The sequence below is a fragment of the Nitratireductor sp. L15S-10 genome (assembly GCF_045011005.1).
In the GTDB taxonomy this organism is placed as follows: domain Bacteria; phylum Pseudomonadota; class Alphaproteobacteria; order Rhizobiales; family Rhizobiaceae; genus Nitratireductor.
This window is the reverse complement of sequence record NZ_CP120674.1, coordinates 2863601-3320888: the sequence shown is the minus strand read 5'-3', so window position 1 is coordinate 3320888 and position 457288 is coordinate 2863601. Positions and strand designations below refer to the sequence as shown.

Below are 457288 nucleotides of genomic sequence, written 5' to 3'. Positions count from 1 at the left end.
TGATGCGCTTGGCATCGCCTATGATGGTGCTGCGAAGTTTCGCGGCCTTGATCGTGCTGCCCGGCCAGTCCTCGAGCAGCGTCCATTCCAGCACACGCTGAAGAGAGGGAGCCGAGCTTTCCAGAGTGCCGTTGACGAAGGCGTTGTCGACCAGATCGGCTTCGCCCTTGAAGGAAAGCGTCAGCGGCGCGCTTTTTAGCGAAAGCGAAAGAGCGGTCTTGCCGCCTGCGAGCAAAAAGAGGGGCTCGTCGGTCGAGGCGTCGATGGAGAGGCTTTCGCCATGCCAGATACCTCTGGCAGACAGGGTGGCCGCGCGGTTGAGGGCGGGCCAGTTGAAGGTCCCGGTAAGGCCGCTCAGAAAGGGCGGTTTGTTGGCTCCGTTGAGCGCGATAACCCGACCATCCTCGACTTCAACCATCGCAAAACTGTCGTTCGGCAGTGCACTCTTGTCAGGCGTCGCGGGATTGGCGGCAAGCAGTTCACGGGCCATCTCCACCGACTGTGCGAGCTTACCCCAATTGGGTATGGTCGGAACGCGCATGACGCCATCCGTATCGTCAAGCCGCAGCACGGGCCTCACGAGCCGGATCTTGGTGAACACGACCTTGCCGCGCAGGGCTGCTAGTGCGGAAAGGTCGATCTCGACACGCTCGGCTTCCATGACGGGCGCGCCATCGTTGTTCCAGTCCGACAGGACGACATCGTTGAGCACTGCGCTGAAGGAAGGCCACACACGGATTTGAGGGGCGTCGTCCAGCCGAATGCGATATCCGCTCCAGGCACTGAGCTGCTGGGCCACGCTGTCACGCACAATCTGCGTGGAGGCCAGGATTGGCAGACAAACGACCACCAACACCGCGACCACGGCGGCGATCAAAAGAGCCCAAATGCTTTTCTTCATTGCCGACGAGGGCATGGAACCTCATCCTCGACGTTCCGCCCGGCGACTTTGCGGCCAGACTGAACGCTGTCAACTTGGTGGCCGGGAGTGCCACGACACAGCTATGCCGGCAAACCGACTTCACAGCTCTTTACGGGTTTAAACATGACGTATGGCAATTCAAGGACTTGTCGCGTTGTGGAAAGGTATTGCACCGCTTTCTGCAACGCCTGGCCGGGTTTGATGCACGATACGGGAATTGTTTCCGAACAGGCCATTGCCGTTCCGGGGCGGAAATGCATAAGAAGAGCAAACGCCTGGAGGGCAGCGAGGAGGAAAGAATGAGGGCAACGGAGCCACTTTGGACACCATCTCAGGGGCGGAAGACCGAAGCGCCGGTCTCGGCTTTCGCCAGACAAGCGGAGAAGGTGGCTGGCCGTAACCTGCCCGACTACGATGCGCTCCATGCCTGGTCCATAGAGGACCGTGAAGCGTTCTGGTCTCTCGTCTGGGATTTTTGCGGTGTTATTGGCGACAAGGGCGCGCGCATTCTGGAAAACGGAGACCGAATGCCGGGAGCTTCATTTTTCCCGGATGCGCGGCTGAACTATGCCGAGAATCTGTTGCGCAGGTCGGGCAGTGATGACGCGGTGGTCTTTCGTGGCGAAGACAGGGTCGAGCGCCGGCTCTCCTGGGATGCTCTGCGCGCGCAGGTGTCGCGCCTCCAGCAGCTCTTTCGCGATCGGGGTCTGAAAGCCGGCGACCGCGTGGCGGCGATGATGCCCAACATGCCCGAAACGCTCGCGGCGATGCTTGCTGCCACGTCGCTTGGTGCCGTGTGGTCGTCCTGCTCGCCCGATTTCGGCATTCAGGGTGTTCTCGACCGGTTCGGTCAGATCGAGCCAACCATTTTCATCGCGCCCGACGGCTACTGGTATGGCGGTAAATCTTTTGATGTTTCAGACAAGATTGCTGCGGTCCTCGACAAACTGCCGAGCGTGAAGCTGGCATTGATCGTCGACTATCTGGGTCATGCGGAAGAGTCCGCTGCAAAGATCGGCAAGGCCGAGGCTTACGGCAAGGCTGTGGAGCGCTATGAGGATGGTGAGCTTGCATTTGAGCGCCTCCCATTTTCGCACCCGCTTTACATCCTGTTTTCATCCGGCACGACCGGTGTCCCGAAATGCATTATCCATTCGGCGGGCGGTACGCTTCTTCAGCATTTGAAGGAGCACCGTCTCCATGCCGGGCTCAAGCCCGGCGACCGCTTGTTCTATTTCACCACTTGCGGCTGGATGATGTGGAACTGGCTGATGAGCGGACTGGCGTCGGAGGCCACTCTATTGCTTTACGACGGGTCTCCGTTCCATCCAGACGGTAATGTGCTCTTCGATTATGCCGATGCCGAACGCATGACCTATTTCGGCACGTCTGCCAAGTTCATCGATGCGGTGCGCAAGGCCGGCTTGAAGCCAATGGAAACCCATGATCTTTCGACTGTCGAGACGATATCGTCGACCGGCTCGCCCCTCGCGCCGGAGAACTTCGCCTTTGTCTATGAAGGTATCAAGAAAGACATCCATCTCGCCTCGATCTCGGGCGGGACAGACATCGTCTCCTGCTTTGTGCTCGGTGTGCCCACCTTGCCGGTCTGGGTCGGCGAAATTCAGGCGGCGGGGCTGGGTATGGCTGTCGAGGTCTGGGACGATGAAGGGCGACCCCTTGAAATGGGCAAGGGCGAACTCGTCTGTACCCGCGCCTTTCCGGCCATGCCGATCGGATTCTGGAACGACCCGCAGGACGAAAAATACCATGCAGCCTATTTCGACCGCTTCGACAATGTGTGGTGCCACGGCGACTTTGCCGAATGGACGGAGCATGGCGGCATTGTCATTCATGGCCGTTCCGACGCGACGCTGAACCCCGGCGGCGTGCGCATCGGCACGGCGGAGATCTACAATCAGGTCGAGCAGTTGCCGGAAATCCTGGAGGCGATTTGCATCGGACAGGAGTGGGAAGACGATGTGCGCGTTGTCCTTTTCGTGCGGCTGGCCGAAGGCGTGAGGCTCGACGAGGCGCTGGAAAAGACGATCCGCACCAAGATCAGAACAGGGGCAAGCCCGCGTCACGTGCCGGCACGCATTGTGGCAGTGGCGGACATCCCACGCACGAAATCCGGCAAAATAACCGAGCTTGCCGTGCGCGACATCGTTCACGGACGCTCTGTGAAGAACAGGGAAGCGCTCGCCAACCCCGAAGCGCTCGATCTTTACCGCGATATTCCCGAGCTACGCGCCTGAACCCGGCTTGACATGGTAAACAAATGGTAACGCCGAAATTTACCGAGACTTCACAAGTGGTACATTTCGGTAAATTTCTCTGCGAGTCGGTAAGGTTCTGTTAAGGGTTTGCCCGCGATAGTGTCGGCTAACTTGACGAGCCGGACACAGGTTCCGACTGTTCATGCAGATGTTCGCCAAGCCCCGTTTTTGACAGCATTCAAGATCCTTCAGGCGCCCTTTCCCGGGCGCTTTTTTTTGCCCGGATTTCTCTCCGCCCATGTGGGCGCAACAATGGATCAATTCAGCTTCCTGATAGGGGGTCAGGTGTTGTGGTCGCGCATGAGTGGGCGCGACAGAAGAATGACCGGCACAATGGCCGTGGCGATGATGAGGAGCGCGGCGACTGCGCCGTCTTCCACGACGCCGCGAGACGCATTTTCATAAACATGCGTTGCGAGCGTACGGAAGCCGAAGGGACGCAGCAGAATGGTCGCCGAAAGCTCTTTCACCGTGTCCACAAAGACGAGGATGGCTGCCGTCAGAATAGCAGGTTTCAGAAGCGGCAGGAGAATGGTCAGAGCGCTCTGGTTTGCTGTCTTGCCTAGGCTGCGCGCAGCCTGATCCAGATTGGGTGGTAGCTTTTCCAGCCCCGAGCGAACCGCGCTTTCAGCCAGCGCCAGAAAACGGATCGTGCAGGCGATGACAATGGAAGCCGCAGTCCCGGTCAGGAAAAGGCCGGTGGAAAAGCCGCCATAGGTGCGTGCGGCGTTGTCGATCGTATTGTCGATAGCAGCGAGAGAGAGAAGCAGACCAAGGCCGAGGATCGTGCCGGGCAGGGCATATCCGATCGAAGCAAGCCGCACCAGCGCCATCGTGTACGGCGAGCGCGAGAGGCGCATGGCATTGAGAAGCAGTAGCGCGATGACGACGGTCGCGATCGCGGTGATGCCGGCCACCGTAACGCTGGTCAGGAACGCCTGCAGAACCTGTGGATCCGCAAACTGGTAGAGCCGCTTCGAGACGTAGCGGCCAAAAACGAAAAGCGGCACGCCGAAGCCCGACAGGATGGGCAGGATGAGAGCGCCGGTGGCGAGACCGCCTTTGAAACCGGGAAGCGGCAGACGGGGTGGGCGCGCATGCATCTGGGTGCCGCGGGCGCTGTGAAAACGTTGCTTGCGCCGCGCCCATTGTTCGGCTGTCAGAAGCAGAAACACGATTACCAGCATCACGGAAGCGATCTGGGCGGCCCCTTCGAGGCTCCCGCGATTGAGCCAGGTGGCGTAGACAGAGAGCGTGAGCGTGCGAACGCCGAGATACTCCACCGCGCCAATGTCGTTTAGTGTTTCCATCATGACCAGCGCCAGGCCGGCGACGATGGCCGGGCGGGCGACAGGCAACAGGATGCGGAAGAAGACGCGCGCCGGCCGCGCGCCCAGCGTGCGCGCCACATCGGCAATGTTTCGTCCCTGCATGAGGAAGACGACGCGGGCGGTGAGATAGACATAGGGAAAGGTGACAGACGTCACCACAAGAGCCGCGCCCCAGGTGGAGCGGATGTCGGGAAACCAGTAGTCGCGCGCGCTTTCGAAGCCGAAGACGGCGCGGAGCGCTGTCTGCAAGGGGCCGACATAGTGAAAGAACTCGCCAAAGGCATAGGCAGCCAGATAGGTGGGAACCGCGAGCGGCAGCACCAGTGCCCATGAGAGAAGCCGGCGCAGCGGAAACTCGTAGCCGACCACCAGCCAGGCCGATCCGACACCGATAACCGCCGTGCCGATGGCGACAAGTCCAAGCAGTACGAGTGTCGTGCCAAGCGATTGTGGCAAGACGTAGCGCAGGAGGTGAGGCCAGGCTTCTCCCGATCCGGAAAGCGCGACGAAGAGGATCGTGGCGACAGGAAGCATGACCGCCAGCGCGATCATGAGACTGCCGAGCCGCGCGACACCGTGCTTCTCTCCCCGAACGCGGGGAAAGCGGTGTTCACGAAGGGGAGCTGTCGGCGCTGGCTGGAGGGTCATGGCAACAGAGGCGATATGGCGGCGGGTTTACCCGCAAAAGCAAAAAGCCGGGCCCCGCAAAGGACCCGGCTTTTGCGTCTTAAAGATGGATCAGCTGGCCGGACCGTCATCGAGACCGACGCGATCGACCATCTCGGAAGCCGCCTTGCGGTTCTTTGCGATCTCGGCGAGCGGCAGGCTGTCCGGCTTGATCTTGCCGAAGGACTGCACGGTTTCAGAAACCGTGGCACCGGGAAGAACCGGATACTCATAGTTGGTCTCGGCATAGATCGACTGCGCTTCGGCGCTGCCCAGGAAGCGCATCAGCTCCAGCGCTTTGTCGCGATTCGGCGCATGCTTCGCCATGGCCATGCCGGAAATGTTGACGTGGGTGCCCCGATCTTCCGAATTTGGGAAGAGGACCTTCATCGAAGCGGCCCAGTCCTTCTGCTCCGGCTCTTTCTCATTGTTGATCATGAGGCCGACGTAATAGGTGTTGCCGATGCCCAGATCGCATTCACCGGCATAGATCGCCTGCGCCTGCGCCCGGTCGTTGCCGCTCGGCTTGCGTGCGAGATTGGCCTTGAGACCCTTCATCCACTCCTCCGCCTTCTCCTCGCCGTGATGGGCGATCATGGAGGCGAACAGGGCGATGTTGTAATTGTGCTGGCCGCTGCGCATGCAGATCTTGCCCTTCCACTTGGGATCGGCAAGCTCTTCATAGGTGATGGTGTCCTGCTCGACGCGCTCCTTGGAGGCGTAGACAACGCGGCCGCGCGTGGTGACACCGAACCAGTGCCCCTCCGGATCGCGGAACTCGGACGGAATTTCGGAATTGACGGTCTCGTCCTCGACGGGCTGCGTGATGCCCTTTTCCTTGGCGTTCATCAGGCGACCGATATCGACGGTCAGGATGACATCTGCCGGCGAGTTGGAGCCTTCCGCCGCAATACGATCTTCAAGTCCCTTGTCCAGAAACAGGACTTCGGTCTCGATCCCGGTCTTCTCGGTGAAAGCGTCCAGCAGCGGCTGGATGAGGAAGGGCTGGCGGTAGGAATAGATGTTCACCGTTCCCTCAGCCTGGGCCGCAGGCAGAGTGGTAGCAAGCGTTCCTGCTGCAACGAGCGCGGCAAGACCGGCGCGGGCAGCGATCAGTTTGTTTGTCAGCATTGGTGTCTCCAAACCTGTGGGATTAAAGGTCCCAGGGAATGCGCAGCGATTGCTCCGCAATGCGGGGACATCTCGCGGAAAAAACATCGTGCGTCAAGAAAAATACAAACAATATCATTAGTTTAGAAATATTCTAAACTGCAAATGTCATCTTTTCTGACCGGAGGTTCAGTCGGCGAGAACACGCGTCGGCGGGAAAGAAACCTCAACCAGCGTTCCTTCACCTGGCACGGAATTGATGGCAAAGGCGGCACGATTGGCTTCCACCATTGCGCGGGTCAGCGGCAGACCGAGACCGGTGCCGTCACCGCGCTTGCGCTTCAAGCTGTTGATTTGCTTGAAAGGTTTCAGCGCCTCTTCGACCTCTGCGGGGCTCATGCCAATGCCGGTATCACGCACGCGAATGAGGACCGAGCCGTCCGAGCTGTAAGCCGTCGATATGATCACTTGTCCACCGGCGGGCGTATAGCGCACCGCATTGGACAGAAGATTGAGCGCGATCTGGCGAACGCTGCGCGGATCGGCCACCACATCCGGCAGATTGGAGGCGAAGCTCGAACGAATGATGACACGCTCGCGATTGGCTTGCGGCTGCATCATGGCCACGGTTTCGCCGAGCACATCGTTCAGGGACACGGCCTCATAGTGCATTTCCTGCTCGCCGGCCTCGATCTTGGAAATGTCGAGCAGATCGTTGACGAGGTCGAGCACATGATTGCCCGAACGATTGATATCCTGCAGATAATCGCGGTAGCGGTCATTGCCGATCGGGCCGAATTTCTCATCGAGCATCAACTCTGAAAAGCCGATGATGGCGTTCAGCGGTGTGCGGACCTCGTGGCTGACGCGCGCCAGAAATTCGGTTTTTTGCGAGGAAGCGCGTTCGGCCTCGGCGCGCGCCTGGGTCAACTCCTCCGCCGCGCGTTTCCACTGCGTGACATCGCGCAGCACGGCGCAGAACCCGCTGCTGTGGGGCAGGCGCCCGATCGTCATGAAGAGCGGGATGAAGCGTCCCTGCGCCTCGCGTCCGATCACCTCCAGACCATCGTTGAGAACACTGGCAACGCCGTTGTCAGAAAGGCTTTCAAGATGCGCGCGCACAGCTCCCTGACTCTCGATGGCAAACAATGCGGTAAAGGGTTTACCGGTCACGTCCTGGGCGTCAAAGCCGAAAAGGGCTTCCGCCGGCCGGTTGGTGGAGCGGACATTGCCGTCATTATCGATGACAACCACGCCATCCGTCGCCGTGTCGACGATCGCCCGCATCTCGGCCAGATGCATCTGTAGCTCGGCTGTTTGCGCTTCGAGCTCGGCGTCGTTCACCGCCTCAGCCTGGGTATCAGCCGCGCTGGTCTCTGCCGTTGCGGCAGAAGCGTTCATCTCGCTTTCGATTGGCTGTATCGCGAGAAGGAGGGCCTTCCCACCGCGCCAGGGAACGGATTGCAGATGCGCATGTACATCGTGCTCGTCCCCTTGAGCGGTCCGAATTATCAACGCCTGGGCATCGGTTGGGGACTGTGAAACCTCGTAGCTTTCCGGGAAAAGCGCGTCGAGGCCACCGCTTTCCTCAAGCGCATTCAGATCCGGATAACCGGTCAGGTCGAAAAACGCCTTGTTGGCGTAATGGAGCCTGTCTCCCGCATGAATGAGGATCGGCAACGGCAGCCCGGCCAGCAACCCGGGGCTGTTCTCGTCACTGTCTGCCGGCATCGTGTAAAATGCAGAGGGCAGGATTGCCGGCGATGCCGTCGGAGCGGGAGGTGGATTGTCGGCTTCCGCGGTCTCCAGATCGGCTATATCATCTGTCGCCGCTGCCACAGGCTCTTGTTGATCTGGTGCGGTGTCTACCGCGCTTCCAGTGTCGGAAGCAGCGGCCGTCTCGACCGGGGCGCTTTCCGACACCGGTTCAATCCCCTCCGGGGAAGCTTCGTCTGCAGGCGTGTCACGCTTCTCGACATTCCCTTCTGCAAGACTTTCCTGGCGCAAACGCGCACCGATCTCCCGGAAGGCCGTGGTTTCCGTTGGGGACAATCCGCCTTCCGAAACCGATGGAGTGCGGTGTTCGGCAAGGCGGATGATCTTCACCTGCTCGGGTGGCGCTACGTCCGTTTCCTGCGCGGGCTGGATTGTTGTAGGAACCTCGGCTTCCACGTCGGAACTGACGGGTTGCGCCAGGGCGCTTGCCGGCTCTTCGTCTTCGTGCGGCACTGGCTCCTGGCTCTCTTCCGGCGTGGCAGGCTCCGTCGCAGTAAATTCTGCCTCATCGCGCGAGGGCAGGGGCGCGCCGGGTGCGAGTACGAGACCAATCCCCTCAGGGTCTGTCACCGCGTCGTTCATACGCGCCAGACCGAACCCGTGAAAGCCTTCGAAAATGCGGCCACGACCATAAATGGGAAGGGCGGCCAGATCGACGGGAACCTTGAGGTCGGTGCCTTCAACAGGCCACATCACAGTTCGCCCCGACCAGGTGTCGCGACGTTCCAGCAGCGCCGAAATTCGCCCTTCGGGGTCAAGCCCGAACGCATTGGACACTTCGCGGAACCGGCGGCCCATGACATCGGCTGCCGCCGGGCCGACAGCCTCGGCGAAAGCATCGGACAAGGCGGTGAAACGGCCTTCCGCGTCCGTGCGCCAGGCAAAGCGGACCGTGCCCCTGGGCCGCTCGACAGGCGCTGCCGCAGCTGAAGCTTCCGCCTCGTCTTCGACAGGGGCGACGGCAACGTTTTCTACATTGGCCGGCGTCTCTTCCGTCTCTGGGCCGTCGTCGATGTCTTGGCCGTCAGCCTTTGGGGGCGGCGACATTGGAGGCGTGGTCGGCGTGAGACCGAACTCCCTCACCTGCGACAAGGGCTCGGGACCGTTCGTCGATGAATATCCGGCATGGGTAACATCCGGCTGGGTGGACGGTGCGTCTTCGCCAGAGAAAACCGGTTCCGGAGCCGAAGGCTCGTCCTGTTGTAGGGGGGCGTTCTGCTCATCGACGACCACGAGCAGATGCCAGGCTGGTTCATCAGTGAGCTTGGCGAAGGCGGCGGGGCGGCGGCGCGCGCCACCTTCCACCATTCGCTTGACCAGCCGGTCTTTCTCATCGCGCACTTCCGCGACGAGCGCACGCAGCGTCTCGCGTTCAATGCCAAGCGCCTCAAAATTGTTGGAAGCGGCCGCGATGAAACCATGTTCATCGACGAGAGCGGCAAACTGGTCGGCCGCGTCGAAGCCCTGCACCGCGGCTGCCGCGCGGAAACTGTCGTCGCGCATGCGGGTCGAGCTTGCCTTGCACGCGAGCAATATGGCCGCCTCGCCGCCGGGCAACACGATCGTGGACGCGCTCAGATTAACGATCGGAGATCTGACACCGCGCCCAAGGCGGGTAGCGACGGCGCGTTCCCCGGAAATTCTCGGAAAGCCCGGTGTTGCGGAGATCTGGCGCCGGATTGTCGTGGCCAGGCCGCTTTCGGCGCCGATGGCTTCATCGATGTTGCGATGGCCGATCAGCGCTGCCCCGGGGCCGTTCGCCCAGATTACCGTGTCGAGTGTGGTGGTGAGGATGAGCAGGGCATCGCCAGCGGCAAAGCGTTCACGCACCTGATCCAAAACCGCAATATCAACAAAGGAATATGAGACAGACGCCATTCAAACGAGCCAGACAATTTTCTTCACGCGGGCCGGCCGGAGATTCGCAGGGCACGGCAATCGCAACGGTTCAAACAGCATCGGGCTGCCATCCTCAACCGCAGAACGCGGCATCCCGACAACGACGTTAACACCTTATTAATAAAAGCATGTGGCCGCGAGGTCCACAAATGCCTGGGGCCCGTTGCCACGAATTCTATCTGATTGGTTAACCGCGCAGGGTTATGAATGTTGCATCGCAACACAAATGTTGCAATGCACAATAAGCGGTGCTATATAGGGGTCATGAATTGTCGGGCGGGTGTCAACCAGACGGAGACCGCCATGAACGAGAACCAAAGGACCTTGGATATGACCAAGACCACGCAGAAAGACAACGGAACGGTCGAGTTCCCAACGTTTGACGCGACGCAGGCGAGCGAGCAGTTTCGCGCCTTCGCTGAAAAGAGCGCCGAGCAGACGAAAGAAGTCTATGCCCGCATGAAGGTGAATGCTGAAGAGACCCAGAAGGCTCTCGAGGCTACCTTCGAAAACGCGAAATCGGCTGGCAATGAGTTTACCTCCAAGTCGATTGCCGCGCTGCGCGAGGGCACCGAAGCCAATCTGGCCCATCTTGAGGCTCTGGCTGGCGCCCGTTCCTTCGCCGAACTTGTCGAGATGCAGAGCAACTTCATGCGCAAGCGTATGGAAGTCGCTGTGGATCAGATGAAGGACTTCCAGGCCACCTCGCAGAAGTCGGCCGAAACGGTTGCGAAGCCGATGAAGGATGTCTTCGAAAAAACAGTCAAGGAACTGCGCGTCGCCTGAGGCGTTTAGCGCTAAAGAAAGTCCGGCAGCGCACTCCTCCTCCCGTCGCTGCCGAGTGGGTCCGAAACCTCCTCCCTTCGGTCCCTTGTGAAAAAGACCGGGATCCTCCCCCCGGTCTTTTTTCTTTTGTTCTTTTGGCTTGAAAAAGCGATCATTTGCCCGTATTGACGCGGACGCCGGTCACCGGTCGTGTGTACCGGACGTGTGCGGTTGTAGCTCAGTTGGTTAGAGCGCAGGATTGTGGCTCCTGAGGTCGGTGGTTCGAATCCACCCAACCGTACCATTTCTCAAAAATCCTTCCGCTCCTTTTCTTCCGCGCTACACGTGAATGGCTGTTTTGGCGTAAAGGCTGGCTTGTCAGGCATTGACGGTCTACGCCTTTTTATCATTTGCCGATCGCTGATGGTTCTCCCAGACTATCCCATGCCTTAAGCAGGGAGGTTGAGATGGGCGTTCTGGTCGACGCGAGATTCTGGACAATGGCCACGAACCAGATGTGGTTGAGTTTTCCGCCACCCGATCAGCCGATTTCAAACCAGCAGCTTGCTGAAATCCTGGAGATCGGCTGTCAAACCTTTTCGGAGGTGTTGGCCGATCCGGAATACGCGCGGGATCTGGAAGAGGTGGTCGCCCTGCGCGGCACGGTGGACACCGAAGCGCCCGGATGGCTCGAGGATTTCCGTGGGTTCTTCGAGAGATTTGCCCAACGCGAGCGTGCGCTTCTCGTCCAATCCCAGATGGAAGAGCAGGTGGCTGTCAGACTTCTTGCGACGCTCCGGGAGATCGTTGCGCATACCGCCGACACGGAGCGATGGATTGCCGAAACTGAAGATCTGGACCGATTGTTCAGGGTCTCCAGAGAGATCTGCTGCGGCTATGCTGAGAGGGCGCGGAATGACGCGATCCGGGCCTCGCCGGAAGAGCGCAGAAAACTGGTAGATGATGCGATTGAACTGGTTGGGGCTGGCGCGATGATCGCCATAAACACGGCCGCGTGGGAAGCCACGTCCGTGATCGGCGGCAGCCTGATGATTATCGGCGTCGCGCGCCGGCGCTTCTAGGGACAAATTCTGGTCATTCGGCTGGGCAGAGCCGTGTACCGCGGGCGGCGGTTGTGGGAACACGGAGACAGGGATGAGAGATCTTTTTCGACTGTCGCGTTACCATTGGCTGGCACTGTTTCTGGCAATGTCCCTGTGTGCCTTCGCCACAGCTTTTTTGTCATTTCAGCTTGTCAACATCGCCATGGCAAATCTGGATTTCATCCTGAAACACGGCCTGATGGGCATTGCGGATGGCGGTCTCCTGCAGTTTCTTTCGATTCTTGCGAGGGGACTGCTGATCGTGATCTTCTATTTCTGCTTCAAGGGCATGGAAGCGGAACTGCTGCAGAGATGGCGAAGTATCGGTCGTCGCTGAACCGTTCGAGGGGCGGCGCTTTCAGGCCGCCAAGGCGATTTCGACGCGGTTGCGGCCCGCTTCCTTGGCGCGGTAGAGTGCCATGTCTGCGCGTTTGAAGGCAGTCGTGAACGCTTCGGATTCAGTGCTGCCATCGCTTGCGTACAGGCCAATGCTCACACTCAGTGTGATGTCCAGCTTACCCTCGTGGCGATAGGGGGTGCCGGCGACGGCCTTGCGAAGCCGCTCACCAAGGCCGAACGCGCGTTTGGCGTCGTGCGAGGGTAGAACCAGGGCGATCTCCTCGCCGCCGTACCGTGCCACCAGATCCGTCTTGCGCACATTCGAGCGAACAAGAACGGCAAGATGCTGCAAAACCTTGTCGCCGACATCGTGTCCATGCGCATCGTTGATCTGCTTGAAATGATCGATATCGATAAGCATCAGTGCACAGGCATCGCCCTGCTGGTTGGCGGTCTCCATCAGGTCCGGGCCTCGCAGATCGAAGGCGCGTCGGTTTGCGAGGCGTGTCAGGGAATCCGTTGAAGCTTCCTGGCTAAGGACGCTCTCGCGTTCGAACTGTCGCTTCTGTCGATCAACGATGCCCCCGACGATCATCGTGCCCAGAATGTTCATGACCAGCATGACGGGACCGACCTTCTTCAATATTCCCATCGCGGTTTCAAACGGCAGAAGAAACATCGAGACCAGCGAAGCAGCGCAGAAGAGACCGAGCATCGCGAAGGAAAAGAGGCCATTTCGCCGGCCTTTGAAATAAAGGGCGAAAGCGATGCCGGCACTCGCGCACATCAATATGCCGACACCGCCGGGAAGCGCGCCGGCCCCACCCAGCCACAACCGGTAGGAAAAAGCGGCAAGTGTGGTGACGGCGACGGCGAGCCATCCACCAAAGGTCATCGCGAGAATGACGAACGCATTGCGCAGATCGAAGATAATTCCGGGGGCGACTTCGACCGGCAGCATCATTGAGCCGACGGCACCGGCACCGAAAACAAACGCAACCAGCGTGTGACGTACACCCGGTGTAGGGCAACTGCGAAGGACAATATCGTAAAACAATGCAGCGATAGCCGCGATCCCCAAATTCTGCAATACGCCGGAAACCAACAGCGCTGTCGTCATCATACCGTCCTCATTCTGCCGGAACGGTAGGCCTTCAAGGTTTCCATGGGGTAAAGGAAGCGGGACCCTTTCACAGGCCTCCTGCATGATTGCTAGAAGAGGCTGCCCTGGCCCTTCGGCCCATCCCCGGGAGCTTTGCTTTTCTTTGCGCTCGCTGCGGCCTTGCGGCCATCGCTGGCGGCGACGGCACGTGCCATGCCGTCGGCGAACTGGATTTGCAGTTCGAGGCCGGGCTGGATGTCGCTCGCACGTTTCAGCGGTAGATCATCGGGCCCCCGCACCAGCGCAAACCCACGCTCCAGTACACCTTCGTGAGACAGAGATTTGGCAAGCCGCATGGCCTGATCCGCGCTGGCGTGCCCCTGCTTCAAAACCAGATCGACCTGTGTGTCCGCGCGCCGTCCCGTCTGAACAAGGCGATCTCGCCAGTGGGCGATACGCTGGTTGAGCGCAAGGGGAGTCACGCGAGCCGCATCGCGGTCGAAGCGCGTTCGCTGGGCCCGGACCAGTGCGAGAAAAACACCCGGCAGCCGCTCGCGGGAGACACTTGTGCGTCGCCTCGCCTCGCTCAAACGGCGTTCTAGAGTCGCGGGCGAAAGGCGCAGGCTGTTGAAAGCAATACGCTTGCGCTGTGTCGCTGCCGACAGGGCACGACCGAGGCGCCCCGCCGCCTCGTCAAAGCGCCGCCGGGGCAGGGCGAGCAATTGGTCCGGCGAAGGCAGGGCGCGTGAAAGCGCCCGCAAGGCCTGTCGTTTGCGATCTCCTTCACGGGAAATCGCACCTTTGAGACGTGCTGAAAGACGTGCCAGCGATGCTTCCAGTTCCGCCCTCACCGGCACCGCCATTTCCGCAGCACCCGTGGGTGTGGGCGCGCGCCTATCGGCGACGAGGTCAATCAGCGTCCAGTCCGTTTCGTGACCGACAGCGGAGATGACCGGTATATCGGAAGCGGCAACGGCTCGCACCACCGCTTCGTCATTGAAGCCCCACAGATCCTCAAGACTGCCACCGCCACGCGCGACAATCAGAAGGTCCGGCCGGGGCAGAGGGCCTTCCTCGGGCAATGCATTGAAGCCGGCCACGGCGTTCGACACTTCATCCCCCGTGGTTTCTCCCTGCACGCGCACGGGCCAGACCATGACGTGCACGGGAAAGCGGTCGGAAATCCGGTGGATGATATCGCGGATGACAGCGCCGGTGGGCGAGGTGACCACGCCGATGACACGCGGCATGAAGGGCAGCGGCTTCTTGCGGCTGTCGTCGAACAGCCCTTCGGCAGCAAGCTTCTTCTTCCGCTCTTCCAGAAGCGCCATCAGCGCGCCGGCGCCAGCCGGCTCGATGCTGTCGATGACAATCTGGTATTTCGAAGAGCCCGGATAGGTGGTGAGCTTGCCGGTGGCGATGATCTCCAGACCCTCCTGCGGGAGGAATTTGAGCTTGGAGAAAACACCGCGCCAGATGACGGCTTCGATCCGCGCGCGGTCGTCCTTGAGCGCAAAATAGGCGTGGCCGGAAGAATGCGGACCGCGATAGCCGGAAACTTCACCGCGCACACGCACATGGCCGAACGCATCTTCCACGGTGCGTTTCAGCGCACCGGAAATCTCGCTGACGGAAAATTCCGCGACATTGCTCTGCGAATCGGCTGGGCGGGATGTGTTCATGGTACGGAATTGAGACGGGCCGCACCCGCAGGGTCAAGCCCGCGGGGCAAATCAATCCACATGCTCTCCTACCAGCCGTGCAACACCTGCCCGGGCCGCAGGCGCTTGCTGCGCGAATTGAGGAACGCGCCCTGAAAGTCGAAGCTGCCGCTTTCTTCAATGAATGCCGGGACGGAGAGGTTGTCGAGGCTCTCGCTGATATGCCGTGCGAGCGCATCGATGATCTCCACCTGCCCGGTATGACCGCGCATCAGCCCGATATGGCAATCGGGCAGGGGCTTGAAACCATCGGCCTCGCCCAAAACACGCATGCCGGGCCGCAGAGCGCATTCCGGCAAGACAGAGACCGCGAGGCCGGAAAGAACGGCAGTGGCAATGACCGTGGCCGAAAAACTGGTGAAGAGTACGCGATACTGCCGGCCTTCCTCCTCCAGCGCCGCGCAGGCGGTGCGTCGCCACAGGCAGTTGGGCCGTCCGAACGCCATAGGCAGCACCTCGCGTTCGTGCACCGTGTGGTTTGCCGAGCTCACCCAAAGCACCGGCTCTCGCCGAACTGGCTCCGAACCACCCTTGGAATCGTCATGCGTCACAAGCGCCAGGTCAAGGTTTCCGCGCCTGATGTGCTCGACAAGATTGGTCGTGGGTTCGCACGCAACAGACAGTTCGACACGTGGATTGGAGCGGGAAAAGCGCGCCATGATCTCGGGCAGGAAGCGGTCGGCATAATCGTCCGGCGTGCCGATCCGGATATGGCCCTCCAGGCTGGCATCATCGAAGGCCGCCAGCGTCTCGCGGTTGAGGCGTAACATGCGGCGCGCATAGGTCAGCAGCCGCTCGCCTTCTTCTGTCAACCGGTTGGTCCGGCCATCCTTCTGAAAAAGCGCCTTGCCGATCCGCTCTTCAAGACGGCGCATCTGCATGGAGACTGCCGACTGGGTGCGGTGTACTTCCTCGGCCGCGCGGGTGAAGCTTCCCGTGTCGGCAATTGCGATGAATGTCGAAAGCTGGTCGAGGTCGAGCGGGGCAGCCATGGCAAAACCTATCATAGATGTTGATAATAAAGATTAGAAACATTCGTTCGACTAATCAATAACAGTTTGTCAGTCTGCAATCGTTCACGAGACGGGCCCGTCGGTTTCATCGGGATGCCCGCTCATCATTTTCGTTCAAGACACAAAGGATCAGAACGATGACCCGCGCCGAGACCCAAACCTTCGCCATGACCGCTGTTGAGCAGCCGGCCGGCGTGGTGCGCGCGATCACGGTGTCTATTCTGGCCAAAGCAACGAATTACTGGCGGGCGCGAACCGCGATGCGACATCTCTCGGAAATGTCCGACTGGCAGCTCGCCGACATCGGTCTGACGCGAAGCGACGTGGACATGGTGGCCCTGAGGGCCCCGCGAAAGCTCGCAACGCAAGCCTTGCAGGAAATCGCATATGAACGCGCGCGAATGGCGGCGCTCCACGGCGGGACTGCTCCGAAGAAATGACAGCCGCGAAAACCTGACAGCACAGAGATTTTTCTCCCTATGCAGGCATGACTCCCGCAAGGCCGGTTCCCCCCGGCAGCCTGCACATTGCCCGGTCCTCTGGACCGGGCTTTTTTATTGAACGGAGTGGAATGAAAGGATCGATCAGGCGGGGTCGCCGTCTTCCTCGTCGACCGCGCGACCGGGGATCGCGTAGCTGCCCGAAAGCCAGCGATTGAGATCCACATCCTTGCAGCGTTTCGAGCAGAACGGATAAAATGCGCGTTCCGAAGGCTTGTTACATTCAGGGCAGGGGCGTTTCGGACGAAGCGGTGTGATTTTCTCAGACAGGTTCTGGTTCATTCTAACGAGCTCCGGCACCCGAAAGCCAGTTGAAATGGACCTTGTATCCCTCCGCCACCAGCAGATTGACAGTCTCGTAAAGCGGCAGGCCCACTACATTGGAGTACGAGCCCACAAGTTTGACCACGAAAGTTCCGGCCAGCCCCTGAATGGCGTAACCCCCTGCCTTCCCGCGCCACTCGCCGGACGCCAGATAGCTTTCGAGTTCCTCATGCGAGAGACGCTTGAAGCGGACGCGCGTTTCGACAAGGCGCTGGCGCACCTTCCCCGAAGGTGTGATGACGCAAAGCCCCGTGTAGACACGATGCGTGCGCCCGGAAAGAAGTTGCAGGCAGTTGGAGGCCTCGTCCACCATCTCGGCCTTGGGCAGAATGCGGCGCCCGACAGCGACCACCGTGTCCGCGGCCAGCAGATAGCAACCTTCCGCTTCACCATCTTTCTTGAGGCGTTCGTGTGCCTTCTCTGCCTTGCCGAGTGCGAGGCGTTTGGCAAGTGAGCGGGGGTGCTCGCTCTTGAGCGGCGTTTCGTCAATGTTTGCAGGAGCAAGGCGATCAGGTTCGAGGCCGGCCTGCTGCAGGAGCTCGACGCGGCGGGGTGAGCCGGAAGCCAGCACGAGTTTCTGCAGTGCGCTCATTGCTATTTCACCGACCGCATCGGTTTCTATTTGAAGCGGTAGGTGATGCGACCCTTGGTAAGGTCATAGGGCGTCATCTCGACGAGCACCTTGTCACCCGTCAGAACGCGAATGCGGTTCTTCCGCATGCGCCCGGCAGTGTGGGCAATGATCTCGTGTTCGTTTTCCAGTTTGACGCGAAACATCGCGTTGGGCAGCAGTTCGGTGACCACGCCTGGAAACTCCAGGACTTCTTCCTTTGGCATCCGTTACCTTCAGCTTGTTAAAGATTTTCCCGGTCGACGACCGGAATTTGGCGCGGAACCTAGCTCATTCATCACTCTTTGTGAACAAGCCAAACCCCGGCAAACGCCAATTTGTGTCGGTTTTGTTTCATGTTTCAAAGCGCTGCGCAATGGATGCGGCCAACCGGTCGCGCACATCCCGGTATGCGGCGATGATCTGATCGCGCGTACCGCTGACAACGGTGGGGTCCATTGTCGGCCAGTATTCGACATCCGCCGCGATCGTGCGGGTCATATCGAGCGCGCGGTGATGGGCCTCCGGCGACAGGGTGATGATCAGGTCGAAATTGGTGTCGGCCAGCTCCTCGATGGATTGCGGCTGGCGCTCGCCGAGTGAAATCCCTTGTTCATCCAGAACCGCATCGACAAAGGGATCGCGCTCGCCGGCGCGCAGGCCCGCCGAGGCCAGAAACACGCTGCCCGGCAGCAAATGACGCGCCAGAGCTTCTGCCATGGGCGACCGGATCGCGTTCATACCGCACAAGAACAGCACCGACTGCGGCGCACGCGGTTTGTCTGCGGCGCCGGGGTTCACGGTCGCGCTCCCATGGATGCGGCCCCGATGCCACGTGTCAGCCCCGCCAATGCAGCACGCAAACCAGTGTGAAAAGCCGCCGAGCTGTATCGAAGTCCACCTCGATCTTGTCTTTCAGGCGGTCCATCAGCGTTTGCGATCCCTCGTTGTGCAGACCGCGTCGTCCCATATCAATCGCCTCGATCTGACTGGGTGTCGCGCTGCGGATGGCATCGTAATAGCTTTCGCAGATCAGAAAATAGTCTTTGACGATGCGGCGAAACGGAGTGAGCGAGAGAATGTGTGTGACCACCGCTTCGTCATTCTCCCGCGAAATGGCGAAAACGAGTCTGGCCTCAACGAGCGACAATTTCAGCTTGTAAGGTCCCTGGCCGGTGTCGCCGACCGGCTTGAAACTGTTTTCCTCGACGAGGTCGAAAATGGCCACTGCACGTTCATGCTCGATATCCGGTGTGCCGCGGCCAACGGACTCATCGAGTTCGACATCGATCAAACGTGCCGTATCGGAGTCCTGACAAGCCATGTCAGACGTCGTGTCTTGGTCGGCTTGGCGTCTCCCACGCCGCGCCGAGGTCGGTCAGTCGTGCTTCAATGCATTCGACATCGAGCCGCAATGCGGCATCGCCGGAAAAGATCAGCTCGACGACGCCGGCCGGAGCCTGCCCGGATGGGATGAAGTTAAGCGCCAGAAGAGACAGAACGTCGGCGGAGCGGCCGCGGTCGATACCTGCCGCGCGCACATGCAGCACCCTGTCAAAGTGGACAATGCAGCGACGGCGTTCATGCGGCGTCTTGCGCAGGAAGCTGCGCTTGGTTTCATTTTCCCACACAAACCGGTTGCAGGCGACGGCAAACCGCCGGTTCGAGGGCTCGAAAGCCAGATCGCCGACCTTGATGACGGCATCCTGCAAATGTGCGGACAGGATACCCAGGTCGACATCGTCGAGCGCTACGAGCTTGAGAAAATCCATGACCATTGCGCCCGTCAGGTTCAGCTTGAGATACGCTCGACCGCAGCACCGCAGGCGGAGAGTTTCTCTTCCAGCCGTTCGAAACCCCGATCCAGATGATAAACCCGGTTTACTTCCGTCTGTCCCTCTGCGGCAAGGGCGGCAATCACGAGAGAGACGGATGCGCGCAGATCGGTTGCCATAACCGGGGCGCCGCGCAGTTGCGAAACGCCGTCAACGACCGCGGTCTGGCCGGAAAGAGAGATCTTCGCGCCGAGGCGCGCCAGTTCCTGCACATGCATGAACCGGTTTTCGAAAATGGTTTCGGTGATGTGCGAGCGCCCGTTGGCCATTGTCATGAGCCCCATGAACTGCGCCTGCAGATCGGTGGGGAAACCGGGGAAGGGCTGGGTTGTGATGTCAACCGGGTTGATGCCGCCGCCATTGCGCCGCACGCGGATGCCGGTGTTGGTGCGGGTGATCTCGGCACCTGTCTGCTCCAGAGTTCCCAGTGCTGATTCCAGAAGATCTGCCTGCGCGCCTTCCAGCATCACGTCGCCGCCGGTCATCGCCACGGCCATCGCATAGGTACCGGTCTCGATCCGATCGGGAATGACCCGGTGGCGCGCACCCGAAAGGCTCGACACGCCATCGATCCTGATCGTGTCCGTCCCGGCGCCTGAAATTTTTGCACCCATGGCATTGAGGCAGTCGGCCAGGTTGACGATTTCGGGTTCGCGCGCCGCGTTTTCCAGAACGGTCTCACCCTTTGCGAGCGCGGCAGCCATCATCAGGACATGCGTGGCGCCAACCGAAACCTTTGGGAACACGTAGCGACTGCCGATGAGACCGTTCCTGGCCTTCGCATGCACATAGCCCTGCTCGATCTCGATCTCGGCACCCAGCGCGCGCAGGCCGTCGATGAAGAGATCGACGGGACGTGTGCCGATGGCGCAGCCGCCGGGCAGCGAAACACGCGCCTCGCCCATGCGCGCCAGAAGCGGGCCGATGACCCAGAAGCTCGCGCGCATTTTCGAGACGAGTTCATAGGGCGCGACAGTGTCAACAATGCTGCGCGCGGTGAAATGAATGGTGCGCGAATAACCCTTCTGCTGGTTTTCGCGGCGGCCATTCACCGAATAGTCGACACCGTGATTTCCGAGAATGCGGATCAGGCTCTCCACATCCGCCAGATGCGGTACATTGTCGAGCGTCAGCGTGTCATCGGTCAGCAGCGACGCGATCATGAGCGGCAGGGCGGCGTTCTTGGCGCCCGATATGGGCAGCGTGCCGTTAAGCGCGTTGCCGCCGGTTATGCGTATGCGATCCATCCGTTCTCACTTTCCGGGCGCATTTCCCGATGTCGTCCGTGTTTTTCGGAGTGTCCCCGACTTGCCAGAATGCGCCGATTGCCTTGCGGTATCGTAAAGGCCGCTTCTGATGCGGCGGGCGCTGGATGCGATACCGCGAAGCAGTTGTTGCAAGATGTATTCGTTTCAAATGGTCCTAAAACATGGCCGCGCGCGGCGCAAGGCGGTGATTGCAGGATGCGGGTAGGCTATTTGTCGGTATCTGTTGCATCCGGACCCAGCCCGTCGGGACTCTGGTCGGCTTCTCCCTGACGACGCGAACGCGCCTGTGCCTTTCGGCGGGCGAGATTGGCGCGCAACTGGGCGGCAAGGCGCTTCTTGCGCTCCTCGTCAGCTTTTCCACCGGGGGATGAAGCATCTGGCTTTCTGGCTTTGCTCAAGTGAAACTCCATGGAGAACCGGGCTGCAATCCTACCCCACCGTCCGGGCGCTGCAAGCAGCGCATCGGCTGACGCCGTGACGATTTTCACAGCCATGTATCAAACTGAGCAAATGAATGCGAATGTGAGCTTGCGCAATGCCGATCATTGTGGCAGAAGTCCGCCGCATCACAAGGGTGGGCAGCGATCCTGCCCGTGCGTGATCGGGACGCCCGCGGATCGCCCGCTCTTCAAGCGTCCTTCGTTTCGGCGCTGCTGCCGTAGCTCAGGGGTAGAGCACTCCCTTGGTAAGGGAGAGGTCGAGAGTTCAAATCTCTCCGGCAGCACCAGTTAAGCTCTTGATTTATATATTCTTTTTTCTTCCTCGGTCTTAGGCTATCTGAAACGATTCCGCTGCTGTCACACTTTGGTCACAGCGAGGTCGGCATGGCGACGGTACGGAAGAGAAACGAAAAATGGCAGGTGCAGGTTAGGCGGGTTGGGCAACAGGCGGTCAGCAAGACATTTCAGAAGCGCTCGGATGCATTGCAGTGGGCACGCGAACAAGAGGTCCTGGCAGACAAGGGGGCATTGAGTGTCGACACCTCTATTCTACGCAGGTGCACATTCGGCGATTTGGTTGATCGCTACCTGTCCGAAATAACGCCTCAGAAGAAGTCGGCCAAAGCAGAAACCTACGTCCTGAGAGCGTTGCGAAAACACAAGGTTTGCCGTTTAAGCCTGCGAGAACTGGACCCCTCCCATTTCGCGAAGTACAGAGATGAACGAATAAAGACACTCAGCCCAACGGGATTGAAGAGAGAGTTTGTCGTTCTGAAGCACGTGCTCTCAATAGCGCAAAGGGAATGGGGAATTCCGCTAAGGCAAAATCCCATCGCAAATGTCCGCCTTGATGTAGCAGACCGTCGCCGGGATCGACGGTTAGGTGCAGGGGAATTGGACAGGCTTCTAGAAGCGTTCAAATTTACTCGAAACCGTCACCTCCTACCCATTGCGCTATTTGCCCTTGAGACGGCAATGAGGAGGGGGGAGATACTGTCTATGATATGGAGTGATATTGACCTTGTACGCGCGCTGGTGACGGTCCCTGTGGCAAAGAACGGGTATTCCCGAACAATTCCGCTCACCGTAGAGGCGCTTGGCATTTTGAAAAGCCAAAAACGCGTAGGTGACAGGGTTTTCCCGACCACTTCAAATGCTGTTCGACTGGCATGGGAGAAGCTGGTCAAGCGGGCCGGAATTGATGATCTTCATTTTCACGATTTAAGGCACGAGGCCATCAGTAGGTTCTTCGAAAGGGGATTGACTGTTCCGGAGGTGGCATCGATTAGCGGACATCGCGACATAAGGATGCTTCTTCGCTATGCCCATGCATCCTCGGATGTTGTTCAATTGAAACTTGCGGGAGATGGGAGTAATTTTTCTCAAAATTAATGAGGTAAATTTGATATTATAATAAAAATATTTACTGAATTGCAAATTCAGCTGCAATTTCTATTTCTTCAATCCATGATTTCCATAGAAAATTGTTATTACTTGGGTCTATCCATTTAATCATGTCTGATGGATGTTCAAATTTATTTTCTGAATATCTAACTTTTGCTTTTTTTACTGATATTAAGCTATCTTTCGATAAGTGAGCCGATGCATTTCTGCAAAGTTGAAGGTCTGTAATCCTGTTGCATAAAGATATTGCATTTAATATTGATTGAAGATTACTGCATTTCAGTCCGTTGGCGACAATATTTATTTTAGAAATATCCCCCCATGTGTGCTCTAGGTGACTACCAGAAAGGGGTTTTACTTTCTTTGGGTTTCTGCTATGGGAGAACTCCTTGGCAAGGTACGCTATTTCAAGCATTGTAAGGCTTGAGTAGGGTGATTGTGTAATTTGTCCATTCTTTGTGGTCGCGCCTTGCGTTGAACAGATAAGTAAATCTCGACAAAATGCGCACCAAGTCTGCCAAATCGCAGATACAAACCCTTCTTGCAGACTGAATCTATCTACACGACGTTGAAAGAATGGCGTGTGTATTTGACGGTCGAAGCCGCTATCCAGTGCACGAACTCGTCGCTGTAGCTTGAGAAACTTTGCTTCAAGCAAGATTGGCATCTACGTGATCCGGAACTACAGCTCCTAAAATTCGAAGGATCGCTGCAACTCGAGCAGTTCTCCGCGACTTCCTGTCGGTCGTGCTCATGCATCCCCAGACATATAGAGCATGCTTTCCTTCTAGTTCTTTTGCTTCATGTGCCTGTGCTAACTCTAAGAGGCTCTCTCTGGCTTGGGCTGGGTCTGCAGCAAATTTTCCAGTGCGCGGGGTGTTCCATTCCTGTTCAATGCTCGGGATTCCATAGCGGCTGTGGATGAGCGCTGTAACTAGCGAGTGGAGGGCGTAAGGCTTCATCATAAATGTTTTTCTTAGGGGTTCGAAGTTATCAACAATGAACTCAAAGGTTTCTGATAGCATCTTGTGATATGACGACTCATTCGGAAATTCATCGTCGTAAGCTCTATAAATAGATCGAAAATCCGTTGGATTAGAGCTTATGATCCCTTTCTCAATTGAGATAATACAGTCTGAAATTAGCGCCGCATCTGACATTCGAACAATTTGCCGGCTCGTGAAGACGCCAAATTCTACAAAAAATTCATTTAATTCATCCGCTAGGTCGTTTATAAACCACTTGAATTTTCCTTGAAATGAAGAGTGGCGCTTTTCTGCTTCGTTCAACGGGAGTGTATAGGCATTCATTCTGCGAAACATTTGAAGTATTTCGCTTCTTTGTGCGCTGCGTATTACGTCAACTGAGACGCTATAAGAAAGAAATTCGCTCTGAACTTCTTCATTCAGGTCATCGAACTTCAACCCCGCGTAACGAGAGTCGGAGCCGAGGGCAAATTCGTTGTCGTAGAAACGCTTTATTGTGTTTATTCTCTGTTGTCCGTCAACAATCTCCTTTTTGGCTATGCGTTCGGTTCGATCTATGGTCTCGTACATGTAGATCTTCGGGAACGGAAATTTCTCGATAATTGTATCAATAAAATAGCTGCTTGGACCTTGGGGCCATATGCCAGAGCCTCTTTGGTATTCTGTATTAACTATTAGCTCCCTTCTCTCAAGCATATTTAGTAACTCAATAATGCTGTAGTTGTTGCTGTTGATTTGCACTTTTTCATCTCGCTAATTCGAGGGCGTGGTAAATGGCTTTCTTCATCTTAGAGAGTTGAAACGCCAACTCAAGTTCGCTGAAATGTAGTCTGATTTTTATCAACCAGTTATGTGGGGTGGTCTGCATGCCGTATCACCAACCAGATGTATTAGACTTTCAGCATGCCCGGTGGCTGAAGAGGGAGGTCTCCTTCAGTGGTCATGGCGGAGTTCATCAGTATTGTCGGAATCTGGCTCAAGAGGTTCTTCGGGCTGAAGGCAGGAAGGGACGAAGAGACTTTCTTGAAAACATCGAAAGGGCTTTTGGGGTCATCCTTGCAGACCTCTATCAAACACACCACAGGGACCCCAGTAAACTCATCATGGTATCGCTGGCGAATGGTGCTTACCAGCAAAGTCCCTACAACCCGAACAGACTTGGAATAAGAGCGGTCAGAAGTGTCATCAACTTCATGAAAGATGCTGAGCCTCCCTATGTGGAGAGCTATGGGGGGAACAGGGATCATCAAAGAGAGAGAGGGTACCCAACACGTATCAGGGCAACTAGGCGATTGATTGATGAACTGGATGAAGTGATCCTTATCGGTGAAGGGGGAGAAGAGAATCCCGGAGGGGAGATACACCGACCCATTACTAGGAACACTTTAGAGGGAAACCACAATCACCCCGACTTTCTCGGTATTTTCAGAAAAGAACCCCTCCCTTTAATCCGACTGAAATCCCCTAGAGATGGGGATAACGGAAGCCCTCGCTTTCTACCGTTCGCCCAGACACCCGAGACTCAGCGAATGACGGGGAATCTCAACAGGATTAACAGCTTCATAGATGAGCATTGGATTGATCTGATCCTTTCGAATGAAGAGTTTTCTCGGCTTTCGTCGTTCCGTGACGAAGAAGTGGATGAGTTTGGGGAGCGGGCTGAGGTGCGCCAAGACCTCGATCTGCTGCTTTCAAGGGAGCTCTATAGGGTATTCAACAACGGTGATTTCGATCAGGGAGGGCGTTTCTACGGAGGGTGGTGGCAGGGTATCCCAAGACAGTACCGGCGTTTTATAACAATCAATGGATATCCTACGGCAGAGCTTGACTATTCGAATATGCAAATTGCCATGCTGTATGCGCAGGTTGGAGAGGCTTTGAATGATGATGCCTACTCACTGGAAGGGTTTCCAGCGTCTCATAGAAGGCTCTTGAAGACTACTTTACTCAAGATGATTAATGCGGATGGTGTTATCCCTCCTCCTCGTATCAATGAGCGCCCTGACGGCTGGGAATGGAACCAGATTCAGGAAGCTTTACGCGAAAAGCATCAGCCTATCGCCAGGTATTTCAATTCAGGTATCGGAGTTCGACTTCAGCGAATTGATTCCGACATAGCCGAAAGAGTCGTGCTCGCGATGAGGGAGAGGGGGGCTCTTGCTCTTCCGATTCATGACAGCTTTATCGTTTGGGAGGGGCGTCAGGACCAGCTTCGTACAGCTATGGCCGATGCGTACAGGGAGTGTGTAGGGGGCGATGTCGGGGTTGATGCTGACGGTCGTCTGTTCCCAAATCTTCCACATAACATCGACGAGGCAAGACGCTTGGGTTTCGATGCTTTTGAGGAATATGCCCGTGAGCTAGAAAACGTAGCCGATGTGGATCGCGCTGACCATATGGCGAGATTTGAAGAGCGTAGGGAGTTCGAAGCTTATAGGGGGCGCAGAAGGGCCTTTGTAGAGCAGAAAGTTGCGCGGCATGGTCAAGAGTGGCTCCGAAATAGGCACTTTTTGTAGAAACGCAGCGATGTATAAAATCCAAATAAAGAGCCGTAGAGTGGCTTCAGTTATTTGATGGTAGATTTATCATTTGGGTGCAGAAACGCCTCTCAGTGACTCTCTATGGCGGAAATAGAGTGCATTTATAAGTATTTTTAATAATAATGAAGTTAACAGAAGTATTTTAGAGGAAAATACGAGAGGACTGAATACGAAGGTATGCCCCACCCCGCTGTCACTCGCCCCACCCTCACTTATGGGATGCGATTGGTAGATTCAAAAGTGTGTGCTTTCTCAGGAGGTAGGGAAGCGGGGTGGCGCTGACATTGTCACAGTGTTCACTTTTACGTTGTCAGAAGCCACAGCGAACAAGTCAGTCACAATCTGGTCACAGCTACAGGCGGGAAATGGTGTGTCAGGGTTGTCTTGCGTAGCTCTCATAAAGATCGTAGACTGCGCTAAGCAGCTGAATTTATTCAGTCTTTATGATCGAGCTGAAGGCGAGGGTAGGGGTAGAGCACTCCCTTGGTAAGGGAGAGGTCGAGAGTTCAAATCTCTCCGGCAGCACCAGTCCTCCATCATCCACTAACGGGCTCCTGTATGTTGCCGGTTGCTTCGGGGGCGATTGTCGCCGTTGTCGTGCTTCAGTCCGTAACGTTTACCCGTTGAAACACCAGAGAATATTGCCAAGACCGCTGTTCTCATCAGGATAAGCCCCGTTCGGTCGGCATTCGATCATGAGCGGCGGTGCCCGCAGGCGGCGCCTTCTGTTCGGCGAAGCGACTGGCAATCGACTATTCGCTACAGGAGCGCGAGATGAAGATTGTGCCGTGGGTGCCCAGGGCGGGGAGCGGGCAGCTCAAAAGCGCCGGCCGAAAACGGTCGGCAAAAAATTGGATCAAATCTTCGGGAGCCAGAACCCTGGGTCGCTGGCCTCTTATGCTGGCGACAAATCTGCTTAGTTTACGCGGTGCTTCGAGATTGCTCGGCGTCGCGATGATTACCACCGTGAACGTCGCCCCGGCTGAAGCACAGGTACAGCGTAGCTTTCTCAATTTGGGATTCGAGTCTCCCCAGCTTAGCTGCTCTTACGCCCACGTCCCCAGCAATTTCGTTTCAGGTTGGTCGACAACCCATTCCCGCATGGCCGGAAATTGCGGTTTCGGGACTGGTCCTCTGATCGAAATTTGGCGTAGCGGACACTCGGGCGTGCCCTCACGATCTGGAAGGCAGCATGCCGAACTCAACGCCCGTCAGAATTCTCGTATCTATCAGACGGTATGCCTTCTCCAAGGAGATCAGATCGACTGGAGATTCAGCCATCGCGGACTTTCGGGCTCGGATGCCATGGAGTTCAAGATTGGAACTGGCAATCGGGTTGTTCGGGCGACAACAGACAACGCCGGAGGTGGAGGCCATAGCCTTTGCGGCAATACTGGGGCGATCACCGGTGCAAGCTGCACCTCCAGAAAGGTAAACACTTGGAGAGATTATTCGGGTACTTTCACGTGGATGGGAGCGACTAGCCTTCAGCAGTTCGGGTTCGCATCGGTTTCCACATCAGATGGCAATCCTGATACCGGTAATGAAATTGATGAGATTCAGCTGCGCATCCGGCCTTTCGTTGAGTTTGCTCAGGATGCGACTGGCCATGCCGAAAGTGGCACGGCGACAAATCTCCCACGGATAAAAGTCAGCGGATATCTGAACGCGCCAATGACGGTAACGGTCAATGTGACCGGGGGCACAGCAGTCATGGGCGATGATTTCACGACACCGGGCGGTGCCTCCAGTTTTCCTGTCTCCATTCCCGCCGGCACCTATACGGGCCGACAATTTGATCTAGGTGTAAGTGTCATTGAAGACGCTTTGACAGAGGATGACGAGACAATCGAATTCGAGCTCGCCGAGCACTCTGATTACATCTTAACCAGCACACAGACCTGCGGTGGTGAGCCTATTGCGAAAAGTACGCATACAATCCAGGAGGAGAAACTTGAGGTCACCAATGTTGCCACGCTCAACGACCTCAATGGAAATGGTGTGCCTGATCCCGGCGAGACGGTCTCCTATGCCTTCGCTGTCACCAATACCGGTTCGGTTGATCTGACCGGAGTAACAGTGGCTGCGCCACTTCCGGGGGTACCGGTATCCGGTGGGCCCATTAATCTTGCTGCAGGTGCCGAGGATAGCTCGACTTTCACGGCGGACTACACGCTGACCCAGGCGGACCTGGATGCTGGAATCTTGGAAAATCAGGCGAAGGTATCGGCAACGGTTCCGACCACGGGGCTTGCCGTCGAGGACCTCTCCGACGACCCGGCAAACGCAGCGAACGTGGACCTGGAAGACGACGGTGACCCGGATGATATAACCATTCTCGAGCTTATTGCCGCCGGGGAACACACCCTGGAGAAAAGTGCGGTCCTGATCGATACCAATGGCAATGGTCGTCCCGATCTCGGAGAGACGCTCGAATATACTTTCGCTGTTAAAAATACTGGCAATGTCACTCTTTCCAACATTGAGGTCACGGATGAAAAAGCCGAGGTCTCGGGCAGCCCGATCACGACGCTGGCCCCGGGGCTGACGGATTCGAGCGTGAAAGGGACTTACACGGTCACGCAGGCGGACATCGACGCAGGGCAGGTGGACAACAGCGCCCACTCGGAAGGGTCGGACCCCCGCGGCGATCCGGTAAATGCGACGTCCTCCCCGCCGGGTGGCAGTCCGGGCGACAAGACGGTGACACCGCTCGAGCAGACCAGTGATATGGATCTTGTAAAGAATGCCGAGCATCAGGATGCCGACAATGATGGTGTGATCGATATTGGCGAGACGATCCTCTACACGTTCGCGGTCAAGAACACGGGCAATGTCACGCTGACCGACGTGACTGTCGAGGATGATAAGGTTGAGGTTGAGGGCGGTCCGCTGCCAAGCCTTGAACCGGATGCGGAAGATACGACGACCTTCACGGGCTCCTATGTCGTGACCCAGGAAGATGCTGACGCCGGTACGATAGAGAACGTTGCAAAGGGCAAGGCAAAGAACCCGAAGGGCGAAGAGGTGATCGTCGACTCACAGCCCCCTGGCGGGGAGCCGGGTGGCGCCACCGAGCTCGAAATTCCGAGCAATCCCGGGATGAGCTTCTCGAAATCAGCGTCGTTCGACCTTGCCGACGATACGAATGGCAATGGTTTTCCCGACGCGGGTGAACTGGTTCGGTATGTGTTCAACATCGAAAATACGGGCAATGTGACAATCTCGAACATCGTCGTCGATGACCCGCTGGCGAACACGAGCGGCGGACCGATAACAGCTCTCGGCTCGGGCCAAAGCGATAGCGAGACGATTTCAGGAACGCATGTGCTTACTCAGGACGAAGTCGACGCCGGTGAGACCACGAACCAGGCAATCGCACGCGGTGAGACGCCCAAGGGTCTGCCCGTGACTGATATTTCTGACGATCCAGAGAATATGGAGGACCACGACGCAGACGGCGACGATGATCCAGACGATCCCACAGTGCTTCAATTGCCGCAGAAACTGTCGCTAGCAGCGGAGAAAACCGGCACATTTCGCGGGACGCGAGGCGGGTTGGCGCAGCCTGGTGATACAATTCACTATGAGCTAACAGTAACGAATGACGGCAATGTCACTGCATCTGATGTAGAACCGCACGACCCAGGCCCGAAGTTCAATGGCAAGCAGGGAACTGGTTCGCTTTCAGCTTTCACACCTGCCACTGCCGCGATCCTGCCGGGCGAAAGCAAGACGTTTGCCGCGATTTACACGTTGACGTCCGAAGACATTGCCAATGCTCAGGATGTTGAGGATGGGGTTCAGAATTCGGCAAAAGCGACAGGCTTCGGTCCGAAGGGGGATGAAACGACGTCGCAGGAGGCTACCGCAGTTCTCAATCTTCCGGGCTATCTCATCAGCAAGACGGCCGATTCACCAGAGGTCCAGCGCGGTGGCCGCGTCCGCTATGTGATCCGCGCTCAGGGAATAGGATTCGATGCACCCAGCGTGGTCAACATTGTGGACGAGATACCCATCGCATTTGCGTATATTTCTGGCTCGGCCATGCTCGGAGACGCCGCGTTGACTCCCAAGATCGACGGTCGGCAGCTCACCTTCGAGAGCATTACGCTGAATCCGGATGAAGAGGTTGAGATTGCGATGGATCTCCGCGTGACTGCAGCGGCGAAACCCGACACCTATGTCAACCGGGCCTGGGTACAGGATGCTGACGGGCAGAGGGTCTCGCGTGTCGCAACAGCCGAGGTCGAGATCGTGCCGGATCCGCTTTTCGATTGCGGTGACCTGCTCGGAAAAATCTTTGATGACAAGAACCGCAATGGTTACCAGGACAGGGGCGAGCCCGGTCTGCCAGGTGTCCGGGTCGCAACCGTCAAGGGGCTCCTTGTCACATCGGACGATGAAGGCCGTTTCCACGTTGCATGTGCGGACCTTCCCGATCAGCGCATCGGAACCAACTATATCCTGAAGCTCGATCCGCGATCACTTCCCTCCGGATATCGTATCACGACGGAGAATCCCCGAACCGTGCGCCTTTCTGCCGGCAAGGCGTCTGAGTTTCTCTTTGGAGCTTCCATCAGCCGGGTCGTACGACTTGAGCTTACGGAGGATGCGTTTGAACCTGGAGAGAAAGAGCTGAAACCGGAGTGGCGCATGCGTGTCGATCAGTTGATCAACCTGCTCGACAAAGAGCCGTCCGTACTACGGCTGTCTTATGCCGGCGAAACGGATCGCCTGGCCAAGCGGCGATTGGCTGCCGTACGCGGTCTTATCTCTGCGGAGTGGCGCAATATCGGCTCACGCTACAGGCTCGAGATCGAGACACGCCTGCTGTCGCCACGGAAGGAATGACTGCGTGAACGAGGAAGGACGAATTGATCCTGTACCGTAGTTCACCAGCACAGGCTTGACGCATCGAGCATCGAGGTATAATTGTTACTCATGGCTCACGCTTCAGGATCAATTCGTCCGGTTTCTCGACCGACGCCCGATTTCACCGACCCGGCTTACTGGCAGGGCACAATCAAGATGTCGCTCTCCAAGTTCTTCGTTCTGAGCGTTTTGCATCACAGGCCCATGCATGGATATGAGGTCGTCCAGGCCGTCGAGAAAACGACCAATGGCTGTTGCAGCCCCACGGAGGGCACGGTCTATCCCATGCTCAACGAGTTTGAGGCCGGGGGGTATCTCTCCGCCAGACGCGAGATCGTGCAGGGCAGGGAACGGAAGATCTACACCTTGACCAACAAGGGACGCGAGGCGTTCCAGATCGCTGTTGCGGCATGGCTCGAAGCCACTGACTGCATTCTCGCCGGCAAGGCATCAGCCGAGGCCCTAAAACGCTCACAAAAAACACCGTGAATCCCATGCGGTTCATTTTGCCTCTATACATCGTCCATCAAGGTATCGAGGATCGATGCCTTGATGGAGGTGGTAAAGACATTGCCTCCCTCCCTCTCAACCCTTTGTCGAAAGAACGCAGATAATGAGACTACGCACGCTTCCCGCCCCCGATTCACTACCTGCACTTGATCGTGACTATGCATTTGAGAGACCGGCAAACGGGTTATCGGTAGGGCAGCAGGAACCGCCCCGCATCCTGCTGTTATATGGATCCTTGCGCAATCGCTCCTACTCCCGCCTCGTTGTGGAGGAGGCAGCGCGCCTTGTGCGCTTTTTCGGCGGAGAGCCGCGCATATTCGACTCCTCCGATCTTCCTCTTCCCGATCAGGTGGCCGGCGATGACCACCCGGCGGTGCGCGAGCTGCGCGAGCACGCCATGTGGTCGGAAGGCCAGATCTGGTGCAGCCCTGAAAGGCATGGCCAGATCACTGGCGTCATGAAGACGCAGATCGATCACCTTCCGCTGAAGATGGGTGGGATGCGGCCAACCCAGGGGCGAACACTTGCTGTCATGCAGGTTTCGGGCGGATCGCAATCCTTCAACGCCGTAAACACGCTGCGTTTGCTTGGGCGATGGATGCGCATGTTCACCATCCCCAACCAGTCGAGCGTGGCGAAAGCATTCCAGGAGTTTGACGAAAACGGTCGGATGCTTCCGTCCAGCTATTATGAGCGTATCGTTGATGTGGTTGAGGAGCTCATGCGATTCACAGTTCTTCTGCGCCCGCATGTTGAGCTTTTGACCGATCGCTATTCGGAGCGCAAGCAAAGCGGGCGGACCCCCGTTGATGAAAAACATGATCTGTCGGCTATTGCCGTGGCCCCGCAGATGACAAAGACCGGCACATGACAAATCGGCGCCGGTCGAGGAACCTGTGGTTCCTCACCCTGCCACGGCTTCTCTTCCCGTGATGAAAGCGGGGAGGCCTCGCGTGCCCTTTTCTAGGGCATGTTCCCCGCAATATTCACCGCAACGTTCCAGGCACGGGGAGGGCACCAGCCAACGGCATTGAAGATCACCCGTATCCAGTTTGCTCTGGATATGAAGGGGCGGAAACTGGTACGCCGCGAAGAGCGGTCTTCCCACCCGGTCATCCGGAACCCGTGGATCGGATCGCGTGAATGTTCGAGGCAAGTAGCGAGCGGGTCAGATCGCATGAACCTGTCAAAAGCCCTGCATATGCCCTGCGAGGAGAGATCGGACAGGGCCCGTGGACGGCGTGTCGATGTCGGCGGATACAGTCTGAACAGTCTCCGTCTCGTTGCCGAACGGCCGGACCTCCCGCCGCTCGTTTTCATTCATGGGGCAAGCACTAGTCTGCTTGACCCGCTCTATGCGTTTCGTCCGGTGCTGGAGGGCCGTGCGCATCTCCTGTTTGTTGACCGGCCCGGCCATGGTCTGTCCGATCGCGGACCGGATGCAAACATTCTGCCGGATGCACAGGGGGATGCGATTGCAAGGCTCATGGAACTGCGCGGGTTCGACCGGGCCATAGTTGTCGGCCACTCGTATGGTGGTGCAGTGGCTGCCGCGATGACGCTCGATCACCCGGAAAGGGTTATCGGTACCCTGTTCCTCGCACCTGCTCTCTATCCCTGGCCCGGAGGCGTCGCCTGGTACTATAATCTTGCAGCAACGCGCTTTCTCGGCGCTGCATTCTGCCAGCTTGTCGTTCCCTGGGCAGGACGCCTTGCGATGAAGGCGGCGGCACGCGGCGTCTTCTCTCCCGATCCGATGCCGAACGATTATCTGGAGACAACGCGCGCTGCGGAGGCTCTCGCGCCCGCAGTCTTTCGTCACAATGCGCGCGAGATCAGTGCACTTCTGGCGTGGACGGAACGCACCCATCACCGCTACAGGATGATTGAAGCACCTACAGCCATCATTACCGGGTCGAGGGATGATATTGTCTCACCGGAGCTCCACTCGTGGCGCCTTTCCCGTGAGTTGCTCCAGACAGAGCTCTCCGTCGTTGACGGTCTCGGACACAAACCGGATATTCATGCTACCGAACTGGTGGTTGCGGCCATTGAAAAGCTGGCGGGCAGCGCCCGCGGCCAGCGCGTCGGCAAAGGTCCGTAAGGAGGCTGCCGGGAAAGAAAAGGCCCGCAACCGATCCGGCAGCGGGCCTTGGTGATCCTGTGTGGTGAACCGCGCCCTACTTGCGCAGTTCCGCCTCGATCTTGTCGAGCGCCTCGGCCTTGCCCATGCCGGTCAGAAAGGCGAGCGTCACGATGGACGGCACGCCAAGGTCCGAAGGCAGCTGCGTGGTCGAAACGATCAGATCCACGCCGTTCAGCTCAGAGCGCACTTCCGTGGCCTTGCACTGGCGGGGGTCGATGGTGATGCCGCGTTCCTTCATGGCCTCGGTTACCGCGTTGGCAACCACTGTCGAGGTGGCGATGCCGGTGCCGCAGGCAAAGAGGACGGTCTTCTTGCTCATGGGTCTCTCCCGATCAATTGGGCACCAGAGCGGCCCACCGTTTCATAGAAACGCGCTCCGCTCCAACTGCCCGTTTTCCCGCATTTGTGCGGACGTCAGGTGATTCCACCTGACTGCAAAATGCTCTATTTCAGAACCGCAGCGACATCATCAAGCGACGATGCCTGCATGAGGCCGGAAATCGCTTCCTCGCTCTGGATAGTCGCCATGATTTCCTGCAGCATTTCGATCTGACGGTCCTTGTCGTTGAGCGCCATCAGGAAGACGAGGCCGACTTCCACTGCCTCATCCGGATCTTCCATATTTGCGAAAGTCACCGGTTTCTTGAGCGTGGCAAGCGCGATGCCTGGCTTCACGACATGCTCCGGATCCGTGTGCGGCACCGCAACGTTCACCGCGTGACCGAGCGGAAGTCCGGTCGGCATCGCGGCCTCGCGGGCAAGAACCGCATCAGCGAAACTGTCTTTCACGTAGCCGGCTGCTTTGAGTTTGCCGGCGAGCAGTCGAATGACAGCCTCGCGGCTATCGGTATCGACCCCGAGGACAATCGCCTCGGGATCGATGTGGTTCATAAGGGCTTCAGCCATTCACTAACCTATTCAGCCTTCTTGTGCAGTGGTTTCATCGTCTTCCGCGCCCGCTGCCCGCTCCCAGGCCAGCGTGTTGCGGCGATAGAGCCAGAAGCAGGCCGCGATAATGGCGGCGAGCACAGCCAGCCCTGCAGCGCCCAGGTTCCGGATTGCTGCGATAACCACGTAGGAAATCCACAGGAACCCGTCGACCACCGAGGTGATCTGAACCGCGTTCTCAGGCATTTCGAAGCCCGAATCCACGGCAGCGCTGGTAAACAGAGGTGCGAGCGCGTTGGCCACATAGAAACCGGCGGCGAGCGTCACCGTGCCGACGATCACCATGCGGAACACGTTGCCGCGCAAGAGTGGAGCGGTCATGGCGACGATGAACGGAATGACCGCCAGGTCGGCAAACAGGATCACGCGGTTGCCCGGCAGGACGATCGACAGGATGATGGCGATCGGCACCAGGATGAGCGAAGCGGAAATGGCCGCCGGATGACCGATCAGGATCGCTGAATCGAGACCAACCAGAAGTTCCCGGTCACCGGTGCGCTTGCGTACGAATTCCTGTGCTGCTTCCGAAACCGGCAGCAGGCCTTCCATAAGGATCTTCACCATGCGCGGCAGAAGCAGCATCACGGCTGCGAGCGTCATACCCGTCTGCAGAACCTTGGACAGGACCACGCCGAAATCGCCGGCGTTGTAGTAGGCGACAACGCCCAGCACGAGACCGATGATCAGGCCGAGAACAACAGGCTCACCGAATACGCCGAACCGGCGCTCGATGGTTTCGGTCGAGATGTTCACCTTGTTGATGCCGGGAATGCGCTCGATGATCCAGTTGATCACGATGGCGATCGGCAGGATCTGTGCAGAGGCCAGATGCGGGACCGAAACGCCCGGAATGCCGTAGAACTTCTGAACGGCACGGGCCGACCAATCGGCGAACAGCAGCGAAAGCGCTGCCATCAGGGCTGCAACGACGAGGCCGTAAGCGAGGCTGCCTGTGGCTGCCACGGCAAGCGAACCGATAAAGGCGAAGTGCCAGAAGTTCCAGACGTCGACGTTGAGCGTGCGGGTCATGCGCGTCAGAAGAAGCGCGATGTTGACGGCAATGCCGATCGGAATCACCCACAGCCCCACCGAAGAGCCAAAGGCGATCGCGGCAGCCGAGGGCCAGCCTACATCGACGATGTCGCGCTGAATGCCCGTATTGGTGACTATGGCCTGCGCCACGTCGCCGATGGATCCGAGCATCAGGCCGAGAACCAGATTGATACCGATGAATGCCACGCCGATGGTGACGGCAGCACGGAATGCCTTGCCGATCTTGGCCCCCAGCACTGCGGCAATGACAAAAATGACGATGGGCAACAGAACCGTTGCGCCGAGCGTATCCACGGCCGCTTTAAGGCCGCTCAGGAATGTGTCCATTTTCCTCCCCCTGAATTCCTGTTCAGAACCATTCTCGATCAGAACATTTGTTTCTCAAAATAGACGCAAGTTTATGGCTTGCCGCCACTTGGCTGTCAATCGGCGAATGCATCGGAAAAAAAGCGCAACGAAGCGGAAAAATGCACTTCCTGATTTCCCCATAAGTGCATTTCCGTAGAAACTACAACCATAAGACGAAAGCAAGCGGATGGGGCAAACGATGCTCTCTGATCAAAACACGTTCAAGCCGGTTTCTCATGCTGGCGCAGGCGTACCCCCACCGTAACGCGAAGAACAGGAACACGCTTCACGCACCTTGTGAAGCGACCGCCAAAGCCGGCCCTCCCGCCCCCCGGGTCGGCTTTCTCCCAAAGCCTTGCCTCGCTTCCTGGAAGTGTAGGTGAGGCTTTGGGACCCTCCATGCAATGGCCCGAGTGTTTTGCGTGACGCGCCCAACTCACCGGAATAGCCGTGCCTGCAAAACCGCTGATCGACCACGATACCATTTACCTTCTCCTCGACGAGATGGCCGAGCTCGGATATTCGAGTGCGGAAGTCGACATCATGTTGGTGCGGCAAGGGGCCGTGGATCTGGATCTTCTTCGGGAATGCAAGAGCAGTCATCCGGCTTTCAACGGTGCTACCCGAAAGAAGCTGCGCCTTTTGCGCTTCAGGCGCTAACAGGCAAAGCGTCAGGCATTTCCCGTTTCAGTCAAGATGCCCCACCAGAACCCGTACCTGCCTGTATGACACCGAAACCTTGCCTACGTCTCCGTGGACGCGGATCACTCGGCGAGGGGGTGGACAAAAGAGAATGCGGCCGGGCCTCTAGTGGCACAGCCGCATTCCTTTCGGTTGTGGAGAGGCCCGGCAGCGGAGAGGCTCAATCCTGGGTGCTGTTTGCCGCCACCGTGGCATCGGTCTGATATTTGGCGAGGGCCCCTTCATAGCCGAACAGGGCGGCTGCCACACTCGCTGCGGTCGTTTCCGCCAGCGCTGCCTTTGATGCTGGCCTGAAGGCCTCTTTCACCAGAGAGGAGACCTGGACTTCACGAGAGGCGGAATCGAGCAAATGCCAATAGACCCGTACCTCATCCGCCTCCAGCTGAACGCTGGTCAGCAGTTCGTATACGTCACTTTCCGGCCCATACATCGACCTGACCCCGGAGACCACGCTTTCAAGCTTTTCATGCGGGCGTACGCCGACGGAGCGGATGGCCCTTTCCCTGCCGACATTCAGCCAAATAGCATCGTTGAGCATCTCCGCGAACTGGTTGGCGTCAGCGTTTGCCTGGCTGGTTCTCGCGGTGTCGAGCACGAGCACTGCAGCCGTCCCGCGATCAGCGCGGGTTGGCGTATCCAGCCAGAGCGGCGCTGTCGCTGTCAGCAAGAGGGCGAAGGCCGTAGCCAGTCCCGCTCCCGCTAGCAGCGAATGCGATCTGGAAAAATGACGCGGAGCAAGTGCAGCGAACGGATTCATTGGGCCGCGTTTTTCGAAGATCGGAACGTACGCGCCCAGCGGTATGGATATGTGGATCGGGTCCGACTTGCCGGGGCCGGCATAGTATTCACGCAGAGATTTCCGCAGTTGCCCCGCGGCGATCCTGACAATCGGGTCCACTGTCGCATCGAAACTGGCGTCCCTTCCGAAAACGTCCACCGCAATCGTAAACGCCTTTATTCGGTCTGCCCGTCCCGCGAGCGTTTCCTCCACCACAAAGCGCAGGAAGCGTCTGTTGCGGTCGGATGCCCTGAACTCAGAATTCCGAAGCAGCGCCTCCAGGACTGCTGTCTGCTCTTCTTTGGTTCCACCTTCTTCTGATGATGTGGCCTTCAATTCCTCCTTTCCTTCATGTGTCGTCACCCCGTTCCTGTGTGTTTCAGCCTGGTATTTCTGCAGCATTGTCTCTCGCTTTTCGCAAGTTTGGAGAGCCGTGGGCTCGACTGAAGCGCGATGCGCCCGGCTCTCCTCAATCTGTGTCTTCGTTGTGTACGCAACAGGAGCGCCAGTCGGTCCTTCGGCAAACGGCAGAAATCTCCAGAAACCGGAGATTGCCGTTGGAAAGCGAAGCCAGCCCATCGCAATCGGCGGCCCTTTCCGTAAGGGCCGGTGGCTCTGGCTCGAACAGACAGCACAAGGAACGCAAAACTGATTAGAATTTTCGTGGGCGATACGGTTATCGCCTACGCTTCAAACAAGCATTCTGCTCGGCTTATGAACAAGTAAGCCTCGCGCCGAAGGGATTGCACACGCCACTTTTACGCGAGCGTTCCCGGGGCATTTCAAGTGACGACAAGACAGGCGGATGTCGAGCCATTGCCGCCGCGCGACAAGCAGAACCGTTAACGCATGGCCGCAGAAGCACAACAGCGAGAGGGGAGCGGTTGAAATGAATGGACCTGTAAAGAATGGCGCGCCCGAAAGGATTCGAACCTCTGACCCCCAGATTCGTAGTTAAAACGGTCTTCTTCTGCCGATCCCGCGCTGCCTCTCTAACTTTGTATCAACTAACTGTAAAATAGTCAGATTTCGTACTCGCACGCAGATCATCGTAGTCGGACATTTGGACTTTACAGGAGTCCATCACCGGCTTAAAACCGGCATAGAAATTTTCCTCGTCCCTCCTGACTCTGAATCTGAAAGAGGGCAATCGAAAATTATGCCGGTGTTTAAGCCGGTTCCGGAGCGACCTATGGCCGATATTCGCATCCTGCTGAACGACAAGAACGTGGCCCGGCTGCCTTGGGCGACCAGCGGCCAGTATCGCGCTCGCGACACCGAATTGAAGGGCTTCTACGTCGTCGTCGGCAAGCGTCGGAAGACGTTTGCCGTGCAGGGCGATTTGCGCCAGGACGGCAAGCGGGCAGCTTCCATCACGGTGACGATCGCCGATGCAAAGGAGACGCCGACGCGGGAGGCCCGCGCCACGGCGAAGGAATACCTTGCGAAGATCAGCCGGGGCCAGCATCCGAAGGCCGAGGAGCTTGCCAAAAAGGAGGAGGCCGAGGGGTCGACTGCCGAGCCGGCGCCGATCGTCGGCATCACCTTGCGGGCCGCTTGGGAGCGCTACAGGGACGCGCATATGGTGCGCAAGGGTCGGAGCGAGCGGACGATCGACAGCTATCGCGATCATGTCGAGCGCATCTTCAAGGACTGGCTGGACACGCCGCTGGTCGAACTTGCTGACGATCCGGCCCAGGTTGCCACGAAGCACGACGAGATCACGAAGGAGAGCGGTCCCTATATCGCGAACGGCAGCATGCGGACGCTGCGGGCGATCTACAATCACGCGCGCAAGACGAACCGGGGATTGCCGGCCGACAACCCGGTCAACGCGATCGACTGGAACCAGGAGCAGCGCCGCGACTCGGGAATGGGGCCGTCAGACCTGGCGAGCTGGTTCATGCAGGTCGCGGCGATGGGCAACCCGATCCGGCGCGAGTTTCACTTGATCACCCTCCTTTCGGGATGCCGGCCCGCCGCGCTGATGGAGGTGAAGCCGGAGCATGTCGACCTGCGCCGGCGCGTGCTGCATATCCCGAAGCCGAAGGGTGGGGCCAAGCGCGCGTTCGACATTCCGTTGTCGCGCCAGATGATCCTGAGCCTCGTCCGGGCGATGCGCTTCGGCCGTTTCCTGCATCCGCTGGAAGCGCGCGTGTGGATCTTTCCTGCGGACAGCGCGGCCGGCCATCTGGTCGAGCAGAAGGAAGCCCGCAACGTCCTGTCGAAATGGGGCAACGATCTACGGCAGAGCTACCGCACGCTGGCGACCATGGCGGGCGTGTCGGAGTTCGATGCCCGGCTGCTCATGAATCACGCCATTCCCGGCGTGAATGCCGGCTACATCACCCGGCACAAGCTGCTTGAGGAACATCTTCGCAGCCAGCAGCAGGCGATCAACGACACGATGTTCGCCGCCCTGGGCGCGGCCGTGAAGAACACTGCGGTGATGAAGGCTTGGCTCGCGCCTCGGGCAACGCACGACGTTATCAAGGAGGCACGGATGGCACGGTTGAAGGAGGACGGCCGGACAGCGAAAGCCGCCTGAAAATCAGGTAATGGCTCAGCTTGCATTTCAGCTTCGGGGTGGGAAACGGACTGGCGGGTTTCGGGCGGCTACGTCGAGAAAGCTGACTTTTACCGAGTGAATGAGCTTCGGCGGCAACGCGTCTCCCTTTCGGAAGTTCAGAAAACCTATACCTTCGTCCAAAACCGGACGGTCAAGAGGCGATGAAAGGGCGGGTGCGTCCGTTTGGATTCGCATAATGTACGAACTGGAACTGACCGCTTTGGGGTGGAGGAGCGCGCTCGATCTCGACGGTGCGAGTCATGCCAACGGTGATCCCGGCATCCACAAGCACCTTGCGGACATGCTGATATCGGATGTCGAGGGTCTCAGCGATCTCAGTCCGACGATAACCCGCATTCGCCAATGCGCGTATTTTGCGGACGTTGTTGTGCATCCGAGGACCACCTCCTCGACTGGACGTCGGGTGCTCATGCGGCTTTCGCCACCCGACGATCGAGGGCGAGTGTTCCAATCCATTGCGCCCATGACTTTACGAAATGGAGGAACGCCTCCTCGGTCGTCACCACGACACGATAGGTCTTAGCCTTCGCATGCTCTTCCTCCGTTTCTTCATACCGCGACAGGAAGGCCATGTAGACCATCTGATTTCCGGCGATCTCCCGCCCATCCTTATCGAGATAGATGATGTTCCCGTGCGCGAGAGCATTGCGCAGAACCCGAATCACCTTTTCAGCCTTGCGTTTGTCGATGGTGTTGGCTTCGTCAGAAAGCGGATGCCGCCCATCTTCGTCGTGCCACGCATGCACCTCATCCACGCTGTTCATGATTCGCGACTGACGCCATGCATTTGCCTTCGGAGTGCTTTGCCAGAACGGCGCCTCCAGAAAGCACGCCTTGGTGAGATCCTTCAGGCTTTTCACAAGATCTGCGTCGCGATCTTCCTCGTGCAGAAAATGCGACGGCTTCATCCGTTCGAACGGTATCGTCAGAACTGCGGAAGCAGCCAGCAGCCCAAACGATCCGAGAAGATCGCTGTGACGCGCCGGCCCTTCGAGCAGATCGATCAACTGCAAGGCTCGTTGCGGGTACTCGATAGCGAAGCGATCCGGCACTCCCATAAGATCCTCCAATTATATACATTAAAAGAGGTTGTCATATTTATATAACCCGCTGTCAGCTGGAATGCTGGTGGTGAGGCTTTCAATCGACACCTTGGAAACCGCGTCGCTTGATAGCAGCCAGAACCTTCTCGTTGATGGCGACGCGGGTTTTAAGCTGAGCCGGAGATAGATTGCGCTTGCTCTGGGTATCCTGCGAGAAATTGTATTCCCAATTGTTGAGCAGGCCTCGCTCGTAAAAGAACACGATCGCGTCGGCGTTGAGGCTTTTGTTGATGTCCTTGCGGATACGTTTTATGGCCGTGAATACCAAATCCGAGCGTAGTCCGAGGAAGCGTTTGACGCATTGATTGCCGACTTCCGTGCGCCGGCCGGTCGTCCTGTTCGAGATCTCGCATATCTCGATGATCGGGAAGTGGCCACATAGGCAGGTATCAGGCTCGTCCGCCTCGTGAATGCCTACAAGGCTCCACTCCTTACGCGCTACTTCCCAATCCTGAGCAGTACTAAGCGCCAGAATGCGCTCCTTGAGCTGCTTGAAATTGTACCCGTCCCCCATCGCGCTCCCCCGCTAAAGTGCTTTCAGTTCCTCCAGATCGCTCGCCGTTTTCGCGATGATCTTTTCATAGCATTCTTCACAACACCGCTTGGAATCCGAGAAGCCGGTTCCGAGTTTCGGGATTTCGATACAGGTGGTGCCGGAGGGCAGCGCCTCTTCACACCGGTAGCATTTCCCCAGACGCTTTACATCGACGCGACGAGGCCGACCGTTCGTTCCGCCAATCAAGGAAGGTGTCGGCCCTCTAGGAGTTTTCTTTGTCATAGTCGGACTTCGCTTTCCGTACCCGCCGGGCCAAGGTTTGCAAAATGTCGTCCAAGTTGTCGAGGATCGACTTGAATTCTTCAATCGATGCCTCGCCCCTGTCTTTCGCGAGACGCTTATTGATTTCATGATTGACCATCGTCAGTGCCGATATGAAGTTCGTTCGACCTGAAAGCTTCAGTGACTTGTATTTATACGTCAGCTCGGTCCCATTTACGTTCAACTCCACATGATTGAGAAGCAACGTCGCGAGCCGCTTCGCCTGCTCGTTGATGCGCTTCCTCGCCTCTTCCCACTCGCGCTGCGGCTGAACGAGGAAGGGCGCAGTCGGCGCCTGCTTTCGTAGCGGCGATCTGATCGCGCGCTTGACCATTTCTTCCACTTCGCTGGGGTCCAGCCCTAGTGCGTTGAAACGTTCCCTGATGTCTTCGACGATCTGAGCATCCTCGAGGCTGGTGAAATCTTCCTCCCACAGCGATTCGACGATCTCACCATGCACGACCACGTTTTCGCCGGCGCGCAGGCGCTTCGAACCGCTCAACACGTCGGAAGGCACCTCGGGTTCCTCGCCTCCGATCACCTTGTCCCAGAAGGCCTGGTCATCGTTCTCGAAGTCTTTGAATTCCTTCAGCCGTTGATCGAGATTCATGCCCAGATGTGTAACGATATGACCCATATTATCGGGATGCGTGGGGTCGTTCTGAACCACAACGCGCATCACGCGGCCGACGAACTGGATATACGGGGAAAGCGTTCGGAACGGCCTGAAGATGGCTGCAACGCTGAGCTTTGGATGATCGAAACCCTCGCCGAGCATCTGGACCTGTATGATGCAGTCGAGTGTGCCATTGCGCAGTGCAGCCAGGATATCCGCCTGCTCCTCGGGCGACTGCTTGCTGTGAATGACGTCGGCCGTGAAGCCGCGTTCGCGGTAAAGCGACCGGATTTCCCTCGCGTGGTTGATCGAGCAGGCAACGGCAATAAGCTGATGTTGGGTTCCGCTTTGCCGCAGCTCTTCCAGCTTCTCGAGGCTGCTATCGACGATGTGCTGATTGCAGACCCTTGCCAGCGCGACGCCGCGGCTGAACCAATCCTCTTCCTTCAGCTTCTCGACTTCCGCAAGCGTGTAGGTCTTGCCGCCCTGGTCGGTGAAGCCGAGCTGGATGGTCGATGGCGCGACGTAGCTAGCTTTCAGCCGCTTGATGTAACCCTTCAACGTTGCATTGCGGAACGGGTAGCGAAACACGAGCTGTCCATCCAGCTCTTGCCGATCGCTTCGAAACGGCGTCGCCGTCAGCAGGATCACCTTGGCCTTCGGAAAGCGCTCAATGACGCGCTGCCAGCTCGCCGCAGCGCTATGGTGCGCCTCGTCCACGATAATCATGTCGAAGAAGTCGTCGGGGAACTGTGTCAGCCATTTATCGACGTTGGTCGCAAGCTGCTGCACGTTCGTGATCACGACGTGGGACTTCGTTGCAACCGAGATGTTGCCAGTTTCCAAGGTTGTCGCCAGCGGACCAGAGATCATCTGATCAGCACTCAGAACCGATGCCTTGCGCCAAAAACACTTCTGGCGATTGGTAATGTCCATCGCCTCATACAGTCCGTCGCGGATCGTCAAATTCGGCGCGATGACGATGACGCGCCCCTCCGACAAACCCAAAGGCAGGATAGTCGCGAGGCCGGTCTTCCCACACCCCACGGGGATCTGCAGAATGGCTTTGTTCTTACCCGCTCTGAAGAATTCATAGGTGCGAAGGTAACCCTCGCGCTGCGGGTCGCGGAGATTTTCATTCCCGTCGATCTTGTATTCAAGATCAAGGAAGAACGCTTGTACGGGGCGGCTGGAGCGCACCCAGGCGTCAAGGCCGGCCTTCTCAAAGGTCCACTTCTTCCCCAACTTCCGCGCCGGAATTTTCCCCTCGCGCGCAAGCGCATACAGCGCTGTCTTCCCCATACCAAGATAGGAGGCGGTGTCCTCAAGTGAAAGCCAAGTCGTCTCTTCGGTCATGCCAAAATCCATCATTTGATACCATACGATAGCAAACGATAGATTGAATTGCAAGTTTCTACCATTTACCCGGCTGCGCCGGTGAAACGGCAAAACTACCCCTCAACAAATCATGGCTTTCGCGTCATTACCCGGAACCAGCCGAAAAGGAATGAAGAGCTCATGTTGTCTGGCAGATCAGCTAGGCAACGATAGCATCGGATTTCCGCGATTCAGCGGCGTGACGAAAGTGACTTGTGCGCCGTGAAATGCAGGTCGCGCTCTATCGTCGCTGTCGAGTTCGGACGGTAGCCATGTGGCGGCACCTCAGGGCGTGCAGAGTTTGACGATTGGCTCGAAGTCGAGTTAGGCGTCGGTACCGCGGACGCGCTGCTGCCGACGATCATTCGCCAGTAGCTTGTCCCGCAGTTCTTTGGTCAAGAGACCGCAAGCTCGAATGGGTCACCTAATTGACCGCGCGGCCACGCACAACACATCGCTCATGATATCGGCAACTCTTTCGCTTGAGTTGTCGTCCTCGAAGCCGAATGGTTGCGTCTGAAAGCGGCACGACAAGGCTAGCTCTTCCGCGTTGGCGCCGTCGCACTGTTCGCAGATCAGGTTGTCTGATTTCGCTCGGGTGTCCACCACGAGCAGACAGTCCGCTCACGGCCCAGGAATTGTAACTGTGCCAAGCTACTGTGAATGATAAATTCCTGCTGGTCCGTTTTCGGATATGCATGCGCTTACTCACCCAGTAGCACCGAGAAGAACGCCTGATTTCGCTTCTTGGCATTCTCAACAAGGGTATCGTAACCCATTGCCTGAATGATGATTCTTTCCCTGTCTCGATGCCGCACCCAGATTTTGGGGTTCTGATCGTTATTGAAATCGTGATCCTTGAGCACATTCACCAGCGTTTGCGTGAGATCGGCGATGATGAAACCAAAGCGTCTTACCACACCGGTAAAGGACATATGAGTCCCGTCGGTCTTGGTGACTCCTCCGGCGCGCACTGCTAGTTCTAGCGTCTCCAAGACCTGCTTGACCGGATCCGTTTTCGCCGGTCCGGTTGCATAGTTATCGCGGCTTGGCTTCTTAAATTCCACGATCGTGACGGTCGTTCCGTCATTATCGCCGAGAATAAGGCTATCATCGAAAAAAGCTAAGTCGGGAACCTTGTCGCCTTTGCTTCGTCCGGCTCCCTTGGCGGTTCGATCACTCGACACGTATGGCATGAACGCCAGCGCATCATCGATTAGCCACAAATTATGTTCGAAATAATCGGAAGTCGCACTGTCCGAGAACCGCTTAAAAATAAGATCGTGAATGACATCTTCCGGCGCGTGCTTCGTGCCGGTCGTGTATTTTCGTGCCGTCTCGACCAGCTCGATTACGTTCTTGCGGTGGATGACATACTCCGCCAGCGCTTCCTTGTTGTTCGCATCAATCTTCGAAACGATATCCTTGATGTTATCGATATAGTTTTCCTGATCCGAGACGGCAGAGGTAATTGCCTTCGTTAATTCCTTGGAAGCCCTGAACCGCTCAATGGCAAGATCAGCAACAAACTGCTGAGCCGTCCAGTTGTTCGGCTTCGTGGATACGTATTCTTTGATTGTCTTCCCGCGCAGCCCGAGCCGCAGGATAGGGTTCTCCTGCAACGCCCCGCCCAAATCGGTGAACTGCACCGCTTTAATTTTCTCAATTTGAGAATTCTCACCCTGCTGTATTACGTCACTAACAGCGCTCACAATACGCTCGACGGCCTTTGCAGAGAGATCAATACCGGTTCTCGCGTCGTTCAGTCGGCTTTCGAAGGCCTCGCCTCTGACAACGCCGATTATAATGTAATTCTCGTCGTTTTCGTTCGTAAAATGAGGCTGGCCCAGAACGTTGGTCAAATCCTTCGGTGAGCCAACGATCCGATCAGCTGCGGTAAACAACAAACAGTGGTTCTTAAAGGTTCTCGTCTTAGGAATTTTGGTCAGACTATAATCCAGAGATTCCGGCTGTCCATCGATCTCGACCGTAACCTGCCCCTTATCGGATTCGACGAATATATTCTGGAAGTGCTTCGTGATGCTCTCTGCGTTACCGCTCCCGAGCTTAATGGTGATCTCAGGAAGCCACTTGTAGAGAAAGTAGGGAAGGAAGTGGCTGGCAATTGAGTCGGCAACGGCGCCTTGCTGTAACTCGCGAACGAGCTCGTGCCACTGCGTCAACGGAGCGTCATATTCGACACGAAGCCCCACGTGATCAAAATCCGGTTGCCCATCAAAATATACCAACTCCTCGTCCCGCGTAATGTCGAACCGAAATGTGCGCGTAGACGGTGACCCCATAAACTCGTGCCGGGATGAGTATAGAATCCTTGAGAACACCTTGAACGCGATGAAGCGCCCAAAGCCTCTACCCTTTAATTTGAGCTTGTATCCGGAAAACGGGGTCTTGAAAGAACGGTAGTTTTCATCGGTGAGCCCGATGCCATTGTCAGTGACTGAAATCATAATCTTCGCGGGGTTGTTCGCGTCGGTGATCACGATTTCAATCGTGCCCTCGCTAGCCGCCTTGTCACCAAACCGCGCTTCAATACCGTGCATGGCGTTGGAAACCGCTTCCAGCGTGGGCAGGAGGAAGCTGTGCAGATCGTTGCCGATATGCGTACGTGCGAGCACTGCCTGCATATCCGGCTTAACTAAGGTGTCGGTGTTTTCTACCATTGACTATTTGCGGAGGCCCCCCGGCGAGAACATGAACCTCCCTCTCCCCGCCACACTTTCGCGGATTATGGTATCGGATCGCAAGGGGGTAAGCTACCTTAGCGGCAGCGCTCGTTCGAGGGTCTGGATGCGCCAGGGCCAACCATTCCACCGACTTGAAGCCGGAAGGCGAGCGGCAGCTTACCATTAGCTTCCGCCCATAACCGACCAGTCTGCTTACGGCCCCAACTCTGCCGTTTCGGGGAACCGATCGAATGGCAATTTTCGGGCGGCGAAGTCAGCACTCCGAACAGCGACAACGGCGTCGAAATCCGAAATATAGGGCGAGACAGAACTGACGATCACGGACGCACCTTGCCATTCCGTGCGAGGGAATCTGTTCGGTGCGCTTGATATGCGGAAATGTGTGCATATATTGTGCGTCCAGTGAAGCGAGGTATGTGCAATGGCTTATGTGGAGAAGGCAGAGACGGCGATCGTGTCGGGCTTCGTGCAGAGTTTGCAGGAGCCCCGGACGCCTTACATTTCCCCGAAGAGATTCTCGAAAGCGCTTGGAGTCCAGGTCGCGAATCTGGCCCAGTTGACGGGCGTGCATCGGAACACGCTGCGCAATCCCTCGTCCGAGCGCCTTCAGGGCAGGCTGCGGGAGATGGTCAAGGTCATCACGGCCGCCGTCACGCTGACAGGTGACATCGACAAGGCGATCTACTGGTTCCGCAACGAGCCGATCGCCGACTATGACCACAAGACGGCGGCCGAACTCGTCGCCCAGGGCCACAGCGAGGCAGTGCTTGCCTATCTTCGCGATCTGGAGAACGGGGCGCGCGGATGAAGCTGGTCCGGCTTGGACCGGATGAGGTCTTCCACCGCTACCTGACGCCGAGGTGGGCGTTCGCGCCGACTAGCGGCGCCGGCGCAGCGATCGACGGCGGCCGGTTCAACCGGCCGGGCGTCGAGGCGCTGTATCTGTCACGGGCTCCGCAGACCGCTCTTGAGGAATATCGGCAGGGCGCGTCGATCACGCCGCCCGGCACGCTCGCCGCCTATGTCGTCACGCTCGACCAGGTCGCCGACCTGTCGGCGGGGTTCGATCCCGCGACCTGGGCGAAGGAGTGGGCAGAATGGGACTGCCCGTGGCGGAAGATCGCGCGGATCGACAGGAAGGTTCCGCCATCGTGGCATCTGTCGGACGCGTTGATCGCCGATGGCTGTCGGGGCCTGCTGTTCCCGTCTCTGCGCCATGCCGGCGGCACCAACTTGGTCGTGTTCAATGCGAACCTGACAGCGAACGATGCGCTCGCCGTCCACGATCCCGAGGGCCGCTTGCCGAAGGACCAATCGTCGTGGTCGGCTAATAGGTAGCGTCATCGTGGAAGATGAGGACGAGCAAGCAGCACGTTTGATACAATCCGTCCTTGCGGAGTTGGGATGGGACGCCGATGCCGGCCATGTGGCGAGGCGTGTTCGGCGGCTCGATCTTGGCCTTCCGCTTGAAGACGAATTTTCGGTCGTCTGCGGATGGCTCGGCAGATGCCAGCTTTTGCACAAGCTCGATCAGCAGCAAATTCCGTCGGGATCGCGCGACAGGTATCAGGTTCCGGATTTGCTCGGCGTCTTCTCGACTCAAAACTCCGAGCGCCCGGTTCTCATCGAAGTCAAATCCTCGAAAAAGCAAACTCTCTCATTCACAGAATCCTACCTCCGGAAGCTCGAAGCCTATGCAAACTTGCTGGGGGCCCCGTTGCTCATAGCCTGGAAGTTTCATGGCATCTGGATGCTTTTTGAAGCTCGTCACATGACGAAGGCAGTGAAGAACTTCAACATTCGATACAGCACGGCATTGACCGAAAACCTGCTCGGCGTTCTGGCAGGCGACATAGCCTACAAGGTCGGACCGGGCGTCGGTCTTCACTTCTCGATCCGCAAGCGCGAGTTGCTCAACAGCCATAAGGAAGGGAGCGTCCAAACGGATGAGTGGCTGATGGAGGTCGAGGATGTCATGTTCACCGATGGCGATGGTGCAACGCGCACGGATCTGGACGGAGAGGTGCAGGCGCTGGTGGCGACATGGGATTTGGAGGAGAAGCAAGAACACGACCCCACCCATGTCAAATGGAGCTTCGTCGCCGGCTCCGAAGGCATGCAGTTCGCCCACGTCGCCTTGGTGCGGCTGCTTCATTGGGAGTTGCCCCGCGACGGCAAGCTGAACTGGCGCAAGCTCCTCGCGGCAAAGAAGGTACGCCGCAACATCGACGACTTTTCATCGGCGCTGAAGACGGCGCTCCGGGAAAAGATCGTCAGTCATATCTTTCATATCCGCCCAAAGACGATGCCCGACTTCATCAACGAAACATTCGAACGATAATCGCAGGAAACGATCAGGATGGCCGAGCTGGTTCGCAGTGAAAGTGACACCGATCACCGCTATCGCATTACGTCCACGCCACGCGGGTATCTCGTTTCATGCTCTCAAAAAGGCGAGACGGGCCTTATGCTCGGTCCTTCCGAATGGCTGTATCGAACCCAGGAGGCTGCCGAGAAAGGGCTGGATTTCGTGATGCTGATGAATGCGTGGTGGATGGCCATGATGCGCGGCTATCCGGCGGGCGATCTGCCCGGCAGGTGCGAAGCTGCTGCTCAGGATCATCAGCGCGTGGTGGAACGCCTAAAACGACCAGCCGCTTACCGGCCGCGAAGTCAAAGAACTGCGGGAGAACGAGGAAAGCCTGTCCGGAGTAAGCTGAAGGAGGAACGCGGCCGTGTGTTCATCACTAGGAGTGGGTAATGGATAATCAGGCCCAACAGCCAAGCCGGGAACACCACTTTTACGTCTCAACCGCCAAGTTCCTTTTCCATCACCCCCAATTTGGCATCGTGGCTGTCCGGGATCCCATACGGCTAGGGGACGCCGAACGGCTTGGGCTGACTCCCTTGATACTTTATGGGCTTACTGTCGCCGGCCTGCCAATCCGGTGGCTGACCTTCTCTTCTATCGGCCAGCCCAAATCGTTGCGCGACGTGCTGATGACAGCGTGGAGAAGCGCGGAGGGCTTGCGTGGTCTGCCGGATGTTCTCCGCGTGAATCGCCATCTGGCCCAGGCCGATCCGGCGCTGGGACCAGATACTGCCGAGATTGGCGTTCAGTTTGAGGTCGCGGACGCCAAGGATAAATCAGTACCCGCATCACTACGCTCGGCCCAGGATGCAGCCAGATGGTTGCCAAAAAGATACGAACCGGAAGAACAGTCTCTGTCCTCGTGCATCGAAGCCCTTTGTGCCGACGCTCAGAAAGACCACGATTGGCGCGCGCAACGCGATCCTGGCGGATTAAGCAATCGAGACCTTGAGGATAGAATCGAGCGATGGTTGAACTTGCCGATGCGACGGCCAGCGCCAATTTCCACCAAGGAAGCAGGCTGGGAAGCGGGTCCGTGGCTGTCATCCTGGCAAACCTCACTTCCACCTGATCGCCAGCGTTACTTCAACCACGACGGTCTTGGTGGCAGGATCTGGCTGCTATTGGGAGAGAATCCATCAGAGGACGTCACCGAGGATGACGACATCCCGGCCTACGAAGAGTATGACAATGCAGCCGAAATCGCCAAAAATCTGATCGCCTGCTGGCCCAATTCGCCGAAAGAGATCGCCGCCACCGCCGGGATCACACTACGACAACTCCAGTGGTTCATTTCGGGGCGTTCCCCTTTGGAGCAGGCGGTGCGCTTTGATCTGGAGCGTCTTCTGGGGATCGAATATGATGAACGAACAGGCGGCTATGCCTCTACAGGACCTCGCGTCCTTATCGCGAAGAAAGCTCAGGCACTCGAAGCGGTTTATGAGGATATTTCCGGCGGCGGTGACGCTTGCCCTTGCGAGATAGTTCCCTCCCAAGGACATGCCGATCCGAGTTGGAGGTACGTCTTGATCAATGCGCATGGAACCCCGCCGACCTTTGTCATGGCACCTCGTGGTGAAGCGATCACGGAACGCCTTCCGGATCTTATCATGAACTATGAGGGGATCCGGCCGGTCTCCCAAACCTTTTACAGGCATGTCGTCTCCACCTGCGCCCGCGCGTGTCGTACACCCCAGGCCAACGGGCGGGAGATGAAAGAGTTTGCAGAACGGTATCAACAGCAATGGGTCAATTGCATGTGGTTGCCGGATTGAGATTCACTTAGGCATTCTCACGCTTTGCTCTGTTGAACCCCTTGTCGGTGGCCATGAAGCGCTGGAGCATCGGCGCGACCAGCTTCGCCGGATCGGGAGGCGCCTTCTCACCGTTCGACCGTGCGAGGATCTCTGCATAGGCGACGAGATCGCGATGGACGGCGGCCGGCAGCTCGACGGTGATCTTGACCGGCCGGTCGTCGGGGATGGCGGAGAGCTTCAGCTTGGTCATGACGGCTCCCTCGCAGCACCATAGGGCTGCATCACAAGATCGCGCTGGACGATCACGCGGACCGGAAAGCCCGGCCGCACAGTGAGCGTCGGCTGGATGTTGAGCTGGCGTCGCACGATCTGCTGCCCGATGTCGGAGGCGCTGTCCTGCGCGCTCTCGCGGATGGCGCGGGCGATCTCGCTCTCGTCGCCGATGGCGAGCTGCGTGCCGACGCCGAGAAGGGTGGAGAGTGCAGCCGCGCGGAATAGCTGGCCCCAATGATAGTCGACCTGATCCTCAAGGCCAGAGAAGCCCTGCGGGTCGGTGCCTTGCAGCCGCTCCATCACGATGGAGGTGCCGTCCGGCATGACGATGCGCGACCAGACCAGCAGCACCCGCCGCTGGCCGAAGGCGACCTGGCTGTCGTACTGGCCGATCAGCCGCGCGCCCTGCGGGATCAGTAGATGCGATCCGGTCGGGCTGTCGTACACATGCTCCGTCACCTGTGCCGTGACCTGGCCCGGCAGATCGGAGCGAATGCCGGTGATGAGCGCGGCGGGAATGACGGCGCCGGCCTGCACGACATAGGGCGACGCCTTCTCCTGCACGCGGTCGGTGCTGACCGTGCGGCGGTCGGTCTCGGCATTGACGAAGGCGAGCTTGCGATCCTGCATGTTCTGCGCGGAGCCGGTATCGAGCGGCGGCGGCTCGGCCGGAAGGGTCAGGCCGGTCATCGGATCGACGGCGGGCCTCGTGCCGAGGGACAGGCCGTCCGCAACGCGCTCGCCGCGGCTGTCAGTGAACAGTCTGGCGGTGCGGGCGGCCTCGATCTCGGCGAGGCGGCGTTGCTCCTCCGGATCGGCCTGCGGAGTCTGGATCGCCGGCGGCGCGACCGGCCTGCCTTGCTCCTGCGCGCGGCGGATCGGTCGGCCGAGATCGCCGGGCAGCGCCGGCCCCAGCTCCGGCACGTCGGGACGCGGCAGGCCGGTGTAGTCGCGGGGAAGGCTCTGCAAGCCGTCCGCCGTCGAGCGGTTCTCGGTGCTGTAAAGCTCGGAAGGCTGCTGTCCGCCGCGCCGGCTCGTGTCGAGCGCCCAGACCAGCGCGCCGAGGACCGCGACGGAAGCGACGCCGCCGAGGCCGATCAGCACCTTGCGGGACAGCCGGGTGACGCGCGGCGGTTCGGGCCGCAGTCGCAGCTCGGCGCGTATGTCGCCGCCGGGAGGGGTCTGAGCATCGGTCATCGCCCTTCTCCCCTGGAGAAGATCGCGGGACGGCGCGACGCCGGCCTGCCGTCCGTGCGGACGATGCGGACGCGGCGCTGGACGTCCTTGTCGCCCATGCGAAGCTCGGCGGCGGCGAACAGCCGGTCGACGACATAGTAGTTCTGGTTGGCGCGGTAGTTGACCAGCTCGGAGTTGCCGGACGCGCCGATAACGAAGAGCGGCGGCATCTCGCCCTGGGCGATGCCGGACGGGAACTCGATATAGACCTTGGAGCCGTCGTCGAAGGCGCGCAGCGGCTTCCAGGGTGCTGCGTCGCCCTCGATGCGGTAGCGGAAATTGAGCTTTGAGATGTCGACGCCAGAGGCGATGGGCTGAACCTGAGCCGCGCGCGCGATCTGGCGGCGCAGCGCGATGAGTTGGTCCTGCGGATACTGCCAGGAGACCGACGCCATGTAGGTCGAGGGCGTCGAGCGCAGCTCAAGGTGATAGGTGCGCCGGTCGGTGTTGATGACGAGGTTGGTCTGAAGATCGGGCCGCGTCGGCTTGACGAGGATGTGGACCTGCCTGCGGTCTCCGGTCCCGCTCTCCGTATCGCCGATGATCCAGCGCACCGTATCGCCGGCGGCGACGGGACCGGAGCCGACAAGCTGCTCGCCGTGCTGGAGCGCGATGTCCGTGACCTGGCCGGGCGCGGCGTAGACCTGATAGAGCGCCCCGGCCGAATACGGATAGACCTGCACGGCGTTGATGAAGCCGTCGCGGACGGGCTGCATGCGGGCCGCTTCGTTGGCCTGAGTGATACGCTGACGCGGATCGGCCGGCTCGGGCTTCGCCGCGGCTCCGTCGACCGGCTTCAACTGGCCGGGAAGCGGAAGCGGCTTCGGCGTCTCGACGATGCGGACCGGACCGGGCGGATCGGCGGTCAGCACGGCCTGGGCCGCGTCGTCGTAGTCGATCTCCGGTGGAATGTATTTCCTGGCACAGCCGGCGAGCGCCGTCGCCGTCACCAGCACGACCAGCGGCAGCGACGTCCTTCTCCTCAAGGCCCCCTTCATGATCCCATCTCCCTCGACCAGTTGATTGCGTTGACGTAGACCCCCAATGGATTCGCTCGCAGACGTTCGGCGGTGCGCGGCTGCTGGATCACCACGGTCAGGATCGCGGTCCAGCGCTCGGTGGCGGCAAGCTGGCCGTTCTCGTAGCGGCGCTCAGTCCAGGCGATGCGGAAGGAATCCGGCGACGCGCGGATGACGGACGAGATCTCGACCGCTACCTGTTGCCGACCCACGCGGGCGAACGGATCGTTGGACCTGGCATAGTCGTTGAGCGCGATCGCGCCGCGATCGGTGGTGTATTCGTAGGCGCGCAGCCAGTTCTGCCGCACGATGATCGGGTCGGCCGGAGTGCTCCTGACCTGCTCGATGAAGCGGCCGAGATGCCATGCGATCTGAGGGTCGTTCGGCCGATAGTCGGCCACGGCCGAGGCGACGGCCTGGGCCTCGCCGAAGCGGTCGATCTGGACCACCCAGGGCACGACGGTCCCGCGCGTCGACTGCCAGACGAGCGCGGCCGCGAAGCCCCCGGCGAGCAGCAGCGAGCCGAAGGCCATGAGCCGCCAGTTGCGGGCCTGCGCTCGGGCCGAGCCGATGCGCTCGTCCCAGACCTGGGCGGCTCGTCTGTAGGGGGTTTCGGGTTCTGGCGTGCGCGCATAGCGCACGGTGGGTCGTTTGAAGAGGTTCATCCGCGGTCGTCCTGATTGAGAGAGACGTTCATGGAACCGCCGCCGGAATCGCCGGAGCGGACGGCATGGGCTGCGGCGGTGGTTCCGTGGCTGATGGTCTGGCCGCGCTTCATGCGCGCGGCCCATGCGGGCTGTCCGGAGGGTGCGGCGGCCTCGGCGGCGCTGCCCGCACCGGACGCCATGCCGGCGACCTGCGACTGGCCGCCGGTGGCGGTCCATGCGCCGGCCTGTCCGGAGCGGAAGCTTGAACGCATGGCGTCGGCAGCGCGTGACATGGCCTGACGGGCGGGTTGAGCGGCGGCGGACGCGCCGGCCTTGGCGACACCGCCGAGACCGGCCGCGACCGCGCCCATACCGGACTGGCCGGCGGTGGCGGCGGCCAGCCCGTAGGCGGCCGAGGTGCTACCGGCGAGATGGGCACCACCGCGCGCGGCAGCGGCCGACATGCGCCCGCCGGCTCCGATCGCCGCAGCGCCGCCACCGGCCGCAGCACGCGCGCCCATGTATCCCGCCGCCCCCATACCGGCCACCGCCAGGCCGGTGCCGACAGCCGCGCCCGCGCCGAGCTGCGGCGCACCGGAGACAAGGCCGGTCGCGATGCCGGGACCGAAGATCGACAGGCCCATCAACGCGAGGGCGCCGAGCGCCAGTGACATGGCGTCGGTGATTGTGGGCTCGGGCGGGAAGCCGGAGGTGAACTCGCCGAACAGGCCGGAGCCGATGCCGACGATCACGGCGAGGACGAGGATTTTGACGCCGGAGGCGACGATGTTGCCGAGCACCTTTTCGGCAAGGAAGGCGGTCTTGCCGAACAGCGCGAACGGGATCAGCACGAAGCCGGCGAGCGTCGTCAGCTTGAACTCTATTAGGGTGACGAATATCTGGATCGCCAGCACGAAGAAGGCAATCAGCACGATCGCCCAGGCCGTCATCAGGACGACTATCTGGACGAGGTTCTCGAAGAAGGACAGGTAGCCCATGAGATCGCCGGCGGCCTCGAGGATCGGATTGCCGGCGTCGATGCCGACCTGCGCGACGCGGCCGGGCTGGAGAAGCTCGGAGCCGGAGAGGGAGCCACCGCCGGCCTGAAGGCCGAGGCCGGAAAAGCTCTCGAAGACGATGTTGGCGAGCCAGTTGAAGTTGCCGATGATGAAGGCGAAGAAGCCGATATAGAGGGTCTTCTTCACGAGCCGCTGAAGCACGTCCTCATCGGCGCCCCAGGCCCAGAACAGGCCGGCAAGGGTGATGTCGATCACGATCAGCGTGGTGGTCAGGAAGGCGATCTCGCCGCCGAGCAGGCCGAAGCCGGAGTCGATGTAGCTGGTGAAGACGCTGAGGAAGCGGTCGATGACGCCGACGTCGTTCATGGCTGCGCGCTCTCCGGCGGTGCGCCGAGGAAGCGGCGGCGGTTCTCGGCCCATGCCTTCAGGCAGGCGGTATCGTCGGCGGCCGCCATGCCGAGGTCGCGACAGCGGACCAGCTCGGCATTGGCGGGCTCGCCGCCCGGATCACGGAGGCGGGTGGCGGGGGCGTCATCCTCCGAGCCAGCCTCGCGCAGCGCAGCGACGGCAGCAATCATGGCTGCGCCGATGGCGAGGACAGCACACATCCGGGCGGCGATCTTCAGGTCCATCGTGTGCGTGTCCTCAGTCGTTGAACATGCGCACGCTGGACGGGCTGTAGTCGCGGCCGGACATGAAGCGGCCGAACTGCTCGCGGGCCTGCTCCTGCGCGGCCGCGCGGCGGGACTGCTCCAGCGCCTCGGCGCGTCCCTGCGCGGCGAGCATGGCGGTCAGGTCGGCGATCTGGCTCGCCTGCACGGCGAGCAGCTCGTTGCCGGCCTGCGTCGCCTGAAGGATGCCGACCGCCGACTGGCTGGCGCCGACCAGCGATCGGGTCTGCGCCTGCGTGCCGTCGATATTGCCCACGGCGGTCGCGCCGGCCTTCAGCGAATGCTCGTAGGCCGAGAGCGACTGCTGCCAGCGCTCGCGGGCGGCGGCGACAAGCTGCTCGCCGGTCTTGTCGCCGGCGAAGTCACGATAGGTAGAGGAAAACTGGCTCTCGATGTCCTGCACGCTGTAGGCCAGCCGTTCGGCCTGGCCGAGCAGGTTCTTCATTTCCGAGAAGTTGCCCTCGATCTGCGAGAGCATGGAGGTCGGCAGGCTGGTGAGATTCCTCGCCTGGTTGAGCAACATCTGTGCCTCGTTGGCGAGCGACGTCACCTGATTGTTGATCTGCTCCAGAGCGCGGGCGGCCGAGAGAAGGTTCTGGCTGTAGTTGGTCGGGTCGTAGACGATGCGGCCGCCGAACAGGGCATGGGCGGGTACGGTGACGGCGACGATGGCGGGCGCGGCGAGCGACAGCGCCATTGCGCCGGCGAGTGCGTGGCGAAGGGGGGCGTTTCGAGGGGTATGGGGCATGGTCAAACCTCCTGTTCGGCTGACGGGTGGACGGGATCGGGATCGCCGACCGCGACGGGAAGCTCCGGGGCGGATCGGTCGATGACGTTGGAAAGCTCGGGGACGAGTTCGGCCGCCCAGGCGAGGCCGTTGGCGTGGAGCCAGGCTTCGAGGAAGTAGGCCCGCGAGCCGTCGCGGAGCAGCTCGTCGATCAGCGCGTGGGCGGCCTTGTCGGACGAGGCACAGAGCGCCAGAGCGATGTGGCCCAGGCCAAGCTCGAACAGGCGGTTGCCGCGCCGCGACTGGCAGTAGTAGTCGCGCTTCGGCGTGGCGCGGGCGAGGATCTCGATCTGGCGGTCATTGAGCCCGAACTGGCGATAGACGGCAGCGATCTGCGGCTCGATGGCGCGCTCGTTGGCAAGGAAGATGCGGGTCGGGCAGCTCTCGACCAGCACCGGGGCGATGGGCGACGCTTCGATGTCGGCGAGCGACTGCGAGGAGAAGACGACGCTGACATTCTTTTTGCGCAACGTCTTCAGCCATTCCTTGATCTTGTCGGCAAAGCCGCCATCGTCGAGAGCGCGCCAGCCCTCGTCGATGATGAGGAGGCTCGGCCGCCCGTCGAAACGCGCCTCGATCCGGTGGAACAGATAGGAGAGCACGGCGGGGGCCGCCCTGGTGCCGACCAGCCCCTCGGTCTCGAACGCCTGCACTTCCGCTGCGCCGAGATATTCGTGTTCTGCATCGAGCAGCCGGCCATGCGCGCCGCCGATGCAGTATGGCCGCAACGCCTGCTTCAGCGCGGTGGATTGCAAGAGCACGGTCAGGCCGGTGATGGTGCGTTCCTCAAGCGGCGCGGAGGCGAGCGAGGTCAGCGCGGTCCAGATGTGCTCCTTCACCTCCGGCGTGATGGCGACGCCTTCGCGCGCGAGGATGTCCACCAGCCAGTCGGCGGCCCATGCCCGCTCCGGAGTATGCTGGATGTGGGCGAGCGGCTGGAGCGAGACCGAGGAGGACTCGGCGTCGTCGGAGAAGGAGCCGCCGAGGTCTTGCCAGTCGCCGTCCATCGCCAGCGTGGCGGCGCGGATCGAGCCGCCGAAGTCGAACACGAAGACCTGCGCCTTTGGATAGCGCCGGAACTGCATCGACATGAGCGCCAAGAGCACGCTCTTTCCCGCGCCGGTCGGGCCGACGAGCATGAGATGGCCGACGTCTCCGACATGGAGCGCAAAACGGAATGGAGTGGCGCCTTCGGTCTTCGCATAAAAGAGCGGCGGCGCATCGAGATGCTCGTCTTTCGCCGGCCCGGCCCAGACCGCCGAGAGCGGGATCATATGGGCAAGGTTCAGCGTCGAGATCGGCGGCTGGCGGACATTCGCATAGACCTGGCCGGGGATGGACCCGAGCCATGCTTCGATCGCGTTGACGCCCTCGACGATGCAGGTGAAGTCGCGCGACTGGATGACCTTCTCGATCAGCCGCAACTTCTCGTCCGCGATCGACGGGTCGGCATCCCACACCGTCACCGTGGCGGTGACATATGCCTCTCCGACCTGATCGGAACCGAGATCCTGAAGTGCTGCATCGGCGTCGGCCGCCTTGTTGGCCGCGTCGGTGTCCATCAGCACCGACGCCTCGTTGGTCATCACCTCCTTGACGATGGCGGCGATCGACTTGCGCTTGGCGAACCATTGGCGACGTATGCGCGTGACCAGCCGCGTCGCGTCGGTCTTGTCGAGCATGATGGCGCGCGTCGACCAGCGATAGAGGAAGGCGAGCCGATTGAGGTCGTCGAGGATGCCGGGGAATGTCGTGGTCGGGAAACCGATCACGGTCAGCGTGCGCAGATGGAAGCCGCCCAGGCGCGGCTCCAGCCCGCCGGCGAGCGGCTGGTCGGCGAGCAGCGCGTCCAGATACATCGGCGTCTCGGGCACGCGGACGCGATGGCGCGAGACGGATATGGTCGAATGCAGGTAGGTCAGCGTCTCGCCGTCATCGAGCCACTCGGCTTCGGGCACGAAACCCTCGACCAGATTGAGCACGCGATCGGTGCGGTCGATGAAACCCTTCAGCAACTCCCACGGATCGACGCCGCTCCTCTCGCGGCCCTCATAGAGCCAGGATTCCATCCGCGAGGCTTCCTCGGCCGGCGGCAGCCAGACGAAGGTGAGGAAATAGCTCGACTCGAACAGCACGCCGCTGTCCTCGAACTGCTCGCGCCGCTCGACATCGACCAGGGCGGACGCGCTGTCGGGAAACAGAGTCTCGGGATAGTCGGTCGCGGGATTGCGCTGCGCCTCGACGAAGATCGCCCAGCCGGAGCCGAGACGTCGCAGCGCGTTGTTCAGGCGCGCGGTCGTGCCGACCAGCTCGGCCGGCGTGGCGCTGTCGAGGTCCGGCCCGCGAAAGCGCGCGGTCCTTTGAAACGAGCCGTCCTTGTTGAGCACCACGCCGGGCGCGACCAGCGCCGCCCAGGGCAGGAAGCCGGCAAGGCTGGCGGAACGCTTGCGGTATTCGGCGAGGTTCATCATGACGGCAGCGTCCTCTAGATTGCGAGATGGGTCGGGTAGCGGAGGTGCCGGCGCACCACGTCGACGAACTGCGCGTCGCGCTTCGCCGCCCAGACGGCGGCGAAGTGGCCGATGGCCCAGATGACCAGACCCGCGAGCCAGAGCCGCAGGCCGAGGCCGACCGCGCCGGCCAGCGTGCCGTTGAGAATGGCAACGGAGCGAGGCGCGCCGCCGAGCAGGATCGGCTCGGTCAGCGCCCGGTGGACCGGCGCGAAGAAGCCGCGAACGTCCTCATCCATCAGACGAGCGCCCCGCCGCCGAAGCTAAAGAAGCTGAGGAAGAAGGAGCTGGCCGCGAAGGCGATCGACAGGCCGAAGACGATCTGGATCAGCTTGCGGAATCCGCCGCCCGTATCGCCGAATGCGAGCGTCAGGCCGGTGACGATGATGATGATGACGGCGACGATCTTGGCGACCGGACCCTCGATGGATTCGAGGATCTGCTGAAGCGGCTCCTCCCACGGCATCGAGGAGCCGGCGGCGTGGGCCGGCAACGCCATGAGCATGGTGACGGACGCGAACGCCACGCCATCGAGCAGGCGGAGGCGGACGTGGTGAAGAACTGGCAAGGTCATGCGGGGTCTCCTTGTGTGGCGGTGGGGAATTCGAGCGTTGCGTTGAGGGTGCGGTAGTCGCCGGTGGCGGGATCGAGCCCTTCGACAAGGGCGATCTCGGCGAGGCGGCGGGCCGAGCCGCGGCCGGAAAGCACGGCGATCACGTCGATCGTGTCGGCGATTAGGGCGCGCGGGACCGTGACCACGGCCTCCTGCACGAGCTGCTCCAGCCGGCGCAGCGCGCCGATCGCGGTGTTTGCGTGGATCGTCCCGATGCCGCCCGGATGGCCAGTGCCCCATGCTTTCAGGAGATCGAGGGCCTCGCTGCCGCGCACCTCACCGACCGGGATGCGGTCTGGCCGAAGCCGCAGCGACGACTTCACGAGATCGGACAAAGAGGCGACGCCATCCTTGGTGCGTAGCGCAACGAGGTTGGGCGCGGCGCATTGCAGCTCGCGCGTGTCCTCGATCAGCACCACGCGGTCGTCGGTCTTGGCGACTTCGGCCAGCAGCGCGTTTGTGAGCGTGGTCTTGCCGGTCGAGGTGCCGCCGGCGACCAGCACGTTCTTGCGCCCCTCGACAGCGAGCCGCAGCACCTCGGCCTGGGTGTCGGTCATGATGCCGGCCGCCACGTAGTCTGAGAGGGTGAACACGGCGACGGCAGGCTTGCGGATCGCGAAGGCCGGCGCGGTGGCAACGGGAGGAAGCAATCCCTCGAACCGTTCGCCCGTCTCCGGCAGCTCGGCCGAGACGCGGGGGCTGCCGGGATGGACCTCGGCGCCGACATGGTGAGCGACCAGGCGGATGATGCGCTCGCCATCGGCGGGGATCAGCACATCGCCGGTGGCGACAAGGCCCTCACGCAGCCGGTCGACCCAGATGCGGCCGTCCGGGTTCAGCATTACCTCGACAATGGAAGCGTCCTCAAGGTAGGCGGCGATGGCCGGGCCGAGCGCTGTGCGCAGCATGCGCGCCCCGCGCGAGATACCCGCGTTCCGACCTTCGTTGTGATTGTGATGTGCCGGCATCTCGCCCCCGTTCCGGCCATCCGCTAGACGGTCGGATGGCGACGGGGACAATCAAGAAAGGCACAAATTGCGGGCCGGCAATCAGATTATTCGCGGTTTCGTAGGCGGTCGTAGGCCGTCGAAAAAATACTTGAATCTTGCGGCGGTAATTCCGGCGTCGCGACACAGGGAAGAGCCTGTCCGGCCGAATCACACTCTCGGCTTTATGGTGTCGAGGAAGGTCTTGAGCGCCGGGTTGGTGTTGTCCGGCTTCCAGCAGGCGATATAGCCGAGGCGTGTCGCGCCGTTGCCATCGTGGAGCGGCCGGAACACGACTCCGAGGCAGGAGAGGCCGACTGCGGATTCGCATTGCAGGGCGATACCCTGTCCGTCCGCGACTTCGCTGAGTAGGCTTTCGCGGCTGAGACGCCGGGTCACGATCTCCGGGTGGTCGGAAGGCGCGGCAAGGTGGCGGAGCAGCACGACGCGGATGTCCGGGCCGGGATCGTGGTGGGTGATGATGAAGCGCTCGCGCTTCAGCTCCGGCCAGTAGATCACTGGCTTTTCGGCCAGCAGATGGTCTTCGGGCAGGGCGACGACAAGCTGATCGGACCAAAGCGCAACGGATTCCAGAACCTCGCATTTGCCGGCGTCGCCTAGGATGATGGCGGTGTCGATTGCGCCGGACAGGACGCCGGCCGACAGTTCGACAAAAGGCGACTCAACCAGTTCGACCTCGATCTCGGGATGTTGCCGGCGAAAGTCGCGAAGTGCGGTGCGGAAGCCTCCGGTGGAAAGTGACTTGTAGAATCCAACGACGACGCGACCGGCTTTGCCGGCCGCGCTCGCTTTCATTCGTTCACGGAGCCGCTCGACGTCTTCCAGTATACGGCGCGCGGCGACGATGAACTCTTCCCCGGCTGGGGTCAGCCGTGCTCCCGCCGTGGAACGGTCGAAAAGGGCGACTCCATCAAGGCTCTCCTCAAGCTCTCTAATACGTTTGCTGACGATGGGCTGGCGCACGTTCAATTCGAGTGCTGCTGCACTGAAACTACCATTGCTTGCGCTGGCGATGACGTATCGAAGATGCCGCAATTCCACCCGCTGGTTCTCCCGATATTTATTGCATGTTCGTCACTCAGTTATTCGACAAGCACAGCGCTAGAAGCCCGCATCGCTGACGACGGCCTCCTACTTCAAGAAGAACCTGAATCGCCGCGGTAAGAACGAGAACAGGGCAAGGGTGATTTTTTGAACGCGTCAACGGGCGAGTCGAGCCTTGGCGGGCCACGGTCCTCGATACACGAGGACGGTCCTCACTCCGCTGGCACATCCGATCTGACATGTACCGTCCGTTTCCTACTCGGCGCGCCGACCCGAAACCGACGATCGAAAAGCGATATTGCGCCACCAGCCATCATTGCAACACCGCCAAGCCAGAGCAGCAGCACCAGCGGCTTCCACCACACACGCACCACCACGCCGCCGTCGGGCGTGGGATCGCCCAGCGAAACGTAGAGCTGGCTGAAGCCGCGCGTGGCGATGCCTGCCTCCGTGGTCGGCATCTGGCGGGCCGTGTAAAGCCGTTTGGACGAGACGATCTCGCCGCGCTGGCGGCCCGCGCTGTCGAGATAGACGAAGCGGCCCTGCTCCTCGGTAAAATTCGGGCCGCGATGCGGCGCGATACCGTCGAAACGCAACGTATATCCGGCGATTGGCAGCGTGTCGCCGGGGCGCATTACGACGATCCGCTCAATCTCGAGCGAGGTAACAGCGGCAATGCCAAGCACCGTCACACCCAACCCGAAATGCGCCGCAGCGGTACCGAACACCGAGCGCGGAAGCCCCTTGAACCGCCGCCAAGCTACTGCCGCGCCCACGCTGCCGATGCCTGCCTTCAGCGCAAGATCGGTCAGCGCACCCAGCATTAGCCAGACTGCAAGTCCGATGCCGAAAGCGGCGAGCGCCCCTTTGCCTTCCACGAAGAAGTACACCACCAGCGCCGTCAGCAGTGCGGTGCCGAAGGCGGCGTACAGGCGCTGGGCGACGGCGTAGAGATCGCCGCGCTTCCAGGCGAGCAGCGGCCCGAATGGCACGGCCAGTAACAGCGGGATCATGAGTGGAATGAAGGTGAGGTTGAAGAAGGGCGCACCGACCGAGATCTTGTCGCCCGTCACGGCCTCGACCATCAGCGGATAGAGCGTGCCGATCAGCACAGTGGCGGCAGCCGTGGTCAGGAACAGGTTGTTCAACACCAGCGCGCCCTCGCGAGAGACGGGATGGAACAGCCCGCCCTGGGTCAGCGCCGAGGCGCGCGCGGCGAACAGCGCCAGCGAGCCGCCGATGAACAGGATGAGGATGATCAGGATGAACAGGCCGCGCGCCGGATCGGTGGCGAAGGCGTGCACGGAGGTCAAGACGCCCGAGCGCACTAGGAAGGTGCCGAGCAGCGACAGCGAGAAGGTCAGGATTGCGAGCAGCAGCGTCCAGATCTTCAGCGCCGAGCGCTTCTCCATGACGATCGCGGAATGCAGCAGCGCGGTGCCCGAAAGCCAGGGCAGAAAAGAGGCGTTCTCGACCGGGTCCCAGAACCACCAGCCGCCCCAGCCCAGCTCGTAATAGGCCCAGTAGGAGCCCATGGCGATACCGCCGGTCAGGAACAACCAGGCAACGAGCGTCCACGGCCGTACCCAGCGCGCCCAGGCGGCATCGATCCGGCCCTCGATCAGCGCCGCCACCGCGAAGGAGAAACACACCGAGAAGCCGACATAGCCGAGATAGAGCAACGGCGGATGGATGGCGAGGCCGATGTCCTGAAGGATCGGATTCAGGTCGCGGCCCTCGATCGGCGCGGGATTGATCCGGGCGAACGGGTTCGATGTGGCGAGAATGAACAGGAGGAAGGCGGCGCCCACCAGCCCCTGCACAGCCAGCACATTCGTGCGCAGGCTGGCCGGAAGATTGTCGCTGAACCAGGCAACAAGCGCGCCGAAGAAGGCCAGGATCAGGACCCAGAGCAGCATGGAGCCCTCGTGGTTTCCCCAAACTCCTGTGACCTTGAACAGCATTGGCTTTAGCGAATGCGAATTCTCCCAGACATTTTGAACCGAGAAGTCGGAAGTCACATAAGCTGTCGTCAGTGCAGCGAACGACAGCGCGACGAAGCCGAAAACCGCCACCGAAGCCGGCTTGGCAACCGCCATTAGGCGATCGTCGCTAAGTCGCGTGCCGAGCCACGGGACGAAGAACTGGACCGTGGCCAGCACACATGCCAGCACGAGCGCGAAATGTCCCAACTCAACAATCATGGCGATGTCCCGAGCAGCCTCTGAGGGGCGATACGGTTGGAGATCGCGCGCGCAAGCCGTCTCGCCGCAACGGGGCTAACCGTACGTATGATTACCGGGTACGCGAAAGCCGACTCCCTTCTCCGATCAAGAAAAAATGCCCGGGACTGGCGCAGCAAACCGATGCCGCCGCCCCGACCAAGCCCATTATGCAACCTCTAGCAGGATGAGGTGCAAGAGCCCGACCACGTTGCCAAGTTCCCGGAACCGGCCCCGGCGCTCTAGCGTTCACCGCCACTCGCCCGCGTTGTCGCGCCTGCCCGCCGTCGGATAAACACGTATGGCACCGCGCCAAGTACGAACACGCCGGCGAACGTCAGATAGACGGCCCAATCGTATTGAGTGGCCAGCAAGAGTGAGGTCACCACTCCCAGGACCGCAGTCGGCGGCACGTTTGCGATCGATGGCAGCCGGAAAGGCCGCTCGAGGTCAGGCTGTGTAAACCTCAGGACGATCACGGCCGTATTGATCGCGGCGAAGACAAGTGTCACTCCCAGCGAGGACAGGCTTGCGACAAACGCGATTTCCCCGACGGCCACGAAGGCGCAGGCGATCACGAGATAGATAAGCGCGGCGATCCACGGGCTTCGACTGAAGCGCAAGGTTCTGGATAATGAACTCGGAAGATCGCCGTCGCGGGCCATGCCGAAAAGGAGCCTGCTCCCCGACAGCGAGGAACTGACGACGGCGTTCGCGGTAGCTATGAGGGCAGCCGCGATGATGATCATGCCGAAAGAGCCGCCCAGTTGCTCGGCCGCATCGGCGAGCGGAGATTGAGAACCTGCAAGACTGTCAGCACTCATCAGGCTCAGGACGCCGAAAATCACGGCCATGTAGACCACAGTGGTGATGCCCAGCGCGATCATGAAGGCGCGCCACAAATCGCGGTCTGGTCGCTTTGCCTCCTCTGAGAGGGAAGCCATGTGCTCGTAACCGGAATAGATGAAGAATAGGATAGCCGCACCCTGAAGGATGCCGGCGGGATTGTCGGGCCAGACCGAGACGTCCTGGAAGCTCCTGCTGCCGGATGGTATAGCGAACAATACAAAGCCCACGAGACAGGAGACCTGGAGCACGGTCAGGGCCGCGCTGACGAAAGCCGCCTTGCCGATCCCGGCAATATTGATCACCGTGGCGACGCCCATCAGCGCAATGGCAACGACGACGGGCGCGAACGGAAGAAGTGTCTGCGCGTAATTGCCGAAAGTGAGTGCCACCGTTGCCAGGGTGGCGGCGCCATGAACGGCGATGAACAGCCCGATCATGAACGCCAGAACCGGAAACGAAGGAAACGTCTTACGCAGGAAGTTGTGTTCCGCACCCGCACCTGGAAGCGCCGAGGCGATTTCAGCGTAGGACAGGCCCGAAAATGCCGATATCACTGCGGCGAGCAGGAAACTCAGCCATATGCCGTCGCCCGCGGCGCCGGCTGCGGGCGCAATGACAGAATAGATCCCCGCGCCGATGATCGTACCGACGCCATAGAGCGACAGCCTTACGACACCAAGCGACTTGGCCAGCGCCGGATGCTCGTTTCTGCTGCCCGTCATCTTTCCTAGCGTCCATGTCTCGATTGGATATCGCGCCGTTCATTCCCTCCCAACGAAACGGTCAGCAGATGTCTAGAACCTCACCCAGCTAGAGGTTCAACCGAAAACGACAGGCGCCGATGGATCGGGTTGCCTAAAGACATCGCGTGTGGATCGTGGTGACGATGGCGCTTCAGTGGCGATTTTTCGACAACGCCTTCTTCCACCGTTCCACCCGGGTAGTGTTCGCGGAACGCTCACCTAGAGCCCTCGCCGGTGCGGCCCTCGCAACTCCGGCGAGACGCTTCTCATGGATCGTCGGTGGAGGGCGAGCGAGCTAGGTGAAGATCACGCTAGCCCTCGCGGTCGGAACGATGGACGCCGCCGTGGTGATCGGAGCGATATCCACTCCAGCTCCCTACAACGCTTTTTGCAACGCCTTCGGCCGCTAGACAGGCGCACGTAGGGTAGTCGTTGAGCGCGCTTGCTCCAGAAGCAGCGCTCCATCGATGCGCGCTCGCTCGGCCAGGAAGGCCTGCAACTCATCTCCTGTCAGCGTTCGCTCGGCCGGCAAACGGACTCGCATCGGATCCACCTTCGTGCCATTGACGATCAGTTCGTAGTGAAGGTGGTTGCCAGTCGAAAGGCCCGTTGAGCCTACGTAGCCGATAATCTGGCCTTGCCGGACCCGCGCGCCCGGGACCACTCCATCTGCAATCCTGCTCTGGTGATTGAACGTGGTCTGATAGCCGTTTGCGTGGCTGATAATGGTCTGACGGCCATAGCCGCCACTCCAGCCCGCCTGTTCGACGACGCCGTCGCCGGAAGCGATTATCGGCGTGCCTCGGGGGGCCGCCCAATCGACTCCGGTATGAGCGCGGGCGTAGCCGAGTATCGGGTGGCGTCGATTGCCGAAGCCAGATGTGAATCTCCCGTTCGGAATCGGATTGCGGAGGAGAAACTGTCGCGCACTGCGGCCACCCTCGTCGAAATAGCCGATGGTGCCGTCCTCCATCTGGAAGCGATAGAATGCACGATCGGCACCGCCCACGCTGGCCCGCACGAACAGGAGTTCGGAGTCTTGCGTGGCGTTGTCCTCACCATCAGGCTGGGAGAAGAAGACCTCGATACGGTCGGCTTGATCGAGACCCGATTGAAGATCGACATCCGCGGCGAGCAATCGAACCAGCTGCCGGGTCATCGAACGCGTTAGCCCGTGAGAGAAAGCGGCTCGGTAAATTCCATCATAGAGGGATGGTGGATCGTCGCGGTTGTACATCGAGGGCGGGTGAGTGGTGTCGAACGCCGCCTGCACCGCGGGACTGGGCTCCGGCTCGCTTCCTGGCACATACTGCAGCTTGTCGTTGAGCCCGACCGTGGACACATGCCGGTCTGTATCGTAAACGCTCGCTCGCACGATGCGGCTTTCCCCGCGACGCGCCTCGATACCGAGTCTGAGAACACTGCCGGCCCTCAGCACCGGCGTCCCCAGCATAGTGGAAAGCGCCGTCGCCATTCCATCTGCATCAGCGCTCGCATAGCCTGCCCGCTGCAGCGCTTCACTAATCTCGCCTTCGGCATGAAAGGGGATGACGTCCTCGGCATAGTCGATGATGGGATCGTCCATTTTCCCCCGGTTAGCCACCGATGCATTCTCCGCCACAATCCTAATGCCGGTAGGCCCATCCGTGCCACTTGTGGGCTGCAAATCGCCGAAACGCTCTGGGTCGACGAAATGGAGAGCTGCCACCCGCACATCGCCATCTGTGAGGATTGCGCCAAGATTCCGTACCACGAACTCAACCTCATCGGCCGACAGTGCATTGCTCGGGTCGAAGGACTCGGTATCAAGGGGAAAATCGATCGTCCGTAGACGGACTATGTTTTCGATGCTGGCACCATAGAGAATGCCTGTGCTCGAGGCGAACTGACTTGCCCCTTCCTCGGCGAAAATTTCGAGGCCGTCGAAGGCAGGGTATGCGCGGCTGGTCGCGTGGCCGGCGGCAAGTGACATTCGGGCCTGCACAAACGGCACTGTGCGCAACACATCGCGGTCGCCCGACCGGGTCATTGTCGCTAGTTCCATTCGCCTGCGGTCGGTCAAGCTGGCCAGATTGCGCGGCGGCACAAGTCGGCCCGCCTTGACGCTGACCTGCCCGTCAACAGGTCCTTCGATTGCAGCGAGGTTAAGGGTCTCAGGGGGCGTGGCCAGTACTTCGCGACCGTCAAGGGCTGCGAACAACGCCGCGCCCATCAGCACACTTGAGGTGACGCCGGTCAGAAATGTTCCCGATAGCCAACGGATCGACACTTCACGCCGGTCCGGTGGCTTCGTTCGGCCGCCGACAACCAACGGCGGTTCGTTCCCCAACGCAGCAAGAGTGTCGTCGACAGACGGCATTTGTTGTAGCTGCTATCCCTCAGGCTTTCATAAATGTCTCTCATAGCGTGAAGACCATCAGCGTCAACACGCGTATCGCCCTTGCTACGAGGAACTCCTCCACGCCGCAAAAAACGTAACCTGTCCTGGAACGCCCCCGCGGAGTTGCGCCAACGGCCTCGTTCGCAGCTTGATCCGATCGGACTATGGAGAGAATTGGGCTCGAATATGACCTGGCCGGCTAGGAGGTTCCAGCCCGTGCTTCACGGATCTATTCCTCATTGGCCATGACCGTCGGGTGTGGTGAACACCTGATTGCGATGCAGAAGGTCTTAAAGATCCGCGAAGCGAGGGCTTGAACCTCATGCTGCTAGAGGTGGGAACATCAGCCACCTATCCAGCTGAGCGGATGATTCGCAGGGAAACCTCGAACACCTTCCTGGCTGCGAGGGGCTCCACTCGGCAGCGAGAGATTGAAACAATGCCCCAATCGGCCGACACGCTAACGTTCCTGCGTGCATGGCTCACCAACCCCTTGCGCGTCGGTGCTGCCATCCCCTCGAGCCAGCACCTCGCTGCATTGATCACCAGGCATGTTCACCCGGGGATTGGGCCGGTGATCGAACTCGGGCCTGGCACCGGGGTGTTCACGGAGGCGTTGATCCGCCGAGGCGTGCGGCAGGACGATCTAACCTTGGTTGAGCTGGGCGACGAATTTGGTGACATGCTTGCGCAGCGCTACCCCCAGGCGACGATCGTGCGCGCCGACGCTGCGCGTCTATCAACGAGAAATCTCCCCCAGCCAAAGCTGCATGGAGCGGCCATCAGCGGACTGCCGCTGCTGACAATGCCGGCTTCCAAAGTGCTGCGGATCCTTGCCGGGGCATTTTCGCTGCTGGAACCGAAAGCAGGCTTTTTCCAGTTCACCTATGGATGGAGAAACCCTGTTCCTGAAAGCGTCCTGCGACGTCTTGATCTGAAGGTTGAGATGGTCGGAACGGAGTTCCGCAACTTTCCGCCCGCTTCTGTCTATCGGATCGGTCGTCAAGCGATCCCCAGCCTGGCAGGTACGGCCGATCTGCCAAGTTGACGATTTAGACAATGCCCAGCTGCCCTTCGGCCCCCGTCACGGGGCACCGCCTGGCGAAGATCACCCACGGGGTAGCGTTTCCATCGGGAAGATCATGACCGAGCCTTTCGATCGCGAACTGTCGCCAATTCTCGCAGCTCCACGCGTTGCCGGGGCTCCGGCCACATCACGCAGCAGGTCTCCGAATCCGGCCGTGCCAGCACCGGCGGCGCGGGATTGCTGACGCACTCCGACCTGCTCGAGGAAGCTGAGATCCTCCACCGGCGTCTGCGGGGCGGCTTCCGACAAGACGACCACCATGCGCTCGATGCCGAAGCTGGATGAGGTGAACTCCAGAAGGGGAACGGTGATCTCGTCTCCGCTGTGCAGGCGCTCGGCATACATGTGGCCGATCGAATAGTCGCTGCCGATGTAAAGGACGTTGATGTCGATCGGTCGTGAGGTTCCGTTGCGCGTCTCGAGATGCACCTGGTCGCCGGGATGCACGACAGGCACGACGCTGGGCGGCAAGGGCTCCGTGCCGCCCGTTTCCTGCCGTTTGATGGAGAAGCCGACGCTGAACTGATCCGGGCTAAAGTCCGAGGTCGCGGAAAGACGGGACAGGCTGGTTGCCCGGAACATGGTTACGAGGTTCTCAGCGAGCTTGCCGGCGATCTCGTCGGCGGTCGCGCCGGCGAGGGATAGCGAGGGCGCGCGCCGTCCGTCATCCAGCGACAGCTCCGCCGAAGGAGGCAATAGCCATACGCGCGGTTCGGCGGCGAGCGCGGCGCGTCCGGCTTCCGGCCCGTCCGCCTGAGCTGCAACGAGCCTGGCGACCTCCTGCTCGCTCATCACGGCCAGCTTCACGTCCGCGTCGTCCCTCGCACCGACAAAACGCAGGTTCACAGGTACCTGTTCATCGCCGGCGATTCTGTCGAGAGCGGCATTCAGAAGAGCTACCTCCTCCGAATAATTTACAGCCTCGTCCTGCGGGCGTGCTACCACCAGCTCGAAACCGATCGAAACCTCGGTCAGGCGCGCATAGGCGCCCGGCGGGATGTCGGCGACTGCGATCACGGGAAGCCCCTCATGGGCAACCGGCACCGCGCGACTGGTCAGGTTCCTGGTGGCGGTTACCTCCAGATAGCCCAGCGTCTGATCGAGCGTGGCGCCCGGCGACGACAGAATAGCCAGCTTCGCGCCCGGCGACACTCGGTGAAGCATTCCGGCCGGTATTTCGAGCGCATTCCCATCGACCCTGATCGCCCATTGCGCGATGCGATCGGCATTGCTCATACCGAACACAGGCCTGTCGAGATCTCCCTCGAAGAGCGGAGTCGGCCGCGTACGGTTGTTTCCGGAATAGGCCTGAAGGATCGCCTGGCCGAGTTGGCGATAGGTGACGGCCGGGTTCTCGGCCAACATGCTGTAGAGCGTGAAGGTGAAGAGCCCCAGCCTCGTAGCGTCCGCAGCGCCGCGCGGCAGCGGCATCTCGGGCGTCGTCTCCGTGGTCTGCGAGGCGAAAAATGCAACCATGCCGCCGGGGGAGCTCGATTCCGCACCTGTCGGTTTCGTCGAGATCAGCCCTAGCGCGTTCTGGCGCGGGGCGGGCTCCCCCGTTCCGCGCGTCGCTTCGCCCAGCGCGGCCGCCTCGGCCATTACCGCATCCGGTATCCCGAGATCGGCAGGAAGAACCCTGCGTTCCACCTCTTCGCCATCGGTCAGCCCGACGGCGCGCGTCATCGTGCCCGAATTGCAGCAGTCGAACACCACCCAGACGAAGGCTCCCTTGTCGCGGATCGCCTGCAGGTGATCGCGGACCTCCTTGTCGATCAGCGCGTTGGGCACGCCCTTGGTTCGATCCGTCCATTGCCCGGTATCGCGGGGAAGAAAAATCTCGTCCAGGCCGTCCGGCTCGACAGTGGGGTCCATCGCCGGCTGCTGCGTGCCGTGACCCGAAAAATGAAGATAGACGAAGTCGCCGCCTCTGACCTTGTTCACAAGCTCGTCGAGCGTTCTTCGGATCGCATCGCGGCTCGGCGAGATCGCGTTCTCGAGCCCGTCCGCAAGGAGGATAACGTTCTCCGGCGCGAACGTGACAGGCGCGGAGCCCATCAGATACTCGTAGACCAGTTGCGCGTCGTTGTTGGGACCGACCAGCTTGGCGCTGGGCGGAAGGTGCGGATACTCGGTCACAGCCACCAGGACAGCGTGGTTGGTGCGGTCGCCATCTGCCGGTTGCGTCCAGCCATGTTCCACAGAAAACAGAGCGCCGCCTGCTGCCAGCGCGCTCGCGCCCAACAGCACATTGCGTCGGTTGATCCAATCAGACATCAGATACCCCCAAGCCCGTCATACTGCCCAGCCGCAACCAGTGCCGCGGAATTGGGGCAGGAGTTGGAACGGCGCGTCGTTCTTGATCTCGCGCGGCGACGTTCGGTGATCCGCGAGCGCGCCCTTTCAACTCGGTCACAGCTAGAGGCAGTCCATCCCTTCGCGCACCATGCCATAGTGGTAGGTCGAACTGCGCTCGATAGTTCGCGCAGGCGAGCAAAAATCGCGATTGAACCTCTAGTAGGTCGAGCTCCTATTGTGTGTCCCGTGGAACCTTGGGTGAAGGCATTGCATGACGAATTCCTTGCGACTATGGGCTATCGACGCCGTACGCGGCGCCGCCATCGCCGGTGTCGTCCTGTTCCACCTCGTCTGGGATCTGGAGTTCACGGGCTTTATTGCCGGCATCGCCAATCATCCGCTATGGCTGGCATTCGGACGTAGCCTTGCCGGCACTTTCATGATCCTTGTCGGTGTCGGTCTCGTACTGGCGGACCGGAGCGGCTTTCGGCCTTTCAGCTACTTCAAACGCTTGGCAAAAATCGCCACGGCCGCCGCTGCGATCACGGCCGTGACGTGGTATGTCCTTCCGGGGACGTTCATCTACTTTGGCATCCTGCACGCGATCGCTGCGGCCACTTTGATCGGTACGCTGTTTCTGCGGGCGCCCGCATGGACATGCCTCCTGGCAGGCATCACCGTCTTTTCCATGCCGATGCTTTGGCGGTCTGCGATCTTCGACACGCGCTGGCTTGCCTGGATTGGGTTCGCGCAGCAGGTGCCGCCCAGCAACGATTTCGTGCCGATCTTTCCGTGGGTCGGCTTGACCCTGATGGGCATGGCCGTGGCAAAGTGGCTCCTGTCAGCCAGCCTGGACGCCACCTACGCGAACGTGCTCGCCGCCCGAACACCAGCACGCCTGCTCGTCTGGATGGGGCGCCGCAGCCTCGCGATATACCTTCTGCACCAGCCAATCCTCCTCGCGATCATCGTGCCGCTATCCTGGCTCGCACAACGATGAGAAGATAGCCGCCACTTTGGCGAGCCTGGCTCAAGGCTCGACGAGCCTGCCGTGATGGTGACTGCTGTCCGCGAGTATTTCGATAACGCGACATTCGCCGATCCGGCCGGCAGCACACTCGTGCATCATCTTCTTGAGCTCGGAGCGCAGCAGTTTCAGGCTTGAGATCCGCCGCTCCACATCGTCGAGGCGCGCCTTGGCAATTGCGTCAGCAGCCTCGCAAGTTTGGTCGGGATCGTCCTGCAATCTCAGCAACGTGCGGATCGCATCCACCTCGAATCCAAGCTCACGCGCGTGGCGGATGAAGGAGAGGCGGCTGAGGTCGGAACGGTCGTAGAAGCGCCGATTACCGTCGCTGCGCGCGATTCTCCCAAGCAAGCCGATATCCTCGTAGTAGCGGATTGTCGGCACCTTGACCCCGCTCTCTTTTGCCGCCTCGCCGATCGAGTACGTCCTTGCGCCCATGGTCCTCGCAATCCTCTCGTTACCCGCCGATGTAGCACGTTTGAGATGATGCTCAAGGTGCCCGCCATCTCGCCTCCTGTCCTCGGACCTCGATGTCGTGCGGGCAAATTTGTCGCATCAAGAAGCCTCGAAGGGTCTTGAAGCTCTAGCAACGTGAGGTGTTACGCGTTCCGGATTGTGTCTGCGCAGATCGACCGGATCAAAGGAGGGGAATAGAATGTCGGGGTCGCCATCCAGCTACGTCCCAAAGTCAGGTATTGGCCGCTGGGTCGATGCGCGCATGCCGCTTCCGCGACTGGTCCATGATTCCTTCGTATCCTATCCTGTTCCGCGCAATCTGAACTACGCCTATACGTTCGGCGGCATTCTCACTCTGATGCTCATCCTCCAGATAGCAACCGGAATCGTGCTGGCGATGCACTACTCGGCGAACACCGCAACGGCGTTCGACTCGGTCGAGAAGATCATGCGCGACGTCAATTCCGGTTGGCTCCTGCGGTATCTGCATTCCAACGGGGCGTCATTCTTCTTCATTGCCGTCTACCTCCATATCTTTCGCGGACTGTACTACGGTTCTTACAAGGCGCCTCGCGAGCTGCTGTGGATCCTCGGTTGCATCATCTATCTCCTGATGATGGCTACTGGTTTCATGGGCTACGTACTCCCCTGGGGGCAGATGAGCTTCTGGGGCGCGACGGTGATCACGGGATTCTTCACCGCTATCCCGCTGGTCGGAGAATGGCTCCAGCAGCTCTTGCTTGGCGGCTTTGCGGTCGACAGTCCTACGCTGAACAGGTTTTTCGCGCTGCACTACCTTCTGCCGTTCATGATTGCGGGCGTGGTCGTGCTGCACGTCTGGGCGCTGCACGTCACAGGACAGACCAACCCCACTGGAATAGAAGTCAAGCACAAGACCGACACGTTGCCCTTCACGCCTTATGCAACGGCGAAAGACGCGGTCGGCATGGTGCTCTTTCTAATGGTGTTCGCATACTTCGTCTTCTACATTCCGAACTATCTCGGCCATGCGGACAACTATGTTCAAGCCGATCCGCTCAGGACGCCCGCGAAGATCGTTCCCGAATGGTACTTTCTGCCGTTCTACGCGATCCTGAGAGCGGTTACCTTCAACATCGGGCCCATCGACGCAAAGCTCGGCGGTGTGCTCGCGATGTTCGGCGCGATCGCCGTGCTGTTCTTCGTGCCTTGGCTCGACACGTCAAAGGTTCGCTCGGCGGTCTATCGTCCTTGGTACAAACTGTTCTTTTGGCTTTTCGCAGCCAACGCCCTTTTCCTCGGGTGGCTGGGAGCAAAGCCCGCGGAAGGCGTCTACGTGCCGCTGATGCAGGTCTCGACGCTGTTCTATTTCGGCTTCTTCCTCATCGTTATGCCGCTATTGGGGCTTCTCGAGACGCCCCGACGTCTCCCCAACTCGATCACCGAGGCGGTGCTTGGTAAGGAACCCGGCAATGCGATCAGCGAGCCGGCAAAAAGCGATCAGGCACAAAAGGCCCATTGAGTTTTCAGGCATTTTCTGTTGGCGCGTGCATGGAACCGTTCCGACAGTTCCATGCACCGTCCGCTGACGCTGGATCGACGTTCCTACACCGAACCCGAGCCGTGCGCTGCTTCGCGATCTCAGGTTCGAGCCGTTTTTCAATGCCTGCCGCGTTCTTCGAATTGGCCCACATGCTTACTTCGTGGATCGCAGCAAAACTTACTGGCGGCGGGGGCAAGGCCCGGGACGTAACCTCCGACCTGAACCACGAGAAAAGTTCGAGGCCCATAGTTTCCACTAACGCGCTAGACTAAGACGGTTAAGCTCACAAAAGCCTGGTACAACGTCGGGGAGACATTGCGTCATGCCATTTGAAAGCTTCAATCCATATTGCGGATCCGCCCCGGTGCCGTCGAACCTTTGGACAAGCTGGAACTTCGATCCATTCCTCCTCGGCGTTCTGGCAATCGGGCTCATTATCTGGCGCCTGGGCGGACGCAACGACAGGATGGGGCGAACCTGCCTTGTCGCCGCCTATGCCCTGATCTTTCTGGCCTTTATCTCTCCGCTCTGCGCGCTTTCATCGGCTCTGTTCTCGGCAAGGGTTGCACATCACCTCATCCTGATCGGCGGTATCGCACCGCTGCTGGCGATCGCGTTTCCGTGGCCCAAGGGGCCGACGATGCCGCTGGCAGCGCTGGTCATCCTGCACGCCGCGATGGTTTGGATTTGGCACGCGCCCGATCCCTATGCGTTCGCGCTCTCATCGCATTCCGCCTATTGGCTCATGCAAGCGACCCTCTTCCTGTCGGCATGGCTACTCTGGCGAGAGGTCTTTGCGCCGCGCGTTCATCGCGGCAGTGTCGTGCTGGCGTTGCTGGCGACGATCATGCAGATGGGATTTCTTGGCGCCCTGCTCGTCTTTGCCCGGCAGCCCCTCTTCGCCCCGCATTTCACCACGACGCTGGCCTTCGGCCTGACCCCGTTGGAAGACCAGCAGCTTTCCGGCCTTCTGATGTGGGTGCCGGCCTTCATCCCCTATGCAGGCGTCGCGCTCTACCAGTTCGTTGCGCTCATCTCGCCGCAGCAACGGTCTGATGCGCCATGATCGCGATGGCAGCCGGGCGCGATGTTCCATACTCGACTGAGTAGCTGTTCCACCCCGGGCCGATTCCGGTGTGCAAATTTCGCTTGCTCCTCTAGCGGCTAGAGGATGCAGTCTGGGTCAAGACTGTAAAAGCGAGCCACCCATGATCCGCGAAACCGCATCCGACAAGCAGCAGACCGAAGGCCCTTGCAAACTTTCGTGCAACGCCGGGTTGTCATACGACGTAAGGCCCCGTGGGCCGAACAAGCCCGATCAGGTCCCAATCCTGCGAGCCTGGACATTCAAGTTGCCGAGCCGACCATGACCAGCAACCCCATAACCGTCACAGCTGCATTTCTCTTCACCGTAGCGGTTCTTGCCCTCGGCTATGCCGCTTTCGGCTTCTGGACGATGCTAATCTTCACCTCTGGATTCGTCGGCGGGTTCGTGCTGTGGCTGGTCTTTCCGGCAACCCCATCCTTCACTGCGATCAGGATCCCGTACTTTCTGGCGTTGGCACTTTTCGCCCTTCACCGCGTCGAGGAGTACTCGATGGGCTTCTTCGAGAGGCTGGCGTCGATCACCGGCACAATGACACCCGACGTCGCCTCCTGGAAGGTGATCATGCTGGTCCTGCTGTCAGTTGGAGCGTGGCTGCTGATGCCGGTTTTGGTCATGCGCGGGTATCGCTTCGGCACTTATCTCGCCTGGACCTTCTTCGCCGCCATGGGCATCACCGAGCTCGCGCACTTTATCGTCTTCCCGTGGTTTGCCCCAGAGCCTTTTTCCTATTTTCCCGGCATGGCGAGCGTCCTGCTGCTCGCACCTGTAGCGTGGTGGGGCATGTGGCGTCTTTCCAGAGGAGCTTGATGTGACCGGAAATCCAGAGATCTCAAAAACGGACCATCAAGGGCACGCGCACGAGGACGGCCACGATCATTCACAGGTCGTGACATCCTCCAACGAACGGCGCATCCGGTTCGTCTTCGTCTTCACCGCCGGCTATGCCATCGTGCAGGCGATCGGCGGCTGGCTCTCGGGTTCGCTCGCGCTGATCGCGGATGCGGGCCACATGGTCTCCGACGCGGCCGCACTGCTGCTCGCCCTGATCGCCTACCGCATCGCTCGCCGCGCGGCGGATGCCACGCGCACCTACGGCTTCCACCGGGTACGGGTCCTGGCAGCGCTTGCGAACGGCGCGACGCTGCTGCTGCTCGTGGCCTGGATCGCCTGGGAGGCAGTGCAACGCATCAACGCGCCGGTCGAGATACTGGCGGGCCCGATGCTGATCGTCGCGGTGATCGGCCTTTGCGTGAACGTTGCCGGCGCCTGGATCCTGTGGTCGGGCAACAAGGGCGATAGCAATCTCAGGGGCGCGTTTCTGCATGTCATCGGCGACCTGCTCGGATCCGTCGGTGCAATCGCCGCGGCGATCGGGATCATGCTGACCGGTTGGACGATCCTCGATCCCATCCTTTCGGTGCTGGTGGCGGGGCTCGTCGTCAGGTCCGCATGGAGCCTGGTCTCGGATTCAATCCGCGTCCTGCTGCAAGCGGTTCCGCGAGGTGTGGACGCGATCGAGGCTGAGCGGGGGCTCTCAGGCATACCGGGCGTTGCCGAGGCCGGCCACTTTCATGCCTGGACGCTGACGGACGAGACGAGCGTTGCCACGGTCCATGTCAGCCCGGCGACAGGAACGGATCCGCTCAGCCTCCCGCCGCTCGTCTCGGCTTGGCTCAAGGAGCGCTATGCGATCGACCACGTCACCGTGCAGGTGGACCCGCCAGGCGAACTCAAGATCGAGCACGAGTGATCCTGCCTTTCAGCAGTGCGCTCGAACATTGCCGATCAGGTCACCCGCCTTGGCGAGCAAGCTGCACTTCGGCCTCGACGAGCTCAATCAGCTGCTGGGGTCCGAAAGACGGCAAGCTCTTGCCGTTCACAAAGAACGTCGGTGTCTGCCTGACCCCGAGCGCGTCGACGTCGCTCGTATCCTGCCGCAGCACAGCCGCGACATCGGCCGAGGTCGCGTCCTGGCGCGCGCGCTCGAGGTCGAGGCCGGCTGCGGCGGCGGCCTGCCACGCGCGGTCGAGGTTCGGGTTGCCATGCAAGGCCCACTCGGGCTGAGCGGCAAGAAGAGCTTCGAGCACCGGCACGAAGAGGTCCTGCCGTCGTGCGGCCTCAATGATCCCGACCGCCTGATCCGAACCGTCATGAAAAGCTGCGTAACGGAATACGACCCTGACGTCATCCGGATACTGCGCAAGGATGTTCTTCACGAGGGGATGAAAGGCCCGGCAGGCTTCACACGCGGGATCGAAGAACTCCACGATCGTCACCGGAGCGTCCGGCGGCCCCATCACCGGAGAATGCTCCCTCACGAGAGCTTCGGCGCCGGACGGATCGAGGCTGCCCGCGCGATTGTAGTAGAGCGCAGACGCACCGAAGATTGCTCCTGCGGCCAATCCAACGGATAGGATGGTCACCTCTCGACGGTTCATTTGAAAACTCCAGGTCGGCACAAGGCAAGACTGCCGCCGATCGCGAGGAACGCGAGCAGCGACACGAGCGGCAGCGGCACGCCGCCGAAAATAGTCATGTCAGCGCCCGAGCAGGACGGGCCGTCGCGCGCGCATGGTGTTATGCCCTCATCAATGAGGCCGAAGTAAATCAGCGAATGAAACGCCGCGATCGCAGCGCCGACTGCGACCAGAGGCAATGCATAGATTCTGATGCCGACATCGAGCCTGAACGCCGCGATGCCGAGCATTATGGCGAGCGGGAACATGAACACACGCTGGAACCAACAAAGGTTGCACGGAGCCTGCCCCACGATCTCACCGATGAACAGAGCTGCCAGCGTCGACCCGGCCGCGGTCAGCCAGGCGACCAGAAGCCACCAGGAATTCCAGTCTTCAACGGATTTGCCGGTCACTTTGTCGAGCATCGTCTTGTCCCGTTCAGGCGCTCACGAGACGGCGCAGTTTCTCCAGCCTCGTATCGCGCGGTTCGTGCATATCGAGAATGCCACCGAAGCTGCTGTCGCCCCGCATGAGGAAGACACCTGCCGTGTGGTCCATAGTGTATTGGCCGCCTTCGAGGGGTACCTTTGCCGCGTAGGCGGAGAATGCGGCAAGGGCGGCTTCGGTCTCCTCGGCCGTTCCCCGCAGCGCGGTGATGCGACTGTCGAATGGCGTCATGTAGCCGGCCAGCATGTCCTGAGTGTCGCGCTCGGGATCGACGGTGATGAACAGGACCTCAAGCTTGTCCGCATCCGGACCCAGCTCGCCCATAAGGTCGGTCAGTTCGAACAGCGTCGTCGGGCAGATCTCGGGACAATGGGTGAAGCCGAAGAACACCACATAGGGTCGCCCCGTCAGCGACTGGTTGTCCACGCGGTCTCCTTCGTGCGACACGAGTGAGAAGGGACCGCCCATACGCATCGCCCCGGTCGAAGCTTCCGCGGGCTGGCGCTGTCCGGTCAACTGTGTCGACACAACCAGGAACATGCCCAGGACCGCAATTTCTACCAGGCTGGCAATGCGGAACAGCTTGACGAAGGTCATGGCGCGTGGCCTCCGTGTCCATAGTCAGGTCCCGCATTCGTTCCCGGCCGCGCTTCAGGCATCCTTGTTGCCTCGCCATGCGAGCAGCCGCATGGCGTTGGCGGTGACGAGCACTGTCGCGCCGGTATCGGCGAGGATCGCCGGCCACAGCCCGGTCACACCGAGGACGGTCGTGACGAGAAACACCGCCTTCAACCCAAGCGACAAGACGATGTTCTGAACGATGTTGCGCATGGTGGCACGCGACAGCGCCACCATGTTCGCCACATCCTTGACGCGGCCGTGCAGAACCGCTGCATCTGCTGTCTCCAGGGCGACATCGGTTCCGCTTCCCATGGCGATGCCGATGTCGGCGGCGGCAAGTGCCGGCGCATCGTTGATGCCGTCGCCGACCTTGGCGACGAACGAACCCGTCGCCCGCATCTCGCCGACGATCTTCTGCTTGTCCTGAGGCAAGAGCTCGGCACGCGCTTCCATCCCGAGCGAGGCGGCAATCGCCTTGGCCGTGCGCTGGTTGTCGCCAGTCAGCATGACAGAGTCAGCACCCAGTTCACGCAGCGCGGCGATGCCGGCCTTGGCGTCGTCGCGTGGCTCGTCTCGCATCGCAATCAAACCGGCGACCTGACCGCCTGCCAGCAGTACCGACACCGTCTTGCCCTCGTCGTTGAGCGAGGCTATGCGCGCGGAAAGGGCCTCGTCCAGCATGACCTGCTGGCCGGCCGCCCGGGGCGAGGCGAAGAACAGCTTCACACCCTCGAGCGTGCCGACAACGCCCTTGCCACCCACGGCGGCCGCCTCCGTCGCGGCAACCACGGGCACATTCTCGGCCTCGGCCTTTGCCAGGATCGCAACCGCCAGTGGATGGCTGGAACCCACCTCCAGCGAAGCCGCGAGGCGGAGAGTCTCGCGCTCTTCGCGCGCGACGCCGACGATGTCGGTTACCTTCGGCTTGCCCTCGGTCAGTGTCCCGGTCTTGTCGAAAGCGACGCGGTCGACCTTGCCCAGGTTCTCCAGCACAGCTCCGCCCTTCATCAGAAGGCCACGCCGGGCGCCGGCGGAAAGTCCTGCCGCGATCGCCGCCGGCGTCGAGATGACGAGGGCGCACGGGCAGCCGATCAGGAGCACTGCGAGGCCGCGATAAATCCAGGTATTCCACTCTGCGCCGCCCAGCAGCGGCGGCAGGATCGCCACGAGTGCCGCCACGACCATCACTCCTGGCGTATAGTATCTTGAGAAGCGGTCGATGAAGCGTTCGGTCGGAGCCTTCGACTCCTGCGCCTCCTCGACCAGCGCAATGATGCGCGCGATCGTGTTGTCTGCTGCGGCCGCAGTCACGCGCACACGCAGCACGCCTTCCTGGTTCACCGTGCCGGCGAACACCTTATCGCCTTCCTCTTTGCGCTTGGGAACCGACTCGCCTGTCACCGGTGCCTCGTCGACCGCGCTCTCCCCGGAAAGCACGACGCCGTCGGCAGGCACGCGATCGCCTGGACGGATCATCACGATCGAACCGACCGTGAGGCTGTCCGCCGGAACGGTCCGCGTCCCGCCCTCGCTTTCCAGCAGTGCGGTCTTGGGCATCAGCGTGGCCAGCGCGCGGATCGAGGCCCGAGCCCGTCCCGTCGCGATGCCCTCCAGCAGTTCACCGACGAGGAACAGGAAGACGACGACCGCGGCCTCTTCCGCAGCATTGATGATGACGGCCCCCACCGCGGCTACCGTCATGAGCGTCTCGATCGAGAACGGGCTGCCGTTCATCGCACCGAACAGCGCCCGCCGCGCAATCGGAACGAGACCGACCGCCATGGCGACGATGAAACCCCAAGGCTGCGTCTGCGGCAGAAGCTGCGACAGCCCGAAGGCGACGGCGAGCGCGGCGCCGCAGATGATCGTCAGCTTCGCCTTGGATGTGCTCCACCATGGACCGTCAGTCGGTGCATGATCATGACCATGCATGCCGTGAAGGGCGTGCTTTTCGTGCTCCGACCCCCGCACCACGGGTCCGTGTGCGTGGTCGTGTCGATGATCTCCGCCATCGTGGGTGTGGCCCTCGTGATGATGATGCCCCTCATGGCGGCATTCAGGTCCGTGGACATGTGCTGCGCCGGCGACACGGGGAGCAGTGGCGTCATCGGCGCGCGTGAGACGGGCAGCCTTGTAGCCGAGGCTCCCGACCTTGCGCGCGACACTATCGAGATCGGCATCAGGCCCGTGGGTCACCGTCATCGTGCCGGCCACGACCGAGACACTCACATCGCTGACTGTGGCGATTCGACGAACAGCCGTGTCGATTTTGGCTGCGCAACTCGCGCAATCCATCCCCTCCACGCGAAAGCGCGTCTGGCGTTGCGGCACCGTCATCATTCATCACTCCTGGATCTCAGGAGCGCACTCATACGACCTACAGCAGCTAGAGGATCAAGAGGCAATTTCAGATTTCTTGACGATCGACCCCTTTGACGTCTGGCGTCTTGCCCGGCGGCCATTTCGGTCCAAGCACAACACCCCCGGCACAGTCCACCGAAGGAGACGCAAGTGCACCGGTGAAAATGATCTTTCATCGGATATAGTCTCAGCAATGATGGTGGTCCCCCCGTGCCAGCACGCTGGCCGCCTGCAGAAACGGCCGTGGATTGCCGCGGTCCGATGTCAGACTGGTCGAGAACCTGATGAGCGAAACAATTCTACCCACGCGCGAGAGCCAGATCCCGAAACCGGGAAACCTCGTCACCCAATTCATGATGGTGTCAGGAACGGTGCTCATCGCAGGCATGCTTGCCATCGGACTCTGGGTCACGTCCGAGATCGAGGAAGGCGTCACGGACAGCGCGGGAGCGGTCACCGCGCTTTATGTCGACGCACTCATCGCGCCTGTGACCCAGGAACTGGACGATGGAGGAAGCCTTGGAGACGAAGCCAGACGTGAGCTCGACTTCATCGTCAGGCGCGGCGCGCTCCGCGACGAAGTCTCCGCGTTCAAGCTCTGGGACCCGAGTGGCCGGATCGTGTTCAGCGACAATCCCGACCTTGTAGGTAGCATCTTCGATGTGAGCGACGGTCTGGCGCAGGCTCTTGCAGGCAGGGTCGACGCGGCGCTGGCGCGCCAATCCCATATCAACAGCGACATCGACCGGAATGCACCGCTTCTGGAAGTGTACAGCCCGGTGCGCTCGGCCACGACAGGCCGGATCATAGCGGTGGCGGAGTTCTACACGACCGCGGAGAGGCTGCGGGAGCATCTTTTCGACGCGCGCGTCAAGAGCTGGTTCGTCGTCGGTCTGGTCTCCCTCGGCATGTTCTCGGCGCTCTATGCACTGTTCGCGCGCGGCAACAGGACAATCTCGCTCCAGCGCCGGGCGCTGGACGATCAGATCGATCAGCTTTCGGCGCTGCTGGAACAAAACACGGGGCTTACCCAGCGTGTCGAACAGGCCAACCATCGCATCGCCGACTTTAACGAGCGCAACCTGCGGCGGATCTCTGCCGAGCTGCATGATGGACCGGTCCAGCTGCTCGCCTTTGCGGCGCTTCGTCTCGACAGCCCGCAACTCTCCAGGCGCGAACAGGTTCGCCAGGCCGTCAATGAGGCAATGAAGGAGATCCGTGATATCTGCAGCGGATTGGCGTTGCCGGAAGTTGAGGCCTGGTCGGTGGCGACGATAGTGAAGAAGGTCGTGTCTGCGCATGAGCGGCGGACGGGCCGCAAGGTCGACCTGAACCTGGTGGACGATCTGCCCGAACTGTCGCCGGCGGCCAAGACCTGCATCTATCGTTTCCTACAGGAAACGCTCAACAATGGATCGAAGCATGCGCATGGAGCACGCCAGACCGTGGCGATCGCCAGGGCTTCGGACGGCATCGAGGTCCAGGTCTGCGACGACGGTCCCGGCTTCGCCCCGTCGGAAGGGGGAGAGGGACTCGGCCTGCTGGGCCTGCGCGAGCGCGTGGCTGGCCTTAAGGGCTGCTTCGATCTGCACAGCCGCCAGGGCGGCGGAACGCGCGTCGTCATGCGTCTGCCGGAACACAGGGAGGCGATGACATGACGACACGTGTTCTGATCGTCGACGATCACCCGCTCTTCCGCCAGGGTCTTTCCATGGCGCTGGGCGAAACGGAAGATCTCGTCGTCTGCGGCGAAGGGACGTGCGCACAGGATGCTGTCGACCTTTCGCGCGACCTGCAACCGGATGTCGTCCTGCTCGATCTGTCGATGCCGGGTGGCGGGTTCGCTGCGCTGGAGCATATCCGCGCTTGCCAGCCCGCGTTGCGCGTTGCCGTGCTCACCGCATCGGAGGATTGCGATGACGTCATGAAGGCGATGAAGCTTGGCGCGCGGGGCTACGTTCTGAAAGGCGTCGGAGGCAACGCACTGATCGACGCGGTGCGCGATATCGCGCGAGGAGTGGGCCACGTTGCGCCGACGCTGGCAGCGGCGATCCTGTCCGGACACAACGGCGCCGAGGGATGGTTCCGGACGAAGGAGCCGGACATAGGGGACCCAACCAGCCGCCGTCTGGCACAACTGACGCCGCGTGAAGCGCATGTGCTCAAGATGGTGGCAGCCGGCTTTTCCAACAAGGAGATCGCCCGGCAAGGCGACATGCAGGAAAAGACGGTGAAGCACCACGTGACCCGCATCCTGCAGAAGCTGCAGGTGCGCAACCGCACGGAAGCTGCGATGGTCTGGCGGAGCGCCGAGCCGGCGGGCTGACCGTATCGGACTTTAGCCCCATACGCGTGGCCAATGGTCTTAGGCCGATATTAAAGTGGACAATTTTTGAATAGTTATCTGTCGTCAACAGACCAAGGGGCGGTCTCCATCTGAGCCGACGCGATCGATGATCGTGTGAACGTTCGCCAGGACTTCCACCTCCGCAGGTCTTCTTAACTGGCCGCACCTGGTGTGCTCGCCGGCGGATGGCGGACACGTGCCGCATCTGCCCGGCTTAGCTTTGCCAAGGCGCACGGACCGCATCCGTCGACCGCGGCTTCAAGCGTCCCATCCTCACGGGTGTGGAAAAGTATTTACAGGAGAGACATTAATGAAGAGAACCATCCTGGCGAGCCTCGGTCTGGTGCTTGGCATGACGACCTTTGCCCTGGCTGAATCCGTCACCATCTACTCGGGCCGCGGCGAGGCGCTGATCGCGCCGCTGATCAGGCAGTTCGAAGCCGAATCCGGCATAACCGCCGAAGTGCGCTACGGCGGCACATCCGAGCTCGCGACGTTGCTGCTGGAGGAAGGCGCGAACAGCCCAGCGGATGTGTTCTGGGCGCAGGATGCGGGCGCGCTCGGCGCGCTCTCTGAAGCGTTTGCCGAATTGCCGGCAGAGGTGAATGGTGCAGTCCTCGAAGCCTTTCGGTCGGATGCCAACAAATGGGTCGCGACGTCCGGAAGGAACCGCGTTCTGATCTACTCGACGGAGCGTGTCGAGGAGGATGATCTGCCGCAGGGCATCGCCGACCTGACCGACGAGAAGTACAAAGGGCGTGTCGCCTGGGCACCGACGAATGGCGGGTTCCAGGCGTTCGTCACGGCCTTCCGCGTCGCCCATGGCGACGAGGCCACCAAAGAGTGGCTGGAGGGCATGATCGCCAACGATGCGAAGGTCTACCGCAACAACGGCACGCAGATCGACGCGATTGCCAATGGCGAGGTCGATTTCGGCCTGGTCAACAATTACTATCTCGGCCGCTACACCGCGCGGGATGCAGAGTTCCCGGTAGGCCAGACGCCGTTCGCTTCCGGTGACATCGGCAATCTCATCCTCGTAGCCGGCGCGGGCATCGTCGAGGCGAGCGACAACAAGGAAAATGCGCAGAAGTTCATCGACTTTCTGCTTTCGCCGGCCGCCCAGCAGTTCATCACCCTCCAGGGCTACGAATATCCGGTGCGCTCAGGCATCATCCCGCACGACACCCTTGAATCCCTCGAAACCGTGAACGAGATCAGCCCCCAGGTCGATCTCAACCAGATCGGCGATCTCGAAGGGACGCTTGCGCTGCTTCGTGAGGTCGGCCTGCTATAACGGGCTCGTGACTGGTCTTTCGTCACATGCGAGGGCGGGCCACAAATCCCGCCCGTCGCCCTTGCTGGTGCTTCCCGCGCTCGTTGTTGCTCTGGGAACCTGCCTGCCGGCTCTGTATCTGCTCCTTCGCGCTTTCGATGCGGAACCGGCGCAACTTGGCGAGATCGTCTTCCGTCAGCGAAACCTCCTGCTGCTCCTCAACACGCTGAAGCTGGTCGCCGTCGTGCTCGTGATCGGCACGCTGATCGCCTTGCCCGCCGCATGGCTCGTGACGCGCACCGACATCCGTTTCAAGAAGATTCTGTCCTTCCTGATGGCGCTGCCTCTGGCAATGCCGGGCTACGTGATGGCCTACGCCTTGCTGGGTCTTTCCGGCTACTATGGGTTCGTGCGGCAATGGTTCGGCATCGCGCTGCCGCCGCTCCATGGCCTTTGGGGCGCAGGTCTCGCACTGTCGCTGTATACTTTCCCTTATCTGTTCCTGAACCTGCGAGCGGCCTTTCTGGGAATGGACCCTGCGCTGGAGGAATCGGCGCAAAGCCTCGGGCGGCGGCGATCGGAGATCTTCCGACGCATCATCCTGCCGCTGCTGTGGCCCGCGCTGGTGGCGAGCTGGCTGATCGTCGGCCTCTACGTCGTCGGCGACTTCGGGGCCATCGCCTTAATGCGATACGAGGTCTTCAGCTACGCCATCTTCACGCAGTACAGCGGGGCCTTCGACCGCACCTACGCAGCCTGGCTCTGTCTGATGCTGCTGGTGCTGACGGTGGCGGTGCTCTGCCTCCAGCGGGCCGTGACGAGAAACATGCGTTTTGCCTCCACAGGGACCGGAACACCAAGGCCTGCGCGGCCGATCGCGCTCGGGCGCTGGGCGGTCCTGGCATGGGCCTTCCTGGTGATGGTGGTCCTCTGCTCTCTGGGGCTTCCCCTGCTTGTGCTGATCCACTGGATGCGGCTCGGTCTTCCCGAAATGGATCTGGCCCAGCTTGGCAGAACCGCGATCGGAACGCTCTTGGCGGCCGGTCCCGCCGCGCTACTTACGACGACGCTGGCCCTGCCTGTCGTTCTCCTGACCTTGCGCCATCCCGGCCCGCTTTCCTCGCTGGTCGACCGGCTGGCCTATCTGGGCTATGCGACACCGCCGCTCGCATTCGCGCTGGCCATGGTGTTCTTCTCGCTTCAGGCCGCGCCGGTCCTCTACCAGTCCTACGCGTTGCTGCTCTTCGCCTATATGATGAGTTTCCTTGTGCTGGCATTCGGGCCGATCCGTCTGGCGCTCCTCCAGATCGGGACCAGGCAGGAGGAAGCAGCCCGTGGTCTCGGATCCACTCCCGCCCAGGCATTTGTCCGCGTGGTGCTGCCACGCCTGCGCCGGCCGATTGCTGCAGGCGGCCTGCTCGTTTTCATCATGGTCGTCAAGGAACTGCCGATCACCTATCTGCTGGCTCCGACGGGATATGGAACCCTGGCAATGAACGTCTTCAGCCGCACCAACGAGGGCATGATGGGCGAGGCCGCGCCGTTCGCGCTGAGCATCATCCTGTTCTCCAGCCTCTTCGTCGGACTGATGCTGAAATACGAGAGCCGGGATCTGCGCCGCGCGAGCGGAGGGAGTTGACGATGGAAGAACCCGCCCTCCTTTCGACTCGAGGCCTGTCGCGACGCTTCGTTCGCGGCGGAGCGGCCGTGGTCGACGACCTGTCGCTGGAGATTCAGCCGGGCGAGATTCTCGCACTGATCGGGCCGTCCGGTTGCGGCAAGACGACCACGCTGCGCATGATCGCCGGGTTCGAGACGCCGGACGAGGGCCATATACTCCTTTCCGGCCGCGACATAACCGGCGTCGCCGCCGAAAGGCGCGGCGTCGGCATGATGTTCCAGGACTATGCGTTGTTCCCGCACATGACGGTCGCAGAGAACATCCAGTTCGGCGCCCGCCGCAAGGAGGCCGGAGTGGTCGAGCGCTATCTCGGTATGGTCGGGCTAGCAGGGCTTGGGCGCCGCTATCCCGACCAGCTTTCGGGAGGGCAGCAGCAGCGCGTTGCGCTTGCTCGATGCCTGGCCTGCGAGCCGGAGGTAATCCTTCTCGACGAGCCATTTTCCAACCTCGACGCCGCACTGCGCAGCACCGCCCGCCGCGAGATCAGGCGGCTCCTGAAATCGTCTGGGCTCGGCATCGTGTTCGTCACCCACGACCAGGAGGAGGCGTTGAGTTTTGCCGACCGCATCGCTGTGATGCGCGATGGTCGCATTCTCCAGAGCGGATCGGCGCAGGAGGTTTACGATCGACCCCTCGATGCCTTCGTCGCGAGTTTTCTCGGCCGCACCAACCTGCTCGAAGCGACGGCACAACGCGGCGTCGCCAAGACGCCCTTGGGCGATCTAGCCTTGACGGAGCCCGTATCGGGCGCTGTGCATTTCTCCGTCAGGCCCGAACGGATAAGCATCCGTCGCACCCATGAAGGTGAAAAGCCGAATGGCCGAATTCTCTCCGTGGAGTTCAAGGGGCATGACATGACCTACTGGGTCGAATGCGGCGGCCTGGAGTTGCAGGTCGACGTCATGCAGCAGGGCCGCTTGCCTGAAGGAGCCGAGGTCCATGTATCTGCGAAAGGGAGCTTCCCGCCCTTCCGCCAGGTTTAATCGGCTCGGGAAAAAGCGCCAGGCAGAGCGCACATGTCGCAGTGACAAATCGGACGCCCGGGATCATGAGTTGCGCATGCGCAGTAGGGGAACATCCAGAGGCGGATGCCTGACAGCCGGTCTCATGATCGGTCTGATCGCCTATCTCGTGCTGGTGCAAGGGCTCGCCACGGCCTATGCCAAGACGTGGATGGCGGTCGACCAGCTGGCGCCCGCCTTCATCATATGCTCGCCTTTGGGCACGGCAGACCAGCCGGACGTCGACCCGCTCGAACTTATCGTCAAGGAGTGCTGTTCCGCACTGTGTGCGGCCGCCAGTTCTGTCGGTCCGACCCTTCAGCCTTCGGAAACCAGATCGTTCGAATTTCGGCCCATCCTGTCGAACGACGATCCACTCCGCCCGCGTTCGCAGCGCGCGCCGCCCGGAGAGCCTGGCGCCATAAAGGATGCCCGCGCCCCGCCCGCCTTCTCCATCTGATGCTTCAACCTTACGGCTGCGTCCAGCGACGTGCCGGAACATCACATATGGAGACTTCAATGCGACACCTCTTTTCGATGCTGGCGGCTATCGCCTTTGTTGCCGCAGCCACCCCCACCGTCGCGCACGACTATCGCGCCGGAGACATCGAGATCGGCCATCCATGGACGCGCGCGACACCACCAGCGGCAAAGGTAGGGGGCGGATACCTCGAACTGACCAATGCAGGCGACACAGCCGACCGTCTTCTAGGCGGTTCCTCACCCGTCGCCGCCCGCGTCGAGATCCACAACATGGAGATGACCGACGGCATCATGAAGATGCGTCCTGTTCCGGAGGGTGTGGAGATTCCCGCCGGCGAAACCGTGAACCTGGCGCCGGGCGGCTATCACCTGATGCTACTGGAACTGAAGCAGCCGATCACCGAAGGTGAAATGGTCCCGGTGACGCTCGAGTTCGAGCAAGCCGGCGCCGTCGACGTCGAACTGGTGGCTGGCCCGATCGGCTCCACGGCGACGGGACACGGCAACGCCACATCTTCCAGCCATGAAGGGCATGAATGATGAGCGGCCGTGTTGTCGGATTCATAGCGGCCGGGGTCATGGCGATCATCATGACGCTGGCGGCATTCTCCATCGTGATCGACTCCAGAAGGGCGCCAGTCCTCCAGTCCACTGGTGTTGCGACGGTCGGCGGCCCCTTCACGCTTGTCGGCGCCGACGGGCAGGAGGTCACCGAAAAGGAGCTACTCGGCAAGCCGAGCGCGGTGTTCTTCGGCTTCACCTTTTGTCCCGACGTGTGTCCCACGACGCTATTCGAACTGACGAGCCTGATGGAGCAACTGGGCAGCGACGCTGACAGGATCAATTTCGTGTTCATCTCCGTCGATGCTGGCCGCGACGGTCCGGAGGAGATGAAGCAGTATCTCACGGCCTTCGATGAACGCATCATTGGGCTCACCGGCACAGAAGAGCAGATCGATGCTGTTACCCAAGCGTACAAGGTCTATTACGCCCGCGTCCCCGTCGAGGGCGGGGACTACACGATGGACCACACCGCCTCGGTGCTTCTAATGGACGCGAGCGGTCAGTTCTTTGGAACCATGGCCTATGAGGAGGCGCCCGAAGTGATGCTGGCGAAACTGAAGCGCCTCATAGACGAAAGCTGACGAGCAGGAACGACTAGGGCGCTTCACGACTGGAAGTTAATGAAGCGCCTCAACTACAAGGACTGATGCATGATCGCGAGCGGCATGCCGATCGGAAAGCTAGCCCGCATCACCGGGACCAATGTTGAGACGATCCGGTTCTACGAGAAGTGCGGGTTGTTGCCGGCGCCGGCGCGCACGACGGGCAACTATCGCGCCTACGAAACCTCTCATCTCAACAGGCTGAGCTTCATTCGTCGCGCGCGGGATCTCGGCTTTTCGATCGACCAGGTCCGCGCACTGCTCGACCTCTCCGACGACAAGTCGCGATCCTGCGAGGCGATGGACGAGATCGCCAAGGAGCATCTGCGCGAGGTCGAGCGGAAAATCACCGACCTGAAGGCGCTGCAAGGCGAGCTCGACCGCCTCATCTCGCAATGCCGCTGCGGAACGGTCGCGGACTGCCGCATCATTGAATCGCTGTCGCCTCGGCCCTCTTGCACGCCGATAGGGGTCGCGAAGTGACATGAGACGCGGTTGCACGCTTGCGAACCCGGCGCCTGCCGATCAAGCAACCGCCCCGCTACTGCCGTTCTGCACCTTTCCATAGGGATCGCGATAGGCCAGCAGCCTCAGCGCGTTGAACACGACCAGCAGGGTCGAGCCCTCATGCACCGCCACCGCCGCGCCGATGCTCAATCCGAAGATCGTCGCGGGCACAAGCACTGCGACGATGCCGAGGCTCACGATCACGTTCTGGAGGATGATCGAGCGGGTCCGGCGGCTGAGCCCCACCGCGAACGGCAGGTGCGACAGGTCGTCGGCCATCAGCGCGACATCGGCCGTTTCAAGTGCCACGTCGGAGCCGGCCGCCCCCATGGCGATGCCGACCGTGGCGCTTGCCATCGCCGGCGCATCGTTGACGCCGTCGCCGACCATAGCGACCTTGCCTTCCGCGCGCAGCTTCTTGATCGACTCCACCTTGTCTTCGGGCATCAGGTCGCCCCAGGCCTCGTCGAGCCCGACATCCTTCGCGATCGCGTCGGCGACCTTCTGGTTGTCGCCCGAGATCATGATCATGCGCGTGATGCCGATCTCGTGCAGCTTCTTCAATGTATCGCGTGCCGCGGCGCGGGGCGTGTCCATCAGCCCGATCGCGCCCAGATCACGGTCGCCCTGCCGGACCACCATCGTCGTGCGGCCGCCGTCCCGAAGCCGTGCGATCGCCTCGATCATGGCATCGCCGAGAGCCGGAATGCCGTCGCTGCCGAACATCTCGGCCTTGCCGATCCACACCGTCTGCCCGTCAAACGTCGCGGTCACGCCTTTGCCTGTAAGGCTTTTAAGATCGGATGCGGCGGCGACGGGCTGCCCGCCCAGCTTGTCCCTGCCGTCGCGAACAATCGCCTCTGCCAGCGGATGGTCGCTCAGGCTCTCCACGGCGATCGCCACCTCGAGCAGTTCCCGTTCGGAGACTCCTTCGGCGGTGACGATGTCGGTGATGCGGGGCTTGCCTTCCGTCAGGGTGCCGGTCTTGTCGAAGGCGATCGCCGTCAGGGAGCCGAGGTTCTCGAGCGGTCCGCCGCCCTTGACCAGCACACCGCCGCGCGCCGCACGGGCGACACCCGACAGGACGGCGCTGGGTGTGGCGATGGCGAGCGCACAGGGGCTCGCGGCGACCAGCACGGCCATCGCACGGTAGAAGCTGTCACGGAAAGGCTCGTCGATGACGACCCAGCCGAACAGCATCAGAACCGCCAACGCCAGCACCACCGGCACGAAGATGCGCTCGAACTTCTCGGTGAAACGCTGGGTGGGCGACTTCTGCGCTTCCGCCTCGCTCACCATCTTGACCACTTTGGCGAGCGCGCTCTCGGTCGAGCGCCGCGTCACCTCGATCTCGACAGCGCCAGCGCCGTTGATCGTGCCGGCAAAGACGCGCGATGCACTGTCGACGGAATCGGGGCGCGCACGCGCCGCCTCGGCATCCGCGACTGGACGCTTGTCGACCGGGATGCTTTCGCCGGTCACGGGCGACTGGTTGATGCTGGTCGTGCCCTTGACGAGGAAGCCGTCGGCGGGAAGCCGCTCGTTGGGGCGCACGACGACGATATCGCCGACCACCAGTTCCTCCACCGCGACCTCGCGGGTTTCGCCGTCTCGCCTGACCGTCGCGACCGGCGGCGCGAGTTCCGCCAGCGCCTCGATCGCGCGCTTGGCGCGGCCCATGGCGTAGTGCTCCAGCGCATGGCCGAGGCTGAACAGGAAGAGCAGCAGCGCGCCTTCCTCGAACGCGCCGAGCGCGGCCGCACCGGCGGCCGCGACCAGCATCAGCGTGTCGATCTCGAACCGCCCGAGCCTCAAATTGTCGATGGCCTCGCGCAGCGTGAAGAAGCCGCCGAAGAAATAGGCCGCGATGAAGCAGGCCGTGGGCAGCCATTCCGGCGCGCCCGCAACCAGATACTCGATGGCGACGCCGATCCCGAGCAGCGCCCCACTCGACAGGGCGAAGATCAGCTCTGTGTTCGGCCCGAGGAACTCGCCATGTGCATGATCGTGGCCGTCGCCTTCCTCATGCTTTTCGCCTGCCGGCCCGTGATCGTGACCGGCGTGCGCATCCTTGCCGTCTTCTGAAATTGATGCAGGCCCTTTGGCGCGCTGGACACCGAGTGTGCGCAGCGCCTCGGCTATCGCTTCCTCGGAAGTTGCGTCGCGGTCGAACTCGACATGCACCGTGCCCGCTGCGTTCGCCTCAGCCTGGAGCACGCCCGCCAGCGACCTTACCTTCTCCGCGACTGTGCGCGCGCGGCGTTCGTGCCCGATGCCCTTGACCTGCCACGTAAGGTGTCCGAACCGGGCGGTGATCCGCGCGCCGGAAGCCTGGGCGATCTCGCGAATCCGGCTGAGCGGCAGGGCCTCTTGATCGAAATGGACGCAGAGCTTGGCGGGCTCGTTTGCCTCGGCCGCAACGACGTGGACCTTCTCTACACCTTCGCGTGCTTCCAGATCGGATGTCAGCCGCGCCACGCATGCATCGGCCGCGTCCGCCACGTCCGGAAGCAGCACGGGAATGTCCAAACGCAATCTGCCGCTCATGATAGTTCCTGCTTTCTGCGCCAACGAGCTCTACAACATTAGCAGCTTTATAGAACCTCTAGCTGATAGAGGATCAAGGGAGAAAACTGATCATTCGCGATCCATGTCTCGACAGCCGGAGCCAACGGGACAACTTGGAGCAAAAAAGGTGAGGCAATAGTCCTGGCTGTCTCGACTTCGGTCTTCGGTCCATACCCACGCGACGCTCAGCAAACTTAAAGCAAAGGACCCCGGCTTGCCGGGGCGGTATCAGGACCCGGCGCGATATTTCACGACGGCTACAAGCATGGCCAGCGCCAGCGCGGTCATGAGGAACGGGTTCGCCAGCAGGATCGTCCAGTCGCCGCGCGCATGCGTGATGGCCCGGCGCAGATGGTCCTCGAACGGCGGCGCGATCACATAGCCCATCAGCATCGGCATCAGCGGGAAGCCGTTGCGGCGGCAGGCATGGCCGAAGAGGCCGAACACCATCAGCGCCAGGACGTCGAACGGCGCGCCGCCCGAGGCCAGGATGCCCAGCGCCGCCGCCACGATGATCGCAGGGGCGAGGATCGCGGGCGGGACCAGCACCAGCCGCGCCCAGATGCCCACCAGCGGCAGGTTGAGGACGACCAGCATGAAGTTGGCGACCACCAGGCTGCCGACGAAGGTCCAGAACAGCGACGGGCTGTGGCTGAAGAGCGCGGGGCCGGGCGGCAGGCCGTTCAGCATCATCGCGCCCACCAGCACCGCCGTGGCCGCATTCGCCGGCAGGCCGAGCCCGAACAGCATGACGAAGCTCGTCTGCGCGGCGGCGTTGTTGGCGGCCTCGGGCGCGGCGACGCCGGCAAGCGCGCCGCCGCGCTTCAGCCGCTTCTCGGCGGAATAGGCGAGGAACGACGCCATCAGCGTGGTGGCGCCGGGCAGAAGGCCGACGAGCGAGCCGATCACCGAGCCGCGCAGCGCCGGCGCCTCCCAGCCCCTGATCGCGGCATAGCCGGGCCACCAGCGGCGCGGCACGGCGGGCTGCTCCTCGGGGCGGCGCGTCATCAGAGCGATCAGCTCGGAAAAGCCGAACAGGCCGACGACCAGCGGGGTGAAGCCGATCCCGTCGCGCAACTCGCGAAGACCGAAGGAGAACCGCGGCTGCCCGTCGCCGCCGGCCGTGCCGATCAGTCCGATCAGCCCGCCCAGGCCCAGCATCATGACGGCGCGCGCCGTGCCTTCGCTGGAGATCAGGACGGCGAGGATCGCGCCGCCCAGAAGGATCGCCGCCGTCTCGGCCGGCCCGATGGCGAGCGCGAAGGCCGCGAGCGGCGGCGTGGCGACCGCCAGGATCAGCGCGGCGATCAGACCCGCCATCAGCGAGGAGAGCGCGGCCACGGCCAGCGCCTCGGTCGCGCGGCCGGTGCGCGCCAGCCGGTGCCCCTCGATCGCCGTGACCGTGCCCGACGCTTCGCCCGGCACGTTGATCAGGATCGCCGTGGTCGAGGAGCCGTATTGCGCGCCGTAATAGATTCCGGCGAGCAGGATCAGCGCCCCCGAGGGGCTCATCTGGAAGCTGACCGGCAGCAGCAGCGCGATGGTCGCCACCGGGCCGAGCCCCGGCAGGACGCCGACGAAGGTGCCGAGCAGCGCGCCAAGCCCGGCATAGAGAAGCGCCTCGCCCGAGAGCGCCAGCAGGAGGCCGTCCCAGATATGCGCGCTCACCACCACCACCCCGGCGGCAGGATCGGCAGCGGCTGCCTCAGCGCCAGCGCGAAAAGCAGGCTCACCCCGGCGGCAAGGCCGAAGCCGATCCGCAGCGCGCGACCGGGCGAAACGCCGGTCACCCCCGCCGCGGCCACCGTCGAAGCGAGGAACGCCGCGATCGCGATGCCCAGCGTCCGCGTCCCGAAGGCCAGGATCAGCACCGCCGCGGCCGCAGCCAGCAGCGGAGCCAGGCCGGGCGCCGCGGCGGCTTCCTGCTCGGTCGCCCTCCCCGGCCGCCGCAGCGAGGCCACCGCCGCCGCCAGCACGATGGCCGCGAGCGCGCCCGGGACGAGGCCCGGCCGCAGACGGCCGCTGATCGGCGGCGGCAGGGTCAGCGCCGTCGCGCCGATGGCGAGGGCGACGACGATCGCGGCCAGCACGACCATCCAGGCGCCGAACGCCGGCCCGGCCCGCCCGTCGGGGGTTTTCTCCGGCATGTGATTTTCACCATTGCCCAAAATCTTGAATGTTTTTATCATATATTGGCATATGTCGATCAAGAGGTTCCCATGGACAGACGTCAGTTTACCCTCGGCGCCGGTGCCGCACTTGCCGGTATGACGCTTGCAAGACCTTCTGTCCTGCGCGCGCAGACAGCATGGCCCACCCAGCCCATCCGGCTGGTGACGGCCTCGGCCGCATCGGGCAATGCCTATATCGTCGCCCAGATCGTCGCCGCCGAACTGGAGCAGCGCCTGGGCCAGCGGATCATCCTGGAGGCGGTGCCGCAGAACTCGGGGATGCAGGCGACCGAGATGGTCTCGAACGCCACGCCGGACGGCTACACCCTTCTGGTCGGAACCTCGTCGCAGCTCGTGTTCAACATGGCGACCTTCGACCCGATGCCGGTCGACCTGACCCAGACGCTGCGCGGCGTGGCGTTGATGAACGCCGTGCCGCTGATCCTGTGCGTCAAGGCGGACCATCCGGCGCAGACCATGGCCGAGTACATCGAATGGCTGAAGGCCAACCCGGATGCGCAGTACGGCTCGGGGCCGCTCGGGACCACGACGCATGTCACCGGCATGCTGTGCGCGCGCGCGGCAGGCGTCGAGGTCGAGCACGTGCCCTACAACGCCGGCTCCGAAGCGATGCAGGACGTGATCGCCGGGCGTCTCAGCCATGTGTTCGACGTCGCGGTGACGGCGATCCCGCAGCTCCAGGCCGGCACGGTGCGCGGCCTTGCGATCACCTCGGCGGAAAGAAGCGCCGCGGCTCCGGACATCCCGACGGTGGCCGAGCAGGGGCTGGACGGCTTCCTGGCCCAGACCTGGAACTCGATCGCCGCGCCGGCCGGGCTGCCGCAGGAGATCGTCGACAAGCTCAACGCCGAGGTGGCGGCGGTTCTTGCCACCCCGGAGGTGAAGGAGAGGCTCGAGGCTCTCGCCTCCTCCTTCTTCCCGGCGATGAGCCCCGCCGAAGTGGACGCGTTCTATGCGAGCGAGAGGGAAACATGGATCCCGATCGTCCGCGATGCCATCGGCAGGGGGTGAGGATAGAGGAACGAACGCAACTTCGTCGTCTAGCCCCTGTAGCATCGATCGATGATGACCCCGGCAAGCCGGGGTCTTTTCTTTCGCAGATGTTCTGGGCATTACGACACTGACAAACCAGGCGCAGAAATCCAGCCGAGGAGCTCACGGCCTTTCGATGCCCATGCGCCAGATTGCCCTATTGGCCGAAACCGGTGCCAAGGCAATCATCGAGCCCCCTAAGCGCTCACAGCAGGATCGACACCAGTGCCCCTCTCTTCAGCCAGCGGCGGAATGCCGAAGCTCTTCGTCGCCGCTGTTGTCCTGGCGCAGCTTGTCTTTGCTGCGGCACAGCTCGTATCCTTGGCGCTATCCCGAAGCCTTTGGGTCGCGGACCTTGCGAACTTCATCCGTCCCCATCTCCTGGTCGCGGGCGTCGTTCTGTTCGTGGTCGGTTTCGTGCTTCCTCCGCGCTCCACGAAGATCGCGGGAACGCTCGCGCTCCTGGCTGCCGGCTTTCCCTACTTCCTGCTTCCGACGCCGGCGCCGGCTGCGCCGGGGACGACGTTCACAATGATCTCCGCCAACGTACTGACTGACAATCTGGACCCAAATCCCTTTCTCGCGCTGCCGGACGTCGACGCAGCGGACATCCTTGTTCTGCAGGAAGTGAGACCTCTCTGGCAGAACGCTTTGATCGCCAGCGGGCGCTGGCCGTTCGAAAGCAGCCGCGACCTCGCCGGCAACACCGACATGAAGGTCCTAAGCCGGTTCCCTATTCTGGACGAACGGACGATCTCTCCCGACAGCGCCGATACATACGGCAGGTTCGCGGTGCGCTTCGAGCTGTCGGTCGAAGGAAGGAACCTGGTTCTCTACGCAGTCCATCCCCAGACACCCCGAGGCCCCAGCGCGTGGGAGGCGCGCGCCGCGTACCTTCGCGATCTGGAAGCAGCCGTGAAGTCGGAGCCTTCGGATGCTCTGGTCGTCGTCGCCGGCGACTGGAACACGCCGCCCTGGTCTCCGTTCTTTCGCGACTTCTTGTCCTCAACGGGATACCTGACGACGGAATCCCGGTGGTGGCCGCTGCCGACCCGCTACAGCATACGCCTCTGGTCGCTCACGCAGATCGGCACGCCGATCGACCGAATCGTCTTGTCGCCTACATTGGCGCTGGAGGAATTGGCATTGGGGCCGAAATTCGGCTCTAATCATCTGCCAGTCGTGGCGCGCGTTGTTATCCCGGATTGACGACCACCCAAGAGCGAAAACTAAGGACAGCCGCGCCGGCTGCGTGGGACATGAGATGCGACCGCGCCTGACAGTATCTGCTTTCGGAGCTGCCTTGTGGCTTACTGGCTCGGGCAATGCCATGCCGAGCCAGCCGACCGGGGTGTTTCTCTGGTATCCAGAGCAGGGCACGCCGACATCGCAGGACTGCGACGACGTCGTCGCGCGGGTTGGGCCGTCCCTGGAAAAGGCCGAAGCCTGGCTCTGGGGCCGTGCACCCTTCGGGTCGGAGCTTGAGTTCTATCTTTTCCTTACAGAGGATCGGATGGAAACCACGTTCTCCGCGGAAGGGGACTACGATACGGGGACATTGCGCCTGGGCCCTACGGTCGGCGACGACACAACGTTCGAACTGGTGCCGGAGGATCATCCGACGATCACCATATCCGGCTCGATCGTGGCGCCTAAGGACAGTGCGACCATCACGATCATCCTTCGCGACGTGCCCTCGACAAACGGCCCTGCCGACAGGGTAGCGCACTACTGCCGCTTCGACGAAGAGACCGAGGTCTGAGTGGGCCTTCAGTGCTCGTTCGAGCACAGTTCGTGATTGGCCAAAGACTGGATGACGTAGCAGTCCTTGATCTGATCGCCGTGGCATCGGGTCGCGATGCGTTCGAGTTCGCGCTCAAGAGGCCTGAGCTTTGCAATCTTTTCCCGGACAATTTGCAGTTGGCGCACCGCTATGTTGTCGGCATCCGCGCATGCCCGCTCCGGATGCTCGCTTAGCTCGAGCAGTTCACGAATGGCTCCGATCGTGAAACCGAGGTCGCGCGCGTGCTTGATGAAGGACAGCCGTTCACGTTCGCCGGGCTCGTAACGCCGTTGATTTCCGCCCGAACGGCCCGGCGTCACCAACAGACCCATCTGCTCATAATAGCGGATTGTCGGCACCTTCACCCCGGTGGCGCGCGAGAGCTCTCCTATCGTCAGCATGTCCCTACCTCCAGCTCCTATAGATATTGGCGGAGGAACTGCGGTCGTGCAACAGTGCCGAATTGCCGCATCCAGATGGCGGGCCGGTTCACAGCCTTGCCCGATTCATCACGGACGTTTACGCCCAATAGTCGTGGAGGGGACACAAGCAATGAGCGGAACGACTTCTTGCCGGCTTCCGATCGCTCTTGGCGCGGTCGTTCTGCTCGCCGCGTCGGCAGCGGCCTCCGAGCGGGCGCTTGACCACGCCAATCCCCCTCGGACGCTGACGGTCGAACATGCCGAGATACTGATCGCTGATCGCGATGGCTCCCCAGCGCGAGGTTTCCTGACGATCTGGAACGGCACGGATACGCCCGCCTATCTCGCTGCGGTGAGAAGCGAAACTTTTGCAAGCACCACGATCATGCGTACCCCATTCAACTCCGACGATGATGTGGCTGAGCTGGTCAGTGGCCCGCTTCTGATTCCAGCGCATGCCGAACTGCAGATGCGCAGAGGCGGGATCCACCTCGCACTTGCCGATCCCGCGTCTCCGATCGAGCAATCAGAGAGCGAACGCATGATGCTGATCTTCGATGATGGCCGGGAAGTGGAGGTGTCAGCCCATCTTGTGCCGACATCAGATCTTCTGACAAACCACCGGCACGGCGAGGGTGATCGTGCTGCGAACTAGCGCTCTACAAGCCCTCGATCCTGGTAAATGAAGGATTTCGAAATCCGTTGCGATTTGCGCCGAGTTTGAATCGAATACAAGCCACTGATTTTCTTCGATTTTGAGGTTTCTGGGCTAGGCTTCTTCCCATCACTTCGGGGAGAGTCAAATAATGAAAAAGCTTTGGATGAGCGCACTCGCGCTCTTTGTCTTCTGCACGTCGGCTTGGGCGAGTGCGTCCCAGTTCAATCCGACCCAACCATTCAACGCACGAAACATGTCGACGTTCGGCGCGACCTCGATGCCAGTCGGATACTACGAATACTGTCTTCGCTACCGGCAGCGGTGCGCCAGAGGGCCGGAAGGGTCGATGATCCAGCTCACGCGGGCGAGCTGGAGCGATATCGTAAGCGTCAACGCAGAGGTCAACACCGCGGTCATTGCGATGACCGACATGGAAATCTACGGCGTCGAAGAGCGGTGGGAGTACCCGACAACCGTCGGCGACTGCGAAGACTATGCGCTGCTGAAGCGCCAACGGCTAAACGAGATGGGCTACCCGCTTGGCGCGTTGCTGCTGACGACCGCTCTCGACGCCAAGGGCGGCGGGCACGCAGTGCTGTCCGTGGTCACGGATCTCGGCGACTTCATCCTCGACAATCTAGAGCAGCGAGTGCTCCTGTGGAGTGACGCCAGGATCTACTTCCTGAAGCGTCAGTCCCAGCGCGACCTGAACCAGTGGGTCAGCCTGGTGGATGAGGATGATCTCCTGATATCCTCGGGCAACAACCAGGCCCCCTCCACGGCCGCGGCAAGGCTGAGAAGATAGACGGCGGTTCCTCCGTAGATCATCTCCATGGTGTTGTGGCCGACACCGAAGCACACGAGACTGAAAATCGTGGAGAGCACGACATAGGCTGCCGCACCGGCAACCAAAAAGCACCCTAGACGTATGAACATAGGTGGACCGGCAATAGGACAAATGCCGGTCCACTCTTTCATTGTCGGCTGCCCGACGCCACTCAACCGTATGTGACTATTCCGTTATTCGGGTTGGCTCTCTACCCCAGCCGGGCGCATCTCGCTCACGATATGGCCGAAGCTGGCGAAGAACACTGCGCCGACAAAGCCAACAAGAAGGAGCATGACCAACAGGTTCTTGCGCGCTCTCTTGCGACCAAGACCCCGTGAATCTTCCAGGGTCATCTGCTCCAGCGAATTCATCGCATCCTCGTTCGAAAGCTCCCGGCAAGGCGTGTCGGACTCACTTGCGTCCTTCATATCGACTCTACCCCGAGCACGGATAGTCGGACGAACTGCGGTTCTTTGCCGCTCGCAAATATGTTAGGGGCAACATCTTCTTAACTATGATAGCCCCAAACTTACGGTTCGATCCCGAAGGCGGATCGGCGCGAAGGATCATGAAAGCGCGAACATGTTGCAGGCGTTAAGGATAGGCGTGGTGGTTTTGCTTGCCCTTTTGGTGAGCGGGTGCGTGTCGACGGTCCTCGAGGTCGACAACAAGGCGTCACAGCCCATCCCTGCTGCCCTCCTTGCCGAAATGTCGCGCAAATCCATGTCGCCAGCCGCGCCGATCCTCGTGCGGATCTTCAAGCAGGAAAGCGAGCTCGAGATCTGGAAGCGCGACCGCAGCGGCCAGTTCGCCCTGCTCAAGACCTATCCGATGTGCCGCTGGTCCGGAAAGCTCGGTCCCAAGACCCGAGAGGGCGACCGCCAGGCCCCCGAGGGGTTCTACCACGTAAGCGCCGGCATGCTGAACCCGAACTCGCAATACTATCTCTCCTTCAATCTCGGCTATCCGAACCGCCTCGAGGCGGCCCTCGGCTACACAGGCGAAGCGCTCATGGTGCATGGCGCGTGTTCGTCGTCGGGATGTTTCGCCCTGACGGACGAGGGCGTGGCCGAGATCTACGCCGTGGCCCGCGAGGCTCTCAAGGGCGGTCAGCCCGCTTTCCAGGTGCAGGCATTTCCATTCCGAATGACCGCCCAGAACATGGCGAAGCATCGCGACGACCCGAACTTTTCTTTCTGGGCCGACCTGAAGCGCGGCTACGATATCTTCGAGGTCACCCGCCGCCAGCCCAGGGTCTCCCACTGCGGCCGGCGCTACGTCTTCGACATGGAGTTCCAGGGAGGGGAGCCGCGCGATCCTCTTGCCGCGTGTCCGCCGGCGGTGAATGGCGACGACCCCCTCGTCGCTCGCCGGGCAGAATCCGATCTTCTCGCGATGCAAAGCCTGCTGGAAAGCGGCACGGCACGCAGCGCACATGCCTACATCGATGGCGGAATGCACCCCAGTTTTCGTAGTCTTCTGGAGCGTTCCGGCGAGCAAACACTGGCAAAAAGAACGTCGCTGACTTCCGTACCTGTCAGTCGGCCCTCAGCGGCGCTCGGAGACCCGCATTCGCCCAAGGAATAGAACGACAGCACGATGATCCGATTCCTCGCGTTCCTCCTGGCTTTCATGGTCGCCGTCCATTTGGCGGCGCCTACAGCCGTGGCCGCGAATGCGTCGATTCAGGAGTTTGCGGCCACCGCGATGATGGCTGGCGGCAGCGGTTCCGAACTGCCGAGCGAGAGCAACGACGATGCGTTGCCCCTTTCGCCGCACGCCACCACAAAGTGCCACGACCAGTGCGCCGGATTCACGGTCTGGCTTTCACCCCACGCTGCCAGCGCGGGCCTGCTGTCGATCCACGGCCGAGAGCAGGACCTGTCGTTCACCTTCATTCCCATCATCGTCCCTCCGCCCCAATAACGTCGAACAGGCGAAACGGCCGGTAGGAGATCAAGTTTCTTCGGGCGCAGCCCTGAAGAAGGCGGCTCCGATCCAGACGGTCGCAATTCGTCCTCACCAATTGCTTTCCGCGGGAAGCAATGGACCACGACCGTATTGGGAGCGAAGCATTGACATTCACACCATCACGCACAGGCCTGACCAGGCGGCAAGTCCTGACCCTCGCCGCATCTTCGGCGGCATCCTTGACGCTCGCTGGCTGCACGACCACCGATATCCAGCCCGTCACTGTGGCGCCTGAAACCCCGAGGATCGATCCCTCCTTCGTTTCCATGTATCGGGCGATGCCGGAGGAGGATTTCCCGATCCCCGCAGTGGACCTGAAAAGGGTCGACCGGCAGTTCTACCGCCAGTTCGTCGACGACCCCACCGGCGAACGTCCCGGAACCGTCGTCGTCGATACGCAGTCCTTTTTCCTCTATCTCGTTCTGCCCAACGGCAAGGCGATGAGATACGGCGTCGGCCTCGGGCGGGCGGGGTTCACATGGTCCGGTGAGGGGGTCATCCAGTGGAAGCGACCCTGGCCAGTCTGGACTCCGCCGGCGGAGATGATCGCGCGCCAGCCCGAGCTTGAAGAGTTCAGCGCCGAAAACGGGGGACAGCCGCCTGGGCTCGACAACCCTCTCGGCGCACGAGCGCTCTATATCTTCCAGAACGGTCAGGACACGCTCTATCGGCTGCACGGCTCACCTGAGTACTGGACCATAGGGCGCGCGGTGTCGAGCGGCTGCGTCCGTCTGATCAACCAGGACATCATCGACCTCTACGATCGTGTCTCGATCCCCTCGCCGATCATCGTGCGAAGCGGTCCGAGAGCGATCGCCTGACGACAAAGATAGCGCTTGCTCCTCCAGGGGCTAGAGCTTGCAGAGTAGAATCTCACTTAAGGAAACGACCATGAAACGACGCAACGTTCTATACGGCCTGTCCGCTCTCGGAGCGGCAGCCGCCTTCCCACGTCTCACGCTTGCCCAACCCACTCCCGAAGAGCTGCTCGCGCCGGGAGCGCTCACGGAAAAGAGCTTCGGTCCGGAAGACGCTCCGGTCACCGTGATCGAATACGCGTCGCTGACCTGCGGCCACTGCCGCAACTTCCATATGAATGTCTGGCCCGCATTCAAGGAGAAGTATGTCGACACAGGCAAGGTGCGCTTCATCATGCGCGAGTTTCCGTTCGATCCGCGCTCTTCAGCAGGATTCATGCTGGCCAGGTGCGCCGGCGACGACAAGTGGTACGCCACTATCGACCTGCTCTACCGGACCCAGGACAACTGGGCGCGGTCGTCCGACGGCTCAGGCTCGCTAAAGACCGTCATGGGCATGACCGGGATGGACGAGGCTGCCTTCGAGGCGTGTCTTCAGGATCAGGAACTTCTCGAGCAGGTAAATTCCGTCGCTGAGACGGGCAAGTCCTTCGGCGTCGATTCAACCCCCACGTTCTTCGTCAACGGCGAAATGTACAAGGGCGTATTGAGCATCGACCGCTTCAGCGAAATCGTCGATCCGCTGATCGCGGCGAGCGGCCAGTAAGGGGAGGGCGCAAGATGGGAACTCGCTCTCTCGCTTCCGGGCTCAAAGTCCGAGGGTTCGTTGCGGTTGCGATGATGGTAGCGATGCTGCCACCGCTGGCTCACGGCCAGGAGGCCGAAGTCGTTGCGCGCGTGAACGGTCAGGAAATCACGGTCGCCGATCTCGCAATCGCCGAAGAAATGTATGGACCCCAGCTCGGCCAGATGCCGGAAGACGCCAAGCGTTCCGTTCTCGTGAACGCTCTCATCGAGCTGCGAATCGTGGCCGACGCTGCGCGCGAGGCAAATGTCACGGAGCAGGACGCATTCAAGCGTCAGCTGGCGTTCTTCGAGGCCCAGACGCTTCGATCCGTGTTCATCGAGCAGCGCGTGGCCGGAGCCGTGACGGACGTGGCGATAAGGGCTGCCTATGACGGTCAGGTCGCCAGCGTTCCGCCGGTCATGGAAAGAAGGTTGCGGCATATCCTTGTGCGGACCGAAGGCGAAGCGCTGCACATAATTCGTGGGCTGGGGGAGGGGCAGTCCTTCGCAGATCTTGCACAACAGCACTCCATCGATCCGGTTTCCAAAGAGAAAGGTGGCGATCTCGGATTTATCGCTGAGGGTGGAACCGTGCCGGAAGTCGAGGCTGCCGCAGCCGAACTTGAGCCGGGCGAGTTCACTCAAACGCCGGTCGCGACTGCCTTCGGCTTCCATGTCGTGATGCTGGAAGAAGCGCGCAATAGGCCGCCTCCTCCCTTCGAGACTGTCGAACCGCAGATCCGGCAAGCGCTCGAGTCTGCTGAAGAGCAACGGCTTCTCGCGGGGCTACGCGCCGCCGCCCAGGTCGAAAAGCTCGTTCCCGACGTCACGCCACCGCAGGCAGACGACGGGCACGATCACTGAACGCACGCTTCGGCAACTATTGAGGGGCTTTATCATGATTGATCGCAGATCGTTCGCAACAGGGCTAATCGCAGCCGTTTCGGCAGTCCACCTGCCTACCTCGGCTCTCGCTAAAAGGAGAGTTGAGCTCGACCCGCGCTTTCTTCCCCAGACCGTCGTCTCACCATACGCTCAGCCGGCCGGTACGATCGTGGTCGCTCCACGGGACCGATTCCTGTATTTGATCGAGGGCAGAGGTGCGGCACGACGCTACGGGATCGGCGTAGGCAAGGCAGGTCTCGCATTCTCCGGTTCGGCCATCATCGAACGCAAGGCAAAGTGGCCGGCCTGGCGGCCGACTGCCAACATGATCAGACGCGATCCCGCAAAGTACGCGAGATACGCGGATGGCGTTCCTGGCGGACCGGGCAATCCGCTAGGTTCGCGCGCGCTCTATCTCTACCGCGACGGACGCGACACATACTACCGCATCCATGGCACCACCGAGCCATGGACGATCGGTCAGGCCGTGTCGAACGGGTGCATCCGCATGGTGAACGAGCATGTGGAAGAGCTCTACGAACGTGTGCCGCTCGGCTCCCGAGTCGTGGTGGTCTGATGAAAGCATCGGTGTTGGTCATTGGAGCCGGGCAGGCGGGTCTCGCGGCTGCTTTCCACCTGACCCGGGCCGGCACCGACTACTCCATTGTGGATGCGAACCGGCGCGTCGGTGATAACTGGCGAGCGCGCTATGACGCTCTCACCCTGTTCACCCCGCGCCAGTTCAGTGCGCTGCCCGGGCTGGAGCTTGCGGGAAATCGCGAGCGCTACTCCGAGCGGGACGAGTTCGCGGACTATCTGGAAGTCTATGCTTCGCGCCTGAAAGTGCCGGTGGAAACCGGAAAGCGAGTAGTCCGCCTTTGCAGACGCGACGATGGAAGTTTCGAGGCGACCTTCGAGGACGGCGGAAAGCGACAAGCGAGCGAGGTCATCGTAACGACTGGAGCTTTTCAGGTCCCAACCGTTCCGACAGTCGCCGGGAAGTTCGGCAGCGATGTGCTCCACCTCACGACCGACATCTTTCGCAATGCCCGACAGCTGCCTGACGGCCCCGTGCTCGTCGTGGGAGATGGTGCGAGCGGCCGCGACATCGCGGTCGAGTGCCGCCAGGCTCAACCGGTGATCCTGGCGACCGGAAAGCCCCGAAAGTTGCTGCCGGAGCGCATCCTTGGAAAATCGATCTGGTGGTGGCTTCATCTTACCGGGGCTTTGACGGCATCGCCGGATTCCTGGCTAGGCAGGAGAGTCAGGGCAACTGACGCCTTCCCCGACCGCGACCGCAGCCTCGAAAGCCTGAAAAGAAAGGACATACGAATCGCGCCCCGGCTCGTGGATGCCGACGAGACAACAGCACAGTTTTCGAACGGAAGCTCGGCCGAGGTCCGAACCGTCATCTGGACGGTCGGCTACCGCGACGACAGTTCCTGGCTCGACGTTCCGCTTGCCACGAACGATGACGGCACCTTCCGCCACGTAGCCGGAGTTTCGCCGGTCAAGGGTCTTTATTTCGTCGGGCGACCGTGGCAGCGAAACAGGGCTTCAGCGCTGATCATGGGAGCTGGACCCGACTCCGAGCTCATCGTCCAGCGGCTTCTGGCCGATCGCGAGTCCTGACGACCGCGGCGGGTCGATCGGTCACTCACGGACCGACCGGACAGCATCGGCCAGCGGCTCCTTGCCGACGGCGCCTTCGATAATCCGATCGCCGACGACGAAGGAGGGCGTGCCCGTCAACCCGAGGCGTTGGGCGAGCGCCAGGTTCGAGGATATGATTGCCTCGATTTCGGGAGATGCCATTTCGGCTTCGACACGCGCGCGATCGAGGCCCATTTCCTCCACCAGAGACAAGGCCCGGCCCGCGTTGGCCTGACCCTGCATCCCCATCAGCCGCGCATGGAGATCGCGCGCTCGCTCGTCGTCACCCAGCCGCTTCACCGCGAGCGCAACTTTTGCCGCCTCAACGGATCCAGGTCCCAGGATAGGAAAGTCCTTCAGGACGATGCGCAACTGTGAATCCTCGGCCTTCAACGCCTGCAGGTCGGGGAAAGCCCTCTTGCAGTAGCCGCAGTTGAAGTCGAAGAACTCGACCAGCGTCACATCGCCATCAGGATTGCCCAGAATTAAATCGGCATCGTTCCGCAGCAGGGCGTCCTGCTCGGCGCGGATCGTTTCCGCTCGGGCCTCCTCCTGTGACCTGCGCGAACGGTTCTCGAGCTCGATCAGCGCTTCCTCTATGATCTCGGGGTTCTCGAGGATGTACTCGCGGATGATCTTCTCGACCCCCGAGCGATCCAGCGTCTCTGCCATCGCCGCCGGGGTCGCCACAAGGAGAAAGGCAAAGGCTCGGACCAGCAAGATGCGCGACATAGTGATGCTCATCGACTCCTCAACACGCTAGCTCCAGCCGCCGCCATAGGTGCGATAGAAAATGTGCTTGCCGATCTGCGTCATCCGCTCCATCGACTGAGCCCATTTCGGATGGACATAGGTGGCGTTGTAGTGCGTCGAAGACGCCACCTCCGGCAGGAAAATCTTACCCGCGGTGACGGCAAGCGCAACATCCTTTGCAAGCCGGTATGCCCTACGATCCGAAATCACCTCAGGGGCTCCGTCGCACGCGAACGAGAACTGGCACCTGTTGAGCATGTGCTGGTTCTGATAGACCACATCGCAGACGGTGTCAGGATAGGCCGGGTTCCTGACCCGGTTCAGAATAACCTGGGCGACCGCTGCCTGCCCTCTCAATTCCTCGCCGCGAGCCTCGAAGTAGATTCCGGTCGCCAGGCATTTCTGTTCGGCGGCGGTGAAGACAATCTTCGGTAGCGGCACCGTCATCCACGAATGGTCACCCTCCGCCATGGGCGGAACGAAACGGCCGCCGGCGCCCGAATTGCCAAGCAGTGCATCGAAGGGTCCTGACGAGGGATGGTACGGATCACTAGGAGCGTAAGCCGTTGCAAGAACATCCGCACGGTCGTTGTTGACGAGATCAGCCAGGATCGGGGGCACGCCCTCGAGCCGATGACTATTTGCGCGGTGGAGGGTAGCCGTTGCGTTCACGACATCCGAATCTGCCTCGGGCAGGAAACCGCGCAAGCCCGCCTGAGCGTCAAGGCGATTCGAGAACAAGGCGGTGGCCAGCCCTATCCGATCAAGGCCGCCGTTGGAGGCAGTTTCGGGAAGCCTTGCCATTTTTGCCGAATTGGTGGTCTGACCTGACGGGCGCGCACCTCGTAACGCGTCATCGGAGAAGTCTCCGCTCCGGCTTGCGGACGGCCCGTTCGCAAACCTCTCAGCCCCGCTTGCCAAACCAACCCTGAGCTTTCGCAGATGGGAACAAGCATCCTCACCGGGAACGCCGCCGCGCTGCACGAGAACGGTGCCGGTTGCCAGTTCGGAACGCATGTCCTGGATGGCTGTCGGCGACGCGAATCCGAAGGTCAGCCAGCTTGCAAAAAGGGTTACCACGATCCGACCTCGCCGGGCAGCGAATCTGGATTTCGAGCCTTGGCTTTGCTTCGACGACAACGACCGATCTCCTGAGGTGCCTCGGAAGCAAAATGAATTGTTAACCTTGATGATCGGTTAAGACGCAGCACACGGGGCATCTGTTTGAGAGATAATCGGTCGGCTTGTCCGCTATAAACCGACCTGAACGGCTGGGGGCGCGGCCGATTGTCCGAGCATCATGGGGCAGGGGCTTCAGCCCTATTCTCACCGTTTAGAACTCGCGGGTGCAACTACGCGCTACAATTCCTATTGTGCGACTTTCGTAGGTTGCGGGTAGCCTATCCTAGACCACTGCGCACATGAGGATCTGCTGGCGCTCGTCATTTATTGATGCGGATTTTGCGTAGATTTTCCGATAGTCAGCCTTTCGGCGACATGTCGTGTCAACAGGGTTCTTTCAGGTGGCTTTTGTTGCCTGATAGGGTTGTCGCCTGACGAGACGTTTCACCAAGCCCCAGATATCGTGAATTCTCCAATGGTCCCGGGCCTCTGACTGCGGTCAAAATGCGCAAGCGGCTACCATCCTATCACGGCCACGGACCAGAGCAGGTTGATGTTCAGCGCGATGATGGTGCCGGCGATCAGCGCGCAGAGCGCGGTCAGCCACAGCGGGGCGACCATGTCGCCCATCTTGGCCTTGCTCGCGGTGAACATGACCAGCGGCACGATGGCGAAAGGCAACTGGAAGCTCAGCACGACTTGGCTGAGGATGAGCAACTGGCCGGTGCCTGAACTCCCCCATATCAAGATCGCGATGACCGCCGGGACGATCGCGATCGAGCGTGTGACGAGCCGGCGCAGCACTGGACTAATACGGAAATTGATGAAGCCTTCCATGACGATCTGGCCAGCCATTGTGGCGGTCACTGTGGCGTTTAGGCCGGAGCACAGCAGTGCGATGCCGAACATCATCGGTGCGAGCGAACCGCCGAGCAGCGGCGCCAGCAGCGCATGGGCCTGATCGATCTCGACAATCTCGGTGTTGCCGCTCGCGTGAAAGGTTGCCGCAGCGAGGATCAGGATAGAAGCGTTGATGGTCAGGGCGAACATAAGCGCGATGGTCGAATCCCAGGTCGCCATACGCAGCGCCTCGAACCTTCGTGCCGGCGTCGTCTCCCAGTTGCGCGTCTGCACGATGCCGGAGTGCAGGTAGAGATTGTGGGGCATCACGGTGGCGCCGATGATGCCCAGTGCGATGTAGAGCATCTCCGGATCGGTCACGATATCGGTCGAGGGCGCGAAGCCTGCGATCACACCTGCCCAGTCCGGATCGGCCATGGCGATCTGCACGAAGAAGCAGGCGGTTATGACCGCCAGAAGCGTGATGACAAATGCTTCCACCCAGCGGAAGCCGCGGTTCTGCAGCCACAGGATCAGAAACACGTCGGCGGCGGTGATGAAGACGCCGATTTCGAGCGGAATACCGAACAGCAGGTTGAGACCGATTGCCACGCCGATGACCTCGGCGAGGTCGGTGGCGATGATCGCGGCCTCCGCGAAAACCCATAGCGGCCAAGACACCCATGACGGATAGGCATCCCGGCAGGCCTGCGCTAGGTCGCGCCCGGACGCGATGGCGAGGCGCGCGCACAGCGATTGCAGCAGGATCGCCATCACGTTGGACAGCAGAGCCACGAACAGGAGCGTGTAGCCGAACTTGGCGCCGCCGGCGAGCGAAGTCGCCCAGTTGCCGGGGTCCATATAGCCGACTGCGACCAGATAGCCAGGGCCGACGAAGGCGAGAAACCTTCGGAACACCGTGCTGCCACGCGGCACGACGATAGAGCCAAATACTTCGGAGAGTGACGGCGTCGGGCTGGTGCGACGCCAGCCATTGTGACCAGCCACGGACAACGAGGGTTTCGAATCCAAGGATGGAGAAGACATATGGCTATCTGTTGCGAATGATTTTCAATTGCAAAATAGATGTATTGCGGACAGTCGTCAATGCGTTTGTCATGGCAGGTTGCAATAAGGTCTCACTCGTCGGCAAAGTTGCTTTGATGATCGGATTGCGAAAAGAGCTTCCCCCGCTTCAGCATTGTGGCTTGTCGGGTACCGCAACTCTTGGTGCGACCAAGGCTCGATGAACGTGATGGGACGAATGATCGACAAAATCTTTGCGCCCATGCACTCAATGGCAGGGGTGAGCAGTTCTAGGTCGTCACTAGCCACGACTCAGCCGAGTACCGCGCGCGGCATCCGGCATTTTCATTCTGCTGAAATCGCAACTGCGTTAAATCGATATGGGTGCGACTGAAGGCGATCCGACACAGTTGATTCAGCTGGAACTTTCACGCTGAGTGCATGCGGTTGGCTTGCTGCCGACTTTCCTACGCGCGGTTACGGCAACGCGCGCGACGGCGCCTACGACACGCCCACCCGTCTCTGGAACCGCTTCACCGCTCCCCTACTTCCATGACACCCGCAAGCGTGATGACTGGTTCGACAGCCGATACCGGCTCGCTTTAACGGAAGGCGAGCGCGCAGACGTCACGGCCTATCCGGAGGCCGCTGGCAATGCCGACGAGCCTATCGGAAGTTCGAGGGACCGGGGTCGGTATTCCACTTCGCCTAGGAGGAACTGACGACGTTCGTCTGCACGTTGAAAAAGCTGTTCAATGGCCGACGCCGAGATCACTTCTGCCTAGCTGGCGAGCCAGAGGGCGTGTTGGCGCTTGGACACAGATCGCGCCCGACATTGTGCGACACGCTTTTCCGCTTCGAGATGAACCTGCGGGCGTCCGTCACCCTCGTCCTCGTCGGCGCCTGCGGAAGCGGCTTCTACATCCAGACCTATGTCCGCACCTTCCAGTACGAAAAGGTCGCCACGCTGACGATCGTCGTCGTCCTGTTTGTCGTCGTGATCGAATTTGCCAACAACGCGATCCGCACGTTGCTGCGATAGAGGCGAGATAGAAGGTTTACGCGACGAACGAAGGCTGAGTGCCCGCGCTCCGGCCTCGATCGATCGGCGCGGCGCAATGTCACGCAGGACGAGCCTCGATCCGGCCTTGAACCTCATGTTGCTAGAGCATGTATGGGCGCTACGTTCGTCCACACCGAATCCGACGAAAGAAGAGGACCTGAAATGACGATCGACGTCTCGGCAGTCGGTCTCGCAACGGCGGTCGTGGCCGGCGCGATCTCGTTCGTCTCGCCCTGTGTCCTGCCTCTGGTGCCGGGCTATCTCTCGTTCGTTTCCAGCGGCGTGAATCCACAGTCGGCGCAACTCGGCGACCGGTTGCGGATCGTCTGGTCGGCGATGTTCTTCATCGCCGGGTTCACGACGATCTTCGTCATTCTCGGGTTGGGCGCGCAGTTCCTCGGCGGCCTGCTACTTCGCTACAGCTTTGAAGCCAACCTCGTGGGCGGCGGCCTGCTGGTCCTGTTCGGCCTGATGATGACCGGCCTCATCAGGCTTCCCTTCCTCATGCAGGATTACCGCGTAGAAGGACCACAAGTCGTATCCGGCCCCGCTGGCGCATACACTCTTGGCCTTGCCTTTGCCTTCGGCTGGACGCCGTGCATCGGGCCGGTTCTGGGCTCGATCCTGACGTTGACGGCGGTGTCGTCCGGAAGCGGAGCGGTCCTCCTTGCCGCCTACAGCCTCGGCCTCGGTATCCCGTTCCTGGTCGTCGCGCTCGCGTTCGGGAGGGTTGCCGGCTTCATGAAAAGGGCGCGCTACGCCGGCCATGTTCTAAACGTCACCGCCGGCGCGATCATGATCACGATGGGCTTGCTGATGATGACGGGCCGCATGACGCTGATAGCGTTCTGGCTTCTAGAGCGATTTCCAGGACTTGCCTATGTCGGCTGAGTAGAATGACGGACCGGCGGGTGATCGGACCGGAACGCAGCCTTGGCCGGATAACCTATCCGTGGTCGGGACTCGCCGTGTCGCTCCCGGTCTGCGCGTTGATGGGCGCCCTCACAGCTCTAGCTTTTGCTCCATACTTCGTTCTCCCGCTTGTGCTAGTCGGCTTTGCCGCCTTCGCTCTTTTCATCCGTCACTGCGGCGGGTCGGGTTCCGCCTTCCTGATCGGTTGGGGCTTTGGCTTCGGCCAGTTCCTGGTCGGCCTGCGGTGGATTTCCGAGAGCTTTTTCGTCGACGCGGATCGGTTCGGGGCACTCGCCTGGCCGGCGGTGTTGGCCCTTTCCGGCTTCCTCGCCCTGTTCCCGGCATTTGCCGCTGCGGCGACGCGCTATCTTGGTGGACGCGGACCGATCGCCTTTCTCATGTTTCCGGGATTCTGGACGCTTGCCGAAATGGCGCGCGGCGTCCTCTTCACCGGCTTTCCTTGGAACCTGACAGGGTATGTCTGGGGCTTCAGCAACGCGACGCTCCAGCCTATGTCGGCGATCGGCGTTCACGGAGTTGGCTTCCTCACCGTGACGATATGTATGGTTCCTCTAGCGCTTGCAGAACGATATCGTCTCCGACCATGGGCCTTCGCAGTGACGATACTCGTTGTGCCCATGATCGGGGCAGGGTTCTTCTGGGCTTTCGGAGCGGTTCGGCTCGCAAACGCCGAAACCGCCGGCGATGCGGGTCTCTGGATTCGTGTCGTTCAGCCGAACATCCCTCAGGATCAAAAATGGGATCCCGACGCGGCAACGCGGCACCTTCAGAAGCTGCATGACCTCAGCACGTCGGCCGCTTCCGGGCGGCCACGGGTCGTCATATGGCCGGAAACAGCATATCCGTATCTCTATTCCGACGATGTCAGGTTTCCGGAAGCTCTACTCGGGAGCATTCCCGAGGATGGTTTGCTGCTGTTCGGCGCGGTACGAGCTTCCCCGGGGGAAACAGCTGAAGTTGGGGGACTGCTGAACAGCCTGCTCGCCGTCGATCATACGGGCAAGGTCGTTGCTGACTACGACAAGATCAGGCTGGTGCCCTTCGGCGAGTTCACGCCCCTCAAAGGCTTCCCCGGGATAGCCAAGCTCACGGCAGGCGATATCGACTACGTGCCGGGTTCGGACAGCTCACCATTGACCCTTCCGGCACTGCCACCTTTTCGGGTGTTGATTTGCTATGAGGCGATTTTCCCGTCGCCGAAGGTCAATGAGGAGCGATGGCTGCTCAACGTCACGAACGACGCCTGGTTCGGCCTTTCGGCGGGACCCTACCAGCATTTCCTATCAGCAAGGGCCCGCTCAATCGAATCGGGCCTCCCTATGATCCGCGCCGCGAACAGCGGGATCAGCGCGGTCGTGGATGGCTATGGCCGAATTCAGCAGATGCTGCCATTGGCGGTCGAAGGCGTTTTCGACACGTCCCTACCCAGCCCCATTCCGCAGCGCACACCTTACAGTAAGCTCGGTGATATGCCTACTTTGATTGTTGTGGGCATCTTGATCGCTGTTGGCATGACTTTCCGAGGAAAGAGTCAAGCCCGGCGAGATGAGCTCCAAGCAGATCCTTAGTGGAGCGAACCCACGAGAGGCGCATCGCCTTCCCTGATCGTAACCCATCGGCCCGAATGCGTCGTCGACTGCCGCTTTAGATAAAGGTATTGTGTTTCGTCCCAGTTCAGAACCGCATCGGTAAGGTTGTCGAGGATCACGTCGCCGCTGTTCGTTCGTACGGTTAGCACCGCATGGCCTTCGCCATTGGGCCGCTTAAGCACCGTCAAGAGAAGATTCGAGGTCGACACGCCTTCCTTGAGCAGGATGCGGCGTTTCGCCAGCGCGTAATCCTCGCAATCTCCGGCATCGACGGGATACGTCCAGTATTCGTCGACTCCGTAAAGCTCAAGGTCGCTTTTCGGCTTCACTGCCCGATTGATCTTGACGGTAAGCCTCTCCAGGCGCGCCAGCAGCTCCTCGGACATAGGTAACGGATTGATGTCACGAGACCTGACCGAGCACTCTGCCGGCTTCCGCTTGCAGAACTCATAGTGACCGATCGGTTGCGATGTGAGACCGCCGGTAACCATCGGTGAAGGGTGCGCCTGGGCTGCGGAAGTCCAGGCAAGCGTTGACAGTGCGATAGCGAAGGTCGCCAGCGACCGACACAATGCCCCCATCGGAGCCCCCACCTAATCGGTTAAACTTCGTTACTAAACGCCTAATGGCAATAGGCCGTGAGGTCCATTGCATTACCGTAACATTCTCGTGAGTGCGCGCCTCGTGCCGATTTCTGTTTTTCCACAGACACCTTCAGCCGCCCTCTTGAAGCTCAGCCAGCTAGAGGTGCGAGCGATATGTGGTCTGCAAACCACGGGGCAGCTAGCGATGATGCGAGGCACCAACACAACGCGCATTCTGGTTGGTTTAATCTGCATCCTTTCGGCATTCGCTATCGATCAATTTACGAAGACTGTCATCGTCGAGATAATAATGCAGCCGCCTCGTGTAATCTACGTCACGCCATTTATGAATATAATCCTCAGTTATAATGAAGGAATCAGCTTTGGACTTTTCTCGGGCGTTTTCAGGGACTGGTCCGCGTTACTGATCTGGATGACTCTGGCTCTGGCGATTGTGTTGCTGATATGGATGATCTTTTCTGATAGCTTCGTCACGACGGCGGCGCTCGGCCTTATGGCAGGGGGCGCGCTTGGCAACATCTACGACCGCGTCCAGGGGGGTAAAGTGACGGATTTTATCGATCTCCATGCCGGCTCATGGCATTGGCCGACATTCAACATCGCAGACGTGGCAATTGTAGGTGGAGCCATCATCCTTATCCTCTGTTCTCTTCGGTTCACTTCATCGCCAAACTAGCAAATTCGAGATCGGCGGAAACGGTTCAGGCAGCGACGCGATGAATACCGGGAAAGGTGTGAGATCGTCGGTTTAAGTGCTTATCCTCGCGACGAACTCGCCCGGCTGACACGGGAAGCTTAGCGGCTTGGAGCCGTGCATTGACCGCAAGTCGGCTATAAGTCGTCGGGAATTTCCTGCCTAAGGTTTGGCCCCTTGGCAAGCCGGCGACCGAGTGCTTCAAGAAATCTGTCGTAACGCTCACCGCCTTTGGCCTGGGAGGCCGCCTGGACAGCTTCCGGCACTGTCGCCGTGGAGGTCAGCCAGGAGCGCATGAATATGGCGAAGGCTTCGTTAGCGATGCCGATGTCGCGTTCGAGGCGCTGGACGTTGCGGTCGATGCGGTCGAGCCGCTTCACGATGGCGGCCTCCTGCCGCTCGTCGGCATCGGGCGAGAGGAATGAGGCGATGGCGGCCTCGGCGATCAGGGAGCGGGACTGCTCGCGCCGATCGGCAAAGTCGGCCAGCAGGCGCATCAGCTCCGGATCGAGATAGACGGAAAGCCGCTTCTTCCGGTCCGGGCGCTCGCGCTGTTCATGGGGCTCGGGCATGGGTCACAGATCCATATTGTCGCCAGGGTCCATCGAGACCTGTCGGGCGACGAGCCGCATGTTACGCACCAACATGCGATTGGTGGCGGCATCGCTATCGGGCTCGTCAATGTCGGGCTCGAACTCGTTGGCGGGCGGCTTCGGCTGTTCCGGCGCGATGTCCTTGTGCGGTTCAAGGCCGGGCTCGCGGCGCAGGCCGGCATTCGCCGGGTCGTCGTCCGGCCGCGTTGCCGAGGGCGGCTTCGCCGCGCCGTTCGCGGCCGGCGCGGCAGCGACATTGCCTTGCGCCTGGAACGCGCCTGTGGTCGCAGTCGGGGCCGGCTTCAGCGCCGACCAATCATCCGGCTGCGGGACGAGGCCGGCACGAGGATCGGCCGGAACGGGAAGGAGGCGCTCGGTGAGGCGGGCATCCTCGTAGTAGCGCGCCTTCTTCGCGCGGATCGGCGCGATTCCGGCGACCATGACGATCTCGTCGTCCGGAGGAAGCTGCATCACCTCGCCGGGGGTGAGCAGCGGCCGCGCGGCCTCGGAGCGCGAGACCATGAGATGACCCAACCAGGGAGCCAGTCTGTGCCCTGCGTAGTTCTGCATGGCGCGCATCTCGGTGGCGGTGCCGAGAGCGTCCGACACGCGCTTGGCGGTGCGCTCGTCGTTTGTCGCGAAGCTGACGCGGACATGGCAGTTGTCGAGGATGGAGTTGTTGGCGCCGTATGCCTTTTCAATCTGATTGAGGCTCTGCGCGATCAAGAACGCCTTGATGCCGTAGCCGGCCATGAAGGCGAGCGCCGATTCAAAGAAGTCTAGCCGGCCGAGCGCGGGAAACTCGTCGAGCATGAGGAGAAGGCGATGACGGCGGCCCTTGGCGTGAAGCTCTTCGGTGAGCCGGCGGCCGATCTGGTTGAGCACCAGCCGGACGAGCGGCTTGGTGCGGGAAATGTCGGAAGGCGGCACCACGAGGTAGAGGGTCGTCGGCCGCTCGCCGGAAACGACGTCGGCAATGCGCCAGTCGCAGCGGGCGGTGACGGCGGCCACGACAGGATCGCGATAGAGGCCGAGAAAGGACATGGCGGTGGAGAGAACGCCGGAGCGCTCATTGTCCGATTTGTTGAGCAGCTCGCGCGCCGCGCTGGCGATGACGGGGTGCGGCCCCTTCTCGCCGAGATGCGGCGTGGTCATCATCGCCGCCAGGGTCGTCTCGATCGGGCGACGGGGATCGGATAGGAAGGCGGCGACGCCAGCGAGCGTCTTGTCTTTCTCGGCATAGAGGACATGGAGAATGGCGCCGACCAGCAGCGAGTGGCTGGTCTTCTCCCAATGGTTCCTCTTATCAAGCGAGCCCTCCGGGTCGACCAGCACGTCCGCGACGTTCTGCACATCCCTGACCTCCCACTCGCCCTTCCTGACTTCCAGCAGCGGATTGTAGGCGGCGGACTGGGCATTGGTCGGGTCGAACAGCAAGACGCGGCCGAAGCGGGCGCGCAGGCCGGCGGTCAGATCCCAGTTCTCGCCCTTGATGTCATGCACGATCGCTGAGCCCGGCCAGGTGAGCAGGGTCGGCACCACCAACCCGACGCCTTTGCCGGAGCGTGTCGGGGCGAAGCACAGGACATGCTCGGCGCCGTCGTGACGGAGGTAGTCGCGGTCGAGCTTGCCGAGCACCACGCCATCGTCGCCAAGGAGGCCGGCGGTCGCGACTTCCTTTCTCTCGGCCCAGCGGGCGGAACCGAAGGTGCGGACGTCCTTGGCTTCACGCGCACGGTAGATCGACATGAGGATGGCGGCCGCGATGGCGAGGAGCCCGCCGGAGGCGGCGATGCCGGCACCCTCGTAGAAGATCGTCGGCGCATAGGCGTCGAAGAAATACCACCACCAGATGAACGCGGGCGGCGGATAGAAAGGCAGGCCGCCCAGCTCGAACCAGGGGTTTCCGAGCTGCGCCTGAAAGCCGAGCCGCCATGCCGTCCATTGCGTCGCGCCCCAGACCGCGACTAGCACGATCGAGAACACGACGATGATCTGGCCCCACATGACACGGCTGGCGGACAAGGCGGCACTCTCCTTATGTTTGATGCGGCACATCGCAGAAGGACATGCCGCGCGCGGGATTCAATGCCGCATGGCCGGCGGCTCGAAGCGGAGCGAAAAGCTCGCGGAAAATACTTGCGAGATGCGGCGGACGTTCGCGGTTGCCGCTCATAGCCCCAGACCCCGCTTTCGGCCGAAGGACCAATCGACACCGCCACCGGCGCGGGCGACGCCGGAGATGTGCTGGCCGATGTGCTTCTCAACCGATGGCGTCCAGGGCACGAGCTTGAAGCCGAGGCCCCCATCGGGTCCAATAGTCTCGATCATGGCGAAGCGCCCGGAGGCGAGCGCGAAGCGCTGCCGATAGGTGCCGCCGACATATTCGCCGTCCGCCGCCCTCTGGAACGGCATGCCGGTCTCGGCCGCGAGCTTCTGGCCGAGCGTGTCCAGCTCGCGCTCGCGCAGGGTGTTGAGCAGGTTACGGGCGAAGAGGATGCGCTGGCCTTCGCGTCGGGCGAGGCCCTCGGCAACGAGATGATCCGCGCGGGCGTCCATCGCCTGGCGTACCTCCAGGCCGAAGCCGCCGCCGCCGAGATCGACGGGATTGCGGGAGACGAGCTGGCGATCGAGCCAGGTCGAGCCGGCAGCCGTGGTCTGTGCCTCGATGGACAGGTCCGCGCGGACGGCGAGCGCCGTGCGGGTTCGCCCGCCGGCATCCTCGTAGCGGCGCAGCTCGACAATGGAGCCGGGCGCGGAATCGCCGGCCGCGTCGAGATCGTGGAAGCGGATGTGATGGGTGCGCCCGTCGATGCCGTCGATCACGGCATAGGCGCTGCCACGCAGCTCGTCATCGAGGCCGCGTTCGACCAGCCTGCCTACAATGGGATCCGCGTTGGCTTCACCGGCGATGACATAGTCGGTCAGGCCGCGGTCTATGCCGCGCTCCGTGAGCGCACGGTGCATGCGCTTGATGATGTCGCCGCGCTCGCCCAGCTCGCGCAAGGTCGCCTCGGCGTCGTCGGCCATGATCCACTGGCCGGGACCGATGGTCTCGGCGAGGCCGAGACGTTCGAGATGGCGAAGCCGGCCGACCTTCAGCGTCACATACTCGTCGGGCTGCCTGTCCGGCGACGGAGCCACGTCGATGATCCCGTGCTTGTTGGCGTCGCGGGCAAGCTGGCGGTCGAGCTGGGTCCAGCGTTCGGCCCCGACCTGCCGCTCCAGCGCGCGGCGAATGTCGAGATCGGTGCGCGGGCCGAGCTCCTGGGTGATGAGATCCTGCGCACGGTTGCGCATGCCCTCCTTGATGTAGTCGCGCGCGATCACCAGGTCGTTGCCGTCATCGGCGCGGCCGCGCAGGATGACGTGGACATGGGGATGCTCGGTGTTCCAGTGATCGACGGCCACCCAGTCGAGCTTGGTGCCGAGATCCTTTTCCATCTGCGCCATGAGATCGCGGGTGAAGGTTTTCAGGTCGGACATTTCCGTCGCGTCGTCCGGCGAGACGATGAAGCGGAAATGATGCCGGTCGTCCTCGCAGCGTTCGGCAAAATCCTTCACTTCGGCGTCGTCGGTCTCCGGGCCGAACATGCGCGCCTTCTCGCCGTCGCGCGTCACACCGTCACGACGCAGATAGTTGAGGTGGGCTGTGAGCGGCGCGGAGCGCGCGGTGTGCCTGACCACGCGGGTCTTGATGACGGCACCGCGCGAGCGACTGGAGATGAGGCGGTTGGCGCGAACGCTCGCAACACGGCCTCGACCGAAGCGCGAGCCGTTGCCGGAGGTGATCCTGCCGGAGCGGGAGATACGGCCACCGGCCTTCTGCGCGGCGGCGAGCGCCTGGGCGACGAAGGGCTTAGCCCGCTGCGCCCGGCTCGAACGGATGCGGCCCGGCCGGACGCGGAAATCGTCGTCCCGGCTCATGGCCGTTTCCGCCGCGATGTGCGGTTTCCGCTGAAATCGCACACGAAAATATCGGTACGCACCTCGCGCGCCTGATCCGCGATGTACGGGGAAATCCAAAAAGCGCAAGCGAAACAACACCCCAACCGAGCCGCGATGTGCGGCTTTTTATCCCGCCCTCCTTCGGCCTGATGTGCCGCTGCCCCGCAGCGCACCGCAATCCCTGCGATTGCGCACCACGCGAAGCGAGGAAACGCGATCTTCAACGCCGATCTCCTTCCCTTGCCGGCCGTTCCACGAACAGACCGTCGGATGGCGGCACGAGCGCCGACAGATCGACGATCGGCGGGTCGTCGGAAGGTCGGCCGGAAAGAGGGAGGGAGTCGTCCGCATCGTCGTGATCGCGGTCGGTGGAGCGCAGGAAGAAGAGCGGAGCGCGACGCCATGACGGCGATGACGATGAACCAGCCGAGCGCGTGATCGGTGCCGTGCCGTCGATCATGGGAGCGATCTTCGCGACGTAATCGACGGTTTCTGCCGGCAGCGCACGGCCGCTGGCGAGATGCTCGTCGTAGCGGCCGGGACCGGCATTGTAGGCGGCCAGCATCGCGTCGACCGAGCCGTAGCGGTCGTGCATCTCGCGCAGATAGGCGGTGCCGGCGAGGATGTTGTCGCGCGGCTGCCAGGGGTCCGCGCCGAGGCTATGCTTCGCGCGCAGCTCCTCCCATGTCGCGGGCATGACCTGCATGAGGCCGATCGCGCCCTTGGGCGATAGCGCGGCGGGATCGCCGACGCTCTCGACGGCAATGACCGCGCGTATCCATCGCTCGGGAACGGCGAAGCGGCGGGCGGCCTCGGCGACATAGGGTGCCCACGGATCGGATCGCGGAGCGGCCGAGGCGGTGGCCGGAAGCGGTTCGCCGGGCGGCGGCTCGGCCGACGCGGGAGCCGCCATGACCGCGATCATGGCGCATGCGGCCAGCATCGCCATGAGGGTCGGGACGACAGCGCAGGCACCGCCGTCCCGATGCGCCACCAGCCTGCCATCGTGCTCGCTGCGGCCAAGGGCAAGGCTTCGCCGGCGGCCGACATTTTCCGGTCGGTCATCGTCGAACGACGTGTCCGATCCCCGGAAAACAGGCCGCCGCCCTTGACCTCCGCTGCGCGCGGCGGTCGCCCGATGGGCGATCGGGTCGAGGGGAGTGACCGGCCTTCGACCGATCAAGGAGAGTGAGCCTGAAGGATGACGGGAACGATGGCAGCGCATGATCGGTCATGCCTCGCCGTCGTTCTTCTTCCGGCGCGTCCAGAGCAGGTTCCACGCGCCCTTCTTCGTGTCTGACTCGAACAGGCGGGCGCGGATCGGCTCGAAGAAGGACGGATCGTCGATGGTCAGGGACAGATAGCTTCCGGCCTTGTCGCCGGTGCGGTCCCAGGCCGCGCCGACTTCCTGCCCGTCGAGGAAGACGCGATGCTCGGGCGCGTTCTCGGCATCCGATTCCTCGGCCGGAAGGATGGCGACCTCGACATCGAGCGTGAGCGTGCGGACGCGGCCAAAGAAGCCGTCATCGTTGCGGGTGAAGGTGCCGATCTGGGCCATGCGATGTTCCTTTCGCGAGGTTGGAGACGAGCCGTCACGGCTCGTCGGAAACCGGCTCACGGAAGGATTCCGTGGCCGGATCGGGATCGTCGGTTGTCCAGACGGGGACCGCCCGGCCGACAATGGTTGAGACCGGGAGCGGCCCGAAATAGCGGCTGTCGAAGCTGCCGGTGCTGTCCCAGTTCATGAAGAAGGCTTCGCGTTCGCCGAGCATCCGGCAGCCCTGCCAGACGGGCAGCGGGCGGCCGTGCGTGTCGAGCGCGCGAGCGTCGCCATAGGTCGCGCCGTAGGCGGTGATGGTGCCGCCGTGCCGGCACACCCTCGTTCCGCCGAGTGCCAGCACGCGCTTGATGAGCGGCAGGCCGCGCGGCAGGTAGCCGCGTTCGGCGAGGAACTCAGCCAGCTCGTCGGGCGGCACGACGACGGCGAGGTCCGTGACCTCGATCCGGTCGGCCGGAACGATGCGATAGAGGCCGACCGGCACGCTGGCCGATGCGTTCCAGATGAAGCGCAGATCGGGCCGATGCAATGCCGGAGCGGCGACCAACGCCGCGCCGGCCAGCATCGCGATGAGGGTCAGGCGGCGCCCGGTGGAGAGGCCCATCATCGCGTCACCTCACGGCGACGCAGCCAGGCGCGATGCTGTTCGGTCGAATAGGCACGGAACGGCTCGTTGACGCTGATGCGGTTGTGGACGTGCCGCCAGTGGTCCGGCGCGACTTCGGCGGGGTCGATGCCGAGCGCCTCGATCGCGTCGACCACCTTCAGAACGGCCTCGACCTTCGGCCAGCCGGTGATGCGAAGCAGGATCTCGCCGCCCGGCCGCACGAAGGGGAGCGTCTGGAACGGCTCCCCGGAGGCGACCGCGCGCACGATGTCGATGCGCGAGATGATCGTGCCGTGCTCGTTGCCGGCCCAGCGGACGAATGCGAAGATGCTGCCCGGCGCGAAGACGACGACACGGCGATGGCGGTCGAGGCGCTGGTCATCGGCGGCGCGGCCGAAGCGTATCCAGTGCTCGACGTGGTTCTCGCGCCAGGTCAGCTCGACCACCGTGCGGTCGGCCGGCAGGCCGGCGCCGCGGATGGTTGTCGTCATGGCGGTGTCCCTTCCGTGAAGGGCAGCACCGATGCGATGCGCGCTCGCGCGCGCTCGGCCATCGCGGCGTCGATCTCGCAGCCGAGATAGCGGCGGCCGGTCAGCCGGCAGGCTTCGCCGGCCGCGCCGGAGCCCGCGAACCAGTCGCCGACCAGGCCGCCGGGCGGGCAGCTCGTGCGGATCAGGATTTCGAGGAGGAAGACGGGCTTTTCCGTGGGGTGGATGGCGCGTCCATGTGCGTTGCGCAGGAAGATCACGGAGCGCATCAGGCGCGGGCCGCCGTCCTCGCTGACATAGTGGCCGGCGTCGATCCGGCCGGTATGCGGCGGTCGCTTCTTGCGCCGCACGGTGCGCGCCGTGGCGTCCGGCGTCGTCTGCACGTCGTTGTAGACGGCGCTCCACGGCACGTCGGCGCGGCGGAACTGGACGGCCAGCTCGTGGACCCTGCGAAAGCGGTCGGCGTGGAAGGAGGAGCCGTTCTGCTTCTCCCAGACGATCTCTTGCGCATAGGTAAGGCCGGCATCCGAGAACGCCCTTCCGGTGGTCATGAAGGAACGCAGCGAGCCGAACACCCAGAGCGAGCCGGACGGCTTCAGGGAGGCGCGCGCGAGCGCCAGCCAGCCGTCGACCTGCCGGTCCCAGGCGAGCGAGGTATCGCCATAGGGCGGATCGGCGAGGATCAGGTCGAACGGACCGTGCGCCGGCATCAGGTCGCGGCAATCGCCGGTGAGGATCGTCATGGCGCGATCCTCCGCATGCCGATCAGGCTGCGGCGCCGTTGTCCCCGATTTCGAGAAATGGGAGATCGCGTTAGCAAGAATCCGAAGGATTCTTTAGTTAGGGAAGTTAGAGGGGCCGGATTCCGCCTGTCGAATCCGATGCTTGCCGGCCGGTCGCGTTCCCGATGGTACGGGATTCGCGTTCCCGAAAAGACGGGAATCGGCGTTCCCGATAGTACGGTTCCGTCCACAGGCTTTCCACGGCTGCGGTGGAACGAGGTCCGGGGCGCGATCATGTCGCCGCTCCCGCACGCTTGCGGCGGCGCGGCATGGGCTGCTCACCGATCGGCTGGAAGGTCAGGCGCTGGCGACCATCGGGATCGTCGACCAGCGCCAGGCGGTAGCCGGGAAGCGGCTGGCGCTGGACGATGGCGCGCAGCTCGAAGCGGAAGCGCCGGAGCGGCGACAGGCTGCCGGATTTGAGATGAAGATGCGGAACGTCGAAGCTCCAGCCGCCGCTTTGCCGGCCGCCATGCTTACGCACCAGCCGGTAGAGCCAGCGTTCGAGGCCGCCGGTCAGCCCGAAATAGTCGCGGTCGATGGTCAGCACGAGCGCGTCGTCGAGGACGCCGGCATAGAACCAATCCGGCAGGATCATCTCGATGCCGAGCGATCGCCCCTGCGGGTCGAGCCGCTCCTTCCACTCGGCGATCCACGAGAAGCGGTGCCGGCGACGCTCGGAGGGCTGGCGGATCGAGGTGAGGATGGTGGTCGATTGCAGCCTGTCCAGCGCGGCCTTCAGCCTGTCATAGTTCAGGCCGGAGTCGGTGCGACCGATGAAGGTGAGGATCTCGTAGGGAGTGGACGCCATGAAGCGCGAGGTGGAGAGGCCACGGTCGCGCGCATCGACGATCTGGCTCGCGGCCCAGATCAGCACGTCGGCATCCCAGATGGTCGCCATGCCGTGCTCGGCCGTTGCCTCGACGCGGATCGACACGTCGCCCATGCGAAAGTCGATCGGCGTGATGCGGCGCGATTTGCCGAGCGAGAAGAACGGCCAGGACATCAGGTCTTGAGCGTCGCGCGCGGCGATCTCGCCTGAGCGTGCCCTGAAGAGTTCGAGCTGCTGGCCTTGATATGTGCGGCGTCGGGTCATGCGGTGGTCATCGGGGCGTGTCGGTCGCGCCCGAGTCCCGAGGAGCGGGAGGGCTCGGCGTCGCCGGCTCGGAGGTCGATTGGCGAGCGCTCGCGTCGATCCAGGCTTGCAGGTCCGCGACGGCGTAGACCACACGGCCGCCGAGCTTGTGGTAGATCGGCCCGGTCCCGTCGCAGCGGTGCTTTTCCAGCGTGCGGGGAGACAGGTCGAGGAGGCGCGCCGCCTCCGGGGTCCGCACGAAGCGCGGCCAACTACTGTCGGTGATGGTGTCCATGATCGACCTCCGTCGCGGCCGCCGTGAGAACGGCGAGTCAGATGAGACGATGGCGAAAAATCAGCGGCCCAACGGAGTGACAAAAATCGGGGGGTCTTAGGAGAAGTGTCCCCCCTTCGCGCCGGCCTGCTGGCGAGTCAGTCTCGACCGCGTTCGCGGCGGTCGCGCGATCCCTGCGGGGTGAGCCAGCGGAGATAGCCACTTTCGATCTGGCGGCGCGCGGCCGCGAGGATGCGCGCGAGCCGTCGGCGCTCCGGCGCGTTCTGCCAGTCGACGGCACGCATCGTCTCGACGGTCCGGTTGAGCAGGACGGCGGCGACGATGCGGCGAGAGGCACCGGATTCCACGCCGTCCGATGCCCGCAGCATCAGGGCGGCCCGACGAATCTGGAATGCGGAAAGCTGTTGCTGGCGCGGCCACGGACCGGACCGATTTCCGTCGAGGCGCCGCTTCAGGCGGGCCGCATTTCGGTGACGCCACCAGAAATGCTCGTCGAGCGGAAGGAAGATGCCTGCGCGGGAAGGCTTGTCGCCATACCGGAGCCAGAGCCTGTGATCCCCGGCCTGGTCTTCGGCAAGGGCGTGCAGGCCGTCGCCGGCCAGCTCGCCCAGCACCGGCAAGGTGCGAGGATCAGGAAGCGAAGAAGCTGCAAAGCCTTCGGGGACAGCCATGACAATGAGCACGGCAGGGAAGATTCGGGGTAGCCAGACGGGTCGAGCGGTCAACGCCGATGCAGAAGGGTCCGCCGGGAAAGGCCAGCCCCCAGCGGCGGGACAGGCGCGCTATCGCGTCCTCCGTGTCCGCGCCGCCAGAGGCGACCCTTTCCAGCGTGCCGGCATAGTCCTGCCGGTATTCACGGTTGCGACGAAGAAACTCGAACGAAATGCCGCCTCGGTCGAGACGGCCCAGATGTTCCTCAAACTGCGGTGATCGCCAGTCGTGCAGCGGCTCCATGTAGAATCCTCCCCGCCCGGTCGTTGCCATCGGGATGATTCGAGTATTGGGGCGGTCGGAAGATCGGGAAGTCGCAAAATCAGAATACGAATCTCGATCTGCGCGAGCAATCCAGGGTTGCGGAATCATAAAGGATGCAGCGACCGGCTTAGGGTCATTGCATGCGCGGTTGCAGCAGGTGCTTGTATCCTTTCTCCGTCATCCAGCGTGCGCGGGCGAGATGGCTGTCGTGCATCTGCTTCGCGCGTTCGGGATCGGCGTCTACGTCGAGCCCGAACACGATCTTGGCGACCTCTCGCCAGTCGGCACCTCCCTTGGCAGCGTCGAGCAGGCGTAGATAGGTTGCAACGTGAGCTTCATCATAGGCATTCACCCTGTCGGTCAGCGGAGGGCTGTCCTTGAAGGGGGATTTGCTCATCGTCGTGTCCTTACTTCCTCGCGCGTGTAGTTCACAAATACGTCATCACTTCGAGGTGCAATAGAAGTTCCGCGACTGGCATCGAAGATTCTGGGAATGCTTCCATTCCGCGATTCGACAGAAAGTCGGCGGGCTGCGACGCATTTGATCTCCGCGCATGTGGTTGAACATACCGAATCGGAACGATCGTTCCTAGAACGATAATTCCGGTTCTGTTTCGGATGCGTCATGGACCTCAAAGAGGTGATGGCGATCAACATGCGTCGGCTGCGCCATGACAAGGATATGACGCAGGAAGAAGTGGCCGAGCGCTCCGGGCTAAGCGCTCGCTATATCGGCTCGATCGAACGCGGCAAGGTTTCGGCGAGCGTGAGCATTCTCGGAAAGGTGGCGGACGCGCTCGACGTCGATCCCTGCGAGCTGATCCGCGTGTCGAAACCCTGACGTTCGCCCTCAAGGGGCGAACGGGTCGATTTCGCGGATGATGGCGTCGTCGTCGCCGTCATATTCGGCGGCGGGCATGGCGCCGACCGTGCCGTCGCCGGCGCGGAAGATGACGATCGTGACCAGCAGGGTGGCGGCGAGGCTGAAGGCGAAGGCTTGCGCGTCTGGAAGTGACATTGCTGCGGCTCCTGATCTGGAGCGGGGCCATCCCCGCTCGACAGGCGCCCGATGCGTTTCGGCCGCGGCCGCGATCACCGCCGGGGCGAAGCCTCCGGCGGCGGCATGCTATGCATAGTCCGACCCCTTGGGGTTGATCGTGGAAGGCCGCGACTGGAACCAAGGTCAGCCTCCAAGAGAGGGGTGGCTTCTTTCGCGGTCGGAGCCGCGCTGTGCCGTTCCGCGCGGATATTGCCGAAGCCGCCCGGCTGTTCCGTCTGTATCCGCTGTCGCGCCGTGATCGGTGCGGTTGCTGCAATGAAATCGGATCACCAAGCGCATGATGAACATCAGAGTTGGGATCAGTTTGCTTTCGGGCGTCCGCCATGGGGTGCTACAGCGCGCGCATGATCGACGTTCTGTTTGCCATAGCGTTAGCCGTCGTGGCGCTCTTCTACTCGGCCGTGGGACAGGCCGGCGGCACCGGCTATGTCGCCGTGATGGGTCTGGCCGGCTTCGATCCGGCAACGATCAAGCCGACCGCGCTTGCGCTCAACGTGCTGGTTTCGGCGATCGGGTGCTATCGCTTCCATCGCGCCGGCATGCTGACGTGGAGGACCGTCTACCCGTTCGCCGTGCTCGGCGCTCCGTTCTCACTGTTGGGCGGGGCGCTGCATCTGCCCGCGTCCGTCTATATGCCGGTGGTTGGCATATTGCTGCTCATTGCGGGGGCACTGATGCTCCGTTCGGTGAAGGACGCTTCCACGCTCGACGAGCAAGCGCCTGTCGTTCCCCCGTTCCTGCCGTCGCTGATAGTGGGAGGCGCGATCGGCCTGGTCTCCGGGGTGACGGGCGTGGGCGGCGGCATCTTCCTCGCCCCGGTGGTGCTTGCGCTGCGCTGGACGGAAACGCGGAAGGCGGCCGCCATATCGGCGGTCTTCAACCTCCTGAACTCGTCGGCAGCCCTGCTTGGGGCATGGGCGACGATGCCGTCGCTGCCGGCGCAGTTGCCGATATGGCTGGCCTGTGTCGCCATCGGCGGGCTTGTCGGATCGTGGCTGGGCGCGAGATATTTGAAGCCGGGTGCATTGCGGCTGGTGCTGGCGGCTCTGTTGCTGGTCGCTGCCGCGCGGATGATCGCGACTTCCTTCTAGTCGCGTCATTCGCAGCGACCATGCCGCGCTGGCCTTGAGAGGGTTCCGCTTCAGGGAGCGCCGGCCGCGAACGTGAGGAAGGCCCGGCGGCTTTCGCCGCCGGGCTCTCGACACCTCCTTTCAGAACGGGATCTCGTCGTCGGGATCGTTGGCGCCACGGCTGTCGTCCTCCCGCTTCGGCCAGCTCAGGAAGTCCACCGTCTCGGCGATGATCTCCGTGCTGTAGCGCTCGACGCCTTCCCTGTCGGTCCACTTCGTGTAGTGGATGCGGCCCCGGACCAGCACCTTCATGCCCTTCTGGCAATGCTGCTCGACCGTCTTGCCGAGGCCGTTGAAGCAGGTGATACGGTGCCATTCGGTCTCCTGGACCCGATAGCCGTCCTTGTCCCGCAGAACCTTGCCTTCCGCGTAGCGGGGGCGCGAGGTGGCCAGGGTGAAGTGGACGATGCGGGTGTTGTTGATGGTGGTGCGGCCCTCGGGGTCCTGACCGATGTTGCCGGCGAGAATGACGATGTTCTGCATGGTAGTTCTCCGTTGCTTCAATCGGAGGGACCGTCCCTCCGACGAGACCCGGCCACGGTCGCCGGGAGCCGACAGCAACCCTTAAGGCCCGGAGTGGGGCGGGCAGGCGCTTCGCGCCAACACGGTTCGGAGCCGCGGGGGTTGAGGGCGGAAACCGCTCGGCCGTAGGGGATCAGTCGGTCGGAGGGCATGTCCTTCCGCGAACACATCACGGAGAAGCCGCAGAACCTTCCTCCTTGCCGGCCCGGCCATCGGTCGCGGCCTCGAACCCGCGCCTTCTCAGGAAACACCGCGATCACCGCGCCTGTCTCACGCAGATGCCGACCTCGGATGGCAGATGAGGGAGAACGCTGGCGCCGGCATCCCAGCGAATTGGCGCCGTCTCCATTTCGGAGGCCACGGCGACGGATCGTGCGCGCCTGAAGGGATGAAGCACGGCTCCGGCTCGATGCCGTAACCACGCCACGGTGGCCGACAGCCAGAACGTCGAGAGCATCACGTACGCGATCATGCTGATCGGGGCGTCCCGTGGCGGCCAGATGCGGAGACCGTGATGCGGAGACGGAGCGGATACCGGCGGCGAGCCCGTCATGAGCGAGGTTCGCAGAGCTGGTGGAGGTGCCGTCGAGGCCCGTCGTCATGGAAGCGGCCGATCGCGGCATGCGCGATTCTGCCGAATGCCAGGGAGATGAGGATGGGTTTGGGAAGGAGGTGGAGGGAACCGTCCCTCCTTCCCACGGGAGGATGCTTGAAGGAGGGGCGTTGCCCTTCCTTCATCGTAGAGTCCGAGAGGGACGACCAGCCCTCTCGACAGTTGTTCCCGGCGGCCGCCTCCATCGGAGCGGCCGCCATCCTCAATCCGGCCCGCAGAGTGTCGCAAAAGTCTGTCACGCAATTTCGATTTTTTGCGCCCGACTTTTGCGCCCGACTTTCCCCTGAAGATTCAGCGGCGGGCGTTTTGTGACGAAATTCAGGATTACCGCGACATTGACGCGTGCGCCAGCCACCTATAAATGTTCGATTCAATAATACATGAAATGTTGAATAGATATGAACGAACAAGATGCGCTCAAGGGCTTTGCCGCACTCTCTCACGAGGACCGCTTACGCATCATCCGCATGTTGGTGGTGGTCGGCGCTGATGGAATGGCCGCTGGCGCTATCGCCAGTGCGCTCGATGACGCCCAGCCGTCCCGCGTCTCCTTTCACCTGAAGGAACTGGAACACGCCGGACTCGTGCAAAGGCGGCGTGATGGCAAGTCGATCATCTACAGCGCCAACTGGCCCGCGCTCTCCGATCTCGTCGCCTTCCTCATGCACGACTGCTGCCAAGGCCACTGTGAATACTGCGACAAAGCTATTGCCCTGTTCGCGAAATGCGAGGGCCGACCAACCGGCTCGATCCGCTGCGAATAGGAACGGCCATGCAAAGAATCCTCGCTTTCGTTGAAAACAATCTCCTGCTGCTGGCCGTCGCGACGGCCGCGCTTGGTCTGCTGGTGCCTTCGCTCGGGATCGTCCTTGAAGGCGGCATAAGCCCGCTTCTGGCACTATTGATGCTCGTCATCAGCCTGACATTCGACGCCCATGCGGTGAAACTGGTTTTCCAGAAACCAAGCCGGCAGATTTGGGCAGTCTGCCTTGTCTATGGTCCTATGTCGCTCGCGGGGTGGCTCACGGGACGCCTGTTCTTCGGCTCCGGGCCGCTGGCGGCCGGTCAAACGCTCGTCGGCACGTTGCCGACAGACGTTTCCGCGCCGCTGCTGGTCCTGCTGGCGCGGGGCAACGTCGCCCTTGCGGCCGTTCTCAACGCAGTCAACACGCTCTTTTCGCCGTTCATCGTGCCGTTGCTGTTCCTGCTGCTGACCGGGATCGAGCTGCAAGTTCCCATCGCAGCGGTCATCATAGAGCTGCTGCTTATCGTGGTGGTGCCGACCGTGATCGGGGTTTACCTGCGAACGCGCTACCCGCAATCGGTCGGCCGTCACGATGGCCTCTATCCGTCCATCGGCTCGGTGATCTACCTGCTTTTGCTGCTCGCGGTCATCGGCCCGAACGCCGAAACAATCCTCGGCTATGGCTGGTTCGCGATCGTGATCGCGCTCGCTGCCCTCACGCTGAATCTGATCGGCTATGCGGTCGGGTCCATCGCCAAGGTCTTTGTGGCCGACCGGCAAGAGCTGATCGCCTACCTGTTTACGGTGAGCAAAAAGAATTCAGCATCGCCGCCGCGTTTGTAGCTGCATCCGGCCTGCCCACGGAAATCGCCGTGCCTGCCGCCTTTTTTGCCGTGATTCAGATGATTACATCACCGATCGCCGCGAAGATATTGGCGTCAGGAAGCCGGGCCGCTGCGGCCACCCCACAATAAGGCTGTGCAAACTGCCGTCGCGAAAATCCCGAAACCTGCGACAGTTTCGCGTCCGACGTTTGCAGCGTCGCAGAAAGCCGCCTGTTTGCGACACTCGCACGACGGCCTCGCGACAGCGTAAGGCTTTGGGTTCAGCGCGGCGATAGGGCGGCGGCGTGGGCGCTGATGTTCAGCAGCGCGGCGATACCGACGATCAGGCCGCCGGTGCCGCATAGAAGATTGAGCGCGACCATCGACTCGATGACGTTGTGCGCAACGCCATGCACCACCGTATAGCCTGCCAGGGCGGCGGGCGCGGCGAACAGCACGAGGACGGGAAGACGCAGGAGGGGTGCCTGCACGAAGGCGAGGACGGCAGCGGCGACCACCACGGAAAGCCCGGCCGCGCCAAGCGCAGCGATAAGGGACATGGCGACGCTCGCATCGGTCGCAGAGACGTAGCGGAATGCGGCAAGCCCGACCATGAAGGGCAGCGCGTAGATCGCGAAGTTGAAGGCGATCACGCAGAGCGCGATCGACAGCGAGACGGCGAGCAGGATGAGGGTCATGGAAGCCTCCGGATGATCGGTTTAAGGATCACGACAGGCTGTCTGACGATACGCTCCGCCTGCGACTTTGCTTCTGTGCCGGTGCTACGAGGATGCACGGATTTGACCCCTTTTGCTGGCGATCGTCAAGCTCAGGCGGCCGAGACCGCCTGAGCGGCGGCGCCTAAGCGCCGCCTCGATCGCGGAAATCGTAGACGTTGATGCCGAGCTTCCTCGCCTTGTCGGCAAGGTTGCCCTGGATGCCGCCGCCGGGAAACACGATGACGCCGATGGGAAGCGTTTCGAGCACGGCGTCGTTGCGCTTGAAGGGCGCCTGCTTCGCCGGATACTTGGCGAAGTCGGGCGGGAACGGAACGGTCGGCACCTTACGGTTCGCCGCCCATCTATCGGCGATCAGGTCGGTGCCGGTCCTGGCGCCGCCATGCAGGAGGACCATCTGCGGATACTTGGCGTGAACCTTGTCGAGCACGTTCCAGATGAGATCGTGGTCGTTGAAGGTGCTGGCGCCGGAGACCGCGATCCTCGGCCCGGCCGGGACCAGCACCTCGGCGTCCACCCTGCGGCGTGCGGCGAGGAAGTCGCGGCTGTCGACCAGCGCCGAGGTCAGGTTGCGATGGTTGACCATCGAGCCGGAACGCGGCCGCCAGCCTGATCCGGTGCGGCGCTCGTAGTGCTCGGCAGCCTGGTCGCGCATCAGCTCGAAGGCGTCGCGCCGCTCGATCATGGTCTGGCCCTCGGCCGTGAGGCGCTCCAGTTCGACGGCCTTGATCTCGGTGCCGTCCTGTTCCCGCTGAAGGCGGCGCTGCGCCTGCTCGTTATCGTCCAGCGCCCGCTCGATCCGCTGGACCGTGCGGTGGAAGAGATTGACGGTCGACCAGAGCAGATCGTCGAGATCGGGTTCGAGCCTTGTGTCGCCAAGGGTAGCGATGAGGGCGTCAAAGATGTCTGCGACGGCTCCGGCCACCATGTTGCCCTCGGGCAGCGGCCTCGGATCGGGCTCGTCCTCGAAGGGACGCCAGCCATAGAGCTGAAGTTCGGTGAGCAGGCGGTCGGTGGGGGATGAAGCGTGCTGCGGCTCGAAACCGTCGTCCTGTTCGCTTCTCATCTGCGTGGTCTCCTTCGTCGGTCCGACCGCGACCCTCGCGGCCTTCATGGCGTCGGAAGCCCACGGGCGGGCCGGACTGGCAGTCCTCGCTCGCGAGGGCCTTGATGGCCAAGGCAGACGATTCTGTTTCGCGATGCAAAGGCGGGCTTGCCCGCCGGCGGAAAATCGTCGGCCGCCGCCATTGCCTGTCCGGGCCGTTTGTGGGCTCGATCGCCCTCTCGGAAGGCCGGGTTGCGGTCCCCACCGACGATCGGTGGAGCCCGCGCGGAAGCGAACCGGGGACAGCGGTGCCGCCACCCGCTCCATCACCGATCTGCTACGCCGCCACCGCCATGAAGCGGGTGGCGTCCTCATGGACGAGTTGGGGCTGGATCAGCGCCCGCAGGGCTTCGGAGCCGTGAAGGCGCAGATCCTCGTTGAAGTCCTCGAGGCGCGGCGACAGCACCACGGCCTCGATCCCGGCGCTCGTCGCACGCTCGACCAGCCGATCCCGCGCGCCGTCGCCGGCTTGATCGCGGTCGCGCAGGACATAGAGCCGCCGCAGCGTCGCCGGGAACAGGATGGCCGCGAGATGGGCGGCCGAGGTCGCGGCGATCATCGGCATGCCGGGCAGCACCATGCGGGGCGACAGCACCGTCTCGATGCCTTCGCCGGCCGCAAGCACATCGTCCGCCACGCCGAAGCGGATGCCGTGTCCGAGCAGGTCGCCCATCGCCCGCCTCGGCGTGTCGACGTCGGCCTTGCCCGAACCGTCCGCTTTGAGCCAGGTGCGGTGTGCCCCGGTCAGCCGGCCGTCGAGGTCGGTGACGGCGGCGATCAACGCCGGCAAGGACTTTCTGGGGCTGCGCTCGTCGGGGCGGTAATAGCAGCGCGGATGGAACCACAGGCTGGTGATGCCGGACAGGTCCGTGATGCCGCGCCCGCGCAGATAGGTCTGCGCGAGCGTGCCACGGATCGGTCGCGACATGCCGACCAGACGCCGTGCCGCTTCGGGGGAGCCTGCCGCGCGGCGGCCCGGCTCGCCGGCGAGCGTGCCGGTGCCGGGCTCCGGATGGGGCTCGTTGAGGAAGCGCCGGGCTTCGTCGGCAATGTCCTTGAAGTCGATGAGCCCAAGGCTTTCGCGGACAATATCGAGCATGTCGCCATGCTCGCCGGTGGCGGCATCGGTCCAGTGGCCGGCTGGTCCCTTGGCCGAGCTGCGCAGCCGGACATACATGGATCGGCCGGGCAGATTGCGTGCGTCCCCGACCAGCCAGTAATTGCCCTCGCGCCTTCCATTGGACAGATAGTGGCGGCAGGCCGCCTCGGCATGGAGACCGAGACGGCGGGCAAGTTCCGAAGCGTCGAGACGGGGCATCACGCAGCCTCCCGTTCGCTGATGCGCTCGACCGACCATCGGTCGAGCAGCCTCGCCAGCACCGCGACCCCGCTCGCGTCCGTGGGAACGAACATGCGCAGTTTCCACGAGATGATCTCGTGGAACAAGCCATAGGCGGACAAGCGTTCGCGCATCGTGTCGGTGAAGCCGGACAGCTCGATGCGGTAGGCGCCCATGACGCGGACGCGGCGAAGCTGGAGCCCATCGTCGAGGTCGATGATGGTCCTTCCCTCCATGAGCGCCGCGAATGCGTCCTCGGCCGACAGCGAGACCGATCCGGTGATCACGGCGTTCGCCGCCCATGCGGGCGAGACCCTGCGGCCGATGATCCGCTCGCCGTCATCGGTCTGAAGCCGGTAGACGCGCGAGGACTCGTTGGGCAGGCGCCGCCAGATCGGCAGCAGCAGGCCGGTGACGATGTGGATCGTGGAGTCCGAGAACTCCGGCACCTCGGCCACCTCGGCATTCCAGACCGACGCGAAGGCGTCGTGGTCCGCCTCGACCCAATGGCTTCCAACCATCGCCCCGAAGGGTATGGTGTGCGCCTCCATCGGCCGGATCAGGCGGACGCGATACTGGACATCGCCATCGTCGGTCATGACGGCCGGGGCATGGACCTGCACCGCGGCGCGGCCGGAGCGCTCGTTGACCAGCAGCTTGGCGCGCGGGTCAAGGAGATGGTCGAGCGCCGCATCGAGCGTGACCGGCCGGTTGCGCCTGCGCTCTGAGATGGCGAGCAGCCGGGTCTCGGCACCGGTGCCGGGGTGCGTGTAGATGGTCTCCCGGCCGGTGACGACGAAGCTCTCCGCGCTCAGCGTCTCCAGGCCGGCATCGTAGCTGCCGGACGCAATGGCGCCTTCGATCCGTGCGTTCAGCAATCCCTCGAAGGCGGTGAAGATGATGCCCTGCATGTCGATGGTGAGCGCCAAGAGGCGGTTGAGGAAGGTCGAGATGCCCGGCAGCTCGTCCTTGATGCCGGTCGAGTCCGTCAGCTTCAGGCCGGTCGACGCCTCGAAGCGCTCCAGCGAGCAGCCTTCGACCTTGCCGCGCACGATCAGCATGTAGAGTTGGCGCAGCGCATCGCGGGCATAGTGCGATTCCAGATTGTCCTCCGGACGAAACAGGCCCTGACCGCCCGTCTGCCTCTGGCCGCGCGTGATCGCGCCCAGCGTGTCGAGCCGGCGCGCGATGGTCGAGAGAAACCGCTTCTCGGCCTTGACGTTGGTGGCGATCGGCCGGAACAGCGGCGGCTGCGCCTGGTTGGTCCGGTGCGTGCGGCCGAGCCCCTGGATGGCGGCGTCGGCCTTCCAGCCGGGTTCGAGCAGGTAGTGGACGCGCAGGCGCGTGTTCCTGGCCGACAGCTCGGCGTGATACGACCTGCCGGTGCCGCCTGCGTCGCTGAACACCAGCACACGCTTCTGGTCGTCCATGAAGGCGGCGGTCTCGGCCAGGTTGGCGGAGCCGGCGCGCGTCTCGACGACAAGGCGATCATGGCCGCCGTTGCCGGTCCTGCGGACGATGCGCCGCGAGCGGCCGGTGACTTCGGCCACCATGTCGGTGCCGAAGCGCTGGACGATCTGGTCGAGCGCGCCGGGGACCGGGGGAAGGCTGGCGAGCTTCTCGATCAGGGCATCGCGGCGCGCGACGGCCTCGCGGCTTTCGACCGGCTGGCCGTCGCGCGTGACCGGCCGCGACGACAGCCTCCCCTCCGAGTCGGTGAACGGCTCGTAGAGCTGCACCGGGAAGGAGTGGCGAAGGTAGTCGAGGACATATTCCCTCGGCGTGATGTCGACGCGGACGTCGTTCCATTCCTCCGTGGGTAGCTCGGCCAGCCTGCGCTCCATCAGCGCCTCGCCGGTCGAGACGATCTGCACGACGGCGGCATGGCCCGCCTCCAGATCCCGCTCGATCGAGCGGATCAGGGTGGGCGTCTTCATGCTGGTGAGCAGATGGCCGAAGAAGCGCTGCTTGGCGCTCTCGAAGGCGGAGCGCGCGGCCGACTTCGCCTGCTTGTTCAGCGTGCCGGAACCGCCCTCGCTGCCGCCGGTGATGTTGGCGGCCTGCATGGCGGCGTCGAGGTTGTTGTGGATGATGGCGAACGCCGCAGCATAGGCGTCGTAGATGCGGGTCTGCTCGGGCGTCAGCTCGTGCTCGACCAGCTCGTATTCCACGCCGTCGAAGGAGAGCGAGCGGGCGGTGTAGAGGCCGAGTGCGCGCAGATCGCGCGCCATCACCTCCATCGCCGCGACGCCGCCGGCCTCGATCGCCTCGACGAACTCGGCCCGCGTCGAGAACGGGAAGTCATCGCCGCCCCACAGGCCGAGCCGCTGGGCGTAGGCGAGATTGTGGACCGTGGTGGCGCCGGTCGCCGAGACGTAGACGATACGGGCATCGGGAAGCGCATGCTGGAGGCGAAGCCCGGCACGGCCCTGCTGCGACGGGGCGGCATCGCCGCGCTCACCCTTGCTGCCGACCGCGTTCTGAAGCGCATGGCATTCGTCGAAGATGACGACGCCATCCCAGTCGGCGCCGAGCCAGTCCACGATCTGCTGGACGCGGGACGCCTTCTCGCCGCGCTCCTCGGTCCTCAAGGTGGCGTAGGTAGTGAAGAGGATGCCTTCGGGCAACGTAATCGGCTTGCCCTGCGGGAAGCGCGACTGCGGCGTAATCAGCAGGCGCTCCATGCCGAGCGCCGACCAATCCCGCTGCGCGTCTTCCAGCAGCTTGTCCGACTTCGAGATCCACAGCGCCTTGCGGCGGCCTCTCATCCAGTTGTCGAGGATGATGCTCGCGGATTCGCGGCCCTTGCCGACGCCGGTGCCGTCGCCGATCATGAAGCCGCGCCGGAAGCGGACCGCGCCCGTCGCGTCGTCCGGGGCGGCCTTCACGACGTCGAAGGTCTCATCGACCGTCCACGATCCGGCGAGATGGTCGGAGTGCGCCTCGCCGGCATAGATCAGGGTTTCGAGCTGGGCGTCCGAGAGGAGATCGTGGATATTGCCCGGCAGGCGCGGCCGATAGCTCGGCTTCGGCGGCGCAACGGACGCCATCGCCGCCGACTGCACCAGCTTGGTCGGATGAGGCTGTGCGCCGGGGATGCGGATCGACTGGAGCGCGTATTCCTCATAGATGGAATCGGTGATGCTGGCGGTCCCGGCATCCTGGCGGTAGATGGTCTCGTAGCTGAGGTCGACGCCCTCCGGCTCGGCCAGCGGCTTTCTCGGCGCGGCCTTCGCGGCGCGGGCGAGATAGCCGCGCACGGTGCGGGGCGCAGGCGTGGCGGCGACCGGAACCGCGACGGCTGGATCGACCGGCAGGCGGGCCGGCACATGCTCGGCAACCCAGCCCATCAGCGACTCCGCGTCGGGCGCGATGCCGGGCGACGCCGGAAAGACGGCGGGATCGTCGGCCGGCGGCTTGTCGATGACGGTCAGCCGCGTCGGGAACGTCGTGCCATGCTTGGCATAGACGGCACCGTCGACGGCGGCCGTGAACACGACGCGGCCGCGCTCCTGCAGACGGGCATAGGCGGAAGCCCATTCGGGAGCGTCGGGTGCGAAGTTGGCGCCGGTGATCGTGACGAGGCGGCCGCCGGGAGCGAGCCGCGCCAGCGCCGAGGCGACATGGCGGAATGCCGCGTCCGCCATCCGTGTTTCGACATGCGCCATGACGGAGAATGGCGGGTTCATCAGCACCACGGTCGGCGTCACGGCCAGGTCGAGGTGGTCGTCGATCTGGGCCGCGTCGAAGCGCGTGACGGACAGGGCCGGAAAGAGAGAGGAAAGGAGCGAGGCGCGGGTCTCGGCCAGCTCGTTGAGGACGAGCGTGCCCCCGGCGATCTCGGCCAGGATGGCGAGCAGGCCGGTGCCGGCCGAGGGCTCCAGCACGCGGTCGGCCGGCGTGATCGCGGCCGCGGTGGCCGCGACCAGGCCGAGCGGGATCGGGGTCGAGAACTGCTGGAAGGACTGCGCCTCTTCTGAGCGGCGCGTGTGGGTCGGCATCAGCGCCGCGATGCGTCCCAGCAGCGGCAGGCTCGCCGCCGGGGAGCCACCCTTGCGGAGCAGCGCCTTGCCGAACCGGCGCAGGAACAGAACCGTGGCCGCCTCGCAGGCTTCGTAGGCGGTCTTCCAGTTCCAGGCGCCCGACGCGTCGGAGCCGCCGAAGGCGGTTTCCATCGCGCGGCGCAGGACCGGAGCGTCGATGCGCTGGCCGCGTTCCAGATGAGGGAGAAGGAGCTGCGCGGCCGCGAGGATGGCGGCGGCGGTGTCGGGCTCGGAGGCGAGCGGGATCGGCGCGTCCGCGTTCGCGGCTACGGTAGCGGGCATCATGTTCATCGGGGAGCCTTAAGGAGAGCGGGAACGGGACGAGCCGCGCAGCGCTCTCTCTCGACCGCACCGGCTCGAACCCGTCCCGGTCTTCCTCTCCCTCTCAGGCCGCAGGCATGGCCGACATGGAGAAAGGCGCCCCGCCGAAAGGCAGGACGCCGTAATTTTCAGTCGAGGACCTGGGAAATCTCCGATGCCTCCGGATGTCGGAGCGAATAGACCCGAAGCCGATAGTAGCGCTGCGCCAGCAGCTCCGATTCGTACCGGATGGAAAGATGCGAGAGCGCGAGAAGCGTCGCCAGGATTCCGGCAGCATCCGCCGAGACCTCGCCGCGAAATCCGGTGATCTCGCCTTCGATCCGAAGACGCGGCCTCGACGTCGGGGCGAGGAAGAGCGGCTTGCCACGGTATTCGTAGAAGTCCCAGAATCCCCCGCCATAGTCGTGCGGGCTGAGCCGGTCCATGAAGCTGTAGACCGTGTTCTCCGCGATGATGAGGAGCGGCATGCCGAACAGAGCCGGCAGGAAGCCCTCGCGGCGATCGTCGGGAACCAGGGACGCGGTGCGGACGATCTCAGGCATCGCGCTCGCTCCCCTCGGGATCGCGGGCGGCGGCCATGATGGCTTCGGCCTTGGAGATCGCCGACACCGCACGTCGCCGCCAGAGCGCGAGTTCGGGCGCTGCCGGATCGGCGGCGGCGAACATCTTGAGAAGGCCGAGCAGCACCTCGAAATGCCGGGCCTTCCGGCGCATGGTGTCGCCATATTGCGAGGGAACCGGCAGGCTGCGCGCCGAGTGTGGAGCGCCGGTTCCTTCCCAGATGCCGCTGACGAAGGTTTCGCCGGGGGTGTCGTGGGAAATCTTGCGGAGCGACCAATCCTCATCTTCCACCGCCAGCCGGCACGCCTTGTCGACGGTATCGGCCTCGTAGCTGCGAAGACGGTGGACCGGCACGTCATGCGCGGTCTCGATGGTGAAGGTGGGCATGGATGCCTCCTGAATCGAAAAAGCCCGGCGCGAGGCCGGGCAGGGTTGGAAGGAAGGGCGGGAGCCGTGTCAGTGGCGGGCTCGCATGAAGGCGCGCTGGATCTCCGCATGGCGCCGGAGCATGGCGCAGTAGAACATCCTGCGGAGCAGCCGCCGGCACGGGTCGGCGCGCACTTCGGGCGGCAGATATTTTGCTGCCGCCCGGACCACGGCTCGTTCGGTATCGAGCGGGCTGACGCCGAGATCGGGATAGTGCGACTGCAACATCACCTGCCTCCTTCATCGCGCGGCAGGAAGCCGGACGGATCGTCCGGGTCCGGCGGAAGGTAGGCGTCGTAGGGATCGCCATCGGCCAGATGGCCGAACGGCGTGAAGACGTAATCGCCGCCGTCACGGCCGACAGCGCAGATGACGTAGCGCAGGTCGCCGGTCGCGGCATCCTGGCACTCCATCAGAGCGAGATTGCCGTCGCCGGCGGCTCTAAGCAGCGTGTTGAAGTTGGTGCGAGCATGGTCGGGAATCGCCATCGTGATCTCCTGAAAACGAGAACGGCCCGGCGCATGGCCGGGCCGGGAGTGAAGGAAGGAACGGAGCGGCCGAAGCCGCTCCGCGACTATTCGGCGGCGACCAGGTGCTCGGGATCGCCGTCGCCGGTGCCGGCCGCCGCTTCGTCCTCGTCATCAGCGAGGAAGGCGGGCAGCGCCTCGCTGTCGCCCTCCGTGCCGGCGTCAAGCTCCGGCTCGGCGTCGAGCGGGCGCAGCGGCTCGGGCAGCCAGCCGGTGTCGGCCAGGAGCCGCTCGGCTTCCTCCGCCATGTCGCCCTTCTTCAGATGGGCGATCAGGTCGGCCGCGCGATCGCCTGCGCCTTCGCGAACGGCTTCGAGGATGCGGGTCTTCGGAACGCGGCCGAGATAGTTGTCGACCGTGGGCCGGAAGCCCGCCTCGATCATGTCGAGGCCCGTGGTGCGGGCGAGCCGATCCGCCTCCGCCATGCGAAGGTCGAGACCGTGCTGCGAGATACCGCTTGCGCTGATCGGGTTCGGCCGCTCGTAAAGCGCGTTGACGCCGAAGCTGACGCAATGGGCGAGCAGCGCCAGGCGGCTGGCCTCGTCGAGCGCAGCGAGCCAGTCCCAGAGCGCGTCGTCGTCGGACGGAAGGTCGAACTTCCAGCCGTCGTGCCGGTCCTTGACGGACTTCGCATAGGGGCTGTCCTTGAGGTCCGGTCCCTGTTCGCGGAAATAGACCTCGCGGACGGAGGCCCCGACCGCAGCTCCGGTGGTGGAGCGCCCGAACGTGTCGCGCACCAGCTTATGCAGCAGCGCCGTGAGCGCGACCTGCGGGTTGGAGCCCAGCGCGTCGCGCAGGGCGAGCGTGCGATGCGCGGTCAGCTCGGCCACCAGCCGTTCCGACAGCGGGCGGATGACGTCTTCCTCGTCCTCCTCCGGTTCGGACGGCTCGCCGCCGATGGTGATGACGGTTCGCATGACGCGCGGCCCCTCGGAGCCGTCGCCATCCGTGTCGGCACCTTCGGCCTCCGGCGCATCGCCGTCGACCGTGGCGGCCGGCTCGTCCTCGGGCCGCACATAGCCGCGATCGACGACGAGGTCGCCATCGGAGTCGACCGAGATGAAGACGCCGGCGATGGCGATCTCGGCCGGATCGTATACAGCCGGGCGGCACTCGAAGGCGTCCAGCGCCATCTCGATCTCCGTGAGCCGCTGATGGGTCTCGTCGGGCAGCTCGTCGCAGCCGTCATGCTCGGCCATCAGCGCGTCGTACTCGTCGCGCAGCGTGTCGCGCTGCTTGCGCTCCTTGCGCGTGAGTTCGGGCAAGGTGCCGGCGAGCGGGCGAAGGCCGCGTTCGTGGCCGAGGGGAAGGTCGAGGCTGACGGTGATCCACTTCCAGCCCTCGGCGGCCACCTCGTCGGCGACGGTCCTGAGCTTGTCGGCCACCAGCCTGTCGAGCAGCGGCACGTCGTCGAGCCAGCCGCTATCCTCCTCGTCGAACAGGTAGCGGGGCAGCACGGGGCCGCCCGCCGCGACATAGGCGTCGATGCCGACGAACAGCGCGCGCTTGTCGGAGGCCGGAACGCTGGTCTCGGTCAGCATCTTGCGAACGTGCCAGGGCTCGCGGTAGTGCGACTGCCTCACCGCATCCCAGACCTGCTCCTGCCGAACGTGATCGGGATTGGCGGTGAAGGTCTCCAGCAGCGCCAGCGTCATGCCGTTTTCGGCATAGACCTCCAGCAGCTTCGGCGAGACCTCGGCAAGCGCAAGGCGCTGCTCGACATAGCGCTCGGTGGTGAAGTAGGCGGTGGCGACCTCCGCATTGGACATGCCGCCGTCGACCATGCGCTTGAAGGCCCGGAACTGATCGAGTGGGTGCAGCGCCAGCCGGAACGTGTTCTCGGCCAGCGAGTCGTCCACGGCCGACGTCCTGGGATCGGCCTTCTTGACGATGCAGGGGATCAGACCGTCCTCGGGGAAACGCCCCGCCTTGACGAGCCGGGCGATCGACCTGTAGCGGCGGCCGCCCGCCGGCGTCTCGAAATCGCCGGTCTCGTTGCCGTCCGCATCGAGGATGGCGCGGACATTGAGGCCCTGCACGAGATCCTCGCGGCGCTCGATGTCGAAGGTGAGTTCGTCCAGGCCGGCTTCGACGTCGACCTCGCGGACATTGCTGTCCGAGAGCCTGATCCGGTTGAACGGTATATCGCGCGCCTGCGAGAAGACGATCATCGGGGCGGCGGACTTCTTCCTGGCAGCTCTTGCCATCGTGGTATCTCCACGACGGGCGCGGAGAGCCTCTCTCTCCACTTCCAACCCGTCACGGAAACCCCGGCCCCTCTCTTCCTCTCGGCTGCGCCGGCACAAGCCAGCGCAGCCATCGGCCCGGACGGTCACAACGCGAACTGACGGGGCCGCTCGTCGTTGAAGCGGTACTTGCAGCGTAGCGCCTCGATCGCGCCGTTCTGCCGCTCGGCCTTGCGCCGAAGCCGTTCAAGCTCGGCCTGCGCGGCTTCGGTCATGCGGTCGAGAATGCGTCGGTATTCGGCCTCGTCCGCGCCGGTCCAGCGGCTCATGCTGCGGTGATACCAGCGCGACTTCGGACGCCGCCTGATGGTCTCGGCCTCCGCGCCGTCGCAAAGCCGGCGCTCGACAAGGGCGAGGTTGTGCCGGGTCTGCGCCAGGCTCTCCTCCATGCGGGTGAGCGCCGTGCGCAATTGCGCGTAGGTCATCATGCGGCCTTCCTGTCGATCGAGGAGACGGCATCGGCGTCGGGTTGCTGATCGGCCGGGAGGAAAGAGAGCAGCCAGTCGGCCGCCTTGCTGGCCTGCGACGCGGCGCGGAAGATCGCGCGGTTGTCCTCGCGCATCGTGTCGATCCACGCGCCGATGTAGTCGGCGTGCCGCACCGTGGGCTTGATGCCGAGCGCCGCGCAGCAAAACGCGCTCGAAAGCTCGGCCACGCATTCCTCGATGAAATACTTCTTCGAGCCGAAGGAGCCGCCGAGATCGCGGGCGAGACGCGAGTGATGGCCGCTGGCGTGCGACAGCTCGTGCAGGGCCGTGCGGTGCCAGTTGATCGGCTCGAAGAAGGCGGCCGGGGGAGGCACCACCACATAGTCGAGGGCCGGAACGTAGAACGCCTTGTTGCCTCCAATGCGGAAGTCGATGCCGGTGGCCTTGATGAGCGCCTCGACCGTGGGCTCGATCTGGCCGGGCGGCGGGGGTGGCGCGGCGACGGTGACGTCTTCGGGGAGGTTCTCGCATTGCGCCGTGTTGAACACGGTGAAGCGCTTCAGGAACGGGATCGCGTGGGCTTCCTCGCCGGTCTCCTGCGCGCGCTTCTTCTCGTCGTCGGGGATGAAGCGGTCGGCGTAGACGACCGTGGTGCCGCGCTCGCCTTTGCGGACATTGCCGCCGAGCGAAAGCGCCTGGCGGAAGGTGAGCCAGCCCTGGCCGGGAAAGCCGCGCTCGACCACGGCGCCCCAGAGCAGGAGGATGTTGATGCCGGAATAGCGGCGGCCTGTGGCGGCGTTCTTCGGCAGGCCGAGGAGCGCGCCGGCCTCCGGCGTGCCCCAGGGCTGCACCCAGGGCACGCGGCCTGCCTCCAGCTCGGCGATGATCTTGTCGGTGATGTCGTCGTAGAGGCTCGTCCGGTCCGAGCCGGCGCGAGCGCTGCGGTCATGTCTGGCCATCGGGATTACTCCGCGACGGGCCTCGGGAGCCTCTCTCCCGATCCCAGCCCGTCACGGCAAACCCGGCCAGCCTCTCACTCTAAGGGGGCGTTGCGGGGTCTCCCCGCAGAAGGGGGTGCGCCGGCAACGAAGTGCCGGCCAGGGGGAAGGCTTTCCCCCGCAAATGCCAGCGAATCCCACCACGACCGCGCCAGAATGGGCGGAACGCCAGCCATTACCGGCTTAAACACCGGCTTAATTTTCAGATTTAAGCCGGCGCCTAACCGCTGCCGGCCGATATTTGAAAGAGATTTCAGAGAGTTAAATGGCGCGCCCGAAAGGATTCGAACCTCTGACCCCCAGATTCGTAGTCTGGTGCTCTATCCAGCTGAGCTACGGGCGCGTGGTCGCCTGAGCGACCGTCGAAGCGGTCATCGCTGCCGCCGACCGCGGTTAACTAGCGAGTGCGGCGCAGAATTGCAAGCGCTATTGAAGGAATTTTCTCGATATCTGCACAGGCTGTCCTGCCGCACTGCCAATGCCTCAGACCGGCGGGAGCGCTTCGGGGATGCTGATGGCGAAAACCGTATGCCCCCCAATGCTTTCCACCAGTTCCAAAGCGCCGCCATGTGCTCTCACAAGTTCCTGGGCGATCGCCAGGCCAAGCCCTGTTCCACCACTCTTGGCAGAGCCGCGAAACGGAGCGAACAGGTTCTCACGCGCCTTTTGCGGCAGGCCGGGCCCGGTGTCGCTCACATAAATGCGTGCGGCACGATCCGAGCGTTCGGCAGAGACCGTTAGACGCTTGACAACGGACGGGTCGTTGTCGCCGGCCATTGCCTGCACGGCATTTCTGCACAGGTTTGAAAGCACGCGGAAGAGATGCTCAGAATCGGCGCTGACCTCGAAGTCCCGATCCACCGCATTGGCAAATTCGATCTGGCTGTCGGCTTCAAGAGGCAGAACGTTGCGCACCTCTTCGACCAGCGCATGCAGGCGCAACCGGCGGCGACTGGGCGGCGCCTCCTGTGTACGGCCGTAATTCAGGACACCCTCCGAATAGGTCACGGCGCGGTCGAGGGTGCGCAACAGGCGAGGTGTGAGGGTTTTCACGGCCGGGTCGTCAATCGTGCTCAACCGGTCGGAGATGAGATGCGCGGAAGCCAGCATGTTGCGCATGTCATGGTTGATCTTGGAGACGGCGAGCCCGAGATCGGCCAGGCGTTTCTGCTCACCCAGCGTTTTCTGCAGGGCCGTCTGCATGCGCGCGAGTTCGCGCTCGGCCACACCGATCTCGTCGCCACGCACCTCTGGCGTAATGATTCGGCGCGGATCGTCGGGCGCTGCGGCGAAGGACAGCATGGACTGCGTCATGCCGCGAATGGGGCGGATCATGATCCGGTTGATGGCATAAAAGACCAGCGTCGCGGTGAAGAGTGAAATGATCAGCGAGAGAAACGCCACATTACGCGCATAGGTCAGCATTGCATTCCTGAGATCCGTATCGGGTATCAGGATTTCAAAAATCTTGCCCGTGTCGCCCACCTTTCCGAAGATGCGAAAAACGCGATCACCGCCGAAGAACAGCGTGGAGAAGGTTTGGGCGATTGCGTCAGGCGGCGTTATTGCATCGACGTCGATGTGCTCGTCCACCGCCGGGGGCATGTCGGTAACGACCAGAATCCGCGAAACGTCGGCATCGCGCACGGCAATCGCCTTCACCCCCGTTGCCATAAGGAGTTCGTCACGGATATCGGGCGCAAGGGCCTCATCCTCGCCTTCCATGAGAATGATGCTGACGGCGGCTGCGTTCTCCAGCCGCTGTTGCATCCACTGCATCCCGAAATTGGCCACCGAAGGAATGAAAATCAGCACTTCGGCGATCATTACAAATAGCACGGTCAGCACCAGAAGCTTGGTCGAAAGCCCGCGCGTGAGCGGAACGGAGCCCGTCTCATGCGGATGTTCGCTGATGTCGCCCGCTATTTTCTCTGCCATCGCTCAGCGTTTTCCGGGGCCGCTTCCGGCTGTTGTTCTCACGCAGCCCAAAGCATTAATTAGCCGAAACGGCGCAGAAACCGCACTACCGCGCGGACCAGAGGCTTGCGTGTCGCTTCCGTGAAATACGTGATCGCGGCCCGTTTGCCAATCTCGGTCATGGTTGGGTAGGGGGCCACGTATCCGGCGATATCACGCACACCAAGTTTTCGAGAGATCGCGAGCGCCCAGAAATTGATCATCTCGCCTGCATTGGCACCCACGATGGACGCGCCGAGAATGCGGCCTTTGCGATCGGTTGCGAGCTTGATCAGCCCCTCTGTCTTGCGTTCAGCCTGCGCGCGGTCATTCTCGGTATAGGGCCAGCGCAAAACGCTGATATTGCGATGGTTTTTGCGTGCTTCGCTCTCGGTCAGTCCCACATGAGCGATTTCGGGATCTGTGTAGGTGGCCCAGGGGATGATGGCGCGATTCTCGCGGGCAGGGAGGCGAAAGAGCAGGGCGCGGATCACCAGTCCGGCGTGATAGCCGGCTACATGGGTAAACTGGAGCCCACCCGCCACGTCGCCAATCGCGTAGACGCGGCGATTGCTGGTGCGCAGTTTGCTGGAAATCTTGATGCCACGCCGGTCGTGCTCGATTCCGGCTCGGTCAAGCTTCAGCGACGCGATATTGGGTGTGCGGCCTGCGGCAATCAGAAGATGGGAGCCATCGATGCTGTGGTTTCCATCTGCATCTTCGAGGTGTACGCGCACGCCCGAGCGCCCACGCTTCTCAACCCGCGTCACCTTTGTGTGCTCGAGCACGTTAACGCCTTCGGAGCGGATGTTTTGCAGTGCAATGGCGGTCAGTTCGGGGTCGTCTTTACCCAGCGCGGTCAGCGCTTCCACAACGGTCACCTCACTGCCCAGGCGACAGTGCGCCTGCGCCAGCTCCATGCCGATGGGGCCACCGCCGACAATGATGAGATGTGCGGGCCTGCGGGTCTGGGAGAAAATCGTCTCATTGGTAAGGAATGGAACATCCTCAAGGCCGGCTATGGGGGGAACGAGCGGCGATGATCCTGTAGCAATGACGAAGCGACGGGCGCGGATCTCGTGACTGCCGGCGATCACCGTGCGATGATCCTTGAAGGAAGCTTCTTCCTGGATCACCTGCACACCCAGTGCAGTAAACCGCTCAACGGAATCGTTGGGCGCTATCGCGGCGATGGTCGCTTCCACATGCTTCATCACCTGGCGGAAGTTGACATCCGCCTCGGTGGGGGCGATGCCGAAGGCCGCGCCGCTTTCCATCTGGTGGGCCTGCTTGCCGGCGGCGATCAGCGCTTTGGAGGGCACACAGCCATAATTAAGGCAGTCGCCGCCCATCTTGCCCCGCTCGACAAGCACAACGGGTACACCAAAGGCGGCTGCGGCGGCTGCGACGCTCAGGCCGCCGGAGCCAGCTCCGATGACGCAAATATCGGGAGTGAGAAGGGTCATTCAGGCAATCTCTTGGTTGTTGGCAATCAGGCGTCAGGCGACCGGCGCAGTTTTTTCACCGCCACCGGTATGGCGGCGACCAGCGCCAGCGCGGCAAAGGCGAAGGTGAGTTGCGGCGTTACCAGATCGCCGAGTGTCACCTCGCGTCCGGCTTCGGCTGCGGCAACAATCACGCTGTCCAGCCCGTGGCCGAGATAGGCATAGGCGAAGGTGCCTGGCAGAATGCCGAGAAAGGTGGCCGTTGCATAGGTGCGCAACGGTACATTGAACAGTGCCGGCGCGATGTTGACGACCCAGAACGGGAACACCGGGGCGAGCCTCAACACCAGGAGATAGTTGAAGGCGTCCTCCTCGAACCCCTTCGCCATGCGCGACACGCGACCGCCGATTTTCTGCGCCAAAACACCCGAAAGTGCACCGCGGGCCGCCAGAAAGACCGCCGAGGCACCGATGGTGGCCGCAATCGCCACAAGCGCGCCGCCGAGAAGCCATCCGAAGAGGAAGCCAGCAAACAGCGTCAGTATGGAAGCGGCAGGAAAGGAGAAAGCGACGGCCGTGGCGTAAAGAACCGCAAAGCCGAGGGGCGCTAACAACGGGTTTTGCACGACAAAGCCACGTAAAAAGCCGCGGCTTTCGGAAAGGAACTCGAGCGACAGATATTGATGCAGCCCGAGGCCGTAACCACCGGCAAGGCCTGCGAACACGATCAACAGTGGAAGAAAGCGCTTCACAGGCGAGGGCTTTGCATTCGCGTGATGATCATTTCCGGTTGTCTGCATCATCGTCATCTTTCAAGGTCTCCGCCGCCGCTTATCCATTTTGGTGCAGCAACAGGCCGTACATGCGTGTTGCGACCTGTCCGTGCAACGAAAGATACGTTGCCTCACCGCCTTTTGAGCCGCGGTCGCATCGATATCACCGAACCGTGAATGGCACAGACAACAAAAAGCCCGCTCGAAAGCGGGCTTTCAGGAGGGGCAGGGTTTGCGTCAGGCTTTTGCCCGTTCCAGCGAGAGAGCGCCGGGCCCAAAGGCAGCAAGCACGAGAAGGCCGCCAGCCATAGAGAGGTTCTTCATGAACATGATGCTCTGCATCTGATCTGCAAAGTCGAAATGAGCGATGACACCGGAAGCGACGCTGAAAAGCGCGAGGAGAATTGCCGCGATGCGCGTCTGAAAACCGACGACGATGGCAAGGCCGCCAACGAGCTCGAGGAGGGCGACGATCCAGGCCGTCACGATCGGCAGGGGCAGGCCCATGCTGCCGAAATAGCCGGCGGTGCCACCGATATTGGTGATCTTACCGAAACCGGAGACGATGAAGATGACCGCGATCAGTATCCGGCCGACGAGAACGAGTGCATTCTGGGACATTGCTGGGTTTCCTGTGAGAAGTGATTTTCTTCGGTCAGGCATATACCCCGGAGAATTGTGTAGAAAAACTGCCCCATTGGTTACACTGTGTCGTCAAAACAAGAGACAATAAACGAAATCCAGCGGCCTGAAGGAATTTCTTCTCCGGGCCGCTGGGTGCTCTGAAATGTAACGGTCAGGCCGGCGCGATCATTTTTTCCGGGCGCACAAGCCGGTCATAATCCTCTTCGGAGACAAGACCGCTCCTGAGTGCTTCCTCACGCAGCGTGGTGCCGTTCTTGTGTGCCGCCTTGGCAATGGCTGCTGCGTTGTCATAGCCGATCGCCGGTGCGAGCGCAGTCACCAGCATCAGCGAGCGCTGCATGAGGTCGGCGATACGGGTCTCGTCCGCCTCGATGCCCTTTACGCAATTGTCGGCGAAGGAGCGCATCGCATCGGTCAGAATGCGGATCGACTGCAGGACGGCATTGGCGACAACCGGCTTGAACACGTTGAGCTCGAAATGACCCTGGCTGGCGGCGATGCTGACGGTCGTCTGGTTGCCCATCACCTGGGTGGCGACCATGGTCAGCGCTTCGGCCTGCGTCGGGTTGACCTTGCCCGGCATGATAGAGGAGCCCGGCTCGTTTTCCGGCAGCTTCAGTTCGCCAAGGCCCGAACGCGGGCCTGAGCCCAGAAAACGGATGTCGTTGGCAATTTTGAAGAGATCGGCGGCAAGCGCATTCAGCATGCCGTGGAAGGCGTTCAGCGCACCATGGCTGGCAAGCGCCTCGAACTTGTTTTCGGCGGTGCGGAAGGGCAGGCCGGTGATCGTAGCGACCTTTGCGGCGAACGCCTTGTCGAACCCGACCGGTGCGTTGAGGCCCGTGCCGACTGCAGTGCCGCCCTGTGCGAGCGCGTAGACGTCGTTCAGGCTCTCTTCGATGCGCCTGGCACCCAGTTTGAGGGCCGCCACATAACCCGAAAACTCCTGGCCAAGCGTGAGCGGTGTGGCATCCTGCGTATGGGTGCGGCCGATCTTGACGATACCGTCAAACGCCTGGGCTTTCTCTTCCAGCGCCTCGGTCAGATACTGCAGCGCCGGCAAAAGCTCTTCAGCCGCCTCGCGGCCGGCCGCGATATGCATGGCGGTGGGGAAAGTGTCGTTGGAGGATTGCCCCATATTGACGTGATCATTGGGGTGGACCGGCTTCTTGGAACCCATTTCGCCACCCAGGATCTCGATGGCCCGGTTGGAGATCACCTCATTGGTGTTCATGTTGGACTGGGTGCCGGAACCGGTTTGCCAGACGGAGAGCGGAAAATGAGCGTCGAGCTTTCCGGCAACAACTTCCTTGGCCGCCTCGATCATTGCTTCGCCGATCTTCCGGTCAAGTTTGCCCATTTCCAGGTTCGCCTCTGCGGCAGCCTGCTTGACGATGCCGAGCGCCCGCACCAGGGGAACGGGCATCTTCTCCGTGCCGATCTTGAAATTGCCCAGAGACCGTTGAGTCTGCGCGCCCCAATAGCGGTCTGCAGCAACCTCCAGAGGGCCGAATGTATCTGTCTCGGTGCGGGTCTTGGACATGCGATCGTGCTCCCTTGTCATTTCGCGCGTCGGGCAGTGGAGACGGCTTGAACAGGCCTGCTGCTTCTACCCGAAAAGTGCTGCCGTTTAATGGCGCGGGCGAGGGGATTTGGCAATAGGTTGCGCATCATGACCCTGGTCGTACAGGCTCGTTCGAAAAACTGTTCATTGCACTCCTTTCCGGCATTGAACTATCACAGGCGATATGGAGCGCCGTCTGCCATCGGCTCGCCAATTCGACGAAAACTGTCTTTCCGGGGGGTAGCGTGTTCAAAGGTTTGGCAAATGCACAGGCGATGCGGACCGCAGGGCCCCCGTTCGCCGCGGCAGTGTTGATCGCAGCAGAACATTTCGGCCTCGTACAAGAAACCGACATACTCTTTTCTGCGCTGGCCGGACTGTTTCTCGTGGCGACCGTGTTTTCATCGGTGCATTTCGCCGAGGTTATCTCCGTGCGCATAGGCCAGCCCTTCGGCTCGGTGCTGCTGGCGATCGCCGTTACCGTGATCGAAGCTTCCCTCATCATTTCGATGATGCTTTCGCCCTCGGAGGGGGATCCGACGGTGGCGCGGGACACGGTATTCTCCACAGTCATGCTGGTTCTGAATGGTGTTGTCGGTCTCTGCCTCCTCGCCGGGGGGCTACGTCATCATCAGCAATCGTTCCAAAGCCAGGGAGCGGTCGCTGCCTTCAGCGTCCTGGGTACCCTCGCAACGCTGACGCTGATTCTGCCCAATTTCACCCTGGCCGTTGAAGGACCGTATTATTCGACCGTTCAACTGATCTTCGTGACGGTCGTTTCGCTCTTGCTCTACGGGCTGTTCCTGTTTGTCCAGACCGTGCGCCACCGGGGAGATTTTCTGGACATTGCGGCAGCCGATACAGCTCTCCATAGAAAGCCTGGCGGTGGAGAAACCGCCTGGGCCGGTCTCATGCTGGCCATATCGCTGCTGATGGTCATTGTTCTGGCCGAGGCCCTGGCTCCCGGTATCGAGAAGGGGGTGTCGGCGGTTGGGCTGGCGGAGTCTTTTGTCGGATTGGTCATCGCCGCCGTGGTGCTGTTGCCTGAGGGCGTGACGGCGCTGCGCGCTGCCGCCTCCAACCGGCTTCAAACGAGCATGAACGTGGCAACCGGTTCTGCACTGGCCAGTGTCGGTCTGTCGATTCCCACGATCGCCATTGCCTCGCTTGTTCTCGGTGAGCCGATCACGCTAGGGCTCGATCCGGAGCACATTGTGCTTCTGGTCCTGTCGCTCTTCGTCGGCATGCTGACCTTGGCCACGGGGCGCACCACCATTATGCAGGGTGCGGTCCATCTGGTGGTGTTCTTCTGCTTTCTGCTTCTGGCTGCGGTTCCCTGACCAGACCCGATGATATCAATCCATGAAAAAGGGCGCTCCCGAAAGGAGCGCCCTCAATTTTCAAGCGATGCGTGGCTGGCTTAGAAGCCCATGCCACCCATGCCGCCCATGCCACCCATGTCGGGAGCACCGGCCGGAGCGTCCTTCTTCGGAAGCTCGGCGACCATGGCTTCGGTGGTGACGAGCAGGCCGGCAACCGAAGCGGCGTCCTGCAGCGCGGTGCGGACAACCTTCATCGGGTCGACGATGCCCATGGCGATCATGTCGCCATATTCACCGGTCTGGGCGTTGTAGCCGAAAGTGACACCCTCATTCTCGAGGATCTTGCCGGCAACGATCGAAGCCTCGGCGCCCGCATTCGTGGCGATCTGGCGAACCGGAGCCTGAATGGCGCGGCGGATGATGTTGATGCCGGCGTCCTGATCGGGATTGTCGCCTTTCGCCTTGATCTGGGCAGAAGCACGCAGAAGCGCGGTGCCACCACCAGGCACGATGCCTTCTTCCACAGCAGCGCGGGTTGCGTTGAGCGCGTCGTCGACGCGGTCCTTGCGCTCCTTCACTTCCACTTCGGTGGAGCCACCGACGCGGATCACGGCAACGCCGCCAGCGAGCTTGGCAAGACGCTCCTGCAGCTTCTCGCGGTCGTAATCGGAAGAAGTCTCTTCGATCTGCTGCTTGATCTGGGCAACGCGGCCTTCGATCTCGGACTTCTGGCCTGCACCGTCGACGATGGTGGTGTTCTCTTTGGTGATGGACACCTTCTTCGCACGGCCGAGCATGTCGAGCGTGACGTTCTCAAGCTTGATGCCGAGGTCTTCGGAGATGACCTGGCCGCCGGTGAGGATAGCGATGTCCTCAAGCATGGCCTTGCGGCGATCGCCGAAGCCCGGAGCCTTGACGGCAGCGATCTTCAGACCACCGCGCAGCTTGTTGACGACGAGCGTGGCGAGAGCCTCGCCTTCCACGTCCTCGGCAATGATGAGGAGCGGTTTGGAAGACTGAACCACCGATTCCAGAACCGGCAGCATGGCCTGCAGGTTGGAAAGCTTCTTCTCGTGGAGCAGGATATATGCATCCTCGAGCTCGGCGACCATCTTCTCCGGGTTCGTGACGAAGTACGGCGAGAGGTAGCCGCGGTCGAACTGCATGCCCTCGACCACTTCGAGCTCGGTCTCGGCGGTCTTGGCTTCCTCGACGGTGATGACACCCTCGTTGCCGACCTTCTGCATGGCCTCGGCGATCATCTCGCCGATTTCCTTCTCACCATTCGCGGAGATCGTGCCGACCTGGGCAACCTCTGCGGAGGTGTTGATCTTCTTGGTGGAAGAGGAGAGGTACTCGACGACGTCGGCAACAGCCTTGTCGATACCGCGCTTCAGATCCATCGGGTTCATGCCGGCGGCAACGGCCTTGGCGCCTTCCTGAACGATCGCCTGGGCCAGAACCGTGGCGGTCGTGGTGCCGTCACCGGCGATGTCGTTGGTCTTGGAAGCGACCTCGCGCACCATCTGTGCGCCCATGTTCTCGAACTTGTCCTCAAGCTCGATTTCCTTCGCGACCGTTACACCGTCCTTGGTGATGCGCGGTGCGCCGAAGGACTTGTCGATGACGACGTTGCGGCCTTTCGGGCCGAGGGTCACCTTCACCGCATCGGCGAGGATGTTCACACCCTTGAGCATGCGCTCACGCGCGTCGCGGGAGAATTTTACGTCTTTTGCAGCCATATTTCTCTAGCTCCTGAGCTTCTTGAGAAACTCTGTTACCGTTTTGATGTGGTGGCGTGGGATCAGCCGATGACGCCCATGATGTCGGATTCCTTCATGATCAGGAGATCCTCGCCATTGAGCTTGACTTCGGTGCCCGACCACTTGCCGAAGAGCACGCGGTCGCCAGCCTTGACGTCCAGCGGGACGAGCTTGCCCGCCTCGTCGCGCGCGCCGGAACCGACTGCTACGATTTCGCCTTCCTGCGGCTTCTCTTTGGCGGTGTCGGGAATGATGATGCCACCTGCCGTCTTTTCTTCAGACTCGACCCGGCGGACGACCACACGGTCATGAAGCGGGCGAAAGTTCGTGTTGGCCATGTTCTCTGAACCCTTGATTCGGATGATGAATTAGGCTTTTCCTCCGTCCGGCGGGTGCCGGACTTGTCGTTAGCACTCGCCTGAGGAGAGTGCTAACGTGGCTTTGAGATAGTGAGCGCCCATTTCGGAGTCAAGATTTTCGTGCAGCGAACAGCGCACATTTTTTTGCCGTGGTCGCCAGATTTCCGTGATTGCCGATGAAAAGCTGCCCCGGTTTCAGCTGGGTCTGATGAAAGCCTGCCGCTTCGTTTCAACCGCAGCGCGGCAACAGCAGCCCTCGATATGATCGTTGACGAGCCCCATCGCCTGCATGAAGGCATAGACAGTCGTGGGTCCCACGAAAGACCAGCCCCGCTTCTTCAGGTCCTTTGAAATGCGGGTGGATATGGCGGTGGTCGGATTGGCCGTCAGTGTTTTGTAGTCGACGGGGTCAGGGCGCTCGTGCGGTTGCGGCTCGTGGCGCCAGAAATAGCGCGCGAGCGATCCTTCCTGCTCGCACAATTCGATTGCGCGTTGAGCATTGTTGATGGTGGAACGGATTTTGCCGCCATGGCGTACAATCCCCGCATTGCCGAGAAGACGGTCCACATCCTTTTCGGTAAATCGCGCCACACGCTCGAAATCGAAACCGTCGAAAGCCTCGCGGAAGTTCTCCCGCTTGCGCAGGATGGTTAGCCACGAGAGCCCCGACTGAAATCCCTCAAGACAGATTTTCTCGAAAAGCCGGTGATCGTCCGACACCGGATGCCCCCACTCATTGTCATGATAGTCGAGATAATCCGGCAACTCACCGGGCCAGAAGCATCGGGTCTTGCCATCGGAACCCACGATCAGGCCGGTTTTTTCTTCGCTCATATGTCCAAACTTCCTTGGTTAATGTCAAATCAGCCGGGTTTAGCGATATGTTCACCAGCTTTTTGAACGCGCCGGTAACCACACCAGATGGTTTTTTTGAAACATGGCATTTTACGGAAGCTGATTCACTATTCGGTTGCAGCTTCGAGTCAGCATCCTGACACGGTCAGGCGCATAAGGTGCGTTTGCCCTTCGCCGCCGCCCGGTCTCGAATCTGGTTTCGAGAACGTGTGGTCTGTTTGATCTGTGACGAATGGTAGAGAGAAGTTTATCATGAAGTCGATGTTGTTTGCGGCCGGCATTGTGACCGCGCTGCTTTCTTCCTGGGGGGCGCTGGCCCAGGATCGATATGTGGAACCGCCGCCGGTTCTCGTCAGTCCTGACCTTTCCGCTCCCTGGGTGATGCAGTTGCGCCGCGCGCCGGTGCGAGGGCAGCATCGCGTCGAGCAGCCTACGGAATATCAGGCTTACCAACGCGCTCGAAACGCGCACGGTCGCAACAGCGCGCGTCGGGATTACCGGCCTCGTCATCAGATGCAGCCCCGCCCCACCCCACAGGCACAGCCCACGCAGAGGGTCTCGTTCGTACCGCGGGCGCGTGAGCCGTTCCCCCTGAATGAACGCTCCTGGCGGATGAGTGATCCCAAATGGCTGCCGCAGGTCGTTGACTACGAGACCGATCAGGCTCCCGGCACGATTATCGTCGATACCAGCCAGCGCTTCTTGTTCCTGGTCATGAAGGGAGGCAAGGCGAAGCGCTACGGCGTTGGTGTCGGCAAGGAAGGGTTTGGCTGGACCGGGACGGAAAAGATCACCAACAAGCGCAAATGGCCGTCCTGGCACCCGCCCGAGGAAATGATTGAACGCGAGAAAGCGAAGGGCCGGATCCTGCCGGTAAAGATGGAGGGTGGCCCAGCCAACCCTCTCGGCGCGCGCGCCCTGTATCTTGGATCGACACTCTATCGTATCCACGGCACCAATGCGCCCTGGACCATCGGTCGCGCGGTGTCTTCCGGTTGCATCCGAATGCGCAACGAGGATGTGGTTGACCTTTATGACCGTACCCCGGTCGGCACCAAAGTGGTGGTGAAGTGACCGGATGAGCGGGGGATGCCCGGCAGGGGGACTGCCGGGTAAAACGGAGAAGGGCGATGCTTGGGGGAGCATCGCCCTTTTCTCATTCCGCGGCGGCCATCGACGGCGCCTGTCGTTTTTCGGTTGCCACTATATCGGGTAGAGCTGTGGGCTTCGGCCCGCCAAAGGCCCAGTCGAGCAGCTCCACGGTATGCACGATAGGGGTATTCGTGCCTGATCTGATCTGGGTCATGCAGCCGATATTGCCGGTGGCAATGAGTGCTGCCGCGGTCGCGTCGATGTTTTTGACCTTGCGATCACGCAGGCGCGCTGCGATTTCCGGCTGCAGAATGTTGTAGGTGCCGGCCGAGCCGCAGCACAAATGTCCCTCGCGCGGCTCACGCACCACAAACCCGGCCCTGTGCAGCAGTTCGCGTGGTTCGCGGCTGATCTTTTGGCCGTGCTGCATGGAACACGCGGAGTGATAGGCAACCGTTATGCCTGGTTCGACAACCGGCTCCGGCAGATCGAGCGTTGCAAGATATTCCGTGATGTCCCTGGCAAGTGCAGCCACCCGGGCCGCCTTCCCGGCATAGTCAGGATCAAGCCGCAGCATGTGGCCATAATCCTTGACCGTGGTGCCGCATCCCGACGCTGTGATGATGATGGCGTCCAGCCCACCATTCTCGATTTCGCGCATCCAGGCATCCACGTTGCGTCGCGCGGCTTCCAGCGCCGGGTCTTCCTTGCCCATGTGGTGTACCAGTGCCCCGCAGCAGCCTTCGCCCTCCGGGTTCTGCACGGTTTCGATCCCGAGCCGGGCGAGAAGCCGAACCGTCGCGGCATTGATACCCGGATCGAGCACGGACTGGGCACATCCCGTCAGCAGCGCGACACGCCCGCGCTTGGCCCCTGCGAGGCTCACGCGCTCGTTTGCCGCATGGGGCAGACTGTCGGGCGCAAGCTCGAGCATCGCGGCAACAGGGCGCAAGGCTGGAATTTTGCGGAACAGGCCGGAAAACGGGCGTCCGACGCGGGCGAGTTTCAGAGCTGCGCGGAAACGGCCGGGATAGGGCAGAATTTGCGCCAGCACCGATCGCACCAGGCGATCGAGTAATGGTCTGCGATAGGTCTTTTCTATATGCGCGCGGGCGTGATCGACGAGATGCATGTAATTCACGCCTGAAGGGCACGTGGTCATGCAGGCGAGGCAGGAAAGGCAGCGGTCGACATGGGTGACAGTCTCCCGGTCTGCCGCCCTGCCGTTTTCCAGCATGTCCTTGATGAGATAGATACGCCCGCGCGGGCTGTCGAGCTCATTGCCGAGCGTCACATAGGTTGGGCAGGTGGCCGTGCAGAAGCCGCAATGCACGCATTTGCGCAGGATCGATTCCGCCTCCGCAATCTGCGGATCGGAAAGCTGCTCTGAAGTGAAATTGGTCTGCACGGCGCCTCTTCTAGATCAGCCAGCTTTGCGGGTTCTTGATGGGCTCTCTGCGTCCAACGGCCTGCAGGCCGATCACGCACCGCACAACGGCCCATATGGCGAGGGCGATCATCAGCAGAAAGCCGATGCCCACAATCATCAACAATGCCGAGACGAAACCGAGCAGCAGGCCGATCCAGAACGTGCGAATTGCCCAGGTATAGTGCGTCTCGAGCCAGCCGCTGACCTTGCCTCGATTCATGTAGGCAAGGACGATGCCCACCAGGGCGGATATGCCGATGACGAAACCTACCAGATAAAGGATATAGATGACTTGAATGTTGGTTGGCCCAGGCTCGAGCCAGCCATCGGTCTTGCGGGTTTCATCGGGTTGATTCTGCATATCACTCATGGGTTTGCCCTCTATTGTTCCGGCGGCAATCTATCACGGCTTCAAGCGAATGCCATGCGTGCGGGGTTCAATAGACCTTTGGGGTCAAATTGCTCCTTCAGGCGCGAGGAGAGGGCGGCAAGAGCGGGCGGTTGGGGCTCGAAGACAGGCGTTGCTGCACGCACGGCAAGCGGTGCACGCACCAGTGTCGCGTGCCCGCCTCCAAGATGAGCGATCATCTTTCGCAGAATTTCCGCCTCGGGGTCGGCTTCCATCCGCATCCAGATCAGCCCCCCCTGCCAGTCGTAATAGACATTGGCGCCGGCCGCCCGGCGGAAGGCGTCGACAAGCTCGTGGCCGCGCGACGGCGTGACCGAAACGCGCCATACCGGCGCCGGCGTACCGTCGGCAAAGGGATGACAGTCGCGAATTTCGCGCCAGAGCCTCCGCGAAAGCGTTTTCTCAATTGTTTCGGCGCTTCCGTAGTCATGCAGGAGCCGTGACAGGAGATCGATCCGATAGGCGACGGAAGGGCCGAAACCCTCCACCCGCAGCACGGTCTGGCTGCCACCGGAAAACCCGCCGCTGATAAAGCGGCCCACCACGCCTTCGGGCAGGTGCGCGGCACCCGAAACCTCGGCGCTCGATCCCATGGCGATGGCCATGGCCTGTGTTGCCGTCGCATCGTCCAGTCCGGCGATGGAGAATGTTGTCTCCGTCTCGGCTGCCGGCAGCACCTTCATGGTGATGTCGGTTGCCACCGCCAGCGTACCCCATGAGCCCGCGAGCCCCTTGGAAAGATCGTAGCCGGTGACGTTTTTCACCACGCGCCCGCCCGACTTGAAGCTCTCGCCACGGCCAGAAACCGCGTGAATACCAAGCACGTGATCTCGCGCGGCTCCGGCCTTCAGTCGTCGGGGACCCGACAAATTGGCCGCAAGCAGCCCGCCCAGCGTGCCGCGCTCCGGTTCCCCGCCAAGCAACGGGCCGTAATCCATGGGTTCGAAGGCAAACTCCTGATTGTGCTCGCGCAGAAGCGTCTCGATTTCGGAAACTGGCGTTCCCGCACGGGCAGAGAGCACCAGTTCTTCCGGCTCATAAAGCGTGATGCCGGCCAGTCTCGACAGATCGAGCGTGTGCTCGGTCTGGAGCGGTTGACCGATGCCGCGCTTCGAACCGTGGCCGAAAATTTCGAGCGGGGTTTCTTCAGAAACCGCCCACTGGATGGTTTCCAGAACCTCTTCAGCGGTGTTGGGAAGGAATTCGGTCACGATGTCTCATTCTCATTAAGGAAGCTGTGTCCGCGTGGGGAGAGCCGGTAACCAACGTCCAGGCTTTCGGTCAGTCCAAGCTCCTTCAGTTTGCGTACATCGCGCTTGAAGCCAAGCTTCTCCATATCCAATCTGGCGGCGAGCTCGGCGGCTGCAGTCGCAGGGTTTTCCGCGATCAGGGAGAGGACGTGAAGATGATGCCCTTCGTGCCGGGCGGCCCGGTCCCAGCGCCTGAATCGGTCCTGAATTGTCTGGCGTTCGTGGGCAGAGAGCTTGGACGCGGCGCGCAGTGCAACTCTGCGGTCAGCCTCGATTCCGTTAAGTTCGATGCGGAAAAGCAGACGTTCCGCGCTGTCGCGCAAGCTGCCCTTCAGTTCGGAAAGCGAGGTAAAACCGGCACGGCGTGCGCATTCAACATCCAGCGAGGCTTCATCGAAAGCTTCGACGCGTCCGATACGGACTTCGCCCAGAGCCGTGCGAAGTCGGGTGCCAGCTTTCACGGTGGGGCGCTTCCAGCGGCGAAAGGCAAGGGTAACCTCGCCGCGCGCGATGCCTTCGAGTATGGCGCGTTTGAACAGCACGTTCAAAACCGCTCCAGCTCGGGAAACGGCACCTGTCCGCGATGAATGTGCATCCGGCCAAGTTCGGCGCAGCGGTGTAGTTGCGGGAACACTTTGCCGGGATTGAGCAGGTGGTTCGGATCGAAAGCGCATTTCACGCGGATCTGCTGGTTCAGATCGTCTTCGGTGAACATTTCAGGCATCAGGTCGCGCTTTTCCACGCCCACCCCATGCTCCCCGGTCAGAACGCCGCCCACTTCCACGCACAGACGCAGAATGTCGGCGCCGAAATCCTCGGCCTTTTCCAGCTCGCCCGGCTTGTTCGCATCATAAAGAATGAGCGGATGGAGATTGCCGTCGCCGGCATGAAACACGTTGGCGACGCGCAGCCCGTATTTTTCCGAGAGCGCGCGCATACCGGCCAGAACACGTGGCAATTGCTTGCGCGGGATGGTGCCATCCATGCAGTAATAGTCTGGCGAAATGCGTCCCACCGCCGGGAAGGCGGCCTTGCGCCCGGCCCAGAACACGGCGCGTTCTTCATCCGATGTCGAGGCCCGGCTGGTGGTGGCGCCGTTCCGGCGCGCGATTGCCTCAACCCGATCGATCAGATGGTCGACCTCGGCCTGCGGCCCGTCCAGTTCAACGATCAGCAGAGCCTCCACGTCGAGCGGATAGCCGGCATGAACGAAATCCTCCGCAGCGCGGATGGCAGGGCCGTCCATCATTTCCATGCCGCCTGGAATGATGCCCGCACCGATGATCTCGGCAACGCACTGGCCCGCTTCCTCGCTCGATGGAAAGCCGATCAACAGGGCGCGCGCCGTCTCCGGCTTCTGCAAGATGCGCACGGTCACCTCGGTCACCACGCCAAGCAGGCCTTCCGAGCCAGTCATCAGGCCCAGCAAATCATAGCCTTCGGCGTCCAGATGTCTGCCGCCGAGCCGGATGACATCGCCATTCATGAGCACCATCTCGATGCCCAGAACATTGTTGGCAGTGAGCCCGTATTTCAGGCAGTGCACGCCACCGGAATTCTCAGCCACATTGCCGCCGATGGAGCAGGCGATCTGCGACGAGGGGTCGGGCGCATAATAAAAGCCCTCCTGCTCGACTGCATGGGTGATGCCCAGATTGGTGACGCCTGGCTGCGCGACCACGGCACGGTTCGGATAGTCGATGTCGAGGATGCGGTTGAAGCGGCTCATCACCAGGAGTACTGCGTCTTCGAGTGGCAGCGCACCGCCGGAAAGCGAGGTGCCCGAGCCGCGCGGTACGACGCGGATATCTCGCTCATGGCAATATTTCAGGATGCGTGACACCTGCGCCGTCGTTTCAGGCAAGACGACGACTAGCGGCATCTGGCGATAGGCGGTCAACCCGTCGCTCTCGAAGGCGCGCATTTCGTTTTCCGTGTCCACCACGCCTTCACCGGGAACGATGATGCGCATGTCGGCGACGATATCGGCGCGTTTCTTCAGGGTTGCCGCATTGGCCTGCGGCATTTTCAGGCCGGACATCAGAACTCCCTCACTGGTTCAATCTGTTTACCAGTGTATTCGCAGTTCTGTAAATGCTGCTTGGAAAGCGGGCCTGCGTCAATCCGCCTCGGTGCCGGTAATGGTGTCCTCGCGGGCATGGTGGCGGCGGATGCGGCGCACCAGAAGCCAGATGCACAGAACGGCTACGGGGACGGCGGCCGCGGTGATCACCTCGCTAGACAGACCGGGCAGGGCGGGTTTTGCCCCTTTGGCCACATAGCCCACCAGCCCCACCACATAGTAGGAGATGGCGGCCACGGAGAGGCCTTCGACCGTCTGTTGCAGGCGCAATTGCAGCTGTGCGCGGCGGTTCATCGAGGCGAGCAGGTCGCGGTTCTGCCGTTCCACTTCCACGTCCACCCAGCTTCTGAGCAGGTTTGCCGCACGCGTGAGCTTGCGCGATAGATTGGCCTGGCGTTCTTCCACCGAACGGCAGGTGCGCATGGCGGGTGCCACGCGGCGCTGCAGAAACGCCGTCCATGTTTCATAACCCGCCATGGGTGCCTCGTTCAGCATTTCCAGCCGCTCCTCGACAATACCGTGATAGGCGCGACTTGCGCCAAAACGATAGAGGCTGGCGGCGGCATCGGCCTCCAGATCGGCTGCGAGCTCCGTCAATTCACTCAAAAGGGCGTGACTGTCGTGCTTCTCGCGCTGGCGCATGCGTGCTGTCAGTGCCGCGAGCTGATCTTCCATGCGCCGCAGACGCGGCGAAAGGGATTGCGCCAGCGGCAGGCCGAGCATGGCGAGCGTGCGGTAGGTTTCGATGTCGATCAGGCGCTGCGAGAGGGCACCGATACGGGCCGGCGCCAGATCCTTTTCAAGGATGAGAATCCGGGTTAGCCCGTCGCCATCCTGCCGGAAGTCGGTGGCAACGGCGGCGCGTCCACCCTCAACCACCGAATAGCCCAGGCTTGCCGGATCGAACGCGCGGATCAGCTTTTCCGTCGCGCTCGTCCATTTGCGGATCTCCACCCGCGTGCCCGATATGGCGGTGCCGGGCGGGCTGAAACCGTTACCGAAGGGCGATTCTTCGAGCGGTTTTCCGGTGCGCGGCGAAATAGGGCAGTCCCATTGATAGCTGGAAAACTCTGTATGCCTTTCCCAGCGTAGCGTCCCCTTTCCCCATTTCATCGTGTGGTGGCGCGCATTGGCCTGTGGTGGCGCGACACCAAGCCTGCGCGAAAGATCGGCAAGCACGGCCTGGTCGACCGCAGAGCCGCCTTCGGTCATGAAGGAGAGCTGGATGATCAGTCGTGGCGCTTCCAGAAGGGCATGGGGCCGCGCATGCACTTCACCCAGCGCTCCTGCGCGCCCGTCATGGGCCGGGAACCCCATGACGCTGCCGGTCACCAGGGTTGTGAAAGGCTTTTCTTGTGTCTTGTCTGCGTCAGTCGCGACAAGCAGTTCCCCATTATTCTGGCTCATTGTGCCTTGCCGTCTGCATCAGGATGGACCTTTCCCGAGTATGCTATCGGCTTTGCGCGGGGTGCAATGCATGAAGACGGTTGGCTGCCGCGCTGATCATTGGGCAAATAAATTGACCAGTTCTGCAAACTCGCGCTAGTCTAAGGCTACAGATGCAGGAATGACGGGAACGGCAAAGGCCGGTGGAAGCAGTCTTCTCCAGAATTGAGCATGCCCGCACGGCGGACGGCGTTGTCCGGCAGATCGAGACGCTGATCCTCGAAGGCGTTCTGCGCGATGGTGACCGCTTGCCCGGTGAGCGTGATCTCGCCCGCCAGCTGGATATCTCCCGCCCCATCCTGCGAGAGGCTCTGAAAACGCTGGAGGAGCGCGGCCTGATCACCACCCGCCACGGCGGCGGAACCTATGTGGCCGACATTATCGGTCAGGTGTTCACCAAGCCCGTGCGTGAACTGATCGCCACGCACCGCAAGGCCACCGCCGATTATCTGGAATATCGCCGCGAGATGGAGGCCGTCGCCGCCGAGTTCGCGGCCAGGCGCGCAACGCCGGAAGATCTCGTTCTGCTCAACGGTATCATGTCGCGGATGGACGAGGCCCACGCTGCGGAGGATTTCGAGGCGGAAGCGGCCTGCGACGTGGAGTTTCACAATGCGGTTGGCGAATGCGCGCACAATATCGTGCTGCTGCACACGCTGCGTGCCTGTTACCGGCTTCTGGCCGATGGCGTCTTTCTCAACCGGGCCCGCATCTATGAACTGCCCGATGCGCGTGACACGCTCCTTGCCCAGCACCGCGCGATCCATGCGGCAATCGCCGCCGGCGATCCGGAAGCCGCGCGGAGTGCTGCGATCGCGCATATCGATTTCGTCGAAAAGGCCACCTTTCACGCCGAACGCACGGATGACTGGCAGCGCATCTCGCGTCTCCGGCTTCATCAGCGCGGCGGGGAGACCATGCAGCAATGAGCGAGCGAACCGGCTCTGCCGAGAATTTCAAGCCAGCGAAAGAAGAACCGTTGAAAGAAGAAAGCACCTCACCCAAGCGAGTCGGCCTTTTCGTCACCTGCCTGGTGGACCTGTTCCGGCCGAGCGTTGGTTTTGCCGCCGTCAAGCTGCTGGAGGAGGCGGGCTGCACCGTCGAGGTGCCCATGGCGCAGACCTGCTGCGGCCAGCCAGCCTTTAATTCCGGCGACCGGGAAGATGCTGCAGCCATAGCGCGCCAGACCATGGAGGCTTTCGAGGAGTTCGACTATGTCGTTGCGCCATCGGGCTCATGCGCGGGCATGCTCAAGAAGCATTACCCGTCGCTTCTGAAGGGAACACCCTTCGAAGCGCGCGCCGAGGCTTTTTCCGGTCGTGTGCACGAGTTGGTGAGCTTTCTGGTGGATGTGCTGGGCGTGACAGGGGTGCCGGCCCGCCATGAGGGCAGTGTCACCTATCACGATTCCTGCTCCGGCCTGCGCGAGCTTGGCATTGAAAAGCAGCCGCGAAAGCTCCTGTCATCGGTGGAGGGGCTGGAACTCAGGGAAATGCAGAATTCCGATGTCTGCTGCGGCTTCGGGGGCACGTTCTGCGTGAAATATCCCGACATTTCCAACAAGATCGTCGAGGAAAAGACGGCGAGCATCGAAAAAGCAGGGGCGGCTACGCTGCTCGCGGGTGATCTCGGCTGCCTCATGAACATGGCTGGCAAGCTGCATCGGCAGGGCAGTAGTGTCGAAGTTCGCCATGTGGCCGAGGTTCTTGCCGGCATGACCGACAAGCCGGCTATCGGCGGGGGAGGGCGCTGATGGAAATCCAGTCTCCACAGTTCAGGGAAAAAGCGCGCAAGGCGATTGCCGATGAGCAATTGCAGCGCGCCATGGGTAAAGCGAAGATCGGTTTCGTCGGCAAGCGAAAGAAAGCGGTCGACGCACTGCCGGAGTTCGAGGATCTTCGCTCTTCGGCCCGTGCGATCAAGGATCACACGCTCGAACATCTCGATCTCTATCTGGAAGCCTATGAGCGCAAGGTGATTGCCTCGGGTGGCCAGGTGCACTGGGCCGAAACGGCCGAGGATGCCCGACAGGCGGTTCTCGGTATCTGCCGCGCGGCGGGCGCACGTACCGTCACCAAGGGCAAGTCGATGATCACCGAGGAGATCGCGCTCAACGATTTCCTTGAGAAGGAAGGTGTCCGTCCGGTCGAAACCGATCTCGGCGAGTACATCATCCAGCTGCGCGGCGAGCATCCAAGCCACATCATCGGCCCGGCCCTGCATTTGAACAAGGAACAGGTGGAGGAGGATTTTCGCCGCGTTCATACCGAGCTCCCGGCCGGGCGTGATCTCTCGCAGCCCGAATCCCTTCTCGGTGAAGCACGGCACATCCTGCGCCCGCAATATTTTCAGGCCGATGTGGGCATCACCGGCGCGAATTTCCTTGTCGCCGAAACGGGCACCTCAATCATCGTCACCAATGAGGGCAATGGCGATCTCACGCAGACCCTGCCGCGCGTCCATATCGTCGTTGCGTCCATCGAAAAGGTCGTACCGACGCTGGAGGATGCGAGCCAGATCCTGCGTGTGCTGGCCCGTTCGGCAACCGGTCAGGACATGAGCGTCTACACCACGCTCTCCACCGGTCCACGCCGCCCGGGTGATCCCGACGGTCCGGACGAATATCACGTCATCCTGCTCGACAATGGCCGCTCTTCCATGCTCGGCACGGAGTTTCATGAGATGCTGCGCTGCATCCGCTGCGGCGCGTGCATGAACCATTGTCCCGTCTATCATGCTGTCGGCGGTCATGCCTATGGCTGGGTCTATCCGGGACCGATGGGCTCGGTGCTCACGCCTTCGCTGGTCGGCGTCGACAAGGCGGGGCACCTGCCCAACGCCTCCACCTTCTGCGGGCGCTGCGAATCCGTCTGTCCCATGCAGATCCCGCTGCCGCGCATGATGCGGCACTGGCGCGAGCGTGAGTTCGAGCGCGGGCTCAATCCGGCGACGCAGCGTTTCGGTCTCGGTTTCTGGGCCTTCTTCGCCCGCCGGCCAGGGCTCTATCGTCTTGCCACGTCAATGGCGATCCCGGCGCTTTCCGGCCTTGCAGGGCGGGAGCGGTGGTTCCGGTCGCTGCCCTTTGCTGGCGGCTGGACGCGCCACCGCGATCTTCCAGCGCCTGAGAGCCGCACCTTCATGCAGCAGTGGCGTGATCGCGAGGCCCTGAAACAGAGAGGGAAGATGGCATGAGCGGTCGCGAGGCAATCCTGGGAAAGCTGCGGGCGGCAGCGTCCGTTTCCACCGACGACGGTGCACGGCGCGAAGCCGTTGAAAAGCGCCTTGCAAAGACGCCGCGCGGGCTCATTCCGGCCCGCGGACAGGTGGAAGGTAAGGAGCGCATTGCTCTTTTCTGTCGCATGGCGGAGGCCGTTACGGCCACGGTGGAGCGGGTTAAAACCGCCGATGATGTACCGAAATCTGTGACCCATTATCTACGCTCCAAGAACCTGGCCCCCTCCGTTCGCATGGGGGACGACAGGCGTCTGAAGCGCATGGACTGGGCAAGTCAGAAGTCGCTTGAGGTAAAACGCGGACGGGCCGAACCTGAAGATGAAGTCGGTGTGAGCCACGCATTCGCCGCCGTTGCTGAAACGGGAACGGTCGCCCTGCCATCGGGCAAGGACAATCCGACCACCGTCAACTTCGTGCCCGACCACCATATCATCGTCATTGACGCGAAGGACATTGCCGGTGATCTTGAAACGGTGATTTCCCGCCTCAGGCGCAAATATGGCAGAGGTGACATGCCTAGATTGCTGAACCTCATCACGGGGCCATCGCGCTCCGGCGACATCGAGCAGACCATGCTGCTCGGTGCGCATGGACCGCGGGCGCTGCATCTTATCGTTGTCGACGGGTGAGGAATGTCCGCGGGGGTCTCATATGATGAGGCTTCGACGCCCGATGGCCTGCGCCTCTATGCCGTCGGAGACATTCACGGCCGGCACGATTTGCTGGCCGCGATGCATGCACGGATCATGGAGGAAATTCTTCATGACCGCCCTGCGGACTGGCGCATCGTCTATCTCGGAGACTATGTCGACCGCGGGGCCAATTCACGCGGCGTGATCGAATACCTCGCCGGACAGCGCGAGCGCGACCCACGTGTTATTGCGCTCGCCGGCAATCACGATCTGGGTTTTCTCGATTTCCTGTCGAACCCGGATCCGTTTGGACTGTTTGCCTGCAATGGCGGCTTCGAAACGGCGCTTTCCTATGGTGTCGAGATCGATCTCACCTCGCGTCAGGGGATGATGCCGGGACATGCTGCCCTCGTTCGCGCCGTGCCGCAGCGACACAGGGCATTTCTGGCCACTCTGCCTTATTCAGTCTCGTTCGGCGATTTCTTCTTCTGCCACGCGGGCATTCGTCCCGGCTTAACCCTCGAAGCCCAGTCGGCGGACGATCTCATCTGGATCAGACACGAGTTCCATGCATTTGGGGGGCTTCATCCCAAATTGATCGTGCATGGTCACACGCCCGTGGACGCGCCGGAACTCCTTAAGAACCGCATAAACCTTGACACTGGCGCATGGCACAGTGGCCGGTTGACGGCACTCAGGATGGAGGGTCGGGAAAAGAAGTTGATCGAGGTCGCCTGTTGATAGCGGGTGACCTGATGGCACGAAAGCCTGTAGCTACTCGATGGCGGCAGAAATGCCGTAACCGTCCACGGGGTGGTGATCACCGGAAGCGCCGGCCGAAAGAAGCCTTGCACCGATCAGCGTGAAGGCTGAGACAGTGATGAGAAACACGACAGTTGCACGCCCGATTGTCATTCGACCAAAAGTCCCTTGAAGGTCAGCAAGCGCGGCTCCCCGTGCCGCGCAGGCTGCAATAAACACAAACAGCTTAAGATTGAAACAATTTATGTGCCAATACCCACATTGTTTATGACGAACACCGGAAAACGTGGGAATGACCATGTCTCTGCAAAACCGCGTATCTCCATTCGGTCAGGTTGTTGCAACTCAGGCGCGCGGCCTTTTCACCGGCAATCGCGGTGTGATCCATGATCCCGATACGAAAACGCTCCTGCGCCGCCGCTGGACGACCAGGGCCTGGATTGTCTGCGTCTGCGAATTCCGGGGCCGCCGACGTGAGGTCATGGGGCGGAACAGCCCGACAGGCACGGCGGGATGGACAGAGCTCTTCTTTTTAGATGAGGTGACCGCCCTTGCGGCGGGCCACCGCCCCTGCTTCTTCTGCCGGCGCGAGGCGGCAACGGATTTCTTGACCTGCGTGCGCGAAGTGAAGAAAGATCAGGCGTTGAAGGCCCCCGATCTCGACTCAACTCTCCATGGGCAGAGGCTCGCCGTTACGGGCAGAACACAACCCATCGCTGCAGAGGCGCTGCCGGACCTGCCCGACGGTTCCGTGATCGCATTCGGAGAGCGGGCTTGTGCACTTCGCGGTGGGGCGCTGTATGAGTGGAGTTTTGCGGGCTACGGAAGTACCCTTTCACCGGAAAAGATCCCGCCGGTTGTTCAGCTGCTGACGCCGGCCTTGACCGTCTCCGCGCTGCGCCAGGGCTATTCACCGGTCTGGCACGCAAGCATAGGCTCTTGACGCGTCGACATTGATCCACCATCAGACCGGCATGCGTGCGAACTATAAACTGCAGCGGCTGTTCATCGATGCCGCCCTCTCTGCCGGTGCCGAGGTGGAAACCAGCCGGGAACAGGCTCACTACCTGACCAATGTCCTGCGCATGCGCGAAGGCGGCGAAGTGCTCGTTTTCAACGGGCGCGACGGCGAGTGGCATGCCGAAGTGGCCGAGGCCAAACGCAAGGCGGTGCGTCTGCGCATGACCACTCAGGCGCGGCCCCAGACGCCTCATCCCGACCTTCTCTACTGCTTTGCTCCCCTGAAGAAGGGGCGGCTCGACTATCTTGTGCAGAAGGCTGTTGAAATGGGGGCCGGGCGTCTGCAACCCGTCATCACCCAGCACACGCAGGTGGCAAAACCCGGCACCCAGCGCCTCGAAGCCAATGTCATGGAAGCAGCCGAACAGTGCGGCATATTGGCCGTGCCGGAGGTACTCGAACCGCTAAAGCTTGATCGTCTTCTGGCCGATTGGGAACCCGATCGTCGTCTGATCTTCTGCGATGAGGATGCCGCAACCAACAATCCGATGCCGGCGCTTGCGACGGTGCGGGAAAAGAAGCTTGCGCTTCTCGTTGGTCCGGAGGGCGGGTTTTCCGAAGCCGAGCGTGCGCAGCTGCGCGCTTTGCCCTTCGTGACACCCATTCCGCTTGGGCCCCGCATCCTGCGGGCCGATACGGCAGCGGTGGCGGCTCTTGCCGTCATCCAGGCGAGCGCTGGCGACTGGGGTTGAGGTTTTCACATCAAGTTTGGTTGACGCTACAATCAGCAATTCTTACTTGAAGCGAATTGTTTGCATGTCCATCAGTTCATGGTGGTTTGCTCTGGCATTTTGCAGTCACGTGGCATCAGGTGACGTTCGCACAAATGCGAATTCGAGAAGGTAGGGCGTCCCTCTGCGTTCAGGCGGACGCATGGCGCTCTAGGAGGACGTATATGGCCCGTGACACAACTGACAATCGTCCGATCGAACGGGTCGATGAACTTGTCGCCGATCTCGCCAAAGGCTGTAAGCCGAAGGATAAATGGCGCATCGGCACCGAGCACGAAAAATTCCCCTTCTATGTCGATGGCAACCGGCCCGTTCCCTATGAGGGCGAGCGCGGCATCAAGGCAGTCCTTCAGGGCATGCAGCGCGTTCTCGGGTGGGATGCCATCAATGATGATGGCAACATCATCGGTCTGGTCGAACCGACCGGGCAGGGCGCCATCTCGCTCGAACCGGGTGGGCAGTTCGAACTCTCCGGTGCGCCGCTCGAAACGCTTCACCAGACCTGCCGCGAGGGCAACGCCCATCTGGCGCAACTGCGCGAGATTGCCGAGCCGCTCGGCATCCGCTTCCTGGGCCTCGGGGGCAGTCCGAAATGGACGCTCGCCGAAACGCCGCAAATGCCGAAATCGCGCTACCGGATCATGACCGCCTACATGCCGAAGGTCGGCACGCAGGGGCTCGACATGATGTACCGCACCTGCACGATCCAGGTGAACCTCGACTTCGAGACCGAAGCGGACATGCGCCGCAAGATGCAGGTTGCGCAGCGCCTGCAGCCGCTTTCCACCGCGCTCTTTGCAAATTCCCCCTTCACCGGCGGGCGGCTGAACGGTTACCAGTCCTGGCGCGGCGACATCTGGCGCGACACGGACAATCAACGCTCGGGCCTTCTGCCTTTTGCATTTTCCGAGCGCTTCGGCTTCGCCGATTATGTGGAATGGGCGCTGGATGTGCCGATGTATTTCATCATCCGCGACGGTCGGTATCACGACTGCACCCACATCACCTTCCGCCAGTTCATGGAAGGCGCGCTCAAGGGTGAGGTAACTGACGGCCTGCCAACCATCGGCGACTGGTCCAATCATCTCTCGACGCTCTTCCCTGATGTGCGTCTCAAGCGATTTCTTGAGATGCGCGGCGCCGATGGCGGCCCGTGGCGGCGCATCTGCGCGCTGCCGGCCTTCTGGGTGGGGCTGCTCTATGATCAGGCAGCACTCGACGCCGCTCACGACCTCACGGCCGACTGGTCGTTCGAGGAGGTGGATGCCATGCGCAACGCAGTGCCGAAAGAGGGGCTGGCCACGCGCTTCCGCAATCATGAGCTGCGTGACATTGCCCGCGAGGTTCTGGCCATTTCGCGCAAGGGGCTTTCCGCCCGCAAGCGTCTCAATCCGGAAGGCTATGACGAGGCAAGCTTCCTGAGTCCGCTGGACGAGATCGTCGCGCGCGGAACCACCAGCGCGGAAGAACTCGCCAATGCCTTCAACACCCGCTGGGACAGATCGATCGAGCCGGTATTCCTCGAACAGGCCTATTAGGCATCCGCTCAAGGCAGCGAAGACAAAGCGGATTTGTCGGGTTATCTTTCTGAAACATTGGTCCGATAATTGCTCGGCGACGATTGAATGAAGGAGAAAACCCATGCTTCCGCTCTTCGAGATGCTCAACAATGCCGGTCAGGGGCATGGCGTGGATCAGCTCGCCAGGCAGTTTGGCATTTCGCAGGCACAGGCGCAGGAAGCCATGGAGGCGCTCCTGCCGGCTTTCAGTCAGGGGCTGAAGCGCAACGCGGCCGATCCCTACGGTGCCGGTAATTTTCTTGGTGCGCTCGCCTCGGGTCAGCACGCAAAATATTTCGAGGATGCCGCCAACGCTTTCTCGCCGCAAGGTGTGGCCGAGGGCAACGGCATTCTGGGCCACTTGTTCGGCTCCAAGGATGTGAGCCGCGCCGTCGCAAGCCACGCCGCACAGGCAACCGGGCTCGGCCAGGACATGCTGAAGCAGATGCTTCCCGTGCTCGCTTCCATGCTCATGGGCGGCCTGTTCAAACAGTCCACCGGTCAGATACAGGGCGCGCAGCCGCGTCAGGCGCAGGCCGGCGGTGGTGGCATGCTTGGCGACCTCATGGAGCAGATGATGCGCCAGATGGGCCAACAGCAGCCCGGCGCTCAGCCGCGTGGGCGCGCGCCATCGGGCATGAGCCCGTCCGACAACCCACTCGGCCAGATACTGGAAGGCATGTTTGGTGGTGGTGGTGGTGGTTCCACCGGGCGCGGCGCTCCCTCTGGCGGTCAGGGCAACAACCCTCTGGGGGAAATCTTCGACCAGTTCCTGCGCGGCGGGCAGGGTGCCGGGCAACCTGAACCGCAGAGCCGCCGCGCACCGCAGCCCGAGCCGGAAGCCAATCCGGGTGGCCGCCCCCGCAATCCCTATGACGACCTGTTCGGCCAGATGTTCGAGACCGGCCGCAAGACGCGTGACGACTATGAGCGCGGCGTGGAAAACATCTTCGAGCAGTTCCGGCAGGGGATGGAACGCCGCCGGTAGGCCTTGCGCCACAGCCGTTTTCCTGTTGTGCAAGGCAGGTCTCCGCCTTTTCCGTTGCCTTCGTGCGCGCTAGCATCAGGCCTTCTTCAGGGAGATGAACCCGGATGTATTGCCCACCCGCCTTTCGAGAGGAAGAGCTGCCCGCACTTCATGAACTGATGCGGGCGGCGCGGCTTGCCAATGTGGTGACCTCTGGTGCGAATGGACTTCATGCAAGCCCTCTGCCGCTGTTTCTTGATGAGACCGAAGGCCCTTATGGCACGCTCTATGGCCATCTCGCCCGCGCCAACGAGCAATGGAAGGACACGCCGATTGGCGAGGCGCTCGCCATCTTTATGGGTCCCGACGCGTATGTGACCCCATCCTGGTATGCCTCCAAGAAAGAGCATGGGAAGGTCGTCCCCACCTGGAATTATACCGTGGTTCAGGCGCGGGGACCGATTGAATTCTTCGATGACGAGGCCCGGCTTCGTGGGGTGGTTGAGCGCCTGACGACCCTTCACGAAACGGGTCGCGCGGAAATCTGGTCTGTCTCGGATGCGCCTGAAAAGTTCATCATGGGCCAGTTGCGCGGGATCGTCGGGCTACGTCTTCCCATCACGAACCTCGAAGGCAAGCGCAAGATGAGCCAGAATCGCAGCGCCGCTGACAGGGCGGGTGTCGCTGCCGGGCTGGCGGCGAGCGCCCATCCGGCGGAAAGAGCAGTGGCTGCGGAGATTCCACAGGATTGACGACGGTTTCCCGGGCAGGGTGAGACCCCTTGCCGCGATGGCCGCGCATTCGCGCCGTTTTGATTGACTCTGCGCATCCATGCTCCTATAAGCCCGGCCACGCTTGGGCCTTGTGTCCGGCGGCGCGTATCCGTGCCTTCGGTCCAGCCCGTAAAGCAAAGCTCCTGTTCATTGAAACAGAATTAAGAAGGGCCGCACTCCGCGGTATTAAAACAAATGAAGCGTACATATCAGCCTTCCAAGATCGTCCGTAAACGCCGGCACGGTTTCCGTGCGCGCATGGCCACCAAGGGCGGCCGTCGCGTGATCGCAGCCCGCCGCAATCGCGGCCGCAAGCGGCTGTCCGCATAAGGTCTGGAGGCGAGGCCGGAAAGATGACGGACCGGCCAGCCGTCCCACCCCCGGCGCGCCTTAAGAAGCGCGCCGAGTTTCTGGCCGTCCGTCGCGGTGAAAAGCGACGCGGGCGGCTTTTTCTGCTGGAAGTGCTCGACCGCGGCGACAAGGACCCGCCACGGCTTGGCATTACGGTGACCAGGAAGGTCGGCAACGCAGTCGTTCGAAACCGCGTGCGCCGGCGGCTCAAGGAAGCCTGCCGCCTCCATGCGGTGCACGACATGGCCGCCGGCAAGGATTATGTGATCGTGGCGCGGCGTTCTGTGCTTGACGCGCCGTTCGCCTCCCTGAAAGACGAGCTTTCCCGTCGCATCGGAGAACCCGATGCCGGGCGTGGAAAGGGCAAGGACATCGATGGATAACAATCGCAATTTTCTCATCACGATCGCGCTGTCCGTGTTGATCCTGACGCTCTGGCAGGTGTTCTACATGAACCCCCGGATCGAAGAACAGCGCCAGGCGGCCCAGATCGAAGAACGGCAGGCGGCAGAAACGGCCCCGGCCGCAACGTCTTCGAGCGGTGAGAACAGCGATATACCGGCGCCTTCAAGCGGTGAGGGTGCCGTGCCTGGCTCGGCCAACCCATCGGCTGCGCCGCTTGACCGCGCCGCGGCCGTTGCCGGTAGCGCGCGTGTGAAGATCGAAACGCCGCGCATTTCCGGTTCCATCAATCTGACGGGCGCGCGTCTCGATGACCTTCTCCTCAAGGACTACCGGGTGACCGTCGAGAAGGATTCACCCAACATTCAGCTTCTGAACCCCTCGACCGGTCCTGACGGCTACTATGTCGAGACGGGTTATGTGGGTGGTGAGGCGGCCGGCACCTTGCCCGGTCCTTCGACCGAGTGGACGCTTGCCGAAGGCGACACCCTCACCCCTTCGAGCCCTGTCACGTTGTCCTTCACCAATGAGAAGGGCCTGACCTTCAAGCGCGCCTTCTCGGTGGACGAGAACTACATGTTCACGGTTTCCGACACGGTGGAAAACGCTTCTGGCGCTGCCGTCGCACTGCGCAATTATGGCCGCACCACCCGCATCGGAACGCCAAAAACCTCCGGCATCTACATCCTGCATGAAGGCCTGATCGGCGTGACCGGCGAGGAAGGCCTGCAGGAAATCGACTATTCGGATGTCGAAGAGGAAAAGCGCATTACGCCGGCGAAATCCTCTGACGGCTGGCTGGGCATCACCGACAAATACTGGGCGGTGACCATGGTCCCGCAGAATGGCCGCGAATTCCAGCCGCGCTACACCTATTCGGGCGATGGCAAGCCGCGCTACCAGGCCGACTATCTGACTGACGAGATCACGGTTGCCGATGGCGCTTCCGCCACCAGCGAATTGATGGTCTTTGCCGGTGCCAAGGAGGTCAATGTCGTTGACGCCTACGAAGACGACCGCGGCATTCGCCAGTTCGAGCTTCTGATCGACTGGGGCTGGTTCTACTTCATCACCAAGCCGATGTTCTATCTCATCGACTGGCTGTTCAAGCTGCTCGGCAATTTCGGCGTCGCCATCCTTGCCACCACGGTTGTCGTAAAACTCATTTTCTTCCCGCTCGCCAACAAGTCCTACAAGTCCATGGCGAACATGAAGAAGGTTCAGCCGGCCATGATGGAAATCCGCGAGAAATACGCGGATGACAAGATGAAGCAGCAGCAGGCGATGATGGAGCTCTACAAGAAGGAGAAGATCAATCCGATCGCAGGTTGCTGGCCAATCCTGATCCAGATCCCGGTTTTCTTCGCGCTCTACAAGGTTCTCTACGTCACCATCGAGATGCGTCACGCGCCGTTCTTCGGCTGGATCCAGGATCTGTCGGCCCCCGATCCGACCTCGGTCTTCAACCTGTTCGGCCTGCTGCCTTATGACGTGCCGGCCTTCCTGCTGATCGGTGTCTGGCCGCTGATCATGGGCATCACCATGTTCCTGCAGATGCGCATGAACCCGACGCCGCCCGATCCCACACAGGCGATGATCTTCAACTGGATGCCGGTGATCTTCACCTTCATGCTGGCCACATTCCCGGCCGGTCTGGTGATCTACTGGGCCTGGAACAACTTCCTCTCGATCGTTCAGCAGGGTGTGATCATGAAGCGCCAGGGCGCCAAGATCGAGCTTTGGGACAATCTGGCAGGTTTGTTCAAGAAAAAGCCGAAGCCGGCTGAATAGTTTGAATTGAAGGAAAGGGCCTGCGAAAGCGGGCCTTTTTCGCATGCGCGCCCATTTTTAAAAGTGCATTCTCACGTCGCCGCCCTGGCAGAAAATGTCTGGAACCATGCGCCTGCCTCTGACGCGATGCAGGGGAATTGGGTACTCTCGCATCAAACGGAGAGATTGCCATGACTGACAGACTTGTTTTCGCATTTGTATTTCTCGCCACGCTCGGCGCCGGTGTCATGGCAGGGTTTTTCTTCACATTCTCAAACACGGTGATGCAGGCCCTTGGGCGGATTCAGGTTCCGGCAGGCATTCAGGCGATGCAGGCCATCAATATCACCGTGCTCAATCCATTCTTCTTCGCAGCGTTCTTCGGCACGGCGTTGCTGGGGATCCTGCTTTGCGTTCTCTACCTGCTCGGGCTGGTGCCTTCCGGCGGCATCTGGTTGCTTGCTGGCGGAATTGCTTACGTGATGGGTACCTTTCTTGTGACCGTCATCTTCAACGTGCCCATGAACGAGGCCTTGGCAAAAATTGATCCGGCCTCAACGCAAGGGGCGGAGCTGTGGCGTGATTATCTCTCCCGGTGGGTGATGTGGAACCATGTGCGCGCGCTGACCTCTCTGGCCGCGCTTGCAAGCTATGCGATGGCGCTGGTTCAGCGCTTGTGATTGCCGTCCCCACGCATTTCCGCTAAAGACGCTTCTGCACCAGGGGAAATGCATCGATGATCAATTAAGGGGACCGAAGAGCACACCGCCGGGACTTGAGGTCCGGCCCTTTGCCGTTTGACGGAGGCGGTGGGTAATTCCCCTGTTTTGATCAAGGAGGTCCCCATGCACGGACCTGATCCTGCAACGCCATATCCGATGGCGGGCTTTCCCCGAACCGTTTTTCTCAAGAACTTCATCACCCGGCCGAACATCGAAGTCGGAGATTTTTCCTATTACGACGATCCCCTGGCGGCCGAGCGTTTCGAGGACCGGAATGTCCTCTATCATTTCGACTTTCTCGGTGACCGGCTGGTAATCGGCAAATTCGTCGCGATCGCCCACGGCGCCACATTCGTGATGAACGGAGCCAACCATCTGATGACCGGTTTCTCCACCTTCCCGTTCAATATCTTCGGCAATGGCTGGGAGGAGGGTTTTGATGGCCAGCTCTATCTGGAGCATAGCCGGGGCGACACCATCGTCGGCAACGATGTGTGGATCGGGCGGCAGGCGCAGATCATGCCAGGCGTCACTATTGGAGATGGAGCGGTGATCGGGGCTCACGCCGTCGTTGCCTCCGATATTCCGCCTTACGCCATCGCCGTGGGCAATCCGGCGCGCGTTCTGCGCCTGCGCTTCGCGCCCGAGACGGTCGCAGCCCTCGTCAGGATCGGCTGGTGGAACTGGCCGATGGACAAGATAAGCCGCAACCTTTCTGCCATACGCGGCGCTGATCTGGATGCCCTTGAAAATGCTGTCTGACAGGATGGCCCGGCGGCATCATTAAACTTGACATTTTTGGTATAGTATTGTCTGTGTCTCCGGCCGTCCCGTTCATCATGGGCGGCTGGAGGCCGAGAGGTAATTGTCATGATGCATCTGAGCCCGATTGAGGAATTTGCGTCTCATCATGCCTGTGAGGCTGAGGAACTTGAGCGGTACCGTGGCAAATTCCTGCGCGTGGAGCGGCTGCGGTCCAAGGTTCAGGCGACAAAACGGGCAGCCGCCGAGAGCCTTTCGCGGGCGAATGAGGCGCCGGAGCCGCATGACGGCAGCAACATGATCTTCGTTGCTCTCTTCGACACCCATTGTCGGGACCGCGAAGCGCTCTTTGAGGCGATGAGGGAGCTCGACGAGGCGTGCGGTGAATTGCACGTGATGACGGGCGGCATGAAAGCGGTTGAGGGATGCATGCGCGGTCCTTCTGCACACTTACAAGGACTGACTGGCACCGATGAGCGAGTTTGAACGCCGCCGCCGACAGGCGGAAACACATCTGAAGCTCCAGATGATGAAGGAAATGAGCGAGGTCATGCGCCGGACCGGCCTGCCGCCGATGGCTGTGATGCGCGAAGCCGCGCGCGCCGTTGGACACATCTATCGTGAAACGGCGGAAGCGCATTGCGAACCGTCCTGCTGTCCCTGTGGATGGTGCCCGCAGGAAGCCATGGACCTCGAACGCCTCGGCGAGGCTTTGCGCGAAGCCAGCCGCAGTTCCCGCTCAACGCATCTCAGTGTAATGCAGGTTCTCGGCAGGGCCTGAGTGGTCTTTGGAATACGGTTTCATCATCAGCGCAGTTGACAAATGCTCCGTCAGTCTTGATGCCGTCATTTGAACGGTAATGGAGATGATGGCGTGAACGCTTCACACGATGGCGCAGCCGCCGGCAAGGCGCAGATTGATCGCGGGATCTTCCTGCGTCCGTGGGTTTTTCTGCGCGGTGCGCCGGCCATGAAATTTCTGCCCCCCGAAGGTCCGCCCGAGGTGGCTTTCGCCGGTCGCTCGAATGTGGGCAAATCATCGCTCATCAATGCGTTGATCGTTCAGCGTGGTTTGGCCCGCACATCCAACACGCCCGGCCGCACCCAGGAGCTCAACTTCTTCGTTCCCGATGGATACACAGGTGCCGATGGCGATCTTCCGCCCATGGCGATCATCGACATGCCGGGCTACGGCTTCGCCAAAGCGCCCAAGGCGCAGGTCGACGCCTGGACAGAAATGGTTTTTGACTATCTCAGGGGCCGTGTCACGCTGAAGCGTGTCTTCCTGCTGATTGATGCGCGCCATGGCATCAAGAAGAATGACGAGGAGGTCATGGACCTGCTCGACAAGGCGGCGGTTTCCTACCAGGTGGTGCTGACAAAGATCGACAAGATCAAGCCGCCTGCGGTGGAAAAGCTGCTTGCCGCGACGGAAGTGCAACTGAAGAAGCGTGCGGCCGCTTTTCCGGAGATTGTCGCAACCTCATCGGAAAAAGGTCAAGGCGTGGATGAGTTGCGTGATGCCATCGCCCGCGCCGTAACTGATGGCTGAATGCCAAATCCCTAGCTTGGCATTGTGGCGCCCGGTTTGAACGTCAAGGCGATGCCGTTGATACAGTGGCGCTTGCCGGTCGGCGGAGGGCCATCTTCGAAGATGTGTCCCTGGTGGCCGCCGCAGCGCCGGCAATGGCATTCTGTCCGGGTCATGAAGAGTGAGTTGTCCGGCTTGGTGCCGATGGCATCCGGCAGCGCTTCCCAGAAGCTCGGCCATCCGGTGCCTGAATCATATTTCGCCTCGGATGAGTAGAGCGGCAGGTCGCAGCCGGCGCAGTGAAAGAGTCCGGCGCGCTTTTCATTGTTGAGCGGGCTGGTGAAGGCACGTTCCGTCGCCTCCTGCCGCAGCACGGCAAATTGCTGGTCGCTAAGGATCGAGCGCCATTCTTCTTCACTCTTTGTGATCTCGAAGGTTTCAGCCATGGCGCTGCCGCCGGGCCGGTCGCGTAGCACAATCGCTCCGCCGGTCAGTGCTGCCAGCGCGCCAGCCGTGCCATAAAGAAAGTTGCGGCGTTTCATTGAATAGCTCCTTCGCACTGTTGGCTCGCATCGCCTTGCGCGGACGGTAAGTCCGCTGGGCGATCACCTCAAAGTCAAGTCCGTGTGAGGTACAAGGGGCGGCACTGCGCCACCCCTTGCGGTTCCGAAAGCCCCCGGTCGGAACCTGTCTGGTTTTTGCTTTCGCAGCTCAGCTCTTTGGCAGAAGCACCGTGTCGATCACGTGGATGACCCCGTTCGACTGATCGACATCGGCAATGGTCACGGTTGCGACATTGCCGTTCTCGTCGGTCAGCGTGATCTTGTCGCCGTCCATTTTGGCTTCCAGCATGCAGCCGCCGACTGTCTTGACCGGGTGGTTGCCGCCGTCATCGGAGATCATCTTGCCAATGGCGCTGGACATGGCTTCGGTTGCAACCACGTGGCAGGTCAGAACCGTGGTAAGCGTTTCCTTGTTCTCAGGCTTCAAAAGCGTGTCGACCGTGCCATCGGGCAGTTTCTCGAATGCGGCATTGGTGGGAGCGAACACGGTGAAAGGCCCTTCACCAGAAAGCGTTTCGACCAGGCCGGCAGCCTTCACGGCAGCCACCAGTGTGGTGTGATCCTTTGAATTGACCGCGTTTTCAACGATCGTCTTGTCTGCATACATCGCCGCGCCGCCAACCATCGGGTTTTCGGCAAGAGCCGTGCCCGTGAAAGCGAGAGCAATCGAACCAGCGAGAATGGAAGCAGTGAACTTGTGCATGTTAGAACTCCTCGGGTCATTTGTGGGGCTGCCATTCTGGCTGGCCCGTTTTGGGAACATGAGGAGACACGGAGAGGCACTCCGGGAAGTTTCAAAAAAATCCGATTATTTTTCGGAGAGCCGAAATCAGATGTCGCGCAAATCGCCAAGTGCGACCACTGGCCCGGTGGGCGTGCCGTCCGGCGAACCGCCCAGCGGTTCCGTGGTGATGGCAAATACGGCGCCTGCATCGATGGCGGCGCCAAGCGCTTCGCTCAGCGCCACATGAACGCTCGACCCGACCGGAATGACCCCGAGAGAGACCGGGGGGTTGTCACCCTCGATGGCCCAGAGCTCGAAATCTCGACCATCGGGTCGCGCGCCGGAAACATGCGAGAGCGCAACGTCACGCTTGGTGCTGTCATAGACCGCGAGATAACGCACATCGGTGTCGTCATGTGCAAGCGAGGCGACGAAACGCTGCTCCTGAAGCGGCTGATTGCCGAATGGCAGGTTCGTGTAAGTGAGGCCGACATAAGCGGCGAGAGCCACAAGCGCGACCATGGCAGCGCCGCGCCAGAAGGCAAGGCTCGACCACAGGTCGGGTCTTTCCGCAGCGGTCCCCGCGCCGAAAAGCCGCGTGTCGATGATGGATTTCGCGTTTGCCGGAGGTTCCACCTTCTCATAGGCGTCCGCCATCGGCGCAAGCCGCGTCTCCCAGTCTTCCACCAGCCGCGCAAAACCGGCTTCCGTCTCGATGCGGCGCGCGGCCGCCGCACGCTCTTCGGCTGCAAGCACACCGAGCACATATTCGGCAGCGACAAGATCGTCGTCGCGCCTTTCCGGTCCGTGTTCGTCTGCCACCGTCATCGTTCCAGGCATTCCCTGAGCTTCAAGAGGCTGCGCCGCAGCCAGGTTCGCATCGTGTTGAGCGGCACATCGAAATGGGCCGCAAGTTCGGCGTAGCTGTCACCGTTGAGATAGGCTCCGCGCACCGCCATTGCGCGGTCGGTTTCCAGTTCGCCGAGGCAGGCATCGATCCGCCGGCGCTCGCTGCCGGCTTGAGCCAGGCTTTCCGGGCTCGGCTTCGGGTCGGCGATGGCCTGCGCCTCATCCAGTTCCGCGGCAGGCGCCTTGCGCGCCCTCAGCCTGTCGATCGCGTGATTGCGCGCCACCGCAACCAGCCAGGTTATGGGGCTGAGATCCGTCGCGGCAAACCGGTCCGCCTTGGTCCATATCTTTACATAGACGTCCTGCAGCGCCTCCTCGGCCTCCGCCCTGTCCTTCAAGACACGCAGGCAGACACCGAAGAGTTTCGCACTCGTGTGGCGATAAAGAAGATCAAACGCCGCACGCTCCTTGAGCGCGGTACGGAAAATCAGCTTCGTTATCTCGTCCGGGGTCATTATGGGAGACTAAGCGCAAACGGGAGGTCAGAAAAGGCGTAGAAGGATGAGAGTTAGAGCGCTGCGACGCAAAGGCAAGCCTGCCCGCAATCGGCAAAAGCAGCTTTTTGTCCGCTGACCAGCAAGATCGTTTCACTTGCAGCGAAAAATGCTTTAAGAAACCGCCGTTTTGACTTTGGGGAACAACGCGATGACGGACATGACGGAAACTGCTGAAGCCCAGGCCCGCTTTCTTTCGGCGGCACTGCCTTACATGCAGCGTTATGAAAACAAGACCATCGTCGTGAAATATGGCGGCCACGCCATGGGCGATGCGGCGCTCGGCCAGGCGTTCGCCCGCGACATCGCGCTCCTGAAGCAGTCCGGCGTCAGCCCCATCGTCGTTCATGGCGGCGGCCCGCAGATCGCGGCCATGCTCAAGAAGATGGGCATCGAATCGAAATTCGAGGGCGGCCTGCGCGTCACCGACGAAAAAACCGTCGAGATCGTCGAGATGGTTTTGGCCGGCTCCATCAACAAGGAAATCGTGGCGCTCATCAATGCCGAGGGTGAATGGGCCATTGGCCTGTGCGGCAAGGATGGCAACATGGTCTTTGCCGATAAGGCGCACAAGACCGTGGTCGATCCCGATTCCAATATCGAGCGCGTGCTCGATCTCGGTTTCGTCGGCGAGCCGGTGGAGGTCGACCGCACGCTGCTCGATCTCCTCGCTCATTCGGAGATGATCCCCGTCATCGCCCCGGTGGCGCCCGGCCGTGACGGCCACACCTACAACATCAATGCAGACACCTTTGCCGGCGCCATCGCTGGTGCCGTTCGGGCCACGCGCCTCCTTTTCCTCACCGATGTGCCGGGCGTGCTCGACAGGGACAAGAAGCTGATCGACGAGCTGACGGTCGCCGAAGCCCGCGCCCTCATCAAGGATGGCACGATATCCGGTGGCATGATCCCCAAGGTCGAGACCTGCATTCAGGCCATCGAGCGCGGTGTGGAAGGTGTTGTCATTCTGAACGGCAAAACTCCGCATGCTGTGCTTCTTGAGCTTTTCACCGAGCATGGCGCAGGAACGCTGATCGTCCCGTAAGGGTGAGTTTTCGATAAAAGCGAAAACACGCTTGACCTGGAGTTCGCTCCAGAAAGTAGATGCATATGTGCACACAATGGAGATGCACATATGCAAAAGCATACCATCATCGAACGTTTCCTTGAGGCGCTTAAGGCAAGCGACGTCGAGAGAGCCTGCGCCTTTATGGCTAAGGGTGCGGTGCAGCCCGGGCAGGAGGTCGCATGAAGATTGGCGAAGTCGCAAGACGCACCGGTCTGAGCATCGACACGCTGCGCTATTATGAGAAGCTTGGTCTCATCGATCCGCCCTGGCGGCAGGGTGGTCAGCGTGCCTATGACGAAAACATCATCGCATGGCTGAAATTCATCAAATTGTTGAAAGCCACCGGCATGCCGCTTGCCGATGTGGAGACCTATGCGCGTCTACGTCGTGAGGGCGAGCGTAGCTCTGCTCAGCGCCGCGAGATGCTGGAACATCAGCGCATGGTGGTGTTGGCGAAGATCGATGAACTTAAGGCATGTGTCGAACTGCTCGACTACAAGATCATCAACTATGCCGAAATCGAAGCGCGCCACCGCGCCGAGGACGGCCTCAAGGAACAGACTTATGACCACTGAGAACACGATTGGGAGTGAGGCAGCGCTGTCCGCCTTCGAACAGGGGCGCAAGATTGCGGCACAGCTTAATCCCGAGCTCGAAACGATTTTGGCCCAGCGCTATGATGATGCTCTGCCGGGGTTTGCGGAAACGCTCATCGAAAGCGCCTATGGCCGCTTCTATGCTCGCGAGGGTCTCGACTTGAAAACACGCCAGCTTGCCACTGTAGCGGCGTTGACTGCGCTTGGCGGGCAGACGGCCCCGCAACTCAGGATCAACATCGAACATGCGCTTGCGGCGGGTGCTGCCGAACGCGAGATACTGGAAGTCATTCTGCAGATGGCAGCGTATGGCGGCTGGCCGGCGGCTATCAACGGTCTCAATGCAGCACTTGGACTCTTTGCAGAACGAGCAGGTTCGTCACAGGCATCCGCTTGGGATGGGCAGTAGTCCTATAAAAGCACAAGCAGAACAATCCCCGCGACGATCAGCAGGCAGCCTGCCACTTCCGTGCGGTTGATGTGCTCGCGGAAGAAGAAAACGGAGGAGGCGAAGGTGAAGATCATTTCGATCTGCGCCAGCGCCTTCACCACCGCAGCCTGTTGTAGCGTCATGGCGCTGAACCAGCCGAGCGAAGCCGCCGCGCCAACGAAACCGACAAACAGTGACGGTTTCCATGCCTCTGCAATTCGGCCGACTTCGGCGCGGTCGCGCCACAGCATCCAGATGAGCATGATCGCGGTTTGAAACGTGATGGTCACGGCCAGCGTCGTGGTCGCCTGCATCAGGTAATTGGGCCCGCCCAGCGAAAGCGACGCTCCGCGATAGGCGACGGCCGTTATGCCGAACAGTGTGCCCGAGGCCAATCCGATCAGTGCTGTGCGGCTGATGAGCGAGCGGAACAGGTTGCCCCAACTCATCGGCACACGCGCCACTGAGATAAGCATCACGCCAACCACGGTGACGGCGATGGCGACCAGCGCTCCAAAGCCGGCCACCTCACCAAGAAGCACGAGGCCGAAGATGGCGGCTTGGGCCGGCTCGGTGCGTGAATAAGCGGTCCCTACCGCAAAATTGCGGAAGGAGAAGAGATAAATGAGGAGAAATTGCGCGGAGATCTGACCCAGCCCGCCGAGCAGCGTCCAGGCAAGAAACGTCCCGTGAAGTTCCGGGAATTCATAACCGGCAGCAAAGTGTAGCGCGAGCCACAGGACCAGCACGAACGGCATGCCGAATCCGAAGCGAACGAACGTCGCTCCGGTTGTGCCCATGACGCCCTTGAGGTGTTTCTGCCCGACCGATCGCAGGTTTTGCAGGAAGGCTGCGCCAATGGTGATGGGAATCCACAATTCCATGCAGCGTCTTTTGCAATCCAGGCGTCAAACGCGCAAGAGCGCAGTTCGGTCAAAGTGGTATACCAGTTCGGGCTACCGGAATGGAAGTGGCCGTTCGGCATCCGCCGGGTAATGAAGGCAGGGGTCGAGGCTTACATGATCGGTATCGATCTGGTTCAGCGTCCCGCTCAGCACCACGCGATCGCCCGCTCTGTAATCATTGATCTCATAGGTTGTGCACACCACTTCAGGGTCCGGCGCGGCGCAGGTCAGCATGTAGCCCAGCGTGCCGTCGTGCTCCACGGCGCGTAGTTCGCCCACGACGTCGATGGTGACCCACTCATCGCTTTGGGCGTCGAGGGCTGCGAGCCTGTCGCGCAATTGTGCGCACGTCGCTTCGAAGCTCGGTTCAGGCTGGGCGAGAACCGCTGTGGTGAAAGCAAACACCGGAAGAGGAAGGCACAGATGGTGCAATCGGTACATGGTTGTCATCTTCGAGTTGCGATGGCGGCACGTTTCTTTTGCATCGTGGCTTTTGTTTGAAGCGGAAAAGCCTGCTGGACGATTGCGATGAACCGGTCGGCTCTGGCATAACGGAAGCATGACAAACCGACCCGCTCCCAATCGTTTCGCCCATGTCACCGACTGGGTGTTTGATCTCGACAACACGCTTTATCCGCATCATAGCAATCTGTTTTCGCAGATCGATGTGAAGATGACGGCTTACGTGTCCGAACTTCTCCAGATGGAGACAGACAAAGCACGGACGCTCCAGAAAGACCTCTACCGGGAGCACGGTACGACGCTCAATGGTCTGATGAAGCGTTACGACATCGACCCCGACGAGTTCCTCGAGAAGGTGCATGACATCGACTATTCGTGGCTCGACCCCGATCCGAGGCTTGGCGCTGCCATTCGCGCTTTGCCGGGCCGCAAGTTCATCTTCACCAATGGTGATCGCGGCCACGCGGAACGTGCGGCGCGGCAGCTCGGCGTTCTCGACCATTTTGACGACATTTTCGACATCGTTGCCGCCGGGCTTCTCCCGAAACCGGCTGCCGCCACCTATGACAAGTTCGTCGCCTTGCATCGGGTGGCGGGCGAAAACGCTGTCATGTTCGAGGATCTGGCGCGCAATCTGGCCGTGCCGAAGAGGCTGGGCATGACCACGGTTCTGGTCGTGCCCAACAATTTCGAGCCGACTTTTACCGAGATATGGGAGCAGGACCCCAACGAGGAAGACGATGTCGACTTCGTCACCGATAACCTCGCGGAGTTTCTCGAAACGGCGATGAAGGCCTGACGCCAATGCGGCGTTTTACATCTTTTGAAGCGCGCATCGACTCCGTTGCGCATCGCGTTCTCGACAGGTTGCCTGCACAGGGCCCGGCTGGCGCGCTGGTTGAGTTCGCCGTGTTCGGATTGAAGCAGGCATGGGCCTGCCTTTTTGGCGGGTTGCTGCTCGCGCTGATCATTGCAACACATTATCTGTGGCCGCAGAATGCCGTCCTGGCACGCTACGATTTCCTGTTTCTTGCAGCGCTTGCCATACAGGTGCTCATGCTGGCCGGCGGTCTTGAGCAACCGTCTGAAGCGAAGGTCATCCTTATTTTTCACGTGGTCGGCACGGTGATGGAGGTCTTCAAAACCTCAGCTGGCTCGTGGATCTATCCGGAAGAGAGCGTCTTTCGCGTCGCCGCAGTGCCGCTCTTCTCGGGTTTCATGTATGCCGCCGTGGGATCCTACCTCGCGCGCATCAGCCGGATTTTCGACATGCGCTATACCCGATATCCGGCTTTCTGGATGACATTGGTGCTCGCTGCAGCGATCTATGTGAACTTTTTCGCCCATCACTACACGGTCGATATGCGTTATGGTCTCTTTGCAGCCACGGCGCTGCTTTTCGCACGCACCACGGTGCACTACCGCGTGTTCCGGTTTCGCCACAGAATGCCGTTGTTGCTTGGGTTTCTGCTGGTGGCGCTGTTTATCTGGTTTGCAGAGAACATCGGCACCTGGTCCCGTGCCTGGATCTACCCGGATCAGTCCGGTGGATGGACGCCGGTTTCCATTTCCAAACTGGGCGCGTGGTATCTCCTGATGATCATTTCCTTCGTTCTGGTGTCGGTGGTTCATCGTCCGCGAACACCGGAAGAATGCCGGTTGCTGGATGGTCGGCCAAGCGCCGGCCAGGCCGACGCTGCCCTTTGAGGTGAAACCACCTCCAGGTGTCAGTGGCTATGACCCGTACCGGACGTCTTGCCGCGAGCCGGGCCTGCCATAAGCTCCAGATCGATCGTTCCCGCTTTTTCGAATTGCAGCGTCAGCGGTATGGACTCGCCTTCCTGAAAACCCTTCTCCACCTGCATGAACATCACGTGGAGGCCGCCAGGCTCCAGCGTCACCGTCTCGCCGGCAGGTATCGTCAGGCCTCCTTTGACAGGACGCATGACCATCACGTCATTGTTCATTTCCATACTGTGCACCTCTACCTTGCCTGCGCGTGGGGAGGTCAGCGACAGGAGCCGGTCATCGCCTGCGCCGGTATTTTCGATCACCATATAACCGCCGCCTGAAGGCTGACCGGGTAGCATGGCCCGCACCCTGGCGTCAGCGATCTTCAGGTCGCCGGCCTCGACGACGTGGCCGGTCTGATGGTCCATGGCCGGCGCTGCGATGGCCGAGGCAAGCAGGGGGAATGCGGCAACCGCCGCGAAGAGAATGTTTGAGCGCATGGTTCTGCCTTTCATGACTGAGCTTTGAACTACCGGAAACCCGGGCTTGGAAAGATCAGACAAGGGCAGGGGGAGCGCGAATGGCGTGTGCTGTCGCGCTGGCGGGGGTGGTGGAAACGCGGTTGCCCCAACAGGGGGCAATGGCGTCGCTTCCGTGCCATATGGGCAGGGCCAGCACTGCGATTTGCGGTGAGGCCGATGAAAATTGGTAGCCGCACGCATGGCCACTTACACATAGCGGGCATTGAGACGCGCGCGGATGCTCTCGACTGTCATCGGATGCCGTGCCGATCCCGTAGGTCGTACAAATGACGAAGCCATAGGAGACCGGTGCAGTCGCAGCCAGGGCCAGCGGCTGCAGCAGCCCCATTAGCAGCGAGATAATGCCAACCGCCGCGAAAAGCTTTGCATCGCGGCGCAGGCTCTCAAACCAGCTTTTGTTACCCGGCCATTGCGTCATCCACGAATGCCTAGCCGATTGCTGGCCGTGCCGCCAGTACCGCAGGCTGCGGCATGGGAGCTCAGAGCTCGTAGAACCCGGCGATCTTGGCCCAGGCTTCTTCTGCTGTGTCGACAAAGGTGATCAGTTCGTCGTCTCCGGGAGAAATCGTGCCCTGTTCGGCCAGGAAGGCCAGATCGATCGCACCTTCCCAGAACTCCTTGCCAAACAGAACCACCGGTACCCGCTCCATGCGCCCGGTCTGAATAAGCGTCAGGGTTTCGAACAGTTCGTCCATCGTGCCGAAGCCACCGGGAAACACGGCAACCGCCTTCGCCCGCATCATGAAGTGCATCTTGCGGATGGCAAAGTAGTGGAAGTTGAAGCAGAGCTCCGGCGTCACATAAAGGTTTGGCGCCTGCTCATGCGGCAACACGATGTTGAGGCCGATGGAGGGCGCGCCGCAATCGGCAGCGCCACGATTGCCGGCTTCCATCACGCCCGGTCCACCGCCTGTCACCACCACATATTCGCGGTAGTAGGATTTGGCCGATTCTTCCGAGCAAAGCCGCGCGAAATTGCGGGCTTCCTGATAGTAGCGACTGTTCTTTTCAAGGTTCTTTTTCTGCGTCTCGTTCTTGGCCGCCCAGGCCTCTCCTCCGGGCTCGGGCAGGCGCGCGCCGCCGAAAAGGATTACGGTGGAGCGAATGCCGCGCTCGGCAAGCACCATTTCCGGCTTCAGAAGTTCCAGTTGCAGGCGCACCGGGCGCAATTCGCGCCGCGTCATGAAGTCTTCGTCGTCCCAGGCAAGACGATAGGTTTCCGCGCGTGTTTGCGGTGTGTCGGGCACTTGCCGCGAACGGCGCAGATCCTCATCGGAATGCGGTAGAGGCGTCCAGCCGTTCTCGTCTTTCGAATCCATCGTCATTTATCCGTCCTTTGGCGCGTCCCCGCGCGATCCCGAGATTGACCCCCAGTGACGCTTCGCATAGTTTCCGCGCCGACCTGGGTCATTTTCCCAAACTATGGCTGAGCCCTTAACAGCTTGTTCAATGGAGCCGCAAGCATGACGAGTATCGATGTCGCCGCGCTGGAAACAACAATCGAAAAGGCATTCGACGAGCGCGACGGCGTTTCGACCGACACACGCGGCGAGATTCGCGACGCGGTGGAAGCCGCGCTGCACCTGCTCGACAGTGGCAAGGCGCGGGTTGCCGAGCGTCAGGCAGATGGCTCCTGGAAAGTAAACCAGTGGCTGAAGAAGGCTGTGCTTCTTTCTTTCCGCCTGAACCCGATGCAGGTCATCAAGGGCGGACCGGGCGATGCCGTCTGGTGGGACAAGGTGGCCTCGAAATTCGATGGCTGGAGCGCAAACGAGTTCGAGAAGGCCGGCTTCCGCGCCGTGCCAAACGCCGTTGTGCGTCACTCGGCCTATGTCGCGCCCGGCGTCGTGCTGATGCCGTCCTTCGTTAATCTGGGCGCCTATGTGGGCGAGGGCACCATGGTCGACACCTGGGCCACCGTCGGCTCCTGCGCGCAGATCGGCAAGAATGTGCATCTTTCTGGCGGTGTCGGCATCGGCGGCGTTCTGGAGCCCATGCAGGCCGGCCCCACCATCATCGAGGACCACTGCTTCATCGGCGCGCGCTCCGAAGTGGTCGAAGGCTGCATCGTGCGCGAAGGCTCGGTGCTGGGCATGGGCGTCTATATCGGAAAATCCACCAAGATCGTCGACCGCGCCACGGGCGAGATCTTCTACGGCGAAGTCCCGCCCTACTCGGTGGTCGTCGCCGGCACCATGCCGGGCAAGAATGTGCCGGGCGAGAACTGGGGCCCGAGCCTCTACTGCGCCGTGATCGTCAAGCGCGTCGATGAGAAGACCCGCTCCAAGACGTCGATCAACGAACTCCTGCGCGACTGACGAGCGGCGGAGAAGCGCAATGCCCAAGGGACAGATAGCCTGGCTGTTTTTCGGCTTTTCCGGAAGGGTGAGCCGCGCCGCCTTTTTCCTGGCGGGCATGCTTCTGGCTGTCCTGCAGGCCTTCGCGCTCTATCGTTTTACCCTGGCGCCGGAAGGCAGCGGCGCCAGCGGCATGTGGGCGCTGCTTTTCTGGGGCCTCTTCTTCGTTTCGGTCTTTTCCTCGGTGGCGCTCGGCGTCAAGCGTCTGCATGATTTCGGCAAGCCCGGCATTTTTGCCGTCGCGCTCTTTATCCCGATGGTCTCGATCCTCGCCTTCATCGTGCTGTGCCTCTATCCGGGCGATGCGGGCGCAAACGAATATGGCGATCGGACAAACGCGCCGAAGCAATAGAAGGTTTGCCGCGTGACAGGCACGTCCTGTTGGATTATCCCTTGCGCATGACACTGCCGACCGATCCCGCCGCAAACCTTGCCGAACTCATTCGCTGCCCTTCCGTCACACCGGTGGAAGGTCAGGCGCTTTCCGTGCTTCAGGGCATGTTGAAAGCGCTCGACTGCACCGTCGAACGCCCGGTCTTCTCCGAAGAAGGCACGCCCGACATCGAAAATCTCTATGGCAAGCTCGCGGGCGAGGGCCCGCATCTCATGTTTGCCGGTCATACCGATGTCGTGCCGCCGGGCGATGAGAGCGCCTGGAGACATCCGCCTTTCGCCGCCGCCATTGCCGATGGCCAGATGTATGGTCGCGGCGCGGTGGACATGAAGGGCGGCATCGCCTGTTTCGTTGCCGCGCTCGCCCGCTATGTGGAAGCCCATGGCAAGCCGAAAGGTTCCGTCTCCTTCCTCATCACCGGAGATGAGGAAGGCCCGGCGCTTAACGGCACGGTCAAGCTTCTCGAATGGGCCGCGGAGCGTGGCGAAAAATGGGACGCCTCGATTGTCGGCGAACCCACAAATCCGGACCGGCTCGGCGACATGATCAAGATCGGCCGGCGTGGTTCGCTCACCGGTCGCATCACCGTCAATGGCCGTCAGGGACACGTCGCCTATCCGCATCGGGCAGACAATCCGGTGCCCGGCCTCATGCAACTGCTTGTAGCGTTGCTTGAGACACCCTTCGATGAAGGCACGGCGGATTTTCAGCCAAGCAATCTGGAAGTCACCACGGTCGATGTGGGCAACACAGCCACCAACGTCATCCCGGCCAGGGCCACGGCGGTCTTCAACATCCGCTTCAATGACACGTGGAGCGTTGAAAGCCTGCAGGCCGAAATCCACAACCGTCTCGACCGTGCCGCAGCGGAAAACCGTCTGCGCAGGGGCGCTGAACAGCCGGTCGAATTCGACATCGACTGGCTTGGCCGCCCGAGCCCCGTTTTCCTGACGCGGGACGAAAAACTGATCGAGACCCTGTCGGTTTCGATCGAGTCCGTGGTCGGGTCGCGTCCACAACTCTCCACCTCCGGCGGCACGTCCGATGCACGCTTCATCAAGGATTATTGCCCCGTCGTGGAGTTTGGTCTTGTCGGCCAGACCATGCACATGGTCGATGAACGGGTGGCACTGTCCGACCTCGAAACCCTGACGCAGATCTATCTGCGCTTCCTTGAAGACTGGTTTGCCTGACGATGCCCTCATTCGCCGAGATCCAGCAGTATCTTGCCGGTGTCTGGCGCATGATGATGGGGCGCTCCGAAGGCCTGCGCCTGCTCGATCTGTCGGCAGACGGCTTCTGGAACTCGTTCTTCGCCATCCTTGTTGCCTTTCCGCCAATGGTCGTTGGGTGGGCTGCGATCTCTAACGAGCTGGCTGGCGTTGAGATTTTCGCCTCCCGCTTCTCGCTGTTCACACGCTTGATGATGACGGATCTCGCCACCTGGATCGTGCCCTATGCCATCCTGGCGCTTGCCGCGCGCCCGGCCGGCATTGCCGACCGGTTTGTGCATTACGTGGTGGCAAACAACTGGGCGTCGGCGCTGTTCGCCTGGGTCACGCTCCCGGCCATGCTCATGCGGCTGCTTTTCCCCGAGGCCGCGGATCTTGCAAATCTTGTCACCTTCCTGATCTTCCTTGCAACGATGGTTTTCTCCTGGCGGCTCACAAACGTCGCCATCGGCAAAGGACCGGCTGTCGCCACAGCCGTCTTCGCAGCCATGTTCGCGGCCTCGCTTGCCGTTCTGTTCACTTTTGAAGGATTGCTTGGGCTCACACGCGCCGGATAGGGCGAAGCTGGCAGCGGCTCGCAGTCAAGCCCACGGGCGTTCAGTAATCCACGCGCGTCAGGTATAGCCCATGCGGCGGGGCGACCGGGCCGCATGCCTTGCGGTCGCGGGCCTCCAGCGCCCGGGTCACATCGTCCGCGCTCCAGCCGCCTTCGCCCACCCGTTTCAGCGTGCCGGCAAAGGAGCGCACCTGATTGTGCAGGAAGGAACGGGCCGAGGCGCGGATTTCAACGAATTCCCCGTTGCGCGCCACCTCCAGCTTTTCCAGCGTCTTGATCGGGCTCTTCGCCTGGCACTGGGCCGCGCGGAACGTGGTGAAATCATGGGTTCCAACCAGCCGCTGCGCGGCCTCATGCATAGCCTCTGCGTCGAGCGGTGCTGCCACATGCCAGGCATGGGCGCGGTCAACGGTCAATGGTGGGCGGCGGTTGTGAATGCGGTAGAGATAGTGCCGCGCCCTGGCGGAAAACCGGGCGTCGAAATCATCTGGCACCTGCGCGGCCTCGATCACGGCAACCGTTTCCTCGGCCATTGCAAGATGCGCGTTGATTGCGTTCTGCACGGTGCGCGCTGTCCAGTCGCGCGAAAGGTTGAAATGCGCCACCTGCGCCAGCGCATGAACACCTGTATCGGTGCGTCCGGCACCGAAAAGCGTTACCTCTTCACCGGAAAATGCGGCAATGGCATTCTCAATTGCCGCCTGCACCGAATGGTGTTTGGCCTGCCGCTGCCAGCCGAAATAGGGTCCGCCATCATACTCGATGTCGATGCGGAAGCGCGCCATGGTCAGAGCCCGCCAAAGGCTGAAGCATAAACGAGTTTTCCTGTGCCGGGTGCGTCATCACCCCAGCGCACCGCCTGCAGTGCCTCGCACTGATACGCGCTCTCGAACTTTGCGGCATCTTCATGCCGATAGCCGAAACGGCCATAATAAGCAGGTTCGCCCAGAACAACAGACAGCGTTTCGCCGGTGGTGATCAAACGCCGATGGGCCTCCTCGACAAGCCGCGCAGCGATACCCTGTCGCTGGTGGGTGGGCGAAACGGCAAGCGGGGCGAGTGCCACGGCGGGAAAGCGGGTGTCGCCGTTCACGACATGAAGGCGCGAGAAGAGCACATGACCGCACACCACGCCTTCAGTTTCAGCCACGAGCGAGAGAACCACGTCGCCATCAGCATGCAACGACTGAACGAGGCCCGCCTCGCCATCGCCATCAAAGGCGGTGCATAGCAGGGCATGAACCGCGTCGCGGTCGGCAATGGTTTCGATACGAATGTTCATTGCGCTCATGGAAGTACGGTTCCTTTTTCCAGATTGACACCGCGCAGGAAATCCTGGGCCTGCATCGGTTTGCCGCCGGCGCGTTGCACGCTGGTCAGTCGCACTGCGCCATCGCCGCAGGCGATCGTCAGCTGTTCATCCAGCACTTCACCCGGCGCGCCTTCGCTCTTGCCGATCTCCGCACGCAAAAGTTTGACGCGCTCGGGCTTGCCGCCGAAGGTCATCTCGCACCATGCACCGGGAAAGGGCGAAAGCCCGCGAATGTGATCGTGCACCGCGCGTGCCGGGCGGGTCCAGTCGGCGCGGGTTTCGTCCTTCAGGATCTTTTTGGCATAGGTCGCGCCCTCGTCGGGTTGCGGTGTCAGCGTCAATGTTCCCTTTTCGAGCGCGTCCATGGCTTCGACCATAAGGGAAGCACCCGCATCCTTCAGAACATCATGCAGTTCGCCCCCGGTCATATCGGAGGTGATGGCCACGCGCGTTGTCATGGCAACGGGACCGGTGTCGAGGCCTTCGTCCATTTTCATCACCATCATGCCGGTCTCGGTATCGCCGGCTATGATCGCACGCTGGATGGGGGCAGCACCCCGCCAGCGGGGGAGAAGTGAGGCGTGTCCGTTGAAACAGCCGAGCCGCGTTCCGTCCAGAATGGGTTTGGGTAGAAGAAGCCCGTAGGCCACCACAATGGCGGCATCCGCATCGAGTGCGGAAAATGCGGCCTGCTCGTCCTCAGCCTTGAGCGATTTCGGGGTTCGAACCTCGATGCCGAGCGCTTCTGCGGCCTGATGAACGGGCGATTTGGTGAGTTCCAGTCCACGCCGTCCGGCAGGTCGCGGCGGCTGCGAGTAGACGGCGACGATCTCGTGCCCGGCCTCAGCCAGCGCCTGAAGGGTGGCAACGGAGAAATCCGGAGTGCCCATGAAGATGAGACGAAGTGCCATGCCGCGTGTCCGATGCGTCCAGTCAGTCAAACGAGCGCACCCGCGCTCTTGCGGTGCTTGAAGCGGATTTATCCACTTCCGGTCAAGCCCTGCTGGGCCAATTGCCTCACCTGGCGGGAGTGGGTTAGCCGACCATGCGCGCTGGCGGGCGATCCTTGGCAAGCTTCCTGAACTTGCGCACCACCATGTCGCGCTTGAGCTTCGACAGATAATCGATGAACAAAACACCATTCAGGTGGTCGATCTCGTGCTGAAGGCAGGTGGCGAGCAGGCCGTTGGCCTCGACGCTCTGTTGCTTTCCGTCGAGATCGAAATAATTGACGGTCACACCGGCAGGACGTTCCACCTCCGCATAGTAGTCAGGGATGGAAAGGCAGCCTTCCTCGTGCACGTTGCGCGCATCGGTGCTGGCGACGATCTCGGGATTGATCACCACCATGGGTGCAGGCTCTTCGTCCTTTTCCGAAACATCGATCACCAGCATGCGCAATGGTTCACCCACCTGGATGGCGGCAAGGCCGATGCCTGGCGCGTCATACATGGTTGCCAGCATGTCGTTGGCAAATGTGCGCAATTGATCATCAAAGCGCTCGACCGGCTTGGAGGTTTCACGCAGGATCGGGTCGGGAAGAAGAACTAGCGGTCTAATCGTCATGGCGTTCAGGTAAGCCCTGCCTGTGAGAACGTCAATACAGAACACTTGTTCACGTTTTGGTCTTATGATGGTATCACGAATCGTCTAGAGTGCCGGCCATGAATGAGATGTCCGATATTTTTGCCACGCCCGTGGCGCAGTTCGGGGCCAGCACGTTTACGCTTGGCCAGCTCCTGCTTGCCGGCGGTTTCCTGCTTTTTGCGCTGATGATCGCGCTTGTTACCGGGCTGTGGCGCGCGGCGCGCGCCCGCGCGGTGGCGGCGGCAGAGGCCGCCCAGCACGCCCGCGAGGCGGAGGCACGCATGGCCGAGCTCACCCGGGCACAGGCCGAGCTTCAGGGCCGTATGGGCTCGATTGCCGAAGTCTTCGGCAGCAGGCAGGCGGAATTGACCAAGGCCCTTTCAGAGCGGCTCGATGGCATGAGTTCGCGGCTTGGCCAGTCCATCACCGAGCAGACCAAGTCGACCCATGAAAATCTCGCAAAGCTGCAGGAGCGGCTGGCGGTCATCGACACGGCACAGAACAACATTCAGTCGCTCGCCGGCCAGGTGGTCCAGCTTCAGCAGATCCTCTCCAACAAACAGACGCGCGGCGCCTTTGGCCAGTCGCGCATGGAGGCGATCATTGCCGACGGTCTGCCGCACACGGCCTATGAATTCCAGGCGACGCTTTCCAATGGCAGCCGGCCCGACTGTATCGTCAAGATGCCCAATGATGCGCCATCACTGGTGATCGATGCCAAATTCCCGCTGGAGGCATGGAATGCCATCCGTGCGGCATCCGAAGGCGAGGGCGGTTCGCCCGAAGCCCGAAAAGCCGCCGAATCGGCGTTTCGCCGGGATGTGGAGGTGCATATCAAGGCGATCTCGGAAAAGTATCTCCTGACCGGCGAGACGCAGGACACGGCCTTCATGTTCGTGCCGTCGGAATCGATTTTCGCCGAAATCCACGAGAATTTCGAAAACCTTGTCCAAAGGGCGCACCGGGCACGGGTGGTGATTGTTTCGCCTTCGCTCCTGATGCTTTCGATTCAGGTCATTCAGGCCGTTCTGAAGGATGCGCGCATGCGCGAGCAGGCACATTTGATCCAGGCTGAAGTGGTGCGTCTCATGGAGGATGTCGGCCGGCTCGATGACCGGGTTCGCAAGCTGCAAACCCATTTTATGCAGGCGAACAAGGACATCGACATGATCCTCACCTCGACCGACAAGGTCACCAAGCGCGGGGCTAAGATCGAGGCGCTGGAGCTGGGCGCGGGCGAGACCGAGAAGTCCGGTGGAAGTGACAACCGCCTCGCTCCCAAGAAGCCGAACGACGAGGGCGGACCGGGATCCGGCCAGTTGCGGCTGCGCGTGGTTGACGAATAGTTCGAATATTTTCGAAATAGTATTGACCGTCTCTGAGTGCACGCGTAGACGCCTGCAGATGGAACATGAGACAGCCTCCAGCCAGCTTGAAGCGCTGGGCAATGCCATTCGCCTCCGTATCTACCGCATGCTGGTGCGCGCGGGTGGTGAAGGCATGCCCGTCGGTGCGCTTCAGGAGCGCTTGTCCATGCCGGCCTCCACGCTTTCGCATCATTGCAAGAAGCTTCTGGAGACCGGGCTGATCACGCGTGAACGGCGCGGCACCACGCTGATCTGCCGCGCGCATTACCCTGCCATGCATGCCTTGATCGGGTATCTGGCCGATAAGTGCTGTGCCGACAGCACCACCAGTTCAACCCGGGGAGAGCACTGATCATGGTGCAGGCGTTGACCGCTGAACCTGGTTACCGGCGCATGATCACGGCGCTCGGCATTGCCCAGATCTGCTCCTGGGGCTCGGTTTTCTACAGTTTCCCGCTCATCGCAGAAGCAATGCGCCTTGATCTCGGCTGGTCAAAGCCGCTTCTCTACGGGGGAGCCACGGCGGGTCTGGTTCTGGCTGCACTCGCTGCCTATCCGGTTGGTGCAGCGATCGACCGGGGGCAGGGCCGATGGGTCATGAGTGGCGCGTCGCTCATGGCCGGACTGCTTTATCTTCTATGGTCGCAGATCGACAGTGTCGCCATGTTCTATGTGGTTGTCCCGCTGCTTGGAGCGCTACAGGCGGCAACACTCTATGAACCGGCCTTCGCTGTGCTCGCCCGCCGGGTCGGTGCACTGGAGGCGCGGCGAGCAATCACCGCGCTCACACTGTGGGGTGGCTTCGCCAGCACCGTATTTGTGCCTTTGGTTCAATGGCTTATCGACACGCTTGACTGGCGCGGCGCGCTGATGGTGCTCGGCGCCATCAACGCCTTTGTCTGCGCCAGCCTCTATTTCGCGGTGATCGACCCCACAAAAGACCGGCCGAAAGAGCCGGCAAGGGACACCGGAACGCCCGAACTTGCCGGTCGCGCTGCCGTTTCCTGGGCCTTTCGGCAACCGGTTTTCTGGGCGCTGGTGCTTTTTCTCGTGCTTTATGCCGGCGTTTTCTCCAGCCTGAGCTTTCACCTTTACCCGCTTCTCCTCGAACGTGGATTGAACGCCGGCGAAGTCGTCAGCATTGTCGCCGTCATCGGTCCGGCGCAGGTTGCGGGCCGTATCGCCATCTGGACCTTCGCTCCGGAAGCCCCCGTGCGCCGGATCGGCGCGATCATGGTGGGCGTATTTCCGCTGGTCCTCATCGGCTACGCTTTCGCGCCGCCACATATGCTCGTGATTGCTGCCATTGCCGCCTTCTATGGCGCTGCCAATGGCATGATGACAATCGTGCGCGGGCTGGCCGTGCCGGAAATGCTGAGCCGCGAGGCCTATGGCGCGATCAACGGCGCGCTCATAACCCCGTCCCGAATGGTGGAGGCGATTGCGCCGCTGGGCGTTGCCGCTCTCTGGGCGGCAAGTGGCGGCTACGACCTCTATCTGATGCTCGCCTTAGCTGCCACACTGGTCATGGTCGGTGCGTTCTGGACCGCGTCGTTCATGGCGCGGCCGAAATTCCCGAAAACGGTCTGAAACCGGAGAATTCCGCTTCGTTTGGCAGGTTTTTTCGGAATTCGCCCTGAAATTCCCAAAAAACAACTCAGCCTGAAAACCGTGCCTTCAGCGCTTCAAGTGCTGCCGCATCCGCCGCCGGCCGGTCCCCGAACGCGGTCACGAGACAAGCCTCGGATCGCAGGATTACACCATCGTCAAGTACCTTCAGATGGTTCGCCTCAAGCGTCGATCCGGTCGAGGTGATATCGACGATCACGTCGGCCGATCCGGCCGCCGGAGCGCCTTCGGTTGCGCCGAGGCTTTCCACGATCCGGTAGACCTGAATGCCGTGCTTCTGGGAGAAGAACTGCTGGGTGAGCCGCCAGTATTTCGTGGCGATCCTGAGCCGGCGTCCGTGCCGGTGTCGAAAGTCGGCGGCAACATCGTCGAGATCGGCCATGGTCGAAACGTCGAACCAGACCTCCGGAACTGCGACCACCACATCGGCGCGGCCAAAGCCGAGCCTCGCGGCAATTTCCACCCTGCGTTCCCAGTCGGGAATGGTCTCGCGCACCAGGTCCTCGCCGGTCACGCCGAGATCGACCGTACCGCGCTCCAGTTCGCGCGCAATTTCGGAGGCCGAGAGAAAGGCGATCTCGACACCGTCCACGCCTTCAAGCCTCGCGCGATAGCGGCGGTCGTTCTCCGGCAGATGCACGGTCAGACCGGCCTTTTCGAGCTGTGCCAGAGCGTTTTCCTTGAGGCGACCCTTGGAGGGCAGGGCGAGGGTGATGCTCATGCCGCCGTCTCCCTGAGTGCAGCAACGCGATCGAGCCAGATGGAAAAGCCGACACCGGGAATGGGCGTCTCGGCGCCCAGAAGGGTCAGAAGCCGGTCATAGCGCCCACCGCCAGCCAACACCGTGCCTGTGGGAGAGGCGATCTCGAACACGAACCCGGTGTAATAATCGAGCGGACGGCCAAAGCCGGCATCATAGGTTAGCGCCTCAAGCGGCAGGCCCTCAGCAGAAATCCGCTCAGCGCGGGCGGCGAAGGTTTCGACCGCATCATCGAGGATCAGCCCGTTGTCGGCGGCGAAAGCAGAAAGCCGCTCGCCGGCCTCGGCCAATGGTGTGCGCATGGCGACGAATGCCTTCAGCGCGCTCATTGCCTCATCCGTCAAACGCACACTGCGCAGTTCCGCCTTCTCGATGAGCCGCCGGGAAATCTCCTGCGGCGTGCGTCCGGCTGTGGGTGAAAGGCCTGTCTCTTCCATGACCACGCTGACATGTTCGGCAAGGGCGGCCTCGTCGCCACGCGCCACAAGACCGGCAACGGCGCGTGGCAGATTGGAAGCGGTCTGCGGGTTGGCCAGATCGTCGAGGGCCGCCTGCAGAAGCTTTTGCGAGCCGAAGGCGCGGGTCAGACGCATCTGCCAGCCGCGCGGCAGGCCAAGGGCCGAAAGCACCGCCTCGAACACGGCCTGATCGCCCAGCGTGACGGTGAGCGCATGGCCCGGCAGAACACGCGTCAAAAGCGCATGCGCATCGACCAGAGAGCGCGCATCCGCGCCGGCGCGGTCGCTCGCGCCAAGATCCTCGATGCCGGCCTGAAAGAACTCGGCTCCGCCCTCGCGCTGCTGACGGAACACCTCGCCCAGATAGGCGTAGCGCTGCGGGGTCGCCGCGCGCTTGTCGATATGGTCGCGGCAGACGGGAATGGTGAACTCCGGCCTCAGGCAGAGATTGGCGCCGGTCTCGCTCTCCGTCAGGAAGATGCGGCGGCGCAGATCCTCACCCGCCATGTCCAGAAACGGATCGGCGGGCTGGATGATGGCGATGTCGGTCAGCACCGCCTCGCGTTCAGCAAAGAGCGCGAAGATGTCGTCGGCAAAATCGGGTGTGCGCAGGGTCATGACTTGGATGCTTCGGCCTGTGCTGCAAGCATCCTGCGCACTGTCTCGACGAGTTCGCCTTCGCTGACGGTCAGCTGCGCCACGCGGGCCTCGCGCCATTCCTCATTACTTTCGATCTCGGCGGACAGCTTCTTGCCCTCGATCAGATCCTTGATCTGCACCTCGCCATTGGCGCGCTCGTCCGCACCCTGAATGATGGCAAGCGGCGAACCGCGACGGTCGGCATATTTGAGCTGGTTGCCGAACTTCTTCCAGTTGCCCTGATACATCTCGGCGCGAATGCCGGCGGTGCGCAGCGCCTGCGTGAACTGCTGGTATTTCGCCATTGCCTCGGTGTCGCCGTCCATGACGGTGACGAGGACCGGCGGCAGGACGGGGTCCTGACCGAGCTTGCCGAGATTTTTGAGCGCGGTCGCCAGTCGCGACACGCCGATGGAAAAGCCCGTCGCCGGAACGGGCTGGCCGCGAAAGCGCGAGACGAGCCCGTCATAACGCCCGCCACCGCCGACGGAGCCGAAGCGCACGATCTCGCCCTTCTCATTGGGGATTTCGGCGGTCAGCTCGGCCTCGAAAACGGGGCCGGTGTAGTATTCGAGGCCACGCACGGTCTGTTCTGCGATAACGATTCGGTCTCTATAGCCGCTGCTTCGAAAAAGCCGAGCCATTGCACGAAGTTCGCTTACTGCTTGTTGGCCAGATGGAGTGTGGCCCACCAAACGTTCAATCTTATCAATTGTGACATCGTAATCAAAAGAATATATGTCGTCTTCTATCTCATAGTTTTGTAGACTTGAGCGCTTGTCTTTTGGTGCATTTAGGGCCAATAGAATGTAATTTATTTGATCTGAATCTAATCCTGCATGTGCAGACATTTCTTCTACCAACGATGGAGTATCTGCCAGGTTTTGAGATATCACAAGAGGTAGGTTTTCAGAGAGATACGCTGCAAGTTGTGGTTCTTCTGGTAGTTCGATACCGGCCGGCTTGAGGATATCTTCCACTAGGCCGTCAATATCTAGCTGGCGCAATATACGCTCAACTTGGACGCGTTGTTCAGCAGAAAGCTGAGCGCCAGGAGTAAAGTCGCCGCTCTCATCTTTCCGGCCTTCACCCAAGAGTTGGCGAACACCTTCGGTACCAATTTTATCCAGCTTGTCGATGGCGCGCAGGACGGTGAGCTTCTGCGCCTCGTCAGTGACGCCGATGGCTTCCATCACGCCGTCGAGCACCTTGCGGTTGTTGACGCGGATCACATAGTCGCCGCGGGCAATGCCGAGCGCCTCCATGACATCGGCCATCATCATGCACATCTCGGCATCGGCGGCCACGCCCGGCGCCCCCACCGTGTCGGCGTCGAACTGCATGAACTGGCGGAAACGGCCCGGTCCCGGCTTCTCGTTGCGGAACACATAGCCCGCCCGGTAGGTGCGGTAGGGAAGCTGGATATCGTTAAAGTTCTCGGCCACGTGACGCGCCAGCGGGGCGGTCAGGTCGTAGCGTAGCGAGAGCCACTGCTCATCATCGTCCTGAACGGAGAACACGCCCTCGTTCGGCCGGTCCTGATCGGGCAGGAATTTGCCGAGCGCGTCGGTATATTCGAAAATGGGCGTCTCGACCGGGTCGAAACCATAGCGCTCATAGACCTCGCGGATCTTTGCGCACATCTCGTCCACGGCGCGAATGTCGCCTGCATGGCGGTCGACAAAGCCGCGTGGGAGCCTCGCCCGGGTCTTGTCAGCCTTTTTAGCCATGTCGAAATCCGTCCGTGAAAAGAAGAAAACCGCGCCCCGAAAGGGGGCGCGGCTGTCCTAGCCGATCATGGTCGAAGCGGCAAGGCCGAAGCGGGAAGCCCCCCGGCGTCAGCCGACGATACGAAGGTTGGAAAGCTCGTCGCCAATGGCCTTGAAGGCGTCGTCCAGATCGCCGCCGGTGGCGTTCCAGAAGAGTTTCACCGGCTTGCCATTGCCGTCCTTGCGCGTGCGCGAGTCGGAAGAGCAGGCCTTCAGGGCATCGATCTGCTTCTTCTCGGTGGAATCGCGGCTGTCGAGATCGAGCGCGACCGTCATCACGATGATGTTGTCGCTCTTCGCATTCTCACAGATGGCGCTCATATGACTGGTCATTGCCGCCGAGTAGTTGCTGTTGGAGTAGTTGTATTCGCTGACACCGGTAGCGCCCTTGAAAAGGCGGCTTTCACCGGCGCGATTTCTCACATAGCCATAATTGGAATAGATCGACTTGTTGCCGGCAAGGTCGTTGCCACCCGAGCGGTAGTAGGTGCCCGAATAGCTTTGGGCGGTGATGCTGGTGGGCGTGTAATAGGTGTTCGCGCCGTCGGTCAGGACGATGACCACCTTGTCGTTGCCCTTCTCATTGTCAGGTCGGCCCTCGGTGAAAGGTGCGCGGCCGGAAACCACCCGCCAACCCCAGGCAAGACCTTCGGTTACATTGGTTGCGCCACCGGCATCCATATCGTCGATGGCGGCATTGATCTTGTTCAGACCTTCGGTTTTGCCAACATCGGTCAACGGGGTGACCGGCTTGGTGCTGCAACTCGCATTCGGGCCCTCGTTGATGCCCATGCTACCTGTTTCATAGGGGGTGAAATATTTCGGCATATAGGCCTGGTCATAGGCGGCGGAGGTCGAGCCGCTGGTAAAATCGTCCCACCAGTTGTTGTTGGCCGGACGCCAGCTTGAATCGGTCTGGTCCGTTTCATCCGGTGCGAACATCGGGACGAAAAGGCTCTTCGGATTGCTGCTGTCGGGCGCATCGTCATTGATGTTCAGCGGATAGGGGCGCATCTCCACGCAACCGGCCCAATTGGTAAAGCGGTCATATGTCGTGGTTTTTGTCTCAACCCATCCCCAGCTCCGGCAGGAGCCGTTGTTTCGATAGCGGGTGCATTCATAGTTCCATTCAGACGTAGTGCCTGAAATGCGCTTCATCTGGTCGTAGAGCGTAAAACGGGTGACCTTCTGGCCTTCCTCGTCTCCCCAGCCGCTGCCACGCTTGTAATAGACGCCGCCTGACTGTTCGACGCGCTTGTTCGGATCGGCCGCCTTCATCGTCGACCAGTCGAAATTCTCATGATGAACGGGCGACACGCCGTCCGTGTCCATCCAGCTTGCACTGGCGTTGTCCGGGCCCACATTCACGGATGCCGCGAACGGCACGACGCCGAACTGCACGGGCTTCTGGATCTGTTTCATCTGCGCGCCCTCGGCGGCGATGGTCTTCACCAGTTCCTTCGCGGCCTTCTTCAGGATTGTCAGACGCTTCTCGAACGATCCGGTCGACGTGTAGTCCATCGATCCGGAATTATCGAGCACGAGTGCCACTTCCAGCGTGTTCTTGAGGCGAATTTCGCTCTGAGCGCGGAAGTCGATCTTCGTTTCCTCATCGATGGCTTCTTTTCGCAGCTTCTGAAACACCGGATAGAATATCGGCGCATATTTCAGCTCCGCCTCAAGCTTCAGTGTGCCGCCACCGGTGTTCTGATTGGGCAGTGTGATGAGCAGTTTCGTGTTCTCGGGTTTTACGTTGCCGAGATTGGCTTCGAAGAAATCCTTCGCGTAGGCCTTGGCTTCTTCGTCGCTCGCTCCCTGGGTGAGGTAACGGGCAGTGGCGATGCCTGCGGCATCGAGCGCATTCAGCGTCATCTGCCGCTGTCGGGAAATCTGGCTGTAGTCCACCACGAGGGCGGCAACCCCCATGATCGGCGCCATGACGAGCGCCGTCATCATGGCAAAATTGCCGCGACGGTCATGCGCGAATTTCCTGAACATCTGTGCCACCCCACTAAAGGTACTGGTCCAAAATCCCCCTGAAGTGCTTAACCGGTCGTAACCGGTGCGATCGCGGATGTTTTCTTGGTTCTCATGAGGTTAACCCCTTGTCTCAAATGCCCTGCACTTTGACCGGGGTGATAAAACCGGGTGACAGGAAAGCCAGCATCCGATAATTCCGGGCCTGAGCCCTTCTCACCGCACTTCAAATATCCGAGACAACCTGTCCCCCATGCCTCAAGCTCCGCAGATCATCGATACGCTCGACCGCCTCACCGGTTCTTACGACGCCGTCCTTTGCGATGTGTGGGGCGTGGTTCACAACGGTGTCACCGTTTTCCCCGAGGCCTGCGCCGCCCTTTCACGGGCGCGGGCTGCCGGCAAGGCGGTTGTTCTCATCACCAACTCCCCACGCCCGCATCAGGGCGTGGAAGAGCAACTCGGGGCATTGGGAGTTCCCGACGATGCATGGGATCGTGTCGTGACCTCCGGCGATGTGACACGCGACCTGATCCGCACCGCACCACGGCGTCTCTTCCATATCGGGCCTGATCGGGATCAGGCGATTTTCGACGGGATCGACGTGGATCTGGTGGAGGATTTCGAAGCCTCGGGCGTCGTCTGCACCGGTCTGTTCGACGATGAAAACGAGACGCCGGATGATTATGCGGAGATGCTGCAGCGCCTCAGAATGCGCGACCTGCCGTTTATCTGCGCCAACCCCGACATCATCGTCGAGCGTGGCGACCGTCACATCTGGTGCGCCGGTGCGCTGGCGCGCGATTACGGGCTTCTTGGCGGGCGCACGCTGATTGCCGGCAAGCCGCACCGCCCGATCTATGAGGCAGCGTTCGAGGCGGCCGCCGAGATCATGGGAAGCGAACTGGCGCGCGAAAAGGCGCTCGCCATCGGCGATGGCGTGCTGACCGACGTGAAAGGCGCCGACCAGTATGGCATCGATGTCCTATTCGTGACCGACGGCATTCACGCGCGCGAATATGGCAATGGCGAAGGGCCGGAGCCTGACCGACTTGCGGCGTTTCTCAAAACCCATGGCCACAATCCCGTGGCGGCCATTCCGCGTCTCAGATAGGGTGCGCGCGTGGCCGGACCGATCAAGCGCATTGCAGATCTGATCGAAATGCCCGCCCCGCTTCGCGGCGGTGTGGTGGCCATCGGCAATTTTGATGGCGTGCATCGCGGCCACCAGTCCGTGCTGGAGCCGGCACTTGAGATTGCCCGGCGCGACAACGTTCCCGCTCTCGTGCTCACCTTCGAACCGCATCCGCGTCAGGTCTTCCGGCCGGATGTCCCGCTTTTTCGCCTCACGCCGGCCCCCATGAAGGCAGCGCTTCTTGGGGCGCTTGGCTTCGATGCGGTTGTCGAGCAGCAGTTCGACCGCGCATTCTCCGGTCTCTCGCCGCAGGACTTCGTGCAGTCCGTTCTGGTCGAGGGGCTTGGCATCACCCATGTGGTGACGGGTTTCGACTTTCATTTCGGAAAGAACCGCGGTGGCACGCCCGAGCTTCTCAAGGCGGCCGGACGGGAACACGGTTTTGGCGTGACCGTGGTTGACGCCTATGCCGATGAGGGCGGGGCGGTGATTTCCTCAAGCCGCATTCGCGGACTTCTGGGCAAGGGCGATGTGGCGGAGGCCACGGGCCTTTTGGGCTATCGCTATACGGTAGAGGCCGAGGTGACCGGTGGCCAGAAGCTCGGCCGCACGCTGGGTTTCCCGACAGCCAATATGGCGTTGCCACCTGAAACCGGCCTCAGCCACGGTATCTACGCCGTGCGTTTTCGTCGGGCCGATGGCAGGCTCTACAACGGCGTGGCGAGTTTTGGCCGCCGCCCGACCGTGACGGAAGAGGGCGCGCCGCTTCTGGAAACCTTCCTGTTTGATTTTGACGGTGATCTCTATGGGGAGGTCTGTTCGGTCTCGCTGTTTTCCTTTCTGCGCGGCGAGGAGAAATTCGACGGGCTCGAAGCGCTCGTTGCCCAGATGAAGCGCGACGAGGCAGAAGCCCGCGCCCTGCTGGCCGAAGTGAAACCCATGTCCGCCCTCGATCTGACGCTTGCGTTCGACGGGCTGGCCGCGTGAGGCCAATCGCCTCTTTATTCTTGTCGCAGCGTCGGCTAAAAGCCGTTCCCATGATGACACGCGCCGGTTTCATACCGATTGCCATACGAATTATTGGCCCGGCCTTCCGTGCGGCCTGAGTGCTGCGGAAGGTCCGGGTTGTTGCCGCGCGTCACACGCGCTTTTTCCGAATTCCGATAATGGCTATGGCAGGGCCATCGCAGGCTTTGCCCATCTCACGGCGAGAACATGACCGATACGTCCGAAAAGATCGACTATTCCAAGACCCTCAACCTGCCGCAGACCGAGTTTCCCATGCGCGCGGGACTGCCGAAGAAAGAGCCCGAGATCGTCGCCCGCTGGCAGGAGATGGATCTTTACCGCCTGCTGCGCGAGGACGCGGCGGGGCGCGAAAAATTCGTGCTCCATGACGGTCCGCCCTATGCCAATGGCAACATCCATATCGGACACGCGCTGAACAAGGTTTTGAAGGACATCATCACGCGCTCCTTCCAGATGCGCGGCTATGATGCCAATTACGTGCCCGGCTGGGACTGCCACGGCCTGCCCATCGAATGGAAGATCGAGGAACAGTACCGCGCCAAGGGCAAGAACAAGGACGAGGTTCCGGTCAACGAGTTCCGCCAGGAATGCCGCGAGTTCGCCAGCCACTGGATCAGGGTTCAGTCGGAAGAGTTTTTGCGGCTGGGTATCGAGGGCGACTTCAAGAACCCCTACACGACGATGAACTTCCACGCTGAGGCGCGGATCGCCGGCGAGCTGTTGAAGTTCGCCATGTCCGGCCAGCTCTACCGCGGCTCCAAGCCGGTGATGTGGAGCGTGGTGGAGCGGACCGCACTCGCCGAGGCGGAAGTGGAATACCAGGATGTTGAAAGCGACATGATCTGGGTGAAGTTTCCGGTGGTGGAAGGCGAACTCTCTGATGCCTTTGTTGTGATCTGGACGACCACGCCATGGACCATCCCCGGCAACCGCGCCATCGCCTATTCGCCGCGCATCTCGTATGGCCTCTACGAGGTCACGGCGGCGGAGAACGATTTTGGTCCTCAGGCAGGCGAAAAGCTGATTTTCGCTGATGCGCTGGCGGGAGAGTCTTTCGCCAAGGCGAAGCTTGAACACAAGCGCCTGCGCGATGTTTCAGCCGATGAACTCGGTGCCATCACCTGCGCACACCCCCTCAAGGGCCTCGGCGGCGGGTATGATTTCACCGTGCCGCTTCTCGCCGGCGATCACGTGACCGACGATGCCGGTACGGGCTTCGTCCACACCGCCCCCGGCCACGGTCGCGAGGACTTTGATGCCTGGATGGATGCAGCCCGCGATCTTGCGGCACGCGGCATCGATCCGGCCATTCCCTTCACCGTGGACGACGCCGGCTACTTCACCAAGGACGCGCCAGGTTTCGGTCCCGACCGCGAGGGCGGGGCCGCGCGCGTCATCGACGACAAGGGCAAAAAGGGCGACGCCAACAAGGCCGTCATCGAGGCGCTCATCGCGCGCGACATGCTTTTCGCGCGTGGCCGCCTGAAGCACTCCTATCCGCATTCCTGGCGGTCGAAAAAGCCGGTCATCTTCCGCAACACGCCGCAATGGTTCGTCTATATGGACAAGGACCTTGGCGACGCTTCAACGCTGCGTTCGCGCGCGCTCAAGGCCATCGACGAGACCCGCTTCGTGCCGGCGGCTGGTCAGTCGCGCCTGCGCGCCATGATCGCCGATCGGCCCGACTGGGTGCTCTCGCGCCAGCGGGCCTGGGGCGTGCCGATCTGCGTCTTTGCCGATGAAGACGGCAATGTGCTGCAGGACGAGGCGGTCAACCAGCGGATCCTGGAAGCTTTTGAGGCCGAGGGCGCGGATGCATGGTTTGCCGAAGGCGCGCGCGAGCGTTTTCTGGGCGAGCGCGCTGGCGAGCCGTGGCAGCAGGTCATGGACATTCTCGATGTGTGGTTCGATTCCGGCTCCACCCACACCTTTACGCTGGAAGACCGGCCAGACCTGAAGTGGCCCGCCGATGTCTATCTCGAAGGCTCCGACCAGCATCGCGGCTGGTTCCACTCCTCGCTGCTCGAAAGCTGCGCGACGCGGGGCAGGGCGCCTTACGACACCGTGATCACCCATGGTTTCACCATGGCGGAAGACGGTCGCAAGATGTCGAAATCGCTCGGCAACCAGACCTTTCCGCAGGATATCATGAACCAGTCGGGGGCCGACATTCTGCGCCTTTGGGTCGCCACCACCGATTACTGGGAAGATCAACGCCTCGGCAAGGCGATCATCCAGACCAATGTCGATGCCTATCGCAAGCTCAGAAACACCATCCGCTGGATGTTGGGAACGCTCGCTCACGACACGGGCGAAACCGTGCCTCTCGCCGAGATGCCCGAGCTGGAGCGCCTCATGCTCCACCGTCTGGCCGAGCTCGATGAGCTGGTGCGCAAGGGTTATGACAATTTCGACTTCAAGCGCATCATCCGCTCGCTGCTCGATTTCATGGTGGTCGAACTCTCCGCATTTTATTTCGATGTTCGCAAGGACGCGCTTTATTGTGATGCGCCTTCGAGCACGCGCCGCAAGGCATCGCTCCAGGTGGTACGAACCCTGTTCGACTGCGTGGTGACATGGCTCGCACCCATGCTGCCTTTCACCATGGAAGAGGCATGGCTTGAGCGTCATCCCGATGCGCGTTCGGTGCATCTGGAGCAATTCCCCGCCGTGCCACAGGAATGGCGCGATGCGGAGCTCGCCGAGAAATGGCGGAAAATCCGGCAGGTGCGCCGCGTCGTGACCGGCGCGCTGGAGATTGAGCGCAAGGAAAAGACCATCGGCTCCTCGCTTGAGGCCGCTCCGGTGGTTTATGTGAACGATGACGGGCTGCAGAAGGCGATCGCCGACCGCGACATGGCCGAAATCTGCATCACCTCCGGCATCGATATCCGCCACGAGGCGCCGCCGGCTAGTGCCTTCACACTCGATGAGGTGCCGGGCGTCGGCGTTGTCTTTGCCCGCGCCACGGGCGAGAAGTGCGCGCGTTCATGGCGCTATACGGATGATGTGGGCTCCGATCCCGAGTTTCCGGATGTTTCGGCACGCGATGCGGCTGCCCTGCGTGAACTCAGGGCGCTCGGCCGATTGTGATTGGCGGGTGAGGGAAGCTTCGGCACTGCCGATTGCTTCCCGTCGCCTCCTTCGCTACAAATGCCGCCAGGTTAAGGATGCCACGTTGTCGCCGGATTCGTGCGCGACAGCGTGATGTGAGTTTCCCGAGGTCCTGGACAGCGGGACGATAAGCAGAATGCAGCACCCGTTTCAGCCGCATTCTGGGAGAGAGGTAGCAGTGAATAGAACGGGTACCACAACATCGCGTCGTTCCGTGCGCATGGTTGCGGCTTCGGGCACATTGTGCCTCTCGGCCGTTCTTTTGTCCGGGTGCGTTGGTGCGCCGACCTACGGAACCGGCAAAACCGCAGATCAGCAGCTTCTGGAAGATGTTACCGGCGTTTTGTCGCTTGGTCCGAAGGACAAGCCCCGCGTTGAATACAAGCCGCGCGCGGGCATTGTCATGCCTTCTTCACGCGAGGTTCTGCCGCCACCGCAGGAAGATGTTGCCGCCGCTGGAAACCCGGCCTGGCCCGAATCGCCGGAAGAGCGCCTTGCGCGGATCCGCGCGGAAGCGACCGAAAACCAGAACAATCCGTTCTACAGATCCCCCGTTGAGCGCGATATCGGCGTGAATGCTCGCGGTGAAGATGGCTTTGTGAACCCGGAAATGGCCAAGAAGCAGCGTGAAGAATACTTCAAGCGCCGTGCGGCCAGCACACAGGGCAGCCCGACCACGCGCCGGTATCTTAGCGAGCCGCCGGTTACCTATCGCCAGCCCGCCGAGACGGCTCCCACGGGTGAACTCGGCGAGGACGAGGCCAAGAAGGCGCGGGCGGCGAAGCGCGCAGCGCAGAAAGACGGCGGCGGTTTCGATCTGCGCCGCCTGTGGCCTTGGGGTTCCTGATAGGGTTTGACGTGAAAAGCGGGCCCGTTGCCCGCTTTTTTTTAACGCTGCAGTCTGAAAAAGTCCTTCAACAGCACAGCCGCCTCTGCTTCGCCTATGCCCGGGTAGACATCCGGGGCATGATGGCACGTGCGTTGCGTGTAGAAGCGGGCACCGTTGGTCACCGCGCCACCTTTCTCATCGCCGGCGCCAAAATAGAGCCGGCGGATACGCGCGAATGAGATCGCCGCGGCGCACATGGCGCATGGTTCGAGCGTGACATAGAGATCAGCACCGACAAGACGCTCCGAATCCAGACGTGCGCAAGCCTCCCGGATCGCCACGATTTCCGCATGCGCCGTCGGGTCGTTGCATTCCCGGGTGCGGTTGCCGGCGCGCGCGATCACCTTTCCTTCATGCACGATCACCGCACCGACCGGCACCTCGCCGCGGGCTGCGGCAAGACGCGCTTCTTCGAGTGCTTCATCCATGAAGCTCGTGTAGTTCGCTTTCGTCGGTCTCATCACACTTTTTTGCTCGCAACTGGCGATGCGAATTGATACCTAGAACGCCATGCGTCCGGAAGGCCGCATAATGGACGATCAATCATGTCTTTTCCGCATTTCTGCGTATGCAGGTGATTCCACCTGACTGCAAAATGCGTTAGTCGCCTCTATAGCATCGGGTGCGACTTCGGAATCGACTTTCCTGCAGTCCGATCTCTGATTTAAAACACTGGAGTGGTTCCGGCGCACGGGGCGCAACGCGGAATCCCAGGGCAAAAGGCCATCATGACCAAAGACCGACCCAACGACATCAAGCGGGAAACGAAGCCGGGCAAGGGGAAGGATGCGTCCCCGAAGGAGGCTGACAAGGCGGGTGGCGAGCGCATTGCCAAGCGCCTGGCGCGCGCAGGTGTTGCCTCGCGCCGCGATGCCGAAGCAATGATCGAGGCAGGTCGCGTCAGCGTCAACGGCAAGGTGCTGGTTTCTCCGGCCTTCAATGTGAGCGCCTCCGACCGGATACTGGTCGACGGAGAGCCGCTGCCTGCGGTCGAGCGCACGCGGCTCTTTCTCTTCCACAAGCCCGGTGGTGTGGTTACCACAAACCGTGACCCGGAAGGACGCAAGACCATCTTCGACGTTTTGCCGGAAGGTTTGCCGCGCCTGATTACGGTGGGGCGTCTCGACATCAACACGGAAGGTCTCATCGTCCTGACCAATGATGGCGGGCTGGCACGCGCGCTGGAACTGCCGGAAACCGGCTGGTTGCGCCGTTATCGGGTGCGTGTCCACGGCAAGGTCGATGCGACGGCGCTCGAAAGCCTCAAGGATGGCATCGCTGTCGATGGGGTCTTCTACGGTGCTATCGAAGCCACACTCGACCGGGAGCAGGGGAGCAATGCCTGGCTGACACTCGGTCTGCGCGAAGGCAAGAACCGCGAGGTCAAGAATGTGCTCGGGGCGCTGGGCCTTGAGGTTACCCGCCTGATCCGCATCTCCTACGGGCCCTTTCAACTTGGGACGCTGGGGGAGGGCGAGGTGCAGGAGGTCAAGGGCCGCACCCTGCGTGATCAGCTTGGCGAGCGCCTTATCGAAAAGGCGGACGCCAATTTTGATGCGCCTATCGTGAACCCGTTTTCCAACAAACCGGTCCGTGCAGAACGCAAGCCGCGTGAAGGTGAGGCTGCCGAAAAACAGGGCGGCCGCGAGCGCGAGGGTGGCAAGACCTTTGTCAAGAACCGCAAGCGCGACCGAGAGGAAAAGCGTGAGGCCGCGCGCGACCGTCTCCAGACGACGCGGCCCGGTCGCCGTGAAGACGATCGTGGGCCCCGCCAGAATCGTGGCAGCCATGTCTGGATGGCGCCCGGTGCCCGCCCACAGGGAAAACGCAAGCAGGTCGCTGCCGAAACGGAGACGGATGAGCGTTCGCAGACAGCGCGCAAACCGCGCCGGGAAGGCGGAGCACAGACACGGGGTGACAAGCCGTTTCGTCCGCGCGGCGACAAGCCTTTTGACCGGGATCGTCCAGAGCGCGGCGAGCGCGGCGACAACAGACCGCGTTTTTCAAAAGGGGACAAGCCTGAGGCCGATGCGCGCGAGAAAAGACCTTTCCGTTCACGCGACGATCGCCCGGCTTCCGGTGACAAGCCTCGTTTCTCGAAGAGCGGCAGGCCGAGTGGGAAACCTGCTGGAAAGCCGGGGGGCAAACCGGGAGCAGGCAAGAGTTTCGGCAAACCCGGGGGCAAGCCTTCGGGAAAACCTGCGGGCCGCTTTTCGGGCAAGCCGGGCGGCGCGTCGCGCCCCGGCAAAAGCCGCCCCGGTGGCCGAAAACCCGGCAAGCCGGGCGGGGAAGGCTGACCCATGCGCATCGTCGGTGGGGAGTTTCGCGGCCGCACACTGGCTACGCCAAAGTCGGACTCGATCCGGCCGACCACAGACCGCACTCGCCAGGCGCTGTTCAACATTTTCGAGCATCGCTACGCAGGGCGACTTGAGAATGCACGCGTGCTTGATCTTTTTGCCGGCACGGGCGCTCTCGGGCTCGAGGCGCTTTCGCGCGGCTCATCCTTTGCGCTCTTCATCGAAGAGGCCGCCGCCGCCCGCGCCCTGATCCGCACCAATGTGGAAAATCTTGGTCTTCAGGGGCGCAGCAAGATCTTCCGCCGCGATGCGACGCGCATAGGGGAGGTGGGGACGATACAGCCCTTCGATGTTGTTCTGGCCGACCCTCCCTATGGCAGGGGCTTTGGCGAAAAGGCGCTGGCTGCCGCGCTGGAAGGGGGATGGTTGGCGCCCGGCGCGCTGGTGATGGTCGAGGAAGCTGCAGGCTCGCCGTTCGAGCCACCGGAGGGCTTTCGGCTCATCGAACGGCGTGAATACGGTATATCCTGCGCAACCTTTGTCGAGTGCGCCTGAGTTTCGTCACTTTTGCGCCGATAGCTTTGCCTTGTCATGAGCTCGTGGCATTGTGCGCGGGCGCACCATTAAACCGTACAGGGCCTTGTCCATGAGAAATCCCATAGCGAGTGTCGCTCTGAGCGCGGCATTCGCGATCATCCTTGCCGTCGCGGCGCCGTCCATAGCCCCCGCGCAGGAAGCTGAGGACGACACCGCCGTTTCCAGTTTCACCTTAGAGAACGGCCTTGAGGTCGTCGTTATCCCGGACCATCGGGCGCCTGTCGTCACGCACATGCTCTGGTACAAGGTGGGCAGCGCCGATGAGGAACCCGGCAAGTCCGGCATTGCTCATTTTTTCGAACACCTGATGTTCAAGGGAACGAGCACCTATCCCTCCGGCGAATTCTCAGCGACGATTGCCGCCGTGGGCGGCAGCGAAAATGCCTTCACCTCCTATGACTACACGGCCTATTACCAGCAGATCGCTCCGTCCGAACTGCCGGACATGATGCGGTTCGAGGCGGACCGGATGCGCAATCTGGTTCTCTCGGAGGAAAACATCGAGACCGAACGTCAGGTGGTGCTCGAAGAGCGGCGCCAGCGCACCGACAACGTTCCCTCTTCAATCCTGTCGGAAGAACTCAACGCAACGCTCTACCAGAACCATCCCTATGGCATTCCGGTCATTGGCTGGCAGCAGGAGATCGAGGCACTCACCCATGAGGATCTGAAAAGCTTCTACGATCGTTTTTATACGCCCAACAACGCCGTGCTGGTGGTGGCGGGCGATGTGAACGCCGATCAGGTGCATGCCATGGCCAAAGAGACCTATGGCAAGATCGCCCGTGGCCCGGATCTGCCGCCGCGGGCGCGCCCGATGGAGCCCGATCAGAAGACCGCGCGCGATGTTACATTCCGCGATCCGCGCGTCACCGTGCCCAACATGTCGATCAACTGGTATGTGCCTTCCGCACGCAGAGCCGAGAAGGGCGAGTTCGAGGCGCTTGCCATTCTTTCGGAGGTTCTGGGCGAGGGGCTGCGCAGCCGGCTCTATCAGGAACTTGTCGTCAAGCAGGGGATCGCATCCAGCGCCGGCAGCTATCTGCAGGGTACCGCGTATGATTACTCGGCCTTGGTCATCTATGGTGAGCCTCGTGGCGAGGCTGATCTCGAGACGGTAGAGGCGGCGCTTGTCTCCCAGATCGAGAAAATCAAAAGCGAAGGCATCACACAAAAGGAACTGGACACGGCACGTACAAAGATCCTGCGTGACCAGATTTTCATGCGCGACAGCCAGGTGCGCAGTGCCAACCTATTCGGCGCGGTCCTGGCAACGGGGGGTACGGTCGAGGACATCACCGGCCTGCCGGAGCGGCTTCAAGCGGTCACTGTCGAGGCCGTTAAGGCGGTTGCCAACCGCTATCTCGACATGGACCACGCCGTGAAAGGCTATCTCCTTCCAGAAGAGGGAGACCGCTCGTGAACCAGAAATCGAACTTTCACCCAGGTGCCTTTATGCGCAGTTTCCTCAATTCCGGGGCGCTGCTCGCGCTCATCCTTATTGTCCTTCCGGCTCAGGCCGCGGTTAAGATTCAGGATGTGACTTCGCAAAAAGGCATCGAAGCCTGGCTGGTGGAGGATCACTCCCTGCCCATCATCACCTTCCAGTTTTCCTTCAAGAGCGGGTCTGCTCAGGACCCCGAAGGCAAGGAAGGCTTGGCCAATCTCATGACCGGCCTGTTCGACGAAGGCGCGGGCGATCTCGATTCCGATGCGTTTCAGCTGAAGCTGGAAGAGCTTGGCGCCGAAATGTCATTTCGCACTAGTTCGGATGAAATCTCCGGCCAGGTGCGCATGCTTGCCGAGAACAGCGATGAGGTTCTCGACCTGGTGAGGCTTGCGCTCACCAGTCCGCGCTTCGATGCAGATCCCGTGGAACGCATCCGCAGCCAGATCGCCGTCGGCATCCGCGCCGATGAACGCGATCCGCGCAAACAGGGTGCGCTCAAACTCGCCGAGGCACTGTACGGCGAACATCCATACGCTCACCCCGACGAGGGTACGCTCGAAAGCCTGTCGAACATTTCTCCGGAAGACCTGAAAGCCTTCCACGCCCGCGTCTTCGCCCGTTCAAACCTCACAATCGGCGTGGTGGGTGCAATCGATGCCGAACGCCTGGCAGGCGTTCTCGACACGGTGTTCGGGGATCTGCCTGAAGAAGCCGAGCTCAACCCCGTTGCCGACATCGAGCCGAAACTTGGCCAGGAAATCCGCATCGACTATCCCCTCCCGCAGGCCACGCTCCAGCTTGTCTATCCCGGTGTCGAACGCGACGCCCCGGAATTCTTCTCGGCCTATCTGCTCAACCAGGTCCTCGGTGGCGGGGTGTTTTCCTCGCGTCTGTTCAACGAGGTGCGCGAGAAGCGCGGACTTGCCTATGGCGCGTCCTCCTATCTTCACAGTCGAGACCACGCCCAGTCGCTTGCCATCCAGACGGCCACCGCCGCCGAACGGGCAGGCGAGACGCTTACGGTGATCGAGGATGTGGTCGCGGGCCTGCGCGACGAGGGCCCCACGCGAGAGGAACTCGAGGCGGCCAAGACCTACGTCATCGGCTCCTACGCGATCAACAACCTGGACTCCTCCACGGCCATCGCCCGCACGCTGGTCGGCATGCAGCAGGACGATCTGGGGATTGATTATATCGAACGGCGCGCCGATCTTATCAATGCTGTCACGCTGGACGATGTGAAGGATATCGCGAATCGTCTTCTTTCGCAGGAACCGGCACTGCTGGTGATCGGCCCCGCAGAGCAGGCCCAGAACGGAGGCTAGCGGATGGAAACTGCGTTGGCGAACGATGAGATGAGAGACACGGCTTCAACCGGCGGACCAAGCTTCGCGCTTGCGCTCGGCGGTGGAGGAGCGCGCGGTCTGGCGCACATCCATATCATCGAGACCCTCAATGAACTGGGCATCACGCCGACCGTCATCGCCGGTTCCTCCATCGGCGCCCTGATGGGCGCAGGCTTTGCCGCCGGCATCAGCGGCAAGGACATTCACGCGCATGCCCGCGCGATTCTGGGAAGCCGTACGGAAGTGGCGAGCCGCCTCTGGAAAGCCAGACCTGGAAATTTCGCCGAGATGATGGAAGGCGGGTTCCGCTTCGGCCAGTTCAATGCCGAACGCATCATCAGCGCCTTCCTGCCAGAAGGTGTCCCGCAGACCTTTGAGGAGTTGAAGATCCCGCTGCGAGTAACGGCCACGGATTACTTTCGCCACGAGCTGGCCGTGCTTGAAAACGGAGCCTTGGCGGAAGCTCTTGCAGCCTCGGCCGCCATTCCCGCGGTCTTCCGTCCCGTGGAGCGGGGCGGGCGCACCCTGATCGATGGCGGCATCTACAACCCCGTGCCCTTCGATCTGGTCGAGGGCAGGGCCGACATATTGATTGCCATCGACGTGGTTGGCGCTCCGAATGATACCGGTGGCAAGCCTCCGACCTCCATCGAGCTCATGTTCGGCGCGAGTCAGCTCATGATGCAGTCGATCATTGCCATGAAGCTGGAGCACGGGCGGCCCGATATTCTCATTCGCCCGGCCGTTTCACGCTTTCGCGTGCTCGATTTCATGAAGATCGACGCGATTCTGGCTGAAACAGAAGCCATTCGCGACGAGTTGAAACGGGCGATCGACGCCGCTGTGAGCGACCACGAAAAGGCGCGGGTGTAGTCGGCGTCAGCCAACCGGTTCGTCATCCTGGTTAATACGCTGGCTCTCTCGCTTCGGCTTGATCAGCGGTTCCGGGGTGACCGGGCGCACACGCATCTTGTCATTGCCGGCGTAAATGCCTTCAACGGACTGGATCGCCAGCCGCTCCTCGTCGCGCCGGCGCACATCCTCGACGATCTCGCTGGCAATTTCCTCGCTGGTGCCCAGCGCCTGCAGGGTTTTGCCACCGAAGAGCAAGGCGGATTCCACCGTCTCGCGCAATTCATACTCCACATCGCGATTGCGCAGGGAGAGCGTGTGCGCGCGGTCGTAGGAACGTACATAAAGGCGCACATGGGGATATTCGTCGCGGATCAGGTTGACGATCTGGTCCGTTGCCGTCACGCCATTGGTGCATACGGCCACGATCTTGGCGTTGCGGATACCCGCAGCCTCCAGAACCTCCATGCGACGCCCGTCCCCGAAATAGATGCGAAAGCCGAAACGCTCGGCCGCGCGCACACGATCGGCCGAATGATCGATGATGGTCACCTCTGTTCCCCCGGAGAGCAAAACCTGCGAAACCATTTGCCCGAAACGGGAGAAGCCGATCATCATAACATCGGCGCCCGCACCTTCGAAATCTTCATCCATCTCTTCTGTCGGTTCGGTGCGGATCAGCATTTCGCCAAGCCGCACGGAGAGCGGCGTCAACGCCATCGAGACGGTGACGATGGCAATAAGCAGCGAGGCGGTGGACTGCGGAAAGATGAAGGCGGAGGCCGCCGCGGTGAACAGGACAAAGCCGAACTCGCCGCCTTGCGGCAAAAGGGCCGCGACACGCACGGCGCAATTGTGATCGCTGCCGAAGCCTCGGCTGATGCCATAGAGAATGGCTGCCTTCACCAGCATGAGGATCGGCACGGCAATGAGAATGGAAAGCCAGTTCTCGAGCACGATTCTCAGATCGAGCGAAAGGCCGATGGCCAAGAAGAACAAGCCAAGAAGAATACCGCGGAACGGCTCGATATCGGCTTCCAGCTCGTGCCGGAAAGAGGATTCAGCGAGAAGAACACCGGCGATGAAGGCCCCGAGCGCCATGGAAAGCCCTGCCATTTGCATGATGGTGGCCGACCCCAGAACCACGAGCAGAGCTGCAGCGATCATGACCTCCTTCGCGCCCGTGTTGGCGATGATGCGAAAGAGCGGATTCAGCAGGTAGCGACCGGCAACAATAAGCGCGATCACGCTGGCTATCGCGAGCGCAAACCTTTCGAGGCTGATGGTGTCCGCCCCTTCTCCACCGGGGGAGAGCAGTGGAACCAGCGCCAGAAGCGGAGCGATGGCGAGGTCCTGAAACAGCAGGATGGAGAAGGATGTCTGCCCGTATCGGCTGTTGAGTGCGCCCTGCGATTCGAGTGTCTGTACCGAGAATGCGGTGGACGACAGGGCAAGGCCGAAACCGACGACAAAGGCCGCGCCGTAGGACATGTCCGTCAGAAGCAGCGTAAGTGCGGCAAGGGCAAGGCCCGTAACCATCACCTGGATCAGTCCCATACCGAATATGCTGCGCCGCATGGCCCAAAGACGTGCCGGTTTGAGTTCAAGTCCGATGATGAAGAGCAGCAGCACCACACCGAGTTCCGCCACGTGCAGCAATTCCTCTCCATCCGAAATGAGCAGGAGAACGGGACCTATGGCGATGCCGGCGGCAAGATAACCGAGGATTGTGCCAAGCCCTATGCGGGCGAACAGTGGCGCGGCGATCACTGCGCCACCCAGGAGGAGCAGCGGTTCGTAGTAGAGCGGTGCAGCAGTTTCGACGGCCATCGGGGCTCCGGGATATTCTGGGGCGGAACTGGGGAATCTCAGCTTACCATTGCACATGCGCGCTGCGAATCATAAATGGATCAGACCGGTAATCCCGACGCGCGACCAGATTCCAGCCAGGATTGTGATGACAGATCAGAATGAAAAGAAGCAATTGACCGAGCGAGTCGTTGCGCTTGTGGAAGCTGCGAAGCGGGCCGGCGCCGATGCTTCCGATGCGGTGGTGGTGCGCGCGCGATCCAGAAGTGTGTCGGTGCGCCTGGGCAAAGTCGAGGGAACGGAGGCGTCTGAAAGTGATGACATGTCGCTGCGGGTCTTTGTCGGCAGGCGGGTTGCCAGCGTGTCGGCTCCGGCCAATGCAGACCCGACACCACTGGCGGAACGCGCCGTCGCCATGGCGAAGGCATCGCCGGAAGACCCGTATCAGGGGCTGGCCGAGAAAAACCTCCTCGCGCGTACCATCCCCGACCTCGATCTTTTCGATGGAACGGACGTATCTGCCGAGCGTCTGAAGGAAGACGCTCTGGCCGCCGAGGCAGCGGCGCTCGATGTGCCTGGCGTTACCAATTCATCCGGCTCGGGGGCGAGTGCGGGTTCCGGCGGCCTGGTTCTGGCGACGTCTGAGGGATTTATCGGAGCCTATGAAGCGACACGCTTCTCCCGCTCGGTGAGTGTTCTGGCGGGTGAAGGCACCGGCATGGAACGCGATTACGACTACTCCTCGCGCCTGCACTTTCTGGATCTCGAGGACCCGGAAAAGATCGGCCGCAGCGCTGGCGAACGGGCCGTCCGGCGGCTTAATCCACGCAAGGTGGATACAGGCCGCTACCCGGTCGTTTACGATCCGCGTGTTGCGCGCGGCGTTGCCGGCCATCTGGCATCCGCAATCAATGGGGCCGCGGTTGCGCGCAAATCCAGTTTCCTGCGCGACATGATGGGCAAAAAGGTTGCTGCCGCCGGCATCACGGTAACGGATGATCCGCAGCGTCGGCGGGGCTCTTCCTCTCGCCCGTTCGACGGCGAGGGCGTTGCCGGCGAAAAACTCGTCATGATCGAAGACGGTGTCCTGAAACACTGGTTCCTGTCGACCGCGGTTGCGCGACAGCTGGGGCTGCCGGCCACCAATGGGCGCGGGACACGTGGATCTTCTTCGGTTAATCCGTCTTCCACCAACCTGGCACTTGAACCTGGCACCCAGTCCCCCGAGACTCTGATCAAGGGGATCCGTTCTGGATTTTACGTGACGGAGGTGTTTGGGCAGGGGGTCAATCTCGTAACCGGTGAATACAGCCGTGGTGCTGCCGGCTTCTGGATCGAGAACGGCGAGATCACCTATCCGGTCTCCGAGGTTACCATCGCCTCGAACCTGAAAGACATGTTCTTCAACATGACGGCAGCCAGCGACATTGATCGAAGCTTCGGGACAGCTGCTCCCACCCTGCTTGTGGAAGGCATGACGCTTGCCGGAAAATAGCCCGCACGACCAGACACTTCAGGCCGATCTCGATCTGATCGCAGCCGCAGCGCGGGAGGCAGGCAATATTGCACTCAAATATTTCCGCCGTGACCCGGAAGTATGGTGGAAAGAGGGTGTTTCACCGGTCAGTGAAGCCGATTACGCGGTCGACAGCTTTTTGAGGAGCGAGCTTCTGGCAGCGCGTCCCGATTATGGCTGGCTATCGGAGGAGACGGCGCTTGCAGAGCAGGAATTGGCCCGCGACAGGGTGTTCGTCGTGGATCCCATAGACGGAACAAGGGCGTTTATCGACGGGCGGCCGATCTGGTGCGTCAGCATCGGTGTGGTGCATCGCGGTGTGAGTGTCGTTGGGGTGCTTGAATGCCCGGAGCTTTCCGAAACCTACCAGGCACTGACGGGCGGTGGCGCATTCCGCAACGGCGACCGTCTGACAGTGAAGTCTGCGCGCGATTCATTTGTTGTTGCCGGCCCCAAGGCGATGGTGTCCGGCTTGCCGTCCAGTCTTTTGCAGAAAACCCGGACCCATGGCTACATCCCGTCACTTGCCTATCGCATCGCCATGGTTGCGAGTGGGGCGCTTGATGCGACCTTCGTGAAGCCGAATTCCCATGACTGGGACCTGGCCGCAGCCGACGTGATCCTTCGTGAGGCAGGTGGCGCGATATGCGATGCTGAGGGCAAAGCGCCCTCATACGCCGGACCAGAGCCGAAGAAGGGGGCGCTCGCTGCGGGCAGTGGTTCACTCCTGCAGGCCATGAAGCGTGCCCTGAGGGGCGAGCAGCCGGAAGCCTCGCCATGACCGGAAGCGGTGAAAGCCGGCTCTAAACGGTTCCAAAATCGCAGGAATTACTCTACACGGGCGGTTAGCGATTTGCTTGTTGCCACATTCGTCTGCAAATGGGCTTGACCATGTCTGAGAAAAAAGAGAATTCCCAGCTTCTGCATCTGGTCTTTGGCGGCGAATTGACGTCGTTGACCGGGGTGACCTTCCGCGATCTGGACGAGGTCGACATTGTCGGCATCTATCCGGATTACAAATCCGCGGAGAAAGCCTGGCGCGCCAAGGCGCAGGAGACCGTTGACAACGCGCATATGCGTTATTTCATTGTTCACCTTCACCGCCTGCTCGACCCCGCCTCCGATGAGACCCGGGGATAGCCCCAGGGGTAGCAAGGAACCGCATATGGAAAACAAGGCGACCGCGCCTTCCCCTGCCATGACCGCCAATCGGAAGAAGACTGGCCGCCGCCCTTTAAAGGAGCTGTGGCGCCGTGTTCGCAAGCCGCTGGCCAGGTCCCGCTTCGTGAAACAGGCGCTGGCAACGCTCATGGCGGGCGCAATTCGCCTGATTGACCGCACGAACCCGCGCGTGAAGGGATCGCATGATCTGCAGGCGGCTATCGATGCGCATTCGCCGGCAATTGCCGCTCTCTGGCATGGGCAGCACATTCTGGGACCGGCCATCAATCCCCGGCGTCACAAGATTGTGGCGCTGTTTTCCCGCAGCGCCGATGCGGAGCTGAACGCGCTGGTGGCGGAGAAACTCGGTTTCGAGACCGTACGCGGATCCGGTGGCCGGAAAGGCGAACGTGATATCCGCAAAGGCGGCGCCAAGGCGCTCATCATGCTGAAAAGGACCATCGACCGCGGATGCAATGTGGCGATGATCGCAGACATACCGCATGGTACGCCGCGCGAAGCCGGGCTTGGAATTGTTACCCTTGCCCGCATTTCGGGCCGTCCGATCGTGCCTGTTGCGATCGCCACGAGCCGACGCAAGGTGCTGGAGCGCACCTGGGACAAGACGACGATCAACCTGCCATTCGGCCGCAGCGCGGTAATCCTGGGCGAACCCATCTATGTGAAGCCCGACGCCGATGACACGATGATGGAAGAAAAGCGCCGCGAGGTGACCGACGCACTCAACGAGGCAACGCGGCAAGCCTATTCTCTGGTCGATGGTCAATGAGCCATGAGTGAACGCTGGGCTCGCGCCATACTCACAACCTATCGCTGGGCGGGGGCCGCAGCCTTCCCCATGGTTGGCGGCTACATCGTCTGGCGTGCCGGCAAAGGCAAGGAAGACCGGGTTCGCCGGCACGAGCGCTATGGCCGCGCGGGCCACCCGCGCCCCGATGGCCCGCTGATCTGGATGCACGCGGCCAGTGTGGGTGAAACCATGGCCGTGACCGGCCTGATCGAGCATCTTCTGGGCTACGGGATCAACATTGTCCTGACCACTGGAACCGTGACCTCGGCACAGGTTGCGGAAGAACGCCTCGGCGGCGACGTGATCCACCAATATGTGCCGCTCGATCTGAAACCGGCTGTCAGCCGGTTTCTAAACCACTGGCAGCCGGACCTGGCCATCATGGCAGAGTCCGAGATCTGGCCGATGACCATTCTCGAACTGGGCGCACGGCGTGTGCCACAGGTGCTCGTCAATGGCCGGCTTTCGGACCGTTCCTTCGAGCGCTGGAAGAAGCGGGCTTATCTCGCCGAGGCGCTGTTTGAAAATCTCGCGCATGTGGTGGCGCAGTCTGAAGTGGACGGCGAACGTTTCCGAACCCTCGGTGCAAGGCCGGTCACGGTCTCCGGCAATCTCAAGGTCGACACCCATGCACCGCCGGTGGAGAAGGAAGCGCTGGCGACCCTTGAAGAGCAGATCGGCGAACGGGAAACGTGGGCCGCCGTCTCCACACATGAGGGTGAGGAGACGATTGCCGCCGATGTGCATACCAAACTCAAGTCCCGTCACGCCGACCTTTTGACAATCATTGTGCCGAGGCACCCCGAACGGGCCGAAGGGCTGGAGGAAGAGTTCACGGCACGCGGTCTGAAGGTGGCGCGGCGCAGCCGTAACGATACGGTCCTGCCGGAGACGGACATTCTGCTTGGCGATACGATCGGCGAGATGGGACTTTATCTCAGACTGACCGAGGTGGCATTTGTCGGGCGCTCTCTTGCGCAATCGGGCGGGCAGAACCCGATCGAGCCGGCGCGGCTCGGCACGGCGGTGCTTTCGGGCTGCAATGTGCAGAATTTCCGCGATGCCTATCGCCGCCTCATCGACGCCGGCGGCGCGCGGCTGGTGCGCGATGGCGAGATGCTGGCCGGTGGCGTGAACTTCCTGCTCAACAATTATGCGGCACGCCGCACGATGATCAAGGCAGGCCGGGCGGCGGTCGACGACATGTCGGGCGCGTTGAACCGGACGCTGCAGGCGCTCGATCCCTATATCCATCCGCTGATCGTCAAGAGCAGGCTCGAGGGCGACGAGGGTCATGGCTAGCGAGGCACCTCCATTCTGGTGGGAGGCGGCGGACTGGCGGGCCTGGAGCCTTTTGCCGCTGTCAGCGCTCTACGGCCTCGTGGCCGGATACCGGATGGCCTCTGCAAAGCGCGCCAGGGTGGATGTGCCGGTCCTGTGTGTCGGCAATTTCACCGTTGGCGGCGAGGGCAAGACGCCGGTCTCCATCGCGCTTGCCAAACAGGCAAAAAAGCTTGGCCGGAAGCCGGGTTTCCTAACGCGCGGGCATGGTGGCTCAATGGGGGGTGGCTCGATGACGGTCGCGCATCTGGTGGATGCGAAGAAGGATCTCTCGCGCCATGTGGGTGACGAGCCGCTGCTTTTGGCGAGGCATGCGCCGACGCTGGTCGCCCCCGACCGCCTGATGGGCGCGCGGGAGCTGATCGGCATCGGCTGCGATTTCATCATCATGGATGACGGCTTCCAGAGTGCGCGGCTGCACATGGATTATGCGGTGATGGTGGTGGATGCGCGGCGGGGGCTGGGCAATGGCCATGTGATCCCCGGCGGTCCCATGCGCGCGCGGCTGATCGACCAGCTGCGCTATGCGGATGCGATCCTCACCATGGGCGAAGGGAGTGCGGCCGATCATGTGGTGCGCAGGGCCTCGCGGGCGGGACGACCGGTGTTGCAGGCGAGACTCAAGCCGCGCGGTGTGCGCGCGATCCGGGGCGGGCGGTTCCTGGCCTTTGCCGGGATCGGCAACCCGAAGAAATTCTTCGACAGTGTCGCGGAAGCCGGCGGCACGGTGGTGGAGGCGCGGAGCTTTCCGGACCACCACCCCTTCGATGATGACGAGGCGCGCGACCTGATCGCGGCGGCGGAGAAAAACGGGCTTCAGCTCATCACCACCGAGAAGGATCTCGTGCGGCTCAGGGGCGGAAGCGAGGCGCTTTCTGCGCTGGCCGAACACTGCCGCGTGCTGCAGGTGGAAGCGCAGTTCGATGCGCCCGACATGCCGGTGACCATCATCGAAAGCACGTTTGAGGCCTGGCGCGAGCGCATTCTGAAATAGGTTAGCTACGCTTCCTGAGTTCCGGATGCATTTCCAGCTCGCGGGCGAGCGAGGTGTCGGCGTTCACATAGGCTTCCTGCCGCGCGACGCTCCAGTATTTCAGATCGTCGAGCTGGATCGGCTGTTCGGTCACGGCGCAGCGCACGAAGGCGCCGGGCGTCATGACCTGAAAATCGCCATCCAGATAACGAATGCGCGCCTCGCGGGCGCCGGGTCCTTCAAAACGGTTCATCGGTACAACCTCTCATCGGGGTTCCTTGCGCCATATTTCGAAGCAGAGGTCAAGCATCTCGCATCACCGCCGGCCGAACAGCCGCTCGATATCGGTCAGCTTCAACTCGATATAGGTCGGGCGGCCGTGATTGCACGTGCCGGAGCCGGGCGTTGCCTCCATCTGGCGCAAGAGCGCGTTCATCTCTTCGGCCCTGAGCCGCCGTCCGGAGCGCACCGAGCCATGACAGGCCATGGTGGCGGCGATATGGTCGACCCGCTCCTTCAGCGTGTCGGCGGTATCACTCTCGGCGATCTCGTCGGCAAGATCGCGCACGAGCTGCGGCACATCCACCTTGCCCAGCATGGAGGGCGTTTCGCGCACGGCGATGGCGCCGGGGCCAAACCGCTCCAGCCCCAGGCCGAACCGGGCGAGGAACTCCGCATGGGCGGACAGCCGGTCGGCATCCTCTTCCGGCATGTCGACAATCTCCGGCAAAAGCAGCATCTGCGCGGGGAGGGGGCGGGCATGCAGCGCCTCTTTCAGCGCCTCATAGACAAGGCGCTCATGGGCGGCGTGCTGGTCGACGATGACGAGCGAATCCTCCGTCTGCGCGACGATGTAATTCTCATGCACCTGCGCCCGCGCGGCCCCGAGCGGCGCGCGCATCAGCTCAGGAGCCGCCTCCACTTCGCCCGCGCGCGCATCGGCAGAAAGCGCTGACCCCACATCGAATGCCGCCTGGCCGGGCTCGGCAAGGCCCGATGCCGTGCTCATCTCCAGCGGACGGGTGGGGGAGGTGGCCGCGCTCCAGCCGCCTGAGGGGCGGGGTGGTGGCGTGTAGCGCTGTGGCGTGGCGTGGCCCGCTGCCCGCTGCTCCGGCCGCTGGAAGGCGGCGAGCATGGCGTCGGCCCCGGAGGTGGAGGCGCGCATGCCGCTCATCTCCAGCGCATGGCGGATCGCGCCGACGATCAGCCCGCGCACCAGCCCCGGATCGCGAAAGCGCACATCGGCCTTGGCCGGGTGCACATTGACATCGACCAGCGCCGGGTCGAGCGTGATGAACAGCGCCGCCACCGCATGCCGGTCGCGCGGCAGCGCATCCATATAGGCGCCGCGAATGGCGCCGGTCAGAAGCTTGTCGCGCACGGGCCGGCCATTCACATAGAAATATTGCAGCATCGCATTGCCGCGCGAAAAGGAGGGGATCGAGGCATGGCCCGAAAGGGAAACGCCCTCGCGCTCCGCCTCGATGGGCAGCGTGTTTTCGGCAAAGTCGCGGCCCATCACCTGCGCGATGCGGCGCAAGAGCCCCTCGCCATCGGCGGGCACGGCGGGCAGCTCCAGCGTGTTGCGGTCGGAGCCCGTCAGCGTGAAGCGCACATGGGGGAAGGCGAGCGCCATGCGCTTCACCACCTCGGTGATGGCGGCGGTTTCGGCGCGCTCGCTCTTCATGAATTTGAGCCTTGCGGGCGTGGCGAAAAAGAGGTCGCGCACCTCCACCGTCGTGCCGCGATTGGCGGCGACGGGCCTGACCGCTGAAACGCGCCCGCCCTCAACGGAAATCTCCGCCGCACTGTCGGCCCCTTCGGGCCGCGAGCGCAGCGAAAGCCTCGCCACCGAGCCGATGGAGGGCAGCGCCTCGCCGCGAAAGCCGAGCGAGCGAATGTCATGAATGTCGTCGGTGAGTTTCGACGTGCAATGGCGCGAGACGGCGAGCGGCAGCTCTTCCGGCGGCATGCCGCCGCCATTGTCGGTGACGCGGATCAGCGAAAGCCCGCCGCCGGCGGTCGCCACCTCGATGCGCGTCGCGCCCGCATCGAGCGCGTTTTCCACCAGCTCTTTCACCACGCTCGCCGGCCGCTCGATCACCTCACCAGCGGCGATCTGGTTGATCACGGTATCGGTGAGCTGGCGGATGGTGCGGGGGGCTGTGGTCATGGCTGCGATTTTACGGGGATTCGGGGGTGGGGAGAAGGGTGGGGCGGTGATGAAGGCCGCCTTCTCCCCACCTGTGGGGAGAAGGTGCCGGCAGGCGGATGAGGGGGGCGCTGGTGCTTTTCCACAGTCGCTGCATCGCCGTGCCTTCACCCTCATCCTGAGCTTGTCGAAGGGCGGGGGTGAAGGCATGCACCACGCTTGCCGCTTCTGCACTTCATGCCGCCCTCGCCCTTCGACAAGCTCAGGATGAGGGCTGTGTGGGCCCGGCTCATACACCCCCCGTCATCCCGGGCTTGACCCGGGACCCATTGAGAAACGGGGCCGGGTGCCGCAGAGGGCGCAACCACTGGCGCGGGTGCGAGACCCCGGCCGCGCCCTGCATGCTCTTCCAATGGGTCCCGGATAGCCTGCGGCTTCCGGGATGACGGGGGTGGGGATGCGGGCGGGGCCGGCTTTCCATGGGGTGCGCCTCCGCTCCCGCACGGCTTCGCCGCCGGGGTTTGCACAGTTTCGGGAAGACGGGCGGCCAAAGCGTCGCGCGTCTTAAGTAGGTATGCGACCCTCGGGCCGCCCGTCCGGCCGCTGTCCCGACTGTTGGCCGATCACTCGGGCGGGGTGCGCCCTAGCGGCTTCTCCGCAACCGGTCTTGCAACCGGCCGCCGGCCTTTCGCGGGCCCTCACATGCCTTGAGCCACCGATGCCCAAGGGGGAGGCTGCCGCCGCCCTTCCTGATCCCCGGCTCCGGACCCGGCTCCCGACAAGGGCGATGGGGGGATTATAAATGACGTTTTGGGGGCGGGGATAAAATTGGGGGGATGGGGGGTGGACAGTGGTTGTAGCCGCGATTCAAGGGTTGCAGAGGGCGGAAGGAAGGTGGTGGGTACAAATCGATCTCCATCCATAATCCTCAATTTATCCGCTTGAATGTAATGCCTTCTTATAAGAATTGAATTAAATTTTATGCGGCCCTACTATAGGTTTGGTAGGAAAAGTTGAACTTGGCGAGTGAATTCTTTTGGGTCAAAAAGGTGTTTTTCTTTGTTTATATGAAGATCTAATTCTTTCTTTAGGTGTTTATTGATGAGGGTGTCCAGATAACTCGTTTTAAAGGAGCGGAGTTCATAATCTCTGAGGCAGTCCCAGCCAAATTCATCTATGACCTCAGATACAAATCGCGAAAGTTTAGGCCCCCATTTGAAGTCTTTAAGTAATGCATATCGGATTGCCCTGACAGCATTGCCTTTAGGATTTGGGTTTGGTCGGAGATTGATTTCCAATATCTTGCGGGCCAGATGGTCGAAGTAACCCTCTTTCATATGTAGGCATTTTTTATCGAGGTCATAAATGATAGCGTCACAACTAAAGAACGTAGCTTCTCGCAAGTCGCTGATATCGCGGATATGGATATGACCTTGCTGGTGTGCCCAAGTATTTTCTAAGGGCCATACATCTATCTGCCATTTCTTTGACGGAAGTGAGTAGCCGCCAAATCGATTTACACGCGCACCTACAGAGCGCATTTTTTGTTCAAAGGATCGAAGGTCATCAGGAACAATAACGAAGTCAAGGTCGGATCTGAAAGCTGCATTGCCAAATAACGCGACATCGCGCAGCATGCCTCCAATCAGTGCAATATCACCGTACGCACGAAGCTCACTCACTGTCCTGCGGACGTCATCGCGTCCACGATAGGGTGAATTCAGAAAGTACTGAATTTTCTTTTTAAGATGGTGTTCCATTGATTGGTTGCATCTTGCGGTAATGTTTCAATAAGTCATCGTGTAGGTCGATGCAGAACTGATCTGTCATTCCTGACACCATATCGGTGAGCAGTTGCATTTCCTTGTAGCGTATAGGTAGGCCAACATCTTGGTGGTACTGGACGACTTTACCTTCAAAAATCCGGCGATAGTTCTTGGATATTCTACTGTACACATAAGTTGAGAATGGAGAAGTCCTATCACTATCGAGCTTTCTGTAGTCTCTACGTTCGCTTATCCCCATCCATAGAAAATCCATAAGGCGGTTGAGTGTGTTGTACCCATTAAGCTCAACCTCTAGTACGGTTTTGTGGCTAAAAGCGTTTTTCCTATCAAATTCTTTTAGTGCTCTACAAAGTTCTGATGCTTTGGATTTTTTAATTAGTTCATCGGAAAATGAGCCCGTTACAATGTCATTGTAATTGTTATCGAATGCCTCTGCTGTGGCCGCGACCATCAGATGGATCGCATGTACTCGAAACTTCTGCGTTGCCACATCTTGTAGTTCGCTCGGGGGGAGGTTTTGCTCCCGAAGTTTATCGTATTCCCACCTTGATAATTCACAAAGGTGGCGTACGACGCTATCAATCTTGTTGTCACCATCTGGGTGGTACTCCAACGAGGATAAGAGGTCGTTGAGCGACGCCAACCCCTTTTTGATGGCGTCTTCTGCGTCAAGTACTGAGTATGCAATATCATCGCACGCCTCCATTACCAATGCGAGCGGGTGGCGGGCGTCTTGCTGTAATCCGGTGTATTGTCGTATTTTTTCAACTATTTTTGCCTCAGAGGCGAAAAATCCAACCTTCTTCCGTGAATGTTTTTCTTTATCAGTTTGATCTGATGAGGAAACGTATTTCATAATGGAGGATAGCGTTCCCAAGGTTAAGTTGAGGCCTAAATCATCTCCTATCACTTGGAGTTTTGTGAGTACTCTTAGGGTTTGTGCATTTCCTTCGAATTTTAGGAAGTCATTCTTATGTTGCTCTGTAAGGTTTGATACGTCCTCGTGTATATCTCCAAATTTTCCTTTATCTGGAGGTGTGAAGAGCTCCCTTGCGTTCCTCTGAAACCACGCGCGAATGGCATTCTCTCCTTGGTGCCCAAACGGAGGATTGCCGATGTCATGAGCAAGCCCTACAGCTGCTAGAATGGCGGGTATTTTTCGAATAGCGTCAACTGGCAACCTGTCTTGGTGCTTGATAGCTATTTCTATGCCTAGTGAGCGTGCAAGATTTGCAACCTCGTAAGAGTGCGTCAAACGCGTCCTAATACTCTCAATACTTTCGAGCGGAAACACTTGGGTTTTATCGCCCATGCGCCTAAAGGGGGTTGAGAATAGAATGCGGTCGTGATCGCGCTCATGGGGTAATCGAAACTGACCCTTTGCGAAGCCGGGGCCTTCGGGTCTGGCGTCAGGTTTCGTCTCTACGAGCAGGTCTTTGAAACGCTCTTCACAAAGAAATTTTGACCAGACATCCATTCCTGTGCGTCTTCCCCTCGAGATTTCCTATGAAATCCGACTCATTCATGCTGTCAAACAACACTTATCAAAGCCGTCTGTTTATATCCAGCCATCCGGCCCTTTTCAGAGCGAGCTAAAGCTGCACAACTGCATCAAGAACTGTCCCCAATCCATCCCCTCCCGTCACAATCCCCTTCCAAAAAATCATTTTAAGCTTGAAGCAATCTCGCATAGGATGCTGTATGCTCCGCTCAGGCGTCAGGAGTGCAAGCGCCCTTGCGGCGCGCAGGGCACCCTCTGGCGAAGGGTTTTTCCGCATTTGCGCGGAGGTCAGGTGAGACCATCTGGCTGCAGAAGGCTTGAAAGAGCGCAACCGCATCAGGAAGGCATGAATGAACATGGAAGCACAGAAATCCGCGGCGAAATCGTCAAAATCGACTTTCGTGTGGGACGATCCCTTCCTCATGGAAGAGCAGCTCACCGATGAAGAGCGCATGATCCGCGATGCGGCAGCCGCCTTCGCCGCAGACAAGCTCGCCCCGCGCATCGAACATGCATATATGAACGAGGAAACCGACCCGGACATCTTCCGCGAGATGGGCGCGGCGGGGCTTCTGGGCGTGACGGTGCCGGAGGAATATGGCGGCGTGGGTGCCGGCTATGTGTCCTACGGGCTGGTGGCGCGCGAGGTGGAGCGCATCGATTCGGGCTATCGCTCCATGATGAGCGTGCAGTCCTCGCTGGTGATGTACCCGATCCATGCCTATGGCTCGGAAGAACAGCGCAAGAAATATCTGCCGAAACTGGCGTCGGGCGAGTGGATCGGCTGTTTCGGCCTGACCGAGCCGGATGCGGGCTCCGATCCCGGCGGCATGAAGACGCGTGCCGACAAGATCGACGGCGGCTACAGGCTCACCGGCTCGAAAATGTGGATCTCCAATTCGCCGATTGCCGATGTGTTCGTGGTGTGGGCGAAATCGGCGGCCCATGGCGGCAAGATCCGCGGTTTCGTGCTGGAAAAGGGCATGAAGGGGCTTTCCGCGCCGAAGATCGGCGGCAAGCTTTCGCTGCGCGCCTCGATCACCGGCGAGATCGTGATGGACGGCGTGGAAGTGGGCGAGGATGCGCTTTTGCCCAATGCGGAAGGGCTTGGCGGGCCGTTCGGCTGTCTGAACCGCGCGCGCTATGGCATTTCCTGGGGCGCGATGGGGGCGGCGGAAGATTGCTGGCACCGGGCGCGGCAATATGGGCTCGACCGCAAGCAGTTCGACAAGCCGCTGGCGCAGACGCAGCTTTTCCAGAAGAAGCTCGCCGACATGCAGACGGAAATCGCGCTTGGGCTTCAGGGGAGCCTGCGCGTTGGCCGGCTGTTCGACGAGGGCAAGATGGCGCCGGAGATGATCTCGGTCGTCAAGCGTAACAATTGCGGCAAGGCGCTGGAGATTGCGCGCATGGCACGCGACATGCATGGCGGCAACGGTATCCAGATCGAATATCACGTGATGCGCCATGCGCAGAACCTGGAAACGGTGAACACCTATGAGGGCACGCATGACGTTCACGCGCTGATCCTCGGCCGCGCGCAGACGGGGCTGCAGGCGTTTTTCTGATCGGGTGAGCGTGCGCGTTTCGCGCCGGCGAATTGAGAAGGGGCGGGTGCTGCGGTGCCTGCCTCTTTTTTTGTTGACGGTGGAGAAGCTGGGCTCGTTGTTTGAGATTGGCTGGAACGTTGAAGTCCCCCTCTCCCGGCGCGCGGGGAGAGGGTAAGGGTGAGGGGCGGGCGCTTTGCGGCGTGGCGGAAGAGCATTGCAGAAAAGTCGATGGTCGAAAGCGTCATCGCTCTGTAGTAGAGGAGGGAAAGCCTGTCCCCGTTCGATCCGAGGTGTTCATGACCGCGTCTTTTCTCTCCCATCTGCGCTCCGAACTCGATGGCCTGAAAGAGGCGGGGCTTTACAAGTCCGAACGGGTCATCACCTCCATGCAGTCGGCTGAGATCGAGAGCGGCGGGCGGACGGTTTTGAACTTCTGCGCCAACAATTATCTGGGCCTTGCCGACAATGAAGAGCTGCGCGAGGCGGCCAAGGCAGCGCTTGACCGCTATGGCTACGGCATGGCCTCGGTGCGCTTCATCTGCGGCACGCAGGAGGAGCACAAGGAGCTGGAAGCGAAGATTTCCGGCTTTTTGGGCTATGAGGACACGATCCTCTATTCCTCGTGCTTCGATGCCAATGCGGGGCTTTTCGAGACGCTGCTGGGGCCGGAAGACGCGATCATCTCCGATGCGCTCAACCATGCTTCGATCATCGATGGCGTGCGGCTTTGCAAGGCCGAGCGCCATCGCTATGCCAACAACGACATGGCAGCGCTCGAAGAGTGTCTGAAGAAGGCCGAGGGCGCGCGCTTCAGGCTGATTGCCACTGATGGCGTTTTCTCCATGGATGGCATCGTCGCCAATCTGGGCGCGGTCTGCGATCTCGCCGAAAAATACGATGCGATGGTGATGGTGGACGACAGCCATGCGGTCGGTTTCGTGGGCGAGAACGGGCGCGGCACGCCGGAGCATTGCGGCGTGGAAGGCCGGGTCGACATCATGACGGGCACGCTCGGTAAGGCGCTGGGCGGGGCCTCTGGCGGCTATACCTGTGCGAAGGCGGAGGTGGTGGACTGGCTGCGCCAGCGCTCGCGGCCCTATCTCTTTTCCAACACGCTGGCCCCGGTGATCGCGGCGGCTTCGCTAAAAGTGTTCGACATGGTGGCGGGCGGCGGGGCCCTGCGCAAAAGGCTTTACGACAATGCGGCACGCTTTCGCGCGGGGATGGAGAAATACGGCTTTAAGCTTGCCGGTGCCGATCACCCGATCATTCCGGTGATGCTGGGCGATGCAGCCCTTGCGGAGAAAATGGCTGCGCGGCTTCTGGAGGAAGGGATCTATGTGATCGGCTTCTCCTTCCCCGTGGTGCCGAAAGGGGCTGCCCGCATCCGCACGCAGATGTCGGCGGCGCATTCGGCCGAGGATATTGACCGCGCGGTGGAGGCGTTTGGAAAGATCGGGCGTGAGCTTGGGGTGATCGCGTAGGCGCGGATCGCAGATTTCGCTTTGGAAGGATAATCGACCATGTCCAACATGATGAAGGCGCTCGTGAAATCCAGACCCGAGGAAGGGCTCTGGATGGAGCGGGTTCCGGTGCCCGAAGTGGGGCCCAATGACGTGCTCATCAAGGTCAGGAAAACCGCGATCTGCGGCACGGATGTGCATATCTGGAACTGGGACGAGTGGGCGCGAAACACGGTGCCGGTGCCGCTGGTGACGGGGCATGAATTCGTCGGCGAGGTGACGGAGGTCGGCTCGGCGGTGACGGAGTATAAGCCCGGCCAGCGCGTTTCGGGCGAGGGGCACATCGTGTGCGGCCATTGCCGCAACTGCCGGGCGGGCCGCGGACATCTGTGTCACAACACGCTGGGCGTGGGGGTTCACCGCGCCGGTGCCTTTGCCGAGTTCATCGCACTGCCGCAGCACAATGTGGTGCCCATTCCCGACAACATTCCAGATGAGATCGCGGCGATCTTCGATCCGCTGGGCAATGCCGTTCACACCGCACTTTCCTTCGATCTCGTTGGCGAGGATGTGCTGGTGACGGGGGCGGGGCCGATCGGCATCATGGGCGCGCTGGTGGCGCAGGCCGTGGGCGCGCGCAAGGTGGTCATCACCGATATCAATCCCGGCCGGCTGGAGCTTGCAAAGAAGCTCGGCGTTCAGCACACGGTGAACGCGGCAGAGGAAACTCTGGCGGAGGTGATGCGCCAGCTCGGCATGACCGAGGGGTTTGATGTGGGGCTTGAAATGTCGGGCGCAGCCCCCGCCTTCCGCGACATGATCGACGCCATGAACAATGGCGGCAAGATCGCCATTTTAGGCATCGCACCGGCGGGCTTCGAGATCGACTGGAACAAGGTCATCTTCAAGATGCTGCATCTGAAGGGCATCTATGGACGCGAGATGTTCGAGACCTGGTACAAGATGATCGCGCTGGTGCAGACGCGGCTCGATGTGCGCGATCTGATCACCCACCGCATCAATGTGGACGATTTCCGCGACGGTTTCGATGCGATGCGCACCGGCAAGGCCGGCAAGGTGGTGATGAGCTGGTAGCCGCTACGAGGCGAACAGGGATATGCTTTCTGCGACTGCAGCCGAGGCGAGTTTGCGGTCGAGTGTCGCCAGCGGCACTGCGTGGCGCTGGGCGATCTCCAGATAGGAGGCGTCATAGACCGTCAGCCCGTGCGCGCGGCTGAGGCGTAGCATCGCCGCAGGGTCGATGTCGTCGTCGATGAGGATTGGATGGTCGTAAAGCGCGTCGAGGATGGTCTGTGTGATGGCCGGCGTGTGTCGTTTTCGGCGCTCGCACATGACAAGCAGGTTGCATATCTCGAACCACCAGATCGGCGGCACGATGGCCTGCGAGGTGAGAAGGCTTTCCTGCACGGCAAGGGCCAGATCATGATCCTCGTCGGGCAAAAGCCAGGCGGCGGTTATCGACGCGTCGAGCACGAACCGCGTCAATAGCGGTGACCCTCATGTTTCCATGCAAGCATGTCGTCCAGTGACGTCGCTGTTTTGGGAAGGGTATCGCGCAGGGTGCGCAGCTTCCGGACCGCATTGTCAGCGCGTGTCTGCGCAGCCGTCTCGATCTGATCGGGGACAATGCGCGCCACCGTCTTGCCGTGACGTGTGATGAGTATGGTCTCACCCCGTTCGACATCGCCAAGTAGGGCGGCGAACCGGGACTTTGCTTCTGTTGCAGTCAGTGTTTTCATCTCAATGGTCATTTTAACTGGTCAATTTGACCATAATATGGGATGTGAACGCTAATCCGTCAACACGGCGCGCTCCAGCGCCGCGAGGCCTTCAAGGAGTGCGGCGCGCTCCTTTGGCTTCATGCGGGCCAGCAGCTTCGTCTCAAAACCGTGCGCGACTGGCACCATGTCTTCATAGGCTTTCTGGCCGGTCTTGCTGAGTGTCAGTCGCTCGACGCGACGATCCTGCGGGTCGGGCGTACGCACCAGCCAGCGGCGTGTTTCCAGAGCGGCAACCGCGCGGCTCACCTTGGTCTTGTGCATGGACGAATGCGCACCGATCTCGGTTGCCGTCATCATGCCGAACTGTCCGATGGTGGCAAGTGTGCGCCACTCTGGCCGCGTCAGACCGAGGCGGGCGCGGTAGGCTTGGGAGAAATCGCGGCTGATCGCATCGGTGAGACGCGTGAGGCGATAGGGAAGGAAATGTTCCAGGGCAAGCGTGGGCCTATCGGTCATGACGATCCTTCCTGAAGCGCTGTGTTTTCCTTGTGTCTCGTTGATAGTTACATTCGCCATGGTTACGATTGCAACCAATTCCTGACTTCCCCATTGCATGGAGGATCGAATGACCGTGCAGTACATGCCGGGTTTCGGCAATGATTTTGAGACAGAGAGCCTGCCGGGCGCTTTGCCACAGGGGCAGAATTCACCGCAAAGGCCGGCCTATGGCCTCTATGCAGAGCAGCTTTCGGGTTCCCCCTTCACCGCCCCGCGCGGCACCAATGAACGCTCCTGGCTCTACCGTATTCGCCCGAGCGTGAAGCACACCGGGCGCTTTAAGGCGGTGCATTTCGATGAATGGAAGTCTGCGCCCAACATCAACGACCATCAACTGTCGCTTGGGCAATTGCGCTGGGATCCCACCCCGATCCCCAACGAGGAAACCGCTTTTCTTTCCGGTGTGCGCACCATGACGACGGCGGGTGACGTCCAGGGGCAGGCCGGCATGGCCGCCCACATCTACGCCTTCAACACGTCGATGGTGGACGATTATTTCTTCAACGCCGATGGCGAACTGATGCTGGTGCCGCAGGAAGGCGGTGTGCGGCTGAAGACCGAGATGGGCATCATCGAGATCGAGCCCGGCGAAATCGCCGTCATGCCGCGCGGCATGATCTTTCAGGTCGAGCTGATGGACGGGCCGGCGCGCGGCTATATGTGCGAAAATTACGGCGCCAAGTTCACTCTGCCGGATCGCGGTCCGATCGGCGCGAACTGCCTCGCCAACCCGCGCGATTTCAAGACGCCGGTTGCCTGGTATGAGGAAAAGGAAAAGCCCTGCCGGCTGTTCGTCAAATGGTGTGGCCAGTTCCATATGACCGAAATTGGCCATTCACCGCTCGATGTGGTGGCCTGGCATGGCAACTACGCGCCCTACAAATACGATCTTTCCACCTTCTCGCCGGTGGGGGCGATCCTGTTCGATCATCCCGATCCGTCGATCTTCACGGTGCTGACTGCCCCTTCTGGCGAAGAGGGTACGGCCAATATCGACTTCGTCATCTTCCCGCCGCGCTGGATGGTGGCCGAGCACACATTCCGCCCGCCCTGGTATCACCGCAACATCATGAGTGAGTTCATGGGGCTGATCAAAGGTCAGTATGATGCCAAGGAAGAGGGTTTTGTGCCGGGTGGCGCCTCGCTGCACAACATGATGCTGCCGCACGGACCAGACGCTTTTGGCTTTGAAAAGGCGAGCCATGGCGAACTGAAGCCGGTGAAGCTGGAAGAGACCATGGCCTTCATGTTCGAGACGCGCTTTCCCCAGCACCTCACGCGTTACGCTGCCGAGACAGACACGCTGCAGGAAAACTACATCGACTGCTGGAAGGATCTGAAAAAGCGTTTCAACGGCACACCGGAAGGCGACTGGTCCTGATCGACCGGAGCGGCCACAAAAGATATGATCGGCGTCGGTCCGCTGGACCTGCGCCGATTGCGCGTCTCCCCCAACGCATAAAGGACACTGCATGAAACTCGCCACGCTCAAGAACGGAACGCGCGACGGCAGGCTGGTCGTCGTCTCTCGTGACCTGACACGCTGCACGGATGCCTCCTTCCTCGCTCCGACGCTGCAGGCGGCACTGGACGACTGGGCGCGCATCGCTCCCCACCTGGCGGCGCTTTCCGAAAGCCTTGATCACGGCTCTGTACCTGCCGAACGCTTTCATGAGCATGATGCGCTTTCGCCATTGCCGCGCGCTTATCAGTGGGCGGATGGTTCGGCCTACGTCAATCACGTGGAACTGGTGCGAAAGGCGCGTGGCGCCGAAATGCCGGCGAGCTTCTGGGAAGATCCGCTCATGTATCAGGGTGGGTCCGATGCGTTTCTGGCGCCGCGCGACCCCATTCGCATGGCCGACGAGGCCTGGGGTATCGACATGGAAGGGGAGGTGGCGGTCATCGTCGACGACGTTCCGATGGGCGCCACACTGGAAACGGCACGAGAAGCCATCCGGCTTGTCATGCTGGTGAACGATGTTTCGCTGCGCGGGCTGATACCGGCAGAACTCGGCAAGGGTTTCGGCTTCTTTCAATCGAAGCCGTCTTCGGCCTTCTCGCCGGTCGCCGTTACGCCTGACGAACTCGGCGGTGCATGGGACGGCGGCAAGGTCTCGCTGCCGCTATGCGTGGACTATAACGGTAAACCCTTCGGCAGGGCCGATGCAGGCGTCGACATGACCTTCGACTTTCCGACGCTGATTGCCCACGCCGCCAAGACGCGTCCGCTCTGCGCTGGCACGATTATCGGTTCGGGCACCGTTTCAAACAAGCTGGATGGCGGACCCGGAAAGCCCGTTGACGACGGCGGTGTCGGCTACTCCTGTATTGCCGAGATCCGCATGATCGAGACGATAACACACGGTAAACCGAAGACGCCTTTCTTGCGCTTCGGTGACACAGTGCGTATCGAGATGAAAGACAGTGGGGGCCATTCCATCTTCGGCGCAATTGAACAGCGCGTCGAGGAATATCAGGAGCCCTAAAGAATGGCACTGAACCCTCTCAAGCGCACGGCGCTTGTTTTCGCGGCATTCAACCTGGTCGGGATTTCAATCCTGGCATGGGCGTTGAAGTCAGTTTTCGATGCGCTTTACGCCACTTCGCCTCAATGGATGGGAATTCTGCTGTCCTTGGTGTTCGTGGTAACCGTCATCGGCGTGAACGTGTTGCTGTCGATGCGTGCATATCGAATCGACAGCGGTTCGATGCTGACACGGGTGATGATCGTCTGGACGCTGATCTCGGCGGTGTCTGCAGTCGTGTTCAGTGCGCTCGATCCCTGGAGCATCATGAAGTCCCTGGCAGTCATGGTCGGGGCATAGTGTATTCAACGAGAAAGGCGCGTAATGGCCAAAGAGTTCGCATCCGCAGGTGATCTGACAGAAAAGACAATTTCGTTTGATGAAATCGGGCGGGACCTATGGGCTTTCACCGCCGAGGGTGATCCCAATTCGGGCATCATCATCGGCGACGAATCCGTGATGGTAATCGAGGCACAGGCGACGCCGAGACTGGCTGAAAAGGTGATCGAAAAGGTTCGCTCCGTCACCGACAAGCCGATCAGCCATCTGGTGCTGACGCATTATCATGCAGTGCGTGTTCTGGGTGCTTCTGCCTATAATGCGCCGACCATCATCATGAGCGACAAGGCGCGCTCCATGGTGGTGGAGCGGGGCAAGGAAGACTGGGATTCGGAATTCGTGCGCTTCCCACGTCTGTTTCAGGGGCACGAATCGATCCCCGGCCTGACCTGGCCGACGACCACGTTTTCCAGTTCCATGACGGTGTATCTCGGCAGGCGCCGGGTGGACCTCATGTTCCTCGGGCGGGCGCATACGGCCGGTGACATTGTGGCCTTCGTGCCGGACGCCAATGTGATGTTCACCGGTGACATCGTGGAGCATCATTCGGCCTGCTATTGCGGTGACGGTCATTTTCACGACTGGCCGACGACGCTGGAGGAAATTCGCGCATTCGATCTCGACGCCATCGCACCGGGTCGTGGCGGCGTGCTGGTTGGGCAGGCCATGGTCAATGAAGCGCTGGATCTGACCGGCGATTTCGTCGCGTCCACCTATCAGCCGGTGGCGCGCGTGGCGCAGGGCGGTGGCACGTTGAAAGAGGCGTGGGATGCCTGCCGCGCGGTGTGCGATCCGAAATTTTCCGACTATGCGATTTACGAGCATTGTCTGCCCTTCAACGTCGCACGTGCCTATGACGAGGCGCTCGGCATCGACACGCCGCGCATCTGGACGGCAGAGCGAGACAGGCAGATGTGGGAAGCGTTGCAGGGCTGATTGCCAGCCCCTGGGGAGGAAGCAGTGAACGGGTTCTGGATTGGCGCAGTATTCCTGATCGGTCTCGGGCTTGTGGCCGCGGGCTGGTGGGGTCTTCTGCGGCTCTCCTTCCTGCTAGAGAAGCAGCGCTTCGGCTGGCGTGAAGAGGAAGCGCTCACGCGTTTCCTTTCCATGCGCCGGTCCCCGGACAAGCGCGGCGAAAAACACATGCGCGCTTATATCCAGGGTGACTTGCGCTCCTTCGCAGAAGGGATTGGAGCCGGGGGGCGCTATCACGTGTCGCGCTTGATGGTGCGCTTGGGGTACGGGCTTCTGGTCGTCGCCATCGGTGGGTGGTTTTTCAGCACTGTGGTGGAGCTGTGGTGAACAAGGGAAACAGGATTTGGAGCCGCTCCTCCTGAGGGGAACGGTTGCAAAGGGAGGGTGAACATCAATGCCGCGTTATGCGTACAACCCCTTTCCATACACGAAACCTCCGGAACTCGCCGGCGGACATGTGGGGCAATATCCGGTTGTCATTGTTGGCGCCGGGCCTGTGGGGCTCGCCGCTGCGATTGACCTGGCGCAGCGCGGTGTCCCGGTGGTCGTGCTCGACGACAACAATGTCGTTTCACTGGGCAGTCGCGCGATATGCTGGTCGAAGCGTACGCTGGAAATCCTTGACCGGCTGGGGGTGGGCGGGCGCATGGTTGAGAAGGGCGTGACCTGGCAGGTCGGGCGGCTTTTTCACCGCGACCGGGAGGTCTGGAGCTTCGATCTCCTGCCGGAGGATGGTCACAAGATGCCCGCCTTCATCAACCTGCAGCAATATTACGTTGAGCAATATCTGGTGGAGCGCGCGGGCGAATTGTCCGGCCGGATCGATCTGCGCTGGAAAAACCGGGTGGTGGGGCTTGAGCAGACGGGCGGCGATGTGCGGCTTCGTGTGGAGACACCAGACGGCGACTATGAACTGGATGCCGCGTGGGTGATAGCCTGCGACGGCGCCCGCTCGCCCGTGCGCTCCATGATGGGACTGGACTTTGCGGGCCAGGTGTTTGAAGAGCGCTTTTTGATTGCCGATGTGGAGATGAAGGCGGATTTCCCGTCTGAGCGCTGGTTCTGGTTCGAACCATCCTTCCACAAGGGCCAATCAGCGCTTCTGCACAAGCAGCCGGACGATATTTACCGTATCGACCTGCAGCTTGGCCCGGATGCCGACCCGGAGGAAGAGAAAAAACCTGAAAACGTCATCCCCCGTATCGAAAAGGTGATCGGGCATTCGAAGTTCGAGCTCGACTGGGTTTCGGTCTACACGTTCCAGTGCCGCAGGCTGGAGCGCTTCGTGCATGACCGGGTGATTTTTGCCGGCGACAGCGCGCATATCGTTTCGCCCTTCGGCGCGCGCGGTGGCAATGGCGGTATTCAGGATATCGACAATCTCGGCTGGAAGCTGGCGCTTGTGGTGAAGGGCGAGGCACCGGTTTCATTGATCCAGACCTATGACGAAGAGCGCATTCTGGGTGCGGATGAGAACATTCTCCACTCAGCGCGCTCGACCTCTTTCATGACGCCGAAGAGCGCGATGGAGCGCATTTTTCGCGACAGTGTTCTCGCGCTTTCAGCGAAGCATGATTTCGCCCGGCGGCTGGTGAACTCGGGCCGTTTGTCGAAGCCATGTTCGCTGGCGGGATGTCGGCTTCAGACCGCGTGGGAGGGCGAGGGGCCGCTTGCGCCGGGCGAGGCGCTGCCGGATGCCCCCGTGCGGGCAGGCGGGAAGCCGTCCTGGCTGCTCGGCGAAACGGGTGGTGGCTTCGTGCTGCTGGCCGTCGATTGCGAACCACCCCTCGGTCTGCCGGCGGGACTGCATGTGGTGCAGGTGACGCGCCCCGGCGGGACGGCAGTGGATGGTGTGGCGCATGTCGAAGATTGCGAGGGCGCGGTTGCTGCGCGCTATGGGTCGGGAAGGCTCTATCTGGTGCGGCCCGATCAGCATGTCGCGGCGGTCTTCAAGGCGGCAGATGCGCATCGGGTCGCGGCGGCAATGACCCGGGCGATGGGGAGGGATTGAGATGGACAAAAGTGAGATCGGCCGGGACCGGCTGGGGGCCGCGGGCGATGATTTCTACGCCGCGCTGATGACAGCGCATGAAGGATTGAGCTTTGAGGAAAGCGCACGGCTCAATGCGAAACTCGTGCTGCTTCTGGCCAACCAGGTGGGTGATCTGGATGTGATCCGCGCGGCGCTTCGGGCCGCGCGCGGTGACTAGGCAAGACAGGCGGGCCGGTTCGGGATCATCGTCCGTGACCGTGCTCAGGGCCAGGGCGGGACGATCTGGTCCACCGTCACTTCCTCGGTATAGGTGTTGCCGAAATTGGTCCGGATGTAGGTGACCACATCGACGATCTGCTGGTCGGTGAGCACATCGCCCATGGCGGGCATGGCCTTCTGCCCATATGTGATGACGAAGATCGCATATTCCGGGTATTCGAGGTTTTGATTGTTGGCCAGGGAGGGATAGCGGCCTGCACCGGCAGCGCCTTTTCCGTCGGGCATGTGGCAACCCTGACAGACGGATTTGTAAATCTGTTCACCGCTGGTGACTTTAATCTTGTCCGTATCCGCGGCTGGTACGCTATCCTCGGCATACGCATGGGCGATAAACATCATCGAAGCGGCGATGCATAGCGCGAGGGCTTTCAATTGCATGGCAGGGTCCTTTGCACGCCGTCCGGTCAGCCGTTCATGACCCGGTCATGGAGGCGGGAGATGGCGTCAAGGCCGGAAAGAAGCGCGCCTTCCTGCCATCCCGGCAGATAGGATATGTGCTCTCCGGCCATTAGTGTGCGACCGTCGAACCGTGTTGCCCGGTCGTAATCGGCTTTCCTGTTGTTCCAGGTTCCGTAACAGCCCAGTGCCCAGGGCACGCGATGCCACACGACGCTCGCCCCGGTGGAGAATTCGCTGCGGTATTGCGGATGTATTATGGCACCGTATTCCAGCGCCTTGCGGATGCGCTCTTTCGGCGCCATGGCCGTGAATTGATAGGCTCCCGCATCCTGACTATAGCCGCCGACAAGCACGCCCTTGCCGCCGGAAAGGTAGTCGTTCGAAGGATAACCGATCAGCGAGATGGGAAGATCGGTGTAGGAGATGCCGCCGTAGATGTGCTCGTCCTCCTCCCAGAAACGGCGGTTGAACTCGAGACCGAACTTGACGGAGCCAGCGTAATGAACCTTGTCGATCACGCCCTTCATCCCGTCTGAGAAATTGTTCTCGATCTGGCCGAGTATGGAAAAGGGGATGGTGCAGATGCACCACTCGGCCCGGGTTTCCTGAGGCTCGGCGTCGCTGGCGGTGTCCTCATAGATGGCGGTTACGCCGGTCTCGTCCTGCTTTATGGAGATGACCTTTGTATTGTAGCGGACAAGGTCCGTGATCTCCCGCTCGAATGCCTGGGCAATCATGTCCATACCGCCGACGGGCTGAAACATGGTTTCCTGATGATTGACAGTCTCGGCTTCACCAAGCCACCGCCACAGACCGGATTGAAGAAGGTCGTCCGAAGCGATTGGTTCGGAGGGGCGGGGGGCTGCGTTCGCTCCCCCACCCGGCCATGACTGGAAGCCGCGGAACTCGCTGGTGTGCTGGCTTTTGACGTAGCCGAAATCTCTGTCGAGCACACCGTTTATGCGCAGCGCTTCCAGGAGCATCTCCTTGTCCTCATCGCTCACCAGTTCGCCCAGATTGCCCTGATCGACAGCTTTGGCGAGGAGCTCGGATGTGTGACCGCGAAAATCGGTCGCGATCTCACGGAACCTCTGCGGTTTGCCGCCAAACGCGGCGGTGGAGTGGAGGTAGGCGTTGTGATTTCTCTGTATGAAAGGTTCGAGCCTGACGCCGAGACGCCGGCAGTAATCAAGAATGGCGTGGTGATGGTGGGGAATGCGCCAGGGGCCGGGGTTGAAGTAATTGCCTTCGGCATATTCGATGTCCTGGCGGAAACCGCCAAGCTCGGTATAGGTGTCGCCTCCGCGCAGGGTCCAGCACCGCCCCCCGGCTTTTTCCCGGTACTCGAGTACCTCGACTTCATAACCGGCCGCCCGCAATTCCAGGGCAGCGACCATGCCGGCGAGCCCCGCGCCGAGGATCAGAACCTTCGCCGCCCCGGGGTCGCCCTGGAGGTTCACCGGCCCCTTGTAGGGGGAAGACCGGGCATGCCCAAGCGTGGTCATCGCCTGATAGAGAGCAGCGCTGCCGGCGGTTGCGCCGATCATCGTCAGGAGATCGCGGCGTGTTACCTGTCCCAATGCCCGCTGCATGTTCTTGCGCTCCTTGCCTTTCTGGCCAGGAGACATCATCGCGCCTTCTGGCGCGTCAAAAAAGGTAATATTGAGTAAACGTTTTGAACTATTTCATGTTTTCGGGAGAATGAATGCTCTTACCGGGTGTAACAGAAGCAGTATTTTAAGTAGTCGGCAAAAAAGGCCGTCATGGACGGCCTTTCCAAATCTTTCCCAACGTTATGCGGGCGTTTTACTCGGCCGCATCGACCTTGATAACGCCGCGGCGGATCTGGTCTTCCTCGATGCTTTCGAACAGGGCGCGGAAATTGCCCTCGCCAAAGCCTTCGTCGCCCTTACGCTGGATGAACTCGAAGAAGATCGGACCGATGACGGTCTTGGAGAATATCTGCAGGAGGATCTTCGTCATGCCGCCATTCACCACGCCTTCGCCATCGATCAGGATGCCGTGCTTCTTCATGCGCTCGATGGGCTCGTCGTGGCCCTGAACACGGTCAAAGCTCTTCTCGTAATAAACTTCTGGCGGGCCGGGCATGAATTTAAGCCCATTGTCCGCGAGCCTGTCGGTGGCGTCGTAGATGCCATCGGTGCCGACCGCGATGTGCTGGATGCCTTCGCCGTTGTACTTCTTCAGATATTCGACGATCTGGCTGGTGTCGTCCTTGGATTCGTTGAGCGGGATGCGGATCTTGCCGCAAGGGCTCGTGATCGCGCGGGAGACAAGGCCGGTGATGCGGCCATCGATGTCGAAATAGTGGATCTGCGAAAAGCCGAAGAGCTCGCGGTAGAAATCCCACCACTTGTCCATATTGCCGCGATAGACATTGTGGGTGAGGTGATCGAGGTAGTAGAAGCCGACGCCTTCAGGCCGCGGATTCTGCTCACCAAGCCATTCGAATTCTGCGTCGTAGGCAGACCCTTTCTCGCCATAGCTATCGATGAAGTAGATAAGCGAGCCGCCAATGCCGACAATGGCGGGCACGTCGAGCGTCTTGTCGTCGCCTTTGTAGGGTTCCGCACCCTTGGAGACAGCATGATCGAACGCATGTTTCGCATCGACCACACGCCAGGCCATGGAGGGCGCACAGGGACCGTGATCCTCGACAAAGCGCATGGCGTGGCTGCCGGGCTCTGCGTTGACGATGTAGTTGATGTCGCCCTGCCGCCAGACGGAAACCTTCTTCGTCTTGTGGCGGGCAACTTCCGTGTAGCCCATCCTGGTGAACAGCTCGGCGAGTTTTTCCGGCTCCGAATGGGCGAATTCAACGAACTCGAACCCGTCCGTGCCGGCGGGGTTTTCTTCGCTGATTTTCGGCGGCGGTGCGTCGTGGGGAAACGGACCCATGGCTTTTATCCTCCTGATCTGGGAACATCTGGACGTGTCCGAATGTCATGCACGCATTTTACGCCGCATGGGCTGCACGCGGCTTGCATTCTGGGTCGTATTTTGTGAGAAGTGCGCACTTACCGTGCATGAAGGAGGAAAATTGCATGGCTGATGCGCGTGTTGATGGTTATGACCGCAAGATATTATCTCTCTTGCAGGTCGATGCGCGACTGACCAACAACGATCTCTCGGAACGGGTGAACCTGTCGCCCTCACAATGTTCACGCCGCCGGCAGCGTTTGGAGGAAGAGGGATATATCCGCGGCTATGCGGCCATGCTTGACCGGGACAGGCTGGGCTTCCCGCTCGTCAACATCATCACCGTGACACTGGCCACGCACAACCCCGACAATGCGCGCCGTTTCGGTGAACTGCTCGCCCGCCTGCCGGAGGTACAGGAGGCGCACGCACTCACCGGTGAAATGGACTACATTCTCAAAGTGGTTACGCCCGACCTGAAATCGCTGTCGGAATTCGTCAACGGCGTGCTTCTCCCGCACGATTCGGTGCAACACGTGAAGAGCGCCATAGTACTCGAAACACTCAAGGAAACCGGTGCCCTGCCGCTTTGATGTTTTTTGTTACGAATATGGCCGGAAATGCCTCTTTATTGTTACATAATTTCCGCTAAAGTCTCGGTGGACGGGAGGCGGGATTCCAGTGGATACTCGGCTCCCAGGCGGTCGCGCAGGGCTTGGAGAGACCGGGCGCGGTCCTGCCGCAGAATATAGAGCGTCATCACCGACGTTTCGGGACATGCAATCGGGAGGAGAAGCATGAAACCATTTTCCGTCAGAAAACTGGCCCTGGCGGCTGCTGTTGCAGCTACCGGGCTTATCGGGGCCACCGCCTCGTCATTCGCGCAGGAGGTGACGCTGAGGCTGCACCAGTTCCTGCCGCCGCAGGCCAATGTGCCGAAGCTGGTGCTCGACCCCTGGGCCGACAAGGTGGAGCAGGAATCGGGCGGGCGCATCAAGATCGAGCGCTATCCGGCCATGCAGCTCGGCGGCACGCCGCCGCAGCTCTACGATCAGGCGCGTGACGGCATCGTCGACATCGTATGGACGCTGCCGGGCTCCAATCCGGGCCGTTTCCCCTCGACTGAAGTGTTCGAACTTCCCTTCATGATGACGAACGCCGAGGCGACCTCGCGCGCCTATTGGGATCTGTTCGAGAAGCACATGAAGGACGCCGAGTTCAAGGACACACATGTGCTGGGTGTCTGGGTTCACGGCCCTGGCATGCTTCACTCCAAGGAGCCGATCGAGACGCTCGATGATCTGAAGGGCATGAAGATCCGCGCACCCACGCGCATCATCAACTCGTTGCTCGGCCAGCTTGGCGCGACGCCGGTCGGCATGCCGGTGCCGCAGATCACCGAGGCGCTTTCCAAGGGCGTGATCGATGGATGCGTGATCCCCTGGGAAGTCACGCCGGCGCTGAAAGTGCCTGAGCTCGTGTCGAACCATACTGAATTCGGCGGCGATCACGCGCTTTATACGACCACTTTTGTGCTGGCGATGAACAAGGCCAAGTATGACAGCCTGCCGGATGACCTGAAAAAGGTGCTCGACGACAATTCCGGCCAGGAATTTGCTGCCTTCGCCGGCAGGACGCAGGCGGGCGCGGACGTTCCGAGCCGGAAGATCGCCGTTGATCGCGGCAACAACATCATCGAGATCAGCGCTGAAAACACCGAAACCTGGAAAGAAGCGGCGGCACCCGTTTACGAACAGTGGGTGGCCGAAATGAAGGACAAGGGGATCGACGGTCAGATGCTGATCGACGAGGCCCGTGCCCTGATTGAAAAATACACCAGTCAGTGAGGCTGAACCGACCAGAAGAGACGGGGCGGGCTGCAAGGCCTGCCCCGTTTTTTGGGACACGCTATTGTGTCGAGGCCACGCTTGCGAAGGCAGCAACCGCTGACTAACGTTTTCAGGCCCGGCGCAACAATGACAAAACCAGGCAGGAATGCCATGGGACGCGCCATGGGACGCGCAGGGAACGCGATATGGGACGGAACGGGGCATGAGATTATCGATCATCGTTGTCTGGCTTGCCAGAGTCATGGCCATTCTGGGCGGCATCGTTCTGGCAGCGGTCATTATCATGACAGTGGCAAGCATCACCGGCCGGGCGCTGGTGCGTTTTGGCCTTGGACCGGTGCCCGGTGACTTCGAGCTGGTTCAGGCCGGTGTTGGCTTTGCGGTGTTCGCGTTCCTGCCCTGGTGCCAGCTCAATCGCGGCCATGCCACGGTGGACATCTTCACCACATTTCTGCCAAACAGCATGAACCATGTGATCGATCTCGTGACGGAGATCATCATGACGCTGGTGCTCGTGCTGATCGCCCGCCAGCTCTATTACGGCATGCTCGACAAGCTGAGCTACAGCGAGACCACCTTCATCCTCCAGTTTCCGCTCTGGTGGCCCTATGCAGCCTGTTTTGTGGCGGCGGTCATTGCGGTGATCATATCGTTCTACATGATCCTCGTGCGCTATCGCGAACTGAAGGTTGGCACACCGATGCCAAAGCCCGGAGAGGGGAGCGTCCATTGACCAATCTTGAAATCGGCCTCTGGTCTTTTCCGCTTCTCCTTCTTCTGATCTTTCTGCGCCTGCCCATCGGTCTTGCGATGCTCCTGTGCGGGCTTGGCGGAAGCTGGATCGTGTTCGGCAATGTGACGCCTGTGCTGGCCAAGCTGAAGAACGAAACCTATTCCACCTTTTCCGGCTATTCGCTTTCCATTGTGCCGCTGTTCCTGCTGATGGGGCAGTTTGCAACGCTGGGCGGCATGTCGCGGGCGCTGTTCAAGGCGGCTGAAACCTGGATGGGGCACAAGCGCGGCGGTGTTGCCATGGCGGCGGTGGGTGCATGTGCGGGCTTTGGCGCCATCTGCGGTTCCTCGCTGGCGACGGCGGCGACCATGAGCCAGGTGGCGCTGCCGGAACTGCGCCGCTATGGCTATTCGGGTGCACTTGCCACGGGAACGCTCGCGGCAGGCGGCACGCTCGGCATTCTCATTCCGCCATCGGTGATCCTCGTCATCTACGCGATCCTGACCGAGCAGAACATTGCCAAGCTTTTCGTGGCCGCTTTTGTGCCCGGCGTGCTGGCTGCCTTCGGCTATATGCTGGCGATCTCGATTTATGTGCGGCTTTGGCCGGACTCGGCCGGAACACGCGAGCGTGCGCCCTATTCGGAGCGGATGCGGGCGCTGCTCGATGTCTGGCCGGTTCTGGTGGTGTTTCTGGCGGTGGTCGGCGGCATTTATCTTGGCGTTTTCACGCCGACCGAGGGTGCCGCCGTGGGTGCCGCCGGCACCGGGCTGATCGCGCTCGTGAATGGCGGGCTGACGCGTGAGACCTTTGTGGAATCGATCCTTGCCACGGCAACCGCCACGGCGATGATCTTCTTCATCGTGCTGGGGGCCGGCTTCTACAACTCGTTTCTGGCGCTGGCGCAGGTGCCGCAGCAGATGGCGGCATTCGTGAGTGAGCAGGGCTACAGCCCGTGGATGGTGCTGACGCTCATCCTGCTGCTCTATCTCGTGTTCGGCTGCGTGATGGACTCGCTCTCCATGATCCTGCTCACCATTCCGATCTTTTTCCCCATCGTCACGATCCTCGATTTCGGGCTGGGAGCGGAGGAGTTTGCCATCTGGTTCGGCATTCTCGTTCTGATCGTGGTGGAGGTGGGGCTGATCACGCCGCCGGTGGGCATGAACCTCTTCGTGCTCAACTCCATGGCCAAGGACACGCCGATTTCGGCGACCTATCGCGGCGTGATGCCCTTCGTGATCAGCGACATTCTGCGCGTGGCGCTTCTGACGCTGTTCCCGGCGATCTCGCTGTTCCTGATGCGCTGGCTGTACTGACGGCGGGGTGGGGGCGCTTGCGTCGATGGGGTGCGCTGCTGCCACCCCAAGTCGCTTTGGAGTGGTTAGAGACCGCGCTCCTGAATGATGCCGTAGAGATTGGCCGAGCGGGTGCCGCTGCGGCAATAGGCGAAGACCGGGCCCGGCAGTTCCTTAAGGGCGGCGGCCATGTCTGTCACATCGTCGAGCGTCATGGCACCGGAGACGACCGGCACATGACGGAAGGCGAGGCCGGCCTCTTTCGCGGCTTTTGAAATAGTCTCGACCGTGGGTTGGCCGGCATCCTCGCCATCGGGCCTGTTGCAGACGATGCTTTTGTATCCAGCCTGTTTGATGGCGGCGACGTCTTCCGGCGCGATCTGCGGGGATACCGCGTAATCGTCCGAGATCTTCTTGATATCCATGGTTTTCCTCACTGACTGACGCGTTTTTCGGCGGCAGAGAAGCGCCGTTTGAGGGATTTGGCAACGAGAATTCCGGCGATGAGCGAGGCGAGGAACACGATCGTGTCCGAATAGCCGAGCCCAAGGGCCGGGATCGCCGCACCCGGGCAGAAGCCGGCAATACCCCAGCCAATGCCGAATACGGCGGCACCGCCGATCAGTTGCGGGTCGAGATCGCTTCGCGCCGGAAGCTGGAAGCGCTCGGCGAAAAACGGTTTTTCGCGCGCGCCGAAGAGGAGGCGGTAACCGAGGGCCGCGACCGCAAGCCCACCGCCCATCACGAAGGCGAGGCTTGGATCCCAGGTGCCCGCGACATCGAAGAAGTTCAGCACCTTTGCGGGATTGATCATGCCGGACAATGCGATGCCAGCACCAAAAAGAAGGCCGGCGATGAGGGCTGCGACAAGCTGTTTCATCGATCAGCCTCCGATCACGTGACGAATGATGAACACGGTGACGAGAGCGGTGGCCATGAAGGTGATGACGGCAACGATGGATCGGATGGAGCCGCGCGACATGCCGCAGACACCATGTCCGCTGGGGCAACCATTGCCGAAGGTGACGCCGATGCCGACAAGAACACCGCCGATGACGAGCGCGGTGGTGGAGACGGGCACCTGGAAGGGGATTGCCGTACCGCTCAGCATCAGAAACAGAGGCGCGGCGATGGCGCCGATGATGAAAGCGGCGCGCCAGTGCCAGGCGTTTTCCTGAGGTGGAAGGAGGCCTGACAGAATGCCGGTCATGCCGGCCACCCGGCCGTTGAAGGCCATGAGCACCACTGCGGCAAGGCCGATCAGCGCGCCGCCGGCGAGTGAGGCTATGGGGGTAAACTCGGTCATCCTGACCGCTCCGTTGTTTGAATGGACAGCGCTCTGAATATGGGGCTGCCCGCCCAAATGCCAAGGGTTGATGGTGGCGCAGTTGCCCGGGGTGATCCTACACAAGATCGCCGAAGCCGCCGCCCGTGAGCGCGAGCTGGCGAAGGATGGGAGCGGGCTCGAAGACGGGATTGCCGGTCTTCCGGTGCCAGTGCTCCAGCCGCTCGACGATTGTCTTGATGCCGAAGCGCTCGGCCCAGAACATGGGCCCGCCCTTTGCGACCGGGAAGCCGTAGCCATTGACCCACACGACATCGATGTCGGAGGCGCGGGCGGCGATGCGCTCTTCCAGGATCTTCGCGCCCTCGTTGATCATCGGGTAGAGTGTGCGCTCGGTGATCTCGTCCGCACTGATTTCGCGGCGTTCCACGCCAAGCTCGGCTGCCTTCTTCTCGATGAGCTCCTGAACGAAGGGGTCGGGCTTTGGTGTGCGGGAGCCTTCCTCATAGAGATAAAAGCCGCGCCCGGACTTCTGGCCGAAATGGCCTGCCTCGCACAGCGTGTCGGCGATGGGGGCGGTGAGGCCCTGCGACTGTCGGTGTTTCCAGCTGATGTCGAGACCGGCGAGATCCACCATCTGGAACGGGCCCATGGGCCAGCCGAAATCGGTGAACACCTGGTCCACCTGTTCGGGTGTCGCGCCGGACAGAAGCAGGTCTTCGTTCTGCTCGCGCCGGGCGGCGAGCATGCGGTTGCCCACAAAGCCGTTGCACACGCCGACGACGACGGGAACCTTGCCGATCTTTCGGGCGAGCGCGAGCGCCGTCTTGATGACATCAGGCGCTGTCTCTTCGCCGCGCACGATCTCCAGTAGCTTCATCACATGGGCGGGCGAGAAGAAATGGAGGCCGACCACATCCTGCGGACGCTTCGTGGTGGCGGCGATCTCGTTGACATCGAGATAGGAAGTGTTGGAGGCGAGGATGGCGCCGGGCTTCAGAACCCTGTCGAGCGCGGTGAAGACCTGACGCTTCACGCCCATCTCCTCGAAGACGGCCTCGATCACGATATCGCAGTCGGAAAGGTTGGCATAATCCGTGGTGCCGGTGATGCGCCCCGTGCGGGCCTCTTTTTCCTCAGCCGTGATGGAGCCGCGCTTTACCGATCCCGAATAGGTCTTGTTGATGTGGGAAAGGCCGCGCGCGATGGCGTCCTCGTTCATTTCCAGAATGGTGACGGGAATACCGCCATTGGCAAGCGCCATGGCGATGCCCGCCCCCATGGTGCCGGCACCGATGACGCCGGCGCGCGCGATCTTGCGGGCCTCGGTCTCGCGCGGGATGCCCGGCACGCGGGTTGCCTCGCGGGTAGCGAAGAAAAGATGGCGCTGGGCAGCGGATTCTTCGCTGTCGCGACGCTCCAGAAAGAGTTCGCGCTCGCGGTTGAGGGCTGCATCGAACTTCATGGTGATGGCGTTGCGGACGGCTTGTGCCGCCGTGTGCGGCGCGGTGAGACCGCGCGCTTTTTTCGTCGCTGCCTTCACGGCCTCATCGAAGGCGGCGAGGTCAATGGCAAGTTTTTCGCTGCGGGCGCGGATATGGATATGCGGTTTTTCGGAGGCGGCCATGTCGCGGGCGAAGGCCACGGCCTCGGCCAGAAGATCGCTCTCGGCCACGCAGTCGACCGCCCCGAGCCGTACGGCTTCGTCCATGCCGATGGGCTTGCCGGAGACGATCATCTTCAGCGCGGCTTCAGGCCCCACCAGACGCGGCAGGCGCACCGTGCCACCGGCGCCGGGAATGAGGCCGAGGTTCACCTCGGGCAAGCCGATCATGGCGGTCTTTTCTGCAATACGGTAGTGGCAGCCGAGTGCCAGCTCCAGCCCACCGCCAAGCGCTGTGCCATGGATCGCGGCGATGGTGGGCTTGTCGATGCTTTCAAGCTTTTCGATCAGGTCGGGAAGGCTTGGCTCCTTCGGCGGCTTGCCGAACTCGGAAATGTCGGCACCGGCAATAAAGGTGCGACCCGCGCAGGTGATGACGATGGCCTGAACCGCATCGTCTGCATTCATTTCGCCAAGCGCCTCGAAGAGCGGCGCGCGCAGCGCGTGGCCGAGCGCGTTGACCGGCGGATTGTCGAGGGTGAGGACGGCAATGCCATTGTCGCGGGTGATCTTTACGGTGTCGCTCATTCAGGGTCCTCTTGTCATCCTAGATGCGGGGCGCGGCGGCTCAGGCTTCGGGCGTGGTTTCGCGCAGGAAATCTGCAATCAGCGTGGCCGTCGCCTCGGGCTGTTCGATACATGGCAGATGCCCGGCATCCTTCACGATCTCAAAACGGGCACTGTTGATCAGGCTCGAAAGCTCGCGCACGAGATCGGGCGGGGTGGAGCCATCCTGGTCGCCCACGATGCAGAGTGTGGGGAGCTTAAGGGCGCGCGTGGATTCGGTGAGATCGGCGTCACGCAGGGCTGAGCACGTGCCTGCATAGCCATCGACCGTGGTGCGGGTGAGCATGGCCGTGTAGCCGACGAAAGCATCGTTGTCCGGTGCGCGGAAAGAGGGCGTGAACCAGCGCTGGAGAATACCGTCGGCGATGGATGCGATGCCTTTGGTGTTCACGGCTTCGATCCGGCTGTTCCACAGATCGTCGTGGCCTATTCTATGGCCTGTATCGCAGAGTACGAGACGGGAGACGAGATGCGACCAGCGCGCGGCGAGCCCCTGCGCGATCATGCCGCCAACGGACAGGCCGACAATGGTCGCGCCTGTGATGTCGAGATGGTCGAGCAGGGCTGCGAGATCGTCGACGTGATCGCTCAGCGCATAGGGTTGGGGCGTGGCTTCGGACAGGCCATGGCCGCGCTTGTCATAAAGGACGATGCGGTAGTCGGCTTCCAGCCGTTCAACGACGGCGTTCCAGATCCGAAAGTCGGTTCCAAGCGAGTTGGAAAAGACGAGAACGGGTTTGCCGACCGTTCCGCGCACTTCGTGATGAATGACGACGCCGTTGACGCGCGTGAAGTTCATGCACCTGCCTCCCATGGTTTGCCGCAAGGCGGCTTCTGTATGAGAGAAGGGGAAGGCGTCGTCAATGATTTGAAGACCGAAACGCCGTTAGCCAGCCATCTTCATGTTGACTTCGCCATTCAGCGAGTTCGACACGGTGCAACGGGCCTTGGCGCGCTTGATCAGCTCCGCGCACTCTTCCTCGCCGGGCATGGTGTCGAGCGAGACGGTGGCGTCATAGCTGCCGATGCGGTCCGGCAGATCCTCGGCCTTCTTGCCGGAAACCTCGACGGAGACCTGTCCGACATCGATCTTCATCTCCTGCGCGGCATGGTGGAAGGAAAGGGCAAGGCAGGCACCAAGCGCGGAGATCATGAAGTCGACGGGCGACCCCGCCTCTTCCGCAGATGGCGAGGTGATGGCGACAGTCTGCCTGGGCGCGGTATCGACATGGATCACCTTGCCGGGGCCGATGGCGGTGGTGAACGGGCCATAGGTTTTTGCTTTGATGCGGATCGCCATGAGAAACTCCAGAAAGGCAATTCAGATCGTTCACATGTAGTGATGTGGCGTGGTCGCGTCCAGCGGCAGTGCCTCAGGGGCTGTCCTCTCGCTGACGCGGTGGCTCGTCTTCGAGCAGGATGCGCTCGGCAGCGCCGTCAAGATCGTCATACTGGCCGCTCTTGAGCGACCAGAGAAAGGCGGAGAGGCCGGCGGCTCCCAGAAAAAGCGCTATCGGGATCAGCACCACGAGATTGGTCATGCTGCCGCCTCGACAAACGGTCGTGCATTGTTGCCTGCCGACTCAGGAGCTTCGGTGCCAACAGCGAGACGCCGGTCGGTGCGCAGACGCAATGCGTTGCCAATGACAATCAACGACGAAAGAGACATGGCAATGGCCGCCACAAGCGGCGTGACATGACCGAGCACCGCAATCGGCACAGCAATAAAATTGTAGGCAATGGCGAGGCCGAAATTCTGCCGGATCAGGCGGCCGGCGCGGCGCGACACGTCACGGGCGAGCGGCACGGCCAGCATGGTCTCGCGCAGGAAAACGAAATCGGCGGCATTGCGGCCAATGTCTGCCGCCGTGGCAGGCGCCATGGAGACATGAGCGGCGGCGAGGGCGGGAGCGTCGTTCAGCCCGTCCCCGACCATCAGCACCTTGCGGCCTTCCAAGCCAAGCGCGCGCATGCGCTCAAGCTTGTCGCCGGGACGGACACTGGCCTGAAAGCGCTTTATGCCCAGCCTTGCTGCGATATCCTTCACCTGTTCGGCGCTGTCACCGGAGATGATTTCCACGGCGACGCCGTTTTCTTTCAGATGAGCGATTGCTTCTTTCGCCCCGGGGCGGAGCCGGTCCTCGAAACGCAACGTGGCGTATTCCTCGCCATTGCGGGAAAGAACCGTGCCGCCTGACTGGTTTTCCTGCGCATTCGGGCTGCCGAGCGACCAGCCCGCGCGGCCAAGCCGCCAGACGGTTTCGCCTGCGCGGGCTTCGATGCCGAGGCCAGGGATTTCCTCGACGCTGTCGAAGGAATCCGTCGCCCGTAGCGAACCGGCAGCGCGCAGGATGGCGCGGGAAAAGGGATGGCGGGAATGGGCGGCAAGGGCGGCGGCGGTTGACAATGCATCCGGCGGTATTTCGTCCGCATTGCGCAGTTCGGGGATGCCGAGCGTCAGCGTCCCGGTCTTGTCGAAGACGGCAGTGTCGATCTCGGCGAGGCGTTCCATCGCCGCGCCATCCTTGACCATGATGCCGTTTTCAAAGAGACGCCGCGCGGCAACCACCTGAACGATGGGCACGGCAAGGCCGAGCGCGCAGGGGCAGGTGATGATGAGCACGGCAATGGCGATGGTGATGGCGCGGTGCCAGTCACCACTTGCCGCCATCCAGCCCAGAAAGGTGAGGAAGGCGGTGGCGTGAACGACGGGCGAATAAAGTGCGGAGGCACGGTCCGCCAGGCGGCGATAGCGCGCGCGCCCGCCTTCTGCCGCCTCCATCAGGCGCATCATCTCGGCGAGGAAGGAGGTGTCGGCGGTGGCGGTTGCCTCAACGATGAGCGGCTGGGTGAGATTGAGCATGCCGGCGCGTAGATCGCTGCCGGGTTTCACCGGCTGCGGTGCGCTTTCGCCGGTTGCCATGGAGCAGTCGAGTTCGGACGAACCGTTCAGGACGATCCCGTCAACGGGAACGCGTTCACCGGCGGCAACGACCAGTTTCATGCCGGCGGTGACTTCCTGCAAGGGGAGGTAATCGCGTCCGCCGTCCTCGGCAATGACCAGCGCGCCGCGCGGCTCCAGGCGGGCGAGCCCCTTGACGGCGGTGCGCGCGCGCTCGCGCATCACGTGATCGAGCGTGCGGCCGATCAGCAGGAAGAAGAGAAGCGAAACGGAGGCATCGAAATAGGCGTGCTGGCCGCTGTTGATGGTCTCGTAGAGGCTGAGCCCGTAGGCCAGCGAGATGCCAAGCGCGATGGGCACATCCATGTTCATGCGTCCGTGGCGGAGCGCATTGAGGGCCGAACGGTAGAAGATGCCGCCGGCAAACACCAGCGCGGGCAGGGCGATCAGCGCTGAAAGCCAGTGAAAGAGGTCGCGCGTCGCCTCTTCGGCACCTGACCAGACGGACACGGAAAGGAGCATGATGTTGCCGGCAGCAAAGCCGGAGATCGCCACGGCGCGGATGAGCTGGGAGAGAACGGGATCCCTGCCGGTCTCGACACTGTCGAAAAGGTGCGCGGCGTAGCCAAGCCGGTTCAGCGTCTCGATGATGGGCGGCAGCGCCCCCTCGTGCCATTTCACGCTGACGCGCTTGGTGGAGAGATTGACGCGCGCACCTGCCACGCCGTCGAGCCTGCCGAGCGCGTTTTCGATCGTCTGGATGCAGGCGCCGCAGTGGACACCGGGAACGGAAAGATCGGTCTGTTTAAGCCCATCGCCGACAGAGCGGCTTGCGAGCACAAGTTCTTCGGCGCGCGGACCGGCTTCGCGGGCTTGTTCGGCTTCCAGCGCCATTTCGGTGCCGGGGGCGCAGCAGCTCATTTGAGTTCTCCGCCGGCAATGGTGATGCGCCGCACATCGCGATAGGGATGGGCGAGGCCCGCTTGGGCGGTGATGTTGATGACCCAGGTGCCGTCGCCGGGGCCGTGATCGACGCCGAAGCCGCCATCGGGAAGACGTTGCATTTTAAGGGAAACGTCTTCGTCGGCGGTGACCGGACGGTGCATCACCATTGTGACGCTCTCGAGCGGGATCGGGTCGCCGCTCGCATCGAGAAGGCGATAGGTGATTGCGTCTCCCGCAACGGAAAGCTCGCCCGTCCAGCCGAGTGCTGCCTGCTGGCGGCCTTCCTCCGCGCGTTCGTTGAAGGTCTGGCTCGCCACATAGGAATTCTTGACGATCAGGCCGGTCCAGCTCGACTGCGCGTAGAATGCCATGGTCAGGTTGACCGTCAGGATCACCCCAAAGAACGCGACCATGATGGCGAGCATGTGCCAGCCGGTGAATTCCTTCTGTTTCTGCACTTTGCCGTTCATCGTGAACCCTCCGGGATGTTGAAGCTTGCCCTGTAGACATCGCTTTCGAAACTCGCCTTGTCTTCGACGACGAAGCGGAAAGATGTGCCGGCCTCGCTCAGACGATCTGCCGGCAGGGTGACGAAGATGCGCACTTCGCGCAGGCGGTCCGGTTCGACAGGCACTGCCGCAGAACGGTCGTCCGGCTGGTCGAGCCCGACCACATTCATGGTGGCGCTGGTGAGGCCTTCGAGCGACACGAGGATCACGCGGGGTTCCGGGATCATGTTCAACAGCTTGACCGTGTAGCCATTGCGCACCGAACCATCCGACAGAAGCACATATTGCGGATTGCGGTCGTGGAGCACGTTGACCTCCAGCCGGTCGCGCGTCAGCAGGGCATAGAGCATGACGAGGCCAACGAGCGACCACGCACCGAAATAGACGAAGGTGCGCAGGCGAAAGATCTTGCGCCAATGAAAATGCGCGACCTTATTGGAGAGCCCGCCGCCTTCCCGGCGCACGCGGTCGGGGTTGATGGTCTCCGTGCAGCCGGCTGTCGCCAACGCCATATTGGCGTTGTAGTCGGAAAGCGTGGCGTAGGAGATGAGACCGCGTTCGCGCCCGAGCTTGTCCATCACGCCATCGCAGGCATCGATGCACAGCGCGCAGGTGATGCATTCGAGCTGCTGGCCGTCGCGGATGTCGATGCCCATGGGGCAGACGGCAACGCAGGCATTGCAGTCCACGCAGTCGCCCACGGTCCTGCCCTCGGCGGCTGCCTTCTTGGCATGGCGCGAGCGGGGCTCGCCGCGCCAGTCGTTGTAGGTGACGGTGAGCGAATTTTCGTCCAGCATGGCCGCCTGAATGCGTGGCCACGGGCACATATAGGTGCAGACCTGCTCGCGCATGAGGCCGCCGAACACATAGGTGGTTGCGGTCAGCACCGCGATGGTCATGTAGGCAACGGGAGCCGCCTGAGCGGTTGCGATATCGACGAGAAGCGATGGTGCGTCGGCGAAATAGAAGACCCACGCGCCGCCGGTCGCCACGGCGATGAGAACCCAGATCAAGTGTTTTGCGGAGCGTTTGGCGAGCTTGCTGGCGGAGAACGGTGCGGCATCGAGCTTGATGCGGGCATTGCGGTCGCCCTCAATGGCGCGTTCCACCACGAGGAAGAGGTCGACCCAGACGGTCTGCGGGCAGGTATAGCCGCACCACGCCCGACCGACCGTGGATGTGATGAGAAAGAGGCCGATGCCGGCCATGACAAGCAGGCCAGCAATGTAGAAAAATTCCTGCGGCCAGATCTCGATGAAGAAGAAATAGAACCGCCGGTTGGCAAGATCGATCAGAACCGCCTGATCGGGTGCGTAGGGACCACGATCCCAGCGCAGCCATGGCGTCAGATAGTAGATGCCGAGCGTGACGAACATGATCAGCCATTTGAAGCGGCGGAACTGCCCGGAAGCGCGTTTCGGGAAGATTTTCTTCCGTGGAGCGTAAAGCGGCTGGCGTTTTCCGGCAGTGTTTACCGCTTCCGCATCAATGCGCTCGACTGCGTCCCGTGAGGCGGTGCTGCTGGCTGCGTTTTCGGTGGCAAGTGTCATTTCGGCGGCTCGCAAACTGCTCTGTAAGCGTATTGTCTAGTCGCCGGAGAACCCGCGGGCATTGATCCCGATCAAAGCTGAATTGCGCCGGGTGGAATCCCGGCCATCAAGGCCGGGATGCAGTCTGGATTTCGGGATGCGGCTACTCGCCGCCGCCGAGCGAGTGAACGTAGACCGAAAGCTGCTTGACCGTCGGGTCGCCAAGCCGCTCCTGCCAGGCCGGCATGACGCCGTGTCTGGGCTGGCGCACCTGTGCGGCGATCTCGGCTTCGCTGGAACCGTAGAGCCAGATCGCATCGGCAAGGTTCGGCGCGCCGAAGGTCACGTCGCCTTGACCGGCATCGCCGTGGCAGGAGGCGCAATTGTCGGCGTAAACCTGTGCACCGGCCTCTGCCAGAGCCGGATCGGACGGCGTTCCGGTGAAGGAGACCACATGGGCCGCCACCTGGCGGATCTCCTCACGGCTCAGAATGTCGTCGAAGGCCGGCATTTCGCCAAAACGCGTGTCGTCGTCGCCATCGAAGCGGACGCCATGCGCGATGGTGTGATGGATCGCCTCGATGTCTCCGCCCCATAGCCAGTCGTCGTCGTTGAGGTTCGGATAACCGGCAGAGCCCTGCGCGCCGGACCCATGGCACTGTGAACAGTTGACCTTGAAGGCGGCGTCGCCTGCTGCGGTGGCAAAACGGCGAAGCGTTTCGTCGGCGAGGATTTCATCCAGCGGCTTTTCCGCGATGGCTGCGCGCAAATCGGCCTGCTGAGCCGAGACGGCGTCCATCGTCGTGGCGAATTCCTGTCGGCTCGAATAACCCAGAACGCCCTTGGTGGCGTCGCTGATCAGCGGCCATGCAGGGTAGGCGATGGTGTAGCCGATGGACCAGACGATGGTGGCGTAGAAGGTCCACACCCACCAGCGCGGCATGGGATTGTCGAGTTCCCTGATTCCGTCCCACTCATGACCAGTGGTCGAGACGCCCGAGACCTCGTCGATATGTTCTTTCTCACTCATCTCAATCGTCCTTCAGCGGGATGCGGGCGGCTTCCTCGGCGCTCTTCCTGCTTCCGGGGCGGAAGGCGAAAAGAACCGTGCCAATGAAGAAGAGGGCCATGAAGAGAAGGCCCCAGCTATCGGCAAACTGCCGGAGCGCGGTATAGGCTTCCATGATCGTTCCTCCTCAGCGGTAACCGGCGGCTTCGTCATAGGTCGAGAAATCGACCAGCGTGCCGAGCATCTGCAGATAGGCGACCAGCGCATCCATTTCGGTGAGCGCGTCGGGGTTGCCGTCGAAATCGCCGAGCACCGCCTTGGGATAGCGCTCTTCGAGACCGGATGTATCCGCGTCGGGGTCGGCCTGTGCGCGAAGATCCGCATTGGCGTTGGCGATCATGTCTTCCGTGTAGGGCACGCCGACACGCAGATTGGCGATCAGCTCGGTCGAGAAATCATTGATCTCGAGCGGCGTGTCCTTGAGGAACGCGTAGCTGGGCATGATCGATTCCGGCACTACGGAGCGTGGCTCTATCAGGTGATCCACATGCCATTCGTTGGAGTAGCGGGCACCCACACGGGCGAGATCAGGCCCGGTGCGCTTCGACCCCCACTGGAAGGGATGATCGTACATGGATTCGGCGGCGAGGCTGTAATTGCCGTAGCGCTCCACCTCGTCGCGGAAGGGACGGATCATCTGGCTGTGGCAGGTGTAGCAACCCTCGCGGATATAAATGTTGCGACCAGCCAGCTCCAGCGGTGAATAGGGGCGCATGCCCTCCACCTTCTCGATCGTGTTCTCCAGATAGAAGAGGGGCACGATCTCGACGATGCCGCCGATTGTCACCACCAGGAACGACCCGACCAGAAGGAGCGTGGCGTTCTTTTCGATGATCTTGTGTTTGTCCAGCAATGCCATCGTCAGGGCTCCTTAACCGGCACTTTGAAGGGAAGGGGCGGGTTGGGCGACGGCGCCGCCGATCGGCGCTTCCTTGCGCTCATGGCCAAGGATGGTCATGGCCAGATTGTAGGCCATGACGAGGCCACCGAGCAGGAAGAGCACACCGCCGAGCGCGCGCACCACATAGTAGGGGTGCATGGCGGCAACGGTTTCGGCGAACGAGTAGACCAGGAAGCCCTGATCGTCGTATTCGCGCCACATCAGGCCCTGCTGGATGCCCGACACCCACATGACGGCCGCGTAGACGACGATGCCGAGGGTGGCGAGCCAGAAGTGCCAGGTGACGAGCCGCAGCGAATAAAGCCGCTCGCGGTTCCACAGTTTTGGCACGAGATAGTAGAGCGCGCCGAAGGTGATCATGCCGACCCAACCGAGTGCGCCCGAATGCACATGGCCGATGGTCCAGTCGGTGTAGTGCGACAGCGAGTTGACCGCCTTGACCGACATCAGCGGGCCCTCGAAGGTGGACATGCCGTAGAAGGCGACGGCCAGAACCATCATGCGGATGATCGGGTCGGTGCGCAGCTTGTCCCAGGCGCCCGAAAGCGTCATCAGGCCGTTGATCATGCCGCCCCAGGAGGGCATCCACAGCATGATGGAGAACACCATGCCCAGCGTCTGCGCCCAGTCGGGCAGGGCGGTGTAGTGGAGGTGGTGCGGACCGGCCCAGATATAGAGGAAGATCAATGCCCAGAAGTGGATGATCGACAGGCGGTAGGAATAGACCGGGCGGTTCACCTGCTTGGGGATGAAGTAGTACATCATGCCCAGGAAGCCGGCGGTCAGGAAAAAGCCCACCGCATTGTGGCCGTACCACCATTGCGTCAGTGCGTCCTGCACGCCGGCGAAAAGCGAATAGCTTCTGGAACCGAAGGGCGAGACCGGCACTGCCAGATTGTTCACCACATGCAGCATGGCGATGGTCACGATGAACGACAGGTAGAACCAGTTGGCCACATAGATATGCGGCTCCCTGCGCCTGAAGATCGTGCCGAGGAAGACGATGAGATAGGCGACCCAGACCACGGTGAGGAACAGGTCTACATACCATTCGGGTTCGGCATATTCGCGGCTCTGGGTGATTCCGAGCAGATAGCCGGTTGCCGCCATGATGATGAAGAGCTGATAGCCCCAGAACACGAACCAGGCGAGGTTGCCGCCGAAGAGGCGGGCCCGGCATGTGCGCTGCACCACATAGAAGGACGTGGCGATGAGCGCGTTGCCGCCGAAGGCAAAGACGACCGCGGATGTGTGCAGCGGGCGCGTGCGGCCGAAATTGAACCAGGGCTCGATGTTGAGGTCCGGATAGGCAAGCTGCAAGGCGACCACCACGCCGACGAGAAAGCCGACTATGCCCCACACCGTCGTGGCGATGACGCCATAACGCACCGGACCGTCCATATAGCCATCCGTATCCCGCCTGAGCGGGATTGAGGCTGCGTCGGCCGGCGCAAAGCTCGTGTTGCGCATCAATACGATCGCCGATCCAAGCAGGACAAAGAACAGAACCCACATATGGGCCTGAAAGGCTGAATCCTGCGCCAGACCCGCAGCGGCCAGTGCTGCAAATGCAGCCAGGCTGACCAGTACGATCTCGGTGCCAAATCTCATTGCTGTTTCCCCAGTTCAGAAAAGCTTGCGGGAATCCGTTCCCCGATTCTCACGCGTCACACTTCGGGCAATGGAGGCGGTGGCGCCTTGATCTGCGTCAAAGCCAGCTCTGCCGTGGCGTGAAAAGACACGTTTCGGACAACAGGGGATGATTGCGATGCAGCGCGCAGGAGAACAGGTCAGCGGAACCGGGCCCGCCCCCCGCTATGCGGAGGCGGTGCCGCGCTATACGAGCTATCCCACCGCGCCGCATTTTCATGCGGGCGTGACCGGCGAAACCTTTCGTGGCTGGCTGGGCGAGACGGGTGAGGAAGAGGCTCTTTCGCTCTATGTGCACATCCCGTTCTGCGACCGGCTGTGCTGGTTCTGCGCCTGCCACACCAAGATGACGCGCCGCTATGAGCCCGTGGCTGCCTTTCTCGATGCGCTTTTCTTCGAGATCCGCACGGTGGGTGACATTCTGAAGGGGCGCGGACGTGTCCGTGCGCTCCATTTCGGCGGCGGCTCGCCGACCATGCTGCGCGCAGACGATATTGTGCGACTGGGCAGCGCGCTCAAAACGGCCTTCAATTTTGCCGACAATGCCGAAATCAGCGTGGAGCTCGACCCCAACGACATGGACGAGGCGCGCTTCGATGCGCTTGCTGAAATCGGCATGACGCGCGCGAGCCTCGGTGTTCAGGACTTCGACCCGCGGGTCCAGAAGGCGATCAATCGCGAACAGACATTTGAACAGACCAAAGCGGTGGTGGATGGCGTGCGTGCGCGGGGTGTGCGGTCGGTCAATCTCGATCTGCTCTACGGCCTGCCGCACCAGACATGCGAGAGCGTCGCCGACACCATCCGCCAGGCGCTGACGCTTTCACCGGACCGGATTGCTCTTTTCGGCTATGCTCATGTGCCGTGGTTCAAGAAGCACCAGACCATGATCGACGAGGCCTGGCTGCCTGGGCCTGAGCAGCGCTTCGAGCAGCAGCAGGAGACAGCGCGCATCATTTTGGGCGCAGGCTATGAGGCGATCGGGCTTGACCATTTTGCAAAGCCGGACGATCCGCTGGCGGTGGCCGCGCGGCAAGGGCGGCTCTTCCGGAATTTTCAGGGTTATACCGAGGATGCGTGCCGCACACTGATCGGTCTTGGTCCTTCATCGGTGTCGCGCCTGCCAAAGGGCTATGCCCAGAACATGCCGGCGACTGCGCAATACGAACGCAGCGTGCGCGAAGGCGAACTTGCGACCGTGCGGGGCATTGCACTCAGCGAAGAAGACCACGCCCGCGCCTGGGTGATCGAGCGCCTGATGTGCGATTTCGCGTTTTCCGGCGAGGAAGCCGTGCAACGGTTTGGTGCGTGCGGGAGAAGGATCGTTGCCGAGGCGCGGGCTCTGTTGCGTGAACGTGGAAGCGCAACGGGAATGAGGGAGAATGAGGGAATTTTTATGGTTGAAGAGGAAGCGCGACCGCTGGTCCGCTCAACGGCGGCCCTGTTCGACCAGTATCTGACGCGGGGAAGCGCGCGCCATTCTGTTGCGGTTTGATGCGAGCGCGCTCAAGCATCTGCATATTCTGTTCAATTTGAGCCAGCGCAAATCCTTGGTCCACACAGCCCGTTATCCTGTGTGTGTGCGTGAAACGGGCGAACTGCGAACGCACTTTCCAGATTTGCCGCCGTGCCAGACTGGCCGTCATGTCTCACCATGGAAGGCGCTGCCGCCTGATCAGCGGCGTAGACACGGCGGCGGCCGGGCGGACTTGGGGGAAGAAACCGCCCGGCCCACCTGTAGCCCCGAACATCTGTCCCCGATACATGGTGGTGCTTCAGCGATTGCAGCGGAGAATAAGTTTGCAAGTCTATGGTGACAGACGACGCCTGCACTGTCAGAGGCTGGCGTCGTTCGTCTCGGGACGACGGGTTCCACCGTCATCTTTGAGGGCCTGTGACATTGCCTCGAAAACCCCCGCATTGGGACAGAACGCGGGAGGTGTATGGGCTGGCTCTCCGGCCGTCGCGGCCAGCCACACCTCACAGGAGGCCGCGTTGCTGCAGAGCCGGCAGGAGCGGATCGCCGAAGCGAATGTCAAGCCGAGTCGCTCTCTGGCAAGATGCTGGATATCAACGTCGCAACGGTCCATCATTTTGCCCATCAGTTTCGCACGGGTCTCGATGTTCTTTGAAATGCGCGTCATGTCCAAGATCCTCTTTGATCAGCCAATCTGGCGTTCTTGAGCTCAGATGTCTTTGCGCTGGATCAAACGGTCGCTCGAAGCGATGCCATCTACACGGCAACCCGCGTCAGCACGTCACTTGCGGGATGGCCTGCCTGTGGAAATAATGCGTGCATTGAGACGCGGCGGGCGAAGGGGCGAGCGTGAGTCCTGAATTCAATTTGGCCGAACCGGCACGGCGCGCCGGTCTTACAGGTTACGCTGTCGCAGTGGGAGGGAGCGTTGCCCTGCTCGTAGCACGGCTCTGGCTGGACACGGTATTCGGCAGCACCTGGATTTTTTTCCTCGGATCACTGACCACACTCTATGCCGCGATCTTCGGTGGCCGTGCCGCCGGCCTACTGGCGGTGATGCTGGTCACCGGCGCCATTGCACTGATCGGTGTTTTGACATCGCTGCCTGTATCGGTGCCGGTCTTTGCCGCGCTCGTCGCGTTTCTTGTGCTGCTCGCTCACGTCGGCGGCGCCTATTTCAGCGCCCAGGACGCCAGCAGGCAGATGCGCCGGCAACTCGCGGCACGGGACGCGCATCTCAGCTCTATTCTCGACACCGTGCCGGACGCAACGGTGGTGATCGACGACAAGGGCATCATGGTCGCATTCAACCGCGCTGCGGTCCGCCAGTTTGGCTATACGGAGGAGGAAGCACGCGGACGGAACGTCAGCATGCTGATGCCTGAACCGTATCAGGGGCAGCATGATGGCTATATCGAGCGCTACAAACGCACGGGCGAGCGGCGCATTATCGGCATTGACCGGGTGGTTGTGGGACGCCGTAAAGATGGCTCCACCTTTCCGATGAAGCTTGCCGTCGGTGAGATGCAAAGCGGCGGACATACCTATTTCACCGGTTTCATCCGTGACCTGACAGAGCGGGCCGAGACCGAGGCAAAGATGGAGCAGGTTCAGGCTGAACTCGCCCGTCTTGCAAGGCTGAATGAACTGGGGGAAATGGCGTCGACGCTTGCCCACGAACTGAACCAGCCGCTCTCAGCCGTTTCGAACTACGTTCAGGGCTGCAGGCGGCTCCTGAACGATCTCGATCACCCTTTGGCCGAGCGCATGCGCGACGCCCTTGAAGAGACCACGAGGCAGTCGCTGCGTGCGGGCCAGATCATCCGCCATCTGCGTGAATTCGTGTCACGCGGCGAGAGCGAAAAGCAGGCCGAAAACCTTCAGAACCTTGTAGAGGAGGCAGCAGCGCTGGCGTTGATGGGGTCGCGGGAGCTGGGCATTCGAACTGTGTTCGAGTTCGAACCGGATCTTGGCGAAGTTTTTGTGGACCGGGTCCAGGTCCAGCAGATTCTGATCAATCTGATACGCAACGCGATGGAAGCCATGCGCGAAAGCGACCAACGCGAGCTCACGGTCTCTGTAGCGCCCGACGGTGCCGGCTCGATCCACATCGACGTGTCAGATACGGGCTCGGGCGTGCCAGAGGAAATTGCCGAGAATCTCTTCAAACCCTTCGTTTCTTCCAAGCGGGGCGGTATGGGGGTCGGTCTTGCCATATCCAAGAGAATTGCCGAAGCCCATGGAGGCATGTTGAGACTGATGGAGAGCTCCGTCGGGGGAAGCAGGTTCCGTTTCACATTGCCGACGTTGGAAGAACAGGAAATGCACAATGCCTGAAGACGTGGTCATCCACATAGTCGACGACGAGGAACCGGTTCGCAAGTCACTCGCCTTTCTACTCACCATGTCGGGGCATGCGGCAAGAGTGCATGAATCGGCGAGCGCGTTTTTGAAGGTCGCATCAGGTCTGCGCAATGCGTGCCTGATCACCGATTTGCGCATGCCTGACATGAGCGGAGTGGAGTTGCTGCGCCGGCTGGATCAGGAAGGAAACCTCCTGCCGACCATTGTGATCACCGGCCACGGAGATGTGCCGATGGCAGTCGAGGCCATGAAGGCTGGCGCACTGGATTTCATTGAAAAGCCCTTCTCCGATGAGGTTCTGCTGGATGCTGTTTCACGCGCCATCCAGCAGTTGGAGACGAGACCGCAGGCTGACGCAGATGCAAGCATCGTACGAGAGCGGGTCTCGCTGTTGTCTGAGCGTGAGCAGCAGGTCATGCATCGCATCGTTGCCGGACTGCCCAACAAGACGATTGCTTTCGAACTCGACATTTCACCGCGCACGGTTGAAGTGCATCGGGCCAACGTGATGACCAAGATGCAGGCCCGCAACCTTCCCGAGCTGGTCCGGATGGCGCTTCTGGCAGACAATGCGGCGCGCTGAGAAGCGTCTCGTTCGTGCGGCATTTTGATCCAGCGCAATGCGCTGTGGCCGACCATGACCGACATTGCGTGCTGCCGTGGCGGATGGCGCGCATTCTCCCGGCAGTGAGGAGATGCCGGACGTGGCTGGAATGATTCTCGTGGTGGCGCCTGATTCCGCCTTTCGCCTGTCACTGCGCTTCATGCTTGAGACGGAGGGGTTCGACGTTGTTGTATCGGAGAGCATCGAGGAAACCGGCCGGCTGCGCATATATGCTGACTGCATGGTTGTGGATCATGAGGTCCTGACTGGCGCGAGACTGGCCGTCGCGCGGCTTGCAGCGGAAGGCGACCCTGTGGTTCTCCTGGCGGACACGCTTGACGAAATGCCTCAGGCCGAACACGTCCGCACCATCGAAAAACCGCTTCTCGGCAGCGCCGTGGTGAACGCGGTTCGGACGCTTCTGGAGGGGGCGGGCCACAGAGAAAAGCAGGCGCTACGTAGATTCCCGTAGGGGAAAAACCGAATTTCGTGCAGCCTTCGAACGCGGCACACATGGGCGTCACACAACGGAGGCACCCATGTTTGCACAGGCCGCAACTGCACCAAAGCTTACTGTTCCCTTCGGCGCAGGCCAGCATCATGCCGAGGTGCGCAGGGCACCTGCGTCCTTCTCCCCCGACCAGCCTCATCAGGTCATGTTCTATGACGCGAATGCGGAGATCTATGCACAGGGCGAACAGGCCACTGCGCTCTATCAGGTCGAGTTCGGCGCAGTCCGCCTCTATCGCCTTCTTGCCGACGGGCGGCGCCAGATCAGCGCCTTTCACGTGGCCGGCGAAGTGTTCGGGTTCGAAGCAGACGGCCAGCATCATTTCTTTGCCGAGGCTGTGGGGCAGGCCTGCATCCGTGTTTTCCGCAAGCCGGCCGGCGAGACGAACTGGCGCCAGACCCTCGCTGCGGCTCTGGCCGCACTGGTGCGGGCGCAGGAACACCTCCTGGTGATCGGCCGGCAGAACGCTGCCGAGCGCGTCGCCGCCTTCCTGCTCGATATGATGGAGCGCCAGAACAGCGACTGCGCCGTGCAGCTGCCCATGTCACGCACCGACATCGGCGATTATCTCGGCCTGACGATCGAGACCGTATCGCGAACGTTTTCAAAGTTTCGCTCCAGAGGACTTGTGCGCCTGGTGAACACACGCACGGTCGAAATACTGGATGCCGCTACGCTTCGCGCGATGTGTGATTGAAGTGCTTCCTGCCGGCGGCGGTGCCGGTCTCCGCACAGAAGATGGAACGCGGCAGCGCCCGATGACCGGTGGGCTTCTGCGGGGATTGTTCGGCTGGAGACGTCTATAGGGGCTGGTCACCCCCGACCATACGTTGTATGCGCACGGCTCAACCAAAGCAGGGAACGTCGCTGGATTGCCAGTTGTACGTGTCAGCATGATCGCACGAATGCGGACAGACCAGACCCGGGTGCCTCGCCCTCACGATTTCACGCCGTTTGACGCGCGACAGGGCGTGTTTCCTCCGAAGTCGCCCGACTGCGTGCTTCCCGTTTGGAAAACAGGAACAGGATTGCGGAAGGGTATTGCGCCATCCCGGCTATTTATGGCTAACCGGCAATGTCTTTACTCCATGCTGCGTGAACGGGACTGATGCGGATGACCCTGAAAGAGGTGCTTAAAGGGGCAGTCGAAGAGATCGCATCGGGCTTTCGACGCTATCCGGTCTGGGTTGCCTTGGCCCATGAGAGCATTGGCGACCAGCATCGCCGGACGACCCTGGGCCCGCTCTGGCTTGTGCTGAACTATTTTCTTTTCGCCGGCGCCTTTGTGGTCGTGTTCGGCCACCGCAACGAGATCGAGAATTTTCCGGCCTATGTGGCGACTGGACTCTATGTCTGGTTGCTCATGTCCGAGGCCATCAACACGGCCGTGCCGCTTTTTCGACGGGAAGCCAACTACATCAAGGGGACGACGCTGCCGCTGTTCGTCTATGTGATGCGCCTTGCCATGCAGACGGTGATTCGCGGCGCCTATTCCGGCGCGGGCTGGATCGTGCTCATGCTGTTTCTCGTCCAGCCCTCGCTGGAGCAATGGCTGATGGCCTTTGCGGGATTGGCCGTCATCGTTCTGGCGCTGCCGGCCGTCATCACGATTTTTGCCCTGCTGGGCGCCTTTTTCCCGGATTTTGAATTCATAACGAGCAATCTGGTGCGGGTCGGCATGTTCCTGACGCCGATCTTCTGGATCCATGGCAATGATGGCGGGCTGCGGCAGATGCTTTATGAGTACAATCCCTTCACGCATTTTCTCGCCATCGTCCGCCAACCCATCATCAGCGGAGAGTTGCCGGTGATGGAGCTTGTCCTGTGTCTGGGAATCTCGGCCTTTGCCTGGGTCCTGGCATTCTTCCTGCTGGGGGCATTGCGCAAGAAAGTGGTGTTTGTCGTATGACGGTTTCGATCAAGGCCCACTCGGTCGGGCTGCGCTATCGCATCCTGCGTCCGCTCACCCTGCGGCCGAAGGACAAGAGGCTTCTGAAGACGGGCGGGACCATCTCCGGCTCCGGCCGCCGCCAGCATGTCCAGGCGCTCGAGGATGTGAGCTTCGAGCTCTCGGCGGGTGACCGGCTGGGGCTTGTGGGTTCCAATGGGGCGGGCAAGACGACCCTGCTGAAAATGCTCTACGGCATCATGGAGCCGACATCCGGAACGCTGTCGATCTCGGGCCGCGTCGATGCGCTGTTCAACATCAATCTCGGTTTCAGGCCGGAAGCCACCGGCCGGCGCAACATTGAGCTGCGCGGGCTGATCAATGGCTGGACCCGGCGGCAGATCGAGGAGGCCATGCCGGAGATCATCGAGTTCTCCGAGCTTGGCGACTTCATCGACATGCCTTTCAAGTCCTACAGCCAGGGCATGGCCGCGCGGCTGGCCTTCTCCGTGGCAACGACGCTGACGCCTGAAATCCTGCTCATGGACGAGTGGATCGGCGCCGGCGACGCGGCCTTTCAGAAAAAGGCCGGCGAGCGGATGAACGCGCTGACGGGGCAGGCGGGCATCGTGGTGCTGGCCAGCCACAACGACAAGCTGATCCAGCGTGTCTGCAACAAGGTTCTGGTGCTGGAGAAGGGGCGGGTAAAGAAATTCGCGCCGCTGGAGAAGAAACGCGCCTAGCGTGTAGCGCGTCTGCCTGCAACGGCGTGTTGCCCAATGGATGGTCACGAACAATTTCCGTCTGTAACCCTTGAGATGCGCGGCATGGCGCGATAGGAAAAGCACCGGTTTCGCCGTTGTATCGGCAATGATTCTTTGTACCGGAAAGTCCCCTTCATCTACCAAGGGTAGCAAACGTGGATTTCAGTCAGTACGACCTGGTCATTGTCGGTGCGGGCTTTTTCGGAGCCACCATCGCGGAGCGGGCCGCAAGCGAGCTTGGCCGTCGCGTTCTCGTCATCGACCGACGCGATCACATCGGCGGCAACGCCTACACGCACACCTGCCCGCGTACGGGCATCGAGATCCACAAATATGGCGCGCATCTGTTTCACACGCCCAACAAGGTTGTGTGGGATTATCTGAACCGCTTCACCGCGTTCACGGATTATCGCCACCGTGTTTTCACCTCCTACAAGGGGCAGGCCTATATGATGCCGATCAATCTCGGCACGATCTGCCAGTTTTTCGGCCGCCGGATGAGCCCGGACGAGGCGCGCGCGCTGATAGCCGAGCAGGCAGGTGAGCTGGCCGGCCACGATCCGCAGAATCTGGAGGAAAAGGCAATCTCACTGATCGGCCGCCCGCTTTACGAGGCGTTCATCCGCGGCTACACGGCCAAGCAATGGCAGACAGACCCGCGCGAGCTGCCGGCGTCGATCATCACCCGGCTGCCGGTGCGCTATACGTTCGACAACCGCTATTTCAACGACACTTATGAAGGCCTGCCGGTGGACGGCTATACGGCGATCTTCGAACGCATGCTCGACCATGAACGGATCGAGGTGCGCACGGGCATCGATTATTTCGAGATCCGGGAGCAGATCCCGGCGGGCACGCCGGTTGTCTATACCGGCCCCATCGACCGTTATTTCGACTATCGCGCGGGCGAATTGAAATGGCGCACCATCGATTTTGAGGAAGAGGTGCTCGATATGGGCGACTTCCAGGGCACATCGGTGATGAATTATGCCGATGAGGATATTCCCTATACGCGCATTCTGGAGTTCCGCCACTTCAACCCCGAGCGCAGCTACCAGACGGAAAAGACGGTGATCACGCGGGAATACTCCCGCTTTGCCGAGCGCCGCGACGAGCCCTACTATCCGATCAACACAGCGCAGGACAAGGAGACCTACCGGGCCTATCGTGAACTGGCGGATGCGGAAGAGAATGTGATCTTCGGCGGCCGCCTCGGCACCTATCGCTATCTCGACATGCACCAGGCGATCGGGGCTGCGCTGAAATGCTTCGAGAACGAGATCAGGCAGGTTATATGTGTCTGATAAGTGTTGTAATTCCGGTATTTAACACTTCAGAATTTCTCGAATGGCTGCTCGAGAGTATTTCAAGGACTCAAGGGATCGACCTCGAATTCATCTTTGTGGACGACGCTTCTCGGGATGACTCATCGGCAAATCTGAAGCGCTTCATCCAGAAACACACCTGGTTGAACGCGCATTTGCTTGTTCACCAGAGAAACAGTGGGCTCTCTGTGGCGCGTCGATCAGGATATGAACGGGCCTCCGGTGAGTATATCTGGTTTTTGGACTCGGACGATCATTTCAACGCGGAAGCGTTGCGGAAAGTCTACGAAATTGTACAGACAAGGCGATTTGACGCCGTCATTTTCGACCATCGCGAGTGCCGTCTCGAAGACGGGGAGATGAGATATTTGAATGTGGTGAGGCGGTCGCACGCAGCCGAGCATTCAACGTCCGATGGGCGCGGGGCCATGATCTCCTGTTTGAGGGATCGCAATGTTTACGCCTGGGGCCTGATAGCGCGGAAAGGCACCTTCCAAAACCACTTCTTTCCACCTGGCAGACTGTTTGAGGATATTCCGACCATTCCTATGGTTCTCGCCTCCTGCCATTCTGTGAAATATGCCTCGCAGGCGGTAGTGAACTATCTGCTGCGGCCAGATAGCATCATGCACAATGTGAACATGAAAAGCTGCATCGATCTGATGCTCGCAGGAGAGCGGTTGAGATTGCGTGCCGCGCGTTTTCAAGGAGGACTTGATGGAAGATCACTCCAGGAGATCGAGTTGTACCGCGCACTGTGCCTCTTGTGGGCCGCAAGGAGGGCACATGCGGGAGGCCAGTGGGAGATGCCAGGGTTTCGTAAAATTTTAACACGGCAAGTAAAGCTCTATAAAAAGCTTAGCGGAGCAAGCGGTATTTGTCTCAATACGAAGACGATGGCCAGAAGACGAATGAAAGAAGTATTTCATTATACAATAATGATGCTGAGTGTCAGGATGTATAGGGTCGTTTTGGCTTTCAGGGGGTGATTGGGGATTGTAAATTATGAACTCAGGCCAGCCGTCTTTGGATCGACTTAACGAGACGGTTGAATCGTCTTGCCGAGCGACGCTTCGCGGCGATCATACCAGCTCTCCATACGACACTTGGTGATATGAGGTCTTTCAAGACGCTGAAATTGTTATCACAATGTCTCCAATTCCACTTCGTCTTGATCACCCACAGATAATGCCTAAGAACGTCTTTGGTAGCTTCCTCACCGATCGTGGTTGAGTCTACAGTTTTTACAAAGTTTTTAATTCTGACAGCGTCTTCATTGCTGATAGTGTATGGCCTCCAATGCTCGTGCTGCAGGTATTTAACAACCGAAGCCGCCCTGAGCCATTCGGATTCTTCTCTGGTTAACGAGAGCGTCTTGATACACCACTGACAAAGTGAAATGATATCGTATGCGTGAGATTTCATTTCACTCGCAAAATCTTTTGTGAGAAGAATGTCCTCTCTCTCTGATCTTCTACGTCGTGCGCTTATCGCAGCTAGCTGCGCCGAAACACTCTGGATCCGACCATTTTGCGCATCCTTTCCGGAGACACTTCCTGTATGTACTCGATACTCGCCAAGCACCTGGGGCAGGTTTTTCAGCTTTCCCACCTCTTCTAGCCGGAAATACAGCTCGGCATCTTCGGAGTGGAGTATGTGACGGTACCCTCCCACCTGATCAAACGCTGAACGCCGCATCATGAGAAACGGATGCACTAAGTAGTGTTCGCGTGCCGGGACCGAATAAAGATCACTCACCCGGTTCTCTGCTATGTTGATGCCACCATGCTTAGGATAGCCGGACTCGTCGATTACCACGATTGAATTCGATACAGCGACGATTTCGTCGTCATCGTCGAGCGCTTTTACCTGGAGCGCGAAACGATGAGCATAGCTAATGTCGTCCCCATCCATCCGCGCCAGATACTTGCCGGATGCGTACTGAGCTCCGTGGTTGAGAGCATCAACGATGCCTTGATTCTCGGTATGAAGCGGAATGATACGGGGGTCTGCCTCCGCAAAAAGATCGACTATCTCTCGTGTTTTGTCAGTTGAGCCATCATTAACAATGATTATCTCGAAGTCTTTAAAAGTTTGATCCTGAATAGATTTTATTGCTTCACTTAGATAGACTTCGCAATTGTATACCGGCATCAATACGGAGACGGATACGGGGCGTTTTGGCTTCATGAACCGTTGCTCAATGCGTTAGCTTTTCGGACAGGATTGCTTTGATCTTCTTCGAGTCGAAGGGTTCTTCACATTGGTCGAAGAATTTCTTGAGGTAGCGATAGTCAGTTAGTGTGCGCTGATGGTTCGCGAGAAATGTTCTCTCCGGATGTTTGTGTGAGTAATTTTCGAAACGTTCGTCCATCTGACGAACCATTGAGAGCACTTGATCTTTAGGACTGTTCTTGTGCCAGGCGCTCTGGGAAACTTCCTCCGCATTGCGTGTATTGAAGACAATGCGAACATTGGGGAAGTATGCATGCAGGAAGTCGAGTGCATCATCAAAATTATCACCCAACTCTGAGAAGCGGATCTCCTTGAACCCTACCCACCGGACGTCGACTGGAGGATTCAGGATATGCTTGATGAATGTGTCAGCCAAGCTACGGCTATAGCTATCCAATTCAATGCACTCTGCCCCAAACCAAGGGTTGCGTGATTTGGTTGGGGCGCTACCGAACTCAAAGCGTGCCCGCCTTGCTCTTTGGTGTGCTCGGTACAGAGGATTAATGGCCCCGTTGTTTTCCCCCCTGATGCAAGAACCGGGGATCGTTTGCACAATCCTCTGCAAGAGTGTCGAACCGGAGCGGCCGTATGTTACAATGACAATAAAGCCTCGAAGTCTCGGGTATGAATCAAATATACTCATTGTAACTACCTAAGAACGTGACTGAATAGAACTACATTATTTTCAGAATGCCATGCATCGTAATGAAAATCTTTTTCTGATAGTGAGTCGAAAATTCTCTTCATCCCTACTCTTCCAAGAAGGTTCTGATGCAGCTCCATATAAATCTTTTTCACGCCAGTAAGAGGAGGATTTTCATTAAACAACTGTGACTCTCCTCCTTCAATATCCACGATAAGCATTGTAGGCTTATACCGTGCCAAAATTTCTTTCATTGAAACGACCGGAACATCCACCGTGTCTTTATACCCCCACGGTTCTTTGCTGAGTGAGGATGCCCAAAAATCATCGCGAACGTAGAATGGTACCGTTTCACTTGTCTTCCTGGGGAGAACGACGGCGTTTATAACTTCTGCGGTAACGCCGTTCAGAGAGTGTGTTTTTTCAATTATTGGGATAAGAGTAGGGTTTGCTTCGAATACAACTATTTTCTTAGCTTTTTTCTGCAAGTGACAAAGTGTAGATATATATCCAATGCCACCACCGAGCTCGACGATAATATCGCCGTTCTGAACAATTCTCGGAATCTGCTTGGATTCAGTGGTTTCATACTCATTTGATCTGAGAATGTCAGCCATTTTTGTGGAAATATCATCTTCAGATATTTCCAGCTTAACGCCATTTATTTGTTTTTTTAGCATAATGAGCCCCAGTCCTTTGCAGCATTCTGAATCGATTCAACCTATCATTTTTCGCGTTGGCTGTGTGCTCGTTACCGGGTTCGATAATATGATTCTGACTTTGCAATCATGAGGTGTATTGAACGATCCGGTCGCAAAATCCAACAGGTTTATGTATGAACCAACTCAAATTTTGTTTTATCCACGTTGGAAAGTGTCGAAAATTTTGATTGCGAGTGAAAGCACAGCCGGTTCGCGCATACGCGTTGCGGTCGTCTCCATGGATCCCGCGTTGCCAGAAGAACGCCTGCTTGCGCGGCAGCAGGGGCTTTTGGCCGGCGATGTGGTCCGCGTGGTGGCAGCGGAAGCGCAGGAGGACGCGGCCTTTGCGCTTCACTCCATCCCCACCCGCCTCAACATGGGCGGTGCCGGCGGGTTTTCCTATGCCATCCTCTCGGCGCTGGCCGGCGGGGCCGAGTGGGTCTGGATCATGGATGACGATGCCTTTCCGGTCGGTGAGGATTGCCTCAAAACGCTTCTGGAAGAGGCGAAGGCGCGGGGGCTGGAGGTCGTTTCGCCCATCATCGTCGCGCCAGAGGACCAGCAGCGCCTGTCCTTTCCCTTCCGCGTGCGCGGAAAGCTGACGCATGACCGCGCGGCGGTGGAGACGCTGGACTTCATCCCCTCCATGGCCCAGTTCTTCAATGGTGCGCTTGTGCACCGCGATGTCTTCTTCAAGGTCGGCCTGCCCGACATGCGGCTCTTCATCCGCGGCGATGAGGTGGATTTCATGGTGCGGCTCAGGCGCGCGGGCATCCGCTTCGGCACGGTCACCAATGCCGTGGTGGCCCACCCGCCGGGCTGGGGCGAGATCGTCCCGATCATTTCCGGCCGCGTCAATGTTCTCATTCCCGAAACCGAGTTCAAGCGCTATTACTTCTTCCGCAATCGCGGCTATCTGGCGCGTCGACACCGGCGGCTGAAGAGCTTTGTGGGAGATCTGGTGCTCTATCCTTTTGTCTATATCGTCAAGCGGCGGTTCGACTGGGCGGGGCTCGCTTTCTGGTGGCGGGCCTTCCGCGACGGACTGGCCTATCGCTTCGACCGCGCGCCGCATCTGAACCCGTGACCGGCGTCGAAAAGGGCAAAGGCAGGCGGATCGCCAGGGGCGTGGCGGTGGTGGTCGTCACCTATCGACGGCCCGCCATGCTGGCGCAATTGCTGGAAAGCGTGGCGGGCTCGACCCTTTTGCCGGAGCGCCTCGTCATCATCGACAATGCCAGCGGCGACGAGACGCCCGCCGTGGTGGAGGCCGCGCGCGCTGCCCTTGGGCCGGTCGAGCTCGACTATCGCCCGCTTGAGCGCAATCTGGGCGGGGCAGGCGGCTTTCACGAAGGGGTTCGCCTGGCCCACGCGGCCGGCGCGGAATGGATGTGGCTGATGGACGACGATGTGGCGCTCGCCCCTTCCGGGCTCGAGACGCTGCTTGCCCATGCCGGCCGATATCGCTGCCTGATGGGAGAGCGGGAGAACAGCGACGGCAGGCCGTTCTTCTTCCAGAACGTCTTTTTTCCCGCCCTCGGCGTGGCGCTGCCGCGCCCCGGCAACCTCTTTCGACGCGCCGATGTGTGGCACACGAACCTCGCCACGTTCGAGGGCCTTTTCGTGCACCGCTCGGTGGTCGATGCGATCGGCTTTCCCGATCCGCGCTTCTTCATCACCTGGGACGATCTCGCCTATGGCTGGCTGGCCTCGCATGTGACCGATGTCGTGTGTGTGAAAGGGGTGGTGCTGCAGCGCCTGCGCAATCAGCGGCAGATCAGCCTGGGCGTGCGGCATCTGGCCGAGGCATCGGATCTCTCGCGCTTCTACATGATGCGCAATCGCGGGCTGCTCGTGCACTATCTGCGCGCAAAGGGCCGCTACAGGCCGATACCCTTCGCCTTCGGTACGGCGCTCGTCGCCCTCAAGGAAATCCTGCGGCTGGTGGCAGTGGAGCGCCGGTTGAAGGGGATGGGAAGCATCACGCGGGGCATGCGCGAGGCGCGGCGCATTGCGCGCGACGATGCGTGGTCGGGCCTGCCGGAAACGGCGGCAGGCGGCGCCCCTTCGCACGCGCAAAAAGCCTCGGCCCGATCCTGACCGGCAGAAAAGCTGATGGCCAAACAAAAACAGGCCCCGAGCGGTTTCGGGGCCTGCTGGCTTCGGTTGCGGTGGGATGAGCCGCTTAAGGCTCAGCCCTCGCAGGACCACCACATGCGCGAGAAGTCATAGTCCCAGCTCTGCATGGGCACTTCCGCATAGCCCTGGAGGCAGGAGTGAGCGGCCATGCGCTTCAACTGGGTGAGAAGCGGGATCTCGGCCATGTTTTCGTGGAGGCGCGCCTGGATGTCCTTGTAGATGGCGTTGCGCGCCGCCTCATCCACCGTTGCACGGGACTTGTCGATCATAGCGTCGACCTCGGGGTCGTTCACCCACGACATCGAGGACCAGGTGCCCGCAGCGCGCGAATGGTATTGCACGAAGAACACGGAATCGGGCGAAGGATAGGTCGGACCGTAAAACACCTGTGCCGTGTTGGGCGTCGTCTCCACCTTGGTGGCGAGCTCGGTGATGCGGTTCCACGGCTCCGGCTGCAGATCGACCTCGAAACCGATGGTCTCCAGCGTCGATTTGAAAAGCAGACCGATTTCCTCCTCGAACGCCGTGTTGGCGACATAGGCATGGCCGAGCTTGATCGGCTTGTCGCCGGCATATTTTGATTTGGCGACTTCCTCGGCGGCCTTCTCAAGGCTGTATTCGGGGGAGGGGAGCTCGTCCAGATGCGCCTCGGAGAACAGCGAGGAAAGAACGCTCTTCATCTCGCCGCCGGGATAGATGACCTCACGGATGGTCGCATAATCCAGCGCATAGGCGATGGCGCGGCGGATGTGCACGTCATCGGTGGGTGCGAGCTGGTTGTTGACCTTGAGGTAGAAGCCCGTCGCAGTGCTTGCCTCGATGAGCTTGTAGGTGTCGAGCGCCTCGATGGCCTTGTAGGTCTCGCTGCTCTGATACTGGGAGGAGAGACCCAGCTCGCCACGCTGGGCGAGCGCGCGCACCGTGGCTTCGTCGCGCGTAACGACGAAACGCAGTTCGTCGATCGGACGATCCTTGGCCCAGCCGGCGTGGTAGCCCTCGTAGCGCTGCATGATCATCTCGGCGCCGCGGGTCCAGCCGCTGAGATTGTAGGGGCCGGCGCCCAGGCTGTTTTCGGCCAGGTAATCCTCGCCCCACTCGCCGTCCTGTTCTTTGGCCACATCAGAATTGACCACGAGAACCAGCGGCGTGATGGAAATGAACGGCGCGTAGACGCGGTTGATCCGGATTTCAACCGTATGGTCATCGAGCGCCTTGACGTTCTCCGGATCGACGAGATCGGAGAAGAGGTAGGCCGGACCCTCGTTCAGCGAAAGAAGGCGCTGCAGGGTATAGACAACGTCCTTGGCTTCCACCGGGCTGCCATCCTGAAAAGTCGCATCCTGCTTCAGCTTGAACGTGTACGTCTGGTTGTCGTCGGAGACCTCCCAGCTTTCCGCGAGCTGGGGCACCACCTCACCGCCACTGCTGACGGTGGTGAGACCGTCATAGAGATTCACGGCAGCCATATATTCGGTGTAGTCGGTGATCTTGGCCGGGTCGACCGTACCGAAGATCTGCACCACGTTGACGACAAGCGAAAGCTTGTCCTGAGCCATTGCCGGCGCAGTCAACGCTGTGGTGGCAGCGAGAACCGCACCGGCCAGCGCATGTTTCAAAAGTCTCATTGTCCTGTTCCTCTTCTCTGGTTCCATCAATGTTGCGTCCTTCTCACCGGGACATCTGGTTCAGCGGCACGTAGTCATGCTCGTAGCCGAAGTATCGGGGCCCAACGAGCTCAAGCCCCTCGGGGGTCGACCATTGCGGATCGCAGGCAAGCCCGATCATATTGACCGCCAGCCCGTAGCGAAGCTGCTCTGTTGTGACGGGAAGGCCGCCATCGGCATCGAGCGCGCAGATCAGATCGGGTGTGACGGCCAGCAGGCCATCATCGTCGCGGCAGACCAGGAACTCGTTCTGGAACTCGACGGTGAAGCTGCGTCCCTCGTCTTCGTCGATCCCCTTGAAAAGAGCCTTGCCGCGGGCAAAGCCCCCGACGGTTCGCCGGTCGATGTCGACGACGCGGCCTGTAAACAGGCGCTTGCCGTCCAGGCGTTTCAGAAGGGCGGCCGCAGGATTGCGGCTTGCCTTGCGCTCCGCCGCCATCGTCTCGCCGATCTCCTTGATCAGCGACATGGTGCCGTGAAGAATGCCACGTTTCACCTCTGCTCCACTCATGGGGTAGAGTGCGACAAGTGCCGCGCCGCCCATTTCCACCGTCTGGCAGCGCGCCAGTCTTTCGGTCCAGCGGTTGGAGATCGCATTGATCACCGAGCTGTTGCCCTTGTCATCGGCCAGCACCATCGGTGTTGCCGAAATGCCATGGATCGTCAGCGTCACCATCTGCAATTCCGGAAATGCCCGGCCCATCCCGTCGCCATCGACCAACGGCAGCCCGGTGGCGGCTGCAACGGCATAGGGGATGGTGGAATTCAGGCCACCGGCCTCAATGCAGATGAGGGCATCGGCCTTGCGACCCAGAAAGGTCTCGAGCTGGCTGAGCGCCTCGCGCGCTTCCTCGCCATTGGGCAGTTTCTCGACCATCACGGTCGGAGCTCCCATCATGCAGACGGGGATGCACAAGGCGTCGTCGGGAAGTTCGTCGGCGGAAATAACGGTGACAGGACCGTGCGAGGCTATGACCTGCTTTGCCATCAGCTTTCCGATATACGGATCGCCACCGCCGCCGGTACCCAGAAATGCGCCACCCAACGCAATGGCGTCCATGTCATCCGCGTTCACGGAGAAGGATGTCATGCCGCGCCTCCCTTGTCGTTCATGTCCATCGGCTTGAAGGCGATGTCTCCGAAGCCGAACCCTTTCGGGCCCACCACATCGAGCGCTTCGGGGCTGCGCAGGAGCGGATGGCAGGGAAGGGCGAGCACGGCCACGCGCTGGCCGTATCGCAGCATCTCGGTGGAGATCGCCTCGCCGCTGTCGGCGTCCAGAACGACGATCAGATCAGGCACGATGACCTCGATCTCGCCGTTGCGCGAGAAGATCAGGAACTCGTTCTGAATGTGAATGGAGGCCTGATCGCCTTCATGGATGTCAAAACCCTGGATGATTGCTTCGCCGCGGACGAAGCCACCGGCCAGGTGTCGTTTGAGATCGACGATCTTGCCCCGAAACACCACTTCGCCGTTTTCGCTCTCACAGATCGCTTCGACGGGATCGCGGTGCTCGCGTCGGGCATCGAGTACGGCGTTCCCGAGCGAAATGGCTTTGCTGTAGGAGTGCGGAATGGCGTAGCGCTTGATGAATTCTCCCGACATGGGAGCGCTTGCCAGCGTCGAGGCGCCGCCCTGGGAGACGACGCAGGCTCTTGCCATCCGCTCGTGCCAGAGTTCTGAAATCGCATGGTCGAAGATCACCACATTGCCGTGCGGATCGCACATGACACTTGGCGTCGAGCGATGCCCGTAAATGGCATAGGTGGTCATCTGCATTTCAGGAAACGCGCGGCCCATGCCGTCGCAGTCGACGACAGGCAGACCTGCCATGGCGGCGGCGATGAGGGGTTCCATGGAATTCTGGCCGCCGATCTCCTCACAGGCAATCGCGTCCACCTTAATGCCCAGGCGCTCTTCCAGCGCCCTGACACAGCGCAGCCCTTCGCGTCCCTCCTTGATGCGTTCATGCGAAACGAGAGGCGCGCCAATGCCGCCCATCGCCACGATGCGTGCCTCGTCAGGAACGCTTTCCAGAGGGATGATCTCCATGACATGGCCATCACGCAAAGCCTGGCGCACCCGCAGTTTGCCGATATAGGGATTACCGCCGCCGCCCGTGCCGAGAATGCCCGAGCCGATTTCCAGCGCGTCGACCATTGCCTCATCGAGGCGCCAGCGGCCGTCCAGGCGATCAAGCATCATGACCTCCCATCTCGCCCACGACCTTGACGTGAATGCGGGTCGCATTTCCCGGCAGATAGGCCAGCGGCACATCTTCGCGCTCGATGGTCTCGATCGTTTCGGCCACGGCACCGGAGCGGATGGCCTTTTCGCGCGCCTCGTCCTCGGCCTGTTTGAGGCAGATTTCGCGCGTCAGTCCTTTCTCCAGCGAGAAGATGCGGTCGACCTCCCCGCTGATCTGCGCGATTGCAGCGCCAACAGCATTGGCCACGGCGAAATTTTCCGGCCGCATGACTTTCAGGTCGCCGATCTGCTCCGGCATCAAAATCGAGCCGCCACCGACTGCAATGACAGGGACGGGGTCAGGAGAAAGGCGCGTGCGCTCGATGGCGCGCTCCAGCATGCTGGTCATCTCGGTGCGGGCTGCTTCCAGAAGGGCCGGATCGAGATCGGCGACACGGGCGCGGTCACCCACCTCCGCTTCACCCCGGGCTACGGCGATATCGGTCGTGGTGAGCGTGTCACCGCCAAAGACACGTGCTTCCCGCGTGATGCGGTAGCCCACGGATTGCGGGCCAACGGTGACCCGGTCGCCCGATTGGCGCACAAGCGAGCCGCCGCCCAGACCGATGGAGAACACGTCGGGCATGCGGAAGTTGGTACGCACGCCGCCGATGTCGACCACAGTGGCCGCCTGGCGCGGAAAGCCGTGCTGGAGCGAACCGATATCTGTGGTGGTGCCGCCAATATCCACAACGATGCCGTCGCGCACTCCCGTGAGGAAGGCGGCCCCGCGCATGGAATTGGTCGGGCCTGACGCGAAGGTCAGCACCGGGAAGCGCTTTACCGTCTCCGCGCCCATGAGAGTGCCATCGTTCTGGGTGATGAAGAACGGGCAGTGAAGGCCGGCCGATTTCAGGGCCTCTGCGAAAGCTTCAACCGTACGCGCACTGAGCTGAAGCAGGCTTGCATTCATGACGGCAGCGCTTTCGCGCTCCAGGAGTCCGATACGACCGATCTCGCTGGAGAGGACCACCGGGATGTCAGGGCACTTTGTCAGGAGACGCTTACGGGCTTCCTCTTCCATCTGCGCATTGATGGGACCGAATACGGATGTGATCGCGACGGCTCCGATGCGCTTGGCGTTGATGTCGTCGGCAATTCGGTCGATCTCCTCAAGGTCGAGTGCGGCAAGCTCGCGGCCATCGAATTCGTAGCCGCCGCGCACGAGATAGCCATGGCCCCCGACTGCCTCGCGCAGGTCGTCCGGCCAGTCGACCATCGGTGGCAGACAGGCGGTTGCCGGCAGGCCAAGACGGATCGCAGCAACCGGATTCACATGACGGCGCTCGATCACCGCGTTGGTGAAGTGTGTCGTGCCGATCATGACGGTCGTGATTTTCGAACGGTCGATATCGGCCTTGGAAATTGCCGCTTCCATCGCTTCGCGCACGCCGGAGGTGACGTCCTCGGTTGTCGAGGCCTTGACGCCGGAAAGCACATTGCGGCCCTGCATGATCACCGCATCGGTGTTCGTGCCGCCAACATCGATCCCTAGACGATACATTTTTCTGGTCCTGCCTTTCTGAAGGGTTCTCAGGCCGCCGTGTCGACGAGGTAGCGTCGCCGCTCCTCATCGCTCACGCGGGGTTTGTGGGCTTCTTCCTCGTCGCTGATCACCGGAACGGCGGCGATGAGCGCGCGGGTGTATGGGTGCTGTGGCGCCTGGAACAGCGTGCGCGGTTCGCCGGCCTCGACTATCTCTCCGCGCAGCATGATCGCGATCTGGCTGCAGAAATTGCGCATCAGTGACAGGTCGTGAGAGATGAAGAGATAAGTCAGGCCGAGCTCTTCGCGCAGCCGCGTCAAAAGCGCTATGACATTCTTCTGCACGGAGACGTCGAGCGCGGATGTCGGTTCATCCAGTACAATGATTTCCGGATCGGCGGCGAGGGCGCGGGCAATGGCGACGCGCTGCTTCTGGCCGCCGGATAGCTCATGCGGGTATTTTCCGACATAGCTGGCCGGCAGGTCGACCTGCGCGAGAAGGTCAATGATCCGCGTGTCTCGCGCCTTGCCGCGCATGCCGGCAAATGTGAGCGGGACCGCAAGCGTCTGACCTACGGTGCGCTTCGGATTGAGAGAGGTGCCGGGGTTTTGATAAACGATCTGGATCTTTCGCCGGAAGGCATCGCTGCCGCGTTCGCTTGCGACCGATTTTCCATCGACAGTCACCGTACCGCGGGATGCATCGATCAGCCCCATGACCATGCGCGCAACGGTGGTTTTTCCCGAACCCGATTCACCGGCAAGGCCGAAGACTTCTCCGCGCCGCACCGATAGCGACACGTCCGAAACGGCCACATGTCTGGTTCGCCGGCCGATCAGGGGTTTCTGCTCAAAAACCTTTGTAACGTTCTGCATCTCCACGATGGGCGCAGCTGTCGCGGGCTTCTGGTCTTCCACCTTCTTCCCATAAAGGGGCGGGATCGCATCGATCAGTTCACGGGTATAGTCCTGGCGCGGTGTGGAGAAGATCTCGCCGAGACGTCCGTGCTCAACGATCTCGCCATAACGCATCACATAGACATCGTCCGCCATCTGCCGCACGACACCGAGATTGTGAGTAATCATCAGCAGGGAGAGGCCGTTTTCATCGACGAGACGGTTGATGAGTTTCATGATCTCATCCTGCGTCGTCACGTCGAGCGCGGTCCCCGGTTCATCGGCGATCAGGAGATCCGGCTGGTGCAGAAGGGAAAGCGCGATCAGAACGCGCTGACGCATGCCTCCGGAAAGCTGGGAAGGATAGGCGGAGACAATCCGCTCCGGATCATTCAGTTGAACGCGGCGCAGGACTTCGAAAATCCGTTTCTGCCGCTCCGCCGCGCCCGTTCTGCGTCCGAGACGCCGGTCGGCATGATACAGGACGTCATCGAGATGCCTGCCGATCTTGAACACCGGGTTGAACGAGGAAAGCGGGTCCTGCATGATCACGGAAAAGGCGGTGCCCTTGAGCGCATCGCGCCGGGCTGTCGGCATGCTCAGAACATCCTCATCGCGATACTTAATCGATCCGCTTTCCACCCGTGCGTTGCGCGGCAGCGTTCCCAGAATGGCCTTGCTGGTGACCGATTTTCCGGACCCCGTTTCCCCGATCAGGGCGACACGACCACCTTGCGGGATTGTCAGAGCAACATCCCGCAACACATGGTGCCGGCGTCCATAGGTCTGGAAGGCGACGTTGAGGCCTGAGACGTCGAGAAGTGCGGTCATCGTCAAACCTCCACGTCGAACATGTCGCGGAGCCCGTCGCCCAGCAGGTTGAAACCCAGGGTGGCGTAGAAGATGGCAAAGCCGGGTGCCAGAACGCCCCACCACATCTCCGGCAGGAACTGCCGACCGTCTGCCACCATGGATCCAAGGTCTGGCGTCGGTGGCTTGACCCCGAGGCCCAGGAAGGAGAGCGTCGCACCGAACAGGATGACGAAGGCGGCATCCAGGGTCGTCTTGACAGAGATGACGGAGATGCAGTTCGGCAGGATCTCGCGGGTCAGAATATGCCAGTGGCTTGCGCCGGCAAGCCGCGCCGCCTCGACAAAATCTTCAGCCGCGATCGACTTGGAAACGCGATAGACAAGACGCGCATGCCAGGTCCACCACAGAAGGGTGATGGCGATCATCGCGTTGACGAGATTGGGTTCAAGCACATTGCCGACCGCAAGCGCCATGACCAGCGGCGGGATGGCCAGCATGACATTGGTGAGCCCGGTGATGAGGCGCTCTGTCCAGCCGCCGAAGTAGCCGGCCGCCAGCCCCAGTGCTGCTCCAAGCGGAACCGCCACGGCAAGAACACCCACAACCAGAAGAAGGGAAACCCTGAACCCGAAAATGACCCGGGTGAGAATGTCACGTCCGACCTTGTCGGTGCCAAGCCAGTAGGTAAGGTCTGGTGCGGCGTGTCGCGCCCGGAAATTGACGGCCGCTCCCACATGTTCGGGATAGGGCACAATCAATGGTGCGAGGATCGCCAGCAGAATGACCGATAGCACCATGGCTGCGCCGATGATGGCGGTGGGATTGCGCGTGAAGCGGTACCACGCCATGTAGCGCGGTGTTAGAGCTTCGAGTTCAAGAGGCCTGCTGGAGGGCATCAGCGCGCCTCCTTCAGACGGAGACGCGGGTCAAGCATGAGCAGGATAATGTCGATAGCGATATTGGCGACGATGAAGAAAAGGCCTGACAAGAGGACAACGCCCATCACCGCATTGAGGTCCTTCTGGAGAATGGCGTTGAGACCATAGGAAGCAAAGCCACCCCATGAGAAGACGAGTTCGACCACGAAAGCGTTGCCGATCAGCGAGGCGAACTCCAGTCCCATAATCGTCAGCGGTGCGATGGAAGACAGTTTGAGGAGATAGCGGAAGACAATGACGCGATCGGGCACGCCGAAGGACTGCAGTGTCAGCACATGATCGCGTCGCTGGTTCTCGATCATTGCGGACCGCGTTATGCGCGTGATCTGGCCGATACCCGACATGGCGAGCGCAAGCGCGGGAAACAGAATGCGCTGAAGCGCGTCCAGGAACACATCGAAGCGTCCGTGAACAAGGGAATCCACCAAGAGCAGCCCTGTGGGCCCCGTGGGTGCGGCCAGCGAATGGTCGATCCGGCCGATGATCGGCCAGTCCGTGAGGAAGTATGCTGCGAAAAGCTGCAGAAGAATCGCGAAGAGGAAACTCGGCATGGTGACGCCGACGATCGAAAACAGCCGCCCCGTATTGTCGATCCAGGTGTTGCGATAGCGCGCGGTGATGACGCCAAGCGGAATGGCCAGCAACGCCATCAGGATGACGGTGACAAGGACAAGCTCCAGGGTCGCCGGAAGCAGGCTCGCGATTTCGGTGCTGACAGCCCGGCCAGAGATAAGCGAGCGGCCGAGGTCGCCCTGCAGCGCGTTGGTGGCGTAAGTTACGTATTGTTCGAGCAGAGGACGATCGAGCCCCATTTCGATACGCATCGCGTCGACCTGCTCTTGCGAGGCGCTCGGTCCGAGTGCGATGCGGGCGGGGTCGCCCGGCACTACGCGGGCGAGAACGAAAATCATCAGCGACAGAACAAACAGCACGCCGACGAAACCGGCAATGCGCTTGGCGAAGGTGTAGAGATAGTTCTCCTGCATGCAGCCTCGATCCCCGAACCGCCGCACCTGTATCGGTGCGATCTTTGTTCTGGTTATCCTGCGGCTGTGAGGCGTCCCGTCGCAACGCCTCAAGAGTCTAGGTTTTGATTAATATGGTATAGGTTTTTGCCTCAGAGCCAGCCAAGTGATCGCGCTGCTGCGACCGCTTCAGAACGCCGCCGACAGCCCATCTTTCGGTAGGTATTGGTGAGGTGAAACTTGACGGTCACCTCTGAAAGCCGCAGTTGCCGCGCGACGAATTTGTTGGTGCCGCCTTCGGCCACAAGTCGCAAAACGCGTAGTTCCTGCGCGGTGAGCACCGTGGATTTGGCTTCACGCCCAGGAGAAAACCCGTGGAGTTTTCGTAGTGTCGCGCGTCGTTCGGCGGTCGATACCACTTGTGACCCCACCCGCTTGTCATCGACGAGTGCGTCCACCAGGCTTATGTCGCCGAGCAGGTGGGTGATGACACCGATGCGGGCCAGTTCGTCCAGAAGCTCTGCAAACAGGTGACGGGCCCGGGTCATGTCGCGGTGAACCCGTGCCAGGTAGGCGGCCCAAAGCCGCAACCGGCCCCTGTCTCTCTCGCCAATATGTTCATTGCGCAGCAGCGCTTCGATCTGGGCACGCAGCAGAGGCCTTCGGGGAAGGTGTTGAATGAGATGGCGCAACCATGCCATGGCTAGTTCGATTTCGATGGGGTCGACCAGGCGCGAGAGTGCTTCTTCTGCCGTTTCCACCCAAGTCAGGTTGATGCGCGACTGCACGGCCATGAGCCGGTCGGCGGCGGCTTGCCAGCGATTGGCGTTCTGCAGAAGCTCGACCTCGCGCATGGTGATCGCCGTGTTGAAGCGGCGGGAACGCCATTCCTGTACGCGCCATTTGTCGAGAAAACTGATCGCCGCGCCAAGCCCCACCTGGCGGCTGACCACCTGCGAGCAATAGACAAGCGCAAGCTCGACCACCGCGGGCCAGATTTCTCCATAGGCAAACTTGTCAAACTCTTCGGCCACGAAGCGGACCAGATATTCGGCGTCGCCCTTCTCGTAGGCCAGAACGCCTTCCAGCAAGGACATAAGCCGACGATCGGCAGGGACGTCGAAGGGCACGCGCTCAAGGGCCTTCCGCGCTGCCTGCACGCGCAGTTCCGCCTCTGAGAGCATGCCGCGTTGCAGCGAAAAGACGACACAATGCAGTTCGATGTAGAAGACGAGCAGATGGGCCTGTGCCTGCTGATAGTGATAAAGCGCGCGCTTGGCGATCTCCTCGGCCTCGTTCAGTTCCCGCCGCTGCAGGCAGACCGCGAGCATTGCGTTGTAGAAACTGCCGCGATGCAGATGATCGTCAATCGGCAGTTCGGCGAGCATGTCGAACAGCTTTTCGCGGAGCTGATTGGAGATGGGTTGATCTTCATAGATCGCCATCAGGAACCGGAACTGCCGTACTGCCAGCGGGTAGCGCCCCCGCGCGGAGATGACAGCTTCGAGACTGTGCATTTCGTTGCCGAAATGCTGGGCCATGAGATAGCGTGCATGGGTGACGTTGCCAGCCTTGAGCGCGTGCATGGCAAGCGCCATGGTCAATGTTTCTTCGGTGTCCACCATGGCCCTGGGAAATCGGTTCAGGACGTCGAGACAGGCGTCGTTTCCATGGAAGTGGATGAAGTAGATGCCACCATTTTCCTCAAACAGTGTCAGCGCACGCTGGTGGTCCCCAATCTCCTGAGCGGCGACAATCTGCGTTACGGGATCGTCCATGGACGATGTCCCGCATTCCTCCTGCGCCAGGGCGCTCGACAAGTGGTCAACCGCGCTTCGCCTTGCCACAAGTGTGTTTTCTTCCTGGTGGTAGTGGATTGTGCGGGGAAGCCGTCCGGCCAGTCTGCGGGCCGCGCCACGCTCATGGCTCCCGACCAAAAGAGTGCACAGTTCAGAGCCTTCACTGCTGCTATGCAGACGAAGCAGAAGCGCCCGCTCGTCCCGGGGAAGCAGGTCAACAAGATCGGCAAGAAGGTCGGGCAGCGGCGAACGCATGGGAAGCGGTATAGCGCTGCAAGGGGAATTTCACAAAGCCGTTATGGGCATAGGAAAAGTCCGCTGCCGGAGGTCTTGGTGAGGAACGGCTGGCCACCGGACCACGGTGGAGGGCACCCGCAGGCGTGAAAGGGTCGGACTTTCACGAATGCGAGCCTGTGCGAAACCGTTGCGGCTAGGCGTCCCGGGTTTTGCCTGCCACGGAAGCATGCCAAGGGGTCAGCCAGCCACGCAACTGGGCGATCAGCGTGTAGAGCGTTAGCCCGATCAGCGTCAGGAGCACGATGACGGCGAAGAGGCCGGGGACCTGAAGCTCCTGGAGCATGGCGACAGCGAGATAACCGAGGCCCTCATTGCCACCGATGAATTCGCCGACAATGGCGCCGATCATGGACATCACCACCGCCACTTCCATGCCGGCCAGAACCACGGGCAGGGCAGTGGGAAGGTCGAGCATGGTGAAGCGCTGGATCGGATTTGCCTGCAGCATGACGAACACGTCGCGGTCACCCGGTTCAACGGAGCGGAAGGCGACAAGCGCGTTGGAGAAGACCGGGAAAAAGGAAAGTGCCGCGGCGATGACGATTTTCGATTCCAGCCCGAAGCCGAACCACAGGATGAAAAGTGGAGCGAGCGCGATCTTTGGAATGAGCTGGAGGCACACGATGAAGGGTTTGAAGGCCCATTCGAGCATCTGCACACGCGCCATCGCCATGCCGAGCGTGATGCCCAGAAAGACGGCGATCAAAAAGCCTGAAACCGCTTCGATGACAGTCACCATCGCATGACGCCAGACCTCGGCATCGCTCACGAGCTCGATAAAGGCGACGACGATCTGAAAGGGCGTCGGCAGAATGAAGGCCGAAACCTCGGCGGTGCGGACATAAACCGTCCATGCGATCAGAAAGAGTGCTACCGTCGCAACAGGAAGTGCGACGCGGATCAAACGGTCGGTGCCCATCAGTGGTCTCCTGTCAGACTGGCGCGAAGGCGCAGGAGCATGTCCTGGAATTCGGCGTTGCGTTGCAGATCGAGCGTGCGCGGGCGCTCGAAGGGCATCTCGACCACTTCGGTAATCCGCGCCGGACGGGCCGCAAGCACCACGACGCGGTCAGAAAGAAAGGCCGCTTCCGTGATGGAGTGTGTGACCAGGATGGTCGTGACATTTGCCTTCGCGCAGACCGACATCAGCTCCATGTTGAGCGTGTCGCGCGTCATGGCATCCAGCGCGCCGAAGGGTTCATCAAGCAACAGAACCTGAGGCTCGGTGATCAGGGCACGGGCGAGTGAGGCCCGCTGGCGCATGCCGCCGGAGAGCGCGGAAGGGCGAACTTTCTCGAAGCCCTTGAGGCCAACGGTTTCGCAAAGGACATGGGCGCGCTCTTCCCGCTCTGCCTTGCTGACGCCGCGCAACCGCAGCGGCAGGGCAACATTTTCCGCGACCGTGAACCACGGAAAAAGCCGCGCTTCCTGAAACATCATGGAGATCGGGCGGGTGGCTTCCGCAGAGCGTTTGCCATTTTCCCAGACGGAGCGGTTTCGGACGATGATCTCGCCCTCGCTCGGCCGCTCCAGGCCGGCGATGATGCGCAGAAGCGTGGTCTTGCCGCAGCCCGATGGGCCGAGCAGGGAGATAAAGTCCCCCCGCTGCATGTCGAGCGTGGCATCGCCGATGGCGCGGACAGCGCTTTCGCCCTGTCCGAAGGTCTTGCCGACACCCAGAATGCGGATGTCGGCGGTATTTGCGGTGGTCATGCTTTGAGGGCCTGGTCCAGGAGCTCGTTGGTATAAAGCTCCGTGGCCGGGACCTTCCTGTCGATCAGCTTTGCATCGGCCAGCAGCCCGACGGCCTTTTCCCAGACCTCCGGTACATTGCGCAGAATATTGTCATTGCCCTTGGAAGCCCAGTTCTCCGCGTTGGTACGCAGATCCTTCTGTGCCGTCTCGAGATTGTTCAGGCCGGTGACCTCGTGCTTTTCGCCGATGGTCCTGAGAATGGGCTGCAGATCCCCGGTCGTGACGATCTCGCTGGCTGCGCGATGGGTCGCACGCAGAAAGGCGACGAACTTCTTCGGGTTTTCCGCGATCTGATCGGGACGCGCCACATAGACCTGGCCGGGCATGCCATCGTCGATCGGCATGACGTTCACATCATCCCTTGCCGAACTGGCGATGATCATCGAGGACGTGTTGCCGAGGAAGGCACCGGCGCGACCGGCCTCGATCAGGGCAAAGGAAGCAGCCGAGTCCGCGACCTTGACCTTCTCCACCGTGTCGGGCGAGACACCGGCACCGGACATCATCAGATCGAGCGTGCCTTCCATGGAACCGCCGAGCGATGCCATGCCGACTGTCCGGCCTTCCAGATCACTGATTTCGTTCACCGGATTGTCCGTGGAGGAAAGAACAAAGAAGGGGGAGCGCTGCGCGATGGTGGCGATGGAAATCAGCGGTGCATCATTGTTGACGCGCGAAACGATGTAGTTGGTGCCACCGGTACGGCCCGAATCCATCTGCCCGGCAATGGTCATCTGCGCGGCAAGTGCCGCACCCTTGCCAGCCTGAAGGTTCATGGAAAGACCCTCTTCGGCGTAGTAGCCCGCAGCATCCGCATAAATGACCGGCGCGAACGCAAGCGAAAGCGAAAAGGGTGTAATAAAGTTGAAGGTCTCTTCGGTGTGTCCCTTGATGGGGAACGAGAGCATCGCTGCACTCCCCATCGCTCCGAGCATCAGGTTTCGTCTTGTCAGTTTCATTTTATGCGCCCCTCTGTTCAAATTTGAACTCAGTGTTCAATTAAGTCTAATCGTAAATCGGCGGCTCTGGCAAGAGCGGTTTGGCTAGCCGGATAACAAGCGTTTGGGGGTCATGTGTCCGTGATTGGGGAAGAAGGTTTTGGCAAACCTCCCAAAAGGCGCGTTATGGCATCTGCCGTGCGTTCGACCTCGTGCCGGACTGTTTCATCGATGCTGTCGACCCGGTCGGCCGATGCTGCCTGAGTGGCGTTTATGGCAGCAACGACATTGCCCTCAATGTCGCGCACGGGCGCGGCGATGCTAACGATGCCGGTCTCGAAATTGCCGATCTGAACAATCGACCGCGCATTCCGGTCACGCTTCCACTGTGCGGTCACCTCACTCAGACTGCGCGGCGTCTGGCCTGGCGCATTCTGGTAGGTCTCGTCGCGAAAGAGCCGGATCAGCTCTTCCTCGCTGAGATCCGCGAGCAGGACGCGGCCCATCGTGGTGCCGGCGGCAGGCAGGCGACTGCCGACATGAACAATGCTGGCAAGCCCCATATGGCTGGGCACGCGCAGCATGTAGAGCACGAAGCGACCATCGCGCACGCCCAGATGCGCCGACCAGTCGGTCGCGTCGCGGAGTTTTTCGAGCTCGGGCAGGGCCACCTCCACCAGCTCGCGCGTTGCCAGATACCCATAGCCCAGCCGGAGAACGGCGGGCCCAAGCGTGTAGCGTGCGGTTTGCTGATTGTGCAGGAGGTATCCCTGGTGCGTCAGCGTGTAGACCGTCCGAAAGGCCGCCGAGCGGGTGGTGCCGAGCTGGCGGGCGATGTCCGAAAGCGTCATTTCTCGGTTATTGGGGGTGAAGGCCTGCAAGACCTGAAGGCCGCGGATCAGGCCGGGGACAATGTATTTGTCGTCGGAGAGTACAGTGTCTCGGGAAGGTGTGGGTGTTTTATCCATAAAACGCTGTCTAGCAGGTAAAACACTCTTGTCCTAGCCTGCGGTCAACTCACAGGAGAGGAAAACCGATGACCATACACACCACTGCTGCTTCGGCGCTTGCTCAGGAACTTGCCGCCCATACGGGACGTTTCACCGACAAGACGTTTGACTGGAATGCCTTTCCGTCGAACGCAGGTTTTGATGATCTGGCGCGTGCGCAGATGCGCTATATCGGCGCCGGCGGCTCGCCGAAAGTGGGCGACACATCGACCCTGAAGCCGGATCATTTCACGCTGAGCCTGATCCACAAAGAGCCCGGCAAATATGCAGCCTGCCATAGCCATGAGATCGAAGAGAGCTTTCTCATCATTGATGGTGTTCTGGTGGTTGGCTGGGAGAAGGATGGCGAGGTGGTCGAGGTCAAGCTTGGCGCCAGGGACATGATCCTCAACGCCCGTGAGATCGGCCATGGCTTCCGCAACGACGGCGTGGTGCCGGTGCTGATGTCGATTTCGGTCGATGTGGGCAAGCCGCTGCCGCCGGTCTATCACTATCATCCCAAGGAGCATCCGGCGGAGCTGGCGCGCAGCTTCGGCGCCGAGCCCGGCAAGACGCTCCCCTTCGATCGCAATGGCAGCCACCCGCTGCAGAAGCTGATGGCGCAGTATGTGGTGCGCCACAGCGAACTGCCAACGATCTGGGAGAAGGCGGGTTTTACCCGCAAGGTTTATGTGGGCGAGGGCGGCATCCAGCATGACACATGCCGCAAGGAAATGCTTGGCATACCCTCCAAGGTTGGCATCAAGCCGATCGTGCGCGACGTAGAGGACGCCTATCTGCTTCTTGAAGGATCGCTCATTGTCGGCTGGGAAGAAAATGGCGAGACCGTGGAGGTGGAGCTCGGCCCGCGCGATCTGGTCAAAACGCCGGCCGGTCGCAAGCACTGGTTCCGCAACAACGCCGCAGCGCCTGCCACGGTGTGGTCGGTTATCGGTTCGTCGAAGCCCGACGGGATTGTCTACGAAGCGGCGTAGGATCACCAGTCGCGAGATATGAAAATGCCCCCGGCTTCGGCAAGCCGGGGGCATTTTATATTGCGGTCATTGTTGTCGGCAGCACTCAGGCCATTTCGACAATCTCGACCGCCCACGCATTGTAACCATAGACCCAGTCGGCATTCGTGCCCTGTTTCAACCAGTCATTGGCGAGCGATCCGCGCTGGACCTCGGATGTGCGTGGTATGCGGGCGGTTTCGTAGCGCCGCAGGGCTTCAGGTATGGAGGCCGGGGTGGCGCCTTCGAGCGCCCGGGCCAGAACGACCGCGTCCTCGATTGCCATGCAGGCACCCTGCGCCATGAAGGGCACCATTGGGTGAGCGGCATCGCCCAGAAGTGTGATCGTGTCTCGGGACCAGCGCTCCATGGGGTCGCGCACATGCAGCGCTGAACGGGTCACGGTTTCGCAAGCGTCGAGCAGGGCACGCGCCTCGGGATGAAAATCCGCATAAGCGTCGCGCAGCTCCTGAATGGCTCCGGGCAGGGTCCAGCCTTCCTCAGTCCAGTCATCCTGCGGTGTGGTGGCAAAGACGAAGATCTCAGTCCCCAGATTGAGCGGAAAGGTGACGATCTGGCGATCTGGTGTCGGGCCCCACCATTTGGTGAAGGAATCGAGATTGGGAATGCCTTCACCGCGCTCGCGCGGGAACACGGCCCGGTAGGACACCAGACCGGTGAAGCGTGGATGATCCTCGCCGAAGAGCGCGAGACGGACGGCCGAATGGATGCCATCCGCGCCGATCAGGAGGTCGGCCTCGAACCGCGTTCCGTCCGTCAGGATTGCCACGGCTCCATTGTTGGTCTCTTCGGCTCCGGCGACCTGCGCGGCAAAACGGATCGTGTCTGGAGCAAGTGCGCCTTCGAGTGCGGCAAGAAGGTCCGCGCGGTGAATGGTCAATTGCGGCGCGCCATAGCGTTCTTCGGCTGCCGTGCTCATGGGAAGGCGAGAGGTCTCCTCGCCGCTATCCCAGATGCGGCTGATGCGGTATTCAGGGCGCGCTGCCGTCTTGCGCAAGACGTCGCCAATCCCAAGCCCGTCGAGCGCATGCACCGCGTTAGGCGTAAGGTTGACGTCGGCGCCGATGCGTCCGAAGGCGCGGGCGCGCTCGAAAATCGTGACGTCGTGCCCCTGTTTTTGCAGCGCGATTGCCGTTGCCATTCCACCGACGCCGCCACCGGCTATGCCGATCTTCATCCAGCTCACTCCCGATATGTTCAAATAAGAACTTATAGTTCAATAAATAACGGTATTCCCTGTGGTGTGCGGTGTCAACGCGGAGCTCTCCCCTGGCGCAGCACAAAGCCTTGCGCAGAGCCCTGCCACGCGGTCCTTGCCGGTCGATCAGTGGGAAGGAGAACCGAAGATGAAACGCTTTCCAGCGGCCAGTGCCGCTCATGAAGGGGCAGTTGACAAGGGCTGCGGGATTCGTCATTCTAATTTTGAACAATGTGTTCTTATTTGAACATGATGCGGGAGAATGAGATGGACGCCTTTAAAGATCGCCTGTCACAGCGTGCCTTCGACACGGGGCGTCCCGGGCTGGAGCATCAATGCCGGGGGCGTGAGCTGGATGAACGCGAGAACGCGCTCGCCGACGCCCTGATGGCGATTTACGCGACCGGCGAGCACGACTTTTCCGCCGTGGCACAGCAACTGGCCGAAAAGGGCGTGGTTGCGCCACGCTCCGGAAGAACAGACTGGACGAAAGAGCTGCTTAACGAAGAGCTCGTGGCGACGAACAGGGAACTGGACGCGGCATACGAGGCTCACGGCTATGGCGCTTGAGTTTCGCTCTGTCACCAAGGAGTTCACCACCGGAGCGGGGCAGAACCTTGTTGCCGTTAACGATATCGGTTTCCGGGTGAACGAGGGCGAATTCGTTTCCGTGGTAGGCCCCTCCGGTTGCGGCAAGAGCACGATCCTGAGCATGACCGCCGGCCTCTACCAGCCGACGCGCGGTGAGGTTCTGGTCAGTGACGAACCTGTCAGCGGCCCCAATGCGCATGTGGGCTTCATGTTGCAGAAAGATCTGCTTCTGCCCTGGCGGGACATTGTCTCGAATGTCGAGTTCGGTCTGGAGGCACGGGGTGTCGCGCGGTCGGAGCGTCGCGACCGGGCCATGGCGGAGCTGAAGCGCTGTCATCTGGCGGGCTTCGAGAACCATTTTCCATACCAGCTCTCCGGCGGCATGCGTCAGCGTGCGGCGCTGGCACGGACGCTGGCGATCAAGCCGGAAATCGTCCTGCTCGATGAGCCCTTTTCCGCGCTCGACGCGCAGACCAAGCTCCTGCTGCAAAACAGCTTTGCCCGAACGATCTCCGAGACCGGCAAGACGACGCTTCTGATCACCCACGATCTGGCCGAGGCGGTTTTGATGTCTGACCGTATTCTCGTCCTGTCCGAACGCCCCGGCACGGTCGTGGCGGAGATCAAGGTCGATCTGCCGCATCGCGACGAGCCGCTGCAGCGCCGCGTCATGCCCGAAGTCAGCGACTACGCGGCGCAGATATTCAAGCATCTGAAGCTGGAAGAAAAAGCCATCTGATTGGCCACAAACAAAGGGGAATTCCGATGAAACGCATGCTCAAATCGGCGCTTGCCGCTGCCATTCTGACGGCCTCGGCCGTGAGTGCGATCGCTGCCGAAAAAGTGACTTATCTCTTCCCGGCACCTGACTTCCTGCCGGCTTTTGCACCGTTCCAGCTCGCCAAGAGCAAAGGCTATTTCGGCGATGCTGGCCTTGATGTGACTTTTCAGGTGGGCAAGGGCGGCGCCGATGTGGCCACCCAGGTCGCGGTCGGCAATGCAGATCTTGGCGGAGGCATTGGCGACACGCCGATCATCGTGCGCGCCAACGGGCTCGACATTCGTGGCGTTGCCCTGCTCGGCGGGCGCGGCCTGACGCAGCTCGCCTGGCGCAAGGACAGCGGCATCACCGGTCCTGCAGATCTTAAGGGCAAGTCGATCGGCGTTCTCGCCTTCCAGGACACCACTTATTACAACCTGCTTGGCGTGCTGGCTTCGGTCGAGTTGAGCAAGGCGGATGCTGATATCCAGGCGGTCGGCCCGGGCGGCATCATTCAGTTGACCATTGCCGGAAAGCTGCACGCCATGTCCGGTGTGCCGGAATGGATTGCCGCCATCGAGGCAGCAGGCGTCGAGATGGAGCAAATGCCGGTCGACGAGGTCTTCCCGGCCATGGCGCAGGCCATCATTGCCTCCGACAAGACCATCAAGGAACGTCCCGAGGTGGTGCGCGGCTTCGTCGGTGCCGTTCTGAAGGCGGTTGCCGATATTTCTGCCGATCCGGCACAGGCGGCAAAGGACTATGTCGCCGCCGTTCCGCAGCATGCGGGCAAGGAAGCCGAGATCGAGGGCATTCTGCGCTCCTATGCCACGCTGGTTTATCCCGAAGGCGAGAACCAGCCGCTCGGGGCATTCGATCCGACACGCATCGGCAAGGTGCAGGCATTCTATGTCGACAATGGCATCGTCCAGACCGCCGTTCCGATCGATGATCTTTATACGAACGAATTCGTCCAATGACACAGGTCGGTTCGATGGAGACCGGGGCGAAAGCCCCGGCCGAGGTGGCAAAACCCGTTATGAGTTCGCAGAGTAAGACATATCTGGCCAGTCTGGCGCTTCTGGTGCTCGTTTTGCTCGCCTGGCAGTTCCTGCCACCGGCGCTCGGGGTGCCGAAATTCATCATCCCGACGGTGACGGACTGCCTCATCGAGATGAAGCGCATGCTGCTTCAGGAAGGGTTGGTGGGCCACACGCTCTCGACGGCGCTCTATACGGTTCTCGGCTTTGCCATCGGAAGCCTGCTTGGTGCGGTGATCGGCTATCTGCTCGGCATGTCGGAGTTCTGGGAGAAGGTGCTTTCGCCCTACATCCTGGCGCTTCAGATCGCCCCGAAGGTTGCCTTCGCGCCGCTGTTCATCATGTGGTTCGGCTACAACGCCATGCCGAAGCTTCTGGTGACCGTGTTGATCGTGTTCTTTCCCGTTCTGGTCAATGTGCTGCAGGCCATGCGCACGGTCGACCGTGATCTGGTCAATCTGGCACGTGCCTACAACCTTTCCCGCTGGGGCATTTTCATGAAGGTCGAGATGCCATCGACCCTGCCCAATCTGATGGCCGGGCTCCGGATCGCATCCACGCTTGCGGTGATCGGTGTGACGGTTGGCGAACTGGTGGGCGGAAACACCGGGCTCGGCTTCCTGATTTCCTACGGCGGCGGACAGGCGAATGCGGCGATGGTCTTCAACGCCATCGTGCTTCTGACCGTGATCGGCTTCCTGCTCTACACGGTGCTCGTGCGGATCGAGGAACGGGTGCTGCACTATCTGCCGAAAGCCCAGCATTAGACCGGCGCAAGACAGTGGCCCGAAGCTGGCTTTGAACAAACAAGACCACCGGAGGCGGGAGGCTTCCGGGATCCAGTACGGAGACGGACATGACAGGCATCGACAAGAAATCGCTGATCGAGGAGCGGGTGAACACCGGTCTGCATGGCCAGTGGTACCCGGTGGCCAAATCGGTGGAGGTCAAGGCGAGCAGACCCTATGGAACACGCGTGCTCGGCAACAGGATTGTCCTGTGGCGCGATGCGGAGAACCGGCTGCGCTGCGTGGAGGATTTCTGCCCACATCGCGGCGCGCCGCTCTCCTACGGCGAAATTCACGAGGGCAATATCGGCTGCCGGTATCATGGTGTTGTCGTGAATGGCGAGGGTGTGGTGGTGCGCGTTCCCGCCATGCCCGAATGCGCGCTGGAAGGGCGCAAGGCGCTTAAATCCTTCGAGGTCGCGGAAGCTGGCGATGCCGTATTCGTCTACATACCCTCCGCAGAACAGCCCGAAGCGCCGCCGCTGGCGCTGCCGAAAGAGCTGACCGATGAGGCCTGGACGGGCTTTCTGTGCACCGGCGAGTGGAAGACCAACTACCGCTACGCGCTCGACAATCTCGCAGACCCGATGCATGGCTGCTACCTGCATGCGGAAAGCTTCACGCTTGCCTTCGGCTCCAAGCAGGACCTGATGAAGCTCGACAAGACCGACACGGGCTTCCGGGTCAGCCGCGTCGGCCAGGTCGGCGAGAATTTCGACTGGACAGAGTTCGAGGTTCATCCCGGCTCGATGTTCTGTTTCCTTGAAATCCCCTATCCGCCGGCAGCCGGTCCGGGCGGCGTGTTCCGCATCATCGGCTTTGTCACGCCCGTCGATGCCACCACCTGCAAGGTCTTCTTCTGGCGCATGCGCAAGGTCTCGGGGCTTGCCCGCGAAAGCTGGCGCTTCCTTTATCGGGCACGCCTGGAAAAGACCCACTGGGACGTGCTCGAGCAGGACCGGGTGATGCTGGAGGGCATGCCCGACGACGCACGCAAGCGGGAAATGCTCTATCAGCACGATCTCGGCGTCTCCCGCGTCAGGCAGATCCTGACCCGCGCGGCCAAGAGCCAAATCGAAGCCGAGATGGCGGCCGAATGATGCTTGGGGGACGCACCATACTGGTGACGGGAGCCGCACGCGGGCTTGGCGCCGAGATTGCCAGATGCCTGGCGAAACACGGTGCGGATCTCGTGCTTGCCGACATCGCCGAGGAGGAGGGCCGCGCGGTCGCGAAAGAGACGAGCGCGCGCTTTATCCCGCTCGATCTTGGCGAGCCGGCATCGATCGAGGCGGCGGCAAAGGCGTTGGGCGAGGCGAATGGCGGCACCCTGCACGGGCTCGTCAACAACGGCGCCATCGCGACGGGCATTGGCGGCATCCCCTTCGATGAAATCGACATCGAAAGCTGGGACCGGGTGATGCAGGTCAATGTGCGCGGCACTTGGCTGATGACACGTGCGGTCGCGCCGCTTTTGAAGGCTGCGGGCTCAGGCCGGATCGTGAATGTCGCGTCTGACACGGCGCTCTGGGGCGCGCCGCGCCTGATGTCCTATGTCGCCAGCAAGGGAGCCATGATGTCAATGACGCGGTCGCTGGCGCGCGAACTCGGTTCCGACCGTATCGGCGTGACGGCGGTTGCCCCGGGCATCCTGACGACGGAATCCACGGACTACGTGCCGGAAGCCCGCCACCGGCTTTATGCCGAGGGCAGGGCGGTGCCCGGAGCACAGGCCCCGGGCGAGATCACGGAAACCATTGCCTTTCTGCTCAGCGAGGGCGCGCTCGCGCTCACCGGGCAGGTCCTGCCGGTCAACAATGGTTTTGTCTTCAATTGAGGCGGTCATGACGTTCAAAGAGCACATATCCGGCAATATCGCCTATCTCGAGCGCCCCGGTGCGGGCGGTCCGACGCTGGTGATGCTGCACGGGGTCGGCTCCAATGCGGCCTCTTTCGTGCCGCTCCTGCCGCATCTGTCGCGCGACTGGCGCATCGTCGCCTGGAACGCGCCCGGCTATTGCGGATCGTCACCGCTCGATGCCGAATGGCCGCTGGCGAGCGATTATGCCGAAGCGCTGAAGGTGTTTCTCGACCGGCTGGAGCTGGAGCGGGTCATTCTTGCCGGCCACTCGCTCGGCTGCCTGATGGCGGCGTCCTTCGCGAGCACGCACCGCGACCGCGTTGCCCATCTTCTTTTGAGTTCGCCCGCGCTCGGCCATGGCGTCCCGCGGGGTGCCACGCTGAGTGCTGCCGCTCAGGCGCGCATTGACGACCTTGAGGCACTGGGCGCGGAGAAATTCGCCGCGCTGCGTGCGCCGCGGCTGGTCTTCGAGCCTGAAGCCAACACCGACATCGTGGACCGTGTGCGCCATGGCATGGCGCAGGTGAGCGTGCCGGGCTACCCGCAGGCAGCGCGCATGCTGGCGTCCGGCCGTCTTCTGGATGATGCGGAGCGCCTGCAGGTGCCGACAGACGTCATCGTCGGTGCGGAGGATGTCGTGACGCCGCCCGATTCTGCCCGCCGTGCCCATGCGGCGTTGCGCCAGCCATGGCGTGGTGCGCTCACGCTGGTGCCGGGTGCCGGGCACGCCCTTTACCAACAGTCGCCCGCCGCCTTTGCAGCGGCGCTGGACGCGTTTGCGGAAACAGCCGGCTGAAGCCGGCAGGAGGAACGAGCATGGCAGATACAGTTCGCGTCGGCAGCCTTCGGGGCATCATGATGCGCGGGCCTGGCATCACCGGCACGCTGCCGTTTTATGAGGATATGTGGGGGCTAAGCCTCGCCCACAGGGAAGACGGCGTGGCGCTTCTGCGTGGCACCGGCAGCGAGCCATTCCTTTATGGACTGAAGGATGGGCCGGTCTACGGCATCGAATATGTGCATTTCGCGATGCCCGATCGGGCATCGATGGACGCGCTCCACGCCCAGGTCATCGAGCGCGGTGGTGTGGTGCTTGGTGAGCCGGGACCATTCGACGATTATGCCGGTGGCTATGGTTTCGAGATGCTCGATCCGGACAACAGGCGCCTTCGGTTCCGCACCGATGCGCTGAGCCTTGACGAGGAACCCGAATGGGCCAAGCCGCGCAAGGTGAGCCATGTGGTGCTGAACACTCCGGACATGGAAGGCGTTCAGGAATTCTATACCCATGTTCTGGGTTTCCGCGTGTCTGATTACTCTGCCGACCAGATGGTCTTCCTGCGGTGTAATTCGGATCACCATTCCATCGCGCTGGTGCGCGGCAATTATGCAAGCGTCAATCACGTCGCGTTTGAAATGCCCTCGATCGACGAGTTCATGCGCGGCATCGGCCGCATGAAACAGAAGGGCCATGTGCCGACCTGGGGGCCGGGGCGGCATGGGCCGGGCAACAACCCCTTCGCCTATTTTGTCTCGCCCTCGGGCTTTGTCATCGAGTTCACCTCCGAGCTGCAGCAGATCGATGAGGAAACGCACGAAGCGCAGGTCTGGCCACGCGACAAGCCGGAAGCGATGGACCGCTGGATGACGGCGGGCCCCCCGACACCTGCCCAACGCGCAGTTATGCAGGGCAGGCCCGATCCCGGCTTCCCCGAACTCGCACCAGCCGGGGGTGATGTCTGATGCACTACGGATATGACGGCAAAGTCGCGGTTGTCACCGGCGGTTCGTCCGGGATCGGTCTGGCAACGGTGGAAACACTGCTTCAGTCGGGCGCGAGCGTGGCATTCTGCGCCCGTACCGAAAGCCGCTTGAACGACGTGGCCGCGGTTCTCATTCGCGATCACGGCGAAGAACGCGTGATGGCGCAGGCCTTTTCGGTTCTCGAACCGGAGGCGGTAAAGGATTTCGCCAGGGTGGTGGAAGACCGCTTTGGTGGCTGTGACCTTCTGGTCAACAACGCCGGGCAGGGACGCATTTCCACCTTTGAAGACACATCGGACGATGACTGGCGCGCCGAATACGAACTCAAGCTCTTCAGCCAGATCCATCCAACCCGCGCCTTCCTGCCGATGCTGCGCCGCGCAAAGGGTGCCATCGTCGCGGTCAACTCGCTTCTGGCCTACCAGCCCGAGCCGCACATGGTCTGCACCTCTTCGGCGCGTGCCGGGGTGCAGAACCTCGTCAAATCGCTGAGCGTTGAACTGGCTCCCGATGTTCGGGTCAACTCGATCCTGCTTGGGCTCGTAGGTTCCGGCCAGTGGTCGCGCCGCTTTGCAGAACGCGAGGACCAGAGCCAGAGCCGCGCCGAATGGTACGGCGCGCTGGCGGCCAAGAAGGGCATTCCGCTCGGCCGTCTCGGCAATCCGGCGGAAGCGGCCGCCGCCATCGCTTTTCTCGGTTCGCCTGCGGCGAGCTACATCACAGGCGCCCAGCTCGAAGTTTCGGGCGGCCTGTCTCGCTACATTTGAAGGATACGGGATGAAACTCGAGACAATCACAGCCACCGAGACGGTCGGGGATCTCATTGCCCGCTATCTCGCAGAGATCGGCGTTACCACGGTGTTCGGGGTCATCTCCATTCACAACATGCCGATCCTTGACGCCATCGCGCGGCAGCAGCGCATCCGGTTCGTGCCGGCGCGCGGCGAGGCGGGCGCCATGAACATGGCCGATGCCTATGCGCGTGTTTCGGGAGAGCTGGGTGTCTGCCTGACCTCCACCGGCACCGCTGCCGGCAATGCGGCGGGCGCACAGGCCGAAGCCCTGACCGCCGGTTCGCGTGTTCTGCATATCACGACGCAGGTCGATCTGGAATTCGCCGACCGTGACCGTGCTGCCATCCACGATGTCCCGCGCCAGCCGGAAATGCTGCGTGGCGTTTCCAAGGCGGTGTTCCGCATGTGGGACGCCAACGGCGCAGTAGGCGCGTTGACCGCCGCGGTTTCGGCAGCACTTTCGGCTCCGAGCGGGCCGGTCAGTCTGGAAATACCGGTCGACGTTCAAAGATCGGTAGCCTGCTCAACAGCACGCATCCACAAACCGCAGCCGATCCGACCGGTGGCGCCCGACAGCGTGATTGACGAGATTGCCGAGCTGGTGAAGGCGGCAAAGCGCCCGCTTCTGTGGCTTGGCGGTGGTGCCAGCGAAGCCGGCAGGGAGGCAACCGAGCTGATGCGTCGCGGTTTTGGCATCGTTACCTCGACCAATGGCCGCGCCATCGTTTCGGAAGCGGAACCAGCGAGCCTGGGCGCCTTCAACATGACGCCGGAGGCCGTCGAGCTATATCAAAGCTGTGATCTGATGATCGTGGTGGGCTCGCGCCTTCGCGGCAATGAAACGCGCAACAACAAGATGCCGCTGCCCCGGCCACTGGTGCAGATCGACGCTGACGCGTCCCAGGGCGGGCGCAACTATCCGGTCGAAGTGTTTGCCCATGGCGACGCCGCAGATACGCTGGCGCGCCTGCTTGAGCGCCTGCCGGACACGCTCGACACCGACACCAACCTATCCTTCGATATCGCCCGCACACGGGCACAGGCCGAAGGCCGGATGCGCGATGTGCTTGGACCCTACCGGGTTGTGGCCGACACGCTGGCTGACCGGGTGTTCACCAATGGCCATGCCTGGGTACGGGACGTCACCATCTCCAACTCCACCTTCGGCAACCGCTATGTGCGCATTGCCGCACCCAATCTCGGCGTTCACGCGCTGGGTGGCGGCATTGGCCAGGGCGTCGCCATGGGCGTCGGGGCAGCGGTTGCCTCCAGGGGGGCGAAGGCGATCACGCTTCTGGGCGACGGCGGAACCATGCTCGGTCTGTCCGAGATGATCACCGCGGTCGAAGAGAATGCGCCGCTCGTCTATCTCCTGATGAACGACAAGGCCTATGGCGTGATCCAGAACATCCAGGACGCACAGTATGACAGCCGCCGCCATTATTCGGCACTGGCGACGCCGGACTTTGCCGGGTTCTGCAAGTCGATCGGCATGCCCCACCGGGTGATTAGCGATGTCGCAGACTTCCCTGCCGCCTTTGATGAAGCTGTCGCCGCTGAAGGGCCGCAGCTCATCGAGATCGATATGTGCGCCATTGGCCCCTTCAACGAAGCCTTTGCCGGCCCGCCGGCGGGTGCTGCAGGCAAGGAGGCGTAGGGAATGAGGCTCGGACTGATCGGCTTTGGCAACATTGCCGGGACGCTGTTTGATTTGCTGGCGAAAACGCTCGATACCCCGCTCGCTCATCTGTGCGTGGTAACGCGACCGGAGTTTGCCGCTGAAACGGAGGTGCGTCTGCGGGCGGATTTTGGTTCCCTGGCAAAGGACATTTCCGTTGCCGGTGATGCCGAAGCGCTGCTCGCCAAAAAGCCGCATCTGGTTGTGGAGTGTGCCGGTCATGCGGCCGTGGTGGCACATGTGCCGCCGGTTTTGCGCGCTGGCACGGATGTGATCATCGTGTCCATCGGCGCGCTATCCGATGCGGCGCTCGAGGCCGATCTTCGGGCGGCAGCCAGCGCCGGCGGCGCACGTCTCATTCTGCCGGCCGGTGCGGTTGGCGGTATCGATCTGCTCTCTGCTCTGGGAGCGGCAGGCGGGCTTGAGGTGCGCTATCGCGGCTCCAAACCGCCGCACGCCTGGAGCGGGACACCCGCCGAAAACACCGTCGATCTGGCGAACCTGACCAAAGCAACCACATTCTTCACGGGCAATGCCCGTGAAGCCGCACGCGATTTTCCTAAGAATGCGAATGTCGCCGCGACGCTGGCACTGGCGGGAGCCGGGTTCGAGGCGACGCATGTGGAGCTGGTCGCCGATCCCTCCGCACCGGGCAATGTGCACGAATATTCGGTCGTTTCACCGCTGGCGAAATACTCGATGCGGATCGAGAACCTGCCATCGGCCGGCAATGCCAAGACATCCGTTTCAACGGTCTACAGCGTTTTGCGCGAGATCCGGAACCGGATCGGTCCGGTGGCGATCTGAGAGGGAAACAAAGATGATCGAACTGCCGCAGAACAGGCTCTTCGTCGGTGGAGAATGGGAAGAGGGAAGCGGTGTCGAAATCACCTCGATCTTCCCGGCCGACGGGAGCGTCAACCGCGTGCTTCGCGGTGCAAGCATCGCCGACGGAGAGCGTGCCATCGAACGCGCGAAGAAGGCGCAGGCAGATCCTGCCTGGCGCAATCTCAAACCGCATGAGCGGGCGCGCTTTCTCTACGCCATAGCCGACGGGATCGAGGCGAATGCAGAGCGTATCTCCCATATCCAGAGCCGTGATACGGGCAAGACCCTGCGGGAGACGGGGGCGCTGGCGGCTTCCGCCGCCGGTACATTCCGCTATTTCGGCGCGGTGCTGGAGAGTTCTGATGAAGCACTGACGGTCCAGCGCGGCGACGCGCTGACCATGTCGGTTCATGAACCGCTCGGTCTTGTGGGCGCGATCACGCCATGGAACTCGCCGATTGCCTCTGATGCGCAAAAGGTCGCTCCGGCGCTGGCTGCCGGAAACGCGGTGCTCTTGAAGCCGGCCTCCTGGTCGCCGCTCGTCTCGCTGGAACTGGCGCGGATCGTCGAGGCGTCGGGCTTGCCGAAGGGGCTGTTCTCGGTGCTGCCGGGCTCGGGACGAGAGATCGGAAATCTTCTGGTAGAACACCCCGACATTGCCAAGATCAGCTTCACTGGTGGCACGGCGACGGGACGTGCGCTTGCCGTGAAGGCAGCACAGAAACTGATGCCGGTGTCGCTGGAGCTTGGCGGAAAGTCTCCGACCATTGTCTTCGCCGATGCCGATATAGAGCAGGCGCTCGCCGGCGTTCTGTTCGGCATCTTTTCGTCAACGGGCCAGAGTTGCATTGCCGGCGCGCGCCTCTTCGTCGAGCGGCCGATTTATGATCAGTTCGTCGAGCGCCTTGTCGCGGCGACAGGGCGTCTGAAGGTGGGACATCCCTTCGAGGCTGAGACACAGGTTGCGCCGATGGTCCATTTCGATCATCGCGACAGCGTCGCGGAGCATGTCAGAAGGGCGGTCGAGGAGGGAGCCGAACTCCTGACGGGCGGCAAAGCGCCCGAAGGCGAGGTTTTCGACAAGGGTGCATATTATCTGCCCACCATTCTTGCCGGCGTCGACAACACGGCGCGCATCTGCCGTGAAGAGGTATTCGGGCCGGTTCTCGTAGTCCTGCCGTTTGACAGCGAGGAAGACGTCATAGCGCAGGCCAACGATAATGAATATGGTCTGGCGTGCGGCCTGTGGACGCGCGATTTCCCGAAAAGCTGGCGTGTCGGCAATGCCATCGGAGCGGGCACGGTCTGGATCAACACTTACAAGCAGTTTTCAATCTCCACGCCCTTCGGTGGTGAGAAGGAAAGCGGCATGGGGCGCGAGAAGGGTCGCGACGGCATTCGCGCCTATATGGCCCAAAAGTCCTTCTACACTGACCTTTCAGGCGCGCCGCATCCCTGGGCGGCAGCCATGGTGAAAGAACAATGAGCCGGGCGGTCGCCATTGTCGGGTCAGGTCCGTCCGGCTGCTATCTGGCGCAGGCGCTCCTGAAGGCGGAGCCGGATCTCAGCGTCGATCTGATCGACCGTCTACCCGTGCCCTACGGCCTCGTGCGCTATGGCGTGGCGGCCGATCATCAGGGCACCAAGGGGGTGATCCGGCAGTTTGAACGCCTGTTCGAGCGACAGGGGGCAGGGTTCATCGGAAATGTCACTATCGGCGAAGATGTCAGCCTCGATGAGCTGCGCACGGCCTACGATGCCGTGGTACTCGCTGCCGGCCTGTCTGCCGATCGCGCGCTTGGTATTCCCGGCGAAACGCTCAAGGGGGTCCATCGTGCCGGTCGCCTGACACGCGCGCTTTATGAACATCCCGATGCCGAGCCTCTCCCCGAACTGGGGTCGCGCGTGGTCATCATGGGCAATGGCAATGTTGCCATCGATATTCTGCGCCTCCTTGCCAAGACCCCGGAAGAACTGGCGGGCTCCGATCTTGGTGCCCGACCGACCGCCTGGCTTGCCGGTTCTGCAATCGAGGAGATTGAGATTGTCGGTCGTTCGCCGGCAGCAGCGGCAAAGTTCGATCCCGTCATGATCAAGGAACTGGCTAAGCTTGAGGGTGTGCGCATTCGCGTTATCGATGCGGGCGAGGGCGACGATCCGGAGGCGGCAAAGAAGCTCGCAGCCCTAGAAGCGATTGACGGTCATGGTTCCGGCCCGCGTCGTATCACGTTCCGATTTGGTCTCACGCCAGTCGAGCTTTCGGGCATCGATGGTGATCTGAAGGAAGCGCAGTTCGAGGACGGGCAGGGTAACAGGGTGTCCCTGCAATGCAGCGCCTTTATCACCGCCATTGGTTTCAGCGCCCAGGAAGGCTTGCCACGCGATGCGTTGATTGGCGCGGCGAAGGATGGTGCACTCGGGGTTCTCGATACGGGGCTTTACGCGACGGGCTGGTTCCGCCGCGGCCCGCGCGGAACGATCCCGGACAACCGTGCTGATGCGCAGCGTCTGGCAGAGCGCATCCTTGCGGATTTACAGGCGGGAGATGGATCGCCTGCAAAACCCGGTCGGAGCGCCTTTCCGGACTGGGCGGATGCGGTTGACTATCAGGGCTGGAAACGTATTGACGCGGCTGAACTCGCTGCGGCCCCGGAAAACCGTTGCCGCGCCAAGATTGCCTCGCGCGACGCCATGCTGGCGCTCGCCACTCATCAAGAGGAGCCTCAACAATGAACATCACGGTTCTTTACGGCACCGAGACCGGCAATGCCGAAATGCTGGCCGAGGACGTCATGGCCGAGCTTGAAGGCGAGCATGATGTCGAGTGCAGCAATCTATCGGACTTTGCGCCGGATGCCTTCGATGCCAGGCGGCTGTACCTGATCGTCTGCTCGTCCTATGGCGACGGCGAACTGCCGGCCTCGGCCCAGCCCTTTGCCGACGCCCTGCAGGCAAACATGCCGGATCTGACGGGGGTTCATTTCGGCATTTTCGGTCTCGGTGACACTGAGTACGAAGAGACGTTCGGCTTCGGCAGCAAGACGCTCTCCGAACTTCTGAGTGCAAGGGGGGCAGTGCAGATTGGCGAGCGCATCACGCATGATGCCTCCGGTAGCGACATGGCCGAGGATCTGGCGTTTCCCTGGGCAGCGCAAATCGTGGCGCTGGCTGAGGAAAAAATCGGCGAGACCGTGTGATGAAGGCCGCCGAAATTCGGGCGCTGGTCTGCACACCATGGCGTCATGGGGATTGCGTCGATCTCACGGGCGTCATCTGTGAGGGCCCGCTTGATCTTGCCGGCTGCGACGTCACTGGCGTGAATTTCACGGGTGCCTTCTTTCCGGACGGGTTCGATGCGACAGGCGCGCGCTTTCTTGGCGTCAGCTGGTTCAGCCACAGCCAGTTCGGCAGGGCGGCCAGCTTCGTGGAGTCGGTATTCACCAATGATGCGCGGTTCGATCAGGCAGTCTTTTCCGGGAAGACGTCATTCGAAGGCGCCGAGTTCCGCGGCATCGCCCGGTTCGACTGCGGTGATTTTGTGGCGGGGGCGAATTTTCGCAGCGTTGCGTGCTACGGAAACTTCTCGCTACAAGGCGTATGGATGCGCAAACAGGCGAATTTTCAGGGAGCCGAATGGCTGGGTGGCTTGTGGTGCGAGGCAGCGCAACTGCCCGAGGACACCGACTTTGCTGATACCCAGGTACACGGCCGCTTGTGGCTGCGGCATGCACTCCTCGGCGAAAGGCCGCTGCAAAGCAGCGCCTTTCCGCTTTCGTATGGATACACCTACAATTGATCGGCTGACCAGCCGCGATAGCCCAAAGCTTCTGACATGGAACGGGCAACGGTCTTGAGTTCCTGCTCGATTTTTCCTGCGTGGGGGCCGTTCTCATCAAAGATACTGGCGTGACCGGTCACATTGATGGCGCCGACGGCGCGTGCCTGATGGTCGTGGATCGCGACGGCGGCGGACCCGATCTCGCGTTCAAAGTTTGCAACGCTCCACGCAATTCCACGGGCCCGGTCCGCCTGTAGTTGCTGTTCCAGATCGGCGAGCGTCGTGCGTGTCTTGGTTGTGAAGGATTCCATCGTCTGACCGGCATATAAGGACCGGAGTGAAGCAGTCGGCAGTTCCGCCAGCAGTATACGGCCGATCGTCGTTGCATGCGCAGGCAACCGCGTTCCCTCGCGCACCGTACTGGCGAGGTGGGAATTTGGTGTTTCACGCGCCAGGTAGACGATCTCGCGCCCCTCAAGAACGCCAAGGTGGGCCGACAGGTTAAGTGAATCGACGAGTTGCTTCAGGAAAGGCCGCGCCACATGCAGGATGCTGCGCTCGTTCAACGCTTCCGAGGCGAGGGCGATCAGGCCGGTCCCGAGACGGTACCCGCCATCATCAGCAATAGGTTCGATGATGCTTTCGGCCTCGAGTGTTGCAAGGAGCCGAATGAGCGTCGTTCGGTTGATGTTGAGCGCCTTTGCCGCACTGCTGATGTTGCGGCACCGGTTGCCTGCCGCGATATAGCGAAGCAGCGCAATTGCTCGGGTTACCGGGGGAACCACATAAAGGGGTTCTTTTGTTTCATTTTTATGCTCTTCTGCCACCTATGGCCCCGCTGAATCGGTCTTATTTGCTCACAGTTATCATATTTGAACAGATTCCAGTAGCAGGCTGGCTTAATGGATGCCGCAAATGTCACGCTTATTTGCCCTCGGGACCGGGAATTGTTCTGCTGATGCTCCCGGAGGGGCGGATTTTCGGCTCCGGCTCCCGTAGGGGAAAGAGATCGCGGCAAGCATTCTCGCTATGATGCCCAAGATGCAAAACCGCATATGAGCTGGAGTTGTCAGTTGGCAGCCGCTGGTGTCGTCCTGGGACCGTTCGCCATGGCGGCTGCAAGCGTATGGAGCTTTGTGCTGTTGGATCCCTTGATCAGCACCATGTCACCGTCACGGATGTCGGCAAGGAACGCCTTGTGCATCTCTTCGAGTGTTGCCGCACGACACCCTTTGCGAGCATCGGGTAGTGCGGCCCAGAAATCCTCGTAGAGAGAGCCGAGAACGTGAACGCGGTCGATGCCGTTTGCCTCGATCAGGGGGGCAAGATCAGTGTGAAAGCGTCGGGCGTCCGTACCCAGCTCTGCCATCTCTCCCAAAAGGGCGATCCGCCGACCATCGCCGGTCCGCTTGCCGAGATTCGCGAAGGCGGCTCTCATGGAGGCCGGGTTGGCGTTATAAGCGTCGTCTATCAGATCGATGGATCGTCCGTTGACGGTGAGCCTATGTTCTGCGCCGCGTCCAGGAAGAGGCAAAAAACTGGGCAGTTGGTTTAGCGCCGCATCAAGGGGGTGCCCGAGGGCCGCTACTGCAGCGATGACGGCGAGGCTATTGAGCGCCATGTGCTCGCCGGCGGCACCGAGCGCATAGCGCACCGCCTGCCCTTTGATGCAGGCAGCGACAATCCCGTTTGGCGCATCGTAATCGAGGAGCCGATATTCGCACTCCTCCCCGGTGCCATAATGGAGGATTTTCAGGTTGCGGGCCTGGGCGGCGGCGTGGACCACATCCCACTCCTGCATGTCGCGGTTGAGGATCGCCACGCCACCGGAGCTCATGCCCTGAAAGATCGCGCTTTTCGTCACGGCGATGTCGCGCGGCGTGGTGGTCTCGGAAAGGTGCGCTGGCGCAATGTTGGTGAAAATGGCGACATCAGGTTTCGCCATGCGCGCGCTCTGACCCATGCGGCCGACCGCCAGCTCGAGCACCACGTGATCCGTATCGGCAGATATCGAGGCAAGGTTCCAGGCGACACCGTGTGGAAGATTGGCATTGTGCGCGGTCTGGGCGACGCTTCCATATGGAGTTAGTGCGTGGGCAAGCATTGCGACAGATGTCGTTTTTCCGGCGCTGCCCGTGATGGCGAGGAGCTTGCCGCTTATGCACTGGCGCGCATGGCGCCCCAGGGCGAGAATGGCTGCACCGGTATCGCTCACCGCAAGAACGGGAATATTGTCGGGGAATGGTGCCTGTGGATCGTCGCTAATGATCGCGGCCGGTGGAGGCTTCATCCCGGCAATCACCTTTGGCGGAATTCCTCTGCCTGTCTTGCCAACACGCATGGTGACCATCTGCCCTGGTTTGCGCGTGGGCGCGTGGATGCACAGTCCCGTGGCTGTCCAGTCAGGCGCCGGCGGAACCATCCAGTGGCCACCCGTTGCCTCGGCAACGCTGGAGGCGTTCCAGATGGCGGCGGTCGGTGTGCGCATGGCAGGCTTGTGGTCGGTGGCACCGCGTGAATGGAGCGCCACCAGTGACTGGAAACCGGGGCGCTGCTCGAGATAATTCCGGTAGGCGATGAACCCGGACAGGTAATGCTCCACATCATCGATGCGCACCCGGAACGCGTGGTGGCGAATGAAGAAGCTTCCCACCACCCGTTTTGGCATGCGAAAGAACATGGCGGTCTCTGGCCAGAAGAAGCCGTTCAACAGGTATCGGGCGCGAAACTCGAGCGCTTCGCTGAATGCGACAAGATCGATCCTGCGCAGCAGATGCGTCATATGGGGCATGTCGCCGATCCGACTGATCAAAGAGCGTGCAGCCATCATCAGTTCAAGAAGCGTGGGAAAAGTGGTGATGCGCTGCCGGACGAAGTCCAGATGACCGGCGACATTTTGCAGTCCAAAGATGAAATAGCGCTCTTCCGGTCGATGGCGGGTCAGTTCGTTGACGCAATAGCTCAGCCAATGGTCGTGATGGCGCCAGTGGTTTTCGGCAATGAAGTGGTCGAATGCCTTCTCCACCGCGTCCAGCCAGCGAGGGTCCCTGGTGATGTCGTAGAGACGCATCAGACCGAAGGCGGCTTCGCCCTCGTAATAGATGGTGCGGAAAGCCGTCTTCATTTCCAGGGAGGGATAGTGCAGCACATGGATGAACGATCCGGTTCGCTGATCCTGCATGTATAGGATGCCGAGCGCGAGCATCTCCATCAATGGTAGATGGGTCCGGTCGCCGGTGGTGGTTGTGTATTTGCTGAGCGCGAGCAAAGCGACTGCATTGCCCCCCAGCTTGATTTCGTCTCCGACATCCACCAGGAACGCAGCCCGCCGGCCATCCGGAAGTTCCGCTTCGCGAATGAACTCTCCTTTCATACGTGCGAGCGAGCGGTCTATGGCGTTCTTCAGTGTCGCTTCACGCGTCACTTCCCATGCTTCAAGCATGGCGTAGGTGGTGCTTGCATGACGCAGCGTGTTGTATGCTTCTATTCGACGGTCGAAACAGGGGTGAAATCCGTAAGCGAATGCGCCGTCATCCTTTACCTGCCGGGCGAGATATCCGGAGGCAGACTGCACCAGATGCTCGACCAGGGGGCCGTCGAGAACCTCGATATGCCGCCGCCCGGTGTCCGGTCCCAGCTCGTTCAGTGGATACAGGCCGCCATCGACATCGCGGAACACGCCTTTCGTGGAGAATATGAAAACTGGCTGTTCTTCATTGAATTCCACGGCGGCCCCCCCGGGGTATTTCGACCCCGCATACCGTGCGAAATTCTTTTCGTTGAGGACGGCATGCGCTACGCGATTGCCGCCATAGAGCATCGCGTTTGCGTTCAGCTCCTGCTCGAGAAAGGCCCTGTCAAAGCTGGCATCAAGCGCCACGCCGCACCGAAAATAATTCCGCTTGGTCCGGGCCAGGCTTTCCCTGAGGTTCTTCCATGTGCTGACTTCGGCCCGATCAACCCAGTCCACCCGCAGCCAGCGCCCTTCCAGCCTGTTCTCCCGCATGACCTGCCGCAACTGCGACAACCCGTTTTGCCACGCAGCTTCCAGAGTGTCGCCTGCAGCGTTGACGACGCGCGCACGTGCTTCCCCGTCGGAAACGGAGAAAAACAGCACGACCGGTGGAAACGGCGCCCCAAGCGGCACGATACCTTTGCGCAGAGCCGTTCTGATTTCAGAAAAATCGTCGAATTTCTCGTGTCGCATGGTGTTCGCCCTAACGTTCGCGCAGTGCTTCGCGCGCACGGTTGAAAGGTTTGATGAGGTAGTCCAGAACGGTTTTGCTTCCGGTGTGAATGTCGACGGTGGCGACCATGCCGGGCACGATGGGAAAGCGCTTGCCAGCTTTGTTGACGAGCGCGTCGTCCTGGGTCTCGATAAAGACGCGGTAGTAGTATTTGTCCTTTTCCACCTCGTCCTGAATCGTGTCCGGTGAGATCGTCGTTACCTCTCCGTCAATGTCTCCGTAGATCGCGTAGTCATAGGCGCTGATCTTGACGCTCGCTCTCTGGCCCGGATGAATGAAAGCTATGTCGCGTGGCGAGATGCGTGTTTCGATGAGCAATTGATCATCGAGAGGAATGATGTCCATCAGCTTGCCATTGGGGGGGACAACGCCGCCGATGGTGGAAACCTCGATGTTCTTGACGATGCCACGCACAGGCGAGCGGTGGGTCAGCCGCGCGAGACTGTCGGAGCGTCCGCGAACAACCGGAGAAAGGGCGCTCATCTCGGCGTTGGCCTTGGTCAACTCCTCACGGGCGCGAACGAGATACTCGGATTGGACTTCGGCCTTTTTGAGTTCCAGCTCGGCGGCCTGACGCTGGAGGCGGATGATTTCGACATTGCTTGCTGCGCCGATGGCAGACAGGGATTTGTTGATTTCCAGCTCCTTGGTGACGAGAACGAGCGATTCTTCGATCCAGCGCAACGATTCGCGCAGTGAGCGCCGCCGCGCCTCGTAGAGCTCTCGTTCCGATCTGATCAATTCGGGATAGTTGCGAAGTTCGTCAGGAAACTGGAGCGGTGTCTGGTTGACCTCCGCCTGCAGCCTTGCGGAAGCAGCCTGAGCGGCCCGGTACTTGGCCGCGCTTTCCTCAACGTCGGACTCTTTTTTCGTAGGATCGAGCTGGGCCAGTAACTGGCCCGGATTCACCACCTGATCTTCACGAACGTGAAGCGCGGCGAGAATGCCCCCTTCGAAAGATTCAATCGCCTGTTCACGCTTGGTCGGGATGACGCGCCCGCTGCCCGATGACACCTCGTCCAGCATCGCAAAATAAGACCACACAAGTGCTGCCGCCAGCAGAAGGCAAAGAACCCGAACGATGCGCGTGGACCGTGACAGCCGCACATCGTCGTGATCGCCATATTCCCAGCCGGTCACTTCGTCTTTGCGGAGCAGCGCCATGATCAGCTCCCCTCGCTCGCGACTTGACGATTCCCGGATCGGTTGGCCGGCACGACCTTTTTGACGCCCTGCAGTACCTTCAGGGCCGCATCCTTGCTGTCGTCCAGCGCCACGTGACCGTTGTCGAAAACCACGATCCGCTCGACCAGTTCGAGGATGCGCATACGGTGCGTCGCAATCACCACGGTTCTGTCCGTCGCCCAATCGTGGAAGCGTGTTATGAACTGGCGCTCGGTGGCCTCATCCATGGCAGCCGTGGGTTCGTCGAGAAGGACGATCGTCGGTTGTCTGATCAACAGGCGGGCCAGCAACAGGGATTGGCGCTGACCGCCTGAAAGTCCCAGTCCTCCCTCCTGGATGGGGTGATCTAGACCTTTCGGCAGGCGGCGTATGAATTCGTCAGCACCCACCATGGCAAGGGCCTCAAAAAGCGCCTCGTGGGAAGCGTGCGGCGCGCCAAGCGTGACATTGTCCCGGATCGTGCCATGGAAGAGCCGCGCGTTCTGTGTGAGCAGCCCGACATCACGCCTGACATCTGCCGGATCGATCTGGCCGAGCGCAAGACTGTCGAGCGTGACATCTCCGGAAAGCGGTTCCAACATGCCCGAAAGGGCTTGCAGAAATGTCGACTTTCCGGCGCCATTTTTGCCCAGAACAGCGATCTTCTCCCCAGCCGCAATGTCCAGGTCCTTAACGGTCAGCGCTGGCTTCATACTGAAATCGCCATAGGTAAAAACCGCCATGCGCATGCGGTATGAGCCGCGCAGGGCCGCTGCTGGCACTCGCACCTCCGCATCGGGATGATCAACCGGCATTTCCATAATGGTGTTGAGGCTTTTCAAACCGACTTTCGCCTGCTGGAGACGGCCGAAAACCTGGGTGATCTGCGCCATCGGCGCCATCATCCGCGAGCCCAGAATGGAACAGGCAACCAGCGCGCCCGTGGTCATGTCACCATTCATCACCATCGGCGCTCCGAAGAAAACGATGACGGCGAACGTACCTGTCTGCACCGTATGGCCCCACCCTGTGAGTGCGCTGGTGATCGAGCGAAGGCGCAATTGGGCGCCGGCTGCCACGGCGTTGAAATGGTTCCAGCGCTGCTGGAAGCGCTCCTCGGCCTGCAGTGCTTTCACATCTTCTATGCCCTGCACCGCCTCGACCAGCATTGCGTTGCGCAGTGAGGCCTCCCGCATGGCTTCGCGCGCACTGGCGCGCAGCTTGCCTTGAGCCATAAGGCCCGGAACGATCAGCAGCAGGAGGGCTGCTGCTGGAATGATCACCAGCGGTCCGCCAATGAGCCAGAATATGCCAAGGAAGAGAAAGAAGAACGGAAGGTCCGTGACGGCCGACGCCGTTGTTGACGTGAGCAATTCGCGGACCTGCTCCATATCACGCAATTGCGCAATGAACGTTCCCGTGGATGTGGGGCGGGCGCTGTTCTTCACCCGCAATGCATGGCCGAAAAGAACGTCAGACATCCGCAGGTCGACGCGTTTGCCCACCGTGTCGAGGATGCCCGTTCGCAGCCGGCGTATGATGAAATCGAAAAGCACCGCCAGCAACACGCCTGAAAACAGAACGAAGAGGGTGTTCATCGAGTTTGCCGGCACCACCCGGTCATAAACCTGCATTGAGAAGATGATACCCGCCAGCGCGAGGAGGTTGGCCATGAGCGAGGCCAGCATCACATGGGCGTAGGGCCGTAGATCACGCAGAGCAATGCGCCGGAACCAGTGTTTGCGATAGGGGGCGATGTAGGCGTCGACGCGTTCATCGGCGATTGCGCGTTCTGGACGGGCGAGCACCATCAGCCGTGTCTTGGCCAACAGGTCGTCGAGCGGAATGGGAGTGGACTGGCCGGCATCACCGCTGAAGACCACTGATGCGTGACGGTCCGCACTGAGTGCGGTCACAACGCCGACAAGTCCGCTTTCCAGCTCGACCAGAACCGGCAGGCGCCAGGTATGGAGCTTGCGAAACTGCACCGGCTTTGCCTGCAGTCCCAGTTTTCGGGAAACCCTGACGATGCCTTCTGCTTTGTCGGGCGTCTCGAGGGCTTGCGCCAGTTGCCGGGCACCCTGTGCGGAAAACGGCACATTGTAATGCCGCGCCACGTGCTCCAGCGCCTCGATCCAGGCCCAGAGATCTGGCCCATCTCGATCAGGTAGTTCCGTCTGCTCCATGTCGGGGCCGATCATGCGATCCCCTTCGGTTGATCAATCGGTATGTTTCGGTTGCGCGATCTCGTGACCGCGCAACGAAGTGTCTGGGGCTACACGCCCGCCGAGCCGGTGTCGTCCAGGTCGTCTTCTTGCACCAGGTGGCCGAACGGATCGAGAGGCTCGCTTTCGCCGAGGACGGATCCGCCATCGTTGCCCGTGTCCTTGGCAGTAGTGCTTTCCGTGTCCCGCGAAAGCGTCTCGATGTTGTCCAGCGGCACTTCCGGACTGCCTTCCTCATCTAGCAGACCGAGCATTCTTGCGCCGTCCGCAAGTGTGGTCTGGCCAGGGCCGCTCTCTTCCTCGTTCGGTTGGTCGAGCCCTTCGAGCCCGACCACATCCTCCGTGGCAAACAGCGGCTGGGTCGATGCGATTGCGACAAACGTGCCGGGCCCGGCGCCATGCTCGATATCAATGGTGAGCGTGGCTTCGGCAGTCGTGCCGTTCGGATGCTCCAACCGATAGATGAAGACGTCTGACTGGCCGATCGAGGCCGTGTCCGGATCCGGCTCGTAGCTGTACCCGCCATCGGCGAAGATCGTGAGTGTGCCGTAGGAGCCCACAATCTGCGTTCCCGCCTGTGCAGGGCCTTCATAGGTCACCCCGTCAGGCGCCACTTTCAGAACCGTATAGGTTGACCCCAGCGTGTCGTCCTCGAGCACATTGCCCTGTGTCGATACGCCCCCTTCGGCAACGATCTGTGTCAGATCGCTGTTCTCGAAGGTCAGGTCGGCGCTAACGGTGACGCCGATGGCGATCCCGCTATTGGAGACATTTAGGCGATACTGACCTGTCGGCAGGTCATCAATCGTCGCTTCGATTGTTTCGCCAACGATACCGATCACGTCGATCAGCCCGCCCTCGCTGCTGTTCGCGATCTCCACCCAGACACCGTCAATGAATTGTTCCAGCGAGAACTCGATGGACTCAAGAAGATTGAGTAGACTGGAAGAACTGACTGAAATGGACAGGTCGCTCTCGACCTGATCCGCAACGCTGAAATCATAACTCCCTTCGCCACCGCCCAATACGTTCGTGTACTGGATGGCATTGTCGACCTGCTGCGTGGTCACGACATAGGTCGTGTCGATCCCGGCTGTGCCGGCGTCGTCCACTGCAGTCATGTCGAGCGTGGCGGCTTGGGTCGGATCGAGATCGTTCCACACCAGGCCTTGCCCGGCACTGTCGATCTGCACATAGAGCGTGGCTGTCGAGGTATTTCCTGTCGCAGGATCGTTCAGCGTGTAAGTGAACGCATCCACCTGACCGATACCATCGCCCGCTGCATTGGGCGTATAGGTGTAGCTGCCGTCGGGATCGATGGTGAGCGTGCCATAGGTGCCGACGATGGTCGTTTCCGGTCCGGCCACGGCCTCACCGTTCACCTGTGCGATCACGGTCGTGGGGGTGACATCATCGACCTGCCCGTCGTCATTCACGTCGGTGATGACATTGCCGGAAACCGGAACCGGATCGTAACCACCGATCTCGGTGTAATCGTAGTCCGTGCCGGACACCTGCAGGTCGCCGAGCACACCCGCCCCGACACCTTCGAAGGTCATGAAGGCCCGATACTGGCCGGATTCGAGCAGTTGCTCAACGCGGTACTCGTTTCCGCTCAACAAGCCAAGCTCGAGCAGCGTCGCTTCACCCGTGCCGTCAATGCCGGTCCATTGCGTGCCATCCCATTTCTGGATGACCAGTGCATAGTCGCTGAGCACACCGAGAGAGGCGAGAGCACTGTAATCGAAGTCCGCTTCCAGAGTGTGGTTCTCTTCTACGCTGAAGTCGACGGTGGATGTTCCCAGAACCTCTGCCTGCAGGTCGAGCACACCGATTGAAACCAGTGCCAGATAATTTGCGCTGCCGTGGTCGACGGATGACGACGTCGGGAGGATGTTCACCTCTGCTCTGGCAAAATCATCATAGGCCTGAATATCAGCGTCTGCATCTGCGTCGGCATCTGCATCTGCGTCCGCGTCTGCATCCGCGTCGGCGTCCGCATCCGCGTCGGCGTCCGCGTCGGCATCCGCATCGGCGTCAGCGTCGGCATCCGCATCTGCATCCGCATCTGCATCGGCGTCTGCATCCGCATCCGCGTCAGCGTCGGCATCCGCATCAGCGTCGGCATCTGCATCTGCATCCGCATCAGCGTCGGCATCTGCGTCCGCGTCTGCATCTGCGTCGGCATCTGCATCTGCGTCCGCGTCTGCATCCGCGTCGGCGTCCGCATCCGCGTCGGCGTCCGCGTCGGCATCCGCATCGGCGTCAGCGTCGGCATCCGCATCTGCATCCGCATCTGCATCGGCGTCTGCATCCGCATCCGCGTCAGCGTCGGCATCCGCATCAGCGTCGGCATCTGCATCTGCATCCGCATCAGCGTCGGCATCTGCGTCCGCGTCTGCATCCGCATCGGCGTCAGCGTCGGCATCCGCATCCGCGTCTGCATCGGCGTCGGCGTCCGCATCGGCGTCTGCATCAGCATCGGCATCAGCATCAGCGTCGGCATCTGCGTCGGCATCTGCATCCGCGTCTGCATCCGCGTCTGCATCTGCATCTGCATCGGCGTCTGCGTCGGCATCCGCGTCCGCGTCTGCATCCGCATCAGCGTCCGCGTCGGCATCCGCATCTGCATCGGCATCTGCATCTGCGTCGGCGTCTGCATCCGCATCCGCGTCGGCATCTGCGTCGGCATCCGCATCGGCATCTGCGTCGGCATCCGCATCCGCGTCGGCATCTGCGTCTGCGTCAGCATCCGCGTCTGCATCTGCATCTGCATCCGCGTCGGCGTCTGCATCCGCATCCGCGTCGGCATCTGCGTCGGCGTCCGCATCAGCGTCTGCATCAGCATCAGCATCCGCGTCTGCATCCGCGTCTGCGTCTGCGTCGGCATCCGCGTCGGCATCTGCATCAGCATCCGCATCGGCGTCTGCATCCGCGTCGGCGTCCGCATCCGCATCTGCATCGGCGTCGGCATCCGCATCAGCGTCGGCATCTGCGTCCGCATCCGCATCTGCATCCGCGTCTGCATCTGCATCGGCGTCTGCGTCGGCATCCGCGTCCGCGTCTGCATCCGCATCAGCGTCCGCGTCGGCATCCGCATCCGCGTCGGCATCTGCATCCGCGTCGGCATCTGCATCCGCGTCGGCATCTGCGTCAGCGTCAGCATCTGCATCCGCGTCGGCATCTGCGTCAGCGTCGGCGTCCGCATCTGCGTCTGCGTCGGCATCTGCGTCTGCATCCGCATCAGCGTCAGCATCGGCGTCTGCATCTGCATCTGCGTCTGCATCCGCGTCTGCGTCTGCGTCTGCATCCGCATCGGCGTCTGCATCCGCATCCGCGTCGGCATCCGCATCTGCATCCGCATCGGCATCTGCATCCGCGTCGGCATCTGCGTCAGCGTCGGCATCGGCGTCCGCATCTGCGTCAGCGTCCGCATCTGCATCAGCGTCGGCATCTGCGTCTGCATCCGCATCAGCGTCAGCGTCCGCATCTGCATCGGCGTCCGCATCTGCATCGGCGTCCGCATCGGCGTCGGCATCTGCATCTGCGTCTGCGTCTGCATCCGCATCGGCGTCTGCATCCGCATCCGCGTCGGCATCTGCATCCGCATCTGCATCGGCATCAGCGTCGGCATCGGCGTCTGCATCCGCGTCGGCGTCTGCATCAGCATCCGCATCCGCATCCGCGTCGGCATCTGCGTCCGCGTCTGCATCTGCGTCCGCATCCGCGTCGGCATCTGCGTCGGCATCTGCGTCCGCGTCTGCATCTGCGTCCGCATCAGCGTCGGCATCTGCGTCTGCATCCGCATCCGCGTCGGCATCTGCGTCCGCGTCTGCATCTGCGTCCGCATCAGCGTCGGCATCTGCGTCGGCATCTGCGTCCGCGTCTGCATCTGCGTCCGCATCAGCGTCGGCATCTGCGTCTGCGTCTGCATCCGCGTCTGCGTCTGCGTCGGCATCCGCGTCGGCATCTGCATCAGCATCCGCATCGGCGTCTGCATCCGCGTCGGCGTCCGCATCCGCATCTGCATCCGCATCAGCATCACCGTCGTCAGCGTTGGATCCGCCACCGGAAAGTGCGGCTGCCCCGCCGGCGAGAAGGCCCAGGCCTGCCAAACCCATCAGTGAGGATCCACTCACGCCCCCCCCCAATAAGGTGATCGACAGAGGCAATTTCGGAGAACTGAAAATCGGCGAGACCTGCGGTGTGATCTCCAAACCACAGATCTCCGCTCGGATCCTCAAGAACCAGGTCGCTTTTGGCACCGTCACTTTCGATATAGAAATTCTCTATTCGAACCACGCGCCCGTCGTGCAGCTTCAAGAGAAGGTGATTGCCATCGCGGGTGAAGCTTTCTACCGCGCTGGGGGGGATTTTCAGGGTGACGACGCTTGGCGCGTCCAAAGCTATAGCGTCAAGAGCCGCGGTTCTCTCGCTTCCGGTGCCTTTAACTGAAATTACAGCTGCCACGAGATCACCTCTGTCAACAATGTTGCCCTAAATCAATTCTAATTCAATAAATAACCTGAAATAAAATTAGTGTAGACAAAATCCGTTTCAAAAAGAAATACGGGGATATATATGATCGTGAGAATATTGATAAAGGGAGAAAATCACGCAACATCAAATAGATAATAAAATTAGCTTTATAACCTTTTCAGAGATTCATTGTTTTCGATTCATTGATTTGGTTATTAAAAATATAAATATAAAAAGAGAAATATATAAGGCGTCAAAACTCTAGGTTGATTTGTCATTGCAAGGATCGCCAGATCTCTGCTGGTATGTCGCGAAAAACTGCTCCCGCAGTGGTAGATCCCCGCGAATCACTCGAACAAGCGCGGGCTGGCTTCTGCCGGGGGCGAGCGCGGAAGAAAAGACAGATGCGTCACGGGGCGTATGCAACTGCAAAGCCCCTAAAGGCGAACGCCGTGCAGTCTCTCGCCCTCCAGATTAAGGTAGTGGCGCAGCAGCCCTGTTTGAAAAGCGCAGTCCACGTTCAGTTTTTGCAAGTCGTAACGGATATTTGCAGCTTCAAAACGGGCGGCGTGAAATTCCTGGTCGGCGTTGAGAAGATCGAGAAGCGTTCGCGTGCCCAGGTCCAGATACTGTTTGCGATAAAGGTCGCGTGTCTGCTTCATCATCGCTTCACGCGAGGCTATGGATGCGAGCAATTGTCGATAGCTGGCGATCTGCCCGTTGGCCTCAAGCAGCTTGCCTTCGACCTCGACCCGCACACGATCGCGCGCCTGCGATGAAGCGCGCAAGGCCAGGTTGGCGGCGCGGTTGCGGGCAGCGTTTTCGCCGCCGTTGTAAAGGCTGCCCTTTACATTCAGGCCGATATTGTATTCGGGATCGCTATCGTCAAGTTCCAGGAGATCGGCGCCGACACTGGCCTCCAGCGAGAAGGTGGGGAGGCCCTCTGCCTTGCTTAGATCGACTTGCGCTGTCGCCGCCGTCCGTTCGGCGTCTGCCTGCATGATCGCGGGTATCCGCGACCAGTCCGGCTTATCGACCGAGCAGGCCTCGCTGAGCCATTTCGGCGCCGTCCCAGACACAGGCGTCCCAGACATGGCCGTTCCGGCCCCGGTAGCTCCGGTCAAAGTGCCGAGCCTGCTCCGCCAGCGTCGCGCCTGGGCTTCGATTTCAAGTTGCTTTGCGCGTGCCGCCTGTACCCTTGCCTCGGCTTGAAGCTGGTCGGAACGCGTACTGGCGCCCTTGTCGGTGCGGGCGCGCACGAGGTCGAGAATGGCGCGGGTGTCGCGCACCTGGTCCTGGGCAATCCCGCCCAGCGCCTGGTTGCGCTGCACTTCAGTGACAGCCAGAGCGGCGTCGCGGATCAATTCATCCACCCGCAACAGCACTTGAGATCTGCGACCCTCAACACCGGCTCGCTCAACCTTTATCTTATGGTCGACCTTGCCGAAATCGTAAACCATCTGCGATGCGGACAGGTTGACCGTCGGCTTGTACCCGCTTTCATCCGCGTCGCTGCCATAAGAGGAATTCACGCCCCAGTTCACCCGCGGCAGATAGCCCGCACGCGCCTGTGCCACAATCTCGTTCTGCTGGTTCAGGCGCTCGACCGTTTCCTTCACCGAAGGGTGCCAGGTCAACGCACGGCGTACCATTGCCTCAAGCCCCGAGGGGCTCTTTTCGCCACGGGGCCTGGGAGAAAACTGGCGCTCCGTGCTCTGCTCGTCCTGAACAGACGGTGCTTCATTCGCCGGGCTCGGCGCCTCGGGCGTCCTTGTGATCGATCCGGTTATTTCACTGCTCGGCTGTACGGCGAGCTCCCCGGCGGGCTGTATTGTCGGCGTGCTCGTGCATCCGCAAAGCATCGCCATCAGCGCGCAGCCGAACGCGAGATACAATTCGTCGAGCTGACGCATTCACAACTCCGAACATTGTGAGCAAACGCAAAGCGGGCTGCCAACGCGGAACTTGTCGGAACGGTCGATTACCGATCACGGCAGACATGTGATGCACACGATGCGCCGATGATGGTTAACCAATGGTTACCGGGGAAACCCGGCTAAGTTTCACATGTCAGCGGGCATAGCGCGAAGCGGCGGCAGACGACAGTGGACGTGGGAACGCGTTCTGGTCGCCTGCAGGTGAGGCCGTATCCACGCGGGGGATGGCCCTGCAAGCACCGGCCCACGCGCTGCGCAAATGCCTGCGGCGTTGCGGCAAGCGCAACAAGAGTGCAGAGAATCAATATTCCGGGCGTTTGTGCAGGCGCTTGAATTTGCTTGGGAAAGAATTTGGCTGGGGAACCTGGATTCGAACCAGGACTAACGGAGTCAGAGTCCGTGGGTCTACCGTTAACCTATTCCCCAGCGTGCGGCGCTGGCCGCTTTCGCCACGCTATTTAGCGATATGAGTTTTATAGTCAAGGGCGGATACGGATTCAATTCGAGGAACGGCAATTTTCTCGACCGCGCGAAGATGATTGCATTTCCGGCGAAGACCACTCTTGGTGAAACCAGCTATGGCTGATACTCTGGCATCAACTAAACGGAATGAGCTGCATGCTGCGCCCTGAAGGGCTTGCGCGGCGGCGAAGGAATAGCGGTGGAAAACCACGACCATGGCGGGGTCTCCCCGTTAGACAGGGTCGTCCGGGATGCCGCGTCGGATGGGGGCTCCTCCCCCGGCTTCGACGATCGGTCGGCCGGACAGCCTGCTCTTGTGGGCGAAACGAATGTTTTGCCCAAGCGAAAAAAAACGCGCAGGAAAAGGGCCTCACGCTCTCGCGCCGCGCCGCATCGTGCATCGGACAATGCCTCAGAAGAGGCATTCAATGGTGATGCCTCCAAAGGTGATGCCTCGCATTTGCGCAAAGACGATCCTGAACATGTGCGGGTCCGGGACGGGCAAGCGCATGGGGATGGAACGTCGCGACCGGAGGAAAATTCCCCGAAAAGAAAGCGCCGAAAGCGTCGCCGGCGCCGTGCATTCGTGCGTGAGGCGGTGGCTGAGACAACCGCCAAAGAGACGCCACCTCAAGCTGAAGCGGGAAAGTCGAGCCGCTCTCAACCGGCAAGGCGGCGCGAATCAGAGCAGGAAGGCCAGCGCACGTCTTATGCGGCGCTTGATCTTGGCACGAACAATTGCCGACTGCTGGTCGCCGTTCCAACCAGACCCGGACATTTTCGTGTTGTGGACGCTTTCTCGCGGATTGTACGCCTTGGAGAGGGGCTCAGCCGCGAAGGCCGGCTTAGCGAAGCAGCGATGGACAGAGCCGTCAGTGCTCTTGGCATTTGTGCCGAAAAACTGGGGCATCGAAAGCCCCGGCGTATGCGGTTGATCGCGACGGAAGCCTGCCGCTCGGCCGAAAACGGCGAAGCCTTCATAGAGCGCGTGAAGCACGAGACCGGGCTCACACTTGAAATCATCGACCGGCAGACGGAAGCACGGCTGGCCGTCGCTGGCTGCAGCACGCTGGTGGAACGTGGAACGGAGGGCGTGGTTCTATTCGACATCGGCGGCGGTTCGTCCGAGATCGCTTTGGTGGATATCTCCCGCCACCGCACACCGCGGCTTGCTGATCATATCGTTGCGTGGACCTCGCTGCCTGTGGGCGTGGTTTCGCTCGCAGAGCGTTTCGGCGGTCATCATGTGACGCGTGAAAGCTTTCTGGCAATGGTGGACGCGGTGAGTGAAATGCTTGACCGTTTTGACGATGGCGGACGTCTTTCCAGGATCGCTGCCGGGGGGCGATTTCATTTGATAGGCACCTCCGGAACGGTCACGACGCTTGCCGGCGTTCACCTGGGCCTGGCACGCTACGATCGCCGGCAGGTCGACGGGCTCTGGATGGAGCGGGACAATGTGGACCGCATGATAGAGACGCTGCTTTCATGGGATTTCGAACAGCGCAAGGCCAATCCCTGCATTGGTGCGGATCGCGCTGATCTCGTGCTTGCCGGTTGTGCAATCCTCGAGGCGATCCGCCGGCGCTGGCCCTCGGAGCGGTTGCGGGTGGCGGACCGTGGCCTGCGCGAAGGCATGTTGAACGAAATGATGGCCGCTGATGGCGCGTGGCGTCGCCGGCGGCAGACGGGACGAGGCAAATGAGGTTGTGCGGATGAGCAGGAAACCGGCCAAGACGGGCGGCGGCGCTCGTGCGCTCAAAACACGGGTCAAGAAAAAGCGCGGGCTGAAAAATTCGTCCCGCCGCTGGCTCGAGCGGCATCTGAACGACCCCTATGTGCATCGCGCACAGGCTGAGGGAATGCGCTCGCGCGCGGCCTACAAGCTGACGGAAATCGACGACCGCCACAAGCTGCTCTTTCCCGGCGCGCGGGTGATCGATCTGGGTGCCGCTCCGGGAGGCTGGTGCCAGGTTGCGGCCGAGCGGGTGGGGTCCACACCTGAAAACCCGCTCGTCGTTGGCATAGACTATCTGGGCATGGATGCGGTGCCCGGCGCTGTTGTTCTCGAGATGGATTTTCTCGACGATGATGCACCAGAGCGCCTTCTCGAGACGCTCGGCGAGGCGCCGGACCTCGTCATCTCCGACATGGCTGCGCCGACCACAGGACACCGCCAGACCGACCATTTGCGCACCATGCATCTGTGCGAGACAGCGGCGGATTTCGCGCTTTCCGTCCTGAAACCGGGCGGGCATTTTCTGGCGAAGACCTTCCAGGGTGGCGCCGAAACCGGCTTGCTCGATCAACTGAAGCGCAATTTCAAGTCCGTCCACCATGTGAAGCCGCAGGCCTCGCGAGCCGAATCGGTGGAGCTCTACCTTCTCGCCAAGGGGTTCAAGGGACGCTCCGAAGAACGTTCCGAAGAGGATCTGTAAGTCCTCTCTTCATTCGCCGGCCGGAGTCGGCTCTTCGACCCTGCCGCGCCTCTTGGTATGACCTGAAACACGGCTCCCTGCTTCTGGTGGCAGGGAAAGGAACGGGATGGCGGCCATGGCGGAAAGCGCGGCCACGATCAGAAAGGCGCTGACAAAGGCGTCCATGCCCAGCTCTGTGCCGGTGATGAAGGCGGACGCCTCGAGAATGCCGCCGCCGACCGCCACGCCCAGAGCAATGCTGACCTGCTGAGCCGCCGCGGAAATGGTTGAAGCCTGACTTGCCTCACGGTCCCCCAGCTCGGCGAAAACGAGTGCATTGGCCGAGGTGAAGAATAGAGAGCGCAGCAGACCCGAACCGATGAGCACGACGATGATGATCCAGTGCGGTGTCGTCGGCGTGAACAATGCGTTGACGGCAATGCTCGCCCCGCCAAGCACGGAGGCGGCGACCAGAACGACCCGAAAGCCGCCGAGCCGCAGCGCGGTGGTGGCGATAAATTTCATTGCAATTGCGCCAAACGCCGATGCGAAGGTGAGGAGGCCCGATTGAAAGGGTGTCAGGCCGAACACCACCTGAAACATGAGCGGTAGCAGAAAGGGCACCGCACCGACCCCGATGCGAAAGAGCGAGCCGCCGAGGATTGCCGAGCGGAACGCGCGATTTGCAAAGAGGCGGAGATTGAGAATGGGGGCAGGGGTGTGGAGTGCATGGCGGATGTAGGAAGCCGTGGCCAGGACACCGAGCACCACCGTCACCACGCCGACGATGGGGGGCAATGCCGGCAGGCTGATGACGGAGAGACCAAACACAAGCCCCGATGCGCCGATGCTGCAAAGCAGAAATCCGGAGAGGTCCAGAGGCCCGGTCTCCTCGCGGGCAAAGTCAGGCAGAACATAGCCAGAAAGGACAATGCCCAAAAGCCCGATCGGGACATTGATCAGGAAGATCCAGTGCCAGGAAAAATAGGTGGTGACGAAGCCGCCGAGCGGCGGGCCGGCGATCGGACCGATCAGAGCAGGGACGGTTAGCCAGGCCATGGCTTTCACAAGCTGTTCTCGCGGCACGGCGCGCACGAGAACAAGGCGGCCAACCGGGGTCATCATTGCGCCGCCCATGCCCTGCAGAAATCGTGAGAGCACGAAAGCAGCAAGCGAATTGGAAAAAGCGCAGGCGATCGACCCGAGCACGAAAACTGCGATCGCAATGCGGAAGACCTTCTTTGCCCCAAAACGGTCAGCCATGAAGCCGCTGATCGGGATGAAGATGGCGAGCGAAACGAGATAGCTTGTCAGGGCGAGTTTCAACGTCACAGGACTGGTGCCGATGTCGGCAGCGATGGCCGGAAGCGATGTGGCGATGACGGTTGAATCCATCTGCTCCATGAAGAGCGCGACGGCGAGTATGAGCGGTAGCGTGCGGTTCAAGGCATTCTGTCCCTGTGCCGGTCTGCCGGGTGGGGCTGGGAGGGAAACTTTAGGCAGGCCGGATCAGCATGCGGGCTATAGCATGGGGCGTATCGCTTGTCCTGTGGCAGAGGCGGTGCTGTGTTGGTGCTGTCATGTTGTGTGGATGAAACATTCCGCCCTCATAGAGTGAGACCTCCTTTTCAAGCCGGCGCTTCCGTGGTACCAGCCAGCGCCAATCCTGAAAGGGAATCACACAAGCGAGGCCGTGCCATTTTATGGCGGGGTCGCGCGTCCTCTTATTCCAAAGGGTCGGCCATGGCGAAAATCATCGAGACAGCAACCGGCGCCCAGGCGCTTACATTCGACGACGTGCTCCTGCAGCCAGGCCATTCCGAGGTGATGCCCGGTCAGACGGATGTGCGCACGCGTATCGCTGGCGACATCGATCTCAACATCCCGATTCTATCGGCGGCAATGGACACGGTGACGGAAGCGCGCCTTGCGATTGCCATGGCCCAGGCAGGCGGCATCGGCGTCATTCATCGCAATCTCTCCCCGGCCGAGCAGGCCGAAGAGGTGCGGCAGGTAAAGAAGTTTGAGTCCGGCATGGTGGTGAATCCGATCACCATTGGCCCCGATGCAACGCTGGCCGAAGCGCAGGCGCTGATGCGGGCGCACGGCATTTCAGGCATCCCGGTGGTGGAAAACGGTGGCGCAGGTGGGCATACCACCGGACGCCTGGCCGGCATCCTGACCAACCGCGACGTGCGTTTTGCCTCCGATCCCGAGCAGCCGGTGCGCGAACTGATGACCCATCAGAACCTTGTGACGGTCAAGGACGGCGTGGCGCAGGACGAGGCAAAGCGGCTTCTGCACCAACACCGCATTGAAAAGCTTCTGGTGGTCGATGATGCGGGCAACTGCGTGGGGCTGATCACGGTGAAGGATATCGAGAAGTCGCAGCTCAATCCTCATGCCTCGAAAGATGCCCAGGGGCGGCTTCGCGCTGCAGCGGCAACCAGTGTTGGCGATGATGGCTTCGAACGCGCCGAGCGCCTGATCGATGCGGGTGTGGACCTTCTGGTGATCGACACCGCCCATGGTCATTCTCAGCGCGTGCTCGACGCCGTGGCGCGCGCCAAGAAGCTGTCAAACACCGTGCGCATCATCGCGGGCAATGTGGCAACGGCCGATGGCACCAAGGCATTGATCGATGCGGGAGCCGATGGCGTCAAGATCGGCATCGGGCCGGGCTCCATCTGCACCACCCGCATTGTCGCCGGTGTCGGCGTGCCGCAGCTCTCGGCCATCATGTCCGCGGTTGAGGTCGCCGACAGGGAAGGTATCTCGCTGATCGCGGACGGCGGCATCAAATTCTCCGGCGATCTGGCGAAGGCGCTTGCCGCCGGTGCCTCGGCGGTTATGGTCGGTTCACTTCTGGCGGGCACCGATGAGAGCCCGGGGGAGGTCTACCTGCATCAGGGGCGTTCCTTCAAAGCCTATCGCGGCATGGGTTCGGTCGGAGCGATGGCGCGCGGTTCGGCCGACCGCTATTTCCAGGCCGAGGTGCGTGACACGCTGAAGCTTGTTCCTGAGGGTATCGAGGGGCAGGTGCCTTACAAGGGGCCTGCCAGTGGTGTTCTTCATCAGCTCACCGGTGGATTGAAGGCCGCCATGGGATATGTTGGTGCTGCCAATCTGGCGGAGTTTCGTGAGCGGGCGACCTTTGTGCGCATTTCGGGAGCAGGCCTTCGCGAAAGCCACGCGCATGATGTCACAATCACACGCGAAAGCCCGAACTATCCCGGTGGCGCGTAGCGCAGCCGGTTCAGCATTTTGCGAGAAAGGGCCGTCAGGCCCTTTTTTGTCAGGTGCGTTCCATCAAGGTCGTTTTGGCAATGATCCCCGCAAGAACGGCGCCGACAAAGGGCGCGGCGATGAATAGCCAGAGCTGGTTCATCTCGCGTGCGCCCGAGAACAGGGCCGGCCCTATGGAACGTGCGGGATTGACCGAGGTCCCGGTCGCCGGGATCAGGCAAAGGTGAATTGCTGTGAGTGTGAGGCCGATAACAATGCCGGAGAGCGGTGTCCGGTGTTTTTTCGCGGTTACCCCAAGGATCACAGTAACGAAGATAAAGGTGCCCAGGGCCTCCAGCGCAAAGGCCGTCGGCATCGGATATAGTCCCGCTCCATCCCAGCCATTGGCTGCCCGTGACACAGGCGCGACGGCATCGGAACCTTTTGCCATGCTCCAGAGTGTCGCAGCCGCAAGAGCGGCCCCTGCCGTCTGCGCAATCATGTAGGGCAACACGTCTTTGAGACGCATGCGGCCGGCCAGAAAAACGCCAGCGGTCACAGCCGGGTTAAGATGAGCGCCCGAGACGGGACCTATGGCATATGCCATGGCAATCACCGCAACCCCAAACGAAATGGCAATACCCAGGCCACCCAGTGGCAAGAGATTTCCAAACCCGCCAACCGTCACGCTGGCGCATCCCAGAAAGACCAGGCAAAACGTTCCAAAGCACTCGGCGACGTAAGCTTTCATGGTTTTATCCTTGCGTTTAGGCCACCCTTGCCAAGCGTCTCCGTTTCGATGCTGATGGTGAAATCAGGAATCGAGACGGGAATCCGCGAAAACGGGAAGGGAACGACATGTCTCAACACGCAATCTTCTGGCCGATTCTCGCTCATGTCGTGCTCGTCTACGCCATGTATGTGCTGATCGGTCTCCGGCGGAAGAAAGCCGTGCAAACGGGAAGCGCGCGCGTTTCCCAGTTCAGGGAGAACCGCGAGGAACCGCCTGAAAGCCTGTTTGTGCGGAATAATCTGGCCAATCAGTTCGAGCTGCCCGTGCTCTTCTATTCAGGTTGCCTGGCCCTGTTTGCGCTTGAGGGAGCAGTGCCGGTCGCGATCTGGCTCGCATGGGTGTTTGTGCTCTCCCGCTACGCACACGCCTATGTGCATGTGACATCAAACAGGATCCGGTATCGGCAGCCATTGTTCGTGCTGGGATTTCTGGCGCTGGGCGCCATGTGGGTGATTCTCGCGCTGAAACTGTGGAATGCCGGATGACGTTCAGGCGCGGGCGAGCAGCGCCTGGTGTGCTTCCAAAACAGTCTCGCGCAACGCCGCGAAGTCGTTTCTGCGTGGGTTGGACTTCCGGCCTGCAAGGCATATGCTGCGGGAAGGGCTGGGGTCGAGAAACGGCAGCACGCTGACGGACGGCAAGAGGTTCGCCGAAGCGCGCGCCATTTGCGGAATGAGGGTCACCCCCATCCCATGCGACACCATGTGCAAAAGCGTCGTCAGGCTGGTTGCTCCGAAGGTCTCCATCGTTACGGGTTTGACGCGCCCGCAGATTTCGAGAGCCTGGCCGCGCATGCAATGGCCGTCTTCCAGAAGCATCAACCGTTCCAGTGCCATGCTCTCCTGCGCCACGGGCGGGGCTATCCGCGCGGCATCGCCGGTCGGCACTGCAAGGTAGAACGGATCTTCAAAAAGAATGTCCGGTGCAAGGCGCGTGTCGTCGATGGGGTCGGCGGCGATCATCGCGTCGAGGCGACCCGTCGCCGTGTCTTCGGCCAGGGCGTTGGTGACGGCCTCACGCACCTCAAGACGCAGCAGCGGGAATCTTTGCTTGAGGAGGGGCAAAAGCTCGGGAAGCAGATAGGGTGCAATGGTGGGGATCACTCCCAGCCGGAAGCGGCCTTCGAGCGCCTTGCGCTCCCTGCGCGCCTCACCTTCCAGATCGCGAACTTCGGCCAGAATGCGCGCCACGCGCGGAAGAAGAGACTGAGCTTCGGCGGTGAGACGCACGGCGCCGCTGCCACGCTCGAAAAGTTTGAAGCCGAGCTGGGCTTCCATCTCGGAAATCTGTGCGGAGAGCGCGGGCTGCGTGACGCCACAGCTCGTCGCGGCGCGTCCGAAATGCAGCGTTTCGGCCAGACGCTCGAAATACTGCATCTGTCTGATGGTCAGGCGTATCATAACTTTAAATTATCGCATCGAACATCAAAGACAATTGGAATTTATCAAAAGGCGTCGATACCTTGGAACCGTTCCAAGCCGCGCCGCAGGTGAGACCGGCAGCCGGGCAAAACCGGAAAGCAAGCAAGGGAGTTTTTTCATGGCAGACAAACCCACGATGACCACGTCTGCTGGCGCGCCCGTCAGCGACAACCAGAACACCGTGACCGCGGGTGAGCGGGGCCCGGTTCTGCTTCAGGACTACCAGCTCATCGAAAAGCTTGCACATCAGAACCGCGAACGCATTCCCGAGCGCGTGGTTCATGCCAAGGGCTGGGGCGCGCATGGCGTTTTGAAGATCACCGGTGACATTTCGAAGTACACGATTGCCAAGGCGCTTCAGCCGGGCGCGGAAACGCCGATGCTCGCGCGCTTCTCCACCGTTGCCGGCGAACAGGGTGCCGCAGACGCCGAGCGCGATGTGCGCGGCTTTGCGCTGAAATTCTACACCGAGGAGGGCAACTGGGACCTCGTTGGCAACAACACGCCCGTGTTCTTCGTCCGTGATCCGCTCAAGTTCCCCGATTTCATCCACACGCAGAAGCGTCATCCGCGCACCAATATGCGCTCGCCCACGGCCATGTGGGATTTCTGGTCGCTCTCACCGGAGAGCCTGCATCAGGTGACGATCCTGATGTCGGATCGCGGTCTGCCGACTGCGCCCATGTTCATGAATGGCTATGGCTCACACACCTATTCGTTCTGGAACGACAAGGGCGAGCGGTTCTGGGTCAAATTCCATTTCAAGACCATGCAGGGCCACAAGCACCACACCAATGCGGAGGCAGAGCAGGTGGTGGGCAAGACCCGCGAGAGCTATCAGGAGGCGCTTTACGGCGCGATCGAGAACGGCGAGTTCCCGAAGTGGAAGGTGCAGGTGCAGATCATGCCCGAGGCCGATGCGGAGAAGACCTCCTACAATCCGTTCGACCTCACCAAGGTGTGGCCGCATGCGGAATATCCGCCGATCGACATTGGCGTGATGGAGCTGAACCGCAATCCGGACAATTACTTCACCGAGATCGAGAACGCCGCGTTCTCGCCCTCCAACATCGTTCCGGGCATCAGCTACTCGCCCGACAAGATGCTTCAGGCGCGCATCTTCTCCTATGCGGACGCGCACCGCTACAGGCTTGGAACGCATTACGAGACAATTCCGGTCAATCAGCCGAAATGCCCGGTGCATCACTATCATCGCGATGGCGAGATGAACACGTTCGGCGGCATCAAGACAGGCAATCCCGATGCCTATTACGAGCCGAACTCCTTCGGGGGCCCGGTGGAAAACCCGGCAGCCAAGGAACCTCCCCTGAAGATTTCGGGCGACGCGGACCGTTACAATCATCGCATCGGCAATGACGATTACAGTCAGCCGCGTGCGCTGTTTAACCTCTTTGACGAGGGGCAGAAGAACCGGCTGTTCTCCAACATTGCGGCTGCGATGGATGGCGTGCCCGGTGAGATCATCGAGCGACAGCTCGCGCATTTCGACAAGGTTCATCCCGATTACGGCAACGGCGTGCGCAAGGCGCTCAAGGAAGCGCACGGCTACGAGCCCAATGCCGTGCCCGTGACGGGCAATACGCCGCAGCGGGCTGCCGAATAGGCAGATGTGAAAAGGCCTTGATAAAGTACGGGCGTGGAGCAATCCACGCCCGTTTTGCTTGTCTAAAGGCTCGCTACCGGCTAGCTGTGCGCCATTCGGGTAACCGGCAAAGGTGTCACATGCGACTTGGCGGACGACTGGCTGCGGCCATTGAAATTCTGGAAGACATCGATCGGCGCTATCGACCGGCGGCCGAAGCGCTGAGAGACTGGGGCCTGTCGCACCGCTTTGCCGGCTCCAAGGACCGGGCTGCCATTGGCAATTTCGTCTATGACGCGTTGCGCCGAAAGCGTTCAGCGGCGTGGATGTTTCAGGAAGAAAGCCCGCGCGCTCTCGCCTTCGGCGCCTTGATGATCGAGGCCGGCCACGATGCCGAAGCGCTGAATGCAGCATTGGCGGAAGACAATTTTGCACCACCACCGATTTCCAGCGAGGAAGCGAACCGCATTGCGGCACACCCGCTGGATCAGGCGCCTGACGGCGTGCGAGCGGAATGCCCGGAATGGTGCGAGCCGCTCTTCAAGCGTGCCTGGGGCGATGACTGGGTGGGGGAGGCTGCGGTCCTTGCGGAGCGCCCGCCGCTCGACATGCGGGTCAACACGCTGAAATCCACGCGCGAAAAGGTGGCGAAAGCGCTGGCGCGCACCGGCGTTCACCAGAGTGAACTTGCACCGCAGGGTTTGCGGATCGGCCCGATCGAAGGGCAGGGACGGCACCCCAATGTGCAGGCAGAGCCTGCCTTTCAGAAGGGCTGGTTTGAAGTGCAGGATGAGGGGTCGCAGATCGTTGCCGCCCTCACTGATGCCGCGCCGGGCATGCAGGTGCTCGACTATTGCGCCGGCGCTGGTGGCAAATCGCTCGCCATGTCGGCGGCCATGGAGAACACTGGCCAGATTCAGGCTTTCGATGCCGAGAAACAGAGGCTTGCCCCCATTTTCGACCGCCTGAAGCGGGCAGGTTGCCGCAATGTGCAGGCAGTGGCCGATCCCGAGGCACTTGCTGTGCATGAAGAAAAATTCGATCTGGTCGTCGTGGATGCGCCATGCACGGGAGCGGGTACCTGGCGGCGCAGGCCAGACGCGAAATGGCGGCTCAGCGAAAAGCAGCTTGAACAGCGTCAGGCGGAGCAGGCCGAAATCCTCGCCCGCGCCGCCCGCTTCGTGCGTCCGGGTGGGCGACTTGCCTATATCACCTGCTCGGTATTTGTGGAGGAAAACGACGATCAGGTGCGGGCCTTCCTTAAGGCCAGTCCGGATTTCCAGTCGGTGGACCACGTGACACTGTGGGAAAGGCACTTCCCCGGACAGATTGCCAAGGCGAAAATTGACAGGATCACGGGCATTGCCCTTTCTCCAAACCGTACAGCAACGGACGGCTTCCATTTCGCCGCGCTGGAGCGGACCTGACGACCGGATGGCCAGACGATGAACCAGGCAAATCCCGCTGATGTCGAAGCCCGGGTTCGGGCGAGCTTCGCCCGCCAGAAGATGATGGAAACGATCGGCGCCGAGCTGACGCTCGTGACGCCGGGTATTGTCGAGATCGAGATGCCTTATGCGGATGCGCTGACGCAGCAGCATGGGTTTCTCCATGCGGGTGTGATTTCGACGGCACTCGATTCGGCATGTGGTTACGCCGCATTCTCGTTGATGCCGGAGGATGCCGCCGTCCTGACCATCGAGTTCAAGGTGAACCTGCTTGCGCCGGGGCGCGGGGAGCGCTTTCTGTTCCGCGGCACCGTCACCAAACCCGGCCGCACCATCATCGTGGCCGACGGGCAGGCTTATGCATATTCCTCCGAAGGAAATGCCAAATTGATCGCCACCATGACCGGAACCATGATGACCATCATCGGACGGGAGGGGATCGAGGGATGATGCGGACACCGGTGGAGCCGGCCATCCTTGCCGGAAAGCGCGTTCTCTTTGTCATGGCGGCCGAAGCCGAATACGGACCGCATCTGAAGAAGCGTTTCAAACCCCTGATGACAGGTGTGGGCCCCGTGGAAGCGGGAGTGGTGCTCGGCGCAGAGCTCGCCCTTCTCGATGCCGAGGGCCATCTGCCCGATCTCCTCGTTTCCCTTGGATCTGCCGGGAGCCGCACTCTCGAACAGACGGAGGTCTATCAGGCTACCGCCGTGTCCTATCGCGACATGGATGCCTCGCCGCTTGGCTTTGAAAAGGGCGTGACGCCTTTTCTGGATCATCCTGCGATCATGCCCCTGCCTCACCGCATTCCCGGCATCCGCGAGGCGACGCTTTCGACCGGCGGCAACGTGGTTTCAGGTGCCGCCTACAACGCCGTCAATGCCGACATGGTGGACATGGAAACCTTTGCTGCTTTGCGCGCCTGCCAGCGTTTCGGCCTCGAACTGGTGGCATTGCGTGGCATCTCCGACGGCGCGGCCGAACTGCAGCACGTGAACGACTGGACCGAATATCTGCATGTCATCGACGAAAAGCTCGCCGACGCGGTGGACCGCCTCGAACAGGCCATTGCCGACGGTCTTCTATGACCAAAAAACGGCATCGCCGCTTGCACCCAAACGCATCTTTCTCTAAAGGCTCGCCATGACGATATCCAATCCCGACACAGTTCTCATCGTTGATTTCGGCAGCCAGGTCACGCAGCTCATTGCGCGGCGGGTGCGCGAGGCCGGAGTCTATTGTGAAATCGCTCCGTTCCAGTTGGCCGAAGAGGCGTTTAACCGCCTTGCGCCCAAGGCGGTTATCCTCTCCGGCAGCCCGGCCTCGACCGTCGATATTGGGAGCCCGCGCGCGCCGCAGGTGATCTTCGATTCGGGCCTTCCGGTGCTTGGCATCTGCTATGGCGAGCAGACCATGTGCGCCCAGCTCGGCGGCCGGGTCGAAGGATCGGATCACCGCGAATTCGGCCGTGCCTTTCTGGAGATCGAGGACGATTGCCCATTGTTCGACGATGTCTGGGCCAAGGGCACCCGCCACCAGGTGTGGATGAGCCATGGCGATCGGGTGACGGCCATTCCGGCAGGCTTCCGCGTGGTCGGTACCTCGACCGGAGCGCCCTTTGCGGCCATTGCCGATGATGAGCGCAAATATTACGGCGTCCAGTTCCATCCCGAAGTGGTGCACACTCCAGATGGAGCGAAGCTCCTGTCCAACTTCGTCCACAAGATCGCGGGCCTTTCCGGCGACTGGACGATGGCGGCCTATCGCGAACAGGCGATCGAGGCGATCCGCAAGCAGGTTGGCGACGGCAAAGTGATCTGCGCGCTTTCGGGCGGTGTCGATTCCTCCGTGGCGGCGCTTCTGACCCATGAGGCTGTCGGCGACCAGTTGACCTGTATTCTTGTCGATCATGGTCTGATGCGGAAGAACGAGGCGTCCGAAGTGGTCGCCATGTTCCGCGAGCACTACAATCTGCCGCTGATCCTGGTGGATGCCTCCGACCGCTTCATCGGCGCTCTGGAAGGCGAGAGCGACCCGGAAAAGAAGCGCAAGACCATCGGCCGCCTGTTCATCGAGGTGTTCGAGGAAGAGGCGAAAAAGCTTGGCGGTGCCGATTTCCTGGTGCAGGGCACGCTCTATCCGGACGTGATTGAAAGCGTTTCTTTCACCGGCGGGCCCTCGGTGACCATCAAGTCGCATCACAATGTGGGTGGCCTGCCCGAACGCATGAATATGAGCCTGGTGGAGCCGCTGCGCGAACTCTTCAAGGATGAGGTTCGGGTGCTGGGCAAGGAGCTCGGTCTGCCCGACAGCTTCATCGGCCGCCACCCCTTCCCGGGACCAGGACTGGCAATCCGCTGCCCGGGGGGCGTCACCCGCGAGAAGCTGGAAATCCTGCGTTCCGCCGATGCGATCTATCTGGACGAGATTCGCAAGGCCGGCCTCTACGATGCGATCTGGCAGGCCTTTGCAGTCCTCCTTCCGGTTCAAACCGTGGGCGTGATGGGCGACGGACGGACCTATGAGTTCGTCTGCGCGCTGCGTGCGGTAACGTCGGTCGACGGTATGACCGCAGATTTTTATCACTACGACATGGAATTCCTCGGTCGCGCCGCCACCCGCATCATCAACGAGGTGAAGGGCATCAACCGCGTCGTCTACGACGTGACATCCAAGCCGCCCGGCACGATCGAGTGGGAATAGCGATTGTCTAACCGGGGTTGGCGTTAAACGTTTCTGAAAGCCCTGATTTATCAAAGTCGACAAGCTTTCCAGTCTGATCCAGTTTTGCCAGTTAAAGGATGAAAACCACTTTGATGGCATTTTCGATGGGACACCATGAGCCGAATCTTGCCAAAGTCGGTAAGAACACCCTTTGGCTGTGATGTATCTGGGAAGGTCTCGCAAAGGCTTAAATGCTGAGAGATGTGAGGCTTGGGTGGCTGAAACGAACAGTGACACCGTTCAGGTTCGCCACGAGATCAAGGGCATTGGGCTTGCTGTCGTGCGTGAAAGGTATCTGGACACCTGCCGCGCGCTACAGGAGGTTAAATCTTCAGCCCAGGAGAAATACGTCCTAAGAAGCGGTTGAAGGCGTTGTAGGAAGAAAATGCCAGTCTGAAGACGCTTTTGGCGGATCAGATGATGGATGTCGCCACGCTTCGCGAGACGCTTGCAACAGAGTTCTAACGCCCTGTTTTGGGAGGAATTCCGTGAACCGGGCGATTGAAGAGATGAGTTCTCTCAACACGGTGTGTGTCCTGGCGGGCAGGGTGCCGGGTGTCCACCGCTATCAGTCGAGCCGACCGGATGACACTGACCTGCGGCAATGCTTTAGGGAGTTGCCTTAAGAACGGCGTCGGTTCGGTTACTGCCGTTTTCGCCTGTTGCTGAAGTGCGAGGACATCGATGTGAACTGGATGATGCTCTACCCCATTTACAGGGAGGCGCGGCTGACGGTCCACAAAAGCGGCGGCAGGAAGCAGGTCCTGGCACAAGGGCTACGATGGCCATTCCTCAGGAGCCAAACCAGAGATGGCCCCTGAACTTCGTCTCGGATGCACCGGTCGATGGACGCCGCTTCCGCATTCTGTGTTTTGTTGACGACTTCAGCCGGGAATGTCTGATCAGCGTGGTCGACAACTCGCTCTCGGGCGAACGCGTGGCCCGTGACCCGGCTGCGCCAGGCTTGCCCGGCCTGGCGACTGAACAGACGCCGGTACCGAGGAAATCATGCCGGATAGTTGCACGGTGGAAAGCTTCAACGGTCGGTTCTGCGATGTGTGTCTCAACGAACATCTGTTCCGCGACTAACGACATGCTGGTTTGTTCCAGCCTGTCCATCCACTCGGCCAGACATTCCAGGACGCCTTCCGCGAAGACGCTGTCACCACCGAACCATATCCTGAGCAGCATGAGCCAGGCGTCCAGTCCCTGATGCGTTGGCTTGACCTCATCCGTCGCCAACATGCCGTGATCGGCGTGATCGAATATCCGAATTTCAAACACTGGGGCTGCTGAGCGCGAGAGCTCGGCACGATAGGTGCGCGCACTTTCGATGGGATCGACATAGGCGTCGTGGGTCCCAAACAGTGCGAGGACGGGTACGTCGATTTTGCGCAGATCTGCCCGAACATCGGTGCGCCAGTTGCGCTTCGCGAAACCCCAAAAGGCTTCGCTCATTGGCTGGGCGCTCGAATTTTCAGAGATATGTTTCAGATAGGTTTCGTAGGAGGTGCCGCTCTGAATGAGAGCATTTATCGCGTCGTTGGTGCGTTGCTCAGCTGCTATCTCCTGTTCGCTCATACCCTCCGCTTCCATGCGTTTACGTCCTGAGTAACGGGACTGTTTCATCCAGTTGATGGCTCCGGAAACCGGGATCATGAAGGCGATATCGTCGCGCCTGTTCACCACTTTAGGCAAGACCCAGCCGGCCTGACTGAAGCCGATGAGCCCCACCGGGCCGTTCTCCAGTCCCAGATTCTGGCGCAGGAAATCGATGGCCGCGGAAACCTCGTCCGCACGGTCCTCCATCGACTGCAATCGCCAGTCACCGTCGGATCCTCCAGTACCGGGCTTATCCCATGACATCGAGCACCAGCCCTTGTTTGCAAAGAGGCGCCAGAAAGCCTCGTAATAGCCATGTGCGTCGCGCGGCATGTCGCCCGAACCGTGGACGAATATCATACAGGCGGATGGCTTGTCCGTTCCGGCTGGCAGGAGCAGAAGCCCCTGCAACGTATTGCCTGCATGTGTGAAGCTGATTTTCCGCCGGTCGAGCCGGTCCTCTTCCATGAGCACAAAGATTGCACCCAGTACCAAAAGCGCTGCGACCGGGCCGATGAACCAACAGACGATCCTGCGTGAGGGACGCTTTTCCTTCATATGGGTATTCCTTTCAGCTCGCCTTCGCTCGCGGATGTGCTTGCTCCAAGTGGTATTGAGTGCGGTTGCTGGATGCGTTCAGCAGGATATAGAGGCAGGGAATGACGAGCGGCACGAGAAGAGTGGCGAGGCCAAGGCCGAGAATGACGGCCATGCAGAGCGGGTACCAGGCAGGTGCGGAGAAGGCGAGCGGCAGTAGGCCGGCAATGGTGGTAAGAGAGGTGGTAACGATTGGCCGCAATCTGTCCGACGCACCGAGCGCCGCCGCTTCCCGAACGCTTTTACCTTCGCGCCGACGCTCGTTCATCACCTCGACCATGACAATGGCGTCGTTCACGACGATACCAACAAGGGCGATGATGCCGATCATGGCAGGAAACGACATGGGAATACCAAGGAAGAAGAAGCCGATAAAGGTTCCCGTAAGCGCGACAGGGACCATAGCCATGATGATGAGCGGTTGCAGAAATGACCCGAACAGAAGAATGAGGATGGCCGCGACGAACAACCCCGCAAGGATCAACGAGTGGCGAGACTTGCCAAAGGTCTCCTCGGCGGTCTGAATTTCACCAGCCCAGCGGATCGCATAGCCGGCGGGCAGATTGTCCTGAAGATCCGTAATCAGCGGCGATAGCCGCTCGGCCACGCTGATGGCCGTCACTCCTTCGGCGAGTTGCGCCTTGACGGTGTTGGTGCGCCGGCCGTCACTGTGAAGATAAAGGCGGGGGCTCGTTGCAACCTTCATGTCCGCCAGCAATGGCAGAAGCAACGCTGCTCCATCCCCGGTAACAACGGGGGTCGTTTCAAGCTCGTAAAGACGGCGTGGACCGCCCAGTTTCCCAATGCGGCTTGGATGTTGCCCACCGAGATTGATATCGAGATCGGGGTCGGTGCCGGCAATCTTGAAGGTGTCTATCTTGTCGGTCGTGAGCGAGAAGCGCACCTGCTGCAAGACGTCGGCCTCGCTCAACCGGTGATAGGCCAGCACGTCGCGGTCGAGGGTGAACCGGACTTCCGTCTTGAAGGGACCGATTGTGTCGCGGATATCATTCACGCCCGGGATGGCGGCGAGCGCGCTCTGTATCGTCCGGGAAAGCGTACGCAGGCGCATGGGATCGTCGCCAACAAGCCTGATCTGTATCGGGGCGGCTGATGTCGCGCCGCCGAGATCCGGACTTAGCAGGACATTGAGGCCCGGCTCGTCGGAGAGCGCTGCTGCCAGCCGTTCGCGGATCTCGGGCAGTGCCTCATATGAGGCGATCTCGCGGGCATTTTTGGGTTTGAAGAGCACGGATATGCCCACCATATCGGCGCCGAAGAGCGGAAGGAGATACTCGTCGATTGTATGCAGCGCGAAGGGGCTCTTTTCTGCGGCGTGCGTGGTCACGCTGGCGAGATAGGAAAGACTACGGAGCGACTCCCCGGCCTTCAGTGCCACGCGTTCCGCATCTGCCAGCGTTGCGTCGGGCGGCAGCGAAACAGTGATGCCGAGTGTGCGGCGATCCTCTTTGGGATAGAGGTTCGAGGGCAGAGATGTCGCCAGGAGCGCCGAGGCGAGGAAGCAGAGCAAGGCCAGCGCGACCACGATCGCGGCACGCGTTCTGGAGCGAAGGGGACCGTGGAGAAGCCAGGTTTCGACATACCAAGCGAGGAAAAGGGTTGCGCGGTCGACCGGCGTTGCTGCCGGGTTCACTTTTCGGGCAAGGAGGAAGCGTGACAGGGGAACCGCTATCAGAAAGGCGACACCAAGGCTCGCCACCAGACAGGCAATGGCAGTCAGGGGAATGAGCCGGATGAACTTGCCGTCGATGCCTCCTATCAGCATCAACGGAAACAGGGCGAGGACGGTGGTGGCCTGACCGGCAATTGCTGGCATGAGGTAGGCCCTGACTGTGGACCGGGCAGCATCGTCGAAATGCAGGCGCCGGATATAGAGTCCGTCATGCATGCCCTCCATCACCAGGATGAAAACATCGACAAGCAATCCGAGCGCGATGACCATGCCCAGAATGGTCAGTGTATTGAGCGTGAAGCCGAGCTGATCGACGATGACCAGCGCAGCCAGCAGAGCCACTGGCATGGCTATCGCCGCAACAATCGCCTCGCGCCAGGTGAGCGCCAGGAGCAGCATCAGAAAGACTGCGGCGGCGCCTTGCATGAGATTGGTCGTCACCTCGCGAAAGCTGTCGTGGATGACTTCGCGTTCATCGTTGAGCGTGGTAATCCCAATTTCCGTGGGCCAGTCAGTTGCTGTCGTTACTTCGGAGATCTGGCGGCTGACCGCTTCGATTGTGCCGACCGTGTCGTTACCGGGACGCTTGAGGACCGACAGGCTGATGGCAGGCCGGAAATCAGTGCCGTCGATGCTGACCTGTGAGGTTCCGTCCTCCTCGTCGAGGCCGATAAAGACCTCAGCCACATCGCCGAGCTGGACGATCGTCCCGTCGTCGAGTGCCGCAATCTGGATTGTGCGCAGATCGGTTACGGAAGTCGCCCGACCGGCAAGATAGAGGGCGTGTGTCGCTGTTTTCGTCTCCAGTTCGCCCCAGGCGAGATCCCGGTTGGCGGAGCGGACGCGGTCGCGCACCGCACTTGTCGGGATGCCGAGGGCGGAAAGGCGTGCGACATCGAGGCGAATTTGAACCGCGCGTGGCCTTGCACCTTGCAGACGTACGGCGCGAACGCCCGGCAGTTCTTCGAGCTTGCGTTTCAGCTTGTCCGCACAAAGATTGAGCTGCTCCTCGTCTGTATCGCCGGAGAGAACAAAGCTTGCGACGGGCATGTCGTTGACCGAAACCTGTTGGACGTCCGGCTTCTTGACCCCAGTCGGAAATTGGCTTTCCGCTTCGCTGATCCGCGCCCGTAGCTCCTGCATGGCGACAGGGGTGGGAATGTCGGCCTCGAATTGGAGAATGACAAGGGACAGCGAGTTGCTTGAACTGCTCTCATGGAACTTCAATCCCGGGAGCGCCCGAATGACATCCTCGATCGGCTTGGTGACTTCCTTTTCCATTTGTTCTGGTGAAGCGCCCGCCCATTCGGTCGCAATAACAGCCTGGGGGATAGCAAGATCGGGATAGTTCTCGCGCACCATGTTCAGGAGCGCGACGCTCCCTCCAATCAGGCAGGCGGCCAGCAGAACGAGCGCCAGGGTCGGGTTGAGTAGCAAAAACTGAAGCGTACCGCGCCGCTTCATTGCCGCCTCTCGGGCCCCGGACGGTTATCCTCGCCAGCGATACTTGCAGTCGAGGTGGAGTTGCCCGTTGCGGAGGAATGGTCGCCTGCCAGTTGAACCGCCATTCCGTCATTGAGAAGGTGCTGGCCGGCGATGATGACTAGCTCGTCATCCTCCACGCCGGAACGGATCGCGACGTGGGTATGATTGGATATCCCCACCTGCACCTGTCGCTTCTCGACCACTGAGCCGCCGGGGATGAGGGTGAAGATGAACGGCTTGTCCCCGGAATGGACAAGAGCGCTATGGGGCAGGATTGTAGTGTTAAGGACCTGTGCAGCGGCAATCCAGACCGTCGTCAACATGCCGTCCCTGACGGTGCCGCCACGGATGCGAACCTTGACCTGAACCGCCCGGCTGCCAAGCCCAATCGACGGACTGACCGACCAGATCTGTCCGGTGACGACGTCCGGGTGGTCGATGCCCTCGGTTGCGGTCTCCCAAATGGCTTCAGAATTGTCGCTGGCGAGAACGTCCTGCCCGGGCGCCAGATTCTTGGCGTCTGGCCAGGGCACGTTGAGCGCGATCTCCAGGACCTCCTCATTGACGAGGATGGCAGCCGCGGTTTTCTCGCGCGAGGCTTGCGAACCGGCCACCGCGCCTTCAACATAGTCGCCCACGCGCACGTTGATGAGAGAAAGGCGCCCGTCGAAAGGCGCGCAGAGCACCATCTTCTCAAGAACGATCCCTGCCTGTCGGAATTGAGCCGCTGCCAGATCGACTTCAGCACGGGCGGTTTCCAGTTCCGCTTCCGCTGTCCGCAAAAGGGTGTCAGCCGTCTCTGCTGCCTTGTGCGAGACAATGCCGCGGGAAGCGAGCGCGGTCGTGCGCGTGTGTTCCTGTCGTGCCTGGTCGAGCGCCGCCTGTGCCACCTCGACACGCCGTTCCGCACGCTGCCGCTCGGCTGCCGCCTGCGCCATTCGTGCCCGCGCTTCCCGGTCGTCAAGGCGAAGCAGCATCTGACCGAGCTGCCCATCGGGTTTCGGGCCATGAACGAAGGTTCCTTCGCGCAGCGGTACTCCGTCTGCGTCCTGGCCGATTTCGGCGACGATCCCGGCGGTCTCGATATGGAGGTGGCTTTTCAGCACAGCCTGGGCGACACCTCGGGCGACGATCCACCGGGTTAGCGTTCCCTGTCTGGCACGCGTTGCGGCGACAACCGGCCTGTCTTCTTCTCGTGCGATCACTACTCGTGCGGGCGGTTCCTGTTCAAACAGGACTATAAGGCTCCCCGCTGACACGAGCATCAGAGCGAGCCCGCCGGCCCACCGGTGCCAATGCCCTTTCTGTCTGCCAGCGGCGCTCTGCGCAGAGGGGGTATCGAGTGACAATTTGCGTCTTTCATTAAAAGAATGAGCGTTCACTTTATGAATTGACTTGCCAGGTTCGCTTGTCAAGTCATATAGAGAATGAATATTCGCTTTTTAAAAGGAGTGCGCCTTGAGAACCCGGGATGAGGCTCTGCACAAACGCAGGAAGTCTGAAATTTTGAGAGCGGCGGCCAAATGCTTCGCCGCAAAGGGCGTGCATCAGGCGAGTATGCAGGAAATTTGCGACACAGCAGGGATCAGTGCCGGTGCCCTCTACCGCTATTTCGAGAGCAAGGAAGCGATCATTGTCGCTTTGGCCGATGAGGAACGGGCCGAAAATGCCGAGCTGATAGCTCATCTCTCGGCGGCGGACGACATAGTCGACGGATTGTGCGAAGTCGTGCCCGAGATCATCGCCGTGCTGAGAAATGAACAATACGGGCGGCTGGCCATCGAAATTGGTGCGGAAGCAACGCGCAATCCGGTGATAGCAGAGGTTTTTGAGCGCAACGAAAGCGAGCTTCGACGCGCGCTTTCTGATGCCCTGGAGCGGGGTCAGAAGTGCGGCGCGGTTGATCCCGCGCTCGATGTCCAGGCAATGGTGTTCCTGGTCCTGGCGCTCTTCGATGGCATTCCGGGACGGAGCATCTTCGATGAGAAAATCCTGCGTGAGCAGATTGCTGAAACCTTGCAACGGTTTCTCCGCAAGGCCCTGCGGAACGCTTGACCGTGCCGGGGCAGCCACGCCGCCGATGCGAAGACGGCTGCATGCGGTCGTCGCTGCAGGTGCGCTGACCAATGTCTCCGAGAGTATGGGGGGCTGGCTCTGCTCTAACATGTCCTGGAAACGGGCGAAGGCGCATCCGCCGCATTTTCCTTGAGTTCGCTGTCAGCAAGAGTCTCAAAAACTTCGCCCTTATCGAGCGAATGCCGGTCATGCGCCAACAGTCAGACAGCACCAATCGAGTGACCTTTTCCGAGAGCTGAGGTCATGCGCCCGATATCAGCGTACGCGCAGCAGGATGACCGGTTCGTTGAAATGACGACAGAAAGCAAGAACACGCTCTTCCAGAGTGCACGGAATCTTATTCCACGGCCGAGGTTGCAGAGCTTCCTGCGACAAAGCCGGCACAAATATGCGATCCGGAGATGTTCAAAAAGCTTGGGGCTATTCACCTTGGTGGTCTTATTGGTTACGCTGTTGAAAGGCTGCGCTCCAGGCTGGCAGTAGTTCCGATCTCTTACTATCCATACACCTTGGCATTGGACCGAGCGAGAGACTTGCCGTTGGAACAGTCTGTTTACAATGATGTGTGGTGCGAGCGGCTGGGCGGTTCACCACGAAGAGGAGTGAGACTTGTTGGAAGAACATGAAAGCGGGTCTCTGCCTTCGACTACGGGCAAGCCTGTTCAAACGGGCGGCGGTGTTCAATCGTTGGAGCGTGCCTTTGATCTGATAGAACTGATCGCCAGTGAAGGCGGGCCAATTGCGTTAACTCAGCTGGCAGAGCTGTCGCAGTTACCACCGCCGACTATCCATCGCCTTGTGCGCACCCTTGTAAAGCGCGGTTATGTTCGCCAGACCCCGAACAGGCTCTACGTTCTGGGACCCCGTTTTATGCGTCTGGGTGATGCATCGCGGCGCGTGGTCGGCAACTGGGCGCAACGTCATTTGACCGAACTCGTCGACCTGACCGGGGAAACGGTCAATGTTGCTGTGCTCGATTACGATGGCGCGCTGTTTGTAGCCCAGGTGCCGTCCAAGCACCATCTGCGGATCTTCACCGACGTTGGTCGGCGTGTGCGGCTGCATTTGTCTGCGGTGGGCAAGATCCTGTTGGCGCAGATGACGGATCAGCGCATCCGCGAGGCAGTCAATCGACAGGGTATGCCTGCGCAAACCCCGCACTCGATTACTTCTTTCGAAGTGCTTCAGCAGGAGATCACCCTCGTTCGAGAGAGGGGCTATGCGGTGGACAATGGCGAGCAGGAGGTGGGCATGCGCTGTATCGCAGTGCCCGTGCCCGGGATGCCGACGCTCACCGCCCTGGGTATATCGAGCCCAGAACAGAGGCTTCCTGACGAAGCGATAGAGCGGATGGTTCCGCAATTGAAGGCGACCGCGGCGCGGATTTCCGAGGATGTACTGAGTCAGGAGGTTAAACCAGGCCACCCTTGAAGGGCAGCCTGGCCGGTTTAGCCTGGTCGAGTTCCTTTGGGTCTGTCAGGATTCTGCTCCTGATAGCATACAGCTTCAGGCGCCAGTCGCAGGCGCGGAGAAAGCCTCCCGTGCGCTCCGCAGGAAATCGCGTGTTGCCGAGGCGACCAGGGCGGTGTTGCTGACCATAACCATTCGCGCTCCGAGTCTGGCGGCCTGTTCGAGATCTGCCGGCGTGCCGGCGGCAGCATTCAGATGCTTGCCCAGCCGCTTGGCGATCCCGGCCGCCTTGACGACGCATTCGCCAACTTGAGGGATCTGTTTTTCACCGGGATGTCCCAGCGAAGCAGCGAGATCGCCAGTTCCCAGGCAGATGATATCGATGCCGTCCTCGCCGATGATGCCTTCCGCATGATGATAGGCCTCTTCGTCTTCCATAAGCGCGCAAACTACGGGATGGTTTTGCGTGGCATGGAAAAAGTCCTTTGGGCTCTGCGTGGCACCGTAGTTGGCAGCGCGGGACGAGCCTGCCACGCCTCGCGTGCCATGCGGCGGAAACCGTAGCGCGGAAACCAGCCGCGCTGCATCTTCCGGAGTGCGTACATGGGGCGCGATGATGGCGCTGGCTCCGGTGTCGGCATAGGGAAGGATCACTTCGGGGCGGTTCTCCGGTACACGCACAAGGGAAGCCATGCCGGCAGCATCGGCCGAGGTGACGAGGTTGTAGCAGCTTTCGACACTGATCCCATCGTGTTCGGCATCGATCATCACCCAGTCGAATCCGAGCAGGCCGTAAAACTCCACCAAACGGGGCGAGGCGATGTCCGCCATCACTCCGAAGAGGGGGCGGGACTCCTTGAGCTGCTCGCGCAACCTGTTTGTTCTCATTGCTTTTCCTCCTTCTTCTAGAATGCGATCGCCGGCGGCTTTATGCGCGCATCCATGGTGCGGAAATGCCGGGTGAATTCAGCCACATAGTCGGCCATGCGGCGAAACAGTTCTTCACCTCGTTTGGCGCAGGGCATGCTCGCGTCGCCCCATCCGGAGGAGCGTGACACGTTCTCGATTCTGACAGGCAGGTTGACGCGGCTTTCACCGAACCTGGCCTCCATTGGCGACAACAGTTCGAGATCCTGATAGGCGCTGCGCGCACTGGGCTGCGCGAGATCAAGCCGCACCGAGCCGGGATGGAGATATTCGAGAAGCGAGGCTCCAGGTTCTCCGCCGTGACCAAAGACTGAGTGATCGTTGTTGAACAGATCTCCGCGCAGATCAGCCTGTAAGACGCCGGGGTTGAGGGAGGCCATCACCACACCGGTCTTTTTGCGGACCGTGCGCATCGCCGTTGAAACCGGGTAAAGGTTCGGAATGTGATAAGTGAGCAAGCAGATGTGATCGAATCCGCTGTCGATGAGCCCGAGAGCCAGTGTCTCGACATACTGCTCCACCAGGTCGGGCGATATGGCGACTGTCCCCGGAAAGGACAGGATGGAATCGGAAACACCATAGGTTAGTGGTGGCAGCCAGACATCCTGGTTTGCCCTGGCGGCCTCTTCCGCCAGTGCTTTTGGTACGAGATAGTCATAGCCGAGCGGCAACGGGCCGTTGCCTTCAACTGTGCCGATCGGTAGCAGAGCCACCGCGCCCCGCTGTGCTGCCTCGCGGATTTCCCGCGTGCTCATGAGTGGGAGATAGGTTTTCATATTGCCTCGCTATCGTGAATTTTGGGTCGCGGTTTGCAGGCAGACGGCCTAGATCGCGGGCTCAGGGGGAGCGAGCCGGGTGTCCATCGTCTGGAATTTGCCGATGAAATCCACGACGTGGTCGAGCATGCGGCCAAACAGAATTTCGCCACGTTCCGCAGATGCGTTGCCTGGATCCCCCCATCCGGAGGTCGGCGAGAGTTCTTCCAGCTCAAGATAGAAGTTGACACGACTGGCCCCGAAACGGGCTTCCATTGGCGAGATCAGTTCCAGCCCTTGCCAGTTTGCCTTTTCCCTGGCTTCGGCGAACGCGTCGCGGGTGGCCTCTGGATGAAGATACTTCAGTAGCGAAGTGCCAGGTTCGGCGCCGTGGCCGATGCTCTCCGGTTCAAACAGATCGCCGCGCAAATCGGCAAACAGCACCATTGGGTTGATGGAGGCAACCTGAACCCCGGTGTCGTAACAGACCCGTCGGCTTGCCTGCTCGACCGGGTACTGGTTTGGGCCGTGATTGGTAATGAGAAGGATGTGATCGAAACCGGCTTGGATAAGGGACTTCATGATCGCTTCCGCCGTCTCGCCCAGCATCTGCGGTGTGATCCCCAAGGTTCCCGGGAAACCTTTCAGACCATCCGAGACGCCATAGGCAACAGGCGGCAGATAAACAGAGCCGGTCGCTTCAGCGGCACGCTCAGCCAGGGCTGAAGAAACCAGGAAGTCGAGCCCGGTGGCATTCTGAGGTCCGTTTGCGTCGGTGCTGCCGATCGGCACCAGTGCCACCGCGCCGCGTTCGGCAGCCTCTTTCGCCTCGATCCAGGTCATAAGTGGCAAGAATGACTTCACAGCAACCCCCTTTTTCTAAAGTTGCGTATTCATATTATGGAAGTAAAATTCCATCAAGTGGAATTTATCAGGCTTTGAATCGATCTTTTCGTTGACAGGACCGCGCCCCAAAGGTAGATTGCAAAAATTCCACGATATGGATCAATAATTCCAAAAATAATAAGGGGACGTTGATGATCTTTCTTGTTGGGGCTCGGTTTCGGACGGTTTTGATTGCGTCGTGCGGCGTTGTGGGAGTGCTGGCTTCGCCTGCGGTCGCAGAGGAGCGGGCGCGGCTTCGCTTCGTGCAGCAATCACCGGTTCAAAGCTTAAACCAGAACATCGAATCGACGCGTACGTCTGGGCGGATCGGTGAAGAAATAGTCGAGGCGCCAGTCGGCGTCCGAATGGTCGACGGCAAGTATGAGTTCTACCCCAAGCTTGCAGAGTCGTGGTCGCAGGTTGATGCACGCACATGGCGCTTCAAAGTGCGGCCTGGGGTCAAATTCTCCAATGGAGAGCCGCTGACGGCGGAAGCATTCGCCAAGACGCTCGAGTTCTGGCGTGCCTATCCTGGCGGAAAATCTGCAGCGACTTTCGCCAACATCGACATTAATGTCGTGGACGAAATGACGTTCGATGTCGTTACCGAAAAGGAAAACCTTTCCTCTCTTCCCGCTCAGATGACCTATTTTGTCGTTGCGCCGCCACGCTATCACGAGAGTCTCGGCGAGCCCGCCGAAGCTCAGGTGGCATTTGGGAACGACCCCATCGGCACCGGTCCCTATCTACTTGATGAGTGGCAAAAGGGCGTGGTTATCAAGCTGAAGGAAAACCCGGAATACTGGGGCGAGAAGCCGACAATCAAGGATATCGAGATCCGCAGTGTCTCTGATCCGGCAACCCGTGTCAGCCTGCTTCAGTCAGGCGCTGCCGATGTCATTGGCGACATTCCGGTCAGCCTGTATGATCGCATTGCTGCCATGGACGGGAAGAAGATGGTGGGTGCCCGCAGTGACGTGCGCGTCTTCCTTGCCCTCAATCTAAGCACAGCGCCGACTGACAATGTTCTGGTGCGCAAGGCGATAAGCTACGCCATCGATCGTAAGCTGATCATCGACAGGCTCCTGCGCGGCCACGCTGAAGAGACCCAGGGCATCTTTGCTCCTGGAGAGCTTGGATACACGGCGGATTTCTCGGCCTATTCCTACGATCCGGAAAAGGCGCGCGCCCTCTTGAAGGAGGCCGGCTTCGACGGTCCGGTTCCCATTACCCTCAATTATCCGATCGGTACGTTCGATATCGACCAGCAACTGGCGGAAGTGATCCAGGCGCAGTTGCAGGAAGTCGGCTTCGAGGTGGCCATGAAAGGCGGACCCAATCCGTCGCTGCAGCCGCTATGGCGTAAACCGGGTTCTTCCGAGGGCATCTATCTCTATCAGATGAGCCCGGTCTACCCAGACTCCAACTTCCTCATGAACACCGCATATTTCGGCTCCGGGTCGGTCTACAGGGCCTTCGGCACGGACGAGAAACTCGATGAAATCAGCCATGCGGCGGCTACGGCGAAGGAAGCTGAGGAACGTCAGGCGCTTTATGAGAAGGCGCAGGAGCGGGCCATCACCGAACTCGCCATGTGGGTGCCGCTCTACATCCGTGAGCTGGGATACGGTATGGTTGAAGAATTCAACTGGGACCCTCCTGCGTCGAACAGGCTGAACTTCTCTTCGGTGAAGTTCGACTGAACGGCGAACGGTGTCGCGATGCAGTCTCCCGACGTCGCGGCACCGTTAGTTATGCTGATTTCGGTTCGAGCCACTTCAGGATGGTAAAGTAGTCGTTTTCAGCAGGGGAGTGCGGACGCGGAGCGAAAGCTGCTTCACGCCTTCCTTCATCCCGCCCAAACTGCCCGAAGCCCGCTCGCGGAGTTGTATCGTATGGCTGAGTCCGTTCCTGTCGCGCCACAAGACGCTGCCTCTCTGCTCAGCGTGCGCGATCTCAGCGTCTGCTTTCACGCAAAAGGTGAGACTGTTCATGCCGTCAACGGCGTCTCCTTTGACCTGGCAAGAGGCGAGGCGATCGGTATCGTCGGAGAGTCCGGCAGCGGAAAGTCGACCGTCGCATTGGCTATCATGCAATTGCTAGCCCCGGCTGCAGAAATCAGCGGAAGCCATGTCACGCTTGAGGGTAGGGATCTTCTGGCCATGAACCCCCGGGCGATGCGCCAGGTACGGGGCAGGGAAATAGCGCTCGTCTTTCAGGATCCGATGACCGCGCTCAACCCCGTTCTGACTGTCGGCCAGCACATGCAAGAGGCACTTTATCTGCATGAAGGATTGAAGGGGCAGGCAGCGTTCATTCGCTCTGTAGAGCTCCTTAATCTGGTTGGGATCGCTGCGCCTGAGAGCCGCCTGTCCGCCTATCCACACCAGCTTTCAGGGGGAATGCGCCAGCGGGTGATGATCGCGCTGGCAGTCAGCGGAAACCCCAAATTGCTTATAGCAGACGAGCCGACCACTGCGCTCGACGTCACGATCCAGGCGCAAATTCTCCAGCTTCTTGCCCGTTTGCGGGACGAACTCGACATGTCGATCATTCTTGTCAGCCATGATCTCGGCGTCGTGGCAAGCCTGTCCGACCGGGTCTTGGTCATGTATGGCGGTACCGTGGTCGAGGACGCGACCGCTGAACAGGTTCTGCTTTATCCCAAACACCCCTATACCTCGGCGTTGATCGCCGCTCGTCCCGAGATCGATGGAGACCGCGACGTGCCGCTAAGGGCAATTCCCGGAGCTGCGGGGCGCCAGTGCGAGCCGCCATCAAGCTGCAGCTTTGCGCCACGATGTCCGGAATGCATGGATGTGTGCAGCCAGTCATTGCCGCCGCTGCTGTTCGTCAACGGACACGGGACCGCCTGCTGGAAAGTTTCGGGCATTGACGGGGAGCGCATCCCGTGACGGCTTCCAAGACCGCTGACAATTCGTTGCTTCAGGTCGACAATCTGAAGGTTCATTTCGGACAGGGACGACGGCTGTTTTCGCGCAGCCGCTGGTCGGTGCGGGCTGTCGATGGAGTCAGCTTTCAAATTCGCGAGGGCGAAACACTCGGCCTGGTCGGTGAATCGGGTTGCGGCAAGAGCACGGTTGGTCGTGCCGTGGCGCAGCTGCTGACGCCCACTTCGGGTATGATCTCGTTCGACGGCGAAGATGTAACTGGTATGGATTCGGCCCGCGAGCGTCGCTTCCGGCGTGACCTCCAGATCGTTTTCCAGGATCCTTACTCCAGCCTCGACCCCCGCATGCGGATCGGTGCGGCGATCCGCGAGCCCCTCATCATTCATGGCATTGCCCGGGGCCGCGAAGCCGATGCACGCGTGACCGAACTGCTCGATGCCGTCGGTTTGCCGGTATCGGCGGTTGAGCGCTATCCGCACGAGTTCTCCGGTGGGCAACGCCAGCGCATCGCCATTGCCCGGGCACTAGCGCTTGAGCCCCGGCTGATCGTTTGCGACGAGCCCATCTCGGCGCTGGACGTATCCGTGCAGGCGCAAATCGTGAACCTGTTGGGCGAGTTGCAGAAGCGCCGTCGGCTGACCTTTCTGTTCATCGCCCACGATCTGGCGGTTGTGCGCCACATTTCGCATCGCATCGCGGTCATGTATCTCGGCCGGATCGTGGAGACAGGCGATAGCGAAACGCTCTGCCGCGAGCCGTTGCATCCTTACACCAAGGCGCTTTTCGGGGCTGTGCCCCGAACCGACCCACGTGCGGCGCGTTCCGGTGACTGGTCGGTTATCGAGGGCGAGATCCCGAGTCCGCTCAATCCACCGAATGGCTGTCATTTTCATACCAGATGCCCTTTTGCCAGGGAGGTCTGCCGCCACAGCGACCCGCCACTCGAGGCACTGTCCAAAGACCGCGGGGTCGCCTGCCATTTCTGGCGGGAGATCCGGGCAAATACTGGTGCCGACCCGATCAAGACGAAAAAGGCTGCTACATGACTGACTGGACCGTTGACGAGGCCATTGCGCTGACGCGCAAGGAAGAAAAGGACAACATTGCCCGCCTTCGCGAGTTTGTGCGCATCGAGTCTGTGTCGATGACACCTGCCAGGGCCGATGACGTGATGCGGGCTTCCGAATGGCTGGCGCACGAACTCCGACGTATTGGCTTTGAGCATGTGCGCATCCACGAGACCGAAGGGCATCCAATCGTCACGGCAGACTGGCTGAATGCCGGGTCTGATGTTCCGACAGTGCTCATCTACGGTCATGTCGACGTGCAGCCGGTCGAGCCGGTCTCTGAATGGACCGTGCCGCCTTTCGACATCACTGAGCGTGACGACCGCCTCTATGGGCGGGGCTCCACCGACGACAAAGGGCAGCTGCTGATGCATCTCGTGGCGCTCGATGCTTTGATGCGCAACGGTGGCGGCAGACTACCCTGCAACTTCAAGCTGGTTGTCGACGCCGAGGAGGAGATTGGCTCGCCCAGCCTGCTTGGCTGGATGAAATCAAATCCTGAATTGGTCACGGCTGATTTTGCGGTTGTGAGCGATTCGCCGATGTACGACTACAACATGCCGTCGATTGCCTGTTCACTGCGCGGCATTGCCAATCTCGAAGTGGAGCTGCGCAGCGCCGATGGCGATGTGCATGCGGGCCAGTTCGGCGGAGCGATCGCCAATGCGGCCCGTTCGCTGTCCCGCATTCTGGCGGCGTTGCACGATGCCGACGGTTGTGTGACCGTGCCGGGCTTTTATGATGGCGTACCGTCGATCGCTCGGGAAGAACGCGAGCGTTTTGCGTGTCTACCCTTCGACGAGAACGCCTGGATGGCAAGCGTGGGCGCTCTCGGCGCAGAGGGTGAAGCCGGGTTCTCGACGCTGGAGCGTACCTGGGTGCGTCCGACGCTGGAGATCAACGGTCTGTTCTCAGGACACATTGCCGAAGGCACAAAGGCCATCGTGCCGGCTGTGGCAACAGCAAAGCTTTCCTGCCGGCTGGTCGCGGGTCAGGATCCCGAGGCCCTTCAGAACAAGGTCGCCGAACACATCGCCGCGCTGGCGCCAGCCAATGTGCGTTGTATGGTCAAGCGACTGAGCGTCGTGCCGCCAGCGGCAATCGATCACCGGTCGGCGGCGGTGCAGCTCGCCGCCTCGAGCCTGGCGCAAGCCTTTGCCACCGAGGTGTTCCTTGTGCGAGACGGCGGTGCCATTCCGGCCGTCGCCCATCTCAAGGATCATTTTTCGATGGATACGCTGCTGATGGGCTTCGGATGCCCGGATGAAAACAAGCATGGCCCGGACGAATGGCTCGCTATGCTGCACTTCAGGAAAGGCATCGAAGCCCTTATCGCTTACTGGCCAGCTCTTGCACGGACCGGTGCTCAATAAGCTTCTGCAAACTCACAAGAGACCACGGGACAACCATGAACAACGTGATGAACATCGATCTCGAAACCGCCAATGCACTGATTGCCGCGGGCGTCAGCCGTGCCAGTGAAATCGGCGTTCCGATGGCGATTTCGGTCGTCGATACCGCAGGCCATGTTGTGGCGCTGCATCGCATGGACAACGCGAACTGGCATACGATTGGACTTTCCCAGGGAAAGGCGATGGCGGCGGCCGCGATGCGCCTGCCCAGCGCCGACCTCGGCGCGCGGTGGAAGGATTTTCCCGCTCTTACCACAGCCGCGACAGTGCTTAACGGCGGACACTTTGTTCCCCTGCCAGGCGGCTTTCCGCTCAGAGTGAACGGTCAGGTGGTGGGCGCTGTCGGCGCCAGCGGCGGCACTGGCGCGCAAGACGCCGATGTCTGCCTGCACGGTATTTCCGGCACCGGTCGGTTCGATGCCGAAACGCCGCCAGCGGCATAGGCGGCAAGTCGAATTGCGGAGGATATGATGGCACGCTTTCTCGCCCGACGGCTTATCCTGGCGTTCGTCGTCGTGTTTGCGGTCGCCTCACTCACCTTTTTCGCCCTCAATCTGAGCGGCGATCCGATATCAAACGCGCTTTCCGATGCGGGAGCGAGCGAGGAGCAGATTGCCGCCGTTCGCCATCAGATGGGTTATGACCGGCCGATCATCGTGCGCTACGCGGACTTCATTTTCAGTGCCGGGCGCGGCGATTTCGGCCGCTCAATCTTTTATGGCGAGGAGACACTGCCTCTGGTGGTAGCGCGGTTTCCCTATACGATGATCCTCGCGGGGGTGGCCATGCTCATCACCGTGCTGGTGGCGATCCCGCTTGGCATCTTGGCGGCCACTTTCCCCGACAGTCTGCTCGATCGGACCATCGTGACGCTTGCAGCGCTGGGTCAGTCCGTTCCGATTTTTGTCGTAGGCCCTATCCTGATCCTGATTTTTTCGGTGCATTTGGCGATTCTACCGGTATCGGGTGCCGAGAGTTTATGGAGTGTGGTGCTGCCGGCAGTAACGCTGTCTTTCTATCCGATGGCCCGTATCACCCGGCTCCTGCGAGCGAGCATGCTTGAGGTCACAGGTTCTGAGTATGTGCTGACAGCCCGTGCGCGCGGATTTTCCGAGTTTCGTGTTGTTCTGCGCTACATTTCCAACAACGCGCTCCTGCCTGTGCTCACCGTGCTCGGCCTGCAACTGGGAAACCTGCTTGGCGGGGCTGTGATCGTGGAGACGGTGTTCGCCTGGCCGGGCATTGGCAGTCTCACGCGCGACGCGTTGATCAACAGCGACTTTCCCTTGGCGCAGGCAGCAGTGATCGTGATCGCCATCGCGGTTGTGGTCGTGAATTTTCTGACCGACGTCGTCTATGCGCTGGTCGATCCACGAATTCGGTTGAGCTAACCATGTCAGTAATTACGGACGCACAAACCTCTCCGCCTCGACGTCGCAGAAGGCGACTTGCGCGACGGCGCATCGGTGTCGTTGTGGCGCTTGCCGTGCTGCTGATCCTCTTCGCCCTGGCGCTCAGCGCACCACTGTGGGCCGTCGATCCGGCGAAGCAGTCTCTGCTCGACGCGGAACTGCCGCCTTATCCGCTCAACGGCTCTGTTCCCGGGCATCCTCTGGGCACCGATGAACTTGGCCGTGATCAGCTTTCCCGCATTCTGTTCGGCTTGCGAACGTCAATCACCATCTCAGCCCTTGCCATGATGCTGGCGATGAGTATTGGCACGGCGATTGGTATCATCGCCGGGTTCTTCCGGGGCCTTGTAGAGGAAGTTCTGATGCGTATCGTTGATGTGCAGATGTCCTTTCCAGCCATCCTTCTGGTGGTCACATTCGTCACTGCGGTGGGCCCCAGCTTCCAGTCGATTGTCATCGTGCTGGCGCTGTCGGTGTGGGTGGTGTTCGCGCGTGTGGCGCGTGCCCAGGTTCTGGCATTGCGCGATTCTGATCTTATCCTGGCCATGCGGGCGCTTGGAGCTTCGACGCCGCGTATTCTGTTCTTGCATATAGTGCCGAACATCGCCGGCCCGCTGATTGTCATTGCCACACTTGAAATGGCCACCCTGATCGTTGCCGAGTCGGCACTCGGTTATCTGGGGCTCGGCGTTCCGCCGCCGACACCCAGTCTGGGTGCCATGATCGCTTCAGGGCAATTCGGCCTGATCACTGGCGTCTGGTGGCTTGTTGTCGGTCCAGGGCTTGCCATGACAGCATTCATTATGTGCATCAATGTTCTGGGTGACCGGCTCCGCGACCGGCTTGACCCCCGTAGTTAGCAGAGAGGTCGACCTGACCTTAGGTGCTTGATCTTGATATTGGTGGCGTCGTCTTTGAATCCGGGCAGGCATCCTGGGCGGGCACTGCATCGCTGGCTCTCACTGATGAAGGGCTGCCGACACGGAGCATGTCAAAGTCCTGCGTGATCTGCTCCATCATTTCGACACTCACTGGATACGCGCGCGCAGCCGGTCGGTGATGAATTCCATGGCGAGCACGATCGCGAAGATCACGAGAATGGAGGGGCGTAATCCCGGAAAGACGTCCAGGTACCATATGCGTGCTTTCAGCCATCGAATGCGTCTTTCAGATCGCTTTGCGAAACCTTGTCGCTCGCCTTGTCGAAGAGGATGCGTCCATTCTTCAAAGCCACGACCCGGCTCGCATATGTCAGCGCATGCTCCATGTCGTGTGAGGTGGAAAGCAGCATTACGCCGTGTTCGGCGCACAGTCGGGCAGACAGGTTCATCCACAACCCCGCGCGATATGAACCAAAGCATATCGGAGCGCTCCAGAAGCAACAGGGCAACGGGGAGGGCCACTGTCTCGAAGGTCGGAGCGATGTCGGAAAGCCCCATGGCGGCAAGGTACCGGTCAACCGTTTCCCGGATAATCGCGCCAGGGTTCGGCAGGATGAGTGGAAATCCGGAAAGCGCCTCGCGTGCGGGACGCTGAAGCGCGGGGTGGCCCGTGCGAGCGACAAGAAGAATGGGCTCTTCATAGAGATATTCGAATGACAGACCAGGCATGTCCCGGGCGGAAGGCATTCGCCCCACCATCAGGTCGATTTTTCCTCTACGCAGCATCTCAATGAGATACCGGTTTGGTCCGGTAATGACCCCGGTCCGCGCCTGGGGGCGAGCCTGAGCGAAGTCCAGGGCCACGGAGGGGAAGAACCCGCCCGCCACTGTTGGCAAGACGCCCACCTTCACCAGATCGACGGCTGCACCGCCAGAGAGGCTGCGCACACCGGCTTCAAGATTCTGCAGTGCCGAGAGCGCATGCATCCGAAATCCCTCCCCGGCAGGGGTGAGAACGGCGTTCCGGCCAGCTCGCTCGAACAATGCCGAACCCCAAAGCGTCTCAAGCTCGCGGATGGTCTTCGAGAGGGCAGGCTGCGAGACGCCGCGCGCTCTCGCCGCGGCAGAAATGCTGTCATGCTGTCAGGCCGATAGAAACGCCTGAACATGGCGCAGTTTCATGCCGAGAGGTATATCCATATGGTTATGCTTTTTTGCATATCTTAATATTTTTTCGGAGGAAGAAATTATGTCAGTCTGCCTGTGGAGCTGGTCGCGCAGGTAATAAACGCTGCCGGGTTCGGCCGGCGCAATCGTGTATGGGGCCCTGAACAGGTGAAACCCCTTGCTGCACATCCTTCCGGTGATGAATGTCGCATGTCCGGGGAGGCGTTGACTTGCCCGCGGTGGGAACATCGGCTGAATTGCGAAGAGGTGCATGACCTTTGTGGAAAGGATGCTGTGATGAGTGACAGGTATGACAGGGGCATGAAAGTGCGCCGCGAGGTGCTCGGAGATGCGCATGTGGATCGGGCGGAGGCCGCCAAGACCGCATTTGATCAGTCTTTTCAGTCGCTGATCACCGAAGGTGCCTGGGGCACGGTGTGGGCGTCTGACCGCCTTACCCGTCGCGAGCGGTCCATGCTGACCGTCGCGCTTCTTGCAGCGACTGGCAATTTTGAGGAAATTCCAATGCATATACGCGCCACGGCCCGCACGGGTGCCTCCCGGGAAGACATCGCAGAGGCATTGCAACACGTCGCCATCTATGCCGGTGTGCCAAAGGCCAACCATGCCCTCAAGCTTGCCAAACAAACTTTCGTGGAAATGGAGGAGAATGACGAATGAGGGATCTCGGACCACTCATCCCGCGCAATCATTCGGTTCATCCGGCAGCTTATGCTGAGGACTACAAGACAAGCGTGACGCGCTCGCCCAATCTGCCGCTTCTTTCGATGGAGAGCACACCCTCGGAGGAAACCGGCCCTGTTTTCGGGGCAGAACTGATCGGTGAGCTGGACAACAACCTCATCCTCAACTGGTCCAAGGGGCTTGCCCCCGCCGTGGGCGAACGCATTCTCGTGCATGGACGTGTGCTGGACGAGAATTGCCGGCCGGTGCCAAATGCGCTTCTCGAGATTTGGCAGGCCAATGCCGGTGGCCGCTACAGGCATGTCAAGGATACCTATTTTGCCCCGCTCGATCCGAATTTCGGTGGATGTGGCCGCACGCTCACCGACGAACGCGGCTATTATGAATTCCTCACGATCCGGCCGGGCGCATACCCCTGGCCGAACCGTGCCAATGACTGGCGCCCGATGCATATCCACTTTTCGATCTACGGCCAAAGTTTCGGCCAGCGCCTCGTCACGCAGATGTATTTCGAGGGGGATCCGCTGATTGCCCATTGCCCGATCGCAGCGACCGTCAGGGACCGCAGTCATCTCGATCGCCTTGTGGCGCCGCTCGACCTGTCGAAATCGCGCCCGCTCGATTACCTCGCATACAAGTTCGATATTGTGTTGCGCGGTCGTCGACAGACAATGTTTGAAAACAGGCTGGAGGGCATGTGATCATGGTTCAGAAGCTGGCCACTCTTGCTGAAACGCCTTCCCAGACTGCCGGTCCATACGTTCACATCGGCCTGATGCCCACTTATGCAGGCAATGCCGGTTCCTTCCCTCAGGAGATTGGTGCCTCGCCCGTCAAAGATGACGTGAAGGGGCAGATGATAGAAATTGTCGGTTCCGTCTTCGACGGCACGGGATGGGTGTTGCGCGACGCGCTGATCGAAAGCTGGCAGTGCGATGGAGAAGGCAAGTTCCCGGGACAGGATGGCGCCGACCCGAATGTTTCGGGCCATTGCCGCTTCGCCGTCGATGAGGCAACCGGCGAGTTCAGGCTTAAAACGGTCAAACCGGGAAGCTATATGGGGCGTGGAGGTGTGAGAAGCGCACCTCACATTTCATTGTGGATTGTCGCGCGCGGTATCAATACAGGGCTCAACACACGGATCTACTTCGAGGATGAGGACAATTCTGGCGATCCGTTGCTGGGACGCATCGAGCAGCGCCCGCGCGCGGAAACGCTGATCGCAAAGAAAGTTGCCGATGGGAAATACCGTTTCGACATCCGTCTTCAGGGCGAGCGCGAGACGGTGTTTCTCGATCTCTGACAGATGCAATTGATAGCGCAGCGCCGATCAAGGCAGCTCGAACAATGTCGAAAGGCTCTTCGGGATGAACGTTTCGGTTTTTGATCATCCATGGCTGGCGGGCTTGTTCGGCGACCCGGAGATGGCCTCGATCCTGGGCCCAGATCGGCAGATGAGCCACATGCTGTCCTTCGAGGCTGCCTGGTCGCGGGCCTGTGGGCGCGCAGGCTTTTTCGATGCTGAACAGGCCGAGGCGGCGGCGCTCGCAATCGAGAAAGCACAGATCGACCTGTCGGACATCGCTGCCGGCATGGCACAGGACGGTGTGCCGGTGCCGCGGTTGGTTCGGCAGTTAAAGGCGATAGCGGGGCCGGACGCGGTTCATCGTCATGCCACATCTCAGGATGTCGTGGACACGGCGCTTGCCCTGACTCTGAAAGAGGCCTCCGATCTTCTGGAAGTGCGCTTCAGGGCGCTGGTGGCATCGCTCGATCAACTCGTCGATCGTTTTGGGGACGCGCCCCTGATGGGGCGTACGCGAATGCAGGCGGCCACCATGATTGCAGTCCGTGACCGGGCCAAGACCTGGCGCCTTCCGCTGGATGACCATCTGAAGCGTCTGTCCGCGCTGCGCCCTGTTGTCGAACGGGTTCAGATTGGTGGCGCTTCCGGTGATCGCAAGGCAGTCGGCGCTCTCGCTGACACCATCGTTGCCGATGTTGCCGAAACCCTCGGTCTCGCACCCGCAGGCGAGGCCTGGCACGCCATGCGCCACAGCATCGCCGACTACGCATCGTTTCTTTCCCTTGTCACGGGGACACTTGGCAAGTTCGGGCAGGATGTGATGCTGATGGCGCAACAGGGGATCGACGAAATCGCGCTTTCGGGTGGCGGTGGATCATCGGCGATGCCGCATAAGCAGAACCCGGTGCTGGCCGAACTTCTCGTAACGCTTGGCCGGTTCAATGCTACGCAGGTTTCCGCCATGCATCATGCGATGATCCATGAGCAGGAGCGTTCGGGAGCGGCATGGAGCCTTGAATGGATGGTGCTTCCGCAAATGTTGATGGCGACTGCACGGGCGCTTTCAGCCGCGAGGGACATGTCTCTGGCGATAACGCGGATTGGCGAACCGTCTGAGGATCGCAAAAACACCAGTCTTGATGATTGATCAGCCGCGACCACTGTGAGGCAGCGCCGAGACGCTGCCTCTCACGGGGCGCGCAGCCCGGTCAGGTGTGGAGGGCAGTCGGTGCAGGCACTGGCCATCGGCAGCTGCCCCGTGATGCCCTCCACCAACTGCCCAGGCTTCAGGAGCACCGCTTCCGAATGGGCGGGGCCGATGAACTGCACACCGAAAGGCAGGCCGGATGAATGCCGCCCCGCGGGGGCCGACAGCGCCGGTACGCCCGTCAGATTTGCAGCGGCGTTCAACCTCACATAAGCCTCCACGACCTGCTCTTCACTTCCGTTCTGCCAGATGAGTGCTTTCTGGCCGCGTCGTGCTGCCACGGTTGGCACAGTGGGAACGATCAACGCGTCGATCTTCTGGAACACCTCCACCCAGGCGCGCTCCAGCAGCTCGAGATGATTCTCGGACGCGAGGCACAGGAGGAAGACCTGCCGACAGATGTCGATAAGCTTCTCGATCGGGTTATCGCTCCGATCATGTATCGTATCCTGTTTACGGACGCCCCACCGGGCCGGGAGTATGCGCAGGAACTGCTCGACAGAGCATTGGAGACCGGTCACCTCCGGCCGGTGAAGCGCCATAAACAAGATTCCTGGCCGCGGTAGGCGATCGCCATCAAGCGGTCTGCATTTCAGCGTGCATGGCTTTGGAAACACTCTCGGCGCTTGTGTCGTCTGCCTGATCGCGCGCTGCCGCAGGTTATCCTTAAGCTCAGGTCTGGTCCTTCGTGCGTTGACTCCTGCCAATCTGTAAAGTACAGGATTATACAGGTTCACTGGACAGGTTTATATGTCTCGACGCGCGAACACGTTATCACCGGGGATGGCAAAGCCTGAGCGGATCGCCACGGTTCTGGAGCGGGAAATTCGTTCAGGCGCCCTGGGGTTTGGCGAGCGGCTGCAAAGCGAAAATGAGCTGGTGCAGCGCTTTTCCGTCAGCCGCAACACGGTGCGGCGCGGCCTGGAAGAGCTCTCTGCGAGGGGGCTCATAACGACGAAGGTCGGTATCGGCTCCTTTGTCACGTTCGACGGAAAGATGGTCGATGACGGGATCGGCTGGTCGAAGGCGCTGGCTGACGCAGGGGCCAATGTCCAGACCCGCACGCTGCGTCTGGAAGTGATTGAAGATCCGGAACTGGCCGAGATGCTCGGCATCGGGAAGTCGGCCTTCATCGCAGTCGATCGCGCACGCAGCAATGCGGGCACCGGATACGCCATCTCCATCGAGCGCTCGCGCCTTCCTCTGTCGCCCGAGCTGGAAGAAGTTCCCCTCAAAGGATTGCGGGAAGGCTCCCTGCACCAGACGTTGCGGGGCGCTGGGCTTGTTCCGGATCATGGAGAAGAGTGGGCCGACATCGAAATGCTGTCGCCTGAGGATGCGGCCATCCTCGGGTGCGAAACAGGAACACCGTTTCTGCGAACGCGCCGCGTGACACGAAGGCCAAACGGATATCCGATCGAGTATGTCACCAGCTTGCTCAACCCCACGCATTTTGCCCTGCACCTGGAGTTCTGAGGCATGTCGGACAGGTCAGTTGCAGAGGACCGGGCAAAGGCTGCGTTGATCGGCGGGGCGTTGGGCGATGCGCTTGGCATGCCGACCCAATTGCTCTCCCCTGCCCAGATCGGCGAGGCTTACGGATTCGTCGAGAGTTTCGTTGTGCCGGCTCCCGACCACCCCGTATCGAAAGGGTTGCCGGCCGGCGCGATCACCGACGACACCGAACAGGCACTGCTGCTGGCGCAAATCCTGCTTGAATCCGGGGACACGTTTGATCACCGCCGGTGGGTGAATGCGCTTGTCGAGTGGGAGCGTGACGTCAAGGCCCGCGGAAGCTACGATCTGCTTGGCCCTTCCACCAAACGCGCCATAGACGCCATCAACAGCGGCACGCCGCCTGAAGAGGCGGGGCGCGACGGCGACACCAACGGTGCCGCCATGCGCATCGCCCCGGTCGGTATCATGATGCCGGCCAGTGCACCGGCTGCGCTGGTCGCCAAGGTGGCCGAAACCTGCCGCGCAACCCACAACACATCCATGGCGATTGCTTCGGCGGCGGCAGTGGCGGCCGCCGTCAGTCATGGTGTTTCTGGCAGCGACTGGCGGCATGCGGCCAAGCACGCCATTGACGCCGCGAAGCTGGGTGCAGGCCATGGGCACTGGGTGGCGGGCCCTGATATTTCAGCCCGCATTCGTTGGGCGACAGACCTCGTGCGCAAAGAGCCTGCAGAACGCGCGATCGAATTGATTTCGGAGCTCATCGGCACAGGTGTGGCAAGCCAGCAGTCTGTACCGGCTGCTTTCGCTGTTCTCGAGGTGGCACAGGGAGATCCCTGGCGTGCTGCGGTCATCAGCGCCAATCTGGGTGGAGATACCGATACGATTGGGGCGATCGCGGCAGGCATGGCGGGCGCCTGCGCAGGCATGAATAGCCTGCCGCAAGACCGTATCGCCCAGTTGAACGGGCTCGATATGGGGGTGGTTGAAACATTGTCCGCGAAGCTCGTTGCAGAGCGCTTCCGCCGTTTCGGAGACGAGGAGGCAGCATGACGCGTCTCATCCATGCCGGCAGTGCCGTTGTTGATTACGTCTACCGGATCGACACCTTGCCGAAACCGGGGGGCGAAAAGACTGCATCGAGCTACAACCGCATCGCCGGCGGTGGCTTCAACGTGATGGTCGCAGCCAGACGGGCCGGTCTGCCGGTTGCGTTTGCCGGTCGCCATGGCACAGGACCGGAGGGGGATTTTCTGCGTGCGGCGTTTGCTGCCGAAGGGGTGGAAACATTGACCCCGCGCGCGCCCGACCTCGACAGTGGAAACTGTGTGGTGTTGGTCACTGCCGATGCCGAACGAACCTTTGTCTCCTGGCCCGGTGCAGAAGCGGTGCTGACGATCGCGGACCTGGCCCCGGTAATCGTACAGGACACCGATTGGGTTTTCATATCCGGCTACACACTGTCTTACCCCGGCAGCCGTGAGGCACTGGCCGACTGGGTCGAGGCCCTGCCGCCGGGCATCCCCGTCATTTTCGACCCGACTCCGGTCGTAGCGGACATCCCTTCTTTTATCCGTGCCCGGGTTCTGGCCCGCAGCACCTGGCTGAGCTGCAATGTCGCAGAAGCGCGCGCGATTGCCGGTGCGTCCGAACCTGCCACCAACGCTGCTCTTCTCATGTCTGAACACTGTCCGGGGGCAGATGGTGTGGTCATTCGCTCCGGTGCATTTGGCGCATATCTTCTGTTGCGGGATGGAAGCGATGGCGCCGTCGACGGATTCTCAGTGCCTGCGGTAGACACAAACGGCGCCGGTGACACGCATATCGGGGCCTTTGTTGCTGCCTTGGCGCGGCATGAACAACCTTTTGCGGCCCTACGCTATGCCAACGCAGCGGCTGCGATATCGGTGAGCCGGCATGGTGGTTGCGCTGCGCCCCGCGACGCCGAAATACGGTCTTTCCTGGCAGAGCGGAATCACGCCGAGGCTGACGAGCCGGTGCGCAGGGATGAGATGCGCAGGCAACAATAACAACGATGGCACAAAAAGAGAGGAACAACCGATGACCAAATTGCTTGGGAAACTGGCAGCGCAAGCAGTGCTGCTCTCCGTGTGTGCGGTTTCCGTCCATGCCGCCGAGCTGCATGTGCTCAACTGGAAGGGGTATGGCGCTGACGAGCCCTGGGCTGTGGAAGCGTTCGAGAAAGCGACGGGCCACAAGGTGGTCAACGACTTCTTCAACTCCGAACAGGAAATGCTGACCAAGCTGAGGACGAATCCCGGCCTCTACGATGTTGTCATGATCAATGCGGCGTTCACCGGTCAGGCACTGGCGGAATCTCTCATCCAGCCGATAGACACCGCAAAAATCCCGAATTACGCGGACATTTCCGGCGACAAGGCCAGCTCGCCCATGCTGAATCAGGACGGCAAGGTCTACGGTGTGCCATGGGTTTGGGGACTGACTGCGATCGCCGTCAACGACAAGTCGTTCGAGACGCTGCCGACCAGCATCTCGGTCATGTGGGATGAGGCGCACAAGGGCAGGGTCGTCATTCGTGATGACGCCGTCGAGGCTATCCAGTTCGGTGCGATCGCCTCGGGGCAAGACATCAATGACATCAAGGACATGGATGCGGTGAAGGAGAAGCTCACTTCGCTCATGCCACAGATCCGCACCTTCTGGAGCTCTGAGAATGACTGGAACCAGATGGTCGCTTCGAACCAGATCGATATTGGCACATACTGGTCCGGCTCGGCTGATCGTGCCAAGACCCAGTTCAACCTGCCGGTCAGTCTGGTAATCCCGGAGGAGGGAGCCGTTGCCTGGCTCGACGCCTTCTCCATTCCCGTCGGCTCCGACAATGTCGAGGGTGCTGAAGCCTTTATCAACTACATGATAGATCCGGAGTTTTACGTCGAATGGGTCACGAAAGTCGGTGCGCCGGTTTCCGCCAATGAAAAGGCAGTCGCGGCTCTTCCCGAAGATGCATTCAACAGGGCAGTGATGGGCGACCCCAAAGTGGCGGATCGCATCCAGTTTCAGGCTCCCGTCACTGATGAGCAGAGAGAGAAATATCTGGCCATCTGGCAGGAACTCAAGGTTGAGGCGAAATAGTCAGAAAAAGAACACGTGCATCCCGCTCACATGAGGCAAAGGGCGGGATGCGGCGCCGGGACCATCGGGAGGAGAGCCATGGCAACATCGATCCGCGGGAGAGGGGGCATCGGACCAGCGCTGCCGCTGCTCACACCCGCCTATCTTTGGCTCGCCGTGGCCATCTTCCTTCCACTCTCGGCGATGGCGCTTTTTTCCTTCATGACCGACCTGCCCATGTCTGGCAGGGATTGGTCCTTGACCCTTGAACACTACGCTGCGTTCTTTTCAAGCGGGCTGTATGTCACCTTGCTCTGGGCGTCGGTCCGTCTCGGCCTCGAGGTGACGCTCTGGTGTGCGGTGATTGGGTTTCCGGCAGCCTATGTGTTGGCAAGGGTTCTCAAAGGCAGGGCGCGAGAAGCGATATTCCTCCTGGTCATCCTTCCCTTCTGGTCAAATGGCCTCGTCCGCATCTTCTCCTGGGCCATGGTGCTTCGGGAAGGGGGGCTGCTGGACACGGTGCTGAACGCCATCTCGCCGTTCCGGATCGACATTGACCTCATGTATTCCTATCCGGCGGTGATCATCGGTCTCGTTCATTCATACGTGCCATACATGGTCCTGACCTGCTACCTGACCCTGCAGGCAATTGACAACGCGCTCATCGAGGCGGCTCGCTCATTGGGTGCCTCGAGACTGCAGACGCTGCGGCGCGTGGTTCTGCCACTCGCCATGCCCGGCCTGCTTGCCGGTTCCGTTCTGATATTTGTGCCCGTTGTTGGCTCGTTCATGGAACCCCGCATCCTGGGCGGGCGCACCGGAACGTTCTACGGCACGGTGATCGAGGATCAGTTTGTTGCCGTCTTCAACTGGCCGCTGGGCGCGGCGCTCTCCTTCATCCTGCTGGCTGTGGTGCTCGTCATTCTCAGCCTGTCGGCGCCGATCCTGAGAAGGGTGCAATAATGTTCACGACCCGTCTGCTCGAGGCGCTCGGCCGTGTGTGGATCGTGCTGCTGCTCTCTTTTCTCTACCTGCCGATCTGCATCATGGCGTTGATGTCGTTCAACGCTTCCCCATTCTACCAATTGCCGTTCGAATGGACGACGGGCTGGTATGCCGATCTTTCACGGAACGGACGACTTCTCGCCGCAACCTGGAATTCCCTCCAGATCGCGGTCTTCACCACGGCAATCGCTACCGTGCTGGGGACAGCGGCATCGATAGCGCTGTTTCGCTATGAGTTTCGAGGCAAGAGACTGCTTCAGGCCCTGCTGTTCCCGCCCATAGCCATTCCATGGCTGATCACCGGCACCGCAATGTTGATCTTCTTCTTCGGCGTCGGCATCGGGCGTGGCCTTCACGCCATCCTGCTTGGCCATGTTGCTCTCGCGCTGCCCTATGTCATCGTTGTCGTTTCCGCGCGCCTGCAGACCTTCGCTCCTGAGCTTGAAGAAGCCGCCCGTTCGCTGGGCGCCAGCCAGTGGCAGGTCACCACGCGGGTCACACTCCCGTGGATCATGCCGGGGGTGATCGCCGGTGGTCTGTTCGCTTTCGCGGTTTCATTCGACCAGTTCGTCGTTTCCTATTTCCTTTCGACTCCGGGCGAAGCGACACTTCCGGTGGAGATCTATGCGGCAATCCGCAAGGGTTTCACGCCTGAGATCAATGCCGTATCCACCATCATAATAGGCATATCCATGGGACTGATGCTCGTCACCGCCCGCTTCTTCAAGTTCGGGGGGGAGAAATAAACAATGGCCGAGGTCGTCGTCGACAGGGTTTCGCGTTCCTTCGGTTCGCACAAGGCACTGGATGAGGTGTCCATCGCCTTTCCCGACAGGGGATTTTATGGATTGCTTGGCCCATCGGGCTCCGGCAAGACCACTTTGCTGCGCATGATAGCCGGGTTCGACTTTCCCGATGCCGGGCGTATTGCCATTGGCGGCGAAGGGGTCGAGCGGGTGCCGGTGGAAAAGCGGCGTATCGGAATGGTGTTTCAGAATTACGCGCTTTTCCCGAACATGAGCGTTGCCGAGAATGTGGCGTTCGGCCTTTCGGTTCGGGGCGAAACCAGAGCCACGATCGAAGTTGAGGTGAAACGCGCGCTTGATCTCGTTCAATTGGGGCAGCTTGGAGAACGGCGTCCGCACCAGTTGTCGGGCGGGCAACGCCAGCGCGTGGCGCTTGCGCGGGCAATCGTGACCAAGCCCCGTGTGCTCTTGCTGGACGAGCCGCTGTCAGCGCTCGACAAGGCGCTGCGCGTGGACATGCAGATCGAGTTGAAGCGTATCCAGCGCGAGATCGGAATCACCACGATCTTCGTCACCCACGATCAGGAGGAAGCGCTGACGATGAGCGACCGTATTGGCATTTTGCGCGACGGTCGTCTGGTTCAGGAGGGCCCACCCGAGGAGATATACGACAGGCCGGAGAGTGAATTCGCGGCGACCTTCCTCGGCGATGCCAACATCCTTCGCGGTGTTGCGACCGGCAGTGGCATAAGCCTGCCGGATGGCACGATCATCAGTGCAAACCATGGAGCGAGCCCGGCGATCGGGTCAAGAGCAGGCTGCGCCGTGCGGCCCGAACGCATAAGCATAGGCGAGGTCGACAGCGCCACCCAGGGAGAGGAAAACCGCCTGAAGGGGCGTGTTTCGAAACGCATTTTCGGGGGCAACAACAGTACCTACTTCGTCGATCACGGCGGGGACGTCATCAAGGTCCACGTGCAGAACAGCGGTGGCCCGAAACTGGCCGAGGGCCAGGACGTGATTTTGCGGTGGTCGCCTGACAGTGCGGTGCTTATCGATATGTGAGGCACTTCCAACCGGCTTCAAAGACGCCTATCACCTCATTGCATTGGCTTTGAGGAAAATCTTTGACTGGGAGTATCTGAGGATGACGGTTGGAAAGCCTGTCGTGATCTATGGCATCAAGAACTGCGACACAATGAAGAAGGCGAGAGCCTGGCTTGAGGCCCATGACATTGCCCATACGTTTCACGACTACAAGGCCGCCGGCATCGAACGCGACCGTCTGAAAGCATGGGTGGAGGAAGTCGGCTGGGAAAAGCTTCTGAATCGCGCTGGAACAACCTTTCGCAAGCTTTCGGATGCCGAGAAGGCGGATATGGATGCCGAAAAGGCAATCCGCCTGATGGAACAACAGCCAAGCATGATAAAGCGCCCGGTACTCGATCTCGGAAACCGTCGTGTGGTCGGCTTCAAACCCGAGATTTACGAAGCCGGGTTCGCTTCCTGAGCACAACCGAAGCCGTGCTCTGGTGCGGCGCGGCTGCGCCTTGCACGGAAAGCCTTTCTTGCCTTGCTTTCTCACAGTTGGGATAAAACGAATGTTCCACCGTGCGGAAGGGGGACTTCGTGCGTATAAAGCAGGTCATGTTCGCTCTGATCTTCATAACCGCTGCCATCGTTCTGGCGGTGATCGTCCTGCGGTTGGTGTTCGCACTGCCAGATATTTCGCAACGAGAGCGCCAGGAGGCGTTGGCCGCGGACCCTTCAACGCTGCTTGGCCGGCTGCTCGAGACGGGCGCTACAGCGCATCCGGGCAAGACCGGCGTGCTGCCGCTTGCTGATGGCAAGGATGCGCTGGCGAGCCGGCTGGAGCTGATCGAGCGCGCGCAAGGCTCCATCGACGCGCAATATTACATCTGGCACGATGACACCTCGGGGATTCTGCTGCTGGATGCTCTGCGCGAGGCCGCAGCTCGCGGGGTGCGGGTGCGCTTGTTGCTCGACGACAATGGCGTACCGGGGCTTGATCTCTATATGGCTGCCCTAAACGCCTTGCCGAACTTCCACATTCGCCTCTTCAACCCGTCCACGGTACGCCGGCCAAAACTTTTCGGCTACACGTTCGATTTCTTTCGCATGAATCGGCGCATGCACAACAAGTCCTTCATTGTTGACGGCGCTGCGGCAATCGTTGGCGGCCGCAATATCGGCGACGAGTATTTTCAGATCGACGAAGCATTCTACGTGGACATGGATGTTCTGGCGACCGGAGCGATCCTTCCCGAAACGGCTATGGTGTTCGATGAATACTGGAACAGCGCCTCGGTGTTTGAAGTCGAAAAGATCATTTCCGGGCCCGGAGATCTCCAGGGTTTCCATGCGCGTGTCGCACAGGTGCGCGCAAGCGAAGAGGCACGAACGGTTCTGGCAGACCTCGAAAGCAGTGCAGATCGCTACGCCAGAGGCGGTGCTGCACTGGAATGGACGGACGTGCAGCTCGTCGCCGACGATCCGGTGAAAGGAGAGGGAAAGGCCACGCGTGACCAGTTGATGATCATGCGCCTTGGCGCGATCCTGGGTGAGGCGCGTCAAAGGCTCGATCTGATTTCGGCCTACTTTGTGCCGGGCAGGATCGGAAGCAGCTATTTCAGCGATCTGGCAAAGGCTGGCAAACAGGTGCACATTCTGACCAACGCCCTCAACACGACGGATGTGCTCCTCGTGCACAGCGGCTATGCCAAGTATCGTCGTGGCCTTCTTGAGGCGGGGGTGAAGCTCTACGAATTGAAACTGCGTGGTGGCGTGACTCAGGAATCAGAATTCCAGCTAAAGCCTTTCGGCCTCTCGGGCGCCAGCCTGCATGCAAAGACCTTCGCGGTTGATGGCGAGCGCATCTTTATTGGGTCGTTCAACTTCGATCCGCGATCAGCGATCCTGAACTGCGAGATGGGCTTCCTGATTGACAGTGAAAGCATGGCCCGAAAAATCAGCGAGGGGTTCGACGACAGATTGGGGCTGGTCAGCTATCAGCCTCGGTTGACCCCCGAGAACAAGATGGTCTGGGTGGAAGAACGGCGCCAGCAGGACCCGATCATCTATCAGGAAGAGCCCGGTGCGACCTGGTTCCGGCAGATCGCGGCGGTGGTGGTCGGCTGGCTTCCGGTGGAGTGGCTTCTCTAGCACGGGTTCCAACTGGCATTTGAGGTCGAACGGAGGGAATATGAAGCACTGGATGTTGTGGTTGCTCGCCGGCATCGTTGCTTTGGTCGGCGGCCTTGCCGCTCTTTTCAACCTCGGCTCCGCTTCCAGTTGGACACTGACATTGGGTGGCTGGGCCCTGATCATCGCCGGCGCCCTGCAGGGGTGGGCGGCCTATAAGGCACCCAGTGTCCCCACGATGATCGGTGCCGGGCTGCTGGCACTCGCCGGCATCTTTCTCGGCCTGTCTCTTCTGTTCGGCCCGTTCGGCGATGGTCGCATGTTGCAATATCTCCTTGGAGCACTCTTGATTGCATCGGGGGCCGCGAAACTCTGGGTGGGGCGCAGCCTGCACGGTGATCGCGCATTTCCCGTGCTTCTCTGCGCGGGCGGCGTTTCCGTGGTCCTTGGGGGGATCGTGCTTCTCGGGGTGACGATCAATTTCGGTCTGATCGTGGCTCTGGAATTGTTGGCCAGCGGCGTCGCGCTGGTGCTGCTGTCATTGCGATTGAAAAGACATGCTGGAGAAAACTGACCCGCTTCGCGCATTTATTATCCTGGTTCTTGCCGTCATTCTCACGGTTTTGGTCGGGTGGATACTGGTTGTCGGGCGCTCGGTCCTGATGCCGATCTTCATTGCGGTGATCTCAGTCTATGTTCTCTTGACCGCGTCCGAAGCGCTGGGGAGATTGCCAGTGCTTGGCCGACTACCAGAGTGGATGCGGCGCGGCCTTGTTCTGGCGATTTTCGTTCTGGCCCTGGTCATGCTGGCCAGTGTGCTGGTCGGCACAGCCGAACAGGTGATCGCGCGTCTGCCAGTGTATCAGAAAAACCTGACGGACATGCTCACCGGCATCCTTTCGCGGTTCGACATCGAAGAGATTCCCAATCTTTCAACTCTCGTTGAAACACTGTGGGGACGCATCAACCTGCAACGCCTCGCGGCCGTCAGTCTTGGTTCGGTCGGATCCCTGGCCGGCATCATCTTCATGGCCGTTGTCTACTCGACCTTTTTGATGGCAGAGCGGGGGGGCTTTGCCAGAAAGATAGCGGCGGCTCTTCCCAGAGACAGGGCCAGCCAGACCCACACGATTGTGCGCGACATCAACCGCAGCATCGGAGAGTATCTGGCGGTCAAGACATTCGTGAACATCATCCTCGGCGTTCTCTCCTTCGTTGTGCTCAAGCTCTTCGGTGTCGACTTCGCTCTTTTCTGGGCCGTCTTGATCGGACTCTTGAACTACATTCCCTATGTCGGATCACTCATGGGAGTGATGTTCCCGGTGCTCCTCACACTGGCACAGTACGGCTCACTCCAGACCACGCTTCTGGTGGCGGTTTTGCTGACCTCGGCACAGATGTGGGTGGGCAATGCCCTGGAACCGCGCATGATCGGCCGCAGGATAAACATGTCGCCGTTCGTTGTGCTGGTGTCGCTCGCCCTGTGGTCGTCTCTTTGGGGCATTCCCGGCGCTATCCTCGCCATCCCGCTCACCTCCATTATTGCCATCATAATGGCCAACTTCGAGAGCACGCGACCGATCGCCCTGCTTCTGGCTGACGATGTGCAGGCTGTGCTGCACAATGGCGAAGATGAGACTCGGTGAATTCCGGGTCGCGCAGGCACGCTCTCTAAAACAAAACGGCCCCGCGATGCAGGGCCGTTGGACCTCGAAAACCGGTCGGCGATTAAGAATCGTTGACCACCGAGCGATTGACGATCTTCAAGCGGCCATCCGGTTGGACGACATAGATCTCACGGTAGCGGCTTCCCCCACTGTGGAACTCGTTGAACGTCACCGAACCCACCGGCGTCCTGGTCAGCGGGGATTGTTCGGGGTTGTAGTTGAGACTTCCACTGATCGGCTCGAGCGCCGCCGCGGGCGCGGCGATGTAAAGCGTGGCGAGGGCGGTTAAAACTGCTATTTTCATAATGGTTTCCGTATAAAAACTGGTTTGCTTCACGATCTCGGACTGGATATCGCCAGAACCGATGTCGGGAACATCGCAGCACGGATGTTCACTGTGAAATCAAGCAGTGGCGAGGGAAACCGTCACTTGCGATAAAGCCATTGGGACCAGAGTTCACGCAGGCGTTACGGCGCCGCCGTTGAAAACCCGGGACCGAACGACCATGGATTTCAGACAGTGAACGGGGTGACGGGGACGTTGTCGATAAGACGGGTTTCACCGAGCCAGGCGGCTGCGAGAAGCCTTGCAGGACGATCGGCGCGCTGAAGAGGCTCCAGGGTTTCTGCATCGCGCAGCTCGAAATACTCCACCCGATCGAACCCGGCCCGTTGCAGGGCTTTCTGAGCAGCTTCCAGAACGGGAGCAGCGTCAGCACCGCCGGCAAGGCGCGCCGCACTCTGCAGCAAAACATCTGCAATTGCGGGTGCAATGCGACGCTGCGCGTCTGTCAGGCGTACATTGCGGGATGAGAGAGCCAGATTGTCGGCTTCGCGCACAGTCGGACAGCCGACAATCTCGACAGGGATGTTCAGGTCCGCCACAAGCCGGCGCACCACGAGAAGCTGTTGAAAATCCTTCTCGCCGAAACAGGCTATGTCGGCACCGCTTTGAAGAAGCAGCTTGGTGACCACGGTGGCAACACCGTCAAAATGTCCAGGCCTATGAGCACCGCACAGCCCCTGGCTGACGCCAGTGACCGAAACGGTGGTGGAAAACCCGGTGCCATACATCTCTTCCACCGGGGGGGCGAACAGGACATCAATCTCGTAAGGCGCAAGCTTTGCCGCATCATCGGCCTCGGTGCGCGGATAGGCGGCAAGGTCGGTAGGATTATTGAATTGCTTCGGGTTGACGAACAGTGTGACGATCACCCGCTGGGCACGCGCCTTGGCCGTCTCCACCAGGCTGAGGTGACCCTGATGAAGTGCGCCCATGGTGGGCACGACGGCAACACGCTCTCCAGCGCGGCGCCACATGCGAACGCGCTCACGCAGTTCTGCGACCGTGCGCAGGATGCTGGGGTTCATTCCGTCTTTCCCTTATTGCCATCGGTGAAAATGTGAACATCGCTCGGAAATTCCCGGGAACGGACCTCTCGCGCATAGGCAGCAATGGCCGCATCCGAAGCCTCACCGAGTTCCGCAAAACGCTTGACGAATTTCGGCCGGAACGTATCGAACATGCCGAGCATGTCATCGACCACGAGTATCTGCCCGTCGCAGGTGCGCGATGCGCCGATGCCGATAGTGGGTATGGGGATCGATGTCGTGATGCGATCGGCCAGCGTGGCCGTCACCTTTTCGAGCACCACGGAGAATGCGCCCGCTTCGGCGACCGTTTCGGCATCACGCAGGATGTGGAAAGCATCGTCGCCGCGCCCCTGCACCTTGTAGCCGCCGAAAGTGTTCACGGCCTGGGGCGTCAGACCGATATGCGCCATGACCGGAATTCCGCGTCGCGTAAGGAACCTGATGGTCTTTTCCATTGTCTCGCCGCCTTCGAGCTTCACGGCGCCACAGCCGGTCTCCGCCATGATGCGGGAAGCATTGCGAAAGGCCTGTTCTGGCGATTCCTCGTAGCTGCCGAAGGGCATGTCGACCACAAGAAGGGCCCGCTCCACGCCCCGCCGAACAGCCTGTCCGTGCATGATCATCATGTCGAGAGAAACACCGACAGTGCTTCGCAGACCATGCAGGACCATGCCGACACTGTCGCCCACCAGCACTATGTCGCAGTGCCGATCGACGATGCGCGCAAGCGGGGTGGTGTAGGCGGTCAGGCAGACGAGCGGCTCGCCACCCTTTCTTGCCAGGACATCAGGGGGCGTCAGTGCCGAAATCCGTGCGTTAGCGCTCAAACTGTCCTCCCTTCGCATATCGACACGATGCGGAACACGCCGCGTCAAAACGATTGCGACAGGGATATGACATAGTTTTTTGCGGATGCGAAGGCGCGCAATGAAGATTGCCGAATGTCAATCGCTGTTGAAAATGTCAGTCGATGTAAGGGTTTGTGCAAGGCTGTCAGGCGTAGTCGGCATTCCTGCCAGCACCGATTGTGCCGCTTTTAGGCCAGCCGTGATGCGCTGCAATATCGGCCCGGGGCCCAGCGTATCCAGCGGTATTCCCCACCGTCCCTTGCCGGGTGTGCGCTGCGGCCACACTTTCAGCTCGAAATACCGCGCGGCTTTTCGATCCACATCGCCCCAATATTGGATGATTGTTGCATCTGGCGCGCTCTTGGCAATCCAGCCGAGATCCTGAATTCCGAGACGCGGTTCATCTCTCGGCCGTTTGGCGAGAAGAATGGCGCGCCAGTCGTGTTCGAAGATCTGGTTGGCGTGCGCGACGACGGCCACCTGCGCGCCGGCCCGCCGGAGCCCTTTTTCCAGCGTGTCGGAGAGGGGATTGTCGCAGATTAGTGCGATATCCGCTCCCTCCACCGGGATTTCCGCCTCCTTGAGCAATTCGAGACAGAGGGCCGGGTGGCGATCTCTGGCACCGACCAGAGGATGCGATTCATTGATGGCGGAGATCGGAATGTCATGCTCAAGGCACGCCTCGATGTCCACTTCGCCTGCCAGCGTCATCCATGCCTCGTGCATCAGCGCCACCACCGAATGGTCGGGTAGGCGTTCGATGAGTGAGCGCGTGACAGGCCGGATGGATGGCCCGTTAAGAAGAATATTGGTCGCGCGGCAGGTTTCGTGATCGATCCGCTCGTCTACGGAAAGCCCCTTCACGAGGCCTGCAGCCTCGACCAGCGTGCGTGTGGCCTCCGCCGCCTCTTCGGCTGACTGGAAGCGGGTGGCCGTCGGTGTCACGGCGGTCACTGCAGCGGCTCCCGCCATCAGTGCGGTTGCTGCAGTGGCGGCGAGAAACCGGCTGTCCACGGGAACCACGACACGCAGTCCAGACAGACTCAGATCGAAGACACGAATGTTGTCTTCGATCAGTGCGAGCATGCCGGTTGTGTCTGTGTGCTGAAGTGCTCGTTCTGAACTGCCACTGCTTGCCATCAGAGTTCTGCCCGGTTCGCCGACCTTTCGTGGTCTACCGTCCGCTGCGAGGCCAGCCCGCCCCGGACGTGTCCATCCTTACGCGTGTCCTCCCCCGCTCCCGGTCCGTTCCTCTCCGTCTGAACCGGGAGACATCCCTCGCCATGGCTTGCGCACTGGCGATCCGGAGCCTCGTTTCTGCGCGCGCCAAGCCGGGAAACCTTAATAAAGGCGGTGGCTTAGCGTTTCGTTTTTGACGATTCTCATTCTTTCCAACTGCTGGAAATCATAAAAGCCCAGGCGCATCGTGCAGATAGAACGTTGGGGCAAATCCCCTGCGCTTAGGTGTTACAGCGTTCATCTTGTCAGCGTACCGGCGGGCCTCTTCTAATCATTTTGAAACGCATGTGCGTAGCGGCTGCGGTCCCGGTGCGAGAACGGGCCGCAAGCCGGGCGCTTCTCGTGTGTCCCCGGGTTCGATCAAGTTTGAAGCCGTCGCGCGCAACTGCCCGACGATTTCGATCTGACGCTGGAGCGCCTTCATTCGCCGTGTGTAGTCTTTCATGGACCGGGTCATGTCATCGATCCGCGTTGAGAGCTTGTTTTCACTACCGTGACTCTCAAAGCGCTCCTGCGCGAACGCCGCTGTAGCAGCGAGCCGCTCGCAGCGCTCCTTCAGGCCGCGGCGTTCGGCATGCAATTCCCGGTCGAGAAGGTCAAGCGTGTGGGCGAGCGTTTTGAACCGCAATGTATCGGTTTCATGGTCGCGCACCGCGCTGCGTAGACGCAAGGCTGAAAACATGGCTCTGTCACGCTCCGTTTCTCAAATGACTGTCGGGGAGTTTGACCCTGGCGACGCGGGGACGCAGCGATGGCTGTTTGCGGACGGCACCCGAGAGTGAAACCGGGGCCGGCTTTCGCCTGGCCATCTCCTCCTCGATGATCTGCTGCATCCGTTGTTTAAAATGGGCATCGCTGAACTGCTGTGCGTGCCGGCGAATGTCTTCGGGACGGAAACGCCCTTCCATGGCCTCGAAGCGATGCACCGCCTCAATGAGTCCGGCCTCGGACTGTTCGTTGAACAGGAGCCCGGTCTGGTCGGGTACGATCGAATCGAGCACACCCCCGCTTGCATGGGCGATTACCGGCCGGCCGCTCGCCATCGCCTCCACCGGCACAATCCCGAAATCTTCTGTTCCGGGAAAGACCAGCGCCCTGCAGCGGGCGAGCATATCCTTCAATTGTGCGAAGGGCGCCCGGCCCAGAAACGATACATTGGGCCCGGCCAGCCGCTTAAGCGCCGCCATCTCAGGGCCTTCCCCGATGACGACAAGCTTGCGGTCCATCCGAGTGAACGCGCGTACGGCCAGATCGACCCGCTTGTAGCCAACCAGTTGACCGGCAACGAGATAGTAATCGCCCAGTTCGGTCGCCGGCGCGAATTCATCGACGTTCACCGGTGGATTGAGCACGATGGCCCGACGTCGGTAATATTTGCCGATCCGGTCGGCCACATGGCGTGAATTGGCAACAAATGCGTCGACACGTGCAGCGGTGGTGACGTCCCATGCCCGCAGAGCCGGGGCGATCCACGGCATGAGCAGCCGGGTCGGCAGGCCGGCGTTGGCCCGATAAAAATGGTAGTGATCCCACACATAGCGCATGGGCGAATGACAATAACACACATGCGTTGCCTGCGGCCCGGGCGTGATGCCCTTGGCGGGGCCCGATTCGCTGGAAATGATCAGGTCGTAGCCCGAGACATCCAGGCTTTCCAACGCAAAGGGCATCAGTGGCAGGAGTGATTGGTAATGCCGCCGAGCCCCCGGAATCTTCTGCAAAAAGGAGGGGATGACCCGGTGCCTGCGAATCTTCTCCGACACCCGCCTTTCGTCATAGACCAGCGTGAAGATGTCGGCCTCGGGATACATGTCGCACAGGGCTTCAACGACCTTTTCGCCCCCGCGCATGGAGACCAGCCAATAGTGAACGATGGCGACGCGCAAGATGCTTCTCCCGGATTTGCCCTCCGGAATAGTGCTTTGAAAAAGCGCAGCAGGGCACACCGACAATACGGTTGAACCCGTGTCTGAAGGGCGCAGAAGTGCGCTCAAACGGCCTAGGAGGTCATCCGATCGGGCGTCACCCAAACCTGTGCGACAATCAATCTGCGTCAAAAGCCCAATGGGCTTAGAGGCTTTAGGCGAAAGGGACTAGCCGGACACCATTTCAACTGAATTTACCTTCCCCCGTTTCCGCTGATGATCGATGGTGGGGGAGGCGGCTTTGCGTCTTCCCGAAGGCAATGAACACTCCGGAACGGGCAGAATGAAGCAGGCAAAAGCTGGTCTCACCATTTCCTTCCCCAAAGCACGATCATTCGTGCTTGCGGCGCTCGTGTTCACTCTTTGCTTTCTTGTTAGCGGTGTCGCTGTCCGCGCGCAGGATGAGTTTAAGCTTCTGGCGCAGACGCGGGTCAAGATTGCCGTGGTGGAATGGGACGAGGCGCAGGGAGAGTATCGGGAATGGACAGCCCTGAACGGTGAATACACTGTCTCGCCTGCAGGCATGGTAGCTCTTCCCTTGGTGGGCCAGCTCAAGGCGGATGGCAAAACCTCTCAGGAGCTTGCCGGTGAAATCGCGGCAGCACTTCAAAAGAGAACAGGACTGATTGCGCCGCCCGCCACCACGGTGGAAGTGGTGCGTTACCCGCCTGTATTCGTCACCGGGAGTGTGGAACGGCCGGGAGAGTTTGAGTTCAAGCCGGGGCTTAACGTTTTGCAGGCTCTGGCGATGGCCGGCGGCCGTGTCCGCAGGTCTGATCAGGCAGGTGGCTATTCCGAACTCGAGCAGATCCGCTACGCGGGTGAGATCGGACGTATCGATCTTCAGCTCCTTCAGCTCACGATCCGTAGAGCACGGCTCGAAACAGAACTGATCGAGGGCGAGAGTGTCGATTTTGATGCAGCGCTGCAGGGACGCCCCCTGGCCGGCCACGCAGCGCAATTCGTGCGGGATGAGCGGGCGATATTCGAAGCCCGCCGCAACGCCTATGAGCGCCAGCGCAACGCGCTCGACGAACTCGGTACGCTCTTCCGTGAGGAAATCCGGATTCTTGGCGAGAAGATGGTGGCGCAGGATCGGCAGATAAAAATCGCCGAGGAAGAACTCGGCAATGTCGCTCAACTGGTCAAAAGAGGCACCGTCACGAAATCGCGCGAAACCGGCCTTGAACGCATAGTGGCCGACCTGCAGTCCAGTCGGCTCGACCTTGCGGTGGCCTCGATGCGCGCCCGGCAGAGATTGAGTGAAACCGATCGTGATGCGCTCAGTCTCGAAGGCTCGCGGCGCACGGAAATCGGCGCCGAGCTGCAAAGGGTCAACCTGGAAATCGACGACCTGGAACTGCGCCGTGGAATGACGGAGCAGCTTCTTCAGGCAACCGGGGCGTCGATCCTGCGTCGTGAGGACAGGGCGTTCGAGCAGCAGCCGCTGCGGTTCAGCATCCTGCGCGGCGGTAGTGACAAAAAGCGTGTGGACGCGCTTGAAACGTCCGGGCTCGAACCCGGTGATGTCCTGGACGTGCAGCTGGATCTGCTGCGCGCCTCGATGCCGCGCGCTTCTCTTGAAAGCGAAATGAGACAGGCGCGGTCGCGTTAGAGAATTTTACAGCCAGACGGGCGGGGCAAACCATGGTGGTTCAGGAAATCAGGAGGCTGACCGGGACGGAGATGGCGTCCAGGGAAAGCGGGCGGCATGAGGACTATATTTCCTTTCGCGATATCTGGGCCTTCCTGCAAAGGCACTTTCTGGTCCTTGCCCTTGCGTCGGCCGCCGGCGTGGCGCTTGGCGCGCTCTACATCGCAAATACGGAACCTACCTATACCTCCATCGCCCGCATCGTCATCGATCGCGAGCAGGCGCGTATCGCATCGCAGGACGCTTCCACCGGCACCATCATCATCGAAACCGCGGAAATTGCCAGCGAGGTCGAGATCGTCAAATCGGAGGCGATTGCCCGCTCGGTGATCAGGCAGCTCAATCTGACCGAAGACCCTGAGATCCAGACGAGCAGTTCCTGGCGATCGGTCGTGCGCGGCGCGCTTGCAGCGACGCTCTCCTTATTCGACCCGGCGACAGAGGACGGGGCGGAGGTAGCGGGCGAGCCGAACGAAGAAGAGATCATGCGGCGCACCATGGCGGGTTTTCTGGGACGCGTATCCGTGCGCCGCGTGGGGCAGTCCTATGTCCTTGAAATCGGCTACACCTCCACCGACCCGGGCAAGGCAGCGCGCGCCGCAAATGCCATCGCCAACACCTACATGCAGTCAAGTCTCGATGCCAAATCGCAGATCATCGCGCGCGGAGCGCAATGGATCGAGGATCGGCTCGTGGAGATTGGACGACAAGCACAGGAAGCCGCTCTCAGTGCCGAGCAATACAGGAACAGCAACGATATCGCCCAGGTCGGTTCCTCTGGCCTTGATCAGCAGCAGCTAGCCGAGATCAGCAGCCAGTTGCTGGCGGCGCAGGCTGCGACCGCAGGCGAGGAGGCGCGGCTTGCCACAATTAACCGCATGCTGGCCGGGGAACTGCCTGACAGTTATGTAGGCGATGCGTTGAGCAATACCGAAATCAACCGTCTGAGAGCGGAACTCGGAGCGGCGCGTACGCGGCTTGAAACCTTGCAGACCCGCTATGGCTCCAATAGTGAACCGACGCTGGCGGCAAAGTCGGAGATCGCGCGGCTGGAAGCGCAGATCAACACCGAACTCGTTCGCATTCAAGGTGTCTACAAATCCAATCTCGACACCGCGCAGGCCCGCGAGGAACTGCTCAGGGAGCAGCTTCAGGCGATCAAGGGCAGTGTCACCGAAAAGAACCTGGCACGTGTTCAGCTTACTGAGCTCGAAAGCCGGGCAACCACCTATAGGCGCATGTATGAAAGCGTCCTTCAGCAACTCATCACGACACTGCAGAAGCAATCCTTCCCCATCGGTGATGCCCGCATGGTGACGGCGGCGACACCCCCGCTTGCGAAGAACTGGCCGAAAACCACGCTCATCATCCCCATGGCCCTGATGCTCGGTTTTGCCGGCGGTCTGGGGCTTGCGGGCCTGCGCGATGTGCTCGACCGACGCATCAGTTCGGGCGAGCGTCTGAGCCGTGAACTGGGCCTGCCGACACTTGGCCATGTTCCCTTCACCCGCTTTCAGCTGCCCGGCAGCAAGGGCGCCCTTCGGTTCGTGCTGGACGCACCCTATTCAGGTTTCTCCGAGGCGCTGCGTGGCGTGAAGAGCTCTATTGACGCGGCATTTCCTTCAGGTGGGCCGATCGTCGTGGGGCTCACTTCAGTCAGCGGCGACGAAGGAAAGAGCACCATCGCGGCCAATCTGGGCCAGCTCTATGCCAATGAGGGGCTGCGTGTGGTACTCGTCGATGCAAATTTCCGGAATCCGTTCCTGAGCTTGCAGGCGGCAAATTCCGGGCCAAAAGCTGGCCTTTCCGTTTATCACGGTGACGAACAGCCCGGTGACCCACCACCTGAGAAACGCAGGAAGGAAAAGCAGACTCCGATGGAGGATGGGTTGATCCTCCCGGTGCTTACCGTGGAGCAGATCCGAAAAGCTGCGCATCCGGGACATCGCTTTGGGCATCTGCCGGCTCTCAGGAAAAAGATCGAGGAACTCCGCCAGAACTACGATGTCATCATCGTCGATCTCTCGACCTTCGCCACATCGGCAGACACGCGGGCAGCCAGCGCCCATCTTGACGGTATCCTTCTGGTTCTCGGCAACCGGCGCAAGATGACCGTCGAATGGCTGGCGAGCGCACTCGCGACATTCGGCAAATCCCGTGTTGGAATTCTGGGTGTCGTCTTCAACAAGCGCAAAACCCGACAGTGGTGGCCTGCGATGGGGAGAACCCGGCTCGAAACGGGAGGCCGTCATGCAGTTTGAACGTTATCCGGGCCGGACCGATCTTCGCATAGCAGTCGGCATCGCCACCACCGGGCGCAGGAGAATACTTCATTCGGTGGTGCCGCATCTGCTGGATCAGTCGCGTCTGGCCGATTGCATCGTCATATGCGCGGCAGACCGTGATGACGTGGACGCCGATGCGTTGGGCGCATTGCTTGATCGCACACGCATCGTGTTCGCCGAACGGGGGCTATGCCGGCAGCGAAATCGCATTCTCCAGGACATGGAAGACGTCGACATTCTGCTTTTTCTCGACGATGATTTCCTCATCGCACCGAACTATCTGGAAGAGACCGTGCGCATCTTCCGATCCTACCCCGACGTCGTCATGAGCACAGGTACGGTCGATGCCGATGGCATTCTCGGGCCGGGGATCCCGCTCGAAGATGGTTTGCGCATCATCCGTTCGCATTCGAAGACCACACCCACTGGTCGCGAAAAGCAGGTCTATAGCGGTTACGGTTGCAATATGGCGGTGCGCCTGTCGACCGTCCGCGGATATGGCCTTCGGTTTGACGAAAACCTGCCACTCTATGGCTGGCTCGAGGACGTGGACTTCAGCAGGCAGCTTGCGCGACACGGACGGATTGTAAGTTCTGAACGCCTCCACGGTGTTCATCTGGGCACCAAGTCAGGGCGGACCTCCGGCCTCCGGCTGGGTTATTCGCAGATTGCCAATCCCGTCTATCTGATGAGCAAGAAGACCATGAGCCCGCGTCATGCCGCTCCGCAGATCATGCGCAATCTCGTAGCCAACGCCGTCAAGTTTATCCGGCCCGAACCATGGGTGGATCGGCGCGGCCGGCTTCTCGGCAATATGCGGGCCGTCGGTGACCTGGTGCGCGGCCGCCTCTCACCCCGGAACGTGACCGTTCTGGAATAGGGGGGATCATGCGTCCGGGGCGGGTTGTCCTCATTAATGATCGGTCGGCGGAGATTGGCGGGGCGTCGAACCTGTCCTGCCTGGCTGCGCGGATACTGCGTGAGGCCGGCGTGCCGGTAACCTTTTTTGCTGGGGATGAACCTTCAGGAATGACGCAGCCGCAAGCGATTCATCTCAATGGAAAGCCGCTCGTTGAGCGTGGGCGTCTGTCTGCCCTTGCGGGCGGGCTTTATAACCGGGATGCCTACAAAGCCCTGAGGGGCTGGGTCGCCGGACACGACAAACCTTCGACCATCTATCACGTGCATGGATGGTCCAAGATTCTGTCGCCATCCATCTTTCGCGCCCTGATGCCCGTGCGCGAGCGGGTGGTGCTGCATGCACATGATTATTTTCTCGCCTGTCCCAATGGCGGCTTCATCAACTATCCGGCATCGTCCATTTGCACCCTCGATCCCATGTCGCTTCGCTGCCTGACAACCCAATGCGACAAGCGTGGCTATCATCAGAAGGCCTGGCGCTCCACGCGGCACCTGCTGATGCAGCGCTTCTTCGCACTGCGCAGCCGGCCCGCCAATATCGTCCTGGTGCATGAGCAGATGCGGGGCTTCTTCAAACGCGCTGGAATTGACGACAGTCGCATGGCAACCATCCGCAACCCGGTCGCGCCGTTTCTGTCTTCAAGGACCCAGCCGCACACAAAACACGATTTCTTCTTTATCGGCCGGCTGGAGCCGGAGAAGGGATTCGAAGACGCAGCACGGGCCGCGCGCCTCGCCGGCGTTCCCCTGCAAGTGATCGGCGAGGGCGCTGGCCGTGCGCTTCTTGAGGAACGCTATCCGGAGGTGACGCTTCATGGTTGGTGCAATCGTGCCCAGATGGCGGACCGCCTGCGCGATGCACGATGCGTCATTGTCTCTTCACGGGTACCCGAGCCGTTTGGCCTTGCCGCGCTGGAGGCGGTGGGGAGCGGCATCCCGGTGGTGCTTCCGTCCCATGCTTTGTTGGCTGCTGAACTGGCGGAGGCAGGCGCGGCATTCACGTTTCCCACGGGGGGCATCGAGGCTCTGGCTGCCAAGCTGCGCCGATTGGCCGACGACGACGATCTGGTCTTGGCGATGAGTGAAAAAGCCCGCTCATGCGCGCCGCATCTCGCCAACACGACGGAGAGCTGGCTGGAGGCGCTGTTGGCTCTCTATGCCAGGATTCTGGATGACGCGATCAAGGCACGGGCGCCGACGCAGGCGCCGAAAGAGCGAACGGGTGCGCGAGCTTTCGGAACAGCCGGCACCGCCCGGGAAGCCGGGGCTTGATTCTAATGCTTTTGGCCACGCAGCCAGCCAGTCAAATGAAGCCGGTTAGTCCGGCTGCGCTGCAGGGGTAGTCATGGTTCGATTGTGCGGTGGATTGCACCTAAATGGCCCCGCCCAATACCCCGATGGAGTTATATCACGGGCTTTGCGGGGCCTTATAATGATCGACGGCGAGGCAAACAAAACACCCAGGGGCGGGTTCATGCTGTACGCATATGATGATTCCGTAAAGCAGGGACTGGAGCTGCGGAAAGTCAGGCATTTCCGCTCTTACGTCATTTTGAAGAGAATGTTCGATGTTGCATTCAGCATCCTCGTGCTCATTATTCTTCTCCCTGCGATTGCGCTCATTTCTCTTGGCATTCTGATCAGCGACGGACGGCCTGTCGTTTATCGGCAGAAGCGGATCGGACGCGACGGCAAGGTATTCGACTGCTTGAAGTTTCGCACCATGCGACGCGATGCGGATCGCTTGCTCAGAGAGCTACTCGACCAGAACCCGGTTCTTCTCCAGGAATGGCGCGCCTGTCAGAAGCTGCGTAACGATCCGCGCATTCATCCCATCGGCCATCTTCTGCGGATGTCGAGTCTCGATGAGTTGCCGCAGTTCGTGAACGTGCTGCGCGGTGAGATGAGTGTGGTCGGTCCGCGCCCGATCGTCGAGGACGAGATGGTACGCTATGGAGAGCGGATAAACGATTATCTGTTGATGAAACCCGGCATCACCGGTCTTTGGCAGGTGTCAGGACGCAGCGACACGTCTTACGCCGAGCGGGTTCAACTCGATGTCCAGTATTTTCACGACCGCACGACTTGGCTCGATCTGAAGATTGTCTGGCGCACCGTCGGTGTCTTTCTGTTCGACCGCAATGGCTGCTGACGAAAGGTAAGGCGCAGAGAGGATGACCCTCTAGAAAAGGAAGAACAGCAAAACGGCCAGCCAGACGACGAGGCAGAAAACAACAACGAACCAGCGTATTGAAACCTTGGCGCTGATTGCCTTGAACGGCCGCGCAAGGAAACCATGGTTCAACTGGTCTTGTTTGCTTGCATCTCGCACTGGCTGCTCATTGTCCGCCACAAAGCATCGAAACTGGAAACCAGACTAGGGAAAACACACAAATTCGCGTCCCCGCATCGGGCATTAGGCCGTATCGAGCCTCGTCATCCACACGGCCGCACACTCATGAACCCCATCGTCAAGGACGACGAATCATCAGTGTTCCAGAGGAAATCGTAGCGGAAGCGCCGGCACAGGTGAATAGCGGCAGGGGGAAGGCAACGTGAAACCGGATCACAAACCACCGCAACATGATACACAACCGGGTGGATTTTTCGGATTGTCGGTCTCGACGCTCCTCGGCGGTGGCGTGTGGGTCATGGTGGCGCGGCTCTTTTCGCAGGTCGCGCAACTGGCGGCCTTTGTGGCCGCTGCCCGTGTTCTTTCGCCGGCCGAGTTCGGCTTTTTTGCGTTTGTGTCAGCCATCGCCTTCCTCTTTGTCGTCGTGAGCGAAGGAGGATGGGCGGAATTCATCATGCGCGCCGATCATGGTGAGCAGCGATTGCCGCAACTCACTGCGATTGCGCTTGCCAGCGGCTGTGGTTTCACCGCTGCCGGGCTGACTTTGGTTGTTCTCGTGGGCGCCTTCTGGTTCCCGGCCTGGCAGGCATGGCTCTTCGCGCTGTTTGCGCTCTGGTTTACACCTGCGGCACTCAACGCGGTGTACGACGGAATGCTGGTACACCGGAATCTTCTCAACAGACAGGCGGTGATCCGCATTTTTGCGGAAACGGTGGGGCTTGCGATAACACTGTTTGGCCTTTGGGCCGGGTGGAACATCGCCGCACTCGTGGTCGGGCGGCTGGCCACGCACATCCTGAGTGTCCTTGGCGGGGTCTGGGTGATCGGCTGGATCGCACCGAAAATCCCGAGCCGTGCGGTGTTCGCCGAGGTGATCCACTTCGCGCGCTATATTCTGAGTGTTCGGATCATCGTCTTTGCGCGATCCTATTCCGGCACGCTGGCGGTCGGCGGCTTGCTCGGCCTTGCGGATGCTGGCTACTACCGGGCGGCGGAGAGGATCGTGGCCGCCTTCTCGGAACTGGTTGGCGAGCCGGCCAGACTGCTTGCCTGGGTTGTTTTTCGCCGCGCAAACAGCCGGAACGCTCCTGCCACGGCAGTTGATCCGGTCACCCGTGCCGGCAGCTTTTTCCTCCCAGTTCTTTTCGCCATCGCAGCACCCGTTTATCTCGGTCTGGTTCTCGTCGCCGGGAATCTGGTGGACATTGCCCTCGGGGCAGCCTGGGCGCCGGTGGCACTGGTCGTCAAAATCCTCGCGATCCGCCAGCTCCTGATGTTCCAGGGATATGTAACGGAGCCGCTACTGGCGGTTCGCGGCGAGGTCAAACGGCTTTGGCCATTGTCGCTGTTCATCAGCTTCGCCTCGATCCTTATGATCGTGGTTCTCGCACCCTTTGGGCTTGTGTATGCGGCGCTCGGGCAATGCGTGGCGGCTGCCTTCGCGGGGGCGCTGTCGGTCTGGTTCCAAATACGCTACGGAAAGCTCGACTGGATGGGGATCTCCGCCAATAGCGGTCTCATCATGCTGGCGGCCGCCGTGATGTTCGTCGGCGTTTCGTCCCTTGCTCACTGGCCCACCGAGGCTCACATGCCGGCCTATTCGCAAATGGCGATGCAGGTTCTGGTGGGTGCACTGATTTATCTGGGCGTTCTTTATGCAAGCTGGAGATGGACAGGCTGGCTCAAGCCCGGCCGATAAAGCGCTGTCTGCTCACCCGAGAAGTCGCTTCTTGAGATGATCGGCAAGGCGCAGCGTCATGGCGATGATCATCAGTGTCGGATTGGCGTGGCCGGGGGTTGGGAAAACCGAGCTGCCGGCCACAAAAAGTCCTTCGATCCCGTGAACCCTGGCGTTCGGATCGACAACGCTTGTCTTCGGGTTCTCCCCCATGCGCGTGGTGCAGGCCGGGTGGGCCATGTCGCTGAAAGGGGCGTTCGCGAAATCTTCATCCAGGACCCAGGGTTCGAGTTTGGGCTGTGGCAGGCCGACCCGCCAGAATTCGGCCGAAATGAGTTCGGCGAGCCGCGCGAGACTGGCGGCTTCCGCCCAGCCGATCTTCCAGTCCACACGCGCCAGCGGTACGCCCAGACGATCACGTGCCGATGAGAGCGTTACGCGGCTGTCGCGGTCGGGCCTCTGTTCGGCCATGGCGTCGAAGCGCAGTTCGGTGAGCTGGCGTGGCAGGCCCCGTTTCATGATGAGCCGGCGGTGCAGGCCGGCTGCCAGTCCGCCGGGGGCCGCAAGTGCGGTCCTGAGATCATCGAGCCGAAACCGTCTCCTGCTGGAGTAAAATCGCTTGAGAGCCAGCCATGGGTCGTTCGGAGCCAGCACCTGCACCGGATAGGTGGCGCAGTTGAGCAGGCCCTCACGCGCCTGCAGACGCGGACTGAGGGCCAGTCCTCGCAGATAAAAATGCGTGCGACGGTTGTGACTGAGCCCGTAGAAGCCGAAATGCTCGGTCACATCCTGCAGCGTGTCTTTTCCAAAGCGGGCGATCACGGTTCGCGGATGGTCAGCCAGGTATCGGCCCACGCAGTCATGATCGTTGCCGATGCCCTGTGTGGCCACATTCGTGGATGCCAGGAGCATGCGCACATTTTCAATGCCGCCACCACACAGCACGATCACCGGTGCCCGTATCAAGGCGTCCACCCCGGAAAGGCTTCTGACATCGAGTGTTTCCGCCTTCCTCCCGCTTTCACATAGTCCAATGCCGGTAACGGTCGCATGTGTGAGAATATCAATGTTGTCCGCTGAGAGTCTTGCCGCGAGCTCCGAAAACCGCAATGGCTCGTGACTCTTGGGCTTATGGCTGAATTGCCAGAAGAAAGTGCGCAGCAGGTTGTCATTGAGATCGATTTCAGCAGGCGGCGATTTCAGTCGGCGGAAAAGTGCCTTGTCGTAGATATTGGGACCGAGGTTGAGCAGCTTTGCTGCCCGGTCGAGCACATCCGCCAGATCGCGCCGTTGCAGAGGCCAGCCGGAATCGGGAACCCATTGACGCGCGTTGAAGTCGATCTCGTCGAATGCGGCGCATTTGCCAACCCAGGTGTGCGTGCTGCCACCCACCATCCGGTTGCGCAGTTCGAATGCTGGAATGTCGTTGAGCCAGGCGAGGTCACCTGTGTAACCTCGTTGAAGAGGCATGGTGCCCCGAGTGTTCGGTTCGCCGATATTCTCGACTCGATTGAGGAGCTGGATTTCGGAATCAAACTCCACGCCGCCGCTTTCGATCAGGAGTATCTTGAGACGTGTATCGGCAAATTCCCGCGCAAGCGTCAGTCCGGCCGGACCCGCCCCGACAAGAGCGAGATCGGTGTCAAACCGTGTGCCGGATGGCACGCTGCGCAAATCTAGAATGGACACACTGCCCCCTGAGCGGGCTACCAGAGCAGCACGTCAGTTGCGAAGGAGTGAGTTCGCTGCGTCGTAAAGCCCCGACAAAAGGCTATCAAAATCCAGCGCCCGGCCGAACTCATCCAAATTGCATAGAAGGGGCAGCTTGCTAAGGGTTTTGGCCATTGCCGGGTAGGGCAAAACGCACTGCCGCTACATTATTGGATTATTTGAAAACCCCATGGCCCGGGCATACGCTTCAGGGACAATTGGGGCGCCGCGGGCGTGGCTCGCCCGTCGGCCAAGCGGGAAAACACCATGGCAAAAGTTGGTTTGCGTGAGTGGCTGGCCATCGGCGGGGTCATCGCCTCGGGGCGTCTTGCCCGATATGGTGGCCCCGGCGAGGGGCCGCTCGACCGGTTCGAAAAGGCCTTTTCCGAAAAGTTCGGCGTCAAACATGTGTTGACGGTCAGCAGCGGCACCGGCGCGTTGATCAGCGCACTGGCGGCCTCCGGCGTGGGGCCCGGCGACGAGGTACTCGTGCCCGCCTATACATGGATCGCCACGGCCGCCTCGGTACTCGCTGTCGGGGCCGTGCCGGTCATCGTCGATATCGACGAGACGCTGACCATGGATCCCGAAGACATTGCGCGTAAGATCACGCCGCGCACCCGCGCCATTCTGCCGGTGCACATGGCCAACATGGTCTGTGACATGGCGGCGATCACGACACTCGCCCGTCAGAATGGGCTGATGGTCATCGAGGACGCCTGCCAGGCGGTGGGGGTGAGCTATCGGGGGCAGCGTGCCGGCACGATTGGCGACATTGGCGCTTTCAGCTTCAACCAGTTCAAGAACATGAACATCGGCGAGGGTGGTGCGGTGGCCTCGCAGAGCGACCGGTATTTCGCCCGCGCCCGTATGTATCACGATGTGGGTGAACTCTTTCGCGGGCATCTCGACAACCACAACGAGCCGAGCTTTTTCGGCGTGAACTTCAAGGCCAGCCAGATCCAGGGTGCGATGCTCAATGTGCAGCTTGGAAAGCTGGATCCCATGCTGCGCCGTATGCGCAGGCGGCATCAGGTCATGTCGCACATCCTGTCGGGCAGCGATGCATTCCGGCTCGGACCGCACAACGACCCGCAAAACGCCGTCGGCCTCCATGTTCTGTTCGAGACGGAAGGCGAGGCCAAGGCTTTTGCCGCAAAAAACCGACGCGGCGTCTATCGGGTTTTCGATTCAAGTCGCCATGTGTGTACCCACTGGACTCCGATCCTTGAGAAGCGGGCATTCCATCCGGCCATGAACCCCTATGGCTGGGCTTCGGCCGATGTGGAGTATGGGCCCGACATGTGTGCCCGCTCGCTGGATATTCTGAAGCGCACTTGCCGCATCAGCCTGGGCGAAAACTATCCCACGGCGCTGATGGCCTATCTCGCCCGCCGCATGGCCGGACGGAAAACGCCGGAAAGGCGGCTGTCCTATGCAGCTTAAACCCGTCAGCATCGGCGCCAGCACGATCGATATCTGGCAATGGTCCCTGGACGTATCCCTGGATGCGCTTCCACCGCTCGTCTCGGCACTCAACGAGGCGGAGTTCGCACGTGCCTCGCGTTTCGTACACGAGCAGCACCGGTTGCGGTTCATCACCGGGCGAGGTCGGCTGAGGGCGATCCTCGGGTCCTATCTAGGCGTGGCGCCAAACCGGCTTGCTTTCTCATACAATGTCTTTGGCAAACCCCGGCTTGCCGGGCGCGGTGAACCGCCGCTTCATTTCAATCTCAGTCACAGCGGCCCGACGGCGGTTCTCGCCGTTTCCGATCGCTATCAGCTCGGCATTGATATCGAGCGCGTCCTTCCGTTCCGGGAAAATCTCGCAGAGCACTTCTTCTCAGTGTCTGAGAATGAAGCGCTCAGGGCGGTGCCGGCGCAGGATTATCTGGGAGCATTCTTTCGCTGCTGGACGCGAAAGGAAGCGTTCGTGAAGGCGCACGGTGCGGGGCTTTCGCTGCCGCTTGAGTCCTTCGATGTGACCATCGATCAGACCGGCCAGCCGCGGCTGCTCAGGCTCGATGGCGTGGACGATGCGCCGGACCAGTGGCAGTTTCTCAACCTCACCCTGCCGCGCGGTTATGTCGGCGCGGTCGCGGCGCTCACGGCCCGCAACGCCGTCGCGCTCAACTATCGTGGCGGCACGCTTCAGCCTGCCCGGCGAGAAAGGCGCGGAGCCTGGCGGCCCACCGCGCGCATCGAGCACCATCAGGCGTTGAGCCGCGCATCCAGAATATAGCGTGAGCCGCTCGCATCGAAATGATGACAGCCGGTCAGCCCCGGTTTGAAATCGGGCAGAATGCGGCGCACGCATGTTTCCCGATAGTCGTCGATGTCGAGCTGCTCGATCTCCATGATATTGAGGCCGTAGCCATAGATGCCGTGCGCATTGTATTGCGCCGGTCGATAAAGCCGGCGATGGCGCGAGAAGATGCGGCCGCCATTGCGTGCCGTGGCGCTGCCCACCACCACGGGATTGAGGCGATGGGGAACGATCCGTTTCAGTTCCGGCCCGTCAACCTGAAAGGCATAGAGCGCGGAACAGTGATCCTCGAACGCATGATGCTCCGAGAGATTGGTGAAAAGCCACCACTGTCCGCGATGTTTGAAAAGGGTGCTGTCGGCAGTCGACCACCCTTCGAAGGCCCGTGAATAGGGCTCCCAGATCAACGGAAAACTGACCGCACGCCAGATCTCGATACGCTTCCTCTGATGTGTTTCAGGCATAAGGAAGATCTCGTCGCCTTCCCGGAAGACGAAGGGAAAGGAGAGGTGCTCGTTGCCACCCAGCGCGATGCCTATTGGTTCGAAACCGTTGCGCGTGATCTCGCCCACTGCGATATGTGCCCGTTCATCGCCACGCGCATAGTTCTCGTAGAAAAGGTAGGTTCGTCCCTCGTGATGAAACAGGAAGGGGTCGGCCTTGATCGCCGTATCCGTCGGCGGGATCTCTATGGCTTCGCTGGGATCGAAATCGTCAATCGCGCCGCGCCCGCTGAAGAGTGTCCATACGGCGGTTTCCTGATGCGAGGCGCGGCGCATGCTTTTGAGCAAGCGCTGTGCGATGTTTCTTGTCAGTGAAGCCGCATAGCGCCCGGTCTTCAAAATGCCGGGTGGCCTCAGTGTGCGGACGGCATCGGGGGCGTTGATCGGTTTGGGCAGCCTGCCGGTTTCCGCCGCGCGCCTGAGTTCGCGCACGAGAAGCAGAACGGACTTTTCCTTGATGAAGGCGGAATTGCGCGCTGCGCTGAACTTCACGTTGAACTCGGCTTGCGCAACGACGTGTTTTTCTGGTTGTCGCGCCGTTTCGAGAAAAAGCGACAGTCTGCTGGTCGGAGTGCCAGCGGCGACGTCTGAGATTCCGTCCCAGCTGGCAGATCCCGACTGCGTGAAAACGTGGCTGAGCGACCACACACCAAGCGGGAGTGCATGAAGGATTGCTTCAGGCAATTCTGCATTGCAATGGCGAAGGATCATGTCGAGTTGCAGTCCGTGCCGGTCGCCATTCTCCACGGCGTCGGCCAGCGGGATCATGAGTATGGCTTTTCGTGCGCGCTCGAACCGTTTCGCGCTATAGTCCGACTGGCGCGCGAAAAGCGCAGCGTCGAGCTGTGCCACCATTTTGGTGATCATGCTGGCCTTTGCGCCAGCCGGTTTCGAAGTTTCCAGGAACGCAACCAGACGGAAACGGCGGTCCGCAATCAGCCGTTCGATGAGCTGAAGTTCCCAGTTTTCGAACGGCTGCCCGGCTCGTCGCATGATGCCGATGCGCAAGGGGCCAGGCGCTGGCCTTTGCTTGCCCTTATGTTCAGGAGTGGTGTTCAGCGCTGCCTCCCAGTTCAAGACGTTCGCCGAGCACGGATGAAAGCTTGTCGATCCCCATTTCGCTGAGCGAATCCTCGTGCCAGCCACTGAGATCGAAAACCGGCGATTCATCCGGCACGAAACCACGCCACCCGAACAGAAGCTGCCTTGCGCGCCGGTGCGTGGCCTGACTGCGGAAGAAGAGAACGGTTTCGCCGGAAAGCGCACGCGGACTGTAGCGCCGGGCCGCACGAACGAGATACTGGGTAACCGCTTCGGTGGTTTGCTCTTCCTCGTTCATGGCACGGGCAGGTGCGAAGCGCTCGACCAGCTTCAGCGAAAGGCTGAACTCCTTCAGGTAGGTAATCAGCGACATGCGCCCGCGTAAAAGCTTGCCGGTGAAATAGACGAGACGCTTTGCCCGTTTCTCGGTGTTCCAGCGCCAGCGCGTCATGGCCGGTTGCGAACGCACATAACCGGGTGCCCAGCTGTCGATCAGTGCGACAAAACTCACATCATGACCCTCAACACGAAGCTGCCGGGTCATCTCGGCAGCCAGGATGCCGTTGACGCACAGTCCCACCAGCGCGACGGTTTTTGGTGTGTCGCCAAGCTGCATGGCGTCCACCGCATCGCCGGCGATCTTTTCCAGCGAAAAGCCTTCGGTTTCTTCATCGATCCTCGCGTTGAACATGTGAAGATTGACGACGGAGGCATGGCCGGGAAGCGACTTCGCCATTCGGTAGTAGAGGAAGGGGTGATTGAGCGTATAGACCGCGCAGTCTCCGCTGCCCTGCCGGTAGATGGTGGTTTCCCACTCGACCGCAGCCGATGGAGAGATGTTCGGTTCTTCGATGGACGCAGTCTGAGAGCCAAAGATAGCGGACGCGAAGCCCGAGAGCGTCGGCTCCCTGAACAGGAGGGCGAGGTCAGGCTGGATGCCGAAGGCCTCGCGCACGCCGGAGAACATTCTGAGAGCCAGAAGCGAATGACCGCCCAGCGCAAAAAAATCGTCGTTTGCATCCACCCGCGGCACGTCGAGCACACGCGCCCAGATCCGGCCAAGCTCCGCCTGCCTGTCTGCCGGCGGGGCCGGGCTTCTGGCAGTAACCGGGGCAGGGACATTGACCGTGGGTGGCGGCACAGGAGAGGATACCGCCGGCAATTCCACTGCGCCGTCCGCCCGTCTCGGCAGGGAAAGAAGAACGCTGATTGCGGCGGGTAACTCTTCCTCTGGCAGCCGTTCTGCCAGATAGGCGTTCAGTTGCGCTGGAAGGGTCTCGAGCGGCACCATGAGCCCTGCACTCGGCACGACGAACGCATGGGACCGGCTGGACGGGCCGTCTCGCCGGACCGCGACATCGGCGACATCCGGGTGCGCGAGAAGCAGCGCTTCCAGCCGCGATGTCGGTTTCTGCTGCGCTTCTTTCGGCAAACTGCCGTCGCGAACCGGTCCTGACATCGCACTGATCTTCGCCTGTGGATCGTCGAGCGCAAAGGCATAGGCCTTCTGCCACAGATCGAGCAGCTCCCGCGCCGTCGCTTCGTCAAAGAGATCGGTGTTGTATTCCACCGACATGCGCCAGCCGGTCGGCCGGCCGATCATGATGAAATTAAGGTCATAGATCACGCCCGGCGATTGCGACGGGGCGCTGATCAGCTCGAAATCGCCATAGCGCGTGTCTTCCAGAAAAGCCTTCTGCTGGTTGAAGTTGATCGAGACGAGTGGGTTGCGGGATGGATCGCGCACCGGGTTGACCAGCTCGACAAGATTGTTGAACGGCATCTTCTGGTGGTTGAGGGCAGCCCCCACGGTAGCGCTGACCCTCGAGAGGTGATCGGCAAAGCTCAACTCGTCGGCAATATCGAAACGCAGCACAAGATTATTGATGAAAACGCCGATCAGGCTCTCCAGGTCCACATCCTCGCGCCCGGCGATCTGCGTGCCGAACAGCACTTCGCGCTCGCCAGAATAGTGGTGAAGTGCAGCACTGATGACCGCCGCGCCATAGCTGAACAGCGAAACGTGATGCGCGCGCGCCGCAGCCTCGATCCGCTCGCCGAATTCCAGCGGCAGCACGGCGGAAAAGATCTCCCCCCGGCTGGTTTTCACACGCCCGCGCGGCCGGTCCGGCCTGATCTCGAAATAGGGCGCATCGCGCAACTGTTCTCGCCAGTAGGTCTTCTCCGCTTCGAAACCGTAGCTGTTGCGGTATTCTTCCTGCCACAGCGCGAAGTCGCCATACTGCAGCGCCAGCTCTGGCAGGTGCGGCGCGCGTTTCGCGTCGATGGCCGCTGCGAGTTCTCCCACTTCGCGGCCCAGAACGCGGATCGACCAGCCGTCGAAACAGCTTTGATGCGCGGTGATAAGAATGAAACCGCGCCTGTTCTCCACCATTAGCAGCGTGACGCGGAAAAGCCCCGGTTGGCCAAGGTCGAAGGGCGCTGCCGCCGTTTCCCTGCTTATCGACTGGATGCGCGCCTCGCGCTGGTCTTCCGGTACGTGGCGCAGGTCGATGACCGGCATGCGGAACTCGACCCCGCGCACCACCTGCTGCCGGGGTTGTCCATCCGTCTCCACGAAACGCGTGCGCAGGATCTCGTGTCGCCTGATGATTTGTCGGAAAGCCTCTTCGATGCTCTCGGTTCTGAAGTTCCCCCGAATCTCCCACCGCACGGCAACGTTGAGCGCGGGGTTTCCCGGATTAAGGCGATCCAGGAACCAGCAGCGCATCTGCGTCTGCGTGCAGGGAAACTCGCCGATGATGTCGCTCGCGGCGAAAGCCTGCGGCCTGTGTTCAATGTCGCTCATCCGTGTGCCTCCATGCGGCGGCGCGCGCCGTGCCGGAAATCTTTCAGCGAAGGCACATGCGGCTTGATCCCGTTCATAGTCTCGTCATCGGCCCCATCGGCGATCAGCGCCAGCTCCCCGATCGTGGGGTGTTGCAGGAGATGCCGCGCCTCCAGCGGCAGGCCGGCATCGATCATCCGGGCTGCGATGCGGAAAATGCTGAGCGAATCCGCCCCCAGCGCGTAGATGTTCTCCTCCACGCCGATTTCGGGAATGTTGAGCACATCGCGCCAGATGGCCGAGAGTTTCTCTTCCATGGGCGTGCGCGGCGCGGTGCGGATGATGGCCGCCTCCTGCCGCGGAATGCCCTGTTTTTCGAGCGTCTTGCGGTCGAGCTTGCCATTGGCCGTCTGAGGCAGTGCTTCGGTATGGACCCAGAATGCGGGCACCATGTGGCCGGGGAGATGCGCCTTCGCATGGGCGCTCAGCGCCTTTGGGTCTGGTGGGTTCGCCGGATCATCAGGCACGGTGTGACACACAAGCTGCCGGTCGCCATTGCGGTTCACGGGGGCGACAACGGCGCACTGGCGCACGCCCTCGGCTTTTGCGATGACCGCCTCGATGTCGCCCAGCTCGATGCGGAAACCGCGCAGCTTGATCTGGTTGTCGCGGCGCCCGAGAAGCTGGAGCGACCCATCGGCCAGGCGCCGCCCCACATCTCCCGTCTTGTAGAGCCGCTGCGGAACACCACCAATCGACACATTGCGGAAAGCGGCCTGCGTCTGTTCGACACTGTTGAAATAGCCGAGGGCGAGCCCGTCGCCGCCGATGTTCAGTTCACCCGTTACGCCCACGGGCGCGAGCCGGTTGCGCGCATCCAGAATGTAAAGCTGCGTGTTGGCGATGGGGTGGCCGATGGTGATCGGCGCATCCGGATCGTCGATCCTCGCGACCGACGACCAGATCGTGGTCTCGGTCGGCCCATACATGTTCCACAATTCGCCGCCCAGTGCGCTCAGGCTCTGCGCCAGCGCTGCGGGCAGCGGTTCGCCGCCGCACAGCATCTTGAGAGATTTCCTCTCGCCAAGCCCCGCTTCGACAAGCATCTGCCAGAGCGTCGGCGTCGCCTGCAAAACCGTTGCGCCGCATTCGTCGAGACGCTCAACCAGCCGGAACCCGTCCTGCACCTCGATCCGGTCGGCGATCACCACGCGGCCACCGCAGATCAGCGGCAGGTAGAGTTCCAGCGCGGCGATGTCGAACGAAATGGTGGTGACGGCAAGCAGCGTGTCGTCTGCGGCAAAGCCGGGCTCCTTCGCCATGGAGGTGAGGAGGTTCACGAGCGCGTTGTGCGGAACCTCCACGCCCTTCGGCACGCCGGTCGAGCCGGACGTGAAGATGATGTAGGCCGCAGCCTGCGTGCCATGAACCCGCTCCTCCAGCGGTGCCGCCTTCATGGCGGCTATCGCCTCCCGCTCATTGTCGAGCATGATCGGCAGCACGTCTTCGCCGGCAAGACCGGCAATCCTTTCACTGTTGCAAACTACGGCGGAAATCTGCGCCGCCTCCATGGTCTGCCGCAGGCGTGCCTCGGGATGATCCGGGTCGAGCGGCACATAGATGTGGTCGGCCTTCATGATCGCCAGCAGCGTCACCAGCATGTCTATCGAGCGGTCGAGCGCCACCGCGACACGGCAGCCGGGCACCAGCAGCTTTTCCTGGAGCAGGCGTGCCATTTGCCAGCTTCGCGCATCGAGTTCGCCATAGGTGATGCTTTCCTCGCCATGAGTGGCGGCGATCGCATCGGGCGTTTCCGCCGCGCGGTCGCCAAACAGCTCGAAGGCAAAGCGCTCGTCGTCATAGGCCGCCTGCGTCTGGTTGAGCTCATAGGCAAGCCAGTCCATCTCGTCCTGCGTCATGAGCGGCAGGCGTTCGATGGGCGTGCCCATATCCTTCGCAAGAGCTTCGACGAGCGTAGCGAAATGGCCGAGCCAGCGTTCGATGGTCTCGGGATCGAACACGTCGCCATTGTAGTCGACATCGATGCGGATGCCGTCCTCGCTCTCGATCATGTTGGCGAACATGTCGAAATTCGAAAACGCCTTGGGGTTGGGGACGACATCCGCGGAAAGCCCGCCAAAATCCATTCCCTTCGTCACCCGCTCGAGGTTGAACTGAATTTCGGTCAGGGGAAGGCGGCTCGGATCGCGCTTCAGGCCAAGCTTCCGCACCAGCGTTCCATAGGTAAAGTCCTGATGCTCGAAAGCCTGAAGAACCAGTTGCTGCGTGTCCTTCAGATGCTCGGCGAAGGACCGTTCTTCATCAAGCGTCTGCCGCAGGGGCAGAAGATTGACGCAATGGCCGACCAGCGTTTCGGCATCAAGCAGGCTCTGGCCTGCCGAAGGCACGGCGATCACGATGTCGTTGCTGCCTGAGAGCCGTGCGATCATCACCTGCATGGCTGCGAGCAGCGTGGAAAACAGCGTCGCGCCGTTCTTCGCACCGGCCTTTTTAAGCCGCCTGTAGACGTCGCTGTCGATATGCGCGGTGACGGTGCCGCCGGCAAAGCTGCGCTGTTCGGGGCGCGGTCGGTCTGTCGGCATGTCCGGCAGGTCCGGCACGGTCTCGAATTGCGAGAGCCAGAACCGCTCCGTTTCTTGATTGTCTTCCGTCCGGCTCGCGCGCGTCTGCGCATAGGTGGAAAAAGCCAGTGCCGACGGCAGGTCAGGTGTGTCGCCCCGAGCAAGCGCGCTATAGGCCGTTGCCAGTTCATCGATCAGGACATTCGCCGACCAGCCATCGCAGACGATGTGATGGGCCGTGAAGACAAGCACGTGCCGGTCGTTTGAAAGCCGAACGAGTTCTGCGCGCGCCAGCGGACCGCTGACGAGATCGAAGGGGGTACGCGCCTCGCGCTCAACGATCTCTGCAAGCGCTTCGCTATCCGAAACCTCCGTCATTGGCATGTCGATGCGGAAACCGCGCGTCACCTCGAAATGCTTGCCCGTCCGCGCAAAGCGGATGTGAAGCGCATTGTGCCGGGCCACGACCAGGTCGAACGCCTTGCGGAATGCGGCTTCGTCCAGCGCGCCATCGAGCGTGAGATTGAAGGATTCGTTGAAGGAGCAGGAGGCTTCGTCTCCGGCCTGGGCTGCAAGCCAGATTTCCTTCTGCGCCTCGGTCAGCGGTGCCTGTTGCGGCGTCTCTTGCGCGGGTTTTGCCGCAGGTCGTTCGGCCCGCTCTCCATCGGACATCAGAATGCCGGCACCCTGAAGTGCGTCGAGCGTCTCGCCGAAGACTGCTGCAATGCGCGAAAAGTCCTCTTCCGAATGCGCGGTCGTCAGGAAGCAGGGATAGCCGTCCTGGACATGCAGACCCTGCATCCGCGCACAGGGGTAAAACAGAGCGCCGAGCGGGTCGGCATTGCCGAAATCTGTCACGAACCAGCTCTTGTAGCCATGGATCTGCGTCGCAATCCCGCGATCCGAAAGCTGGCCGTTCAGCTCCGTGACGAGCGCTTCCGTACGGGTGGCCACTCGGTCATAGAGCGCACGGCCTTCACCCTTGATGTGCTCGAGTACGGCGCGTGTCGCCGCCAGAACCACCGGATGGCGCACGAATGTGCCTGCAAAGAAGGTTGGCGCGACCATTGGCACGCTGTCATCGCCATAATCCCAGTGACCGCCATCGAGCGCATCCATATACCGGCTGTCTCCGGCCAGAACACCGATCGGCATTCCGCCGCCCAGCACCTTGCCATAGGTCGCAAGGTCGCCGCGTATGCCCCACACGGCCTGCATGCCACCGGGGTCGACGCGGAAGCCCGTTACCACCTCATCGAAGACCAGCGCGAAATCGCGTTCCGTGGCGACGGTCCGCAGCGCACGTACGAACTCGACCGGCTGCAGCTCCGGGTGTCGGCTCTGCACCGGCTCGATGATGACGGCCGCAAGCTCGTCCGCATTGGCGCGGATCCAGTCGAGGCTCTCAGGCGCGCCATAGGGCAGAACCGTGATGTTCGACAGGGAATTTGCGGGAATGCCGGCGGCTATGGGCAAGGTGCGATGCTGCCCCGCACGGCTGCGGCCCTTGACCAGAACCTCGTCGAACTGGCCGTGATAGTCGTTGCCGAAAACGACGACGCGGTTGCGGCCCGTCACGGTGCGGGCAACCCGCATGGCGGCCATCACCGCTTCCGATCCGGTGTTGCAGAAGGTGACGCGGCTGTGCCCGGTCAGTTCGCTGATCAGCTCCGCCACCTCGCCGGCCAGCGGTGTCTGCGGGCCAATGGCAAAGCCCCTGTCGGTCTGGTCGCGGATCGCTTCGACCACGAAATCGGGAGCGTGGCCGAAGGCGGTTTGCCCCATACCGTTCACGAGATCGATATATTCATTGCCGTCTATGTCCCAGATGCGCGATCCCTTCGAGCGGTCGGAGACTATCGGAAAGACCAGTTCCTTCCAGTCGGCGCGAAAGCCGGAGGCCGCGCGCGGATCGGCCAGATGCGACCGGTGTTCCTGCGTGAACGCTTTGGACCGGGCGTTCTTCTCGCAATAGCGGGCGACCAGATCATTGATGAAGGCGCGTTTTTTCTCCGTGAGCGCCTGTTCGCCGGCCTGCGCGCCGGGCTTGTACACGCGGATGCGGCCGCCGCCGATCTCACTCTCGTCACCGCTCGTGTCCGGCGCAGGCGCGGCGGCTGGAGCCGGTGCAACCTGCGGCGCGGCCGCCGGCACGGAGCCGCCAAGCGACTGGATAGCCGCGAACTGCTGCGCGAAAAGTTGCTGCGCCATCTGCAACTGGGACTGGAAAAGCGCCTCGAGCCCATGAGGTGCCTGTGGAGTTCCATTCGCCACTGAAGATGGCGCAGCAGACGCGACGTCCGGCGTGGGGGGGACCTGAGCCACCGGAGAAGGTGACACCGCCTGCACGGCATCCGCCGGCAGTTCGGTGTCGAGGTGTCGCGCCAAATCATGAATGGTCGGAATGTTGCCGAGCAGTTCGCGGAAGGAGAGCTTGATCCTGTATTCCTTCTCTACTTTCTGAGCGAACTGGCCAATGAAGAGGGAATCGAAGCCAAGCTCCAGAAAGGTCGCTCCGGCTGCATCGTCTGGCAGGTCTTCGCCTGAAAGGTCTGAGAGCAGGGCGGTCAGGGCGCGTTCCAGTGTGGCGCGCCGGTCGGTTGTCGCAGGTGCAGCGGTCATTGGGCTCATTCCGTCTGTCGGGATTGCTTGTACCGGTGTATCGGGCAGCGTATGGGCAAGTGCCGCATGCGCCCGGTTCTCCGGCGTCGGTGCGTCGATCCAGTGCAACTGGCGCTGGAAGGGATAGGTCGGCAGCGGGATTTTCCGCCGCGCGGTCTCTGGCAGGGCTGGCCAGTCGAGCTCGCAGCCGGCGATCCACGACCGCGCATGGGCTTCGGCGAAAACTTCTTCGCCAAAGGATGCGCGGTCGTGTTCGGGCAGGGACTGGATGATGGCGGCGATGTCATCGCGCTTCAGCGTCTGCGCGGTGAAAACCGAAAGCGTGCGGCCGGGACCGACCTCGATGAAGACGGGCCTGCGCTCGCGCGCGACGGTCTTGATGCCGTCGGCAAAGCGCACCGCATCGCGGCAGTGGCGCGCCCAGTAGGCGGGCGAGGCGCCTTGCGCGTCCGTCTGCCAGTCGCCGCTCACACAGGAAATGTAGGGAATGGTGGATGGACCGTATTCGACCTTTGCCGTCTCTTCTTCGAGCGCCCTGGCAGCCTCGTCCATCATGGCCGAATGGAAGGCATGCGAGGTGTGCAACCGGCTATAGGCAATGCCTGCGGCGTCAAGCGCTGCGCATGTCTCGTCCATCGCGTCGAACGTGCCGGAGATGACGCTGAGCTTCGGTGCATTGATGGCGGCGATTTCCACCCCGTCGCAAAGATGCGCGGCCACCGTTTCCGTATCCGCCCGCACGGAAACCATGGCGCCCGTCGGCTGGCTCTGCATCAGCCGCCCGCGCGTTGCGACGAGCCCGAGCGCGTCCTCGAAGCGCATCGTGCCCGAAAGCGTGGCCGCAACGAATTCGCCCACGCTGTGGCCGATCATGGCGTCGGGTACCAGGCCACGGCTCATCCAGAGCTTTGCCGTCGCATATTCGACGAGAAAGAGTGCGGGCTGGGCAATCTGCGTATCGCGTAGTGCTTCGGAAAGCTCTTCCGGCGCGTCGCCTTCCGGCAACCGGATGAAATCGCGAATGTCGCGGCCAATCAGAGGCTCAAGAAGATCAGCACCTTTGTCGATCCATTCGGCAAAGACCGGTTCGGTCCCATAAAGCGCGCCGCCCATGCTCACATGCTGCGCGCCCTGTCCGGGAAACATGAAGACCACGGGCGGCGCATCCTGTGCTGCCTCGCCGCTGATCGGGCGTTCTGCTTCAAGCGCAGCAATCGCTTCGTCGCGCGTGCGCACAATGACAGCCGTTCGGTGCGAAAAAGCATGCCGCCCCTGCTGCAGCGTGTGCGCCACGGTGGCGAGCGGCTCTGTGCTCTCGCGCAGAGCTTCGGCCAAATTCTTGCGCATGGCGGCGAGCGCCGCCTCGTTTCGCGCCGAAAGCGGGAGAATGACCGCTCGGCCGGGCGATGTCTCCGAAAGAACATCTCTGTCGGGCGCCTGTTCGAGCACCACATGTGCATTGGTGCCGCCCACCCCGAACGAGCTGACGCCGGCGCGGCGCTTTGCGCCCGCCGCTTCCCACGCTACGAGTTCCGTTGGAATGCGGAACGGACTGTTTTCCAGTGCCATATGCGGGTTGGGCGACACGAAATTCGCCACCGGCGGGATTTCGCCGTCGCGCACCACGAGTGCCGCCTTGATCAGACCCGTCACGCCTGCGGCTGCATCCAGATGGCCGATATTGCCCTTTACGGAGCCGAGCGCGCAGTGGCCTTCAGTGCCATCGCCGCCAAAAGCGTTCATCAGACCGTTGAATTCGATGGGATCGCCGAGCGGCGTGGCAGTGCCGTGGCATTCCACATAACCGATGCTTTCGGGGTCTATGCCTGCACTCGCAAGCGCGCCTGCAATCGCGTCGGCCTGTCCCGAAACGCTGGGTGCGGTGTAGCCCACCTTGTCAGCGCCATCATTGTTGACACCATAGCCGCGAATGACGGCATGGATCGTGTCGCCTTCGTCGATGGCGTCTTCGAGCCGTTTCAGAAGCACCACGCCGCCGCCGCTGCCGAAAACCGTGCCGCCTGCCTGCGCATCGAAGGGCCGGCAGAAAGCGTCCGGCGAAACCATGCCGCCTTCCATGTGGATATAGCCGCGTTTCTGCGGCACCGAGATCGACACGCCGCCCGCCAGCGCCATGTCGCAGCCATAGGTCAAAAGGTTCTGGCAGGCCTGCGTCACCGCCAGGAGCGATGTGGAGCAGGCCGACTGGATGGTGAAGGCCGGTCCCTTTAGGTCGAGCTTGTAGGCCACACGCGTCGCCAGCGTGTCGTTGATCGCGCCCACCAGTTCGTTGAACATGTCGACCTGATAGCCGGAGGTGAAGGCTTCGGCCTTTTTCCGGTCGGACAGGATGTTGTTGATGAGATAGGTGCTCATCGCCGAGCCAGCGAAGACGCCGATCGACTGTTTCGCGGTAAAAGGATCGCAGCCCGCGCTTTCCAGCGCTTCCCAGCAGATTTCCAGAAACAGCCGGAACTGCGGGTCGAGCACCGCCGCCTCGCGCGGATACATGCCGAAGAATTCCGCATCGAACATGCCCACGTCGTCCAGATAGGGGCGGGAGGGCACATAGTCCGGCGAGGCGCGCGTCGCCTCGTCATAGGCGTCCTCGATTTCATCGGCTGCAAAGGTGCGGAAGGCGTGTCGCCCCTCGCGCACCATCTGCCACAGCGCATCGACCGAGGGCGCACCGGGAAACCGCCCGGCCATGCCGATGATGGCAACGCTGCCGATGCCCTCATCCAGTCCCGTTTCAGGCTCCATCGGCCCGTGTTTCATCGGGATGCGCTCGTTCATTGTCTGCTCCGGCGGAATTTAGACATGACCTCTCTCTGCCGCGCGGCGCGGCTTTGTGCTTTGGCTGTCTTCTGGAGACTGTCCGGCGCTTTCTCGAGGAAGCGCGCCAGACTGCGGATCTTCGGGTGTTCAAACACCGTCACCACATCGATGCTGCGGCCAAGCTCCTGTTCCAGCGCCGCATGCACCCGCATGAGCTGCATCGAGGTCCCGCCGAGATCGAAGAAATTCTGATCCAGGCCGCCCGTGTCGGTGCCAAGCACCCTGCGCCAGTGACGCGCGATGATGGCTTCCATCCCTTCTGCCGCTGCCATCGCCGCCGGTGCTTCGGTCGGGGCCGGCAGGCGGGAGCGGTCGACCTTGCCGGCGCGGTTCATGGGGAATTCCTGCAGGACGATGGCCCGGCCCGGCACCATATGGGCTGGCAGGACACCCTTCAGACGTCGAAAAACCGCCGCGGCAAGATCAGTCTCGTCGAGCCCGGCCACAGTCTTTGGACGCAGATAGGCGACCAGTCGCTTTGCCGATCCGGCCTGATGGCACTCGACCACGGCATCGGCCAGATGGCCGTCGCGGCGCAGCGCATTTTCAATTTCATCGAGCTCGATGCGCTTGCCGTCGATCTTCACTTGTCGGTCACGCCGCCCTCGAAAATGCAGAAGTCCGTCCGCGTCCATCACGGCCCTGTCGCCGGTCAGATAACAGCGCAGGCTTTCGCCATTCTTCGCGGTAATCGCAACGAAACGCTCCTGCGTCAGCTCCGGTCGGTTCAGATAGCCGATGGCGAGCCCGTCGCCGGAAACTGCAAGCTGCCCTTCCTGTCCCGCCGGAAGCACGTTGAGGTCATCGTCGAGAATATGCGTCCCGTTGTTGGCGATGGAGTAACCGATGGGAACGGTATCCCCCGCGAAATCTGCCGGAATTTGGAATGCCGAAGCCATGCATGAAACTTCCGTCGGACCGTAGACATTGGTGAGAACGCAACCGGGACGGGCCGAAAGAAACCTTCGCGCATGATCGCTCGAGGCCACTTCTCCTCCGAAAAGGACATGCCGCAGCGAGGTAAGCTTTCCGCTGGGATGATCGACGAGAAGGTTGAAGAGCCCGGTGGTGAGCAGCATCACCGAGACGCGCTCCCTGTCGATCGTATCCGCGATGCGTTGCATGGAAAGCGTGCGGTCTGCGATGCCTGCGAGCCGCGCTCCGTTCAGGAGCGCTCCCCAGATCTCGAACGTGGCAGCATCGAAGGAGATCGTCGCCGTATGCAGCACCACGTCATTCGGGCGGAATTCGACAAAGTTCTGGTCGCACACCAGCCGCTGGATGCCGCGATGCGGTATGACGACGCCTTTTGGACGCCCCGTCGAGCCCGACGTGTACATCACATAGGCCGCGTCCCCGCCGCCGATGGATGGAAAAGCCACTCTCAGCTCGTCGCCTGCCGGTTCTGAAAGCGCATTGTCCGTATCGACAAGGGAACCTCGCGCTATAGGCAGACTGGCAGCGAGTGAAGCACTGTCCCGATCGATCATGAGTGCGCGCGGCGCGCTGTCCTCGACCATGTAGGAAAGGTGATCGACGGGATAGGCCGGGTCGAACGGGGCATAGGCTGCCCCCGCCTTGAGGATCGCCAGCTTGGCGATCAGTGTCTTTGCGGCACGGGGCAGAAGAAGACCGACGATGTCCCCCTTGCGCACCCCCATGGCGATAAGGCGGGCAGCGAGTTTGGAAGCCGTACGGTCAAGCACGCCATACGTCATCTCCACACCGCCGAACGAGATGGCCGTCGCATTCGGTTTGACGCGCGCGATCTCCGCCACGATGTGGTGCACCGCGACATCGCGGTCATAGGCGCGGCGTGCCGCTGGCCGTGTGGTGTGACCGGTGCCATTGAGGCCCGGTCGCTCAGCGTGTTGCTGTTTGTGATGCATGTAGACGCCCCGCCCGAAAAAGCCCGCGCCTATGTTTCAAGCATCCGAAAACGCTCACTGATTATAGGGGAGGCGCGGGAAAGAATTGGTTCTCATGCCTTCGAGAAGAAGGATTTCACGCAGGTCGACAAAGAGACAGATGGCCATCTGGATGATCTGCGGGTCGACCGGATGTCTTGTGCTTTTGTGCGTATAGACCATTCGGCGGGGAGGGTATTGGGAGAAGGACGATGCCTATCCCAAAGCATTAGAAATCTCAGTCGAGGCGGTAAGCCCGCACATAGTCGACGATCATGTGCGAGGGGTCTGGAGTGGCGCTCTTCGTTGGTCCGTCCACCAGGGCGAGATTGAGTAGAATATAAAGTGGCTGCCTGTGTTCCGGCTGGGTCTCTGTCTTCCAGAGGAATTCACGGTCGAAGTAAAAACGGATCCAGTCGGGGTCCACCTTCACCCCATATGTGTGAAACGCCCCGGGCATCGCCTCCACGAAGACCGCGTTGCGATGAAAGCGCGAATAATGGCGTCCGTCCCGATGCCACACATGCACCACCGAGGAATAGCCGTCGGGTTTGTCGCCGTAGAACTCGAAAATGTCGATCTCAGCAGTTGCCTTCGAGCGATCCTTGCCAATAAGCCAGAAGGCTGGCCAGACACCCGGCCCCTCTGGCAATTGGGCGCGCATTTCGAAATAACCGTATTGCTGTGAAAACCCGTTGCCGTCCGGGTCCACCGAGGCGAGCAGTCCCGATTGCCAGTCGCCTTCCGGGTCCCGCTTTGCTTCAATGCGCAATTTGCCGTCCACAATACGGAACGGCGATCGCTCACCGGGATTGGCAAAGCGCGCGCCGCCGAAATCTCCCGCCCATGGTGTGTGTGCGATCCACCGCGTACCCGGTCCCCAGGCCGAAACGTCAAGTGTGGAGAAATCCTCGTCGAAGGAGACCTGCATTGTCCCCACATTCAACATGTCAGCCGGGGTTGGGAATTGATCCTCGGCGCGGGACGAGGCTGGTGCAATTGCGGTGACAAGAGGCACGCTTAAAACCGCCGCGCCGCCGACGAGTGCGCGCCGGCGTGTGAGACGAGGCGGTTTTCCGGTGGCGAACGGCAATGCAGCTACCTCCTGTCAGACAGAATAGCATTGCCCTGGTTCGCCTCGGAACTCGTCCAAATGCTGCCCTACTGGCCATAAGTGGTACCCGGCACAACGGGACGCTCAATCGCTTGCGTGGTATTCTTAGCCGGTTTTACGCCGCCTTTGCGGCTAAAGGCGAGGCGCCCCATGCGCATCGAACTGTTGGGATTTTTATCGCTGTTTCTTGGGGCGGTCGTGCTTGTTTCACCGCCTCGGCTGGCCTTTTACGTCATCGTCGTGTCGACCCTGTTTGGTGCTGCAGCCGCTTTCAGCGTACCGGGTCTGGGCGGGGCTTCGATTCTCGTTCCCAGTCTCCTGCTCGCCTTTTATTGTCTGCGTTTTTTCATGGCTTTCGGCGAAAAACCGGTTTTTGCGGCGGTATCTTCGGCGTCGCCCGGCATCTGGTTGTTGCTGCTCACCGTCTACGGGGTGTTCTCGGCACTTTTTCTGCCCCGTCTGATGGAGGGCGTGACGGACACGATGATCGTGCTTCGGTCCTCGGCTGGCCACCGGATCATCGATCTCACGCCGTTGTCATTCTCCAGCAACAATATCACCCAAACGATCTATGCGCTGGGCGGCCTCTTCTGCTTCGCTTTTACCTTTGCCTATCTCAAATGCGGCGGCACCGCCCGCGACGTGATCAACGCGATGCTGTTTCTCGGTGTCGCCAATCTCGTCTTTGCGGTTCTCGACGTGGTTACATACCGAACAGGCACGGCGCATTTATTCGATTTCATTCGCACCGCCAATTATGCCCTGCTGACCGGGTCGGAGAAGGCGGGTTTCAAACGCATATCCGGGACGTTTCCCGAGGCCTCGGCCTTCGCCGGTTACACCATTGTGCTGTTTGCATTTACAGCCAGTTTGTGGATCGACCGTATGCGCACGGTGGCTACCGGGCTTGTCGCCGGATTGCTCTTGCTTGCACTTCTTCTCTCGACGTCGACAACGGCGTTGGTCAGCCTCGCCATGGTGCTGGTCTTTCTTGTCTGGCGGGCATTGCCGGCGTCCTATGGAAGACATGCCACTGGCCGCCCTGCTGCCATTGCACTTGGGCTTCTGGTCGTGCCGCTCTCGTTCATGCTGGTTCTCGTGCTGATGCCGGAGTTCGCGAAGGCCGTGCAGGAATTTCTCGATGAGACGCTTTACTCCAAACTCAACAGCCAGTCTGCGCGTGAGCGCATGCAATGGAATGCGGTGGCTTTTCAGGTCTTTCTCGATACATGGGGATGGGGTGCGGGGCTCGGCAGCGCGCGTGCCTCAAGCTATGCGCTCGTACTCCTGTCGAATGTAGGCTTGATCGGCACTATTTTGTTCGCCCTTTTCATAGGCAACACACTGACAATGAAGAGCGCCGGCGGGGCCCAGGAGCACACCACGATGCGGGCCGCCAAGGCGGGTGTATTCGCGGGGCTGTGCGAGGCGATGATCTCGGGAACCGTCTACGATCTGGGGCTTCTCTTTTTCGTTCTGGCAGGCAGCGCCGCTGCGCTGCGCTGGGTGCCTGCGGAAGCACGGGGACACCGACCGGGCGCGGCGGAGGCGGTGCCATGAGGATCGTCATATTCAATGTCCGGTACAGCCCAAATCTCGGAGATGGAATTCTGGCCGAATGTCTGGAGCGGCAATTGGGTTTTGCTTTGCCCGGCGCTGAAATCGAAACCCTGGATCTGGCCGGGCGTACGTCCTACGGGGCTGAGGACACGGGGCGTTCGCAAGCCCTGCGCCTCTTGCAGACCATGCCTCCGCCCCTCCGCCGCATGGTCGTTGAGCGCGTGATCGGTTCAAGGTTGTCCGCTCTACGAGATATTTGGCGGCAAAAGATTGCCGGGGCTGATGCGGTGATCATCGGGGGCGGTAATCTCTTTCAGGATGATGATCTGAATTTCCCTTTGAAAATCGCGCAGGTGCTGGAGCTTTGCTGTGAGGAGGGGCGCCCGGTTGCGGTTCACGCCGTCGGGGTCGGGAGACACTGGTCGCGCCGTGCTGCCATGCTCTTCGAAACGCTCCGCAGATGCAGACTCATTCGTGTGACCGTGCGCGATCCTGGGGCGCGGCAGAACTGGAAGGAGCATTTTCCCGACTGGCCAAGTCCGGGCATTGCGCCCGACCCGGCACTGACGCTGGCACCGGCACGTTATGCCGTGCGCACGCACGTTCGTCCGCTGGTCGGTTTGTGTGTGACGAATCCACTTGTTCTCAAACGGCACGCCGGCCCGAGGCGGGATGTACCTCTGGCGACCGTGGCGGACTATTTTGCTCTGGCTGACACACTGCTGGGCGCTGGGTGCGATGTGCTTTTTTTCACCAACGGTGCGGTGGAGGATCAGGCCTGTCTGGAGCAGATCGAGAACAAGCATGCCCAAACGGAAGTCGCAGGCTCCGCCCGATGCCGCTTTGCCAGGCGGCCGCGCACCCCGCAGGAACTGATGGCCCTGATCGGCACACTCGACGTGGTGGCTGCCCACCGGCTGCATGCCTGCATCACGGCCTATGCGCTGGGTATTCCTCCGGTCGGTCTCGGATGGGATGAGAAGGTGGAATCCTTCTTCCGGATGATCGACCGTGAACCTTTTTTCGTCCCGGCGCACAGAGGAGGGGTAGGAAACATTTCTGAGCGCGTTCTGGCAGTGTCAGGACAAAAAGGTGATGCTCTCTTCCGGCACCACTGCAAGGAAAAAGCAAGGGAGGCAATCGAGTGTCTGGCAGAAGAACTGAAGCGATCGTCCCGCAGGCCGCAACGTGAAACGGCGTGAGGATCAAGCACCGGATTGGGTGGGTGACGGCGAAGCCGTTGCGCACGAGAACATCGTTTGTCGCTCAAGTGATGCTGGTTCGTGTCGTCCACGTTGCAAGCCAGCTAACGTATTTGTGATTTGGGCAAAGAGCTGTGTTGTCTAGTGTTATTCCGGTCCCGGTGCAGAATTTTCTGGAGTATTATCGACTGCTGGGGACTATAAGCAGAGCTGGGGTTCTTGATGGAACATCTAAACCTCGGGTATTTGTCCCATGAGTACTTCGGGTTGCAACGGTAGCAAATCCGCGAGTGGTCGGGCGCGCAGGATGCGGGGTAGTATGCCGGTTGGGGGCACCGAAAATTACAGGGAGATCCTGCATTATCTGGAGGCCGAAACGGCTCGCGGCATGTTCGGCATGGGGGCGAACAAGTCGAGCCGCTCCGGATTGCGCAAGCGCATCTACTCAAGCGGTGACACGATTGCTGATATGGATGGCCAGAAGCGCGCCGTCCTTCTGGTGGTCTCTGGCTGGGTTTCCAACGGGAAGGAGCTTGAAGACGGCTCCCGCACGGTTGTCGACTTTTCCCTGACCGGTGATGTCATCACGGTCGGGACCACCGAGTGGGCGCGAGAGGAGGTGAGGGCACTTACGGCCGTCACACTCTTTGAATTTCCTGGCGCGATCTACGAGAATCTGTCGACCTACCCGCGTCATGTGCGCGAGTTCGTTCTCAAGGGAATGGCGCGGCGTTACGCACGCGCGGCGGAACATTTTGTCAACATCAGCCGGCGTGGCGCGTTCGAGAGAGTGGCACATCTTCTTCTCGAACTTTCGTTTCGCGTCGGCGTGTATGAGGGGCAGGGCGCGAGCTCCTTCGCCTGCCCTCTGACTCAGGTGGACCTGGGTGACGCTCTCGGTCTCTCGGTCGTGCACGTCAATCGTGTTTTGAGGAAGCTTCGCGAAAGCGGCTACGTGTCCTTCCGCAGCGGCGTGGTGACGTTTCAGAACCGCGCGGGGCTGATCGAGGCCACAGGCTTCGAAGGGTCCTACCTTGCGATTGCTGATCCCCTCGTGTCCTGAAATCTATTCTTTATCTCGACAGTATAACTGGTTATATCAGCTTCAATGAAATGCCTGTGATTACACCCTCTGGGTGCTTGCCAGGCCTGACGCGGCTTCATGTAGACTGTAAAAACCGAATACAGATGCGGTGCTGAGTGGCCAGAAAACCAGCCTTTGCAGTCAAACCGGGCAATATATTCCGGAGAAATCCGGATTTTTCAATTTCTGATGGCAAGTTTCGCGCCGCACAACTTTAATAAAGTAATTCGCAGTTATAATCATATTGAATGATTCCTGCATAAAATTGATCCATGTTAATGCAAAATGTCCCCAATCGTGGGGATAATAAATCTCCAAGTGATAATCCTGTTGAGGGCCTCTGAGAGGGGTTCGCGCCGCCGTTAAACTTTTCGGTGGAGGGTGGGTCGTGCGATAAGAACAAGAATGCGCTTCTCCAATATCACTGGGGTTTGTCTTGGGTGAGTGTTGGGGAGCATAGTCATGGAACATGCGAAGATAGGACAGAACAGCAGCAATAACCTACACGGAATAATGAAAGCATCGGCTGGCGCGCTGGCAGCGCCCGCCCCGGAAGAGTGGGACGAAGCACGAGACGAAAAGGATCGGGAACTCGTCCTTTTGATTGACCCCAGGGTGTTGGACAGGGAATGTCTGGCCCGCAGTCTGGAAACGCAGAACCCGTCTCTCGACATTTTCGCCGTCGGATCTTCGGACGAGTGGCACAGGATCGCCGGGGGGCGTCAGCCCAAGGCTGTCCTGCTTATCGTCGGCAGCCGCAAGATCACCGAACAGGGTATCTGCAACGAAATCCACGATCTTGCCGAAGAATTCGAAGATCAACCGGTCATCGTGATTGCCGATACGGACGATCTGGGTCAGATCCTCAAGGCTCTGGAAGCCGGTGCCAAGGGGTACATACCCAGCAATGTCGGCGTCGATGTCGCCGCGGAAGCCATTCTTTTGGCACGGGCTGGCGGTGTTTTCGTTCCTGCCAGCGGTGTTCTGGCGATGCGCGATGTGATCAACTCGAACAGCAGTAGGGTGGTCGGGCTCGGAAATCTCTTCAACGCCCGCGAGGCAGAGGTCGCCGAGGCACTCCGGCGCGGCAAGGCCAACAAGATCATCGCCTATGAACTGCAGCTATGTGAAAGCACGGTCAAAGTGCATATTCGCAATATCATGAAAAAGCTCAATGCGACCAACAGAACCGAGGTCGCCTATAAAATTCGTGAAATGCAGTCCTGACGGCCACGAAGCACGACCATAATGGTCTAGCGAAACACTCAGGCCAGCAAACGTCTTTGGGTCGGTCGAAAGATCGGCCCTTTTTTTGTCCTTCAGTCTTCGAGATTCACATAAGTCTCTGGCGTGAAGCGCGGTGTGCAGACGCAATAGAACTCCAGATCCTCTGTTCCGGTGTTGACGATGCGCTGCGCCGCACCAGCCGGAATGATTGCCTGGTCTCCAACGGACAGGGCCTGCCGCTCCCCGTCGATCTCCACTACACCCTCGCCCCTGCGCACGACATAGCGCTCGCACACGCCTGTCAAACTGTGCAACTGGGTGGTCACACCAGGCTCGACTCGAGCGATCGCCAGTGAGGTTTCGGGCGAGACGGGCGTGTTCATCAACTCGGTGATGAAGCACCGTTCCTCCGTCCAGAACTCCGCCTCACCGGCATTTTTCACAAACCATGAAGGGGACATGACCAACCTCGTTCACTCAAACTTCCACAATGATCAGTCAGCTTGACAATTGTCAAAGGCCTGTCTGTGCGTCAGTATGCATTCAACTGGAGCATCGGACCGAAAAGTGGCGTCCGGTTTTCGGATTATTCCGATGCTCCAGCAATTATCTAGATCGTCCTTTGTGCGTCCGGATGGACGCACGGCGATCCAAAGACCAAACAGGGAGTGGTGGCATGAGGGGTTTGAAAAACTGGTTGGCGGTGGGGCTTCTGGCGACGACAGCGTTCACCGTACCTGCATCTGCAGCGGATAAATTCTTCGTCTACGTGTCTCCCGATCAGATCGGCGTCAACGCCTTCCTGAAGCTCGGCCAGTCCGGCATTGAGCAGGCTGGCGAGCAGTATGGCGCCGAGGTGGAAACCTATGAAAGCCGCACGGCGGCCGACCGTCTTGAAAACGTCAACGCTGCCGTCAACGAGGGCGCGGACATCGTCGTGCTGCTCGGCTTCGAGTTCAACGACATCGTCAAGCAGGTCGCGCCCACCGCGCCCGACACGCAGTTCCTCATCGTGGACCAGTGCATCGACGACCGGCCCGACAATGTGCATTGCGCGGTCTTCCGCGAATATGAGGCGAGCTATCTCGTTGGTGTCGCTGCCGGCATGCTCACCGAGAGCAATAAGGTCGGCGTTGTCGGCGCGCTCGATATCCCCTTCCTGCATCGCTACACGGATGCCTATGCCGATGGCGTCAAATCGGTGAATGCCGACGCCTCGGTCGACATTCGCTGGGTGGGTGGCGAAAACCCGTTTGCCGATCCGGTGCGCGCCAAGGAGCAGGCTGTGGCCATGAGTGCTGCCGGCGCCGACCAGATTTTTACGGCCACATCAGGCGGTGATTTCGGTGTCTTCGAGGCTGCGAAGGAAAAGGATTTCCAGGTCTATTCCGTCGATGTGAACCAGTGCCCCAATGCGCCCGGCCACGTGGTCGATGTCACGCTGAAGCGCGTCGACAACGCCATGGTTCAAGCCATCGGCGCGATCCTTGAAGGCGAGAAGAAGCTCACCATGGCGCTCGGCCTCAAGGAAGGCGGCGTGTCGACCATCGCGCTCGAGGAAGACGAACTGGCCGACAGCGGCTGCCTCATCGCCGATCATCCAGAGGTCGCGGAGAAAATGCGTGAGGTCGCAGGGCAGATCGAGGATGGCTCGCTAAAGCTCGAAGACCCGATGTTCGCAAAATAAGCGCGCCAGAGCAGCACGCATCATGCGCATCGACCTGCAGGACGTCACCGTCCGCTTTGGCCCTGTCACGGCCGTGGACAGTGTTTCGCTCGGCATCAAGCCGGGCGAAATCCACGCGCTTCTGGGCGAAAACGGCGCCGGAAAATCCACCCTGATGAACGCTCTTTTCGGGCTGGTCACGCCGGAAAGTGGCACGATCAGTCTGGATGGTGAGGCGCGCCGCTGGGCCTCACCGCAGGATGCCATCGCCCATGGGCTGGGCATGGTGCATCAGCACTTCATGTTGCAGGAAGAGATGACGGTGCTGGAAAATATCGTCTTGTGCGCAGAGCCGGTGGGTCGCTTCGGCTTTGTCGATTTCGCCCGCGCCCGGTCGCGCCTCGATGAGATCGCGAAAACCCACGGTGTCGCCCTCGATCTCGACCAGCGTGTCGGCCGCCTTTCCGTCGGGGAGCGGCAGGCGGTGGAAATCCTCAAAGTGCTCTACCGCGAGGCCGAAGTCCTGATCCTCGACGAGCCGACCGCCGTGCTCACCCCGCAGGAGAAGGACCGGCTTTTCGCTACGCTCAAGAGCTTCCGCGAGGCGGGCAAGGCGATTGTCTTGATCACCCACAAGCTTGATGAGGTGATGGAGATTGCCGACCGGGTGAGCGTGATGCGGGCGGGGCGTCTTGTCGCCTCCACGCCGCTTGCCGAAACCTCGAAGGACGAGATCGCCCGCGGCATTGTCGGCGGCGATCTGCCGGCGGCCAGAACCCGGAAGGCCCATTCGCCCGGCAAAACGGTGCTTGCCGTCGATCACCTCACCGTCGCGCGGCGGGGCCGCGATGTCGGCCCCGTTTCCTTCGACCTGCGGGCAGGCGAGATCGTTGGCATTGCCGGCGTCAGCGGCAATGGACAGGCTGAGCTCATCCGCGCGCTGACAGGGCTTGAGCCGGCGCGTTCCGGCTCCATCACCCTGTGCGGCAATGAGATACAAAAACTGGATGTGGAGGCCCGCCGGCAGGGCGGCATGAGCTACATCCCCGAAGACCGGCAGCGCATGGGTCTCGCCCTTCGCGCCTCCGTCAGCGAAAACGCCAATGCGGGCCGCGACGATGCGGGCGCTTTCACCGCCGGGCCGTTCCTGAAACACGGAGCCATGGCGCAGTATGCGCGCTCCCTGATCGAGCGTTACCGCATTCGTGTGGCCGGTCCGCGCGCTTCTGCCTCCACCATGTCGGGCGGCAACAAGCAGAAGCTCGTGGTGGGGCGCGAACTCTCCCGCAACACGCCGCTGGTGATCGCCGAAAACCCCACATGGGGCGTCGATATCGGCGCCATCGATTTCATCCATGGCGAGTTGATGCGTATGCGCGATGCGGGCCACGCCATTCTTCTGGTATCCACCGAACTTGACGAGGTGATCGCTTTGTCCGACCGCATTCTGGTCATGTATGACGGGGCCATTGCCGGAGAGGTCGATGGCGGCGAGGCCAGCCGTGAACGTGTCGGTGCCCTGATGACCTCGCGTGCCGCCGACGCGCTGGGTGCGAGTTCGCCGGGAGCTGCGGCATGATGGCTTTCGATGCTGGCAAGGCCACCCGCAGCGCGCTGCCATGGCTCTTCACCTTCCTGTGGATCGCGGCGATCATTCTGGCGCTGCTGCTCTTTGTCGGCGCGCCGGTGGGCGAGGCGCTTTCGGGCTTCTGGAACGGCGCTTTCGGGGGGCGCAGAAACGCTTATCTGATGGCGACGCTCAGCCGCTCGGCCCTCATTGTCGGCATGGCGCTTTCGGTCATGCTGAGCTTTCGTGCCGGGCTGTTCAACATTGGCGGCGAGGGGCAGCTTGTCGCCGGCGGGCTGGTGGCAGCGCTGGTTGCCGTGCTCATGCCGGGGCCGCCGCTGCTTGTGCTGGCCGTTGCGATCCTGGCCGCCATGCTGGCCGGCGCCTTGTGGGCGCTGCTTGCCGGTGTGCTCCAGCTCTTTATGGGCGTGCCGCTGCTTGTCGGTTCGCTCCTCCTCAACTACCCCATCCGCTACATCGCCTCCTATCTGGTGGCGCACCCTTATCGCGACGTGCAGTCGGGCATGGTGCAGTCGCATCTCGTGCCGCAGGAAACCTGGTTTGCCTATTTTCCGGGAACCCGGCTCGACATCGGCATCCTCTTCACGGCGGTGGCGGCTGCCTTTGCGCTGATCTACAGCTACTGGACAGTCCACGGCTATCAAACGCGGCTCAACGGGCTTTCGCCCGAGTTCGCCCGCACGGTCGGCCTGCCGGTGCGCCGGCTCACGCTCCAGACGCTGGCGCTCAGCGGTGCCATTGCCGGCATGGTTGGCGCAATCGCCGTGTTCGGCATTCACCACCGCTATATCGACGGCATGCTGGTGCAGCCGCTCTATGCCTGGACCGGCATCATCGCAGTACTGCTGGTCGGCATGGTGCCCTGGGCGGTGCCGATTTCCGGCTTCTTCTTTGCTGCCGTCCAGACGGGGGCGGCCGGCATGGAGCGGGCGGCCGGCGTTCCCAAGGAGATCGCGCTTGTCGTTCAGGCGGTCATCATCCTTTTCGTGGCAAGCCGTGTTTCCGGCGCGCTGACAGCATCGAGGAACGATGGAGACGGCCATGTTTGAGCTGATCGCCGATCCATCTTTCGCCGCCTCCATTCCGCGCTTTGTCACGCCCATCCTTCTGGCCGCCCTTGGTGGCGCGCTGTGCGAGCGGGCCGGTGTCTTCAACATCGCGCTGGAAGGCTTTCTGCTCGTGGGCGCGTTTGCGGCGGTGTTGGGGGCCTATTTCTCCGGCACGCCCTATATCGGCGCGTTGACGGCCATGGTGGCCGGCATGGCGCTCGGGCTTGTCTTTGCCGAGTTCAATGTGCGGCGCGGCGGCGATTCCATCGTCGTTTCCATCGCCATCAACCTTCTCGCCGCCGGCCTCACCACCTTCTTCCTGCGCGCCATCTTTGATGTCACGGGTGCCTTTAGCGATCCGGCGATTGCCGGCTTTTCGCCCATCCGCCTACCTTTCATCGAAGACGTACCGCTTCTCGGCCCGATCCTGAGCGGCCAGTCGCTGCCTTTTTACCTGGCGCTTCTCAGCGTTCCGTTCCTGCATGTGTTTCTCGCCCGTCACCGCCTTGGCCTGCGCATTCGCGCGGCGGGTGAAAACCCCCAGGCGCTTCGGGCGGGCGGTGTCAGTCCAAAGCGTGTCCAGCTTCTTGCGCTCGTCGCCTGCGGCGCGCTCTGCGGTCTGGGTGGGGCGCAGCTTTCCATCGCCAATGTCAATCTATTCGTTGAAAACATGAGCGCCGGGCGCGGCTGGATCGCCGTTGTCGCTGTGCTCTTGACCCGTGGCCGCCCGTGGCCGCTCTTCTTCATCGCGCTTCTGTTCGGTGCCGTCGACAGCCTGTCCTTCCGGGTGCAGGGTCTTGGGCTTGCCCAGCAGTTCACCGACATGATGCCGTATATGGCGACCCTTATCGTGCTGGTTGCCCTGTCATGGTGGCGGGCAAGACGCGCAAGAGGAGATGCTTCATGACCGTCGATCTGGTTGTCAAAAACGCTATTGTCGTGACCTGCGATGAAAAACAGACGGTGATCCGGGATGGCGGCGTTGCGGTCTCAAATGGCCGCATCACGCAGATCGGCGAGAGCGCAGCGCTTGAACAGGCCGCGGGGAACGCCCGCAACGTCATCGACGGCATCGGGCACATCCTGATGCCGGGGCTGATCAACAGCCATTGCCATGCCGCCGACAGCCTGTTTCGCGGGCTGGTGGAGGATCTGCCGCTGGAGCCGTGGCTGCAGAAGGTGTGGACCGCCGAAGGCGCGATCCTCAACCCGCAGACCTCGCATCTCGGCAGTCTTCTTGGCTTTTCCGAACTGCTCCTGTCCGGTGTCACCAGCACGATGGACATGTTCTGGTATCCGGTGGAAACGGTTCGCGCCGCGCGCGAAGTGGGCATGCGGGTGTCGACGGGAGGCATCTTCTTCGATGGGCCGGGTGTGGACGGCGCGACGCTCGATGACCGCATTGCCAGCGCCGAGGCCTTCTTTGAAGAGTTTGCGGGCGCAGACGATGTCTTCCCGGCAACCATGCCCCACGGAGCCTATACGGTGGGGCCCGAAAACCTGAAGACGGCAAAGGAAATCGCCGAGCGGTATGGCGGTCTCTTCAGCACGCATGCGGCGGAAACGAAGGCCGAACAGGCTGATGTGGAAGGGCGCTATGGCAGTTCCGTCATCCGCCATCTCGACTATCTGGATCTGCTGGACGAGCGCGTGACGCTCGCCCATTGCGTCCATCTGGACGATGAGGAAATCGCCATTCTGGCGCGCACGGGCACGACCGTTTCGCACAATCCCATGTCCAACCTGAAGCTCGCCTCCGGCATTGCCCGCATTCCCGACATGCTGGCCGCCGGTGTCCATGTCGCACTTGGCACCGATGGCGCGATCAGTGGCAATGATCTCGACATGTGGATGGCGCTGCGGCTGGCGGCCACGCTGCACAAGGGCGCGAGCCAGCGGGCCGATGCCGTCTCCACCCATCAGGCGCTGGCCATGGCGACACGCTCCGGCGCGCGGGCGCTGGGCGCGGCCGACAGGCTGGGCAGTCTCGAAAAAGGCAAGCTCGCCGACATGATCCTGATCGATGTGAAGCGCCCGCATGCGGTGCCGATGTTCGATCCCGTCACCCATCTCGTCTATTCCACCGCCAGATCCGACGTGCGCCATGTGTTCGTCGGTGGCGAGCAGGTGGTGCGCGATGGCGTGCTCACCCGTCACACGATCGACGACACGATGGACGCGGTGGCAGGGCTCGCGCCGCGCATCGCCGCCACCGTGGCCTGACAGTAAAACTCTGGGAGAATGAAATGAGCGAAAGCCAACTCGCGCGTCTTGAGCGCGCCCATGCATCCATCGCCACGCGGGCAGGTGCGCCAGCACCCATCGCCATCATGCTGGGTTCGGGGCTCGGCCAGCTCGCCGACCGGGTGGAGGATGCGGTCACGATCCCTTATGGAGAGGTCGAGGGTTTTCCCGTCTCCACCGCACCGGGCCACAAGGGCGCTTTCGTGATCGGCGATCTGGAAGGCCAACGTGTGATCATGATGCACGGCCGGCTGCATCTTTATGAAGGCTGGTCGCCGCGCGACATCGCTCTTGCCGTCTATCTGCTCAAGCGCCTCGGTGCCGAAACGCTCATCGTCACCAATGCCGCCGGCTCGCTCAATCCCGAATACGATCCCGGAGACGTGATGCTCATCGAGGATCACATGAATTTCACGGGGCTGAACCCGCTGGTCGGGCCCAATGACGATGAGATCGGCCTGCGTTTTCCCGACATGTCGCGCGCCTATGATCCCGACCTTCTTGCCATGGCGAAGAAGGCGGCGGATGCGGCTGGCATAGCCGTGCGGCAGGGCATCTATGCGGGCGTGCTGGGACCGTCCCTCGAAACCTCCGCGGAACGCCGCTATTACCGCGCTTCGGGTTCGGATGCGGTCGGTATGTCAACGGTGACCGAGGTGATTGCCGCCGGCCACGCATCGCTGCCCGTCATCGGGCTTTCGGCCATCACCAACAAGGCGACCGGCGGGCCGGACCAGCAGCCCGACACGATCGAAGAGGTGTTTGCCAATGCCGAGATTGCCGGGCGCAAAATAGAGGCGATCCTGGCCGCGCTTCTGCCCAATCTGAAAGGAGCCTGATCATGGCTGCAACCATCCCACCCGTCGCATCATTGCTTGATCTCACCGGTCGCACGGTCATCGTCACCGGCGCCAGCGGCGGCATTGGCGGCGGCATCGCACGGCGGCTGCACGAGGCCGGCGCAAATGTGGTCTGTCACTTTAACGGCAACAAAGGTGCCGCCGAGGCGCTTTCCAGCGAACTGGGCGCGCGGGCTTTTGCTGCCGGCGGTGACCTTTCGAAGGAAGCCGAAGCGGCCTCTCTGATGAAAGCGGCGCTTGAAAAATTCGGAGCTGTTCACGGCGTGGTCAACAACGCCGGCTTCCAGCCCGTCGAGGCGCTGAGGCAGATCGACGAGGCCGGCTGGGCGCAGATGATGGCGATCAACACCGGCGCGCCGTTTCTCCTGACGCGCGCTTTTGCCGACCATGTGGAGGCGCGCGGTGGCGGTGGTGCGGTCGTCAACATTGCCTCCATCGAAGGGCATCAGCCGGCCCCCGGCCATGCCCATTATGCGGCCTCCAAGGCAGCGCTCTTGATGTTCACCAAGGCGGCGGCGCTGGAGCTTGGCGGGCTTGGCATTCGCGTCAATTCCGTCTCTCCGGGTCTCATCCACCGCGACGGCATCGAGGAAGGTTGGCCCGAAGGTGTGAACCGCTGGAAGGAGGCGGCACCGCTTGGCCGGCTCGGCCAGCCGGAGGATATCGGCGACGCCGCGCTCTTCCTTCTCTCAGAGGCTTCGCGTTGGGTGAGCGGGACGAACATCACGGTGGATGGCGGCGTCAGCGCCCGTTCGACCTGGTGAGAAAACAAAACTGAAACAGACAATTACAACAAGAATCGGACTCAACCTGTGAGGTCTGGTCCGAAGAATGACAGGGGCTTGGAATGAAGACACTTGAAGGCAAGGTCATCGCGGTGACCGGGGCAGCCGGCGGCATTGGCCGAGGCATCGCTCAGGCGATCATCGAGGCGGGCGGGCGCGTGGCGCTGCTCGATCTGCCGGGGCCAAAACTCGAAGCTGCACTCAAGGATCTGGGCGGCGAACCCAATGTCATGGCGGCTGCAAGCGACGTGACCGACAGCGCCAGCATGGAGGCCGCATTCGCCGAGGTGGTGGCCCGCATGGGCAGGCTCGACGGTCTGGTCAACAATGCCGGCGTGGTGCGGCTTGGGGCCGCCGACAAGCTCACCGGAGACGATGTCGATCTCGAAATGGCGGTCAATGTGAAGGGGGTTCTGCTCGCCTCGCAGGCCGCAGCGCGTCAGATGGAAAAGGGCGGTGCGATCGTCAACATAGCCTCGAACGCCGGCAAGGTCGGCTATCCCAACATGGCCGGCTACAACGCCTCCAAGGCAGCGGTGATCAACCTGACCCGTTCGCTCTCGCTCGAATGGGCAGCACGCGGCATCAACGTCAATGCCGTGTGCCCGGGCGGTGTGGCAACCGAGATGCTGAAAACGGTGGCGGACTTCATCGTCGGTGGCGATGCGGCGAAGTCGGAAGAGATGATGAAACAGATGGTTCCTGCACAGCTTGGCCGTCACATCCAGCCGGTCGAGGTGGGGCGTGTGATTGTTTTCCTGTTGTCGGATGCGGCAACGATCATCCGCGGCCAGTCCATCACCATCGATGGCGGCGACACGCCTTATTGATGTAAAAAACCGCCGCTTTGGTTAGTGCCAAAGCGGCGGTTTCCAGTTTTCCGGAAAATGCCCGAAAGTTCCCGAAAACGATTCAGAATCAGGTGATTTTCCTGGATTTCTGAATCGTTTTCTGAAATTCACGCAGCGTTCGATTTTGCCCGGTCGGGGAAGAGTTTGGCGAGCCCTTCGGGTGAGGCATCGGCGATGCCGCGCTCGGTGATGAGGCCGGTGACAAGCCGCGCCGGCGTCACGTCGAAGGCGGGATTTCCGGCGGGCGATGCCTCGGGTGAAATTCGCACCTGCCGAACCTTACCGTCTTCGTCCTTGCCCCAGACGAGCGAGACCTCGTCGCCCGAACGTTCCTCGATGGGAATCTCCTTCACGCCGTCATGCACCGTCCAGTCGATGGTGGGCGAGGGCAGCGCGACATAGAAGGGGACATTGTTGTCCTTTGCCGCCAGCGCCTTCAGATAGGTGCCGATCTTGTTGCAGACATCGCCATCGGCAGTCGTGCGGTCGGTGCCGACGATCACCATGTCCACCATGCCGTGCTGCATGAGATGCCCGCCGGCATTGTCGACCACCAGCGTGTGCGGCACGCCATGGCCGGCCATTTCCCAGGCGGTGAGCTGGGCGCCCTGGTTGCGCGGACGGGTTTCGTCCACATAGACATGAACGGCAATGCCTTCTTCCACCGCGTGGTAGATGGGCGAGGTGGCGGTGCCGAAATCGACGGTGGCAAGCCAGCCGGCATTGCAGTGGGTGAGAATGTTGACCGGTTCGCCGGGCTTCTTGCGTGCGGCGATCTGGCGAATGATTTCCAGCCCGTTCCGGCCGATGCTGCGGTTCAATTCCACATCCTCGTCGGCGATCTCGGCGGCGCGCCTGTAGGCAGCCTCGGCGCGGTCGGCCTCGGGAATGTCGCGCAGGAAACCGCGCATTTCATCCAGCGCCCAGCGCAGATTGATTGCCGTGGGACGGGTCTCGTGGAGCTGTTCCCACACCGCATCGAGTGCTGCATCGGAAGCATCCTCGCGCATGCGCATGGCAACGCCATAGGCGGCGGTGACGCCGATCAGCGGCGCGCCGCGCACCCACATGTCGCGAATGGCGGTGGCGATGCCCTCGACGGTCTTCACGTTTTCGATGCGCAGCTCATGCGGCAGCCAGCGCTGGTCGATGAGATCGACAGACCAGCCATCCTCGTTCACCCAGATGGTGCGGTAGTGCTTGTCTCCAACCTTCATGACAGTTTCCCCTGATCAAGTGCTTCGGCCAGCCGGTCAAGTTCGGCCAGCGATTGAATGTGATTGCGGTTGACGACGATATGGCGACCGAACTTCAGCGCCGGTGCCTCGCAGGCAGCGCGAAGGCTCTCATCGGCGATGTCCTCGAAATCGGCATTGTGGGCAAGGCCCAGAATGCGGCGGTGCATCTCGATGCCGGCAAAGCCAAGCATGTCGGTCCACAGATCGTGGATCACGTGGTTGAGCGCCTGTTCGGAGCCAAGTGCATCACCCTCGTCTTCATAGAGCGATGCCTGATAGAGCATGCCGCTGCGCTCGGTGCGCCACAAATGGGCGAACTCGTCGCGGAAGGTGGTCCAGGTTTCGGAGATGACGCCCAGAAGATAGGCACGCATGGAGGCGCGGCTGCCGTTTTCCTCATGTCCGCGCTGGGAGAAATAGGCCATCCAGTAATTGGCGATGAGCATGCCGACATCGAAGGCCATGGGTCCGTAGAAGGCAAATTCCGGATCGATGACGCGGGTATCGTACTTCGTGACCATCACGGAGCCCGAATGCAGGTCGCCATGCACCATGGTCTCGGCTTTCGATGCGAAGAGGTGCTTCATGCGCTGGGCGGCGACCTTCAGATCGCGGTCTGAACGCAGTTCCTTCACCAGTGCGTCGAGACCGGGCGTGTGCCGGTTCATCGGCGCTTCAAAGTAAGGATCAGAAAAGACGAGATTTTCCGTGATGTCACAGAGGTCGACATTGTCTGCAAAGAGCGCGAGATCCGCCTTGCGGTCCGCCGCTTTCATGGAAAGGTCGGACCCGCGGAAGAGGGTGCGGGCCATGAAGAGGCCGAGGTCCCTGCCGATCTTCGGCAGTTCCTGCCCCTCGATGAGGGCGCGGCGAAGAATGATGTGTGGAGACAGGAACTCCATGGCGATGAGGGCCTGCGCCTCATCGAAGTAATAGACAGCAGGCACGGTGCCCGGCGCGCGTTTTTCCTGGCGGGTCAGCGCGTGATATTCGAAGAAGGAGCGCTTCAGGGGAAGCGGCCAGCTGTCGCCGACGAGCCGCACATAGGGCAGCGCCTGCTTGATGATAAGCGTTTGCGCCTCACCTTCCACGATGAAGACGAGATTGAGATTGCCGTCGCCGACTTCGCGGACCTTCCAGCCTGTGGGTGCGCCGCCGAGACGGTTCGCAATCTCGGGGATGCTGCCAAGGCGATGCGGCAGACTTTCAACCGTCAGAGCCTCGAAGGCGTTTTCTTTCATCTCTTCTGTCTCCTCCCATTCTCGCCTGAGCAAGAGGCGTATGGTTCGCGTCCTATTGTTACCCGTGTTCCCGCACAAATTTTCCCTTTCGAAGGGAGAAGAAGCACGAGGCCAGCCTGTTCATCCCACACCCCGATCCTGCAGAAAAGGCGCGCGCGAATGGCACAGGCCGAGAACGGGGGCACCATACTTTCCTCCCGTCAATTCTGATGCCACGCTACCAAGGCTCTGTCATTTGTCAATCGTATTGACAAATGCTTGTTACCTGCTAGCGTCATATTGGGAGGAGATTATGGGCGACACTGCCATTTTTCGGATAGCGGGTCTGACCAAGGCATTCGGACCAAACGCCGTTCTGCGCGGTGTGGGGCTCGAACTGCGCGCTGGCGAGGTCACGGTTCTGATGGGCGCCAATGGCGCCGGTAAATCGACTCTCGTCAAGATCATGAGCGGCGTTCACCGCGCCGATCGCGGCGTGATGATGCTGGGCGACAAGCCCTTCTCCCCTGCCACGCCCGCCGAAGCAATGCGGGCCGGTGTGGTGACGGTTCACCAGAACATCAATGACGGTGTGGTGGGCGCGCTCGACGTGGCGAGCAATCTTGTGCTCGACCGGTTGAACGGTTCTGGCAGCGGTTTTTTCTTCAATCCGAGAAAGGTGCGGCGTGAGGCGCGCGACGTGGCCGATCGCATGGGGCTGGGGATCGATCTTGGCGCGGAAGTGACCGACCTTTCGCTCGCCGACCGGCAGATGGTGGCGATTGCGCGCGCCATGTCGCATGAGCCGCAGGTGATGATCCTCGATGAACCAACCTCTTCGCTTTCGAGCAATGAGGCCGAACGGCTGTTTGCGCTGATCGACCGGCTGAAGGCGCGTGGCGTTGCCATTCTCTATATTTCGCACCGCATGTCGGATATCCGCCGTCTGGCCGACCGGATTGTGAGCCTGCGCGACGGCGCGATTGTCGGCCAGTTCGAAGACAAGCCGCTTGATTATGAAGGCGCGGTCAATGCCATGCTGGGGCAGAATCTCGGCCGCCACAGCATTGATGTGCGTGCGGCGGGGACGCCGGTCTTTTCGGCGCGTGATTTGAGGATCGCACAGGGTGCCAAGCCGATCTCGCTTGAACTGGGTGCGGGCGAGATCGTGGCCGTGACGGGCCTTGTGGGCGTGGGCAAGACGCAGCTAGCAGAGACCCTTTTTGGTATTCATGCGCCTCTGTCGGGCACGATGGAGCTGGACGGCAGGCCCTATGCGCCAAAGACGCCGCAGCGCGCGATCCGGGATGGCGTTTTCCTCGTCGCCAAGGACCGCGCCTCCACGGGCATCGTGCCGGAATTCAACATCTATGAGAATATGAGCCTGCCCTTTCTGCCGCGTTTCGCCAATGCGGGCGTGATGCGGCGGCGGAGCGAGCGCCAGACGGCGCGGGACCAGATTGCCGATCTGAAGATTGTCTGCCGCTCCGAGCGCGACGATCTGGCGACGCTTTCAGGCGGCAATCAGCAAAAGGTGACGGTGGCGCGCTGGCTGACGCAGCCTTCGCGCTTGCTGATCCTCGACGAGCCGTTTCAGGGTGTCGACATTGCCGCCCGCCACGACATTGCGGCCAAGCTGCGCGAAAGTGCTGGCGATCGCGCAACACTGATTTTTCTGACCGAACTGGATGAGGCGCTGGAGACGGCAGACCGCATTCTCGTCATGTCGGAAAACACGATTGTGGGCGAGCATCGCAATGCCGATGTGGACATGGACCGGCTTCTGGCGGAGGTTGCCGGGCAGCGTTTGGAAGTGACAGGGAGCTGAGTGAGCATGGACAGCCAGACGGCACGGGAAAGCACAGTGGAAGCGAGGGCCGATGCGCGGCCAAAAGAGGGGCTTTCAATGCGCGAGCTGGCCATCCGCTATGGTTTCCTGACCCTGCTTGTGGGGCTGGTCGTCTTCTTCTCGCTGGCCACGCGCGGCTTCACCTCGCCGCAGGCGGCGGTCTTCATCCTGCAGTCGGTTTCGATCACCGGCATTCTGGCGCTCGGCGTGACAGCGACGCTGGTGGTGGGCGGTTTCGACCTTTCCATCGGCTCCATCGCCACCAGCTCCATGATGGCGGCGGCCTATGTGATGGTGGTGCTGGAGCAGAACGCGCTCGTCGCGGTTCTGGTGTGCCTTGCCATCGGCGCGCTGGTGGGGCTGATCAACGGTTTGATCATCTGCTACATGCGGGTGCCCGATCTTCTGGCAACCCTCGGCATGATGTTCCTGCTGATTGGCTTGCAGCGCATCCCGACCGAAGGACGCTCCATCGCCACCGGCATGACACTGCCTGATGGCTCGACCGCCGAGGGCACGTTCAGCCAGGCCTTTCTGGCGCTCGGCCGGCATCGGTTCGACCTCTTCATCGAAAATCTTGTGCCGGCCTCGGTGGTGGTGCTGATCGTGCTTGCGATCCTGATCTGGTTCTTCCTCGAATACACGCGGTTTGGCCGCATGATGTATGCGGTGGGGTCCAATGCGCGGGCTGCGGAATTCGCCGGTGCGCCGGTCAAGGCCTATCGCATCTGGGCCTATGTGATCTCGGGCGTGTTCGCTTCCATCGGCGGCATTCTTCTGGCCGCGCGCCTGGGGCGCGGCGACATCGCCTCGGGCAACAATCTGCTTCTGGATGCGGTAGCGGCGGCACTCATCGGTTTTGCGGTGCTGGGGGCTGCCAAGCCGAACGCATTCGGCACGGCCATCGGTGCGCTTTTCGTGGGCGTGCTTTTGCAGGGGCTCACCATGATGAACGTGCCTTATTACACGCAGGATTTCGTCAAGGGGGCGGTGCTCGTCATCGCGCTGATCTTTACCTTTGCGCTTCTGGGGAGGAACGCCCGATAGCGCGGAACAAGAGCAACAGGCAGTGGAGGAGAAGAACATGAACATTTCACGCAGACTTCTGGGCAAGATGGCCGCGGCACTCGCCGGCGCCACCATGCTCCTGCCGGCAGCCGCCGGCGCACAGGACAAGCCCGCGCCATTCGACAATCCCGGTGACGTGGAGATTGCGCTGGTGCGCTATCTTTCCACCGGCGACTTTTTCCAGGCCTATCTCTCGGGCGTGGAGAAGCAGGCCGAGGCGCTGGGCGTAAACCTGCGCGTGCTCGACAGCCGGCAGGACGCAGCCCTTCAGGCCGACATGGTGGATCAGGCGATTGCATTGGGTGTTGACGGCATCATCATCCAGCATGGCCTTACAGAGTCCATGAAGGAAGCTGCCCAGCGCGCCGTCGATGCGGGCATCAAGGTCGTGGCCTTCGACGTGAATGTCGAGAATGACGCGATCCCGCAGATCGAGCAGTCCGACCGGGATCTGGCGCGGCTGGCGCTGGAACAGGCGATCAAGGACAATGGCGAGGAGTGGAAGGCGGGCTATGTCTATGTGGCCGGCATTGCGCCGCTCGACCGCCGCGACGAGACCTGGCGCGAGTTCAAGGAAAAATATCCGGGCATCGAGGAAGTGGCGCAGTTTGGCACGCTGGACAATCCGATCGCCAATTCGGTGGCCAATCAGGCGCGCTCGGTGGTGACGGCGAACCCGGACATCCAGGTCATGTTCGCGCCCTATGACGAGTTCGCCAAGGGCGTGAAGATTGCCGTGGACGAGGCCGGCCTTTCCGACAGCATCAAGATCTATTCGGCGGACGTTTCGACGGCTGACATTTCGGCCATGCGCGAGCCGGGCAGCGCCTGGGTTGCGACGGCTGCCACCAACCCCGCCGTTGTGGGCGAGGTTTCGGTGCGCGCGCTCGCCATGCTTCTGGCCGGCGAGGAGCCGGGCAAGAGCGTCATCGTCCCGCCGACGCTGATCACCCAGCAGGCGCTGAACGAAGGCGACATCAAGAACATGGACGATCTTTCAGCGAAGATGCCACAGTTTGCCCATGCCGATGTGGCCGTGCCGGACTGGATGCCGCTGCCCGCGCGGGACTGAGACCGCGCTAGAATGGATCGACGAGGGCGGCTTTCGGGTCGCCCTTTTTGTTTTGCGCGGAGATGATGGTGCGTGCCCTTTCCCTTGGCCCTTCGCCTTTCGACAAGCTCAGGATGAGGGAAAGGGCAGGGACATTGGGGGCGCTTGAACGGGGTACGTGGCTCGCGGTGAAGTGGCAACGAAAGCCCTCATCCTGAGCTTGTCGAAGGGCGAGGGCGGATTGGGGGGCGACCTTTGCAGTGTTGGCGCTCGCCCCCATCCTCTTGCCGGCTCTCTATATCAGCGCAGCGCTGCCGCGATATTGCCGCCGTCTACGGTGGTGACGTCGGCGGTGGTACGCTCGGCAAGGGCGTGGTTGAGGAAGGCCTGCGCCACATCCTCGGCGCGCACCTCAAGGCCCAGAAGATTGCCGCCCATATAGTCCTTCTCCGAGACGCCGCGTGCGGTGGAGCGGTTGGCGATCATCTCGTTGGTCAAGAGGCCCGAACGGATGCGGTCGGCATTGACCGCGTTGGAGCGCACGCCGATGGAGCCGTAATCGAGTGCATACTGGCGCGACAGGAACAGCGTTGCCGCCTTGGGCAGGCCATAGGCGCCGAAATTCGCACCCGGATTGACCGCCTGCTTGGAGGCGTTGAAGAGGAGCACGCCGCCGGTGCCCTGCTGCTTGAAGAGGCGCACCGCGTTCTGCGCCACACTCTGATGGGCGAAGAAATTAAGCTCGAAACTCTTGCGCAGCGTGGCGTCTTCCAGTTCGCCGATCTTGCCTTCCCATGCGGCACCCGCATTGGAAACGACGATGTCGACGCCGCCGAACACATCGCGTGCCCTGTCGAAGGCGGCGCGCACGGCTGTCGCGTCGGTCACGTCGGCACCGATTCCGATGGCGGCATTGCCGATTGATTTCGCGACCTCTTCGGCCTTGTCGGCATGCATGTCGACGACGACCACATGGGAGCCCTGCGATGCGAAAAGCTTTGCCGTGGCGGCACCGATGGCACCCGCGCCGCCGGTGACCAGCGTGACCTGGCCGGAGAGCGGCTTGGGCTTGTTGGAGGCGAGCTTGGCCTGCTCAAGCGACCAGTATTCAAGCTCGAAGAGATCCGACAGCGCCAGCGGGTGGAAGGAGCCGATGGCTTCGGCACCGGTGACCGCTTCCACCAGCATCTCGCCGACATCGGCGGCGATCTTCGCCTCCTTCATGCTGCGGCCATGGCCGATGAGGCCGAGACCGCGCACGAGTGTCAGGCGCGGCATGGTGTCGAGCATGGTGCGCTCGACATCGTCGGCGGCGTTGTTGGTCTCGAAATAGTCCTTGTAGCGAGCCGAGAACTCGGCGACCTTTTCGCGGATCACCTTACCATATTCATCAAGTTTGCCTGCTTCCGGCGCGGGCAGAACCATGGGGCCGGTCTTGATGCGGATCGAAAGGTCCGGCGTCGAGACGCCGCGTGTGGCGAGCTCTTCGGCCGTGTCGGCGTTCACATAATCGAGGATTTTCGGTGAGGTGCGGAAGTCGCAGACCATGCGGCCATAATTGCCCTCGCCCTCGTCAATGGCGATCGCGCCGCGCAGATAGGGCATGATCTCGGACGGGGTGGCAAGCTCTTTGGGAAGCGCCACCGGCTTGAAGGGAGCCTTGCCGTTTTCGGCGACGTAATCCTCGGCCATGGTGACGAACTCGATCATGAGATCGTAGGCCGTCTTTGCATCTTCGGCGAAGGTGAAAATGCCGTGCTTGTCGAGGATCAGGCCTTCCACGGCGGGGTTCTTGTCGTAGATGTCGGCGGCTTCCTTGGCGAGGTCGAAGCCCGGTTTGATGTAGGGTACGAAGCCGAGCCGGTCGCCAAAGACCTTTTTGCAGAGCGCTTCGGAATCTTTCTGATCGACCAGCGCGAGAATGGCTGTCGAGTGGGTGTGATCGACGAATTTGTGCGGCAGAAAGGCGTGCAGCAGGGTCTCGATGGAGGGGTTCGGGGAACCCGGATCGATGAGATTGGCGCGCTGCATGGCGACCATGTCTTCGTCCGCGAGCGCGTCGAGCCTGCGGGCGGCAAGGAGCGCGTCCATCTTCACCGCGGGAAGGCCCTGCGGCTCGATCACGCCCATGTCCCAGCCGCTGCCCTTGACGCACAGAACATCATATTCGCGGCCCAGAATGTCGGTTGCTTTGCTCTTCAGCGAGGTGTTGCCGCCGCCATGCAGAACAAGGCGCGGCTCGCCGCCCAGAAGTCGGGTCGTGTAGACGCGCAGCGCCAGATCGCGGTCGACGCCCTTTGCGGCGTAATGCTCGACGAGCTTTTCGGCTTCGCTGTCTTTCCAGAGGTTCTGCATGTCGGTCCTGTACTGTCTTGAAGGGTTGCGCTTGCCGGCGGGGTTCAGGCCGGCGTCGGTTCACTGGCGGCGTGGTGCTGCAATAGCGCGGCCGCCATGGAGGAAGTGGTCACCAGATGGGTGAAAAAACGGCCGGCGATGGCGGCCTTGAGAGGTTCGAGTTTCTCGTCCTCCTGCACCACCATCAGACGCTTTGGAATGGCGCGGATGGCGTCGAAATCGGCCGAGATCATGCGCCGGTTGTAATCGCAGTCGAGCAGTTTGCCATCGGCGGTGATGATTTGTCCCGCAATGACGCCGGTGGCCCCCATCGCTTTCAGCCGCCCAAGCTCTTCGATGCTGAGCGCGCCGCATTTTATGACATGGCTGTCGGTATCGAGCGCTCCGACCGTGAAGAGGGCCAGATCGCAGGCGCCGATACCGTCGAGCTGTTCGCGGATGACCGGCTCTTCGCGCAGAGCCTGAGCCAGTCCCTCGGTGCTCAGGACCAGCGGTGCGTAGAAGTTGAGCCCCTTGGCGTTGAGCCGGCGGGCGATCTCCATGGTGCACTGGTCGGGACGGTAGGCATAGGGCGAGCCGAGATTGCCGCACATCTCGACAACCGTCACGCCTTCGCGGTCGGCATAGCTCATGGCGTCGGCGATGTCGTAGACGGTGCGGCCCCAGGCGACGCAGACCCGATTCCCGTTCTCGACCATTTCGAGAAAGACATTGGCAGCCAGCGTCGGAATTTCGGAGGCTGGGGAGGGTGAAAGGGAATCCTCCCCCACGAGCCACACGGTTTCGAGGCCGAACGTATCTTCCATCTGGCGCGCGAGGCGCTCGCCGCTGAAAAGATGCGTGGAGGTGGAGATGTTGACGATACCGGCCTCACGGGCCTTGCGCAGATAGAGCGCCACGGATGCGCGCGAGATGCTCAGCCGCTGCGCCACCTCGTCCTGACGCAGGCCGTGCGTGTAATATAGCCAGGCGGCCTTGTGTATGATCTGCTCTGCAGGACGATAAGCCATTCCGCGCCTCCTTTCGACATTATTCATGGCGATTGACAAAAGTCAATTCGCAGCCGGGAAGAACCGGGAGACCGGGGAAGGCGGTCCCGTCAAGGCGCGGCTTGCTTGTCCTTGGCGGACGGTTGATCGGGTCGCACGGGGGGATGCAGGTATGAGAAAGGCCGGGATGCGCGATGCATCCCGGCCTTTGCCGTGTTGTCTGCTGCCAGGCAGCGCAGGCTGCGCTGCCGGACGATCAGTAACCGCGCGGGCAACGGGCCTCGTAGCGGCGGCCGTATTCGTCGCGATAGATGCAGCGGTTGCTGTTTTCCGATGCGCGACCGACCAGAGCGCCGGCCACCGTGCCGATGGCACCGCCGATGATGGCGCCTTCAACCTTGTTGCCGGAAGCGAGCGCGCCGATGGCCGCACCGCTGGCGCCGCCAAATGCCGCGCCCTGTTCAGTCGGGGTGCAGGCAGCAACACCGAGAAGCAGTGCCGGCACGAGAAGCAGTGACTTTTTCATGTGTCCTCTCCAAATGGTTTTCATCATAAGCTACAGACATCGATTTGGTTCCATCTGAAGCTATGCAGTTAATGGTGTCCCTATAGCCGTATAACATGGACATAAAATCCGGCAAAAGTCCGAGAGACAAGCGTAGTTTGTGTCGATTTCTCGTCTTGTTGTGTGAAAATGACCGTTGATTGCGGGCTATTTGCACGCCTCGCCAATGGAATTTGGCGATTTCCGGGCGGAATTTTGGTGAAAAAGGGTTCCATCCGTCTCCGATTTGCGTGAGTCTGGTCTCAATCCGCACGGACAAGGTCGCATACAGACCATGCGCGATCATGTGTTTTGGTTCACGGTCCCGAGTGTGGAGGAACGTTCCGGGGACGGGCGGCCATTCTGTCATTTGCTTCCAGCCTCGGACAGATATGGAGTGAGACATGTCCAATGAAATCGTTGAGGAGGACCACGGGCTCGAGCCCGGGCAGGATAACATTCGGCTGCTTGGTCTGGACGTTCACAACCCTGTTTTCTTCGTTTCCGCTGTTCTGATCATTGCCTTCGTGATCATCGCCCTGATGTTTCAGGAAGCGTCGGGAAGTGCACTTGGCGGACTGCGGGTCTGGCTGACTTCGACCTTTGACTGGGTCTTCATGCTGTCAGCAAATCTATTCGTGGTGTTTTGTGTTCTTGTCGCGGCAACGCCACTGGGCAAAGTCAGGCTGGGCGGCAAGGATGCAGTGCCCGAATATTCCTATTCCGGCTGGTTCGCGATGCTCTTTGCGGCTGGCATGGGTATCGGCCTGATGTTTTTCGGCGTGCTTGAGCCGATGTATCATTTCAACAACCCGCCGCTTGGTCTGGAGGCACCATTGGCCGATGGCGAACTCGTGGCGAGCGCGGTGCCGGCGGCCCGTGAAATGGGCATGGCGGCAACCATCTTTCACTGGGGGCTTCATCCCTGGGCGATTTACGCGGTTCTGGCGCTGTCGCTCTCGCTTGCCGCTTACAACAAGGGCCTGCCGCTATCCATCCGCTCGGCGTTCTACCCGATTCTGGGCGAACGGGTGCGCGGCTGGCCCGGTCACCTGATCGACATCATGGCGGTTTTCGCAACACTCTTTGGCCTTGCAACGTCGCTCGGCTTCGGTGCCTCGCAGGCGCTTGCCGGCTTGAACGAGCTATATGGTGTTCCGAACACTGACACGATCAAGGTCCTGCTCATCATGGGGATCACCGGCATTGCTTTGATCTCCGTCGTGGCGGGACTGGATGCGGGCGTCAAGCGTCTCTCCGAGATCAACATGGTGCTCGCCATTCTTCTACTTCTGTTTGTGATCATCTTCGGTCCCACACTGGCGATCATCACCGGCTTTTTCTCCAACACATGGTCCTATCTGAAGGAGTTGCCGGAACTCTCGAACTGGGTCGGCCGCGAAGACACGGGCTTCATGCACGGATGGACCACCTTTTACTGGGCCTGGTGGATTTCCTGGTCACCTTTCGTGGGCATGTTCATCGCCCGCGTTTCCAAGGGGCGGACCGTGCGCGAGTTCATTACCTGTGTTCTGATCATTCCCACACTCGTATCGATCCTCTGGATGACGACGTTCGGCGGCACTGCAATGGAGCAGTTCCTGGCCGATGGATACACGGGCGTTCAGGAGACAGTGGTCGATTACGTGCCAGAACTTTCGCTGTTTGCGATGCTGGCCGACCTGCCGCTGGCCGGTGTGAGCTCGCTCATCGGAATCATTCTGGTCATCGTATTTTTCGTTACGTCGTCGGATTCCGGCTCGCTGGTCATCGACACGATCACGGCCGGCGGAAAGATCGATGCGCCGATAGCGCAGCGTGTCTTCTGGGCCATTTTCGAGGGCCTGGTCGCAATCGTTCTGCTGCTTGGCGGTGGACTGGCCGCACTTCAGGCCGGTGCAATCGCGACAGGTTTCCCGTTCGCGATCCTGCTGACCATCATGCTCTATGCCACTTTCAAGGCGTTGCGGCACGAGCGGGAAATCGGCAACTAAACGGGCGCGAAAAAGCGCTGAAGATGAGCCTCGGCAAGAAATGCCGGGGCTTTTTCGATCAGGTTCCGCCCTGGACCGGAGCTTCGGCTTCGGAGATGGCTGCCAGGTAATCACGGTAGCTCAGGCATTTCACATCGTCCCTGACGCAAACCTCGCGCGCAAAGCGCTCCAGCGCATTCCAATAGGCACCATCGTTCATGAGGGTAAAATGGAAGCCGAGCTGGACCGGGGTGCGGCGTCCGTCATATTCCCTGTCGAACGTCGCCATAAAGGCATCATAGGCCCGCTGCTCAAACGCGGACGCTGCCTCCGGCTTTTCCCTGCCGCCGGAGTGGCGCACATAAAGGTTGTAGTCCATGGCAATCACCGGCCTGTCGCGAGGGCCCTCCGGTATCAGTGGGAGAGAAAAATGCGCGAGGCCATTACGGGTTCTGGGCAACTCCGGACCGCGTGAGACAGCGCTGGCGTCATAGGCAAAGCCCTTCTTCTCAAGCGTCTTGAACAGTCCCTTGCTCGTTGAAAGGTATGGCGCTCTGAAACCGCGTATTTCCTTGCGCGCGAAATCCTGCCAACCGTCGGGTTCACCCTTAATCCCGTTGACCTTCCAGGCGTCCGAGACAATGGCCGCGAACTGATCGAACTCCTGCGCCCAGTCGTCCGCGCTCCAATTTTTCCCATCGAAATGACCGCAGCCATGACTTGCCAGCTCGTGCCCTTCGGCACGGGCGGACCAGATCTGACCGAGCCGTCCCTCGACGTCCTCCTGCGAATACCCGCTGCCGACATTCGAGCGGCCCCGGGCCATGCCGGGTGCCTGATAGGTTTTGCGCGTCTCCGGAGACAGGAGGTAAACGCAGGAAAGGAAATAGGTGAAGTGCGCGCCTGTTTCCCTGCCAAGCGCACGGCTGCGCTCCCACTGTTCCAGATGCAGGGCGCCGTCAAAGGAGATGATCACGTATTGCGGCGACTTCGCCTCTTTCGTGTTCCCGGCAAAGCAGGAACCTGTCAACGCCAGTGCCGTTGCACCGGCGCAGAGAAATTTGAGCATGATCACGTAATCCGCTATGCAATTCGAAGGGCAGGGTTACTGGCCAAATATGGCCGAGTTTGGAAAGCAGTATCGTTTTACGGCAACGGGCGTTGGCGCCGAATCAACAGAATCGGAACGAAATGACAGCCCCCCCTTCCATGGCGGCAAATTTCGTCTAAAAAGCCGGAAACCGGAAAAGCGCGGGAAGTACCCGCCAGGCATGGGTCGCATATGTCCGACGACAGTTTCATTCGCGAAGTCAATGAAGAGCTTCGCCAGGATCAGTTCAAATCTCTGTGGCGTCGTTTCGGCCCCATTGCGATCGGCGCAGCCGTTCTGCTCGTCATCGCCACGGCCGGCTATGTCGGCTATGAGCGCTGGACATCCTCCCGCGCAAATGCTTCTGGCGATGCTTTTTCCCAGGCACTGGAGCACGCCCGCCAGGGCGAGAACGATGAAGCGCTCGCCGCTTTCAAAGAACTGGAAGAGAGTGGCTATGGCTCCTATCCGCTTCTGGCGCGCATGCGTTCTGCCACCGTTCTGGCTGCCGATGGCGACGCGGAAGGTGCCGTGGCTGCGTTCGATGCAATTGCGGCGGACCGTTCGGTAACCGATGTGATCGCCGACATTGCTCGCCTTCGGGCAGGGCTTCTTCTGGTAGATCACGGATCCTATGCGGACGTTTCAGCACGTGTTGAAACATTGACGGCGGATGGAAACGCGCTGCGCCACACGGCGCGCGAGGCGCTTGGTCTTGCAGCATGGAAGGAAGGCAAGCGCGACGACGCGCTTCAGCTCTTCCAGCAGATTTCCGGCGATGCCGAGGCACCCCGCAACACGCGCCAGCGCGCCGAGATGATGATCGAGCTGATCCTCGGCTCAAGCCCGGCGGAATAGCCGGAGACCGGTGAGCCAAGATGGCCTTCAAGCTTGCAATCATCGGCCGGCCGAATGTCGGCAAGTCGACACTGTTCAACCGGCTTGCCGGTCGGCGTCTGGCCATTGTCGATGATACGCCCGGTGTAACGCGTGACCGCCGCTCCCATACTGCCCGCCTTCAGGACCTCAAGTTTGACGTAATCGACACGGCCGGTCTGGAAAGTGCTGCAGCGCCGACACTGGAGGGCCGCATGCGTGCCCAGACCGAGCAGGCGATCGAAGAGGCCGATATTGCGCTTTTCATGATCGATGCCCGCGCCGGTGTGATGCCCGATGATGCGACCTTCGCCAATCTCCTGCGCCGCAGCGGCAAGCCGGTTGTGCTGGTCGCCAACAAGATGGACGTGAATGCCGCCCGCAGCGGGGTTCTTGACGCGTGGGAACTGGGGCTGGGTGATCCGGTCGAGGTGTCGGCGGAACACGGTCTCGGCATGTCCGATCTGCGTGACGCCATCGTCGAGGCGCTTGGCGAGGACCGGGCATTGGCGGAAGATCCGGAAGAGGCCGTTCTCACGACAGACGAAATCACGGTCGGCGAGGATGTGGAGCCCGATTCGGAAGAAGAGGCAGTCTACGATTCGTCCAAACCGTTGCGGATCGCAATTGTGGGGCGCCCCAATGTCGGCAAGTCGACGCTGATCAACGCGTTGCTTGGCGAGGAACGCATGCTGACGGGCCCCGAAGCCGGCATCACGCGCGATTCGATTTCCGTCGACTGGCAATGGCGTGGCCGCAAGATCAAGCTGTTCGATACGGCAGGCATGCGACGCAAGGCTCGCGTGCAGGAGAAGCTGGAAAAACTTTCCGTGTCCGACGGGCTGCGCGCCGTGCGCTTTGCCGAAGTGGTGATCGTGGTCTTCGACGCGACCATCCCATTCGAGAAGCAGGACCTGCAGATCGCCGATCTGATCATCCGTGAGGGCAGGGCGCCGGTCATCGCCTTCAATAAATGGGATTTGATCGAGGACCGGCAGGAGACGCTCGCCGAACTGCACGAAAAGACGGCGCGGCTTCTGCCGCAGGTGCGTGGGCTGCAGGCCGTTCCGATCTCGGCGGAAACCGGGCGCGGCTTCGACAAGCTTATGGAGGCGGTGGAAAAGACCCACCGCACCTGGAACAGCCGCATCTCAACGGGCCGTCTCAACCGGTGGCTGGAAGGCGCGACGGGGCAGCATCCGCCCCCGGCCGTGGCCGGACGCCGGCTCAAGGTCAAGTACATAACGCAGATCAAGACACGGCCGCCGGGCTTCGTTGTCTCCTGTTCGCGGCCTGAAGCGATGCCGCAATCCTATGTGCGCTATCTCATGAACGGCCTGCGCGAGACCTTCAATCTCTACGGTGTACCGATACGTGTGGCGCTGCGCACCTCCGATAACCCCTATGCGGGTAGGGCGAAAAAGCGCCGGTGAGCGCGGTCTCCAGATTTCCGGTCAGGCAGATGACGGGCTTTGCATGGCAAGGCCCGTTTTTGTTTGCTCTGATGTTCTGCGAGCGGGAGAAGCCTCTCCGTTAACCAGTGATCAAGGTTAACCAAATATGGTTTTGGAAATCGGGTTGAGTTGCGTAGCGGAGAGTGTGGGTGCTTCGTCGGAGTGGAAGAATACCGCGCAAGGCGGTTGATGAATCGCGTTCCTTTCTGGCGCCAGCTTTGGTGGCGTTGGGGTTCTGGATCGGGTTTCCGGGCATTGTCGCACACCAGGACATGGCCGGACTGGTTTCCGGAGAAGAGGGCACGGGGCCGCGCTGGGCGGCCTTCGTGGAAAAATCGGTTGCCGGTTCGATCCATCAGGCAGAGATGCCATTTGTCGATGGCGACCTGAAGACAGGCGGCATTTCCGGTTCCGGGATCGCTGCACCCGGCATCGGCAAGATCGCCTTCCGCGGCAAGAAAGGGTTCACCGGAACCACGCCCGACGAGGAGCGCATCAACCGTAAAGAAAAGACCGGGCGTCTCGTGCAGGTCGTACCTGTGCAGCCCCCGAAGCTTTTTGAAGCCGGCACCATATTTGAAAAGACCAGTTTTCTCCTCGAAAAGCCGAGATCCGATCAACCGCTGATGGCGTTTGTCGATCCCGACATCAAGGGCAAGGAAGTACGCATCGCCTCGGCATTCTATATGAAAAAGGACGAGAAGGCCGATCCTTCGCTGCCGCGGGCGATCGCCGAGCTGGTTAACAACGATCAGCCTGATGTTCTTGCCACGGCTTACGCGCCGCAGAAGCCCGACTATGCGAAAGCCTCGCCATTTGCCAGCATCCTGCGCGAAGAGGAGCCGACAGGCGGGCGGTTTATTCCACCCGTTGACGCGAAGGATCATTCCTGGGCGCGGCAACCTCTGCCGGAAACGGTGTTCTCGAAAAGTGAGCAGCAATGTCTTGCGGCCGGAATTTACTTTGAGGCGCGCGGCGAGTCCGTGAAGGGGCAGGCAGCTGTCGCCCAGGTGATCCTGAATCGCGTGCGCAACCCCACCTATCCGAACACGATCTGCGGCGTCGTCTACCAGAACGAGAAATGGCGCAACCGCTGCCAGTTTTCATTCGCCTGTGACGGGATTCGCGACCGTGTGGCTAGCCCGGCGCACTTCAAGACGGCACAGGAGGTGGCGATGGCCACGACCGCAGGCAAGATCTGGCTCCCCGAAGTAGGCTCCTCCACTCACTATCATGCGACTTATGTGCACCCGCGCTGGGCCAATGCAATGCAGCGCATGAAAAAGATCGGCCAGCACATTTTCTACCGCACCTATGGCGGCGGCTGGAACTGACCAGGGCGGCGAAATCCCTCAAATGACGGGTTGAAAAGCGGCATGACCTGCCGCGATTCCCGCTTTCAGCATGGCATTTGGCGCTGCGCGCATTGTCGCATCTAGCCATCGTGTTGTTTTTCAAAGAATTTTCGACTTTGTGAATGGCGTCGACAGCGGCTTGACTGGGGCGTGGGCGCTCACTATGTTGCGCGCGACTTTCAAGCGGATAGCCGCTGACCAGCAAACCCGGTACGGAGATTGCGGTGGCCGACAAGGATCAGCCGGACGACCTGGAGCGCCGGCGCGCCGATCTGGAGAAGGCTCTCGCAGAGAAACGACCGGCCAGGCAAGACGGCGGTGAAGGGAAGACGAAGGGCGATATGGCGGGCGCCGCGCAGGCGCTCAGACTGTCCAGCGAGTTTATTGCCGGCGTGGGTGTCGGCGCTGCTCTTGGATGGTTCATCGACCATTTTGCCGGTACGTCTCCCTGGGGACTGATCATTTTCCTGCTCCTCGGTTTTGGGGCAGGTGTTCTGAATGTCCTGCGTTCGGCGGGACTTGTTGCTGAATTTGGGATCCGCTCATCGGATGACGGGCGGGATCCTGAGAAGAAGTGAACGGCGCCCGGGCGCCAGACCAGAAGTGAGGGGGGCCAGGTGGCCAACGATCCGATCCATCAGTTCCAGATCTCCAAGTGGATTCCCATTGAGGTCGGCGGACTGGATTTCTCCTTTACGAACTCGTCCGCCTTCATGGTTGCGACGGTGGTCGCTGCCGGGGCTTTTCTGTTCCTGACGACGTCGAGCCGTGGCCTGGTGCCTGGCCGCCTGCAGTCGATCTCGGAGATGAGCTACGAGTTTGTGGCTTCCATGCTGAGAGATTCGGCGGGCTCGCACGGGATGCGGTTCTTCCCGTTCGTGTTCTCGATCTTCATGTTCGTCCTGATGGCCAACCTTCTTGGTCTCTTCCCTTACTTCTTTACAGTGACCAGCCACATCATCGTCACCTTCGCGCTCGCGCTTCTGGTGATCGGAACGGTTGTCGTCTATGGTTTCTGGAAGCACGGTTTCGGCTTCCTCAGGCTTTTCGTGCCGCAGGGGGTGCCCGGTGTGGTTGTCCCGCTGGTGGTTCTGATCGAGATTGTCTCGTTCCTGTCGCGTCCGGTCAGCCTTTCGGTTCGTCTCTTCGCAAACATGCTGGCGGGACACATCACGCTCAAGGTTTTTGCCGGCTTCGTCACCTCCATGAGCGCGCTTGGTGCGGCCGGTGTGGCCGGTGCCATTCTGCCGCTGATCATGACCGTGGCGATCACCGGTCTCGAATTCCTCGTCGCCTTCATGCAGGCCTACGTCTTTGCCGTTCTGACCTGCATGTATCTGAACGATGCCGTCCATCCGGGCCACTGATCAAGAGGTTTGAAAAGTCTGGCTTCGTACTGGCCTCAAGGGTCGGTCAGAGGAAAACAGGTTTCACCGGCGGTTTCCGCCAAGTCTGAAGAAAACACGCAAATCCGCGATCACAAGGAGTTTTAAAATGGAAGTAGAAGCAGCAAAGGCTATCGGCGCCGGTATCGCTTGTTTCGGCATGGCCGGTGCAGCGCTTGGCCTCGGCAACATCTTCGGCAGCTATCTTTCGGGCGCCCTGCGCAACCCGTCGGCAGCAGACGGCCAGTTCGGCCGCCTGATCTTCGGCTTCGCCGTGACGGAAGCTCTCGGCATCTTCTCGCTGCTCATCGCTCTGCTCCTCCTCTTCACCTAAGCGCGCCTTTCGTGTGCGTGGCCGGCCGCTTTCGGGCGTCCGGCCGGTTTTAAAAGAGGTAGACAATGTTTGTGGCATCGGCATTCGCAGCCTCGGCGCAAGACGCCGCGGAAGCGACCCATTCGGAAACCGGCGTGGCGTCTGACGGCGCACACGAAGCCGGCTTCCCGCCTTTCGATTCGTCCACATTTCCGTCGCAGATCCTGTGGCTGGCGATTACCTTCGGGCTGTTCTACCTGTTCCTGAAGCGCGTCGTGCTGCCGCGCATCGGCGGCATTCTGGAAGTGCGGCGTGACCGCATTGCCCAGGATCTCGACCAGGCGGCGCGGATGAAGGAAGAGGCGGACGAGGCTGTTGCTGCCTATGAGCAGGAGCTGGCTGACGCCCGCAAGAAGGCCAATGTCATCGGCCAGGAAGCCCGTGACGCCGCCAAGGCGGAAGCGGACGCGGAACGTCGTGAGATCGAGAAGCAGCTAGACGCCAAGCTCGATGAGGCCGAAAAGCGCATCGCCTCGATCAAGGAAACGGCCATGAAGGACGTGGGTACGATTGCCGAGGACACGGCAGCCTCCATCGTCCAGGAACTGGTCGGCGGCCAGCTCGACAAGACTGCGGCGAAAGCCGCCGTCAAGTCCGTGAAGCAGTAGGAGAGGGCCATGGACGCGACATTCTGGGCGTTTGTAGCCCTGATCATCTTCCTGGGGGTCCTTGCTTATTTCAAGGTGCCCGGCATGATCAACGGGGCGCTCGACGGGCGTGCCGAACGCATCCGCAACGAGCTGGATGAAGCGCGCAAGCTGCGCGAGGACGCGCAGCAACTGCTCGCCGAGTATCAGCGCAAGCGGCAGGAAGCCGAGCAGGAGGCGCAGGACATTGTCAGCGCCGCCAAGCACGAGGCCGAACTGATCGTCAAGGAAGCCAAGCAGAAGACGGATGAATATGTCGCCCGTCGCACGGCCCTTGCCGAACAGAAGATCGAACAGGCCGAGCAGGACGCGGTGAACGAGGTGCGCGCGAGCGCCGTGGACCTCGCCGTGGAAGCCGCGCGCAGCATTCTGGCCGAGAAGGTCGATGCCAAGACCGGCGGAGAGCTGTTCAAGGCTTCGATCCAGGACGTGAAGTCGAAGCTGAACTGACGGGCTTTCGGAAGCTGAACATTTTGAAACGCCGCCGTTTCCGGCGGCGTTTCTTATTGAGCATCACACTGGTGGCTCATAGGGCACATCAAGCAGGGAACAGAGCTCGCTCAGGCATTCCTCGAACGAGGGCTCCATGTCGGTATAGGCAAAGGCGACCTGCTGGAAGACCTCCATGCACAGATGACCGTAGAGCCTGATCCAGCATTTTAAAAAGACATGGGCCGCGTCGGGCGGCAGGAGGCCGTCGATACGGCTGCTGAACGCGATGAGCTGGTCGACCTGCGTGGTCGGCATGTCGTCGAGGTCCGGGATGGGAAACCGTTGCGTGTGCCAGATTGCGGCGACCTGTTCGAGAAATACCTGACCGAACGCACCGGGGGATGCCTGTTCCGTGACATGCGGAAGCGCGGCAGCCCGACTGACGGCCACGGGGTCTGCGAACAGCCAGCCAAACTCGGCTGAGTGCGCGAGCGCCCAATGGCGCAGCGCCCGGCAGATGGCATTCAGACGGCGGCCCGGCGTGTCGGCCCCGGGATGCTTGCCAGCCGCCCGCATGAAAGCAATCAACTCCTCGAAAAACTGCTCGCGCAGTGCTTCGATCAGAGCAGCCTGGCTTGGATAATAGCGATAGAGGGCCGGGCCGCTCATGCCCATTCTGCGCGCAATCGCGTTGATGGTGACCGCGCCGCTTCCTTCACGAACAAGCAGGTCCCGGGCGATCGTATGGATCTCACGAAAAGTGGCAGCACGTAGAGCCGCTTTTCGGCTCGGCGTGCGTACTCTCTCGGCAGTTTTCATTTTCACCGCTATGCCATATAATTTTAGTTATGCTATCTAACAAAAATTAAATGTGCAAACAGGGATTGTCATGTCGGTACTCGTGGTCGGACTCCTCGTCTTTCTTGGCATTCATTCCCTGCGCATCTTCGTTCCGGACCTGCGCACCGGGGTGATGGAAGCCCATGGAGAGCGCGCGTGGCTTTTGCCCTACACCGCAGCTTCGATCCTCGGGCTCGTCCTGATCATCTGGGGCTACGGGCTGGCGTGTCTCGACCCAGCGCTGGCTTACTCGCCGCCGGCTTCGCTGCGTCACCTGGCCATTCTTCTCCTGCTGCCGGTCTTTCCCCTGCTGATCGCCGCCTATGTCCCCACGCGACTGCGAGTGGCAGTGAGGCATCCCATGCTTCTGGCCACGATTCTGTGGGGCATCGCTCATCTGATGGCGAACGGAACGCTGGCGGACCTCGCCCTTTTCGGCGGCTTCGCGGTCTGGGCGGCAATCGACTGGATCTCGGCGGCTAACAGACCAGGCAACGGCAAGATCAGACAGCCTGACGGCTGGACGGGGGATATGATTGCCATTCTAGGCGGGCTGGTGATCTATGGCCTGATTATCGGCGGCCTCCACCAGTGGCTGATCGGTGTTTCGCCTCTCTGAGGCGGGTAGCGACGGTCCAAGATCGCGCAGCGGGGCGAAGCTCATCCGGTGCAGGCGCGATACTGCACCATGCTCCGTTATGGCTGTGCGGTGGCGCTTGGTGCCGTAGCCCATATGCGCCTCGAAACCGTAGGCCGGTGTCACACCGCCCGCACGCGTCATCATGCGGTCCCGCGTCACCTTGGCGACGATGGAGGCAGCGGCTATCGACTGGCTGCGCTGATCGCCCTTCACCACGGCACGTGCCGGGCAGCAAAGCCCCGGCGGCACATCGCGGCCATCGGCCAGCGCAAACAGCGGCGTGACGCACAGCCCGGCGGCAGCCCGGCGCATGGCCTCCAGGCTGGCGCGCAGGATGTCGGACCGGTCTATGTTTGCCGCGCAGATAGACGCTACGGAGACGCTGACGGCCATCTCGATAATGGCTTCGAAGAGCCGGTCGCGCGCCTCGGCGGGCAGCCGCTTGGAATCGTCAAGCCCATCGGGTAGGCGGTTTGCATCGAGGATGACAGCGGCGGCGACTACAGGACCGGCGAGCGGACCGCGCCCAGCCTCGTCGAGACCTGCAACAGGGGCGAGACCCTCGCGCAGGAGCGCGGCCTCCATCTGGAAGTCGGGACGAACAGGCAGATCAAAAAGAGTGGGAGAATCGGAACGCGTGCGAGCCATAATGCGGCGATGCTCGCATCGCTTCCGATTCTCCGCAAGGGCCTCCCGGCAACGAGGGGGCGGATGGGCCGGGAAGCGCCCGTCGGCTACGGGGATGCAAAGCCGGACGGGAAGTGGGGGCGTGAGAAGCAGTACTTTCTCATGGAAACACGGTACCGCTCCGATGCGTCAATATTCCAATCCAAGCCTGGAACAGGCGGGCGGACCGGCCGGGAAAGGGTCAAAGCAGCATGAGCTGTTCGCCTCCCGGTTGCGGTTGTTTGAACAGGTCCGTCCTCAGTTTGCGTTTTTCCTGGTTGAGCCCGAGCCGCTTTGCCGCGATCTCGAAGCGCCGGCCGATCTGCCAGGCATAGGGGCCTGTGCCCTTCATCCGCTTGCCCCATTCGGCGTCGTAATCCTTGCCGCCGCGCATGGAGCGGATCAGGGAAAGAACGTGGCGATAGCGGTCGGGCGCATGGCGCAGGAGCCATTCCTTGAAGATGGGGCTGACCTCCAGCGGCAGACGCAGGATGATATAGCCCGCCTCGCGCGCGCCGGCGGTGGCTGCCGATTCCAGAATGCGCTCGATCTCGCAATCGGTGAGGCCGGGAATGACGGGGCCCATCATCACGGATGTCGGTATGCCGGCGTCGGTCAGCGCACGGATGGCTTCCAGTCGTCGCGAGGGCGTTGCCGCGCGCGGTTCCATGGTACGCGCCAGCTTGCGGTCCAGTGTGGTGACGGAAAGAGCGACCTTGGCCAGTCCCTTCTCCGCCATGCGCGAAAGAATGTCGATATCGCGCATGACGAGAGCCGATTTGGTGACGATGCCCACCGGGTGCGCGTGCGCCTCCAGCACTTCGAGGATTTCGCGCATGATGCGGTATTTTTTCTCGATGGGCTGATAGGGATCGGTGTTGGTGCCGATGGCGATTGTGCGCGGCTGATAGCCCGGTTTGGAAATCTCACGCTCCAGAAGCCGTGCGGCATCCGGTTTGGCAAAGAGCTTTGCCTCGAAGTCGAGCCCCGCCGACAGGCCCATATAGGCGTGGGTGGGGCGGGCGAAACAATAGACGCAGCCATGCTCGCAGCCGCGATAGGGATTGATGGAGCGGTCAAAGGAGATGTCGGGCGAGGTGTTGCGCGTGATGATGGTGCGCGGCCTCTCCACCTGGACCTCGGTCTTGAAGGGTGGCAATTCCTCAAGCGAGCCCCAGCCATCGTCAAAGACATGGCGGGAGACAGGCTCATAGCGGCCCGATGGATTGATGCCCGCAGCACGGCCCCGCCGGCGCTCGGAATCGATGCGAATGCCCGACCGGTCGATCACCGTGTTGGCCATCGCGGCCCCGCCGCCATCGAAGGCGGCTGCATCTGCTCTCACAATCTGTTCCATGGCTTGCTCCATGACTGAGCGATTTCGCTGGCTTTCCAGTACGCGGGGCCAGGTTATGACCCTGGAGCCGAAAGCAGAATCAGCGTCGCTGCCGATGAATCTATTCCTATTCGAATAATGAGAACAAAGCAAGAACTTTTGGCGAGATTGAGGCTGGTGAATATTCCACAGGCGTGCGGAAGGGCTGGCGGGGGCGGTGCCGCGTTCTCCGGCTTTTCAGGGGCGGGAAGGGATCAGGCGGACTTGCCGCCGCCGCGCTTCAGGTGTTCGGCAAGGCGCGGCATGATTTCCACGAAATTGCAGGGCATGTGCCGGTAGTCGAACTGGTCTTTCAGAATACCGTCCCAGGCATCACGGCAGGCGCCGGTGGAGCCCGGCAACACGAAAACAAAGGTCTGGTCGATCAACCCGGCCGTGGCGCGCGACTGGACGGTGGACGTGCCGATTTTTTCGTAGGAGATGCGGTGGAAGACCTGCGAGAAGCCATCCATGCGCTTGTCGAACAGCGGTTCCAGCGCCTCTGGCGTCACGTCGCGCCCGGTGAAGCCGGTGCCACCCGTGGTGATGACGGCATCGACGCCGGGATCGGCGCACCACAGTTTGACGGCCATCTGGATGGCTTCGATATCGTCTGCGACGATCTTTCGATCGGCGAGCGTGTGGCCGGCCTCCGCGATGCGTTCGGCAAGGGTCTGGCCGGAGCGGTCGTCCTCAAGACCGCGCGTGTCGGAAACGGTCAGCACCGCGAAGCGGACGGGGATGAATTCACGCGCGGGCGTAGTTGAAATGGGCATGGTCAGCTCGGGTGCTTTGGGACGCTCTGGTTTCGGTGGCAAGGACAAACCAGTCCGGATGGCGCTCTTCGAGAAGGGCAGCGGCCTGATATGCCTCATGACGGGAAGAAAAGACGCCGAAGCACGTGGCACCGGAGCCGGACATGCGGGAAAAGAGCGCACCGGCTCGCCTCAGCGCGCCACGGGCATCCTCGATCTGTGGCACAAGCTGACAGGCCGGCTCCTCCAGATCGTTGCGCGCCTCTTGAAGCCAGTTGGCGGCCGAAGCCGTGTCGGCAAACACGGCAAGGGCGGGCAGGGGAGGATTCTCGCGCCGCTCGAGTCTGGAAAAGACCTCGGGCGTGGAAACCGGAATATTGGGGTTCACCAGAACAAGTGGCAGGGCCGGGAATTGCGGCAGTTCCTCAAGCGCCTCGCCGATCCCGCGTGCAAGAAGCGGTTTCGATGAAAGACACATGGGGACATCCGCGCCGAGGCTGAGGCCAAGCCTGGCGAGCGCGGCTTCATCGACGTCGATCTGCCAGTGGCGGACGAGCAGCCTGAGCGCGGCAGCCGCATCTGCCGAACCGCCACCAATGCCGGAGGCGACAGGCAGGTTTTTTTCAAGGTGCAGATGAACGGGAGCGCGGGCTCTCTCCCCGAATGTTTCGCGCAGAAGATCGCGGGCGCGGGTGACGAGATTGGTCTCGCCGATGGGGACATGAGCCGCGAAATGGCCGGAAACGAAGAAATCGTCTTCCGCCCCGTCTTCCACTTCGAGCAGGTCGCCATGGCTGGAAAAGGCCACAAGACTGTCCAGCAGATGAAATCCGTCCGCACGCCGTCCAGTGACGTGCAGCGCCAGGTTCACCTTCGCAGGGGCGATCATGCTGGACATCGCTTGTCTCAGGTATCAGTCTTTGGCGACGCGGTATTCGCCGGTCTTCGGGTCGTAGACGAGCGTTCCCATGCTGCCATTCGCCGCCTCCTTGCGGGCGCGCCGGGCCTTCGCGGTCACGCGCTCTGCCTCGCGGACGAATTTGCGGTAGCCGACATAGGCCACCACGCCGACCGCGGCAAAGAAGATCAGTTGCGGCATTGTCGATCCTCCGGTTTCACGCGCGCGAGTTTAACGCCCGGTCGCGCCTCGTCAAAGTCCAAAGCGGCGCCAGAGCGCCTGTTCCTCGGCCGCCTCGATCAGACCCGTCGCGGCATTGCCGGCGATTGCAGCACCAAGATCCGGAATGCTACCGGCGCTGCCGGAAATGCCGAGCTTGCGCCCGAACAGGCCGCGCGGCTGGGTGATGAGAGCGAGCTTCGTCTTATTGCCATAGCGCTCCTTCAAAACGGAGCGCATGTCGCCGAGGCCGTCGACCAGGCCCAGTTCAAGCGCGTGCGTGCCCGTCCAGAAGGCGCCGGTGAAAAGCTCCGGATCGTCGGCGAGCTTGGCGCCGCGCCGCTCCTTGACGAGATTGATGAACATCTCGTGCATTTCGAGCTGCAGGGCCTTGAGACGCTCCACGTCTTCCTTCTTTTCCGGCTGGAAGGGATCGAGGATCGCTTTGTTCTGGCCGGCCGTGTGAACCCGGCGCTCGACGCCGATCTTCTTGATAAGCTCCTGAAAGCCGAAGCCGGCGGACACGACGCCGATGGAGCCCACGATGGAGGAAGGGTCGGCAATGATCTCGTCGCCGGCCGCTGCGATCATGTAACCGCCGGAAGCGGCCACATCCTCCACGAAGATGAAGACTTTCCTGTCTTTCTCCACCGCCAGATCGCGAATGCGGCGGAAGATAAGGCGCGACTGAACGGGCGAGCCGCCCGGCGAATTGAGCGCGATGGCAACGGCCGGCGCATCGGGGACAGCAAACGCCTTCTCGATCACGGTCGCGGTGGTGGCGAGCGAGAGGTTCTGGCGCGTCAGGCTGTTGGACGGCATGATCGCGCCGGAAAGCCGGATCACCGGAATGGTGACGGCATCACCGCGAAGTTTTTTGGGGACGAGGCGGCTGAGAAGGCGTCGCAAGGGCGTGCTTACTCCAGAAAAATGGAACGTGTTGCTCGTGAGCATGTAGGCATTTGCGCGGTTCGTGCAATGGCCGGGCTCGTTCAATCGCCGAAAAGCGCCGCCTGTCCGTTGGTCAGCGCCTCGGCGCGTTCGGTCACCTGGTTGTCGGCGTCGCGCAGGATGAGGGGCGGCTCCAGTGTCAGCCCGGCACGGTTGCCCTTCTGGGCACGCAGGAGGATACGGATTGCCGGGTTCCCGGAACGTCCATGCACCGGCACGATGCGTGCGGCACCGAACCGGCCCTTCAACGCGTCGAGAATGGGCGAGAGCGAAGCGGGACGGGCGATCAGCGCCAAAAACCCTCCGGGCATGGTGATGGCGGCTGCCGTGCGCAGCCAGGTTTCGAAAAGCGTGTCGTCCATCACATGGGCCACCCGTTTCAATGCATCCGGCGTGGCACGGTCGCTGGGGCTGTTGAAGGGCGGGTTCATGATCGTCGCCGCATAGGCATTGCGCAAAAGCCCGGCCCTCTCGCGTGCATCGCCTGAAAGCGTGACATCGGCCTCAATCAGGCGCACGCGGCCAGACAAAGCCGAGTTGTGCGGCAGCGCGATGCTGCGGCGGGCGCATTCGGCCATTTCGGGTGCGTTCTCGATGAGGGTCACAAGGGCTTTCCCACAGCGGGCGGCAACCGCGAAGCCGGCAGCCCCCGCGCCGGCGCCGAGATCGGCAATTGCGCCTTCAAGGCCTTTCGGGAGGGCGGAGGCGAGCAGCATCGCGTCGACGCCCGAGCGATGACCGCGACCGGCAGGCTGCACGAGCCGAAACGCATCGCGGTGGAAAGAATCGACGCTGTACCCCGCTTCGGCACTCGTGTCAGGGATTCTGTTCATCGTCGAAACGTGCTTCGTTCTCGATACCGGCGTCTTTTAGCAATTGGAGGGCCGCCGCCTGGTCATCCTCGTCGATCATGACACGGCGCGGCAGAATCCCGAGCGAGCCTTCCATGATGCTCATGTTCTGGTCCGCGACGAAAAATGCAATGCCGGCGTCGCGCAGGAGGCTTTCAACGAAGGAAATGACCACGGGATCATTGGTGCGGATGAGTTCGATCATGGGCGCGACGTTGACAGTTTGCGCAACCCCTGTAAACGACTTCGTGATTGGCGGGTAAGCGCACCGTGCGCATTCGCCGCTTGCCCCGCGTGGGGGCGGGGCACTAGATTGCCGGGAAGTTTGGACGTTTCGGTCGGGTTTTTCCTGTCCGTGCCTGGTCGTGATTGGAGGACCATCTGTGGGTGTAGTGTTGAATCTCGATGGCAAGCGTGGCGCAGCCTCCGTCGCGAGCCTCATGGACCTGACCGCCGACGAAATGGCGCGCGTCAACGAACTGATTCTGTCGAAGGCGGGTTCGGATGTCGAACTCATTCCCGAACTCGCGAAGCATCTCATTGATTCCGGCGGCAAGCGCCTGCGCCCCATGGTGACGCTCGCTGCCGCACAGATGTTCGGCTATGAGGGCGAGGGGCATGTGAAGCTCGCCACCAGCGTGGAATTCATGCACACGGCCACCCTGCTGCACGACGATGTGGTGGATGAAAGCGATTTGCGCCGGGGCCGCAAGACCGCCCGCATGATCTGGGGTAACCAGGCAAGCGTTCTGGTGGGTGATTTCCTGCTTGGCCAGGCGTTTCGCATGATGGTCGAGGTCGGATCGCTCGATGCGCTCGACATCCTGTCCACGGCGGCGTCCGTCATTGCCGAGGGCGAGGTGCTTCAGCTCAGCGTCGCCAAGAATCTGGAGACGACAGAGGACGAATATCTGGCGGTCATCAAGGCCAAGACGGCTGCGCTTTTCTCGGCTGCTGCCGAAGTTGGACCGGTCGTGGCAGGTGCAACCCGCAACGACCGCGCGGCGCTGCGCTCCTACGGCACCAATCTCGGTCTGGCGTTCCAGCTCGTCGACGATGCACTCGACTATGGCGGCAAGAGCTCGGACCTCGGCAAGAATGTCGGCGACGATTTCCGCGAGGGCAAGGTGACATTGCCGGTAATCCTGAGCTACCGCCGTGGCAGTCCGGACGAACGGGCCTTCTGGAAAAGCGCCATCGAGGAGAATCAGTGCGACGATGCAGCGCTCGAAAAGGCGATCGGGCTTCTGCACAAGCATGGCGCCATTGGCGACACGATCGGGCGGGCGCGCCATTTCGGCGAGATCGCCCGCGACGCGCTGGCTCCGCTCAGGCCCACCCCGCAGAAAGATGCGCTGCTTGACGTGATTGATTTCTGTATCAGCCGCGTGACCTGATAGCAGGGGAGACAGTTCTCGTTGAAGCGTTTCCGCAAAAAGGCCATGCTTGTCTGCGAGGAAAGCAGGGATTCCCCAACTTCTTCGCTTCGGCAGAAAAAGGGGAGATGAGGACAAGTATGCAGCGGGATGGTCAATGAGAAAGTGCTTCAACTCGGGACTGTTGGCAACGGTCGGCCTTGCGGGGTTTCTCGCATTCGCTCCTCAGGCAGCGATGGCGAGAGAGGGAGGAGCCGACGATCGTGACCTGATCGCGATTTCCTCTTTCTCCGGTGCTTTCCTGGCCGCACGCGCTGCTGAGGCAGACAATGATTTCGAGAGCGCCATCGACTACTACGAGCGGGCGCTCGCCTTTCAGCCCGACAATCAGGCCATCCAGCAAAGCCTGCTCCTTGCCCTGGTCGCTGAAGGTCGGTTTGACGATGCACTGCCGCATGCACGAGCGCTGAAGTCCGTTCCTGAGATGGAACGCTTCTCGCGGCTTGGGCTCGCCGTCGATGCGCTACGCCATGAGAAATATGCACAGGCGGAAAACTGGCTGAAGCTGGTCCTGGAATCGGATCTTGACCGCCTGATTACATCGATCATGTCTGCCTGGGCGGAGTTGGGGCAGGGGCAGACCGACAGGGCGCTGGCATCTCTCGACGAGCTTGAAGGGCCGGACTGGTATCGCCTGTTCCGCTCCTACCACCGTGCGCTGATGCTCGCGCAGAGCGGGAAAAATGCCGATGCCGAGAAGGCTTTTGATGCCTTGTTGGGCGATGTGACAGCAGCATCGGCCGGGCCGGACACCTATATGCGCGCGGCTGAAGCCTATGCATCCTGGCTTGCCGAACGCGGCGAGAAGGACAAGGCGCTCACAGCGCTTGAAAATGGCGAGAAATACATCACCGGCCGCGCTGCCACGACAATTCTGCGCGAGAAGATCGAGGCTGGCGATACGGTGACCTTTCCGGTCCCTGATCCGCGCGCCGGTGCTGCGGAAATCCTGCTCAACATCGCCACCGCTCTCAATCGCGGAGGCGGTGAGCCGTTTGTGAAGCTCTATCTGAATTATGCGCTGGCGCTAAGTCCGGACAATGACGACATCCTGATCCAGCTTGCCTCGTTGGCCGAGCAGCAGAGTGAGCCGGAAAAAGCCATCAGCTTCTATGACCGGATCAAACCCGGCTCGCCCTGGCGCCGGCTGGCCGAACTTCAGACCGGGCTGAACCTTGCCGACCTCGACCGGCATGAGGAGGCGGAAACCTATCTCAATGCCGCCATCGAGAAAGACCCTGACGATATTCGTGCCTATCTTTCGCTGGGCCGCGTTTTTGCGGTTCAGAAGGATTACCGTTCTGCCGCCAATGTCTATGATCGGGCGGTCGAGCGCATTGCAGAGCCGGAGCGCGAACACTGGAGCCTCTTCTACCAGCGCGGCATCGCCTATGAGCGGTTGAAGGAATGGGAGAAGGCAGAGCCGAATTTCTTCAAGGCGCTCGATCTGTACCCGGATCAGCCGCAGGTGCTGAATTATCTGGGTTATTCCTGGGTCGACATGAACATGAAGCTGGAAGAGGGGCTCGAGCTTATCGGCCGGGCGGTCGAACTGCGCCCCAATGACGGCTATATCGTCGATTCGCTTGGCTGGGCGCATTACAGGCTCGGCCGTTACGAGGAAGCGGCAAAGGAGCTTGAGCGTGCCGTTTCGCTGCGTCCCGAGGACCCGGTTCTGAATGATCATCTGGGCGATGCCTACTGGCGCACCGGCCGCAGGCTGGAAGCTACCTATCAATGGTCGCACGCACGCGATCTCGATCCCGAGCCCGATCTTCTGGCCGAGGTGGAGAAGAAATTGAAGGAAGGCCTGCCCGACGAAGAGCCGAAGAAAATTGCCGATGCCTCGACGCCGGAGAAGGTGATCGCCGGCGGGACGGCCACCCCCGAAGAATCGCCTGCCGTAAAGGCTGCAGAGCCAGAATCCACCGAAGAGCCGAAGACCGAAACCAAGGCGGTCGAGACCCCGGAAAAGGCAGCTACGGGTGATGCATTTTATACGATCAAGGACGGTGAGACGCTCTGGTCCATCGCTGTCGACCAGCTCGGTGATGGGGAACGGTTCCGCGATATTCTGGCAATCAATCCCGATCTCCAGCGCAATCCTGACCTGCTTCGGGCCGGACAGGAAATCCGTCTTCCTTCCCAGGAACAGTGAAACAGTGAACGGGTAGGCTCATAGGGTTTCCTTCACGACAAAACGGGCGGATCACGCGTGGGGATGTTTCAGAAACTGGGGCGATCGATCGCCAAACGCAGATTGACGCTGTCCTTGCCACCCATTGCACGGGAGGTGATGAGAGACGGTCTGACCTATCTGCCGCTCGAGCGCATGGCATCACTCAATTCCGAGCTTGAGCGCGTTGTAGCACAAGATGTTCCCGGAGATATTGCCGAGTTCGGCATGGCGCTGGGTGGATCCGCGATTGTGCTGGCCAGGCGTCGTGGCAGGCGGCGGTTTTTCGGGTTCGACGTGTTCGGCCGGATACCCCCGCCAACCGATGACGATGGGGCGGATGCCCACAACCGGTTCAAGGTGATTGCCGAGGGAAAGTCGACCGGCATTCGCGATGGCGAATATTACGGGTACATGGATGATCTGTATGGCCGGGTCATATCGTCCTTCGGGAAGTATGGGCTGAGCGTTGACAACCAGTCGATCATCCTTCGGAAAGGCTTGTTTCAAGACACGTTTTCTCCCTCGGAGAGCGACCGTTTCTGCCTGGTGCATATTGATTGCGACTGGTACGATCCTGTCTTCTTCTGCCTCACATCGGTGTCCCCGTGCCTGAACCCGGGTGGAGCCATCATCGTTGACGATTACAACGATTATGAAGGGTGTCGAAACGCGGTGGACAAGGTGCTGGCCGAGGATGCCTCATTATGGCTGGAGCGCACGGTGCCGCACGCCGTCATCAGGAAGCGGCCATCATGAAAAACGCGCTGTGCCTTGACGCTCGGCAGGGCGCGGAATAGGACGTGCCGGCATCATCCGGAGAAGCATTGTGACCGCGCCAAGCACCGATCTGCCCATCACGCACCCCACGCGCTCGTTTCAGGGCCTCATCCTGACCCTGCACAATTACTGGGCTGCGCATGGCTGCGTGATCCTGCAGCCCTATGACATGGAAGTAGGCGCAGGCACGTTTCACCCGGCAACGACACTGCGTTCGCTGGGGCCAAAGCCGTGGAATGCGGCTTACGTTCAGCCCTCGCGCCGGCCAAGCGACGGGCGCTATGGCGAGAACCCGAACCGGCTCCAACACTATTACCAGTATCAGGTGATCCTGAAGCCCAACCCATCCAACCTGCAGGAGCTTTATCTCGGCTCGCTGGAGGCCATCGGCCTCGACATGGCGACGCACGATGTGCGCTTCGTGGAAGACGACTGGGAGAGCCCGACGCTTGGCGCATGGGGCCTTGGCTGGGAGTGCTGGTGCGATGGCATGGAAGTGTCGCAGTTCACCTATTTCCAGCAGGTTTGCGGCATCGAATGCGCGCCCGTGGCCGGCGAACTGACCTATGGTCTTGAGCGGCTGGCCATGTACGTGCAGGGCGTGGACAATGTCTACGACCTCAACTTCAACGGCCTGGAAGGCGATGCCAAGGTGACCTATGGCGACGTCTTTCTGCAGGCCGAGCAGGAATATTCGCGCTTCAACTTCGAATATGCCGACACGGACATTCTGTTCCAGCATTTCAAGGATGCCGAGGCCGAGTGCCAGGCGATTCTTGCGGCCGGCGCACCGGCGGACGCGGGGCATCTGCATAAATGCGTGTTCCCCGCCTATGACCAGTGCATCAAGGCGAGCCATGTCTTCAACCTGCTCGATGCGCGCGGCGTGATCTCGGTGACGGAGCGGCAGAGCTACATTTTGCGCGTGCGCGAACTGGCGAAAGCCTGCGGTGAGGCGTTTTTGCAGACGGATGCGGGCGGCGCAGAGAAAGCTGCTGCCTGAACAACTTTCTTTGGCGATTGAAGCGGCGGGGCGTATCATGGATGCGCCCCGTTTTTCGTACGGGGCCAAGGGAGGAAATCATGATACAGCATGGCTATTTCCACTGGAATGAACTGATGACCCGCGACACGGAGAAGATGAAAGCCTTCTATGCGGCGACGGTGGGCTGGACCTTTGAAGGCATGGATATGGGCGGCGGACAGACCTATTGGATTGCCAGGGCCGGTGGTGAGCCGGTTGCAGGGCTGTTTCCGATGGCCGGGCCGGATTTCGAAGGTGTCGAAGAGCACTGGATGCCCTATCTGGCGGTTGATGGCGTGGATGCGGTTCTGGAGAAGGCGAAGGGTAGCGGCGCCGAGGTTTTGCGCGCACCGTTTGATGTGCCCGGCATAGGCCGTATCGCCATTCTGCGCGAGCCCGGTGGCGCGAAGATCGGCTGGATGACGCCTGCCAACCCGGCTTAGCGCTCAGGATTGGACGGGGCAAACCGACGAGGGGACAGTCCCGACGCGTTTGAGAGCGTTGCGCGAAGCCCGTTGCGTTGCCCTCGTGCGTGGTTCGACAGGCTCACCATGAGGGATGTAGCGGCCGGCAGGGAACCTGACCGAGAGTGTAGAGGCAGGCTTGAGGCAAATCCGCTCCTCATGGTGAGCCTGTCGAACCACGCACGACCATCCCGAAAATCGTCAGGCTGGATCGATCGAACCTGCAAGATGCAGGGCTTCGGTTGCAACAGCCATGGCGCGGGGCTCCTTTTGCTCTGCCGAAAGCGTCTGCAGGGCGCGGCGGATGCCGGAGGGGCGCTCGATGCTGCCGGGCATGGCCTGAAGGATCAGGCAGGCGCTGAGCGCGATGGAATGCAGGAGGGCGGGGGCGGCTGTCATCGTTCTCATCCGGTGGTGATCTGATGCCTGTTCGTCGCACCGGGCGATGAAAAGGTTCATTCGCACCGCGTGGCGGGTGACATCGGCGGGCGGAGTTGCTATTGCCGGGCGCGACACAGTCCGCTTTTCAGAGACCTTTCAATGCCCGATCTTCTTCTCGAACTCCGCTCCGAGGAAATTCCCGCCCGCATGCAGCGCAAGGCCGCCGGCGACCTGAAGAAGCTGGTGACGGACGGTCTCGTGGATGCGGGGCTGACTTATGAGGCGGCCACCGAATACTGGACGCCGCGCCGGCTGGCGCTCGACATTCGCGGCGTAACCGCCCGCTCGAAGGATGTGCGCGAGGAGCGCAAGGGCCCGCGCACCGACGCGCCGGAAAAGGCCATTCAGGGCTTTTTGCGCGGGGCAGGGCTTTCCTCCATCGATGAGGCGGAAATCCAGAGCGACCCGAAGAAGGGCGATTTCTATGTGGCGGTGATTGAGAAGCCCGGCCGGGCGGCTGAAGAGATCGTCGCCGAGATCATGCCGGGCATCATCCGCAATTTCCCGTGGCCCAAATCCATGCGCTGGGGCGCTGCCTCGGCAAAGCCCGGCAGCCTGCGCTGGGTGCGCCCGCTGCAATCGATCCTGTGCACCTTCGGACCGGAAACCGAGGAGCCGGTCGTGGTGGATTTCGAGATCGATGGCATCCGCTCGGGCAATGTCACCTTCGGCCACCGCTTCCATGCGCCCGACGCCATCACCGTGCGGCGTTTTGATGATTATGTGGAGAAGCTGGAAGCGGCGAAGGTCGTGCTCGACCCCGACCGCCGCAAGCGCATCATCCTTGACGACGCGCGCAATCTCGCCTTCGCCAACGGGCTGGAGCTTGTGGAAGACGAGGGGCTTCTGGAGGAAGTTTCGGGCCTCGTGGAATGCCCGGTGGTGCTTCTGGGGGAATTTGAGGAAGACTATCTGACGATCCCCCCTGAGGTGATCCGGCTGACGATCCGCGCCAACCAGAAGTGCTTTGTCTGCCGCCCGCAGGGCGAGACGGAAAAGCTGTCCAATCGCTTCGTCATCACCGCCAATATCGAGGCGAAGGACGGCGGCAGGGAAATTGCGCACGGCAATGGCAAGGTGGTGCGCGCGCGGCTTTCCGATGCGCTCTATTTCTGGAAGACGGACCAGGCGGCGCTGCCGGATCTCGGTAAGCTTGAGGGCTCGGCGGAAAAATTCGGGCTCGATCTTTCAAAGCCGCTCGACCAGCGCATGGCGCGGCTCGACCATCTGGGCGTGACCTTCCATGCGAAGCTCGGCACGCAGGGTCAGCGCGTGGCGCGGATCGCGGCACTGGCGAAGAAGCTTGCGCCTGTGGTGGGGGCGGACCCGGCGGAGGCCGTGCGCGCGGCGCATCTGGCCAAGGCCGATCTCCAGACCGAGGTGGTGGGAGAATTCCCCGAGCTGCAGGGCTTCATGGGCCGCAAATATGCCGAACTGCAGGGCGAGAGCGCTGCGGTGGCGGCGGCCATCGAAGATCACTACAAACCGCAGGGGCCGAATGATGCCGTGCCGACCGACCCGGTGGCCGTGGCCGTTGCGCTGGCGGACAAGCTGGACATGCTTGTGTGTTTCTGGGCGATTGACGAGAAGCCGACGGGATCGAAGGACCCCTATGCGCTGAGACGCGCGGCGCTGGGGGTGATCCGGATCGTGATTGAGAATAGGGTCACTCTTAATCTACTGGATCAATTTAGATTTTCGGAGACCAACGCTTCAGACAATGTAGACGCTGCTACGGTTGTTTCTTCGGAGGATATGCGTTCGGCCAGGAATCTGGACCTCCTCTCCTTCTTCCATGATCGCCTCAAAGTCTATCTGCGCGATCAGGGTGCGCGGTATGATCTGATCGATGCGGTGATCGCCGATGATGCCGACGATCTCCTCCTGATCGTGCGGCGCGTGGAGGCGCTTTCGGAGTTTCTGGCGACCACGGATGGCGAGAACCTTCTGGCAGGTGCCAAGCGGGCAGCGAACATCGTGGCCGATGCAGAGAAGAAGGGCACTGCCATCGCTGACAAGGTCGAGGCGAAGCTGTTTGAGACCGATGAGGAGCGGGCGCTGTTCGATAGTCTGGAAGAGGCGGAGAATTTTGCCGCTCAGGCTATCGCCGCCAATGATTATGTGAAGGCGCTCTCCTTCCTGGCGCGGCTACGTCAGCCGGTCGATGCCTTCCTCGATGGCGTGATGGTCAATGCGGATGACGAAGCCGTCCGGGCAAACCGTCTGGCGCTGCTTTCACGCATTCGCAGCGCCACGGCACAGGTCGCGGATTTCTCCCGCATCACGGGCTAGAGCATCGGACCGAAAAGTGGAAACCGGTTTTCGGATTATTCCGATGCTCCATCAATCGTTTAGATCGTCCATTGTGTGTCCGATGGACGCACGGCGATCTAGTCAACCGAAAACGTAGACCGCCAGCGCCACGGCGATATAGGAGGCAAGGCCCGCCAGCGGGCCGAGTCGCTGCAGATAGGCCGGAGGCGGCGTGCCGGGCTGGCCGCGCCGGACGGCCATGAAACCGAGCACGGCGACGGCGAGAATGAAGGCTGCCGCCACGAGCTTGAGCAGGAAGGCGGTGCTCAAAAGCGCACCCTCATAGCGCACCAGCCATAACCACAAACCTGTCAGCCACAGGAGCACAACGCCTGAAAGCGTGATGAGCGTGAAGCGCGGGCGCAGCGCCAGAAGGCCCGGCGGCGGTGCGCCCTCGGAGCGCTTGGCCTGTATGGCCACCATCATCCCGCCCAGACCGCCGGCTGCCCCCAGCATGAGGCCGAACAGGTGCAGGATTTTCATGAAGGTCAGCATGGCGTTGGTCTCCGGACAATGATGCGCGGAGGGTGCGCCGCCCTGCGTGGAACGTCAAGCGTACCGGGAAGTGCTTTCCTGTCAGCCTGATGGCAGGAGCCTATTCGGGCTGTCCCACCGGCCCGCCGGAAGGCGGAGGTGCGGACGCAGGAGGCTTCGCCGCGGCGGTGCTTTCCGGCTCCGGCTTCGGGCGAGAGGCGGGCTTGTGCTCCGTCTGAGCTGCGGGCTCGGCCGGGGTCGGCTGGGGTGCGGTGGCCTGTCGCGGTGGCGTGGTCGCGGTTTCTCCGCCACGGATGATTTGCGGCATGCGGCGAGCGGCATGCGGGATGGCGCTCGTGGTCTCTCCGGCTTCGGGATGCATGTCGGGCAGTGCTGTTCCGATGCCTAAAATGGAGGGCGAAAGCCGAAGTTTTTCCGCCGACAGCGACGGGTTCAGCGAAGGGGCCGGGTAGGACAGAGGCACTTCAAGCAATGCAGGTGGAGCGGGGTTTTGCTGCTCGTATTCGTGCAGAGTGACTGTCGATGTTTGGTGCTGGGAAGCCTCGCCTGTCAATTGGAGCAGGGAAGTCGCGTGCGTGCCGCCCGCCAGAACGAGCAGCATGATGACGAGCAGTGGCTTGACCAGCCATGGCTGCATTCTCCCTTCCCCCCAATCATTGGCGGTTCTGGCGCGCGTATCATGGCGCATACGCCATCAAACGCGAAATGCATTAAGATTCAACAAACCCCTTCGTCGGCAAAGCTGTTGGCCCTGTCGCAGGTCTCCGGGATGTCGTTGCGAGGGACTGTGGGACCATGCCTGTCCTGTTGCCCGTGAGACCGGCCACAAACGAAATCCGCGCCGTGCCGTTTGCCATGCTTGCCCACATTCGGAAGGCGCGATACTCAACGGTGGGATTTTTGAAAGGACGTGCTGATTGGCTGACATTGTGCCGGAGAGTGAGGCGCTGCCACGGGCCGTGGAACAGCTGTGCGCGGGGGAGGCCATCGCCATCCCCACGGAGACGGTTTACGGGCTTGCCGCCGACGCCACCAATGGCGAGGCGGTGGCGCGCATCTATGAAACCAAGGGACGCCCGCAGTTCAACCCGTTGATCGCCCATGTGGCGGACCGGGAGATGGCCGAGCGCATCGCGGTTTTCAACCCGCTTGCGCATCGTTTGGCAGAGGCCTTCTGGCCGGGGCCGCTGACGCTGGTTCTGCCTCATCGTGCTGGTTCCGGCATTCATCCGCTGGTGACGGCCGGGCTGGACACGATAGCGCTGCGCTGCCCGAAAGGCTTCGGTGCGCGGGTGATCGAGGCGCTGGGGCGACCCGTGGCGGCTCCGAGCGCCAATTCATCGGGCCGCATCAGCGGCACAACGGCCGAAGCGGTGGAGGCTGATCTCGGCGCTCGCATTCCTTTGATCGTGGATGGCGGCCCGACGCCGGTGGGACTGGAATCCACCATTGTGAAGGTGGAGGAAAACGGCATCACGCTTCTGCGTCCGGGCGGCGTTGCGGCTGATGAGATCGAGCGCGTCACCGGTATGTCGCTGATGCGTGGTGCCAAGGGCGTGCAGGCCCCCGGCATGCTTGCCTCTCACTATGCGCCCAATGCCCATATGCGGCTTGGGGTGGCCGAGGTGAAACCGGGAGAGGCGCTGCTTGCCTTTGGGCCGCAACGTGTGGCGGGGGCGGAGAGGGCGGTTGCCATGCGCAATCTTTCGGAGAGCGGAGAGATGCGCGAGGCGGCAGCCAATTTGTTCTCGCATCTGCTCGCGCTAGACCTGTCGGGCTCTGCCACAATCGCCGTCGAGCCTGTGCCCCTTGAAGGGCTTGGCGAAGCCATCAATGATCGCCTCGCGCGCGCAGCCGCACCCCGTGATTTTGACTATTGATGGAGCATCGGAATAACCCGAAAACCGGATTCCACTTTTGGTCCGATGCTCTAAAACTTCAGGAAACAGCATATCCATGACCATCGATGCCCGTCTTCTCGCCCGCTTTGCCGAAATCGTCGGCGAGCGCCACGCATTGACCGCTGCGGACGAGATCGCGCCTTATGAGGAAGAACCGCGCGGGCTGTTTCGGGGAAAGACGCCGCTGGTGCTGCGCCCCGGCTCGGTGGATCAGGTGAGCGCCATTTTGAAGCTTGCCAGCGAAACCGGTACGGCGATCGTTCCGCAGGGCGGGAATACGGGCCTTGTGGGCGGCCAGATGCCTGACGACGATGGCAACGAAATCGTGTTGTCGCTTTCGCGTCTCAACAGAATCCGTGAGATCGATTTGAAATCCAACACGGCGACGGTGGAGGCCGGAGTGGTGTTGCAGGTGCTGCAGGATGCGGCTGCCGAAAAGGACCGCCTTTTTCCCCTGTCGCTCGGTTCGCAGGGCTCCTGCCAGATCGGCGGCAATCTTTCGTCCAATGCTGGTGGCGTGGGCGCGCTGGCCTATGGCACGGCGCGTGATCTTTGCCTCGGTGTCGAGGTCGTTCTGCCCACGGGCGAGGTCCTTGACGATCTGCGCAAGCTCAAGAAGGACAACACGGGCTACGATTTGAAAGACCTGTTCGTGGGCGGCGAGGGCACGCTGGGCGTGATCACTGCGGCGGTGGTGAAGCTTTTCCCCATACCCAAGGGGCGGGAACTGGCCTGGGCGGCGCTGCCGACCCCTGCCGACGCGCTGCGCTTTTTCGAGCTGGCCAATGACCGCGCCGGCAACGGACTGACGGCCTTCGAGCTCATCGAGCGCACGCCGCTTGCCTTCACGCTGGCGCATGTGCCGGGCTCTGTCGATCCGCTTTCCGAGGCACATCCCTGGTATGTGATGATCGAGATTTCCTCCGGGCGTTCGGGCGACGATGCCAAGGAGCTGATGGAGGAAGTGCTGACTGTCGCCTTCGAGGAAGGGCTGGTGGTGGACGCCGCAATTGCCCAGAACGAGGGGCAGGCCAATGCCTTCCGCCATCTGCGCGAATCCATGTCGGAAGCGCAAAAGCCGGAAGGCGGCTCGATCAAGCACGATATTTCCGTGCCAGTGGCTGCGATCCCCGAATTCATTGAACGTGCGGGCGAAGAGGCGCAGAAGGTCGCGCCGGGCTGCCGCGTGGTCTGCTTCGGTCATATGGGCGACGGCAATCTGCACTACAACATATCGCAGCCGAAGGATGGCGACCGCGACGCCTATCTCGCCCTCTACCGGAAGATGAACGACGCTATCCACGCCATCGTGCGCGATCTGGGCGGGTCTTTTTCGGCCGAACACGGCATCGGGCGCATGAAGCGCGATGAGCTGATCGCCACGCAACCCGCCATCGCCACGGAGCTGATGCGCCGGGTGAAGGCAGCATTTGATCCCGCTGGCATCATGAACCCGGGTAAGGTGATCTGAATTCATCAGCTTTGGGCAGGGCGCGCAACGCACTCAACACTCCGGCATCGTCATGCCGGAGCTGCCCGCATTTACCTTCCGGTCATGCCTCTTGCCAGATCGTTACACTTGGTTGGAAATCGCTAACCAACTGTAAGGTCAGCAAAATTTAACCGACTTTCTAAGCCTGACGGTAACGGGCGCGGCGCTAGGGTGCCTTCCATAACGAGGCCGAAAACGGCCCGGTGAGAGAACCGGAAAACCGGCTCTCAGGAGTGACAGGAAGGCAAGAATATGAACAGTGGGCTCAAGCCAGTCTGGGCGGGCCGCGCAATGCGGCTCGACCCCTTTCGCCTGCCGCAGGCGGTGAGCTATGCATCGCACGACGATTTCGGCGAAGTGTCCTTTACCGTGGACAATCGCGGCGTGCGTATGAAGCGCGTTCTCAACAAGAGCGGTCTGCCGGTGACCTTCGCACTGCCGACACGCGCGTTTCGCGGCGTTGCGGCACGCGCCATCGAGGATGATCTCGGCGATGTGACGGTGACGCTCGAACTGCTTCACACGGATGCGATGCTGTGCGTGCCGCTTCTGGTGGCGGGTGATCTGGACGATGTGGCTGCCGACTGGCGTGCATGGTCGGAGGCGCTGGGGCTTCCCATGCTGATGATCGAGGCCGACGGACTGGCCCGCCCGCTCGAAGAGAGCATTGGAGAGGTGAAGGCAAACCCGCCGAAGCACCGACGTCAGGGCCACGCGGTGCGGGCGCGCCGCCCGCGCTTCCTTGCACGCCGTCGATGCGGCAGCCTGGGTGTGCGCATGGTTGTTGGCGGAGCGGAGATCATCGCCCGCGACTGACTTGGGGAATCAGAACTGCGGGCTGATAACGGCCCACAGGCCCCCGCCGATCAGGCCGAGGAAGATCAGCCAGCCGACCACATTGTTGGAGCGGAAGAGCGCCAGACACTGATCCGGGTTGTCGATGTCGATGACCCGGATTTGCCGCGCCATATGGGCACCTGCGGCCACAAGACCGGCAAGTGCTGGCATCGGCACTTCGGCAAGCGCGAAGGCGACCGCAAAGAACAGAAGCGCGCCGCCATAAAGCGCGATCAGCCATTGGCGGGTTTTGTTTCCAAACAGGCGTGCGGTGGAACGAACGCCGACAATGGCATCGTCTTCCTTGTCCTGATGCGCGTAGATCGTGTCATAGCCGATGACCCAGAGGATCGAGCCGAAATAGAGAAGGACCGGAGCGAGCGACAGGCTCTCGAAATCAGCCGCCCAGCCCATCAGCGCACCCCAGGAAAAGGCAAGTCCCAGAAAGAGTTGCGGCCAGTCCGTGAATCTCTTCGCGAAGGGGTAAATCGCCACGACGATGAGCGAAGCAAAGCCGAGCGCTATGGCAAAGGCGTTGAATTGAACGAGCACCAGAAGCCCGAGCAGCGCCTGCGCCAGAAGGAAGGCCCAGGCCTGGCCGCGCGAAACCTGTCCGGAGGGCAGGGGGCGGGAGCGCGTGCGCTCGACCGCTTTGTCGATACGCTCATCCACCAGATCGTTATAGGTGCAGCCGGCCCCGCGCATGGCAATCGCCCCGACGAGGAAAAGCAGGATGTGCCAGAGCGAGGGAAGCACCTCGGCGAGCGGTGCGCCGGGCTGTGCATAGGCGGAGGCGGCAAGGGCGGTGGACCAGAGGCAGGGCCATAGAAGCAATTGCCAGCCGATGGGGCGGTCCCACCGCGCAAGCTGCGCATAGGGCCACATGCCGCGCGGCAGGATGCGATAGACCCAGTGGCCGGAAGGGGCATCGGCAACGCGGCCCTGACCTTGGCGGGACTGGATCTTTTCCATTGTGCAAATTGTCCGTTTTCGTGGGTCCTTCCTGCAGGGAGTGGCAAGCCCGCCTCTCCACGTCAAGCGTTTCTGTCGGGGAACGGCGGACAAGCGCCTTGATTTTCGGCGCGAAGGGCCATAGCCCGAAGCAAAGATTGAACAAGCGGGGATGCGCACGATGAATGTTCTCCTGATCGGGTCCGGTGGCCGCGAGCATGCACTGGCCTGGAAGCTGGCTGCATCTCCTGTGCTGACGAAGCTCTATGCCGCACCCGGCAATCCCGGCATGGGAGGGGATGCCGAATGCGTGGCCCTCGACGTGGCAGACCACGCGGCTGTTGTCGCCTTCTGCCGCGAAAAGGTGATAGACCTCGTTGTGGTGGGGCCGGAAGCGCCGCTCGTAGCTGGCCTTGCCGACGTGCTAACCGAGGCTGATATCCGTGTTTTCGGCCCGAGTGCGGCGGCAGCCCGGCTTGAAGGCTCGAAGAGCTTCACCAAGGAACTGTGCGACCGCTATGCGATACCCACGGCAGCCTATGGGCGTTTCGACAACGCGCTGGCCGCACGCGACTATGTGCGCGAGCAGGGCGCGCCCATCGTCATCAAAGCGGACGGACTTGCTGCCGGCAAGGGCGTGACCGTGGCCATGACAGAGGATGAGGCCATCGCGGCCATCGACGACTGCTTTGACGGCAGCTTCGGCGAGGCGGGCGCTTCGGTCGTCGTGGAGGAGTTTCTTGAGGGCGAGGAGGCGAGTTTCTTCTGTCTGTGTGACGGCAGGACCGCGTTGCCCTTTGGCACCGCACAGGACCACAAGCGCGTCGGCGATGGCGATACGGGACCGAACACGGGCGGCATGGGAGCTTATTCACCGGCGCCTGTACTGGACGAGGCAACGCTTGCCCGCACCATGGCCGAGATCATCGAGCCGACGCTGAAGGGCATGGCGGAGATGGGCACGCCCTTCACCGGCGTTCTTTATGCGGGGCTCATGCTGACGAAGGACGGCCCCAAGCTCATCGAATACAATGTGCGCTTTGGCGATCCGGAATGCCAGGTGCTGATGATGCGGCTCAAGGAAGACCTCCTGCTCCTCATCAACGCGGCGGTGGACGGGCAGTTGGCGCATGTCTCGGCCCGCTGGCGCGACGAGGCTGCGCTGACGGTAGTGCTGGCGGCCAAAGGCTATCCGGCAAGCTCCGAAAAAGGCACCGTGATCGGCGGAGTGGACGCGGCGGGTGTTGATGAAGGTGTCGAGATATTTCACGCCGGCACCGCGATGAAGGATGGCGCGCTGGTGGCCAATGGCGGACGGGTGCTGAATGTCACCGCACTGGGCAGGTCGGTGAAAGAGGCTCAGGAAAAGGCTTACCGCGCGGTCGATCTGATCGACTGGCCGGAAGGTTTCTGCCGTCGCGATATCGGCTGGCGCGCGGTGGAGCGCGAAGGCTGACACGGGCGGTTCAATTCCTGTTCTGCGAACGTCCGAAATGCTCTTCGATCCGTGACTGCATGAATTCCAGGCAGATGGAGAGCATCCAGTAGATGAAAGCTGCGGTGATCAGCATTTCGATGTGCCGGAATTCGGTCTGCCCGAGGGTGCGGGCGAGATACATGATCTCCCAGACACCGACCACAGAAACCAGCGATGAATCCTTCAGCATCGAGATGAACTGGTTGCCTGTCGGGGGGATGATGACACGCATCGCCTGTGGCAGGATGATGAGAAACATCGTCTGATTGGGGCCGAGGCCCAGTGCTGACGCGCCTTCCCACTGTCCCTTGGAGATGCTCTGGATACCGGCACGGAAGATCTCTGTCATATAGGCGCCGTAGCAAAGCGAAAGCGCCATGATGCCTGCAGGTACGGCATCAATAACGAAGCCGAGTTGCGGCAGGCCCAGGTAGATTATGTAAATCTGCATCAGCAGCGGCAGGCCGCGAAACAGCGACGTGTAGAACGAGGCAAATCCGTAGATGAGCCCGTTCTTCGATAGTTTTGCGATCGCGCCGAACAGGGCGATCGTGGTGGCGATCACGATGGAAAGCACGGAGATATAAAGCGTCGTGACGACACCCTTTGTGACCAGAAATCCGATCTTCTTGGCGATGAATTCGAAGCTCAGGTCAAAGGAGTAGAAGAAGGCGAGAAGCAGGGCAAAGAGCGTGACCCAGCTGACGATGATCTGCTGACGCCTGGGCAGAAGCGAGGCTGCGCGCCAGAAGGCGGTGATAATGAGCGCGAGAACCAGCGCTCCGGACATGCGACCCAGGAGGGATGCGGGAGCAGCGGGTTCGCCAGCACCGTTCAAGGCGCTCATCACGCCTTCGCCAGCGCCCAGGAAATACAGCACCATGGACATGGCCACCATGAGCAGGGCCTGGCCGCTCCAGTACATCGCGCGCGGGTAGTCCAGCACCAGCCGGCCGATCAGCTCCATTTCCTCATCCCCCCCCTTTGAGACCGCCATTCCTGCCATTTGTCCTGCATCTGCAGCTTCCAGAACGTTGCCTGGGCGACTGCAAGACCAGCCGCCCCGCCAGCCCATGAAAGGCCGAATGGCGCGAAAAGGCGCAGGCGTTCCGGTTCGCCCAGGATGGCTTCCGCGACCACTTTTCCCCCGATTGCCGTGGTGTTCATGCCATGGCCGCCAAACGCGGTGCAGTACCAGACATTGTCGCCG

At 61.2% G+C, this 457288-nt stretch carries 432 protein-coding genes, 4 tRNA genes and 1 pseudogene (2 of these 437 cut by a window edge); 221 read left to right on the top strand and 216 right to left on the bottom strand.

What is annotated here, in order from left to right:
* On the bottom strand, positions 1-916 hold the start of the coding sequence (locus P2W41_RS15925; RefSeq protein WP_404933726.1) for an AsmA family protein. 932 nt of this gene lie to the left of the window's left edge; only the first 916 of its 1848 coding nucleotides appear in the window; its start codon is at positions 914-916; its stop codon lies off the left edge, out of view.
* Positions 917-1221: 305 nt separating this feature from the next.
* Between P2W41_RS15925 and P2W41_RS15920 the strand changes: the two genes are divergently transcribed.
* The gene (locus tag P2W41_RS15920; protein WP_404933725.1) at positions 1222-3180 is read left to right on the top strand and encodes an acetoacetate--CoA ligase; all 1959 of its coding nucleotides are present in this window, start codon (positions 1222-1224) and stop codon (positions 3178-3180) included.
* Between the two features lie 302 nt (positions 3181-3482).
* Here P2W41_RS15920 and P2W41_RS15915 read toward each other — a convergent pair whose 3' ends face one another.
* The 3 genes from P2W41_RS15915 to P2W41_RS15905 all read right to left on the bottom strand — a co-directional run bounded on the left by P2W41_RS15915 (position 3483) and on the right by P2W41_RS15905 (position 9962).
* Positions 3483-5180, bottom strand: a complete 1698-nt coding sequence (locus P2W41_RS15915) for an iron ABC transporter permease (RefSeq protein ID WP_292899217.1) — start codon at positions 5178-5180, stop codon at positions 3483-3485.
* A gap of 90 nt (positions 5181-5270) precedes the next feature.
* On the bottom strand, positions 5271-6329 hold the full coding sequence (locus P2W41_RS15910; RefSeq protein ID WP_404933724.1) for a Fe(3+) ABC transporter substrate-binding protein: 1059 nt from the start codon (positions 6327-6329) through the stop codon (positions 5271-5273).
* A gap of 168 nt (positions 6330-6497) precedes the next feature.
* On the bottom strand, positions 6498-9962 hold the full coding sequence (locus tag P2W41_RS15905) for a PAS domain S-box protein (RefSeq protein WP_404933723.1): 3465 nt from the start codon (positions 9960-9962) through the stop codon (positions 6498-6500).
* Between the two features lie 351 nt (positions 9963-10313).
* Between P2W41_RS15905 and P2W41_RS15900 the strand changes: the two genes are divergently transcribed.
* The 4 genes from P2W41_RS15900 (at position 10314) to P2W41_RS15885 (ending at position 12188) form a co-directional block, all read left to right on the top strand.
* Complete coding sequence (locus P2W41_RS15900; RefSeq protein ID WP_404933722.1) at positions 10314-10769, top strand: phasin; 456 nt, start codon at positions 10314-10316, stop codon at positions 10767-10769.
* 206 nt (positions 10770-10975) lie between these two features.
* Positions 10976-11052: transfer RNA gene (locus P2W41_RS15895), tRNA-His, on the top strand.
* Positions 11053-11215: 163 nt separating this feature from the next.
* Positions 11216-11830 (top strand): hypothetical protein, encoded by a 615-nt coding sequence (locus tag P2W41_RS15890; protein ID WP_404933721.1) that lies wholly within the window; start codon positions 11216-11218, stop codon positions 11828-11830.
* 73 nt (positions 11831-11903) lie between these two features.
* Positions 11904-12188: a hypothetical protein gene (locus tag P2W41_RS15885; RefSeq protein ID WP_292899224.1), complete on the top strand. Its 285-nt coding sequence runs from the start codon at positions 11904-11906 to the stop codon at positions 12186-12188.
* Positions 12189-12209: 21 nt separating this feature from the next.
* On the opposite strand, the gene P2W41_RS15880 is transcribed toward P2W41_RS15885, so the two are convergent.
* The 3 genes from P2W41_RS15880 to P2W41_RS15870 all read right to left on the bottom strand — a co-directional run bounded on the left by P2W41_RS15880 (position 12210) and on the right by P2W41_RS15870 (position 16005).
* A complete protein-coding gene (locus P2W41_RS15880) occupies positions 12210-13310 on the bottom strand; it encodes a diguanylate cyclase (protein WP_404933720.1) in 1101 nt (366 codons plus the stop codon).
* Between the two features lie 92 nt (positions 13311-13402).
* Positions 13403-14974, bottom strand: a complete 1572-nt coding sequence (xseA, locus tag P2W41_RS15875) for an exodeoxyribonuclease VII large subunit (RefSeq protein WP_404933719.1) — start codon at positions 14972-14974, stop codon at positions 13403-13405.
* 68 nt (positions 14975-15042) lie between these two features.
* On the bottom strand, positions 15043-16005 hold the full coding sequence (locus tag P2W41_RS15870; protein WP_292899229.1) for a LysR substrate-binding domain-containing protein: 963 nt from the start codon (positions 16003-16005) through the stop codon (positions 15043-15045).
* A 158-nt stretch (positions 16006-16163) separates the two neighbouring features.
* Between P2W41_RS15870 and P2W41_RS15865 the strand changes: the two genes are divergently transcribed.
* On the top strand, positions 16164-16466 hold the full coding sequence (locus tag P2W41_RS15865; protein ID WP_292899230.1) for a DUF1127 domain-containing protein: 303 nt from the start codon (positions 16164-16166) through the stop codon (positions 16464-16466).
* A gap of 144 nt (positions 16467-16610) precedes the next feature.
* On the opposite strand, the gene yacG is transcribed toward P2W41_RS15865, so the two are convergent.
* From yacG to P2W41_RS15825, 8 genes are all read right to left on the bottom strand, one after another.
* A complete protein-coding gene (gene yacG / locus P2W41_RS15860; RefSeq protein ID WP_292899232.1) occupies positions 16611-16808 on the bottom strand; it encodes a DNA gyrase inhibitor YacG in 198 nt (65 codons plus the stop codon).
* Between the two features lies 1 nt (position 16809).
* Positions 16810-17442 (bottom strand): Maf-like protein, encoded by a 633-nt coding sequence (locus P2W41_RS15855; RefSeq protein ID WP_404933718.1) that lies wholly within the window; start codon positions 17440-17442, stop codon positions 16810-16812.
* 26 nt (positions 17443-17468) lie between these two features.
* Positions 17469-17687: a translation initiation factor IF-1 gene (infA, locus tag P2W41_RS15850; RefSeq protein WP_006200926.1), complete on the bottom strand. Its 219-nt coding sequence runs from the start codon at positions 17685-17687 to the stop codon at positions 17469-17471.
* Positions 17688-17814: 127 nt separating this feature from the next.
* Positions 17815-18201, bottom strand: a complete 387-nt coding sequence (locus P2W41_RS15845) for a low molecular weight phosphatase family protein (RefSeq protein WP_404935002.1) — start codon at positions 18199-18201, stop codon at positions 17815-17817.
* Between the two features lie 97 nt (positions 18202-18298).
* Positions 18299-18784 carry a UPF0262 family protein gene (locus tag P2W41_RS15840; RefSeq protein ID WP_292899238.1) on the bottom strand — a complete coding sequence of 162 codons (486 nt, stop codon included), beginning with the start codon at positions 18782-18784 and terminating at the stop codon, positions 18299-18301.
* 1 nt (position 18785) lies between these two features.
* On the bottom strand, positions 18786-19232 hold the full coding sequence (locus tag P2W41_RS15835; protein WP_292899240.1) for a DUF2948 family protein: 447 nt from the start codon (positions 19230-19232) through the stop codon (positions 18786-18788).
* Positions 19233-19252: 20 nt separating this feature from the next.
* Positions 19253-20542 carry a UDP-N-acetylglucosamine 1-carboxyvinyltransferase gene (gene murA, locus P2W41_RS15830; RefSeq protein WP_292899242.1) on the bottom strand — a complete coding sequence of 430 codons (1290 nt, stop codon included), beginning with the start codon at positions 20540-20542 and terminating at the stop codon, positions 19253-19255.
* Positions 20543-20769: 227 nt separating this feature from the next.
* Entirely contained in the window at positions 20770-20973 is a 204-nt protein-coding gene (locus P2W41_RS15825) for a hypothetical protein (RefSeq protein ID WP_404935001.1), read from the bottom strand.
* A 242-nt stretch (positions 20974-21215) separates the two neighbouring features.
* Between P2W41_RS15825 and P2W41_RS15820 the strand changes: the two genes are divergently transcribed.
* Both P2W41_RS15820 and P2W41_RS15815 read left to right on the top strand, forming a co-directional pair.
* A tRNA-Thr gene (locus P2W41_RS15820) sits at positions 21216-21290 on the top strand.
* 97 nt (positions 21291-21387) lie between these two features.
* Positions 21388-22395 (top strand): site-specific integrase, encoded by a 1008-nt coding sequence (locus tag P2W41_RS15815; protein ID WP_404933717.1) that lies wholly within the window; start codon positions 21388-21390, stop codon positions 22393-22395.
* A gap of 31 nt (positions 22396-22426) precedes the next feature.
* Here the strand turns inward: P2W41_RS15815 and P2W41_RS15810 are convergent, their stop codons facing one another.
* Positions 22427-23065 carry a hypothetical protein gene (locus P2W41_RS15810; protein ID WP_404933716.1) on the bottom strand — a complete coding sequence of 213 codons (639 nt, stop codon included), beginning with the start codon at positions 23063-23065 and terminating at the stop codon, positions 22427-22429.
* Complete coding sequence (locus P2W41_RS15805) at positions 23058-24134, bottom strand: DUF262 domain-containing protein (RefSeq protein WP_404933714.1); 1077 nt, start codon at positions 24132-24134, stop codon at positions 23058-23060. The genes P2W41_RS15810 and P2W41_RS15805 overlap by 8 nt, the downstream gene beginning before the upstream one ends.
* A gap of 125 nt (positions 24135-24259) precedes the next feature.
* On the opposite strand from P2W41_RS15805, the gene P2W41_RS15800 reads away from it, so the two are divergent.
* The 5 genes from P2W41_RS15800 (at position 24260) to P2W41_RS15780 (ending at position 33422) form a co-directional block, all read left to right on the top strand.
* Entirely contained in the window at positions 24260-25909 is a 1650-nt protein-coding gene (locus P2W41_RS15800; RefSeq protein WP_404933713.1) for a hypothetical protein, read from the top strand.
* Positions 25910-27607: 1698 nt separating this feature from the next.
* Positions 27608-30787, top strand: a complete 3180-nt coding sequence (locus tag P2W41_RS15795) for a hypothetical protein (RefSeq protein ID WP_404933712.1) — start codon at positions 27608-27610, stop codon at positions 30785-30787.
* 90 nt (positions 30788-30877) lie between these two features.
* Positions 30878-31297: a PadR family transcriptional regulator gene (locus P2W41_RS15790; protein ID WP_292899246.1), complete on the top strand. Its 420-nt coding sequence runs from the start codon at positions 30878-30880 to the stop codon at positions 31295-31297.
* A 124-nt stretch (positions 31298-31421) separates the two neighbouring features.
* Positions 31422-32189: an arsenical resistance protein ArsH gene (gene arsH, locus P2W41_RS15785; protein ID WP_404933711.1), complete on the top strand. Its 768-nt coding sequence runs from the start codon at positions 31422-31424 to the stop codon at positions 32187-32189.
* Between the two features lie 306 nt (positions 32190-32495).
* The gene (locus tag P2W41_RS15780; protein WP_404933710.1) at positions 32496-33422 is read left to right on the top strand and encodes an alpha/beta fold hydrolase; all 927 of its coding nucleotides are present in this window, start codon (positions 32496-32498) and stop codon (positions 33420-33422) included.
* 76 nt (positions 33423-33498) lie between these two features.
* On the opposite strand, the gene P2W41_RS15775 is transcribed toward P2W41_RS15780, so the two are convergent.
* The 3 genes from P2W41_RS15775 to P2W41_RS15765 form a co-directional block, all read right to left on the bottom strand.
* Positions 33499-33783, bottom strand: a complete 285-nt coding sequence (locus P2W41_RS15775) for a PTS sugar transporter subunit IIB (RefSeq protein ID WP_292899252.1) — start codon at positions 33781-33783, stop codon at positions 33499-33501.
* A 125-nt stretch (positions 33784-33908) separates the two neighbouring features.
* Positions 33909-34370 (bottom strand): PTS sugar transporter subunit IIA, encoded by a 462-nt coding sequence (locus tag P2W41_RS15770; protein WP_404933709.1) that lies wholly within the window; start codon positions 34368-34370, stop codon positions 33909-33911.
* A gap of 12 nt (positions 34371-34382) precedes the next feature.
* Positions 34383-35792, bottom strand: a complete 1410-nt coding sequence (locus tag P2W41_RS15765) for a PTS galactitol transporter subunit IIC (protein WP_404933708.1) — start codon at positions 35790-35792, stop codon at positions 34383-34385.
* A 471-nt stretch (positions 35793-36263) separates the two neighbouring features.
* Here P2W41_RS15765 and P2W41_RS15760 point away from each other — a divergent pair, with 471 nt between their 5' ends.
* Positions 36264-36473 (top strand): hypothetical protein, encoded by a 210-nt coding sequence (locus tag P2W41_RS15760; RefSeq protein WP_404933707.1) that lies wholly within the window; start codon positions 36264-36266, stop codon positions 36471-36473.
* A gap of 202 nt (positions 36474-36675) precedes the next feature.
* Here the strand turns inward: P2W41_RS15760 and P2W41_RS15755 are convergent, their stop codons facing one another.
* Complete coding sequence (locus P2W41_RS15755; protein WP_404933706.1) at positions 36676-37695, bottom strand: hypothetical protein; 1020 nt, start codon at positions 37693-37695, stop codon at positions 36676-36678.
* A 790-nt stretch (positions 37696-38485) separates the two neighbouring features.
* On the opposite strand from P2W41_RS15755, the gene P2W41_RS15750 reads away from it, so the two are divergent.
* Positions 38486-39841: an integrase arm-type DNA-binding domain-containing protein gene (locus P2W41_RS15750; protein WP_404933705.1), complete on the top strand. Its 1356-nt coding sequence runs from the start codon at positions 38486-38488 to the stop codon at positions 39839-39841.
* Positions 39842-40013: 172 nt separating this feature from the next.
* Here the strand turns inward: P2W41_RS15750 and P2W41_RS15745 are convergent, their stop codons facing one another.
* From P2W41_RS15745 to P2W41_RS15725, 5 genes are all read right to left on the bottom strand, one after another.
* Positions 40014-40256 (bottom strand): hypothetical protein, encoded by a 243-nt coding sequence (locus tag P2W41_RS15745; protein WP_404933704.1) that lies wholly within the window; start codon positions 40254-40256, stop codon positions 40014-40016.
* 34 nt (positions 40257-40290) lie between these two features.
* Entirely contained in the window at positions 40291-40941 is a 651-nt protein-coding gene (locus P2W41_RS15740) for a hypothetical protein (protein WP_404933703.1), read from the bottom strand.
* An 82-nt stretch (positions 40942-41023) separates the two neighbouring features.
* Entirely contained in the window at positions 41024-41500 is a 477-nt protein-coding gene (locus tag P2W41_RS15735) for a hypothetical protein (protein ID WP_404933702.1), read from the bottom strand.
* Positions 41501-41744: 244 nt separating this feature from the next.
* Positions 41745-43775, bottom strand: a complete 2031-nt coding sequence (locus P2W41_RS15730) for a DEAD/DEAH box helicase family protein (RefSeq protein WP_404933701.1) — start codon at positions 43773-43775, stop codon at positions 41745-41747.
* Between the two features lie 725 nt (positions 43776-44500).
* Positions 44501-46477, bottom strand: a complete 1977-nt coding sequence (locus tag P2W41_RS15725) for an ATP-binding protein (RefSeq protein ID WP_404933700.1) — start codon at positions 46475-46477, stop codon at positions 44501-44503.
* Positions 46478-46922: 445 nt separating this feature from the next.
* On the opposite strand from P2W41_RS15725, the gene P2W41_RS15720 reads away from it, so the two are divergent.
* The 5 genes from P2W41_RS15720 to P2W41_RS15700 are packed head-to-tail and all read left to right on the top strand — an operon-like array spanning position 46923 to position 50647.
* Positions 46923-47309 (top strand): hypothetical protein, encoded by a 387-nt coding sequence (locus tag P2W41_RS15720; RefSeq protein ID WP_404933699.1) that lies wholly within the window; start codon positions 46923-46925, stop codon positions 47307-47309.
* Positions 47306-47839, top strand: coding sequence for an RES family NAD+ phosphorylase (locus P2W41_RS15715; RefSeq protein WP_404933698.1), 534 nt, complete (start codon positions 47306-47308; stop codon positions 47837-47839). Before P2W41_RS15720 ends, P2W41_RS15715 begins: the two co-directional genes overlap by 4 nt.
* Before the next feature lie 7 nt (positions 47840-47846).
* Positions 47847-48842, top strand: coding sequence for a restriction endonuclease (locus P2W41_RS15710; RefSeq protein ID WP_404933697.1), 996 nt, complete (start codon positions 47847-47849; stop codon positions 48840-48842).
* Positions 48843-48860: 18 nt separating this feature from the next.
* Positions 48861-49262 carry a hypothetical protein gene (locus P2W41_RS15705; RefSeq protein ID WP_404933696.1) on the top strand — a complete coding sequence of 134 codons (402 nt, stop codon included), beginning with the start codon at positions 48861-48863 and terminating at the stop codon, positions 49260-49262.
* Positions 49262-50647 carry a hypothetical protein gene (locus tag P2W41_RS15700; RefSeq protein WP_404933695.1) on the top strand — a complete coding sequence of 462 codons (1386 nt, stop codon included), beginning with the start codon at positions 49262-49264 and terminating at the stop codon, positions 50645-50647. The genes P2W41_RS15705 and P2W41_RS15700 overlap by 1 nt, the downstream gene beginning before the upstream one ends.
* A 7-nt stretch (positions 50648-50654) precedes the next feature.
* On the opposite strand, the gene P2W41_RS15695 is transcribed toward P2W41_RS15700, so the two are convergent.
* From P2W41_RS15695 to P2W41_RS15625, 15 genes are all read right to left on the bottom strand, one after another.
* Positions 50655-50879: a DUF2274 domain-containing protein gene (locus tag P2W41_RS15695; RefSeq protein ID WP_404933694.1), complete on the bottom strand. Its 225-nt coding sequence runs from the start codon at positions 50877-50879 to the stop codon at positions 50655-50657.
* Complete coding sequence (locus P2W41_RS15690) at positions 50876-52099, bottom strand: TrbI/VirB10 family protein (RefSeq protein WP_404933693.1); 1224 nt, start codon at positions 52097-52099, stop codon at positions 50876-50878. Before P2W41_RS15690 ends, P2W41_RS15695 begins: the two co-directional genes overlap by 4 nt.
* On the bottom strand, positions 52096-53136 hold the full coding sequence (gene trbG / locus P2W41_RS15685; protein WP_404933692.1) for a P-type conjugative transfer protein TrbG: 1041 nt from the start codon (positions 53134-53136) through the stop codon (positions 52096-52098). Before trbG ends, P2W41_RS15690 begins: the two co-directional genes overlap by 4 nt.
* The gene (gene trbF / locus P2W41_RS15680) at positions 53133-53822 is read right to left on the bottom strand and encodes a conjugal transfer protein TrbF (RefSeq protein WP_404933691.1); all 690 of its coding nucleotides are present in this window, start codon (positions 53820-53822) and stop codon (positions 53133-53135) included. The genes trbG and trbF overlap by 4 nt, the downstream gene beginning before the upstream one ends.
* Positions 53819-55189, bottom strand: a complete 1371-nt coding sequence (gene trbL / locus P2W41_RS15675) for a P-type conjugative transfer protein TrbL (protein WP_404933690.1) — start codon at positions 55187-55189, stop codon at positions 53819-53821. Before trbL ends, trbF begins: the two co-directional genes overlap by 4 nt.
* Positions 55186-55455, bottom strand: coding sequence for a putative entry exclusion protein TrbK-alt (trbK-alt, locus tag P2W41_RS15670; RefSeq protein WP_404933689.1), 270 nt, complete (start codon positions 55453-55455; stop codon positions 55186-55188). The genes trbL and trbK-alt overlap by 4 nt, the downstream gene beginning before the upstream one ends.
* A gap of 13 nt (positions 55456-55468) precedes the next feature.
* On the bottom strand, positions 55469-56191 hold the full coding sequence (gene trbJ, locus P2W41_RS15665) for a P-type conjugative transfer protein TrbJ (RefSeq protein ID WP_404933688.1): 723 nt from the start codon (positions 56189-56191) through the stop codon (positions 55469-55471).
* 53 nt (positions 56192-56244) lie between these two features.
* Positions 56245-58752, bottom strand: a complete 2508-nt coding sequence (gene trbE / locus P2W41_RS15660; RefSeq protein WP_404933687.1) for a conjugal transfer protein TrbE — start codon at positions 58750-58752, stop codon at positions 56245-56247.
* A gap of 14 nt (positions 58753-58766) precedes the next feature.
* On the bottom strand, positions 58767-59030 hold the full coding sequence (locus tag P2W41_RS15655; protein WP_404933686.1) for a VirB3 family type IV secretion system protein: 264 nt from the start codon (positions 59028-59030) through the stop codon (positions 58767-58769).
* Complete coding sequence (locus P2W41_RS15650; RefSeq protein WP_404935000.1) at positions 59030-59296, bottom strand: TrbC/VirB2 family protein; 267 nt, start codon at positions 59294-59296, stop codon at positions 59030-59032. Before P2W41_RS15650 ends, P2W41_RS15655 begins: the two co-directional genes overlap by 1 nt.
* Before the next feature lie 65 nt (positions 59297-59361).
* Positions 59362-60372 carry a P-type conjugative transfer ATPase TrbB gene (trbB, locus tag P2W41_RS15645; RefSeq protein ID WP_404933685.1) on the bottom strand — a complete coding sequence of 337 codons (1011 nt, stop codon included), beginning with the start codon at positions 60370-60372 and terminating at the stop codon, positions 59362-59364.
* Between the two features lie 189 nt (positions 60373-60561).
* Entirely contained in the window at positions 60562-61452 is an 891-nt protein-coding gene (locus tag P2W41_RS15640; RefSeq protein WP_404933684.1) for a LysR family transcriptional regulator, read from the bottom strand.
* A gap of 215 nt (positions 61453-61667) precedes the next feature.
* Positions 61668-63656 carry a heme lyase CcmF/NrfE family subunit gene (locus P2W41_RS15635; protein WP_404934999.1) on the bottom strand — a complete coding sequence of 663 codons (1989 nt, stop codon included), beginning with the start codon at positions 63654-63656 and terminating at the stop codon, positions 61668-61670.
* 263 nt (positions 63657-63919) lie between these two features.
* The gene (locus tag P2W41_RS15630; RefSeq protein WP_404933683.1) at positions 63920-65248 is read right to left on the bottom strand and encodes an APC family permease; all 1329 of its coding nucleotides are present in this window, start codon (positions 65246-65248) and stop codon (positions 63920-63922) included.
* Between the two features lie 427 nt (positions 65249-65675).
* The gene (locus P2W41_RS15625; protein WP_404933682.1) at positions 65676-67628 is read right to left on the bottom strand and encodes a M23 family metallopeptidase; all 1953 of its coding nucleotides are present in this window, start codon (positions 67626-67628) and stop codon (positions 65676-65678) included.
* A 343-nt stretch (positions 67629-67971) separates the two neighbouring features.
* Here P2W41_RS15625 and P2W41_RS15620 point away from each other — a divergent pair, with 343 nt between their 5' ends.
* Positions 67972-68697: a class I SAM-dependent methyltransferase gene (locus P2W41_RS15620; protein WP_404934998.1), complete on the top strand. Its 726-nt coding sequence runs from the start codon at positions 67972-67974 to the stop codon at positions 68695-68697.
* Between the two features lie 60 nt (positions 68698-68757).
* Here P2W41_RS15620 and P2W41_RS15615 read toward each other — a convergent pair whose 3' ends face one another.
* Positions 68758-71010 (bottom strand): caspase family protein, encoded by a 2253-nt coding sequence (locus tag P2W41_RS15615; protein ID WP_404933681.1) that lies wholly within the window; start codon positions 71008-71010, stop codon positions 68758-68760.
* 292 nt (positions 71011-71302) lie between these two features.
* Here P2W41_RS15615 and P2W41_RS15610 point away from each other — a divergent pair, with 292 nt between their 5' ends.
* Positions 71303-72031 carry a heparan-alpha-glucosaminide N-acetyltransferase gene (locus P2W41_RS15610; RefSeq protein WP_404933680.1) on the top strand — a complete coding sequence of 243 codons (729 nt, stop codon included), beginning with the start codon at positions 71303-71305 and terminating at the stop codon, positions 72029-72031.
* Between the two features lie 30 nt (positions 72032-72061).
* Here P2W41_RS15610 and P2W41_RS15605 read toward each other — a convergent pair whose 3' ends face one another.
* Positions 72062-72496 (bottom strand): helix-turn-helix domain-containing protein, encoded by a 435-nt coding sequence (locus P2W41_RS15605; RefSeq protein ID WP_404933679.1) that lies wholly within the window; start codon positions 72494-72496, stop codon positions 72062-72064.
* 217 nt (positions 72497-72713) lie between these two features.
* On the opposite strand from P2W41_RS15605, the gene P2W41_RS15600 reads away from it, so the two are divergent.
* The 4 genes from P2W41_RS15600 to P2W41_RS15585 all read left to right on the top strand — a co-directional run bounded on the left by P2W41_RS15600 (position 72714) and on the right by P2W41_RS15585 (position 76894).
* Positions 72714-74015: a cytochrome bc complex cytochrome b subunit gene (locus P2W41_RS15600; RefSeq protein ID WP_404933678.1), complete on the top strand. Its 1302-nt coding sequence runs from the start codon at positions 72714-72716 to the stop codon at positions 74013-74015.
* Between the two features lie 343 nt (positions 74016-74358).
* Positions 74359-75102: a cytochrome c oxidase assembly protein gene (locus tag P2W41_RS15595; protein WP_404933677.1), complete on the top strand. Its 744-nt coding sequence runs from the start codon at positions 74359-74361 to the stop codon at positions 75100-75102.
* Between the two features lie 300 nt (positions 75103-75402).
* Complete coding sequence (locus P2W41_RS15590; protein WP_404933676.1) at positions 75403-75951, top strand: hypothetical protein; 549 nt, start codon at positions 75403-75405, stop codon at positions 75949-75951.
* A gap of 1 nt (position 75952) precedes the next feature.
* Positions 75953-76894, top strand: a complete 942-nt coding sequence (locus P2W41_RS15585) for a cation diffusion facilitator family transporter (protein WP_404933675.1) — start codon at positions 75953-75955, stop codon at positions 76892-76894.
* A gap of 40 nt (positions 76895-76934) precedes the next feature.
* Here P2W41_RS15585 and P2W41_RS15580 read toward each other — a convergent pair whose 3' ends face one another.
* From P2W41_RS15580 to P2W41_RS15565, 4 genes are read right to left on the bottom strand one after another with little or no spacing between them, the layout of a single operon-like run.
* Positions 76935-77582: a DsbA family protein gene (locus P2W41_RS15580; protein WP_404933674.1), complete on the bottom strand. Its 648-nt coding sequence runs from the start codon at positions 77580-77582 to the stop codon at positions 76935-76937.
* Positions 77579-78028: a disulfide bond formation protein B gene (locus P2W41_RS15575; RefSeq protein ID WP_404933673.1), complete on the bottom strand. Its 450-nt coding sequence runs from the start codon at positions 78026-78028 to the stop codon at positions 77579-77581. Before P2W41_RS15575 ends, P2W41_RS15580 begins: the two co-directional genes overlap by 4 nt.
* Positions 78029-78041: 13 nt before the next feature.
* Positions 78042-78647 carry an SCO family protein gene (locus P2W41_RS15570; protein WP_404933672.1) on the bottom strand — a complete coding sequence of 202 codons (606 nt, stop codon included), beginning with the start codon at positions 78645-78647 and terminating at the stop codon, positions 78042-78044.
* Positions 78648-78701: 54 nt separating this feature from the next.
* Positions 78702-81008, bottom strand: a complete 2307-nt coding sequence (locus P2W41_RS15565; RefSeq protein WP_404934997.1) for a heavy metal translocating P-type ATPase — start codon at positions 81006-81008, stop codon at positions 78702-78704.
* 308 nt (positions 81009-81316) lie between these two features.
* On the opposite strand from P2W41_RS15565, the gene P2W41_RS15560 reads away from it, so the two are divergent.
* The 9 genes from P2W41_RS15560 (at position 81317) to P2W41_RS15520 (ending at position 89469) form a co-directional block, all read left to right on the top strand.
* Positions 81317-82690 carry a sensor histidine kinase gene (locus P2W41_RS15560; protein WP_404933671.1) on the top strand — a complete coding sequence of 458 codons (1374 nt, stop codon included), beginning with the start codon at positions 81317-81319 and terminating at the stop codon, positions 82688-82690.
* Positions 82687-83358 (top strand): response regulator, encoded by a 672-nt coding sequence (locus P2W41_RS15555; protein ID WP_404933670.1) that lies wholly within the window; start codon positions 82687-82689, stop codon positions 83356-83358. The genes P2W41_RS15560 and P2W41_RS15555 overlap by 4 nt, the downstream gene beginning before the upstream one ends.
* A gap of 331 nt (positions 83359-83689) precedes the next feature.
* Entirely contained in the window at positions 83690-84676 is a 987-nt protein-coding gene (locus P2W41_RS15550) for an iron ABC transporter substrate-binding protein (protein ID WP_173187429.1), read from the top strand.
* A gap of 67 nt (positions 84677-84743) precedes the next feature.
* On the top strand, positions 84744-86294 hold the full coding sequence (locus P2W41_RS15545) for an ABC transporter permease (RefSeq protein ID WP_404934996.1): 1551 nt from the start codon (positions 84744-84746) through the stop codon (positions 86292-86294).
* Positions 86295-86296: 2 nt separating this feature from the next.
* Positions 86297-87319 (top strand): ABC transporter ATP-binding protein, encoded by a 1023-nt coding sequence (locus P2W41_RS15540; RefSeq protein WP_404933669.1) that lies wholly within the window; start codon positions 86297-86299, stop codon positions 87317-87319.
* Between the two features lie 76 nt (positions 87320-87395).
* Positions 87396-87797, top strand: a complete 402-nt coding sequence (locus P2W41_RS15535) for a hypothetical protein (protein ID WP_404933667.1) — start codon at positions 87396-87398, stop codon at positions 87795-87797.
* Between the two features lie 59 nt (positions 87798-87856).
* Complete coding sequence (locus P2W41_RS15530; RefSeq protein ID WP_404933666.1) at positions 87857-88360, top strand: copper chaperone PCu(A)C; 504 nt, start codon at positions 87857-87859, stop codon at positions 88358-88360.
* A complete protein-coding gene (locus P2W41_RS15525; RefSeq protein ID WP_404933665.1) occupies positions 88360-88965 on the top strand; it encodes an SCO family protein in 606 nt (201 codons plus the stop codon). Before P2W41_RS15530 ends, P2W41_RS15525 begins: the two co-directional genes overlap by 1 nt.
* A 69-nt stretch (positions 88966-89034) precedes the next feature.
* Entirely contained in the window at positions 89035-89469 is a 435-nt protein-coding gene (locus P2W41_RS15520; protein ID WP_404933664.1) for a helix-turn-helix domain-containing protein, read from the top strand.
* Between the two features lie 42 nt (positions 89470-89511).
* Here P2W41_RS15520 and P2W41_RS15515 read toward each other — a convergent pair whose 3' ends face one another.
* From P2W41_RS15515 to P2W41_RS15505, 3 genes are all read right to left on the bottom strand, one after another.
* Positions 89512-92040 (bottom strand): heavy metal translocating P-type ATPase, encoded by a 2529-nt coding sequence (locus tag P2W41_RS15515; RefSeq protein ID WP_404933663.1) that lies wholly within the window; start codon positions 92038-92040, stop codon positions 89512-89514.
* A gap of 249 nt (positions 92041-92289) precedes the next feature.
* Positions 92290-93729 (bottom strand): tripartite tricarboxylate transporter permease, encoded by a 1440-nt coding sequence (locus P2W41_RS15510; protein ID WP_404933662.1) that lies wholly within the window; start codon positions 93727-93729, stop codon positions 92290-92292.
* Positions 93726-94250 carry a tripartite tricarboxylate transporter TctB family protein gene (locus P2W41_RS15505; protein WP_404933661.1) on the bottom strand — a complete coding sequence of 175 codons (525 nt, stop codon included), beginning with the start codon at positions 94248-94250 and terminating at the stop codon, positions 93726-93728. The genes P2W41_RS15510 and P2W41_RS15505 overlap by 4 nt, the downstream gene beginning before the upstream one ends.
* A gap of 30 nt (positions 94251-94280) precedes the next feature.
* Here P2W41_RS15505 and P2W41_RS15500 point away from each other — a divergent pair, with 30 nt between their 5' ends.
* The 3 genes from P2W41_RS15500 to P2W41_RS15490 all read left to right on the top strand — a co-directional run bounded on the left by P2W41_RS15500 (position 94281) and on the right by P2W41_RS15490 (position 97047).
* Positions 94281-95264, top strand: coding sequence for a Bug family tripartite tricarboxylate transporter substrate binding protein (locus tag P2W41_RS15500; RefSeq protein ID WP_404933660.1), 984 nt, complete (start codon positions 94281-94283; stop codon positions 95262-95264).
* Between the two features lie 273 nt (positions 95265-95537).
* Positions 95538-96494, top strand: coding sequence for an endonuclease/exonuclease/phosphatase family protein (locus tag P2W41_RS15495; protein WP_404933659.1), 957 nt, complete (start codon positions 95538-95540; stop codon positions 96492-96494).
* Positions 96495-96588: 94 nt separating this feature from the next.
* Positions 96589-97047 (top strand): hypothetical protein, encoded by a 459-nt coding sequence (locus tag P2W41_RS15490; RefSeq protein ID WP_404933658.1) that lies wholly within the window; start codon positions 96589-96591, stop codon positions 97045-97047.
* A gap of 8 nt (positions 97048-97055) precedes the next feature.
* On the opposite strand, the gene P2W41_RS15485 is transcribed toward P2W41_RS15490, so the two are convergent.
* The gene (locus P2W41_RS15485; RefSeq protein WP_404933657.1) at positions 97056-97469 is read right to left on the bottom strand and encodes a helix-turn-helix domain-containing protein; all 414 of its coding nucleotides are present in this window, start codon (positions 97467-97469) and stop codon (positions 97056-97058) included.
* A gap of 151 nt (positions 97470-97620) precedes the next feature.
* On the opposite strand from P2W41_RS15485, the gene P2W41_RS15480 reads away from it, so the two are divergent.
* Complete coding sequence (locus P2W41_RS15480; protein WP_404933655.1) at positions 97621-98145, top strand: copper chaperone PCu(A)C; 525 nt, start codon at positions 97621-97623, stop codon at positions 98143-98145.
* 166 nt (positions 98146-98311) lie between these two features.
* Complete coding sequence (locus P2W41_RS15475; RefSeq protein WP_404933654.1) at positions 98312-98953, top strand: transglutaminase-like cysteine peptidase; 642 nt, start codon at positions 98312-98314, stop codon at positions 98951-98953.
* 215 nt (positions 98954-99168) lie between these two features.
* Here P2W41_RS15475 and P2W41_RS15470 read toward each other — a convergent pair whose 3' ends face one another.
* Complete coding sequence (locus P2W41_RS15470; RefSeq protein WP_404933653.1) at positions 99169-99405, bottom strand: hypothetical protein; 237 nt, start codon at positions 99403-99405, stop codon at positions 99169-99171.
* Positions 99406-99559: 154 nt separating this feature from the next.
* Here P2W41_RS15470 and P2W41_RS15465 point away from each other — a divergent pair, with 154 nt between their 5' ends.
* The 7 genes from P2W41_RS15465 to P2W41_RS15435 all read left to right on the top strand — a co-directional run bounded on the left by P2W41_RS15465 (position 99560) and on the right by P2W41_RS15435 (position 105009).
* Positions 99560-100564, top strand: a complete 1005-nt coding sequence (locus P2W41_RS15465) for a murein L,D-transpeptidase family protein (RefSeq protein ID WP_404933652.1) — start codon at positions 99560-99562, stop codon at positions 100562-100564.
* Between the two features lie 12 nt (positions 100565-100576).
* Complete coding sequence (locus P2W41_RS15460) at positions 100577-100903, top strand: hypothetical protein (protein ID WP_404933651.1); 327 nt, start codon at positions 100577-100579, stop codon at positions 100901-100903.
* 149 nt (positions 100904-101052) lie between these two features.
* Positions 101053-101769 (top strand): L,D-transpeptidase, encoded by a 717-nt coding sequence (locus P2W41_RS15455; protein ID WP_404933650.1) that lies wholly within the window; start codon positions 101053-101055, stop codon positions 101767-101769.
* Between the two features lie 70 nt (positions 101770-101839).
* Positions 101840-102472 carry a DsbA family protein gene (locus tag P2W41_RS15450; protein ID WP_404933649.1) on the top strand — a complete coding sequence of 211 codons (633 nt, stop codon included), beginning with the start codon at positions 101840-101842 and terminating at the stop codon, positions 102470-102472.
* Positions 102473-102486: 14 nt separating this feature from the next.
* On the top strand, positions 102487-103356 hold the full coding sequence (locus P2W41_RS15445) for a peptidylprolyl isomerase (protein ID WP_404933648.1): 870 nt from the start codon (positions 102487-102489) through the stop codon (positions 103354-103356).
* Between the two features lie 34 nt (positions 103357-103390).
* Positions 103391-103954: a L,D-transpeptidase gene (locus P2W41_RS15440; RefSeq protein WP_404933647.1), complete on the top strand. Its 564-nt coding sequence runs from the start codon at positions 103391-103393 to the stop codon at positions 103952-103954.
* Positions 103954-105009, top strand: coding sequence for a flavin-containing monooxygenase (locus P2W41_RS15435; RefSeq protein WP_404933646.1), 1056 nt, complete (start codon positions 103954-103956; stop codon positions 105007-105009). The genes P2W41_RS15440 and P2W41_RS15435 overlap by 1 nt, the downstream gene beginning before the upstream one ends.
* Positions 105010-105030: 21 nt before the next feature.
* Here the strand turns inward: P2W41_RS15435 and P2W41_RS15430 are convergent, their stop codons facing one another.
* The 3 genes from P2W41_RS15430 to P2W41_RS15420 form a co-directional block, all read right to left on the bottom strand.
* Complete coding sequence (locus P2W41_RS15430) at positions 105031-105762, bottom strand: DsbA family protein (RefSeq protein ID WP_404933645.1); 732 nt, start codon at positions 105760-105762, stop codon at positions 105031-105033.
* A gap of 27 nt (positions 105763-105789) precedes the next feature.
* Positions 105790-106863 carry a cell wall hydrolase gene (locus P2W41_RS15425; RefSeq protein WP_404933644.1) on the bottom strand — a complete coding sequence of 358 codons (1074 nt, stop codon included), beginning with the start codon at positions 106861-106863 and terminating at the stop codon, positions 105790-105792.
* A 558-nt stretch (positions 106864-107421) separates the two neighbouring features.
* Positions 107422-108792, bottom strand: a complete 1371-nt coding sequence (locus P2W41_RS15420; protein WP_404933643.1) for an Nramp family divalent metal transporter — start codon at positions 108790-108792, stop codon at positions 107422-107424.
* Between the two features lie 784 nt (positions 108793-109576).
* On the opposite strand from P2W41_RS15420, the gene P2W41_RS15415 reads away from it, so the two are divergent.
* From P2W41_RS15415 to lnt, 3 genes are all read left to right on the top strand, one after another.
* Positions 109577-109813 carry a hypothetical protein gene (locus tag P2W41_RS15415; RefSeq protein WP_404933642.1) on the top strand — a complete coding sequence of 79 codons (237 nt, stop codon included), beginning with the start codon at positions 109577-109579 and terminating at the stop codon, positions 109811-109813.
* 183 nt (positions 109814-109996) lie between these two features.
* The gene (locus tag P2W41_RS15410) at positions 109997-110725 is read left to right on the top strand and encodes a cytochrome c biogenesis CcdA family protein (RefSeq protein WP_404933641.1); all 729 of its coding nucleotides are present in this window, start codon (positions 109997-109999) and stop codon (positions 110723-110725) included.
* A gap of 5 nt (positions 110726-110730) precedes the next feature.
* A complete protein-coding gene (gene lnt, locus P2W41_RS15405; protein ID WP_404933640.1) occupies positions 110731-112335 on the top strand; it encodes an apolipoprotein N-acyltransferase in 1605 nt (534 codons plus the stop codon).
* Here lnt and P2W41_RS15400 read toward each other — a convergent pair.
* Entirely contained in the window at positions 112332-112937 is a 606-nt protein-coding gene (locus tag P2W41_RS15400; protein ID WP_404933639.1) for a transglutaminase-like cysteine peptidase, read from the bottom strand. The two genes, lnt and P2W41_RS15400, sit on opposite strands and share 4 nt — an antisense overlap.
* 88 nt (positions 112938-113025) lie before the next feature.
* Between P2W41_RS15400 and lspA the strand changes: the two genes are divergently transcribed.
* A complete protein-coding gene (lspA, locus tag P2W41_RS15395; protein WP_404933638.1) occupies positions 113026-113637 on the top strand; it encodes a signal peptidase II in 612 nt (203 codons plus the stop codon).
* Positions 113638-113792: 155 nt separating this feature from the next.
* Here the strand turns inward: lspA and P2W41_RS15390 are convergent, their stop codons facing one another.
* The 4 genes from P2W41_RS15390 to P2W41_RS15375 all read right to left on the bottom strand — a co-directional run bounded on the left by P2W41_RS15390 (position 113793) and on the right by P2W41_RS15375 (position 119145).
* Complete coding sequence (locus tag P2W41_RS15390; RefSeq protein ID WP_404933637.1) at positions 113793-114227, bottom strand: CopG family transcriptional regulator; 435 nt, start codon at positions 114225-114227, stop codon at positions 113793-113795.
* Between the two features lie 3 nt (positions 114228-114230).
* Positions 114231-116306, bottom strand: a complete 2076-nt coding sequence (locus P2W41_RS15385) for a conjugal transfer protein TraG (RefSeq protein ID WP_404933636.1) — start codon at positions 116304-116306, stop codon at positions 114231-114233.
* A 114-nt stretch (positions 116307-116420) separates the two neighbouring features.
* Entirely contained in the window at positions 116421-118175 is a 1755-nt protein-coding gene (locus P2W41_RS15380; protein ID WP_404933635.1) for a relaxase/mobilization nuclease domain-containing protein, read from the bottom strand.
* 241 nt (positions 118176-118416) lie between these two features.
* On the bottom strand, positions 118417-119145 hold the full coding sequence (locus P2W41_RS15375) for a lytic transglycosylase domain-containing protein (RefSeq protein ID WP_404933634.1): 729 nt from the start codon (positions 119143-119145) through the stop codon (positions 118417-118419).
* A gap of 36 nt (positions 119146-119181) precedes the next feature.
* Between P2W41_RS15375 and P2W41_RS15370 the strand changes: the two genes are divergently transcribed.
* Positions 119182-119388 (top strand): hypothetical protein, encoded by a 207-nt coding sequence (locus tag P2W41_RS15370; protein WP_404933633.1) that lies wholly within the window; start codon positions 119182-119184, stop codon positions 119386-119388.
* A 39-nt stretch (positions 119389-119427) separates the two neighbouring features.
* Here the strand turns inward: P2W41_RS15370 and P2W41_RS15365 are convergent, their stop codons facing one another.
* The 9 genes from P2W41_RS15365 to P2W41_RS15325 form a co-directional block, all read right to left on the bottom strand.
* Positions 119428-119754 (bottom strand): DUF736 domain-containing protein, encoded by a 327-nt coding sequence (locus P2W41_RS15365; protein WP_173187380.1) that lies wholly within the window; start codon positions 119752-119754, stop codon positions 119428-119430.
* 34 nt (positions 119755-119788) lie between these two features.
* Complete coding sequence (locus P2W41_RS15360; protein ID WP_404933632.1) at positions 119789-120361, bottom strand: S26 family signal peptidase; 573 nt, start codon at positions 120359-120361, stop codon at positions 119789-119791.
* Positions 120358-120852: a DUF2840 domain-containing protein gene (locus P2W41_RS15355; RefSeq protein WP_404933631.1), complete on the bottom strand. Its 495-nt coding sequence runs from the start codon at positions 120850-120852 to the stop codon at positions 120358-120360. Before P2W41_RS15355 ends, P2W41_RS15360 begins: the two co-directional genes overlap by 4 nt.
* Complete coding sequence (locus P2W41_RS15350) at positions 120849-121592, bottom strand: DNA-methyltransferase (RefSeq protein WP_404933630.1); 744 nt, start codon at positions 121590-121592, stop codon at positions 120849-120851. Before P2W41_RS15350 ends, P2W41_RS15355 begins: the two co-directional genes overlap by 4 nt.
* A gap of 271 nt (positions 121593-121863) precedes the next feature.
* Complete coding sequence (locus P2W41_RS15345) at positions 121864-122727, bottom strand: replication initiator protein A (protein ID WP_404933629.1); 864 nt, start codon at positions 122725-122727, stop codon at positions 121864-121866.
* A gap of 7 nt (positions 122728-122734) precedes the next feature.
* Complete coding sequence (locus tag P2W41_RS15340; RefSeq protein ID WP_404933628.1) at positions 122735-123001, bottom strand: helix-turn-helix transcriptional regulator; 267 nt, start codon at positions 122999-123001, stop codon at positions 122735-122737.
* 137 nt (positions 123002-123138) lie between these two features.
* Entirely contained in the window at positions 123139-123672 is a 534-nt protein-coding gene (locus tag P2W41_RS15335; protein ID WP_404933627.1) for a DUF2285 domain-containing protein, read from the bottom strand.
* Positions 123632-123985 (bottom strand): transcriptional regulator domain-containing protein, encoded by a 354-nt coding sequence (locus P2W41_RS15330; protein ID WP_404933626.1) that lies wholly within the window; start codon positions 123983-123985, stop codon positions 123632-123634. Before P2W41_RS15330 ends, P2W41_RS15335 begins: the two co-directional genes overlap by 41 nt.
* Positions 123986-124109: 124 nt before the next feature.
* Entirely contained in the window at positions 124110-124373 is a 264-nt protein-coding gene (locus tag P2W41_RS15325; RefSeq protein ID WP_404933625.1) for a DNA -binding domain-containing protein, read from the bottom strand.
* 228 nt (positions 124374-124601) lie between these two features.
* Between P2W41_RS15325 and P2W41_RS15320 the strand changes: the two genes are divergently transcribed.
* Positions 124602-124817 (top strand): helix-turn-helix domain-containing protein, encoded by a 216-nt coding sequence (locus P2W41_RS15320; RefSeq protein ID WP_173187370.1) that lies wholly within the window; start codon positions 124602-124604, stop codon positions 124815-124817.
* 9 nt (positions 124818-124826) lie between these two features.
* Here P2W41_RS15320 and P2W41_RS15315 read toward each other — a convergent pair whose 3' ends face one another.
* A complete protein-coding gene (locus tag P2W41_RS15315) occupies positions 124827-124994 on the bottom strand; it encodes a hypothetical protein (protein WP_404933624.1) in 168 nt (55 codons plus the stop codon).
* A gap of 365 nt (positions 124995-125359) precedes the next feature.
* Between P2W41_RS15315 and P2W41_RS15310 the strand changes: the two genes are divergently transcribed.
* Positions 125360-126127, top strand: coding sequence for a sulfite exporter TauE/SafE family protein (locus P2W41_RS15310; RefSeq protein WP_404933623.1), 768 nt, complete (start codon positions 125360-125362; stop codon positions 126125-126127).
* Positions 126128-126247: 120 nt separating this feature from the next.
* On the opposite strand, the gene P2W41_RS15305 is transcribed toward P2W41_RS15310, so the two are convergent.
* Positions 126248-126649 carry a single-stranded DNA-binding protein gene (locus P2W41_RS15305; RefSeq protein WP_126006724.1) on the bottom strand — a complete coding sequence of 134 codons (402 nt, stop codon included), beginning with the start codon at positions 126647-126649 and terminating at the stop codon, positions 126248-126250.
* A gap of 17 nt (positions 126650-126666) precedes the next feature.
* A complete protein-coding gene (locus P2W41_RS15300) occupies positions 126667-127311 on the bottom strand; it encodes a hypothetical protein (RefSeq protein WP_404933622.1) in 645 nt (214 codons plus the stop codon).
* A 388-nt stretch (positions 127312-127699) separates the two neighbouring features.
* On the opposite strand from P2W41_RS15300, the gene P2W41_RS15295 reads away from it, so the two are divergent.
* Complete coding sequence (locus tag P2W41_RS15295) at positions 127700-128065, top strand: ArsR/SmtB family transcription factor (RefSeq protein WP_404933621.1); 366 nt, start codon at positions 127700-127702, stop codon at positions 128063-128065.
* An 8-nt stretch (positions 128066-128073) separates the two neighbouring features.
* Complete coding sequence (locus P2W41_RS15290; RefSeq protein ID WP_404933620.1) at positions 128074-128889, top strand: bile acid:sodium symporter family protein; 816 nt, start codon at positions 128074-128076, stop codon at positions 128887-128889.
* Positions 128890-129151: 262 nt separating this feature from the next.
* On the opposite strand, the gene P2W41_RS15285 is transcribed toward P2W41_RS15290, so the two are convergent.
* The 17 genes from P2W41_RS15285 to fumC form a co-directional block, all read right to left on the bottom strand.
* Complete coding sequence (locus P2W41_RS15285; protein ID WP_404933619.1) at positions 129152-129568, bottom strand: hypothetical protein; 417 nt, start codon at positions 129566-129568, stop codon at positions 129152-129154.
* 163 nt (positions 129569-129731) lie between these two features.
* Entirely contained in the window at positions 129732-130673 is a 942-nt protein-coding gene (locus P2W41_RS15280) for a DUF2493 domain-containing protein (protein WP_404933618.1), read from the bottom strand.
* A 316-nt stretch (positions 130674-130989) separates the two neighbouring features.
* Positions 130990-132030 carry a toprim domain-containing protein gene (locus P2W41_RS15275; protein ID WP_404933617.1) on the bottom strand — a complete coding sequence of 347 codons (1041 nt, stop codon included), beginning with the start codon at positions 132028-132030 and terminating at the stop codon, positions 130990-130992.
* Entirely contained in the window at positions 132030-136385 is a 4356-nt protein-coding gene (locus P2W41_RS15270; RefSeq protein ID WP_404933616.1) for a strawberry notch-like NTP hydrolase domain-containing protein, read from the bottom strand. The genes P2W41_RS15275 and P2W41_RS15270 overlap by 1 nt, the downstream gene beginning before the upstream one ends.
* A 158-nt stretch (positions 136386-136543) precedes the next feature.
* The gene (locus tag P2W41_RS15265; protein WP_404933615.1) at positions 136544-136957 is read right to left on the bottom strand and encodes an antirestriction protein; all 414 of its coding nucleotides are present in this window, start codon (positions 136955-136957) and stop codon (positions 136544-136546) included.
* Positions 136950-137363, bottom strand: coding sequence for a hypothetical protein (locus tag P2W41_RS15260; protein ID WP_404933614.1), 414 nt, complete (start codon positions 137361-137363; stop codon positions 136950-136952). The genes P2W41_RS15265 and P2W41_RS15260 overlap by 8 nt, the downstream gene beginning before the upstream one ends.
* 69 nt (positions 137364-137432) lie before the next feature.
* The gene (locus P2W41_RS15255) at positions 137433-137630 is read right to left on the bottom strand and encodes a hypothetical protein (protein WP_404933613.1); all 198 of its coding nucleotides are present in this window, start codon (positions 137628-137630) and stop codon (positions 137433-137435) included.
* Complete coding sequence (locus tag P2W41_RS15250) at positions 137630-137890, bottom strand: DUF6117 family protein (protein WP_404933612.1); 261 nt, start codon at positions 137888-137890, stop codon at positions 137630-137632. Before P2W41_RS15250 ends, P2W41_RS15255 begins: the two co-directional genes overlap by 1 nt.
* Before the next feature lie 86 nt (positions 137891-137976).
* Positions 137977-140136: a chromosome partitioning protein ParB gene (locus tag P2W41_RS15245; RefSeq protein ID WP_404933611.1), complete on the bottom strand. Its 2160-nt coding sequence runs from the start codon at positions 140134-140136 to the stop codon at positions 137977-137979.
* Positions 140137-140261: 125 nt separating this feature from the next.
* On the bottom strand, positions 140262-140603 hold the full coding sequence (locus P2W41_RS15240; RefSeq protein WP_404933610.1) for a hypothetical protein: 342 nt from the start codon (positions 140601-140603) through the stop codon (positions 140262-140264).
* Positions 140600-141562: an ArdC family protein gene (locus tag P2W41_RS15235; RefSeq protein WP_404933609.1), complete on the bottom strand. Its 963-nt coding sequence runs from the start codon at positions 141560-141562 to the stop codon at positions 140600-140602. The genes P2W41_RS15240 and P2W41_RS15235 overlap by 4 nt, the downstream gene beginning before the upstream one ends.
* A 305-nt stretch (positions 141563-141867) precedes the next feature.
* Positions 141868-141944: transfer RNA gene (locus tag P2W41_RS15230), tRNA-Arg, on the bottom strand.
* Positions 141945-142084: 140 nt separating this feature from the next.
* Positions 142085-143539: an ATP-binding protein gene (locus P2W41_RS15225; protein ID WP_404933608.1), complete on the bottom strand. Its 1455-nt coding sequence runs from the start codon at positions 143537-143539 to the stop codon at positions 142085-142087.
* Between the two features lie 59 nt (positions 143540-143598).
* Positions 143599-145023, bottom strand: a complete 1425-nt coding sequence (locus P2W41_RS15220) for a dihydrolipoyl dehydrogenase family protein (protein WP_404933607.1) — start codon at positions 145021-145023, stop codon at positions 143599-143601.
* Positions 145024-145049: 26 nt separating this feature from the next.
* The gene (locus P2W41_RS15215) at positions 145050-145811 is read right to left on the bottom strand and encodes a TVP38/TMEM64 family protein (RefSeq protein ID WP_404933606.1); all 762 of its coding nucleotides are present in this window, start codon (positions 145809-145811) and stop codon (positions 145050-145052) included.
* A 201-nt stretch (positions 145812-146012) separates the two neighbouring features.
* Positions 146013-146396: a DoxX family protein gene (locus P2W41_RS15210; RefSeq protein WP_292899266.1), complete on the bottom strand. Its 384-nt coding sequence runs from the start codon at positions 146394-146396 to the stop codon at positions 146013-146015.
* 175 nt (positions 146397-146571) lie between these two features.
* Entirely contained in the window at positions 146572-147963 is a 1392-nt protein-coding gene (gene fumC / locus P2W41_RS15205) for a class II fumarate hydratase (RefSeq protein WP_404933605.1), read from the bottom strand.
* Positions 147964-148259: 296 nt separating this feature from the next.
* On the opposite strand from fumC, the gene P2W41_RS15200 reads away from it, so the two are divergent.
* Positions 148260-149324, top strand: coding sequence for a calcium:proton antiporter (locus P2W41_RS15200; RefSeq protein ID WP_404934995.1), 1065 nt, complete (start codon positions 148260-148262; stop codon positions 149322-149324).
* A gap of 80 nt (positions 149325-149404) precedes the next feature.
* On the opposite strand, the gene groL is transcribed toward P2W41_RS15200, so the two are convergent.
* From groL to P2W41_RS15185, 3 genes are all read right to left on the bottom strand, one after another.
* Entirely contained in the window at positions 149405-151048 is a 1644-nt protein-coding gene (gene groL, locus P2W41_RS15195) for a chaperonin GroEL (protein WP_292899272.1), read from the bottom strand.
* 62 nt (positions 151049-151110) lie between these two features.
* Positions 151111-151407, bottom strand: coding sequence for a co-chaperone GroES (gene groES, locus P2W41_RS15190; RefSeq protein WP_007009707.1), 297 nt, complete (start codon positions 151405-151407; stop codon positions 151111-151113).
* 216 nt (positions 151408-151623) lie between these two features.
* Positions 151624-152262, bottom strand: a complete 639-nt coding sequence (locus P2W41_RS15185; RefSeq protein ID WP_292899273.1) for a DNA-3-methyladenine glycosylase I — start codon at positions 152260-152262, stop codon at positions 151624-151626.
* A 273-nt stretch (positions 152263-152535) separates the two neighbouring features.
* Between P2W41_RS15185 and P2W41_RS15180 the strand changes: the two genes are divergently transcribed.
* Complete coding sequence (locus P2W41_RS15180) at positions 152536-153357, top strand: L,D-transpeptidase (protein ID WP_292899274.1); 822 nt, start codon at positions 152536-152538, stop codon at positions 153355-153357.
* An 82-nt stretch (positions 153358-153439) separates the two neighbouring features.
* Here P2W41_RS15180 and glcF read toward each other — a convergent pair whose 3' ends face one another.
* From glcF to P2W41_RS15150, 6 genes are all read right to left on the bottom strand, one after another.
* The gene (gene glcF / locus P2W41_RS15175) at positions 153440-154783 is read right to left on the bottom strand and encodes a glycolate oxidase subunit GlcF (RefSeq protein WP_404933604.1); all 1344 of its coding nucleotides are present in this window, start codon (positions 154781-154783) and stop codon (positions 153440-153442) included.
* 10 nt (positions 154784-154793) lie between these two features.
* Positions 154794-155174, bottom strand: coding sequence for a hypothetical protein (locus P2W41_RS15170; RefSeq protein WP_292899278.1), 381 nt, complete (start codon positions 155172-155174; stop codon positions 154794-154796).
* A 41-nt stretch (positions 155175-155215) separates the two neighbouring features.
* On the bottom strand, positions 155216-156424 hold the full coding sequence (locus P2W41_RS15165) for an FAD-binding protein (protein WP_292899280.1): 1209 nt from the start codon (positions 156422-156424) through the stop codon (positions 155216-155218).
* Positions 156421-157005, bottom strand: coding sequence for an ASCH domain-containing protein (locus tag P2W41_RS15160; RefSeq protein WP_404934994.1), 585 nt, complete (start codon positions 157003-157005; stop codon positions 156421-156423). The genes P2W41_RS15165 and P2W41_RS15160 overlap by 4 nt, the downstream gene beginning before the upstream one ends.
* A 2-nt stretch (positions 157006-157007) precedes the next feature.
* Positions 157008-158504 (bottom strand): FAD-linked oxidase C-terminal domain-containing protein, encoded by a 1497-nt coding sequence (locus tag P2W41_RS15155; protein ID WP_292899283.1) that lies wholly within the window; start codon positions 158502-158504, stop codon positions 157008-157010.
* A 78-nt stretch (positions 158505-158582) separates the two neighbouring features.
* A complete protein-coding gene (locus P2W41_RS15150; RefSeq protein ID WP_292900043.1) occupies positions 158583-159863 on the bottom strand; it encodes a DUF3422 family protein in 1281 nt (426 codons plus the stop codon).
* A 272-nt stretch (positions 159864-160135) separates the two neighbouring features.
* Here P2W41_RS15150 and P2W41_RS15145 point away from each other — a divergent pair, with 272 nt between their 5' ends.
* The 5 genes from P2W41_RS15145 to P2W41_RS15125 are packed head-to-tail and all read left to right on the top strand — an operon-like array spanning position 160136 to position 164599.
* Positions 160136-160921 carry an FCD domain-containing protein gene (locus P2W41_RS15145; RefSeq protein WP_404933603.1) on the top strand — a complete coding sequence of 262 codons (786 nt, stop codon included), beginning with the start codon at positions 160136-160138 and terminating at the stop codon, positions 160919-160921.
* A gap of 50 nt (positions 160922-160971) precedes the next feature.
* Positions 160972-161745: a (Fe-S)-binding protein gene (locus tag P2W41_RS15140; RefSeq protein ID WP_404934993.1), complete on the top strand. Its 774-nt coding sequence runs from the start codon at positions 160972-160974 to the stop codon at positions 161743-161745.
* Positions 161745-163184, top strand: a complete 1440-nt coding sequence (locus tag P2W41_RS15135; RefSeq protein ID WP_292899289.1) for a LutB/LldF family L-lactate oxidation iron-sulfur protein — start codon at positions 161745-161747, stop codon at positions 163182-163184. The genes P2W41_RS15140 and P2W41_RS15135 overlap by 1 nt, the downstream gene beginning before the upstream one ends.
* Positions 163181-163855, top strand: a complete 675-nt coding sequence (locus P2W41_RS15130) for a lactate utilization protein (protein ID WP_292899291.1) — start codon at positions 163181-163183, stop codon at positions 163853-163855. The genes P2W41_RS15135 and P2W41_RS15130 overlap by 4 nt, the downstream gene beginning before the upstream one ends.
* 3 nt (positions 163856-163858) lie before the next feature.
* Entirely contained in the window at positions 163859-164599 is a 741-nt protein-coding gene (locus P2W41_RS15125; protein ID WP_404933602.1) for a metallophosphoesterase family protein, read from the top strand.
* Positions 164600-164632: 33 nt separating this feature from the next.
* Here the strand turns inward: P2W41_RS15125 and P2W41_RS15120 are convergent, their stop codons facing one another.
* On the bottom strand, positions 164633-164773 hold the full coding sequence (locus P2W41_RS15120; RefSeq protein WP_292899295.1) for a hypothetical protein: 141 nt from the start codon (positions 164771-164773) through the stop codon (positions 164633-164635).
* 145 nt (positions 164774-164918) lie between these two features.
* Between P2W41_RS15120 and P2W41_RS15115 the strand changes: the two genes are divergently transcribed.
* From P2W41_RS15115 to yihA, 13 genes are all read left to right on the top strand, one after another.
* Entirely contained in the window at positions 164919-165563 is a 645-nt protein-coding gene (locus tag P2W41_RS15115; RefSeq protein WP_404934992.1) for a hypothetical protein, read from the top strand.
* A 31-nt stretch (positions 165564-165594) separates the two neighbouring features.
* The gene (locus P2W41_RS15110; protein WP_404933601.1) at positions 165595-166332 is read left to right on the top strand and encodes a 16S rRNA (uracil(1498)-N(3))-methyltransferase; all 738 of its coding nucleotides are present in this window, start codon (positions 165595-165597) and stop codon (positions 166330-166332) included.
* A gap of 203 nt (positions 166333-166535) precedes the next feature.
* Positions 166536-167909, top strand: a complete 1374-nt coding sequence (locus P2W41_RS15105; protein ID WP_404933600.1) for a glutamate--cysteine ligase — start codon at positions 166536-166538, stop codon at positions 167907-167909.
* A 103-nt stretch (positions 167910-168012) separates the two neighbouring features.
* A complete protein-coding gene (locus P2W41_RS15100) occupies positions 168013-168918 on the top strand; it encodes a DUF937 domain-containing protein (protein ID WP_404933599.1) in 906 nt (301 codons plus the stop codon).
* Between the two features lie 104 nt (positions 168919-169022).
* The gene (locus P2W41_RS15095; protein ID WP_292899303.1) at positions 169023-169649 is read left to right on the top strand and encodes an FMN-binding negative transcriptional regulator; all 627 of its coding nucleotides are present in this window, start codon (positions 169023-169025) and stop codon (positions 169647-169649) included.
* Positions 169650-169865: 216 nt separating this feature from the next.
* Positions 169866-170000: a 50S ribosomal protein L34 gene (gene rpmH, locus P2W41_RS15090; RefSeq protein ID WP_007009688.1), complete on the top strand. Its 135-nt coding sequence runs from the start codon at positions 169866-169868 to the stop codon at positions 169998-170000.
* Between the two features lie 23 nt (positions 170001-170023).
* Positions 170024-170404, top strand: a complete 381-nt coding sequence (gene rnpA, locus P2W41_RS15085; RefSeq protein WP_292899306.1) for a ribonuclease P protein component — start codon at positions 170024-170026, stop codon at positions 170402-170404.
* Positions 170397-172214, top strand: a complete 1818-nt coding sequence (gene yidC, locus P2W41_RS15080; RefSeq protein ID WP_404933598.1) for a membrane protein insertase YidC — start codon at positions 170397-170399, stop codon at positions 172212-172214. Before rnpA ends, yidC begins: the two co-directional genes overlap by 8 nt.
* 170 nt (positions 172215-172384) lie before the next feature.
* Positions 172385-172873, top strand: a complete 489-nt coding sequence (locus P2W41_RS15075; protein WP_404933597.1) for a DUF1772 domain-containing protein — start codon at positions 172385-172387, stop codon at positions 172871-172873.
* Between the two features lie 150 nt (positions 172874-173023).
* Positions 173024-173677 (top strand): CatB-related O-acetyltransferase, encoded by a 654-nt coding sequence (locus P2W41_RS15070; RefSeq protein ID WP_404934991.1) that lies wholly within the window; start codon positions 173024-173026, stop codon positions 173675-173677.
* Between the two features lie 108 nt (positions 173678-173785).
* Positions 173786-174163, top strand: a complete 378-nt coding sequence (locus P2W41_RS15065) for a hypothetical protein (protein ID WP_292899311.1) — start codon at positions 173786-173788, stop codon at positions 174161-174163.
* The gene (locus P2W41_RS15060) at positions 174150-174458 is read left to right on the top strand and encodes a hypothetical protein (protein WP_292899312.1); all 309 of its coding nucleotides are present in this window, start codon (positions 174150-174152) and stop codon (positions 174456-174458) included. Before P2W41_RS15065 ends, P2W41_RS15060 begins: the two co-directional genes overlap by 14 nt.
* Before the next feature lie 93 nt (positions 174459-174551).
* A complete protein-coding gene (gene yihA / locus P2W41_RS15055; RefSeq protein ID WP_292899314.1) occupies positions 174552-175229 on the top strand; it encodes a ribosome biogenesis GTP-binding protein YihA/YsxC in 678 nt (225 codons plus the stop codon).
* A gap of 11 nt (positions 175230-175240) precedes the next feature.
* Here the strand turns inward: yihA and msrB are convergent, their stop codons facing one another.
* From msrB to P2W41_RS15035, 4 genes are all read right to left on the bottom strand, one after another.
* The gene (msrB, locus tag P2W41_RS15050) at positions 175241-175750 is read right to left on the bottom strand and encodes a peptide-methionine (R)-S-oxide reductase MsrB (protein ID WP_292899316.1); all 510 of its coding nucleotides are present in this window, start codon (positions 175748-175750) and stop codon (positions 175241-175243) included.
* A 169-nt stretch (positions 175751-175919) separates the two neighbouring features.
* Positions 175920-176474 carry a fasciclin domain-containing protein gene (locus P2W41_RS15045; RefSeq protein ID WP_292899318.1) on the bottom strand — a complete coding sequence of 185 codons (555 nt, stop codon included), beginning with the start codon at positions 176472-176474 and terminating at the stop codon, positions 175920-175922.
* 126 nt (positions 176475-176600) lie between these two features.
* On the bottom strand, positions 176601-177323 hold the full coding sequence (locus P2W41_RS15040) for an anti-sigma factor domain-containing protein (RefSeq protein ID WP_292900047.1): 723 nt from the start codon (positions 177321-177323) through the stop codon (positions 176601-176603).
* A complete protein-coding gene (locus tag P2W41_RS15035; RefSeq protein ID WP_404933596.1) occupies positions 177320-177859 on the bottom strand; it encodes a sigma-70 family RNA polymerase sigma factor in 540 nt (179 codons plus the stop codon). Before P2W41_RS15035 ends, P2W41_RS15040 begins: the two co-directional genes overlap by 4 nt.
* A 190-nt stretch (positions 177860-178049) precedes the next feature.
* On the opposite strand from P2W41_RS15035, the gene argB reads away from it, so the two are divergent.
* From argB to P2W41_RS15020, 3 genes are all read left to right on the top strand, one after another.
* Positions 178050-178943 (top strand): acetylglutamate kinase, encoded by an 894-nt coding sequence (gene argB / locus P2W41_RS15030; protein WP_292899322.1) that lies wholly within the window; start codon positions 178050-178052, stop codon positions 178941-178943.
* A 203-nt stretch (positions 178944-179146) separates the two neighbouring features.
* Entirely contained in the window at positions 179147-179542 is a 396-nt protein-coding gene (locus tag P2W41_RS15025; protein WP_292899324.1) for a MerR family transcriptional regulator, read from the top strand.
* Positions 179532-179972 carry a carboxymuconolactone decarboxylase family protein gene (locus P2W41_RS15020; protein WP_292899326.1) on the top strand — a complete coding sequence of 147 codons (441 nt, stop codon included), beginning with the start codon at positions 179532-179534 and terminating at the stop codon, positions 179970-179972. Before P2W41_RS15025 ends, P2W41_RS15020 begins: the two co-directional genes overlap by 11 nt.
* A 2-nt stretch (positions 179973-179974) precedes the next feature.
* Here the strand turns inward: P2W41_RS15020 and P2W41_RS15015 are convergent, their stop codons facing one another.
* Entirely contained in the window at positions 179975-180877 is a 903-nt protein-coding gene (locus tag P2W41_RS15015) for an EamA family transporter (RefSeq protein WP_404933595.1), read from the bottom strand.
* Positions 180878-180949: 72 nt separating this feature from the next.
* Complete coding sequence (locus P2W41_RS15010) at positions 180950-181348, bottom strand: hypothetical protein (RefSeq protein WP_404933594.1); 399 nt, start codon at positions 181346-181348, stop codon at positions 180950-180952.
* 109 nt (positions 181349-181457) lie between these two features.
* Here P2W41_RS15010 and P2W41_RS15005 point away from each other — a divergent pair, with 109 nt between their 5' ends.
* Both P2W41_RS15005 and P2W41_RS15000 read left to right on the top strand, forming a co-directional pair.
* Positions 181458-182159, top strand: coding sequence for a pyrimidine 5'-nucleotidase (locus tag P2W41_RS15005; protein WP_404933593.1), 702 nt, complete (start codon positions 181458-181460; stop codon positions 182157-182159).
* A 5-nt stretch (positions 182160-182164) separates the two neighbouring features.
* Positions 182165-183067, top strand: coding sequence for a DUF817 domain-containing protein (locus P2W41_RS15000; RefSeq protein ID WP_292899333.1), 903 nt, complete (start codon positions 182165-182167; stop codon positions 183065-183067).
* Between the two features lie 20 nt (positions 183068-183087).
* Here the strand turns inward: P2W41_RS15000 and P2W41_RS14995 are convergent, their stop codons facing one another.
* The 3 genes from P2W41_RS14995 to P2W41_RS14985 form a co-directional block, all read right to left on the bottom strand.
* Positions 183088-183606: a copper chaperone PCu(A)C gene (locus P2W41_RS14995; RefSeq protein WP_404933592.1), complete on the bottom strand. Its 519-nt coding sequence runs from the start codon at positions 183604-183606 to the stop codon at positions 183088-183090.
* Positions 183607-183646: 40 nt separating this feature from the next.
* Positions 183647-184051, bottom strand: a complete 405-nt coding sequence (locus P2W41_RS14990) for a hypothetical protein (RefSeq protein WP_404933590.1) — start codon at positions 184049-184051, stop codon at positions 183647-183649.
* A gap of 61 nt (positions 184052-184112) precedes the next feature.
* Positions 184113-184952 carry an LOG family protein gene (locus P2W41_RS14985; protein ID WP_404934990.1) on the bottom strand — a complete coding sequence of 280 codons (840 nt, stop codon included), beginning with the start codon at positions 184950-184952 and terminating at the stop codon, positions 184113-184115.
* 144 nt (positions 184953-185096) lie between these two features.
* On the opposite strand from P2W41_RS14985, the gene dapD reads away from it, so the two are divergent.
* Genes dapD through P2W41_RS14965 form a run of 4 tightly spaced genes read left to right on the top strand, consistent with a single transcriptional unit; the run spans position 185097 to position 188173 of the window.
* Positions 185097-185951, top strand: coding sequence for a 2,3,4,5-tetrahydropyridine-2,6-dicarboxylate N-succinyltransferase (gene dapD / locus P2W41_RS14980; RefSeq protein WP_404933589.1), 855 nt, complete (start codon positions 185097-185099; stop codon positions 185949-185951).
* Positions 185952-185970: 19 nt separating this feature from the next.
* Positions 185971-186342, top strand: a complete 372-nt coding sequence (locus P2W41_RS14975) for a DUF805 domain-containing protein (RefSeq protein WP_229447817.1) — start codon at positions 185971-185973, stop codon at positions 186340-186342.
* 47 nt (positions 186343-186389) lie between these two features.
* A complete protein-coding gene (dapE, locus tag P2W41_RS14970; protein WP_404933588.1) occupies positions 186390-187577 on the top strand; it encodes a succinyl-diaminopimelate desuccinylase in 1188 nt (395 codons plus the stop codon).
* A 2-nt stretch (positions 187578-187579) separates the two neighbouring features.
* On the top strand, positions 187580-188173 hold the full coding sequence (locus tag P2W41_RS14965; protein ID WP_404933587.1) for a transporter: 594 nt from the start codon (positions 187580-187582) through the stop codon (positions 188171-188173).
* Positions 188174-188213: 40 nt separating this feature from the next.
* Here the strand turns inward: P2W41_RS14965 and truA are convergent, their stop codons facing one another.
* From truA to def, 4 genes are all read right to left on the bottom strand, one after another.
* Positions 188214-188957: a tRNA pseudouridine(38-40) synthase TruA gene (gene truA / locus P2W41_RS14960; protein ID WP_292899344.1), complete on the bottom strand. Its 744-nt coding sequence runs from the start codon at positions 188955-188957 to the stop codon at positions 188214-188216.
* A 2-nt stretch (positions 188958-188959) separates the two neighbouring features.
* Positions 188960-189463, bottom strand: a complete 504-nt coding sequence (locus tag P2W41_RS14955; RefSeq protein ID WP_404933586.1) for a GNAT family N-acetyltransferase — start codon at positions 189461-189463, stop codon at positions 188960-188962.
* The gene (gene fmt / locus P2W41_RS14950; RefSeq protein WP_404933585.1) at positions 189460-190395 is read right to left on the bottom strand and encodes a methionyl-tRNA formyltransferase; all 936 of its coding nucleotides are present in this window, start codon (positions 190393-190395) and stop codon (positions 189460-189462) included. The genes P2W41_RS14955 and fmt overlap by 4 nt, the downstream gene beginning before the upstream one ends.
* Positions 190396-190519: 124 nt before the next feature.
* Positions 190520-191050 carry a peptide deformylase gene (def, locus tag P2W41_RS14945; RefSeq protein WP_292899350.1) on the bottom strand — a complete coding sequence of 177 codons (531 nt, stop codon included), beginning with the start codon at positions 191048-191050 and terminating at the stop codon, positions 190520-190522.
* Between the two features lie 98 nt (positions 191051-191148).
* Between def and P2W41_RS14940 the strand changes: the two genes are divergently transcribed.
* The 3 genes from P2W41_RS14940 to P2W41_RS14930 are packed head-to-tail and all read left to right on the top strand — an operon-like array spanning position 191149 to position 194028.
* Positions 191149-192417 (top strand): DNA recombination protein RmuC, encoded by a 1269-nt coding sequence (locus P2W41_RS14940; protein ID WP_292899352.1) that lies wholly within the window; start codon positions 191149-191151, stop codon positions 192415-192417.
* A 58-nt stretch (positions 192418-192475) separates the two neighbouring features.
* Positions 192476-192790 (top strand): ArsR/SmtB family transcription factor, encoded by a 315-nt coding sequence (locus P2W41_RS14935; RefSeq protein WP_404933584.1) that lies wholly within the window; start codon positions 192476-192478, stop codon positions 192788-192790.
* 14 nt (positions 192791-192804) lie between these two features.
* Positions 192805-194028 (top strand): MFS transporter, encoded by a 1224-nt coding sequence (locus P2W41_RS14930; RefSeq protein WP_404933583.1) that lies wholly within the window; start codon positions 192805-192807, stop codon positions 194026-194028.
* A gap of 67 nt (positions 194029-194095) precedes the next feature.
* Here P2W41_RS14930 and hisG read toward each other — a convergent pair whose 3' ends face one another.
* The 4 genes from hisG to P2W41_RS14910 all read right to left on the bottom strand — a co-directional run bounded on the left by hisG (position 194096) and on the right by P2W41_RS14910 (position 199691).
* Positions 194096-194788 carry an ATP phosphoribosyltransferase gene (gene hisG / locus P2W41_RS14925; protein ID WP_404933582.1) on the bottom strand — a complete coding sequence of 231 codons (693 nt, stop codon included), beginning with the start codon at positions 194786-194788 and terminating at the stop codon, positions 194096-194098.
* Positions 194785-195903, bottom strand: coding sequence for an ATP phosphoribosyltransferase regulatory subunit (locus P2W41_RS14920; RefSeq protein WP_404933581.1), 1119 nt, complete (start codon positions 195901-195903; stop codon positions 194785-194787). Before P2W41_RS14920 ends, hisG begins: the two co-directional genes overlap by 4 nt.
* A complete protein-coding gene (locus tag P2W41_RS14915; RefSeq protein ID WP_404933580.1) occupies positions 195900-197654 on the bottom strand; it encodes a histidine--tRNA ligase in 1755 nt (584 codons plus the stop codon). Before P2W41_RS14915 ends, P2W41_RS14920 begins: the two co-directional genes overlap by 4 nt.
* 108 nt (positions 197655-197762) lie before the next feature.
* On the bottom strand, positions 197763-199691 hold the full coding sequence (locus P2W41_RS14910) for a pilus assembly protein TadG-related protein (RefSeq protein WP_292899365.1): 1929 nt from the start codon (positions 199689-199691) through the stop codon (positions 197763-197765).
* 232 nt (positions 199692-199923) lie between these two features.
* On the opposite strand from P2W41_RS14910, the gene P2W41_RS14905 reads away from it, so the two are divergent.
* The 4 genes from P2W41_RS14905 (at position 199924) to P2W41_RS14890 (ending at position 205795) form a co-directional block, all read left to right on the top strand.
* Complete coding sequence (locus tag P2W41_RS14905) at positions 199924-200784, top strand: TIGR01459 family HAD-type hydrolase (protein ID WP_404933579.1); 861 nt, start codon at positions 199924-199926, stop codon at positions 200782-200784.
* A 48-nt stretch (positions 200785-200832) separates the two neighbouring features.
* Positions 200833-201792, top strand: a complete 960-nt coding sequence (locus tag P2W41_RS14900; protein ID WP_404934989.1) for a bifunctional riboflavin kinase/FAD synthetase — start codon at positions 200833-200835, stop codon at positions 201790-201792.
* 228 nt (positions 201793-202020) lie between these two features.
* Positions 202021-204927, top strand: coding sequence for an isoleucine--tRNA ligase (ileS, locus tag P2W41_RS14895; RefSeq protein ID WP_404933578.1), 2907 nt, complete (start codon positions 202021-202023; stop codon positions 204925-204927).
* Positions 204928-205126: 199 nt separating this feature from the next.
* Positions 205127-205795 (top strand): hypothetical protein, encoded by a 669-nt coding sequence (locus tag P2W41_RS14890; protein ID WP_292899371.1) that lies wholly within the window; start codon positions 205127-205129, stop codon positions 205793-205795.
* A 41-nt stretch (positions 205796-205836) separates the two neighbouring features.
* Here P2W41_RS14890 and P2W41_RS14885 read toward each other — a convergent pair whose 3' ends face one another.
* On the bottom strand, positions 205837-206298 hold the full coding sequence (locus P2W41_RS14885) for a nucleoside deaminase (protein WP_292899373.1): 462 nt from the start codon (positions 206296-206298) through the stop codon (positions 205837-205839).
* A gap of 267 nt (positions 206299-206565) precedes the next feature.
* Between P2W41_RS14885 and P2W41_RS14880 the strand changes: the two genes are divergently transcribed.
* The 5 genes from P2W41_RS14880 (at position 206566) to P2W41_RS14860 (ending at position 212403) form a co-directional block, all read left to right on the top strand.
* Positions 206566-208134: a pseudouridine synthase gene (locus P2W41_RS14880; protein ID WP_404933577.1), complete on the top strand. Its 1569-nt coding sequence runs from the start codon at positions 206566-206568 to the stop codon at positions 208132-208134.
* Positions 208135-208137: 3 nt separating this feature from the next.
* Positions 208138-208692, top strand: coding sequence for a 16S rRNA (guanine(966)-N(2))-methyltransferase RsmD (gene rsmD, locus P2W41_RS14875; RefSeq protein WP_292899377.1), 555 nt, complete (start codon positions 208138-208140; stop codon positions 208690-208692).
* Positions 208693-208783: 91 nt separating this feature from the next.
* Complete coding sequence (locus P2W41_RS14870; protein WP_404933576.1) at positions 208784-210157, top strand: M16 family metallopeptidase; 1374 nt, start codon at positions 208784-208786, stop codon at positions 210155-210157.
* Positions 210154-211509, top strand: coding sequence for a M16 family metallopeptidase (locus P2W41_RS14865; RefSeq protein ID WP_404933575.1), 1356 nt, complete (start codon positions 210154-210156; stop codon positions 211507-211509). The genes P2W41_RS14870 and P2W41_RS14865 overlap by 4 nt, the downstream gene beginning before the upstream one ends.
* A gap of 3 nt (positions 211510-211512) precedes the next feature.
* Entirely contained in the window at positions 211513-212403 is an 891-nt protein-coding gene (locus tag P2W41_RS14860; protein ID WP_292899383.1) for a patatin-like phospholipase family protein, read from the top strand.
* Between the two features lie 6 nt (positions 212404-212409).
* On the opposite strand, the gene P2W41_RS14855 is transcribed toward P2W41_RS14860, so the two are convergent.
* Positions 212410-214212, bottom strand: coding sequence for a monovalent cation:proton antiporter-2 (CPA2) family protein (locus P2W41_RS14855; protein ID WP_404933574.1), 1803 nt, complete (start codon positions 214210-214212; stop codon positions 212410-212412).
* Positions 214213-214339: 127 nt separating this feature from the next.
* Between P2W41_RS14855 and P2W41_RS14850 the strand changes: the two genes are divergently transcribed.
* The 6 genes from P2W41_RS14850 to lpxK all read left to right on the top strand — a co-directional run bounded on the left by P2W41_RS14850 (position 214340) and on the right by lpxK (position 220014).
* Positions 214340-215686: a TldD/PmbA family protein gene (locus tag P2W41_RS14850; protein ID WP_404933573.1), complete on the top strand. Its 1347-nt coding sequence runs from the start codon at positions 214340-214342 to the stop codon at positions 215684-215686.
* A complete protein-coding gene (locus tag P2W41_RS14845; RefSeq protein WP_292899389.1) occupies positions 215673-216488 on the top strand; it encodes a 3'(2'),5'-bisphosphate nucleotidase CysQ in 816 nt (271 codons plus the stop codon). Before P2W41_RS14850 ends, P2W41_RS14845 begins: the two co-directional genes overlap by 14 nt.
* Before the next feature lie 110 nt (positions 216489-216598).
* Positions 216599-216847 carry a DUF4170 domain-containing protein gene (locus P2W41_RS14840; protein ID WP_007010079.1) on the top strand — a complete coding sequence of 83 codons (249 nt, stop codon included), beginning with the start codon at positions 216599-216601 and terminating at the stop codon, positions 216845-216847.
* Between the two features lie 25 nt (positions 216848-216872).
* Positions 216873-217658: a lysophospholipid acyltransferase family protein gene (locus P2W41_RS14835; RefSeq protein ID WP_404933572.1), complete on the top strand. Its 786-nt coding sequence runs from the start codon at positions 216873-216875 to the stop codon at positions 217656-217658.
* Positions 217659-217661: 3 nt separating this feature from the next.
* Positions 217662-218981, top strand: a complete 1320-nt coding sequence (gene waaA, locus P2W41_RS14830) for a lipid IV(A) 3-deoxy-D-manno-octulosonic acid transferase (RefSeq protein ID WP_292899392.1) — start codon at positions 217662-217664, stop codon at positions 218979-218981.
* On the top strand, positions 218974-220014 hold the full coding sequence (lpxK, locus tag P2W41_RS14825) for a tetraacyldisaccharide 4'-kinase (RefSeq protein ID WP_404933571.1): 1041 nt from the start codon (positions 218974-218976) through the stop codon (positions 220012-220014). The genes waaA and lpxK overlap by 8 nt, the downstream gene beginning before the upstream one ends.
* 1 nt (position 220015) lies before the next feature.
* Here lpxK and P2W41_RS14820 read toward each other — a convergent pair whose 3' ends face one another.
* The 4 genes from P2W41_RS14820 to dgt form a co-directional block, all read right to left on the bottom strand.
* Positions 220016-220246, bottom strand: coding sequence for a DUF2093 domain-containing protein (locus tag P2W41_RS14820; protein ID WP_065816268.1), 231 nt, complete (start codon positions 220244-220246; stop codon positions 220016-220018).
* A gap of 63 nt (positions 220247-220309) precedes the next feature.
* The gene (gene mutL / locus P2W41_RS14815) at positions 220310-222166 is read right to left on the bottom strand and encodes a DNA mismatch repair endonuclease MutL (protein ID WP_404933570.1); all 1857 of its coding nucleotides are present in this window, start codon (positions 222164-222166) and stop codon (positions 220310-220312) included.
* Between the two features lie 971 nt (positions 222167-223137).
* Entirely contained in the window at positions 223138-223905 is a 768-nt protein-coding gene (locus P2W41_RS14810) for a hypothetical protein (protein ID WP_404933569.1), read from the bottom strand.
* Positions 223889-225409, bottom strand: a complete 1521-nt coding sequence (gene dgt, locus P2W41_RS14805; protein WP_404933568.1) for a dGTP triphosphohydrolase — start codon at positions 225407-225409, stop codon at positions 223889-223891. Before dgt ends, P2W41_RS14810 begins: the two co-directional genes overlap by 17 nt.
* A 380-nt stretch (positions 225410-225789) precedes the next feature.
* On the opposite strand from dgt, the gene P2W41_RS14800 reads away from it, so the two are divergent.
* The 3 genes from P2W41_RS14800 (at position 225790) to tdh (ending at position 229541) form a co-directional block, all read left to right on the top strand.
* A complete protein-coding gene (locus tag P2W41_RS14800; protein ID WP_404934988.1) occupies positions 225790-227001 on the top strand; it encodes an acyl-CoA dehydrogenase in 1212 nt (403 codons plus the stop codon).
* A 278-nt stretch (positions 227002-227279) separates the two neighbouring features.
* Positions 227280-228467 (top strand): glycine C-acetyltransferase, encoded by a 1188-nt coding sequence (locus P2W41_RS14795; protein WP_404933567.1) that lies wholly within the window; start codon positions 227280-227282, stop codon positions 228465-228467.
* 39 nt (positions 228468-228506) lie between these two features.
* Positions 228507-229541, top strand: coding sequence for an L-threonine 3-dehydrogenase (gene tdh / locus P2W41_RS14790; RefSeq protein WP_404933566.1), 1035 nt, complete (start codon positions 228507-228509; stop codon positions 229539-229541).
* A 3-nt stretch (positions 229542-229544) separates the two neighbouring features.
* Here the strand turns inward: tdh and P2W41_RS14785 are convergent, their stop codons facing one another.
* From P2W41_RS14785 to P2W41_RS14775, 3 genes are read right to left on the bottom strand one after another with little or no spacing between them, the layout of a single operon-like run.
* Entirely contained in the window at positions 229545-229952 is a 408-nt protein-coding gene (locus P2W41_RS14785; protein WP_292899404.1) for a type II toxin-antitoxin system VapC family toxin, read from the bottom strand.
* Positions 229949-230218, bottom strand: a complete 270-nt coding sequence (locus tag P2W41_RS14780; protein WP_404933565.1) for a type II toxin-antitoxin system Phd/YefM family antitoxin — start codon at positions 230216-230218, stop codon at positions 229949-229951. The genes P2W41_RS14785 and P2W41_RS14780 overlap by 4 nt, the downstream gene beginning before the upstream one ends.
* A 39-nt stretch (positions 230219-230257) precedes the next feature.
* The gene (locus tag P2W41_RS14775; RefSeq protein WP_292899408.1) at positions 230258-230704 is read right to left on the bottom strand and encodes a MarR family winged helix-turn-helix transcriptional regulator; all 447 of its coding nucleotides are present in this window, start codon (positions 230702-230704) and stop codon (positions 230258-230260) included.
* Between the two features lie 109 nt (positions 230705-230813).
* Here P2W41_RS14775 and hmgA point away from each other — a divergent pair, with 109 nt between their 5' ends.
* The 7 genes from hmgA (at position 230814) to P2W41_RS14740 (ending at position 236798) form a co-directional block, all read left to right on the top strand.
* A complete protein-coding gene (gene hmgA, locus P2W41_RS14770) occupies positions 230814-232127 on the top strand; it encodes a homogentisate 1,2-dioxygenase (RefSeq protein ID WP_292899410.1) in 1314 nt (437 codons plus the stop codon).
* Between the two features lie 91 nt (positions 232128-232218).
* Complete coding sequence (locus P2W41_RS14765; RefSeq protein WP_404933563.1) at positions 232219-233235, top strand: fumarylacetoacetate hydrolase family protein; 1017 nt, start codon at positions 232219-232221, stop codon at positions 233233-233235.
* 3 nt (positions 233236-233238) lie between these two features.
* A complete protein-coding gene (locus P2W41_RS14760; RefSeq protein WP_292899414.1) occupies positions 233239-233574 on the top strand; it encodes a hypothetical protein in 336 nt (111 codons plus the stop codon).
* 24 nt (positions 233575-233598) lie between these two features.
* A complete protein-coding gene (locus tag P2W41_RS14755) occupies positions 233599-234549 on the top strand; it encodes an MBL fold metallo-hydrolase (protein ID WP_292899416.1) in 951 nt (316 codons plus the stop codon).
* A 24-nt stretch (positions 234550-234573) separates the two neighbouring features.
* Positions 234574-234915 carry a hypothetical protein gene (locus tag P2W41_RS14750; protein WP_404933562.1) on the top strand — a complete coding sequence of 114 codons (342 nt, stop codon included), beginning with the start codon at positions 234574-234576 and terminating at the stop codon, positions 234913-234915.
* A gap of 67 nt (positions 234916-234982) precedes the next feature.
* Positions 234983-236599: an FAD-dependent oxidoreductase gene (locus P2W41_RS14745; protein WP_404933561.1), complete on the top strand. Its 1617-nt coding sequence runs from the start codon at positions 234983-234985 to the stop codon at positions 236597-236599.
* Position 236600: 1 nt separating this feature from the next.
* The gene (locus P2W41_RS14740) at positions 236601-236798 is read left to right on the top strand and encodes a DUF2783 domain-containing protein (protein ID WP_404933560.1); all 198 of its coding nucleotides are present in this window, start codon (positions 236601-236603) and stop codon (positions 236796-236798) included.
* 44 nt (positions 236799-236842) lie between these two features.
* Here P2W41_RS14740 and P2W41_RS14735 read toward each other — a convergent pair whose 3' ends face one another.
* The 3 genes from P2W41_RS14735 to hppD form a co-directional block, all read right to left on the bottom strand.
* Positions 236843-237238 carry a c-type cytochrome gene (locus tag P2W41_RS14735; RefSeq protein WP_404933559.1) on the bottom strand — a complete coding sequence of 132 codons (396 nt, stop codon included), beginning with the start codon at positions 237236-237238 and terminating at the stop codon, positions 236843-236845.
* 26 nt (positions 237239-237264) lie between these two features.
* Entirely contained in the window at positions 237265-238887 is a 1623-nt protein-coding gene (locus P2W41_RS14730; protein ID WP_292900057.1) for a flavin monoamine oxidase family protein, read from the bottom strand.
* A 178-nt stretch (positions 238888-239065) separates the two neighbouring features.
* Positions 239066-240178, bottom strand: coding sequence for a 4-hydroxyphenylpyruvate dioxygenase (gene hppD / locus P2W41_RS14725; RefSeq protein ID WP_404933558.1), 1113 nt, complete (start codon positions 240176-240178; stop codon positions 239066-239068).
* Positions 240179-240324: 146 nt separating this feature from the next.
* Between hppD and P2W41_RS14720 the strand changes: the two genes are divergently transcribed.
* The 4 genes from P2W41_RS14720 (at position 240325) to P2W41_RS14705 (ending at position 244101) form a co-directional block, all read left to right on the top strand.
* Positions 240325-240792: an Lrp/AsnC family transcriptional regulator gene (locus P2W41_RS14720; RefSeq protein ID WP_229447771.1), complete on the top strand. Its 468-nt coding sequence runs from the start codon at positions 240325-240327 to the stop codon at positions 240790-240792.
* A gap of 204 nt (positions 240793-240996) precedes the next feature.
* The gene (locus tag P2W41_RS14715; protein WP_404933557.1) at positions 240997-242046 is read left to right on the top strand and encodes a TRAP transporter substrate-binding protein; all 1050 of its coding nucleotides are present in this window, start codon (positions 240997-240999) and stop codon (positions 242044-242046) included.
* A 205-nt stretch (positions 242047-242251) separates the two neighbouring features.
* Positions 242252-242782: a TRAP transporter small permease gene (locus P2W41_RS14710; protein WP_292899432.1), complete on the top strand. Its 531-nt coding sequence runs from the start codon at positions 242252-242254 to the stop codon at positions 242780-242782.
* Positions 242779-244101 (top strand): TRAP transporter large permease, encoded by a 1323-nt coding sequence (locus P2W41_RS14705; RefSeq protein WP_229447768.1) that lies wholly within the window; start codon positions 242779-242781, stop codon positions 244099-244101. Before P2W41_RS14710 ends, P2W41_RS14705 begins: the two co-directional genes overlap by 4 nt.
* A 65-nt stretch (positions 244102-244166) precedes the next feature.
* On the opposite strand, the gene P2W41_RS14700 is transcribed toward P2W41_RS14705, so the two are convergent.
* From P2W41_RS14700 to ccoN, 14 genes are all read right to left on the bottom strand, one after another.
* Positions 244167-244505, bottom strand: coding sequence for a TIGR01244 family sulfur transferase (locus P2W41_RS14700; protein WP_292899435.1), 339 nt, complete (start codon positions 244503-244505; stop codon positions 244167-244169).
* An 8-nt stretch (positions 244506-244513) separates the two neighbouring features.
* Entirely contained in the window at positions 244514-244960 is a 447-nt protein-coding gene (locus P2W41_RS14695; RefSeq protein ID WP_292899437.1) for a DUF6691 family protein, read from the bottom strand.
* A gap of 3 nt (positions 244961-244963) precedes the next feature.
* Positions 244964-245386: a YeeE/YedE family protein gene (locus tag P2W41_RS14690; protein WP_404933556.1), complete on the bottom strand. Its 423-nt coding sequence runs from the start codon at positions 245384-245386 to the stop codon at positions 244964-244966.
* A 97-nt stretch (positions 245387-245483) separates the two neighbouring features.
* Positions 245484-247556 (bottom strand): 3-hydroxyacyl-CoA dehydrogenase NAD-binding domain-containing protein, encoded by a 2073-nt coding sequence (locus tag P2W41_RS14685; protein WP_404933555.1) that lies wholly within the window; start codon positions 247554-247556, stop codon positions 245484-245486.
* Between the two features lie 40 nt (positions 247557-247596).
* Positions 247597-248394, bottom strand: coding sequence for a 3-oxoadipate enol-lactonase (gene pcaD / locus P2W41_RS14680; RefSeq protein ID WP_404933554.1), 798 nt, complete (start codon positions 248392-248394; stop codon positions 247597-247599).
* A gap of 87 nt (positions 248395-248481) precedes the next feature.
* The gene (locus P2W41_RS14675; protein WP_292899443.1) at positions 248482-248895 is read right to left on the bottom strand and encodes an OsmC family protein; all 414 of its coding nucleotides are present in this window, start codon (positions 248893-248895) and stop codon (positions 248482-248484) included.
* Between the two features lie 73 nt (positions 248896-248968).
* A complete protein-coding gene (gene ccoS / locus P2W41_RS14670; RefSeq protein ID WP_404933553.1) occupies positions 248969-249136 on the bottom strand; it encodes a cbb3-type cytochrome oxidase assembly protein CcoS in 168 nt (55 codons plus the stop codon).
* Positions 249133-251418: a cation-translocating P-type ATPase gene (locus P2W41_RS14665; protein ID WP_404933552.1), complete on the bottom strand. Its 2286-nt coding sequence runs from the start codon at positions 251416-251418 to the stop codon at positions 249133-249135. Before P2W41_RS14665 ends, ccoS begins: the two co-directional genes overlap by 4 nt.
* Complete coding sequence (locus P2W41_RS14660) at positions 251415-251912, bottom strand: FixH family protein (protein ID WP_404933551.1); 498 nt, start codon at positions 251910-251912, stop codon at positions 251415-251417. Before P2W41_RS14660 ends, P2W41_RS14665 begins: the two co-directional genes overlap by 4 nt.
* Positions 251909-253501, bottom strand: coding sequence for a cytochrome c oxidase accessory protein CcoG (gene ccoG, locus P2W41_RS14655; RefSeq protein WP_404933549.1), 1593 nt, complete (start codon positions 253499-253501; stop codon positions 251909-251911). Before ccoG ends, P2W41_RS14660 begins: the two co-directional genes overlap by 4 nt.
* A gap of 142 nt (positions 253502-253643) precedes the next feature.
* Entirely contained in the window at positions 253644-254510 is an 867-nt protein-coding gene (ccoP, locus tag P2W41_RS14650; RefSeq protein ID WP_404933548.1) for a cytochrome-c oxidase, cbb3-type subunit III, read from the bottom strand.
* A gap of 1 nt (position 254511) precedes the next feature.
* Entirely contained in the window at positions 254512-254664 is a 153-nt protein-coding gene (locus P2W41_RS14645; protein WP_404933547.1) for a cbb3-type cytochrome c oxidase subunit 3, read from the bottom strand.
* Between the two features lie 12 nt (positions 254665-254676).
* Positions 254677-255408, bottom strand: a complete 732-nt coding sequence (gene ccoO / locus P2W41_RS14640; RefSeq protein WP_367715709.1) for a cytochrome-c oxidase, cbb3-type subunit II — start codon at positions 255406-255408, stop codon at positions 254677-254679.
* 12 nt (positions 255409-255420) lie between these two features.
* Entirely contained in the window at positions 255421-257061 is a 1641-nt protein-coding gene (ccoN, locus tag P2W41_RS14635) for a cytochrome-c oxidase, cbb3-type subunit I (RefSeq protein ID WP_404933546.1), read from the bottom strand.
* A gap of 157 nt (positions 257062-257218) precedes the next feature.
* On the opposite strand from ccoN, the gene hemN reads away from it, so the two are divergent.
* Positions 257219-258595 (top strand): oxygen-independent coproporphyrinogen III oxidase, encoded by a 1377-nt coding sequence (gene hemN / locus P2W41_RS14630; RefSeq protein WP_404934987.1) that lies wholly within the window; start codon positions 257219-257221, stop codon positions 258593-258595.
* Positions 258596-258935: 340 nt separating this feature from the next.
* Here the strand turns inward: hemN and P2W41_RS14625 are convergent, their stop codons facing one another.
* A complete protein-coding gene (locus P2W41_RS14625; protein WP_292899460.1) occupies positions 258936-259244 on the bottom strand; it encodes a DUF6455 family protein in 309 nt (102 codons plus the stop codon).
* Positions 259245-259426: 182 nt separating this feature from the next.
* Here P2W41_RS14625 and P2W41_RS14620 point away from each other — a divergent pair, with 182 nt between their 5' ends.
* From P2W41_RS14620 to P2W41_RS14585, 8 genes are all read left to right on the top strand, one after another.
* Positions 259427-260914, top strand: coding sequence for a PAS domain S-box protein (locus P2W41_RS14620; protein WP_404933545.1), 1488 nt, complete (start codon positions 259427-259429; stop codon positions 260912-260914).
* A complete protein-coding gene (gene fixJ / locus P2W41_RS14615; protein ID WP_292899464.1) occupies positions 260907-261524 on the top strand; it encodes a response regulator FixJ in 618 nt (205 codons plus the stop codon). The genes P2W41_RS14620 and fixJ overlap by 8 nt, the downstream gene beginning before the upstream one ends.
* Before the next feature lie 130 nt (positions 261525-261654).
* On the top strand, positions 261655-262017 hold the full coding sequence (locus P2W41_RS14610) for a DNA-binding response regulator (RefSeq protein ID WP_404934986.1): 363 nt from the start codon (positions 261655-261657) through the stop codon (positions 262015-262017).
* 67 nt (positions 262018-262084) lie between these two features.
* Positions 262085-262753: a helix-turn-helix domain-containing protein gene (locus P2W41_RS14605; RefSeq protein ID WP_404933544.1), complete on the top strand. Its 669-nt coding sequence runs from the start codon at positions 262085-262087 to the stop codon at positions 262751-262753.
* A 417-nt stretch (positions 262754-263170) separates the two neighbouring features.
* Complete coding sequence (locus tag P2W41_RS14600; protein ID WP_404933543.1) at positions 263171-263965, top strand: ABC transporter permease; 795 nt, start codon at positions 263171-263173, stop codon at positions 263963-263965.
* Positions 263962-264687, top strand: coding sequence for an ABC transporter ATP-binding protein (locus P2W41_RS14595; RefSeq protein ID WP_292899472.1), 726 nt, complete (start codon positions 263962-263964; stop codon positions 264685-264687). The genes P2W41_RS14600 and P2W41_RS14595 overlap by 4 nt, the downstream gene beginning before the upstream one ends.
* A gap of 176 nt (positions 264688-264863) precedes the next feature.
* Positions 264864-266012, top strand: a complete 1149-nt coding sequence (gene glf, locus P2W41_RS14590) for a UDP-galactopyranose mutase (RefSeq protein ID WP_292899473.1) — start codon at positions 264864-264866, stop codon at positions 266010-266012.
* The gene (locus P2W41_RS14585; RefSeq protein ID WP_404933542.1) at positions 266003-267022 is read left to right on the top strand and encodes a glycosyltransferase family 2 protein; all 1020 of its coding nucleotides are present in this window, start codon (positions 266003-266005) and stop codon (positions 267020-267022) included. The genes glf and P2W41_RS14585 overlap by 10 nt, the downstream gene beginning before the upstream one ends.
* Positions 267023-267044: 22 nt before the next feature.
* On the opposite strand, the gene P2W41_RS14580 is transcribed toward P2W41_RS14585, so the two are convergent.
* Genes P2W41_RS14580 through P2W41_RS14570 form a run of 3 tightly spaced genes read right to left on the bottom strand, consistent with a single transcriptional unit; the run spans position 267045 to position 269591 of the window.
* A complete protein-coding gene (locus P2W41_RS14580) occupies positions 267045-268223 on the bottom strand; it encodes a glycosyltransferase family 2 protein (protein ID WP_404933541.1) in 1179 nt (392 codons plus the stop codon).
* Between the two features lie 10 nt (positions 268224-268233).
* Complete coding sequence (locus tag P2W41_RS14575) at positions 268234-268911, bottom strand: sulfotransferase (protein WP_292899479.1); 678 nt, start codon at positions 268909-268911, stop codon at positions 268234-268236.
* Positions 268912-268916: 5 nt separating this feature from the next.
* Positions 268917-269591 carry an FkbM family methyltransferase gene (locus tag P2W41_RS14570; protein ID WP_292899481.1) on the bottom strand — a complete coding sequence of 225 codons (675 nt, stop codon included), beginning with the start codon at positions 269589-269591 and terminating at the stop codon, positions 268917-268919.
* A 193-nt stretch (positions 269592-269784) separates the two neighbouring features.
* Here P2W41_RS14570 and P2W41_RS14565 point away from each other — a divergent pair, with 193 nt between their 5' ends.
* A complete protein-coding gene (locus P2W41_RS14565) occupies positions 269785-270699 on the top strand; it encodes a galactofuranosyl transferase (protein ID WP_404933540.1) in 915 nt (304 codons plus the stop codon).
* Entirely contained in the window at positions 270696-271712 is a 1017-nt protein-coding gene (locus P2W41_RS14560; RefSeq protein ID WP_404933539.1) for a glycosyltransferase, read from the top strand. Before P2W41_RS14565 ends, P2W41_RS14560 begins: the two co-directional genes overlap by 4 nt.
* A gap of 92 nt (positions 271713-271804) precedes the next feature.
* On the opposite strand, the gene P2W41_RS14555 is transcribed toward P2W41_RS14560, so the two are convergent.
* From P2W41_RS14555 to P2W41_RS14500, 12 genes are all read right to left on the bottom strand, one after another.
* Positions 271805-273376: an ABC transporter substrate-binding protein gene (locus P2W41_RS14555; protein ID WP_292899486.1), complete on the bottom strand. Its 1572-nt coding sequence runs from the start codon at positions 273374-273376 to the stop codon at positions 271805-271807.
* A 43-nt stretch (positions 273377-273419) separates the two neighbouring features.
* On the bottom strand, positions 273420-274505 hold the full coding sequence (locus tag P2W41_RS14550) for a DUF917 domain-containing protein (RefSeq protein ID WP_292899488.1): 1086 nt from the start codon (positions 274503-274505) through the stop codon (positions 273420-273422).
* Positions 274502-275620 (bottom strand): DUF917 domain-containing protein, encoded by a 1119-nt coding sequence (locus tag P2W41_RS14545; protein WP_404933538.1) that lies wholly within the window; start codon positions 275618-275620, stop codon positions 274502-274504. The genes P2W41_RS14550 and P2W41_RS14545 overlap by 4 nt, the downstream gene beginning before the upstream one ends.
* Positions 275613-277169: a hydantoinase/oxoprolinase family protein gene (locus P2W41_RS14540; protein WP_292899490.1), complete on the bottom strand. Its 1557-nt coding sequence runs from the start codon at positions 277167-277169 to the stop codon at positions 275613-275615. Before P2W41_RS14540 ends, P2W41_RS14545 begins: the two co-directional genes overlap by 8 nt.
* A gap of 29 nt (positions 277170-277198) precedes the next feature.
* Positions 277199-278878 (bottom strand): dipeptide ABC transporter ATP-binding protein, encoded by a 1680-nt coding sequence (locus P2W41_RS14535; protein ID WP_404933537.1) that lies wholly within the window; start codon positions 278876-278878, stop codon positions 277199-277201.
* Positions 278879-278880: 2 nt separating this feature from the next.
* Positions 278881-279756 carry an ABC transporter permease gene (locus P2W41_RS14530; RefSeq protein ID WP_292899494.1) on the bottom strand — a complete coding sequence of 292 codons (876 nt, stop codon included), beginning with the start codon at positions 279754-279756 and terminating at the stop codon, positions 278881-278883.
* A complete protein-coding gene (locus P2W41_RS14525; RefSeq protein WP_404933536.1) occupies positions 279756-280784 on the bottom strand; it encodes an ABC transporter permease in 1029 nt (342 codons plus the stop codon). The genes P2W41_RS14530 and P2W41_RS14525 overlap by 1 nt, the downstream gene beginning before the upstream one ends.
* Before the next feature lie 131 nt (positions 280785-280915).
* The gene (locus P2W41_RS14520) at positions 280916-282817 is read right to left on the bottom strand and encodes a response regulator transcription factor (RefSeq protein ID WP_404933535.1); all 1902 of its coding nucleotides are present in this window, start codon (positions 282815-282817) and stop codon (positions 280916-280918) included.
* Between the two features lie 175 nt (positions 282818-282992).
* Positions 282993-283778: an ABC transporter permease gene (locus P2W41_RS14515; protein ID WP_292899500.1), complete on the bottom strand. Its 786-nt coding sequence runs from the start codon at positions 283776-283778 to the stop codon at positions 282993-282995.
* A complete protein-coding gene (locus P2W41_RS14510; protein ID WP_292899501.1) occupies positions 283778-284572 on the bottom strand; it encodes an ABC transporter ATP-binding protein in 795 nt (264 codons plus the stop codon). Before P2W41_RS14510 ends, P2W41_RS14515 begins: the two co-directional genes overlap by 1 nt.
* Positions 284569-285573, bottom strand: a complete 1005-nt coding sequence (locus P2W41_RS14505; RefSeq protein WP_404933534.1) for an ABC transporter substrate-binding protein — start codon at positions 285571-285573, stop codon at positions 284569-284571. Before P2W41_RS14505 ends, P2W41_RS14510 begins: the two co-directional genes overlap by 4 nt.
* A 110-nt stretch (positions 285574-285683) precedes the next feature.
* Entirely contained in the window at positions 285684-286520 is an 837-nt protein-coding gene (locus P2W41_RS14500; protein ID WP_292899504.1) for an IclR family transcriptional regulator, read from the bottom strand.
* A 68-nt stretch (positions 286521-286588) separates the two neighbouring features.
* Between P2W41_RS14500 and P2W41_RS14495 the strand changes: the two genes are divergently transcribed.
* Complete coding sequence (locus tag P2W41_RS14495) at positions 286589-287536, top strand: cupin (protein WP_404933533.1); 948 nt, start codon at positions 286589-286591, stop codon at positions 287534-287536.
* Positions 287537-287621: 85 nt separating this feature from the next.
* On the opposite strand, the gene P2W41_RS14490 is transcribed toward P2W41_RS14495, so the two are convergent.
* Positions 287622-288752 (bottom strand): FAD-dependent monooxygenase, encoded by a 1131-nt coding sequence (locus P2W41_RS14490; RefSeq protein WP_292899508.1) that lies wholly within the window; start codon positions 288750-288752, stop codon positions 287622-287624.
* A 288-nt stretch (positions 288753-289040) separates the two neighbouring features.
* Between P2W41_RS14490 and P2W41_RS14485 the strand changes: the two genes are divergently transcribed.
* From P2W41_RS14485 to P2W41_RS14415, 15 genes are all read left to right on the top strand, one after another.
* Positions 289041-289343: a recombinase-like helix-turn-helix domain-containing protein gene (locus P2W41_RS14485; protein ID WP_404933532.1), complete on the top strand. Its 303-nt coding sequence runs from the start codon at positions 289041-289043 to the stop codon at positions 289341-289343.
* Positions 289333-290103, top strand: coding sequence for an ABC transporter ATP-binding protein (locus P2W41_RS14480; RefSeq protein ID WP_292899511.1), 771 nt, complete (start codon positions 289333-289335; stop codon positions 290101-290103). The genes P2W41_RS14485 and P2W41_RS14480 overlap by 11 nt, the downstream gene beginning before the upstream one ends.
* Positions 290104-290129: 26 nt before the next feature.
* Positions 290130-291104, top strand: coding sequence for an ABC transporter substrate-binding protein (locus tag P2W41_RS14475; protein ID WP_404933531.1), 975 nt, complete (start codon positions 290130-290132; stop codon positions 291102-291104).
* Positions 291101-291931, top strand: coding sequence for an ABC transporter permease (locus P2W41_RS14470; protein WP_292899515.1), 831 nt, complete (start codon positions 291101-291103; stop codon positions 291929-291931). Before P2W41_RS14475 ends, P2W41_RS14470 begins: the two co-directional genes overlap by 4 nt.
* An 89-nt stretch (positions 291932-292020) precedes the next feature.
* Positions 292021-293052 (top strand): Rieske 2Fe-2S domain-containing protein, encoded by a 1032-nt coding sequence (locus P2W41_RS14465; protein WP_404933530.1) that lies wholly within the window; start codon positions 292021-292023, stop codon positions 293050-293052.
* On the top strand, positions 293049-293789 hold the full coding sequence (locus tag P2W41_RS14460) for an SDR family oxidoreductase (protein ID WP_404933529.1): 741 nt from the start codon (positions 293049-293051) through the stop codon (positions 293787-293789). Before P2W41_RS14465 ends, P2W41_RS14460 begins: the two co-directional genes overlap by 4 nt.
* A gap of 7 nt (positions 293790-293796) precedes the next feature.
* On the top strand, positions 293797-294609 hold the full coding sequence (locus P2W41_RS14455; RefSeq protein WP_404933528.1) for an alpha/beta fold hydrolase: 813 nt from the start codon (positions 293797-293799) through the stop codon (positions 294607-294609).
* A gap of 20 nt (positions 294610-294629) precedes the next feature.
* The gene (locus tag P2W41_RS14450; RefSeq protein ID WP_404933527.1) at positions 294630-295556 is read left to right on the top strand and encodes a VOC family protein; all 927 of its coding nucleotides are present in this window, start codon (positions 294630-294632) and stop codon (positions 295554-295556) included.
* On the top strand, positions 295556-296344 hold the full coding sequence (locus P2W41_RS14445; protein WP_292899525.1) for an SDR family oxidoreductase: 789 nt from the start codon (positions 295556-295558) through the stop codon (positions 296342-296344). The genes P2W41_RS14450 and P2W41_RS14445 overlap by 1 nt, the downstream gene beginning before the upstream one ends.
* Before the next feature lie 10 nt (positions 296345-296354).
* Positions 296355-298028, top strand: coding sequence for a thiamine pyrophosphate-binding protein (locus P2W41_RS14440; protein ID WP_292899527.1), 1674 nt, complete (start codon positions 296355-296357; stop codon positions 298026-298028).
* A gap of 3 nt (positions 298029-298031) precedes the next feature.
* On the top strand, positions 298032-298856 hold the full coding sequence (locus P2W41_RS14435) for an aspartate dehydrogenase (protein ID WP_404933526.1): 825 nt from the start codon (positions 298032-298034) through the stop codon (positions 298854-298856).
* 13 nt (positions 298857-298869) lie between these two features.
* On the top strand, positions 298870-300363 hold the full coding sequence (locus P2W41_RS14430; protein ID WP_404933525.1) for an aldehyde dehydrogenase: 1494 nt from the start codon (positions 298870-298872) through the stop codon (positions 300361-300363).
* Positions 300360-301610 (top strand): FAD-dependent oxidoreductase, encoded by a 1251-nt coding sequence (locus P2W41_RS14425; RefSeq protein ID WP_404933524.1) that lies wholly within the window; start codon positions 300360-300362, stop codon positions 301608-301610. The genes P2W41_RS14430 and P2W41_RS14425 overlap by 4 nt, the downstream gene beginning before the upstream one ends.
* Positions 301607-302074 (top strand): flavodoxin domain-containing protein, encoded by a 468-nt coding sequence (locus tag P2W41_RS14420; protein ID WP_292899532.1) that lies wholly within the window; start codon positions 301607-301609, stop codon positions 302072-302074. Before P2W41_RS14425 ends, P2W41_RS14420 begins: the two co-directional genes overlap by 4 nt.
* Positions 302074-302673, top strand: a complete 600-nt coding sequence (locus P2W41_RS14415; RefSeq protein ID WP_404933523.1) for a pentapeptide repeat-containing protein — start codon at positions 302074-302076, stop codon at positions 302671-302673. Before P2W41_RS14420 ends, P2W41_RS14415 begins: the two co-directional genes overlap by 1 nt.
* On the opposite strand, the gene P2W41_RS14410 is transcribed toward P2W41_RS14415, so the two are convergent.
* The 10 genes from P2W41_RS14410 to P2W41_RS14365 form a co-directional block, all read right to left on the bottom strand.
* Positions 302664-303482, bottom strand: a complete 819-nt coding sequence (locus P2W41_RS14410) for an IclR family transcriptional regulator (protein ID WP_404933522.1) — start codon at positions 303480-303482, stop codon at positions 302664-302666. The genes P2W41_RS14415 and P2W41_RS14410 overlap by 10 nt on opposite strands.
* Before the next feature lie 242 nt (positions 303483-303724).
* Positions 303725-306862 (bottom strand): Mur ligase family protein, encoded by a 3138-nt coding sequence (locus P2W41_RS14405; protein ID WP_404933521.1) that lies wholly within the window; start codon positions 306860-306862, stop codon positions 303725-303727.
* A gap of 10 nt (positions 306863-306872) precedes the next feature.
* Positions 306873-308066 (bottom strand): HlyD family type I secretion periplasmic adaptor subunit, encoded by a 1194-nt coding sequence (locus tag P2W41_RS14400; protein WP_292899540.1) that lies wholly within the window; start codon positions 308064-308066, stop codon positions 306873-306875.
* A 2-nt stretch (positions 308067-308068) separates the two neighbouring features.
* On the bottom strand, positions 308069-310267 hold the full coding sequence (locus P2W41_RS14395; protein WP_404933520.1) for a type I secretion system permease/ATPase: 2199 nt from the start codon (positions 310265-310267) through the stop codon (positions 308069-308071).
* 74 nt (positions 310268-310341) lie between these two features.
* Positions 310342-312192, bottom strand: coding sequence for a BapA/Bap/LapF family large adhesin (locus P2W41_RS14390; RefSeq protein ID WP_404933519.1), 1851 nt, complete (start codon positions 312190-312192; stop codon positions 310342-310344).
* Complete coding sequence (locus P2W41_RS14385) at positions 312189-314360, bottom strand: hypothetical protein (RefSeq protein ID WP_404933518.1); 2172 nt, start codon at positions 314358-314360, stop codon at positions 312189-312191. Before P2W41_RS14385 ends, P2W41_RS14390 begins: the two co-directional genes overlap by 4 nt.
* Complete coding sequence (locus P2W41_RS14380) at positions 314342-314761, bottom strand: BapA/Bap/LapF family prefix-like domain-containing protein (protein ID WP_404933517.1); 420 nt, start codon at positions 314759-314761, stop codon at positions 314342-314344. The genes P2W41_RS14385 and P2W41_RS14380 overlap by 19 nt, the downstream gene beginning before the upstream one ends.
* Positions 314762-315207: 446 nt before the next feature.
* Positions 315208-316683 (bottom strand): TolC family protein, encoded by a 1476-nt coding sequence (locus P2W41_RS14375; protein ID WP_404933516.1) that lies wholly within the window; start codon positions 316681-316683, stop codon positions 315208-315210.
* Positions 316684-317059: 376 nt separating this feature from the next.
* Positions 317060-317133 (bottom strand) — tRNA-Gln (locus P2W41_RS14370).
* A 28-nt stretch (positions 317134-317161) separates the two neighbouring features.
* Positions 317162-317386 carry a hypothetical protein gene (locus P2W41_RS14365; protein ID WP_292899547.1) on the bottom strand — a complete coding sequence of 75 codons (225 nt, stop codon included), beginning with the start codon at positions 317384-317386 and terminating at the stop codon, positions 317162-317164.
* Here P2W41_RS14365 and P2W41_RS14360 point away from each other — a divergent pair.
* Both P2W41_RS14360 and P2W41_RS14355 read left to right on the top strand, forming a co-directional pair.
* Positions 317369-318874: a Ppx/GppA phosphatase family protein gene (locus P2W41_RS14360; protein WP_404933515.1), complete on the top strand. Its 1506-nt coding sequence runs from the start codon at positions 317369-317371 to the stop codon at positions 318872-318874. The genes P2W41_RS14365 and P2W41_RS14360 overlap by 18 nt on opposite strands.
* A gap of 10 nt (positions 318875-318884) precedes the next feature.
* The gene (locus P2W41_RS14355; RefSeq protein WP_292899549.1) at positions 318885-319607 is read left to right on the top strand and encodes an RlmE family RNA methyltransferase; all 723 of its coding nucleotides are present in this window, start codon (positions 318885-318887) and stop codon (positions 319605-319607) included.
* Between the two features lie 9 nt (positions 319608-319616).
* Here P2W41_RS14355 and P2W41_RS14350 read toward each other — a convergent pair whose 3' ends face one another.
* Entirely contained in the window at positions 319617-321032 is a 1416-nt protein-coding gene (locus tag P2W41_RS14350) for a DHA2 family efflux MFS transporter permease subunit (protein ID WP_404933514.1), read from the bottom strand.
* Between the two features lie 297 nt (positions 321033-321329).
* Here P2W41_RS14350 and guaB point away from each other — a divergent pair, with 297 nt between their 5' ends.
* Entirely contained in the window at positions 321330-322832 is a 1503-nt protein-coding gene (gene guaB / locus P2W41_RS14345; protein ID WP_292899553.1) for an IMP dehydrogenase, read from the top strand.
* Between the two features lie 49 nt (positions 322833-322881).
* Here the strand turns inward: guaB and P2W41_RS14340 are convergent, their stop codons facing one another.
* Positions 322882-323562, bottom strand: coding sequence for an MIP/aquaporin family protein (locus P2W41_RS14340; protein ID WP_404933513.1), 681 nt, complete (start codon positions 323560-323562; stop codon positions 322882-322884).
* 107 nt (positions 323563-323669) lie between these two features.
* Between P2W41_RS14340 and P2W41_RS14335 the strand changes: the two genes are divergently transcribed.
* Entirely contained in the window at positions 323670-324089 is a 420-nt protein-coding gene (locus P2W41_RS14335) for an MAPEG family protein (RefSeq protein WP_404933512.1), read from the top strand.
* 3 nt (positions 324090-324092) lie between these two features.
* Here P2W41_RS14335 and P2W41_RS14330 read toward each other — a convergent pair whose 3' ends face one another.
* A complete protein-coding gene (locus P2W41_RS14330; RefSeq protein WP_292899559.1) occupies positions 324093-325004 on the bottom strand; it encodes a hydrogen peroxide-inducible genes activator in 912 nt (303 codons plus the stop codon).
* Between the two features lie 139 nt (positions 325005-325143).
* Here P2W41_RS14330 and katA point away from each other — a divergent pair, with 139 nt between their 5' ends.
* The 5 genes from katA (at position 325144) to guaA (ending at position 330779) form a co-directional block, all read left to right on the top strand.
* The gene (katA, locus tag P2W41_RS14325; RefSeq protein ID WP_292899561.1) at positions 325144-326649 is read left to right on the top strand and encodes a catalase KatA; all 1506 of its coding nucleotides are present in this window, start codon (positions 325144-325146) and stop codon (positions 326647-326649) included.
* A 119-nt stretch (positions 326650-326768) separates the two neighbouring features.
* The gene (locus P2W41_RS14320; protein WP_404933511.1) at positions 326769-328055 is read left to right on the top strand and encodes an RsmB/NOP family class I SAM-dependent RNA methyltransferase; all 1287 of its coding nucleotides are present in this window, start codon (positions 326769-326771) and stop codon (positions 328053-328055) included.
* A gap of 18 nt (positions 328056-328073) precedes the next feature.
* A complete protein-coding gene (locus tag P2W41_RS14315; RefSeq protein WP_404933510.1) occupies positions 328074-328526 on the top strand; it encodes a PaaI family thioesterase in 453 nt (150 codons plus the stop codon).
* Positions 328523-329164 (top strand): 5'-methylthioadenosine/S-adenosylhomocysteine nucleosidase, encoded by a 642-nt coding sequence (locus P2W41_RS14310; protein WP_404933509.1) that lies wholly within the window; start codon positions 328523-328525, stop codon positions 329162-329164. The genes P2W41_RS14315 and P2W41_RS14310 overlap by 4 nt, the downstream gene beginning before the upstream one ends.
* 55 nt (positions 329165-329219) lie before the next feature.
* Positions 329220-330779, top strand: a complete 1560-nt coding sequence (gene guaA / locus P2W41_RS14305) for a glutamine-hydrolyzing GMP synthase (RefSeq protein WP_404933508.1) — start codon at positions 329220-329222, stop codon at positions 330777-330779.
* An 813-nt stretch (positions 330780-331592) separates the two neighbouring features.
* Here guaA and P2W41_RS14300 read toward each other — a convergent pair.
* The 3 genes from P2W41_RS14300 to P2W41_RS14290 are packed head-to-tail and all read right to left on the bottom strand — an operon-like array spanning position 331593 to position 337382.
* Positions 331593-332960, bottom strand: a complete 1368-nt coding sequence (locus P2W41_RS14300) for an alpha/beta hydrolase family protein (protein WP_404933507.1) — start codon at positions 332958-332960, stop codon at positions 331593-331595.
* Positions 332961-332973: 13 nt separating this feature from the next.
* Positions 332974-336156 carry an efflux RND transporter permease subunit gene (locus P2W41_RS14295; protein ID WP_404933506.1) on the bottom strand — a complete coding sequence of 1061 codons (3183 nt, stop codon included), beginning with the start codon at positions 336154-336156 and terminating at the stop codon, positions 332974-332976.
* Entirely contained in the window at positions 336153-337382 is a 1230-nt protein-coding gene (locus P2W41_RS14290) for an efflux RND transporter periplasmic adaptor subunit (RefSeq protein WP_404933505.1), read from the bottom strand. Before P2W41_RS14290 ends, P2W41_RS14295 begins: the two co-directional genes overlap by 4 nt.
* Before the next feature lie 352 nt (positions 337383-337734).
* On the opposite strand from P2W41_RS14290, the gene P2W41_RS14285 reads away from it, so the two are divergent.
* Complete coding sequence (locus P2W41_RS14285; RefSeq protein WP_404933504.1) at positions 337735-338232, top strand: TetR/AcrR family transcriptional regulator; 498 nt, start codon at positions 337735-337737, stop codon at positions 338230-338232.
* Between the two features lie 630 nt (positions 338233-338862).
* The gene (locus P2W41_RS14280) at positions 338863-339684 is read left to right on the top strand and encodes an IclR family transcriptional regulator (protein ID WP_292899576.1); all 822 of its coding nucleotides are present in this window, start codon (positions 338863-338865) and stop codon (positions 339682-339684) included.
* Between the two features lie 75 nt (positions 339685-339759).
* On the opposite strand, the gene P2W41_RS14275 is transcribed toward P2W41_RS14280, so the two are convergent.
* From P2W41_RS14275 to P2W41_RS14265, 3 genes are read right to left on the bottom strand one after another with little or no spacing between them, the layout of a single operon-like run.
* Positions 339760-340551 carry an HpcH/HpaI aldolase/citrate lyase family protein gene (locus tag P2W41_RS14275; RefSeq protein WP_404933503.1) on the bottom strand — a complete coding sequence of 264 codons (792 nt, stop codon included), beginning with the start codon at positions 340549-340551 and terminating at the stop codon, positions 339760-339762.
* A 17-nt stretch (positions 340552-340568) separates the two neighbouring features.
* A complete protein-coding gene (locus P2W41_RS14270; protein WP_404933502.1) occupies positions 340569-341366 on the bottom strand; it encodes a creatininase family protein in 798 nt (265 codons plus the stop codon).
* Between the two features lie 48 nt (positions 341367-341414).
* Positions 341415-342188, bottom strand: coding sequence for a creatininase family protein (locus P2W41_RS14265; protein WP_292900067.1), 774 nt, complete (start codon positions 342186-342188; stop codon positions 341415-341417).
* A 194-nt stretch (positions 342189-342382) separates the two neighbouring features.
* Here P2W41_RS14265 and P2W41_RS14260 point away from each other — a divergent pair, with 194 nt between their 5' ends.
* From P2W41_RS14260 to P2W41_RS14230, 7 genes are all read left to right on the top strand, one after another.
* Positions 342383-343933: an ABC transporter substrate-binding protein gene (locus P2W41_RS14260; protein WP_292899582.1), complete on the top strand. Its 1551-nt coding sequence runs from the start codon at positions 342383-342385 to the stop codon at positions 343931-343933.
* Between the two features lie 192 nt (positions 343934-344125).
* On the top strand, positions 344126-345145 hold the full coding sequence (locus P2W41_RS14255) for an ABC transporter ATP-binding protein (protein WP_292899584.1): 1020 nt from the start codon (positions 344126-344128) through the stop codon (positions 345143-345145).
* A complete protein-coding gene (locus P2W41_RS14250) occupies positions 345142-346188 on the top strand; it encodes an ABC transporter ATP-binding protein (protein WP_292899586.1) in 1047 nt (348 codons plus the stop codon). Before P2W41_RS14255 ends, P2W41_RS14250 begins: the two co-directional genes overlap by 4 nt.
* Positions 346185-347582, top strand: coding sequence for a dipeptidase (locus P2W41_RS14245; RefSeq protein WP_292899588.1), 1398 nt, complete (start codon positions 346185-346187; stop codon positions 347580-347582). The genes P2W41_RS14250 and P2W41_RS14245 overlap by 4 nt, the downstream gene beginning before the upstream one ends.
* A gap of 35 nt (positions 347583-347617) precedes the next feature.
* Entirely contained in the window at positions 347618-348064 is a 447-nt protein-coding gene (locus tag P2W41_RS14240) for a heme-binding protein (protein ID WP_292899589.1), read from the top strand.
* Between the two features lie 27 nt (positions 348065-348091).
* Positions 348092-349012, top strand: coding sequence for an ABC transporter permease (locus tag P2W41_RS14235; RefSeq protein ID WP_404933501.1), 921 nt, complete (start codon positions 348092-348094; stop codon positions 349010-349012).
* Positions 349013-349014: 2 nt separating this feature from the next.
* The gene (locus P2W41_RS14230) at positions 349015-349893 is read left to right on the top strand and encodes an ABC transporter permease (protein WP_292899592.1); all 879 of its coding nucleotides are present in this window, start codon (positions 349015-349017) and stop codon (positions 349891-349893) included.
* Positions 349894-350061: 168 nt separating this feature from the next.
* Here P2W41_RS14230 and P2W41_RS14225 read toward each other — a convergent pair whose 3' ends face one another.
* Together P2W41_RS14225 and P2W41_RS14220 are read right to left on the bottom strand one after the other, a co-directional pair.
* Positions 350062-350901, bottom strand: coding sequence for a LysR substrate-binding domain-containing protein (locus P2W41_RS14225; RefSeq protein ID WP_404933500.1), 840 nt, complete (start codon positions 350899-350901; stop codon positions 350062-350064).
* A gap of 69 nt (positions 350902-350970) precedes the next feature.
* Positions 350971-351045 (bottom strand): annotated as a pseudogene (locus tag P2W41_RS14220) (LysR family transcriptional regulator); the annotation flags it as partial.
* Between the two features lie 333 nt (positions 351046-351378).
* On the opposite strand from P2W41_RS14220, the gene pcaC reads away from it, so the two are divergent.
* From pcaC to P2W41_RS14200, 4 genes are all read left to right on the top strand, one after another.
* Positions 351379-351762 (top strand): 4-carboxymuconolactone decarboxylase, encoded by a 384-nt coding sequence (gene pcaC / locus P2W41_RS14215; RefSeq protein ID WP_404933499.1) that lies wholly within the window; start codon positions 351379-351381, stop codon positions 351760-351762.
* Positions 351759-352487 carry a protocatechuate 3,4-dioxygenase subunit beta gene (gene pcaH, locus P2W41_RS14210; RefSeq protein WP_404933498.1) on the top strand — a complete coding sequence of 243 codons (729 nt, stop codon included), beginning with the start codon at positions 351759-351761 and terminating at the stop codon, positions 352485-352487. The genes pcaC and pcaH overlap by 4 nt, the downstream gene beginning before the upstream one ends.
* Positions 352488-352489: 2 nt before the next feature.
* The gene (pcaG, locus tag P2W41_RS14205) at positions 352490-353089 is read left to right on the top strand and encodes a protocatechuate 3,4-dioxygenase subunit alpha (RefSeq protein WP_292899600.1); all 600 of its coding nucleotides are present in this window, start codon (positions 352490-352492) and stop codon (positions 353087-353089) included.
* A 64-nt stretch (positions 353090-353153) separates the two neighbouring features.
* Positions 353154-354239, top strand: coding sequence for a 3-carboxy-cis,cis-muconate cycloisomerase (locus tag P2W41_RS14200; protein ID WP_292899602.1), 1086 nt, complete (start codon positions 353154-353156; stop codon positions 354237-354239).
* 41 nt (positions 354240-354280) lie between these two features.
* Here P2W41_RS14200 and P2W41_RS14195 read toward each other — a convergent pair whose 3' ends face one another.
* Positions 354281-354625 carry an amidase family protein gene (locus P2W41_RS14195; RefSeq protein ID WP_404934985.1) on the bottom strand — a complete coding sequence of 115 codons (345 nt, stop codon included), beginning with the start codon at positions 354623-354625 and terminating at the stop codon, positions 354281-354283.
* A gap of 30 nt (positions 354626-354655) precedes the next feature.
* Here P2W41_RS14195 and P2W41_RS14190 point away from each other — a divergent pair, with 30 nt between their 5' ends.
* The 12 genes from P2W41_RS14190 to P2W41_RS14135 all read left to right on the top strand — a co-directional run bounded on the left by P2W41_RS14190 (position 354656) and on the right by P2W41_RS14135 (position 365412).
* Positions 354656-354865, top strand: a complete 210-nt coding sequence (locus tag P2W41_RS14190; protein ID WP_404933497.1) for a hypothetical protein — start codon at positions 354656-354658, stop codon at positions 354863-354865.
* Positions 354866-355049: 184 nt separating this feature from the next.
* Positions 355050-355775, top strand: a complete 726-nt coding sequence (locus P2W41_RS14185; protein ID WP_292899606.1) for a GntR family transcriptional regulator — start codon at positions 355050-355052, stop codon at positions 355773-355775.
* A gap of 3 nt (positions 355776-355778) precedes the next feature.
* A complete protein-coding gene (locus tag P2W41_RS14180) occupies positions 355779-356810 on the top strand; it encodes an ADP-ribosylglycohydrolase family protein (RefSeq protein WP_404933496.1) in 1032 nt (343 codons plus the stop codon).
* Positions 356807-357787: a PfkB family carbohydrate kinase gene (locus tag P2W41_RS14175; RefSeq protein WP_404933495.1), complete on the top strand. Its 981-nt coding sequence runs from the start codon at positions 356807-356809 to the stop codon at positions 357785-357787. Before P2W41_RS14180 ends, P2W41_RS14175 begins: the two co-directional genes overlap by 4 nt.
* A 31-nt stretch (positions 357788-357818) precedes the next feature.
* Complete coding sequence (locus P2W41_RS14170) at positions 357819-358874, top strand: ABC transporter substrate-binding protein (protein ID WP_404933494.1); 1056 nt, start codon at positions 357819-357821, stop codon at positions 358872-358874.
* A 78-nt stretch (positions 358875-358952) separates the two neighbouring features.
* Positions 358953-359816 carry an ABC transporter permease gene (locus P2W41_RS14165; RefSeq protein WP_292899614.1) on the top strand — a complete coding sequence of 288 codons (864 nt, stop codon included), beginning with the start codon at positions 358953-358955 and terminating at the stop codon, positions 359814-359816.
* Positions 359816-360604: an ABC transporter permease gene (locus tag P2W41_RS14160; RefSeq protein WP_404933493.1), complete on the top strand. Its 789-nt coding sequence runs from the start codon at positions 359816-359818 to the stop codon at positions 360602-360604. The genes P2W41_RS14165 and P2W41_RS14160 overlap by 1 nt, the downstream gene beginning before the upstream one ends.
* A 3-nt stretch (positions 360605-360607) precedes the next feature.
* Complete coding sequence (locus P2W41_RS14155) at positions 360608-361669, top strand: ABC transporter ATP-binding protein (protein ID WP_404933492.1); 1062 nt, start codon at positions 360608-360610, stop codon at positions 361667-361669.
* Positions 361670-361751: 82 nt separating this feature from the next.
* Complete coding sequence (locus tag P2W41_RS14150) at positions 361752-362114, top strand: ArsC family reductase (protein WP_404933491.1); 363 nt, start codon at positions 361752-361754, stop codon at positions 362112-362114.
* Positions 362115-362233: 119 nt separating this feature from the next.
* Entirely contained in the window at positions 362234-363787 is a 1554-nt protein-coding gene (locus P2W41_RS14145; protein WP_404933490.1) for a phospholipase D-like domain-containing protein, read from the top strand.
* Between the two features lie 40 nt (positions 363788-363827).
* Positions 363828-364340: an HdeD family acid-resistance protein gene (locus tag P2W41_RS14140; protein WP_404933489.1), complete on the top strand. Its 513-nt coding sequence runs from the start codon at positions 363828-363830 to the stop codon at positions 364338-364340.
* Positions 364324-365412 carry an AI-2E family transporter gene (locus P2W41_RS14135; protein WP_292899626.1) on the top strand — a complete coding sequence of 363 codons (1089 nt, stop codon included), beginning with the start codon at positions 364324-364326 and terminating at the stop codon, positions 365410-365412. The genes P2W41_RS14140 and P2W41_RS14135 overlap by 17 nt, the downstream gene beginning before the upstream one ends.
* 82 nt (positions 365413-365494) lie before the next feature.
* Here the strand turns inward: P2W41_RS14135 and P2W41_RS14130 are convergent, their stop codons facing one another.
* The 6 genes from P2W41_RS14130 to P2W41_RS14105 form a co-directional block, all read right to left on the bottom strand.
* Positions 365495-365737, bottom strand: a complete 243-nt coding sequence (locus tag P2W41_RS14130) for a hypothetical protein (protein ID WP_292899628.1) — start codon at positions 365735-365737, stop codon at positions 365495-365497.
* Between the two features lie 209 nt (positions 365738-365946).
* A complete protein-coding gene (panC, locus tag P2W41_RS14125; RefSeq protein ID WP_292899630.1) occupies positions 365947-366804 on the bottom strand; it encodes a pantoate--beta-alanine ligase in 858 nt (285 codons plus the stop codon).
* Positions 366801-367634, bottom strand: a complete 834-nt coding sequence (panB, locus tag P2W41_RS14120; RefSeq protein ID WP_404933488.1) for a 3-methyl-2-oxobutanoate hydroxymethyltransferase — start codon at positions 367632-367634, stop codon at positions 366801-366803. Before panB ends, panC begins: the two co-directional genes overlap by 4 nt.
* Before the next feature lie 117 nt (positions 367635-367751).
* Positions 367752-368741, bottom strand: coding sequence for a hypothetical protein (locus tag P2W41_RS14115; protein ID WP_292899634.1), 990 nt, complete (start codon positions 368739-368741; stop codon positions 367752-367754).
* Between the two features lie 424 nt (positions 368742-369165).
* Complete coding sequence (locus tag P2W41_RS14110; protein ID WP_292899636.1) at positions 369166-369576, bottom strand: hypothetical protein; 411 nt, start codon at positions 369574-369576, stop codon at positions 369166-369168.
* A 7-nt stretch (positions 369577-369583) separates the two neighbouring features.
* A complete protein-coding gene (locus P2W41_RS14105) occupies positions 369584-370780 on the bottom strand; it encodes a glycosyltransferase (RefSeq protein WP_404933487.1) in 1197 nt (398 codons plus the stop codon).
* 322 nt (positions 370781-371102) lie between these two features.
* Here P2W41_RS14105 and P2W41_RS14100 point away from each other — a divergent pair, with 322 nt between their 5' ends.
* The 6 genes from P2W41_RS14100 to P2W41_RS14075 all read left to right on the top strand — a co-directional run bounded on the left by P2W41_RS14100 (position 371103) and on the right by P2W41_RS14075 (position 379731).
* Positions 371103-372434, top strand: a complete 1332-nt coding sequence (locus P2W41_RS14100) for a polysaccharide biosynthesis/export family protein (RefSeq protein WP_404933486.1) — start codon at positions 371103-371105, stop codon at positions 372432-372434.
* A gap of 32 nt (positions 372435-372466) precedes the next feature.
* Positions 372467-374734, top strand: a complete 2268-nt coding sequence (locus tag P2W41_RS14095; protein ID WP_404933485.1) for a GumC family protein — start codon at positions 372467-372469, stop codon at positions 374732-374734.
* Positions 374724-375638: a glycosyltransferase family 2 protein gene (locus tag P2W41_RS14090; RefSeq protein WP_404933484.1), complete on the top strand. Its 915-nt coding sequence runs from the start codon at positions 374724-374726 to the stop codon at positions 375636-375638. The genes P2W41_RS14095 and P2W41_RS14090 overlap by 11 nt, the downstream gene beginning before the upstream one ends.
* 8 nt (positions 375639-375646) lie before the next feature.
* Complete coding sequence (locus P2W41_RS14085) at positions 375647-376951, top strand: glycosyltransferase family 4 protein (protein WP_404933483.1); 1305 nt, start codon at positions 375647-375649, stop codon at positions 376949-376951.
* A 289-nt stretch (positions 376952-377240) separates the two neighbouring features.
* Positions 377241-377831, top strand: a complete 591-nt coding sequence (locus P2W41_RS14080) for a sugar transferase (RefSeq protein ID WP_404933482.1) — start codon at positions 377241-377243, stop codon at positions 377829-377831.
* A 460-nt stretch (positions 377832-378291) separates the two neighbouring features.
* The gene (locus tag P2W41_RS14075; protein ID WP_404933481.1) at positions 378292-379731 is read left to right on the top strand and encodes an oligosaccharide flippase family protein; all 1440 of its coding nucleotides are present in this window, start codon (positions 378292-378294) and stop codon (positions 379729-379731) included.
* Positions 379732-379743: 12 nt separating this feature from the next.
* On the opposite strand, the gene P2W41_RS14070 is transcribed toward P2W41_RS14075, so the two are convergent.
* Complete coding sequence (locus tag P2W41_RS14070) at positions 379744-381399, bottom strand: GMC oxidoreductase (protein ID WP_404933480.1); 1656 nt, start codon at positions 381397-381399, stop codon at positions 379744-379746.
* A gap of 288 nt (positions 381400-381687) precedes the next feature.
* On the opposite strand from P2W41_RS14070, the gene P2W41_RS14065 reads away from it, so the two are divergent.
* Both P2W41_RS14065 and P2W41_RS14060 read left to right on the top strand, forming a co-directional pair.
* Positions 381688-382866, top strand: a complete 1179-nt coding sequence (locus tag P2W41_RS14065; protein ID WP_404933479.1) for a DegT/DnrJ/EryC1/StrS family aminotransferase — start codon at positions 381688-381690, stop codon at positions 382864-382866.
* A complete protein-coding gene (locus P2W41_RS14060) occupies positions 382856-383662 on the top strand; it encodes a 4'-phosphopantetheinyl transferase family protein (RefSeq protein WP_404933478.1) in 807 nt (268 codons plus the stop codon). The genes P2W41_RS14065 and P2W41_RS14060 overlap by 11 nt, the downstream gene beginning before the upstream one ends.
* Here P2W41_RS14060 and P2W41_RS14055 read toward each other — a convergent pair.
* The 6 genes from P2W41_RS14055 to P2W41_RS14030 are packed head-to-tail and all read right to left on the bottom strand — an operon-like array spanning position 383632 to position 399060.
* The gene (locus P2W41_RS14055) at positions 383632-385182 is read right to left on the bottom strand and encodes a hypothetical protein (protein WP_404933477.1); all 1551 of its coding nucleotides are present in this window, start codon (positions 385180-385182) and stop codon (positions 383632-383634) included. The two genes, P2W41_RS14060 and P2W41_RS14055, sit on opposite strands and share 31 nt — an antisense overlap.
* A 49-nt stretch (positions 385183-385231) precedes the next feature.
* Positions 385232-388039 carry a condensation domain-containing protein gene (locus P2W41_RS14050; protein WP_404933476.1) on the bottom strand — a complete coding sequence of 936 codons (2808 nt, stop codon included), beginning with the start codon at positions 388037-388039 and terminating at the stop codon, positions 385232-385234.
* Positions 388036-396018 carry an amino acid adenylation domain-containing protein gene (locus P2W41_RS14045; RefSeq protein ID WP_404933475.1) on the bottom strand — a complete coding sequence of 2661 codons (7983 nt, stop codon included), beginning with the start codon at positions 396016-396018 and terminating at the stop codon, positions 388036-388038. The genes P2W41_RS14050 and P2W41_RS14045 overlap by 4 nt, the downstream gene beginning before the upstream one ends.
* On the bottom strand, positions 396015-397949 hold the full coding sequence (locus tag P2W41_RS14040) for a non-ribosomal peptide synthetase (protein ID WP_404933474.1): 1935 nt from the start codon (positions 397947-397949) through the stop codon (positions 396015-396017). Before P2W41_RS14040 ends, P2W41_RS14045 begins: the two co-directional genes overlap by 4 nt.
* A gap of 54 nt (positions 397950-398003) precedes the next feature.
* Complete coding sequence (locus P2W41_RS14035; protein ID WP_404933473.1) at positions 398004-398150, bottom strand: hypothetical protein; 147 nt, start codon at positions 398148-398150, stop codon at positions 398004-398006.
* 55 nt (positions 398151-398205) lie between these two features.
* The gene (locus P2W41_RS14030) at positions 398206-399060 is read right to left on the bottom strand and encodes a glycoside hydrolase family 16 protein (RefSeq protein ID WP_404933472.1); all 855 of its coding nucleotides are present in this window, start codon (positions 399058-399060) and stop codon (positions 398206-398208) included.
* 171 nt (positions 399061-399231) lie between these two features.
* On the opposite strand from P2W41_RS14030, the gene P2W41_RS14025 reads away from it, so the two are divergent.
* From P2W41_RS14025 to P2W41_RS14010, 4 genes are all read left to right on the top strand, one after another.
* Entirely contained in the window at positions 399232-400641 is a 1410-nt protein-coding gene (locus tag P2W41_RS14025) for a hypothetical protein (RefSeq protein ID WP_292899666.1), read from the top strand.
* Positions 400638-401843 (top strand): polysaccharide pyruvyl transferase family protein, encoded by a 1206-nt coding sequence (locus tag P2W41_RS14020; protein WP_292899668.1) that lies wholly within the window; start codon positions 400638-400640, stop codon positions 401841-401843. The genes P2W41_RS14025 and P2W41_RS14020 overlap by 4 nt, the downstream gene beginning before the upstream one ends.
* 319 nt (positions 401844-402162) lie before the next feature.
* A complete protein-coding gene (locus tag P2W41_RS14015) occupies positions 402163-402906 on the top strand; it encodes a Crp/Fnr family transcriptional regulator (RefSeq protein WP_292899670.1) in 744 nt (247 codons plus the stop codon).
* A 534-nt stretch (positions 402907-403440) separates the two neighbouring features.
* Positions 403441-404154, top strand: coding sequence for a LuxR C-terminal-related transcriptional regulator (locus P2W41_RS14010; protein ID WP_404933471.1), 714 nt, complete (start codon positions 403441-403443; stop codon positions 404152-404154).
* Positions 404155-404246: 92 nt separating this feature from the next.
* Here P2W41_RS14010 and P2W41_RS14005 read toward each other — a convergent pair whose 3' ends face one another.
* Positions 404247-404615: a cupin domain-containing protein gene (locus P2W41_RS14005; protein ID WP_292899674.1), complete on the bottom strand. Its 369-nt coding sequence runs from the start codon at positions 404613-404615 to the stop codon at positions 404247-404249.
* A 215-nt stretch (positions 404616-404830) separates the two neighbouring features.
* Here P2W41_RS14005 and P2W41_RS14000 point away from each other — a divergent pair, with 215 nt between their 5' ends.
* The 8 genes from P2W41_RS14000 to P2W41_RS13965 all read left to right on the top strand — a co-directional run bounded on the left by P2W41_RS14000 (position 404831) and on the right by P2W41_RS13965 (position 413176).
* Positions 404831-405841, top strand: coding sequence for a BMP family ABC transporter substrate-binding protein (locus P2W41_RS14000; RefSeq protein WP_404933470.1), 1011 nt, complete (start codon positions 404831-404833; stop codon positions 405839-405841).
* Between the two features lie 22 nt (positions 405842-405863).
* Positions 405864-407399, top strand: coding sequence for an ABC transporter ATP-binding protein (locus tag P2W41_RS13995; RefSeq protein WP_404933468.1), 1536 nt, complete (start codon positions 405864-405866; stop codon positions 407397-407399).
* On the top strand, positions 407396-408457 hold the full coding sequence (locus tag P2W41_RS13990) for an ABC transporter permease (RefSeq protein ID WP_404933466.1): 1062 nt from the start codon (positions 407396-407398) through the stop codon (positions 408455-408457). Before P2W41_RS13995 ends, P2W41_RS13990 begins: the two co-directional genes overlap by 4 nt.
* Positions 408450-409364 (top strand): ABC transporter permease, encoded by a 915-nt coding sequence (locus tag P2W41_RS13985; protein ID WP_404933465.1) that lies wholly within the window; start codon positions 408450-408452, stop codon positions 409362-409364. The genes P2W41_RS13990 and P2W41_RS13985 overlap by 8 nt, the downstream gene beginning before the upstream one ends.
* A complete protein-coding gene (locus P2W41_RS13980) occupies positions 409361-410680 on the top strand; it encodes an amidohydrolase family protein (RefSeq protein WP_404933464.1) in 1320 nt (439 codons plus the stop codon). Before P2W41_RS13985 ends, P2W41_RS13980 begins: the two co-directional genes overlap by 4 nt.
* A 23-nt stretch (positions 410681-410703) precedes the next feature.
* The gene (locus tag P2W41_RS13975) at positions 410704-411540 is read left to right on the top strand and encodes a purine-nucleoside phosphorylase (protein WP_404933463.1); all 837 of its coding nucleotides are present in this window, start codon (positions 410704-410706) and stop codon (positions 411538-411540) included.
* A 2-nt stretch (positions 411541-411542) separates the two neighbouring features.
* A complete protein-coding gene (locus P2W41_RS13970; protein ID WP_404933462.1) occupies positions 411543-412325 on the top strand; it encodes an SDR family NAD(P)-dependent oxidoreductase in 783 nt (260 codons plus the stop codon).
* An 83-nt stretch (positions 412326-412408) separates the two neighbouring features.
* Positions 412409-413176 carry an SDR family NAD(P)-dependent oxidoreductase gene (locus P2W41_RS13965; protein WP_404933461.1) on the top strand — a complete coding sequence of 256 codons (768 nt, stop codon included), beginning with the start codon at positions 412409-412411 and terminating at the stop codon, positions 413174-413176.
* Positions 413177-413304: 128 nt separating this feature from the next.
* On the opposite strand, the gene mtnA is transcribed toward P2W41_RS13965, so the two are convergent.
* Together mtnA and mtnK are read right to left on the bottom strand one after the other, a co-directional pair.
* On the bottom strand, positions 413305-414414 hold the full coding sequence (gene mtnA, locus P2W41_RS13960; RefSeq protein WP_404933460.1) for an S-methyl-5-thioribose-1-phosphate isomerase: 1110 nt from the start codon (positions 414412-414414) through the stop codon (positions 413305-413307).
* A complete protein-coding gene (gene mtnK, locus P2W41_RS13955; RefSeq protein WP_404933459.1) occupies positions 414411-415676 on the bottom strand; it encodes an S-methyl-5-thioribose kinase in 1266 nt (421 codons plus the stop codon). Before mtnK ends, mtnA begins: the two co-directional genes overlap by 4 nt.
* A 292-nt stretch (positions 415677-415968) precedes the next feature.
* Here mtnK and P2W41_RS13950 point away from each other — a divergent pair, with 292 nt between their 5' ends.
* From P2W41_RS13950 to P2W41_RS13940, 3 genes are all read left to right on the top strand, one after another.
* Entirely contained in the window at positions 415969-417483 is a 1515-nt protein-coding gene (locus tag P2W41_RS13950; protein ID WP_404933458.1) for a sugar ABC transporter ATP-binding protein, read from the top strand.
* 78 nt (positions 417484-417561) lie between these two features.
* On the top strand, positions 417562-418551 hold the full coding sequence (locus P2W41_RS13945; protein ID WP_404934984.1) for an ABC transporter permease: 990 nt from the start codon (positions 417562-417564) through the stop codon (positions 418549-418551).
* Between the two features lie 37 nt (positions 418552-418588).
* Complete coding sequence (locus P2W41_RS13940) at positions 418589-419644, top strand: substrate-binding domain-containing protein (RefSeq protein WP_404933457.1); 1056 nt, start codon at positions 418589-418591, stop codon at positions 419642-419644.
* A gap of 279 nt (positions 419645-419923) precedes the next feature.
* Here the strand turns inward: P2W41_RS13940 and P2W41_RS13935 are convergent, their stop codons facing one another.
* The 3 genes from P2W41_RS13935 to P2W41_RS13925 form a co-directional block, all read right to left on the bottom strand.
* Entirely contained in the window at positions 419924-421978 is a 2055-nt protein-coding gene (locus P2W41_RS13935; RefSeq protein ID WP_404933456.1) for a bifunctional aldolase/short-chain dehydrogenase, read from the bottom strand.
* A gap of 44 nt (positions 421979-422022) precedes the next feature.
* A complete protein-coding gene (locus P2W41_RS13930; protein WP_292899701.1) occupies positions 422023-422988 on the bottom strand; it encodes a sugar-binding transcriptional regulator in 966 nt (321 codons plus the stop codon).
* 235 nt (positions 422989-423223) lie between these two features.
* On the bottom strand, positions 423224-423493 hold the full coding sequence (locus P2W41_RS13925) for a YMGG-like glycine zipper-containing protein (protein WP_229447620.1): 270 nt from the start codon (positions 423491-423493) through the stop codon (positions 423224-423226).
* Between the two features lie 422 nt (positions 423494-423915).
* Between P2W41_RS13925 and P2W41_RS13920 the strand changes: the two genes are divergently transcribed.
* Positions 423916-425505 carry a BCCT family transporter gene (locus P2W41_RS13920; RefSeq protein WP_292899705.1) on the top strand — a complete coding sequence of 530 codons (1590 nt, stop codon included), beginning with the start codon at positions 423916-423918 and terminating at the stop codon, positions 425503-425505.
* A 58-nt stretch (positions 425506-425563) separates the two neighbouring features.
* Here P2W41_RS13920 and P2W41_RS13915 read toward each other — a convergent pair whose 3' ends face one another.
* Positions 425564-426553: a polysaccharide deacetylase gene (locus tag P2W41_RS13915; protein WP_404933455.1), complete on the bottom strand. Its 990-nt coding sequence runs from the start codon at positions 426551-426553 to the stop codon at positions 425564-425566.
* A gap of 213 nt (positions 426554-426766) precedes the next feature.
* On the opposite strand from P2W41_RS13915, the gene P2W41_RS13910 reads away from it, so the two are divergent.
* From P2W41_RS13910 to P2W41_RS13875, 8 genes are all read left to right on the top strand, one after another.
* Positions 426767-427432 carry a tetratricopeptide repeat protein gene (locus P2W41_RS13910; RefSeq protein ID WP_292899709.1) on the top strand — a complete coding sequence of 222 codons (666 nt, stop codon included), beginning with the start codon at positions 426767-426769 and terminating at the stop codon, positions 427430-427432.
* Positions 427433-427452: 20 nt separating this feature from the next.
* Positions 427453-428883, top strand: a complete 1431-nt coding sequence (der, locus tag P2W41_RS13905; protein WP_404933454.1) for a ribosome biogenesis GTPase Der — start codon at positions 427453-427455, stop codon at positions 428881-428883.
* 170 nt (positions 428884-429053) lie between these two features.
* Complete coding sequence (locus tag P2W41_RS13900) at positions 429054-430238, top strand: cell wall hydrolase (protein WP_404933453.1); 1185 nt, start codon at positions 429054-429056, stop codon at positions 430236-430238.
* Positions 430239-430483: 245 nt separating this feature from the next.
* Positions 430484-430837: an AtpZ/AtpI family protein gene (locus tag P2W41_RS13895; RefSeq protein WP_292899713.1), complete on the top strand. Its 354-nt coding sequence runs from the start codon at positions 430484-430486 to the stop codon at positions 430835-430837.
* Positions 430838-430876: 39 nt separating this feature from the next.
* Positions 430877-431626, top strand: coding sequence for a F0F1 ATP synthase subunit A (locus P2W41_RS13890; RefSeq protein WP_292899715.1), 750 nt, complete (start codon positions 430877-430879; stop codon positions 431624-431626).
* 127 nt (positions 431627-431753) lie between these two features.
* A complete protein-coding gene (locus P2W41_RS13885) occupies positions 431754-431978 on the top strand; it encodes a F0F1 ATP synthase subunit C (RefSeq protein ID WP_065816112.1) in 225 nt (74 codons plus the stop codon).
* Positions 431979-432043: 65 nt separating this feature from the next.
* Positions 432044-432625, top strand: a complete 582-nt coding sequence (locus tag P2W41_RS13880; protein ID WP_065816111.1) for a F0F1 ATP synthase subunit B — start codon at positions 432044-432046, stop codon at positions 432623-432625.
* Positions 432626-432634: 9 nt separating this feature from the next.
* Positions 432635-433114, top strand: a complete 480-nt coding sequence (locus tag P2W41_RS13875) for a F0F1 ATP synthase subunit B (RefSeq protein WP_292899721.1) — start codon at positions 432635-432637, stop codon at positions 433112-433114.
* A gap of 63 nt (positions 433115-433177) precedes the next feature.
* Here the strand turns inward: P2W41_RS13875 and P2W41_RS13870 are convergent, their stop codons facing one another.
* On the bottom strand, positions 433178-433915 hold the full coding sequence (locus P2W41_RS13870; RefSeq protein ID WP_404933452.1) for a TetR/AcrR family transcriptional regulator: 738 nt from the start codon (positions 433913-433915) through the stop codon (positions 433178-433180).
* A 70-nt stretch (positions 433916-433985) separates the two neighbouring features.
* On the opposite strand from P2W41_RS13870, the gene P2W41_RS13865 reads away from it, so the two are divergent.
* The gene (locus P2W41_RS13865) at positions 433986-434555 is read left to right on the top strand and encodes an NnrU family protein (protein WP_404933451.1); all 570 of its coding nucleotides are present in this window, start codon (positions 433986-433988) and stop codon (positions 434553-434555) included.
* Here P2W41_RS13865 and P2W41_RS13860 read toward each other — a convergent pair.
* The 8 genes from P2W41_RS13860 to P2W41_RS13825 all read right to left on the bottom strand — a co-directional run bounded on the left by P2W41_RS13860 (position 434481) and on the right by P2W41_RS13825 (position 440496).
* Complete coding sequence (locus P2W41_RS13860) at positions 434481-435224, bottom strand: ribonuclease HII (protein ID WP_404933450.1); 744 nt, start codon at positions 435222-435224, stop codon at positions 434481-434483. The two genes, P2W41_RS13865 and P2W41_RS13860, sit on opposite strands and share 75 nt — an antisense overlap.
* 220 nt (positions 435225-435444) lie before the next feature.
* Positions 435445-436599, bottom strand: coding sequence for a PA0069 family radical SAM protein (locus P2W41_RS13855; RefSeq protein ID WP_292899729.1), 1155 nt, complete (start codon positions 436597-436599; stop codon positions 435445-435447).
* Between the two features lie 233 nt (positions 436600-436832).
* Entirely contained in the window at positions 436833-437393 is a 561-nt protein-coding gene (gene moaB / locus P2W41_RS13850) for a molybdenum cofactor biosynthesis protein B (RefSeq protein ID WP_292899731.1), read from the bottom strand.
* Positions 437365-438261 (bottom strand): 4-(cytidine 5'-diphospho)-2-C-methyl-D-erythritol kinase, encoded by an 897-nt coding sequence (locus P2W41_RS13845; protein ID WP_292900072.1) that lies wholly within the window; start codon positions 438259-438261, stop codon positions 437365-437367. The genes moaB and P2W41_RS13845 overlap by 29 nt, the downstream gene beginning before the upstream one ends.
* A 24-nt stretch (positions 438262-438285) precedes the next feature.
* Entirely contained in the window at positions 438286-438471 is a 186-nt protein-coding gene (locus tag P2W41_RS13840) for a hypothetical protein (protein ID WP_292899733.1), read from the bottom strand.
* 51 nt (positions 438472-438522) lie between these two features.
* Positions 438523-439398: a S49 family peptidase gene (locus P2W41_RS13835; RefSeq protein ID WP_404933449.1), complete on the bottom strand. Its 876-nt coding sequence runs from the start codon at positions 439396-439398 to the stop codon at positions 438523-438525.
* An 83-nt stretch (positions 439399-439481) separates the two neighbouring features.
* Entirely contained in the window at positions 439482-440273 is a 792-nt protein-coding gene (locus tag P2W41_RS13830; protein ID WP_292899736.1) for a tRNA1(Val) (adenine(37)-N6)-methyltransferase, read from the bottom strand.
* On the bottom strand, positions 440257-440496 hold the full coding sequence (locus P2W41_RS13825; protein ID WP_292899738.1) for a DUF2007 domain-containing protein: 240 nt from the start codon (positions 440494-440496) through the stop codon (positions 440257-440259). Before P2W41_RS13825 ends, P2W41_RS13830 begins: the two co-directional genes overlap by 17 nt.
* Positions 440497-440674: 178 nt before the next feature.
* Between P2W41_RS13825 and P2W41_RS13820 the strand changes: the two genes are divergently transcribed.
* The 5 genes from P2W41_RS13820 (at position 440675) to P2W41_RS13800 (ending at position 446150) form a co-directional block, all read left to right on the top strand.
* Positions 440675-441688 (top strand): polyprenyl synthetase family protein, encoded by a 1014-nt coding sequence (locus tag P2W41_RS13820; protein ID WP_292899740.1) that lies wholly within the window; start codon positions 440675-440677, stop codon positions 441686-441688.
* 136 nt (positions 441689-441824) lie between these two features.
* Positions 441825-443885, top strand: coding sequence for a tetratricopeptide repeat protein (locus P2W41_RS13815; RefSeq protein ID WP_404933448.1), 2061 nt, complete (start codon positions 441825-441827; stop codon positions 443883-443885).
* Between the two features lie 63 nt (positions 443886-443948).
* Positions 443949-444662, top strand: a complete 714-nt coding sequence (locus tag P2W41_RS13810; protein WP_404933447.1) for a TylF/MycF/NovP-related O-methyltransferase — start codon at positions 443949-443951, stop codon at positions 444660-444662.
* Positions 444663-444732: 70 nt separating this feature from the next.
* Entirely contained in the window at positions 444733-445686 is a 954-nt protein-coding gene (locus P2W41_RS13805; protein WP_404933446.1) for a glycine--tRNA ligase subunit alpha, read from the top strand.
* An 80-nt stretch (positions 445687-445766) separates the two neighbouring features.
* On the top strand, positions 445767-446150 hold the full coding sequence (locus P2W41_RS13800; RefSeq protein ID WP_404933445.1) for a VOC family protein: 384 nt from the start codon (positions 445767-445769) through the stop codon (positions 446148-446150).
* Between the two features lie 222 nt (positions 446151-446372).
* Here P2W41_RS13800 and P2W41_RS13795 read toward each other — a convergent pair whose 3' ends face one another.
* Positions 446373-446570 (bottom strand): hypothetical protein, encoded by a 198-nt coding sequence (locus tag P2W41_RS13795; RefSeq protein WP_404933444.1) that lies wholly within the window; start codon positions 446568-446570, stop codon positions 446373-446375.
* A gap of 141 nt (positions 446571-446711) precedes the next feature.
* Between P2W41_RS13795 and glyS the strand changes: the two genes are divergently transcribed.
* Positions 446712-448904: a glycine--tRNA ligase subunit beta gene (gene glyS / locus P2W41_RS13790; protein ID WP_404933443.1), complete on the top strand. Its 2193-nt coding sequence runs from the start codon at positions 446712-446714 to the stop codon at positions 448902-448904.
* Between the two features lie 102 nt (positions 448905-449006).
* On the opposite strand, the gene P2W41_RS13785 is transcribed toward glyS, so the two are convergent.
* A complete protein-coding gene (locus P2W41_RS13785; RefSeq protein WP_404933441.1) occupies positions 449007-449420 on the bottom strand; it encodes a hypothetical protein in 414 nt (137 codons plus the stop codon).
* A gap of 100 nt (positions 449421-449520) precedes the next feature.
* Positions 449521-450057 (bottom strand): hypothetical protein, encoded by a 537-nt coding sequence (locus tag P2W41_RS13780; protein WP_404933440.1) that lies wholly within the window; start codon positions 450055-450057, stop codon positions 449521-449523.
* A gap of 280 nt (positions 450058-450337) precedes the next feature.
* Between P2W41_RS13780 and P2W41_RS13775 the strand changes: the two genes are divergently transcribed.
* The 3 genes from P2W41_RS13775 to P2W41_RS13765 all read left to right on the top strand — a co-directional run bounded on the left by P2W41_RS13775 (position 450338) and on the right by P2W41_RS13765 (position 453629).
* The gene (locus tag P2W41_RS13775) at positions 450338-451300 is read left to right on the top strand and encodes an L-threonylcarbamoyladenylate synthase (protein ID WP_404933439.1); all 963 of its coding nucleotides are present in this window, start codon (positions 450338-450340) and stop codon (positions 451298-451300) included.
* A 76-nt stretch (positions 451301-451376) separates the two neighbouring features.
* Positions 451377-452792 (top strand): FAD-binding oxidoreductase, encoded by a 1416-nt coding sequence (locus P2W41_RS13770; protein ID WP_292899756.1) that lies wholly within the window; start codon positions 451377-451379, stop codon positions 452790-452792.
* 273 nt (positions 452793-453065) lie between these two features.
* Entirely contained in the window at positions 453066-453629 is a 564-nt protein-coding gene (locus P2W41_RS13765; RefSeq protein WP_025029476.1) for a DUF6101 family protein, read from the top strand.
* Positions 453630-453638: 9 nt separating this feature from the next.
* Here P2W41_RS13765 and ubiA read toward each other — a convergent pair whose 3' ends face one another.
* Positions 453639-454622 (bottom strand): 4-hydroxybenzoate octaprenyltransferase, encoded by a 984-nt coding sequence (gene ubiA / locus P2W41_RS13760; protein WP_292899759.1) that lies wholly within the window; start codon positions 454620-454622, stop codon positions 453639-453641.
* A 160-nt stretch (positions 454623-454782) separates the two neighbouring features.
* On the opposite strand from ubiA, the gene purD reads away from it, so the two are divergent.
* Positions 454783-456057, top strand: a complete 1275-nt coding sequence (gene purD / locus P2W41_RS13755; RefSeq protein ID WP_404934983.1) for a phosphoribosylamine--glycine ligase — start codon at positions 454783-454785, stop codon at positions 456055-456057.
* 10 nt (positions 456058-456067) lie between these two features.
* Here purD and P2W41_RS13750 read toward each other — a convergent pair whose 3' ends face one another.
* Both P2W41_RS13750 and P2W41_RS13745 read right to left on the bottom strand, forming a co-directional pair.
* Positions 456068-457075: an amino acid ABC transporter permease gene (locus P2W41_RS13750; RefSeq protein WP_404933438.1), complete on the bottom strand. Its 1008-nt coding sequence runs from the start codon at positions 457073-457075 to the stop codon at positions 456068-456070.
* Positions 457036-457288: the final stretch of an NAD(P)/FAD-dependent oxidoreductase gene (locus P2W41_RS13745; protein ID WP_404933437.1), read on the bottom strand. Its footprint extends 1055 nt past the window's final position; the window shows 253 of its 1308 coding nt (coding positions 1056-1308); its start codon lies beyond the right edge, outside the window; it ends in the stop codon at positions 457036-457038. Before P2W41_RS13745 ends, P2W41_RS13750 begins: the two co-directional genes overlap by 40 nt.

Excerpts from the sequence above, each read along its gene's own strand:
- trbF (WP_404933691.1), bottom strand. The coding sequence starts at position 53,822 with ATGAACCTCTTCAAACGACCCACCGTGCGCTATGCGCGCACGCCAGAA.
- trbE (WP_404933687.1), bottom strand. The coding sequence starts at position 58,752 with ATGATGAACCTCGCCGAATACCGCAAGCGTTCCGCCAGCCTTGCCGGC.
- P2W41_RS15185 (WP_292899273.1), bottom strand. The coding sequence starts at position 152,262 with ATGAGCGAAGAAAAAACCGGCCTGATCGTGGGTTCCGATGGCAAGACC.
- P2W41_RS15380 (WP_404933635.1), bottom strand. The coding sequence starts at position 118,175 with ATGAGCCGGGACGACGATTTCCGCGTCCGGCCGGGCCGCATCCGTTCG.
- P2W41_RS14255 (WP_292899584.1), top strand. The coding sequence starts at position 344,126 with ATGGCTGAGTCCGTTCCTGTCGCGCCACAAGACGCTGCCTCTCTGCTC.
- P2W41_RS15400 (WP_404933639.1), bottom strand. The coding sequence starts at position 112,937 with ATGGGGGCATTGTGTCGGTCGCTGGCGACCTTCGCTATCGCACTGTCA.
- P2W41_RS15540 (WP_404933669.1), top strand. The coding sequence starts at position 86,297 with ATGGAAGAACCCGCCCTCCTTTCGACTCGAGGCCTGTCGCGACGCTTC.
- mtnK (WP_404933459.1), bottom strand. The coding sequence starts at position 415,676 with ATGAAAGAAAACGCCTTCGAGGCTCTGACGGTTGAAAGTCTGCCGCAT.
- P2W41_RS15125 (WP_404933602.1), top strand. The coding sequence starts at position 163,859 with ATGTCCGCGGGGGTCTCATATGATGAGGCTTCGACGCCCGATGGCCTG.
- P2W41_RS15115 (WP_404934992.1), top strand. The coding sequence starts at position 164,919 with ATGTCTCTGCAAAACCGCGTATCTCCATTCGGTCAGGTTGTTGCAACT.
- P2W41_RS14320 (WP_404933511.1), top strand. The coding sequence starts at position 326,769 with ATGCGACTTGGCGGACGACTGGCTGCGGCCATTGAAATTCTGGAAGAC.
- P2W41_RS13845 (WP_292900072.1), bottom strand. The coding sequence starts at position 438,261 with ATGATCGCCCCTGCGAAGGTGAACCTGGCGCTGCACGTCACTGGACGG.
- P2W41_RS14585 (WP_404933542.1), top strand. The coding sequence starts at position 266,003 with ATGTGTCTGATAAGTGTTGTAATTCCGGTATTTAACACTTCAGAATTT.
- P2W41_RS13950 (WP_404933458.1), top strand. The coding sequence starts at position 415,969 with ATGGGCGACACTGCCATTTTTCGGATAGCGGGTCTGACCAAGGCATTC.
- P2W41_RS14905 (WP_404933579.1), top strand. The coding sequence starts at position 199,924 with ATGCCTCAAGCTCCGCAGATCATCGATACGCTCGACCGCCTCACCGGT.
- P2W41_RS14700 (WP_292899435.1), bottom strand. The coding sequence starts at position 244,505 with ATGGATATCAAGAAGATCTCGGACGATTACGCGGTATCCCCGCAGATC.
- P2W41_RS15795 (WP_404933712.1), top strand. The coding sequence starts at position 27,608 with ATGACGGTAACGGTCAATGTGACCGGGGGCACAGCAGTCATGGGCGAT.
- P2W41_RS14510 (WP_292899501.1), bottom strand. The coding sequence starts at position 284,572 with ATGACCACCGCAAATACCGCCGACATCCGCATTCTGGGTGTCGGCAAG.
- P2W41_RS15295 (WP_404933621.1), top strand. The coding sequence starts at position 127,700 with ATGAACGAACAAGATGCGCTCAAGGGCTTTGCCGCACTCTCTCACGAG.
- P2W41_RS14460 (WP_404933529.1), top strand. The coding sequence starts at position 293,049 with ATGATGCTTGGGGGACGCACCATACTGGTGACGGGAGCCGCACGCGGG.
- P2W41_RS13980 (WP_404933464.1), top strand. The coding sequence starts at position 409,361 with ATGACCGTCGATCTGGTTGTCAAAAACGCTATTGTCGTGACCTGCGAT.
- ccoG (WP_404933549.1), bottom strand. The coding sequence starts at position 253,501 with ATGACACTTGCCACCGAAAACGCAGCCAGCAGCACCGCCTCACGGGAC.
- P2W41_RS15075 (WP_404933597.1), top strand. The coding sequence starts at position 172,385 with ATGACTGACAGACTTGTTTTCGCATTTGTATTTCTCGCCACGCTCGGC.
- P2W41_RS15250 (WP_404933612.1), bottom strand. The coding sequence starts at position 137,890 with ATGGCGATTCCCGACCATGCTCGCACCAACTTCAACACGCTGCTTAGA.
- P2W41_RS15690 (WP_404933693.1), bottom strand. The coding sequence starts at position 52,099 with ATGACCGATGCTCAGACCCCTCCCGGCGGCGACATACGCGCCGAGCTG.
- P2W41_RS14955 (WP_404933586.1), bottom strand. The coding sequence starts at position 189,463 with ATGAGCGCAATGAACATTCGTATCGAAACCATTGCCGACCGCGACGCG.
- P2W41_RS14445 (WP_292899525.1), top strand. The coding sequence starts at position 295,556 with ATGCACTACGGATATGACGGCAAAGTCGCGGTTGTCACCGGCGGTTCG.
- P2W41_RS14525 (WP_404933536.1), bottom strand. The coding sequence starts at position 280,784 with ATGCAGGAGAACTATCTCTACACCTTCGCCAAGCGCATTGCCGGTTTC.
- P2W41_RS15475 (WP_404933654.1), top strand. The coding sequence starts at position 98,312 with ATGAGCGCACTCGCGCTCTTTGTCTTCTGCACGTCGGCTTGGGCGAGT.
- P2W41_RS15705 (WP_404933696.1), top strand. The coding sequence starts at position 48,861 with ATGGCCGAGCTGGTTCGCAGTGAAAGTGACACCGATCACCGCTATCGC.
- P2W41_RS15715 (WP_404933698.1), top strand. The coding sequence starts at position 47,306 with ATGAAGCTGGTCCGGCTTGGACCGGATGAGGTCTTCCACCGCTACCTG.
- P2W41_RS14040 (WP_404933474.1), bottom strand. The coding sequence starts at position 397,949 with ATGCATCACAAACAGCAACACGCTGAGCGACCGGGCCTCAATGGCACC.
- P2W41_RS14395 (WP_404933520.1), bottom strand. The coding sequence starts at position 310,267 with ATGATCGGCCCCGACATGGAGCAGACGGAACTACCTGATCGAGATGGG.
- fumC (WP_404933605.1), bottom strand. The coding sequence starts at position 147,963 with ATGTCCAAGACCCGCACCGAGACAGATACATTCGGCCCTCTGGAGGTT.
- P2W41_RS15550 (WP_173187429.1), top strand. The coding sequence starts at position 83,690 with ATGAAGAGAACCATCCTGGCGAGCCTCGGTCTGGTGCTTGGCATGACG.
- P2W41_RS14485 (WP_404933532.1), top strand. The coding sequence starts at position 289,041 with ATGGACGCCTTTAAAGATCGCCTGTCACAGCGTGCCTTCGACACGGGG.
- P2W41_RS14735 (WP_404933559.1), bottom strand. The coding sequence starts at position 237,238 with ATGCAATTGAAAGCCCTCGCGCTATGCATCGCCGCTTCGATGATGTTT.
- P2W41_RS15270 (WP_404933616.1), bottom strand. The coding sequence starts at position 136,385 with ATGAACATGATGCCCGCTACCGTAGCCGCGAACGCGGACGCGCCGATC.
- P2W41_RS13785 (WP_404933441.1), bottom strand. The coding sequence starts at position 449,420 with ATGCTGACCTTCATGAAAATCCTGCACCTGTTCGGCCTCATGCTGGGG.
- P2W41_RS15720 (WP_404933699.1), top strand. The coding sequence starts at position 46,923 with ATGGCTTATGTGGAGAAGGCAGAGACGGCGATCGTGTCGGGCTTCGTG.
- P2W41_RS14415 (WP_404933523.1), top strand. The coding sequence starts at position 302,074 with ATGAAGGCCGCCGAAATTCGGGCGCTGGTCTGCACACCATGGCGTCAT.
- P2W41_RS14475 (WP_404933531.1), top strand. The coding sequence starts at position 290,130 with ATGAAACGCATGCTCAAATCGGCGCTTGCCGCTGCCATTCTGACGGCC.
- P2W41_RS15245 (WP_404933611.1), bottom strand. The coding sequence starts at position 140,136 with ATGGCAAGAGCTGCCAGGAAGAAGTCCGCCGCCCCGATGATCGTCTTC.
- P2W41_RS15430 (WP_404933645.1), bottom strand. The coding sequence starts at position 105,762 with ATGTCGCGCATCTTGCTGGTCCGAGCCTTTGCCTTTCTCCTTGTGGCG.
- P2W41_RS13945 (WP_404934984.1), top strand. The coding sequence starts at position 417,562 with ATGCGCGAGCTGGCCATCCGCTATGGTTTCCTGACCCTGCTTGTGGGG.
- P2W41_RS14610 (WP_404934986.1), top strand. The coding sequence starts at position 261,655 with ATGATTCTCGTGGTGGCGCCTGATTCCGCCTTTCGCCTGTCACTGCGC.
- P2W41_RS13970 (WP_404933462.1), top strand. The coding sequence starts at position 411,543 with ATGGCTGCAACCATCCCACCCGTCGCATCATTGCTTGATCTCACCGGT.
- P2W41_RS14455 (WP_404933528.1), top strand. The coding sequence starts at position 293,797 with ATGACGTTCAAAGAGCACATATCCGGCAATATCGCCTATCTCGAGCGC.
- P2W41_RS13830 (WP_292899736.1), bottom strand. The coding sequence starts at position 440,273 with ATGAACAGAATCCCTGACACGAGTGCCGAAGCGGGGTACAGCGTCGAT.
- P2W41_RS15835 (WP_292899240.1), bottom strand. The coding sequence starts at position 19,232 with ATGGATTTTCTCAAGCTCGTAGCGCTCGACGATGTCGACCTGGGTATC.
- xseA (WP_404933719.1), bottom strand. The coding sequence starts at position 14,974 with ATGAACACATCCCGCCCAGCCGATTCGCAGAGCAATGTCGCGGAATTT.
- waaA (WP_292899392.1), top strand. The coding sequence starts at position 217,662 with ATGAGTGAACGCTGGGCTCGCGCCATACTCACAACCTATCGCTGGGCG.
- P2W41_RS14600 (WP_404933543.1), top strand. The coding sequence starts at position 263,171 with ATGACCCTGAAAGAGGTGCTTAAAGGGGCAGTCGAAGAGATCGCATCG.
- P2W41_RS14405 (WP_404933521.1), bottom strand. The coding sequence starts at position 306,862 with ATGCGACACGAGAAATTCGACGATTTTTCTGAAATCAGAACGGCTCTG.
- P2W41_RS14780 (WP_404933565.1), bottom strand. The coding sequence starts at position 230,218 with ATGACCATTGAGATGAAAACACTGACTGCAACAGAAGCAAAGTCCCGG.
- P2W41_RS15580 (WP_404933674.1), bottom strand. The coding sequence starts at position 77,582 with ATGAACCGTCGAGAGGTGACCATCCTATCCGTTGGATTGGCCGCAGGA.
- P2W41_RS15650 (WP_404935000.1), bottom strand. The coding sequence starts at position 59,296 with ATGCTCATGGCGTTGCCGGCCCACGCCGCCGGCTCCTCGATGCCGTGG.
- P2W41_RS14150 (WP_404933491.1), top strand. The coding sequence starts at position 361,752 with ATGACGGTTGGAAAGCCTGTCGTGATCTATGGCATCAAGAACTGCGAC.
- P2W41_RS14580 (WP_404933541.1), bottom strand. The coding sequence starts at position 268,223 with ATGAAGCCAAAACGCCCCGTATCCGTCTCCGTATTGATGCCGGTATAC.
- katA (WP_292899561.1), top strand. The coding sequence starts at position 325,144 with ATGGCAGACAAACCCACGATGACCACGTCTGCTGGCGCGCCCGTCAGC.
- P2W41_RS14990 (WP_404933590.1), bottom strand. The coding sequence starts at position 184,051 with ATGACGCAATGGCCGGGTAACAAAAGCTGGTTTGAGAGCCTGCGCCGC.
- P2W41_RS15790 (WP_292899246.1), top strand. The coding sequence starts at position 30,878 with ATGGCTCACGCTTCAGGATCAATTCGTCCGGTTTCTCGACCGACGCCC.
- P2W41_RS13860 (WP_404933450.1), bottom strand. The coding sequence starts at position 435,224 with ATGGCTCGCACGCGTTCCGATTCTCCCACTCTTTTTGATCTGCCTGTT.
- P2W41_RS15130 (WP_292899291.1), top strand. The coding sequence starts at position 163,181 with ATGAGCGGTCGCGAGGCAATCCTGGGAAAGCTGCGGGCGGCAGCGTCC.
- P2W41_RS14130 (WP_292899628.1), bottom strand. The coding sequence starts at position 365,737 with ATGAAAATAGCAGTTTTAACCGCCCTCGCCACGCTTTACATCGCCGCG.
- P2W41_RS15915 (WP_292899217.1), bottom strand. The coding sequence starts at position 5,180 with ATGACCCTCCAGCCAGCGCCGACAGCTCCCCTTCGTGAACACCGCTTT.
- fixJ (WP_292899464.1), top strand. The coding sequence starts at position 260,907 with ATGCCTGAAGACGTGGTCATCCACATAGTCGACGACGAGGAACCGGTT.
- P2W41_RS14270 (WP_404933502.1), bottom strand. The coding sequence starts at position 341,366 with ATGAAAACCTATCTCCCACTCATGAGCACGCGGGAAATCCGCGAGGCA.
- P2W41_RS14165 (WP_292899614.1), top strand. The coding sequence starts at position 358,953 with ATGGCAACATCGATCCGCGGGAGAGGGGGCATCGGACCAGCGCTGCCG.
- P2W41_RS14015 (WP_292899670.1), top strand. The coding sequence starts at position 402,163 with ATGCCGGTTGGGGGCACCGAAAATTACAGGGAGATCCTGCATTATCTG.
- P2W41_RS15385 (WP_404933636.1), bottom strand. The coding sequence starts at position 116,306 with ATGTGCCGCATCAAACATAAGGAGAGTGCCGCCTTGTCCGCCAGCCGT.
- P2W41_RS14915 (WP_404933580.1), bottom strand. The coding sequence starts at position 197,654 with ATGGCTAAAAAGGCTGACAAGACCCGGGCGAGGCTCCCACGCGGCTTT.
- P2W41_RS15135 (WP_292899289.1), top strand. The coding sequence starts at position 161,745 with ATGGAAATCCAGTCTCCACAGTTCAGGGAAAAAGCGCGCAAGGCGATT.
- P2W41_RS15570 (WP_404933672.1), bottom strand. The coding sequence starts at position 78,647 with ATGACCTTCGTCAAGCTGTTCCGCATTGCCAGCCTGGTAGAAATTGCG.
- trbG (WP_404933692.1), bottom strand. The coding sequence starts at position 53,136 with ATGAAGGGGGCCTTGAGGAGAAGGACGTCGCTGCCGCTGGTCGTGCTG.
- P2W41_RS14110 (WP_292899636.1), bottom strand. The coding sequence starts at position 369,576 with ATGTTTTCAGCCTTGCGTCTACGCAGCGCGGTGCGCGACCATGAAACC.
- P2W41_RS15605 (WP_404933679.1), bottom strand. The coding sequence starts at position 72,496 with ATGGGCGCAAGGACGTACTCGATCGGCGAGGCGGCAAAAGAGAGCGGG.
- P2W41_RS15260 (WP_404933614.1), bottom strand. The coding sequence starts at position 137,363 with ATGCCCACCTTCACCATCGAGACCGCGCATGACGTGCCGGTCCACCGT.
- rnpA (WP_292899306.1), top strand. The coding sequence starts at position 170,024 with ATGACGGACCGGCCAGCCGTCCCACCCCCGGCGCGCCTTAAGAAGCGC.
- P2W41_RS15560 (WP_404933671.1), top strand. The coding sequence starts at position 81,317 with ATGAGCGAAACAATTCTACCCACGCGCGAGAGCCAGATCCCGAAACCG.
- P2W41_RS14900 (WP_404934989.1), top strand. The coding sequence starts at position 200,833 with ATGCCCGCCCCGCTTCGCGGCGGTGTGGTGGCCATCGGCAATTTTGAT.
- P2W41_RS15900 (WP_404933722.1), top strand. The coding sequence starts at position 10,314 with ATGACCAAGACCACGCAGAAAGACAACGGAACGGTCGAGTTCCCAACG.
- P2W41_RS15555 (WP_404933670.1), top strand. The coding sequence starts at position 82,687 with ATGACGACACGTGTTCTGATCGTCGACGATCACCCGCTCTTCCGCCAG.
- P2W41_RS14365 (WP_292899547.1), bottom strand. The coding sequence starts at position 317,386 with ATGGTCGTGGTTTTCCACCGCTATTCCTTCGCCGCCGCGCAAGCCCTT.
- P2W41_RS15535 (WP_404933667.1), top strand. The coding sequence starts at position 87,396 with ATGCGCAGTAGGGGAACATCCAGAGGCGGATGCCTGACAGCCGGTCTC.
- truA (WP_292899344.1), bottom strand. The coding sequence starts at position 188,957 with ATGGCGCGCTTCCGCATCGACATCGAGTATGATGGCGGACCCTATTTC.
- P2W41_RS15610 (WP_404933680.1), top strand. The coding sequence starts at position 71,303 with ATGACGAATTCCTTGCGACTATGGGCTATCGACGCCGTACGCGGCGCC.
- dgt (WP_404933568.1), bottom strand. The coding sequence starts at position 225,409 with ATGGATGTCTGGTCAAAATTTCTTTGTGAAGAGCGTTTCAAAGACCTG.
- hisG (WP_404933582.1), bottom strand. The coding sequence starts at position 194,788 with ATGAGCATCACCCTCGCCCTGCCCTCCAAGGGTCGCCTCAAGGAAAAC.
- P2W41_RS15315 (WP_404933624.1), bottom strand. The coding sequence starts at position 124,994 with ATGTCACTTCCAGACGCGCAAGCCTTCGCCTTCAGCCTCGCCGCCACC.
- P2W41_RS15465 (WP_404933652.1), top strand. The coding sequence starts at position 99,560 with ATGTTGCAGGCGTTAAGGATAGGCGTGGTGGTTTTGCTTGCCCTTTTG.
- P2W41_RS15735 (WP_404933702.1), bottom strand. The coding sequence starts at position 41,500 with ATGGGGGACGGGTACAATTTCAAGCAGCTCAAGGAGCGCATTCTGGCG.
- P2W41_RS14720 (WP_229447771.1), top strand. The coding sequence starts at position 240,325 with ATGGCTGATGCGCGTGTTGATGGTTATGACCGCAAGATATTATCTCTC.
- P2W41_RS15440 (WP_404933647.1), top strand. The coding sequence starts at position 103,391 with ATGATTGATCGCAGATCGTTCGCAACAGGGCTAATCGCAGCCGTTTCG.
- ccoO (WP_367715709.1), bottom strand. The coding sequence starts at position 255,408 with ATGGCATTGCTGGACAAACACAAGATCATCGAAAAGAACGCCACGCTC.
- P2W41_RS15320 (WP_173187370.1), top strand. The coding sequence starts at position 124,602 with ATGGACCTCAAAGAGGTGATGGCGATCAACATGCGTCGGCTGCGCCAT.
- P2W41_RS15495 (WP_404933659.1), top strand. The coding sequence starts at position 95,538 with ATGCCGAAGCTCTTCGTCGCCGCTGTTGTCCTGGCGCAGCTTGTCTTT.
- P2W41_RS14420 (WP_292899532.1), top strand. The coding sequence starts at position 301,607 with ATGAACATCACGGTTCTTTACGGCACCGAGACCGGCAATGCCGAAATG.
- P2W41_RS15755 (WP_404933706.1), bottom strand. The coding sequence starts at position 37,695 with ATGCTGCAGAAATACCAGGCTGAAACACACAGGAACGGGGTGACGACA.
- P2W41_RS15655 (WP_404933686.1), bottom strand. The coding sequence starts at position 59,030 with ATGGATGAGGACGTTCGCGGCTTCTTCGCGCCGGTCCACCGGGCGCTG.
- P2W41_RS15815 (WP_404933717.1), top strand. The coding sequence starts at position 21,388 with ATGGCGACGGTACGGAAGAGAAACGAAAAATGGCAGGTGCAGGTTAGG.
- P2W41_RS15725 (WP_404933700.1), bottom strand. The coding sequence starts at position 46,477 with ATGGTAGAAAACACCGACACCTTAGTTAAGCCGGATATGCAGGCAGTG.
- ccoS (WP_404933553.1), bottom strand. The coding sequence starts at position 249,136 with ATGACCAATCTCGTGGTGCTGATCCCGATAGCGCTTTTTCTGGGAGCC.
- P2W41_RS14740 (WP_404933560.1), top strand. The coding sequence starts at position 236,601 with ATGGACAAAAGTGAGATCGGCCGGGACCGGCTGGGGGCCGCGGGCGAT.
- P2W41_RS15060 (WP_292899312.1), top strand. The coding sequence starts at position 174,150 with ATGAGCGAGTTTGAACGCCGCCGCCGACAGGCGGAAACACATCTGAAG.
- P2W41_RS14695 (WP_292899437.1), bottom strand. The coding sequence starts at position 244,960 with ATGAAACAGCTTGTCGCAGCCCTCATCGCCGGCCTTCTTTTTGGTGCT.
- P2W41_RS14180 (WP_404933496.1), top strand. The coding sequence starts at position 355,779 with ATGTCGGACAGGTCAGTTGCAGAGGACCGGGCAAAGGCTGCGTTGATC.
- P2W41_RS14160 (WP_404933493.1), top strand. The coding sequence starts at position 359,816 with ATGTTCACGACCCGTCTGCTCGAGGCGCTCGGCCGTGTGTGGATCGTG.
- P2W41_RS15910 (WP_404933724.1), bottom strand. The coding sequence starts at position 6,329 with ATGCTGACAAACAAACTGATCGCTGCCCGCGCCGGTCTTGCCGCGCTC.
- P2W41_RS14450 (WP_404933527.1), top strand. The coding sequence starts at position 294,630 with ATGGCAGATACAGTTCGCGTCGGCAGCCTTCGGGGCATCATGATGCGC.
- P2W41_RS15265 (WP_404933615.1), bottom strand. The coding sequence starts at position 136,957 with ATGCCTGAGATCGTCCGCACCGCGTCCCTGGTTCCCGACGATCGCCGC.
- P2W41_RS15255 (WP_404933613.1), bottom strand. The coding sequence starts at position 137,630 with ATGTTGCAGTCGCACTATCCCGATCTCGGCGTCAGCCCGCTCGATACC.
- P2W41_RS13910 (WP_292899709.1), top strand. The coding sequence starts at position 426,767 with ATGTCCGACGACAGTTTCATTCGCGAAGTCAATGAAGAGCTTCGCCAG.
- P2W41_RS13825 (WP_292899738.1), bottom strand. The coding sequence starts at position 440,496 with ATGATCGAACTCATCCGCACCAATGATCCCGTGGTCATTTCCTTCGTT.
- P2W41_RS14425 (WP_404933524.1), top strand. The coding sequence starts at position 300,360 with ATGAGCCGGGCGGTCGCCATTGTCGGGTCAGGTCCGTCCGGCTGCTAT.
- infA (WP_006200926.1), bottom strand. The coding sequence starts at position 17,687 with ATGCCAAAGGAAGAAGTCCTGGAGTTTCCAGGCGTGGTCACCGAACTG.
- P2W41_RS15015 (WP_404933595.1), bottom strand. The coding sequence starts at position 180,877 with ATGGAATTGTGGATTCCCATCACCATTGGCGCAGCCTTCCTGCAAAAC.
- P2W41_RS14870 (WP_404933576.1), top strand. The coding sequence starts at position 208,784 with ATGAGAAATCCCATAGCGAGTGTCGCTCTGAGCGCGGCATTCGCGATC.
- msrB (WP_292899316.1), bottom strand. The coding sequence starts at position 175,750 with ATGAAACGCCGCAACTTTCTTTATGGCACGGCTGGCGCGCTGGCAGCA.
- P2W41_RS15565 (WP_404934997.1), bottom strand. The coding sequence starts at position 81,008 with ATGACGGTGCCGCAACGCCAGACGCGCTTTCGCGTGGAGGGGATGGAT.
- lnt (WP_404933640.1), top strand. The coding sequence starts at position 110,731 with ATGACGGACCGGCGGGTGATCGGACCGGAACGCAGCCTTGGCCGGATA.
- P2W41_RS15095 (WP_292899303.1), top strand. The coding sequence starts at position 169,023 with ATGTATTGCCCACCCGCCTTTCGAGAGGAAGAGCTGCCCGCACTTCAT.
- P2W41_RS15625 (WP_404933682.1), bottom strand. The coding sequence starts at position 67,628 with ATGCCGTCTGTCGACGACACTCTTGCTGCGTTGGGGAACGAACCGCCG.
- P2W41_RS14060 (WP_404933478.1), top strand. The coding sequence starts at position 382,856 with ATGCAGCTTAAACCCGTCAGCATCGGCGCCAGCACGATCGATATCTGG.
- P2W41_RS14095 (WP_404933485.1), top strand. The coding sequence starts at position 372,467 with ATGGTGGTTCAGGAAATCAGGAGGCTGACCGGGACGGAGATGGCGTCC.
- dapD (WP_404933589.1), top strand. The coding sequence starts at position 185,097 with ATGACGAGTATCGATGTCGCCGCGCTGGAAACAACAATCGAAAAGGCA.
- P2W41_RS14710 (WP_292899432.1), top strand. The coding sequence starts at position 242,252 with ATGAGATTATCGATCATCGTTGTCTGGCTTGCCAGAGTCATGGCCATT.
- P2W41_RS15370 (WP_404933633.1), top strand. The coding sequence starts at position 119,182 with ATGCGCCACCAGCCTGCCATCGTGCTCGCTGCGGCCAAGGGCAAGGCT.
- P2W41_RS15890 (WP_404933721.1), top strand. The coding sequence starts at position 11,216 with ATGGGCGTTCTGGTCGACGCGAGATTCTGGACAATGGCCACGAACCAG.
- P2W41_RS13995 (WP_404933468.1), top strand. The coding sequence starts at position 405,864 with ATGCGCATCGACCTGCAGGACGTCACCGTCCGCTTTGGCCCTGTCACG.
- P2W41_RS15520 (WP_404933664.1), top strand. The coding sequence starts at position 89,035 with ATGATCGCGAGCGGCATGCCGATCGGAAAGCTAGCCCGCATCACCGGG.
- fmt (WP_404933585.1), bottom strand. The coding sequence starts at position 190,395 with ATGGCACTTCGTCTCATCTTCATGGGCACTCCGGATTTCTCCGTTGCC.
- P2W41_RS14315 (WP_404933510.1), top strand. The coding sequence starts at position 328,074 with ATGAACCAGGCAAATCCCGCTGATGTCGAAGCCCGGGTTCGGGCGAGC.
- P2W41_RS15840 (WP_292899238.1), bottom strand. The coding sequence starts at position 18,784 with ATGGCTTGTCAGGACTCCGATACGGCACGTTTGATCGATGTCGAACTC.
- P2W41_RS15865 (WP_292899230.1), top strand. The coding sequence starts at position 16,164 with ATGACCCGCGCCGAGACCCAAACCTTCGCCATGACCGCTGTTGAGCAG.
- P2W41_RS14005 (WP_292899674.1), bottom strand. The coding sequence starts at position 404,615 with ATGTCCCCTTCATGGTTTGTGAAAAATGCCGGTGAGGCGGAGTTCTGG.
- P2W41_RS14730 (WP_292900057.1), bottom strand. The coding sequence starts at position 238,887 with ATGTCTCCTGGCCAGAAAGGCAAGGAGCGCAAGAACATGCAGCGGGCA.
- groES (WP_007009707.1), bottom strand. The coding sequence starts at position 151,407 with ATGGCCAACACGAACTTTCGCCCGCTTCATGACCGTGTGGTCGTCCGC.
- P2W41_RS15515 (WP_404933663.1), bottom strand. The coding sequence starts at position 92,040 with ATGAGCGGCAGATTGCGTTTGGACATTCCCGTGCTGCTTCCGGACGTG.
- mutL (WP_404933570.1), bottom strand. The coding sequence starts at position 222,166 with ATGACCACAGCCCCCCGCACCATCCGCCAGCTCACCGATACCGTGATC.
- P2W41_RS14755 (WP_292899416.1), top strand. The coding sequence starts at position 233,599 with ATGGCCAAAGAGTTCGCATCCGCAGGTGATCTGACAGAAAAGACAATT.
- P2W41_RS13925 (WP_229447620.1), bottom strand. The coding sequence starts at position 423,493 with ATGAAAAAGTCACTGCTTCTCGTGCCGGCACTGCTTCTCGGTGTTGCT.
- P2W41_RS14470 (WP_292899515.1), top strand. The coding sequence starts at position 291,101 with ATGACACAGGTCGGTTCGATGGAGACCGGGGCGAAAGCCCCGGCCGAG.
- P2W41_RS14685 (WP_404933555.1), bottom strand. The coding sequence starts at position 247,556 with ATGAGCGACACCGTAAAGATCACCCGCGACAATGGCATTGCCGTCCTC.
- ccoN (WP_404933546.1), bottom strand. The coding sequence starts at position 257,061 with ATGAGATTTGGCACCGAGATCGTACTGGTCAGCCTGGCTGCATTTGCA.
- P2W41_RS13840 (WP_292899733.1), bottom strand. The coding sequence starts at position 438,471 with ATGCCGCAACTGATCTTCTTTGCCGCGGTCGGCGTGGTGGCCTATGTC.
- P2W41_RS15000 (WP_292899333.1), top strand. The coding sequence starts at position 182,165 with ATGCGGCGTTTTACATCTTTTGAAGCGCGCATCGACTCCGTTGCGCAT.
- guaB (WP_292899553.1), top strand. The coding sequence starts at position 321,330 with ATGGCGAAAATCATCGAGACAGCAACCGGCGCCCAGGCGCTTACATTC.
- P2W41_RS15305 (WP_126006724.1), bottom strand. The coding sequence starts at position 126,649 with ATGCAGAACATCGTCATTCTCGCCGGCAACATCGGTCAGGACCCCGAG.
- P2W41_RS14920 (WP_404933581.1), bottom strand. The coding sequence starts at position 195,903 with ATGACCCTGCGCACACCCGATTTTGCCGACGACATCTTCGCGCTCTTT.
- P2W41_RS14055 (WP_404933477.1), bottom strand. The coding sequence starts at position 385,182 with ATGCGACGAGCCGGGCAGCCGTTCGAAAACTGGGAACTTCAGCTCATC.
- P2W41_RS14355 (WP_292899549.1), top strand. The coding sequence starts at position 318,885 with ATGAGCAGGAAACCGGCCAAGACGGGCGGCGGCGCTCGTGCGCTCAAA.
- P2W41_RS13990 (WP_404933466.1), top strand. The coding sequence starts at position 407,396 with ATGATGGCTTTCGATGCTGGCAAGGCCACCCGCAGCGCGCTGCCATGG.
- P2W41_RS14985 (WP_404934990.1), bottom strand. The coding sequence starts at position 184,952 with ATGGATTCGAAAGACGAGAACGGCTGGACGCCTCTACCGCATTCCGAT.
- trbL (WP_404933690.1), bottom strand. The coding sequence starts at position 55,189 with ATGAACGACGTCGGCGTCATCGACCGCTTCCTCAGCGTCTTCACCAGC.
- P2W41_RS14170 (WP_404933494.1), top strand. The coding sequence starts at position 357,819 with ATGACCAAATTGCTTGGGAAACTGGCAGCGCAAGCAGTGCTGCTCTCC.
- P2W41_RS14555 (WP_292899486.1), bottom strand. The coding sequence starts at position 273,376 with ATGAGACTTTTGAAACATGCGCTGGCCGGTGCGGTTCTCGCTGCCACC.
- P2W41_RS14185 (WP_292899606.1), top strand. The coding sequence starts at position 355,050 with ATGTCTCGACGCGCGAACACGTTATCACCGGGGATGGCAAAGCCTGAG.
- P2W41_RS15615 (WP_404933681.1), bottom strand. The coding sequence starts at position 71,010 with ATGTCTGATTGGATCAACCGACGCAATGTGCTGTTGGGCGCGAGCGCG.
- P2W41_RS14020 (WP_292899668.1), top strand. The coding sequence starts at position 400,638 with ATGAGGATCGTCATATTCAATGTCCGGTACAGCCCAAATCTCGGAGAT.
- P2W41_RS14860 (WP_292899383.1), top strand. The coding sequence starts at position 211,513 with ATGGAAACTGCGTTGGCGAACGATGAGATGAGAGACACGGCTTCAACC.
- P2W41_RS14285 (WP_404933504.1), top strand. The coding sequence starts at position 337,735 with ATGCAGGAAATTTGCGACACAGCAGGGATCAGTGCCGGTGCCCTCTAC.
- purD (WP_404934983.1), top strand. The coding sequence starts at position 454,783 with ATGAATGTTCTCCTGATCGGGTCCGGTGGCCGCGAGCATGCACTGGCC.
- P2W41_RS14765 (WP_404933563.1), top strand. The coding sequence starts at position 232,219 with ATGAAACTCGCCACGCTCAAGAACGGAACGCGCGACGGCAGGCTGGTC.
- P2W41_RS14800 (WP_404934988.1), top strand. The coding sequence starts at position 225,790 with ATGGAAGCACAGAAATCCGCGGCGAAATCGTCAAAATCGACTTTCGTG.
- P2W41_RS15285 (WP_404933619.1), bottom strand. The coding sequence starts at position 129,568 with ATGACCCTCATCCTGCTCGCCGTCTCGCTGTCGATCGCGCTCTGCGTG.
- P2W41_RS14140 (WP_404933489.1), top strand. The coding sequence starts at position 363,828 with ATGAAGCACTGGATGTTGTGGTTGCTCGCCGGCATCGTTGCTTTGGTC.
- P2W41_RS14430 (WP_404933525.1), top strand. The coding sequence starts at position 298,870 with ATGATCGAACTGCCGCAGAACAGGCTCTTCGTCGGTGGAGAATGGGAA.
- P2W41_RS15420 (WP_404933643.1), bottom strand. The coding sequence starts at position 108,792 with ATGTCTTCTCCATCCTTGGATTCGAAACCCTCGTTGTCCGTGGCTGGT.
- P2W41_RS14465 (WP_404933530.1), top strand. The coding sequence starts at position 292,021 with ATGACAGGCATCGACAAGAAATCGCTGATCGAGGAGCGGGTGAACACC.
- P2W41_RS15110 (WP_404933601.1), top strand. The coding sequence starts at position 165,595 with ATGCGTGCGAACTATAAACTGCAGCGGCTGTTCATCGATGCCGCCCTC.
- P2W41_RS15025 (WP_292899324.1), top strand. The coding sequence starts at position 179,147 with ATGAAGATTGGCGAAGTCGCAAGACGCACCGGTCTGAGCATCGACACG.
- P2W41_RS15435 (WP_404933646.1), top strand. The coding sequence starts at position 103,954 with ATGAAAGCATCGGTGTTGGTCATTGGAGCCGGGCAGGCGGGTCTCGCG.
- P2W41_RS14505 (WP_404933534.1), bottom strand. The coding sequence starts at position 285,573 with ATGAAACTGACAAGACGAAACCTGATGCTCGGAGCGATGGGGAGTGCA.
- ubiA (WP_292899759.1), bottom strand. The coding sequence starts at position 454,622 with ATGGAAAAGATCCAGTCCCGCCAAGGTCAGGGCCGCGTTGCCGATGCC.
- P2W41_RS15695 (WP_404933694.1), bottom strand. The coding sequence starts at position 50,879 with ATGACCAAGCTGAAGCTCTCCGCCATCCCCGACGACCGGCCGGTCAAG.
- P2W41_RS15730 (WP_404933701.1), bottom strand. The coding sequence starts at position 43,775 with ATGACCGAAGAGACGACTTGGCTTTCACTTGAGGACACCGCCTCCTAT.
- P2W41_RS15775 (WP_292899252.1), bottom strand. The coding sequence starts at position 33,783 with ATGAGCAAGAAGACCGTCCTCTTTGCCTGCGGCACCGGCATCGCCACC.
- P2W41_RS14645 (WP_404933547.1), bottom strand. The coding sequence starts at position 254,664 with ATGGAAGCCTATACCGCGCTCCGGCAGTTTGCCGATAGCTGGGGCCTT.
- rpmH (WP_007009688.1), top strand. The coding sequence starts at position 169,866 with ATGAAGCGTACATATCAGCCTTCCAAGATCGTCCGTAAACGCCGGCAC.
- P2W41_RS14975 (WP_229447817.1), top strand. The coding sequence starts at position 185,971 with ATGCCCAAGGGACAGATAGCCTGGCTGTTTTTCGGCTTTTCCGGAAGG.
- pcaH (WP_404933498.1), top strand. The coding sequence starts at position 351,759 with ATGAGGGATCTCGGACCACTCATCCCGCGCAATCATTCGGTTCATCCG.
- P2W41_RS14850 (WP_404933573.1), top strand. The coding sequence starts at position 214,340 with ATGACAGATCAGAATGAAAAGAAGCAATTGACCGAGCGAGTCGTTGCG.
- P2W41_RS14515 (WP_292899500.1), bottom strand. The coding sequence starts at position 283,778 with ATGGGCACCGACCGTTTGATCCGCGTCGCACTTCCTGTTGCGACGGTA.
- P2W41_RS14910 (WP_292899365.1), bottom strand. The coding sequence starts at position 199,691 with ATGTTCAGGAAATTCGCGCATGACCGTCGCGGCAATTTTGCCATGATG.
- P2W41_RS14245 (WP_292899588.1), top strand. The coding sequence starts at position 346,185 with ATGACTGACTGGACCGTTGACGAGGCCATTGCGCTGACGCGCAAGGAA.
- P2W41_RS14045 (WP_404933475.1), bottom strand. The coding sequence starts at position 396,018 with ATGAACGAGCGCATCCCGATGAAACACGGGCCGATGGAGCCTGAAACG.
- hmgA (WP_292899410.1), top strand. The coding sequence starts at position 230,814 with ATGACCGTGCAGTACATGCCGGGTTTCGGCAATGATTTTGAGACAGAG.
- P2W41_RS15065 (WP_292899311.1), top strand. The coding sequence starts at position 173,786 with ATGATGCATCTGAGCCCGATTGAGGAATTTGCGTCTCATCATGCCTGT.
- P2W41_RS14330 (WP_292899559.1), bottom strand. The coding sequence starts at position 325,004 with ATGATACGCCTGACCATCAGACAGATGCAGTATTTCGAGCGTCTGGCC.
- P2W41_RS14935 (WP_404933584.1), top strand. The coding sequence starts at position 192,476 with ATGGAACATGAGACAGCCTCCAGCCAGCTTGAAGCGCTGGGCAATGCC.
- P2W41_RS14675 (WP_292899443.1), bottom strand. The coding sequence starts at position 248,895 with ATGGCGATCCGCATCAAAGCAAAAACCTATGGCCCGTTCACCACCGCC.
- P2W41_RS15800 (WP_404933713.1), top strand. The coding sequence starts at position 24,260 with ATGCCGTATCACCAACCAGATGTATTAGACTTTCAGCATGCCCGGTGG.
- P2W41_RS14855 (WP_404933574.1), bottom strand. The coding sequence starts at position 214,212 with ATGGCCGTCGAAACTGCTGCACCGCTCTACTACGAACCGCTGCTCCTC.
- P2W41_RS15325 (WP_404933625.1), bottom strand. The coding sequence starts at position 124,373 with ATGAGCAAATCCCCCTTCAAGGACAGCCCTCCGCTGACCGACAGGGTG.
- pcaG (WP_292899600.1), top strand. The coding sequence starts at position 352,490 with ATGGTTCAGAAGCTGGCCACTCTTGCTGAAACGCCTTCCCAGACTGCC.
- P2W41_RS15290 (WP_404933620.1), top strand. The coding sequence starts at position 128,074 with ATGCAAAGAATCCTCGCTTTCGTTGAAAACAATCTCCTGCTGCTGGCC.
- P2W41_RS15300 (WP_404933622.1), bottom strand. The coding sequence starts at position 127,311 with ATGCCGCGATCGGCCGCTTCCATGACGACGGGCCTCGACGGCACCTCC.
- hppD (WP_404933558.1), bottom strand. The coding sequence starts at position 240,178 with ATGGGTCCGTTTCCCCACGACGCACCGCCGCCGAAAATCAGCGAAGAA.
- P2W41_RS15010 (WP_404933594.1), bottom strand. The coding sequence starts at position 181,348 with ATGACAACCATGTACCGATTGCACCATCTGTGCCTTCCTCTTCCGGTG.
- P2W41_RS13780 (WP_404933440.1), bottom strand. The coding sequence starts at position 450,057 with ATGCAGCCATGGCTGGTCAAGCCACTGCTCGTCATCATGCTGCTCGTT.
- P2W41_RS14545 (WP_404933538.1), bottom strand. The coding sequence starts at position 275,620 with ATGCTTGATCGCCTGGACGGCCGCTGGCGCCTCGATGAGGCAATGGTC.
- P2W41_RS14300 (WP_404933507.1), bottom strand. The coding sequence starts at position 332,960 with ATGAAGGAAAAGCGTCCCTCACGCAGGATCGTCTGTTGGTTCATCGGC.
- P2W41_RS13875 (WP_292899721.1), top strand. The coding sequence starts at position 432,635 with ATGGACGCGACATTCTGGGCGTTTGTAGCCCTGATCATCTTCCTGGGG.
- P2W41_RS15870 (WP_292899229.1), bottom strand. The coding sequence starts at position 16,005 with ATGGCTGCCCCGCTCGACCTCGACCAGCTTTCGACATTCATCGCAATT.
- tdh (WP_404933566.1), top strand. The coding sequence starts at position 228,507 with ATGTCCAACATGATGAAGGCGCTCGTGAAATCCAGACCCGAGGAAGGG.
- P2W41_RS14520 (WP_404933535.1), bottom strand. The coding sequence starts at position 282,817 with ATGCGTTCGCCGCTGCCCGACCTTCTTGCCGATCTTGTTGACCTGCTT.
- P2W41_RS15575 (WP_404933673.1), bottom strand. The coding sequence starts at position 78,028 with ATGCTCGACAAAGTGACCGGCAAATCCGTTGAAGACTGGAATTCCTGG.
- P2W41_RS14495 (WP_404933533.1), top strand. The coding sequence starts at position 286,589 with ATGACCATACACACCACTGCTGCTTCGGCGCTTGCTCAGGAACTTGCC.
- P2W41_RS15210 (WP_292899266.1), bottom strand. The coding sequence starts at position 146,396 with ATGTCCCAGAATGCACTCGTTCTCGTCGGCCGGATACTGATCGCGGTC.
- P2W41_RS15120 (WP_292899295.1), bottom strand. The coding sequence starts at position 164,773 with ATGACAATCGGGCGTGCAACTGTCGTGTTTCTCATCACTGTCTCAGCC.
- P2W41_RS15600 (WP_404933678.1), top strand. The coding sequence starts at position 72,714 with ATGTCGGGGTCGCCATCCAGCTACGTCCCAAAGTCAGGTATTGGCCGC.
- P2W41_RS13920 (WP_292899705.1), top strand. The coding sequence starts at position 423,916 with ATGTCCAATGAAATCGTTGAGGAGGACCACGGGCTCGAGCCCGGGCAG.
- P2W41_RS14440 (WP_292899527.1), top strand. The coding sequence starts at position 296,355 with ATGAAACTCGAGACAATCACAGCCACCGAGACGGTCGGGGATCTCATT.
- P2W41_RS15410 (WP_404933641.1), top strand. The coding sequence starts at position 109,997 with ATGACGATCGACGTCTCGGCAGTCGGTCTCGCAACGGCGGTCGTGGCC.
- P2W41_RS15750 (WP_404933705.1), top strand. The coding sequence starts at position 38,486 with ATGGCCGATATTCGCATCCTGCTGAACGACAAGAACGTGGCCCGGCTG.
- P2W41_RS15155 (WP_292899283.1), bottom strand. The coding sequence starts at position 158,504 with ATGTCCGGCCTGAAAATGCCGCAGGCCAATGCGGCAACCCTGAAGAAA.
- P2W41_RS15765 (WP_404933708.1), bottom strand. The coding sequence starts at position 35,792 with ATGGACACATTCCTGAGCGGCCTTAAAGCGGCCGTGGATACGCTCGGC.
- P2W41_RS14065 (WP_404933479.1), top strand. The coding sequence starts at position 381,688 with ATGGCAAAAGTTGGTTTGCGTGAGTGGCTGGCCATCGGCGGGGTCATC.
- P2W41_RS14260 (WP_292899582.1), top strand. The coding sequence starts at position 342,383 with ATGATCTTTCTTGTTGGGGCTCGGTTTCGGACGGTTTTGATTGCGTCG.
- trbJ (WP_404933688.1), bottom strand. The coding sequence starts at position 56,191 with ATGGCGCTGTCGCTCGCCGCGCCCGCCATCGTCGCCGTCACCGTACCC.
- P2W41_RS15595 (WP_404933677.1), top strand. The coding sequence starts at position 74,359 with ATGCCATTTGAAAGCTTCAATCCATATTGCGGATCCGCCCCGGTGCCG.
- murA (WP_292899242.1), bottom strand. The coding sequence starts at position 20,542 with ATGGATCGCATACGCATAACCGGCGGCAACGCGCTTAACGGCACGCTG.
- P2W41_RS15505 (WP_404933661.1), bottom strand. The coding sequence starts at position 94,250 with ATGATAAAAACATTCAAGATTTTGGGCAATGGTGAAAATCACATGCCG.
- P2W41_RS15275 (WP_404933617.1), bottom strand. The coding sequence starts at position 132,030 with ATGCCCCGTCTCGACGCTTCGGAACTTGCCCGCCGTCTCGGTCTCCAT.
- P2W41_RS14660 (WP_404933551.1), bottom strand. The coding sequence starts at position 251,912 with ATGAACGGCAAAGTGCAGAAACAGAAGGAATTCACCGGCTGGCACATG.
- P2W41_RS14025 (WP_292899666.1), top strand. The coding sequence starts at position 399,232 with ATGCGCATCGAACTGTTGGGATTTTTATCGCTGTTTCTTGGGGCGGTC.
- P2W41_RS15450 (WP_404933649.1), top strand. The coding sequence starts at position 101,840 with ATGAAACGACGCAACGTTCTATACGGCCTGTCCGCTCTCGGAGCGGCA.
- P2W41_RS13770 (WP_292899756.1), top strand. The coding sequence starts at position 451,377 with ATGACCATCGATGCCCGTCTTCTCGCCCGCTTTGCCGAAATCGTCGGC.
- P2W41_RS13870 (WP_404933452.1), bottom strand. The coding sequence starts at position 433,915 with ATGAAAACTGCCGAGAGAGTACGCACGCCGAGCCGAAAAGCGGCTCTA.
- P2W41_RS15280 (WP_404933618.1), bottom strand. The coding sequence starts at position 130,673 with ATGAGAAGCGAACAGGACGACGGTTTCGAGCCGCAGCACGCTTCATCC.
- P2W41_RS14500 (WP_292899504.1), bottom strand. The coding sequence starts at position 286,520 with ATGGATAAAACACCCACACCTTCCCGAGACACTGTACTCTCCGACGAC.
- P2W41_RS13975 (WP_404933463.1), top strand. The coding sequence starts at position 410,704 with ATGAGCGAAAGCCAACTCGCGCGTCTTGAGCGCGCCCATGCATCCATC.
- P2W41_RS14810 (WP_404933569.1), bottom strand. The coding sequence starts at position 223,905 with ATGGAACACCATCTTAAAAAGAAAATTCAGTACTTTCTGAATTCACCC.
- P2W41_RS13795 (WP_404933444.1), bottom strand. The coding sequence starts at position 446,570 with ATGACAGCCGCCCCCGCCCTCCTGCATTCCATCGCGCTCAGCGCCTGC.
- P2W41_RS14625 (WP_292899460.1), bottom strand. The coding sequence starts at position 259,244 with ATGACGCGCATTTCAAAGAACATCGAGACCCGTGCGAAACTGATGGGC.
- P2W41_RS15045 (WP_292899318.1), bottom strand. The coding sequence starts at position 176,474 with ATGCACAAGTTCACTGCTTCCATTCTCGCTGGTTCGATTGCTCTCGCT.
- P2W41_RS15200 (WP_404934995.1), top strand. The coding sequence starts at position 148,260 with ATGCGGACCGCAGGGCCCCCGTTCGCCGCGGCAGTGTTGATCGCAGCA.
- P2W41_RS15745 (WP_404933704.1), bottom strand. The coding sequence starts at position 40,256 with ATGCACAACAACGTCCGCAAAATACGCGCATTGGCGAATGCGGGTTAT.
- P2W41_RS15485 (WP_404933657.1), bottom strand. The coding sequence starts at position 97,469 with ATGCTGACGATAGGAGAGCTCTCGCGCGCCACCGGGGTGAAGGTGCCG.
- lpxK (WP_404933571.1), top strand. The coding sequence starts at position 218,974 with ATGGCTAGCGAGGCACCTCCATTCTGGTGGGAGGCGGCGGACTGGCGG.
- P2W41_RS15100 (WP_404933599.1), top strand. The coding sequence starts at position 168,013 with ATGCTTCCGCTCTTCGAGATGCTCAACAATGCCGGTCAGGGGCATGGC.
- P2W41_RS15620 (WP_404934998.1), top strand. The coding sequence starts at position 67,972 with ATGCTGCTAGAGGTGGGAACATCAGCCACCTATCCAGCTGAGCGGATG.
- P2W41_RS15020 (WP_292899326.1), top strand. The coding sequence starts at position 179,532 with ATGACCACTGAGAACACGATTGGGAGTGAGGCAGCGCTGTCCGCCTTC.
- P2W41_RS14175 (WP_404933495.1), top strand. The coding sequence starts at position 356,807 with ATGACGCGTCTCATCCATGCCGGCAGTGCCGTTGTTGATTACGTCTAC.
- P2W41_RS14820 (WP_065816268.1), bottom strand. The coding sequence starts at position 220,246 with ATGAACCGTTTTGAAGGACCCGGCGCCCGCGAGGCGCGCATTCGTTAT.
- P2W41_RS14760 (WP_292899414.1), top strand. The coding sequence starts at position 233,239 with ATGGCACTGAACCCTCTCAAGCGCACGGCGCTTGTTTTCGCGGCATTC.
- P2W41_RS15375 (WP_404933634.1), bottom strand. The coding sequence starts at position 119,145 with ATGGCGATGCTGGCCGCATGCGCCATGATCGCGGTCATGGCGGCTCCC.
- P2W41_RS14275 (WP_404933503.1), bottom strand. The coding sequence starts at position 340,551 with ATGAGAACAAACAGGTTGCGCGAGCAGCTCAAGGAGTCCCGCCCCCTC.
- P2W41_RS15105 (WP_404933600.1), top strand. The coding sequence starts at position 166,536 with ATGGCCCGTGACACAACTGACAATCGTCCGATCGAACGGGTCGATGAA.
- P2W41_RS15330 (WP_404933626.1), bottom strand. The coding sequence starts at position 123,985 with ATGGCAACGACCGGGCGGGGAGGATTCTACATGGAGCCGCTGCACGAC.
- P2W41_RS15335 (WP_404933627.1), bottom strand. The coding sequence starts at position 123,672 with ATGGCTGTCCCCGAAGGCTTTGCAGCTTCTTCGCTTCCTGATCCTCGC.
- P2W41_RS14235 (WP_404933501.1), top strand. The coding sequence starts at position 348,092 with ATGGCACGCTTTCTCGCCCGACGGCTTATCCTGGCGTTCGTCGTCGTG.
- trbB (WP_404933685.1), bottom strand. The coding sequence starts at position 60,372 with ATGCCGGCACATCACAATCACAACGAAGGTCGGAACGCGGGTATCTCG.
- P2W41_RS15530 (WP_404933666.1), top strand. The coding sequence starts at position 87,857 with ATGCGACACCTCTTTTCGATGCTGGCGGCTATCGCCTTTGTTGCCGCA.
- P2W41_RS14400 (WP_292899540.1), bottom strand. The coding sequence starts at position 308,066 with ATGGCGCTGCTCCGCAAAGACGAAGTGACCGGCTGGGAATATGGCGAT.
- P2W41_RS15390 (WP_404933637.1), bottom strand. The coding sequence starts at position 114,227 with ATGCCCGAGCCCCATGAACAGCGCGAGCGCCCGGACCGGAAGAAGCGG.
- ileS (WP_404933578.1), top strand. The coding sequence starts at position 202,021 with ATGACCGATACGTCCGAAAAGATCGACTATTCCAAGACCCTCAACCTG.
- P2W41_RS15740 (WP_404933703.1), bottom strand. The coding sequence starts at position 40,941 with ATGGGAGTGCCGGATCGCTTCGCTATCGAGTACCCGCAACGAGCCTTG.
- P2W41_RS14200 (WP_292899602.1), top strand. The coding sequence starts at position 353,154 with ATGAACGTTTCGGTTTTTGATCATCCATGGCTGGCGGGCTTGTTCGGC.
- P2W41_RS14745 (WP_404933561.1), top strand. The coding sequence starts at position 234,983 with ATGCCGCGTTATGCGTACAACCCCTTTCCATACACGAAACCTCCGGAA.
- guaA (WP_404933508.1), top strand. The coding sequence starts at position 329,220 with ATGACGATATCCAATCCCGACACAGTTCTCATCGTTGATTTCGGCAGC.
- P2W41_RS14010 (WP_404933471.1), top strand. The coding sequence starts at position 403,441 with ATGAAAGCATCGGCTGGCGCGCTGGCAGCGCCCGCCCCGGAAGAGTGG.
- hemN (WP_404934987.1), top strand. The coding sequence starts at position 257,219 with ATGCAGCGCGCAGGAGAACAGGTCAGCGGAACCGGGCCCGCCCCCCGC.
- P2W41_RS15445 (WP_404933648.1), top strand. The coding sequence starts at position 102,487 with ATGGGAACTCGCTCTCTCGCTTCCGGGCTCAAAGTCCGAGGGTTCGTT.
- yacG (WP_292899232.1), bottom strand. The coding sequence starts at position 16,808 with ATGAACCAGAACCTGTCTGAGAAAATCACACCGCTTCGTCCGAAACGC.
- P2W41_RS15880 (WP_404933720.1), bottom strand. The coding sequence starts at position 13,310 with ATGACGACAGCGCTGTTGGTTTCCGGCGTATTGCAGAATTTGGGGATC.
- panC (WP_292899630.1), bottom strand. The coding sequence starts at position 366,804 with ATGAACCCCAGCATCCTGCGCACGGTCGCAGAACTGCGTGAGCGCGTT.
- P2W41_RS14775 (WP_292899408.1), bottom strand. The coding sequence starts at position 230,704 with ATGACCGATAGGCCCACGCTTGCCCTGGAACATTTCCTTCCCTATCGC.
- P2W41_RS15500 (WP_404933660.1), top strand. The coding sequence starts at position 94,281 with ATGGACAGACGTCAGTTTACCCTCGGCGCCGGTGCCGCACTTGCCGGT.
- P2W41_RS15040 (WP_292900047.1), bottom strand. The coding sequence starts at position 177,323 with ATGACGGTGGCAGACGAACACGGACCGGAAAGGCGCGACGACGATCTT.
- P2W41_RS13750 (WP_404933438.1), bottom strand. The coding sequence starts at position 457,075 with ATGGCGGTCTCAAAGGGGGGGGATGAGGAAATGGAGCTGATCGGCCGG.
- P2W41_RS15920 (WP_404933725.1), top strand. The coding sequence starts at position 1,222 with ATGAGGGCAACGGAGCCACTTTGGACACCATCTCAGGGGCGGAAGACC.
- P2W41_RS14310 (WP_404933509.1), top strand. The coding sequence starts at position 328,523 with ATGATGCGGACACCGGTGGAGCCGGCCATCCTTGCCGGAAAGCGCGTT.
- P2W41_RS13865 (WP_404933451.1), top strand. The coding sequence starts at position 433,986 with ATGTCGGTACTCGTGGTCGGACTCCTCGTCTTTCTTGGCATTCATTCC.
- P2W41_RS13855 (WP_292899729.1), bottom strand. The coding sequence starts at position 436,599 with ATGGAACAGATTGTGAGAGCAGATGCAGCCGCCTTCGATGGCGGCGGG.
- P2W41_RS13935 (WP_404933456.1), bottom strand. The coding sequence starts at position 421,978 with ATGCAGAACCTCTGGAAAGACAGCGAAGCCGAAAAGCTCGTCGAGCAT.
- moaB (WP_292899731.1), bottom strand. The coding sequence starts at position 437,393 with ATGCCCATTTCAACTACGCCCGCGCGTGAATTCATCCCCGTCCGCTTC.
- P2W41_RS14190 (WP_404933497.1), top strand. The coding sequence starts at position 354,656 with ATGATTCTCGGACGCGAGGCACAGGAGGAAGACCTGCCGACAGATGTC.
- P2W41_RS15170 (WP_292899278.1), bottom strand. The coding sequence starts at position 155,174 with ATGAGTGATATGCAGAATCAACCCGATGAAACCCGCAAGACCGATGGC.
- P2W41_RS14605 (WP_404933544.1), top strand. The coding sequence starts at position 262,085 with ATGTTTGCACAGGCCGCAACTGCACCAAAGCTTACTGTTCCCTTCGGC.
- P2W41_RS15525 (WP_404933665.1), top strand. The coding sequence starts at position 88,360 with ATGAGCGGCCGTGTTGTCGGATTCATAGCGGCCGGGGTCATGGCGATC.
- P2W41_RS15340 (WP_404933628.1), bottom strand. The coding sequence starts at position 123,001 with ATGGACACCATCACCGACAGTAGTTGGCCGCGCTTCGTGCGGACCCCG.
- P2W41_RS14090 (WP_404933484.1), top strand. The coding sequence starts at position 374,724 with ATGCAGTTTGAACGTTATCCGGGCCGGACCGATCTTCGCATAGCAGTC.
- P2W41_RS14540 (WP_292899490.1), bottom strand. The coding sequence starts at position 277,169 with ATGTATCGTCTAGGGATCGATGTTGGCGGCACGAACACCGATGCGGTG.
- P2W41_RS15905 (WP_404933723.1), bottom strand. The coding sequence starts at position 9,962 with ATGGCGTCTGTCTCATATTCCTTTGTTGATATTGCGGTTTTGGATCAG.
- P2W41_RS13815 (WP_404933448.1), top strand. The coding sequence starts at position 441,825 with ATGAGAAAGTGCTTCAACTCGGGACTGTTGGCAACGGTCGGCCTTGCG.
- P2W41_RS14100 (WP_404933486.1), top strand. The coding sequence starts at position 371,103 with ATGAAGCAGGCAAAAGCTGGTCTCACCATTTCCTTCCCCAAAGCACGA.
- P2W41_RS15180 (WP_292899274.1), top strand. The coding sequence starts at position 152,536 with ATGAAGTCGATGTTGTTTGCGGCCGGCATTGTGACCGCGCTGCTTTCT.
- P2W41_RS15825 (WP_404935001.1), bottom strand. The coding sequence starts at position 20,973 with ATGGAGTTTCACTTGAGCAAAGCCAGAAAGCCAGATGCTTCATCCCCC.
- groL (WP_292899272.1), bottom strand. The coding sequence starts at position 151,048 with ATGGCTGCAAAAGACGTAAAATTCTCCCGCGACGCGCGTGAGCGCATG.
- P2W41_RS15770 (WP_404933709.1), bottom strand. The coding sequence starts at position 34,370 with ATGGCTGAAGCCCTTATGAACCACATCGATCCCGAGGCGATTGTCCTC.
- P2W41_RS15035 (WP_404933596.1), bottom strand. The coding sequence starts at position 177,859 with ATGACCCCGGACGAGATAACGAAGCTGATTTTCCGTACCGCGCTCAAG.
- pcaD (WP_404933554.1), bottom strand. The coding sequence starts at position 248,394 with ATGAACTTCACGCGCGTCAACGGCGTCGTCATTCATCACGAAGTGCGC.
- P2W41_RS13810 (WP_404933447.1), top strand. The coding sequence starts at position 443,949 with ATGTTTCAGAAACTGGGGCGATCGATCGCCAAACGCAGATTGACGCTG.
- P2W41_RS14715 (WP_404933557.1), top strand. The coding sequence starts at position 240,997 with ATGAAACCATTTTCCGTCAGAAAACTGGCCCTGGCGGCTGCTGTTGCA.
- P2W41_RS14265 (WP_292900067.1), bottom strand. The coding sequence starts at position 342,188 with ATGACCTGGATCGAGGCGAAAGAGGCTGCCGAACGCGGCGCGGTGGCA.
- P2W41_RS13985 (WP_404933465.1), top strand. The coding sequence starts at position 408,450 with ATGTTTGAGCTGATCGCCGATCCATCTTTCGCCGCCTCCATTCCGCGC.
- P2W41_RS14690 (WP_404933556.1), bottom strand. The coding sequence starts at position 245,386 with ATGACCGAGTTTACCCCCATAGCCTCACTCGCCGGCGGCGCGCTGATC.
- P2W41_RS14880 (WP_404933577.1), top strand. The coding sequence starts at position 206,566 with ATGACCAAAGACCGACCCAACGACATCAAGCGGGAAACGAAGCCGGGC.
- P2W41_RS15215 (WP_404933606.1), bottom strand. The coding sequence starts at position 145,811 with ATGACGATGATGCAGACAACCGGAAATGATCATCACGCGAATGCAAAG.
- P2W41_RS15845 (WP_404935002.1), bottom strand. The coding sequence starts at position 18,201 with ATGAACGCGATCCGGTCGCCCATGGCAGAAGCTCTGGCGCGTCATTTG.
- P2W41_RS13885 (WP_065816112.1), top strand. The coding sequence starts at position 431,754 with ATGGAAGTAGAAGCAGCAAAGGCTATCGGCGCCGGTATCGCTTGTTTC.
- P2W41_RS15700 (WP_404933695.1), top strand. The coding sequence starts at position 49,262 with ATGGATAATCAGGCCCAACAGCCAAGCCGGGAACACCACTTTTACGTC.
- P2W41_RS14480 (WP_292899511.1), top strand. The coding sequence starts at position 289,333 with ATGGCGCTTGAGTTTCGCTCTGTCACCAAGGAGTTCACCACCGGAGCG.
- P2W41_RS13940 (WP_404933457.1), top strand. The coding sequence starts at position 418,589 with ATGAACATTTCACGCAGACTTCTGGGCAAGATGGCCGCGGCACTCGCC.
- P2W41_RS14435 (WP_404933526.1), top strand. The coding sequence starts at position 298,032 with ATGAGGCTCGGACTGATCGGCTTTGGCAACATTGCCGGGACGCTGTTT.
- P2W41_RS15220 (WP_404933607.1), bottom strand. The coding sequence starts at position 145,023 with ATGACCCTTCTCACTCCCGATATTTGCGTCATCGGAGCTGGCTCCGGC.
- argB (WP_292899322.1), top strand. The coding sequence starts at position 178,050 with ATGACGGACATGACGGAAACTGCTGAAGCCCAGGCCCGCTTTCTTTCG.
- P2W41_RS13880 (WP_065816111.1), top strand. The coding sequence starts at position 432,044 with ATGTTTGTGGCATCGGCATTCGCAGCCTCGGCGCAAGACGCCGCGGAA.
- P2W41_RS14570 (WP_292899481.1), bottom strand. The coding sequence starts at position 269,591 with ATGCTAAAAAAACAAATAAATGGCGTTAAGCTGGAAATATCTGAAGAT.
- glyS (WP_404933443.1), top strand. The coding sequence starts at position 446,712 with ATGCCCGATCTTCTTCTCGAACTCCGCTCCGAGGAAATTCCCGCCCGC.
- P2W41_RS14050 (WP_404933476.1), bottom strand. The coding sequence starts at position 388,039 with ATGAGCGACATTGAACACAGGCCGCAGGCTTTCGCCGCGAGCGACATC.
- P2W41_RS14375 (WP_404933516.1), bottom strand. The coding sequence starts at position 316,683 with ATGCGTCAGCTCGACGAATTGTATCTCGCGTTCGGCTGCGCGCTGATG.
- P2W41_RS14575 (WP_292899479.1), bottom strand. The coding sequence starts at position 268,911 with ATGAGTATATTTGATTCATACCCGAGACTTCGAGGCTTTATTGTCATT.
- P2W41_RS14295 (WP_404933506.1), bottom strand. The coding sequence starts at position 336,156 with ATGAAGCGGCGCGGTACGCTTCAGTTTTTGCTACTCAACCCGACCCTG.
- rsmD (WP_292899377.1), top strand. The coding sequence starts at position 208,138 with ATGCGCATCGTCGGTGGGGAGTTTCGCGGCCGCACACTGGCTACGCCA.
- P2W41_RS15855 (WP_404933718.1), bottom strand. The coding sequence starts at position 17,442 with ATGAGCGCACTGCAGAAACTCGTGCTGGCTTCCGGCTCACCCCGCCGC.
- P2W41_RS14000 (WP_404933470.1), top strand. The coding sequence starts at position 404,831 with ATGAGGGGTTTGAAAAACTGGTTGGCGGTGGGGCTTCTGGCGACGACA.
- P2W41_RS15345 (WP_404933629.1), bottom strand. The coding sequence starts at position 122,727 with ATGACCCGACGCCGCACATATCAAGGCCAGCAGCTCGAACTCTTCAGG.
- P2W41_RS14135 (WP_292899626.1), top strand. The coding sequence starts at position 364,324 with ATGCTGGAGAAAACTGACCCGCTTCGCGCATTTATTATCCTGGTTCTT.
- P2W41_RS15310 (WP_404933623.1), top strand. The coding sequence starts at position 125,360 with ATGGGGTGCTACAGCGCGCGCATGATCGACGTTCTGTTTGCCATAGCG.
- P2W41_RS14595 (WP_292899472.1), top strand. The coding sequence starts at position 263,962 with ATGACGGTTTCGATCAAGGCCCACTCGGTCGGGCTGCGCTATCGCATC.
- der (WP_404933454.1), top strand. The coding sequence starts at position 427,453 with ATGGCCTTCAAGCTTGCAATCATCGGCCGGCCGAATGTCGGCAAGTCG.
- P2W41_RS14085 (WP_404933483.1), top strand. The coding sequence starts at position 375,647 with ATGCGTCCGGGGCGGGTTGTCCTCATTAATGATCGGTCGGCGGAGATT.
- P2W41_RS14965 (WP_404933587.1), top strand. The coding sequence starts at position 187,580 with ATGCCCTCATTCGCCGAGATCCAGCAGTATCTTGCCGGTGTCTGGCGC.
- P2W41_RS14035 (WP_404933473.1), bottom strand. The coding sequence starts at position 398,150 with ATGGTCTATACGCACAAAAGCACAAGACATCCGGTCGACCCGCAGATC.
- P2W41_RS14335 (WP_404933512.1), top strand. The coding sequence starts at position 323,670 with ATGTCTCAACACGCAATCTTCTGGCCGATTCTCGCTCATGTCGTGCTC.
- P2W41_RS13965 (WP_404933461.1), top strand. The coding sequence starts at position 412,409 with ATGAAGACACTTGAAGGCAAGGTCATCGCGGTGACCGGGGCAGCCGGC.
- P2W41_RS15460 (WP_404933651.1), top strand. The coding sequence starts at position 100,577 with ATGATCCGATTCCTCGCGTTCCTCCTGGCTTTCATGGTCGCCGTCCAT.
- P2W41_RS15360 (WP_404933632.1), bottom strand. The coding sequence starts at position 120,361 with ATGATGGGCCTCTCCACCGGGCGCCGCCTGACCCTCATCGCGATGCTG.
- P2W41_RS13930 (WP_292899701.1), bottom strand. The coding sequence starts at position 422,988 with ATGGCTTATCGTCCTGCAGAGCAGATCATACACAAGGCCGCCTGGCTA.
- P2W41_RS14490 (WP_292899508.1), bottom strand. The coding sequence starts at position 288,752 with ATGAAGATCGGCATAGCCGGTGGCGGCGTCGGTGGAATGGCAACGGCA.
- yidC (WP_404933598.1), top strand. The coding sequence starts at position 170,397 with ATGGATAACAATCGCAATTTTCTCATCACGATCGCGCTGTCCGTGTTG.
- ccoP (WP_404933548.1), bottom strand. The coding sequence starts at position 254,510 with ATGAGTGAGAAAGAACATATCGACGAGGTCTCGGGCGTCTCGACCACT.
- P2W41_RS14240 (WP_292899589.1), top strand. The coding sequence starts at position 347,618 with ATGAACAACGTGATGAACATCGATCTCGAAACCGCCAATGCACTGATT.
- pcaC (WP_404933499.1), top strand. The coding sequence starts at position 351,379 with ATGAGTGACAGGTATGACAGGGGCATGAAAGTGCGCCGCGAGGTGCTC.
- P2W41_RS14835 (WP_404933572.1), top strand. The coding sequence starts at position 216,873 with ATGGAAAACAAGGCGACCGCGCCTTCCCCTGCCATGACCGCCAATCGG.
- P2W41_RS14885 (WP_292899373.1), bottom strand. The coding sequence starts at position 206,298 with ATGAGACCGACGAAAGCGAACTACACGAGCTTCATGGATGAAGCACTC.
- P2W41_RS14155 (WP_404933492.1), top strand. The coding sequence starts at position 360,608 with ATGGCCGAGGTCGTCGTCGACAGGGTTTCGCGTTCCTTCGGTTCGCAC.
- P2W41_RS14665 (WP_404933552.1), bottom strand. The coding sequence starts at position 251,418 with ATGAGCTGCTGCGCCCCCGGCACCGAAATGGCGCTGGAAGCCGAACAA.
- mtnA (WP_404933460.1), bottom strand. The coding sequence starts at position 414,414 with ATGAAGGTTGGAGACAAGCACTACCGCACCATCTGGGTGAACGAGGAT.
- P2W41_RS14080 (WP_404933482.1), top strand. The coding sequence starts at position 377,241 with ATGTTCGATGTTGCATTCAGCATCCTCGTGCTCATTATTCTTCTCCCT.
- dapE (WP_404933588.1), top strand. The coding sequence starts at position 186,390 with ATGACACTGCCGACCGATCCCGCCGCAAACCTTGCCGAACTCATTCGC.
- P2W41_RS14550 (WP_292899488.1), bottom strand. The coding sequence starts at position 274,505 with ATGACATCCTTCTCCGTGAACGCGGATGACATGGACGCCATTGCGTTG.
- P2W41_RS14940 (WP_292899352.1), top strand. The coding sequence starts at position 191,149 with ATGAATGAGATGTCCGATATTTTTGCCACGCCCGTGGCGCAGTTCGGG.
- P2W41_RS15365 (WP_173187380.1), bottom strand. The coding sequence starts at position 119,754 with ATGGCCCAGATCGGCACCTTCACCCGCAACGATGACGGCTTCTTTGGC.
- def (WP_292899350.1), bottom strand. The coding sequence starts at position 191,050 with ATGACGATTAGACCGCTAGTTCTTCTTCCCGACCCGATCCTGCGTGAA.
- P2W41_RS15630 (WP_404933683.1), bottom strand. The coding sequence starts at position 65,248 with ATGACGGGCAGCAGAAACGAGCATCCGGCGCTGGCCAAGTCGCTTGGT.
- P2W41_RS15355 (WP_404933631.1), bottom strand. The coding sequence starts at position 120,852 with ATGACGACAACCATCCGCGGCGCCGGCCTGCCGGCCGACCGCACGGTG.
- P2W41_RS14225 (WP_404933500.1), bottom strand. The coding sequence starts at position 350,901 with ATGCATGCGCTCTCGGCACTGCAGAATCTTGAAGCCGGTGTGCGCAGC.
- P2W41_RS14795 (WP_404933567.1), top strand. The coding sequence starts at position 227,280 with ATGACCGCGTCTTTTCTCTCCCATCTGCGCTCCGAACTCGATGGCCTG.
- P2W41_RS14530 (WP_292899494.1), bottom strand. The coding sequence starts at position 279,756 with ATGCCCTCCAGCAGGCCTCTTGAACTCGAAGCTCTAACACCGCGCTAC.
- P2W41_RS14115 (WP_292899634.1), bottom strand. The coding sequence starts at position 368,741 with ATGCTCGCACTGATCGAAGACAACATTCGTGTCTTCGATCTGAGTCTG.
- P2W41_RS14840 (WP_007010079.1), top strand. The coding sequence starts at position 216,599 with ATGTCTGAGAAAAAAGAGAATTCCCAGCTTCTGCATCTGGTCTTTGGC.
- P2W41_RS15350 (WP_404933630.1), bottom strand. The coding sequence starts at position 121,592 with ATGACGATCCTCACCGGCGATTGCCGCGACCTGATGCCGGCGCACGGT.
- P2W41_RS15885 (WP_292899224.1), top strand. The coding sequence starts at position 11,904 with ATGAGAGATCTTTTTCGACTGTCGCGTTACCATTGGCTGGCACTGTTT.
- P2W41_RS15005 (WP_404933593.1), top strand. The coding sequence starts at position 181,458 with ATGACAAACCGACCCGCTCCCAATCGTTTCGCCCATGTCACCGACTGG.
- P2W41_RS14340 (WP_404933513.1), bottom strand. The coding sequence starts at position 323,562 with ATGAAAGCTTACGTCGCCGAGTGCTTTGGAACGTTTTGCCTGGTCTTT.
- P2W41_RS14535 (WP_404933537.1), bottom strand. The coding sequence starts at position 278,878 with ATGACCGCACTTCTCGACGTCTCAGGCCTCAACGTCGCCTTCCAGACC.
- P2W41_RS13800 (WP_404933445.1), top strand. The coding sequence starts at position 445,767 with ATGATACAGCATGGCTATTTCCACTGGAATGAACTGATGACCCGCGAC.
- P2W41_RS15470 (WP_404933653.1), bottom strand. The coding sequence starts at position 99,405 with ATGAAGGACGCAAGTGAGTCCGACACGCCTTGCCGGGAGCTTTCGAAC.
- P2W41_RS15235 (WP_404933609.1), bottom strand. The coding sequence starts at position 141,562 with ATGGCCAGACATGACCGCAGCGCTCGCGCCGGCTCGGACCGGACGAGC.
- P2W41_RS14230 (WP_292899592.1), top strand. The coding sequence starts at position 349,015 with ATGTCAGTAATTACGGACGCACAAACCTCTCCGCCTCGACGTCGCAGA.
- P2W41_RS13765 (WP_025029476.1), top strand. The coding sequence starts at position 453,066 with ATGAACAGTGGGCTCAAGCCAGTCTGGGCGGGCCGCGCAATGCGGCTC.
- P2W41_RS13915 (WP_404933455.1), bottom strand. The coding sequence starts at position 426,553 with ATGCTCAAATTTCTCTGCGCCGGTGCAACGGCACTGGCGTTGACAGGT.
- P2W41_RS15240 (WP_404933610.1), bottom strand. The coding sequence starts at position 140,603 with ATGATGACCTACGCGCAATTGCGCACGGCGCTCACCCGCATGGAGGAG.
- trbK-alt (WP_404933689.1), bottom strand. The coding sequence starts at position 55,455 with ATGGACCTGAAGATCGCCGCCCGGATGTGTGCTGTCCTCGCCATCGGC.
- P2W41_RS15590 (WP_404933676.1), top strand. The coding sequence starts at position 75,403 with ATGACCAGCAACCCCATAACCGTCACAGCTGCATTTCTCTTCACCGTA.
- arsH (WP_404933711.1), top strand. The coding sequence starts at position 31,422 with ATGAGACTACGCACGCTTCCCGCCCCCGATTCACTACCTGCACTTGAT.
- P2W41_RS15480 (WP_404933655.1), top strand. The coding sequence starts at position 97,621 with ATGAGCGGAACGACTTCTTGCCGGCTTCCGATCGCTCTTGGCGCGGTC.
- P2W41_RS15225 (WP_404933608.1), bottom strand. The coding sequence starts at position 143,539 with ATGGCAGAGAAAATAGCGGGCGACATCAGCGAACATCCGCATGAGACG.
- P2W41_RS14995 (WP_404933592.1), bottom strand. The coding sequence starts at position 183,606 with ATGAAAGGCAGAACCATGCGCTCAAACATTCTCTTCGCGGCGGTTGCC.
- P2W41_RS15780 (WP_404933710.1), top strand. The coding sequence starts at position 32,496 with ATGAACCTGTCAAAAGCCCTGCATATGCCCTGCGAGGAGAGATCGGAC.
- P2W41_RS15150 (WP_292900043.1), bottom strand. The coding sequence starts at position 159,863 with ATGGGGTTCCCGGCCCATGACGGGCGCGCAGGAGCGCTGGGTGAAGTG.